This is a genomic window from Paenalcaligenes sp. DL 463 (assembly GCF_057475185.1).
Map to the genome: position 1 here is coordinate 1,607,122 of NZ_JBYBKX010000001.1, position 457,619 is coordinate 2,064,740.

General features: G+C 49.4%; 470 protein-coding genes, 9 tRNA genes, 2 pseudogenes and 5 riboswitches (2 of these 486 only partly in view). Of the genes and pseudogenes, 220 read left to right on the forward strand and 261 right to left on the reverse strand.

Features of this window, described 5'->3' with window-relative positions:
- The 9 genes from rseP to AC2UZI_RS07540 all read left to right on the forward strand — a co-directional run.
- Positions 1-1,033 carry the 3' portion of an RIP metalloprotease RseP gene (gene rseP, locus AC2UZI_RS07500; protein ID WP_486943187.1) on the forward strand. It extends 302 nt beyond the left edge of the window, so only the last 1,033 of its 1,335 coding nucleotides appear in the window; its start codon lies beyond the left edge, outside the window; it ends in the stop codon at positions 1,031-1,033.
- Positions 1,034-1,085: 52 nt separating this feature from the next.
- The gene (gene bamA / locus AC2UZI_RS07505) at positions 1,086-3,425 is read left to right on the forward strand and encodes an outer membrane protein assembly factor BamA (protein ID WP_486943188.1); all 2,340 of its coding nucleotides are present in this window, start codon (positions 1,086-1,088) and stop codon (positions 3,423-3,425) included.
- Between the two features lie 134 nt (positions 3,426-3,559).
- Positions 3,560-4,042 carry an OmpH/Skp family outer membrane protein gene (locus AC2UZI_RS07510; protein ID WP_486943737.1) on the forward strand — a complete coding sequence of 161 codons (483 nt, stop codon included), beginning with the start codon at positions 3,560-3,562 and terminating at the stop codon, positions 4,040-4,042.
- Between the two features lie 6 nt (positions 4,043-4,048).
- Positions 4,049-5,140 carry a UDP-3-O-(3-hydroxymyristoyl)glucosamine N-acyltransferase gene (gene lpxD / locus AC2UZI_RS07515; protein ID WP_486943189.1) on the forward strand — a complete coding sequence of 364 codons (1,092 nt, stop codon included), beginning with the start codon at positions 4,049-4,051 and terminating at the stop codon, positions 5,138-5,140.
- A 31-nt stretch (positions 5,141-5,171) separates the two neighbouring features.
- Entirely contained in the window at positions 5,172-5,633 is a 462-nt protein-coding gene (fabZ, locus tag AC2UZI_RS07520; protein ID WP_486943190.1) for a 3-hydroxyacyl-ACP dehydratase FabZ, read from the forward strand.
- Entirely contained in the window at positions 5,630-6,421 is a 792-nt protein-coding gene (lpxA, locus tag AC2UZI_RS07525; protein ID WP_486943191.1) for an acyl-ACP--UDP-N-acetylglucosamine O-acyltransferase, read from the forward strand. Before fabZ ends, lpxA begins: the two co-directional genes overlap by 4 nt.
- Entirely contained in the window at positions 6,418-7,620 is a 1,203-nt protein-coding gene (lpxB, locus tag AC2UZI_RS07530; RefSeq protein ID WP_486943192.1) for a lipid-A-disaccharide synthase, read from the forward strand. The genes lpxA and lpxB overlap by 4 nt, the downstream gene beginning before the upstream one ends.
- A complete protein-coding gene (gene rnhB / locus AC2UZI_RS07535; protein ID WP_486943193.1) occupies positions 7,610-8,236 on the forward strand; it encodes a ribonuclease HII in 627 nt (208 codons plus the stop codon). The genes lpxB and rnhB overlap by 11 nt, the downstream gene beginning before the upstream one ends.
- Positions 8,233-9,009, forward strand: coding sequence for a TrmH family RNA methyltransferase (locus AC2UZI_RS07540; RefSeq protein ID WP_486943194.1), 777 nt, complete (start codon positions 8,233-8,235; stop codon positions 9,007-9,009). The genes rnhB and AC2UZI_RS07540 overlap by 4 nt, the downstream gene beginning before the upstream one ends.
- Positions 9,010-9,098: 89 nt before the next feature.
- Here the strand turns inward: AC2UZI_RS07540 and ppsR are convergent, their stop codons facing one another.
- The gene (gene ppsR / locus AC2UZI_RS07545) at positions 9,099-9,932 is read right to left on the reverse strand and encodes a posphoenolpyruvate synthetase regulatory kinase/phosphorylase PpsR (protein WP_486943195.1); all 834 of its coding nucleotides are present in this window, start codon (positions 9,930-9,932) and stop codon (positions 9,099-9,101) included.
- A 156-nt stretch (positions 9,933-10,088) separates the two neighbouring features.
- Between ppsR and ppsA the strand changes: the two genes are divergently transcribed.
- Entirely contained in the window at positions 10,089-12,464 is a 2,376-nt protein-coding gene (ppsA, locus tag AC2UZI_RS07550; RefSeq protein WP_486943196.1) for a phosphoenolpyruvate synthase, read from the forward strand.
- A 74-nt stretch (positions 12,465-12,538) separates the two neighbouring features.
- On the opposite strand, the gene AC2UZI_RS07555 is transcribed toward ppsA, so the two are convergent.
- Positions 12,539-13,150, reverse strand: a complete 612-nt coding sequence (locus AC2UZI_RS07555; RefSeq protein WP_486943197.1) for a TetR/AcrR family transcriptional regulator — start codon at positions 13,148-13,150, stop codon at positions 12,539-12,541.
- A 254-nt stretch (positions 13,151-13,404) separates the two neighbouring features.
- On the opposite strand from AC2UZI_RS07555, the gene AC2UZI_RS07560 reads away from it, so the two are divergent.
- Positions 13,405-14,700, forward strand: coding sequence for an NAD(P)/FAD-dependent oxidoreductase (locus AC2UZI_RS07560; RefSeq protein WP_486943198.1), 1,296 nt, complete (start codon positions 13,405-13,407; stop codon positions 14,698-14,700).
- 34 nt (positions 14,701-14,734) lie between these two features.
- Here the strand turns inward: AC2UZI_RS07560 and smpB are convergent, their stop codons facing one another.
- Positions 14,735-15,208: an SsrA-binding protein SmpB gene (gene smpB, locus AC2UZI_RS07565; RefSeq protein WP_486943199.1), complete on the reverse strand. Its 474-nt coding sequence runs from the start codon at positions 15,206-15,208 to the stop codon at positions 14,735-14,737.
- A 59-nt stretch (positions 15,209-15,267) separates the two neighbouring features.
- On the opposite strand from smpB, the gene AC2UZI_RS07570 reads away from it, so the two are divergent.
- The 3 genes from AC2UZI_RS07570 to AC2UZI_RS07580 are packed head-to-tail and all read left to right on the forward strand — an operon-like array spanning position 15,268 to position 17,206.
- Positions 15,268-15,702, forward strand: a complete 435-nt coding sequence (locus tag AC2UZI_RS07570; RefSeq protein ID WP_486943200.1) for a type II toxin-antitoxin system RatA family toxin — start codon at positions 15,268-15,270, stop codon at positions 15,700-15,702.
- Positions 15,703-15,705: 3 nt separating this feature from the next.
- Positions 15,706-16,068 carry an RnfH family protein gene (locus tag AC2UZI_RS07575; protein WP_486943201.1) on the forward strand — a complete coding sequence of 121 codons (363 nt, stop codon included), beginning with the start codon at positions 15,706-15,708 and terminating at the stop codon, positions 16,066-16,068.
- 16 nt (positions 16,069-16,084) lie between these two features.
- Positions 16,085-17,206: an enoyl-CoA hydratase/isomerase family protein gene (locus tag AC2UZI_RS07580; protein WP_486943202.1), complete on the forward strand. Its 1,122-nt coding sequence runs from the start codon at positions 16,085-16,087 to the stop codon at positions 17,204-17,206.
- Here the strand turns inward: AC2UZI_RS07580 and ygfZ are convergent.
- Positions 17,196-18,146 (reverse strand): CAF17-like 4Fe-4S cluster assembly/insertion protein YgfZ, encoded by a 951-nt coding sequence (gene ygfZ / locus AC2UZI_RS07585; protein WP_486943203.1) that lies wholly within the window; start codon positions 18,144-18,146, stop codon positions 17,196-17,198. The two genes, AC2UZI_RS07580 and ygfZ, sit on opposite strands and share 11 nt — an antisense overlap.
- A gap of 154 nt (positions 18,147-18,300) precedes the next feature.
- Here ygfZ and mltG point away from each other — a divergent pair, with 154 nt between their 5' ends.
- From mltG to AC2UZI_RS07610, 5 genes are all read left to right on the forward strand, one after another.
- Complete coding sequence (mltG, locus tag AC2UZI_RS07590) at positions 18,301-19,311, forward strand: endolytic transglycosylase MltG (protein WP_486943204.1); 1,011 nt, start codon at positions 18,301-18,303, stop codon at positions 19,309-19,311.
- A 9-nt stretch (positions 19,312-19,320) separates the two neighbouring features.
- Complete coding sequence (tmk, locus tag AC2UZI_RS07595; protein ID WP_486943205.1) at positions 19,321-19,953, forward strand: dTMP kinase; 633 nt, start codon at positions 19,321-19,323, stop codon at positions 19,951-19,953.
- A complete protein-coding gene (holB, locus tag AC2UZI_RS07600) occupies positions 19,950-20,981 on the forward strand; it encodes a DNA polymerase III subunit delta' (protein ID WP_486943206.1) in 1,032 nt (343 codons plus the stop codon). Before tmk ends, holB begins: the two co-directional genes overlap by 4 nt.
- 23 nt (positions 20,982-21,004) lie before the next feature.
- Positions 21,005-21,775: a TatD family hydrolase gene (locus AC2UZI_RS07605; RefSeq protein WP_486943207.1), complete on the forward strand. Its 771-nt coding sequence runs from the start codon at positions 21,005-21,007 to the stop codon at positions 21,773-21,775.
- Between the two features lie 223 nt (positions 21,776-21,998).
- Positions 21,999-22,790 carry an ankyrin repeat domain-containing protein gene (locus AC2UZI_RS07610; protein ID WP_486943208.1) on the forward strand — a complete coding sequence of 264 codons (792 nt, stop codon included), beginning with the start codon at positions 21,999-22,001 and terminating at the stop codon, positions 22,788-22,790.
- 58 nt (positions 22,791-22,848) lie between these two features.
- Here AC2UZI_RS07610 and AC2UZI_RS07615 read toward each other — a convergent pair whose 3' ends face one another.
- Together AC2UZI_RS07615 and AC2UZI_RS07620 are read right to left on the reverse strand one after the other, a co-directional pair.
- The gene (locus tag AC2UZI_RS07615) at positions 22,849-23,646 is read right to left on the reverse strand and encodes an RsiV family protein (protein ID WP_486943209.1); all 798 of its coding nucleotides are present in this window, start codon (positions 23,644-23,646) and stop codon (positions 22,849-22,851) included.
- Positions 23,647-23,657: 11 nt separating this feature from the next.
- On the reverse strand, positions 23,658-24,356 hold the full coding sequence (locus tag AC2UZI_RS07620) for a glutathione S-transferase N-terminal domain-containing protein (RefSeq protein WP_486943210.1): 699 nt from the start codon (positions 24,354-24,356) through the stop codon (positions 23,658-23,660).
- A gap of 106 nt (positions 24,357-24,462) precedes the next feature.
- Here AC2UZI_RS07620 and arsC point away from each other — a divergent pair, with 106 nt between their 5' ends.
- Entirely contained in the window at positions 24,463-24,807 is a 345-nt protein-coding gene (gene arsC / locus AC2UZI_RS07625; protein WP_486943211.1) for an arsenate reductase (glutaredoxin), read from the forward strand.
- Between the two features lie 53 nt (positions 24,808-24,860).
- Here arsC and AC2UZI_RS07630 read toward each other — a convergent pair whose 3' ends face one another.
- The 3 genes from AC2UZI_RS07630 to AC2UZI_RS07640 are packed head-to-tail and all read right to left on the reverse strand — an operon-like array spanning position 24,861 to position 26,573.
- Positions 24,861-25,442, reverse strand: coding sequence for a YceI family protein (locus AC2UZI_RS07630; protein ID WP_486943212.1), 582 nt, complete (start codon positions 25,440-25,442; stop codon positions 24,861-24,863).
- A 32-nt stretch (positions 25,443-25,474) separates the two neighbouring features.
- Positions 25,475-26,032: a YceI family protein gene (locus tag AC2UZI_RS07635; protein WP_486943213.1), complete on the reverse strand. Its 558-nt coding sequence runs from the start codon at positions 26,030-26,032 to the stop codon at positions 25,475-25,477.
- Position 26,033: 1 nt separating this feature from the next.
- Positions 26,034-26,573 (reverse strand): cytochrome b, encoded by a 540-nt coding sequence (locus tag AC2UZI_RS07640; protein WP_486943214.1) that lies wholly within the window; start codon positions 26,571-26,573, stop codon positions 26,034-26,036.
- Positions 26,574-26,688: 115 nt separating this feature from the next.
- On the opposite strand from AC2UZI_RS07640, the gene AC2UZI_RS07645 reads away from it, so the two are divergent.
- Positions 26,689-27,588 (forward strand): LysR family transcriptional regulator, encoded by a 900-nt coding sequence (locus tag AC2UZI_RS07645; protein WP_486943215.1) that lies wholly within the window; start codon positions 26,689-26,691, stop codon positions 27,586-27,588.
- Positions 27,589-27,609: 21 nt separating this feature from the next.
- Here AC2UZI_RS07645 and chrA read toward each other — a convergent pair whose 3' ends face one another.
- The 3 genes from chrA to AC2UZI_RS07660 form a co-directional block, all read right to left on the reverse strand.
- Complete coding sequence (gene chrA / locus AC2UZI_RS07650; protein ID WP_486943738.1) at positions 27,610-28,815, reverse strand: chromate efflux transporter; 1,206 nt, start codon at positions 28,813-28,815, stop codon at positions 27,610-27,612.
- A 220-nt stretch (positions 28,816-29,035) separates the two neighbouring features.
- A complete protein-coding gene (gene purT / locus AC2UZI_RS07655) occupies positions 29,036-30,238 on the reverse strand; it encodes a formate-dependent phosphoribosylglycinamide formyltransferase (RefSeq protein ID WP_486943216.1) in 1,203 nt (400 codons plus the stop codon).
- Between the two features lie 72 nt (positions 30,239-30,310).
- Positions 30,311-31,360: a DNA-binding protein gene (locus AC2UZI_RS07660; protein WP_486943217.1), complete on the reverse strand. Its 1,050-nt coding sequence runs from the start codon at positions 31,358-31,360 to the stop codon at positions 30,311-30,313.
- 139 nt (positions 31,361-31,499) lie between these two features.
- On the opposite strand from AC2UZI_RS07660, the gene AC2UZI_RS07665 reads away from it, so the two are divergent.
- The 3 genes from AC2UZI_RS07665 (at position 31,500) to nadA (ending at position 35,198) form a co-directional block, all read left to right on the forward strand.
- Positions 31,500-32,672 carry a tyrosine-type recombinase/integrase gene (locus tag AC2UZI_RS07665; protein WP_486943218.1) on the forward strand — a complete coding sequence of 391 codons (1,173 nt, stop codon included), beginning with the start codon at positions 31,500-31,502 and terminating at the stop codon, positions 32,670-32,672.
- 81 nt (positions 32,673-32,753) lie between these two features.
- Positions 32,754-33,959, forward strand: a complete 1,206-nt coding sequence (locus tag AC2UZI_RS07670; RefSeq protein ID WP_486943219.1) for a cyanate transporter — start codon at positions 32,754-32,756, stop codon at positions 33,957-33,959.
- Positions 33,960-34,133: 174 nt separating this feature from the next.
- Complete coding sequence (nadA, locus tag AC2UZI_RS07675; protein WP_486943220.1) at positions 34,134-35,198, forward strand: quinolinate synthase NadA; 1,065 nt, start codon at positions 34,134-34,136, stop codon at positions 35,196-35,198.
- A 65-nt stretch (positions 35,199-35,263) separates the two neighbouring features.
- Here nadA and AC2UZI_RS07680 read toward each other — a convergent pair whose 3' ends face one another.
- A complete protein-coding gene (locus tag AC2UZI_RS07680) occupies positions 35,264-35,602 on the reverse strand; it encodes a c-type cytochrome (protein ID WP_486943221.1) in 339 nt (112 codons plus the stop codon).
- A 240-nt stretch (positions 35,603-35,842) separates the two neighbouring features.
- Between AC2UZI_RS07680 and AC2UZI_RS07685 the strand changes: the two genes are divergently transcribed.
- Positions 35,843-36,268 (forward strand): universal stress protein, encoded by a 426-nt coding sequence (locus tag AC2UZI_RS07685; protein ID WP_486943222.1) that lies wholly within the window; start codon positions 35,843-35,845, stop codon positions 36,266-36,268.
- Between the two features lie 60 nt (positions 36,269-36,328).
- On the opposite strand, the gene fumC is transcribed toward AC2UZI_RS07685, so the two are convergent.
- From fumC to AC2UZI_RS07705, 4 genes are read right to left on the reverse strand one after another with little or no spacing between them, the layout of a single operon-like run.
- Positions 36,329-37,726: a class II fumarate hydratase gene (gene fumC, locus AC2UZI_RS07690; RefSeq protein WP_486943223.1), complete on the reverse strand. Its 1,398-nt coding sequence runs from the start codon at positions 37,724-37,726 to the stop codon at positions 36,329-36,331.
- A gap of 36 nt (positions 37,727-37,762) precedes the next feature.
- A complete protein-coding gene (locus AC2UZI_RS07695) occupies positions 37,763-38,809 on the reverse strand; it encodes a type I glyceraldehyde-3-phosphate dehydrogenase (RefSeq protein WP_486943224.1) in 1,047 nt (348 codons plus the stop codon).
- Positions 38,810-38,822: 13 nt separating this feature from the next.
- Positions 38,823-39,602 (reverse strand): SDR family oxidoreductase, encoded by a 780-nt coding sequence (locus AC2UZI_RS07700; RefSeq protein ID WP_486943225.1) that lies wholly within the window; start codon positions 39,600-39,602, stop codon positions 38,823-38,825.
- Between the two features lie 55 nt (positions 39,603-39,657).
- The gene (locus AC2UZI_RS07705; protein WP_486943226.1) at positions 39,658-40,623 is read right to left on the reverse strand and encodes a D-2-hydroxyacid dehydrogenase; all 966 of its coding nucleotides are present in this window, start codon (positions 40,621-40,623) and stop codon (positions 39,658-39,660) included.
- A gap of 114 nt (positions 40,624-40,737) precedes the next feature.
- Here AC2UZI_RS07705 and AC2UZI_RS07710 point away from each other — a divergent pair, with 114 nt between their 5' ends.
- Both AC2UZI_RS07710 and AC2UZI_RS07715 read left to right on the forward strand, forming a co-directional pair.
- The gene (locus AC2UZI_RS07710) at positions 40,738-42,657 is read left to right on the forward strand and encodes an alpha/beta hydrolase family protein (RefSeq protein WP_486943227.1); all 1,920 of its coding nucleotides are present in this window, start codon (positions 40,738-40,740) and stop codon (positions 42,655-42,657) included.
- 14 nt (positions 42,658-42,671) lie between these two features.
- Positions 42,672-43,280, forward strand: a complete 609-nt coding sequence (locus AC2UZI_RS07715; RefSeq protein ID WP_486943228.1) for a glutathione S-transferase family protein — start codon at positions 42,672-42,674, stop codon at positions 43,278-43,280.
- Between the two features lie 52 nt (positions 43,281-43,332).
- Here AC2UZI_RS07715 and AC2UZI_RS07720 read toward each other — a convergent pair whose 3' ends face one another.
- The 8 genes from AC2UZI_RS07720 to proC form a co-directional block, all read right to left on the reverse strand.
- Positions 43,333-44,442: a tyrosine-type recombinase/integrase gene (locus tag AC2UZI_RS07720; RefSeq protein ID WP_486943229.1), complete on the reverse strand. Its 1,110-nt coding sequence runs from the start codon at positions 44,440-44,442 to the stop codon at positions 43,333-43,335.
- A gap of 96 nt (positions 44,443-44,538) precedes the next feature.
- Positions 44,539-45,240: an ABC transporter ATP-binding protein gene (locus AC2UZI_RS07725; RefSeq protein WP_486943230.1), complete on the reverse strand. Its 702-nt coding sequence runs from the start codon at positions 45,238-45,240 to the stop codon at positions 44,539-44,541.
- Position 45,241: 1 nt separating this feature from the next.
- A complete protein-coding gene (livG, locus tag AC2UZI_RS07730) occupies positions 45,242-46,018 on the reverse strand; it encodes a high-affinity branched-chain amino acid ABC transporter ATP-binding protein LivG (RefSeq protein ID WP_486943231.1) in 777 nt (258 codons plus the stop codon).
- A complete protein-coding gene (gene livM, locus AC2UZI_RS07735) occupies positions 46,015-47,241 on the reverse strand; it encodes a high-affinity branched-chain amino acid ABC transporter permease LivM (protein ID WP_486943232.1) in 1,227 nt (408 codons plus the stop codon). The genes livG and livM overlap by 4 nt, the downstream gene beginning before the upstream one ends.
- Positions 47,241-48,167 (reverse strand): high-affinity branched-chain amino acid ABC transporter permease LivH, encoded by a 927-nt coding sequence (livH, locus tag AC2UZI_RS07740; protein ID WP_486943233.1) that lies wholly within the window; start codon positions 48,165-48,167, stop codon positions 47,241-47,243. Before livH ends, livM begins: the two co-directional genes overlap by 1 nt.
- A gap of 106 nt (positions 48,168-48,273) precedes the next feature.
- Positions 48,274-49,383 carry a high-affinity branched-chain amino acid ABC transporter substrate-binding protein gene (locus tag AC2UZI_RS07745; RefSeq protein WP_486943234.1) on the reverse strand — a complete coding sequence of 370 codons (1,110 nt, stop codon included), beginning with the start codon at positions 49,381-49,383 and terminating at the stop codon, positions 48,274-48,276.
- Between the two features lie 304 nt (positions 49,384-49,687).
- A complete protein-coding gene (locus tag AC2UZI_RS07750; RefSeq protein WP_486943739.1) occupies positions 49,688-50,209 on the reverse strand; it encodes a VUT family protein in 522 nt (173 codons plus the stop codon).
- Between the two features lie 29 nt (positions 50,210-50,238).
- Entirely contained in the window at positions 50,239-51,078 is an 840-nt protein-coding gene (gene proC / locus AC2UZI_RS07755) for a pyrroline-5-carboxylate reductase (RefSeq protein ID WP_486943235.1), read from the reverse strand.
- Between the two features lie 178 nt (positions 51,079-51,256).
- Between proC and ugpB the strand changes: the two genes are divergently transcribed.
- The 4 genes from ugpB (at position 51,257) to AC2UZI_RS07775 (ending at position 55,570) form a co-directional block, all read left to right on the forward strand.
- Entirely contained in the window at positions 51,257-52,564 is a 1,308-nt protein-coding gene (gene ugpB, locus AC2UZI_RS07760; protein ID WP_486943236.1) for a sn-glycerol-3-phosphate ABC transporter substrate-binding protein UgpB, read from the forward strand.
- Positions 52,565-52,717: 153 nt separating this feature from the next.
- Complete coding sequence (gene ugpA, locus AC2UZI_RS07765; RefSeq protein WP_486943237.1) at positions 52,718-53,599, forward strand: sn-glycerol-3-phosphate ABC transporter permease UgpA; 882 nt, start codon at positions 52,718-52,720, stop codon at positions 53,597-53,599.
- A gap of 17 nt (positions 53,600-53,616) precedes the next feature.
- Entirely contained in the window at positions 53,617-54,462 is an 846-nt protein-coding gene (gene ugpE / locus AC2UZI_RS07770) for a sn-glycerol-3-phosphate ABC transporter permease UgpE (protein WP_486943238.1), read from the forward strand.
- A 22-nt stretch (positions 54,463-54,484) separates the two neighbouring features.
- Complete coding sequence (locus AC2UZI_RS07775) at positions 54,485-55,570, forward strand: sn-glycerol-3-phosphate import ATP-binding protein UgpC (protein WP_486943239.1); 1,086 nt, start codon at positions 54,485-54,487, stop codon at positions 55,568-55,570.
- Positions 55,571-55,641: 71 nt separating this feature from the next.
- Here the strand turns inward: AC2UZI_RS07775 and AC2UZI_RS07780 are convergent, their stop codons facing one another.
- From AC2UZI_RS07780 to AC2UZI_RS07805, 6 genes are all read right to left on the reverse strand, one after another.
- Complete coding sequence (locus AC2UZI_RS07780; RefSeq protein WP_486943240.1) at positions 55,642-56,766, reverse strand: high-affinity branched-chain amino acid ABC transporter substrate-binding protein; 1,125 nt, start codon at positions 56,764-56,766, stop codon at positions 55,642-55,644.
- A 96-nt stretch (positions 56,767-56,862) separates the two neighbouring features.
- Entirely contained in the window at positions 56,863-57,426 is a 564-nt protein-coding gene (locus tag AC2UZI_RS07785; RefSeq protein ID WP_486943241.1) for a Dps family protein, read from the reverse strand.
- A gap of 57 nt (positions 57,427-57,483) precedes the next feature.
- A complete protein-coding gene (locus tag AC2UZI_RS07790) occupies positions 57,484-58,449 on the reverse strand; it encodes a LysR substrate-binding domain-containing protein (protein WP_486943242.1) in 966 nt (321 codons plus the stop codon).
- Positions 58,450-58,500: 51 nt separating this feature from the next.
- Entirely contained in the window at positions 58,501-60,573 is a 2,073-nt protein-coding gene (recG, locus tag AC2UZI_RS07795) for an ATP-dependent DNA helicase RecG (RefSeq protein WP_486943243.1), read from the reverse strand.
- Between the two features lie 4 nt (positions 60,574-60,577).
- The gene (locus tag AC2UZI_RS07800; RefSeq protein ID WP_486943244.1) at positions 60,578-60,964 is read right to left on the reverse strand and encodes a Rid family detoxifying hydrolase; all 387 of its coding nucleotides are present in this window, start codon (positions 60,962-60,964) and stop codon (positions 60,578-60,580) included.
- 81 nt (positions 60,965-61,045) lie between these two features.
- The gene (locus AC2UZI_RS07805; RefSeq protein ID WP_486943245.1) at positions 61,046-61,822 is read right to left on the reverse strand and encodes a ferredoxin--NADP reductase; all 777 of its coding nucleotides are present in this window, start codon (positions 61,820-61,822) and stop codon (positions 61,046-61,048) included.
- A 328-nt stretch (positions 61,823-62,150) separates the two neighbouring features.
- On the opposite strand from AC2UZI_RS07805, the gene AC2UZI_RS07810 reads away from it, so the two are divergent.
- From AC2UZI_RS07810 to AC2UZI_RS07820, 3 genes are all read left to right on the forward strand, one after another.
- Positions 62,151-63,197 carry a Fe(3+) ABC transporter substrate-binding protein gene (locus AC2UZI_RS07810; RefSeq protein ID WP_486943246.1) on the forward strand — a complete coding sequence of 349 codons (1,047 nt, stop codon included), beginning with the start codon at positions 62,151-62,153 and terminating at the stop codon, positions 63,195-63,197.
- A gap of 88 nt (positions 63,198-63,285) precedes the next feature.
- The gene (locus AC2UZI_RS07815) at positions 63,286-64,935 is read left to right on the forward strand and encodes an ABC transporter permease (protein ID WP_486943740.1); all 1,650 of its coding nucleotides are present in this window, start codon (positions 63,286-63,288) and stop codon (positions 64,933-64,935) included.
- A 5-nt stretch (positions 64,936-64,940) separates the two neighbouring features.
- Positions 64,941-65,729, forward strand: a complete 789-nt coding sequence (locus AC2UZI_RS07820) for an ABC transporter ATP-binding protein (RefSeq protein ID WP_486943247.1) — start codon at positions 64,941-64,943, stop codon at positions 65,727-65,729.
- Between the two features lie 58 nt (positions 65,730-65,787).
- Here the strand turns inward: AC2UZI_RS07820 and glnA are convergent, their stop codons facing one another.
- The 6 genes from glnA to AC2UZI_RS07850 form a co-directional block, all read right to left on the reverse strand.
- Positions 65,788-67,200 carry a type I glutamate--ammonia ligase gene (gene glnA, locus AC2UZI_RS07825; RefSeq protein WP_486943741.1) on the reverse strand — a complete coding sequence of 471 codons (1,413 nt, stop codon included), beginning with the start codon at positions 67,198-67,200 and terminating at the stop codon, positions 65,788-65,790.
- A 162-nt stretch (positions 67,201-67,362) separates the two neighbouring features.
- The gene (gene hemW / locus AC2UZI_RS07830; protein WP_486943248.1) at positions 67,363-68,574 is read right to left on the reverse strand and encodes a radical SAM family heme chaperone HemW; all 1,212 of its coding nucleotides are present in this window, start codon (positions 68,572-68,574) and stop codon (positions 67,363-67,365) included.
- A gap of 1 nt (position 68,575) precedes the next feature.
- Positions 68,576-69,184, reverse strand: coding sequence for an RdgB/HAM1 family non-canonical purine NTP pyrophosphatase (gene rdgB / locus AC2UZI_RS07835; protein ID WP_486943249.1), 609 nt, complete (start codon positions 69,182-69,184; stop codon positions 68,576-68,578).
- A 40-nt stretch (positions 69,185-69,224) separates the two neighbouring features.
- Positions 69,225-69,974, reverse strand: coding sequence for a ribonuclease PH (gene rph, locus AC2UZI_RS07840; protein ID WP_486943250.1), 750 nt, complete (start codon positions 69,972-69,974; stop codon positions 69,225-69,227).
- Positions 69,975-70,008: 34 nt separating this feature from the next.
- Entirely contained in the window at positions 70,009-72,645 is a 2,637-nt protein-coding gene (locus tag AC2UZI_RS07845; protein WP_486943251.1) for an AAA family ATPase, read from the reverse strand.
- Positions 72,642-73,766 carry a metallophosphoesterase family protein gene (locus AC2UZI_RS07850; RefSeq protein WP_486943252.1) on the reverse strand — a complete coding sequence of 375 codons (1,125 nt, stop codon included), beginning with the start codon at positions 73,764-73,766 and terminating at the stop codon, positions 72,642-72,644. The genes AC2UZI_RS07845 and AC2UZI_RS07850 overlap by 4 nt, the downstream gene beginning before the upstream one ends.
- Before the next feature lie 110 nt (positions 73,767-73,876).
- On the opposite strand from AC2UZI_RS07850, the gene AC2UZI_RS07855 reads away from it, so the two are divergent.
- Positions 73,877-74,794 (forward strand): YicC/YloC family endoribonuclease, encoded by a 918-nt coding sequence (locus tag AC2UZI_RS07855; protein ID WP_486943253.1) that lies wholly within the window; start codon positions 73,877-73,879, stop codon positions 74,792-74,794.
- A 54-nt stretch (positions 74,795-74,848) separates the two neighbouring features.
- Here AC2UZI_RS07855 and AC2UZI_RS07860 read toward each other — a convergent pair whose 3' ends face one another.
- Both AC2UZI_RS07860 and AC2UZI_RS07865 read right to left on the reverse strand, forming a co-directional pair.
- Positions 74,849-75,760 (reverse strand): restriction endonuclease, encoded by a 912-nt coding sequence (locus AC2UZI_RS07860; RefSeq protein WP_486943254.1) that lies wholly within the window; start codon positions 75,758-75,760, stop codon positions 74,849-74,851.
- Between the two features lie 167 nt (positions 75,761-75,927).
- Positions 75,928-76,176: pseudogene (locus tag AC2UZI_RS07865) on the reverse strand (GGDEF domain-containing protein); the annotation flags it as partial.
- A gap of 336 nt (positions 76,177-76,512) precedes the next feature.
- Here AC2UZI_RS07865 and AC2UZI_RS07870 point away from each other — a divergent pair.
- The gene (locus tag AC2UZI_RS07870) at positions 76,513-77,466 is read left to right on the forward strand and encodes an NAD(P)-dependent oxidoreductase (protein WP_486943255.1); all 954 of its coding nucleotides are present in this window, start codon (positions 76,513-76,515) and stop codon (positions 77,464-77,466) included.
- Positions 77,467-77,532: 66 nt separating this feature from the next.
- Here the strand turns inward: AC2UZI_RS07870 and AC2UZI_RS07875 are convergent, their stop codons facing one another.
- Both AC2UZI_RS07875 and AC2UZI_RS07880 read right to left on the reverse strand, forming a co-directional pair.
- Complete coding sequence (locus AC2UZI_RS07875; RefSeq protein ID WP_486943256.1) at positions 77,533-78,828, reverse strand: LLM class flavin-dependent oxidoreductase; 1,296 nt, start codon at positions 78,826-78,828, stop codon at positions 77,533-77,535.
- Positions 78,828-79,604, reverse strand: coding sequence for a 3-oxoacyl-ACP reductase (locus AC2UZI_RS07880; protein ID WP_486943257.1), 777 nt, complete (start codon positions 79,602-79,604; stop codon positions 78,828-78,830). Before AC2UZI_RS07880 ends, AC2UZI_RS07875 begins: the two co-directional genes overlap by 1 nt.
- A gap of 50 nt (positions 79,605-79,654) precedes the next feature.
- A riboswitch (TPP riboswitch) is annotated at positions 79,655-79,753 on the reverse strand.
- Between the two features lie 78 nt (positions 79,754-79,831).
- Positions 79,832-79,940, forward strand: a riboswitch (TPP riboswitch).
- A 69-nt stretch (positions 79,941-80,009) separates the two neighbouring features.
- Between AC2UZI_RS07880 and AC2UZI_RS07885 the strand changes: the two genes are divergently transcribed.
- The gene (locus AC2UZI_RS07885) at positions 80,010-81,467 is read left to right on the forward strand and encodes a sodium:solute symporter family transporter (protein WP_486943258.1); all 1,458 of its coding nucleotides are present in this window, start codon (positions 80,010-80,012) and stop codon (positions 81,465-81,467) included.
- Between the two features lie 117 nt (positions 81,468-81,584).
- Here AC2UZI_RS07885 and AC2UZI_RS07890 read toward each other — a convergent pair whose 3' ends face one another.
- Entirely contained in the window at positions 81,585-82,010 is a 426-nt protein-coding gene (locus AC2UZI_RS07890; RefSeq protein ID WP_486943259.1) for a hypothetical protein, read from the reverse strand.
- 234 nt (positions 82,011-82,244) lie between these two features.
- Here AC2UZI_RS07890 and pbpG point away from each other — a divergent pair, with 234 nt between their 5' ends.
- From pbpG to AC2UZI_RS07910, 4 genes are all read left to right on the forward strand, one after another.
- Positions 82,245-83,243 (forward strand): D-alanyl-D-alanine endopeptidase, encoded by a 999-nt coding sequence (gene pbpG, locus AC2UZI_RS07895; RefSeq protein WP_486943260.1) that lies wholly within the window; start codon positions 82,245-82,247, stop codon positions 83,241-83,243.
- Positions 83,244-83,333: 90 nt separating this feature from the next.
- Complete coding sequence (locus AC2UZI_RS07900; protein WP_486943261.1) at positions 83,334-83,804, forward strand: carboxypeptidase-like regulatory domain-containing protein; 471 nt, start codon at positions 83,334-83,336, stop codon at positions 83,802-83,804.
- 58 nt (positions 83,805-83,862) lie between these two features.
- Positions 83,863-84,330: a GatB/YqeY domain-containing protein gene (locus AC2UZI_RS07905; RefSeq protein ID WP_486943262.1), complete on the forward strand. Its 468-nt coding sequence runs from the start codon at positions 83,863-83,865 to the stop codon at positions 84,328-84,330.
- Between the two features lie 8 nt (positions 84,331-84,338).
- A complete protein-coding gene (locus AC2UZI_RS07910) occupies positions 84,339-84,776 on the forward strand; it encodes a PaaI family thioesterase (protein ID WP_486943263.1) in 438 nt (145 codons plus the stop codon).
- 14 nt (positions 84,777-84,790) lie between these two features.
- On the opposite strand, the gene AC2UZI_RS07915 is transcribed toward AC2UZI_RS07910, so the two are convergent.
- Together AC2UZI_RS07915 and AC2UZI_RS07920 are read right to left on the reverse strand one after the other, a co-directional pair.
- Entirely contained in the window at positions 84,791-85,861 is a 1,071-nt protein-coding gene (locus tag AC2UZI_RS07915) for an alkene reductase (RefSeq protein ID WP_486943264.1), read from the reverse strand.
- A gap of 231 nt (positions 85,862-86,092) precedes the next feature.
- Complete coding sequence (locus tag AC2UZI_RS07920; protein ID WP_486943265.1) at positions 86,093-86,458, reverse strand: NirD/YgiW/YdeI family stress tolerance protein; 366 nt, start codon at positions 86,456-86,458, stop codon at positions 86,093-86,095.
- 241 nt (positions 86,459-86,699) lie between these two features.
- Between AC2UZI_RS07920 and AC2UZI_RS07925 the strand changes: the two genes are divergently transcribed.
- Entirely contained in the window at positions 86,700-87,365 is a 666-nt protein-coding gene (locus tag AC2UZI_RS07925; protein WP_486943266.1) for a putative quorum-sensing-regulated virulence factor, read from the forward strand.
- Positions 87,366-87,382: 17 nt separating this feature from the next.
- On the opposite strand, the gene AC2UZI_RS07930 is transcribed toward AC2UZI_RS07925, so the two are convergent.
- Together AC2UZI_RS07930 and AC2UZI_RS07935 are read right to left on the reverse strand one after the other, a co-directional pair.
- Positions 87,383-88,606 (reverse strand): DUF445 domain-containing protein, encoded by a 1,224-nt coding sequence (locus tag AC2UZI_RS07930; protein WP_486943267.1) that lies wholly within the window; start codon positions 88,604-88,606, stop codon positions 87,383-87,385.
- 56 nt (positions 88,607-88,662) lie between these two features.
- Positions 88,663-88,872 carry a YodC family protein gene (locus AC2UZI_RS07935; RefSeq protein ID WP_486943268.1) on the reverse strand — a complete coding sequence of 70 codons (210 nt, stop codon included), beginning with the start codon at positions 88,870-88,872 and terminating at the stop codon, positions 88,663-88,665.
- 334 nt (positions 88,873-89,206) lie between these two features.
- On the opposite strand from AC2UZI_RS07935, the gene AC2UZI_RS07940 reads away from it, so the two are divergent.
- Complete coding sequence (locus AC2UZI_RS07940) at positions 89,207-89,740, forward strand: AmiS/UreI family transporter (RefSeq protein WP_486943269.1); 534 nt, start codon at positions 89,207-89,209, stop codon at positions 89,738-89,740.
- A gap of 111 nt (positions 89,741-89,851) precedes the next feature.
- On the opposite strand, the gene AC2UZI_RS07945 is transcribed toward AC2UZI_RS07940, so the two are convergent.
- The 3 genes from AC2UZI_RS07945 to AC2UZI_RS07955 all read right to left on the reverse strand — a co-directional run bounded on the left by AC2UZI_RS07945 (position 89,852) and on the right by AC2UZI_RS07955 (position 91,667).
- On the reverse strand, positions 89,852-90,091 hold the full coding sequence (locus AC2UZI_RS07945) for a DUF2061 domain-containing protein (protein ID WP_486943270.1): 240 nt from the start codon (positions 90,089-90,091) through the stop codon (positions 89,852-89,854).
- A gap of 108 nt (positions 90,092-90,199) precedes the next feature.
- A complete protein-coding gene (locus tag AC2UZI_RS07950) occupies positions 90,200-91,111 on the reverse strand; it encodes a DNA/RNA non-specific endonuclease (protein ID WP_486943271.1) in 912 nt (303 codons plus the stop codon).
- A 151-nt stretch (positions 91,112-91,262) separates the two neighbouring features.
- Positions 91,263-91,667 (reverse strand): YgiW/YdeI family stress tolerance OB fold protein, encoded by a 405-nt coding sequence (locus tag AC2UZI_RS07955; RefSeq protein ID WP_486943272.1) that lies wholly within the window; start codon positions 91,665-91,667, stop codon positions 91,263-91,265.
- 225 nt (positions 91,668-91,892) lie between these two features.
- Here AC2UZI_RS07955 and AC2UZI_RS07960 point away from each other — a divergent pair, with 225 nt between their 5' ends.
- Positions 91,893-92,540 carry a carbonic anhydrase gene (locus AC2UZI_RS07960; RefSeq protein WP_486943273.1) on the forward strand — a complete coding sequence of 216 codons (648 nt, stop codon included), beginning with the start codon at positions 91,893-91,895 and terminating at the stop codon, positions 92,538-92,540.
- 42 nt (positions 92,541-92,582) lie between these two features.
- Here the strand turns inward: AC2UZI_RS07960 and aqpZ are convergent, their stop codons facing one another.
- From aqpZ to AC2UZI_RS07975, 3 genes are all read right to left on the reverse strand, one after another.
- Complete coding sequence (aqpZ, locus tag AC2UZI_RS07965; RefSeq protein WP_486943274.1) at positions 92,583-93,281, reverse strand: aquaporin Z; 699 nt, start codon at positions 93,279-93,281, stop codon at positions 92,583-92,585.
- Between the two features lie 100 nt (positions 93,282-93,381).
- Entirely contained in the window at positions 93,382-93,588 is a 207-nt protein-coding gene (locus AC2UZI_RS07970; protein WP_486943275.1) for a hypothetical protein, read from the reverse strand.
- Between the two features lie 134 nt (positions 93,589-93,722).
- A complete protein-coding gene (locus AC2UZI_RS07975) occupies positions 93,723-94,424 on the reverse strand; it encodes a tellurite resistance TerB family protein (RefSeq protein WP_486943276.1) in 702 nt (233 codons plus the stop codon).
- Between the two features lie 142 nt (positions 94,425-94,566).
- On the opposite strand from AC2UZI_RS07975, the gene AC2UZI_RS07980 reads away from it, so the two are divergent.
- Positions 94,567-95,031, forward strand: coding sequence for an alpha/beta hydrolase (locus tag AC2UZI_RS07980; protein ID WP_486943277.1), 465 nt, complete (start codon positions 94,567-94,569; stop codon positions 95,029-95,031).
- A 93-nt stretch (positions 95,032-95,124) separates the two neighbouring features.
- Positions 95,125-95,412, forward strand: a complete 288-nt coding sequence (locus tag AC2UZI_RS07985; protein ID WP_486943278.1) for a hypothetical protein — start codon at positions 95,125-95,127, stop codon at positions 95,410-95,412.
- A 112-nt stretch (positions 95,413-95,524) separates the two neighbouring features.
- On the opposite strand, the gene AC2UZI_RS07990 is transcribed toward AC2UZI_RS07985, so the two are convergent.
- Positions 95,525-95,601 (reverse strand) — tRNA-Pro (locus AC2UZI_RS07990).
- 299 nt (positions 95,602-95,900) lie between these two features.
- Here AC2UZI_RS07990 and pgaA point away from each other — a divergent pair.
- From pgaA to AC2UZI_RS08040, 10 genes are all read left to right on the forward strand, one after another.
- Complete coding sequence (pgaA, locus tag AC2UZI_RS07995) at positions 95,901-98,396, forward strand: poly-beta-1,6 N-acetyl-D-glucosamine export porin PgaA (protein WP_486943279.1); 2,496 nt, start codon at positions 95,901-95,903, stop codon at positions 98,394-98,396.
- A complete protein-coding gene (gene pgaB, locus AC2UZI_RS08000; RefSeq protein WP_486943280.1) occupies positions 98,396-100,417 on the forward strand; it encodes a poly-beta-1,6-N-acetyl-D-glucosamine N-deacetylase PgaB in 2,022 nt (673 codons plus the stop codon). The genes pgaA and pgaB overlap by 1 nt, the downstream gene beginning before the upstream one ends.
- Entirely contained in the window at positions 100,414-101,736 is a 1,323-nt protein-coding gene (pgaC, locus tag AC2UZI_RS08005) for a poly-beta-1,6-N-acetyl-D-glucosamine synthase (RefSeq protein WP_486943281.1), read from the forward strand. Before pgaB ends, pgaC begins: the two co-directional genes overlap by 4 nt.
- Positions 101,733-102,149 carry a poly-beta-1,6-N-acetyl-D-glucosamine biosynthesis protein PgaD gene (pgaD, locus tag AC2UZI_RS08010; protein ID WP_486943282.1) on the forward strand — a complete coding sequence of 139 codons (417 nt, stop codon included), beginning with the start codon at positions 101,733-101,735 and terminating at the stop codon, positions 102,147-102,149. Before pgaC ends, pgaD begins: the two co-directional genes overlap by 4 nt.
- Before the next feature lie 246 nt (positions 102,150-102,395).
- Entirely contained in the window at positions 102,396-102,887 is a 492-nt protein-coding gene (locus tag AC2UZI_RS08015; protein WP_486943283.1) for a curli production assembly/transport protein CsgE, read from the forward strand.
- Between the two features lie 18 nt (positions 102,888-102,905).
- A complete protein-coding gene (locus tag AC2UZI_RS08020; RefSeq protein ID WP_486943284.1) occupies positions 102,906-103,346 on the forward strand; it encodes a curli assembly protein CsgF in 441 nt (146 codons plus the stop codon).
- Positions 103,343-104,326: a CsgG/HfaB family protein gene (locus AC2UZI_RS08025; protein ID WP_486943285.1), complete on the forward strand. Its 984-nt coding sequence runs from the start codon at positions 103,343-103,345 to the stop codon at positions 104,324-104,326. The genes AC2UZI_RS08020 and AC2UZI_RS08025 overlap by 4 nt, the downstream gene beginning before the upstream one ends.
- Before the next feature lie 78 nt (positions 104,327-104,404).
- A complete protein-coding gene (locus AC2UZI_RS08030; protein WP_486943286.1) occupies positions 104,405-105,532 on the forward strand; it encodes a hypothetical protein in 1,128 nt (375 codons plus the stop codon).
- A gap of 83 nt (positions 105,533-105,615) precedes the next feature.
- On the forward strand, positions 105,616-105,924 hold the full coding sequence (gene csgH, locus AC2UZI_RS08035) for a curli-like amyloid fiber formation chaperone CsgH (protein WP_486943287.1): 309 nt from the start codon (positions 105,616-105,618) through the stop codon (positions 105,922-105,924).
- A 150-nt stretch (positions 105,925-106,074) separates the two neighbouring features.
- On the forward strand, positions 106,075-106,836 hold the full coding sequence (locus AC2UZI_RS08040; RefSeq protein ID WP_486943288.1) for a response regulator transcription factor: 762 nt from the start codon (positions 106,075-106,077) through the stop codon (positions 106,834-106,836).
- 84 nt (positions 106,837-106,920) lie between these two features.
- Here AC2UZI_RS08040 and sufT read toward each other — a convergent pair whose 3' ends face one another.
- The 8 genes from sufT to AC2UZI_RS08080 all read right to left on the reverse strand — a co-directional run bounded on the left by sufT (position 106,921) and on the right by AC2UZI_RS08080 (position 115,068).
- Positions 106,921-107,478, reverse strand: coding sequence for a putative Fe-S cluster assembly protein SufT (gene sufT, locus AC2UZI_RS08045; RefSeq protein WP_486943289.1), 558 nt, complete (start codon positions 107,476-107,478; stop codon positions 106,921-106,923).
- 11 nt (positions 107,479-107,489) lie between these two features.
- Positions 107,490-107,945 (reverse strand): Fe-S cluster assembly sulfur transfer protein SufU, encoded by a 456-nt coding sequence (sufU, locus tag AC2UZI_RS08050; RefSeq protein WP_486943290.1) that lies wholly within the window; start codon positions 107,943-107,945, stop codon positions 107,490-107,492.
- 2 nt (positions 107,946-107,947) lie between these two features.
- On the reverse strand, positions 107,948-109,195 hold the full coding sequence (locus AC2UZI_RS08055) for a cysteine desulfurase (RefSeq protein ID WP_486943291.1): 1,248 nt from the start codon (positions 109,193-109,195) through the stop codon (positions 107,948-107,950).
- Entirely contained in the window at positions 109,192-110,499 is a 1,308-nt protein-coding gene (gene sufD, locus AC2UZI_RS08060; protein ID WP_486943292.1) for a Fe-S cluster assembly protein SufD, read from the reverse strand. Before sufD ends, AC2UZI_RS08055 begins: the two co-directional genes overlap by 4 nt.
- Complete coding sequence (sufC, locus tag AC2UZI_RS08065; protein WP_486943293.1) at positions 110,496-111,272, reverse strand: Fe-S cluster assembly ATPase SufC; 777 nt, start codon at positions 111,270-111,272, stop codon at positions 110,496-110,498. Before sufC ends, sufD begins: the two co-directional genes overlap by 4 nt.
- A 13-nt stretch (positions 111,273-111,285) precedes the next feature.
- Entirely contained in the window at positions 111,286-112,734 is a 1,449-nt protein-coding gene (sufB, locus tag AC2UZI_RS08070; protein WP_486943294.1) for a Fe-S cluster assembly protein SufB, read from the reverse strand.
- Positions 112,731-113,225, reverse strand: coding sequence for an SUF system Fe-S cluster assembly regulator (locus AC2UZI_RS08075; protein WP_486943295.1), 495 nt, complete (start codon positions 113,223-113,225; stop codon positions 112,731-112,733). The genes sufB and AC2UZI_RS08075 overlap by 4 nt, the downstream gene beginning before the upstream one ends.
- Positions 113,226-113,295: 70 nt before the next feature.
- The gene (locus AC2UZI_RS08080) at positions 113,296-115,068 is read right to left on the reverse strand and encodes an ABCB family ABC transporter ATP-binding protein/permease (protein ID WP_486943296.1); all 1,773 of its coding nucleotides are present in this window, start codon (positions 115,066-115,068) and stop codon (positions 113,296-113,298) included.
- A gap of 124 nt (positions 115,069-115,192) precedes the next feature.
- Between AC2UZI_RS08080 and AC2UZI_RS08085 the strand changes: the two genes are divergently transcribed.
- Positions 115,193-116,977, forward strand: a complete 1,785-nt coding sequence (locus AC2UZI_RS08085) for an anti-sigma factor domain-containing protein (protein ID WP_486943297.1) — start codon at positions 115,193-115,195, stop codon at positions 116,975-116,977.
- Here the strand turns inward: AC2UZI_RS08085 and AC2UZI_RS08090 are convergent.
- From AC2UZI_RS08090 to thrS, 16 genes are all read right to left on the reverse strand, one after another.
- Complete coding sequence (locus AC2UZI_RS08090; RefSeq protein WP_486943298.1) at positions 116,972-117,772, reverse strand: ferritin-like domain-containing protein; 801 nt, start codon at positions 117,770-117,772, stop codon at positions 116,972-116,974. The genes AC2UZI_RS08085 and AC2UZI_RS08090 overlap by 6 nt on opposite strands.
- A gap of 47 nt (positions 117,773-117,819) precedes the next feature.
- Positions 117,820-118,218 (reverse strand): MerR family transcriptional regulator, encoded by a 399-nt coding sequence (locus AC2UZI_RS08095; RefSeq protein ID WP_486943299.1) that lies wholly within the window; start codon positions 118,216-118,218, stop codon positions 117,820-117,822.
- A gap of 46 nt (positions 118,219-118,264) precedes the next feature.
- On the reverse strand, positions 118,265-118,585 hold the full coding sequence (locus AC2UZI_RS08100; RefSeq protein WP_486943300.1) for an integration host factor subunit alpha: 321 nt from the start codon (positions 118,583-118,585) through the stop codon (positions 118,265-118,267).
- A gap of 9 nt (positions 118,586-118,594) precedes the next feature.
- Entirely contained in the window at positions 118,595-121,000 is a 2,406-nt protein-coding gene (pheT, locus tag AC2UZI_RS08105) for a phenylalanine--tRNA ligase subunit beta (RefSeq protein ID WP_486943301.1), read from the reverse strand.
- Between the two features lie 81 nt (positions 121,001-121,081).
- Positions 121,082-122,104 (reverse strand): phenylalanine--tRNA ligase subunit alpha, encoded by a 1,023-nt coding sequence (gene pheS, locus AC2UZI_RS08110; RefSeq protein WP_486943302.1) that lies wholly within the window; start codon positions 122,102-122,104, stop codon positions 121,082-121,084.
- A 76-nt stretch (positions 122,105-122,180) separates the two neighbouring features.
- Positions 122,181-122,540: a 50S ribosomal protein L20 gene (gene rplT / locus AC2UZI_RS08115; protein ID WP_486943303.1), complete on the reverse strand. Its 360-nt coding sequence runs from the start codon at positions 122,538-122,540 to the stop codon at positions 122,181-122,183.
- 15 nt (positions 122,541-122,555) lie between these two features.
- Positions 122,556-122,753, reverse strand: coding sequence for a 50S ribosomal protein L35 (gene rpmI, locus AC2UZI_RS08120; RefSeq protein ID WP_486943304.1), 198 nt, complete (start codon positions 122,751-122,753; stop codon positions 122,556-122,558).
- Between the two features lie 186 nt (positions 122,754-122,939).
- Positions 122,940-124,454 carry a YifB family Mg chelatase-like AAA ATPase gene (locus AC2UZI_RS08125; protein ID WP_486943305.1) on the reverse strand — a complete coding sequence of 505 codons (1,515 nt, stop codon included), beginning with the start codon at positions 124,452-124,454 and terminating at the stop codon, positions 122,940-122,942.
- 180 nt (positions 124,455-124,634) lie between these two features.
- On the reverse strand, positions 124,635-124,934 hold the full coding sequence (locus tag AC2UZI_RS08130) for an accessory factor UbiK family protein (RefSeq protein WP_486943306.1): 300 nt from the start codon (positions 124,932-124,934) through the stop codon (positions 124,635-124,637).
- Between the two features lie 92 nt (positions 124,935-125,026).
- Positions 125,027-125,467, reverse strand: coding sequence for a YtxH domain-containing protein (locus AC2UZI_RS08135; protein ID WP_486943307.1), 441 nt, complete (start codon positions 125,465-125,467; stop codon positions 125,027-125,029).
- Between the two features lie 348 nt (positions 125,468-125,815).
- A complete protein-coding gene (gene ptsP, locus AC2UZI_RS08140) occupies positions 125,816-127,567 on the reverse strand; it encodes a phosphoenolpyruvate--protein phosphotransferase (protein WP_486943308.1) in 1,752 nt (583 codons plus the stop codon).
- A gap of 31 nt (positions 127,568-127,598) precedes the next feature.
- Complete coding sequence (locus AC2UZI_RS08145; RefSeq protein WP_486943309.1) at positions 127,599-127,868, reverse strand: HPr family phosphocarrier protein; 270 nt, start codon at positions 127,866-127,868, stop codon at positions 127,599-127,601.
- Between the two features lie 31 nt (positions 127,869-127,899).
- A complete protein-coding gene (locus AC2UZI_RS08150; protein WP_486943310.1) occupies positions 127,900-128,316 on the reverse strand; it encodes a PTS sugar transporter subunit IIA in 417 nt (138 codons plus the stop codon).
- Positions 128,300-129,259: a glutathione synthase gene (gshB, locus tag AC2UZI_RS08155; RefSeq protein WP_486943311.1), complete on the reverse strand. Its 960-nt coding sequence runs from the start codon at positions 129,257-129,259 to the stop codon at positions 128,300-128,302. Before gshB ends, AC2UZI_RS08150 begins: the two co-directional genes overlap by 17 nt.
- A 119-nt stretch (positions 129,260-129,378) precedes the next feature.
- Entirely contained in the window at positions 129,379-129,930 is a 552-nt protein-coding gene (infC, locus tag AC2UZI_RS08160) for a translation initiation factor IF-3 (protein ID WP_486943742.1), read from the reverse strand.
- Between the two features lie 30 nt (positions 129,931-129,960).
- On the reverse strand, positions 129,961-131,883 hold the full coding sequence (gene thrS / locus AC2UZI_RS08165) for a threonine--tRNA ligase (RefSeq protein ID WP_486943312.1): 1,923 nt from the start codon (positions 131,881-131,883) through the stop codon (positions 129,961-129,963).
- A 432-nt stretch (positions 131,884-132,315) separates the two neighbouring features.
- On the opposite strand from thrS, the gene AC2UZI_RS08170 reads away from it, so the two are divergent.
- Positions 132,316-132,816 carry a CinA family protein gene (locus tag AC2UZI_RS08170; RefSeq protein ID WP_486943313.1) on the forward strand — a complete coding sequence of 167 codons (501 nt, stop codon included), beginning with the start codon at positions 132,316-132,318 and terminating at the stop codon, positions 132,814-132,816.
- On the opposite strand, the gene AC2UZI_RS08175 is transcribed toward AC2UZI_RS08170, so the two are convergent.
- Positions 132,794-133,084, reverse strand: coding sequence for an I78 family peptidase inhibitor (locus AC2UZI_RS08175; RefSeq protein ID WP_486943314.1), 291 nt, complete (start codon positions 133,082-133,084; stop codon positions 132,794-132,796). The genes AC2UZI_RS08170 and AC2UZI_RS08175 overlap by 23 nt on opposite strands.
- 177 nt (positions 133,085-133,261) lie before the next feature.
- Here AC2UZI_RS08175 and AC2UZI_RS08180 point away from each other — a divergent pair, with 177 nt between their 5' ends.
- Positions 133,262-133,675, forward strand: coding sequence for a hypothetical protein (locus tag AC2UZI_RS08180; protein WP_486943315.1), 414 nt, complete (start codon positions 133,262-133,264; stop codon positions 133,673-133,675).
- Between the two features lie 91 nt (positions 133,676-133,766).
- Here AC2UZI_RS08180 and AC2UZI_RS08185 read toward each other — a convergent pair whose 3' ends face one another.
- Both AC2UZI_RS08185 and soxC read right to left on the reverse strand, forming a co-directional pair.
- Positions 133,767-134,333 carry a c-type cytochrome gene (locus tag AC2UZI_RS08185; RefSeq protein WP_486943316.1) on the reverse strand — a complete coding sequence of 189 codons (567 nt, stop codon included), beginning with the start codon at positions 134,331-134,333 and terminating at the stop codon, positions 133,767-133,769.
- The gene (gene soxC, locus AC2UZI_RS08190; RefSeq protein WP_486943743.1) at positions 134,320-135,555 is read right to left on the reverse strand and encodes a sulfite dehydrogenase; all 1,236 of its coding nucleotides are present in this window, start codon (positions 135,553-135,555) and stop codon (positions 134,320-134,322) included. Before soxC ends, AC2UZI_RS08185 begins: the two co-directional genes overlap by 14 nt.
- Positions 135,556-135,846: 291 nt before the next feature.
- On the opposite strand from soxC, the gene AC2UZI_RS08195 reads away from it, so the two are divergent.
- From AC2UZI_RS08195 to AC2UZI_RS08220, 6 genes are all read left to right on the forward strand, one after another.
- Positions 135,847-136,413, forward strand: coding sequence for a carboxymuconolactone decarboxylase family protein (locus tag AC2UZI_RS08195; protein WP_486943317.1), 567 nt, complete (start codon positions 135,847-135,849; stop codon positions 136,411-136,413).
- A 20-nt stretch (positions 136,414-136,433) separates the two neighbouring features.
- The gene (locus AC2UZI_RS08200) at positions 136,434-137,558 is read left to right on the forward strand and encodes an acyl-CoA dehydrogenase family protein (RefSeq protein ID WP_486943318.1); all 1,125 of its coding nucleotides are present in this window, start codon (positions 136,434-136,436) and stop codon (positions 137,556-137,558) included.
- On the forward strand, positions 137,555-137,722 hold the full coding sequence (locus AC2UZI_RS08205; protein ID WP_486943319.1) for a rubredoxin: 168 nt from the start codon (positions 137,555-137,557) through the stop codon (positions 137,720-137,722). The genes AC2UZI_RS08200 and AC2UZI_RS08205 overlap by 4 nt, the downstream gene beginning before the upstream one ends.
- Positions 137,723-137,760: 38 nt before the next feature.
- Entirely contained in the window at positions 137,761-138,609 is an 849-nt protein-coding gene (locus tag AC2UZI_RS08210; protein WP_486943320.1) for an ABC transporter ATP-binding protein, read from the forward strand.
- 28 nt (positions 138,610-138,637) lie between these two features.
- Entirely contained in the window at positions 138,638-139,840 is a 1,203-nt protein-coding gene (locus AC2UZI_RS08215; RefSeq protein WP_486943321.1) for an ABC transporter substrate-binding protein, read from the forward strand.
- A gap of 86 nt (positions 139,841-139,926) precedes the next feature.
- Positions 139,927-140,688 carry an ABC transporter permease gene (locus AC2UZI_RS08220; RefSeq protein WP_486943744.1) on the forward strand — a complete coding sequence of 254 codons (762 nt, stop codon included), beginning with the start codon at positions 139,927-139,929 and terminating at the stop codon, positions 140,686-140,688.
- A 97-nt stretch (positions 140,689-140,785) separates the two neighbouring features.
- On the opposite strand, the gene AC2UZI_RS08225 is transcribed toward AC2UZI_RS08220, so the two are convergent.
- From AC2UZI_RS08225 to AC2UZI_RS08235, 3 genes are all read right to left on the reverse strand, one after another.
- Complete coding sequence (locus tag AC2UZI_RS08225) at positions 140,786-141,148, reverse strand: YMGG-like glycine zipper-containing protein (RefSeq protein ID WP_486943322.1); 363 nt, start codon at positions 141,146-141,148, stop codon at positions 140,786-140,788.
- A gap of 253 nt (positions 141,149-141,401) precedes the next feature.
- The gene (locus AC2UZI_RS08230) at positions 141,402-141,650 is read right to left on the reverse strand and encodes a hypothetical protein (protein WP_486943323.1); all 249 of its coding nucleotides are present in this window, start codon (positions 141,648-141,650) and stop codon (positions 141,402-141,404) included.
- A gap of 142 nt (positions 141,651-141,792) precedes the next feature.
- Complete coding sequence (locus AC2UZI_RS08235; protein ID WP_486943324.1) at positions 141,793-142,260, reverse strand: MgtC/SapB family protein; 468 nt, start codon at positions 142,258-142,260, stop codon at positions 141,793-141,795.
- 250 nt (positions 142,261-142,510) lie between these two features.
- On the opposite strand from AC2UZI_RS08235, the gene AC2UZI_RS08240 reads away from it, so the two are divergent.
- The gene (locus AC2UZI_RS08240; protein ID WP_486943325.1) at positions 142,511-143,125 is read left to right on the forward strand and encodes a hypothetical protein; all 615 of its coding nucleotides are present in this window, start codon (positions 142,511-142,513) and stop codon (positions 143,123-143,125) included.
- Between the two features lie 97 nt (positions 143,126-143,222).
- On the opposite strand, the gene AC2UZI_RS08245 is transcribed toward AC2UZI_RS08240, so the two are convergent.
- Complete coding sequence (locus AC2UZI_RS08245; protein WP_486943326.1) at positions 143,223-143,450, reverse strand: hypothetical protein; 228 nt, start codon at positions 143,448-143,450, stop codon at positions 143,223-143,225.
- A 150-nt stretch (positions 143,451-143,600) separates the two neighbouring features.
- On the opposite strand from AC2UZI_RS08245, the gene AC2UZI_RS08250 reads away from it, so the two are divergent.
- Positions 143,601-143,969, forward strand: coding sequence for a pyrimidine dimer DNA glycosylase/endonuclease V (locus AC2UZI_RS08250; protein WP_486943327.1), 369 nt, complete (start codon positions 143,601-143,603; stop codon positions 143,967-143,969).
- 42 nt (positions 143,970-144,011) lie between these two features.
- Here AC2UZI_RS08250 and AC2UZI_RS08255 read toward each other — a convergent pair whose 3' ends face one another.
- A complete protein-coding gene (locus AC2UZI_RS08255) occupies positions 144,012-144,551 on the reverse strand; it encodes a lipocalin family protein (protein ID WP_486943328.1) in 540 nt (179 codons plus the stop codon).
- Positions 144,552-144,808: 257 nt separating this feature from the next.
- Between AC2UZI_RS08255 and AC2UZI_RS08260 the strand changes: the two genes are divergently transcribed.
- Entirely contained in the window at positions 144,809-145,246 is a 438-nt protein-coding gene (locus AC2UZI_RS08260) for a PACE efflux transporter (protein ID WP_486943329.1), read from the forward strand.
- On the opposite strand, the gene AC2UZI_RS08265 is transcribed toward AC2UZI_RS08260, so the two are convergent.
- From AC2UZI_RS08265 to AC2UZI_RS08290, 6 genes are all read right to left on the reverse strand, one after another.
- Positions 145,238-145,489 (reverse strand): hypothetical protein, encoded by a 252-nt coding sequence (locus AC2UZI_RS08265; protein ID WP_486943330.1) that lies wholly within the window; start codon positions 145,487-145,489, stop codon positions 145,238-145,240. The two genes, AC2UZI_RS08260 and AC2UZI_RS08265, sit on opposite strands and share 9 nt — an antisense overlap.
- Before the next feature lie 135 nt (positions 145,490-145,624).
- On the reverse strand, positions 145,625-145,990 hold the full coding sequence (locus tag AC2UZI_RS08270) for a hypothetical protein (RefSeq protein ID WP_486943331.1): 366 nt from the start codon (positions 145,988-145,990) through the stop codon (positions 145,625-145,627).
- A 161-nt stretch (positions 145,991-146,151) separates the two neighbouring features.
- Positions 146,152-146,472, reverse strand: coding sequence for a DUF1330 domain-containing protein (locus AC2UZI_RS08275; RefSeq protein ID WP_486943332.1), 321 nt, complete (start codon positions 146,470-146,472; stop codon positions 146,152-146,154).
- 229 nt (positions 146,473-146,701) lie between these two features.
- Positions 146,702-146,778 (reverse strand) — tRNA-Met (locus tag AC2UZI_RS08280).
- 314 nt (positions 146,779-147,092) lie between these two features.
- Positions 147,093-147,548: a hemerythrin domain-containing protein gene (locus tag AC2UZI_RS08285; RefSeq protein ID WP_486943333.1), complete on the reverse strand. Its 456-nt coding sequence runs from the start codon at positions 147,546-147,548 to the stop codon at positions 147,093-147,095.
- A 192-nt stretch (positions 147,549-147,740) separates the two neighbouring features.
- Entirely contained in the window at positions 147,741-148,991 is a 1,251-nt protein-coding gene (locus AC2UZI_RS08290; protein WP_486943334.1) for a DUF2254 domain-containing protein, read from the reverse strand.
- A 250-nt stretch (positions 148,992-149,241) separates the two neighbouring features.
- Between AC2UZI_RS08290 and AC2UZI_RS08295 the strand changes: the two genes are divergently transcribed.
- The 5 genes from AC2UZI_RS08295 (at position 149,242) to AC2UZI_RS08315 (ending at position 152,215) form a co-directional block, all read left to right on the forward strand.
- Complete coding sequence (locus AC2UZI_RS08295) at positions 149,242-149,757, forward strand: DUF421 domain-containing protein (RefSeq protein WP_486943335.1); 516 nt, start codon at positions 149,242-149,244, stop codon at positions 149,755-149,757.
- 39 nt (positions 149,758-149,796) lie between these two features.
- Complete coding sequence (locus AC2UZI_RS08300) at positions 149,797-150,144, forward strand: lysozyme inhibitor LprI family protein (protein WP_486943336.1); 348 nt, start codon at positions 149,797-149,799, stop codon at positions 150,142-150,144.
- Positions 150,145-150,252: 108 nt separating this feature from the next.
- On the forward strand, positions 150,253-150,543 hold the full coding sequence (locus AC2UZI_RS08305) for a TM2 domain-containing protein (RefSeq protein ID WP_486943337.1): 291 nt from the start codon (positions 150,253-150,255) through the stop codon (positions 150,541-150,543).
- A gap of 809 nt (positions 150,544-151,352) precedes the next feature.
- Positions 151,353-151,547: a phage integrase central domain-containing protein gene (locus AC2UZI_RS08310; protein WP_486943338.1), complete on the forward strand. Its 195-nt coding sequence runs from the start codon at positions 151,353-151,355 to the stop codon at positions 151,545-151,547.
- A 374-nt stretch (positions 151,548-151,921) separates the two neighbouring features.
- Entirely contained in the window at positions 151,922-152,215 is a 294-nt protein-coding gene (locus AC2UZI_RS08315) for a hypothetical protein (RefSeq protein WP_486943339.1), read from the forward strand.
- A 175-nt stretch (positions 152,216-152,390) separates the two neighbouring features.
- Here AC2UZI_RS08315 and lysC read toward each other — a convergent pair whose 3' ends face one another.
- The 5 genes from lysC to AC2UZI_RS08340 form a co-directional block, all read right to left on the reverse strand.
- The gene (lysC, locus tag AC2UZI_RS08320) at positions 152,391-152,588 is read right to left on the reverse strand and encodes an Rz1-like lysis system protein LysC (protein WP_486943340.1); all 198 of its coding nucleotides are present in this window, start codon (positions 152,586-152,588) and stop codon (positions 152,391-152,393) included.
- Positions 152,530-152,871, reverse strand: coding sequence for a hypothetical protein (locus AC2UZI_RS08325; protein WP_486943341.1), 342 nt, complete (start codon positions 152,869-152,871; stop codon positions 152,530-152,532). Before AC2UZI_RS08325 ends, lysC begins: the two co-directional genes overlap by 59 nt.
- Positions 152,850-153,377 (reverse strand): lysozyme, encoded by a 528-nt coding sequence (locus AC2UZI_RS08330; RefSeq protein ID WP_486943342.1) that lies wholly within the window; start codon positions 153,375-153,377, stop codon positions 152,850-152,852. The genes AC2UZI_RS08325 and AC2UZI_RS08330 overlap by 22 nt, the downstream gene beginning before the upstream one ends.
- A complete protein-coding gene (locus AC2UZI_RS08335; protein WP_486943343.1) occupies positions 153,377-153,583 on the reverse strand; it encodes a phage holin family protein in 207 nt (68 codons plus the stop codon). Before AC2UZI_RS08335 ends, AC2UZI_RS08330 begins: the two co-directional genes overlap by 1 nt.
- 275 nt (positions 153,584-153,858) lie before the next feature.
- A complete protein-coding gene (locus AC2UZI_RS08340; protein ID WP_486943344.1) occupies positions 153,859-154,464 on the reverse strand; it encodes a DUF7338 family protein in 606 nt (201 codons plus the stop codon).
- Positions 154,465-154,487: 23 nt separating this feature from the next.
- On the opposite strand from AC2UZI_RS08340, the gene AC2UZI_RS08345 reads away from it, so the two are divergent.
- Positions 154,488-155,567 (forward strand): tyrosine-type recombinase/integrase, encoded by a 1,080-nt coding sequence (locus AC2UZI_RS08345; protein ID WP_486943345.1) that lies wholly within the window; start codon positions 154,488-154,490, stop codon positions 155,565-155,567.
- On the opposite strand, the gene AC2UZI_RS08350 is transcribed toward AC2UZI_RS08345, so the two are convergent.
- The 10 genes from AC2UZI_RS08350 to AC2UZI_RS08395 form a co-directional block, all read right to left on the reverse strand.
- Positions 155,477-156,085: a phage tail assembly chaperone gene (locus AC2UZI_RS08350; protein WP_486943346.1), complete on the reverse strand. Its 609-nt coding sequence runs from the start codon at positions 156,083-156,085 to the stop codon at positions 155,477-155,479. The genes AC2UZI_RS08345 and AC2UZI_RS08350 overlap by 91 nt on opposite strands.
- Positions 156,086-156,892: 807 nt before the next feature.
- A complete protein-coding gene (locus tag AC2UZI_RS08355; RefSeq protein WP_486943347.1) occupies positions 156,893-157,201 on the reverse strand; it encodes a hypothetical protein in 309 nt (102 codons plus the stop codon).
- 217 nt (positions 157,202-157,418) lie between these two features.
- Positions 157,419-158,282: a hypothetical protein gene (locus AC2UZI_RS08360; protein WP_486943348.1), complete on the reverse strand. Its 864-nt coding sequence runs from the start codon at positions 158,280-158,282 to the stop codon at positions 157,419-157,421.
- A gap of 56 nt (positions 158,283-158,338) precedes the next feature.
- Positions 158,339-158,995 (reverse strand): baseplate wedge 1 family protein, encoded by a 657-nt coding sequence (locus tag AC2UZI_RS08365; RefSeq protein ID WP_486943349.1) that lies wholly within the window; start codon positions 158,993-158,995, stop codon positions 158,339-158,341.
- On the reverse strand, positions 158,995-160,446 hold the full coding sequence (locus AC2UZI_RS08370; RefSeq protein ID WP_486943350.1) for a hypothetical protein: 1,452 nt from the start codon (positions 160,444-160,446) through the stop codon (positions 158,995-158,997). The genes AC2UZI_RS08365 and AC2UZI_RS08370 overlap by 1 nt, the downstream gene beginning before the upstream one ends.
- 11 nt (positions 160,447-160,457) lie before the next feature.
- On the reverse strand, positions 160,458-160,820 hold the full coding sequence (locus tag AC2UZI_RS08375) for a contractile injection system sheath initiator (RefSeq protein ID WP_486943351.1): 363 nt from the start codon (positions 160,818-160,820) through the stop codon (positions 160,458-160,460).
- Positions 160,817-161,434, reverse strand: a complete 618-nt coding sequence (locus AC2UZI_RS08380) for a Gp138 family membrane-puncturing spike protein (RefSeq protein WP_486943352.1) — start codon at positions 161,432-161,434, stop codon at positions 160,817-160,819. The genes AC2UZI_RS08375 and AC2UZI_RS08380 overlap by 4 nt, the downstream gene beginning before the upstream one ends.
- A complete protein-coding gene (locus tag AC2UZI_RS08385; RefSeq protein ID WP_486943353.1) occupies positions 161,434-162,345 on the reverse strand; it encodes a phage protein in 912 nt (303 codons plus the stop codon). Before AC2UZI_RS08385 ends, AC2UZI_RS08380 begins: the two co-directional genes overlap by 1 nt.
- Positions 162,332-162,658 carry a phage baseplate plug family protein gene (locus AC2UZI_RS08390; RefSeq protein WP_486943354.1) on the reverse strand — a complete coding sequence of 109 codons (327 nt, stop codon included), beginning with the start codon at positions 162,656-162,658 and terminating at the stop codon, positions 162,332-162,334. Before AC2UZI_RS08390 ends, AC2UZI_RS08385 begins: the two co-directional genes overlap by 14 nt.
- Positions 162,655-163,290 (reverse strand): phage baseplate protein, encoded by a 636-nt coding sequence (locus AC2UZI_RS08395; RefSeq protein WP_486943355.1) that lies wholly within the window; start codon positions 163,288-163,290, stop codon positions 162,655-162,657. The genes AC2UZI_RS08390 and AC2UZI_RS08395 overlap by 4 nt, the downstream gene beginning before the upstream one ends.
- An 84-nt stretch (positions 163,291-163,374) precedes the next feature.
- On the opposite strand from AC2UZI_RS08395, the gene AC2UZI_RS08400 reads away from it, so the two are divergent.
- Positions 163,375-163,629 carry a type II toxin-antitoxin system RelE family toxin gene (locus AC2UZI_RS08400; RefSeq protein WP_486943356.1) on the forward strand — a complete coding sequence of 85 codons (255 nt, stop codon included), beginning with the start codon at positions 163,375-163,377 and terminating at the stop codon, positions 163,627-163,629.
- Complete coding sequence (locus AC2UZI_RS08405; RefSeq protein WP_486943357.1) at positions 163,613-163,939, forward strand: helix-turn-helix domain-containing protein; 327 nt, start codon at positions 163,613-163,615, stop codon at positions 163,937-163,939. Before AC2UZI_RS08400 ends, AC2UZI_RS08405 begins: the two co-directional genes overlap by 17 nt.
- 95 nt (positions 163,940-164,034) lie before the next feature.
- Here the strand turns inward: AC2UZI_RS08405 and AC2UZI_RS08410 are convergent, their stop codons facing one another.
- Genes AC2UZI_RS08410 through AC2UZI_RS08420 form a run of 3 tightly spaced genes read right to left on the reverse strand, consistent with a single transcriptional unit; the run spans position 164,035 to position 165,626 of the window.
- The gene (locus AC2UZI_RS08410; RefSeq protein ID WP_486943358.1) at positions 164,035-164,265 is read right to left on the reverse strand and encodes a hypothetical protein; all 231 of its coding nucleotides are present in this window, start codon (positions 164,263-164,265) and stop codon (positions 164,035-164,037) included.
- 19 nt (positions 164,266-164,284) lie between these two features.
- The gene (locus AC2UZI_RS08415; protein ID WP_486943359.1) at positions 164,285-164,779 is read right to left on the reverse strand and encodes an SHOCT domain-containing protein; all 495 of its coding nucleotides are present in this window, start codon (positions 164,777-164,779) and stop codon (positions 164,285-164,287) included.
- Positions 164,780-164,834: 55 nt separating this feature from the next.
- Positions 164,835-165,626, reverse strand: coding sequence for a hypothetical protein (locus tag AC2UZI_RS08420; RefSeq protein ID WP_486943360.1), 792 nt, complete (start codon positions 165,624-165,626; stop codon positions 164,835-164,837).
- A gap of 52 nt (positions 165,627-165,678) precedes the next feature.
- On the opposite strand from AC2UZI_RS08420, the gene AC2UZI_RS08425 reads away from it, so the two are divergent.
- The gene (locus AC2UZI_RS08425) at positions 165,679-166,038 is read left to right on the forward strand and encodes a Rap1a/Tai family immunity protein (RefSeq protein WP_486943361.1); all 360 of its coding nucleotides are present in this window, start codon (positions 165,679-165,681) and stop codon (positions 166,036-166,038) included.
- On the opposite strand, the gene AC2UZI_RS08430 is transcribed toward AC2UZI_RS08425, so the two are convergent.
- From AC2UZI_RS08430 to AC2UZI_RS08515, 18 genes are all read right to left on the reverse strand, one after another.
- Positions 166,016-167,905, reverse strand: a complete 1,890-nt coding sequence (locus tag AC2UZI_RS08430) for a tape measure protein (RefSeq protein WP_486943362.1) — start codon at positions 167,903-167,905, stop codon at positions 166,016-166,018. The genes AC2UZI_RS08425 and AC2UZI_RS08430 overlap by 23 nt on opposite strands.
- Complete coding sequence (locus tag AC2UZI_RS08435; protein WP_486943363.1) at positions 167,906-168,034, reverse strand: hypothetical protein; 129 nt, start codon at positions 168,032-168,034, stop codon at positions 167,906-167,908. It lies immediately after the preceding gene.
- 14 nt (positions 168,035-168,048) lie between these two features.
- Positions 168,049-168,531 carry a phage tail assembly chaperone gene (locus tag AC2UZI_RS08440; protein WP_486943364.1) on the reverse strand — a complete coding sequence of 161 codons (483 nt, stop codon included), beginning with the start codon at positions 168,529-168,531 and terminating at the stop codon, positions 168,049-168,051.
- Positions 168,531-168,956, reverse strand: a complete 426-nt coding sequence (locus tag AC2UZI_RS08445) for a phage structural protein (RefSeq protein WP_486943365.1) — start codon at positions 168,954-168,956, stop codon at positions 168,531-168,533. The genes AC2UZI_RS08440 and AC2UZI_RS08445 overlap by 1 nt, the downstream gene beginning before the upstream one ends.
- A gap of 11 nt (positions 168,957-168,967) precedes the next feature.
- Positions 168,968-170,332 (reverse strand): DUF3383 family protein, encoded by a 1,365-nt coding sequence (locus AC2UZI_RS08450; protein ID WP_486943366.1) that lies wholly within the window; start codon positions 170,330-170,332, stop codon positions 168,968-168,970.
- A gap of 60 nt (positions 170,333-170,392) precedes the next feature.
- Positions 170,393-170,893, reverse strand: a complete 501-nt coding sequence (locus AC2UZI_RS08455) for a phage neck terminator protein (RefSeq protein WP_486943367.1) — start codon at positions 170,891-170,893, stop codon at positions 170,393-170,395.
- Positions 170,890-171,237: a phage collar protein gene (locus AC2UZI_RS08460; RefSeq protein WP_486943368.1), complete on the reverse strand. Its 348-nt coding sequence runs from the start codon at positions 171,235-171,237 to the stop codon at positions 170,890-170,892. The genes AC2UZI_RS08455 and AC2UZI_RS08460 overlap by 4 nt, the downstream gene beginning before the upstream one ends.
- Positions 171,234-171,689: a phage virion morphogenesis protein gene (locus AC2UZI_RS08465; protein ID WP_486943369.1), complete on the reverse strand. Its 456-nt coding sequence runs from the start codon at positions 171,687-171,689 to the stop codon at positions 171,234-171,236. The genes AC2UZI_RS08460 and AC2UZI_RS08465 overlap by 4 nt, the downstream gene beginning before the upstream one ends.
- Entirely contained in the window at positions 171,686-172,033 is a 348-nt protein-coding gene (locus AC2UZI_RS08470) for a DUF4054 domain-containing protein (RefSeq protein ID WP_486943370.1), read from the reverse strand. The genes AC2UZI_RS08465 and AC2UZI_RS08470 overlap by 4 nt, the downstream gene beginning before the upstream one ends.
- Before the next feature lie 2 nt (positions 172,034-172,035).
- Positions 172,036-172,323 carry a HeH/LEM domain-containing protein gene (locus tag AC2UZI_RS08475; protein WP_486943371.1) on the reverse strand — a complete coding sequence of 96 codons (288 nt, stop codon included), beginning with the start codon at positions 172,321-172,323 and terminating at the stop codon, positions 172,036-172,038.
- A 49-nt stretch (positions 172,324-172,372) separates the two neighbouring features.
- Positions 172,373-173,347 carry a major capsid protein gene (locus AC2UZI_RS08480; protein ID WP_486943372.1) on the reverse strand — a complete coding sequence of 325 codons (975 nt, stop codon included), beginning with the start codon at positions 173,345-173,347 and terminating at the stop codon, positions 172,373-172,375.
- A gap of 103 nt (positions 173,348-173,450) precedes the next feature.
- Entirely contained in the window at positions 173,451-174,215 is a 765-nt protein-coding gene (locus AC2UZI_RS08485) for a DUF6651 domain-containing protein (RefSeq protein WP_486943373.1), read from the reverse strand.
- Positions 174,216-174,321: 106 nt separating this feature from the next.
- Complete coding sequence (locus AC2UZI_RS08490) at positions 174,322-175,284, reverse strand: phage minor head protein (RefSeq protein WP_486943374.1); 963 nt, start codon at positions 175,282-175,284, stop codon at positions 174,322-174,324.
- A complete protein-coding gene (locus AC2UZI_RS08495; RefSeq protein WP_486943375.1) occupies positions 175,268-176,665 on the reverse strand; it encodes a DUF4055 domain-containing protein in 1,398 nt (465 codons plus the stop codon). The genes AC2UZI_RS08490 and AC2UZI_RS08495 overlap by 17 nt, the downstream gene beginning before the upstream one ends.
- Positions 176,662-178,146, reverse strand: coding sequence for a terminase large subunit domain-containing protein (locus AC2UZI_RS08500; protein ID WP_486943376.1), 1,485 nt, complete (start codon positions 178,144-178,146; stop codon positions 176,662-176,664). The genes AC2UZI_RS08495 and AC2UZI_RS08500 overlap by 4 nt, the downstream gene beginning before the upstream one ends.
- A gap of 2 nt (positions 178,147-178,148) precedes the next feature.
- Positions 178,149-178,667 (reverse strand): hypothetical protein, encoded by a 519-nt coding sequence (locus AC2UZI_RS08505; RefSeq protein WP_486943377.1) that lies wholly within the window; start codon positions 178,665-178,667, stop codon positions 178,149-178,151.
- A complete protein-coding gene (locus AC2UZI_RS08510) occupies positions 178,645-179,199 on the reverse strand; it encodes a hypothetical protein (RefSeq protein WP_486943378.1) in 555 nt (184 codons plus the stop codon). The genes AC2UZI_RS08505 and AC2UZI_RS08510 overlap by 23 nt, the downstream gene beginning before the upstream one ends.
- 49 nt (positions 179,200-179,248) lie before the next feature.
- Positions 179,249-179,641, reverse strand: coding sequence for a hypothetical protein (locus tag AC2UZI_RS08515; protein WP_486943379.1), 393 nt, complete (start codon positions 179,639-179,641; stop codon positions 179,249-179,251).
- Between the two features lie 1,086 nt (positions 179,642-180,727).
- On the opposite strand from AC2UZI_RS08515, the gene AC2UZI_RS08520 reads away from it, so the two are divergent.
- Positions 180,728-181,489, forward strand: coding sequence for a hypothetical protein (locus AC2UZI_RS08520; RefSeq protein WP_486943380.1), 762 nt, complete (start codon positions 180,728-180,730; stop codon positions 181,487-181,489).
- Positions 181,490-181,846: 357 nt separating this feature from the next.
- Here AC2UZI_RS08520 and AC2UZI_RS08525 read toward each other — a convergent pair whose 3' ends face one another.
- From AC2UZI_RS08525 to AC2UZI_RS08565, 9 genes are all read right to left on the reverse strand, one after another.
- Positions 181,847-182,203: a hypothetical protein gene (locus AC2UZI_RS08525; RefSeq protein ID WP_486943381.1), complete on the reverse strand. Its 357-nt coding sequence runs from the start codon at positions 182,201-182,203 to the stop codon at positions 181,847-181,849.
- A 150-nt stretch (positions 182,204-182,353) separates the two neighbouring features.
- Complete coding sequence (locus tag AC2UZI_RS08530; RefSeq protein ID WP_486943382.1) at positions 182,354-183,040, reverse strand: metallophosphoesterase; 687 nt, start codon at positions 183,038-183,040, stop codon at positions 182,354-182,356.
- Entirely contained in the window at positions 183,037-183,399 is a 363-nt protein-coding gene (locus tag AC2UZI_RS08535; RefSeq protein ID WP_486943383.1) for a hypothetical protein, read from the reverse strand. The genes AC2UZI_RS08530 and AC2UZI_RS08535 overlap by 4 nt, the downstream gene beginning before the upstream one ends.
- Entirely contained in the window at positions 183,396-183,578 is a 183-nt protein-coding gene (locus AC2UZI_RS08540; protein ID WP_486943384.1) for a DUF7696 family protein, read from the reverse strand. Before AC2UZI_RS08540 ends, AC2UZI_RS08535 begins: the two co-directional genes overlap by 4 nt.
- Positions 183,575-184,228, reverse strand: coding sequence for a DUF6475 domain-containing protein (locus tag AC2UZI_RS08545; protein WP_486943385.1), 654 nt, complete (start codon positions 184,226-184,228; stop codon positions 183,575-183,577). Before AC2UZI_RS08545 ends, AC2UZI_RS08540 begins: the two co-directional genes overlap by 4 nt.
- Positions 184,215-185,096 carry an LvrA C-terminal domain-related protein gene (locus AC2UZI_RS08550; RefSeq protein WP_486943386.1) on the reverse strand — a complete coding sequence of 294 codons (882 nt, stop codon included), beginning with the start codon at positions 185,094-185,096 and terminating at the stop codon, positions 184,215-184,217. Before AC2UZI_RS08550 ends, AC2UZI_RS08545 begins: the two co-directional genes overlap by 14 nt.
- Positions 185,093-185,503, reverse strand: coding sequence for a hypothetical protein (locus tag AC2UZI_RS08555; protein ID WP_486943387.1), 411 nt, complete (start codon positions 185,501-185,503; stop codon positions 185,093-185,095). Before AC2UZI_RS08555 ends, AC2UZI_RS08550 begins: the two co-directional genes overlap by 4 nt.
- Before the next feature lie 95 nt (positions 185,504-185,598).
- On the reverse strand, positions 185,599-186,015 hold the full coding sequence (locus AC2UZI_RS08560) for a recombination protein NinB (protein ID WP_486943388.1): 417 nt from the start codon (positions 186,013-186,015) through the stop codon (positions 185,599-185,601).
- 1 nt (position 186,016) lies between these two features.
- Positions 186,017-186,460, reverse strand: coding sequence for a phage regulatory CII family protein (locus tag AC2UZI_RS08565; RefSeq protein ID WP_486943389.1), 444 nt, complete (start codon positions 186,458-186,460; stop codon positions 186,017-186,019).
- Between the two features lie 54 nt (positions 186,461-186,514).
- Between AC2UZI_RS08565 and AC2UZI_RS08570 the strand changes: the two genes are divergently transcribed.
- The 6 genes from AC2UZI_RS08570 to AC2UZI_RS08595 all read left to right on the forward strand — a co-directional run bounded on the left by AC2UZI_RS08570 (position 186,515) and on the right by AC2UZI_RS08595 (position 190,131).
- Complete coding sequence (locus AC2UZI_RS08570; protein WP_486943390.1) at positions 186,515-186,721, forward strand: hypothetical protein; 207 nt, start codon at positions 186,515-186,517, stop codon at positions 186,719-186,721.
- A gap of 303 nt (positions 186,722-187,024) precedes the next feature.
- Entirely contained in the window at positions 187,025-187,699 is a 675-nt protein-coding gene (locus AC2UZI_RS08575; RefSeq protein ID WP_486943391.1) for a LexA family protein, read from the forward strand.
- Between the two features lie 83 nt (positions 187,700-187,782).
- Complete coding sequence (locus tag AC2UZI_RS08580; protein WP_486943392.1) at positions 187,783-188,250, forward strand: GNAT family N-acetyltransferase; 468 nt, start codon at positions 187,783-187,785, stop codon at positions 188,248-188,250.
- A 93-nt stretch (positions 188,251-188,343) separates the two neighbouring features.
- Complete coding sequence (locus AC2UZI_RS08585; protein ID WP_486943393.1) at positions 188,344-188,550, forward strand: YHYH domain-containing protein; 207 nt, start codon at positions 188,344-188,346, stop codon at positions 188,548-188,550.
- 12 nt (positions 188,551-188,562) lie between these two features.
- Positions 188,563-189,579, forward strand: coding sequence for a hypothetical protein (locus AC2UZI_RS08590; RefSeq protein ID WP_486943394.1), 1,017 nt, complete (start codon positions 188,563-188,565; stop codon positions 189,577-189,579).
- A gap of 24 nt (positions 189,580-189,603) precedes the next feature.
- The gene (locus AC2UZI_RS08595; protein WP_486943395.1) at positions 189,604-190,131 is read left to right on the forward strand and encodes a hypothetical protein; all 528 of its coding nucleotides are present in this window, start codon (positions 189,604-189,606) and stop codon (positions 190,129-190,131) included.
- A gap of 59 nt (positions 190,132-190,190) precedes the next feature.
- Here AC2UZI_RS08595 and AC2UZI_RS08600 read toward each other — a convergent pair whose 3' ends face one another.
- Positions 190,191-190,601 carry a hypothetical protein gene (locus tag AC2UZI_RS08600; protein ID WP_486943396.1) on the reverse strand — a complete coding sequence of 137 codons (411 nt, stop codon included), beginning with the start codon at positions 190,599-190,601 and terminating at the stop codon, positions 190,191-190,193.
- 267 nt (positions 190,602-190,868) lie between these two features.
- Here AC2UZI_RS08600 and AC2UZI_RS08605 point away from each other — a divergent pair, with 267 nt between their 5' ends.
- The 3 genes from AC2UZI_RS08605 (at position 190,869) to AC2UZI_RS08615 (ending at position 192,395) form a co-directional block, all read left to right on the forward strand.
- Complete coding sequence (locus AC2UZI_RS08605) at positions 190,869-191,144, forward strand: hypothetical protein (RefSeq protein ID WP_486943397.1); 276 nt, start codon at positions 190,869-190,871, stop codon at positions 191,142-191,144.
- A 655-nt stretch (positions 191,145-191,799) separates the two neighbouring features.
- Positions 191,800-192,003: a hypothetical protein gene (locus AC2UZI_RS08610; protein ID WP_486943398.1), complete on the forward strand. Its 204-nt coding sequence runs from the start codon at positions 191,800-191,802 to the stop codon at positions 192,001-192,003.
- A gap of 74 nt (positions 192,004-192,077) precedes the next feature.
- On the forward strand, positions 192,078-192,395 hold the full coding sequence (locus AC2UZI_RS08615) for a hypothetical protein (RefSeq protein ID WP_486943399.1): 318 nt from the start codon (positions 192,078-192,080) through the stop codon (positions 192,393-192,395).
- 128 nt (positions 192,396-192,523) lie between these two features.
- Here AC2UZI_RS08615 and AC2UZI_RS08620 read toward each other — a convergent pair whose 3' ends face one another.
- Together AC2UZI_RS08620 and AC2UZI_RS08625 are read right to left on the reverse strand one after the other, a co-directional pair.
- Positions 192,524-192,700: a hypothetical protein gene (locus AC2UZI_RS08620; protein ID WP_166409716.1), complete on the reverse strand. Its 177-nt coding sequence runs from the start codon at positions 192,698-192,700 to the stop codon at positions 192,524-192,526.
- A gap of 306 nt (positions 192,701-193,006) precedes the next feature.
- Positions 193,007-193,219 (reverse strand): cold-shock protein, encoded by a 213-nt coding sequence (locus AC2UZI_RS08625; protein WP_430223530.1) that lies wholly within the window; start codon positions 193,217-193,219, stop codon positions 193,007-193,009.
- Between the two features lie 703 nt (positions 193,220-193,922).
- Here AC2UZI_RS08625 and AC2UZI_RS08630 point away from each other — a divergent pair.
- From AC2UZI_RS08630 to AC2UZI_RS08655, 6 genes are all read left to right on the forward strand, one after another.
- Positions 193,923-193,998 (forward strand) — tRNA-Arg (locus tag AC2UZI_RS08630).
- 493 nt (positions 193,999-194,491) lie between these two features.
- Positions 194,492-194,845: a hypothetical protein gene (locus AC2UZI_RS08635; RefSeq protein WP_486943400.1), complete on the forward strand. Its 354-nt coding sequence runs from the start codon at positions 194,492-194,494 to the stop codon at positions 194,843-194,845.
- Positions 194,846-194,929: 84 nt separating this feature from the next.
- Positions 194,930-195,190, forward strand: coding sequence for a hypothetical protein (locus AC2UZI_RS08640; protein WP_486943401.1), 261 nt, complete (start codon positions 194,930-194,932; stop codon positions 195,188-195,190).
- On the forward strand, positions 195,123-195,779 hold the full coding sequence (locus AC2UZI_RS08645; RefSeq protein WP_486943402.1) for a DEAD/DEAH box helicase family protein: 657 nt from the start codon (positions 195,123-195,125) through the stop codon (positions 195,777-195,779). Before AC2UZI_RS08640 ends, AC2UZI_RS08645 begins: the two co-directional genes overlap by 68 nt.
- Before the next feature lie 10 nt (positions 195,780-195,789).
- Positions 195,790-196,434: a hypothetical protein gene (locus tag AC2UZI_RS08650; RefSeq protein WP_486943403.1), complete on the forward strand. Its 645-nt coding sequence runs from the start codon at positions 195,790-195,792 to the stop codon at positions 196,432-196,434.
- A 2-nt stretch (positions 196,435-196,436) separates the two neighbouring features.
- Positions 196,437-196,937 carry a siphovirus Gp157 family protein gene (locus AC2UZI_RS08655; protein ID WP_486943404.1) on the forward strand — a complete coding sequence of 167 codons (501 nt, stop codon included), beginning with the start codon at positions 196,437-196,439 and terminating at the stop codon, positions 196,935-196,937.
- On the opposite strand, the gene AC2UZI_RS08660 is transcribed toward AC2UZI_RS08655, so the two are convergent.
- A complete protein-coding gene (locus tag AC2UZI_RS08660; protein ID WP_486943405.1) occupies positions 196,930-197,667 on the reverse strand; it encodes a hypothetical protein in 738 nt (245 codons plus the stop codon). The genes AC2UZI_RS08655 and AC2UZI_RS08660 overlap by 8 nt on opposite strands.
- Positions 197,668-197,791: 124 nt before the next feature.
- On the opposite strand from AC2UZI_RS08660, the gene AC2UZI_RS08665 reads away from it, so the two are divergent.
- Positions 197,792-198,694 (forward strand): recombination-associated protein RdgC, encoded by a 903-nt coding sequence (locus AC2UZI_RS08665; RefSeq protein WP_486943406.1) that lies wholly within the window; start codon positions 197,792-197,794, stop codon positions 198,692-198,694.
- 7 nt (positions 198,695-198,701) lie between these two features.
- On the opposite strand, the gene AC2UZI_RS08670 is transcribed toward AC2UZI_RS08665, so the two are convergent.
- Together AC2UZI_RS08670 and AC2UZI_RS08675 are read right to left on the reverse strand one after the other, a co-directional pair.
- A complete protein-coding gene (locus tag AC2UZI_RS08670; protein WP_486943407.1) occupies positions 198,702-199,991 on the reverse strand; it encodes an LlaJI family restriction endonuclease in 1,290 nt (429 codons plus the stop codon).
- A gap of 18 nt (positions 199,992-200,009) precedes the next feature.
- On the reverse strand, positions 200,010-201,656 hold the full coding sequence (locus tag AC2UZI_RS08675; protein WP_486943408.1) for an McrB family protein: 1,647 nt from the start codon (positions 201,654-201,656) through the stop codon (positions 200,010-200,012).
- Between the two features lie 167 nt (positions 201,657-201,823).
- Here AC2UZI_RS08675 and AC2UZI_RS08680 point away from each other — a divergent pair, with 167 nt between their 5' ends.
- From AC2UZI_RS08680 to AC2UZI_RS08700, 5 genes are all read left to right on the forward strand, one after another.
- Positions 201,824-203,116 (forward strand): DNA cytosine methyltransferase, encoded by a 1,293-nt coding sequence (locus tag AC2UZI_RS08680; RefSeq protein WP_486943409.1) that lies wholly within the window; start codon positions 201,824-201,826, stop codon positions 203,114-203,116.
- Positions 203,117-203,820: 704 nt separating this feature from the next.
- Positions 203,821-204,390 carry a hypothetical protein gene (locus tag AC2UZI_RS08685; RefSeq protein ID WP_486943410.1) on the forward strand — a complete coding sequence of 190 codons (570 nt, stop codon included), beginning with the start codon at positions 203,821-203,823 and terminating at the stop codon, positions 204,388-204,390.
- A complete protein-coding gene (locus AC2UZI_RS08690; RefSeq protein ID WP_486943411.1) occupies positions 204,387-204,620 on the forward strand; it encodes a hypothetical protein in 234 nt (77 codons plus the stop codon). Before AC2UZI_RS08685 ends, AC2UZI_RS08690 begins: the two co-directional genes overlap by 4 nt.
- Positions 204,610-204,900 carry a helix-turn-helix transcriptional regulator gene (locus AC2UZI_RS08695; RefSeq protein WP_486943412.1) on the forward strand — a complete coding sequence of 97 codons (291 nt, stop codon included), beginning with the start codon at positions 204,610-204,612 and terminating at the stop codon, positions 204,898-204,900. Before AC2UZI_RS08690 ends, AC2UZI_RS08695 begins: the two co-directional genes overlap by 11 nt.
- Positions 204,860-206,083, forward strand: a complete 1,224-nt coding sequence (locus AC2UZI_RS08700) for a tyrosine-type recombinase/integrase (protein ID WP_486943413.1) — start codon at positions 204,860-204,862, stop codon at positions 206,081-206,083. Before AC2UZI_RS08695 ends, AC2UZI_RS08700 begins: the two co-directional genes overlap by 41 nt.
- A 171-nt stretch (positions 206,084-206,254) precedes the next feature.
- Here the strand turns inward: AC2UZI_RS08700 and AC2UZI_RS08705 are convergent.
- Both AC2UZI_RS08705 and nhaA read right to left on the reverse strand, forming a co-directional pair.
- A tRNA-Val gene (locus tag AC2UZI_RS08705) sits at positions 206,255-206,331 on the reverse strand.
- A gap of 93 nt (positions 206,332-206,424) precedes the next feature.
- Positions 206,425-207,771 (reverse strand): Na+/H+ antiporter NhaA, encoded by a 1,347-nt coding sequence (nhaA, locus tag AC2UZI_RS08710; protein ID WP_486943745.1) that lies wholly within the window; start codon positions 207,769-207,771, stop codon positions 206,425-206,427.
- Between the two features lie 429 nt (positions 207,772-208,200).
- Here nhaA and AC2UZI_RS08715 point away from each other — a divergent pair, with 429 nt between their 5' ends.
- From AC2UZI_RS08715 to AC2UZI_RS08725, 3 genes are all read left to right on the forward strand, one after another.
- Complete coding sequence (locus AC2UZI_RS08715) at positions 208,201-208,647, forward strand: YkgJ family cysteine cluster protein (protein ID WP_486943414.1); 447 nt, start codon at positions 208,201-208,203, stop codon at positions 208,645-208,647.
- An 88-nt stretch (positions 208,648-208,735) separates the two neighbouring features.
- The gene (locus AC2UZI_RS08720; protein WP_486943415.1) at positions 208,736-209,785 is read left to right on the forward strand and encodes an NADP(H)-dependent aldo-keto reductase; all 1,050 of its coding nucleotides are present in this window, start codon (positions 208,736-208,738) and stop codon (positions 209,783-209,785) included.
- A gap of 63 nt (positions 209,786-209,848) precedes the next feature.
- Positions 209,849-209,940, forward strand: a riboswitch (glycine riboswitch).
- A 1-nt stretch (position 209,941) separates the two neighbouring features.
- A riboswitch (glycine riboswitch) is annotated at positions 209,942-210,034 on the forward strand.
- Between the two features lie 47 nt (positions 210,035-210,081).
- Complete coding sequence (locus AC2UZI_RS08725; RefSeq protein ID WP_486943416.1) at positions 210,082-211,332, forward strand: D-amino acid dehydrogenase; 1,251 nt, start codon at positions 210,082-210,084, stop codon at positions 211,330-211,332.
- A gap of 112 nt (positions 211,333-211,444) precedes the next feature.
- Here the strand turns inward: AC2UZI_RS08725 and AC2UZI_RS08730 are convergent, their stop codons facing one another.
- A complete protein-coding gene (locus AC2UZI_RS08730; RefSeq protein ID WP_486943417.1) occupies positions 211,445-212,518 on the reverse strand; it encodes a tetratricopeptide repeat protein in 1,074 nt (357 codons plus the stop codon).
- 219 nt (positions 212,519-212,737) lie between these two features.
- Between AC2UZI_RS08730 and AC2UZI_RS08735 the strand changes: the two genes are divergently transcribed.
- From AC2UZI_RS08735 to AC2UZI_RS08745, 3 genes are all read left to right on the forward strand, one after another.
- Complete coding sequence (locus AC2UZI_RS08735) at positions 212,738-213,559, forward strand: MetQ/NlpA family ABC transporter substrate-binding protein (protein ID WP_486943418.1); 822 nt, start codon at positions 212,738-212,740, stop codon at positions 213,557-213,559.
- Positions 213,560-213,612: 53 nt separating this feature from the next.
- A complete protein-coding gene (gene rssA / locus AC2UZI_RS08740) occupies positions 213,613-214,533 on the forward strand; it encodes a patatin-like phospholipase RssA (protein WP_486943419.1) in 921 nt (306 codons plus the stop codon).
- 87 nt (positions 214,534-214,620) lie between these two features.
- Entirely contained in the window at positions 214,621-215,934 is a 1,314-nt protein-coding gene (locus AC2UZI_RS08745; protein ID WP_486943420.1) for an arsenic transporter, read from the forward strand.
- A gap of 40 nt (positions 215,935-215,974) precedes the next feature.
- On the opposite strand, the gene grxB is transcribed toward AC2UZI_RS08745, so the two are convergent.
- Genes grxB through AC2UZI_RS08760 form a run of 3 tightly spaced genes read right to left on the reverse strand, consistent with a single transcriptional unit; the run spans position 215,975 to position 218,274 of the window.
- On the reverse strand, positions 215,975-216,613 hold the full coding sequence (grxB, locus tag AC2UZI_RS08750) for a glutaredoxin 2 (RefSeq protein ID WP_486943421.1): 639 nt from the start codon (positions 216,611-216,613) through the stop codon (positions 215,975-215,977).
- A 12-nt stretch (positions 216,614-216,625) separates the two neighbouring features.
- Positions 216,626-217,420 carry an SDR family NAD(P)-dependent oxidoreductase gene (locus AC2UZI_RS08755; RefSeq protein WP_486943422.1) on the reverse strand — a complete coding sequence of 265 codons (795 nt, stop codon included), beginning with the start codon at positions 217,418-217,420 and terminating at the stop codon, positions 216,626-216,628.
- Between the two features lie 38 nt (positions 217,421-217,458).
- A complete protein-coding gene (locus AC2UZI_RS08760) occupies positions 217,459-218,274 on the reverse strand; it encodes a DODA-type extradiol aromatic ring-opening family dioxygenase (RefSeq protein ID WP_486943423.1) in 816 nt (271 codons plus the stop codon).
- Positions 218,275-218,381: 107 nt separating this feature from the next.
- Between AC2UZI_RS08760 and AC2UZI_RS08765 the strand changes: the two genes are divergently transcribed.
- Complete coding sequence (locus AC2UZI_RS08765) at positions 218,382-219,281, forward strand: LysR family transcriptional regulator (protein ID WP_486943424.1); 900 nt, start codon at positions 218,382-218,384, stop codon at positions 219,279-219,281.
- 68 nt (positions 219,282-219,349) lie between these two features.
- Here the strand turns inward: AC2UZI_RS08765 and AC2UZI_RS08770 are convergent, their stop codons facing one another.
- Positions 219,350-219,862 (reverse strand): alpha-hydroxy-acid oxidizing protein, encoded by a 513-nt coding sequence (locus tag AC2UZI_RS08770; RefSeq protein ID WP_486943425.1) that lies wholly within the window; start codon positions 219,860-219,862, stop codon positions 219,350-219,352.
- A 278-nt stretch (positions 219,863-220,140) separates the two neighbouring features.
- Here AC2UZI_RS08770 and AC2UZI_RS08775 point away from each other — a divergent pair, with 278 nt between their 5' ends.
- Complete coding sequence (locus AC2UZI_RS08775; RefSeq protein WP_486943426.1) at positions 220,141-220,782, forward strand: c-type cytochrome; 642 nt, start codon at positions 220,141-220,143, stop codon at positions 220,780-220,782.
- Positions 220,746-221,063, forward strand: a complete 318-nt coding sequence (locus AC2UZI_RS08780) for a hypothetical protein (RefSeq protein ID WP_486943427.1) — start codon at positions 220,746-220,748, stop codon at positions 221,061-221,063. The genes AC2UZI_RS08775 and AC2UZI_RS08780 overlap by 37 nt, the downstream gene beginning before the upstream one ends.
- A gap of 40 nt (positions 221,064-221,103) precedes the next feature.
- On the opposite strand, the gene AC2UZI_RS08785 is transcribed toward AC2UZI_RS08780, so the two are convergent.
- The 3 genes from AC2UZI_RS08785 to AC2UZI_RS08795 form a co-directional block, all read right to left on the reverse strand.
- Positions 221,104-221,511 carry a carboxymuconolactone decarboxylase family protein gene (locus AC2UZI_RS08785; protein WP_486943428.1) on the reverse strand — a complete coding sequence of 136 codons (408 nt, stop codon included), beginning with the start codon at positions 221,509-221,511 and terminating at the stop codon, positions 221,104-221,106.
- Between the two features lie 741 nt (positions 221,512-222,252).
- A complete protein-coding gene (locus tag AC2UZI_RS08790; protein ID WP_486943429.1) occupies positions 222,253-223,032 on the reverse strand; it encodes an SDR family oxidoreductase in 780 nt (259 codons plus the stop codon).
- Positions 223,032-223,358: a nuclear transport factor 2 family protein gene (locus AC2UZI_RS08795; RefSeq protein ID WP_486943430.1), complete on the reverse strand. Its 327-nt coding sequence runs from the start codon at positions 223,356-223,358 to the stop codon at positions 223,032-223,034. The genes AC2UZI_RS08790 and AC2UZI_RS08795 overlap by 1 nt, the downstream gene beginning before the upstream one ends.
- A 94-nt stretch (positions 223,359-223,452) precedes the next feature.
- Here AC2UZI_RS08795 and AC2UZI_RS08800 point away from each other — a divergent pair, with 94 nt between their 5' ends.
- The gene (locus AC2UZI_RS08800; protein WP_486943431.1) at positions 223,453-223,818 is read left to right on the forward strand and encodes a winged helix-turn-helix transcriptional regulator; all 366 of its coding nucleotides are present in this window, start codon (positions 223,453-223,455) and stop codon (positions 223,816-223,818) included.
- A gap of 97 nt (positions 223,819-223,915) precedes the next feature.
- Positions 223,916-224,209 (forward strand): type II toxin-antitoxin system RelE/ParE family toxin, encoded by a 294-nt coding sequence (locus tag AC2UZI_RS08805; protein ID WP_486943432.1) that lies wholly within the window; start codon positions 223,916-223,918, stop codon positions 224,207-224,209.
- 15 nt (positions 224,210-224,224) lie between these two features.
- Here AC2UZI_RS08805 and trbL read toward each other — a convergent pair whose 3' ends face one another.
- From trbL to AC2UZI_RS08840, 7 genes and pseudogenes are all read right to left on the reverse strand, one after another.
- The gene (trbL, locus tag AC2UZI_RS08810) at positions 224,225-225,589 is read right to left on the reverse strand and encodes a P-type conjugative transfer protein TrbL (protein WP_486943433.1); all 1,365 of its coding nucleotides are present in this window, start codon (positions 225,587-225,589) and stop codon (positions 224,225-224,227) included.
- Between the two features lie 2 nt (positions 225,590-225,591).
- Entirely contained in the window at positions 225,592-225,738 is a 147-nt protein-coding gene (locus tag AC2UZI_RS08815) for a hypothetical protein (RefSeq protein ID WP_486943434.1), read from the reverse strand.
- Between the two features lie 2 nt (positions 225,739-225,740).
- Positions 225,741-226,535, reverse strand: coding sequence for a P-type conjugative transfer protein TrbJ (gene trbJ, locus AC2UZI_RS08820; RefSeq protein WP_486943435.1), 795 nt, complete (start codon positions 226,533-226,535; stop codon positions 225,741-225,743).
- Between the two features lie 146 nt (positions 226,536-226,681).
- Positions 226,682-226,940 (reverse strand): annotated as a pseudogene (locus AC2UZI_RS08825) (plasmid mobilization protein); the annotation flags it as partial.
- A gap of 1,003 nt (positions 226,941-227,943) precedes the next feature.
- On the reverse strand, positions 227,944-228,804 hold the full coding sequence (gene repC / locus AC2UZI_RS08830; RefSeq protein WP_486943436.1) for a replication protein C, IncQ-type: 861 nt from the start codon (positions 228,802-228,804) through the stop codon (positions 227,944-227,946).
- Complete coding sequence (locus tag AC2UZI_RS08835) at positions 228,791-229,618, reverse strand: helicase RepA family protein (protein ID WP_486943437.1); 828 nt, start codon at positions 229,616-229,618, stop codon at positions 228,791-228,793. The genes repC and AC2UZI_RS08835 overlap by 14 nt, the downstream gene beginning before the upstream one ends.
- A 1-nt stretch (position 229,619) precedes the next feature.
- Complete coding sequence (locus tag AC2UZI_RS08840) at positions 229,620-229,847, reverse strand: helix-turn-helix transcriptional regulator (protein WP_486943438.1); 228 nt, start codon at positions 229,845-229,847, stop codon at positions 229,620-229,622.
- A gap of 89 nt (positions 229,848-229,936) precedes the next feature.
- On the opposite strand from AC2UZI_RS08840, the gene AC2UZI_RS08845 reads away from it, so the two are divergent.
- A complete protein-coding gene (locus AC2UZI_RS08845; RefSeq protein WP_486943439.1) occupies positions 229,937-230,923 on the forward strand; it encodes a LuxR family transcriptional regulator in 987 nt (328 codons plus the stop codon).
- A gap of 72 nt (positions 230,924-230,995) precedes the next feature.
- Here AC2UZI_RS08845 and AC2UZI_RS08850 read toward each other — a convergent pair whose 3' ends face one another.
- The 11 genes from AC2UZI_RS08850 to AC2UZI_RS08900 form a co-directional block, all read right to left on the reverse strand.
- Positions 230,996-232,504 (reverse strand): ApeA N-terminal domain 1-containing protein, encoded by a 1,509-nt coding sequence (locus AC2UZI_RS08850; RefSeq protein ID WP_486943440.1) that lies wholly within the window; start codon positions 232,502-232,504, stop codon positions 230,996-230,998.
- A gap of 63 nt (positions 232,505-232,567) precedes the next feature.
- Positions 232,568-233,767, reverse strand: coding sequence for a tyrosine-type recombinase/integrase (locus AC2UZI_RS08855; RefSeq protein ID WP_486943441.1), 1,200 nt, complete (start codon positions 233,765-233,767; stop codon positions 232,568-232,570).
- A 305-nt stretch (positions 233,768-234,072) separates the two neighbouring features.
- The gene (guaA, locus tag AC2UZI_RS08860; protein ID WP_486943442.1) at positions 234,073-235,659 is read right to left on the reverse strand and encodes a glutamine-hydrolyzing GMP synthase; all 1,587 of its coding nucleotides are present in this window, start codon (positions 235,657-235,659) and stop codon (positions 234,073-234,075) included.
- A 105-nt stretch (positions 235,660-235,764) separates the two neighbouring features.
- A complete protein-coding gene (gene guaB / locus AC2UZI_RS08865) occupies positions 235,765-237,225 on the reverse strand; it encodes an IMP dehydrogenase (protein ID WP_486943443.1) in 1,461 nt (486 codons plus the stop codon).
- A gap of 41 nt (positions 237,226-237,266) precedes the next feature.
- Positions 237,267-241,325 carry a phosphoribosylformylglycinamidine synthase gene (gene purL, locus AC2UZI_RS08870; protein ID WP_486943444.1) on the reverse strand — a complete coding sequence of 1,353 codons (4,059 nt, stop codon included), beginning with the start codon at positions 241,323-241,325 and terminating at the stop codon, positions 237,267-237,269.
- An 87-nt stretch (positions 241,326-241,412) separates the two neighbouring features.
- Positions 241,413-242,000, reverse strand: coding sequence for a transcription elongation factor GreB (gene greB, locus AC2UZI_RS08875; RefSeq protein ID WP_486943445.1), 588 nt, complete (start codon positions 241,998-242,000; stop codon positions 241,413-241,415).
- Positions 242,001-242,023: 23 nt separating this feature from the next.
- On the reverse strand, positions 242,024-242,869 hold the full coding sequence (locus AC2UZI_RS08880) for a PHP domain-containing protein (protein ID WP_486943446.1): 846 nt from the start codon (positions 242,867-242,869) through the stop codon (positions 242,024-242,026).
- Between the two features lie 14 nt (positions 242,870-242,883).
- Positions 242,884-243,822, reverse strand: coding sequence for an alpha/beta fold hydrolase (locus tag AC2UZI_RS08885; RefSeq protein WP_486943447.1), 939 nt, complete (start codon positions 243,820-243,822; stop codon positions 242,884-242,886).
- 97 nt (positions 243,823-243,919) lie between these two features.
- Positions 243,920-245,224: a dihydrolipoamide acetyltransferase family protein gene (locus AC2UZI_RS08890; RefSeq protein ID WP_486943448.1), complete on the reverse strand. Its 1,305-nt coding sequence runs from the start codon at positions 245,222-245,224 to the stop codon at positions 243,920-243,922.
- Positions 245,224-246,273 carry an alpha-ketoacid dehydrogenase subunit beta gene (locus tag AC2UZI_RS08895; RefSeq protein WP_486943449.1) on the reverse strand — a complete coding sequence of 350 codons (1,050 nt, stop codon included), beginning with the start codon at positions 246,271-246,273 and terminating at the stop codon, positions 245,224-245,226. The genes AC2UZI_RS08890 and AC2UZI_RS08895 overlap by 1 nt, the downstream gene beginning before the upstream one ends.
- The gene (locus tag AC2UZI_RS08900; RefSeq protein ID WP_486943450.1) at positions 246,270-247,496 is read right to left on the reverse strand and encodes a thiamine pyrophosphate-dependent enzyme; all 1,227 of its coding nucleotides are present in this window, start codon (positions 247,494-247,496) and stop codon (positions 246,270-246,272) included. Before AC2UZI_RS08900 ends, AC2UZI_RS08895 begins: the two co-directional genes overlap by 4 nt.
- Positions 247,497-247,735: 239 nt before the next feature.
- On the opposite strand from AC2UZI_RS08900, the gene AC2UZI_RS08905 reads away from it, so the two are divergent.
- Both AC2UZI_RS08905 and cueR read left to right on the forward strand, forming a co-directional pair.
- Positions 247,736-250,036 (forward strand): heavy metal translocating P-type ATPase, encoded by a 2,301-nt coding sequence (locus AC2UZI_RS08905; protein ID WP_486943451.1) that lies wholly within the window; start codon positions 247,736-247,738, stop codon positions 250,034-250,036.
- 29 nt (positions 250,037-250,065) lie between these two features.
- Complete coding sequence (cueR, locus tag AC2UZI_RS08910) at positions 250,066-250,482, forward strand: Cu(I)-responsive transcriptional regulator (protein WP_486943452.1); 417 nt, start codon at positions 250,066-250,068, stop codon at positions 250,480-250,482.
- Between the two features lie 2 nt (positions 250,483-250,484).
- Here cueR and AC2UZI_RS08915 read toward each other — a convergent pair whose 3' ends face one another.
- From AC2UZI_RS08915 to AC2UZI_RS08930, 4 genes are all read right to left on the reverse strand, one after another.
- The gene (locus AC2UZI_RS08915) at positions 250,485-253,007 is read right to left on the reverse strand and encodes a DNA internalization-related competence protein ComEC/Rec2 (RefSeq protein WP_486943453.1); all 2,523 of its coding nucleotides are present in this window, start codon (positions 253,005-253,007) and stop codon (positions 250,485-250,487) included.
- Between the two features lie 116 nt (positions 253,008-253,123).
- The gene (locus AC2UZI_RS08920; RefSeq protein ID WP_486943454.1) at positions 253,124-253,936 is read right to left on the reverse strand and encodes a TatD family hydrolase; all 813 of its coding nucleotides are present in this window, start codon (positions 253,934-253,936) and stop codon (positions 253,124-253,126) included.
- Positions 253,937-253,974: 38 nt separating this feature from the next.
- Positions 253,975-254,643, reverse strand: coding sequence for an ABC transporter ATP-binding protein (locus AC2UZI_RS08925; RefSeq protein WP_486943746.1), 669 nt, complete (start codon positions 254,641-254,643; stop codon positions 253,975-253,977).
- Between the two features lie 73 nt (positions 254,644-254,716).
- Entirely contained in the window at positions 254,717-255,991 is a 1,275-nt protein-coding gene (locus tag AC2UZI_RS08930; protein WP_486943455.1) for a lipoprotein-releasing ABC transporter permease subunit, read from the reverse strand.
- A 39-nt stretch (positions 255,992-256,030) separates the two neighbouring features.
- Between AC2UZI_RS08930 and AC2UZI_RS08935 the strand changes: the two genes are divergently transcribed.
- The 3 genes from AC2UZI_RS08935 to AC2UZI_RS08945 all read left to right on the forward strand — a co-directional run bounded on the left by AC2UZI_RS08935 (position 256,031) and on the right by AC2UZI_RS08945 (position 259,765).
- Positions 256,031-256,978 (forward strand): hypothetical protein, encoded by a 948-nt coding sequence (locus AC2UZI_RS08935; protein WP_486943456.1) that lies wholly within the window; start codon positions 256,031-256,033, stop codon positions 256,976-256,978.
- On the forward strand, positions 256,963-258,681 hold the full coding sequence (recJ, locus tag AC2UZI_RS08940) for a single-stranded-DNA-specific exonuclease RecJ (RefSeq protein ID WP_486943457.1): 1,719 nt from the start codon (positions 256,963-256,965) through the stop codon (positions 258,679-258,681). Before AC2UZI_RS08935 ends, recJ begins: the two co-directional genes overlap by 16 nt.
- Positions 258,682-258,835: 154 nt before the next feature.
- Positions 258,836-259,765: a bile acid:sodium symporter family protein gene (locus AC2UZI_RS08945; protein WP_486943458.1), complete on the forward strand. Its 930-nt coding sequence runs from the start codon at positions 258,836-258,838 to the stop codon at positions 259,763-259,765.
- Positions 259,766-259,822: 57 nt separating this feature from the next.
- On the opposite strand, the gene AC2UZI_RS08950 is transcribed toward AC2UZI_RS08945, so the two are convergent.
- A complete protein-coding gene (locus tag AC2UZI_RS08950) occupies positions 259,823-260,746 on the reverse strand; it encodes a DMT family transporter (protein ID WP_486943459.1) in 924 nt (307 codons plus the stop codon).
- 474 nt (positions 260,747-261,220) lie between these two features.
- Between AC2UZI_RS08950 and infA the strand changes: the two genes are divergently transcribed.
- The 5 genes from infA (at position 261,221) to lysS (ending at position 266,939) form a co-directional block, all read left to right on the forward strand.
- Positions 261,221-261,490, forward strand: coding sequence for a translation initiation factor IF-1 (gene infA, locus AC2UZI_RS08955; RefSeq protein ID WP_486943460.1), 270 nt, complete (start codon positions 261,221-261,223; stop codon positions 261,488-261,490).
- A 165-nt stretch (positions 261,491-261,655) separates the two neighbouring features.
- A complete protein-coding gene (locus AC2UZI_RS08960; RefSeq protein WP_486943461.1) occupies positions 261,656-263,344 on the forward strand; it encodes a methyl-accepting chemotaxis protein in 1,689 nt (562 codons plus the stop codon).
- Positions 263,345-263,544: 200 nt separating this feature from the next.
- Positions 263,545-264,649 (forward strand): peptide chain release factor 2 gene (gene prfB, locus AC2UZI_RS08965; protein ID WP_486943462.1). Its coding sequence is split into 2 segments (ribosomal slippage): positions 263,545-263,625 and positions 263,627-264,649, totalling 1,104 coding nucleotides; the frame shifts between segments, so codons are not numbered across the junction.
- A gap of 1 nt (position 264,650) precedes the next feature.
- Positions 264,651-265,409: an SDR family NAD(P)-dependent oxidoreductase gene (locus AC2UZI_RS08970; protein ID WP_486943463.1), complete on the forward strand. Its 759-nt coding sequence runs from the start codon at positions 264,651-264,653 to the stop codon at positions 265,407-265,409.
- Between the two features lie 12 nt (positions 265,410-265,421).
- Positions 265,422-266,939 (forward strand): lysine--tRNA ligase, encoded by a 1,518-nt coding sequence (gene lysS / locus AC2UZI_RS08975; protein ID WP_486943464.1) that lies wholly within the window; start codon positions 265,422-265,424, stop codon positions 266,937-266,939.
- Positions 266,940-267,015: 76 nt separating this feature from the next.
- Here the strand turns inward: lysS and AC2UZI_RS08980 are convergent, their stop codons facing one another.
- From AC2UZI_RS08980 to uvrB, 7 genes are all read right to left on the reverse strand, one after another.
- Positions 267,016-267,888: a methylglyoxal synthase gene (locus tag AC2UZI_RS08980; protein WP_486943465.1), complete on the reverse strand. Its 873-nt coding sequence runs from the start codon at positions 267,886-267,888 to the stop codon at positions 267,016-267,018.
- A gap of 8 nt (positions 267,889-267,896) precedes the next feature.
- Positions 267,897-268,220, reverse strand: coding sequence for an iron-sulfur cluster assembly protein IscA (gene iscA / locus AC2UZI_RS08985; RefSeq protein ID WP_486943466.1), 324 nt, complete (start codon positions 268,218-268,220; stop codon positions 267,897-267,899).
- A gap of 71 nt (positions 268,221-268,291) precedes the next feature.
- Positions 268,292-268,681 carry an iron-sulfur cluster assembly scaffold protein gene (locus tag AC2UZI_RS08990; RefSeq protein ID WP_486943467.1) on the reverse strand — a complete coding sequence of 130 codons (390 nt, stop codon included), beginning with the start codon at positions 268,679-268,681 and terminating at the stop codon, positions 268,292-268,294.
- 10 nt (positions 268,682-268,691) lie between these two features.
- Positions 268,692-269,900 (reverse strand): IscS subfamily cysteine desulfurase, encoded by a 1,209-nt coding sequence (locus AC2UZI_RS08995; protein ID WP_486943468.1) that lies wholly within the window; start codon positions 269,898-269,900, stop codon positions 268,692-268,694.
- Positions 269,901-269,915: 15 nt separating this feature from the next.
- On the reverse strand, positions 269,916-270,422 hold the full coding sequence (iscR, locus tag AC2UZI_RS09000) for a Fe-S cluster assembly transcriptional regulator IscR (RefSeq protein ID WP_486943469.1): 507 nt from the start codon (positions 270,420-270,422) through the stop codon (positions 269,916-269,918).
- A gap of 170 nt (positions 270,423-270,592) precedes the next feature.
- Positions 270,593-271,084 (reverse strand): low molecular weight protein-tyrosine-phosphatase, encoded by a 492-nt coding sequence (locus AC2UZI_RS09005; protein ID WP_486943747.1) that lies wholly within the window; start codon positions 271,082-271,084, stop codon positions 270,593-270,595.
- Positions 271,085-271,236: 152 nt separating this feature from the next.
- A complete protein-coding gene (gene uvrB / locus AC2UZI_RS09010; protein ID WP_486943470.1) occupies positions 271,237-273,264 on the reverse strand; it encodes an excinuclease ABC subunit UvrB in 2,028 nt (675 codons plus the stop codon).
- 86 nt (positions 273,265-273,350) lie between these two features.
- On the opposite strand from uvrB, the gene AC2UZI_RS09015 reads away from it, so the two are divergent.
- On the forward strand, positions 273,351-274,550 hold the full coding sequence (locus tag AC2UZI_RS09015) for an amino acid aminotransferase (protein WP_486943471.1): 1,200 nt from the start codon (positions 273,351-273,353) through the stop codon (positions 274,548-274,550).
- A gap of 148 nt (positions 274,551-274,698) precedes the next feature.
- The gene (gene lexA, locus AC2UZI_RS09020; RefSeq protein WP_486943472.1) at positions 274,699-275,352 is read left to right on the forward strand and encodes a transcriptional repressor LexA; all 654 of its coding nucleotides are present in this window, start codon (positions 274,699-274,701) and stop codon (positions 275,350-275,352) included.
- 99 nt (positions 275,353-275,451) lie between these two features.
- On the opposite strand, the gene lon is transcribed toward lexA, so the two are convergent.
- From lon to tig, 4 genes are all read right to left on the reverse strand, one after another.
- Positions 275,452-277,908, reverse strand: a complete 2,457-nt coding sequence (lon, locus tag AC2UZI_RS09025) for an endopeptidase La (RefSeq protein WP_486943473.1) — start codon at positions 277,906-277,908, stop codon at positions 275,452-275,454.
- Positions 277,909-278,064: 156 nt separating this feature from the next.
- The gene (gene clpX, locus AC2UZI_RS09030; RefSeq protein ID WP_486943474.1) at positions 278,065-279,372 is read right to left on the reverse strand and encodes an ATP-dependent Clp protease ATP-binding subunit ClpX; all 1,308 of its coding nucleotides are present in this window, start codon (positions 279,370-279,372) and stop codon (positions 278,065-278,067) included.
- A 94-nt stretch (positions 279,373-279,466) separates the two neighbouring features.
- Positions 279,467-280,126, reverse strand: coding sequence for an ATP-dependent Clp endopeptidase proteolytic subunit ClpP (gene clpP / locus AC2UZI_RS09035; protein WP_486943475.1), 660 nt, complete (start codon positions 280,124-280,126; stop codon positions 279,467-279,469).
- Positions 280,126-281,436, reverse strand: a complete 1,311-nt coding sequence (gene tig, locus AC2UZI_RS09040; protein WP_486943476.1) for a trigger factor — start codon at positions 281,434-281,436, stop codon at positions 280,126-280,128. The genes clpP and tig overlap by 1 nt, the downstream gene beginning before the upstream one ends.
- Before the next feature lie 230 nt (positions 281,437-281,666).
- Between tig and AC2UZI_RS09045 the strand changes: the two genes are divergently transcribed.
- The 3 genes from AC2UZI_RS09045 (at position 281,667) to AC2UZI_RS09055 (ending at position 283,649) form a co-directional block, all read left to right on the forward strand.
- Complete coding sequence (locus AC2UZI_RS09045) at positions 281,667-282,902, forward strand: CaiB/BaiF CoA transferase family protein (protein WP_486943477.1); 1,236 nt, start codon at positions 281,667-281,669, stop codon at positions 282,900-282,902.
- A gap of 101 nt (positions 282,903-283,003) precedes the next feature.
- A tRNA-Leu gene (locus AC2UZI_RS09050) sits at positions 283,004-283,088 on the forward strand.
- Positions 283,089-283,268: 180 nt separating this feature from the next.
- Complete coding sequence (locus AC2UZI_RS09055; RefSeq protein WP_486943478.1) at positions 283,269-283,649, forward strand: hypothetical protein; 381 nt, start codon at positions 283,269-283,271, stop codon at positions 283,647-283,649.
- Positions 283,650-283,698: 49 nt separating this feature from the next.
- Here AC2UZI_RS09055 and AC2UZI_RS09060 read toward each other — a convergent pair whose 3' ends face one another.
- Complete coding sequence (locus AC2UZI_RS09060) at positions 283,699-283,971, reverse strand: hypothetical protein (protein ID WP_486943479.1); 273 nt, start codon at positions 283,969-283,971, stop codon at positions 283,699-283,701.
- A 103-nt stretch (positions 283,972-284,074) separates the two neighbouring features.
- Between AC2UZI_RS09060 and AC2UZI_RS09065 the strand changes: the two genes are divergently transcribed.
- Complete coding sequence (locus AC2UZI_RS09065) at positions 284,075-284,515, forward strand: S24 family peptidase (protein WP_486943480.1); 441 nt, start codon at positions 284,075-284,077, stop codon at positions 284,513-284,515.
- 463 nt (positions 284,516-284,978) lie between these two features.
- Here AC2UZI_RS09065 and AC2UZI_RS09070 read toward each other — a convergent pair whose 3' ends face one another.
- Positions 284,979-285,140: a hypothetical protein gene (locus AC2UZI_RS09070; RefSeq protein WP_486943481.1), complete on the reverse strand. Its 162-nt coding sequence runs from the start codon at positions 285,138-285,140 to the stop codon at positions 284,979-284,981.
- Between the two features lie 343 nt (positions 285,141-285,483).
- Between AC2UZI_RS09070 and AC2UZI_RS09075 the strand changes: the two genes are divergently transcribed.
- On the forward strand, positions 285,484-285,609 hold the full coding sequence (locus AC2UZI_RS09075; RefSeq protein ID WP_486943482.1) for a hypothetical protein: 126 nt from the start codon (positions 285,484-285,486) through the stop codon (positions 285,607-285,609).
- Between the two features lie 26 nt (positions 285,610-285,635).
- Here the strand turns inward: AC2UZI_RS09075 and AC2UZI_RS09080 are convergent, their stop codons facing one another.
- The gene (locus AC2UZI_RS09080; protein WP_486943483.1) at positions 285,636-286,286 is read right to left on the reverse strand and encodes a hypothetical protein; all 651 of its coding nucleotides are present in this window, start codon (positions 286,284-286,286) and stop codon (positions 285,636-285,638) included.
- A gap of 618 nt (positions 286,287-286,904) precedes the next feature.
- Here AC2UZI_RS09080 and AC2UZI_RS09085 point away from each other — a divergent pair.
- The gene (locus AC2UZI_RS09085) at positions 286,905-287,231 is read left to right on the forward strand and encodes a hypothetical protein (protein WP_486943484.1); all 327 of its coding nucleotides are present in this window, start codon (positions 286,905-286,907) and stop codon (positions 287,229-287,231) included.
- A gap of 185 nt (positions 287,232-287,416) precedes the next feature.
- On the forward strand, positions 287,417-287,770 hold the full coding sequence (locus AC2UZI_RS09090) for a hypothetical protein (protein ID WP_486943485.1): 354 nt from the start codon (positions 287,417-287,419) through the stop codon (positions 287,768-287,770).
- Between the two features lie 43 nt (positions 287,771-287,813).
- Here the strand turns inward: AC2UZI_RS09090 and AC2UZI_RS09095 are convergent, their stop codons facing one another.
- Entirely contained in the window at positions 287,814-289,286 is a 1,473-nt protein-coding gene (locus tag AC2UZI_RS09095) for a SulP family inorganic anion transporter (protein WP_486943486.1), read from the reverse strand.
- Between the two features lie 306 nt (positions 289,287-289,592).
- Here AC2UZI_RS09095 and prmB point away from each other — a divergent pair, with 306 nt between their 5' ends.
- Positions 289,593-290,516 carry a 50S ribosomal protein L3 N(5)-glutamine methyltransferase gene (prmB, locus tag AC2UZI_RS09100; RefSeq protein WP_486943487.1) on the forward strand — a complete coding sequence of 308 codons (924 nt, stop codon included), beginning with the start codon at positions 289,593-289,595 and terminating at the stop codon, positions 290,514-290,516.
- The gene (locus AC2UZI_RS09105) at positions 290,509-292,425 is read left to right on the forward strand and encodes an ATP-binding cassette domain-containing protein (protein ID WP_486943488.1); all 1,917 of its coding nucleotides are present in this window, start codon (positions 290,509-290,511) and stop codon (positions 292,423-292,425) included. The genes prmB and AC2UZI_RS09105 overlap by 8 nt, the downstream gene beginning before the upstream one ends.
- 72 nt (positions 292,426-292,497) lie before the next feature.
- On the opposite strand, the gene AC2UZI_RS09110 is transcribed toward AC2UZI_RS09105, so the two are convergent.
- The 4 genes from AC2UZI_RS09110 to purN form a co-directional block, all read right to left on the reverse strand.
- Positions 292,498-294,789: a UvrD-helicase domain-containing protein gene (locus tag AC2UZI_RS09110; protein WP_486943489.1), complete on the reverse strand. Its 2,292-nt coding sequence runs from the start codon at positions 294,787-294,789 to the stop codon at positions 292,498-292,500.
- Positions 294,786-296,009, reverse strand: coding sequence for a DesA family fatty acid desaturase (locus AC2UZI_RS09115; RefSeq protein ID WP_486943490.1), 1,224 nt, complete (start codon positions 296,007-296,009; stop codon positions 294,786-294,788). Before AC2UZI_RS09115 ends, AC2UZI_RS09110 begins: the two co-directional genes overlap by 4 nt.
- A gap of 98 nt (positions 296,010-296,107) precedes the next feature.
- A complete protein-coding gene (locus tag AC2UZI_RS09120; protein ID WP_486943491.1) occupies positions 296,108-297,487 on the reverse strand; it encodes an RsmB/NOP family class I SAM-dependent RNA methyltransferase in 1,380 nt (459 codons plus the stop codon).
- Between the two features lie 32 nt (positions 297,488-297,519).
- Positions 297,520-298,167, reverse strand: a complete 648-nt coding sequence (gene purN / locus AC2UZI_RS09125) for a phosphoribosylglycinamide formyltransferase (protein ID WP_486943492.1) — start codon at positions 298,165-298,167, stop codon at positions 297,520-297,522.
- A 47-nt stretch (positions 298,168-298,214) separates the two neighbouring features.
- Between purN and AC2UZI_RS09130 the strand changes: the two genes are divergently transcribed.
- The 5 genes from AC2UZI_RS09130 to dut are packed head-to-tail and all read left to right on the forward strand — an operon-like array spanning position 298,215 to position 304,218.
- Positions 298,215-299,180, forward strand: coding sequence for a bifunctional riboflavin kinase/FAD synthetase (locus AC2UZI_RS09130; RefSeq protein ID WP_486943493.1), 966 nt, complete (start codon positions 298,215-298,217; stop codon positions 299,178-299,180).
- The gene (gene ileS / locus AC2UZI_RS09135; protein WP_486943748.1) at positions 299,170-302,007 is read left to right on the forward strand and encodes an isoleucine--tRNA ligase; all 2,838 of its coding nucleotides are present in this window, start codon (positions 299,170-299,172) and stop codon (positions 302,005-302,007) included. The genes AC2UZI_RS09130 and ileS overlap by 11 nt, the downstream gene beginning before the upstream one ends.
- On the forward strand, positions 302,000-302,545 hold the full coding sequence (lspA, locus tag AC2UZI_RS09140) for a signal peptidase II (protein WP_486943494.1): 546 nt from the start codon (positions 302,000-302,002) through the stop codon (positions 302,543-302,545). The genes ileS and lspA overlap by 8 nt, the downstream gene beginning before the upstream one ends.
- 13 nt (positions 302,546-302,558) lie before the next feature.
- Positions 302,559-303,749 carry a bifunctional phosphopantothenoylcysteine decarboxylase/phosphopantothenate--cysteine ligase CoaBC gene (gene coaBC / locus AC2UZI_RS09145; protein ID WP_486943495.1) on the forward strand — a complete coding sequence of 397 codons (1,191 nt, stop codon included), beginning with the start codon at positions 302,559-302,561 and terminating at the stop codon, positions 303,747-303,749.
- Positions 303,750-303,768: 19 nt separating this feature from the next.
- Positions 303,769-304,218 carry a dUTP diphosphatase gene (gene dut, locus AC2UZI_RS09150; protein WP_486943496.1) on the forward strand — a complete coding sequence of 150 codons (450 nt, stop codon included), beginning with the start codon at positions 303,769-303,771 and terminating at the stop codon, positions 304,216-304,218.
- Positions 304,219-304,221: 3 nt separating this feature from the next.
- Here dut and AC2UZI_RS09155 read toward each other — a convergent pair whose 3' ends face one another.
- The 5 genes from AC2UZI_RS09155 to clpS all read right to left on the reverse strand — a co-directional run bounded on the left by AC2UZI_RS09155 (position 304,222) and on the right by clpS (position 310,546).
- Entirely contained in the window at positions 304,222-304,839 is a 618-nt protein-coding gene (locus AC2UZI_RS09155; protein WP_486943497.1) for a PqiC family protein, read from the reverse strand.
- Positions 304,836-306,488: a PqiB family protein gene (locus tag AC2UZI_RS09160; protein ID WP_486943498.1), complete on the reverse strand. Its 1,653-nt coding sequence runs from the start codon at positions 306,486-306,488 to the stop codon at positions 304,836-304,838. The genes AC2UZI_RS09155 and AC2UZI_RS09160 overlap by 4 nt, the downstream gene beginning before the upstream one ends.
- A complete protein-coding gene (locus AC2UZI_RS09165) occupies positions 306,488-307,762 on the reverse strand; it encodes a paraquat-inducible protein A (protein ID WP_486943499.1) in 1,275 nt (424 codons plus the stop codon). The genes AC2UZI_RS09160 and AC2UZI_RS09165 overlap by 1 nt, the downstream gene beginning before the upstream one ends.
- A 3-nt stretch (positions 307,763-307,765) precedes the next feature.
- Positions 307,766-310,123 carry an ATP-dependent Clp protease ATP-binding subunit ClpA gene (gene clpA / locus AC2UZI_RS09170; protein WP_486943500.1) on the reverse strand — a complete coding sequence of 786 codons (2,358 nt, stop codon included), beginning with the start codon at positions 310,121-310,123 and terminating at the stop codon, positions 307,766-307,768.
- Between the two features lie 102 nt (positions 310,124-310,225).
- Entirely contained in the window at positions 310,226-310,546 is a 321-nt protein-coding gene (gene clpS, locus AC2UZI_RS09175; RefSeq protein ID WP_486943501.1) for an ATP-dependent Clp protease adapter ClpS, read from the reverse strand.
- 160 nt (positions 310,547-310,706) lie between these two features.
- Between clpS and AC2UZI_RS09180 the strand changes: the two genes are divergently transcribed.
- Entirely contained in the window at positions 310,707-310,958 is a 252-nt protein-coding gene (locus AC2UZI_RS09180; RefSeq protein ID WP_486943502.1) for a cold-shock protein, read from the forward strand.
- Between the two features lie 29 nt (positions 310,959-310,987).
- Positions 310,988-311,479 (forward strand): DUF192 domain-containing protein, encoded by a 492-nt coding sequence (locus tag AC2UZI_RS09185; RefSeq protein WP_486943503.1) that lies wholly within the window; start codon positions 310,988-310,990, stop codon positions 311,477-311,479.
- Between the two features lie 179 nt (positions 311,480-311,658).
- Here AC2UZI_RS09185 and sodB read toward each other — a convergent pair whose 3' ends face one another.
- Together sodB and xseA are read right to left on the reverse strand one after the other, a co-directional pair.
- Entirely contained in the window at positions 311,659-312,237 is a 579-nt protein-coding gene (sodB, locus tag AC2UZI_RS09190) for a superoxide dismutase [Fe] (protein WP_486943504.1), read from the reverse strand.
- 54 nt (positions 312,238-312,291) lie between these two features.
- The gene (gene xseA / locus AC2UZI_RS09195; protein WP_486943505.1) at positions 312,292-313,620 is read right to left on the reverse strand and encodes an exodeoxyribonuclease VII large subunit; all 1,329 of its coding nucleotides are present in this window, start codon (positions 313,618-313,620) and stop codon (positions 312,292-312,294) included.
- Between the two features lie 483 nt (positions 313,621-314,103).
- Here xseA and AC2UZI_RS09200 point away from each other — a divergent pair, with 483 nt between their 5' ends.
- The 9 genes from AC2UZI_RS09200 (at position 314,104) to rpsT (ending at position 320,652) form a co-directional block, all read left to right on the forward strand.
- Positions 314,104-314,709, forward strand: coding sequence for a MotA/TolQ/ExbB proton channel family protein (locus AC2UZI_RS09200; protein WP_486943506.1), 606 nt, complete (start codon positions 314,104-314,106; stop codon positions 314,707-314,709).
- Between the two features lie 32 nt (positions 314,710-314,741).
- Positions 314,742-315,113 (forward strand): ExbD/TolR family protein, encoded by a 372-nt coding sequence (locus AC2UZI_RS09205; RefSeq protein WP_486943507.1) that lies wholly within the window; start codon positions 314,742-314,744, stop codon positions 315,111-315,113.
- Complete coding sequence (lpxK, locus tag AC2UZI_RS09210; protein ID WP_486943508.1) at positions 315,110-316,156, forward strand: tetraacyldisaccharide 4'-kinase; 1,047 nt, start codon at positions 315,110-315,112, stop codon at positions 316,154-316,156. The genes AC2UZI_RS09205 and lpxK overlap by 4 nt, the downstream gene beginning before the upstream one ends.
- A gap of 94 nt (positions 316,157-316,250) precedes the next feature.
- Positions 316,251-316,433, forward strand: coding sequence for a Trm112 family protein (locus AC2UZI_RS09215; RefSeq protein ID WP_486943509.1), 183 nt, complete (start codon positions 316,251-316,253; stop codon positions 316,431-316,433).
- Positions 316,430-317,194, forward strand: coding sequence for a 3-deoxy-manno-octulosonate cytidylyltransferase (gene kdsB / locus AC2UZI_RS09220; protein ID WP_486943510.1), 765 nt, complete (start codon positions 316,430-316,432; stop codon positions 317,192-317,194). The genes AC2UZI_RS09215 and kdsB overlap by 4 nt, the downstream gene beginning before the upstream one ends.
- 100 nt (positions 317,195-317,294) lie before the next feature.
- The gene (adk, locus tag AC2UZI_RS09225) at positions 317,295-317,951 is read left to right on the forward strand and encodes an adenylate kinase (RefSeq protein ID WP_486943511.1); all 657 of its coding nucleotides are present in this window, start codon (positions 317,295-317,297) and stop codon (positions 317,949-317,951) included.
- Between the two features lie 66 nt (positions 317,952-318,017).
- Positions 318,018-318,776, forward strand: a complete 759-nt coding sequence (locus tag AC2UZI_RS09230) for a 3-hydroxyacyl-CoA dehydrogenase (RefSeq protein WP_486943512.1) — start codon at positions 318,018-318,020, stop codon at positions 318,774-318,776.
- A 1-nt stretch (position 318,777) separates the two neighbouring features.
- Complete coding sequence (gene murJ, locus AC2UZI_RS09235; protein WP_486943513.1) at positions 318,778-320,331, forward strand: murein biosynthesis integral membrane protein MurJ; 1,554 nt, start codon at positions 318,778-318,780, stop codon at positions 320,329-320,331.
- A 54-nt stretch (positions 320,332-320,385) separates the two neighbouring features.
- Positions 320,386-320,652 (forward strand): 30S ribosomal protein S20, encoded by a 267-nt coding sequence (gene rpsT / locus AC2UZI_RS09240; RefSeq protein WP_486943514.1) that lies wholly within the window; start codon positions 320,386-320,388, stop codon positions 320,650-320,652.
- 85 nt (positions 320,653-320,737) lie between these two features.
- Here rpsT and AC2UZI_RS09245 read toward each other — a convergent pair whose 3' ends face one another.
- The gene (locus tag AC2UZI_RS09245) at positions 320,738-321,025 is read right to left on the reverse strand and encodes a DUF3579 domain-containing protein (protein WP_486943515.1); all 288 of its coding nucleotides are present in this window, start codon (positions 321,023-321,025) and stop codon (positions 320,738-320,740) included.
- Positions 321,026-321,223: 198 nt separating this feature from the next.
- On the opposite strand from AC2UZI_RS09245, the gene argF reads away from it, so the two are divergent.
- Complete coding sequence (gene argF, locus AC2UZI_RS09250; protein WP_486943516.1) at positions 321,224-322,171, forward strand: ornithine carbamoyltransferase; 948 nt, start codon at positions 321,224-321,226, stop codon at positions 322,169-322,171.
- A gap of 153 nt (positions 322,172-322,324) precedes the next feature.
- Here the strand turns inward: argF and argG are convergent, their stop codons facing one another.
- Positions 322,325-323,662 carry an argininosuccinate synthase gene (gene argG, locus AC2UZI_RS09255; RefSeq protein ID WP_486943517.1) on the reverse strand — a complete coding sequence of 446 codons (1,338 nt, stop codon included), beginning with the start codon at positions 323,660-323,662 and terminating at the stop codon, positions 322,325-322,327.
- A 188-nt stretch (positions 323,663-323,850) separates the two neighbouring features.
- Here argG and AC2UZI_RS09260 point away from each other — a divergent pair, with 188 nt between their 5' ends.
- A complete protein-coding gene (locus tag AC2UZI_RS09260) occupies positions 323,851-324,327 on the forward strand; it encodes a hypothetical protein (RefSeq protein WP_486943518.1) in 477 nt (158 codons plus the stop codon).
- Between the two features lie 6 nt (positions 324,328-324,333).
- Here the strand turns inward: AC2UZI_RS09260 and AC2UZI_RS09265 are convergent, their stop codons facing one another.
- From AC2UZI_RS09265 to hemN, 3 genes are all read right to left on the reverse strand, one after another.
- Complete coding sequence (locus AC2UZI_RS09265; RefSeq protein WP_486943519.1) at positions 324,334-324,831, reverse strand: HPP family protein; 498 nt, start codon at positions 324,829-324,831, stop codon at positions 324,334-324,336.
- Between the two features lie 146 nt (positions 324,832-324,977).
- Positions 324,978-326,216 (reverse strand): NAD(P)H-dependent flavin oxidoreductase, encoded by a 1,239-nt coding sequence (locus AC2UZI_RS09270; protein ID WP_486943520.1) that lies wholly within the window; start codon positions 326,214-326,216, stop codon positions 324,978-324,980.
- Between the two features lie 92 nt (positions 326,217-326,308).
- The gene (hemN, locus tag AC2UZI_RS09275) at positions 326,309-327,742 is read right to left on the reverse strand and encodes an oxygen-independent coproporphyrinogen III oxidase (protein ID WP_486943521.1); all 1,434 of its coding nucleotides are present in this window, start codon (positions 327,740-327,742) and stop codon (positions 326,309-326,311) included.
- Between the two features lie 219 nt (positions 327,743-327,961).
- Here hemN and AC2UZI_RS09280 point away from each other — a divergent pair, with 219 nt between their 5' ends.
- The 8 genes from AC2UZI_RS09280 to AC2UZI_RS09315 all read left to right on the forward strand — a co-directional run bounded on the left by AC2UZI_RS09280 (position 327,962) and on the right by AC2UZI_RS09315 (position 336,558).
- Positions 327,962-330,877: a monovalent cation/H+ antiporter subunit A gene (locus AC2UZI_RS09280; RefSeq protein ID WP_486943522.1), complete on the forward strand. Its 2,916-nt coding sequence runs from the start codon at positions 327,962-327,964 to the stop codon at positions 330,875-330,877.
- A complete protein-coding gene (locus AC2UZI_RS09285) occupies positions 330,877-331,224 on the forward strand; it encodes a Na+/H+ antiporter subunit C (RefSeq protein ID WP_486943523.1) in 348 nt (115 codons plus the stop codon). The genes AC2UZI_RS09280 and AC2UZI_RS09285 overlap by 1 nt, the downstream gene beginning before the upstream one ends.
- A complete protein-coding gene (locus tag AC2UZI_RS09290) occupies positions 331,221-332,867 on the forward strand; it encodes a monovalent cation/H+ antiporter subunit D (protein ID WP_486943524.1) in 1,647 nt (548 codons plus the stop codon). Before AC2UZI_RS09285 ends, AC2UZI_RS09290 begins: the two co-directional genes overlap by 4 nt.
- Complete coding sequence (locus tag AC2UZI_RS09295) at positions 332,864-333,352, forward strand: Na+/H+ antiporter subunit E (RefSeq protein ID WP_486943525.1); 489 nt, start codon at positions 332,864-332,866, stop codon at positions 333,350-333,352. Before AC2UZI_RS09290 ends, AC2UZI_RS09295 begins: the two co-directional genes overlap by 4 nt.
- Entirely contained in the window at positions 333,349-333,630 is a 282-nt protein-coding gene (locus AC2UZI_RS09300; protein ID WP_486943526.1) for a K+/H+ antiporter subunit F, read from the forward strand. Before AC2UZI_RS09295 ends, AC2UZI_RS09300 begins: the two co-directional genes overlap by 4 nt.
- Positions 333,627-334,058: a monovalent cation/H(+) antiporter subunit G gene (mnhG, locus tag AC2UZI_RS09305; RefSeq protein WP_486943527.1), complete on the forward strand. Its 432-nt coding sequence runs from the start codon at positions 333,627-333,629 to the stop codon at positions 334,056-334,058. Before AC2UZI_RS09300 ends, mnhG begins: the two co-directional genes overlap by 4 nt.
- Before the next feature lie 135 nt (positions 334,059-334,193).
- The gene (locus AC2UZI_RS09310) at positions 334,194-334,658 is read left to right on the forward strand and encodes a hypothetical protein (RefSeq protein ID WP_486943528.1); all 465 of its coding nucleotides are present in this window, start codon (positions 334,194-334,196) and stop codon (positions 334,656-334,658) included.
- 316 nt (positions 334,659-334,974) lie between these two features.
- Positions 334,975-336,558 carry a TerC family protein gene (locus tag AC2UZI_RS09315; protein ID WP_486943529.1) on the forward strand — a complete coding sequence of 528 codons (1,584 nt, stop codon included), beginning with the start codon at positions 334,975-334,977 and terminating at the stop codon, positions 336,556-336,558.
- 47 nt (positions 336,559-336,605) lie between these two features.
- Here the strand turns inward: AC2UZI_RS09315 and AC2UZI_RS09320 are convergent, their stop codons facing one another.
- The 13 genes from AC2UZI_RS09320 to rnr form a co-directional block, all read right to left on the reverse strand.
- Positions 336,606-337,637: a sensor histidine kinase gene (locus tag AC2UZI_RS09320; RefSeq protein WP_486943749.1), complete on the reverse strand. Its 1,032-nt coding sequence runs from the start codon at positions 337,635-337,637 to the stop codon at positions 336,606-336,608.
- A 113-nt stretch (positions 337,638-337,750) separates the two neighbouring features.
- Positions 337,751-338,425 (reverse strand): response regulator, encoded by a 675-nt coding sequence (locus AC2UZI_RS09325; protein ID WP_486943530.1) that lies wholly within the window; start codon positions 338,423-338,425, stop codon positions 337,751-337,753.
- Positions 338,426-338,567: 142 nt separating this feature from the next.
- Positions 338,568-339,038 (reverse strand): ExbD/TolR family protein, encoded by a 471-nt coding sequence (locus AC2UZI_RS09330; protein WP_486943531.1) that lies wholly within the window; start codon positions 339,036-339,038, stop codon positions 338,568-338,570.
- Positions 339,038-339,913 (reverse strand): MotA/TolQ/ExbB proton channel family protein, encoded by an 876-nt coding sequence (locus tag AC2UZI_RS09335; RefSeq protein WP_486943750.1) that lies wholly within the window; start codon positions 339,911-339,913, stop codon positions 339,038-339,040. The genes AC2UZI_RS09330 and AC2UZI_RS09335 overlap by 1 nt, the downstream gene beginning before the upstream one ends.
- A gap of 12 nt (positions 339,914-339,925) precedes the next feature.
- On the reverse strand, positions 339,926-340,792 hold the full coding sequence (locus AC2UZI_RS09340) for an energy transducer TonB (protein WP_486943532.1): 867 nt from the start codon (positions 340,790-340,792) through the stop codon (positions 339,926-339,928).
- Between the two features lie 105 nt (positions 340,793-340,897).
- The gene (locus AC2UZI_RS09345; protein ID WP_486943533.1) at positions 340,898-341,968 is read right to left on the reverse strand and encodes a sulfate/molybdate ABC transporter ATP-binding protein; all 1,071 of its coding nucleotides are present in this window, start codon (positions 341,966-341,968) and stop codon (positions 340,898-340,900) included.
- Between the two features lie 420 nt (positions 341,969-342,388).
- Positions 342,389-343,483 carry a porin gene (locus AC2UZI_RS09350; RefSeq protein WP_486943534.1) on the reverse strand — a complete coding sequence of 365 codons (1,095 nt, stop codon included), beginning with the start codon at positions 343,481-343,483 and terminating at the stop codon, positions 342,389-342,391.
- Positions 343,484-344,050: 567 nt separating this feature from the next.
- Positions 344,051-344,126, reverse strand: a tRNA-Val gene (locus AC2UZI_RS09355).
- A gap of 76 nt (positions 344,127-344,202) precedes the next feature.
- Positions 344,203-344,278, reverse strand: a tRNA-Val gene (locus AC2UZI_RS09360).
- 81 nt (positions 344,279-344,359) lie between these two features.
- Positions 344,360-344,632: an HU family DNA-binding protein gene (locus AC2UZI_RS09365; RefSeq protein WP_238664154.1), complete on the reverse strand. Its 273-nt coding sequence runs from the start codon at positions 344,630-344,632 to the stop codon at positions 344,360-344,362.
- Positions 344,633-344,938: 306 nt separating this feature from the next.
- The gene (locus AC2UZI_RS09370; RefSeq protein WP_486943535.1) at positions 344,939-346,171 is read right to left on the reverse strand and encodes a cystathionine gamma-synthase family protein; all 1,233 of its coding nucleotides are present in this window, start codon (positions 346,169-346,171) and stop codon (positions 344,939-344,941) included.
- Between the two features lie 192 nt (positions 346,172-346,363).
- Entirely contained in the window at positions 346,364-347,116 is a 753-nt protein-coding gene (gene rlmB, locus AC2UZI_RS09375) for a 23S rRNA (guanosine(2251)-2'-O)-methyltransferase RlmB (protein ID WP_486943536.1), read from the reverse strand.
- A 91-nt stretch (positions 347,117-347,207) separates the two neighbouring features.
- A complete protein-coding gene (rnr, locus tag AC2UZI_RS09380) occupies positions 347,208-349,664 on the reverse strand; it encodes a ribonuclease R (RefSeq protein WP_486943537.1) in 2,457 nt (818 codons plus the stop codon).
- Between the two features lie 116 nt (positions 349,665-349,780).
- Here rnr and AC2UZI_RS09385 point away from each other — a divergent pair.
- A tRNA-Leu gene (locus AC2UZI_RS09385) sits at positions 349,781-349,865 on the forward strand.
- Positions 349,866-350,106: 241 nt separating this feature from the next.
- Positions 350,107-350,427, forward strand: coding sequence for a hypothetical protein (locus AC2UZI_RS09390; protein WP_486943538.1), 321 nt, complete (start codon positions 350,107-350,109; stop codon positions 350,425-350,427).
- A gap of 258 nt (positions 350,428-350,685) precedes the next feature.
- Here AC2UZI_RS09390 and AC2UZI_RS09395 read toward each other — a convergent pair whose 3' ends face one another.
- Positions 350,686-351,573, reverse strand: a complete 888-nt coding sequence (locus AC2UZI_RS09395; protein WP_486943539.1) for an MBL fold metallo-hydrolase — start codon at positions 351,571-351,573, stop codon at positions 350,686-350,688.
- A 117-nt stretch (positions 351,574-351,690) separates the two neighbouring features.
- On the opposite strand from AC2UZI_RS09395, the gene AC2UZI_RS09400 reads away from it, so the two are divergent.
- The 16 genes from AC2UZI_RS09400 to AC2UZI_RS09475 all read left to right on the forward strand — a co-directional run bounded on the left by AC2UZI_RS09400 (position 351,691) and on the right by AC2UZI_RS09475 (position 369,635).
- Entirely contained in the window at positions 351,691-352,647 is a 957-nt protein-coding gene (locus AC2UZI_RS09400; RefSeq protein ID WP_486943540.1) for a GlxA family transcriptional regulator, read from the forward strand.
- Between the two features lie 86 nt (positions 352,648-352,733).
- The gene (locus AC2UZI_RS09405; protein WP_486943541.1) at positions 352,734-353,159 is read left to right on the forward strand and encodes a VOC family protein; all 426 of its coding nucleotides are present in this window, start codon (positions 352,734-352,736) and stop codon (positions 353,157-353,159) included.
- Positions 353,160-353,287: 128 nt separating this feature from the next.
- Positions 353,288-353,623, forward strand: coding sequence for a type II toxin-antitoxin system HicB family antitoxin (locus AC2UZI_RS09410; protein ID WP_486943542.1), 336 nt, complete (start codon positions 353,288-353,290; stop codon positions 353,621-353,623).
- A 231-nt stretch (positions 353,624-353,854) separates the two neighbouring features.
- Positions 353,855-354,160, forward strand: coding sequence for a hypothetical protein (locus tag AC2UZI_RS09415; protein WP_486943543.1), 306 nt, complete (start codon positions 353,855-353,857; stop codon positions 354,158-354,160).
- On the forward strand, positions 354,157-354,294 hold the full coding sequence (locus AC2UZI_RS09420; RefSeq protein ID WP_486943544.1) for a hypothetical protein: 138 nt from the start codon (positions 354,157-354,159) through the stop codon (positions 354,292-354,294). The genes AC2UZI_RS09415 and AC2UZI_RS09420 overlap by 4 nt, the downstream gene beginning before the upstream one ends.
- Before the next feature lie 77 nt (positions 354,295-354,371).
- Positions 354,372-355,403, forward strand: coding sequence for a PTS sugar transporter subunit IIC (locus AC2UZI_RS09425; RefSeq protein ID WP_486943545.1), 1,032 nt, complete (start codon positions 354,372-354,374; stop codon positions 355,401-355,403).
- Between the two features lie 250 nt (positions 355,404-355,653).
- Positions 355,654-357,354: an L-lactate permease gene (locus tag AC2UZI_RS09430; RefSeq protein WP_486943546.1), complete on the forward strand. Its 1,701-nt coding sequence runs from the start codon at positions 355,654-355,656 to the stop codon at positions 357,352-357,354.
- Between the two features lie 191 nt (positions 357,355-357,545).
- The gene (locus AC2UZI_RS09435) at positions 357,546-360,080 is read left to right on the forward strand and encodes a DUF3141 domain-containing protein (RefSeq protein WP_486943547.1); all 2,535 of its coding nucleotides are present in this window, start codon (positions 357,546-357,548) and stop codon (positions 360,078-360,080) included.
- A 26-nt stretch (positions 360,081-360,106) separates the two neighbouring features.
- Positions 360,107-360,203: riboswitch (SAM-I-IV-variant riboswitch) on the forward strand.
- Between the two features lie 154 nt (positions 360,204-360,357).
- Positions 360,358-360,723, forward strand: a complete 366-nt coding sequence (locus tag AC2UZI_RS09440; protein ID WP_486943548.1) for a hypothetical protein — start codon at positions 360,358-360,360, stop codon at positions 360,721-360,723.
- Positions 360,724-360,950: 227 nt separating this feature from the next.
- Entirely contained in the window at positions 360,951-361,397 is a 447-nt protein-coding gene (gene dtd / locus AC2UZI_RS09445) for a D-aminoacyl-tRNA deacylase (RefSeq protein WP_486943549.1), read from the forward strand.
- A gap of 2 nt (positions 361,398-361,399) precedes the next feature.
- Positions 361,400-361,807, forward strand: a complete 408-nt coding sequence (locus tag AC2UZI_RS09450) for an HIT domain-containing protein (protein WP_486943550.1) — start codon at positions 361,400-361,402, stop codon at positions 361,805-361,807.
- A 101-nt stretch (positions 361,808-361,908) separates the two neighbouring features.
- Positions 361,909-362,634, forward strand: a complete 726-nt coding sequence (gene imuA / locus AC2UZI_RS09455) for a translesion DNA synthesis-associated protein ImuA (protein WP_486943551.1) — start codon at positions 361,909-361,911, stop codon at positions 362,632-362,634.
- The gene (locus tag AC2UZI_RS09460; protein ID WP_486943552.1) at positions 362,546-363,994 is read left to right on the forward strand and encodes a Y-family DNA polymerase; all 1,449 of its coding nucleotides are present in this window, start codon (positions 362,546-362,548) and stop codon (positions 363,992-363,994) included. The genes imuA and AC2UZI_RS09460 overlap by 89 nt, the downstream gene beginning before the upstream one ends.
- Before the next feature lie 12 nt (positions 363,995-364,006).
- Entirely contained in the window at positions 364,007-367,156 is a 3,150-nt protein-coding gene (locus AC2UZI_RS09465) for an error-prone DNA polymerase (protein ID WP_486943553.1), read from the forward strand.
- A 119-nt stretch (positions 367,157-367,275) separates the two neighbouring features.
- Positions 367,276-368,838 (forward strand): phospholipase D family protein, encoded by a 1,563-nt coding sequence (locus AC2UZI_RS09470; protein ID WP_486943554.1) that lies wholly within the window; start codon positions 367,276-367,278, stop codon positions 368,836-368,838.
- Positions 368,839-369,146: 308 nt separating this feature from the next.
- On the forward strand, positions 369,147-369,635 hold the full coding sequence (locus AC2UZI_RS09475) for a hypothetical protein (protein WP_486943555.1): 489 nt from the start codon (positions 369,147-369,149) through the stop codon (positions 369,633-369,635).
- A gap of 21 nt (positions 369,636-369,656) precedes the next feature.
- On the opposite strand, the gene AC2UZI_RS09480 is transcribed toward AC2UZI_RS09475, so the two are convergent.
- Positions 369,657-370,448 (reverse strand): class I SAM-dependent methyltransferase, encoded by a 792-nt coding sequence (locus tag AC2UZI_RS09480; RefSeq protein ID WP_486943556.1) that lies wholly within the window; start codon positions 370,446-370,448, stop codon positions 369,657-369,659.
- A 233-nt stretch (positions 370,449-370,681) separates the two neighbouring features.
- Between AC2UZI_RS09480 and AC2UZI_RS09485 the strand changes: the two genes are divergently transcribed.
- Complete coding sequence (locus tag AC2UZI_RS09485; protein ID WP_486943557.1) at positions 370,682-372,442, forward strand: FMN-binding glutamate synthase family protein; 1,761 nt, start codon at positions 370,682-370,684, stop codon at positions 372,440-372,442.
- Positions 372,443-372,481: 39 nt separating this feature from the next.
- On the opposite strand, the gene AC2UZI_RS09490 is transcribed toward AC2UZI_RS09485, so the two are convergent.
- Positions 372,482-372,640: a hypothetical protein gene (locus AC2UZI_RS09490; RefSeq protein ID WP_486943558.1), complete on the reverse strand. Its 159-nt coding sequence runs from the start codon at positions 372,638-372,640 to the stop codon at positions 372,482-372,484.
- 58 nt (positions 372,641-372,698) lie between these two features.
- Complete coding sequence (dbpA, locus tag AC2UZI_RS09495) at positions 372,699-374,084, reverse strand: ATP-dependent RNA helicase DbpA (RefSeq protein WP_486943559.1); 1,386 nt, start codon at positions 374,082-374,084, stop codon at positions 372,699-372,701.
- Between the two features lie 329 nt (positions 374,085-374,413).
- On the opposite strand from dbpA, the gene AC2UZI_RS09500 reads away from it, so the two are divergent.
- Positions 374,414-374,490: transfer RNA gene (locus tag AC2UZI_RS09500), tRNA-Met, on the forward strand.
- Positions 374,491-374,822: 332 nt separating this feature from the next.
- On the opposite strand, the gene AC2UZI_RS09505 is transcribed toward AC2UZI_RS09500, so the two are convergent.
- Complete coding sequence (locus AC2UZI_RS09505; protein ID WP_486943560.1) at positions 374,823-375,503, reverse strand: O-methyltransferase; 681 nt, start codon at positions 375,501-375,503, stop codon at positions 374,823-374,825.
- Positions 375,504-375,790: 287 nt separating this feature from the next.
- Positions 375,791-376,495, reverse strand: coding sequence for an autotransporter domain-containing protein (locus AC2UZI_RS09510; RefSeq protein WP_486943561.1), 705 nt, complete (start codon positions 376,493-376,495; stop codon positions 375,791-375,793).
- A gap of 241 nt (positions 376,496-376,736) precedes the next feature.
- Here AC2UZI_RS09510 and rlmF point away from each other — a divergent pair, with 241 nt between their 5' ends.
- The 3 genes from rlmF (at position 376,737) to AC2UZI_RS09525 (ending at position 381,176) form a co-directional block, all read left to right on the forward strand.
- Positions 376,737-377,732 carry a 23S rRNA (adenine(1618)-N(6))-methyltransferase RlmF gene (gene rlmF / locus AC2UZI_RS09515; protein WP_486943562.1) on the forward strand — a complete coding sequence of 332 codons (996 nt, stop codon included), beginning with the start codon at positions 376,737-376,739 and terminating at the stop codon, positions 377,730-377,732.
- 86 nt (positions 377,733-377,818) lie between these two features.
- Complete coding sequence (locus AC2UZI_RS09520) at positions 377,819-380,347, forward strand: hypothetical protein (RefSeq protein WP_486943563.1); 2,529 nt, start codon at positions 377,819-377,821, stop codon at positions 380,345-380,347.
- A gap of 7 nt (positions 380,348-380,354) precedes the next feature.
- Positions 380,355-381,176 carry a hypothetical protein gene (locus AC2UZI_RS09525; protein WP_486943564.1) on the forward strand — a complete coding sequence of 274 codons (822 nt, stop codon included), beginning with the start codon at positions 380,355-380,357 and terminating at the stop codon, positions 381,174-381,176.
- 24 nt (positions 381,177-381,200) lie between these two features.
- On the opposite strand, the gene cuyB is transcribed toward AC2UZI_RS09525, so the two are convergent.
- From cuyB to cuyA, 6 genes are all read right to left on the reverse strand, one after another.
- Entirely contained in the window at positions 381,201-381,932 is a 732-nt protein-coding gene (gene cuyB, locus AC2UZI_RS09530; RefSeq protein WP_486943565.1) for a cysteate racemase, read from the reverse strand.
- 82 nt (positions 381,933-382,014) lie between these two features.
- On the reverse strand, positions 382,015-382,749 hold the full coding sequence (locus AC2UZI_RS09535; RefSeq protein ID WP_486943566.1) for an amino acid ABC transporter ATP-binding protein: 735 nt from the start codon (positions 382,747-382,749) through the stop codon (positions 382,015-382,017).
- Between the two features lie 54 nt (positions 382,750-382,803).
- Positions 382,804-383,493 (reverse strand): amino acid ABC transporter permease, encoded by a 690-nt coding sequence (locus tag AC2UZI_RS09540; RefSeq protein ID WP_486943567.1) that lies wholly within the window; start codon positions 383,491-383,493, stop codon positions 382,804-382,806.
- The gene (locus AC2UZI_RS09545) at positions 383,490-384,278 is read right to left on the reverse strand and encodes an amino acid ABC transporter permease (RefSeq protein ID WP_486943568.1); all 789 of its coding nucleotides are present in this window, start codon (positions 384,276-384,278) and stop codon (positions 383,490-383,492) included. Before AC2UZI_RS09545 ends, AC2UZI_RS09540 begins: the two co-directional genes overlap by 4 nt.
- A gap of 96 nt (positions 384,279-384,374) precedes the next feature.
- The gene (locus tag AC2UZI_RS09550) at positions 384,375-385,283 is read right to left on the reverse strand and encodes an amino acid ABC transporter substrate-binding protein (RefSeq protein ID WP_486943569.1); all 909 of its coding nucleotides are present in this window, start codon (positions 385,281-385,283) and stop codon (positions 384,375-384,377) included.
- 67 nt (positions 385,284-385,350) lie between these two features.
- Entirely contained in the window at positions 385,351-386,355 is a 1,005-nt protein-coding gene (cuyA, locus tag AC2UZI_RS09555; protein WP_486943570.1) for a D-cysteate sulfo-lyase, read from the reverse strand.
- Between the two features lie 108 nt (positions 386,356-386,463).
- Here cuyA and AC2UZI_RS09560 point away from each other — a divergent pair, with 108 nt between their 5' ends.
- Positions 386,464-387,366, forward strand: a complete 903-nt coding sequence (locus AC2UZI_RS09560; RefSeq protein WP_486943571.1) for a LysR family transcriptional regulator — start codon at positions 386,464-386,466, stop codon at positions 387,364-387,366.
- A 60-nt stretch (positions 387,367-387,426) separates the two neighbouring features.
- Here AC2UZI_RS09560 and AC2UZI_RS09565 read toward each other — a convergent pair whose 3' ends face one another.
- Positions 387,427-389,853: a mechanosensitive ion channel domain-containing protein gene (locus AC2UZI_RS09565; RefSeq protein ID WP_486943572.1), complete on the reverse strand. Its 2,427-nt coding sequence runs from the start codon at positions 389,851-389,853 to the stop codon at positions 387,427-387,429.
- 228 nt (positions 389,854-390,081) lie between these two features.
- Here AC2UZI_RS09565 and AC2UZI_RS09570 point away from each other — a divergent pair, with 228 nt between their 5' ends.
- Positions 390,082-391,305: an MFS transporter gene (locus tag AC2UZI_RS09570; protein ID WP_486943573.1), complete on the forward strand. Its 1,224-nt coding sequence runs from the start codon at positions 390,082-390,084 to the stop codon at positions 391,303-391,305.
- 11 nt (positions 391,306-391,316) lie between these two features.
- Here AC2UZI_RS09570 and AC2UZI_RS09575 read toward each other — a convergent pair whose 3' ends face one another.
- Positions 391,317-391,928, reverse strand: coding sequence for a SagB/ThcOx family dehydrogenase (locus AC2UZI_RS09575; protein WP_486943574.1), 612 nt, complete (start codon positions 391,926-391,928; stop codon positions 391,317-391,319).
- Between the two features lie 90 nt (positions 391,929-392,018).
- Between AC2UZI_RS09575 and AC2UZI_RS09580 the strand changes: the two genes are divergently transcribed.
- The 3 genes from AC2UZI_RS09580 (at position 392,019) to AC2UZI_RS09590 (ending at position 394,691) form a co-directional block, all read left to right on the forward strand.
- On the forward strand, positions 392,019-393,410 hold the full coding sequence (locus tag AC2UZI_RS09580; protein ID WP_486943575.1) for an ATP-binding protein: 1,392 nt from the start codon (positions 392,019-392,021) through the stop codon (positions 393,408-393,410).
- Positions 393,407-394,105: a response regulator gene (locus AC2UZI_RS09585; RefSeq protein WP_486943576.1), complete on the forward strand. Its 699-nt coding sequence runs from the start codon at positions 393,407-393,409 to the stop codon at positions 394,103-394,105. The genes AC2UZI_RS09580 and AC2UZI_RS09585 overlap by 4 nt, the downstream gene beginning before the upstream one ends.
- A 106-nt stretch (positions 394,106-394,211) precedes the next feature.
- Entirely contained in the window at positions 394,212-394,691 is a 480-nt protein-coding gene (locus AC2UZI_RS09590) for a Spy/CpxP family protein refolding chaperone (protein WP_486943577.1), read from the forward strand.
- A gap of 122 nt (positions 394,692-394,813) precedes the next feature.
- On the opposite strand, the gene nadC is transcribed toward AC2UZI_RS09590, so the two are convergent.
- Together nadC and AC2UZI_RS09600 are read right to left on the reverse strand one after the other, a co-directional pair.
- On the reverse strand, positions 394,814-395,704 hold the full coding sequence (gene nadC, locus AC2UZI_RS09595) for a carboxylating nicotinate-nucleotide diphosphorylase (protein WP_486943578.1): 891 nt from the start codon (positions 395,702-395,704) through the stop codon (positions 394,814-394,816).
- A 148-nt stretch (positions 395,705-395,852) separates the two neighbouring features.
- Positions 395,853-396,803, reverse strand: a complete 951-nt coding sequence (locus AC2UZI_RS09600; RefSeq protein WP_486943579.1) for an NUDIX hydrolase — start codon at positions 396,801-396,803, stop codon at positions 395,853-395,855.
- 283 nt (positions 396,804-397,086) lie between these two features.
- Between AC2UZI_RS09600 and AC2UZI_RS09605 the strand changes: the two genes are divergently transcribed.
- Both AC2UZI_RS09605 and AC2UZI_RS09610 read left to right on the forward strand, forming a co-directional pair.
- A complete protein-coding gene (locus tag AC2UZI_RS09605; protein ID WP_486943580.1) occupies positions 397,087-398,736 on the forward strand; it encodes a methyl-accepting chemotaxis protein in 1,650 nt (549 codons plus the stop codon).
- Between the two features lie 212 nt (positions 398,737-398,948).
- Entirely contained in the window at positions 398,949-400,616 is a 1,668-nt protein-coding gene (locus AC2UZI_RS09610; RefSeq protein WP_486943581.1) for a methyl-accepting chemotaxis protein, read from the forward strand.
- A gap of 69 nt (positions 400,617-400,685) precedes the next feature.
- Here the strand turns inward: AC2UZI_RS09610 and ygiD are convergent, their stop codons facing one another.
- The 4 genes from ygiD to AC2UZI_RS09630 all read right to left on the reverse strand — a co-directional run bounded on the left by ygiD (position 400,686) and on the right by AC2UZI_RS09630 (position 404,186).
- Positions 400,686-401,537 carry a 4,5-DOPA-extradiol-dioxygenase gene (gene ygiD / locus AC2UZI_RS09615; RefSeq protein ID WP_486943582.1) on the reverse strand — a complete coding sequence of 284 codons (852 nt, stop codon included), beginning with the start codon at positions 401,535-401,537 and terminating at the stop codon, positions 400,686-400,688.
- A 36-nt stretch (positions 401,538-401,573) separates the two neighbouring features.
- On the reverse strand, positions 401,574-401,885 hold the full coding sequence (locus tag AC2UZI_RS09620) for a type II toxin-antitoxin system RelE/ParE family toxin (RefSeq protein WP_486943583.1): 312 nt from the start codon (positions 401,883-401,885) through the stop codon (positions 401,574-401,576).
- Entirely contained in the window at positions 401,882-402,154 is a 273-nt protein-coding gene (locus AC2UZI_RS09625) for a YlcI/YnfO family protein (protein WP_486943584.1), read from the reverse strand. Before AC2UZI_RS09625 ends, AC2UZI_RS09620 begins: the two co-directional genes overlap by 4 nt.
- Before the next feature lie 181 nt (positions 402,155-402,335).
- On the reverse strand, positions 402,336-404,186 hold the full coding sequence (locus AC2UZI_RS09630; protein WP_486943585.1) for a YaaW family protein: 1,851 nt from the start codon (positions 404,184-404,186) through the stop codon (positions 402,336-402,338).
- 474 nt (positions 404,187-404,660) lie between these two features.
- Here AC2UZI_RS09630 and AC2UZI_RS09635 point away from each other — a divergent pair, with 474 nt between their 5' ends.
- The gene (locus AC2UZI_RS09635) at positions 404,661-406,094 is read left to right on the forward strand and encodes a hypothetical protein (RefSeq protein WP_486943586.1); all 1,434 of its coding nucleotides are present in this window, start codon (positions 404,661-404,663) and stop codon (positions 406,092-406,094) included.
- Between the two features lie 527 nt (positions 406,095-406,621).
- Here AC2UZI_RS09635 and AC2UZI_RS09640 read toward each other — a convergent pair.
- Complete coding sequence (locus AC2UZI_RS09640; protein ID WP_486943587.1) at positions 406,622-408,316, reverse strand: LA2681 family HEPN domain-containing protein; 1,695 nt, start codon at positions 408,314-408,316, stop codon at positions 406,622-406,624.
- A 767-nt stretch (positions 408,317-409,083) separates the two neighbouring features.
- Here AC2UZI_RS09640 and AC2UZI_RS09645 point away from each other — a divergent pair.
- Positions 409,084-410,886 (forward strand): hypothetical protein, encoded by a 1,803-nt coding sequence (locus tag AC2UZI_RS09645; RefSeq protein WP_486943588.1) that lies wholly within the window; start codon positions 409,084-409,086, stop codon positions 410,884-410,886.
- 177 nt (positions 410,887-411,063) lie between these two features.
- On the forward strand, positions 411,064-411,279 hold the full coding sequence (locus tag AC2UZI_RS09650; RefSeq protein WP_486943589.1) for a hypothetical protein: 216 nt from the start codon (positions 411,064-411,066) through the stop codon (positions 411,277-411,279).
- A 17-nt stretch (positions 411,280-411,296) separates the two neighbouring features.
- Here the strand turns inward: AC2UZI_RS09650 and AC2UZI_RS09655 are convergent, their stop codons facing one another.
- The 6 genes from AC2UZI_RS09655 to AC2UZI_RS09680 all read right to left on the reverse strand — a co-directional run bounded on the left by AC2UZI_RS09655 (position 411,297) and on the right by AC2UZI_RS09680 (position 416,577).
- Positions 411,297-412,097 (reverse strand): IclR family transcriptional regulator, encoded by an 801-nt coding sequence (locus tag AC2UZI_RS09655; protein ID WP_486943590.1) that lies wholly within the window; start codon positions 412,095-412,097, stop codon positions 411,297-411,299.
- Positions 412,098-412,163: 66 nt separating this feature from the next.
- The gene (locus AC2UZI_RS09660) at positions 412,164-412,880 is read right to left on the reverse strand and encodes an amino acid ABC transporter ATP-binding protein (protein WP_486943751.1); all 717 of its coding nucleotides are present in this window, start codon (positions 412,878-412,880) and stop codon (positions 412,164-412,166) included.
- A 37-nt stretch (positions 412,881-412,917) separates the two neighbouring features.
- Positions 412,918-413,622 (reverse strand): amino acid ABC transporter permease, encoded by a 705-nt coding sequence (locus AC2UZI_RS09665; protein ID WP_486943591.1) that lies wholly within the window; start codon positions 413,620-413,622, stop codon positions 412,918-412,920.
- Complete coding sequence (locus AC2UZI_RS09670) at positions 413,619-414,401, reverse strand: amino acid ABC transporter permease (RefSeq protein WP_486943592.1); 783 nt, start codon at positions 414,399-414,401, stop codon at positions 413,619-413,621. The genes AC2UZI_RS09665 and AC2UZI_RS09670 overlap by 4 nt, the downstream gene beginning before the upstream one ends.
- Positions 414,402-414,462: 61 nt before the next feature.
- Positions 414,463-415,350 (reverse strand): amino acid ABC transporter substrate-binding protein, encoded by an 888-nt coding sequence (locus tag AC2UZI_RS09675; protein WP_486943593.1) that lies wholly within the window; start codon positions 415,348-415,350, stop codon positions 414,463-414,465.
- Between the two features lie 75 nt (positions 415,351-415,425).
- Positions 415,426-416,577, reverse strand: coding sequence for an aminotransferase class V-fold PLP-dependent enzyme (locus AC2UZI_RS09680; protein WP_486943594.1), 1,152 nt, complete (start codon positions 416,575-416,577; stop codon positions 415,426-415,428).
- A 432-nt stretch (positions 416,578-417,009) separates the two neighbouring features.
- Between AC2UZI_RS09680 and AC2UZI_RS09685 the strand changes: the two genes are divergently transcribed.
- From AC2UZI_RS09685 to AC2UZI_RS09700, 4 genes are all read left to right on the forward strand, one after another.
- Positions 417,010-417,210 carry a hypothetical protein gene (locus tag AC2UZI_RS09685; protein WP_486943595.1) on the forward strand — a complete coding sequence of 67 codons (201 nt, stop codon included), beginning with the start codon at positions 417,010-417,012 and terminating at the stop codon, positions 417,208-417,210.
- A 255-nt stretch (positions 417,211-417,465) separates the two neighbouring features.
- Positions 417,466-417,768 (forward strand): type II toxin-antitoxin system HigB family toxin, encoded by a 303-nt coding sequence (locus AC2UZI_RS09690; protein ID WP_486943596.1) that lies wholly within the window; start codon positions 417,466-417,468, stop codon positions 417,766-417,768.
- 3 nt (positions 417,769-417,771) lie between these two features.
- The gene (locus tag AC2UZI_RS09695) at positions 417,772-418,152 is read left to right on the forward strand and encodes a helix-turn-helix domain-containing protein (protein ID WP_486943597.1); all 381 of its coding nucleotides are present in this window, start codon (positions 417,772-417,774) and stop codon (positions 418,150-418,152) included.
- 103 nt (positions 418,153-418,255) lie between these two features.
- On the forward strand, positions 418,256-418,573 hold the full coding sequence (locus tag AC2UZI_RS09700) for a hypothetical protein (RefSeq protein ID WP_486943598.1): 318 nt from the start codon (positions 418,256-418,258) through the stop codon (positions 418,571-418,573).
- 208 nt (positions 418,574-418,781) lie between these two features.
- Here AC2UZI_RS09700 and AC2UZI_RS09705 read toward each other — a convergent pair whose 3' ends face one another.
- A complete protein-coding gene (locus tag AC2UZI_RS09705) occupies positions 418,782-420,122 on the reverse strand; it encodes a FliC/FljB family flagellin (protein ID WP_486943599.1) in 1,341 nt (446 codons plus the stop codon).
- Positions 420,123-420,398: 276 nt separating this feature from the next.
- The gene (locus AC2UZI_RS09710) at positions 420,399-421,667 is read right to left on the reverse strand and encodes a tyrosine-type recombinase/integrase (RefSeq protein WP_486943600.1); all 1,269 of its coding nucleotides are present in this window, start codon (positions 421,665-421,667) and stop codon (positions 420,399-420,401) included.
- 199 nt (positions 421,668-421,866) lie between these two features.
- Here AC2UZI_RS09710 and AC2UZI_RS09715 point away from each other — a divergent pair, with 199 nt between their 5' ends.
- Positions 421,867-423,747 carry a flagellin N-terminal helical domain-containing protein gene (locus AC2UZI_RS09715; protein ID WP_486943601.1) on the forward strand — a complete coding sequence of 627 codons (1,881 nt, stop codon included), beginning with the start codon at positions 421,867-421,869 and terminating at the stop codon, positions 423,745-423,747.
- A 123-nt stretch (positions 423,748-423,870) separates the two neighbouring features.
- Positions 423,871-424,065 carry a hypothetical protein gene (locus AC2UZI_RS09720; RefSeq protein WP_486943602.1) on the forward strand — a complete coding sequence of 65 codons (195 nt, stop codon included), beginning with the start codon at positions 423,871-423,873 and terminating at the stop codon, positions 424,063-424,065.
- Positions 424,066-424,332: 267 nt separating this feature from the next.
- Here AC2UZI_RS09720 and AC2UZI_RS09725 read toward each other — a convergent pair whose 3' ends face one another.
- Positions 424,333-425,022 (reverse strand): toll/interleukin-1 receptor domain-containing protein, encoded by a 690-nt coding sequence (locus AC2UZI_RS09725; protein ID WP_486943603.1) that lies wholly within the window; start codon positions 425,020-425,022, stop codon positions 424,333-424,335.
- Positions 425,023-425,482: 460 nt separating this feature from the next.
- Between AC2UZI_RS09725 and AC2UZI_RS09730 the strand changes: the two genes are divergently transcribed.
- The 3 genes from AC2UZI_RS09730 (at position 425,483) to AC2UZI_RS09740 (ending at position 427,837) form a co-directional block, all read left to right on the forward strand.
- Positions 425,483-427,138, forward strand: a complete 1,656-nt coding sequence (locus AC2UZI_RS09730; RefSeq protein WP_486943604.1) for a methyltransferase regulatory domain-containing protein — start codon at positions 425,483-425,485, stop codon at positions 427,136-427,138.
- A 109-nt stretch (positions 427,139-427,247) separates the two neighbouring features.
- Positions 427,248-427,430 (forward strand): type II toxin-antitoxin system HicA family toxin, encoded by a 183-nt coding sequence (locus AC2UZI_RS09735; RefSeq protein WP_486943752.1) that lies wholly within the window; start codon positions 427,248-427,250, stop codon positions 427,428-427,430.
- Positions 427,431-427,456: 26 nt separating this feature from the next.
- Entirely contained in the window at positions 427,457-427,837 is a 381-nt protein-coding gene (locus AC2UZI_RS09740) for a type II toxin-antitoxin system HicB family antitoxin (RefSeq protein ID WP_486943605.1), read from the forward strand.
- Between the two features lie 35 nt (positions 427,838-427,872).
- Here AC2UZI_RS09740 and AC2UZI_RS09745 read toward each other — a convergent pair whose 3' ends face one another.
- The 6 genes from AC2UZI_RS09745 to AC2UZI_RS09770 form a co-directional block, all read right to left on the reverse strand.
- Positions 427,873-428,124: a type II toxin-antitoxin system prevent-host-death family antitoxin gene (locus AC2UZI_RS09745; protein WP_486943606.1), complete on the reverse strand. Its 252-nt coding sequence runs from the start codon at positions 428,122-428,124 to the stop codon at positions 427,873-427,875.
- Between the two features lie 212 nt (positions 428,125-428,336).
- A complete protein-coding gene (locus tag AC2UZI_RS09750; protein WP_486943607.1) occupies positions 428,337-428,855 on the reverse strand; it encodes a Csu type fimbrial protein in 519 nt (172 codons plus the stop codon).
- 87 nt (positions 428,856-428,942) lie between these two features.
- Positions 428,943-429,947, reverse strand: coding sequence for a Csu type fimbrial protein (locus tag AC2UZI_RS09755; RefSeq protein WP_486943608.1), 1,005 nt, complete (start codon positions 429,945-429,947; stop codon positions 428,943-428,945).
- 44 nt (positions 429,948-429,991) lie between these two features.
- Positions 429,992-432,379, reverse strand: a complete 2,388-nt coding sequence (locus AC2UZI_RS09760) for a fimbria/pilus outer membrane usher protein (RefSeq protein WP_486943609.1) — start codon at positions 432,377-432,379, stop codon at positions 429,992-429,994.
- The gene (locus AC2UZI_RS09765) at positions 432,376-433,272 is read right to left on the reverse strand and encodes a fimbrial biogenesis chaperone (RefSeq protein WP_486943610.1); all 897 of its coding nucleotides are present in this window, start codon (positions 433,270-433,272) and stop codon (positions 432,376-432,378) included. Before AC2UZI_RS09765 ends, AC2UZI_RS09760 begins: the two co-directional genes overlap by 4 nt.
- Before the next feature lie 294 nt (positions 433,273-433,566).
- Positions 433,567-434,325, reverse strand: coding sequence for an RNA polymerase sigma factor FliA (locus AC2UZI_RS09770; protein WP_486943611.1), 759 nt, complete (start codon positions 434,323-434,325; stop codon positions 433,567-433,569).
- A 272-nt stretch (positions 434,326-434,597) separates the two neighbouring features.
- On the opposite strand from AC2UZI_RS09770, the gene AC2UZI_RS09775 reads away from it, so the two are divergent.
- The 20 genes from AC2UZI_RS09775 to fliR all read left to right on the forward strand — a co-directional run bounded on the left by AC2UZI_RS09775 (position 434,598) and on the right by fliR (position 450,836).
- Entirely contained in the window at positions 434,598-435,023 is a 426-nt protein-coding gene (locus AC2UZI_RS09775) for a flagellar protein FlaG (RefSeq protein ID WP_486943612.1), read from the forward strand.
- A gap of 100 nt (positions 435,024-435,123) precedes the next feature.
- Positions 435,124-436,521, forward strand: coding sequence for a flagellar filament capping protein FliD (gene fliD, locus AC2UZI_RS09780; RefSeq protein ID WP_486943613.1), 1,398 nt, complete (start codon positions 435,124-435,126; stop codon positions 436,519-436,521).
- Between the two features lie 15 nt (positions 436,522-436,536).
- Entirely contained in the window at positions 436,537-436,971 is a 435-nt protein-coding gene (gene fliS / locus AC2UZI_RS09785; protein ID WP_486943614.1) for a flagellar export chaperone FliS, read from the forward strand.
- Entirely contained in the window at positions 436,968-437,306 is a 339-nt protein-coding gene (locus tag AC2UZI_RS09790; RefSeq protein WP_486943615.1) for a flagellar protein FliT, read from the forward strand. The genes fliS and AC2UZI_RS09790 overlap by 4 nt, the downstream gene beginning before the upstream one ends.
- Positions 437,303-438,631, forward strand: coding sequence for a flagellar hook-length control protein FliK (locus AC2UZI_RS09795; protein WP_486943616.1), 1,329 nt, complete (start codon positions 437,303-437,305; stop codon positions 438,629-438,631). Before AC2UZI_RS09790 ends, AC2UZI_RS09795 begins: the two co-directional genes overlap by 4 nt.
- A complete protein-coding gene (locus AC2UZI_RS09800) occupies positions 438,624-438,953 on the forward strand; it encodes an EscU/YscU/HrcU family type III secretion system export apparatus switch protein (protein ID WP_486943617.1) in 330 nt (109 codons plus the stop codon). The genes AC2UZI_RS09795 and AC2UZI_RS09800 overlap by 8 nt, the downstream gene beginning before the upstream one ends.
- Positions 438,954-439,078: 125 nt before the next feature.
- On the forward strand, positions 439,079-439,411 hold the full coding sequence (gene fliE / locus AC2UZI_RS09805) for a flagellar hook-basal body complex protein FliE (protein WP_486943618.1): 333 nt from the start codon (positions 439,079-439,081) through the stop codon (positions 439,409-439,411).
- A gap of 33 nt (positions 439,412-439,444) precedes the next feature.
- On the forward strand, positions 439,445-441,121 hold the full coding sequence (fliF, locus tag AC2UZI_RS09810) for a flagellar basal-body MS-ring/collar protein FliF (RefSeq protein ID WP_486943619.1): 1,677 nt from the start codon (positions 439,445-439,447) through the stop codon (positions 441,119-441,121).
- Positions 441,108-442,112, forward strand: coding sequence for a flagellar motor switch protein FliG (fliG, locus tag AC2UZI_RS09815; RefSeq protein WP_486943620.1), 1,005 nt, complete (start codon positions 441,108-441,110; stop codon positions 442,110-442,112). Before fliF ends, fliG begins: the two co-directional genes overlap by 14 nt.
- A complete protein-coding gene (gene fliH / locus AC2UZI_RS09820; RefSeq protein WP_486943621.1) occupies positions 442,105-442,905 on the forward strand; it encodes a flagellar assembly protein FliH in 801 nt (266 codons plus the stop codon). Before fliG ends, fliH begins: the two co-directional genes overlap by 8 nt.
- Complete coding sequence (fliI, locus tag AC2UZI_RS09825; protein WP_486943622.1) at positions 442,902-444,353, forward strand: flagellar protein export ATPase FliI; 1,452 nt, start codon at positions 442,902-442,904, stop codon at positions 444,351-444,353. The genes fliH and fliI overlap by 4 nt, the downstream gene beginning before the upstream one ends.
- Positions 444,350-444,790, forward strand: coding sequence for a flagellar export protein FliJ (gene fliJ, locus AC2UZI_RS09830; RefSeq protein WP_486943623.1), 441 nt, complete (start codon positions 444,350-444,352; stop codon positions 444,788-444,790). The genes fliI and fliJ overlap by 4 nt, the downstream gene beginning before the upstream one ends.
- Before the next feature lie 21 nt (positions 444,791-444,811).
- Positions 444,812-446,173: a flagellar hook-length control protein FliK gene (locus AC2UZI_RS09835; RefSeq protein WP_486943624.1), complete on the forward strand. Its 1,362-nt coding sequence runs from the start codon at positions 444,812-444,814 to the stop codon at positions 446,171-446,173.
- Between the two features lie 168 nt (positions 446,174-446,341).
- Complete coding sequence (locus AC2UZI_RS09840; protein WP_486943625.1) at positions 446,342-446,908, forward strand: flagellar basal body-associated FliL family protein; 567 nt, start codon at positions 446,342-446,344, stop codon at positions 446,906-446,908.
- Positions 446,909-447,928: a flagellar motor switch protein FliM gene (gene fliM / locus AC2UZI_RS09845; protein ID WP_486943626.1), complete on the forward strand. Its 1,020-nt coding sequence runs from the start codon at positions 446,909-446,911 to the stop codon at positions 447,926-447,928. It begins immediately after the preceding gene.
- Complete coding sequence (gene fliN, locus AC2UZI_RS09850) at positions 447,912-448,460, forward strand: flagellar motor switch protein FliN (RefSeq protein ID WP_486943627.1); 549 nt, start codon at positions 447,912-447,914, stop codon at positions 448,458-448,460. The genes fliM and fliN overlap by 17 nt, the downstream gene beginning before the upstream one ends.
- Before the next feature lie 12 nt (positions 448,461-448,472).
- Positions 448,473-448,871, forward strand: a complete 399-nt coding sequence (gene fliO, locus AC2UZI_RS09855; RefSeq protein ID WP_486943628.1) for a flagellar biosynthetic protein FliO — start codon at positions 448,473-448,475, stop codon at positions 448,869-448,871.
- A gap of 139 nt (positions 448,872-449,010) precedes the next feature.
- On the forward strand, positions 449,011-449,757 hold the full coding sequence (gene fliP, locus AC2UZI_RS09860; RefSeq protein ID WP_486943753.1) for a flagellar type III secretion system pore protein FliP: 747 nt from the start codon (positions 449,011-449,013) through the stop codon (positions 449,755-449,757).
- Positions 449,758-449,766: 9 nt separating this feature from the next.
- Positions 449,767-450,036 (forward strand): flagellar biosynthesis protein FliQ, encoded by a 270-nt coding sequence (gene fliQ / locus AC2UZI_RS09865; RefSeq protein ID WP_486943629.1) that lies wholly within the window; start codon positions 449,767-449,769, stop codon positions 450,034-450,036.
- Between the two features lie 11 nt (positions 450,037-450,047).
- Complete coding sequence (gene fliR, locus AC2UZI_RS09870) at positions 450,048-450,836, forward strand: flagellar biosynthetic protein FliR (protein WP_486943630.1); 789 nt, start codon at positions 450,048-450,050, stop codon at positions 450,834-450,836.
- Positions 450,837-450,851: 15 nt separating this feature from the next.
- On the opposite strand, the gene AC2UZI_RS09875 is transcribed toward fliR, so the two are convergent.
- The 6 genes from AC2UZI_RS09875 to flgK form a co-directional block, all read right to left on the reverse strand.
- Positions 450,852-451,562: a 3'-5' exonuclease gene (locus AC2UZI_RS09875; protein WP_486943631.1), complete on the reverse strand. Its 711-nt coding sequence runs from the start codon at positions 451,560-451,562 to the stop codon at positions 450,852-450,854.
- Between the two features lie 8 nt (positions 451,563-451,570).
- Positions 451,571-453,523 carry a DUF294 nucleotidyltransferase-like domain-containing protein gene (locus tag AC2UZI_RS09880; protein ID WP_486943632.1) on the reverse strand — a complete coding sequence of 651 codons (1,953 nt, stop codon included), beginning with the start codon at positions 453,521-453,523 and terminating at the stop codon, positions 451,571-451,573.
- A 197-nt stretch (positions 453,524-453,720) separates the two neighbouring features.
- The gene (locus tag AC2UZI_RS09885; protein WP_486943633.1) at positions 453,721-454,011 is read right to left on the reverse strand and encodes a hypothetical protein; all 291 of its coding nucleotides are present in this window, start codon (positions 454,009-454,011) and stop codon (positions 453,721-453,723) included.
- 32 nt (positions 454,012-454,043) lie between these two features.
- Positions 454,044-455,519, reverse strand: coding sequence for a methyl-accepting chemotaxis protein (locus AC2UZI_RS09890; protein WP_486943634.1), 1,476 nt, complete (start codon positions 455,517-455,519; stop codon positions 454,044-454,046).
- 125 nt (positions 455,520-455,644) lie between these two features.
- Positions 455,645-456,973 (reverse strand): flagellar hook-associated protein FlgL, encoded by a 1,329-nt coding sequence (gene flgL / locus AC2UZI_RS09895; protein WP_486943635.1) that lies wholly within the window; start codon positions 456,971-456,973, stop codon positions 455,645-455,647.
- A 23-nt stretch (positions 456,974-456,996) separates the two neighbouring features.
- Positions 456,997-457,619, reverse strand: the 3' portion of a protein-coding gene (gene flgK / locus AC2UZI_RS09900; RefSeq protein WP_486943636.1) for a flagellar hook-associated protein FlgK. It continues 1,051 nt past the right edge of the window; only the last 623 of its 1,674 coding nucleotides appear in the window; its start codon lies beyond the right edge, outside the window; its stop codon occupies positions 456,997-456,999.

Genomic DNA, 457,619 nt, shown 5'->3' on the forward strand with positions numbered 1-457,619 from the left:
GCCGGCTGCAAACTTAATTTTAGCGGTGATCATTTACGCCGTTACTGGTTTAATTGGAACACAAGAGCCTGCTCCAATTGTAGCGCCACCTCTTGCAAACACAGCAGCCTCCTTTGCGCAAGTTCAGGCTGGCGACACCGTTGTTGGGGTAAATAACAAGGCTGTACGCTCTTGGTCGCAGTTTCGCTGGGAAATGCTAGACCCCTTGACTACAGGCGGCTCAGTAAGCATTCACACCCATGATTACCTTAACAACCTTCGTACCTATGATGTGCAATTGGATAAAGCCGAGATCCATCCCGAAGGTGTTGATCTATTAGCGGATGCTGGCTTTAAACTTGCCATGCCTCATGCAAAAATTCAAAGTGTTATCGAGGGTGGGGCTGCAGAGGAAGCAGGCCTGCTCGCAGGGGATACGATCATTGGCTTAAATGATCTTGTCGAGCCCACCGCTACCGAATTTGTTCAAGCCGTTCAAGCCTTAGCTGGTCAACCCGCGCATTTGCAAATACGGCGTAATGACCAACACTTAACGATTAGCGCTCAAGTGCGCTCTGAGTTGACGCCAGAAGGCGAAGAGGTTGGCCGTATCGGAATTATCGTTGGAGCCGACCTCCCTATGGTAACCGTACGTTATGGCCCAGTAGATAGCTTGGTTCAAGGGGTTACACGTACAGCCGACACCTTCTGGCTGTCATTAAAGATGATAGGGCGTATGATTACGGGGGATGTCTCCGTAAAGAATATCAGTGGTCCAGTATCCATTGCTGATTACGCAGGGCAAAGTGCCCGCATCGGTCTTGCCTCTTATTTACATTTCCTCGCATTAATTAGCGTTAGCATTGGTTTGTTAAATCTTTTACCTATACCTATGCTAGATGGGGGCCATCTGCTGTATTATGCTGTCGAGGTTGTTCGTGGACGACCTTTATCAGAAGAATGGCAAAATCATGGACGCCGCATTGGCTTAGGTATACTTGCTGCGTTAATGATGCTTGCCTTCGTAAATGACTTTGCTCGCCTTTTCAGTTAGGCTTCATTGTCTTACAATCCAAAACCATTTGATCGACCAAGGACTCTTCAGGATGTCGTTAAGCCGGAAATCAAAATTTGCTTTGCGTACCGTACCCTTTCTGGTGGCGGCGTTACTAGCTCCTGCTATAGCCAGTGCGTTTACGCCTTTTGTTGTTCGTGATATTCAAGTTAACGGCATACAACGGGTAGATCCAGGTACTGTATTTAGTTTCTTGCCAGTCAAGGTCGGTGAGTCATTTACAGAAGAGCAAGCTAGTGAAGCCATTCAACGTTTGTACGCCACTGGTTTTTTTAGCGATGTGCAGTTAGACACCAGCAATGACGTACTGGTTGTCTCTGTTATCGAACGCCCAACGATCGCTTCAGTTAGCTTTAACGGAATGCGCGAGTTCGACGCTAAAAACATAACGCAATCATTAACACAGGTAGGTTTCGGTGAAGGACGTGTCTTCGATCGAGCCATGCTGGAACGAGCCGAGTTCGAGCTTAAGCAGCAGTACCTTAGCAAAGGCAAATACGGCGTCGAAGTTACGCCAATTATTACCCCCTTACCAAGAAATCGTGTTGGGGTAAGCTTTGATGTCTTTGAAGGCGACTTAGCTAAAATCAAAGAAATTAATATTGTTGGTAACGAAGACTTCAGTACCAGCCGCTTGTTAAACCAAATGGAGCTTACAACCTCCGGGTTTATGACGTGGTACACCGGCACCAACCAATACTCCCGAGAGAAGCTGGAAGGTGACGTCGAGCGTCTCCGTTCCTATTACCTTGACCGCGGTTACTTAGAGTTTAATTCCGAGCCCCCTCAAGTTTCTATCTCTCCTGACCGCCAAGATATTTTCGTTACATTAACGATTCAAGAAGGCGAACCTTATCAGGTTAGCGATGTAAAACTTGCGGGCGAACTTTTAGGCTTAGAAGACGAAATCTTACCGCTTATACAAATTAAAGCCGGCGAGACGTTTTCAGCAGAAAAAACCAATGCATCGGCCAAGGCCATCATGGATTACTTAGGTAGCCTAGGTTATGCCTTTGCTAACGTAAATCCACACCCAGTGCTTGATCGTGACAATCACACTACTGATCTTAGTTTCTACGTGGATCCGGGTCGTCGTGCATACGTACGTCGAATCCAAATTGGGGGCAACACGCGTACCCGAGATGAAGTAATTCGACGTGAAATGCGTCAAAATGAAGCGGCTTGGTACGATTCCAATAGCATTGCATTTTCACGGGACCGAATTGATCGCTTAGGCTACTTTAACGAGGTAGACGTTTCCACTTCTCCGGTAGCGGGGTCTCCGGATCAAGTTGACGTGAACGTAGACGTTAAAGAAAAACCCACAGGCCTTATTAATCTGGGCGTGGGTTACGGTTCTACAGATAAGGTCATTTTGTCGGCTGGAATTAGCCAAGACAATATTTTTGGTAGCGGAAACAGCTTATCGCTTCAAGTAAACACCAGTAAGACGAATCGTGCAGCGATTATCTCGCATACCGATCCTTACTGGACGAAAGACGGTATTAGTAAAACCACCTCGCTTTATTACCGCCGTACGACCCCTTACGATAGTGACTACGCCTATGGTGATTATCAAGTTACCGCGTATGGGGCCGGATTGAATTTCGGTATTCCTATCTCCGAGTACGACCGTATCTTTATGGGCGTTAACCTTGAGCACAACAAGATCGGGCGTTTTAGTCCAGATCGTATGCCTCAGGCCTATCAAGATTTCGTCAATAATTTTGGGGCTGGCACCAATGCGGCCATCTTTAACTTAGGTTGGTCTAAAGACACCCGAGACAGTGCATTAGCACCGACTCGCGGAAGCTACACCCGTCTGTCTGCTGACTTCTCTACGCTTGATCTGCGTTATTACATGCTCAGCGCGCAGCAGCAGTATTATTTACCTCTAGGGCGAGCGTTTACCTTAGCCTTTAATGGTATGGCCGACTACGGTAAGTCGTACGGCGACCGCGACTACCCCGTTATTAAAACCGTGTATGGGGGTGGTATAGGCTCAGTTCGTGGCTTTGAAGGTGCATCGCTAGGTCCAAGAGATACGCTAACAGGTGACTACCTCGGTGGTTCTCGTCGCGTAGCGGGTAATGTTCAACTTTACCTGCCATTCCCTGGGGCTACACGAGATCGCACACTGCGTTGGTTCTTATTTGCTGATGCGGGTCGCGTTGATAACACTGACGGCTCTTGCTGGACTGGCCGTCATAACGAGATCCAAGACCCTTGCGGATGGAAGTACGCAGCAGGGGTAGGCTTGTCTTGGCAGTCACCTTTGGGCCCATTGCAATTATCCTACGGTCGAGCCATGAATGCGAAACCTGGTGATGAGAAACAAGCGTTCCAGTTCCAAATCGGTACCGCATTTTAAAAAGCCCTATTTAGTGGCACAATTAACTTTTTCCTGCAGCGTTATTAGCAAGGTAGATTTTCATGAAGTCTAAATTCGCATTTCAACTTTCCTCAGTCGTTCGCCAACTGTCACGTACTAACCGTACTGTCTTGATGGCCGCTGTGTTGGGTGTGTCGGCTATGGCCGCTGCTCCGATTGCGCAAGCCCAAACAAAAATTGGGTTTGTCAGCACGGAGCGCATTTTGCGCGACTCACAACCTGCTAAAGCTGCGCAAAGCAAAATCGAAGCAGAATTCAAGCGCCGTGACGACGAATTACAAAGTCTAGCTAACAAGCTACGTACCGACGCACAACGCTTCGATAAAGATGCGCCGGTTTTGTCTGAGTCCGAACGCATCACTCGTCAGCGTCAACTAGCAGACCTCGACTCTGACTTACAGCGTAAGCGACGCGAATTCCAAGAGGATTTCAATCGTCGCCGTAACGAAGAGTTTTCCGCTATTGTAGAGAAAGCCGACGCGGCAATTCAGCGTATTGCTGATAGCCAAGGTTACGACCTCATCATCCAAGACGCCGTTACAGTCAGTCCTCGCGTGGACATCACTGACGAGGTTTTAAAAGCATTGGGTGGTTAATTCATAATGCCTGTACTGCTAGCGCCTGATCAGGCGCCTTCACTAAAGCAGCTTATTGCGATAGTGCAGAAAGCGGGTCTTGAATGCAGGTTGGCGGAAGATAGCAACGAGCCCACGCACCTTATACAAGGGCTGGGCTCGTTGCATTATGCTTCGTCAGTCGAATTGAGCTTCTTATCCAACCCGAAGCTTAAAGACCAACTTTCCCAAACGAAAGCGGCTGCCGTTATTTTGCATCCGGATGATGCCAAGGGGTTGTCGTTCACGCCCTCATTCTCCGTTGTTCTTTGCGAACAACCTTATCTGATGTATGCCTTGCTAGCGCAATGGTTCGACAATCACCGGATTCAAGCCTTAGAAGCGGTTGTACATCCTTCGGCTTATGTTCATCACTCGGCTGTCTTACAAGCAAATGTTAGGGTAGGGGCGAATGCTGTCATCGAGGCTAATGTGACCATCGGCGAGGGCACGCACATCGGAGCTGGGTGTGTGATCGGTTCTGACTCACACATTGGTAACGCCTGCTTATTGCACCCCAATGTCGTTTTGTACCATCAGGTCTCTCTCGGTGACCGGTGCATTGTTCACGCTGGAGCCGTTCTCGGTGCGGACGGTTTTGGTTTCGCGCCTGACCCCTCCCAAAAAGGAGCGTGGGCAAAAATTGCTCAAATCGGTGGCGTGAAAATTGGCAATGACGTAGAGATAGGTGCAAATACTACCGTCGATCGCGGAGCCTTAGACGACACCACGATTGAGAACGGTGTGAAGCTAGATAACCAAATTATGGTTGCGCATAATGTGCATATCGGCGAATTCACAGCCATCGCCGCGTGTGTGGGCATCGCCGGCTCTACAACAATCGGTAAACGCTGCATTATTGGTGGCGCCGCCATGCTATCTGGCCATCTCACTATTTGCGATGATGTACAGGTATCTGGTGGCACAGCGATTACATCCAGCATTAGCAGTTCGGGCCGTTACACGGGTGTGTACCCCTATGCTGATCATCAGCAGTGGCAGCGTAATGCCGCTGTTATTTCACAGTTAGGACCGTTACGCCGTCGTTTGCGTGCGTTAGAACGTAATAACAACGATTAACTTTTTAATAGAATAATAAGCAGGAATCATCATGGAACTCGATATTCGACAAATTATGGAACGCTTACCTCATCGTTACCCGATGTTGTTAGTCGACCGTGTTATTGAAATGGTCCCAGGGAAAAGCATTGTTGCCATTAAAAACGTGTCGATGAACGAGCCGTTTTTTACCGGACATTTTCCACATCACCCTGTGATGCCTGGAGTTCTCATTATCGAAGCCATGGCTCAAGCTGCAGCGCTCTTTTCATTCGAAGGGGATAATGATATCAACCCTTCCAGTCAGAAGATTGCTTACTATCTTGTCGGTGTAGATGGGGCTCGTTTTAGAAAACCCGTGGTGCCAGGTGATCAACTGCGCCTCGAGGTCGTGGCTGATCGCATTAGTCGTGCCATTTGTAAATACTCTGCCAAAGCACTTGTCGATGGCAAAGTCATTGCTGAAGCCAAGTTAATGTGCGCTATCCGCGTATTGGAAGACGACGAAGCATGAGTTTAATTCACCCTACCGCACTTATTGCTTCTGGTGCAACGCTTCACCCAGATGTGCAAGTCGGTGCTTATAGCATTATCGGCGAAAACGTCAGTATAGGCTCAGGGACAGTGGTGGGTCCGCATTGCATTATCGATGGTCATACACGCATTGGTAAAAACAATAATTTTTATCGTTTTTGCTCAATTGGCGGTATGCCACAAGATAAAAAGTATGCGGGCGAGGCTACTCGCCTAGAAATTGGTGATGGCAACACCATACGAGAGTACGTAACCATCAATACGGGGACTGCTCAAGATATTGGTGTCACTCGCCTAGGTAACGACAACTGGATCATGGCTTACGTCCATATTGCCCATGACTGTCAGATCGGAAATCACACGATTCTGGCAAATAGCGTCCAGCTAGCCGGACACATTTATATCGACGACTGGGCCATTATTGGTGGGTTGTCTGCAATGCATCAGTTTGTGCGCATCGGTGCTCACACCATGGTAGGTGGCACGAGCTCGATACGTCAGGATATTCCTCCTTTCGTCATCGGGGCCGGCGACCCCTTCAGACCTGTAGGCATTAACTCCGAGGGATTGAAACGCCGAGGTTTCTCATCAGAAGCGATTTCATCGGTCAAAGAAACCTATCGCCTACTGTATCGCCGCGACTTAAAAGTGGACGAAGCCTTAGTTCAAATGAAAGCGCTGCAGGAAGCCAAGCCAGAAGGCGCTTCTGCCGTACAAATCATGATTGATTTTCTTGAGTCCTCAACGCGAGGAATTGTTAGACCATGACGGGTTTGCGTGTGGGCATGGTAGCCGGGGAACCCTCCGGCGATTTATTAGGCTCTCGTATTCAGCGAGGGCTTTACGAGTCCAGCCCAAATGCGGTGATTGAAGGCATCGGTGGCCCCGAAATGGTGGCGGCTGGTTTGAATGCTTGGCAACCCATGGATGCCTTATCCGTTTTTGGCTACGTGGACGCCTTAAAAAGCTTGCCGGGCTTGTTGCATACCTACTACAGCGTACGAAACCGTTGGTTTAAAACGCTTCCAGACGTGTTTGTGGGTATAGACGCCCCAGACTTTAATCTACGGATGGAAGCCGCCTTACGCCAAAAAGGGGTACCCACAGTGCAGTTTGTGGGGCCGTCAATTTGGGCTTGGCGTTATGAACGTATTCATAAGATTCGCAAAGCGGTTTCACATATGCTGGTGCTTTTCCCTTTCGAGGTCGATATTTACGAAAGGGAAGGTATACCCGTCACATGCGTAGGGCACCCATTAGCACAAAATATTCCGCTTGAGCCCAACAGTGTTGAGGCACGTCAACGTTTAAACATAGACGCTGATGCTAAGGTGTTAGGGGTATTGCCTGGAAGCAGAAGTTCAGAAATCGCCAATTTGGCACCGCGTTTTTTACAAGCTGTACAGCGACTTCAGCGCGAGGATCCTCAGCTTCAAGTACTTGTACCCGTCGTTAATGCTGCTCGAAAACAGCAGTTTGAAGAAATCGTTAAACAGTATCCGGTGCAACATCTACGCATCATTACTAGCGATCCCGATAACCCACAACATCTTCCAGACGGTGGACGTAAACCCGTGGCGTGGGATGTAATGGAAGCCAGTGATGCCTTACTGGTCGCAAGTGGTACCGCAACATTAGAAGCGGCGCTGTACAAGCGGCCCATGGTTATTTCGTATGTGTTAACGCCATTAATGAAGCGCATTATGGCGTGGCAGTCTGGGCAAGCGCGTCCTTTGTTAGACTGGGTAGGGCTACCTAATATTCTCTGTCAGGATTTTGTGGTTCCAGAGCTACTTCAAGAGGACGCCACGCCCGAAAAACTGGCTAAAGCATGCCAAGTAGCCCTTGATGACACGACATGGCGAGTTCGCGTATCACAGAAATTTCATCACCTTCACCAGTCATTACGGCTAGATACCCCTCGACTCGCAGCCGATGTCATTTTAAAAGTTGCTCGTGAAACTTGATTTAGACGCCTTAATTTCAGGCCATAGCGCCATTGCTGGAGTGGACGAAGCGGGTCGCGGCCCTCTAGCAGGTCCGGTATTCGCTGCTGCTGTCATTCTGGATCCTGAGCACCCCATCGAAGGGCTGACGGACTCTAAAAAGCTAAGCGCAAAGCGTAGAGATGAATTAGCCGTTGAAATTCGTAACCGCTCATTAGCGTGGTGTATTGCAAGTGCTAATCGTGACGAAATTGATCAGCTCAATATACTCCACGCAACGATGTTAGCCATGCGCCGAGCTTGCGAGGCATTGCCGGTAACACCCACGCTGGTACTGATCGATGGTAACCGTATTCCGACTGATTTGGTCATGCCGGCCCATGCTATCGTGAAAGGCGACTTGCAAGTCGCCGCTATTTCAGCGGCCTCTATTCTGGCAAAAACTGCCCGTGATGAAGCTTGCCTAACCATGCATGAATATTATCCAGACTACGGTTTTGACCAGCATAAAGGCTATGGAACAGCGCAACACATGGAGCGTTTAAGCTTGCATGGTCCTTGCCCAGAGCATCGGCTTAGTTTTGCTCCGGTACGCCGTGCAGCGCTTTCAATGCAAGACAATACCTCTTCATCATGATCCAATCACGTGATAACCAGCGTTATAAGCACCTGCTACGTATTGTTCAAGCGAAGCGTCCCTTGGGTGGTGGTCAATCCCAACTATGGCTAGAAGGCGTGCATTTGTGCCAAAGTTGGTTAGCGTGTTTTGGGCATCCCGATGGCGTCGTCATCGATGCTGATAAAGCGGATACAAACGAAGAAATTAACGGGCTGCTGGAACAAATCAGTTCATTAAAGCCTGATATCTTAAGCTCGAACTTGTTTCGGTCATTATCCAGTGTGCAACAACCCCAAGGTATCGCTTTTGTGGTTACCGCACCTGAAAGGTTGGTATCGGGCCCCTTAGTCAGTAAGGCGTTATTACTTGATCGTGTACAAGACCCTGGTAACTTAGGAACACTATTGCGTACTGCAGCAGCGGCAGACATCGATCAAGTGTATTTATCGGCTGGTTGTGCTGCCGCATGGTCGCAAAAAGTGTTACGTAGTGCGCAGGGTGCCCACTTTAGCTTGACGATTTTCGAGCACGTTGAGTTAAGCACCCTTATTGCCGAGGCGCAGGTTCCTATTTTCGCTACTTCATTATCGGACGCGCAGTCTTTATACGACACTGTCATTCCCGATCAATCAGCTTGGCTTTTCGGCAACGAAGGGCAGGGCGTAGCAACCCAACTCCTTCAACAGGCGGATAAGCGCGTTTTCATTCCGCAATCCGACCGTGTCGAGTCGTTGAACGTCGCCATTGCTGCGGGCATTTGTTTGTTCGAGCAACGTCGCCAGAATCTCTAACCTTGTTTCTCGTTGCGTTAGAAACAAAAAAAGGAAAGCACTTCATTTGAAGCTGACTTTCCCTTTAGTGAGTAAATGAATCAAATACCTTAGTAGATTCTACGGTTAAGACCCACTTCTTCTAGAATTTTACTGGAAATTTCTTCAATAGAGCGTGTCGTCGTTGATAGCCAAGGAATACCTTCCATGCGCATTAAACGTTCGGCATCGGCCACCTCATTGATACATTGCTTTAACGAGGCATACTTGCTGTCGGGACGCCGTTCGTGGCGTACTTCTGCTAGGCGGTCAGGCAAAATTGAAAGGCCAAACAGTTTCTTTCTAAAAGGAAGCAATGTACTAGGAAGGGTGCCACGCTCAAAGTCTTCCGGAATCAGCGGAAAATTAGCAGCCTTAACGGCATATTGCATCGCTAGATAAAGGCTGGTGGGTGTTTTTCCGCAACGGGAGACCCCAACTAAGATTACATCCGCTTGTTCCAGTCCGTGTACGAACTGGCCATCGTCGTGGGCAAGGCTAAAGTTAATCGCTTCAATGCGATTGTTGTATTGTTTCGACAATCCGTTTGAATGTGAGCGACCTACCGAGCGACTGGATTTCACCCCTAAGGCACGTTCGATATGACGGACAAACGAGCCAAACAAGTCCAAAAATGTGCAGTTAGCCGAGCCAATAATTTTGGCCATTTTAGGGTCTACCAAGGTGCTAAAAACCAAAGGTGGCTGGCCAAGCTCAGCGGCGGACTGATTGATACGCTCGGCTACGCCTTGTGCCTTCTCAATCGTGTCGATAAAAGGGATTCTAATGGCCTCGAACTCAAACTGCTGAAATTGGGAGAGCACAGAATGGCTAAAAGTTTCGGCGGTAATTCCAGTACTATCGGAAACGACGAAAACGGTTCGTTCAATTAATGTCGAAGTCATGTCTTAAGTGGTGCACAATGCCCTAGAAACGGTACAATCCAAAAAGAGTAACAGCGACATGAATGACAAGCAAGGCAGGTTTGCGTAGCGCGTTAATAAAGCCCTTATCCGTTGAACGCTACGCAAACACGCTTTTTTTCTTTTAAGGTGACATTTATGTCTTATGTTTTACCCTTCGACACGCTCCGCATGACGGACGTCGACACAGTTGGTGGCAAAAACGCCTCGCTAGGCGAAATGATTAGCCAACTTGCCGGAGCAGGTGTGCGCGTTCCAGGTGGCTTCGCAACCACTGCAGAGGCGTATCGCGTTTTCTTGAAAGCCGATGGCCTTGATGAGCGTATTGCAAAGCGTCTCGAAACGCTGGATGCTGATGACGTACGTGAATTAGTGGCTGCTGGGGAAGAAATTCGCCAGTGGATCATTGACACACCATTCCCGGCCGAGCTCGAGTCTCAAATTCGTGAATCTTTTGCCAAACTAGATGCTGACGGTCAAGGCTCATTTGCGGTACGTTCTTCAGCCACAGCGGAAGATTTACCTGACGCCTCCTTTGCTGGTCAACAAGAAAGCTACCTAAACGTAGTGGGAATTGATGATGTACTAGAGAAAATTCATCATGTATTTGCCTCCCTCTACAATGATAGAGCGATTTCATACCGTGTACACAAGGGTTTTGCACACGCTGACGTCGCCTTATCCGCCGGAATTCAACGCATGGTGCGCTCTGACAAAGGTAGTTCTGGCGTTATGTTCACGCTGGATACCGAGTCAGGCTTTACCGATGTCGTATTCATTACGTCTTCGTATGGTTTGGGTGAAACCGTTGTTCAGGGCGCGGTAAACCCTGACGAGTTTTATGTTTTCAAACCCTCACTCGAAGCTGGCCATTACCCCATTATTAGCCGTCGCATTGGTTCCAAGCTATTAAAAATGGAATTCGATGTCGAGCGCGAAAGTGGCGAAGCCGTTCGCACGGTCGACGTTCCCGTTTCCGAGCGCAACCGCTACTCGTTAAACGACGAAGAAGTCATCGAATTAGCTCGTTACGCCTCGATTATTGAAAAACATTATCAGCGCCCTATGGATATCGAGTGGGGTCGTGATGGCTTGGATGGCAAGATCTACATTTTGCAGGCTCGCCCCGAAACGGTTAAGTCACAAATCTCCAATAGCGATGTACAAGAGCGCTATAGCCTGAAAGCCACTGGTGAAGTGCTCGTTACCGGTCGTGCTATTGGACAAAAAATTGGTTCAGGTACGGTTCGCCTAGTTGGTGATGCAAGCGAAATGGATCAGGTTAAAGCAGGCGATGTGTTAGTAACAGACATGACCGACCCGAACTGGGAACCTGTCATGAAGTTGGCCTCAGCTATTGTCACGAACCGTGGAGGTCGCACCTGCCATGCCGCCATTATTGCGCGCGAATTGGGTATCCCTGCTGTTGTGGGTTGTGCTGTTGCTACCGACGTACTTAAAGATGGGCAAGAAGTCACCGTTTCATGTGCAGAAGGTGACGAAGGGCGCATTTATGATGGTTTACTCGAAACACAAATTGAGGAAGTCAGTTGGGGCGAAATGCCTGAAATTGGCATAAAAGTCATGATGAACGTGGGTAACCCACAATTGGCTTTTGACTTCTCCCAGATTCCTAATGACGGTGTGGGTCTAGCCAGACTCGAGTTCATTATCAACAACAATATTGCGATTCACCCTAAAGCCGTATTGGATTACCCGAACGTCGACAGTGAACTTAAAAAGGCCGTCGAGTCTGCCGCTCGTGGCTACGCAAGCCCACGGTCTTTCTTCGTTGAAAAGCTCTCTGAGGGTATCGCCACGTTAGGCGCTGCCTTCTATCCGAAGCCGGTCATCGTACGTTTGTCTGATTTTAAATCTAACGAGTACCGCAAGTTAGTAGGTGGTTCACGTTATGAGCCAGAGGAAGAGAACCCCATGCTGGGCTTCCGTGGCGCAGCTCGCTATATTTCGGATGACTTTGAAGAATGCTTCCGCATGGAATGCGAAGCACTCAAAAAGGTCCGTGATGAAATGGGTTTAACCAACGTCGAAATCATGGTTCCATTTGTGCGCACATTGTCTCAGGCACAGCGTGTTATCGAGCTTTTGGCTGAAAATGGATTAGAGCGCGGAAAGAATGGTCTACGCGTGATAATGATGTGCGAAGTTCCTTCTAACGCCATTTTAGCGACCGAGTTTCTTGAGTTCTTCGACGGTTTCTCAATCGGTTCTAACGACATGACTCAGCTCACGTTAGGGCTGGATCGTGACTCTGGTATGGAGCTTCTGGCCGCCGACTTTGACGAGCGAGACGAAGCGGTTAAGTTCATGCTAAGCCGTGCTATTCAAGCATGCTTGAAAGCAGGTAAGTACGTGGGTATATGTGGTCAAGGGCCTAGCGATCACCCCGAGCTGGCCGAGTGGCTACGTGACGAAGGGATACTCTCGCTTTCACTTAACCCCGATACGGTTATTGATACATGGCAGCGCTTAGCGAAAAAAACCACCGCTTAATTTCGGTGTAATCGCTAAACAAAATGGGCGCCTACGAATTAACGTAGGCGCCCATTTTTTATGATGTCAGAATTTTACTTAGTAGTCGTACTATAAGCCTGAATAAACGTATTCACTATTTGTTGGCTTCGTAGGGCCAGCTCGTCATCTGACATGCTGGGCATGGCGCCCATTAACATGCGTAAAAGCTCAGCATCACAAAGACCGCGTAAATTCGTCGCCATATAATGCGGGTCTTTCGGGCGTAAGGTTCCAATTTGGATATGGTGCTCTAGAATCTCCACGACTTGAGTCCAAACCCCGTCGCCAATGTACTCAAAAAAACGACGTCCGATATCAGAACTTCCCCCAACAGATATCACAACCCGTAATAGTTTAATGGTATCGGCTTCTTGGTAGAGAAGGCGCAATAAACGCTCGACAAAGACCATTAACGCTTGATCAAGGGGTTTGGTGATATCGATTGCGTCAGTAAAGATCCGCTTAAAATTTTCAGCACCTTCAAGCATTGTTGCCAATAGCAGTTCGTCTTTAGAAGGGAAGTAGTTATAAAGCGTTCCCTTAGACCCGCCAACTCGGGCCGCGATGATAGACATAGAGGCCCCTTCGTAGCCGTACTCACAAAAAGTTTCTTTGGCTATAGAAATAATACGAGCACGGCGTTCTTGAGCTTTAGTGGCTTTCACGACTATCCTTAAACTAACAAAAAAGTATGCATTGTTTTTACTTGTCCAACCACATCTTGTCAAATAGAAACCCACAGTTCAAACCGCTACGAAACGGCTTTTTAGTAGAAAGAAAACATCTTATTTCGTAGCTAACCATTTTAGGTGTTTCGCACCATTCATTTCGCTATAAGCATAACCCTCATTAATTAACCTAACACTTTTACTAAGCGTTCAATGGTATTGTAAGTAAACGAAAACTCACGAGGGAAAGCATGAAAACAGTAGGCCCTATAGTCATAATTGGTGGTGGAGCAGGCGGCCTAGAATTAGCGGCTAAACTCGGACGTAAGTTCGGGCCTGAAAGTGTGTACTTAATTGACAAAGATGACGACCATATTTGGAAACCATCGTTGCACGAGGTAGCCGCAGGCACGCTCGACATCCATCGCGAAGGTTTATCTTATTTTATGCTGGCGCGAGACTGTGGCTTCACATTCATACCAGGCGAAATGCAGCAACTCGATAAAATCAATAAAACCATTTCGCTAGCTGCCGTCCATAATAGTATTGGCGATGAAATTTTTCCCAAACGAACCATTAACTATGGCACTTTGGTGCTGGCAGTAGGCAGCAAGTCGAATTTTTTTAATACCCCGGGTGCAGCTGAACACGCAATCACCCTAGACTCTACCAAGCAAGCCGAGCGCTTCCGTCTACGATTACTGCATGAGCTAACGCGAACGGTCGATGGCAATGATCGTCGTCCCGTACGTATTGCTATTGTAGGCGGTGGGGCGACTGGTGTTGAGTTGGCTGCCGAACTTATCGAAGCCAGTGCCAGTTTGCGTTCTTATGGCATGAATACCTTAGATCCTGCCCGTGATATCGCTATTACGCTACTTGAAGGGGCTAATCGCTTATTATCTGCACTCCCAGAGAAGTTATCATCCCGCGCCGAACAGCTATTACGTGATCGTGGGGTCGAAGTCAGCACGAATGTGAAAGTCGCAGAGGTCCAATCTGATCATCTACTGGATGCTCAGGGCAAACGCTATGATGCCGACCTATGTGTGTGGGCCGCAGGCATTAAGGCTCCCGATTTCTTAAATACACTGGGTTTAGAGGTCAACCGCATCAATCAAATCGTTGTTGATAAGCAGTTGCGTACCGAAGACCCCAACATTTTTGCTATCGGAGACTGCGCTCAAGCACCTGACGAGGTCGAAGGACAATATCTGCCTGCTCGTGCTCAGGTCGCCCATCAACAAGCAAGCTATTTGTTTATGTTATTGGGACAACGTTTACGTGGTCTTGGCATGTCAACTAAGGCCTTTGAGTATAAAGACTACGGCTCGCTTGTGTCGGTGGGGCACAGTAAAGGGGTAGGTAGCTTGATGGGGGTGCTTCAAGGACGAAGTTGGTTTGTCGAAGGCTTGGTGGCTAGAACCATGTACATGAGCCTACACCTTATGCACCATATGGCGGTGTTGGGCATAGTACGTACCGCCTCTTTGGCGTTAGGTCGACTGTTTTTAAAGCGCTCGGCACCACGAGTCAAATTACACTAACCCAAATGAAAAGGGGCCGATTGGCCCCTTCTTTTTAATCGGCAAGCTCAGCTCGTCGTTGGTTGGTATTGTGCTTCATCAAGCGCTCTTGTTCGCGAGCCCAGTCACGATCGCGGGAAGTGTCCCGTTTATCATGCGCTTTTTTCCCTTTACCAAGCCCAATATCCATTTTTACTCTGCCGCGAGAGTAGTGTAGGTTTAATGGTACAAGCGTGTACCCGCGCTGTTCTACTCTTCCAATTAGCTTACTAATCTCATCGGCTTTCAATAAAAGTTTGCGTGTGCGGGCTGCGTCGGGGACAATATGGGACGAGGCAGTGGGAAGTGCGCTGATATGCATCCCTATAACCCAGATTTCACCGTCCCGAATAACGACGTAGCTTTCTGCAAGTTGTACGTGACCAGCACGAATCGCTTTAACTTCCCAGCCTTGTAAAACTAGCCCAGCCTCGTAAGTTTCTTCTATGAAGTAATCGTGTCTTGCTTTGCGGTTGTCGACAATGCTCATGAATTAATGACCAGCCTTTTATTATAAAATCGATACATTTATCTATTATCCCCTTATCGATGCATACAGTAAAACGTTCAGTTCTAGTCCCCTTTAGTTGCGCCCAAATGTTTGATTTAGTCGCCGACGTAGACCGCTACCCCGAGTTTATGCCTTGGTGTGGTGGGTCAACCGTGAAACATCGTGATGAGCACGGCATGGAAGCCAGTGTAACCATCAGCATCGCGGGTGTCAGACAAAGCTTTACGACTCGAAATGAACATGAATACCCGAACCGAATCAAATTGAAACTTGTGGACGGACCCTTTTCAGCATTGACCGGCGATTGGGAGTTCGTACCATTGGGCGAAGACGGGTGTAAAGTTATCTTTATAATGGAATACGCGTTTTCGAGTAGAGCATTAGAAATGGTCGTAGGTCCCATTTTTAATCGCGTTGCCAATAGTTTCATTGACTCGTTTACGCGGCGTGCTCATGACCTTTACGATAACTAAGCCATGAGCGCATCAATTACTACACCCGAAAGCCTAGTTGTAGAGATATTGTACTTGTCTCCGACACAAAAGTGGCAGCAACACGTAACGCTGCCTTTAGGCAGTACGGTTGAACAAGCGCTGCACGCCAGTCAGATATACCAAACTCTGCCTGAAACTCAAAACTTACCTTATGGTATTTATGGTGAGCAAGTCGCGGCAAATCGGGTGCTAGGTCAGAACGATCGTATCGAGCTGTACCGTAGCTTGGTCTTTGACCCCATGGAGTCGCGCCGTAGACGCGCTGAGCACAGAGCCAATAAATTAGAAAAAGAGCGAGGCAACAAACCCGTAAGTGCTGCCTCACGAATGCTTGCTAATCGCTAAGAAACGATTTTAAAAGGTGAATGTTATCGAAATCGTCGCCCGTACTTCGCCACTACAAAACAGTCGCCTACGCTTCGGCACGATCACGCTAAACCGCCCGAAGGCGTTAAACAGTATTAATCTGGACATGATTGTTCAAATCGATGCTCAGCTACGCCATTGGCAGCAAGACCCTCAAATTGCTTTCGTCGTATTAACAGGCGAGGGAGATCGAGCGTTTTGCGCGGGAGGCGATGTCTCCGCGTTGTATCGAGCCATGTCCGACGACTCTACGTCTGCTTTTGACCCGAGCCATTACGCTTATCGTTTCTTTAACGCAGAGTACCGACTCAATGCTCTTATTCATCACTACACCAAACCCATCGTTGCATTAGGGCATCACGTCATCATGGGAGGCGGGGTAGGGTTGTTTATGGGAGCCAGTCATAAAGTTGTTTTTCCCAGTACGCGTTATGCCATGCCTGAAACAGGCATAGGTCTGTATCCGGATGTGGGCGGAACGTGGCTGTTAAGCCGTCTACCACAAGGGGTAGGCGAATTTATTGCGCTAACTGGCACGACACTTAGCGGGCAAGATTGCTATTTCTTAGGTTTAGCGGATCTATACATTGAGCACGAGGTTGAAACGATTCTGCATAAACTGGGCACGCTAAACTACCTTGATGACATCAGTGCAGCGGCAAATCTTAATCGTCTCTTTCACGACTTAACAACTTCTACCTTTAGTAAACCTTCTTCGATAGCTACCCATTTCGATGTCTTACGTCAATTGGCATGCCATGACACGGTAGCGGGCTTCTTGGAACAGGTAGAACAAAGCCATCAACAGAAACCAAACGCTTTTCTTGAGGCAGGGCTACGGTTACTTCGCGAAGCCTCGCCGCTCTCGTTAGAAATCACCTGGTGGTTATTACGCCATAACCGACGCACTAGCGTACTAGAGACGCTACAGCGCGATTTTTGGGTGTCATTGATGTGTTGCGATGAGGGCGACGTTAAAGAGGGAGTACGGGCTCGATTGATTGATAAAGATAAACGACCCAAATGGCGTTACAGCTCAACGATTGATCAGGATGTGATCGAGCTTTTTTGCCAGCCTCGCTGGACTGGCAAAGATACGTTTAGCCTTACAACTTAGGCCGCACGTTTTCCCGTTGCTCAAAAATATCGTAACTCAGCCCTTGCTTCGTTAAACGCGGACCTTGCGAGCTACCTAAACGGTATTCCATTTCCTCGATATCAGCCAGCATCACTTCAGCCAAGACGACATGGTGTTCGCCATGTTTCGCGTAGTTAATGACCCGTCCCGTTGCGGCTTCAGAATCAGTTGCTGAAAATAGGTCGGCCCCCATGGTCAAAAGCTCGGCGGCTTCAGTGTCGTTCAAGGCTACGGTAAACAATGCACTGCGTCGTCGAATCGTGCCACGGTAATGGCTACGAGCCACAACCTCTTGGCCAGGAAAACATCCTTTGCTAAAGCTCACGCCGCCGATTAACTCTAGATTCAGTGTCTGAGGTATAAATAAATCTTGTGTGGCCAATTGAAGGTGAGGGACACCCTCTAGCAAGGTTTCTGCGTCCCAGGTTTGAGCATCATCAAGGCTAGTACTGGCCTCGTCAATCGGTTCGGCGCTTATTACCCACCAGCGCTGTGCATTTTGCTCGCCAGATGGCGCTTGTATCAAGGTCGTATTACCATCTTGAGTCACAGAGTAAGACTGATGTGGTGCTGAGCTAGGCCCATCATGATAACCACCGTATACGCCAGCGTCGCTAAGCTTAAAAGTCACGTCTGACCGCAGCACAAACATGCTCAGCCTTTTCCGTAAAGCTTCGCCTAGACTACGGTGCACCAACAAGCGAAAATGTAAGGGTTCAACGGGGTGTTGCCAAACCCATACGGTCGCAAGCAAACGGCCGTTTGCACCACAGTAACCCCCAACAAGGGCGTTAGCTGCAAGGTCTTCTAAATCGCAAGTTAGTTGTCCCTGTAAAAAAGAGAATGCGTCTGACCCGATGGCATCGAGCACAACGTAATCACTAAGCAACACTATTTTGTGAAGATCAGAAAATTTCATAATTTAAGTCAATGAGATGCTACTTCAAAGCATTGGAGAGAGAGGAATGTCTCTATGATAACGAGCAACGTCAAAAAGTTCAGCCAAGGCCCTACGCTAGAAATGACTACGCTGATTACCTTGAACCCCCAGTACGGTTTACACTGTAGCCCTTATGAAAAAAACCGCACGTATTATTCTCGTTAGCCTATCATTTTTAGTTATTGTAGCGCTCGTTATTATTGCCACCGGCTGGTGGTGGATAATGCATCGCCCTGTACCAATGGAGCACGACATTGCTGACTATGTGGTAGAACAGGGCAGTGGGCCGCGTAAGATTGCCGCGACCATGACGGCTTCAGGTATCCACCTTCACCCTGATGCCTTCGTATTACTTGCACGATTTTCTGAAAAAGATAAACACTTACAAGCTGGCGCTTATGAAGCAAAACGAGGCGATACGTTGTGGTCGCTGCTTGAGCGGATGGTAAGCGGTGACATGACCCAAGCTCGTCTTACTTTTGTCGAGGGATGGACCTACCAACGTCTAAGAGAGGTCTTGAGACAAGACCCCAACGTTCGCCAGACACTGACTGAAAGCAACGATGCAGAGCTGTTAAAACGCCTAGGCATAGAACACAGGTATGCGGAGGGGCTGTTTTACCCAGATACCTATGTCTTTACACCGGGCACAGCCGATTACGATATTTTACGTCGTGCTCATCAGGCTCAAGACGAGCTACTGATGAAACTTTGGGAACAGCGCGCACCAAATTTGCCACTAAAAACGCCATACGAGGCACTAATTTTGGCGTCTATTGTTGAAAAAGAAACTGGGCATAGTGCTGATCGGGCACGCGTCGCAGGCGTATTTATCAATCGTTTACGTATAGGGATGCCGTTACAAACGGATCCTACCGTTATTTACGGTATGGGAGAAAAGTATCAAGGAAGAATCCGTAGAGTGGATTTAAGAACGGATACGCCCTGGAACACTTACACTCGAAATGGCTTGCCCCCAAGTCCCATCGCGAATGCTGGGAAAGCAGCGTTAGAAGCTGCCTTAAACCCCGAGAAACACGATTATTATTATTTTGTGTCGCGTGGGGATGGCACTAGCGAGTTTTCTAAAAACCTGGCCGCCCACAATCGAGCCGTGTCCAAATATATATTGCGGCGGAACTAATTAATGCGTATGAGCACTGGTATATTTTTAAGTTTAGAAGGCGTTGATGGTGCCGGAAAAAGCACGCATATTCAATGGCTATGTGAACAAATTGAGCAATTGGGACACACTGTTGTGTGCACTCGCGAGCCGGGAGGAACCGAGTTGGGTGAGCTCTTACGCGAGCTGCTTTTGCATCAGCCTATGCACCTTAGAACCGAAGCATTGCTCATGTTCGCAGCTCGAAACGAACACATAGAGCAGGTTATTAAACCCGCGCTTGCACAAGGTAAGTGGGTATTATGCGATCGTTTTACCGATGCCACTTTTGCCTACCAAGGAGGCGGAAGGCAATTAGAGTCAGACGCCATCGCGGCATTAGAGCGGTGGGTGCATCCACAACTTCAACCCCATCGCACGTGGCTGTTTGACTTGCCGCTCGACGTTGCCAAAGCTCGCTTAATGAAAAGTCGAGATCTGGATCGTTTTGAGCGAGAGCACGATGCCTTTTTTGAGCGTACTCGAGCCGCTTACCTACAGCGCGCCCGCGAGCACTCAATGCGGTTTAAGATTGTAGATAGCAGCCAAAGCGTTGTTGCCATTCAGAACGAATTAAAGAAAGATCTTCTGACCTTGCAATCCGTTTACTGTGGAGTGTCATGAACGATAAACCGACTGAGTTTTATCCTTGGCAAGTCGACATTGCTCAACAGTGGCTCGGCCAACGAGAGCGCTTCGCTCATGCTTGGCTCATACATGGCCTCAGTGGTGTAGGAAAAACTCAATTCGCAAAGGCAGCAGCGGTCTCACTATTATGCACGCAACCTATCAACCATCTGGCCTGTGGTACTTGTGACGCTTGTCTGTGGTGCCAGCACGGTAATCATCCTGATTTGCGCCTAATTAGGCCTGAGACGGTAGCAGCAGCCGAAGAGGGCATGAGTGCAGCTGACAGTAAAAAAACGCTGTCTAAAGAGATCCGTGTAGAGCAGTTACGTCAGTTACATTCTTGGTTTAATACCGCCACGCATCGCGGCGGGTTTCGCGTCGTGGTGCTGTATCCAGCAGAGTCACTTAACGTGATATCGGCAAACGCACTGCTAAAAGTATTAGAAGAGCCACCTGCTAATACGTTATTTATGTTGGTTGCTGACGCCCCAGATCGATTATTACCCACCATTTTGTCACGTTGTCGGCGTCTACCGTTGCCCATACCCAAACAAGAACAGTGCTTAAGCTGGTTAGAGCCCACGTTAGGTGAACGCCGTTCTGCTTGGCTGGCTGCTGCGGGTGGAGGGCCAACAGCGGCGCTACGTTTGGCCGCCACCCAAGACCAACCTTATCCGCTGTGGTTAGAAAGCTTAGTTAAAGGCTTAGCTCAACACCCTAACTTTGATTTTGCTGCGGTTGCAGATCAATTAGAAAAAGAAGCAACGCCTGTCTGGCTTCAAGCGCTACAACAAAATTTTTTCGATATATCGCTTTTACAAATGAAAGCTCCGGCGCGCTATTTTCCTGAACTCGTATCGTATAACAGCGTACTGGCTCAGCGAAGTCTACCCGCACCACTCAGTCACCTTCTTAAGTGGTTAAACGAACAGCAGCGCTGGGCAACACACCCCTTAAATGCAAAGCTGCTTGTGCATCACAGTCTCGATCGAGTGAAACAAGCCGTCGCTCCCCGAGCTTAAGCACTAATACTTATAGGTTTTTTATGTTTGTAGATTCTCATTGCCATTTAGACTTTCCCGACTTAAGTGCAAACTTAACGGAAATCCTGTCCAAAATGCAAAGAAATCAAGTCGAAAGAGCACTCGTTGTCAGCGTGACTTTGGGTGATTGGCCTAGACTGATGCAATTAGTAGAGCAGCATGATCATTTGCATGCCTCTGTTGGCGTCCATCCAGGGTACGACAGCGTAGACCAACCAACTATTGCCGATTTACTTGAGCGGGCAGCACACCCTAAAGTCATCGCAATCGGTGAAACAGGGCTCGACTATCACTATCAATCTGAACCCCTAGACTGGCAACGCGAGCGCTTTCGCATCCATTTACAGGCGTCGAAAGTAAGCGGCCTACCTGTGATTATTCATACCCGCAAAGCCGTTGATGACACGTTACGGATCATGAGAGAAGAAGACGCTGGGGCTTCAGGGGGTGTGATGCACTGCTTTACCGAATCGTGGGAAATGGCAAAGGCAGCGCTTGATATGGGTTTTTATATTTCTATCTCGGGTATCGTAACCTTTAAAAATGCACAAGAAGTGCAAGAGGTAGCGACTAAAGTGCCTCTGGATCGATTACTGATTGAAACGGACTCGCCTTACCTTGCTCCGATACCATATCGAGGTAAAACCAATGACCCGTCATACGTCGTGCATGTAGCAGAAAAAATCGCTGAGCTACGTGGAATTAGTTTAGCCGATGTAGCTAGCGCAACCACAGCTAATTTCTATCGTCTTTTCAGTAAGTTGGACGTATAACTTAAAGTTAGAAGTAGCATTAAGTATGCTGACAATTCACAGTGGGTTATTCCTATAAGTAGCTGATTTTAAAGTTATTTATTGGATAACAACCAATTTTATAAATTACTTTAATAATAGACTCTAATATATTGATTTTTAACGGAAAATCAGACAAATAAATATTTACCTTTAAGTTATAACCATAAGATATTGATTTAAAACGGATAAACGGAATAGAAGAATGGTTAACGCAAGAGCATATTTTTTACGCTATATCGTTTACAGCCTCGCTTTTTTAGGGCTGTTCTTCTCGCTAACTGTGCACGCTCAAAGTGGTTCATGGTGGAATCACATAGAAAATGATAGGGCATCGCAATTACGACAAGAGCTTGCCTCGGGGGCTGACCCCAATATCAAAACGGCAGATGGGCAACCCGCTATTATGATGGCGATTCAGCATCAATCTTGGAACGCCTATGACTTATTACGTCAACAAAAATCCATTAACGTCCAAGTCACCAATAGCCATGATGAAACGCCGTTAATGTATTTAGCGGTATTGGGCGAAACCGAACGTATGCAAGGGCTCATTCGGCAAGGCGCACAGGTGAAACGACTTGGCTGGACGCCATTGCACTATGCCGCCTCAAAAGGGCATACTGCAGCTGCTGAATTGCTATTGAGCGAAGGGGCGCTGGTGAATTCTCCTGCGCCCGATGGCACAACACCATTGATGATGGCTGGCTTATCCGGTAGCCGCGCTACGGCCGAATTATTGCTACAAAACGGGGCTGACGTTAATGCCGTTAACCTACAAAATCTTGATGCTGCTGATTGGGCAAGATCAAAGAACAATACGCGGTTAGCCAGCTTTTTAGATGAATACAAGCGTCGTATTCATGCGCCCGCGATTAACGAACCCGAACCCAGCAAGCCCGCTCGGGCTAGCTCAAACACATCACAGAACGATGCCCCCACAGGCAGCAATCGTTATTTTGATTTAAAACGTTTTGATGAACCGGTGAGCCCATAAGCAATAAACGCCCAAGCGATAAAAAACACTTGGGCGTTATGCTAAGAACCAATCAGACCTATCTTGGCAAATAGCTCGGCTTTAAAATGCCTTTTAATTGCCCGTAGGGAATAACGATTTCTGGCTGACCAGAAGAATAGGGTGCGATGGCATAGGCATCATATTTAACAACGACTCCAGTATCGGTTAAAGCGATGTTTTCTGACGGCTGAAATGGCCACAAACGAGTGTATTGCGCCATATCTTCTATCGCGTCGTCTTGCGTCGAAAGCCATTTTTGATGCTCGCCTTTTAACACATCAAAAAATGCGGCCTTGCGACCCGATACAAGCAAGTCATCAAGGCTCAACACGCTCGCCTGCTGATTATCCCAGTTTATAAACTGTGTCGCACCGATACCGTGCGCGGCACCCGTAAAATACTGCCAAGAAACTAGTTCGATAACGGTTAGATTTCTGTTTCGATAACGAGCCGTAGCGGCCAAGATAACCTCGTCTCTAGGCCCAGCCGTCTGCCAAAAATACGACTCAAAATCGGCGATTGAGCGATGGATAGGGCCATCTCCAACGCCTGTCATTGACGCAAGGGAAGCATCCACTAACGTCGTAAGAGGCTGATTGCCTGGAAACACTAAGCTATCCACTTTAATTTTCGGGCAGCTACCTTTGCATTGCTCTTTGGTTTTTTCCCACTTCAGCGGCTGTATAAAAGCGCCATCAGAGCGTGTGATATCAGCCGTTTGACTGGGTATTTTACTAATGTCCTTACTGCCCGAGCTCGCGCAAGCTGTAAGGGCAAGCATCACAACTAAGGATGCGCCCAACCTCGAATACGAACTTAATACATTAGCCTGCATTTGCGTGTTCCTTACTTGATCGTTGAGGCATCTTGTCCAAACAGTATTTTTCTCGACTCTTCGTCATTAACAGACGGTGCGGTATTGATGGTTGCTGCTACGGCATAGGCTCTCTGTGTGGCAGGTCGTGCGGCAATCAAGTCATACCAACGCTTAAGGTGGGGGAAGTCATTAAGATTTTGACTTTGTTTTCCATGAGAAACAACCCATGGATAGCAGGCCATGTCAGCAATAGAGTACGAGTCAGCGATGTACTCGTGATTGGCTAAGTGCTTATTAAGCACACCATACAAGCGACTTGTCTCTCGAACGTAGCGATCAATGGCGTAATCAATTTTGACGGGGGCATAACCTGAAAAGTGATGATTTTGACCTGCCATTGGGCCCAATCCGCCCATTTGCCAATTGAGCCACTCTAAAACACGAGTACGTGATCGCAAATCTGTGCCAAAAAACGAATTTGTTTTCTCAGCAAGGTATTGCAAAATCGCACCCGACTCAAAAACCGATAGGGGCTCGCCTTTATCGCTAGGAGCATGATCCACAATGGCTGGAATACGGTTGTTGGGTGCGATTTTTAGAAAATCAGCCGCAAACTGATCACCGGCTCCGATATTAATGGGCTTTATTTGATATTGCAGCCCACTTTCTTCCAAAAATAACGTGATCTTATGACCGTTAGGGGTAGTCCAGTAGTAAAGATCAATCATGTGATTCCTTTTAACCATTAAACGCTGAGACATCGAAGGTCGTAGCCATCGACGTGATGGTTACAATACCTTCATTTCCCCTTAACTATATAGAGAGATATTGGCTATGGCAAAAATCTATCATAACCCTCGTTGCAGCCACTCGCGCGGTGCATTAGAGCGTCTACAGCAAACGGGTTTAGAGCTCGAGGTTATTGAGTATTTAACGAATCCGCTCAGTAAAACAGAGTTACAAGCACTTATCCCACAAATGGGCTTAACAGTTCGTGAGTTACTGCGCACCCATGAAGCACTCTATACTGAGCTTGGACTTGATAATGACAGCTTAAGTGAGGATCAACTGTTAGACGCGATGGTTGACCACCCTGTGCTTATGAATCGTCCTATTGTGATCACAGAGAAAGGGGTTCGTTTATGTAGGCCGGCGACTATCGTCGAAGAAATTCTATAAAAAAAGCGGTCAGCTAAGAGCTGACCGCTTTTCTATGTGTGTGCTACGTACTTTTATTCAGCAATAGCTTCTAATGCGATGCTTAATGTCACATCGTCACCAACCGCTGGAGCAAATTTACCCGCATTAAAGTCAGAGCGCTTAATCACAACGCTAGCATCAACGCCGATGGCATCTTTTTTCAGCATGGGGTGAGGCATAGCGGCGAAATGAGTAACTTCAAAAGTCACAGGCTTAGTCACACCCTTAATGGTGAGATCGCCATCCACCGATACGGGAGTATCGCCATCGAAGTTAACCTTGGTAGAGCTAAAGGTTGCAGTAGGAAACTCTTCTGTGTTCAGAAAGTCTTCGCCCTGAATATGACCATCAAAATCAGCATACCCAGTGGCTACGGAACGCGTATCAATTTCAATGTTAATTTCACCCGTTTTGGCTTCAAGGTCAAGAACGACCTGGCCACTTGCCTGATCAAAACGACTTAGCTGAGTACTCAATCCCATATGATTGTATGAGAAACGGGGGAAAGTATGACTACTATCAATGTTATAGGTCACCGGTGCGGCCAATGCGGCTGCGCTAAAAGTGGTGGCCAAAATAGCTGCTGTAGAGACACGCGCAATTTTTTTAAACATGAGAATAAATGCTCCTAGTTAATAACGAATAATTAATTTGATTGTGCTGACAGCACAAAATGAATGGTGACATCATTGGCTACGATATCGTGCTTAGCCCACATGCCTTCACCAATCGAAAAGTCACCTCGTTGAATCGTAAACTCACCTTCAAACTTAGCTTGGCCATCGCCTTCACTGAAGGTGGCTGGAAAGACAATGGGCTTAGACGTGCCTTTGATGCTTAAGTTTCCACTTACCTCAAAGCTTCCATCGTCTAAAGGCGTTATGTTTGTGCTTTCAAACTCAGCCGTAGGGAAATCCTGAAGATTAAACCACGCCTTTCCTGCTACCTCTTCATCGCCCTCAGCACTACCTGTATCAACTGAAGCGAGCGGTATGCTTACCGTCGCACTGGCAGATTGTGGGTTTTCAGTATCAAAATTTAAGCTACCATTAAACTCGTTAAACTCACCGTTTAATGAGACCCCCATCTGCTGATAAGAGAAGGTCACTTCACTTTCACTGGGAACAAAACTATTGTAATTGGCTGCTACGCTTAACAACGGGGCGGTACTTAATAAGAATGCTGCTAATATCGTTTTTTTCATGTCAGTCCTTTGCTGATAACAAGGAAATTCGTTTGAATATTTGATCTTGATCGATGAACTGGTGCTTTAGCGCTGCAAGCACGTGGCCAATGATCATGGCGATAAAGATATAGTTAGCCCACTGATGCACTAGCACCAATGCTTCACCAAGCGGCAGGTTTTTCTCTAGCAAATCAGGTAGGGGAATATAGCCGAACCATACAGTTTGAAAGCCTTTGGCCGAGCTCATTAACCATCCCGATAACGGGATGATAAGCATGAGTAGATAAAGCAAAACATGCCCCCCAACTGCTAATAAACGCGCCGTAGATCCCATGTGCGTGGGTTGAGCTGGTGCGGGTAGAATGATGCGTAAGACAAGACGCAACACAAGCAAAAAGAACAAACTAACACCGATCCATTTATGCCAGGAATACACCTGCAACTTGGTAGGAGAAAGCGCCATGCCCGTCATATATAAACCTAAACACAGCATTGCAATAAGCAACACTGCCATTAGCCAATGCACTAGCCGCGATAACAGGGAATAACGTTGACTCATAAGTCTCTCAACCGAAATAAAAGTGATGGTTAACTTGAATAAGTCATACTTTAACCGTTTTGATTGATGATAAATAGCTTCATATTTACAACTAACTATTGTTATAATCTCAACAATGAGCCGACTTGATGCGATGTACCTCTTCGTCCGTGTTGCAGAATTAGGAAGCTTTGCTGCGGTAGCGCAACAGCAGGGCGTTGACCGATCTGTCGTAACACGGCAAATCGCTGCACTCGAGAAACACTTAGGGGTGCAATTAATCGTGCGTAGCACTCGCCGTCAATCCTTAACCTCTGCGGGTAGGCTGTATCTCGAGCGATGCAGGGCGGTGATCGATTTGGTCGAAAGCGCTGAAACGGAAGTCATGGAAGAGCGGCTTACGCCTAAGGGTATGATCCGACTAAGTCTTCCCATCAGTTTTGGCGTAAATTGCCTCTCGCCAATCTTAATGCAATTTGCCGAAGAGTTTCCTGAGGTCTCGCTGCAGTTGGACTACAGCGATAATTTAGTGAACTTGATTGAAGAGGGCTACGACTTAAGCATCAGAGTGGCCTCTGAACCCGCTTCCAGTGATATCGTACGCAGGCTAAGCACTTGTAAAATAGTGATTGTGGGCTCGGCCGCTTATTATGAAGAAAAGGGCCGACCTACGCACCCATCCGATCTAACCAACCACATCTGCCTGCAATATCAAAACCATAATCGATGGGGGCTAGAGGTTGATGGGGAACTCACTTACTACCCGACATCAGGACGAATTCGTGCCAATAATGGGGATGCCTTAGCCATGGCTGCTTCTCGCGGCCTAGGCTTAGTTAGCCTACCTACCTTTATTGCACATAGCTATATAGAAAGAGGCGATCTAGAAGTGGTGCTTGACGATTACGGCAAGCAAGAAATCGGGGTTTATGCCGTACTACCCACTAATCACTATATTCCGCAGCGCATTCGGCTATTAATGGAGTATTTATCAACCCATTTGCCGGTTGCATTAAAAGCCATTGGTCAATATTAGGTTGCTGCGGTTAGCCGTTAACTACCATACCAGACTACGTACAACGCCGATTACCACACAAGCACTAACCACCAACCAAGGCGGTAGTTTCCACCGTGCTAAAGCCAAAAAAGCCAGTAACGCCAAGACAAAATCATGTGGCTGATAAATCGCATTGACCCAAATTGGCTGATATAACGCGGCGAGCAGCAGGCCCACTACGGCCGCATTGACGCCACTAAGCGCGGCTCGCATCCTCGCGTTATGACTGAGTGCATCCCAGAACGGCAAGGCCCCAAACAGTAAAAGGAAGGAGGGCGCAAAAATAGCAAACAAAGCAATCAACCCTTGTAACCAACTGATTGCAGTTTGCCCTATAGAAGCACCAAGAAACGCGGCAAAAGAAAAGAGGGGGCCAGGCATGGCTTGTGCAACACCATAGCCTGCAGCGAACACGTCATGATTAACCCAACCTAGGTGTTCCATTTCGGATTGCAGCAACGGTAAAACAACATGCCCACCACCAAAAACGAGTGACCCCACCCGATAAAAGGCGTCAATGGTGGCGAGGACGGGGCCTTCATACCAAGCGGAGACTAAGGGCAAACCTATCAATAGTATGAAGAACAGCAACATCCAGCGTAGAGCGGCTCTATGCGTAATAGGCAAGGACTCTGCTGTGGTCATTGGCTTTGCCTCTGGTCTGAGCAGCAATAAGCCTATAACAGCAGCCAATACGAGCACCAAAATAGGGGTCCATACCGTTGGTATTAACAGCACAAAAGCAGCGGCAAACATCATCATGCTGATACGTAAGACATCGGTACATAATGCGCGCGTCATACTCCAAACAGCATGCGCAACGACCGACACTACAACCACCTTCAAACTATGCAGTACCTCTGAAGGGATCAGTTCGCCATGGGTGCTCAACGTTAATGCAAACAGCGTAAGCAACGTTGCTGATGGCAGTGTAAACCCAGCCCACGCCGCAAAGGCTCCCGCATAGCCTAATCGTCGCAAGCCCAAGGCAATACCAACCTGACTGCTCGTAGGCCCTGGTAAAAACTGGCAGAAGGCAACTAAGCTGGCATAACTTTCATCACTTAGCCAATGGCGACGATGAACAAACTCATCGCGAAAGTAGCTTAAGTGAGCCACCGGTCCGCCAAACGAGGTCAAACCTAATCGAAGAAAGATAAAGAATACTGACCAAACACTTCGATCAGGTTGGGCAGGCCGAGGCATAGGCGTCATAATAAGAGAAAGCCGATGGAAAGATGAAGCGTTCTATTAAACACCCGTATTATGAAGCCATTATTATGGACCATCCATAATACGCATAATGTATATTATGTAAAGTAATGGAAATGGAATGCGTTGAGTCATACAAAAGTTAAGCGCTGGTACGTCTGTTAGTGCTTAACTTTTGCGTCGTTCATTGATTAGCAGAAAATGGCTAGAAAAATCAGGCTGTACGGACTCGTATTGATGAAGCCACTTGTTGCGCCTTCTCTCGGGCCGTAGCCAAGTCATCATCGTATGCCAACGCCACACCCATACGTCGATTGACGAAACTTTGCGGCTTACCAAAAAGGCGTAAGTCGCTTTGAGGAACTGCCAAGGCCTCATGCACACCTTCAAACGCTACAAAGTCGGTATCAACACCACCGTAAATGACCGCGCTAGCGCCGGGTGTTCTCAACGCCGTGTTAACAGGTAGACCTAAAATCGCGCGAGCATGTAATTCGAATTCACTTTGCCATTGGCTAATCATCGTTACCATGCCAGTATCGTGCGGACGCGGGCTGACTTCACTAAACCAAACCTCATCACCCTTTACAAAAAGCTCAACGCCAAACAAGCCCAAACCACCTAAATTCTGCGTGATGGTCAACGCGACGTGTTGTGCAGACGCCAGTGCTTTTTCACTCATGGGCTGAGGCTGCCAGCTTTCTACGTAATCGCCATCAAGTTGTTTGTGACCAATGGGTGCGCAAAAATCAGTACGAACCGTTCCGTCTTGCTGCAGGCTTCGCGTGGTTAACAGGGTGATTTCGTAATCAAAATCAATAAAACCCTCCACAATGACACGTTGCTGATTGACACGACCACCTTCAAGCGCATACTCCCACGCCGCAGATATGTCATCAGGGCCATCAATTTTGCTCTGCCCTTTCCCTGAGCTGCTCATAAGCGGCTTGATCACACATGGGTAACCAATACGGGTATGAATAGCGGTATGCAAGCTTTCTTCGGTTTCACAAAACTCGTAAGGGCTGGTAGGTAGGCCTAGCGTCTCGGCTGCTAAGCGACGTATTCCTTCACGGTCCATGGTTAACTGGGTAGCTCTGGCCGTCGGAACGACACGCAGTTTTCCGGTACGTTCAGCTTCGGCTAACACCGGCGTAGCAATCGCTTCAATTTCGGGAACGATTAAGTCAGGTTGCACCTTCGCGATCAAGTCACGAAGTTGATCGGGGTCACTCATATCAATGGTATATGAACGATGAGCGACCTGATGCCCAGGGGCGTTGCTATATCGATCAACAGCAATGGTTTCCACCCCTAGTCGCTGTAAAGCAATGATGACTTCTTTACCTAGCTCGCCAGCACCTAGCAACATAACGCGTGTTGCTGCTGGGCTTAAGGGTGTTCCTAAAGCTTTCATTTTGTACTCCGAAATAGCCGACGTCTGGCCATGAAATTTCTAAAACATGAAGTTTACAGCATGGCGAGCCTATTATTCATAACGGTGCCTACGTGGCAACACGACTCGACGTTTTTCTTGCTCTTGGGCCAAACGTTGCTGTAGATCTTGATTGTTTTGACTCAAAAATGTGTTTTCTTGTTTGATAACGGCCAGTTGAGTCTGATGTTTAGCCAACTCTTTCTGTAGATGCGTTAATTCGACTTCGACGCTGTCTCGACGATAATCCGCTTTTTCTAACTGCTTACGCAACGCCTCAAGCTCATGGTTTATCACTGCATTCGTCTCTCGCTGCTGTTGCAATGACAGGCTTTGCGCTTTGTTTTCAGCGTGCAGCTGTTCGATCGTTTGGTTTAGATTTTTTTCTGTTTTAGTGCGCAAAGAGCGTTCTTTATCGATTTCCAATAGCGCCATACGTTCGCTTGCTCGAGCGCGTTCTTCAGTCAGTGCTATTGATTTCTGTAAGTTATCTAAATCTGAGGTGAATTGAGCTTGTTGTGTTTGCAACGTAGCGCCAAGTGTTTCTTTTTCAGCAAGCAAAGCCTGATGAGATTGCTGTGAGTGAAGCAGCGTCTGACGCAGGGCGGCGATTTCTTCCTTATGCAATTGCTCTTGTTGTTGTGACGCGGAAAGCTGCTCAAGCGTGTGCCGTAGCTGGTTGTTTTTATCCTGAAGGGCGAGCTTAGCCGTTTCTAACGCTGCCGAGGCGTGCTCAACTTTTTCCTTAGCTTGATCGTAGAAATCCTGATAGCTAATTTGAGCCTGTTTAATGGATTCATTCCATAACTGAGAGATGAACTCGCCTGCTTGCTCGTTAAGCATCTCTGGAATATCCGCATGGCCAATGCGGACACGACTTTTCTCGCGAAGATCTTGCCAGAACTGTTGAAGCGCTTGTGCTGGGGCGCTCATGCTCCCCTTCTTTACAAGCTGGTAGAGCTTATTGGCAGTTGGCGTGATGCCGTACCTAAAAAACAATAACGCCGCCACTTCACGATATAACTCTTGCGTCACCGTGAAGCGCAACCGCAGTTGTTCTACGTCATCTTCTAATTTCGCGTTTGTATCGTAAGGACTTGTCATTTTATTTAAAAGGGAAGAAGTATTGATTAATAATACAACGTATTATATTAGATTTACTACATATGAATTCTATTTTTTGACATTACTGCTATAATGTCAAGATTATGACGAGTTTCTGTGTTTAGGTTTTGTTGTGGCTATGAAAATGAATTCTGTGGTGGCATTAGAGTATTTTTTATCTTCTCCCGAGTTAAACGGTTCTCAAGGCAGTAATCGTGCGACAGACACCCCAAAGCTTGTCACGGCTCAAGACGACGCAACAGCCATCAAAGCTTGGCTAGCTGCTTATGCAGAAAGCCCAAATACTTTTGCCTCATATCGCAAAGAAGCCGAGCGCTTGTTGTTGTGGTCTAACCTAGAGCTAGGCAAACCCCTCTCCTCTTTGGCTCACGAAGATATGCTGCAATACCAGTATTTTCTGTCTAACCCGCAGCCCGCACATCGGTGGGTCCTGGGTGACGCCAGAAAGGTTGGACGCTCACACCCTGAATGGCGTCCCTTTGTTGGCCCCCTCTCCTTATCAAGCCGGCGGCAAGCCTTGACCATTCTGCATGGCATGTTCACGTGGTTAGTTGCCGCTGGATATTTAGCGGGCAACCCACTCGCTCTAAGTCGACAGCGATCTCAACAACCGCAGGCTCGTTTAGTTAGATATCTGAATGAAGACGACTGGAGCGAGGTCAAACTCACCATTGAAAGCCTACCGCGCGACAATGATCGACAACGCGATCACTATCTGCGATTTCGATGGGTCTTTACCCTCCTCTATCTAACAGGCCTGCGAGTTTCCGAGGTATCACTCAACACAATGGGATCATTCTTTTCCCGACGCGACCACGATGGTCTTGTGCGCTGGTGGATGGATATTAATGGTAAAGGTGGGCGTGTGCGCACGGTACCCGCCACCACAGAATTGATGCATGAACTCGCAAACTATAGAGAATTCAAGGGGTTAGCCCGATACCCTTTAACCAATGAAACCACACCGCTAGTACTTCCTATTGGGAAACAACGTAAAGCGCTCACCCGGGCCGCCCTGCACTTGATCGTAAAACAGATATTTGCTCAAACTGCAGAACGTGTTCGGGCTAAAGGCTCCAACTACGAGGGCGAAGCTCAGCATATCGAACAAGCCTCGGCGCACTGGCTTCGACATACCGCTGGATCGCATATGCTTGAGAATAGTGTGGACTTACTTCATGTGCGCGATACACTGGGGCATGGCTCGATAAATACAACAAACCGCTACTTGCACAGCGCTGACGACCAACGTCATGACGCGACGCAGTCGTCACATAAAATCAAATGGTAGAACGCTGCCAAAAGTTGATAAGGCCCCCTCGTTAATGGGCCACTATAAAGTGCGTTTAACCCTATTCTTCCTTAATAAAAAATGAGCTCAAGTTCGACTTTTCATGTTTCTCCACGGGTTCAATCTCTTCTTTGGTTGCTGCTTGTTATTTTTGTAGGTTTGAACTTAAGGCCCTTTATTACAGCCGTCGGCCCTTTAGTGCCCCAAATAGCACAAGACACGGGTTTGCACTTTAAAAATCTTGCTTGGTTAACGCTATTACCGATGTTTTGCATGGGGCTATTTGCATTCGTTACGCCCTCTGTACGCGGTCATCTTAGTGTTCGCAACACCATGTTGATGGGCTTGTTTTTATTATCAGCCGGAAGTGCTTTTCGGTTTTTTGCCCCCGACGGCTTGACGTTAATCTTAACCGCGGCGTTGTGTGGCATCGGTGTCGCCCTACTTCAAGCCCTATTGCCAGGGGTCATTAAACAGAACTTTCCGCTGCACGTCGCGCCGGTTACAGGCTTGTACTCTGCCACCATGATGGGAGGCGGTGCCTTAGGCGCTCAGCTTACCCCTTGGGTGGCCCAGACTACTGGAAATTGGCGCTTCAGTTTGGGGTTCTGGGCCCTCCCGGTTATCGCAGCAGTCATCATCGCTTGCTATGTTTTACCTAAAGACCAGCCTAGCCGTAGCGTACGATCACCTTCTCTACTGCTTATGCGCCGCCCGCGCACGTGGTTGCTTATTTGTTGCTTCGGCTTAATCAACAGCGGCTATGCCAGTATCGTTGCGTGGTTGGCACCATTTTATCAAGAACATGGCTGGTCAGCCTCGGCAAGCGGATCATTGATTGCCGTATTGTCGATTGCTCAGGCTATCGCCGCGTTATCCATTCCCACCTTAGCCCGAAACCATTTAGATCGACGTTTATGGTTATGGCTGGCGCTAAGTTTGCAAGCACTCGGGTTTAGCTCTTTCGCCTTTTGGCCCAATGCATCGCCCTACTTTTGGTCCAGTGTATTAGGGGTAGGTCTAGGCGGATGTTTCGCCTTAACACTGGTTGTCGCTTTGGATCACTTCAATGACTCTAATCAAGCAGGAATGCTAAGCGCATTAATGCAAGGTGGTGGCTTTCTCATTGCTGCGATGGCCCCGTGGGTAAGCGCTTGGATCCGTGATACGTCTGGCGATTTTAGTTTTGCTTGGATAATGCACCTCGTCGCTGTAATCGTCATCGCGATGCTGGTATGGCGCTTTATTCCTAAGCATTACCAAAAGGTCATGCCTCCATTAGCCTAGTACCGGTTACGCAACCTACCTCGGAAGCACTTATTTATTTTTTTGTATAACTTTTCGGCTAATTGGGTTATGCTAATTACACTCAAGTTGAGCATATGTGTCTATTCTCGACTTATGCAAACGTATTCGACGTGTAATTAACAGAGCCACATTCACTATTAGCTGGAAGCCATTATGTCCACTCAAGTTTTCTCTTTCGACAAGCCGAATCTCGCGACAGGAACTATCGATCTTGCTCAGGCTTGGGCTCGTGTACCCCCTCCTCTTGATCTTAGCCGTACTGAAACACTGAAAAGCACGATTCGTCAGTTGTTAAAGCAACAAAATGCCACACTGGTCGCGCATTACTATGTCGACCCACTGATTCAAGACTTGGCTGAAGAGACTGGAGGCTGTGTTGCCGACTCATTGGAAATGGCTCGGTTTGGCCGAGACTGCGATAGCGACACCTTAGTGGTAGCAGGCGTACGATTCATGGGCGAAACGGCGAAAATACTTAGCCCACAGAAACGGGTATTAATGCCCGAGCTAGAGGCCAATTGCTCGCTTGATTTAGGCTGCCCTATCGATGATTTCAATGCATTCTGTGATCAGTACCCTGATCGCACGATCGTGGTTTACGCCAACACCAGCGCCGAGGTAAAAGCCCGAGCTGATTGGGTAGTTACCTCATCCATCGCATTAGACATTGTGTCGTATCTGCATGCTCAAGGAGAAAAGATCCTGTGGGCACCGGACAGACATTTGGGCGCTTATATACAGGAACAAACCGGGGCCGATATGGTTTTATGGCAAGGTTCTTGTCTCGTTCACGATGAATTTAAAGGTACAGAGTTACGTGAGTTACGTAAAAGCCAACCTAATTCTCAGGTACTGGCGCATCCAGAATCGCCCAAAGGGGTGCTAGATCAAGCCGATTTCATTGGATCAACAGCTCAAATGCTCAAAGCCGTAAAAGAACTTGATAGCCAAAGTTTTATTGTGGCCACTGATCAACGCCTGCTTCATAAAATGCAAAAGCTCGCACCGCATAAGAATCTTGTGGCGGCTCCGACCGGCGGCACAGGCGCTACCTGTAAAAGTTGTGCTTTTTGCCCATGGATGAGCATGAATAGCCTTGATGGCATTGTTAAGGTCTTAACACAGCCAAATAATGAAATTTTTGTAGACGAGGCCATTCGCGTACAAGCGAAACGCAGTGTAGACAGAATGCTGAATTTCAATAAAATCACAGCTTAACACTGCTTATTGAGGGGGCGAAACGTAGCGCGCCGCAATACAGCGCGCCGTTTCTAGGCTAGCACTTACTGAGGAGCGCCAGCCATTAACCAGTCGACGATCAAAGTTAAGTCATCGTCAGAAACATTAGGGTTCGCTGGCATAGGGATAGGCCCCCACACTCCGCTACTACCTTCTTTAATGTGAGCTTTTAGAATGTCAGCGTTGGCTGCGTCATCCTTATTGGCTTCAGCAATTTCTTTATAAGAGGGGCCTACCAACTTATTCTCTACGGCATGACACGCTAAACAGGCATTATTGCGTAGTGCGTCGTTCACCGCCGCCATATCAAAATTAGTTTCGGCAACTGCAGCACCACTACCCAAAACAAGCGGCACACAGAGGGCTAAATACTTCAGTTTCATGGAATTACTCTCCTTAGTTGTAACAGCGAAAACACTACATATTAATCACGTGCTGTTCACTGTTCTATTATTACACTTACCGCTACCTTATGGCGTTTAACTTTAGTTTTATTCCAACCTCGATTCACGTAAACGTTGATATAAGTCATATGACCTGCATAAGATGTTTAGTTATCGTAGGTTAAATGAACAAATCAGCTTATGTTGTTAGCTTGATTAATACCCCCATTGGAGACTTCTATGCAAAACGTAATCATTCCAGTCGATGGCTCGGATGCCTCTTCCCGTGCTCTCGAAACCGCAATACGCTTAACGCAGAACACAGAAGGAGCCAAGCTTCATGTGCTGAACATTCAAAGCCCTATCGTTTCGCAGAATGTGACTCGTTTCTTTTCGACTGAGATGCTGCAAGACTACTATGAGGACGAAGGCAAGAAAGCGTTGGTTCCAGCATTAACCATTCTGGAAAAAACAGAGCGTAACCACACAAGTAAGGTTCTGGTGGGCGCGCTAACAGAAGTCTTAAAAAACTATATTGCCGAACACAACTGCGACCACATTGTAATGGGTACGCGCGGCTTAGGCGCCATGCCAGGTCTAATTCTGGGTTCGGTGACCACCAAGGTGTTAAACACGGTAGATGTCCCTGTCACACTGGTTAAATAGTCAGGCCACCATAAAAACGCCTACCTGCGCCGGCGTAAAGCAGCGCAGGCAGGTGTCGATTTATCCGGCTTGAGTCATGGATAAGGGATTAATCCAATCATCGTATTGTTCTGCTTTCACATGCCCCGAACGCAAGGCAGCGTCGCGTAAGCTAAGCCCTTCTTGATGTGCCGTTTTAGCAATTTGAGCCGCCTTATCGTAACCAATGTGGCGATTTAACGCTGTCACTAACATCAAATTACGATCCAGATTACTTTCTATTTTCGGAATATTCGGTGCAATCCCTTGTGCGCAATGTTCGTCGAAAGCAAGGCAAGCATCACTTAATAATTGAATACTTTCCAGAACGTTGTGAACCATCACTGGCTTGTAGACGTTTAGTTGAAAATTACCTTGTGAACCGGCAAAAGCAACGGTGGCGTCATTACCAAATACCTGAGCACACACCATCGTTAAGGCTTCACACTGCGTGGGATTCACCTTACCTGGCATGATGGACGACCCTGGTTCGTTTTCTGGAATCGTAATTTCGCCAATGCCGCATCGGGGTCCGCTGGCTAACCAACGTACGTCGTTAGCTATTTTTAACAACGCCCCTGACATGGTGCGTATGGCCGCCGACATATTCACTAAGGCATCGTGTGCAGAAAGCGCAACAAACTTATTCGGTGCACTGCGAAAAGGAAGATGGGTTAATTTAGCAATGTGACGAGCAGCCGTTTCACCAAAATGAGGATGTGCATTCAACCCTGTGCCGACGGCTGTGCCACCGATTGCAAGGTCGTATACACCTTCTAGCTGCATTTGCACGTTTTGTATCGCGTGCTCTAATTGGGCTGCCCAACTTCCGATTTCTTGACCTAAGGTAATGGGCGTTGCGTCTTGCAAGTGGGTCCTACCGGTTTTCACCAGAGAGGAATGCTCGTTTGCAAGGCGATTAAACGTGTTTTTAAGTTGCGATACGCTAGGGATCAAACGCTCAGTGACTTGCAAGGCGACCGCAATGTGCATAGCAGTGGGGAAAGTATCGTTAGATGACTGCCCCCGGTTCACGTGATCGTTGGGATGTATTGGGGTTTTGCTACCTATGACTCCACCCTCTAGCTCAATAGCCTTATTAGCAATCACCTCGTTGGCATTCATATTGCTCTGGGTGCCGGATCCTGTTTGAAAAACCACCAAAGGAAACTCGGCATCAAGCTGCCCATTAATTACTAAATCGGCCGCTTTAACAATGGGTTCGCTAACCGACGCAGGCAATTCTCCTAACTCTTGATTAGCCAGCGCAGCCGCTTTTTTTAAATATCCCAGTGCTTGAATCATGGGGCTTTGCCAAACAAAACGGTCAACGCCTATCGGAAAGTTTTGTATAGAACGCTGTGTTTGGGCACCCCAGTATCTAGAGCTGGGTACATCAATACTGCCCATTGAGTCATTTTCTGAACGGGTACTTGTCATGGGAATACTCCTAATATACGCCTTGATTTATCGTAGTTAACAGGTGCCATCGTCATGAATGCGAGCCGACCACACTTTGGTGATATCGATTAGGCGGTTCGCAAACCCCCACTCATTGTCAAACCAAATAAACATGTTCACAAAGCCATCTCCATTGGTACGCGTTTGGCTACCGTCAATAATGGCTGAATGCGGATCGTGATTAAAATCCACAGAGGCATGTGGCCTATCGGTATAAGCGAGCGTTTCGGGGTGTCGTTGGGCCGCCTGAATAAATAAACTGTTAACTTCCTCTGCTTTCGTGTCTCGCTTTAAGCCCACCATGAGGTCAATGGCCGACACATTTAGAATGGGTACCCGGATGGCTTTGGCTTTTACACGCCCTGCTAGCTGCGGTAATAAACGCTCTACACCTTGCGCTAGGCCCGTCGCCACAGGAACGATGGATTGCATAGCGGAACGTGTGCGGCGCAAATCTTTGTGATGATAGCCATCAATCATGGGCTGATCATTCATGACCGAGTGCAGGGTCGTCAAGAAGCAATGCTTAATGCCATATGCTGCATCAAGCTCAGCCAATACCGGAATGATGGCATTGGTTGTGCACGAGGCGTTTGAAACGATTTTATGCTGCTTGGTTAGCTCGGCATCATTAATGTCTAAGACTACGGTGTAATCCACATCGGCAGCGCTATCAGCCGGATGTGACACCAACACGCGTTTGCAGCCGCTTTCGATAAAGCGGTGCAAATCGTTGCGACTGCTGTAAGCACCCGAACATTCAATCACCATATCAACATCAAATTCGCTCCAATTTACGGCTTCTGGGGTGGAGGAATGCGTAACCGATATAGCACGACCATTAATGATTAATGCGTTATCGCTGCGCCCTACTTTGCCAGGGAAAGCGCCGTGTGTGGAGTCGAATTGGGTTAAATAAGCCATGCTGTCTAAGTCAGCTGGCTCGTTAATCAAGACCACGTCGATTATCGACTCAAGCTGCTGCTCGTATATCGCCCGTAGCACGCAACGCCCAATACGACCATAACCATTAATTGCAATGCGAGTAACCGGTGTTGCCATGATTTAATTCAATTTAAAAAGTGATGGAAAAACCACCGTCAACGACCAATACATGACCATTAACGTAACTAGAGGCCTCAGAAGCCAGAAATAAAGCAGGGCCGGTTATTTCTTCAGGTAACGCCCAGCGACCAAGCGGATTACGCCCCACAACCAAAGGCCCTTTTATAGGGTCCGCGGCTAGTGTCTGATTCGACTCGGTAGCAAAGGTACCCGGCGCGATACCGTTGCTAGTGACACCGTGAGGCCCGAACTCAACCGCTAAGGCGCGGACCATTGCCTCTAGACCTTGCTTAGCAATAGGATATACCGCATCCCCCGAACGCGCTAAACGACCAGCAATAGAACTAAGCGTAATGATTCGCCCGTAACCCTTCAACGCCATATTGCGAGCCGCCCATTGTGAAAGCAGCACTGTGGCGCTTAAATTTGTCTGTATGTGCTGCAAAATGTCAGTCGCGGAAAGCTCGTTGAAGCCGTGTCGAATGCGTTCACCTACCGCATTCACCAGAATTGATGGCGGTTCAGCTAAGGTATCTAAGGACGCTTCAAGACCATTAATGTCAGTAAAATCATGACACCAAACACTTGAAGCGTAGCCCAAGTCTGCAAGTTGACGCTGTCTAAGCTGTAGACGATCTACGCTACGCCCATGTAAAACAACATGAGCGCCGTGCGCTGCAAAGGTCTGTGCCATGGCCCAACCCAAGCCTTGGGTCGAGCCCGTCACCAGAGCACACTGCCCCTTCAAGCTAAAGCTGGGCTGTTTAATGGGGACAAAATCAGAAACCACAGAAAAATATTTCTTAATAAAAAAGTTAGGGGGCGAGGCGTGTTAACGGAAAAATTTAAAGCAGATGGCGAGGCTCACCAGCCATAAAAGCCGACACGTTATCAAAGCACTGGTCTGCTAACGCTTGAATGGCTTCTTGACTTGCCCACGCCACATGGGGGGTTAAAATAAAGTTCGGTTTGTCCATAAGCTGAAAAATCGGATTGTCTGGGGCCGGAGGCTCCGGAGTCGTGACATCGAAGCCAGCACCGCTAATTAAGCCATTATTTAAGGCATAGACCAAATCTGATTCATTAACTAGGCCACCTCGCGCTGTATTGATAATCAATGGCTTACGACGCATTTTCTTAAACTCATCCGCTGCAAGTAAGTTTTTTGTCTCAGGGGTCAACGGACAATGCAGGCTAATAATGTCCGCCTGATCCAACATATCTTGAAAACTGACAAAACCTTCTGGTATTTCTTGTTGCGATTTACGCGCGGAAAAGATTACTTTAAGACCTAAGGCTTTACCCAGTGTGGCAACAGAACGCCCTAACGACCCCGCGCCGATAATCGCCAACGTGCTGTTCGCGAGATCACGTATGGGATAATCAAAATAACAAAATTGGCCCGACTCTTGCCAACGACCTTGTGCCACAGAGTGATGGTACGGCAGCAAGCTTCTACGCAACGCAAAAATCAACGCAAACACATGTTCCGGAACGGTGTGTTTAGCGTAATCTCGCACATTGCAAACGGCAACTCCCCTTTTCCTGCAGGTCTCCATGTCAACATTGTCATAACCTGTCGCGGCAATCGATACCAACTTCAGTTTAGGCGCTTGTTCGATCAACGCCTTGCTAATGGGAACCTTATTCGCAATGACGATATCAGCTTCACGACACCGCTCAACGGCTTGATCTGCGGTACTTCGTGGATAGCTAATAAGGTCGTAATCAAAACCCATTGGCTTGTAGTGAATCGAAGAAGGCAAAGTGTCACTATCTAAAAAAACAACTTGTAAACGTTCAGTTGACATGAAAAACCTTAAGCGAATGCAGCATATCACTGCAGAAAAAGTTGATAGCAGTTGGTATAGTGGAAATTTTTAGCTAGGCTTAAGTCTAACGTATTCGCATCGAAGGAAACATCTATGATATCCATTCAGTCGCTTTGGGGTTTTCTGAACCACTGCTCATTAACGGATAGTGAAAATCCGACCGCATCTATCCCTACGTATCCTTTACGTACTTTTTTTCAGAACCCCAAACGCAGCTTCTTTCGTTTATCTGACCAGGGTAAACGAATTGCATTCATGGAGCCTGTCTCGATAGACGAAAAGCCAGCGCGTTTAAATATTCTGGTACAAGAATTAGAAGGCAGTACCCCTACTGGGCCTTCCACTTTGGTGACACAAGAAACAGAGCGCGATGTCTCCCAGTTTTTCTGGAAAGGAGATGACACAATCATCTTTGAGAAGGATTTTAACGGCGATGAAAACTTCCATGTCATCGCCGTTAACGTGCACACAGGCAAACAAATCGACTTAACTCCCTATGAAGGTGTGCGTGCAGGGATACAGGATGACTTAGAGGATGATCCAGACCATATATTGGTGGCTCATAACCAAGAAAACCCAGAGCTCTTCAATATTTACCGTGTCAACATACATAACGGAGAAAGTCATCTAGTCGCCAAAAACCCGGGTAACGTCGTAGGATGGGAAACGGATCACGAGGGACATGTCAGGCTGGCCATTACCAGCGACGGATTAAATACTGATCTGCTGTATCGCCCTAATGAAACCGTCGAATTCCAAAGCATTATCGCGACCGACTTTAGAACATCGGTAAGCCCTTTGTTTTTCACAAGCGACAATCAACGCTTTTATGCCCTTAGTAACCGAGGTAGAAACACACTTAGCTTAGTATTAATTGATCCCCTAAAACCCGATCTCGAAGAGCTGGTTTATGAGGTCGAGAACTATGATTTAAGTGGTGCGGCATACTCTAGACTGCGTAAAGTGTTAACGGCGGCTTACTACGAAAGCGATAAGCTGCATTTCCATTTCTTTGATGAAACCAGCGCTAAGCGTCATACACGCCTCAGCGAACACCTCGCCGGTTACGAGGTTGACATCCAAAGTGCTACACGCGACGAGAAGAAGTTTATTGTGGCCGCCTATAACGACCGCACACAAGGCTCCCGTTATGTGTACGACGAAAACACAGACACCTTAAGTAAATTGGTAGACATCAATGCTGAATTGCTTGAACAGCACATGTCGCCCATGAAACCCATCACCTTTACAGCGCGTGATGGCTTATCCATTCAAGGCTATTTAAGTCTTCCTGTAAGCGGCGAAACAAGCGCCTTACCACTTATTGTCAACCCTCACGGTGGCCCGTGGGCAAGAGACAGTTGGGGGTTTAATCCCGAGGTTCAGTTTTTGACAAACCGCGGCTACGCCGTACTGCAAATTAATTTCCGTGGTTCTGTCGGTTTTGGCCGCGAATTCTGGGAAGCCAGTTTTGGACAATGGGGCGGAAGCATGCAGGACGACATCACTGATGGCGTGCAGTGGGCGATTGATGAAGGTATTGCCGACCCCAAACGTATCGCCATCTATGGTGGAAGTTATGGTGGTTACGCCACGTTAGCAGGCATTTGCAAAACCCCCGACCTTTACGCGGCCGCCGTTGATTATGTGGGTGTTTCAAATCTGCTGACCTTCATGAACACCATCCCACCGTATTGGAAACCGCTATTAGAGAAAATGTATGCGATGGTTGGCCACCCCGAAAAAGACAAGCAGCGTCTGATTGACACCTCTCCGGCTTTGCAAGCACACAAGATTCGCACACCGCTATTTGTGGCTCAGGGGGCTCACGACCCGCGCGTTAATATCGCCGAAAGCGACCAAATGGTAGAGGCCCTACGCCAACGAGGCGTCGAAGTCGACTATATGGTGAAAGACAATGAAGGCCACGGTTTCCATAATGATGAAAACAAGTTTGAGTTCTACGAAAAAATGGAACAATTTTTAAGTGCGCATCTGCACAGTAATCGATAAGTAAGGAATCTCTGATGAAACTGTATTACTTAAAAGGAGCCTGCCCGTTAGCCTCCCATATTGTGATGGCATGGATTGGGCAGCCTTACAGCCTGCATGAAGTCAGCCGTGCAGAGTTAAAAGAGCCTGAGTTTTTAAAGCTCAACCCCTTAGGTGCAGTGCCGGTTTTAGTTGACCGCGACTTGGTCCTGACGCAAAGTTCTGCAATCTTAGAGTATTTAGCCGAGATCGAACCCACTGCTAATTTAATAGGTAACACGCCCAGCCAACGCGCTGAAATTCGTCGGTGGTTAGCAATCATTAATGCAGATATTCATCGAAATTTCGGCATTATTTTTGGTATTCAGAACTATCTACAAACTGAATCTGCGCAAGCAGAGCTAAAAGCAAACACAGCCAAAAGGCTGCACCAGTTCTTCGAACTAATTAATCAACAACTGGAAGGCAAAGACTGGCTAATCGGTAAACGATCCATTGCTGACCCCTACCTGTACACCGTATTACGGTGGGCAGACATGGTTGATGTTGATTTGTCAGGTCTGGAGAATTTGCATCGCTTTAAACGCCATATGGAAGCGGATAGCGGTGTAATGAAAGCCTTGCAAGAACAGGGGCTGAACTAACGGACTGCCCAAAAATGCTCTGAGTATAAGATAGCCCTAGCAAGCAATATTGCTAGGGCGTTATCTTGTGCGTTAATGAGAACTGGTGCCATTCGGTAGCAAGGCGAAGCGCGCCAGCCGCGCTGGAAACAAATCCCATCTTGGCATCTAAGTCAGCCGTTGAGGCGCCATTCTCGATACACATTGCCCCAAAACTATTACGTAATTTTTGTGCGCTAATTCCGGTAAAGCCATGTAACGAAGACCAGCCATTCACCACTCGCGCTAAGGTCGCAGGGTTCATGGTTTGCTTAGACCGCCCTGCCGATACGTTCCGGTGAGCGGGAAACAGTACGCTTTCAGCAGAAGGAGCTTCTATTGCTAACGTTTCCATCCATAGCTTCAAAACGACGTGCGCCCACTCTGGAACGGTTAACTGCCGGTGCTTGCCGTCGTAATCATGAATATAAGCGTGAATGGTAGACGCATCGGGGCTGGTTCGATTTAGTGATTTCTGTTCACTTAAGCTGAATGAAACGTATTTCCCCGTGTCAATTCGACATTCACCCGTATCAGCAGCGATATAGACGGAACTTAAGGTCAAAGACAGTACCTCTAACGGCTTCAAGCCACAGCCCAAGAGCAAAGCAATAATTGCCGCATTTCTTCTACGCTTCCATAACGTAGGCCACGCTAATGACTGTACGTTTTCATGTAAAACCACACCCTCAACTTGCAATGCTTTGATTACCGCTAAAGATTGCTCTATTGATAAGAATTGTTTTGCTTGGTTAGAACGAGAATCTCGCCAACTTGTAGCAGCAATATCGTTAATAACAGAAGGTTGTGCTGGATTTACTGACGACAAGCCACTTGCATGCAGCTCAGTGTAGGCGCGGTAAATAATAAGCTGGTAGCGCTCACGCTGTTGTCGGTTAATGTCAGTCAAATCACTTAAAAAACGAATAATGTCTTGCTCAGTAAGTTCGGAGAAATGACGTTTCGTGAGAGCTGCCCGATCGATAAAGCGTTTCCACAGAAACTGATAGACTCGCTTAGTAGCCAGTCTAAAAGGCGGTGTTTGTGACTCTAACCAACCATCAAAAAGCATAATCGGATCGACAGACTCTTTTGTCTTTCCCGCAAGCGCCAAGGACTTCTGCCCCTTTTGACTGTAGACCATGCGATACCCTTAAACATTAACTTCCGTTAGTTGCATTATTATATACGCAGAAGCGGAGTAGAAACTCCGCCTCGCTTACTTCTGGTTCCTAAAATGTTAAGCCCCTAGATATGCTCTGCGCACCTCATCGTTAACGAGCAAGTTAGCACCGGTGTCAGCCAGCACAACTTTACCAGTTTCAATAACATAACCTCTATCGGCAACCTGCAGTGCTTTGTTTGCGTTCTGCTCTACCAGAAAAACGGTGACTCCCTCGTCACGGATGGTATGAATGATTTCAAAAATTTGAGCGATGATTAAAGGGGCTAGGCCCAAAGTCGGCTCGTCTAAAAGCAAAAGTCTAGGTTTACTCATTAATGCCCGGCCAATAGCCAGCATTTGTTGCTCGCCGCCAGACATGGTGCCTGCCCTTTGAAAAGCCCTTTCGCGTAATCTAGGAAACAGTTCGTAGACGTGCTCTTCCCCCTCGGCTATTTGATCTCGCTTTAGAAAGAATCCACCCATTTTTAGGTTTTCAGAAACGGTTAGGTCAGGAAATACGCGACGCCCTTCTGGGGATATGGCAATACCCAATTGCATAATCTCATGAGTTTGAAGGTGGGTAATATCAGTGCCCTCAAAGCTTATTACTCCTGATGCTGCGCGAGGTGAGCCACACACCGTCATGAGCATGGTCGTTTTCCCCGCTCCATTCGCCCCAATCAAGGTCACTATTTCACCTTGATTAACATCAACAGAAACCCCATCCAAAGCTTGAATAGCGCCATAGAAGGTAGATACATTTTCTAATTTCAGCACGCTACTCTTCTCCTAAATAAGCCTTAATAACGCGTGGATCACGTTGAACATCAGCGGGGAGGCCCGTCACAATGGGACATCCGTGCTCCATTACCAAAACCCGATCTGAAATTCCCATCACCAGACTCATGTCGTGCTCAATTAATAATACGGCCACATTGTGCTCACGACGCAGCAAATCAATTAGCACTTGCAAGTCACGCTTTTCTTGTGGGTTCAAGCCCGCTGCCGGTTCGTCAAGCATCAGCACACGCGGGTTGGTAATCATACAGCGGGCGATTTCTAAACGTCGTTGTAGACCATAGGCTAAGTTACCTGCCTCTCGGTTCGCAAACTCTCGTAAGTCCAGAAGATCAAGCCACTGGGCGGCTCGACTTTGTGCCTCATCTTCTGAGTTTCGATAAGATTTGGATTTAAAAAGCCCCGAAAACAAATTCGTATTGATACGTGTGTGTTGGGCGACCAGCAAGTTTTCAAGTACCGTAAGCTGTTTAAACAACCGAACGTTCTGGAAGGTACGAACGAGCCCCCTGCGTGCCACCACATGACTGGCTTTGCCCTGAATGGACTCGTTATCTAACAGTATGCTTCCACCTGTGGGTTTGTAAAAACCACCAATACAGTTAAAAACCGTTGTCTTTCCTGCGCCGTTTGGACCAATAATCGAAAACACTTCGTTATCTTTTAAGTCAAAACTTACCCCATCTACCGCCAGTAAGCCCCCAAACCTCATGGTTAATTCGCGGACCTCAAGTAAAGTCTTTGCTGCTTGACTCATGTTTTAAGCTCCACATTTGGTCGTTTTACAGGTAACAAACCCTGCGGGCGCCACACCATCATTAACACCATCACCATCCCAAATACCAACATTCGATACTCGGCAAAACCTCGTGCCACTTCAGGCACTACGGTCAATAAAATCGCCGCTAAAATAACACCGACTTGTGAGCCCATTCCGCCTAGCACCACGATCGCTAAAATCAAAGCCGACTCGATAAAGCCAAACGACTCTGGGTTAACAATACCTTGACGTGCGGCAAAGAAAGCGCCGCCAAAACCTGCGAACGTCGCACCAATGGTAAACGCGGAAAGCTTGATTCCGGTTGGGTTTAACCCCAATGAACGGCATGCAATTTCGTCTTCGCGTAACGCCTCCCAAGCCCTGCCTACTGGCATCCGTATGAGTCGATTAGACACAAACAGCGTAATCAGCGCTAAGGCCAACGCCAAAATGTACAAGTAGGTAATGACATCCTGTGTATTGAAAGTCCAGCCCACCAAGTCGTGAAACGTCGTTTCCCCTTCAGGGGCACGTCGCGTCATGGGGAAACCAAACACGGTAGGCTTAGGAATACCGGATATCCCGTCTGGACCACCGGTAAAATCATAAAGATTAATCAGCAGTAAACGAATAATTTCACCAAAGCCTAAGGTCACAATCGCTAGGTAGTCTCCGCGAAGTCGCAAAACCGGAAAACCTAACACATAGCCAAAGATACCCGCCATGATTCCAGCGCACGGTAAGGCCCACCAGAAACCCAACCCAAGCCAGTGATACATCAGCGCATAGGTATACGCTCCGACGGCATAGAAACCCACAAAACCCAGATCAAGTAGTCCTGCATAACCCACCACGATGTTCAAGCCTAAGCCCAACATGACGTAGATTAAGACTAATGTCGCGATATCTATTTGTGAGCGACCAGAAAAAAACGGCCATATTAACGCAATAGCAATAAGCAGTAGCGTAAAGGTTTTACGCCCCTTATCGCCGATGGTAGGAAGCTCTATTTTCTTGCGCTTCTTGAAAAGAATACCCACCACATAAGGGCGAATGAGATGAAAAACAAAGACAATGGCCATGCCCTGAATGATTCGATTCCATTCAGGGACAATGGTGGATGTCATACCAATCCGAGTAATTTGCAGTCCAAATACGGGGGCAATAATTATGCCTGCAATAATGGCTGCGAAAAAAGCGATCTTAATTCGACTAAGCATCAGACTTTTTGCACCTCCGGCTTACCAAGCAGCCCCGTTGGGCGAAACAACAGAATTAACACCAACAACCCAAACGCCACAATGTCTTTATATTGTGAAGAGATATAAGCAGCGGCAAAGGTTTCGGCTAAGCCTAGAAGCACACCGCCTAGCATCGCTCCAGGGATACTGCCAATGCCACCTAACACAGCAGCAGTAAAGGCCTTGATACCTGCTAAGAAACCAATATACGGATTCAGTTTACCGATCGCTAGCGCAATAAGTACGCCACCCACGGCCGCCAACATGGCGCCGATAATAAAGGTGAAAGAAATCACGCGGCTGGTATCAATACCCAACAGGTTAGCCATACGTAAGTCTTGCGAGCACGCCCTAGAGGCTCGGCCCATACGTGAATACTTAATGTATAAACTCAGCGCAATCATTAGTACTACCGTGACCACAATAATCATGATTCGCGAGTAAGGCGCAGTAACCGTAAAAGCGTCGCCAAAAGGGATCTGCACAGCGCCTGTTACCAGTGCCGGTACAGCCATGTCGCGAGCACCTTGACCGATCGCTACCCAGTTTTGCAAAAAAATTGACATCCCAATAGCGGAAATCAGAGGCACCAATCGAGGACTACCTCGTAACGGCGCATAAGCAATTTTCTCTACAGCAAAACCATACGCAGCAGTAATGGCAGCCGCAACCAACAACATGATAAGAATGACTAATACCAAGGGAAGCCCCGAACTGACCCCGATGATTGATAACGTCACTAAACCCGCATAAGCACCGATCATGTAAATTTCGCCATGTGCGAAGTTAATCATGCCGATGATGCCATACACCATGGTGTAACCAATCGCGATGAGAGCATAAATTGCTCCCAACGACAGCCCATTAAAAAACTGCTGAATTAACTGCGGTAGTAAATCTGACATATTTTAGTTATTCCGATAAAGCGTCCGCCGGAATTGTAACCCTTGTCGTCTTATGCGGGCTGGAATATAAGAAATACCTTCATCTCATCTTCCAGCCCATTTGGTTTTAGTTAAGTTCAGTGAAATTTCCGGATTTATCCCACTGGTAAACAGCAAACTCGAACTGCTTTAAATCGCCCTTTTCGTCGTATTCGACTTTACCAATGGCCGTGTCAAACGCATTTTCATGCATATAGTCAGCAGCGGCTTCTGGATCTTCACCTACGGCTTTAATGGTTTCAGAAATAATTTGAACCGCAGCATAAGCGGGGAAGGTAAAAGCACCATCTGGATTCCGCTTGTAGGTTTCAAAGTTCGCCACAATCGGCTTATTAACCTCAAGCATCTTGAAGTCAGCAGGTAAGGTGACGAGTAAACCCTCTACTGCTTCCCCAGCAATGGCCACCAAGTCTTGGTTCGCCACTCCTTCTGGTCCCATGAATTGGGTTTCTACGCCCTGCTCACGTGCCTGTCGTAGCAACAAACCGAGTTCGGCATGATAGCCCCCGAAGTAAATCAAATCTGGACCTACGCTTCGTAATTTCGTAATGACCGCGGAGTAATCGCTATCACCTACGTTAATCCCTTCGTACAGAACTACGTTAGCCCCTGCCTGACTAAGCGCTTCACGGACTTGCGTGGCAACACCTGAACCGTAGGTTTGCTTGTCATGCAAAATGGCAACGCTCTTGGGCTTTAGTTCTTCCGTTATGTACTTAGCAGCGTAAGGCCCTTGCTGGTCGTCTCGGCCAATAGTGCGGAAAAAGAAATGAGGCTTAATGGTATCGGTAACCAACGGAGAAGTGGCTCCTGGCGTAATCGCCACAATCCCCTCTTGTTCGTATACGTTCACGGCTGGAACGGTTGTGCCAGAGCAGGCATGCGCCACCGCGAATTTTGCTCCTGAGTTCACCACACGGTTCGCCGCAGGTACCGCTTGTTTAGGCTCGCAAGCATCGTCAATTAATAAGGGTTCTAATTTCTTTCCGTTAATACCACCTTCGGCATTGATGGCATCAATGGCAGTGAGTGCTCCAGCTTGAATTTGATCGCCGTACTGAGTAGCCGGCCCAGTCATCGGTTGGGGAATACCAATTTTAATTGTGTCGGCCATAACCGATCCGGAGGTAACGCCAAAGGCCAATGACACACTAATAAATAGCGCCTTAAATTTCATAACAGCCAAACTCCTCATTACCAGCCGGTGCAGTCGTAGTTTCCAAATAAAGGCCCTACCCTCTGCGATTGCCCCGTGCATAGTTTATTATTAAATGAAATGGATGAGACTGTATTCTCTATAAGCGCAAATTCACTGTCACTACGTATAAGCCCTAAATCGTGTCATTCGTGGGTAAATACCTAGTAGCCGATCCCGTATCATTACGACTTTACAAATAGAAATAACAATGGCCCATAATTCGGGCCATTGTTATTTACTGATTTATTCGTTCATTAAACTAATTATTCTATTATTAATACCTTTAAGAAGTCGGCCGCGCTAAATTCCACATTAATGCACGAAACGGTGCCAACATTAATGTATTTAATGCTAATTTAACGGCCAGATCACCCAGCAATAAGGTTTGCCATGGCATATCCGTACCCACAAAGGCCACACTAAAAAAAACAAAAGTGTCGACCGTCGCCCCAGCCACTCCACCCACAAAAGGGGCTTGCCACCAGCGGTTATGACGGAGCTTATGGAAGATCTGAATGTCCACCAATTGCGCGACAAGAAAGGCAACCCCGGAAGCCAAAGCAATTCGAGGTGACGCCACTGCAGCAGAAATAACTAAGGCCGCAAAAAAACCAAATAACGCAACTCGCCTGGCCGCACTGGGCCCAAACCGGCGATTCAATAAATCGGCCACAAGAAAAGCGATGGGATAAGTCAATGCCCCCCAAGTCAGCCAGTTATTAATTGGGAACTGCACTAAAACATTTGAAGCCACCACAATAACAATCATGGCGCCTATTGAAATCGCGTAGTGCAACGCATTCATGGGAGCGAAGCGCAAAGTAGAAGTCGACATTAAGAAAACTCGATAGCCAATTCAGCTGCTCGCTTTTTAGCGGCTGCCATGGCAGCACGCACCGTAGCGTTAAACTGTTGTTGATGAAAAACCTGTAATGCGGCCGCCGTCGTACCGCCTTCGGACGTGACCCTTTCACGCAAGGTTGCAGGACTTTCTGGAGACAACGCCGCTAACTGCGTAGCACCATCTAACGTCGCTAGCGCCAGCTTGCGAGCCTGCTGCTCGGTCAAACCTAGCTCGGTTGCCCCTTGCATTAAGGCCTCTAAGAATAAAAACACATAGGCGGGGCCACTTCCCGATAGGGCTGTAACGGCATTAATCTGCTCGTCGGTATCGACCCAGACCGTTTCGCCTACGGTACCCAATAACTGCTCGGCCAACTTTTTGTCTTTTTCCTCAACGGCCTCTAATGCCATCAACCCGCTTACCCCACAGCCGATGAGCGCAGGCGTATTAGGCATGCAGCGAATCACTCGGTTACAGGGCTGGTCTGGTTCGCCCAACCAACGGGCAATATCGTTGGCCGCAATGCCTGCCGCAACGCTGATGATGACCGTGTCCGGCTGCAAAAACGCTTTGCACGCGAGCACGACGTCTTTCATGACTTGCGGCTTTACCGCAAAGACCCACACGCGATGATGGCGCAACTGTGCGTTCGGTTGCGCAGCAGTAAGCGTCCCTTGCTCGGCCCACGTATTCCTAACCGACTCGTTAGGATCGATCACCAAAACATCTTCTGCCGCACATCGCTTTCTTATCAGTCCGGCAGATAAAGCCGACGCCATATTCCCGCCACCGATAAAAGAAAGGGTTACTTTATAGTGTTCGTTAATCATAATCACTCGATTGTAGTGTAATTCATCAGACGCGGAGGACTTCAAGGCAGGGAAAGCCGTTATTGACCAACGGCCAAAGACCTATGTACATTCACGCCATTGAAATAAACAAGCAATAACATGTAGGCCTTATCGTTTTCACCACCATGCTCAGCCGTCAACCCTCTGGAGAACGCTTATGCGAGCCACCACTATTGCCCTAACCCTTGCCGGAGCCCTTATCGGCATTACGAATGCGAATGCTGCTACCCAAATCGAGTTTTGGCACTCGATGGAAGGGGCCCTCGGAGACCGTGTTAACGCGCTAGTCGATGATTTTAATAAAAGCCAGCAGGACTACGTTGTTAAACCTAGCTACAAGGGCAACTACGGTGAGTCAATGAATGCCGGCATTGCCGCGTTTCGCGCGGGTAACGCACCCGACATTCTACAGGTTTTTGAGGTGGGCACGGCGACAATGATGCACGCCAAAGGTGCTGTTCAGCCCGTGCAAGAGATGTCTGAGAACGTGGGGAACCCTATCGATCCAAAATCGTTCATCGGTGCGGTCGGGGGTTACTACTCGGATGCCGATGGAAAACTGGTTTCAATGCCATTTAATAGCTCCACGCCCGTGCTCTACTACAACAAAGAAGCCTTTGAAAAGGCAGGTCTTGATGCCTCCACACCACCTAAAACGTGGGAAGAATTAGCAGAAGCCGCACAGAAGATACGCGCTGCCGGTTACGAATGTGGCTACACCACCTCCTGGCCTTCGTGGATCTTGCTTGAGAATTTTGCAGCGTGGCATAACGTACCTTTTGCCTCTGAAGATAACGGTTTCGGAGGACTTAAAGCCCGCCTAAAGCTTGACCAACCCATTTTTGAGCGCCACCTCAGCTTTCTGGCAGACATGGCCAAAGAGGGTAACTTTACTTACGGAGGGCGTGGAGACACCCCCAATGCCTTGTTTACATCGGGCAATTGCGGCATGTTTACCGGCTCAAGCGGTAACCGAGCCAACATTTTAAAAACAGGCCAATTCGACTTTGGCATCTCAACGCTTCCCTATTACGCTGACGCCGAGAACGCACCACAGAACTCCATTATCGGTGGCGCCTCACTCTGGGTCTTTGCTGATAAATCTGAAGCGGTTTATCAGGGAGTCACGGCATTCTTTCACTTTATCGCTAGCCCAGAACAATCGGCAGCATGGCATCAAAACACCGGCTATGTACCCGTGACACATTCGGGCTATGAAGCCACAAAAGCCGCGAACTTCTATGAGGAAAACGAAGGCACTGAGGTGGCTGTTAAGCAATTGGATGCTGACACCACCGAGAACTCTCGCGGTATTCGTCTTGGTTATCTGCCGCAGATCCGTGACATCGAAGATGGCATTATGGAGCAGATTTTTGCCGGCAAAGTCAGCCCTGCAGAAGGCCTTAAAGCCATGACCACTCGTGGAAACGAACTGCTAGAGCGTTTTGAGAAAAGCGTTAACTAAGCCTTAACGGTTCATCAAACAATACGACTGATGGAAAAAGGGTTTCACTACCCTTTTTCCATCCTTTTTTACTCACTCACTTGTCGTTATCGCTTCGCCAAGCATACGACATACGCTACCCGTTTTTAGTTTACGAGAACAATAAACCAGACTATGGAAAAACGTGTCGTTTTTAACCATAAAACACTGCCCTACTTACTGCTGGCGCCTCAGCTAGCCGTCACACTCGTCTTTTTCTTTTTACCTGCAGCTCAAGCGCTTTGGCAGTCTTTTCACTTAGAAGACCCTTTTGGTTTGCGAAGCACTTTTGTGGGATTAAGTAATTTTCAAGAACTCTTTTCACGCGATGACTATTTAGAATCATTTAAAGTCACTGCAAAATTTTCATTATTAGTTTCGGTTCTGGGACTCGGTATTTCATTATTGCTCGCCGTAATGGCGAATCGAGTTATTCGCGGCGCAACAATTTATAAAACATTACTAATTTGGCCTTATGCGGTCGCCACGGCAGTAACCGGTGTCTTGTGGCTATTTATGTTTTCGCCTTCTGTAGGGGTCTTCGCGGTATTTCTGTTCGAGCTGGGATTCAAATGGAACCCTCGCCTCGACGCCGGCGATGCCATGCTTCTGGTGGTCATGGCATCCGTATGGAAACAAATCTCTTATAACTTTTTGTTCTTCTTAGCGGGCTTACAAGCCATACCGCGCTCGTTACTTGAGGCCGCGGCCATTGATGGAGCAGGCCCCTTACGTCGCTTTTGGACTATCGTTTTTCCCCTGCTGTCGCCAACCACCTTCTTCTTATTGGTCGTCAACATCATCTACGCCTTCTTTGATACCTTCGCTATTGTCGACATTATTACGCAAGGCGGCCCTGGGGAAAGCACCTCGATACTGGTGTACAAAGTGTATACCTCTGCATTTCGAGGCCTAGACCTTGGCTCGTCCGCCGCACAATCCGTAGTGCTGATGACCATAGTCATTGCCCTAACCGTCATCCAGTTTCGCTATATTGATCGCAAGGTTAACTACTAAAAAACCAAGGTTGGTCCATGATTGAACGACGCCCTATTCTCGATATCTTTACTCACCTAGTATTAATACTGGGCGTGCTGATTATCGCGTTCCCGTTATACATGACCTTTATCGCCTCCACCCAAACGGCAGCGGAGGTCGCCAAAGCGCCCATGTCCTTACTGCCTGGCAATCAGTTATTCGAAAACTACAAAACGGCATTATTCGGGTCCGAAGGAAGCAATATGCCGCCAGTAGGACGCATGCTTTGGGTAAGTAGCGTCATGGCTTTGGGCATCGCCATCGGAAAAATAGCGATCTCAATGCTGTCGGCTTTTGCCGTGGTTTATTTTCGATTTCCAGGACGCATGCTTTGCTTTTGGCTGATTTTTATCACACTCATGCTACCCGTTGAGGTGCGCATCGCGCCTACCTATAAAGTTGTCGCCGACCTAAACCTACTGAACAGCTACGCCGGCCTGACACTTCCTTTGATCGCCTCCGCTACCGCTACGTTTTTATTCAGACAGTTTTTCCTTACAGTGCCCGATGAACTTGTAGAAGCAGCACGCATCGATGGAGCTGGTCCCTTACGTTTCTTCAAAGATATTTTATTTCCACTTTCGAAAACCAGTATCGCTGCGTTGTTCGTTATTCAGTTTATTTACGGTTGGAACCAGTACTTGTGGCCGTTGCTGATCACGACTCAAGAAAACATGTACCCCATCGTCATTGGCATCCGCCGATTAATCTCTGGTGGAGATAGTGTCACCGAATGGAATCTCGTCATGGCCACCGCCTTTCTCGCTATGATTCCACCCGCAGCAGTCGTACTGCTTATGCAGCGCTGGTTCGTAAAAGGTCTGATCGACTCAGAAAAATAGTTTAAGCAACACAGGACAAAAAATGGCCACACTTTGTTTTACGGACGTCAGTAAGGTTTATCCCGGAAATGTAGCTGTCATTCATGGCATTAATTTTGATATTAAAGACGGGGAGTTTGTCGTTATTGTTGGACCCTCTGGCTGCGGAAAATCCACCTTGATGCGGATGGTCGCGGGGCTTGAAGACATTACACAAGGGCAAATATCGATAGACGATAAGGTCGTTAACAAGCTCGAGCCTGCAGAACGAGACATCGCTATGGTGTTTCAGAATTATGCGCTTTATCCCCACATGTCCGTCTACGAGAATATGGCTTACGGACTAAAAATACGTAAACACAGCAAAGAAGAGATAAAAACACGGGTGACAGCGGCAGCGCAAATACTGGAGATCTCAACCTTATTGGATAGGCGCCCACGACAACTCTCCGGAGGCCAACGTCAACGCGTCGCCATGGGACGAGCCATCGTACGCGAACCCAAAGTGTTTTTATTCGACGAACCGCTCTCTAACTTAGATGCCAAATTACGCGTGCAAATGCGTCTGGAAATACAGCGGCTACATCAGCGCCTTCGCACCACTAGCCTCTATGTCACCCACGATCAGGTTGAGGCGATGACGTTAGCGCAACGCATGGTCGTCATGAACAAAGGTGTCGCCGAGCAGATCGGTGCACCCACCGATGTTTTCGAGCGCCCAGCCAGTACATTTGTGGCAAGCTTTATTGGCTCACCCCCAATGAATCTGCTGCCCGTTTCCATCACACACGATGGGCTCCTAAAAGATGATCGGGATTTACAGCTACATGTTGCCCCTCAACATATCCCTACCTCACTGCGTGGTCAAAACGTTACGCTGGGAATACGCCCTGAACACATCGCTTTACATGCTGAAGGCATACCCATTCAGATAGAAATGATAGAGATTTTAGGCTCTGAGCAACTAATACATGGGCGTCACGGCGAACACAGTGTGGTCGTACGTTGCGCTGTCGATCAAACGCGACACAACCCCATACAGCTCGGTGACACCATACAGATCGGACTCAACCCCGATTTTAGTTTTCATTGGTTTGATATCAAAACCGGCTTGCGTCTGAACGTCTAACACAACAAAAAAGTGCCTCAAAATGAGGCACTTTTTTTAAACCCTAAGGCTTCAATACACTGACGTTATCGTTACTGGCCATAGACACTTCGTGTGCCGTCTACGTTCCACTGGAATACGTCAAACTTAAACTCGTTCAAGTCGCCTTGCTCGTTCCAAGACAAGACGCCAATAGGCGTTTTAAATTCGTTAGCATGCAGGTACTCGGCCACTTTCATGGGGTCGTCTTCACCCACGCCTTCGATACTTTCTGCTAGGGCCTGCGTCGCTGCATAAGCCGTTAGCTGGAACGCACCACCAGCATCACGTCCTTTATCTTCAAAAGCCTTGATAATTGCAGCGTTATCAGCATCTTGAGTAAAGTCTGCTGGAAGAGTCAGCAGCATACCTTCAACCGCTTTCCCAGCAATCGCATTGATATCTGGGTTACCCACACCTTCTGGCCCCATCATGACTGCACCTAGCGCTTGCTCAGCACCTTGGCGTAGCAATAGACCCATTTCTGGGTGATAGCCACCGTAATAAACAAAATCAGCACCACTGGATTTCAATTTCGTGATGACGGCAGAGAAGTCCGTATCACCCGCATTGATGCCTTCAAAGAAGATATCCGAGTAACCCGCGGCTTCAAGCTCGCTTTTCACGGATGCAGCAATACCTTGCCCGTAAGATTGCTTATCGTGCAAAATAGCGACTTTCTCGGGTTTAAGTTGCTCAAGAATAAACTTGGCAGCGGCTGGACCTTGTTGATCATCGCGACCGATGGTGCGGAAGATCGTTTCGTACCCTTTACCTTCGGTTACGGCAGGTGCAGTTGCCGAGGGGGAAATCATGACGATACCTTCATTATTGTAGATATCGGTGGCAGCAATCGTAGCGCCTGAGCAAACATGCCCAATTACGTAATTAATGCCTTCATTGATCACGCGGTTTGCGACAACGGGACCCTGTTTGGGTTCGCAGCCATCATCAATTGTCACTGTTTCCAGTTGTTTTCCTAATACGCCACCCGCCGCATTAATTTGCTCGACTGCCGTATCCACACCCTGTTTAACCATGTCACCATATTGCGTCACGGGTCCAGTGAAAGGACCTGCAATAGCGATCTTAATGGTGTCTGCATTCGCAGCAGAAGCCATCAACAAACCCATAGATAAACCGAGCGCACTAGCAATAGGTGTAAAACGAATTTTCATAGAAACCTCCATTATGTGGAGCAAAGCATACACCGAAACAGCACCGGTGTAGCTTGCTACACAATGTCACTTAGGGTTTTCTATAGCACAACACGCTTATTGCAAGAGGCTACGCAACATCCATGCCGTTTTTTCGTGCACATCAAGACGCTGTGTGAGTAAGTCAGCAGTGGGCTGATCATTAGCATCATCTGCGCAATCAAAGGCTGCACGTGCTGTACGAGCCAAGCCTTCGTTGGCCGCAAGTAATAGCTCAATCATGCCATTAGCATCCGGTATGCTTTTGGGCTCAGGAATAGAGCTTAGCGCCGTAAACTCTGAGTACGTACCCGGTGCGTAGTGACCGAGCGCACGAATACGCTCGGCGATCAGGTCAAGGGCATTCCATGTTTCGGTGTATTGCTCCATAAACATGACATGCAAGGTATTAAACATGGGACCCGTAACGTTCCAGTGAAAGTTATGAGTCATCAAATACACCGTGTACGAATCAGCCAGAACTTTGGAGAGTTCGTTAGCGATTTTCTTACGATCAGCATCCGATATACCGATGTTAACCGCCAGAATATTTGTTTTTGCCACTGTCGATGTCGACGCTGTGGTGGTTTTCTTACTCGCTTTCTTGGCTACCTTTGTTACTGCTTTTGTTGCCTTAGCCATACCTAACACCTCATGAATAAGTAAATGAAATGAGCTTACCACGATACTTCAACGCGTTTATTGCAATCCGTCAAGATTATTGAATACGGTGTTTTTATCAATCAAGTAATTCACATTATTTAGTCCGCAATTAATCACCGCTTTGGTCAAAGCATTAATTGCCGCAACGCGTGGAAAGCTTTTGCGCCAAATCAACACAATACGTCGATCGGGGGCCGGCGCCGAAAACGGAATGTAGCGCAGCAGACTATTTTCTTGACCTGAAAAAGACAGCGCACTAGCTGGCATCACTGTCACCCCTATTCCTGTTGCTACCATGTGGCGTATGGTTTCTAAGGACGAGCCCTCAAAGGTGCGTTGTATTCCCTCGCTACTTGAAGAGAATCGGGATAATTCAGGACAAACTTCTAGTACTTGATCTCTGAAGCAATGCCCCGCTCCCAGCAATAACATGGTCTCGTCTTTTAGCTCATCGGGCGAAATAGTGTCTCGTCCCGCCCACGCATGGTTGTTCGGTACCGTCACCAAGAAAGGCTCGTCATAAAGCTCGCGCACCATCAAGCCCGTTTCTGGCAAGGGCAATGCCACGATGGCACAATCGATTTCGCCCTGACGAAGCAGCTCTAATAAGCGCACCGTGTAATTTTCCTGCAGCAACAGCGGCATTTGTGGTGTGAGCTTAATTTGCTCAGGCACTAAACGAGGCAATAGATAGGGAGCAATGGTGTAAATAACACCCACTCGCAAGGGGCCTTCTAAGGGATCATGCCCTTGTCGGGCTATTTCCCGAAGGTTCGCACCCTCTTCTAATACTTTTTGAGCCTGCTCGACAATGCGTAAACCAATAGGCGTGATGCCCACTTCGGCACCACCACGCTCAAAAATGGTTACTTCCAGCTCGTCTTCCAACTTACGAATTGCAACCGATAACGTAGGCTGGCTAACAAAGCATGCCTCAGCAGCCCTTCCAAAATGCCGTTCACGAGCAACGGCAACAATATACTTAAGTTCGGTTAACGTCATAGGTAGCTCTTAGGTTACAGCTCTGAATAATAGTTTGGCCCACTAGGTACTTTAGGTACGCAGGAAGTCTTCTCGTCCTTTCAGCCATCGACTGACTTGAGCTCTGGCGACCTCAGGATAATGCTCACGTAATTGCACAGCACAAGCCTTGGCCTGCTCGACTAAGAAATCATCAGTTTCTAAATCGGCAAAACGCAACGGAGCTTGCCCTGACTGCCGTAGGCCCAAGAACTCGCCTGGGCCTCGCAGGGACAGGTCTCTACGCGAGATCTCAAAACCATCGGTCGTTTCGTACATGGCACGCAGTCGTTCACGCGCAATAAGCGAAAGCGGCCCTTGATACAACAACACACAGACGGCTTGATCAGCCCCTCGTCCAACACGGCCCCTAAGCTGATGCAATTGTGCCAAGCCAAAACGCTCAGCATGTTCAATCACCATCAATGTAGCATTAGGAACGTCTACACCAACTTCAATGACCGTAGTTGCCACCAGCACACTAATTTTAGCCTGCCTAAAGTCTTCCATCACTGTGGCTTTCTCGGCCGTTGATAATTTTCCGTGAAGTAAGCCTACAGAAAGACCGTCCAATTGCGTTGCTAAATATTGGTAGGTATCCACCGCCGTTTGCAGCTGCAAGGTTTCACTTTCCTCAACCAATGGGCACACCCAATAAACCTGCTGCCCCAGCCCCACCTGCTTAGCGACATGCGCAATCATTTCATCGCGACGAGAGTCGGCTACCAGTTTGGTAATAACGGGAGTACGCCCTGTCGGCAATTCATCGATAACAGAAACGTCTAAGTCAGCTAAAAAACTCATCGCTAACGTACGTGGTATGGGCGTAGCACTCATGTTTAACTGATGCGGAACGAGGGTGTTATGGCTCGCCCCGGCCTCTCCCTTGCGACTTAGGCTTAACCGCTGCCCCACCCCAAAACGGTGTTGCTCATCAACAAGAATAAGTCCCAAGTGTTTAAAATCCACGCCGTCCTGAATCAACGCTTGGGTGCCGACCAAAAAATTCACGCTGCCGTCTTTTAATCCATTTAGTACAGGCAAACGTTGCTTGGGGGTTTTACTTCCACTTAACCAACCAACATTCACCCCTAAAGGCTGAAACCACGCCTGCATTTTTTGGAAAAGTTGTTCAGCCAGTAACTCGGTGGGTGCCATCAACGCCACCTGAAATCCACTATCCAGCGCTTGAGCGGCTGCAAAGGCGGCAACCACTGTTTTACCGCTTCCTACATCGCCTTGTAACAGGCGATGCATCGGGTAACCACGCCTCAGATCAACATCAATTTCGCCAATTACCTTTTCTTGGGCAGAAGTGAGCGCAAAGGAAAGTTGATTTCGAAGCCCACTCTTGAGTTTGCCATCGTGCTGCGCTAGAGGATAAGTACGTTGAGCTTGGCGTGCTGCTCGGGCGGCAGCAAGGCTCAACTGCTGGGCTAAAAGCTCATCAAACTTAATACGTATCCAGGCAGGATGGCTACGTTCAATAAGCGCTCGATAATCACTTTTTGAATCTGGAAAATGCAAAGTCTTGATAGACTCGGCAAACGACGGCAACTGATATTGCTGAAGAATGGCCGGCGGTAGCGTGTCCGTTAAATTTGCGCGGTCTAAAACCTGCTTTATGGCGGTGCGAATCGTGGCTTGACGCAACCCGTCAGTGGTTGGATACACAGGCGTTAAAGTCTGCGCTAAGGGTGCATCAGCCGAACTAATTTTAGGATGGATCAGCTCAAGACCGTGAAAGCCAGATCTTACTTCGCCTCGGGCTCGTACACGTTTACCCACTTCGACCTGCTTTTGTTGATTTGGGTAGAAATGCAACCAGCGTAAACGCAAATGACCTGTGCTGTCAGCGATCGTTGCATGCAACTGGCGTCTAGGCCGTGCACTTTGATCTTGTTGAATAATTTCGCCATCGACCTGAATGAATTCGCCCACCTTGGCGTCAGCGATAACGTTAATGTGAGTCTCATCTTCGTAGCGCAAAGGCAGATGAGTCATAAAGTCTTCGTCGCGTACCAAGCCCAAGCGTTTTAGACGATCTGCTTGGGTTGGCGCGCGTTTAGAAACTGTTTTGATACTTGACGATTTTGTAGCAGCCATAAGGCTAGATAACTAACACAGCCTCGACTTCGAACTGAGCCGCTTTGGGAAGGCTTGACACGCCCAATGTGGAGCGCGCAGGAAAAGGCTGAGGAATAAGTTCAGCCATAATTGCGTTAACGCTCGCAAACTTCGACAAGTCGGTTAAATATAAACTGAGCTTAACAATATTCTCTAACCCACCCCCAGCCTCGACCGCAATGGCTTCTAAGTTGGTAAAGCACTGACGAACCTGAGCTTCAAAGTTATCAGAGACTAACTCACCGGTTTCTGGGTCTAAGCCAATTTGACCTGACAAGTAAACGGTGTTTCCAGACTTGACCATCACAGCTTGGGAATAAGGGCCTACAGCAGCGGGTGCAGCATTTGTATGAATAATGAGTTTGGACATAAGGTTGCCTACCGAAAGACTAAAGGGAATCTATCAGACTTCAAACCCCTATAGCTTAGCTTAACAACCTTATTAAAGTCATTACTTTTCAACAAATGCACGTTCAATAACGTAGTCACCCATTTGTCCTACACCGGGTGAGATTTCGAAACCACGGTCGTTTAGCATGGTGCTAACATCAGTAAGCATAGCTGGGCTGCCGCACAACATGGCACGATCATGAGCAGGATCAATAACATCGACCCCAATGTCACTAAAAATGCGTCCGCTTTCAACGACTTCAGTAATGCGACCTTGATTACGGAAAGGCTCACGTGTGACGGTAGGGTAATAGATAAGTTTCTCGCGAATAATGTCGCCAAAATACTCGTTATTTGGAAGCTCGTTTTCAATGAAGTCCGCGTAAGCTAGCTCGCTGGCAAAACGCACCCCATGAACAAGCACCACTTTTTCAAAACGTTCGTAGGTTTCAGGGTCTTTAATAATGCTCATGAACGGGGCTAACCCAGTACCCGTTCCGAACAGATAAAGATTTCTACCGGCTCGTAGGTCATCAATGACTAAAGTCCCTACGGGCTTACGACTGACGAGAACCGTGTCACCCTCTTTCAGATGCTGCAAACGTGAAGTAAGCGGTCCGTTCGGTACCTTAATACTGAGAAACTCAAGCTGTTCTTCATAATTTGCACTGGCGATGCTGTAGGCACGCATCAACGGCTTACCGTCAATTTCCATACCCAACATGACAAAGTGACCATTACTAAAACGAAGCGCGGCATCCCGTGTAGTAGTAAACGAAAAAAGCGTGTCGTTCCAGTGATGCACACTGAGGACACGTTCAGAGTTGAAAGCAGCCATGGATAAGATAAATAGAGTTTTAATTTAAAGTGGTTAGACCAAAAGCAGACATACCATTTTGGTCAAGTAGAGGTCTATTCTACCCCGTTCAATGCCGAAGTGCAGGCATTATCCAACCTCGGCACAGCCTGCCCAGCCACAAATACGTTAACCAATGCTGCCTTAATGCGCTTTAAGATAAATCAAACTCGCCGTCATTTTCGTCAACCTAGGGGGAAATGAACGCTGCCTATTGATGCTTGAGTTACGGTCTGTTAAGGTTTGACTTCTAGATGATAATCATTTTTATTAGCAATCTTTATACACAATCACTACGTGGAGCTACCGGATGAAATCCAAGCGCAAACATTGTCTTCTCTTAGCTGGCTTAACTCTGGCATCAGCTAGCTTCATTTCAGCCCCAAGTTACGCCGCTGACGAGGAAGTCAATCTCTACACGACACGTGAGCCACGCCTAATTATTCCGTTACTGGAAGCGTTTACTAACGACACGAACATTAACGTTAATACCGTTTTTGTCAAAGATGGCCTGATTGAACGCGTCAAAGCCGAAGGTGATAAATCGCCTGCCGACATTCTAATGACCGTAGATATCGGTAACCTTATTGATTTGGTTGAAGCCGACGTTACACAACCCGTAGACTCTCAAGTGCTTAGCGACGCCATTCCTGCTAACTTGCGAGGCGAGGACAATCAATGGTTTACGCTCTCACTACGCGATCGAGTCGCCTATGTCGCCGCCGATCTTGATGTAGACGAGCTGACCTACGAAGACTTTGCTGATCCTAAATGGAAAGGAAAAGTTTGCATACGCTCAGGACAACACCCTTATAATACCGCTCTCATTGCTGCAAAAATTGCGCATGATGGTGTGGAAGCCACTGAAACATGGCTGGAAGGCGTCAAAGCCAACTTAGGCCGTAAAGCGGCTGGCGGCGATCGCGATGTCGCCCGCGATATCTTAGGTGGTATTTGTGATATTGGTATTGCCAACGCGTACTATGTCGGCCGTATGAAAAATGCCGAACCAGGAAGCGATGCCCATAAATGGGGTGAAGGCATTAAAGTCGTACGTCCGACTTTTGCCAGTAACGACAGCCAAGGTACCCACGTCAATATTTCTGGGGCCGCCTTAGCTAAACATGCACCTCAAAAAGAGAATGCCGTAAAACTATTAGAGTATTTAGTATCGGACAAAGCGCAGAGTCTTTACGCCAAAGCCAATTACGAGTACCCCGTAAAGGCTGGTGTAGAGCTCGACGAGGTTGTCGCGAGTTTTGGTGAGTTAACCGTTGATCCACTTGCTTTAACTGAAATTGCTAAACACCGAAAACAAGCAAGTGAATTGGTAGATAAAGTTGGATTCGACAACTAAATTAACGTATAGCACCACATCACATACCGCTGAAGGGGGCCATCCCCCCCAGCGGTATGTGCATTTAGATCCACCCTCTCATAAAGGTATTAAGGCCTTGTGGCGCCGTTTTAATGGCTGGTTAGCATTATCTTTCGTCATCGCCATTATCGTGGCGGCGCCCGTGCTCGTGTTGGCATGGCACGCGCTGGGTTCGGTTGAGCACTGGGCCCATCTGTTTAGCTATGTTCTACCCACGGCGTTTAAAAATACCCTCTTGCTGTTAACTGGGGTCGGTATTCTCGTTACCAGTTTAGGCGTTGGGGCCGCATGGCTTATCACGGCTTATCAATTTCCTGGCCGACGAATCCTTTCCTGGGCACTATTGCTTCCTTTAGCCGTCCCAACCTACATCGTTGCCTTCGCTTATCTGGATATATTGCATCCCATCGGCCCCGTACAAGGCCTGATTCGCGGCCTACTTGGCTACGATAGTCCTCGTCAATTTAGGCTACCCGATTTGCGCTCATTAGGCGGCGCTATCTTTTTGTTGGGCTTCGTGCTCTATCCCTACGTTTATCTCAGCACTCGTGCCATGTTTGCCACGCAAGCAGCAAGCCTACTTGAGGCAGCCCGTGTTTTAGGTGAAAGTAGTCGTAGTGTGTTTTTCAGAGTTGCCTTACCAATGGCGCGCCCAGCTATCGCCGTTGGCGTCAGTCTTGCGCTATTAGAAACTCTAAATGACATCGGCGCGTCCGAATTCTTAGGCATCCAAACGCTTACCGTGTCGGTGTACACCACGTGGGTAACACGTTCAGACTTAGCAGGGGCAGCACAAATTGCACTCGCCATGCTTAGTCTGGTGGCCACGTTAATTTTAATCGAACGCTTTGGACGAAGAAACCAGCGCTATAGCAGTAATCAGCGCTCCCATCCTGTGCAGCCCATACCGCTTAAGGGCTCATCAGCGCTTATTGCCTGTGCGTTAGGTTGGGCCCCCGTATTAATCGGTTTTGTTGCGCCGGCGGCCTACCTTGTCAACGAAACCTTCAAGTACCTGCACTTAACCGGCAGTATGTCCGACCAGCTCTTAAATAGCGCCTGGAATACGATTAAAATTGCATTGATTGCTACCGTGGTAACAATCGCCGGCGGGTTGACGGTCGCCTGGGCCGCTCGAGCCATACGCTCTGATCAGCCCAAGTTTCTGCCACGTTTACTGGGCGGCATCGCCTCTATCGGTTATGCGATTCCCGGCACCGTACTGGCCATTGGTTTACTCTCGCCTTTAGTCTTTGCCGACTCCGTTTTAAACTGGATAAGTGGCTTCTGGGGTGGAACAGAGCGCTTACTTATTATGGGTTCAACCACAGCGCTGGTGATCGCTTACAGCATACGCTTTATGGCCATCTCGGCTGGCGGGATACAAGCGGGCCTCTCGCGTATTCCTCCCTCGTTGGAACAAGCGTCTCGTTTACTCGGTGAAAGCTCAACCCGTACGCTTGCACGCGTACATTTACCCCTACTTCAGCCTGCGCTGGGTGCGGCAGCCTTACTCATCTTCGTGGACGCCATGAAAGAGTTACCCGCAACCCTATTGCTGCGCCCAATGAATTTCGACACTCTCGCCACCTGGCTCTATGCCGAGGCGGCCCGGGGTACCTACGAAGAAGGTGCCATTGCGGCCCTTGCCATTGTGATTGCCGGGCTACTTCCCGTTATTATTTTGGCACGAGCTCAGCTAAAAGCTTCGCACTAATACCTATGTCCGATTACCTACAGCTTGTAAACATCACTCTTTCCTACCAAACCACCAATGGTTTGAAGACAGTCGTTCAAAACCTAAACCTAGAACTCGAACAGGGACACATTGGTTGTTTGCTTGGGGCTTCAGGATGTGGGAAAACCACGGTGTTACGTGCAATTGCCGGCTTTGAACCCTTGCGTAGCGGGGAGATCATACTTGGTGATCAGTGTATTTCCACGCCTACCTATCGAGTTGAGCCCGAGCACCGCAATGTAGGGATGATGTTTCAAGACTATGCCTTGTTCCCACACTTGACCGTTGCAAAGAACATCGGTTTTGGCCTTCGTCGCCTGGACAAAACCACACGGGGGCAACGTATAGAGGAAATGTTAGAACTGGTTGGTCTGTCTGACTTTGCCCAACGTTATCCTCACGAAATGTCAGGGGGGCAACAGCAACGGGTAGCATTAGCGCGGGCCTTAGCTCCTAAGCCCGATCTCTTGTTACTGGATGAGCCTTTCTCTAATCTCGATGTGGACACACGAGAACGCTTAGCATTTGAGGTCAGGGAAATACTGCAAAAAACAGGCTTAACCGCCATCCTTGTTACCCATAACCAAGCAGAAGCTTTTGCCATCGCTGATCGTATCGGTGTAATGAACGAGGGGAAAATCATCCAATGGGATACCGCTTACGGTTTACACCATGCTCCCGTTAATGATTTTGTGGCTGATTTTATTAGACGTGAAGCCCTATTGAACCAACGAGCCCAAGCCTTCTTACGCGGTGAAACTTTACACAGCTAAACGCTGGCTGGCCGCATTAAAAATGGCTCTGTAATAGAGCCATTTTTTACGTCTTAAATCACAGGCTGTAATACATGTCGAACTCGACCGGATGCGGTGTCATCCGTAACCGATCAATCTCTGCCTGTTTTAACTCAATGTAAGCGTCCAGCATATCGTTGCTGAAGACCCCTCCTCGAGTCAAAAACTCACGATCCTCGTGCAATGCTTGAATGGCTTGCTCTAGCGATGCACACACGGTAGGGATTTTGGCGTTTTCTTCCGGAGGCAAGTCATAGAGATTCTTGTCCGCCGCATCTCCAGGGTGAATACGATTTTGTACACCATCTAAGCCCGCCATCATCAATGCGGAAAAAGCCAAATACGGATTCGCCATCGGGTCAGGAAAACGCGCTTCGACTCGACGCGCCTTGGGATTACTGACATATGGAATACGGATGGAGGCAGAGCGATTTCTGGCAGAGTAAGCCAACTTTACTGGCGCTTCGAAATGAGGAACCAGACGTTTATACGAGTTGGTTGTGGGATTAGTGATGGCATTCAACGCCCTAGCGTGCTTAATGATCCCACCGATATAAAACAGGGCAAACTCAGACAAACCACCATAACCGTTACCCGCAAACAAGTTCTGACCGTCTTTCCAGATGGACTGATGCACATGCATACCTGAACCATTATCACCCATGATAGGCTTAGGCATAAACGTGGCTGTTTTACCGTACACGTGAGCTACATTCGTAACCGTGTACTTTAAGATTTGATTCCAGTCAGCACGTTGAACCAATGTGCTAAAACGGGTACCGATCTCTAGCTGCCCTGCACCACCCACCTCATGATGATGTATTTCTACTGGCACGCCCTGCTGCTCTAACAGCAAACACATCTCAGAGCGCATGTCGTGAAAAGCATCAATAGGGGGAACAGGAACGTAGCCGCCTTTAATGCCCGGACGGTGCGCTAAGTTATGGCCATTTAACTTAGCACTTCGAGACCAAGGTGCGTGATCGGCCTCAATTTCGACAAAACTTCCTGACATGCTGTCGTCCCAACGAACCCCATCAAAAATAAAAAACTCAGGTTCGGGGCCAAAGTACGCGGTATCGCCTAAGCCACTGGCTTTGAGGTAGACCTCGGCTCGTTTTGCTAACGAACGAGGGTCGCGGTCATAACCGTTTAAATCACTGGGCTCTGCCACGTCACACGTCACAATAAGTGTGGACTCTTCACGGAAAGGATCCATACGCGCTGTGCTGGCATCTGGTAGCAAAAGCATATCGGATGCCTCCACCCCCTTCCAGCCTGGAAGCGAAGACCCATCAAAAGCAACACCCGACTCAATACGCTCTTCATCAAAACTATGAGTGGGAACCGTTAAGTGATGCTCTCGACCCAAGGTGTCAGTGAAACGACAGTCAACAAAGGCGACATCGTGTTGGGCAAGCAATTTGACCAGCTCTTCGGGGGTAGACATCATGACTCCAACAGGAATAAATATAACAATAACAACCTTGTGAGAATAAGCCAAAACCCTAGCAAAGGCGGCGTATCTTACCAAGCAATAGGCAATTGTAAATCAAGGGCGTGCGGCTATTTCACAAATTTTTGGTCCTAAGTGTAAATCACAGCAGCTTCGTCACTCTGCATTCAAAAACTCGGCCTGCAGGTCATTCAAAAACCGCCACCCTAAATCACTCGCTTTGATTCGAACTGGGTCGTCAGCCAGTAGCCCTTTTTCCAGACTACGTTTAATAGCGGGAAGTGCATACCGTAAGCTTTGCCCTGTACGTTCTTCATAGTAGCTCGCGGGCACACCTTCTTTTAAACGTAACGCATTCAACATGAACTCGAAAGGCAAGTCGTTAAAGGCGATGGCGTGGTCTTCGGCCAAATGCGACCCATCACGCTGAAGCGACGCCTGCATCCATGACTCTGGGCTTCGCAATTTAGCCTGACGTATCACTCGATCAGGAAAAGAAAGCTTACCGTGTGCGCCCGGACCTATTCCCAAATAGTCGCCGAACTCCCAGTAGTTGGTGTTATGTCGACTGTGCCCGCCCTCTTTCGAATAGGCCGAAATTTCGTACTGCTTCAAGCCATGCGCTTGAGCCGTAGCGATCAAATGCTCTTGAATTGAATCGCTGGTGTCATCATCTGGCAAGGTGGGGGGATACTTAGCAAACACCGTGTTCGGTTCTAAACTTAAGTGATACAGCGATAAATGCTCAGGGTCAAAACGTAATGCCTGTTGTAAATCATAAGCGGCCAGCTCTACGGTTTGCTGCGGTAGCGCATACATCAAATCGATATTAATACGTGGAACGGAACGCATCGCTATCTCTATTGCCCGTTGTGCATCCGCTGCAGAATGCACTCGCCCCAACGCTTTTAACGCTTGATCGTTAAAGCTTTGTACGCCCAGTGAAATACGGTTCACGCCACTACGGCCATATTCAATAAACCGCTCGGCCTCAACTGCACCCGGGTTGGCCTCTAAGGTGATCTCAGCATCAGGCAGCAAACGTAAGTAGGCCCTGATCATGGCGAGCATATCGTCAACGGTTTTCGCCGACAATAAGCTAGGAGTGCCGCCCCCGATGAAGACTGACACCACTTGCCTGCCCCAAATCAATGGCAAGGCCTGCTCTAAATCAGCCTGTAATGCCTGCAGGTAACGCTGCTCTGGCAGCTCACTGGGCGCCTTGTGCGAGTTGAAATCACAGTAAGGGCATTTACGTATACACCAAGGCACATGCACATACAGCGATAAAGGCGGTAATGTCTGAAAGCTGAGACTGTCTTGGGCGCTAGGCCGTATCCGTACGGTGGGAGTAAAAGCGGTAACCATATCAGCGCTTAATGATCCCTTCGTGCTGTAAACGTTGCACCATCGTCTTTAAGGCTTTAGCGCGGTGACTTGCCTTATTTTTTTCCTCGGCGGTGATTTGCGCCGCTGTTTTACCCAGCTCAGACAAATAAAAATGTGGGTCATAACCGAAGCCGTTCTCGCCGCTGGGCTCATCAACGATTTCACCTTCCCAAAACCCTTCACTAATGATGGGACAGGGATCATCAGCACTTCGCACATAGACCAATACAGCAACGTACTTTGCTCGTCTATCGGCAACGCCCTGTAACCGTTCTACCAGATACTGGTTGTTTGCCGCATCTGATTTTTCACCGCCATTCATTTGAGAAAAGCGCGCTGAATAAACACCAGGTTCGCCCCCTAAGGCTAGAACGGCAAGGCCCGAGTCGTCGGCCAACGCCGCCAAGCCAGTTTGTTCGCTTGCATGCCTCGCCTTAGCCAGCGCATTTTCTACAAACGTTACGTAGGGCTCTTCGATTTCACTGACGCCCAAATCACGTTGCGCAACCACCTGCACACCACACGCACCGAGTATGGCCGATAACTCACGCAATTTACCCGCGTTATTAGACGCCACCACTACCTTCATACAAAACTCCCTCTACTCTCTGCTAACAACCGAGATGACGTTAAACGCCTTGTGCAACCGCGTCGCGTTGTAAAACTTGTAATGCCGCAATGCCCTCTTGAGCTAAATCTAACAAGCCATTTAACTCTACACGGCTATAGCTGAGCCCCTCAGCGGTACCTTGAATCTCTACAAAGGCATTTTGATCTGTCATGACAACATTCACGTCGGCGTCACAGCTTGAGTCTTCCACGTAATCCAAATCCAACAATAGCGTTGAGCCTTTCTTACCTACGGACACAGCCGCCACCTGACCTAAAACCGGATCACTTTCCAGCACACCTTGGTTTCGTAGTTTTTGCACCGCAATAGCCGCCGCCACCCACGCGCCAGTAATGCTGGCACAGCGGGTTCCACCATCGGCCTGCAACACATCGCAATCAATCTGCAGCGTCCGCTCACCCAGCAACGACAAATCAAATACGGCACGCAAGCTGCGCCCAATCAACCGTTGTATTTCTTGAGTACGACCACTTTGTTTGCCCCTAGCTGCCTCACGATCACTACGCGTGTGCGTCGAGCGTGGCAGCATGCCGTACTCTGCTGTCACCCAGCCCTGCCCTTTACCTTTAAGAAAGGGCGGCACTCTATCAAGAACACTGACATTACATAACACATGCGTGTCACCTGCCTTGATTAATACCGAGCCCTCAGCGTGCTTACTAAAACCCACCTCAAAGCTCATGGAGCGCAACTGATTTTCAGCGCGCCCTTCATGCCTTGCTGTAACGACCTGTTCTTGACTTAACAAGGAATTCTCCACAAATAAGTTAACATCACAAACCTCAACTCAACCGAGCTAATTTGCGCTGCTCTAAATTAATAATTTGGCCACCTGCATCACTCCACACCAACGGCTGGCAGGTAAATAAAATAATTTGGTGACGACTTGAGGCATCAAACAATGCCGCTTTCATGCAATCTAATCGCTGCCTATCGGAATACGCTAATACGTCATCCAGAACAATAAGCGTGGGTAAGCCCGCTTCTTTAAGTAAATCGGCATACGCTAAGCGGGCAATAATCGCGATTTGCTCCACGGCCCCAAAACTTAAGTCCAACACGTCGCTGGACTGCTTATCTTCTCGGTGCAGTATTTTCGGCACAAAATCTTCGGCTAACTCAATGCGTGAGTTAGGAAAGAGGAAATCCAAATAATACTGAACGCGCTTGAGCAAAGGGGCTTGTAATCGCTCGCGTAGCTGTGCTCTAGACGACAACAACAATTGTTTAAGATGCGTTAAGGTTTCAACCCTCTGCTCAAACTGCTGCACACGCTTTGACGTATGCACCAAAGCCGCTTGCTTCAACAACAACTGCTCATCCAAACCCCTTGCACCGCCAATTTGTAGCTCGGTCTCGACGCGACTTAACTCCAGCTTTAAGTCATCAAAGCTGCGCTGCGCTTGGGCGGCTCTACGTTCAAGGTTGTCAATTTCAGCGTTAATCGTACTCGCCGTGCGTAGCCCTCGCTTCGCACTCTCTAACGCAAAAATTTCAGTTTGAGTCGACGCTATTTTACTTGATACGTGATCAAAACGCTCTTGGTGACGACGTTGTAATGCGCTGCCTTCCTCTCCGTGCAAATAAGCCGCTAAGCGCTGCTGCTCGTCAGATAGGGAATTACGTCTCACATTTAGCTCAAGCCATGACTGTCGCGCCTCTTGCCATAGTCTTTCACAGCGTTGCTGGGCGGCCTGCGCCTCTTGTTCTAACGCTTGCGCTTCAGCAACACTTAGTGGGCGATCCTCTAACTCAGGTGCGGTGGTAGGTTTCTGATCAATTCGCTGCTTTAGGTCCGCCAGCTCGCTCTCTAAGGCGGCAATGCCGTGTGGCGCCTTAAGCGCAAGCAATTCATTGGTACGCTCGAGCTCAAGCTTCTGCTTTTCTTGCACTCGATGTTGGGTTTCCGCATGGGCCAAATCACTGACTTCGTATTGCTTTAGTAAAGCCTCAAACTGCTGCTTCACGCTCTGCAACTGGGTCGTAATCGTAATAACATCTTGCCCGCCTGGCGTAATATGAATGGCGCCCACCCCTTCAATATCGACCGTCGTAGGCTCGCTGATCTGTACGTCAAGCGCATCGTCTGACAGCGACTTCCCCTTGATACGGATCGAATTGGTATCTTGCACATCAAAGCGCAAGCGCGTGGAAACCACTTCAAGCTGAGCCTCTAAACGAGCGCAACGCTGATTCATTTCCATTAATTGCTTTAACGCATCGGTGTCGATACGAGGCCCCAGCCTGTGCAGCCGTAACTGCTGTTGCTGGTCGTATAACGCTTGCGCAGAGCTAAGCACCTGACACAAGGGCTCATAGCGCTGCGTTATTTGGGCTCGTTCACGATCTTGTACCTGCCACTGTTCATACGTAGTGGCAGCCTGACGTTTGCTCTGTGCTTGCTGCAATGTGCGTTGTGCAAGCACATGCTTGGTTTCTGCATCGGCTAAGGCAACCCGACCTTGTTCTACCGTCTCATCAAGCTGCGCAATAGTCTGCTGCAGCGTTTCATAACGCAAGGCTTCGGACTGGATATTTTGCAATGAGCTGGATACATACTCTTTTTCTTGCTCTAAGCTTCGTAGCTCTGTTGTTAATCGAGACAAGGTTGCATCACGCTGCTCGGCTTGCTCCATTTCGTTTTGTAAGGCCGGAATTCGCCCACGAAGCGTTAGCCAAGCCCGCTCTTGCTGGGCATGCTGAAAACGCTCATGTACGCCCTCAAAATGATTCACTAAATCTTTATGACTATCTGCCTCTTGGCGCAGCTTCGCCACCTGCTCAGCTAATTCTTGCTCTTGCTTCAAACTTTTGTCGTACTCGGCTCTGGGCTTCCCAGTGGCGGTGACCAGCTCGGACAAACGGTTTTCGACTTCGCTTAACACCTCATCGCTATCACTGCTTACCAGGGCGCCCATGCTTGCACCCAGCGCATCACCTAATTGATTTGTTGCCGGAGCCACGGCCTGATTAAGAAAGTGAAGTTCGCCTTGCTGAACCCACAATAAACCTGGGACCCCCCAATCAGCGGCCGTACTGCCCCCGCGTTTTCGCAGAGTAAACCCAAGTCGTTCGGCTAAGTAAGTTTCAGCCAGACTGCCATCAAAGTTTTCTGTTCCTACCCGTAAATCACAGCCAGCCTGACGCAGGAATCGCTTTTTCAGCAGTGCGCTCTTACCTTGTAAGTCGAATTCCACATGAACTTCAGGGCGAGCCGAGCTGTCGCCATAAGGCCTAAACGAATCAACCGTAGACGTATTGTGTCGCTCAAAAAAAGCAGACCGTAACGCCAGAGACAAGGTGGATTTACCGGCTTCGTTGTCACCACTCACAATCACTAAGCCGTCTTGTAAGTTATCCAACTCAAAGGGCTCAGCAAACTGCTTAAATTGGGATAGATACAATCGACGTAACTTCATAAGCTTGCTTGTCCACTCTGTTGAACCTGCTCAAGAATAGATGCCAACTCTACAAGTGCACGGCCCGAAACATCGTGTCCAGCCTCGCTGGCCTGTTGCAACTGCTCGACCACATCCGCCAAATACCCATCGACCTGTAAATTCGCAATATCGTCCACGCTAGGACGTAGCAATAGCGCCTCGTCTTTTAGCTCAAGGCTGCGAAATCTGGCTAAATGCTGATTAATCAATGCTTGGCATTGCTTCTGTTGGGCCACACTAACGCGACCTGAAAGGCTTAGCTCTAACACGGTATTTTCAGGGTAGCGCTGCAAAACAAGTGCTAACTCATCAATATCGCTATCACTTTCTATCGTATAAGACAGCAACTCCCATCGAAACCGTAACGTTTCCACTCGCTCTACCTGCGGTATGGCACCCGGGTACTCCACGCTCACAATCAATGCGCACCCCGCATCATTATTTCGGAAACGGTCGGGTTCTGGCGTACCGCTATACCAAGTACGATCATCGATCTGTTTTAAGCCGTGCCAATCCCCCAACGCCAAATAATCCAATTGGGCTTGTGAAACACGATCGGCTGCGATGGGATTCGTGCGACTGGCACTTTCAGACAAAACGCCTTGTACGCTACCGTGAGCTATCCCCACCCTAAAATAACCTTCGGGCGTGGTGGCATCGTTAAACCACTGCGTTAAATCATGGACAGTATGTCGTTGCGTCAGCGGAGCGGGTAACAAGGCCAAACGTTGTGATTCGATATAGCTAATGGTTGGGCTGCTCAATAAACGCACTCGGTCTGATAATAAATTTAAGCGCTTCGCGAACTGCCACACCCCTTCTGCCAAGAGTGCATCGTGATTGCCCGGGATGAACAACCACTCGCCCTCGAAGCCTGACAAGGCATTAAACATTCGTCGAATCGTACGTTCAGATAAGCTTTGGCTGTCAAACACATCACCCGCCACAATCACCGCACAAACTCCGCGCTCTTGAGCCAATCTAGCCACCCGCTCTACCATGGTGAAACGCGCCTCTTGCAAGGCGTGGGCATCCTCGGGTTCGAAGCGAGAATAAACTCGGCCAATTTGCCAATCTGCAGTGTGTAAAAACCTAAGCATGCGCTCCCTACCATTTACCTGAAGTCTGTCCGCTATTAGACCATGAGCCATCATCATCGACGGACTAAGGCTACAATTAAACCATTCTTTGATTTAAACGGTGGCAACTTATGATCCGTAGCATGACGGCATTCGGCAGCGCTCGGGCCGACTCAGATATCGGTACGATTAGCATTGATTTACGTAGCGTCAACAACCGCTATTTAGACCTCAACCTACGCTTACCTGAAGACATGCGTTTTGTAGAAAGCGCCTTACGCGAACGGTTAAGCTCTGCTCTACAGCGCGGCAAGGTTGAATTACGCTTAAGTTTTATACGCAAGCCCCAGCAAGACGTCTCCGGCCTACAAACGCAATTACTGCAAAAAATAGCGGATGACTTAGCGCAGGTCCGCCGCCTCATCCCCGATGCGCCTGCTCCATCCTTAAGCGAAATTGCGGCCTCTCACCACCAGTCCCTTGAAACCGATCAAGAAGCGTGGCAAACCTTATCCATCGAAGTCTGTAACCTTGCTCTGGATGAACTAGTAGCGGCACGTGAGCGCGAAGGCCAACGCCTTGCCCAAGACATGCTGGACATAGCCAGCTCAATAAGTGCAATCGTGGATCAGGTTGAAACCCACATGCCACAGATTTTGCTCGATCAACAACAAAAAATCAGCGAACGTCTACGTGAAGCTTTGCTGAGCGTTAGCCCAGATGGTTTCGAGCTGATTAGCGGTGAAGAGCTATCGGCTCGAATTGCACAAGAAGCCTCGTTATTCTCTCTACGCGTAGACGTGGCTGAAGAGTTAACCCGCTTACGCTCGCACGTTAAAGAACTTGAGCTTATTCTTGGTGGCAACGGCAACACCAAAAGCAAAGCAAAAGGTAGCCGAGGAAAACGTCTGGACTTTCTCTTTCAAGAAATGAACAGAGAAGCCAACACTCTTGGCTCTAAAGCTGCGGCACTCAGCGTCACTGAAGCCGCCATCGACCTGAAGTTGCTGATCGAGCAATTGCGAGAGCAGGCGCAGAATATTGAGTGATACCAGACCAGCCGTAGCCAATAATGAACGACTACGGCGGCTGTCGAACGAACCTCAATCATCGGAAAAGTAGTCGGTATCGATTTGCTTCACTTCATAGACCTGTTTGATGCCACAACCGATGTTGTTTTCCACCATCAGGTGGGCCAGCTCTATACCGTCGACCAAAACCACCTTGATATCCAGCCCCAACGCTGCTTCACGGGCACCTGCAGAAAAGTCAGAGGTGGTGATGAACACACCTTTTCGGGCTCTTTGGCGTGTCAAAGCACCAATGAATTTGTCGACTTCAGGGCGGTGTACCGTATTAGTCCAACGCTTGGCTTGCAGGTAAATCACATCTAGTCCCAGCTTGTCTTCCTTGATGATCCCGTCTATACCATCATCATTGGTCGCCTGGGTTGCATTGCCTGCTTCCTTACGAGATCCGCCATACCCCATGGCGATCATCAAATCGACTACCAGTTGTTCAAAGAAAGTGGGTGTTGCAGTCCGAACCTGAAGCAGCAACTCATCAGCAAGCGATTGCATCAACTCCTGATACGCGTTGGCTAGTTGCTCATCCGGTGTAGCCTCAACTTGTGGCTCTTCTGGCTCTGCACTGGAACGGCCCTCAGAGGGCTTTGAAGCATGAAAGCTAGCAAACTCAGGATAACGCTTGAGCCACGCTACAGTGATACGCTCTGGACCTGTTTGTAATGCTTCCAAGCCCCGTTCGGTAATTTGAACCATACCTCGGGCTGGAATATGAAGCATGCCTGCTTTATTCAGATAGGTGCGCGCCCAACCGATACGGTTATTGATCACTGTTTGCTTGCCAGAGGGCAGTCGTTCATGAAGTTCGGCTTCACTCAGTTGAAGAAAGTTGCTTACTTTGTCCCGCAGGCGGCTAAGTGATAGCGTTTCTCCACTGGCAACGGCAAAAAGCACAGGCCGCATTACACTTTGAAAATCGGGAATTGCCATAATTTTTTCTCCTTCACCTCTTCACTTATGCCTGCAGTCGACATAATTGAAACGTTAAACAGAGGTAGAGTTTAGTTGTTCTGCGGATTGGCACCACAACCAACCTTAACTTTAACGACATTACTAGAGCCTTCCCTACGCAAGGAATTACAGCAGACTTAACTTTCAATCAGACCCCGCGCGCAGAAAGACTCAGTGCGCGGACCCTCCGTGCCCCCCTCCAACCCCTGATTTGACTTGAACCATTGTCTTTCCGAGTCGACCAGACTGACCAGCGCAATGGGCACATTGAAAATCCGACTTGCCAGTCGGGTCAGCCTGTCAAAACGTTCTTCAGGAGGCGTATCCAGAGTACTCAACGACCGGAGGGAGGCAAGGCGTGTTTCTTCATTGGCTGGAATTGAAGGTATTTGCATAGTCCTCATACTTCGCGAAGTGTAAACCTTAATAATACTGTTTATCCGACATCATTTTCGCAGCCAGCGGCATCACACACTTACGTTGACTCCGCTGGCTACAGGCTAAAAGAAGCGTTCTACCCTCTTTCGGTCGGTATATTTGGGGTATGTGTACAATCCTGCTCTAATACCCAGTTCACCGCTACTTATTAGCATTCGTATGGTTGCTGTTTACAGCTACCTTTAGCTTGGCTCATCTAGGCACCCTTCTTGCCGAAGGCTGTCGTTTCCAGCCTACGAGTCCAGACCTATTAGGCCAGCGCATTCAAGCATAAACACGGAGTAAAAACAAAAATGAAAATTGTAATTCTAGAGTCATTAGGAATTAACGATAATGATTTCAATACACTAACCAAACCTTTAGCAGATAAGGGGCACGAGTTAGTGGTATACAACGATGGCAAATCAGATGATGAGACGCTTAAATCAAGAATAAAAGATGCGGAAATTTTAGTGCTTGCTAACATGCCGCTGCGCGCTGAAGTGATCGATGCTGCTGAAAAACTGAAATATATTTCAGTTGCCTTCACAGGTTACGATCATATCGACTTAGATAAGTGTAAAGAAAAAGGCATTAACGTATCTAACGCTGCAGGTTACAGCACCAACTCTGTCGCCGAACTTAGCTTTGGGTTAATCATTTCACTGTTGCGCAGTGTTATCCCCTTAGAGAAAATCGTCAGACAGGGCGGCACAAAACAGGGCTATAGACAGACTGATTTAAAAGGAAAAACAGTAGGAATCCTAGGCACTGGAGACATCGGCAAAGCGGTAGCCGAGTTAGCCTTAGCTTTTGGCTGTCACGTCATTGCTTATAACCGAAGCGAAAAGCCAGACCTCATAAACAAAGGCGTAGAGTATAAGTCCTTAGACGAGGTCTTAGCGGCCAGTGACATTGTGACGATTCATATGCCCCTAACTGACGAAACAAAAGGGTTAATTAATAAAGATAAGCTGGCATTAATGAAACCCAGTTCGTTTTTAATCAATACCGCTGTCGGGCCCATTGTCGATAACTCAGCCTTAGCCGAAGCACTACATAACGGAACCATCGCTGGCGCCGGTTTAGATAGAGTGGATATGGAACCCCCCATTCCTGCTGACTACCCTATTTTAGCGGCGCCAAATACCGTTCTTGTTCCTCATATCGGCTTTGCGACAGAAGAAGCCATGATAAGACGCGCCAACATTACCTTTAATAATATTATTAAGTGGGAAAAAGGCGAACAAGAGAATACCGTTATTTAAACAAACTAAAACTGAACCTATCATAACGATAGGTTCAGTTTTGCAGAACATTAAATAAAAAACGGACTATGCTGCGGGTCGCGCCAGACCTAAATGTCCGCGCAATGTGCTCGTGCTGTAGTCAGTTCTGAACAATCCCCTTTTTTGCAATACAGGGATCACCTGCTCAACGAAATCTTCGATACTTTCAGGTAGAGCAGGCGGCATCAGATTAAAGCCATCAGCGCCTTCATTTCTGAACCAACGCTCCATTTCATCCGCGATACTTTCAGGTGTGCCAATCATGGTGCAGTGGCCACCGCCTGCGGCTAATCGTCCTAGCAACTGCCGCACTGTCGGCTTTTCAGTTTCGATAATGCGCAGAATGGTTCCGTAACGTCCTTTAGGCCCTGTGAACTCCTCAAGAGGCAGTAACGACGGTACAGGCGCGTCAAGTTCCCAGCCAAGACAATCATCGCGTCCGATGAATTGCGCCAGTTGTCGCAGTGATGTTTCACTGGGTAATAACTCATCAAGCGCACGTTGCTTTGCTACGGCTTCATCGTGTGTGGAACCCACGTACGTTACAAGCCCCGGCAAAATAGGTACATTAACCGTTCGCCCTGCTTCTTTTACGCGTCGCTTGATGTCTCGATAGTAAGACTGTGCGGCAGGTAGATCATACGCCACCGCATAAATGGCTTCAGCAGCCTTAGCGGCAAGAGCTCTACCGGGTTCAGACGCACCCGCTTGAAACAACACGGGATGACCTTGTGGCGAGCGTGGTACGGTTAATGGCCCATCCACAAGAAAATGCTCACCATGGTGATTGATGGGATGAACCTTAGACACATCCGCATACGAGCCCGAGCGGTTACTTTCTACCGCATTATCGGCCCACGAGTCCCAAAGCTGTTGCGCCACCTCAATGAACTCTTGCGCCCGACCATAACGCCATGAGTGATCAGGCATGCTTTCATAGCCATGGTTTCTGGCCTCGACGTCAAACATCGACGTCACTACATTCCAGCCCACTCTGCCACGAGAAATATGGTCTAAAGAAGCCATCATGCGGGCCGCATGAAATGGCGTATAAAACGTGCTGGATACCGTGCTAATGAAACCAATATGCTCGGTAGCACTTGCCAAGGCCGAGATCATGGTTAAGGGCTCTAAAAACCAACGCGGCCCATCAGACACATTATCTGCCGACTGCCCATCAGCAAAGAAAACCGCATCTAACTTGGCTTTTTCAGCCAGTTGAGCCAGCTCTTGGTAGTAACTGATGTCGCCCAAGCGGGCAATTTGGGAATCGGGATGCCGCCACGCGGCGCGGTGATGTCCGCACCCGTAGAGAAACAAATTAATATGCATCTGTTTCATTAATTCTTCACCAATCCACCGTCAACAATTAGATTCTGTCCGGTGACAGAGCGAGCCCACGGGCTAGCAAAAAACAAAGCCGTGTCAGCAAATTCAGTGGGTGTGGTAACGCGACGTAAAGGGGTGTTTGCTGCAATGTAATCAAACACTTCCTCAGGGGTTGCTGAAGACGCATCCGTGGTGCGCAATAAGCCACCGGAAATCATATTGACCGTAATACCGTTAGGACCAAGGTCGTTAGACAGTGTGCGAGTCAGAGAAAGCAGCGCTGCTTTGGCCGCCGTGTAATCGTGATAAGGCACGACGGGGTTCTGAAATAAGTTGGTGCCAATATTGATAATACGGCCAAAACCGAGCTCAGTCATTCCCGCTAAGCACGCTTGGGTCGTGTTAATCGCCCCACCAACAATGCCGTGCATTTGCTGCTGCATATCGCTCCAAGAAACGGTGTCCGCATGCGGTCTAGCATCGCCGTTAAATGAGAAGCTTGGCAAAGCATTATTCACAACCGTGGTGATAGGTTGGCCAAAGTGCTGTGTAGCCTGCTCAACCATTTTTTGCACCTGCTGTGCATCGGTCACATCCGCTCGTATTGCCAAGGTCTGCTCGCCTAGCTCTTGTGCTAAGCGCAAAGCCCCTTGCGTATTATTAAAGTAATTAATAATGACCTTCGCACCTTGCTGTACGAATGTTTTAACAAGTTCAGCGCCTAAACCGCGCGAACCGCCCGTGATCAGCACTAATTGTTGTTCTAAGGGAAGAGAAGGTACTGACATGAACATTGCCTCAAATAAATAGCGTAGGGGCAATGTCGCACTAAGCGGTAGTTAGTGACGAGTGACATCCCTACGCCAGTATGAACTGGATCAGGTATTACGGGTTTGGTCTCAGTCCTAACAGTTGTAGGACACCCCGTGTCGAAGGCTAAGAGTAGCATAAAGCGGTTGTAACACTAAGTCCACACCAGACATTTGACTTAAATACAGCGCTACACTATTCTAGCCACAGTTCCTGGGGGGGCCTACGTTATAGGCTGAGACTCGGTTTACTCACCGTGACCCTTAGAACCTGATCCGGGTAATGCCGGCGAAGGGAAGGAAAACACGTCCAGTCACATCCTCCGTATTCGCCTGCCTGCTCGGTCTATCCACTTGTTGGATTACCGTTTCAGGGAGAGCCTCTTGTTAAGCAGTACCACCACCCTAATTTGGTTAGTGTCATTTGCAAGCGTTTTTGCCTTAGCCGGCGTGCTATACGCCAGATGTAGCAAAGACAGCCTTGAAGACTACGTCATTGCGCGCAATAGCCAAAGTTCCACCTCAACCGTTTTAACGCTACTGGCGTCTTCATTAGGCGCATGGATTTTATTCTCGCCCGCCCAAGCGGCTACATGGGGAGGGCTTGCCGCTGTCATTGGCTATGCTCTGGGCGCCATGTCTCCACGTATTGCAATGATTCCACTGGGGCAGCGCATGCGTACGCTTATCCCTGAAGGCCACACACTTAGCGAGTTTGTACTGACTCGTTATGGCAAGACCATGTATGCCTTAGCGCTGGTCATCATGATGTTCTACATGTTCATCGCTTTGACAGCCGAAATTACCGCTATCGCTAAAATGGTTACGCTCATCGCCCCCATACCGCTTTGGCTAACATCCAGCATCGTTCTGGTATCCACACTGATTTACACCTCTTATGGCGGTTTGAAAGCCAGTATTTTTACCGATAAAGTACAAATGCTCGTCATTCTTCCTATGTTGGTATTAATCGTAGCGTTTGGTTGGTATGCCATCGGCGGCACGGGGCCTACCATTCGTCAGCTAGAGCAAAATGCCCCACAATTGCTAAGGCTCAATGATCCCATCGGGATTAAAGCAGGGCTTACTTTTTTTGTGGCTATCCTATTAACTGGGCTTTTTCACCAGGGGAATTGGCAGAGGGTCTATTCCGCTAAAGATATCCCTTCCATGAGACGCGGCTTCTTACTTGGCGGGCTACTTGTCGCGCCTTTCATTTTCATACTGGGTTTATTTGGTCTCGCTTTTGTCGCCCATACACCCGATGGCGATAACTCCATCGCTCTGTTCAGTGTCATCATGCCGGTGATACCCATGTGGTTTGCTATCGCTTTACTGCCTCTTGGTTTAGCCTTAGTTATGAGCAGCGCTGACACAGCCATTAGTGCAGTATCCAGTATTATTGCCGTGGACACCCATCGGTTACGACCACAAACCAAACATCAAACGCTCAAAACGCTTTCTAAGTATTTGATTCTACTTCTCGCTATACCAGTGCATATCGCGGCCTCTCAAGGATACAGTGTCCTGTATCTGTTTTTGCTGGCCGACTTATTATGTGCCGCAGCCGCTTTTCCGGTTTTTTATGGGCTATTCAATCAACGGTTGACGGGAACCACTGCTACAATAAGCACCGTATGTGGACTCGTCGCGGGCCTTTATTTATTTCCGGCGCCGAATGCCGCTTTTGATTATTTGTTAGAGTCTTTTCTGGTGGCAGCGTTAGTCCCTGCGCTCGTTACGTTTTTGCTACATCTTTTTTCTAGCAAGGCCCCACACTTTGACCTAAACAGCTTAAGCTCTAAAATTCGCAGCATCGACCAACACGCGAATCGAATTTAATCGTATTGATTGTGGCAAGGTGGTTATTCAAGAAAACGCTCTCGCGAACTTTAGTACACCACCTTTTTAGACGTAGGGCGATTAAAAGCCCTACGTCTTTTTTTATCTAAGCCGTCGTTAAGGCCCAGCCCATACCGAGACCGAACTTCGTATAAATAAATTGGGATCCGCCCCATTCCATCGAGTCACGGTATGCACAAGAAAAAATGCCGAATTAATGGGCTCATCATTAAAAACATCCGTCGTGAAACTGTTTCCGTTTAAGGTCACACAACGATAACTGGTCGCTAAGCACAGCTGAGTCAGAACAGTTGCATCACTGTGGTAATGCAATAACACATCCACACGATGGATAAGTGCAGTATTTGCTTGCCACTCGGCCGGCGGATCTATCTTGTAATTCACCGGCTCATTCAGCTGGCTTATTCGAGGGCTTACCTTCGTTTTCAACCACGACTCGGAAGCATGAACATTACCAATGAGTAATACGGCTATACCTATGGTGAAGGCAACTACGACAGTTCGTAGGCAAAATCGCATCATAAAAACATCCAAAAACAAATACGACATAGTCCAAGAGGCCAATGTGAGTCTCGCCTCACCCGCGTCTAGCAATTACCCTATGCTGCTCACTGTATGCAAAAACAGTGGATTCCACACTATGAAAAACCCAGTCAAAAACTTAAGTTTATTTTCAAGTTTAGCTCGTAACTTGTTAATTTAACGATAAATTTCTGATAGTATTCATTTTATCCAGAACCCCACCACTCGACGGCCATGAAACCCATAAGAACCCAAGCAAACACGCTGTTGCGTCGAACACAACGTCCCGCAAAAACGCTGTTAGGAATCATTAGTACGGCGCTACTTTTTGCTCCTATTGCTTGGGCAAACACGCAGCGCGCCGTCGAACAGAGTCCGACTGTTTACCATAATCCACATATTGTATTTCAAAAAAACCTACACCCTGTCAGTTTGCAGACGCGGGATCCGTTAAACAGTCTGAACCCCCAAGGCCCCCGTGCTTCGCTGCATTCCGAAGTGGCTTTTGTACAAGATCTGCAAACCTCTACAATATTGTACGAAAAGAACAGTGCTGAAATTCGTCCTATTGCCTCGATTACCAAGTTGATGACGGCACTGATTGTTGCAGAAGCCGCTCAGGACATGAATGAAGTCCTAGAGATCACCAGTGCCGACATCGACCGATTAAAGAACTCTAGCTCACGTCTTAGCGTTGGTTCTACGCTAACACGCGCAGACATGCTGCATCTCGCGCTAATGTCCTCTGAAAATCGAGCCGCTAATGCTTTAGGCCGCCATTACCCAGGCGGCTTAGCCGCCTTTGTGCGTGCCATGAACGATAAGGCTCGCGCTTTGGGAATGCGTCAAACGCATTTTGTCGAACCTACGGGGCTATCCAGCGAGAATATTTCTAGCCCTAAAGACCTCGTTAAATTGCTACAGGCCACGTCTACTCACCCTCTGATCAAGCAATACACCACGAGCGAAAATTACTCAGTGCAACCTGCCCGAGGCAGACAGTTGGTATTTAACAATACCAATCGCTTAGTAAAAAACGATAAATGGAATATACAAGTCTCTAAAACTGGGTTTATTAACGAAGCGGGCCAGTGCTTGGTGATGCTAACCAAAATTGATGATCGTGATGTGGCTATCGTATTGCTGAACGCTCAAGGACGTTATTCACGTATTGGCGACGCTGTTCGTTTACGTAGCTTGGTGGAAAGCAATCCCCAATTGGCCATGCTATAGGCCGATGCGCTCATAACCCGAGGAAAGCGATTCAGCCTATAAAAACGTTACAATCAAGGCTATCGTTATCATCCTCTGCATCGGCTTATTATGAAAATCAAACCGTTAACGCGCTATCTTTCACTGTCTGTGCTGTGTCTGGGCTTAGCCTTTGCACAACCTACGCTCGCTACTTCCGCGACTGCGTCCATGCCCCCACCGCAATACCATGGCTCGCTGGTGGTAGTAACAGGTGGCATAGGAAGTGATGAAGTGGCAGCGTTCAGACGTGTACGAGCCAATTATGCTTTAAGCTTAAATTACTCGGTCACTAACAATGGAGACCGAGCCGCCTTTGTCTCGGATGTGCAGGTTGTGATCCGCGACTCTGCCGACCAAACGCTCTTGAACATGACGACAGACGGCCCCTTCTGCTTTATTCAAATCCCGGCCGGTGAGTACACGGTTCACAGTACTTATCTGGGGCAAACACAATCCCATTCTGTCCGGATATCATCACAGCCCACCGCATTAGACATACAGTGGGCCGACCCATCAGTCCAAACAAATAAGCACGAATAAATCGGCTTTTTTGAGTTCTGTCACGACATAATCGATCATTACAAACCAAGGCTTGCCCATGTCTCAACAACTGAAAAACACCCTTACTGATCACGTAAAAGAAGCGATGCGAGCGCGTGAAACCGTGCGTTTAAGCACATTGCGCTTGCTGCAGTCAGCCATCAAAACTCGCGAAATCGAAACCCAGCGAGAGCTAGAGGATGCTGAAATTATCACGATCATCGAGAAGCAGGTTAAACAGCGTCGAGAATCCATCTTGGCCTTCGAAAAGGCCGGTCGTATTGAAAGCGCCGAAAAAGAGCAACAGGAAATTAATACTCTGCAAGACTATCTTCCTGAGCAGGCAAGCCAGCAAGACGTGCACGCCGCCATCGAAACAGCGATTGCTCAAGCCGTGCAAAAAGGTATCTCTGGCCCTGCGATTATGGGCCACGTCATGAGCAGCGTTCGCGCTAATTTAGCAGGCAGAGCCGATATGGCCGAAGTCTCTCAAGCCGTCAAAGCAAGACTCTCTACCTCCTCATGAGTCACTTGATGGATACGCTCGACACGAAAGGACTCAAACTGGAAGGTGATCACTTCGGCCTGCACATTCCTTTCATGGACACCCTCGGCTTGGAGACGGTTCACGCTGACGATCAAGGCGCCCATACTTTTTTACGTTGGTCTGAAAAAAACGTGAATAGCCGTGGGGATGTACACGGCGGTGCCCTAATGAGTGCATTAGATTACACACTCAGCGCCGCCGCACGAGCGCATATTCCCGATTCAGGCATGGCCACCATAGAAATGAGCACACAGTTTCTAAGTCCGGCTCGCGGTGACATTCAAGTCACCGCAAACTGCCTACACATTGTGGATGACATCGCCTACTGCAAGGCAGTGGCTATCGATGACAAAAAACGTACAGTTGCGACCGCCACGGCAAGCTTTAAAGTAGTCAGGCGCCGCGGTGAAAACTCAAGGGTTTAATACAAGGCGCTTAATTACGGAGTAACCGCGCTAGCACTTAGCGCAGGATAATCAGTATAGCCACGAGGCCCATCCGTATAGAAGGTTTCTGTATCAGGCTGGGCCAACAGCACTTGATCTTTAAATCGTTCTACTAAATCGGGGTTTGCAATATAAGGGCGTCCAAAGGCGACCGCATCGGCACGGCCATTAACGACCACTTGTTCTGCCAACGCCTGATCATAATTTTCATTAACGATCAACGTGCCCGTATAAGCTTGACGTATAACAGCAGTAATATCTCGACTTAACGCCGATTCCCTACAAAAAATAAACGCCACCTTACGTCGCTCAAGTTCTGCAGCAATATGTGTAAATAAGCTAGCAGGAGCCGAGTCATGCATGGAATGAGCCTGCCCCCGAGGCGACAAGTGCACGCCAACGCGACCATACCCCCAAACCGTGGCACATGCATCAACCACCTCTAAGAGCAATCGACTGCGATTGCTAATGCTGCCCCCGTACTCATCCTCACGGTGGTTACTGCCATCACTCAAAAACTGGTCGATTAAGTAACCGTTCGCGGCGTGGATCTCTACCCCGTCAAAGCCGGCTGCGATCGCATTTTGCGCCGCATCTTGAAAGTCAGTAACGATATCAGCGATGTCAGATCGACTTAGCGCACGCGGCACAACATAGGCACGCGTAGGGCGTAACAGACTGACGTTTCCTTCACAGGCAATCGCACTGGGGGCGACGGGCATTTGCCCATTCAGCAACTCGGGATCAGACACCCGACCCACGTGCCATAACTGCAGGAAAATTTTTCCATCTTTAGCGTGCACGGCTTGCGTGATATTTTTCCACCCCTCTATTTGGGCAGAACTCCAGATGCCAGGCGTGTGCGCATAACCCACCCCTTGTGGCGATACGGAAGTGGCCTCGGCAATGATTAAACCTGCGGATGCACGCTGGCAATAATAATTACGCATAATATCGCTGGGAACGCGACCTTGAGCGGCCCGCGTACGGGTCATCGGCGCCATAACGATACGATTTTCTAGCTTAATATCACCCACTTGTAATGGGTCAAACAAATTAACCATACTGCATACCATCCTGTAGGAGGTGATCGAGATAAGCCCCGATCTCTGCAACCCAGTGAATACCCGGATAAGGGTTTTTACCAGAATTCACCCTTTACTACCACGTTCTTTACATTTTAATTTCATCTATCAGTAGCACTAGCATAACAAAAGTGCACCCAAGCTCTAGCCAAAACACGGAAAAAAGCCCCGCATGCAAACACGGGGCTTGAGTAGACAGAAAAGGAAGGATTAGTTCACGATATTCACCGACTTCACTTCAATTTCGGTTCTACCAATCAAACCTTTATCCACTTCCCCTCGAATCTCGACCTGACTGTCGGGTGTTAAGGTGGAAGCCGGAAAAACCTCTTCGTCGATGTCAACTTGTATCTCACCGGTGCCATCTGTGAAAGAGTACTTATCGTCACCATCAAGCTTAGTTAGCGTTCCTTTAAGAGTAACAGATTGATCATCTTGAGTATTTTCAAGAATCTGCCCTACCGAGGTGGCAACGGGTAACGTTTCATCAGCGGCAAAGGCTGGCCCTGTAAAAGCCAAGCCGGCTAAGCCGATTGTTAAGCTTGCGGATACGGACTTAAGTGTAAGGTTCTTCATGTACTTTCTCCTTAGTGTTGGAAAAGCTAAGTCCATACTAGAAGCTCTGAACCACCTAATGGTGTAGGGGCGTAGCAACTCGTAATCGTTTGTGATCGGTCGGTTAATGTGATTGTGTATAGTACGAAGTGTAATGGCCTATAACGGCTAACTCTTCGGCAACAGCAAGTGATAAGGCCTCGTTCTTATTAGCTTCTTTGCTGTTACATAAACTCATTTCTTGTTTGGCATACTTTTTTAAATGACAGCACTGTTATTTGACACTGAAACTACCGGTACACGTAACCCTCAAGTGATCGAAGCAGCATGGTTAATGCTCGACTCCCCTTCTTCTTTACACATTCTTGAGACCTTCGAGGCCCGCTATTGCCCTAGCGAAAAAATTAGCCTTGGTGCGTTGGCGACTCATCATATTTACGATGAGGAACTGCAGGGTTGTGCTCCCCATACGGAATTCCGCCTACCTGATAACGCACAATACATTATCGGACACAATATCGATTATGATTGGCAAGTTTCAGGCTCACCAGATATCAAGCGTATTTGCACACTTGCTCTCAGTCGACGATATTTTCCGAGCCTAGACAGCCATAGCCAATCGGCATTGATGTATCACATTGATCGAGCCGGCGCACGCGAACGCCTCAAGAATGCGCACTCTGCTTTAGCTGACGTACACAATTGCCTGTTGCTACTGCAGACGTTAATTCAAAAAATAGAGACGCCCATCACAACATGGGAAGCGCTTTGGCTTCTCTCCGAGCAGGCTCGCATTCCAACGATTATGCCTTTTGGTAAGCATCGAGGAATGCCAATCAGCGAGCTTCCCCCCGATTACAAAGCCTGGTTACTGCGGCAAGACACGCTTGACCCCCATGTCAAAATGGCGGTTCAAGCCACGCTCTAACCTAACGAGTTCTGTCGCTACACCAGCCAATGACTAACGGCATGTATCACTAGCCCCACTACGCCTCCAACGAGCGTGCCGTTAATTCGAATAAACTGCAGATCCTTACCGATTGAGGTTTCTAGCTGCGCGACTAACTCGTGCTCATTCCATGCGATAACACGAGCCTCGATGTACTGAGCGATTTGTAATCGATATTTTTCAATCAGAGCAGGGGCAAACTCGTCAATCTTCTCATTCAATACACTTTGCATGGCGGGATCGTTCGACAAATGGGCAGCAAACGCCGTTGTGCTTGCGCTCATTCTCGCACGCAGTTCCGAATCCGTTTTCGCTAAATCATCTTGTAGCCAGTCGATAATATCGGCCCAAAGGCTAGACAAGTATGCCACTAAGATGGGGTGATGAATGATTTGCTCTTGAAGCTGGTCGGCCTGCTTATGAAAATGGGGGTCGCGCTTAAGTTTGCGAATTAACAAGCGTAAATAGCCATCGAAATTGCGCCGTAATTCGTGGCTGGGATCATTAGAAATCGCATCGAGTTCTTTAGAAAAAGCTCGAACCAGCTTCTCGGTAGACCATCCCCCGGCTAAACGACTTAAGGACTTCAAATGCAACGAGGCGTTCAGCTCGTTGGTGATAGCTTGGGCGACTCGGCGCTGCACACTTTCGTTTTGTAGCAGGTGATTCAACCACTTTAAAACATGATTCAGCAGCTCTTGATGGCGCTTGTCGGTGGTTAGGCCATTGATAATACTACCTAATAGCGCACTGCCGTCAATGCGCTTCAAACTTTCAACCGCCGTCGCTTGAATGAATTTCTCTGCTCGCTGATCTCGTAAGGCAGACAGGCTGTGTAATACGGCTAAACCCACGTAGTCACTAACTAGCTGAGCATTCGTTGGTCGGGCAAGCCAATGGGCAAAACGCTTCGCTACATCAAAATCTCGTAGCTTTTGCATTAACTGCGCTGTCGATAAAAAATGCTCGCAAATAAAATGCGCTAAGTTTTTCCCCAGCTGTGCTTTTTTTCTTGGAATAATCGCTGTATGGGGAATGGGGAGACCTAAGGGGTGGCGAAACAACGCTGTCACAGCAAACCAATCTGCCACGGCCCCCACCATAGCCGCTTCGGCAAAGGCCGTGAGATAGCCCCATCCGCCCGTGCCGTCTCCCACCACCTTCGAAAACACAAACAACGCTGCTGCAACGAACAACAGCGCCGTTGCGGTCGTCTTCATACGATTATACGGAGAGTGAAACCAATCTTTCACGCGAATCCTGAAGAAAGTATAGGTTAGCCGGCAGAAACCTCGTTGATAGTCCTCGCAGCAGCCGTATCGCTTACCTGCGTTAACGCATCGGTATGAATAAACGCTGAGCGAATCTCGACCTCTTCTACAAACCACGTGCATTCAACTCGCCCATGCGTTAGACCAATTTGAGTAATCGTCATTAAAGGGCCACCGCTATTTAACTTTACTACATCACCTATACGTATTTTCATAAAAAACCATCAAAACAAAAAAGAAGAGAAGACATCGCCAACGTCTCATTGACATGCAGCGCACATACTAACAGCAAAAATCATCTCACAACGCCAAGCCTATAGACGAAAATTCCCAAGCCTGCACGGGTGAACTAAAAAGAGGTAAAAAGCACATAAATAAACACCAGAAAAACGTGGGAAATCAAGCTTTTCTACATGCTCATAACTCTATGCACAGTATAAGAAAAGGCAGCACATTTCTACGAAATAACTGATATTCTCGCGTTGCTTTGAACACGGTTGTCATCACCGTGTTTATCGCATCGATCCCTCTTATTTCTTATCATCATCTATGTTAAGTGTATTTTTAACCTTTGCCGGTATTTGTCTCTGTATTAATGGGGTCAGACTGTATCAGTCAGCATCCAGTGTTATCGAGAAACACATCAGTGAAAAAGACGCCGCTATTGTTAATTTGTTTACTGGGGTTTTAGGCTTGGTGGTCATTAACACCATGATTCAAACATCAAGCATGGTCGTTATCGACTATTCATCCGCCGCATACGTCGGGCTATTTGCACTAACCTATGTTTGGATAGGGGTGAATGCCTATACGGGCTCCGACGGTAAAGCGCTCGGCTGGTTCTCATTACTGGTTAGCGGTATAGCCGTCCCCACGGCGTGGATCACGTTGCACAACGCACAAACCGTGTTCGATCACTGGCTAGTCGTAAGTTGGCTGTCATGGGCCGTACTTTGGTTTATGTTCTTTTTAATGCTGGTTCAGAAAAAAAAGATCACCAAATTTGCTGGATTGATGTCAATGGTCCAAGGGGTCGGTACCGCCCTATTGCCCGCTTTGCTTAACTTCTGGAAATTTATTTAGTGAACAAGCCTTACACCAACCCATAGGCTTATAACATTTGGCCCAACACGTCTTGCTTGTTGGGCCTTTTATCTAAGAAACCATAATGATCGTGTCAGGCGCCACCAGCTATTAGGCAGCAACCGGATGGGCTTTCAAGTCAGACGCGGCAGACGGTTGTGCCACTTTAGATTTTTTACTGTAGCGATTCCATAACTTGTCGTGTAACGGCATCAACGTAACATTACAAATGGGCTCTACTACGGCGGCTAAACCGCCAACGGCTACAGAACCGGTAAAGCCGTACGTCACAGCAAATGCCACAACCATGTGTAAACCAACCTGACTTGTTTTAAAAACCACTGTACGCATAATAGTCTCCTGAATCGATATCTCATTGTAATGAGAATAGATCCTACTTGCATTTGATTGTTTTTACCGATTCGATAGCTTTTAACTATATGGCCTCAGAGTCTGTTTTTACTTAGTCTCAACCAAGGGCAATAAATGAAGTCCGGTGCGATGAACAAACTCTTCATAGCTAATGGGCGCGCTGGCTTTAGTATCCGCACTGTGCTGCTGCCAATGCACCCACGATCTTTGCGTGGTCGCGTCATAAACCAACTTATATAAAAAGTCGGGAATAGCAACTTGCCCTTTACCAATCGTCTTCGCGTCCGCAGTGTACACAGGCCCTGTGAACACATACACGTCACCCTGAGCCCTCATGACATACTTGCGTGTGTCATTTTCAATTTTGCTCCAAGCCCCCGCATTATGCCGTTGATTCTGCGGAACCATATTGGCAAGCGAAAAGCTTTGCGCCATCGCGTCATTATTATGCATATCGCCGGCTGGCGCCATGTGACCACGCGAATAACCTGACCCACGATAGTCGTCTAGCTCTGCACGTTCAGCCTTAGGTAGTCGCGCCTCCGCATAGAACCTATCAACACGCTGTACATGGCGAGCCTGTGTCAGCATCTGCTTATTTAAGCGCTGAGCAACAAAAACAGGCGTCTTGGCCCCAGCATGATGGAGCAATGCAAAGGCGCTAAAGCAGAGTTCTCGTTGCCCTTGCGCTGCCGGCACAATGGGTGGCTTGTTCTGTGGGAAAAACTCACGACATTGAGCGAAGCTGGTTTGAACATAAGCGCCGCTGTCGTGCACTGCTGAAGCCGATTGCGTTTGCTGCGGCCACTCAAACTGACTGATCAGCGCATCAACCACGTCCCAATCGCGCAACTGGGGATTTAACGCGCAGCTCGCGATACCAAATGACGTAATCGCAGAAACGCTAATCGTTTTGATAAAGCGTTTAAATGAGCTAAAACGGGTCGGCTTAGAGGAAGGTCTTCGTGTACGTGAAACTGTTTTTCTTTTGGTCGCCATACTGCTCTTATCAAGTTCTTCAAACTGGACTTTTTTGTCCGGCTCTAAAACTGATTATAGGCGATCAAAAAATAAGGCTACGACCGTTTACACATCGTAATGGAACGGCTACCCATACCGACACGGGTAGCCGTTACGTCTCGGAATCAATTCAATTGACAATACGTAGTGAGTCCACTTCGATTTCAGGAGCTCGAGAAAAACCCGTGTCCACTTCGCCTGTGATCTCTACTTTTGTTTTTTCATCAATGGGTTGGTCAGGAAAACGTTTGGCATCAATTTCAACAACAATCTCTCCGCTACCATCGGAAAAAACGTATTTCTCATGATTGGTTTTGCGAACAAGATTACCTGTTAGCTGCACATCTTGATCATCAATCGGATTCTGCAAAATTGCGGCTACCGAAGCCTCGCCTACCGCTGACGGTCCTACGTACTGTGCAGCAACAGGAAAACTTAACGGTAAACTCAATACCGCGAAAGCCAAAATATGACGAAGACGCTTTACACCCATATTTATTCTCCAAGTGATGTTCACAATAAGTAACCTAATCATAGTATGGCACCTACATGATACCCTCGCTACTTGGCCTCGTGCCTAAACGTAACAACTACCAAGCAAAAGACACATCCCGATAGTAAGGTACTTGGCGTTTTTGATGCTACTGCGGCTTATTGATTTAATTTCTTAGGTAATCAGTGCCATTATTTACGTTTTAATGTAGCGTTACTGGGCAAAATCGGCGTAAAATTCAGTAGCTTAAAACTAAAAAGGATAAACGTGTTTCCAACTAGACTAACCTCTGGCTACCAATCATTTTTGAACGGTAGGCTATCGCGTGAACGCGAACGCTACGAAGAACTCGCGAAATCTGGTCAACATCCTGAAATTATGGTGATTGGGTGTGGAGACTCCCGTGTAGCGCCCGAAACCATATTCGATGCCGGCCCGGGCGAGGTGTTTGTGATACGTAATATCGCTAATCTTGTTCCTCCTTGCCAACCGGATACGGAAACCTCATTCCATGGTACCAGTGCTGCCATTGAGTTCGCTGTGAATGCGCTTAAAGTTAAGCATATCGTCGTACTCGGCCATGCCAGTTGTGGGGGGATTTCAGCATTCGCCAGTAAAGCTGCTCCGCTAAGCAAACGCGATTTTATTGGTAAATGGATGTCTCAAATTGCGCCTGTTGCCGAGCGCGTGGGCCCTCCCTGCGAAAACCGCTCCGAATGGATTCAGAAGCTTGAGCTCGCTGTCGTGGATTACAGTCTCGAAAACCTTCTGACTTTTCCCGCTGTCACAGAAGCTATTGAAAACGGAAGCTTAACCTTGCACGGTGCCTACTTTGGCGTGGCTACAGGGCTTTTATTCATACGTGACCCCGAAAGTGGTCGTTTCATGCCCTACTGTGAAGAAGCGATAAACTAAAAAACCGCCGTTAAGGCGGTTTAATATAAACACCACTAGTGATCAATCAAGATTACTGTTTAAGCAACGATACACCAGTGCTCCAATCACGCCCCCTACAATGGGAGCCAGCCAAAACAGCCAAAGCTGTTCAATAGCCCAGCTTCCTTGAAATAGTGCCACGCCAGTGGAACGAGCTGGGTTAACAGAGGTGTTGGTAATAGGGATGCTGATAAGGTGTATTAACGTAAGCGACAAGCCAATGGCGACGCCTGCCAGCCCTGCATTTCCACGCTTATGAGTTGCTCCCATAATAATAAAAATAAAAAAGGCCGTTAACAGCACTTCCGCCACTAAAGCAGCGCCTAAGGAATACTGGGCGGGGGAATGCAACCCATAGCCATTTGAGGCAAAACCAGCGCTAGCATCGAAACCTACCTTACCAGAAGCTATTAGATAAAGTGCCGCTCCCGCAATGATGCCTCCCACCACTTGCGCGACGACATAGGGCAAAAGCTCGCTACGAGGAAACCGGCCTCCGGCAACCAAACCGAAGGTCACAGCAGGGTTGATGTGGCAACCAGAAATATGCCCGATGGCATAGCACATCGTTAATAACGTTAAGCCGAATGCTAAGGAAACCCCGGCAAACCCAATTCCTAATTCGGGAAACGCGGCAGCAAATATGGCGCTTCCGCATCCGCCAAAGACCAACCAAAAAGTACCAAAAAGCTCGGCACTGCAGCGTTTCATTAGAGACATGGCTGTTCATCCTTTTTTTATCTTGATGCAAAGGATTCTAGTCAGCTCTTAGCGCTCGCGCCTCCGTCAAAACTAAACAATTGAAAACAATTAACCTTTTCTAACCTTTAGAGCGATCTGCAAGGTTTGGATCGTTCTCGTCGCCGGGGATATTATCCGACTCGTCCGGTAAAGGTGATTCACCGGGTTGACGTTGCGGATGCACATCAGAATCTATCTCGGGCTTGGGTTGAAGCGGCTTTATGGGTTTAGTGCTGCTCGGCGGTGTATCACTGGCGACATCACTGTGCGACTTTTTGAAACTCATCATTGCCTCCGAATCCGATTTATCACGCGCTACACCTACTGAATGTAGTGCAAAACACAATCTTGACCACGTCGAAATGAATCGTAGCGTAAGCGAATATGCCGATACGCCGCCTTATCAAAACCAGTCTCGACTCAAGAAATCCCGTTTTCCCCCAATGCCGTCTGCTCTAAGTGTTCTTTAAGACCATCACTTAAGGTTAATTGCCGTGCTAGCTCATCTAAATAAGCTCGTTCCATAAAACTATCTGCCTCAGTGACCAACACACTGGCCAGATAGATCTCTGCACCTTGTTCTGGGGTAGAAGCAAGCCGCGCTACCGCCACGGGGTCTGCTGGGCCGTTCAACTGCGCGGCCAGCCAGTTCTGATCCTCTGCAGTGCCTTGCAGCTTCTGAAACTCGGTATCAAGTAAGGCTTGTTCGTCTTTCCCGATATGACCATCTGCTTTTGCAGCAGAAATCATCGCTGCAACAATAATGCGGCTGTGGTGCTCAACCTCAGGGGCTGGGAGCTGCGCAAAGGCTTGCGCAGGCTGAACGGGGGTAGCGCCCTGCGCTGCTGTGGCATTCTCTTTCTTCTGCCATTCTCCGTAGGCACGGTAAGCCACCGCACCCAATGCGGCCATACCACCATAGGCGGCTACTTTACCTCCCATCTTTCTGAACTTTTTGTTGCCTAACAACAATGCTAAAGCCCCACCCGATAAGGCTCCGCCCGCAAAGCCTTTCATGGAGGGCAGGCCACTATTATTCTGAGCCCCTTCGGTTTGATTGCCGTTTTGGACCATCCCTTGGGCTGACTGAAGCATTTGCTGCAAGATACCTTGAATCGACATAATTATTCCGCGAGATAAAAAAACTTAGAGACAAGGCAAGTATATTAGTTCCACACCTAGCGTAAGCCCTAACGTACTGGTATAAAAATGTTTATCATTTGATACTGCTATAAGGTTATTACGACCAATTTGATAAAAACATATGACCGACCATCAGTTTACTGTTATTGCAAACCTGCTTAAGCTATGCCCTCATCAACGGGCCAAGGCACACCAGGCCCTGTTCAATGGCAACGGCAATATCGACACGACTAACGACATCGTAGAGCAAATTCGCGCCACCGACGCCGCCATACGAGGGGCTTATGTGATTCATGGACCAATGGACTTTCGTATCACTGTCGGACACAGAGACTTCCATCGCGCCCCCGGTGCATTAGCAATACGCGTCGGGGACACGGTCCGACTTATTGCGCAATCGACCGAACGATGGATACCGGTGCGTGTTACCTCACTACCGAAAACGGCTGCCGATTACTTTAGCGGTGTCATTACCGAGCAACTCGTGCCCGCCAGTCGCTTCCAAGTCGGCAACGCCGTTAGGTTTAGCGAAGATCAGGTATATGTGGAAGAGCCACGGGCATCAAGACGTCAAGCCATTCCTTAAAGAACAAGTAAGGCCTCATCACATCTGCGCTTTAACGTTAGTAACCGCAGGAACACAACTTGCTAACAAAACAATCCTTTTTAGGAGAATGTGATGAGCAGAGACGACATTGACGTTAATAAAGCGAAAAAGACCCAGCAAGACAACACCAAACCCGAGCAAACCCATGTGCCCACACCCGTCCCAGAGCGCGAAATAGAATTACCCGACGAAAAGCAGGAAATTGATCTTCCCAATCACGACCCACAAGACACTACCAAGCATAAAGCGACGCAGTTTGACGGCAACCCGAACCCGCAAGGTGCGCCGAACAACCCACTAGGGCCTAAAGACGATACGCCCGTCAAACTAGAGAAGACCCGAGGACATCGAGATGAGTAGTAACTAGCCACTAGGTCACAACACTGCCCTTCCCTAACTCACACCACAATTAAAAACAAAAAAGGACTTGCAGCGTTGAACACTGTAAGTCCTTAATTTGTTAGGGTAATTTTGGTCGGGACGGAGTGATTCGAACACTCGACCCCTTGCACCCCATGCAAGTGCGCTACCAGGCTGCGCTACGCCCCGAAAGAACGAAACTATAGCACGTGTATTTACGATTTGTCAACACGCGAGGGCTATCTGCGCCTTTTTCTTAGGGCTGGACAGCCTAGGCTATTGGGGCTGCATGGCCTAGGCCATGCAGCCCATCTTCGACTGAGACCACTAGGCCTAGGATGAATTTCAAATCTACCTCGTAGCATTCACAAACATGAAAGAATGCACCGCCGTTGCGTTGCTACGTATCGTTCCTATTGCAAGGAGTCTGGTCACAATGCTTGAGCATCCCCTACCTCAGACTGAACCTCACCCAGTAAGGTGCTGCCGTGATCGCAACTGACCCCAAACTTTTGAAGGGTGTATTGGCAATCAGCTTACTGTTTTCCTTTACACCTACCCTTGCTACTGAGCACGTTACTACGTCGATCGATCGCTACCACAGCGTGATTGAGCAAGCTCGTCAGGGACATTACGAGGACGCCTTGGCGTACTTGGACGAAAAAATAACCCAAAACCCTTTTGATACCTTAGCAAAACGCGACCTCATTGTAGTAAGAAGCTGGGCGGGCTTACACCACAGCGCCCTCACGCTTTATGAAAATCGTGGACTGAATGTACGAAACTCGGATCCCGATTACGTAAAACAGGCTGCTGCTACGTCGTATCTGGAGACCCAACAGCCCAAGGCCGTCTTAGCCCTTATCGCTGACACAACCCGCCTAACCGGACAAGCCCCCTCTTCGACAGAGTGGCAAGTCTTAACACTGCGAGCATTAATTCAAACGGGCGATAGCAGCGCGTTACGTCGCCAACGCGATCAGTTGTTGCTCAAGGCAACAACGGCACGTGAACTTGCCGCGCTCAGCGAAATATTTATGCAAGCTGGATTGGGACATGATGCATTAAGCGCTGCGTCGCTGGCCGTGCAACGTGAACCGCAGAGCGTGCAATGGAAACAGCACTACATCAAGGCATTGCACCATAGCGGCTCTCCTCGCCAGGCTTTAGATTATGCGACGCAACACCAAATCTCGCTTAATCCCGAACAGCTCGCAACCTTAGAAACCGATGCGAACGCCGAGCTCACGCGGCAAAGTTTGCTGCATGCTCGCCAAACTGACGAGCGTTACGCCGTCGCCGAGCAAGCTATCGCACGCTATGACGCGCTATTGGAAAAATGGCAACCAAAACTTGACGCAAATCATCCGATTGTTCAACGACTAACCCTCGATAAGATGCTTGCCCTTAACGCGGCGGCCCGTCCAGCAGACGTTATTAGCGAGTACGAGCGGTTGATTGCTATGGATGCCAGTGTTCCGGACTATGTTCTGGACGCCGTTTCGTCGTCTTATCTCAGCCTACAAGAGCCTGAGCAAGCCGCAGCAATCTATCAGCGTCACGACACCAGTACTGCGTTAAGCTCCGAGGCGATTTGGATTCGTCGTTTGAACCAGAACTATGTCTATCAAGAAAGCGGTATTTTTGCTCAAGCCGATAACGTGCTCGATGAAGCCTTACGTGACACTAGCAAGTGGGTATCGGTCAAAGGCGCGGTAGAAGCCGACCCCAACCCACGTTATCTGGATATACAAACAACCATTGCCTTACGCCAATACTATGCCAATAACCTTCCTCAAGCGCGTGAAACGGCTAAGGAACTACTCACCCAAGCTCCGGGCAACTCACGCTTACGCGTGCACTATGCCAACACATTGCGCGCGAACGGGCTGCCCCGTAAAGCAGAGCAACAGCTAAAAATCGTAGAAACCACAGAGCCTGTGGATCGAGCGCTTCTCCTCAGCCAAGGGTATAACGCCCTTGCTCTGAACGAATGGGAACAGGCTCGTAGTTTGGATGACTACCTGATGACGCATCACCCTGAAACCAACGATGTGCAGCGTTTTCACCGTCGATGGGAAACCCATCAGTTAAATGAGTTAGTCATCAGCACAGGTACCGCTCTGGACTCAGGCAACACAGCCGATGGCGATAACGGCATCTGGTTTAATTCAAAGCTCTATACACAGCCCGTAACCGATGAATGGCGTCCTTTTGTGGGCTACCAGCTCAACCACGCGAAGTACGACAATCGAAGCATTAGCTTTCATACTGGTCTGGCGGGTATGCAATGGCGTAGCCGCAACAATCAGGCTGAAATCGAAGTGAATACCCAAAACTACCGGGACAAGAATCGCGTAGGGGCTCGTGTGTGGTGGGAGCACACCTTTAGTGACCATTGGAAAGGCGGGGTTCAACTGGCCGCCCGTAGCACACAAACACCGCTGCGCGCCTTGAGTCACGGGGTTCACAGCAACCGAGCTGATTTTTATATACAGTGGCAAGCATCAGCGTTAAGCCCGTGGCGCTTACGCTATTCTCCGTCTCGATTCACGGATGGAAACCAACGCAACGAAGTATTCCTAACCGGTCAGACAAGGCTCTTAACTCGCGATCGTTATCTCATTGACGGCATGCTAGAAGCCTCGACATCACGCAATAGTCTCGGTAACACGCAAACACAAGACCGAACGCCTTACTTCAATCCGAAAAGCGACTTTTTCTTGCTTCCAAAACTCGGTTTTGAGCAGCTGCTGCACCAACACTACGAACGACGTTGGTCGCATCGATTGGAACTGGGGGTGGGCACCTACCACCAACAAAGTTATGGCTCAGGCTCGGTGCTATCGGCCTCGTATAAGCACCATCTCGCCGTGAATGATCGCTTCTTTACTTCATTGGGAGTTTCAGCCATGCGACGACCCTACGACGGCATAAAAGAAAATAATCTCAACGTCATTCTTGAACTTAACTGGCGGTTCTAATGCTCACTTTACTACGCCCCTTATTCAAGTTCCTCGTATACAGTGCCGTGCTGCTTAATTTTGCCTGCACGCATTATGCTGAGCCTTTCACACATCCTGCCGAACGTGAAAAGCCTGCTAATGAATCCGCCTGGCGAGAAAACACGTATCTGGTTCTTGCGTGGCATGACGTCGAAGACAGCGACCCCGATCAACGTTTTCTAAGTGTTAGCACCGCCCACTTGCAACAGCAATTTAGTTGGCTAAAAACAGCCGGATACACCCCCGTTTCGGTGGATCAAATCCTTGCTGCCCGAGACCAGGGCAAGCCTCTACCCCCTAAAGCCGTATTACTCACATTTGATGATGGCTATGCAAGCTTCTATGAACGAGTCTACCCTTTACTGCTGGCCTATCAGTGGCCAGCCGTTCTTGCCCCCGTTGGTATATGGCTAGACACGCCAACAGAAAAGATGGTGGACTTTGGGGGCGAAATGGTTTCCCGCGATCGTTTCCTATCTTGGGATCAAGTCGCGCAAATGTCGCGATCCGGTTTGGTTGAGATTGCCGCACACTCTTACAACCTACATCACGGTCATATCGCGAACCCCCAAGGTAATACCCAGCCAGTGGCCGCATCCCGTTACTACGACTCAAAGTCTGGGCAATATGAAAGCGAAGCGCAGTTTAAACAGCGTATTGGTACTGACGTACAACGCATTACAGAGAAAATACAGCAGGTAACCGGCAAGGCTCCACGCGTATGGATTTGGCCTTATGGCCGAGCCAACGGTCTGGCTCTGGCCGAGTTAAGTAAAGCCGGCTACGAAATGGCCATGACATTGGAAGATGGCTTGGCTCATGTCAGCAGCCCACTGAACACCCCGCGCCTGCTCATCAACAAAAATCCGTCTACGATCGACTTTTCGCACTACGTCGTGGCAGCAGAACGCCCCCCGATAAAGCGATTGGTTCACATTGATCTGGATTACGTTTACGATCCCGATCCGGAACAGACTGAACGCAATCTCGACCAACTCGTGCAACGCATCGCTGATCTCAATATTCCCATTGTGGCATTGCAAGCTTTTGCCGACCCAGAGGGAGACGGGTTGATTAAGTCTGTGTATTTTCCAAACAGCGTTCTACCCATGCGAGCCGATTTATTTAACCGCGCGGCATGGCAATTACGAAGCCGTGCCGATGTACGCGTCTATGCCTGGATGCCGGTTTTGGGGCTCGATCTTGATGAAAAGATCACCCGCGTCCATTACCGCGACCCCAATACGCAAGAGACCGTGATTAGCCAATCGCCCTATCGCCGCATCTCTCCTTTTGATGTGCACGGGCGACAACAAATCAAACAACTCTATGCCGATTTAGCCGCTTATACCTTATTTAATGGGCTGCTATTTCACGACGACGCCGTCCTCACAGACTATGAGGACGACAGCCCCGCAGCACATGAACAGTACAACACTCAGGGGTTTCCAGCCGACGTCTTGCAAATCAGAGCGAACCCAGACTTGATGCAACGTTGGACGGAATACAAAACACAGACCTTGAACGATTTTACGGTGGAGCTCGCGCAGGTGGTGAAGGACAGTGCCGGCCCGCAAATACTCACAGCTCGCAACCTCTTCGCCTTACCCATTCTGAAGCCGGAAAGTGAGCAATGGTTTGCACAAAATCTGGATGATTTTCTTGATTTGTACGACTACACCCTTCCCATGGTTATGCCTCGCATGGAGGGCATCGCCCGAAAGGATGAGGACCAATGGATTCGGCGCATCGTGGCTGAAGTCGCCAAACGACCTAATGGCCTAAGTAAAACCATTTTCGAAGTGCAAACTCTGGATTGGAATGCGGCTCCGGGTCAACAGCACATTCCGACCAAAACCATAGCTCACTGGATGGAGGTACTTCAGCGCGCAGGAGCACAACATTTCGGCTACTACCCCGACGACTTTGTGCTTGATCAGCCGAATTTAAAAGAAATTCGCCCAGCAATCTCTAACGAATGGTTCCCCTTCAAACAATGAAAGAGCGTATCGTCGGCATTCTTGCCCTTATCTGCGTCATATTGCTTCCCGCTTATCTTTACCTTAGCGGTCATCAATTCTTTTTGATGCTTTTTATCTTCTTTTATCCATTATTCATGGGGGCCATCTGGATTAGCGGGGCGCTGTACTTCAGGTTCCAATGGGAGCGTCACTGGACGTGGCGGCCCAGCGCACCTCCCGAACTACCCAGTGATTGCTTTGTTAGCATTCTGATCCCTTGTTATAACGAGGAGGCCAACTGCAAAGAAACCATCGGCATGGCGCTTGCCCAAAGCCATCGAAACATCGAAGTGATCGCTATTAACGATGGGTCGAGCGACAACACGGGCCAAATTCTCGATCACCTCAGTCAGCATGACGATCGACTACGCATCATTCACCTTGCTAATAACCAAGGCAAAGCGATGGCCCTAACCATGGGCGCCATGGCTGCACGCAGCCCTTATCTGGTATGCATTGATGGCGATGCCTTGCTGGATCCCGACGCGACTCATTATTTGGTTAACCCCTTAATCACACACCCTCAGGTGGGTGCCATTACCGGCAACCCGAGAATACGGACCCGATCCACGCTGGTGGGCCGCATACAAGTGGGTGAATTCTCGTCAATTATCGGGCTAATCAAACGTACCCAACGTGTATTTGGACGACTTTTTACCGTCTCTGGAGTGATTTGTGCTTTTAGACATGAAGCACTAGAAGAGGTCGATTACTGGAGCCTAAACATGGCGACGGAAGATATCGATATTACTTGGAAATTACAACTGCGTGGCTGGCGTATTTTCTATGAACCTAGAGCCTTATGTTGGGTGTTAATGCCTGAAACCGTGAAGGGGTTATGGCGCCAGCGGCAACGCTGGGCGCAAGGTGGCGCAGAAACTTTCGTCAAGTACTTACCAAAAGTCTGGCACATCCGGCACCACAAGCTATGGGGGCTGTTAACCGACTATTACCTCTCCGTATTATGGAGTTTTTCGTTGGCCATCACCAGCATATTCTGGCTCGTCGAATATGCCACACAGCAAAGCCTACTTGAAACAAGCTCGTCGATCCCCCCTTCTTTCACCGGCCTACTACTGGCTTGCGTTTGCCTGCTGCAATTCTTAACCAGCTTGATTATCGATAGACGCTACGAAGCTGATATCGGCCGTGCACTGTACTGGGTGATTTGGTATCCCTGCGTGTTCTGGCTCATTAATTGTTTAACTTGTTTACGAACCTTTCCCACCGCCATGCTCAAAAGCCGCGGCCGAGCTCGGTGGGTTTCTCCTGACCGTGGCATTGAGAATGGATCATGATCATCAAACACGCTAGACATCCGCTTTATCACACGATTGAAGTCTTACTCACCGCCTTTGGTTGGTTAGCCTTCATTTGGCTAATCACCAAAAGCATACTGTCGCTGATGACAGAGTCGTCAAGCATCGCCGCATTGAGTTTCAGCCCTATCATGCCTACCGTTAGCACCTTGAGTGCCTATCTAATGGTAGCGGCAATCAATACCGGCTTGCTAGCCCTGTGGGCACAAAGCCATCGACAGTTAACCAAACGGCGCTATGTGGATCACAGTGCAATCGATCACTTCAATGCGTCCAATGCGGCACTTTATGGCCTAGACCCCAGTAAACACAACGAACTCAGAGCCAACCGTTTTAGCATTATTTACCACAACCCTAATGGCCATATCGTTCACGTGGAAACCGCCAATTAACAGACATTTCAATGGGGTTTTCATGATTCGCCACTCTCTCTGGAGTGGTTTTTTTTTGCCTATGATCTGAAAGCCTACGCCACATTTATTCGGACATACGGCCTAGGCCTAAAGGACCAAACAGCGTAGGCCGGCTAGCCCATATGTTTAGAACGAAGGGTCACTAATATGCATTGTGTCAGTGCTTGTATCCAGCAGTGAAAAAGACTTTTCTGCAGTACACGCGACGAATTTACGGAGGGTTTCATGCGCAATCTTACATCTCGCTTAGTGGCATATGGCGTACTCGCCTTTGCGTGCACACCGGCTTGGACACAGCCTCAAAGCGAGCAGCGGAATCCTTCTGGTATCACCGATCAAATCGAAGGCACACAAGCCATTATTGAAAGCCAACAACGTCAACTCTTTGGTGATCCTTTGGCTGGCATGGTCATCAATCGCACAGTGACGGTGCAAGGCAACGATTTTTATCGTTTTTTCTCGACTATCTGGCGAGCGAAAGGCCTCGACACTCATTACACCATCGCTATTTACGAGCGCCCTACTGCGCGATGGGGAAGTGAGATCTGGGTCGAGTACCGTCGTCAAGAAATGTTTCATACCTTTTTACCCCCAGCGCGATCCCAAACACGAGCCATCAGTGAGTACGCCGTCAACTTGGTCTTCGAGAACCTGATGGACAGCGAATTTGAACGTTTGCTCATTCACAACCCTGACCTAGCACCTGAAGAATTCTAAGCCAGCAAGGAGAACGACTTGAATACCTACACAACTCGACGTGTTGCTGCTGCTTTCACAGTAGCCCTCGCCTTAGCTGCGACCAGTAGCGTCGCTAGCCCGCTTGTTTATACCCCGGTGAATCCTTCATTTGGTGGAGACCCATTGAACGGAAACTGGCTACTTAATTCGGCACAAATTACCAATAAACACAAAGATCCAGAGCAGGACCGTTTTGGGTTTCAAGAGCGCTCTCCTTTTGAGGACTTTAACGATCAACTAGAGCGCGCGGTTCTCAGTCGTCTGGCCTCGGCCGCCAGCTCTCAATTTATCGATGCCGATGGTCGATTCGTGCCTGGCTCATTTGAAACAGGAAACTTCGTTGTCGACGTAATCGATCTAGGTGGAGGGGCCTTATCCATTACCACACGCGACAAGCTCTCAGGCGCAACCACTACTTTTAGAGTTAATCAGCCATGACATCCGTACAAAAAATCAATAAAACACCACTACGCTCAGGGCCCTTTAATCGAGCACGTTCGCTTACCGTAGCGCTCATTATCAGTAGCCTAACGGCGTGTGTGCATGTGCCGCATCCGCCATCGAACGTCAATAACGCCGCTGTCTTAACACCCGCTACACCGTCCACACAAGATCTCTTGCAATTACCGCCTCCTCGGGCTCGTCTGGCCGTTGCTGTCTATGGTTTCAGGGATCAAACGGGACAATACAAACCCTATCCCGAGAGTTCATTCTCCACATCTGTCACGCAAGGTGCCACCTCGTTGCTCGTCAAGGCTCTTAAAGACTCTCGTTGGTATGTTCCCGTAGAGCGAGAAAGCCTACAAGAATTACTCACCGAACGTCGTATTGTCCGAGCCCTGGATGGCTCTAGCGATAACCAGACCTCTAGCATTGAAATTCCTCCACTGGTTCCTGCAGAAATCATGATGGATGGCGGAATTATTTCCTATGAAAGTAATGTCCGAACAGGGGGTGCGGGAGCCCGTTACTTAGGCATTGGCGCCTCTACCCAATATCGCATTGATCAAGTCACCATCAATTTACGAAGCATCGATATCCGAACCGGCCAAATTCTGCAAAGCGTATCCACCACCAAAACCATTTATTCCTACGAGATTCATCCCAGCGTTTACAAATTCGTGAATTTCAAAGACCTATTAGAAATCGAAGCCGGCGTCACCAGCAACGAACCTGCCCAAATTAGTGTGAAAGAAGCTATCGATTCGGCGCTCGTTCATCTGATCGTTCAAGGCCTTGAGGACGGTAACTGGGAGCTTCAGAGTCGTGCTGATTACGACCACCCTGTGCTATCGCGCTACCGGAATCTCGCGCGCAATCTAATGAGCTATGAGAACTACGCCGCCACACAGAATGCCATTTTTGCTGACGTCGGTTTTGTCAGTGATGGGGCCGAAGCCCTTGTTGTAGAACCCTAAATTTTTGTATTGCCCGACGTTGGAGACCATCGGGCAAACCTAAGCAATGGTCTCTTTTTATGTACTAGGAACCCAGTCATGAAAATTAAATTATCGTTAGTCACTGCAGCTGTAGCTTTTGCATTTGGCGCAGTACCTACCATTGCATCGGCTGATACTGCTACCGTGGGCCAGTCAGGCTCTAACCAAAAAGCCGTTATCGGCCAATACTATAACGGTAGTGCATCAGCTTCCATTCATCAGAGCGGTCAGTCAAACGACGGCTACATCATGCAGAAAAGCAACTCTGGTTCGATCAACGCATCTATCACTGCCAGTAATCGTGATAACGAGGCGGTAGTTGAACAGTTTGGCAACCGTGGTGGTAGCGCTCAGGTTTGGCAGCACGGTAAAGATGGAGACGCCTTTATTCGTCAAGACGGTAACCGTAGCACCACTGCCATGTCTGAAGACTATGGCAGAGATAACAAATCCGTTATCGTTCAAAACGGCAACCAGTCTACAACGGCTTCAATTCACCAGTGGAGCAACAGCAGAAACTCCAATGCCACCATTGAGCAGCGCAACTCGAAAAACGCCACTGCCAAAATTCAGGACGGGGGCAAAGGAAACACAGGTGTCATCACCCAGAATCGCGCTGAAAACACCTCCACCGCAAGCATCCAATTTTTGGGTGGCTCTGGTTGGAACCGATCCACAATCGAGCAAAATAACGTTTCTGGTACAGACGCCCTAACTCAAGTTGCTGGCCATGGCCATAAGTCGGTCATCACTCAAGATTACACATCGCTTTCAGATGCTGAAATCAAACAGTATGGCTACAACAACGATGGCACCATCGAGCAAAGTGGGACGAGAGGCAAACATGGCGCATCCTCAGCATTAAGCGCTACCATTCACCAATACGACACGAATAACAAGGCCACCGCAACACAAGAGGGCCACCGTGTTACCGCATCCATTGAGCAGTACGGTGATAAGCAGCGTGGCCACACTTCACAAAGTGGTCGTGACCTTGAGGCCAGCATTCTTCAATACGGCGAACGCCACTACGCTTCTGTTAATCAGCGTGGCAGTAACCAAGAAGCCAATATTACCCAGTACGGTAAACGCAACACCGCCACTGTGGTACAGCGTAACAACAACCAAACGGCTAATGTCACACAAAGCGGCCGTTATAACGTAGCAACCGTTACACAGCACTAAGCCAATGACGATCATTTAATTGGTTAACACCGTGGGAGAGGGGCTAGCCCCCTCTCACGTCTGCTTAGAGGGTGATAAAAAAAATGAACGCAGATGTAGACCTACAAGTATGGTTGGCAGCCGCCGGTACATTAAAGCCAGGGGTCGTGATCCCTTACGTGCAGAGCCCAACCAATACCACTTTAAAATATAAATTAACCACCACCCATTCATCACCAACAGGAACATCGGTGATACAGCAAGGGGGTGATTTGCAACTTAATGCCAATCAGCCCAAAGCCATTACCGAAATGTCGTTGCAGTCAAATGCCGTTGACAGTTGCAATATTCAACTTCACTTTGAGAACGCTGACGGCAAACAAATGCTTTATAGCTTTCGCTGTCCTGACTAATAGAAGATATCGCTAATTAAGACAAATACAAAAGCTTTGTTACTCTATGAACTAAAATTACCCTTTATGTCGAGTAATTCGGGTTCATTACATGCTATCAACGTAAACCCACCCTCATTCGTTGTTTATATTATGTAGCCAGGAAAATCTATGACGGCCATTCTTGTCGTTGAACCTCATCCCTTACTACGACTGGGACTTTTACAAGTTCTGGCGGAAATCGGGCCTAGCATACGCCTTCGCAGCACCGATTACAGCGATCTAAGCGGTACAGGGGCTCAGTTACAGCAATGCGACTTACTCGTCTTATCCGTACCTGACTCACCCGAAGCCACCGTCATCCTAGACACGGCCATTGTCCGTTATGCGCCAGCATCCATTTTATTATTGTCCGATCAATCGTCCACAAACCTTAGCGCGATCGCTTTGCCGCCGAATGTCGTAGGCCACCTTAGCAAAGACTCTTCACTTGATATTCTGCAAGCCTCATTCAGGCTGGTATTAGCTGGGGGAAATTGTTTCCCTCTGCGCTCAGCCCCAACCGCTCAGGTAAATAAAAAAAGCAGATTTGATCGTTTGCCGAGCATTCAAGACTATACGCCGATTCAAGCCGCTTCTACGGCCACAGCTTCTCAAGCTAAAACTACCGTAAAGGTTGGTGCGCCGCAAAATGAAGCTGAAATGCTAGGGCTGACACCTCGTCAGTACGAAGTTCTACAGCTCTTAGCCCGCGGCCTACCGTTAAAGAGCATTGCAAAAGGGCTTGAAATATCGGCCGCCACAGCAAAAGCGCACACGGAAACACTGTATCAACGGCTTAATGTCCATAACCGTAATGAAGCGGTCTTTGCCGCACTATCTCGCGGAGCCCAGCTTGGCATGGACATTGATTCGCAAGATCTCAATGAATAACGAAGCTAACGCAAAACGCCCCAAACCGATGAACTACGCATACGGCTGGGGGCGTTTTAGCTGCTTTGTGAATCGAACGAGCGCTTACAACATACCTAATTGCAAGCGTGCTGACTCACTCATCATTTCGCGACTCCAGGGTGGATCCCAAACAAGTTCAACATCCACTTCACTTACACCTTGGATAGACAGTAGCTTCAACCTTGCTTCATCCGCAATCATCGTCCCCATGCCGCACCCCGGTGCGGTTAAGGTCATATCCATACGTATATGGTAGTCTTCTTTATCTTTTTGAGTGACGGTGCACTGGTAAACCAGACCCAGATTCACGATATCCACCGGAATCTCAGGGTCGAACACATTCGTTAAAACTGTCCATGCCGCTTCTTCTATGGTTTTTTCGCTAAGAGGAAGCTCAGGCACAAAAACCTCTTCTTCCATAAGCTCTTGACCTAAGGCATCGGCATCTGAACCTTCAACTCGGTACAAGTTACCTTCAACTAATACGGTAAAACTACCGCCTAGTCGTTGGGTAATGGTCGCCATGCAACCCGCTTCAATGGTCACAGGTGAGCCGTACGGAATCGTCACTGCTGGACAATCTCGTTTAACCTCTACATCTTCACGATCGTGATAACTCACAATAAATGCCTCTATTCTGTTTTAGCCACTTCTTGTGCCTGATTAATTGCATTATGCAAGGTATGCCAAGCCAATGATGCACATTTCACTCGGGCCGGAAACTCTTTAACGCCGGAAAGCACTTCCAGTTTTCCCAAGTCATGATCAGGATGCTCGTGGGTGAGCATGGCATGCACATCGGCAAAAAGTGCTTCGACTTCCTCTTTACGCTTGCCCTTACAGGCTTCGGTCATAAGAGAGGCAGACGCCTTAGAGATCGCACACCCGTGACCAATAAAGCTGACGTCTTCAACCATGTTGTCATCATCGATGCGTGCATACACGGTAAGCTGATCGCCACACAAAGGGTTATGACCGTCGGCTGAATGGGTAGCGTCTTCTAACGCCTTAAAGTTACGGGGGCTTCGATTGTGATCAAAAATAACTTCTTGATAAAGCTCTCGCAAACCATTAAAAGGATCGCTCATCATTAAACTCCAAATAGTTTTTGAGCTTTTTTCAAACTAGCGACCAAAGCGTCTACGTCATCAAACGAGTTATACAACGCGAACGAGGCACGTGCCGTCCCCGGTATACCCAAATGCGTCATAAGCGGCATAGCGCAATGGTGCCCTGCGCGAATGGCCACACCATCCATATCCAGAATGGTACCCAGATCGTGAGGATGGATGTCTTTCACTAAGAACGAAATGACACCTGCCTTATGCTTCGCATTGCCCACAATGGTGATGCCCGGCATTTCACTAAGCTGTTCGGTAGCGTAATCCATCAGCGCTTTTTCATGAGCAGCAATTGCTGCTAAACCCACTTCTTGCACGTACTCTAGCGCCTTAGCCAACACGACCACGCCGGCGATATTAGGCGTACCTGCCTCAAAGCGCTGCGGCACAGGAGCGTAAGTGCTACCTGTAAAACTAACAGTATGGATCATATCGCCACCGCCCTTCCCAGGGGGCATCGAATCTAACAAATCGTACTTACCGTATAAAACGCCTGTACCGGTAGGACCAAAGATTTTATGCCCTGAAAATACGTAAAAATCGCAGTCAAGATCTTGCACGTCAACAGCCGCGTGGGCTACCGCTTGTGCTCCATCTATCAACGCCACAGCACCCGCTTCATGTGCCATAGCAATCATTTCTTTAATGGGGTTCACGGTGCCTAAGGCGTTCGAAACATGAACCAAACCCACTAGCTTAGGCTTGTTTTTAAGCAGTTCGCGGTAGGCATCCAAATCCAGGTCACCGCTCTCAAGCACCGGAACAACCTTAATCGTTGCCCCTTTTTCCTCGGCAAGTAGCTGCCAAGGCACAATGTTTGAGTGGTGCTCAAGCATGGTCAGCAAGATTTCATCACCAGCCTGAATGTGCTTTCGTCCCCACGTCGCTGCCACCAAATTAATGCCATCGGTAGTACCGCTCGTGAAAACGATCTCTTCAACACGGGCAGCATGCAAAAACGTTTGCGCCACCACGCGACCCCTATCGTACAAATCGGTAGAGGTCTGGGATAACCAATGCACGCCCCGGTGAATGTTGGCATTAAATTTCTCGTAGAAATTCTGCTCTGCCTCAATCACCACTGCTGGTTTTTGCGTGGTCGCCCCATTATCCAGATATACCAGACGTTGTCCTCGGATCTGCTGCTGCAAAATGGGAAAATCGACACGTCGATCTAATTGCATGGTTGGCTGCACAGTCGGCGTCTCAACGCTCATACTAGCTCCTCGGGTGCTGAACCCCCTGGCAGCAACGCAGCGATACCGGCCGTAGCCCGGGCGCGTAACGTTTCCGATGCAATACGCTCTAAGGTGGCAGCCGCAAAAGCATAGATGAGCACATCGCGCGCATCCGACTCGCTCAAACCACGTGAACGTAGATAGAACAGACTTTCTTCATCTAGCTGACCCACTGTCGCTCCATGCGCACATTTCACGTCATCAGCATAGATCTCAAGCTCAGGTCTTGCATCGGAACGAGCCAACTTGGAAAGCAATAAGCTATCCGAGCGCTGTACAGCATCGGTGCCATCGGCGCCTTCACCCACTACAATTCGACCACTAAAAACACCACGTGCCGTACCCGCTAGGATACCGCGATAGTATTCATGGCTATTACAGTTTGGCGATGCGTGATTAATCACCGTATTGTGATCCACATGACGACGCCCATCGACGTAATACAGCCCATTGAATAAGGTTTCACAGCGCTCGCCATGAAAAATGGTTTTGATATTATTACGCGCTAACTTCGCACCGAAAGACATCGAGTGCGACTCGAAAGTGGACGACTTCTGTTGCTCTACCGAGATATCTGCAATATGTGTCGCGGCAGTGTTCTCTTGCTGCAACTTCAAGTGCACCAGTTTCGCGTCTTGAGCAAGTTGGGCTCGCGTTACCGCATTCGTCAAACTTGCACCGTCATTATGGCTACGATAATGCTCAACCACTGTTACCGAAGAGCCCGCTTCCAAACGGATTAAATTGCGAGGAAAGCTAGCACCTTCGTCTGCCGTACTGATGAAGACGAGATGAACAGGATGCTCGACCAATACGCCAGCATCAACCTGCAATACCGCACCGTCTGTAGCTAGCGCTAGGTTCAGCGTAGCAGGACTAAACCCGTCCTCAACCTCGCCATACACAGCCTCTAGCGAGCCAGCATCGGTATCGAGAGCCTGAGCCAACGAACCCAGCTTAACCCCTTTGGGCAGGGCCGAGATATCCGAGCTGTTTTGGTCGAACACACCGTTTACAAATACGAGCCAATGCCCAGCTTCACCGTTACGCACGGCATTCACTTGCTCGCTGACATCCACTGGCGCAGTGTGTCGGTACGTTTGCTGTTCCATTGCGGCTAACGACGTATGGTGCCAAGCCTCGAGTTTATTTGTAGGCCAGCCTTCATTTGCGAAGCGCTCCAATGCCTGTTGACGACGTGATGTCAGCCACGCTGCCTCTGCACTGGACTGCTTCGAAGCCTCGGCTGCGAATTCAGAGATCCATGTGGGAAGCGTGGTCATACAGCGGCTCCTTTAGCAGCAGCTTCGGCAGCCAACTCTTTGACCCAACCATAACCGCGCTCTTCCAGTTCAAGTGCTAGGCTTGCATCGCCTGAGCGGATGATTTGGCCATTGGACAGCACGTGTACAAAATCAGGAACAATATAATCCAGCAAGCGCTGATAGTGCGTAATAACGATAAGACCACGATCAGGAGAGCGTAGACGGTTAACGCCGTCAGCAACAACGCGTAACGCATCAATATCAAGCCCTGAATCCGTTTCATCCAGAATGGCGAGCTTTGGTTCAAGCAGGCTCATTTGCAGGACTTCATTACGTTTCTTTTCACCGCCTGAGAAACCTTCGTTCACAGAACGGTAAAGGAACTCTTCGCGCATCCCCACTGTTTTCATTTCCGCTTTCACAAGCTTCAAGAAATCAATGGCATCAAGCTCGGGCTCGCCACGTTGGCGGCGGATCGCGTTCAACGATGCTCGTAAGAAATAAGCATTCGATACGCCTGGAATCTCAATGGGATACTGAAAGGCCATAAACAAGCCTTCTCTAGCACGCTCTTCGATCGCCATTTCCAGAAGGTCTTCGCCATTGTAGGTAACCGAGCCACTTTCTATTTCGTAAGCCTCACGGCCTGCCAAGACTTGTGAAAGTGTACTTTTACCCGAACCATTAGGGCCCATAATGGCGTGAACCTCACCGGCGTTAACCTGTAAGTTCAAACCGCGCAAAATCTGTTTGCCTTCAATTGAGGCGTGTAAATCTTTAATATTCAACATGGTAGAGATCTCCTTAACCTACACTGCCTTCCAAACTTACGCCGAGTAGGTTTTGAGCCTCGACTGCAAATTCCATGGGCAACTCTTTAATGACGTCTTTACAGAATCCATTAACAATCATCGACACAGCATCTTCAGCACTTAAGCCGCGTTGCATCGCATAAAACAACTGGTCTTCGCCAATGCGGGAAGCGGTCGCTTCGTGCTCTACACTTGCTGTAGGGTTTTGCACTTCCATTGTGGGAAAGGTGTGAGCCGAACAGGCTTTACCGATTAACAAGGAATCACATTGGGTAAAGTTGCGTGCATTTTCCGCTTTGGGCGTAATTCGCACCAAACCGCGATAGGTATTCATACCTTCGCCAGCAGAAATACCTTTAGAAATGATCGTGCTACGAGTATTTTTACCCATATGGATCATTTTGGTACCCGTGTCCGCTTGCTGGCGATGATTACTGAGGGCAACAGAGTAGAACTCGCCTACCGAGTCGTCGCCTCTTAAGATAACGCTTGGGTATTTCCAAGTAATGGCCGAGCCCGTCTCAACTTGTGTCCAAGAGATGTGCGAGCGCTGTCCACGACAGTCACCACGCTTGGTCACAAAGTTATAAATTCCACCGACACCATCTTTATCGCCTGGATACCAATTCTGTACGGTTGAATATTTGATTTTGGCATCGTCTAAAGCAACAAGCTCTACCACAGCCGCATGCAACTGATTCTCATCGCGCATCGGTGCTGTACAGCCTTCTAAATAGCTAACAGAAGCGCCTTCCTCTGCAATAATTAAGGTGCGCTCGAATTGGCCAGTATCTGGGGAGTTGATACGGAAGTATGTGGATAGCTCCATCGGGCACTTCACCCCTTTTGGGATGTAGACGAAAGAGCCATCTGAAAACACGGCTGAATTCAACGCCGCATAAAAATTATCGCCCGGTGGCACAACGGTACCCAGATACTGACGGATCAAATCCGGATACTCTTGAACCGCTTCCGAAAAAGAACAGAAAATAACGCCGACCTCTTCAAGCTGCTTACGAAACGTCGTAGCCACGGAAACCGAGTCAAACACTGCATCCACAGCAACGCCTGCTAAGCGAGCGCGTTCATGCAGAGGCACTCCTAGTTTTTCATAGGTGCGCAAAAGTTCGGGATCAACTTCATCCAAGCTTTTAGGGCCATCCGCCTTATTCTTAGGAGCTGAAAAATAGCTAATATCTTGAAAATCGATATCAGGATACTTAACAACTGACCACTTGGGATAAGACATGGTTAGCCAGTGACGATAGGCATCAAGACGCCATTCGAGCATAAACTCAGGCTCGTTCTTCTTGGCTGAAATCAGACGAATCGTATCTTCGTTCAGGCCTTTTGGAATCGTAATCGACTCAATATCAGTAACAAAACCTGCTTCGTACTCGCGATCGAGAAACGTATCAAGGTGTTCGTTGACAGTACTCATTTAGAAAGCTCCACTTTTGAAATGTGTGCCGTATTTTGGGATTTGTTTAAAGAAGTAGGCTTGTGTGTTAGAGGGAACTCTGTTGGCGAAGGACGAATCATATCGGCGACACTGACTTCTTCTAAGGTTCGTCGTACAATATCGTTTATTCGCTGCCAATTATTGCGTAAGTGGCAATCGGGCTCTACCGAGCACGCTCCCGGGGTGGCAACACATTCCGTAAGCCCAAAAGGTTGATCATCAAGCGCATCGATAATTTGTGCCACACTTATTTGGTCAGTAGGCAGTGCTAAAGAGTACCCCCCACGGGCACCACGTGTACTAATCACAAGATTATCTTGGCTCAAAAGCTTCAGCACTTTACTGACTGTTGGCTGCCCTAGGCCTAAAGTCGCTGCAAGCTCAGACGCACTATGTACTCGGTCCGGATTCGCACCCATATGAGTCAGTACGAGGGTGCCGTAGTCAATAATTTTGCTGATGCGCAGCATTGAATCATCTCTTTTAAGTCTCTATAGGCATATAGTACCTGTTTGGTACTATATGCGTCAAACATCAGATTTAATCTTGTTGTTGCAGCGCCCACATCGTGGCATATACCCCCTGCTTTGCCATCAACGATTGATGAGTACCTCGCTCAACGACCCGCCCGTTGTCCATCACTAGAATCACATCAGCGTCCACAACTGTTGATAAACGATGGGCAATGATTAATGTGGTACGTTCTTGTGCTATCGCTTTAAGCTGATCTTGAATGGCTCGTTCGGTGCGCGTATCTAAGGCACTTGTCGCCTCGTCTAAAATCAAAATAGGCGGATTCTTTAATAAGGTGCGAGCTATCGCCACACGCTGCTTTTCACCCCCCGATAACTTTAAACCTCGTTCGCCCACCACCGTGTCATATCCATCGGGAAGTTGCTCTATAAAATGGTGAATTCGTGCCGCTTTGGCAGCGGCCAATACGTCGTCATGTGACGCACTGGGCTTTGCGTACGCAATATTATGATAAATGGTGTCGTTAAACAATACCGTGTCTTGCGGGACGATCCCAATGTGCTCTCGCAAGCTGGCTTGAGTCAATGAACGTATATCCTGTCCATTTATTCGAATCTCGCCTGCGTCCACATCGTAAAAACGATAAAGCAATCTTGCTAAGGTTGACTTTCCGGCACCAGAAGCCCCGACCACAGCCAGCGTGTTTCCAGAAGGTATCTCAAAGCTTAGCTCATGGAGGACCTGTCGCCGTAGGTCGTAAGAAAAATCCACTTTTTTGAACTCCACGCTTAATTGTGCACTTTGTAATGCACTCGCGTCGGGGGAGTCCCTGACTTCTTGCTCTTGCTCAAGCAAGCGGAACATACGCTCCATATCCGTTAAGGCATGGCGAATTTCGCGGTACACAAAACCAAGAAAGTTTAACGGTGCATACAACTGCGTTAAGTAAGCGGACACCAGAACAACATCGCCCACACTTAATTGCTCGTTCACCACCCCAGTCGCTGACATCCATAACAAACTCGTCACGCCTATCGTGATAATGACGGCCTGCCCCATATTCAGCAAATTCAACGATACTTGATTACGAATAGCAGCCTTAACCCATTGTGCTAGACCCTCGTCGTAGCGTCGGTACTCATACTGCTCGCATCCAAAATACTTGACTGTCTCGTAATTCAACAAGGCATCGATAGCCCGCGTGTTCGCTCGGCTATCCAACTCATTCATCTCACGCCTAAAACGCATGCGTTTTTCGGTTACAACCAAAGTGAAAACCACGTATGAAGCAATGGTCGCCATGGTCACAAGCGCAAAGGCAGCCTCGAACCGCCATAGTAAAATACCTGCGACCATCACAATTTCTAAGAGCGTCGGCAAGATATTAAATAGCGTGAAATTTAATAAGAAGCTAATGCCCTTCGTTCCGCGCTCAATGTCTCGACTTAAGCCCCCTGTCTGACGATTCATGTGGAAACGTAAGGACAATGCGAATAAGTGCTGGAACACCTGAGCCGAGACACGGCGTATAGAGCCCTGAGTAACGGGAGCAAAAAATGCATCACGTAATTCACCCAGTACGCTGGACAACAAACGTGAAAACCCATAACCGATTAGCGCTGCGATCGGCAACACCATCGCTGTTGGGGGCAGGCTTAGCTCATCAATAATATCTTTTAGGTATAACGGCATAATCACGCTAGCGACTTTTGCCCCAACCAAACACAGCATCGCAACGGCGACACGCCACTTATATTGCCAAACATAAGGAAGTACAGAACGTATCGCTTTTATGGCGTCATTACTTTTAGGCATCTCTGCTTGATTGCTAGAATTCATATTTCTCTTTTTTAAAGCCCAGCCGGATAAACTTGAGCTGAGCAGCATTCTGTTACTACAACATTGTAAGCGTAGCCCCTACAATAGAGACCTTGTATTAACTTTACTGGGACTCGCAGGACACATGGCATCCAACCGCTTCGACTTCAACACCGCACTTCATCAGTGCGCACAGGGCAATCAGGCCGCTCTTCAGCGCATCTACGAACACGAAGCACCCCAAATGATGGCTTTTGGCTTATCGTTATTGGATAGTCCTAGCAAAGCCGAAGAGTTAATACGCGAAACCTTGATTTTAAGTTGGAAAAACGCCATTGGCTTTGATGCTGCACTGGGCAATGGCCGTGCGTGGCTTTACAGCATATTCCGTTACCGCGCCCAAAGCCGCTTACAGCAACAAGCCCAGAACACCAGCGATCACGCGCACTCCCCCTCTCTACCGTCTGCGAACTCAGGTACCACCGCCTTTTTACGTAATGTGATTAGGCTGGATTCTAGCTCCAGACAAATCATTCTTATCGCGTACTTACAAGGTTATAACTACCATCAAATCGCTCAACGCTTAGCCATGACCGCGGCTCAAGCACGCGTGCGACTGCGGGCGGCAATTGGACAGTTACGCAGCTCTGTCGGAGACTCTACAAACCAAACGACAAACGAACAGCAGCTACTCATTGCAGAGTATACGCTGGGCCTACTGAGCGGCACTGAGCACCAACAGATTCAAGGTCTACTGCAACAAGACGATCAGGCTGCACGTGACGCCCTTTCTTGGGAGTACGAGTTACTGGTATTTGCCGATGGGTTACGCCCCGTTCGACCTTCAGATCAACTGCTTTGGCGCATCCAAACCGCTCTGGGTCACGAAACCAGCCAACCCACACCGACAAACCAACAGCCGAACTCACAAGTAACGTCCCGAACGTCCGAAAACAACACCAGCTTTATACCCCAGTTGCTACGTGCTGATGCAGCGTCCAGCCTCTCTATCCCCGAACGTGTAGAGAAAAACAGCGCCGTCTCACCCCAAACAAGCAGCAGCCCCCTTTCTACGTCCAACCCCATCAATACCCCTAACGACAAAAGCGAGACTGCACCTGCTGAACAGACATCCGTTGCTGAACCCAAAAACACGCGCACAGCATCGGCGGCCAAAACTGGAATCACAAGCAGTCTCGCTCGCTTTCTACCCAAAAACTCTGATGTAAAAACGCCAAGCACTCAAGCCAAAACCGAACCGTCCCTCGGCGCGACAGCAGATAAGGAAAGCCATGAAGAGCCCATTACCCCAGCACCTATTAACGCCCCAATTACCAACGAAGTACGCAACCCCACTTCATCGGTAGAACCCTCCTCGACACCAGAGCTCAAACACGACACAAGACGTAGCTTCCCAAGCGCTCGTATCGGAAGCACGTTATGGCGCAGTGTCGCGTTTGTCTTAGCGTTAATCGCATTGGGTTTAGGTGTAAAAATTGCGCTAACACCAACAGAGCCGCCGATCAATGTCATCGAGATGGCACCCACTCAAGCCGCTGTTTTGCAAGCCCCCGGACAATCCTCTAGCCCGGGGTGGATACTGACCGTCGACCCAGAGGGCAATATATTACTTAGCCCACAAGTCGAAACAGAGGTTCTGGATACACAGAGCGCACAGCTTTGGACTCAACAGGCTTCCGCCACCTCTCCCCGCTCATTAGGCCTAATCGATCCGAATCGACCCGTAGCCATTCCTGCAGCACTCATAGGCGAAGTAGAAACTGGCCAAATTTTCGAAATCACACTTGAAAATAAAGGCGGTGCCGTATCAGAAATGCCAACAGGGCCCGTATTATTTATTGGCCGTTTAGTACGTTTCGGCGACACGCCCGCCCCAATTGTTAAGCCTGTGATTACAGAGGCCTCATAAAGCCTGTTGCTCTAGCCACTCTAACTCTTCGGGTACAAAGCCCGCTTTTAAGCGAGCGGGCTTGTTAAATGGCCCTCGTAAACGGGGAGCATCATAACGCTCGGCCATTCTGGGATACAACGCGACGGGGTCTAACTGCTGTTGCTCACACAGCCATCGGTACCAGTAATTACCTAAAGCCACATGGCCCACCTCATCTCGCAGAATAATATCGAGTATTGCGGCCGCTTCATGATCCCCTGCATTCGCCAGTTTTGCACGAACCACAGGGCAAGCATCCAGCCCCCGAGCCTCTAAGGTACGGGGCACAAGCGCTAAGCGAGCCAATAAATCATCTTTAGTCTTCTCAGCCATATCCCACAAACCATCGTGGGCCGTAAAACTACCGTAGTTAAAACCTAACTTTTGCAAATGAGCTGAGAGCAAATTAAAATGAAGCACCTCTTCATACGCCACACTTAACCACCCTCCATAGAACGTGGTGGGCATACTCGGAAATCGCCAAATAATATCAAGGGCTAAATTCACGGCATTGAACTCAATATGGGCCAAGGCATGAATCAACGCTGCCCTGCCTTCTACAGTACCTAAACCGCGGTGCTTAACATGTTGTGGCGCCACGATAACCGGAAGCTCTGGGCGCCCAGGCACCAACCCACAGGCAGGATAGTCAGCCTTAACATCGATAAAAGGCGCAACATGATCATGCAACTGCCGAACCAGTGCCGATTTTCGCTCCGGACAAGAAGCCACTAACGCTTCAAGCGCTTGCTTACGTAAACAAAATGAGGACATAAAAAAGTCCGACTATTGTCGGACCCATTTCACATGAGAGGAGAACACTAGGCTGGCGACTCGGTATCTTGCAACACCTGAGCAAGCGATGCCTGCACAGCCTCAAGATCAGCTCGTAAGCTTTGAAGCTCTGCACCACTTAACCGTACGGCGGCATCCGCATCAAACGGGATATCCGCACGATCACCTAAACGATTACGAGCCCCACTGATCGTAAAGCCTTCGTCGTAAAGTAAGTTACGGATACGACGAATAAGTAATACCTCGTGGTGCTGGTAATAGCGACGATTTCCACGGCGCTTTACGGGCTTCAACTGGGTAAACTCTTGTTCCCAGTAACGTAATACATGCGGCTTAACGCAACATAACTCGCTAACTTCACCAATGGTGAAATAACGTTTTGCAGGAATAGGTGGCAATGTTACCGCTGTTTCTGTGTTCGTCATGATGGATAAGTAAAGAGGTTAGACCTGTAATAATACAGAATCGAAATTAGCCTTTAACATCAAGCGCAATGTCAGCATTTTCGACTGCGCCTTTTAATTTTTGGCTGGCATGAAACGTAACAACTCGACGCGCCGAAATAGGAATCACCTCTCCTGTTTTAGGATTACGTCCTGGACGAGGCGGCTTATCGCGTACTTGGAAATTACCAAACCCTGATAGCTTAACCTCAGACCCCTCTTCTAAGGTGTTACGAATTTCAGCAAAAAACGTATCAACGATATCTTTTGCCTCGCGCTTATTTAAGCCGACATGATCAAACAACATCTCTGTTAGATCAGCCTTAGTAAGCGTATGACTTAAACTCATGAAAACTCCTTATGCCCGTTGGCGCACGTGATGCGTATCAACTAAGGCTTGCAGCAATTGCTGCATACATTTTTCGACTTTGGCCTCATCCAATGTTGCATTAGGATCTTGCAACCAGAATCGCAATGCCATACTTTGTTCTTCTGCGTTTGATTGCTCTCGCCAAATATCAAACAAGCGTATTTCTTTAACGATACCAAGATTTTCATGATTACGCACGGTGTAGCTCAAGGTATCTAACAATTCTTGATAACTGACTGATGTATCGACCCAAAAAGCCAAATCACGTTGCACTACAGGCTGCCTAGACTGCGCAGAAATCTCAGGCAAATCCACCGTTGATAAGAACTGCGTATTCAATTCGAAAACCACGGGCGCACCCTGTAGATCTAAATCTTGCAACCACTTCGGATGCACTTCACCCAGATAACCCACCGTTTCGTCTTCTAGCAGGATACGCGCACTTCTGCCCGGATGTAACGCGGGATGTTCTGCTGGCACGAAACGTAGTTTCGACGCATTCTTTCCGAATAAGGTCTCTACATTACGTTTAACGTCATAAAAATCAACCAAACGATTCGCAGAACCCCATTGCTCAGGATGAGCTGGGCCCCAAGCGGCGCCGGATAGATACACAGGCTGGTTAACTCCAGCCACCGTTAAATCGCCATTCTCGATACTTTGGTCACGATTAAAAATGCGTCCTAGCTCGAAAACCCGCACGCGCGACTGACGATGCTTTGCGTTATGCTCAATATTAGCCAGCAGCCCACCGATCAGCGAGGAACGCATTACCGACAACTGGCTTGCAATTGGATTTAACAGACGGATAGGATCAGCGTTTCCGTGTAGATCGTGCTCCCAGCTTTCTTCTACAAAACTAAAGTTGATGACCTCTTGGTAGTCCATGGACGCCACCGCCGCACGTAGTGCATGCGGCCCACGCGTGGTTTCGAGCTGCACATGCATATCGGCGCGCGCACGTGGCGGCACATCAGGAATACGCTCGAAACCGTAGATACGAGCCACTTCCTCAATGAGGTCTTCTTCTATACGAATATCAAAACGATAACTGGGCGGTGTAACCGTAAACACACCGTCATTAAAGGTGAAATCAAAACCTAAGCGCTCAAAAATTTGACTGATTTCGTCACCATCTACCGCTACACCTAATACACGGTGACAGCGCGCCAAACGCATAGACACTGGCTCACGCGATGGAACATTAATTTTTTGATCATCGACTGGGCCTGCTTCACCCCCACAAATTTGCAGCACTAAGGCAGAAATGCGCTCGACGTGTTCAACAATGTGCTCAAAATCCACACCGCGTTCATAGCGATGGCTAGCGTCAGAATTAAACTTATACTGGCGCGCACGGCCCATAATGGCCTCGGGCCACCAAAAAGCGGATTCGATATAAATATCTGTGGTTTCTAGCGTTACAGCTGTATCCTCACCGCCCATGATTCCAGCTAAGCTTTCGACCTTTCCTGCTGAGGCGATGACACCGACCTCGGGGCCCACTTTCACAACCTTACCGCTTAAGAGTTCAAGCTCTTCACCTTCACGGCCCCAGCGGATTTCAAGCTGGTCTGAGACTTTACGTAAATCAAAGATATGAGAGGGGCGCCCTAACTCAAGCATGACATAGTTAGAGATGTCGACCAACGCCGATAGCGAGCGTTGCCCTGAGCGCTCTAAGCGCTTTACCATCCAGTCAGGGGTCTTAGCATGCGCATTCACACCCCGGACCACTCGTCCCACAAACCGACCACATAGATCAGGCGCTTCGACAGAGACAGCAAGACGATCTTGAATCGTCACAGGCACTGGAGAAAAATCAGGTACTGTTAACGGCGTACCGGTTAATGCAGAAACCTCGCGGGCGACCCCGAGAACCGATAGACAGTCAGCGCGGTTTGGCGTCATCTTCAACTCGAACACCACATCGTCCAAATCTAATAACTCACGTATATCCGTACCGGCTACGCTGTCTACGGCAAGCTCGAACAAACCTGCATTTTCATCAGACAAGCCCAGTTCTTTTGCAGAACACAGCATACCGGCAGAAGCTACACCACGCATTTTAACCGGACCGATTTTAAAATCGCCGGGCAACACTGCACCCACTCTAGCGACTGGAACCTTAAGCCCCTCGGCAGCGTTAGGTGCGCCACAAACAATTTGCAGTAATTCCCCAGACCCATCATCAACTTTACAAACGCGTAAACGATCAGCGTCTGGGTGTGGAGTCACTTCTACGATATGGCCAACCACCACATTCGAAAAGGCAGGCGCAGCGGTGAATACCTCTTCAACCTCTAGACCTGCCATTGTTAAACGGTGCGAGAGCGTGTCTGCATCCAGTGGGGCATCAACAAACGAGCGTAGCCAAGATTCAGAAAGTAGCATGATGAAAGCGTAAGTATTGATTAAGTGCGGTTAGCCTACATACTTATGAAAGCAATAGGCCCGTAACGACTGGAGCAGGCTCTAGTGAGTGAATTGACGCAAAAAGCGTAAGTCACCTTCGAAGAATTGGCGCAGATCATTGACACCATAGCGCAGCATGGTCAATCGCTCTAGCCCAGAACCGAAAGCAAAGCCGATGTATCTTTCTGGATCCAAACCAAAATTTCGAACTACGTCAGGATGCACCTGCCCTGATCCCGAAATTTCCAACCATCGCCCTTGATTCGGCCCTGATGTGAACATCATATCGATTTCGGCGGAAGGCTCGGTGAACGGGAAGAACGAAGGTCTGAAGCGTACAACCAAATCATCACTTTCAAAAAAAGCGCGTAGAAAATCGGTATACACCCCTTTTAGATCAGCAAAAGAGATATCCTCTGCAATCCATAAGCCTTCAACCTGATGGAACATGGGTGAGTGCGTTGCGTCACTATCCACCCTATACGTACGACCCGGAGCAATCACTTTAATGGGAGGCTTATGCATCCGTGCATAACGAACCTGCATTGGACTAGTGTGGGTACGCAACAGTAGCGGTAAACCCTGCTCATCGTTCATGTCCACGTAGAACGTATCTTGCATGGACCGAGCTGGATGATTCTCAGGATTGTTTAAGGCCGTAAAGTTAGTCCAGTCGTTTTCGATTTCGGGACCATCAGCCACATCAAAGCCGATAGAACGGAATATGGCTTCCACACGTTGCCAAGTTTGTATAACAGGGTGTATGCCCCCTACGCCTTGACCACGCCCTGGTAAGGTGACATCAATGGTCTCTGACGCCAACTTACGCTGCAACTCGAGCTCGGCAAGCTCGGCGCGACGGTCATTAAGAATATCTTCGATTTGGCGCTTCAGCTGATTAATGCGAGCACCCTCGGCTTTTTTCTGCTCGGGCGCAAGCTGAGCCAGACCCTTTAACAACGCCGTAATTTCACCCTGCTTTCCTAGAAACTGGGCTTTTGCGTTTTCCAATGAGGCTGCGTCTTTAGCATTGCTAAATTGCTCTTGTGCTCGAGAAATTAAATCGTCTACCGAAATGGTCATGGTCTTGCGTGTCCCAAAAACAAACGGAGCCCACACAGAGCCCCGTTTGTAATCATACAGAATCGAATAAAGCTAATTAAGCAGCTAAGGCAGATTTAGCCTGTGCTACGACTGCAGCAAAACCAGCTTTATCGTTTACCGCCATGTCAGCTAGCACTTTTCGATCAAGTTCGATGTTAGCTTTGTTCATGCCAGCAATAAATTGGCTGTATGTTAGATCGAGCTCGCGGCAAGCAGCGTTGATACGTGTAATCCACAAAGCGCGAAATACGCGTTTACGATTACGACGGTCGCGATAGGCATACTGACCTGCCTTCATTACCGCTTGTTTCGCTACACGATAGACCGTACTGCGACGACCACGAAAGCCTTTAGCTTCAGCTAAGACCTTTTTATGACGAGCGCGGGCATTAACCCCACGTTTTACGCGTGACATAGTAAATCTCCGTTATCAGGCAAAAGGCATCATAGCTTTCACGGATGCTACATCAGCATCGTGAACCGCAACTGTTCCACGCAGTTGGCGCTTGTTTTTAGTGGTTTTCTTAGTAAGTATATGACGCTTGAACGCCTGACCCCTTTTGATGGAGCCACTACCGCGAACCTTAAAGCGCTTGGAAGCACTTTTTTTGGTTTTCATCTTAGGCATGATGACACTCTATAAAGTTGTGACCGACGGTGGCTGTCAAAACCCCTGACAACACTTGCTAAACCGGCAAGACACTTATTGTTATCCCACAGCCCTATTGCGCGGCAAGCACAATAAGACCATGAAAAGCTCATCATTATATCTGGATCAAATAAATATGTCTAATAGTTCAAGCCTTCTTTCGCACTACCCTCGATACTGTATGGCTTGCGCTACATGAGCCAACTCGATTTCTTCACTATGTGCCGCATCGGCAATGGTTCTAGCCACCCGCCATAAACGGTGGATGGTTCGATTTGACCAACTCCACTTTAACGCACTCTGCTCTAGTAAGGCAGAAGCCGCTTTATGCATCGGCGCATAGACTCTCAACTGATCTACACCTAACTGAGCGTTTAGACACTCCTGACGTTTAAGCTGTTTACTTCGGATTGCAATAACTCGCTCGCGCACCACACTCGAACTTTCACCGCTTGGGCCACCGAATAACGAAGCGCCATCGCTGCTTAAACGTAAACGGATATCCAATCTATCTAAGAAGGGTCCCGACAGCTTCCCTGTGTAACGCTCGATACGTTCTGGCGTACAACGACAAACCTCCACCTTATGTCCATACCACCCACAAGGACAGGGATTCATTGCCGCAATCAATTGAAATCTTGCCGGAAAAACAAGACTACGGCTGGCCCTAGCGATGCGTATTTCACCTAGCTCTAAGGGCTCTCTCAAGGCTTCAAGCGAGCGCCTATCGAACTCTGCCACCTCATCCAAAAAAAGCACACCGTGATGAGCCAAGCTGATCTCGCCCGGACGCGGACGCACACCCCCTCCGACCAAAGCCGCCACCGAAGTGGAGTGATGTGGCGACCTAAAAGGCACTTGCCAAGATAAACGCTCGGCCTCCCCCGCCACCGTAGAAATAGCGGCAACCTCTAGTAATTGCTGCGTACTTAAAGGGGCTAATAAGGTTGAAAATCGTTGAGCAAGCATGCTTTTGCCCACACCAGGCGTGCCCACTAACAGTGAATTATGCCCTCCCATTGCCGCGATCTCTAACGCCTGCTTCGCACGCGACTGCCCCTTAATTTCGGACCAACAGTGTGTCGCACTGAGAACTTGCGCCTCCGGCAACATTGGCGGAACAGGGCTAGAAGGCTCGGGCGCACATAACATGGAAGTAAGCTCTTTAAGTGTAGCCACTCCATACACGGCCAAACCCTCAACCAACGCGGCCCTTTCAGCCCCAAGACGAGGCATAACCATACGTCGTAGGCCTAAAGCCTTAGCACCTAACGCCAAGGCCAGCGCAGTAGACAGCTCAACAACAGCACCAGTTAACGAAAGCTCGCCCGCAAAAACATACTGATCCAAGTCTGGCGGCTCTATGCGGTTCGTCGCCACCCCGCTATGAACCAATTGCCCAGACGCTTGCAATAGACCCAGGGCAATGGGTAAATCAAAATGCGCAGCGTCCTTGGGCAAGTCTGCCGGCGCCAAATTAACCGTTATCCGAGAAGCAGGAAAATCGAAACCACTGCTCACAATGGCAGAACGAACACGCTCGCGGCTTTCTCGCACTCCGGTATCGGGAAGCCCCACGACATTAAAGGCTGGCAAGCCCACGCCCACATGCACCTCAACTCGTATCGCATGCGGTGTCACGCCCGATAACGCACAACTATTGATGACGGCGAGTGACATCCTTGCTCCGTATGAATAAACAGAACAGTATGATGTGAATGGAGGGGTTTACGCCGCGCCCAGCGACCAACTATCCATGGGGAAAACCACGTCAAAACAACGTAACGACAAAAAAGCCAAGGCAATTGACCTTGGCTTTTAACAACATTAAAGCAATAAATCGAATAATGAAAAATGCTTTTACGTATCACGTTTGTCTGTTGTGGGTGACACATTTTCGACAGTAGGCGCAGAGGAGTTAGCCTGCGACTGTGCCTCTAACACCTGAACCCGAGACTCAAGTGCAGCAATGCGCTCTAGCGCCCGAGCAAGCAGTGCACTTTGATCATCGAACTCTTCACGTGTTAATAAATCCATACGCGTGAAAGTTTGCGTCATTAATGCACGAACGTTTTTCTCAATATCCGCTGCCGGGCTTTTTGCGATCAACTCAGAAACGTTTTTCTGTAGTTCGTTTAACCAATCGGTGCGTGGATTCATAATGGCCTCGAAAATTTCAATAACAATGCCTTAAGTGTATAGAAAAATGGCTGCGCAAGGCAGCCATTTTTTAAAAGAGACTTAAGTCTTAATTAAGGCTTAACTTCTTCTGAAGGTTGAGCTGGGTCTTGCGGCTCTACACCATTTCCAACTTTATCTTGAATTGCAGCATCAGCTTTGGCTGCACCCTCTTTAATACTGTCACCCACTTCATCTGCAGTGCGCGAGGCAGCATCTTTTAGCTCTTCAGCCTTTTCCTTAATGGCATCGCCTGCTTCCGCAGCGTCGGCTTTCAGCTCATCAGCCTTTTCTTGAACATCCGCTTTAGCTTCTTCTGCATCAGCTTCAAGTTCATTAGAAGTCATTGGCTCTGAGGCCATGGGGTCAGGGGCAACCGGGGACGCGGGCTGTGTTTCAACAGCAGGTGCAGGCATATCAACCGCCGCATTATCCTCACCTTCCGAGCAAGCTACTAAAAGGCTTAACGATGCCACAGCGGCGATTACGGCAAGATGTGAACGAGTTTTTTTCATAACTATCCTTACTTGGTCCTAGGTCGCATTAATACTTAATGTCAGGCGCTGATGCGACATACAGGCTGACATCAACCACTTGTGTGTTACAAGTTCATGAATCCTATTCTAGCCACAGCAACAACTCAAAAACCAGAGCTAGTGTAAATCCTAATTTCAACGTTATTATTTTTCCGAGCTTATTTTTGTACTTAAGCCTTATTTTTCAAGCCTTAAGAAGAAAACGTCAAAAAACTTAAAGGATACATATTGATACAATTAAGCGTACTATAGAGGAAAACAGCAACGCAATCAAACAAAATAACGACGCCTACTGTTAAATCATCAGGGTCGTCAATCGGCTATTTGTCAGAGGCTAGACAAACTTAACCGTTCACCTCGGTTTAATGCCGGTGCCACGAGCGTGCGTAACTGCGTGGAATGAGCCATCCGTATCTCCTGCTTAACATCCAATAGCTGTGCCGGATGCATTGAAAAGCAGGTCAAACCCAGCCCAAGCAACAAGCGAGTAAGCGTAGCGTCCCCCCCCATTTCTCCACACACGCTCACGGGAATATTGAAGCGTTCGCCGGCATTAATAACTTGAGCGATAAGCCGCAGCACAGCTGGATGTAAAGGATCATAAAGATCGCCGACGTCAGCATCCCCTCTGTCTACCGCCATCACATACTGAATTAAATCGTTCGTGCCAATAGACAAAAAATCTAAACTAGCAGCAAAGGGCTCGATAGCAATTGCCATTGCGGGCACTTCAACCATAGCGCCCAGTTTAATATCTGTTTCATACGCCACACCTGCCGCAGATAACGATGCTTGAGCCTCAAGCAGAGCTTTACGCACAGCGACGATTTCTTCCATCGTGGAGATCATGGGGACCAGTATGCGTAACGAGCCATATACCGAGGCTCTTAATAACGCCCGTAACTGAGTCTGAAAAAGCTCAGGGTGCGCTAAGCAATAGCGAACAGCCCGCAAACCCAACGCAGGGTTCGTTGCTACGGTTTGCTCGCCGTCTAATACTTTATCTGCCCCGATATCAAGAGTACGGATGGTAACGGGCTTGCCCCTCATCGTTTCCAACACCGTACGATAGGCTTCGAACTGCTCTTCTTCGCTGGGAAGCAACTGCCTACCCATAAACAAAAACTCACTGCGAAACAAACCGATGCCATCCGCTCCGGCTTCGTAGGCCTCAACTGCCTCTTCTGGAAGCTCTATGTTGGCTTCTAGGTGTACAGGCACCCCATCCAGCGTAATGGCTGAGGAGTTCCGCAACGATTCTAGCTTGGCACGCGCATCACGAAACTCACGTTGTCGTGTCTGGTATTCGTTTAGTACACGCTCGGGAGGGTTCACCATCACCACGCCCGTAAAGCCATCCACGATGAGCAAGTCCCCTTCTCTAACTAACGTCCTGAACCCCCCTAGCCCCACTACAGCAGGTACATTCAAGCTTCGCGCAACAATGGCAGTATGGGAAGTAGGCCCACCAAGATCCGTTAAAAAAGCAGCAAATTTAGCGCCTCGTAAGGCCAACATATCATCGGGTGCTATGTCCCGAGCCACTACAATTAACGCCTCGGCAAGCTCACCATCACCCCAATCCGGCTCCGGTACCGAGCGATGGTTTCCTGACAGCAGACCTACGACACGCTCTATTACCTGCCGTACGTCGGAACCCCTCTCGCGTAAATACTCATCTTGCATGGCAGAAAATCGCTCAAGCAAAATTTGACTTTGAGTAGTCAAGGCCCATTCAGCGTTATAAAAACGTTGCTGAATAAGTTCGGCTGTTTGCGAACGAAGCAGCGTGTCATCAAGGAGTAAGGCGTGCACCCCTAACAGGCCAGCCATTTCCTTAGGTGCATCAGCAGGTAGAGTAGCAATCAGGTGTTGAATATCATTTCTGGCCTGATCCATTGCCTGATAAAGCCGTTCGCACTCTGATTGCACTGCGTCATTTGCAATACGATAGTGTGGGACCTCAAGCGAAGTCGCCCCCATAATCACAGCACGGCCTATTGCGTAGCCATTGACTACACCTTGACCCTTACCGCTAAACATCGCCGTATTCTGGGCTGTTTTTATTTGGGTAGTCATTATGTTGTTGCCTCCTGCATTCTTCTTATCGTTATTCGCCCTCACCAAACTTATCGTCGAACAACAGCTTGATGGATTCGAGCGCCTGAGCCTCGTCATCACCTTGCGCATCGATTGTTACTGTAACGCCTAGCCCTGCCGCAAGCATCATGACCCCCATAATACTCTTCGCATTGACTCGCTGTTCGTTTCTGGCGATATAGACCTCGCTTTTGAAGCTCGAAGCTAATTGCGTCAGTTTCGCTGCAGCTCGTGCGTGCAAGCCTAATTTATTACTAATAACAATATCAATGGATGGCATAACGTAATACTTCAGTTGAATAAGTGACGTTTTAGGCAGACCGGTCTATGGTCATAATCCCGCGCATGGCCCCATTTCGAATCGCTTCAATAAAGGTGCTAGGGTCGGTGTGACGGTCGCCCACTGCTTTTAACACCATGCCAAGATTAGCCCCCGTAATCAGGTCTACCTCAGCACCTTCTAATAACGATTTCTTAAAAGCGGCTTGAGCAATATTAAAAGGAGTTGCCCCAATAAGATCGCACAGTATCAGGGAGCTTCTGGTGCTTGATGAAATCAATTCGCACAAATGCTGGACGTGGGGCTCCACATGATCCGTCACACCAATATCCAACACCGTCAGTTGATTGGTGTGACCATAAATGTGTTTAACACACGCGGCAAATGCACTACCCAACGGCTCGTGCATGACCAGGATGATTTGAGGATAGTTAGTGCTTAACCGCATCTTCCAATGCTTGAGCGAATGCCTGTGCTACATCAAAACCCGTTTGTTCTGTAATTTCAACAAAGCAGGTAGGGCTTGTGACATTGATCTCGGTCACATAGTCACCGATCACATCTAAGCCTATAAGCAGCAAACCCCGTTTTGCGAGCGTTGGCCCTAAGGCCTGAGCAATCTCTTTGTCGCGTTCGGTTAAAGGCTGTGCTACACCGCGGCCACCGGCCGCCAGATTGCCTCGCGTTTCGCCTGCTAATGGAATACGTGCCAAGCTAAAAGGTACCGCCACACCGTTAATCAAGATAATACGCTTATCGCCTTTCTCGATCTCAGGGATGTAGCGCTGCGCCATAATGGTTTGCGTGCCTTGCTCGGTCAGGGTTTCCAGAATGGCACCTAGGTTCGGCTCATCTGGCCGTAAGCGAAAAATACCGGTACCACCCATACCATCTAATGGCTTCACAATCACGTCTTGCTGCGCCTTGTAGAAGGCACGTAATCGCGCCATATTACTCGTGACGAGTGTGGGAGACGTGAACTGCGAAAACTCAGTAATCGCTAATTTCTCGGGGTGATTGCGTATACCGGATCCCGTGTTAAAAACCTTGGCCCCTTGAGCTTCTGCAAACCCTAACAAATGAGTCGAGTACGCGTACTCCATATCAAAGGGCGGATCTTTACGCATAACGACAGCATCAAAAGCGGTTAATTCAGATTCACATGGCTCACTTAAGGTCGTCCACCAATCCGCGTTACGTAGATCGGCATCGTCAGCAATGGTAATCGCTTGTGCAGTGGTACGTACCCGCCCAGCCTCGATATAGAGATCGGATTGCAGCGTGACACTGATTTTATGCTCACGCGCAATTAATGCGCGCATCATGGCAACAGAAGTGTCTTTATACGCCGATAAGCTCGGCAAAGGATCGGTGATGAATAAGACGTGCATGCTTCACTCTAAACAAAACCCTTCATGATGCTCAGCCTCATGAAGGGGTAAGCGAACGCGGCAAAACCGCGCTCGCAGAAAGACAGCTAAATCTAGTGCCTATAGAAACCGCCGAGTCGTTAGCTAGTTGCTTTCTTTTTAGGTGCCAACACCATGATCATTTGGCGACCTTCTAACTTAGGCATGGACTCGACCTGACAAAGATCTTCAACATCATCACGCACACGCTCAAGCACCCGCATACCTAACTCTTGATGAGCCATCTCGCGACCGCGGAATCGTAGTGACACTTTGACCTTATCACCGTCTTCAATGAAACGTCGAACATTACGTAGCTTAACGTTATAGTCGCCTTCGTCCGTAGCAGGACGAAACTTAACTTCTTTAAGACTGATGATCTTTTGTTTGGCTCGAGCTTCTTGCTGGCGCTTTTGCTCTTGGTAACGAAATTTACCGTAATCCATTAGCCGACAAACAGGCGGCGCAGCTTGTGGTGCAATCTCGACCAAATCAACGTCGTGCTCTTCTGCTAAGGCCAAAGCATCTGGTACCTTAACTATACCTAGTTGCTCACCCTCAATACCAATGAGTCGCACTTCAGGAATACGGATTTCTCCGTTGATGCGATGTTTTTTTTCGGTTGCGATGTCTAAAACTCCAAAAATTAAAATCAAATAGTGAACCCAACAGGCCCAAAATGGCTACTGGCGAGTTTCAACTTCTACTTTCAAACGAGCAACAAAATCCGACACAGGCATAACGCCTAAATCGAGAGCGCCGCGACCACGCACGGCCACTGATTCAGTCGCTGCTTCTTTATCACCTACCACGAGTATATAGGGAACTTTTTGCATGCTGTGCTCCCGAATTTTACGGGTGATTTTTTCACCACGCAAATCAGCATTAACGCGTAGGCCTTGCGCTGTTAGTTTACGAGCCACTTCACGAGCATAATCAGCGGAGGACTCGGCAATACAACACACCACTGCCTGTTGAGGTGACAACCAAACGGGCAAAGCGCCTGCATGGTTTTCTATAAGCATACCAATAAAGCGCTCGAACGACCCTAAGATAGCCCGGTGAAGCATAACGGGCGTACGGCGTTGGTCATTCGCATCGACATACTCGGCTCCCAAGCGCTCAGGCATTGAGAAATCAACCTGAATCGTCCCACACTGCCAATGACGTCCAATCGCGTCTTTCAGTGTGTATTCGATTTTAGGCCCATAAAACGCGCCTTCGCCCTCGGAGACTTCGAATTCGCAATCGGTATGCCGTAGACTTTGCATCAGAGCCGCTTCTGCTTTGTCCCATACCTCGTCAGAACCAATGCGTTTTTCAGGGCGCGTCGCAACTTTGTACAAAATCTCTGTGAAGCCAAAATCGGCATAGACCTTTTGTAGCGTAGCGGTAAAGTTCGCGCACTCTTCCTGCAACTGGTCCTCAGTACAGAAGATATGACCATCATCTTGCGTAAAGCCACGCACTCGCATCACACCATGCAATGAGCCTGACGGTTCATTTCGATGGCATTGCCCAAACTCGCCGTAGCGAATGGGTAACTCACGATAAGAGTGAAGCCCGGAATTAAAAATCTGAACGTGCCCCGGGCAGTTCATTGGCTTCAAACCATACAATCGATTTTCGGACTCTGTCGTGAAAATATTCTCTGCGTAATTATCCCAGTGTCCTGTTTTTTTCCATAAAGACAAATCCAGAATTTGTGGCGCCTTAACTTCTTGGTAACCGTTTTCTTGGTAAACCTTACGCATGTACTGCTCAACTTGTTGCCAAATTGTCCAGCCTTTAGGATGCCAGAAAATCAGCCCTGGAGCCTCATCTTGAAAATGGAACAGATTAAGCTCGCGGCCCAGACGACGATGGTCACGCTTCTCGGCCTCTTCAAGCATATGCAAATAAGCCGCTTGCTCGTCTTTGGTCGCCCAAGCCGTGCCATAAATGCGCTGTAGCATTTCATTATTGCTATCACCGCGCCAATACGCACCCGCTACTTTCATCAGCTTAAATACACGTAACTTTCCGGTCGAAGGTACGTGGGGGCCACGACATAAATCGATGAAATCACCGTTGCGGTACAAGCTGATCGTCTGATCTTGTGGGATAGAAGCAATAATCTCAGCCTTATATTCTTCGCCCATCTTACGGAAGAACTCAACGGCATCATCACGCTTCCACTCTTCGCGCACAACGACTTCGTCCTTACGCGCTAACTCTGTCATTTTCTTTTCAATATCACGCAAATCGTCGGGCGTGAAGGGGCGCTTATAAGAAAAGTCGTAATAAAAACCATTGTCGATAACAGGTCCGATCGTTACCTGCGCCTCAGGAAACAACTCTTTCACGGCGTAGGCAAGTAAGTGAGCGGTAGAGTGACGAACCACTTCTAATCCGTCAGCGTCTTTTACGGTCACAATGGCAAGTTCAGTATCACTATCAATTACATAACTGGTATCGACCAACTGCGGCTCAGATCCATCAACACTTACTCGCCCCGCTAACGCAGCACGTCCCAGACCAGTGCCAATAGACTGCGCCACTTCTCCAACAGTAACAGGGCCTTCAAACTCGCGCTGCGAGCCATCCGGTAATGTGATGTGAACCATAAGACTTCCTGAAAATAAAAAACGCGGCATGAATGCCGCGTTTCGGTATTTGGTCTGCTTAAATCAGCATGCGAACACAATGCGGCGAACGGCTACGACTGCCTGCGGGTTGTTCGCGTAGAGGTCATTAATTTAGATCCTGAAAGCTGATTAAAACATTAACTGAAATAGATGCTAAGAGTTTAACACCCCGCCCTTAAGTCCGCATCTTTTATCATACTTCCCTGCCCGCAGCGTCATACAACACGGACCCTTTGGGCTAAAACGTTGTATAAATACCATTAGCATGCACAGCTAGTTACTCACCCGTACAACTTTGAACCCTACCCTTTGCTCGCTTCCTATAAGCTGTTTCTCATAAAGAGTAACCCGAGCGCACTTCGTTCGTAGTGACACCTAACCTTGGTTATCCCTCACTTTAGAGTCCTTGGTATGAGCAAAACAATCGCCGAAATCGTAACGTTCATGCAAAAGAACAACTTACGTCTTGTGACCGCAGAGTCCTGTACTGCAGGTCTGATCGCTGCAACAGTCGCCGATGTGGAGGGGGCGGGACAATTGTTAGATTGCGCCTTCGTTACTTACTCGCCCGAGGCGAAAAAACGCTGTCTTCACGTCAAGCAAGAAACACTCGATAACTACAACCTAACCAGTGAAGCCGTTGCCGCTGAGATGGCCATGGGAGCATTAACCGAAAGCCCCGCCAATTTAGCCATAGCCAATACTGGAGTGGCTGATAGTTCAGATCCGCAAATACCCGCTGGCACACAGTGCTTCGCTTGGGCTTTTCGCCACAGCAATCATGGTATTAGCGTATATAGCGAAACCACACACTTTGATGGGGACCGTAATAGTGTCCGCGAACAGAGTGCCTATTACGCCTTACGCCGCATCCCCTACTACGCAAGTCTTAACCGCAACTCACCCGAGTAATCGCACCAATTTCGTCGGTATGTAAATTAATTCTGTCGGGACGCATCTCCATCGTCGCAACCGCGTTCGGACGTAAAATACGTACAGGGCCCGGCAAGCTCTCTAACACCACGTCACTTTCAGAAAAGCCGACCAAGTGCTGTAAGTCATCGGCATTACATGTGTAGCCATTCGTCGCCGTGGTGGGCGCCTCTGCGGTTTGCTGTTTATTCATCGCCTGACACCCTGCCAATAACAACCCTGCCGATATGATGGTTACGACTTTCATCCAATGTCTCCGAGACGGTGATAGTAAAGACTTCTTTATAAACGATTCTCTGCTTGGGAGTATGACAAGCTGTAAAGCCAAATAACGCAAAGTGGCGAATGCACAGAGGCTTGCAGAACCTGATCAGACTCTAGTATGGTCACAAGCCTTCTCTACAACCATAAAGGAAAGGCGCGCATGAGCACTTATGACTTTTTTTTCAGCCCTCAACTCGCTCAGCAACACTTAAGCGATATTGCGAAAAATGAATATGATCTAGTCATTGAGCTTATTGAAAACATCAATAAAAATGCCGCTAGACTACTGAAGACGGTGATTGAATCCAATCACGCAGAAGGTCCGATACCGAATAGCCGTCACTTTACGAATTACGCGAGCCTGCACCGCCATGCAGATGGAAGCGTGGACGAACTTCTACTTACTTACAGTAAGCGTTATGAAGCGCCAACCGCCATTCACGACTTATTTGAATCGCTGGTAGCGCACCTTAAGCAAACCGTAGATCAAAACACACTACACCCCAGTTTGCGTAAAATTGACGTGGTTTATGAGCCCTACAGTATAAAAATACGACTGCACTTTAAGGCCTGATCACGAGCACTACACAGCCTAAAAAATAGGCGCAACGTGAACATAGCAAGACGCCAGGTTCACGTTGCGTCATCCTAAACCCAATACAATTTTATTGGTTTAAACAATCGCTCATACATCGCTCGTTAGAAGCGTCCGGCCGTTCGTCTTTATAAAAATTCCCATAATTGGGCATTTCAATGGCGGTCAACGACTCTGCATCCAAGGTAGCATCCACAGGCAGGATATCGTTTTTATGCAATAGATAGGCCACAACGCTATACACCTCCTCGTTGCTCATCGATTGTGGCGAATCAAAAGGCATAGTCCGACGTACATAATCAAACAATGTTGTGGCATAGGGCCAATAACTACCAATTGTTTTCAGCGGTTTTTCACTGGTTAAACTATCCTCTCCACCCGCCAAACGAGAGCCTAAACCACCTTCTAAATTAGCTCCATGACAAACCAAACACGTTGTCCCGTAGATTTTCTCACCGGCTAACACCGTCCCCTCGCCCTCAGGCAATCCCGTTCCATCTGGAAAAACGTCGATATTCCACTCGGCAATTTGCTCAGGACTTAGTGGCGTTCCCAGATTACTTAAGTCATAAGCGTGCACGGCGGTAGAACCCAATGCAGCACAAAGCACAAAGCCAAAGGTTTTAAGCGCGCCCATTTGTGACCTCCCCTGTCGCCGATATTTTCCAAGGTTGAATCGAGTTATTGTGGTAGAACGAATTCTTGCCCCTCGCACTAATTAATTGCTCTAGCGTAGGCTGCACATATCCCGTTTCATCCACGGCCCGACTCATGATCACTAACTCTTCTCCGTTCCAATCAAATGGCGCTCTAAAAGCGGTAAGAGCTTTACTCATGACCGGCTCTTGAAGCTCTGCTTCTCGCCATGTGTTTCCACCATCAATGGATACATCCACATGCGTAATTTTCCCGTGCCCACTCCATGCGATGCCCCGCATCTCGTGCGTGCCTTTACGCTTAAGTTGATGTGTTCCTGATGGCGAGGTGATGAGCGACTTACACTCCATGACAAAGGAAAACTCACGCGAGCGACCATCAGCCATCAGATCCGTGTATTTAGCCGTTTCCTCTCGTGTATGAGCCGGCTCGGTCACGACATGTAATCGGCGCAGCCACTTGATGCTCATGTTGCCTTCATAACCTGGCACAAGCAGCCGAACGGGATAGCCTTGCTCAGGGCGTAAGCGCTCACCATTCTGACTGTAAGCGACCAGCACATCATCCAGACATTTCTCCATTGGAATACTGCGTGTCATCGCTGCGCCATCTGCTCCTTCAGCAATGATCCATTTAGCGGAGTCTTGTAGTCCCGCATGCTCAAGCAGCGTTTTAAGCCAAACACCGGTCCACTGCACACAGCTAACCAAGCCGGCCACTTCTGCCGCTGTCTTTCCATATGGAGGTAAAAATGAAGGGTTTCCTGAACACTCTAAAAAGTAAATGGGCGACACGCTCGGGAACTGCCGCAGCTCTTCTACTGTAAAGGCTAGCGGTTTATCCACGAGACCATGAATCATAAGACGGTGTTCGGCAGGATCAATAACAGGAACACCAGCATGATGCCGTTCGTAAAAAAGACCGTTAGGTGTGATGATCCCGTCTAACTCTTGTAGCGGTGTGGTGCTGTACGCAGACATAGGCTCTACCAAGCCGGGATACATATTACGCACAGCTAGCGTTTCGAACTCAGAGGGTGTGCCATACGGCTTAGCCGTTGGAAGCCCTAGCGACGTTGTCCACTTAGGCACCCCAAATGGCGCGCCCGCCTCGGTAGAGGCCGCTACCGAACTAGATTGGGCAAGGGCTTCACGCCCCACTCCAATCGCAGCGACGGCAGTTGCTACTGCTCCCCCTTTCATTAAGAAATTACGACGACTTAAAGCGTTAGTCGAGTTATCAAGACCGACTTCATTGGTATCGGTGCTTATCACCTTCGAAACAACATCGTTTGTCATGTCTTCTCCTACGTTGATAAGGCCCTGCCGTAACACTGATCCACCTTCGTCAGAGTAGAGATGGCGACACAAGTCAACAGCTCCACACCTAGCTTAACCTCTTCTGCATATGCTTATAAGTTTTTGTTCTTTTAGTTATACCCCCTTAAATATTTATACTCGGGCTAGTTAACTATATTACTTTTTGGTGTAAAAATGAGCCGTCTTACAATTCATTCTATAGATACTGCCCCAGCCGAGGCACGCGATCGGGTTCAAGCTGCCCAACAAGCTAACGGCTTTCTTCCTAATCTGATTGGTGTATTAGCCAACGCGCCGGCGGCTCTTGAGACCTATCAAGTGGTGGGGGCGATTAATGGTAATACCAGCCTAAGCCCTACCGAACGCGAAGTGGTGCAAATTACCGCAGCCACACTCAACGATTGTGGTTTCTGCGTAGCGGGTCATACCAAACTCTCGCTTAAAAAAATAAAAATGCCAGAACCTCTTGTCGAGGCCTTACGCAACGTCGAAGCGTTAGATGACCCTAAGCTTAATGCTTTAGCTCAATTTAGCATCGCTGTGATCGAGAAAAAAGGACAAGTGTCCGACGATGAGTTAAATGCCTTTCGCGCCGCGGGTTATAACGACCAGCAAGCCTTAGAGGTCGTATTAGGGGTTAGCTTAGCAACGTTGTGCAACTACGCGAACAGCTTGGCTCAAACGCCAATCAATCCAGAGCTACAGGATTTCGCCAACCCTAAACTCACGGCATTTGCATAATCGTTCACTAAGGACTACGCATGAGCTCTACTGAATACGCTGAAAACCTAAACGAAGCTGTTAAAACGTTAGTAAAAACAGATCTGGCCCCTATCGTTAATGCTGTGGATCGAGATGGGTTCTACCCTCGAGATTTTCTACAGAAGCTAGGCGGTGTGGGTGGGTATTCAGCAGTCACCGCTCCCATCCTAAATGAGACCGCTACCGGACTTAGCTCGCAATTGGATACGATTCGTGAAGTCGGCCGCGAGTGCGGCTCAACCTCATTTTTGGTGTGGTGCCAATCAGCTTGTGTCACGTACTTGCAAAAATCGCCTAATAAAGTATTACGTGCCCGTTATCTGGACGCCATTGCTAGCGGCGCCCTTTTGGCTGGTACGGGTATGTCAAACGCCGTCAAACATCTGGCCGGTATCGAAAACATCCGCCTTAAAGCACGTCGTGATGGCAATGACTATGTGGTGTCTGGTTCATTACCGTGGGTATCGAATATTGATACCACGCACCTCGCCATTGTGGCGGCGGAAGTCGACGATGGCGGCTACATTATGTTCGCCACCCCATGCAATGCCGACGGAATAAGCCTGCATTCTTGCCCAGAGTTTTCCGGCTTGGAGGGCACGCAAACGCTGAACATACGGTTTAAAGAAGCACGTATCAGCAACGACGATGTCATCGCACAACCTGATCAGTTCTCAGCCTACATAAAAAGTATCAAGCCTGCTTTTGTGTTGGCGCAAACAGGAATGGGTTTTGGCATTATCGATAGCTCTTTATCGACCATCCGCGAAAGCAATGTCGTCAACGCCCATGTCAACCAGTTTTTGGATGACCAAAGTGAGAAACTGCTTGAAGAGTTCAGCGCCCTGCAGAGCAGCGCCAAAGCGCTAGCTAAACAAGCGGAAAGCGGTACCGTTGCCATGATTGATATCTTGCGCCTACGCCTAGCCACCTCAGAGCTCACCTTACGCGCAGCCAACTCCGCTGTACTGCACGCGGGGGCCAGAGGCTATTTAATGCGTCACCCCGCCCAGCGCCGTCTTCGAGAAGCCATTTTCGTAGCCATTGTGACGCCAGCACTTAAACACTTGCGTAAAGAGATTCACGCTTTTGAACAAAATGCGATAGGAGTCGAAGCAGCATGAGTCGGCAATGGATGTGTGGCCCCTGTGGCCTAATTTACGATGAAAGTGCGGGCATGCCTGAAGAAGGCATCGCCCCTGGCACGCGATTCGAAGACATTCCTGATGATTGGGAATGCCCGGATTGCGGCGTCACTAAAGCCGATTTTTACCTGCTACCTGACTAAGTCAAAACGCCACTCTTTCCTCTCTCAACGAGTTCTTGATGAGCACTACGCCTACGCCATTCGCCCCTGTAATTCTTGAGGCCGATAACATTAATATTCGCTATCAGCGTGCAGGCCAGTCGCCCAAGACCGTACTGCAAGATTTTTCTTTGCGGCTAAAAACTCGTGAAGTCATTGCTTTGCTTGGCCCTAGCGGTGTCGGAAAATCATCATTGTTGCGTATTCTGGCAGGCTTACAACAAGCAGAACAAGGCAGCGTATCGCTCAGAGGCCAGCCTTTGCAGGGCCCTCACCCACGATCCAGCTTTGTATTTCAAGACCCTTGCCTGCTTCCTTGGTTAAGCGTAGAAGAAAATGTGGCCTTTGGCCTGGATTTCAAACACCAACCCAGCATCGATCAAGAACAGATTCAATCACGCGTCAATGCTGCCATTGAGGAGGTTGATTTACACGGTGCTAGCGGCCTATATCCAAGCGAGTTATCTGGCGGTATGGCCCAACGTGTAGCGCTCGCCCGAAGCCTAGCCAGACAGCCAGAAATTCTATTACTTGATGAACCCTTTAGTGCTCTGGATGAAATAACCCGTGGCGACATGCAAGAGTTACTTCTCAACATTACCGACAAGCATGGTACATCGGCGGTACTCGTAACTCACGATATTGACGAGGCCTTAACACTCGCTGACCGTATCTTATTAATGGGTGATCGTCCAGGACGACTTATCGGTGAATGGCAGCTTAGCTCGGCGCAGCCTCGCGATCTGCTTAGCTCAGAACTCGGTCAGATACGGTTAGAGATTTTGAAACTGCTACGCGAGTACCGAGGCTCACCCAAACTCAAACCACGTGCTGACACTCCCTCAACACGTAATGCGACTGCCGCTTAACCTAAACCCTATTCAGACAGGACGACAAATGGCTAACTCTCATGACTTTAAAGCCACTCAGCAAACTCGCCGTCAGCTTTTAAAGCTATCAGCGCTCTTCTCAACAATGGGAGCGTTGCCATTACTGCAAATGGCAAATGTGGCACGCGCAGCTGAACCCGATGCTCCACTACGCATCGGCTATTTACCTATCACCGATGCCACACCACTGCTGGTCGCCCACCACAACGGTATTTTTGAACAGGAAGGCCTAAACGTCGAAAAACCCAGACTGTTCCGTAGTTGGGCCCAGATTGTTGAGGCTTTTCTTGCGGGTCAGGTTAATGCTGTACACTTGCTTTCCCCCATGACGGTATGGGCACGCTATGGTAGCCAAGCGCCCGCGAAAGTGGTGGCTTGGAATCATATGTCGGGCTCTGGCCTAACGGTACAACCACACATTAATAATATATCTGAGCTTGGCGGAACAACTGTCGCCATACCTTTCTGGTACTCGTTGCATAATGTCGTGCTGCAGCACCTTCTGAAGAACGAGGGTTTAGAACCTATCAGCGACGGTAACCCAAGCCCTAAACAAGTCAAATTGGTGGTGATGGCCCCTTCAGATATGGTTCCTGCGCTGGCCAATAAGCAAATTTCCGGCTACACCGTCGCCGAACCCTTTAACGCAAATGCCGAGGTTCTTAAGGTCGGTAAAATCATGCGTTTCACTGGCGACGTATGGCGCGACCACGCCTGCTGTGTGGTGCTAATGCACGAGAAAGACCTGAATGAACGACCCGAATGGTCTCAAAAAGTTGTCAACGGTATCGTAAAAGCCCAAGCTTGGATCCAAGATAATCGTCAAGAAACGGCGCAAATTCTTTCACGTGACAATCCACAAAAATATACACCTCATAGCTATGAAGCCTTAGCCAATGTCTTGGAACCAGCGCGAATGGATACGGCTCTTTATGAAAACAATGGCGCCATCCAAAACGCCGACTGGCAAGACAAACGCATTGACTTCCAACCTTACCCCTTCCCTAGCTACACGGAAGAGCTTATTCGTAAACTTCAAAGCACACTCGTTTCCGGACAAAATGAGTTTTTACACGCATTAGATCCTACTTTTGTTGCAAGAGACTTAGTTGATGATCGTTTCGTGAAGCAAGCTATTTTGAACAATGGCGGTCCTGCAGCTTTCGGTATTCCCGACTCATTTAGCCGTACAGAAACCATCACCCGTTAGTAAGGACTCGACTTATTATGCGTTCAACGCTCAGCCAACCGCATAACAGGCAAGGTATAGGCAGCTTAACCACCCTGTCACTCAAAATGCTGCGCCACAGCCAGAAACTGGTGTACGGTGCGGTTGGGCTTGCCGTATTGATACTGCTGTGGTCTATCGGGATACGGTTGCTGGAATCAAGCATTCCCTTAGCGGCATCGTTAGCACCTCTACCGACCTTTCAAAGCCTGTACACCTTAGTCTCAAGTGGTGAACTCACCCATCACTCGCTGATGAGTATTCAGCGGGTGTTTGTGGGCTTAGCGTTATCGTTGCTCATCGGCGTCCCATTGGGACTGGCCGTGGGGGGCTCTCGCCTACTAGAAAACGCAAGCAGTACAGCTTTTCAGTTTTTACGCATGATTTCACCACTTTCGTGGATGCCCATTGCGGTCATGGTATTCGGCATCGGTGATGCGCCTATTTACTTTTTACTAACCTTTGCCGCAGTTTGGCCGATTATGCTAAATACCGCCGCAGGCGTACGGCAATTAGACCCGTCTTGGTTAATGCTGGCGAAAAGCTTAAGCGCCACCCGTCGGGAGATTCTATTTCGTATTGTTATCCCCGGTATTTTAGCGAATGTGTTGACGGGAGTACGACTCGCCATTGGCGTCATATGGATTATTCTCGTGCCTTGCGAAATGTTAGGCGTAAGCTCTGGATTAGGCTATTACATTCTAGACACCCGAGATCGCTTAGCCTATTCAGAATTAATGGCTGTCATTATCTTAATTGGGGCTTTGGGGTTTTTGCTGGATGATCTCGCTCAGCGCGCCTATCGTTATTGGTCTAGAACAAAAAGCTAATGTAGCGTCCGCTGTAAAGCAGTGTAGGTTTTCAAGCGAGTCGTTCTAAACAGCTAAACATAAAAAAGCGGCTTTAAATTAAAAGCCGCTTTTTTCATTAGCGTCTGTGATGATGGCGATGGCGCTTTTTATTGTGCTTTCTAGCGTGTTTAGCGTGCCATCCTTTTTTATTAGAATGGTTTACGTAATGATGCTTCGGTCGCGAATGATGCTTCGAATGATAAGAACGTCGATCTCGCTTATCTTCGGTCAAAATATTACCTAACACACCACCAGCAGCAGCGCCCCCAATGGTTAACATTGGATCGCCTTCAGACAGCACGGCCCCTGCTGCAGCCCCTAGGCCTGCTCCTAAAATAGTATTAGTCACCTTATCCGAAGCCTGTGCTGTGGACATCAGTGCTACAGACAAGACTGCAGCGGCGCTAAGGTATCGTACAAATCGAGCAGTGGTCATCATACTTATCTCCTACTAAACCGAAATTCTCCGCTACACGCGAACGAAGGTCATATCTAATTGGAGTTAAGTCTAATCAGCACGCCTATAGCGCGACAAGGCTCAAAAAAGGATAATTGCTGCTAAGTGCTACAGAAGCACGCCTAAACGGCCTAATACTTACAAAAAGCCCAAAACGGTGAGTTAAGGAACACTCTTTCACAACTCGCTTATCACTCAACAGCGCAAAAACCACACTATGGTAATTTTCTGCTTTTTATTGCAATAACTCAGAATCAATGAGTTGTTGAGCAAAGCAAATACCAGCAGCCTTCCCATCTTCATAAGACGTAAAACTATAAGCATGTTCGGCTGACAGAACTAACGAGTTCTCTTTAGCTCCGACGCTGTCGAATATTTCAATCCAGACATTCCAGCGATTTAAACGTGTAACGGAAGGATCACAGTACACCGTATAGTGATGCGCCCTATAGTTCTCTGCATGCACACAGGTTTGAGTCGTCATCCTTTGCCTCCAAATAAGTCATGACACACCTTAGGATTTAACCGGCTTCACAACGGACCACATCACAACTAAGCGTTACAACAACGATCATCATAAACTTAAAAACAGGCCTTCCACATTGGGTTAAACACCGTGTGCGCAGCTATTTTTCCAAACGCCCTAAAACAGCCAACACAAATAATGCTACAAGAGTACAAACAACAGCGGTGGCTTCATTTCCATAACCCGCCGCCACACCCACCGCAGCGGCAACCCAGATGCTTGCAGCCGTGGTCAGCCCCTTAACGGCAAGCTCGCTACTTTGCTTCAAAATAGCACCCGCACCCAAAAAACCGATTCCTTGAACCACGCCTTGCATGACGCGACTGATGGCGTCTTCCTGCATCCCCCCCACCACAGGTACCAAAATAAACAACGCCGCACCCAAAGAAACCAACATATGGGTACGCAGCCCAGCATCTTTACCTCGACGCTCGCGCTCATATCCAATAGCAGCCCCCAGAATCACGGCTAAAGTCAGGCGCAAGACAATGACGGTAGCCTCCTTAACATCCGCGATATCGGAAAATTCACTCAGTACAGTCTGCCAAATATCTGCAAATGTCGACATAGCGACTCCTATGCAGTGAAAGAGAATATTATTCTGCCTTAATTTGATGAGAAAACTGCTACCAAGCGTGAAAGCTTTCTGGCTAAGCGGCCATTACAAGTGCCCGTACACAGTGTATACAGGCTGAATGCCATATCAACCTCACTGGCTAACGACTTGATTCGTAGCACTTTTTTTCCAAATGTTGATTCCCACGCATTGTTTTGATCTAGGCTAAAAGTTCTGTTTTTTCACCTATCAGGAGTTTTTTATGGCTCAGTCGAAACGTGGTGACCTAAAGCAAATACACGAGCTTCTTTACCAAGCACTAGAAACGGAACTAGGCGGAGAGTTAATTTACAAAACGGCTATTTCCTGTGCAATTTCAAATGAATTGAAAGAGGAATGGCAAGGCTATCTGGAAGAAACGCAGACTCATCAGCGCGTGTTGGAAGCCGTATTTCAACAACTTGAACTTGACCCAAGCACTCATACGCCGGGCAGAGAAGTGCTGTCTCACATCGCTAATTCACTGGTCAAAGCCATGAAAATGGCACAAGCTGCAGGAGACCCAGTAGCGGCCGAGCTTGTTGCTGCGGAATGTGTCGTACTGGCTGAGACCAAAGATCATATGAACTGGGATCTGATTGGAACAATCGCCGATAAAACGTCGGACAAAAACCTCTCTAACACCCTAAAGCAGGCACATGAAGCAGTAGCAGAAGATGAGGGGCATCACCTCTATCACACCAAAGGTTGGGGCCGTGAACTTTGGATTAAATCACTGGGCTTTCCAGCCGTGTTACCGCCACCTGAAGAACAAAAACAGGTGGCTACCCCTATTGGGGCTTCAAGAGCGGAACAGCAGCGGGACAAAATGCTTTAACGCATCAGCTCTTACCAAATAAAAAAGCAAGCCGCTACTCTAGCGACTTGCTTTTTTGCTGGTCTTTGCACAGAACTGTGCTTTTATTAGGCTAATGTCACCACCACCAACCTGAACGTCGGCGCAATTTTTTTGCTGCAGCACGATTCAGCTCTTTCGCTTCTTGCTCTGCATATTCTCGTTCTCCCGGCTCGTAAGAACCTTCGTGCATGCAGCGACTGCGATCCCACCTACATTCATCCCGTGGCGCGGTACTCGCACATCCTGCGATGACGGCACTGAACAACAACGCTAAGGAGAATCGACATACAAACTGGAAAGACATAACCACCCCTACCTGTAAACACTGTTCACCAACCCATCAGGCACGTACACGTAGCCCAAGAAAACGCAAGCAACGCTAAAGCGCAAAGATACCCATGAGTGGTGGCAAAAAACTGCTATAACTACGGCTTCAAATAACTAAATATACAGTATGACCCGGATAAATTGCGTACCTGTTGAAGAGCTTAGTGGCCCACATCTTATCGCAGAATATCGAGAACTACCCCGCGTGTTTGCCTTGGCTCAAAAAGCAGCAGAGCGTAAAAGTTTTGCTCAACCCGATGCTTATACTCTGGGGAAAGGGCACCTCTTGTTCTTCTACACGAGGCTAGACTACCTAATGCAAAGGCACCATGCCCTTATTAATGAAATGAAGCGCCGAGGCTATAAGCCCACGTTCACAGGGGTGAACCGTACTGATTTTCCAGACATACCTGAAGACTACTGGAATGACTGGACCCCTACCCCCGAAGCGCTACATATAAACCGAGTACGCATCAAAGAGCGTAGCCCAAGCTAATAACGGACTACGCTCAGTGTGGTTACAAGGCTGTCCATACTGTTAGGGGCTTGTCTTAATCACAGTGTCGGTCTCGAAGCCCTGAGTCTTGGCATAGTCAAGCAATTCGTTCACCACGTTTTCGTCCGCTTGCTGATCTCGAGCAAGCACCCATAAATACTTGCGATCAGGTGTTCCTACCAGTGAGTATTGATAATCTCCGTGTATTTTCATGATCCAGTAGTCTCCCCAAACCAGAGGTAACCACGACATCCATTTAGGTGCGAAGCGTACCTCTAAGATGGCGCTATCTTTAGTGGCCACCGCATTCGATAAACGTCCCTGAGCCTGTGCCGTTTTGGTCGCCCCATCTTTATCGGTGCATTGGTTCGTGACGCTCAACGTACCGTCAGCTTGAAGCACATACTCAGCTTGCACATTGGCCACGCAGTCTTTCTGGAAACGATTGGGCAGACGAGCCTGTTCAAACCATGTTCCCGAGTATTCACTTAGCTCTACATCAGGTTGGGTGGGCAACTCTTGAGAGGTCGTGGCACACCCAGTGATTCCAAAAGCGAGCACCAGCATAAAAAGTTTTCTCATTAAAAGTCTCCTAAAGGACGAATCGAGTTTCCGTTAACAGAGATTATGACTGATCCACATCATCCTAATACGCTATTTTTAGCTAGCTCCGTTGTTGCATATCGTTCACGTTGTATACCGGTGTTTGACAAGCGCATTTGTGCTGAGTATAAGAGTAGGAGCAGGCGGAAACCGTGGCACTGCGTTACCTTATCTTATCTACCGGGACGGGCCGGCTCTTACCTTATTAAGAGCTTGTAAGCTCTACGGAGTTTAAGGTGATTACTCTAAGCCCCATCAAAAGGCGCATTGTCTACGTATCAGTTTTCGAAGTCATTGCGATTATTCTTTCAACCTTTTTCCTAATGGCCCTTAGCGGAAGCAGTGCCAAAAACTCGTTGCCTGTGGCCGTCATGGTTTCAGTGGCGGCGGTCGTGTGGAACTATATTTACAACACCTTTTTCGAGTCGTGGGAACGAAAAAGACAAAGCGCGGGCCGTACGCTCTGGATACGCTGCATTCACGCAGTAGGGTTTGAAGGCGGGCTAATCCTTATTTGCCTACCCATTTACATGCTTTGGTATAACGTAGGCATCTGGCGAGCTTTTACAATGGAAATAGCGCTGCTGCTCTTTTTCCTTGTTTACACCTTTATCTTTACGTTAATTTTCGACAAGATCTTTACGTTACCTCAGTATCAAGACGCCTCAACCTGAGCGTGTACGAACGCGTTTTCCCCACCACATCACCAGTAAGCCAACGATTACCACTCCCCAGTAAGCAAGACCGATCATGGATGTCAACAACTGGCCGAATTCCGTTAACGCTCCGTCTGGGCAGGCGCCCTCAACCGTTTGCATTGCGCATTCAAAAGACGCTTGCCAGAATGCTGCCGCGATAGAGCCAACCACAATATTCGCGCCCAGAATGATTAAAATTGCCCCGAGTCTGCGCATCATCGTCTCCTGCTAAGCGGTATCTCCTTAGGTCAAACATAAGGCATGGGACAGACCACGCCCCCCTCTGATTCTGATCATCAGGATGTCGAGCTCTGTCCCATCACGTCATCGATACGCTTTAAACCTCGTTTTGGTTCATTTCTTTTCTGTTAACTTAGGTTTGGGTGTGTGAGTTTGACTGGAATACGAGCCACCTTGATCCGAACTTGGTTTTGCATGCGTTGGGCCAGACGTTTCGGTATCACGTGCGCCGCCAGCCGTATTGTGGTGTGTACCTTCGCCCCCTTTCGTCCCGCTACTTTCATTGCTGTTTGCCCCACCACTAATTTTATTGGCCACTTCGTCGCCGCTTACGCCGCCAATATTAGCGTCTGATGCCCCAGGCCCATCGGCATCACCCGCACTCGCACCCCTTGGACTTGGGTTAGAGCCCTGCGCTAACAATACTGGGCTTGCGATAAGTGAGACTGAACATAGCGCCAGAGCAAGTAATTTCTTCATGCTTATCTCCTGATTTAAGGCTCTAATGAGCCGTCTTTCTTCTAGCAAGAACCATGCCTGACAACAACCGTAGGGTCCGAAGCCTACCAACACGGCTTGACGCCTTCTGGAGTTGAAACGACATTTTTCGGACTTAACTTAAAAAGAGAACAAGCCCGCGATTACTTCAGTATATCTGCCCCTTGATGCCCCTCTGGCACACCTTGCACCAACATTACATCGCCGCGTGTATTTGCTGTGCGTAGCGGACGGATGGCTAAGTACGCCTCAGACTGGTACCAACCTGTCGCCTTTTCCATTGATGGAAATTCAATCATAACCATGTCACCCACCCACTCACCCTCAAGGGGGTAATAAGGCCCACCATGAACAATGTATTTTCCTGAAAATGGCAGTAAGGTTTCATCAATACGACGTAAATAGTTGGCCACGTCGTCGTTAAATTGCGTTTCACGAATGATCGCCACAGCATAGGCCTTCATGTCTTCCTCCTGATCAGGGGCGCCACAGCAGCGCCCTATCTCTATGGTATCGAGAGACCTCTCGAGCGACATGACAGCAAAAGAAAAATAGTGTGACAACTAAACGTGAACGACCTGCACATCCGACTTATCTGCTGTCGAGCAATGGCAGTTAAGCGGATGACTGCTTACTCGAAGCGAGCGGACAAAATAAAACCCCAGCAAGATTTCTCATGCTGGGGTGATATTCTGGTTGCGGGAGCAGGATTTGAACCTACGACCTTCGGGTTATGAGCCCGACGAGCTACCATGCTGCTCCATCCCGCGTCTGACCAAATAAAAACCCCGTCGCGGAAGCGAGGTTTAGAAATTGTTATCAATGCAGCGAATGACTGTATCGACAAAAAAGATTATAGGGGCTAATCGGCTCGCCGTCAAGATAGGTAAACGCATACTTGATACTCGAACCTATTACTTTACTCTGGTCCGTACCCGCATTCCCCACCAGATCACTAGAAGCCCCACGATCACGCCGCCCAAGACCACAAGGCCATAGGCCGAGGCCAATACATCAATAAACAGTGTCATCGTTCCGGCTCTACACTCACTTCCTGCCTCCAAGAGAGCGCACCAACACGCCTTTATTTGATCGCCAGAACGTCCTTCATTCTCAAGTAATCTTTATCGTACTGGCTAGCCAGTTTCAGCTTTTGCGCCTCGGTAAGAATCTTTCCTGAGGCCTGGAAAAACTTCGTTTCCTCTTCCTTAAGGTGATGATGAACAAGCTGTGACAGGTTTTTGGCCGTGGCTAGCCAGCTGCCGCCGTCATAATCTGCTTGCATCAGCTCTTCCACACATTCATCAATTTCGTGATGTTCGGCGAGTGCATGTCTGGAAGGACTCAGACCCATATCATCCATCAGAATAGGCGCGTACAGAAACCGCTCTTCCGATGCAGCGTGCGCGGCCAGCTCAATGCGCAGTTCTTCCAAAATAGCTTCCCGTTTTCCACTTTCTGGCTTTACGCGCACCAGATTCCTACAGAGGGACCTTTGGATTTCATGACTTTCACGTAATGCATCGTAAATCGTCCTCATACCACCCTCACATGTTGGATTGATATGTTTATCAGTCTAGGACAAACTCTGAGATCCGTCACGCCTGTCGCGACACAGCAAATTACGCTTAAGCCCATCAAAAACAGAACGCGGGGAGTATCTTTCGATAGACATAGACAATCTGTTTGGAGTGCTAGATTACTAACGTATAAATATCTTGTTAGCGGGCACCTATCCGCGCGCCGCTTCTATCAATCGTTCACGGTCAGCTGAAAACTCAAGCGCTGCCTCACCTCTGGCGCAAGAGAGCTTCGCCTGATGCCGAGCGCTAGCGCGAAACTCCTCCGATCCTATGCGCGACAACGCACCAAGGCATTTCTGCAACCGCAATTGCACCTCGATTAACCCCGCCCCGTCTCGCGCCATCAGCATGAAGGCATCCTCAAATAAATCACTATCGTCCAGCGGCGCAACATAGACTCGAGGATACATAGGCTGTGACTCATCCGGACCTTTTGCCCAGAATGCGAGAAGCCTCATGCTTCGCCCGATCACATCGATCGCGGTGCCGGGATCATTCGTCGCAGGTGAAAGCGCGCGCGATCCTATCTCACTCATGACTGCAAGGCCAAAACGCGGATCCTGATCAAAACTGCGCGTATCTCCAATGATAAAAGCACTATGCATCGCCTCCCTAACCCTCTGAATCTCGTCACCACTAGCGGCACAGCGCAGCCATGCCAGCGGAGTGTCGATTGAAAAGAAGGTGCCAGGATTGTGTAGCACATATATCTCGCAGTCCTGCTCCTCGGAGATCTCCGACAATGCAACCATGTCTATATGCTGGAGGTAGCCGATTTGCCCAGCCCCAACGACAAGCGCATCAGCGGGAATCTCCTCCTCGGCGGACATCAACGGGACACCGCCAAGATAAGGTAAGCCCAGTCGCTCCTCCAGCGCCTTGCGCGTGGCCGCTTCTACTCGATCGGTCGTTTCTCCCACCCGCCCAAACCGCGTGATGTGGTCAATCCACCGCAATAGATTAAGTACGATCAGGAAAACCACGGCCACAGTCACGCAAAACAAGACTGTCCGCCCACTTGGGCCGTAAGCGCCTGTCCGTAGCACGATGATGCCTACGATGGCAAAAATAAAGGAACCGACGAATGTCGAAAGAACTCCCTGCGTCACCTTATCTTCCATCATCAGACTAGTAGCTCGCGGCGTGACATTGCTGGTAGCGGCCGAGTACGCCGAAGTCATCGCCGAAAGGGAGAATGTCGTGACGGCCAGCATTGACGACGCGATGATATTGAGCAGGCTATCTACAGCATCTGCACCTAAAGCAGGTAATTCCCACGGCAGTACATACTCCGTCGCGATTGCTAGAATCGCAGTAACAACGCCCAAGAGTGCGTAGATTGAGGTTCTCAACCACAATTTCCGCGTCAGTTGCGACAAAAGCCAGCGCCAACGTGACATATCCACTACCCTCCACTTGTTAGGCCTGACAAGCAGAAGGCCCTGATCGCGTATCCACTGCCGCTTGTCGTAACAGAAGGTAGTCTAGAGAATCTGCAGAAGTTTCGCAAAGAGAGCAAGCCTCCCGCTTAGCGGGATGCACTCCCTTCTGACAAAAAAAACCCCATATCTCGACTGAAGCTTATGCAAATCCTATAGGCGCAACTTTGCTCAGTACGTTATCGTATAAGCGTCTAGCAAGGAGAAGCTTATGTTTTTCAATGACTGGTTTAGCCTAGCGCGTGTGGCTGTGGTGGGCATGCTCGCTTATACGGCCCTCATCCTGATGTTACGGACTTCAGGTAAGAGAGCTTTATCCAAAATGAACGCCTTTGATCTCATAGTGACAATCGCGCTAGGCTCAGTTCTCGCTACAGTCCTATTAACAAAAGATGTGGCGTTAGCAGAAGGAGTCGTTGCATTCGCTCTTCTGCTGAGTCTTCAGTATCTACTCACATGGTCTTCAGTGAGATGGAAATTTATAGAATCAATAGTTAAAGCCGAGCCTACTCTCTTGTACTTTGAGGGGCACTTTCTTGAAAAAGCAATGCTTGATCAGCGTGTGACAAAGGCTGACATCTACGCTGCAGTACGATCTCAGGGGATACCAGGCTTGTACGAAATCTCTGCTGCCGTACAAGAATCGGATGGCAGCATTAGCGTACTGAAGAAAACCAAGGGCAAGCCTTTACCTATCCTTCATGATGTAAAACACCGAGAAAGTTAAGCTTCGTCCATATTTACCTGTAACGCATAAGGAAACAGCATGAAGCATTTAATATTTGTAGCGATTGTCATGTCCTTTTCAACTGGGCCGCTTGCAGATGACAGCTACCAAGAGGCTGACGCTAAATTAAACAAGTCTTACCAAGTCATCACCAAGAAGCTAAATGACGACCCTGACACCAAGAAGTTGTTAGTTCAGGCGCAACGAGATTGGTTACGCTTTCGTGATTCTGAATGTGCCCTTAGAGCATCTACAGTGACTGGCGGTAGTATATATCCTATGATTATGGGGCTTTGCCTTACTGAGATGACCGAGAAGCGCGTAAAAGATTTGGAATACTACGCAGCTTGTGAAGAGGGTGATTTATCTTGCCCTATTCCCCAATAAGCTTATGGCCTTCGGGCCTTTTTGTTTAAACGTGTAGTAACAAAAATTATTATTTAATTTGTAAATGTGAGAGTTAACGTGAGTACAAATAACGGAGCCACGCAGGCAATGCTTTACGACGCAAACAAGAAAAGTGTTGGCGTGACATATCTTCTTTGGTTTTTCCTTGGCGGGCTCGGAGGCCATCGCTTTTATGCTGGCAAAACCGGTAGTGCTATTGCTATTTTGGCGCTGACCCTACTAGGACTCCTCCTCTCAATGGTAGGCATAGGACTATTTTTATTGGCGATTGTAGGGATTTGGGTACTCGTCGACGCCTTCCTCATTCCCGGCTGGATCCGTAACAGAAACACTTTGCTGGCTACCACGCTATCAAACAATGGTGTGCTGCCGCTCTGACTAAACAATTTCATCCATAGGCGAGCTTGATGTGTAGATATAAAAGCAGAATGAGCAAAGTTTTAAACCTCACTCTGGCCGCTTTTCTCACTTTGGGAAGTGCCTCCCTGCAAGCCCAAGACAGTTAGCGCCAGCCGGCGCACCACTGCTACCAATGGGTCCTCGCCCGAGAAATCGCCTAAGTTCAACCTAGGCTTTAGATTGGAGCAACGGCCACCCGTCCGAGGCATCACTAAGCTCGCACACTCGAAGCTTCGAATATATGACCACAATCTCTGCAAAGCCAGAGGCGCTCATATAAAGCCAAGTCGCTCTCGTACTCTCGCCTTGCCTCTGCGTTTGTTTTCATTTTCATGCTTTTAATCGCTCTCATCAACAAATAAAGCGATAGCGAGAGTATTGCTATGAACAACATAAAATTCGTTGTTAAGCCCTCATACAAGAAAACCATAATCGTCGTTAAGGAGAAAACAAGCACAAGCAACGAAGCAGTCGCTAGGCTCAATACCGACCAAAATAGATTTTGACGCGGGTTAACCGGCGGGGCGGCGCGTTGGGCTAGAGCCGAAATACGAGTCTCACCCTTAAACCCGGTACTAACCCCTTGCTGATACACCATTTCGCAGCGCTGCGTATGACGAGAGCCGCACTCAGGACAAATGTACTTTTTAAGATTCATACCCATATTAGACGGTCATATTGCCACGCACATTCCTATGAGTTAGGTATGTTTTTATACGAAGCTTGTTGAATTGAACATTTTTTCGCACCCATAGTTCAACGGATAGAGCACCGGCCTTCTACACCGAGTGTTGCAGGTTCAAATCCTGCTGGGCGCTCGACCAATGACAACCATTACCGGCAAAATGATTTCAGATGCTGTAAAGCGGGTAGAACAGCGTGGCGCTCTGGAAATGGCCATACGAGTTTTAGATACCGTTGGCATGATGTTTGTTATGGTTGTCGAATCGGGATGGTCCAAGCCGATGTTACTCAAGGACTAAGACAGTTTTTACGCGAACGGGCGTCCATGTAAGGCTGTGGTGGCGTGTGGAAATCTGAGCAACAAAAAAGCCGCAAACCATTAACTGGTGCGGCTTTTCGTGGCAGAGTGAGGAACTCTGTGTAGGTATTCTGGTAGGCAGTACTGAAACGAGGGTGTCGCTGTAATCTATTGATCTATAAGCACTCTATGTTCTTGCTATCTCGCTCATGCCCCCATTTATGCCCCCAAAAGATTTAGTCATCGTTTAATCGCCCACTCGCCCCATCGCTCCCTTAATACTGTAGCTCAAACCCGATAGTTACAACACTAAAGTTGACTGCCGGATAAACACACCCGAAAATACTGTTTATTTACACAGCATTAAGGGCAATTATGAGCTACACAATCTCCCTGCAAGATGCCCCCTCAGGCATCACCGAACGAGCTAAAGCTGAAGCAGAATATCGGTTCCAGCGTACCCTTGAGCGCGCCCTCGGCACCGAAGAAGAGGTCATCGAAGCGTACCGCGCTTGGCAAACAGCTGAAGAAACCGCTGAGACAGAGCTATCCGATGAAGAAATCACTTTAGTTAAGCGTTGGATCGCTGCCGCTACCCGTGCCCAGCAAGATGGTTTCCGTGAACTAGGCGAATCAGAGGCTTGGTTTGAAATTAGACTTGAGCGATAAACCTGCAGCCACTAGGGGACTTTAGACACTGCTGGGGCGATCGAGATTGCACCTGCTGCGGAGCTTAAGCCTTAATCTTTAGGACAACTTAAGGAAATTAGCGATATAGTTAACTACAGATGAGTGCTATATATTCCGTTTAGTTCCCTTTACGTGACAGGATTTTTGTCACGCTTTAGCGGAGGAAGCTGACCACCGCCTTATGTCGTGCCTTGCACTCACCATACAAAAATACTAGATCAATGTAGGCTTCTGCTAGATCATCCCAACTATCCGAATCAAACACTGGTATATCTAGGCATGGCACAGCAAGATTAGCGGGTAGCGGTGGCCGCTTCGATGGCTGACTGTATCCCGCGCAGCCGGCCATCATCAATACGACAAATATCAGGCAAAGGTGCTTGAATAATCCTGTCACGGTATTGGGTGATAACTTTAGGTTTTGCATACTGTAATTCCGTAATGATGTTGTGCAGATCCCATGAGGCTTCGGCCATGCGCTCGACATCAAGCTGGTACTGAGCAAACGCCTCAAGGCGAGCGGCTATTTCTGTATCACTAACGCCCTGCTTGTACTGGTGCTTGCCATAACCCCACACACAAAGAAAAAGGGCTGCCAAAATAGCAGCCCCTGTTATTGCAGATCGGATAGACATAGCTCTCGCTCCGCTTTTCGTCGATTATGCAGACCTTGGATGTATCGCCCTCCTGCATGCGACCAGTTAGGTGTGCCATCAGGCTTATAAGCCAGTAGCTCACAGCCGCGCTCGAGCTCACCTGCATTAACGGCCTTAACTGACTCACTGCTGCAGGTGCTTGGCCAGCCAAAGTTATGCGCATGGCTAGTTAGAGCTTCAAACACACTTTGAGGCACCGCCACGTTGATGCATTGCTGAAGCGCCCGTTGCGTCTCAAGCACTACCTGCTGCTCAACTTCATCGCATTTCTGCTTAGACCAACGCTCACCGACCACAACCGGATAAGGGCTTGTATGCTTAGTAATCCCTTTGCAAACCGTAGGCAGGCCACCCGCGAGCTCGTCAGCGTACACAACGTACTGATTACTCCCCTCCCATCGCTCCAAGAAAGACATAACAACGGGGCTACCAGCTAAAACAGCAGCCCCTCCCACAAAGAAGTACTTCACTAACCGCTTTTTCATTACTCTGCTCCACATTGCTGCGCTTCGCGCTCACGCTTAATGTCACGACGCCACTTCCAAATGAGATAGCCAGCCTGAAGCACGATATAAATTAAGGTGGCTGCACCGATGACGTTATTTAGGCTTATCCCTCCTGCCAGCGCTGTTGCCGTAACAGTCACTGGAGGTGCAGCTTTAATGGCTTCGGATGCAATTTCTGAATTCAATTTGATGCTCCTGTGGGGCATAGCAGCCTCCGTGTAGACGTAAAAAAGCCCCCTGCTTAGAGGGGGCCTAGAAAACCAACAGCACAGCACCTAACGTCTGGCTGTCAGCAGCAATACGATAATTAAAATAATTCCAACCGCAATTAAGTACGGCGGGCAGAGTTGCAAGTACTCAACCATGAAAGCACTCGAAAAGGTGTCAGTTATTACCCAATGATACCAAAGCTGTCATTTAATGAATTCGTACTCAGTGATAACACTTATCATTAACAGGTCTAAACTGAACGGATCTCATACTTACGAAAAGGCGAGATTCGTGTAGCTGCCATGCAGCGTTGATCTGGATCCGTGCGGAATAGCTTCCAGCCAAGATATACCTCTAAGCAGCGCTGGCCCCACCAGTACCACTGCCACTGGAGCATCCAACCGACTTGGCCACGTTCATTCTCTGCCAGCCAGAATGAAAGGTTACCTACGCCGCTATCCCACTTCGCGCCTTCATCACGGATGTACAGAAGCCTCATGCCTCGCTGGTCGTAACCCAGCCAGTGAGCCACTTGGTACGCTGAATTGCGCCAAATCCATAAAACCCGACACCACCACCTAAGAAGAGCTTTGGTTTCATAATCACCCTGACCAAAGGTTCGCCTTAGCCATGAGTCTTTGCCATAACCTCCCAGCCACCATTCATCAACCGGCGCATCGTGCGTAGTCATCCACCGCCACGGGCTCATTAGGTACTCTCGCCCTCCTTCGTAATAAAAGAATAAGGCCCCAAGCGGGGCCAGTATCCATGCAGCTATTTTGGCTAGCCAGACTATCACGGCACTGAGCAGCCATCGACAGGCCGAGATAAGAAACTTCAACGATGTAACAATCACGGTTTTGTCTCCGTTTTAAGAAAATGAACTTTTTTACTCGTCGAGGGATGCAACCCCGAAGAAAAACCTATCCCACCCTGACTGAAGCCTTCACGCGCTATGAGCAGGAGGTTTCGCGATTTAAGAAAAGCGCCACTCAAGAGCTATCAATCATGAAGTGCTGGCGCAATACCTTCTTGGCCAACCGAACGCTTAACAGAATTCGGCACACTGACCTAAAGCGACTAAGGGATGAGTGGCTACAAAACAGAAAGCCAGCGACCGTTGTCCGGCGGCTGGCACTCCTATCGCACCTATTTACTGTTGCCCGTAAAGAATGGGACTTCACAATGCTGGCCAACCCCGTTCAGCTAGTAAGCAGGCCTACCGTCGACGATGCGCGTGATCGGCGTCTATTTGAGCGAATTAAGCTAAGAGGAATATCTACAGAGGAATGCCCCGCTCACGAGCTAGAGTGGATTATCAAAGCTACCCGATCTAAAGAGTTGCCCACGATTCTGGTGCTGGCTGTTGAAACCTGTATGCGGCGCTCAGAAATTGTGGGTATCCAACGCCAAGACGTTGACCTGATGCATAGCGTCGTACGATTACGAGATACCAAGAACGGTCAATCACGGGACGTACCGCTCACACCCGTAGCGCGTGAAGCTTTAAGAAAGTGGCTCGCCGGCAAACCTTTGCGCGGCCCCATATTCGAGATGCAGCCGGGATCCGTTACCCGTGCTTTTATACGAGCTCGCGATCGCGCCAAGCGGCTCTATGAAAAGCTTTGCAAGGCGCATAACCGACGCCCTAAAGAGCACTACTTCAGCGACCTACGCCTTCACGACTTGCGACACGAAGGAACATCACGACTCGCAACGGTTTATGCCGCCCACGAGCTTGCCAAAATAACAGGCCACAACTCAACGAAGATGCTGCTTCGGTACTACCACCCGAGAGGCTGGGAGTTAGCGCGCAAGCTTACCCGCTCTCTACTGGGTAGAAAGCAACTACTCAGGCTGCGCTCGGGTTACTGCCCTACCCATACTGGCTTTAGCGGCCGCCCTTCTGAATCGGGGAACGCTTCATCGGCTGGCCAATCTCTGAGTGCTTGTATGTAAGTCTGCAGCTCAACATATTGCGCTTCAGTCAACGTAGGCTCTAGCTCCTGTTCAAGCTCGTCACGATGACGGTTACGCAGCCATTCAACGGATGCAATTTGATGATCTCGCCAAGCGCGTTCTGAGGCCTCGTTAGCTTCACGCTTAGCCTGCTCATTCAGCACCCAACTTCCATCCTGCCACTCATAAAACTGGCCGGGAGAAGCTTGTGTTGTCAGCCAACTAGGAGTCTCGCCTAAACCATCATACTTATCGCCATTAACTTCAGTGCCAATGGTGTATTGCTGGCCATCACTCGTTAAGTAAAGCTCAGCCTTGCGATGATCATCGATCACTTGCCATTGACCGGTGCCCTCCTGACCGTAATCAAGCGACACACGTTCTAAATCAGTTACCCACTTAGCCACTCGGCCTTCAGGCGCTTCTGGTGGGGATACAAAAACGGCCCCAAAAGGAGCCGTTGTCGTTTCTTGTTCGTACTGGAATACTCCAGCACTGTCGGTCTGGAAAGACTTCATAATCAATTTCCTATAAAAAATGTCGTTATAACTGCAAATGAAAGACACATAGCGAGTAAGCAAATGGATGCGTTACAGCTACTCAACGGCAGTCTTGGCAGTACGGTTTACTCAGTTAGCGACAGCCCAGAAACGGCAGTATCAGGCGTGTTTGCCGCTACAGGCGGGGCTGTAGGTATTGTCGCCGAAGGAAGTGGAGCTCTTAGGTATCTTCGTGTAACTTTCAATTCATCAAGAATTGCGCGCTCATCTATAGAAACACGTGGTTCAAACTTAGCTTTAGCGCCTCGCGTTCATCTATAAATTCTTGGCAATAAAGCCGTGTTTTCAGGTCTGGTTTCAGCGCCGATACCATCGCCAGTCGTTGAGGTTTCCCACCGACCGCTTGAGGTTGTGTTTGTAGGCAATACTTCGTATCGAGATGAAGAGCCGCCCTGAAGATTGCCATTAAAGAGCGCGTGATTGACTGATCCTTGAATCCGGATTTGATCGTGCTTATGGGTGCCGAGACGATTATCTTGTGTACTACCTATCACCCGCGCATTTGCAGCGCCATGTACGTTTAACTGCAAATGTGAGGTTGCTCGGCAGTCGACAAAATGACGCGCTCCAAGGCCATAGGCATATGATCGGTGCTACTGGGAGCCCACAAGGTTCACAACACGGGGCTGCCATGAGCTCACAAACAACAGTAAACCAAGCCGCGAATGGCGTAGGCGCCGAATTGGTTCTTGCAATAGGTGACTTTGGCACACCAAGAACTGCGAAAGAAACAAGGACACTTAATGCATCTCTTTGTCCTCGACTCTATCGATAGATGCGGGGTGAAAAGGCTGTATTTAGCGATCTAGTCTCAACAGCAGTGCGTGCAACTCGCGATGCATCAAACAGCACATGGCGATTTCGCATCACGCTGGGATTAACTGTTGAATAAACCATGGCTGGAAGGCCTGTTTCAGAAGAAGCAAAAACCCCGCTAACGGCGTAAACGATTCCCGCCTCAAGGCCATCAGAGGCTCCTCCAAATGAACCCTCAAGGTGTTGAATAGCGTCAGGTTGCTCACTTCCTAGCTCTCTTGCATTTGCAGCGACGCGTACACTTAACTGCAAATGCACGCGTCGTGGGTTCTTATCAAGTTGCCACTATAGAAAGGCACTCACATAATCTCATGACTCAATCTAGTGCGACAGGGGGGAGCCCCGTGGTATTCCCTGACGACTTATGGATAAATACAGTTAACTATAATGAAATAGCCAATGCAGGAGTCCCTAAAACATATGCATATGGTGGCCAAGAAACCCGTCCATCAAATGCAGCTGTTATCCCACGTATCTATCGGTAAATACACGGGATAAGCGCAATGTTCTCAGGCCTCGTCTCGCTACCGTTGCCCTGTACGTTTGTGTACACGCTGCTAAGTTCCGAGTCGGGCGTGCTGTGTAGTAGAAATCTGGGCTCTCCTCCGCTGCCATGGCTAGCTGCAGTAACGCTTCCACGAACACGTACAGACCCTATATAAGCCACATGGTTTTGTGTAGATCCCATCTGCCTCACATTTGCAGTGTCAGCGTCAGTTCCAGTAAAACGCAGGAACATATCACGCAAATCTGGCGCGCGGAACTCAGTGCTACTCACATCGCAAATCTTGTATTCCCCTGCTACCCACGATGCAGAAGGTACCAATAACCCCGATGCCTGAAAACGGGCATACAGCGACGCATATTCGGTTTTGCTGAACACTCCACCAGTGGCATCAATTTGCCAAGGCAGTGGGCTAGGCGTCCAACCAAACTCGACCTCCCCTACTCTTGGTGATGCATACCCAGTCCAGCTACCGATGGTCATCCACTGCAAAATGCTCTGGCGCTGCAGAACATAAATGATCGGCCCCACATTCGAGCTAGGGACTGTCTCGTAAACGGGTAAAGACAGAGCTCGGATAGCCTTAGCCAGCGAGTCAGTTCCGCTCGGGGTTAAAGTAAGCCCTGCATCTAGCACTGCTTGTTGAAGGTGAGCAAAAAGGTAGTTCGCCTTTTCATCAGCAATTTGATGAATACGGTTAAATTGCTCGACTGAAGGAGGCACCGAGCCGATTGTGGCCCAGCCTTGCTTGTACTGAGCATCATCCCAGTTATACGTGGAGCCATCTTGCCCCCACTTGTATCCGAACGATGAGAAAAAATCGACAGAAGCCATATTTACCCCATAAAAAAAGCCACCCTCAGGTGGCTAATAAACTTAAAAACTCATTGCTAGGCAGATCGAGCAAGCACGCCCTCACCGAAACCAAACAAACCTTGGGAAATAAATCCAAAGGGCTTTTCATCCGTATTAGCTAACAACTCAACTCCAACACCTGCGAGTGCCGGCACCCAGCGTTCAGCATTGATAAGCAAAGCTGGGTTTGTATCGGGTGTAGAGTTGAACCACACCCCTAGCTTTGCGTTTCCCATGTCGCGTACACGCACAATCGAAGCATCGAAAATAGCTTTAACCGAAGCTGCAATTTCGGGCGCCGTGCCATGGCCATTATTTAAGCCAATCCTCCAATACAAAATCTTGCGATACTCTGTGTCTTGCAAGCGCGTGGATCCAGCTACCTCTGGCTCGTACTGCCGACGAAACCGAGCACTTCCAAAGCCCATCACATCAGGCTGGCCCTCAAAGCCGAAAAACGGCACATACAATGCATCATCAATGTCGCGAGGCTGGCCAACAATTTCACCAATACCGTCCAGCTGCTTTCCAACAGCAGTATCAAGCCAGCGCTCGTCGTAAAGAGCCTTTAGCTGTTTATGATTCAACGGGGCATACAGCGCTCGCACCACGGACTCTAAACGCGGTGAGTCACCAAACTGCGCCAAAAAGTTGCCCCAAGCAATATCGGCATGGTCTTGGTCTAAATTCATTACGTCACCTCGATTCGGCTGGAATCAAACAAGGCCTTTTCAACGCCTTCAATCGTAATGTTTTCAGCACCGTAGTCCGCTGGCACAGGAACATAATCGGGATCTGTTGAGTAAGCGAACGACAAATCAACTTCAGCAATGCCGGGCGTCTCATAAATGGAGCAGAAAAACCTTTGGATGCGGACGTCCTGACCAATAACATGGGCTTGCCCGGTGCGTAGGATGGCACCAGCAATTTGTTCAAAACCATCTGCAGGAAATGACTGCTCCTCTGGCGGCAGGAGCGTTACTACCGCTCTCACCCAGACGTAGACTGGCGTGGGCCTGTCAAAATAGATCTCTTGTGAGCCCTCTGGCGTAGACAGCACCTTATGTATTGCGCCGTTAGTATCAATGCCACCGCCTTTATATTTATAAATCGCTGCAGCAATATCATCATCGATGCCACCATCGACAATGACATGGATACTGTGTGGCAAGCGGCCCTCGGCATCTACAGCATCCGTGCTGTTCTGAAACACCCTGATATCAACGATGCCGGGCACATCATTCAATAGGTTTGGGCCAATGCTAGGTAACGTTCCAGCTCCGAATCGAAAGACCCCCAGCCGATATCTAGCACGAAGCTCTTGATCTGTTTCCTCAAGGCGTCCCACAGCGCCTACTTGTAAATTTGAAACCCTAGTCCAACCGTCAGTTAGAGTGATAATCGTGTCTAGATCACCGACATCGGCCAGTTCTGGTATTGCGTCAATCGTTTCAGCCAATACCGCTGAACCAACATCTGAGAATGACAGGTTTGCTGAAAGAGTAGCGTTAACTCCAAGCGTCATCGTCGATACAAGGCGGATAGATGCGCCATCACTGGAAACTTGAAGCCCACTCGTTGAGAGTGCTCCCATCAGCCCTGTCAGTATTTCGCCAATAGTGCCCGTAGCGTCACTGGTATAGCTGTATGCCTCTGCATCGATAGTTATGGTGTAAGTAGCGTTGTTCTGGATAACAGGCACAATACGCACATCAGCTGCAGCCGCGGCACTAATCGTCACATCGGCAGTAGTTTCCCAAATGTTTTGCGTAGAACGGTGCCGAATCTGCGCACCTCTACGAACAACGGTTCCGGGAACACCGTAAGCTACTACATAGGCGCGAGACTTTTCCGCTTCAATTCGACGTACGCCTGAGAATGAGACTGCTCTGTCTAGCGATGCACCCACTGCGGAGCCGGGGTACATGGCGTAATAAACGCCCTCTCCCATTTCCCATAGCGCCGCTTCGCGATCTGCAAAGGTGTCGATCAAAACCCCCATGACTGAATCGGGACGCGTTTCAATATCACTAGGCAGGCCCTTAGCGCGCAAGTTAGAACGCATAGCCTCGATGATTTCAACTCGAATCTCAGGAAGACGAGGACGAACGAACCCCTCCGGAGTCACACCGTAAGTTGTCATGCTTAAAGATCCTATCTAGTGACAGAGACCGAGACTGGCCCCTCTATTGTTTGAATGTCTGGTAGCGTAATGCGCCCTTGCCGTGTAGCAGCATCAATCTCTACCTCAACGCGAGGCACAGCCATAACGCCGGGTACATCACGCACCTTTGCTCGAATGATGTTTTCAATTTCAGCGCGGCTAGGCGACTTAATTAGTATTTTTTCGAGATACGGAACACCCCAAGTCTCATCAAGAAACCACTCGCCAAGAAAAGTGAGCAACGTCACCTTTACCTGCTGACCGATACGTTGAATGCCATCAACCAAAATGGCGTCTTTATTGTTGGATAGCTCTAAGTCGTGCAATCTATTGAGCTTTAAATCAAAACTCATATCGGCCCCCCTGTGGTGCCACCACTATCACCGGGATGTTTGTGATGAACTAGGCTAATTCCATTAGCAACCACATCACCTGTAATAGAAGCAGTGTTTTCACCTCCGCTACCGACCATCCCTTGCGTATAGGTCAGAAGCCCATTAACTGTGGTGGGTGCATTGATAGTCAGGCTTGGGGCATCAATCGTCATATCTCCACTAGGAGCGATTTTGAAAACGCCCGCTCCATATTTCACAGTTACGTTCTCAGTATCAGCCGACATGCCGGGGCGCATAACAGGTGACGCAAAACAATCTGTTAAATCAAATTGCCTAGGATCATCAGGCGCTTGATTGGAGCCAGACAACCAATTCTCTAAGCTGCGTTGACTGAAGTTAAGTTTCACCGGATCTCCGGGCTTCAATGGCACCGTTATCAATGCTCGACCACCATCCGCAATTGGCCAACAAACCGGTACCCGGACAATTTGAGGAGCTGGAAGCGTTTCGCCGTTAGCTAACTGTTTTGGAATAGCTGGCTTAACAGTGGCTGTTGTTCCGTCATAAGAAATAATCTCGCCCGGCAGACAGACATTAATGTCTGCAAGCGCTGCGTTAATAAGCTCATTCATTAGCTATTCCCTTGTGGTGAATCTCGCTCGACCAGCTCAAGCTCGGTTGTGAAATCGCCGCTACCACCCACATCACCGTTATGCCTTAAGCTTTCAACTCGAAACCAGTCATTAACTGAGCGTGACTCAAGCTTTACGAGATCGCCCGGATTTAGCGTTGACAGCAAGAGCGAAGTAACGCGCCATCCATCTACTTGCTGTCTGGCCGAAACAATGTTCTTGTTATCGCCTGTGCGTTTGTCTTTCACCCGCGCCTTTTCACGTGCACCTTTGCGCATACGTTCGGGATGCCCGATTAACCCTGAGTCTGCCGACAGCACGAAACCTTGGCGCTTGGTAGTGCCTCGGCGAGGAATGATCTGCAGCTCACCATTTTGTACTGAGTATTCAAGCCCTGTGCCCTGCACTATCTTGTGTAGTGCCACACGGGCGGCACCGTAGAAGCTAAAGCCGTTCTGCCACACGCGATCAGCTACATCATTGGACATGACGAGCCTCAAACCCATCTGCCTTGCGATATCCGCAATAATCACATGAGCCTTCGCGCCAGCACCGTACCCTAACGAGACGACTGTGTCTCTAATTTCAGCAAAGCCGTCCAGTACATCGATCTCAGTAACGACATCTGGCCCATCAAAGTACGTCCAGCCATAGAGAACGGTACCGTAAGCAATTAATAACGGACCATCCTCCTCACCATACCCAGCGTATAAAACAGCCACATTGTCAGGCTCAACAATCGAATCTCGTGTTTCCTGATTTAGGTTCCAAATCCTAATTTTGATTTCATTGGGATTCTCAGAGGCGTCCTTCGATATATCGAATGTGATGCGCAGTGGGGGCAGGATCTCCACACCCTGCTCACCCGCTGGCCCGATAAGCAACCTGTATTGACGATCAAAGCGAGGCAACTTCTTCCTCCAACAGGTAATAAAGGGTCGCGTGACCATTTAAGAAGCAATGCCGATCCACAACCATTTCAGGATCCTCTGCAAGAACGATAAACTCGCCGGCAGGGACGCTTAAGTGACGGAACTGCGTTAAAAGGGGCATATTGGAAAGCAAAACCACACCTTGCAATACAGCCTCATTGTTAGCGTTAGAAATGCCCATTACCCATATTTGCGCTTCGCTATTCCAGTCAAACCGCAAAAAGTAGGTCAGATCATCTAGGCTTGCTTCAACCACAAAGCTATTCTGGTCCAGCATTGGGATAGTAATCATGTCGCTACAACCTCCCCTCCAAACACAGACCTGCTAGTGTTACCGTTCACTTTGCCGCTAAATAGTTCATCCAACGTGCTTTGATTCGCTTTAGGGGTATTTGCACTATCAACCTTGCCGCCTTTAGCTGCTGTCTGACCAGCCTTGCCTTGTGCGCCACTGCCGCTACCTGTAGCACCGGGCTTAACCTTTTCAGGCGGTAAATCTGCTTGCCGCAGTTGAGCCTTATCTATCTTTTGGAACTCACAATCCAAGGTGATTTTCTCACCCTCGTTGGTGCGTGAAATCTTCGCATTAGACATTGCATAATCGGTATAAATGTCCATGCCAGTCACGATTGTGATAGGAAGGCGTTGCGCGTGAATCTCTCTAAGTGTGGCTTTGGCCTCGATAAGCTTTGATCGCCCACCAGCGCTGAACAGCCTTACACCTGCTCCTGTCACCACGCCAGATAAAGAAAGACGCTCAGGCTCACGTGTTATGTGGTCAGAAATAACAGTCCCATCCTCAACTGGATAGGCGCTGATGTTCGCTGTCAGCTCTGTATCTTCAATTAACAAAGCATCGAGTGCTAGACTGCCGATCATGGACCGTTGGCCATCTAAGGCGAATAGTAAGGATAGAAATGCCATATGACCGCCCACAAAAAAGCCCGCACTACGCGGGCGACAACTTATATTTCTTGAATAAACTTATAATTAACTTATAATGGAGCCATGAACTCGATATTCTGGACTCCTAAAGCCGCCAAGCAGCTGCGTAAGATAGATAGGCAACATCAGAGCGCTATCCGTGATGGAGTCAGCAGCCTAGCTCAGATGCCAGACTGCCAAAATATCAAAGCGCTGACGAATCACCAGTATGACTATCGTTTGCGCATCGGAAATTACCGCGTCCTATTCGATTGGGGCATAGAAGTGAAAATTATCGAAATCCAAGAAGTGAGGAAACGTGATGAACGCACCTACTAATATCCAAATTATTAACGGCCCAAGTGGGGCGCCTGCCTTTGTCGTCATTCCCTACGACGAGTACATCGCTAATCACACCAAAGATGAGGGCCTAATCCCTCACGCTGTGATTAGTAGCACTGTGGATGGCGCTACGCCTGTCCGTGCTTGGCGTGAGCATCTAGGCTTAACTCAGGCTGACGTCGCGGCTCGCCTTGGGGTTAGCCAATCCGCCTACGCTCAACAAGAGAGCAGTGAGCGACTGCGCAAAGCTAGCATTGAGCGAATCGCCGCCGCACTTGAGATATCACCTGCACAGCTTGATATTTAGCACAACAAAAAAGCGCCTCAAGGGCGCTTTGCTTTTATTCTCTTTAAACGCTGTTGCGTATGGCTATATGCGCTCAGCAATAAGACGCGAACTATTTATTTTTTAGTTGGTTCTGGCAGCGAAGCTTGTGTGGCGTTCTGCGCAACCGCCTTGGGAGCCATCGCCGCTAACCCGTTCGCGTTATTGCCAACCAAAGAGCCCTGCGAAGGCCTTAATGATTGTAACCCATTGGCGCTTTTCTGCTCAAGGGAACTAGGCATCATTACTCTTAAATTGTTAGCGCTATCTTGAGCAAAACCTTTCACAGTAAACTTTTTATCTGCCATGGCACACCTCAAAAGCAAACTAATGTATTTTAACAATCACAAAAGACGTAAGGCATATTGTACCAACAATAAAAGACGAGACACTCAGTCTACCTAGTAGCGTCAAAACAAAGCTTCTATCCCGCTCTTGCCGATTAGTGACCATATTTTGAATATATATTCTACTCATTTTAAACTCACCGAGCACTGAAGCCATGCAAGTCATATAGCTAACGGTACAAATATAAACGAAATACAAGCTCGGAAAGCCAACTTCAAAACCATCACTGTTTACAAGGCCAAGCAATAACGCTAATCCCCCAGAAGAAAAAAGTAATAATTGCTTATTAAGCTCTAAGCCATAATTAAGCCATGCAGTAACAGATGCACCATAAAATGCGGCATCCCTCTCGACGGTCTCTACTTCGCCAGCCTGAAAAAGAAGCCGTTTCTTTTGGCTGAAGAACTCCTCGTCTGTTAACAGTCCGTCTCCCCTTAAGTCAGCTAATTTTCTCAGCTCATCAGCAATACTCATGCTCACCCCTACGTAACTGAACAATGCAAAGACTATAACTCAACGTAAAAACACATTAATGCTGACTTTCCGCCCAACTTAATGCAGCCCCGAAAAGTTCGCCGTCATTGTTTGGGAAAAGCAAAAAATATGGCTTCTGCCTAGATTCGCTATGGATAGTTACGCCATCCACATATAGGCTCACATTAATTATTTTACCCAGCGCTATTGCAAAAGACCTTTCCAAGCTGGCGAAAATCACTCTCTTTGTAGTCACGATCAAATCTCCGTCAGCCTCAACTACATCTTCCTCTACCGTTTCAGCATGGCCTTTGACGCCGCCAACACGATAAGACACCCCTTTTGCTATGCGAAAACTAAACCCCTGACTTCCTCCCACATAAACCCTACGCCTTTTAACGCCCATAAGCGAGGCCGACATTTTAAGACAGGCAACCTCATTTCTTTGAAGTCTCACCCCTCCAACATCTATCGGCTCAGCGCTTCCTTCATAAATGGCACAAGCTCGCCGTAGCGTTTCCAGACTGGCTAGCTCTCTACGTGCTAGCGTCTCCGGTAAGCCCAAGGCTGATACTAGCCACTTTGCAGATTCGAGCTCTTCAGCTGTCACCCTTCCATCCTCGAGAATGGCATCTTTCATTTTAAGAAAAACAGCCATTTTCTTTCTGTCCGGGAGCCTCCCTTTTGCGGCAGCCCTTGCGCTTTCTAGCTCATTTATTTCTTCTTGCGTCAAGACACCATCACTGACAGCTGCGTCTAATAGCTCTGCATACTGCATATGCTCCGGCCGACTCAACATGGCTCCCTGAGCTCCTGCCTTTATTACTCCAAATACCGCCCTCAGCATGACCGCATCTCCTATAATTCAAACCATTACAAGAGTTTACAAGGACGTTCGCATGAAACAAAGTTTCTTAGCCATCGTATTAGCTTTGAGCTCAGCAACAGGGTGGGCTAATGAAAATTTGGGCTACTTAACAAGTGGTCAGTTATATGAAACATGTAGAAAGCCTGTGGGTGAGTATGCCTGCACAATGTTCATATTGGGCGTATTCCAAGGAATGGATGCACAGGCTTACTTGAGTAAGGCTGAGGAACAGTGCATCCCCTTAAGTGATATGACTAATGGAGACCTTAAAAACATAGTAACTGGCCATTTAGCCGCTAATAAGCAGCACGGAGCTGAACCTGCAGCTACAGCTGTGATACTGGCTCTTGGTTCCGATGAGTGCAAAGCTAAGCTAATGCCTCAACATTAGGCGGTGTCCAACGTCGGCTTACAACTCTGTCTGTTGCCCTACTCACCGCTTGTCCCGCAGCGTTCGCTAACGCTGATGGATTGTTAGTTTGCGCATGGATATGGGTTTCATTTGTGATCTGGTTAGTTTGACTAGGGCTGAAAGATTGAGGACGCTGTAAGGCCCCCATCTTATCAGCGTAAGGATTACGCATCCTCCCCTGACGCTCTCTAGCCTCTGATGCATCCTCCCCCGACAGCACCCAACTATCTGGCAAGATCTTCTTGAGCTTGTCCTCCAGCCAGCCTAAGGCTGCAGTCCACTTATCCTTAAAGTAATCAGTCACACGATCCCAAATACCATCAATAAACGATCGAATTGATTCGAAATTGCGGTAAATGATGGCGGCAATTGTCGCGACCGCTGCAGCAATAACTACTGGCCAACCGACCACGCCTGCTATGGCTGTCACGATAGGCGCGAGAATCCACCGCAGGATAAATGCGGCCAATGGTTTTAATAAAGCGAAGCCCTTGAAGATCAGTGGTAATGCGTAGAGCCCTACCCATATCAGCAGTGAACGAATTGGGGCAAGGATACGCCAGAGCGCATACACGACTAATGCAATTGCACCCCACTTCTTAACCCATCCGGACAGCTCCTCATTTGAGCCGCCAAGCATATCCTTTACATACGTTAGGAACCCTTTAACGCTATCAATGGTGCCTTGCCATTGGCTGTACTCGCCAAACCATCTTCCAAATAGCGAATGGCCACCTTGGGTCCAAACAAGTATGTCCTCGCCAATTAGGTACAGACCTGCTAATACCGCTGCCATTTTCAAGAATGGCCCGAGTGCACCTAACGCCAGTGGTCGCAGCTTTGTCATGGCTGCCGCCAATGCAGTGAATGCTCCAATCTTGACGATTGCCGCCATGTTGTCAGCGATAAGCTTCGAAACAGCATAGAACCGTTCACTTACTCGGCTGGCCTTATTCATCTGATTGATGAAACGACCATAAGCGTTACGCATGATCGTCATGCCACGGCCAAACGTCTTGGGCATACGTTCGAACTCGTCGTTTACGCCCTCGCCCATCCGCAACAGGCCTTGCACTAGCTCTTTACTGGTTAGCTTGCCCTCTGCGCCCAACGAGCGTAGCTGGCCAATCGAAACTCCGAAGGCCTCTGCAATAGCCTGAGCAAGTCGAGGGGCCTGCTCCAAGATCGAGTTAAGTTCCTCACCGCGCAGTACGCCGGATCCCAGCGCCTGACTTAGCTGAATTAATGCAGCTTGCTGTCCTACCTGAGAGCCGCCCCCAATGGTCATTAACTTCCCAATGGTGTCGGTTAGCTGGAGTGACTGGTCTAGCTGCAGCTCGAGCTCTGCGCGGTTACGTTGAACTGCCGTAAACAAGTCACCGGTAGCTAAGTAGTCCTGCCCCGACTCTTGAGATACCGCGTATAGGCGTTCAAGAGCTCGTTGTTGCTCTTCAATCGAGTCAGTCGTTAAGCCTACACGCGCTTCAATGCCTGACCATTCGTCGATCATCCGCGCAGACTGGAATGTACCTAACGCCGCTAACGCAGAACGCACGTAGCCACCGATAGCTGAGTAGCCGCCACCAATGTCACGTACATTCTTAGCTGACCGGCGCTGTTCACGGTTAAGGCGCCGCTGCTCTCGGATGCCTTTCAAGATACGGCCGGGTACTAAATCGTACTCAGCCAAAGCAACACGCGTGCCCTGACGTAGCCCCTGCACTGCAGCACGGCCTAAGCCGCTAACTTGACGCCCAACTGCCTGAGCTTTGGTTGCGTACTGTTTTAGGCCTGAATTATCGACTTGGTACCGCAGTAGCGTTATGAGCTCTCGGATTACAGCCATTTACTTACCTTTAGCGTATAGCGCAGCCTCAGCTGCAGCTTGTGCGTCCAATAATTGATTAAGGATGATTAGGTCAGCAAAGCCCACCTCAGTGCGATTAACCTCGCCTAAAGTGACTTTGCCGGCCATGATGGGACGCCAAATTATGAATTGCTCTGAGATCCGGTCTGAGTACCTGCCAACAGGCCTGCCTGATTCAGCTTCTGGGCCAACCCAAACCGGCTGACCCATGAGGCTAAAGGGGCAGCGAACCACACCTTCAAAGCATGGAACATCAGCTCAAGAATATCGGTGAAGGAAGTGAACGCCATCGCCTTTGCTGCAGCATCCAGTGGCATTAGATTGCCGTTAATCTCAACCGAAATATTCTCTTTTGTTAACAGTCGATCAGCCCAAGCCCTAAGCTGCTTGCCATCAAGGCGTTCGGACAGCTTGGCAATGGCGGTAGCCAGCGCTTGCTCGTCCTTATCATCGCCCTGCTCATCTGCCATGGCTGATAGCAAGCCGCCCGCCGCCGGCAAGATATCTTTCTGCAGGTCTCCAAAAATACTTAGAGCGGTGAAAGCATCAAGCGGCTGGATCAAATAGACGGTATCGCCAACCGTTACTTCTGTTGGTTTCTGCATTACAGCATGCCTCCGTTAACGAAATGCCCAATCGCCTCAAGCGTCCACTCTCGGGCTTCCAAGCCCTTGGAGTAGGTGGCATTAGCTTTGTTCACAACCCAGCCTGTGCCAGTAAACAACGTGGTGCCGCGCAGATCCGCTACCGATACTGGCACAGCGCCGTCTCCGCCTGATATGCGATCAGCATCATGCAGCGCAGATAAAACCGCGTTACTAGGGCTAGTTTGCTGCAGTGTCACCGTAACTGTGTGACGTGGGTCCAAGCTCATTGCTCGAGCAACATCACCATAAGCTCCGGCCTCACTCGTAACCCCGTCACTGGTAGGCTCAATAACGATAAACGTACCGTCAGCAACCCCTGTAAGCACAGCCGCACCAACAACTACTTTTACCCGATCAGGGCTGTAAGTTTTAAGTTCACTCATATCCGCACTCCTTAAAAGTCGTAAACCAGACTACCCCTAACCTCTACCAAGTGAATTGCCCCCGCAAGTCGAGCTGTGAACTTCACGTCGCGCAGAATACGATTTGCTTTATCGTTGGTAGGAACTTGGCTGTTTCGTGGCGCGCTGATGGTATATGACGGAATTACATTGCCGTACTCGTCCAGCTCTTCAGGAGCAATGCCACCACGACGTACGTTCAAATCTAACGGGTCGCGGATTGCATTCACCACTAACTGAATACCATCATCGGTATAGGGAACCTTTCCAGAACTGTTTGTGGCTCGAACCATCATCCCCGCAACAGAGACCTTGATCGATTCGACCAGTTGATCTCGCAGGCGAATCACATCGACCCACTCCCCTGCTGCAACACGCCCACCCTGCGTTACCGAGAAATTACGGATTGCATCAAACAACGTGACATTTCGGTCAGTCGCTGTCACTTTCTGGCTGCCGTTGTAGTTCACCGAAGTAACACCGGCTAATTGAACGTTTGCCCACGTCTCTTGACCTGCGTACCAAACGAAGCGGTTGGCCATCAATGCGGCCTCTGGATACTCAGTGGCGGCTTGAGGGCTATACATGACAAATGAGCGGAACTGATTCTTAGACTGCAGATCGCTGGCAATATCGGTGCTGGATCCTGAGTCGATGACGTTGGGATCGGCAGAACATGTGCCAAATAGCTTCTCGTTGGCTTCCGCCCAAGAAGCAGCCTCCTTGACGTCATCTTCATCGCGGCTGGTAATGACTAAGCCGTACCAGTTATCTATCTCGGATGAAACGGCCGCCAGCGCATCAGTAATTGACTCTGCGCTAGCTGAAGGAGTAAGGGTCAGATTGCCTTGGGCGTTAACCGATAATGGCGCACCCGAAACATCGTTCTCGATAACGACTGAGCTAGAGACTGCTGCCGCAGTTACTGGCGCTGTAGTTCCGTTAATGGCACTCGCCAAGGCCGTTGCAATATCAGAGGCGTTATCACCTGCTTGGCCAATATACGTGGCAATAGCTGTTTGCTGAGCGCCGGCTGCATCGCGCCAAGCCAAGCTAACGGCATACTCAATCTGAGCGGCGCGTGTGACTGCAAGCGTTGCCTCATCGATCTGACGTCGCCCTACATAAACCTGTCGGATGTGAGGTGTCTGGCTAAAGGCGTCTCGCGCTGCAAAATACAAAGGGTCTGTTGCAGACAAGCCCATGTCTAACAGCTCATCACTATCAGTAATAACGAGTGCGCGATTAGTCGATAGCATGTGACTGCCCAGAATGAGCATGTCGTTAAAACTGCGCTCGGTAATCGATAATGTTCCGAGCGAGATCTGAACATCAGCGATGTCGGATAATTTTCCCATTATGGTGGCTCCATAAAAAAAGCCGCCCAATGGGACGGCTGGCTTAAATTGATAATTCAGTTATTCGACGTGAACAGTAAAAGGAGTTGGTGGCAATTCGTTTACCTTAGCACTCGCTTCGACCGTCTCGATGTAAGACACAAACTCCTCGACACTCCCCAAGTAGTGGCATGTGAGATCCACAATGGCTCGATCTTCATACTGCGCATCATCTCTGAGGGAAGGTAGCGGCTGGATACGATCAACCGACAAGATGCCAATATCCAGAGCCTCGGATAGATCTTGAGCTCCTTCAGTCCACAGCCTCATTGAAAACGCATCGGCTCTACTTAATGCTTCATCACCAAAGAATTGCACCTGTACTTCAACAATCCGACTTGCTTGGGTTAACCGCATTCCCTGCTCGTCGACGCGGCCCCTATGCACAGGCAATGACGTGATTGGCTTAATCTCTAGTGTGCAAAAGGCCTGCTTTGGGCGTGGGCCATTTCCATTTGCCCAAATCATCGTCTCCGATACACACGAGGACATTAATTGGTGAAAGTTATCGAGTATCGTCATAGCGCTGACACCCTCGTCGCTAAGTAACGGTAGTGCTTAAGCCGAGTGGATCGCCATGGTGACACGGCAACTACTAAGTATCGACTGCCTTCCCACACAAGCGTATCGCCACCGGTATCGTCTGTACCGGCTACGGTCAATTCCGCATCGGTATAAATCCGCACCATCCTTTCAATACTTCGGCCTGACGGCTCTGATCGCATTTGATCGTAGTCGCTTGTCGTCGCAGGCTGGACAGAAGCCTTGATCGTATACGGCTCTCCATCGGGCCCCTCTTTCCAACGGCCACCCACATATTGACCTGGCAACCTAGGGGTAATCGTTTGAGGTGATCGAAAACTCATTTTTTATTCCTGACTTCGTTGCCAATCGAGTTATACATGCGCCTGCTCTCAATAAGTACTTGCCCGTGGCCTTTGCGCTTGATGGTTGATGGTGCGTTTTCTGCCCATGGACCATTGAGGATATGCGCTTGAATTCGTCCTTGGAACCATTTGCCTAGCTCCTTAGCTGCTACGCGAGGGCTGGCTCCGGCCATAACTTCTTCAGCCTTTTGCTGCATAACCTCGCCTGTCTTTTGACGATAATCATCAGCCGTACCGCCGATAAAGTCCCTTTTGGGGATATCGCGCGTGCCGTAGACTTGATAGGCCGCAACCTCGCCAACCGTCATGCCTTTGTCATAGGTCTTTTTAGCTTCTTTAGGCAGAATCCCCGATGCCACCTCAAGCGAGGCAAGCTCATGGGTCTCACGAATGATCTTATCTAGACCATGATCAATAATTCGGACGCTCATCGTGCACACGCTCCCCTATGCAGTTTGACACTGCAACGTCTTGCGAATGCCTCATAACGAGCCTTGAACCCTGCTGCGTCTAACGAGTCCGCGACGTCCCCATAAGTTTTGACGAGATCACCTTCACGCTCACTGACAACTCCCATTTCACGCACATCGGTAGAGCTATTCTGTGCTTGAAGGGTTAATAGCCAAGCAGCGTATAACGCCTGAGCTTCATTTTGCTGAGCCTCTGATAAACACCAAGGCCGTCGACTCTCAGCAATAGCCAAGGCATTTATTTTTTGCTCCTCAGGCATTTCGAGATTAGGCGCAAAGAAATTTAGAAGCTCAAGCGGTTCCATGTTTAATCCTTTGCCTCATCAAGTAAGGCCGCAAGGTCGTCGCGCTTAGTCACGCCCTCGGGAATCTCAATCCCCTTCTCTGCTAGCAGCTTTTTGATTTGCGTCAAATTAAGCGGCTTACTCTCGCCCGCATCATTCCCTTTAGGGGCGATACCTTTATCTGCCCAGAGGTCAACGATGGATGCACCTTTAGGGGCAAATCGTGCATCAATAATTTTCTTGCCATGTGCACGCGCCTGCTGTTTGTACTCAGGGCTAACTGGGTGCACAACATATACGATATTCGTCATGTCTGATCCTTATAAAAATGGGGCGACTGTAAAAGCCGCCCCATAGGTCTTAGCCTTGGCCGACTGCCAGCACTCCTGCGCTGTGCTTGACACTGTCGACCACCAGTTCCCAATTAGCGCCAGTCGCAATTTCAGTATCAGTTGGCGACTTCCCGCCATTCGCCACATCCCATGCGTACCCCTTAACACCCAGAGAGAACTCGTAGTCGATTTGAAGGGTAGTCTCGATGCGCTCTTTGCCGTTGACCGTGTCAATATTGGTCACGAGGTTGCGTGGATCACGCACGATGGCTGCGCCAGGAGTTAGACCCAAGACGCGGCGCATTGCAGGATCATCGCCAGCCGCAGCCGTGAAGAGCGCAGGTGCGTCAGTCACCACCGATGGGCGGCCCAGGATATCGACCACACGGACATTGCCTGCCTGGAACAGCGCGGTGCTGTTGGTCAGGTTCAGGGCGATCAGGTTGTGATACTGAACGCCATCCATCACCTGTGCGGCGATTTGGCTGGAGTGGTCGCCAAACAGCGCATGCGACTCGTTCATAGCCAGATAGTCGGCTGTCTTGGTGCCTGATACGTCCACAGTCGTCGCGGCACCCTGATTGCCAATAGCAGCCGCCAAGCCAGCAATAGCCGTATTCAGCTGGTCCTGTAGCAGAATCTCGGCAAAGGAACGAGATACAACCTCGACGCCCTCAATGGTGGGCTTCATCAGCCATGTCATTTGCGAGGGCTCGTATCGCACTGGACCAAAACCACCAGCGATTTTGACCTCGACGAACTTATCTTGAGACAAGTCCACCGGAGTTACGTCGCTATTGGCTGCATAGCGGTCTACACGACGACGCGCAGAGGCTAAGTTTTTAAAGAACGACGTCATCATGAAGTCGCCCTCAAAGCCTTCAGTGGTCAACACAATGGTGCCGTTTGAGGCTGCATTGAATTGGTCAACCATTTGAGCCAGCGTTTCGATAGTCGCAGGCATGAAGTATTTATTGAACACTTCCATCTGGGATAGTGCCATGATTTCACCTTTATAGAGTTTTGCCCGGATGGGCGTTTACGAAAATGATCAGGCCATCCGACCTGTTGCGCCGTACCCCATCCGGGATCACAGCTAATACCAATTAGGCGCGTGCCAAATCGGGAAATTTGGATGCAATGGCAGCTTTGCGTGCGCTACCATCACCGCCGAAGTCGCCCTTACCGGCGCTTGGCGAATTACCATTGGAAGTTGAGTTGGAGCCCATACCCGCAGCACCAGAAGCCTTAAGGATTGAGTCTTTATGCGGATACGAATCCACTAAAATTTCTAAGGCCTCATCAAAGCTGGCTAATGCGCCGGGGTTCTCACGGCTATAAACTTTCTGATTGTGCGCGTCGTAGGCAACGATCTGCCCTTCTTCGACTTTGAACGCCTTTCCAAAATAGGCCTGAACTAGATCGGCCGGGATAGCAAAGCGCTCAGCGATAAGCTTTGAGCGGGAGAATGAGCCGCCGATCTTTTCCTGATACAGCTGACTTTCTAGCTCCTGCTTCTTCGTTGTGACCTCATCAATCTGGCTCTGATAAGCTTTACTGATTTCAGCCTTAACTTTCTCGACCTCTCCTGCATCGATCAGCTTTTTATCATCGAGATTCGCCACAGTCTCAAGCGCCTTGCGCGCCGCATCTGGATCCGTAATACCTTCGAAAGCTTGGATTTGCTTTTCTAGCGTTTCCTTAGCTTCACGGTGTCCCTGAGCTTCTCGATTTAAGCGACCGATAGTATTGCTTGCGCCCGGCGCATCAAATGCGATCTCTTTACCATCATCGTGCACGTAGAGGGGCTTACCATCTTGCACTTCAGCATAGGTTTTACCGTCGATCTCAATAGTTTTAAGCTTCATCATTACCTTCCTTTGGCTATCCAGCCATTACTAACGAGCATCCGCTCTTAAACGCCCCGTTTATCCAAACTGCAGGCAATAAAAAACCCAGCATCAGCTGGGTCTCACATTACTCACCGTATTTTCTTCGTAGCTCATCGAGCGTTACTGTTCGTCCTTGACCATTAATCAGGTCGCTAAGGGTTATTTTGCCTTTCTTCCAAAGCTCATAGCGCCCACGACCAAAGTACGCCTCTTGGTAGCGCTTGGACTTCTTGCTTATCCATTCTTCAAAGGTCATGCCGCGACTGACCTTGCCGTCTGGGCCCGGTATCGCGCTTGCAGGACCGTCCTCGGGAAGTTCTGGAACCATCGTGCAACGACAGCCGAAATGCAGTGGCGCAGAGCCTACCGCTCTTACCGACCTATCCAGCGCCACCATTTCGCGATCGAACAGCTTCCCATCCATGGCAGCACAGGTTAAACAGGTCTTGCTGTCGAACATTGACGAAAACCGATAGCCTGAAATCAAGCTGGTTCCTGTAGCAACTGCCTTCTTAATGGCTGTCTCAGCGCTAAGCACTGCGGCTTGGGTGTTTACCTTTGCCCCCTTGGCTGCTTTATCAAAGATGCCATTCTTAGCGAACAGGGTATCGGTGCTGCTTTGCTGCTCATTTAGTGCAGCCAAGCGGATCGCTCTGATAGCTGCACGCTTTACGCTCTCAGAACTGCTGGCCCATAACTCCGATGTTGTAGCACCAGTGATCAGCACATCAGCAAGACTGGGAGCCGTTCGCCGTCGTGACTTCACAAGCCTAGCCAGTGAGGGAGTTGTTGCAGCCATCATGGAAGTAAGACCTTTATCCCCGTCCTTGGCAATCAGCAGATAGATGGAATCAACAGAGCTAGCTACGCTTGCAATCAATGCGTTGAGCTCGCGCCGAGAAAGTCGTGATAGATCTCTTCCTGCCAAAATCGTGGCTATCTCAAGCGCTAAGGACTTAACACGGCGCTGTGCATCTGCTTCAAGCCCTCTTGAGTACGCGAGAATATCAGCATGCCGATCAGCTATTTGCTCATGCAGGGATGCCATGATCTGCCCCAGAACTCAAGATACGCTCTTGCTCTTCTGCCCATTCCAACTCGTTACTGATCAGGCCTCGACGCTTGCACTCATTAAATGCAGTCGCCTCTGAGATTACACCTGCCACAACCAGCTTAATAATGGACTCAGCACTCATAGACTGGTCATCAAGTGCATCAAAGTCATCATTAACGTCTACGTGGCCGCCCGACTCAGTCCCTCGATACTCAGCCATAAGCTGCAGCACTTGATCGATTGCATCCTCTAGCTGCTGAGCCATTGCACCTAACGCTGATTGCTCAATAATTGCGTCCGATCTGGCCTGAGCTACCGTTTTCGTAGATTGTGATTTTTTGGCTAGTAGCCTTGCTCCCGATTCACGCATTTGCTCTTCGAGCTTGGTCAGGCTGTCAGCACCCACCTTCACGCTTTCAGCTGAGCCTTGAACCACATCGATACTGCCGCCGGGCGGTAGGCAAATAATGCTTTCTGCACTGGCTGACAACTTAGTGTCGGGCTCAAGCCCTGTCGCATAAACAATGCGAACACGGGCAAAACGCACGCTAGCATCTTGGTCAGACTGCTCCTGCCAATGCTTAATGTTCATGTTTGCCAGCTCTAGCAGTGGCGGCTTGGCTGTGAGCATTCCAGTGCGCCCCGTGTAGAACGTCACTAATGGAATTGACGATAGGCTGTTCACCCCCTCGTCTATGAGTACCCAGTCCGATTTACGTGATTGGTTGGACGACTGTTTTTCCCATAGCTCGTATCGCCCGGGCTCAAGTACTCGTACCCGCTCAACTTCGGTCACGCCATAGGCCCCATCTCGAGCCATAGCCACTTCACGTATACGCACTTGAACTAGTTTATCTACGTTATTAACTCGCTCAACAATCCAGCCAATCACGTCGTGAGGCATAACCAAACGCGCATATGGACGGATATTGGCTTGCTTAACATCACGTTCAGTTAGAGTGCCATCCGCTCTGCTTGAAAGCCCCGCAGTCTTGGGGTAATCAACAAGCGCATGGCAAAGCCCATAAGCAAGACCATTCTGAAACCAGTCTGCTGCAAACACATCAAGATCGTTACCCTGTAGGTCAATATCTTCGATGTCAGCCTGCAGATTAGCCGCGACCTCGTCACGATTAATGGGACGATAGAACACCCGCCCTGTCATGTTCTTTACTGTCTCAGAGTAGGCGGGATATAAGGTGGCACAAGCTAGGCGCTTTTCGTAATCCTCGGTGCACTCCATCTCAAAGCGCGGGAGCAAATTCTCACCCGCTTTGCGCATGGAGTCCGTGCCGCCCATCAGCGCATCAATACGCTCACGAACTTCTTTACCGGCTTCCCAAGCTGCGCTTTCTTCAAATACTTTTAAGGTCATCTCAATCTTCTCGCAATTTGGGTTGCTGTTCGTTTAGTTCGGCTCATTGCAACAGCAAAATACCTAAAGGCATCAGCCCCGTGGCTAGACCAGTCGTGTAAGGGCTTATCTTTCCAGCAGCCGCGCTTATCGTCCCATTCCTTGCGGTAATTCTCTAGGCTGCTAATACCCTCCTCGCATGTTGACTGATTAAATGCACAGTGCGGCAGTATCTCGCGCACTTGATCAATCCCATCATCAACGCCGAGCTTTGGAACAACTTTGAATCGAATACTGTATTTTTCACCATCGATCTCATAGCCTTCTCTGGCGATTTCACGGCGAGTCTTACCGTCACTACCAAACTCCCTATTGTCGATATCGTGAGGCCCCCAGTGTTCGCCATACGTATACCCACGATCCTTCAAAATCTTCATGTAGTGTCGAAGTCCTTCCCCCGAGTTCTCGTAATAGTCGATGATGTGATACTCCTCGCCAATGAGGCGAACGAGCCAGATCGCGGTCGAGTCCCCAACACCGATATCCCAGAACGTATGAACTGGCTGGTGACTGTTGTCAGGTAACTCCCCGATGCGTTGCTGAGAGTACAGCTTGGCAAACTGCTTAGCGTAGTAAGCCCCCTCAACAGATTGCTGGAAGGCCTCAGCCGGTATCGACGGGTATTCCCGCTTCATATCATCGCCAAGGGTCTTTTCCTTAGCGTGGTACCAAGCCTTCTGTCCGTCAGTCAACTTAATGCCGTGCTTGCCTTCAAGCTCAGTAAAGTAATCAACTAACCGTGTAGGCAGAGCTGAAGTGGGCTCTAAGCTGTACTCTGGGTTTTTCCACCAAGAGAAGAAAAAGAACTTCCAATCAAGCTGGCCTAATGGCTGTTTTGATGCGGCCTGCTTCTCGGCAGTCTGGGAGTACTCAAAGAAGTACCCAGCCCTACCCTCCGCTGTCGACTCAATCGTGACAAAGCAATCAGCGGCTACCGCCTCAAACGCACCCGTAACGATTTCCCGCGCCTTATGCGGGAACTTCGCGCATATCTTGCCGAACTCCGAAACATGGAGGTATCGAAGCGTGCCACCACGAAATGACGTGCTTACGTAGAGAGAACCCCCTTTTGCAAATACCAGTTCGCCAGCAGCGTCGTTGCTTGCGGGGTTAGCCAGCCTGATCTCTGCAGGCAGATTGTCGTATGCGTATTTAACCTTCTCCCTAAACAGCCGTTTTGCGTCATTCAAGGTATGGGCAATCAGGGCGCACTTCGCTGACTCGAACAGCGCCGCATCTAACTGGATGATGCACTGCTCAGTCGTAAAGCCTAGCTGCCTCGCCTTAAGGATGATGTTGCGAGTGTGCAGCCCGTTGAAATATTCAAGCTGCTCGGCAGTCATCCGAAAGCGGACTTTCTTGCCCTGCTTATTGGTGATGAAGTAAAGATTATTGAGGCGCCAATGCTTATCCCGAAGCTTTTTCAAATGCTCCGGTTTCATATCTACGCCTCTGACGAAAGCTCATCCATTAAGGAGGAAAGGGATTCGACGGTTTTGTCGCCTTCCTCTGTGTCTAGGTTGTAAGCCTGACGCTCACCCTTGATTACTTTTAGCTGAGCATCCACACCAGCATTTAAGGAACGCGCAAACTCGTTGTGATTATCTTCGTGCACTTCCATCTCATCGAGCGCGGCGCACAACTTGTTTGCTAGTCCACGCCACTGTGCAAGGACAGTGCGGTGAGCAAGAACTACATCAACTCTAAAGTCAGACTCAGACTCTACAATTTCAGCCTCGGTATCCTGCGTACTTTTTGTGCGTACCTTTGTGCGTACTAATTTTTCATTTGTTGCCGCTAGAACTCGCTTAGTTAGATCCCGTCTCCAGCCTTCCTTCTTAGCGCGCTTTCTAATCGCTCCTTCGCTAACCCCGAATTGTTCAGCTATCGCTCTTATAGACGGCGCTCCAGATCGGTAGACTCCCTCTAGCTTTTCCCAATCAACGGGCTTCCTTATCGCCATTGCAAATCCTTTTCTCAATAAACCTCATGGCACTCGCTCGATGCACATCAGCGTCGCCCATAGAAATAGGTATTACACCAGCGGTTCGGCATGCCTCTATGACTACCAACTCCTCATCTATATTCCCCCATGAGGAAAAGACCAAAGCTTTCCTTGCTTTTGGTACATCTGCATTTGCCATCCCCACTTGAATGGCATAAGCAATGCACTGACCGACTCCAGACAATACGTTTCTTTTTCCCTGTCGACCGCACTTCACCTCACAGACAGTCACAGAGCCATCGACATGGACTAGAAGATAATCAACACGCCCACCTAGAACATTAAATTCAGCCTCGAAGCTTATTATCTCTGGAGCTTCGCTTTCAAATAGTGAGATATGCGCCTTTCCAGATAAGAGCATCAATCTAAATACGCCAGATATGAAAGCCTCATTCTTTAAATGAAGGTGCCCGTAAACGTCGTACGGCAATCCTAATAGCGCACTACTCTCACGAAGCGTTTCGATAGCCTCCCAGTCAGGTTGCTTCATATTTAACTTCCAATAAAAAACCGCCCGAAGGCGGCTTGCTGGGCTAAGCCTAACCGGTCGGCTGAGGACCAATTACTATTGCGGCCATTATTGACAGCCCAGCTTCAAAGCTAGTCTGTGGCCGGCTGCTGCCGAAATGATCGTCGAGCCTTATGCGAAAGCATGTTTCGCCCTCCCCGATCCAAGGATCGCCGTACTGCGGCACATTTATTGACCATACAGGCTCCCAGAATAGACGATCATACTCGTCAAAGCGCTCTCGCTCTACGACAAGTCTACCCATCAGGCCTGTATCGTCCGAACCCCAGTTCAGCACTAGACGACCTTTCCCGGTAGGCGTTATAACGTTTGCCACGCACCGAGCGTCGTCCAGAGGCTCTATTGCAAGCGGAACCTGTTCTGCAGTACGTGGGTCAGAGTACATATCCTTGATTGACGTCACGACTGCGTTCACGCGGGTGCGCACCCTGTCAGCCGCCGATCCTATGCCGATCATCGACTGCGCCGTCGAATGCGGAATGGCTTGATGTCGCATACTGCCTCCTATGTAATAAGAAGCTACAGCATGTCATCTCTTGCGTGTCAGGACATCAGGGCTTTCCCCTCTTCAAAATGCAGGCTGGCATCAGTCAGCACACTGCCTTCTGAGCTCTTCCTCACAGGGTTTGCATGGGGTGTTTTGTTTCTTTGGTGGCCTCTAACCTAAAGACCTAATTGAGAGAGGGGCTGCTCAATAACTTTGATACGTTCCGCAATTGACGCACATATGACCATCGGGCGTTAAATAAAAGTACTCATTACCGCAATTACATACTCTAATTAACTGGCCATCTGCCGGTTGAAATTCAAAGCGGAACCGCCCTTTCATGGTTTTACATTCAGGGCATTCTAGATCCAGAACCCCCACAGGGGAGCACGCAACCCACTCATGCTTACATCTAAGGCAAAAAGCCTGACCTGAACCTGTAGCCTCAGCTTGATTATTTTTAGAAGTTTTATCAAAACTCAATATATTAGTCATAAGCACTCGGCACTTCCATGCTGATAACCCCCCATACAATCCACGTTTCAAAATGATACTTTTGTAAGCTCATTAACATCGAAAGGGAGGATTAATGAAAAAGCCCGGCGAAAAAGCTACTAGATCAGGTCAATATGAAATCGTTGGCCCTAGAGGAGGGAAAACAGGAGCGGAAAGGACTGTGGTGAAAGGTGAGCCTCTCCCACCAACTCCCCAGAAAGGTCAAAAGTATGTTCTAGCCGATCCCACTAGAAACAAAAGTGGCAAAGGTTAACTCGATCTGTAGTTAAGTGGACGTGGCCTGTTTGTTTCTCTGAAGCTCACAGGCCGCTACCTCTGACTCTAGCTTATAAAAACCCATCTTAAGGTAGCCAGTGGTCAGTAAAGAGTATTAGGGCTTTGCTTTCTTTATGATGAACCCACCCACGATCCTTCAAGCTTAACCGCGTAAATCTTTAGAACACCCTAACTTGCGGCCTATCCTTAATTATGATTTAAAGCGAAAAGATGAGAAAGAAACAATGCAAACTTTGCCTAGAGTATTTTGACAAGCTTTCCCAGTCTCATGTCATCCCCAAATGGGCGATTAAGTTTGCAATCCCAAATCAAGTCCCGGTAAAAGTGGCAGACAGAAAGTACCCACAACGTAGTCCTATTGGGCCTTATGACGACACGATTCTATGTTTTAAATGTGAGAGCCAGTTTGCTGAAATGGACAGCTATGCCTGCGACATACTAAGGGATCAACAGCCTACCGAAAATCAACTTAGGCCTGATCTACTCTCCATTTGCATCCAGAACCACAAGCTATTCAACCTGTTTTGTCTTGGTATGTTGTGGCGAGCTCATGTCAGCAGCAAAGACATTTTTTGCTTAGTTGACCTAGGTACTTATCACGCAAAAAAAATTAGAAATATCCTTCTTAGGAAGGATGAGTTAATTGAAGCCGACTACCCAGTATGTCTTTTCTATACCATTAGAGATATAGGTGAGTCCGGAATAGTTTCGAGCCCGTTTCGCGGGCGAGCCCAAGTGGGGTCCATAACACTCAACAGCTATTACGTCCTTCTTGGGGATTTCGTACTTCAAATATTCGTTGATAAACGGGCTGCTGAAATTTGCAGCGGCGCATTTACTTATCGTTCGGCACCAACAGTGCATTTCATGCAAACAAACCTATCTGAAACTCCATTTGCGCGAGCAGCTAGCTTAGTGCTAAAGGGCTACGATGAGAAAAAAATCAATATATTGCGCTCTTTGATTAAATAGAGAGCGCTAAGACGACCATCAAAATGGGAAAGCCCCGCATCTCTCGACCGGGGCTTCTTCAAATCCTATAGGCGCAACTTTCCTGACCTCTATTGTTGCGGTTAGTGCTGCGGTTATCAAGAACTTCATGTTGCGGTTTTAGCCAGTAAAAGGCTGTCTCGCCATTTTTTACTTCGCTGCGGTTGCTTTCAATGATGCTGTAATCCTCAAGGGCAACTAAAGCTCTACGTACAGTTTCCCTCGTGCTACGCCTTTGCCTTACGCATGCATCAGGTCGCACATAGCGAACGAAGTCCGCTACCGTAAACTTCACCTTAGGGTGCGCCCAAACCAAGTCGGTTATCTCTGCTACGTACTTCAACCTAATTCCCTCCAAACCAAATCCTTAAACAGCCCAAGATAGAGCTTGTATTCGTGCTCTCGCAGCCAAACGCCAGTCACTGACTTAATCCACCGCTGTGCTTTTTCTAATCGCTGTTGCGGCGTTAACTCTGCGAACAGGCCATTGCGCTGGGGATACTCAGCTGTAACGATCATGCCCTCGTGATGTGGCAGGGTCTTATGCAGCCGCTCAACTGCTAGTGCTTGCTCTACGTTTATTGGCCTGTACTCGTCGTCATACGGCACCACATGAGCCAGATTACCCACCGCCTCCCCTGATGCGCACCACCGAGCCCAGTTCCAAAGAATAGAATCAGCATCGTATCTACGCACGTTTGTCTGCCTCCTTGAATAATCGCTGCAGCTCCCGCTTAGCACGTTCCGCCTTATTTTCTGGCTGCCGCTCTTCATGTTCCTTGCGCTTCTTTCGAACGAAGTCCACGTGCTTCGCAGGATCGTCATAACACCATCTAGGCAGTGCCATTACGCAGCCTCCATCGTGCTCAAATCAAGCAACGTAAAACGCCCGACGTACTCACTTGGTAGCCAGCCACCAGTATCAATGTGATGCACATTCCCCAGAGTCACGACAGACTTTGGGTGACAATTGTGGCCAACGACCAAGTGATCAATACCTTCTATGTGGCTGCTATCTGCTAACTCAAAACGATCACGGCTCCACATCAACCGTTGACGCTTACTTTTATTCTGCAAGGCCTCCTCTAGCCCAACCCACTGCAACCATGGGACATCGGCATGAACAATACCGATGCGACCAGCCTCCGTTTCCACCTCAATAGCAAATGGCAACGTCAACAATTTCGCCACGACAGCGCTTTGGGTCGATGTGTCTGCATCAATAAACCAACTACCACCGTTTCTGCGATAGTTATCTTCATCTATCGCCCCAATGGTGTGATAGCGAATAGCGAAATCATCATGGTTGCCTCGCACAGCAAAGAACCAACCATTGCCAATCAAGCTCACAACCTCTGCATTCTCTGGGCCACGATCTACGAGATCGCCAACACTAAACAAACGGTCTTTATTTGAATCGAAGCCTATCTCACGGAGTTCAGCCATAAGCCGACTAAAGTGTCCATGAATGTCACCGACAGCAAAATCCCTGCCTTGTCTGTTGCGCTCGAAATGTTGAACCATATGTGTCATAGCCCCACCTCCACAATCACGTAACCCAGCTTTTTAGGGTCCAAACACTCATCGATAAGAACTGGGCGAAATATGCTGTCATCAACACCTAGCGCTTTAGCGATACCGTCCAGATGGTGCTTTATCGCTCCATGCATGCCATCTATGTCACGGCGTATACGGTTAGGTCGAGCAAAGGTAATACGCAGAGGTGTGCGCTCGCTCAGCTCAGGTTTGGCTGTGCCAACAGCAGCCTTAGCCGCCATGTAGCCATCAGTGCGTGCCTTTTCTTTATGTTTTTGGAATGATGTCCAGTGACGACCACCACGAGCATTTGGGAATAAGGCGCTGTTAGGCCATGGCAAACGGATCTCGATCATGCAGCCTCCTTCGCCAAACGATACTGACGTCGAACCTCAAGCTCTAAGGCTCTTTTTGCAGCGTCACCACGACGTCTGCCAATTAATTCCAAGTAAGGCTTGCGATCGCTAAACCGTAGACTCAACACGTGTCTTGCTTCGCATTCGTGGCGATGTTGTTCTATTGCTTGACGGCTCATGCTTGCGCCTCCAGTGACTCAGGCAGCATCAGCACTTCCTTAAAGCTCTGCTCATCAAGCTGATTGAAGCCAATGCGCTGCTTGTTGGTACCACCGAGTAAAACCTGCTTAGCTAGCCTTTCATCGCCGATTAACACAGGCGGAGCGATACGTTGTGCAGTTTGCGCATTGTGAGCCTCTGCTATGCCTGGTAGCCACTTCGGATATTCAAACTCACCGCGTAGTCGGTACCCGCGATATCTGTTTTCAAATTCTTTTGCGACAAAAGGCCACTCATCTTCGGTCTTGGTTCCTAGCGAAATCCAGCCGCCCATATCCTGCAGCACCGCATTAATCGCAGGATCATCAAAAGTCACGCTTTGGTACGTTCCGACGGTACGTAAAGCCCGATCTGTCTTTGCCCATGCCAGCAATGCGCCATCTTGCGTGGTGCCGCCGATAAACTTAATCACATCAGCTGGCTTTGGCATGAACTGCCCTGTGTCTGGGTTTTGCATGTGACGACTCAACCCCTCACGCACGGCTGGTAAATCGTAGGGCTTTAACGCGCCCCACCAAAGCGCCAATACCATCGGTGACATCGGCTTGCCGTAGAGCTCGGCTGCAGCGTTCACTACCTGCGAAAAAGCGGCGTAATCAGACTGTTGCATTGTCGTCTCCAAAAATCATTTTTCTAGCCTGCTCTGCAGCAGCCATGTTCTGGTCGTAAAGCGTTGAGCCACTGCCCTGTGGATTTCCTTGCACCTGAGGATCGGGTAAACCATCCTCCCAGCGGCTTTGGTTCAGGTACGTCAGCGGTGCAGGCTCGTAGCCATCACGCCACTGCTTGGTTTTCGCCATGGCCCGAACGTGATCAATAATTTCGCCAGCAACGGCATCAAGCTTTTGTTTTTTCCAAGCATCGTGGCATTTGCGTTTAGCAACACGACGGGAAGTGTTTGGGTAGCTCAACCAGAACTTGGCGAATAGGCATTCGACTGGTTCAGGCGACATAATCTCTGTAGTAGTCTCTGCTGTAATCTCTGTACTTATTAACGGATTGCGCTTTGGGTCATCCGCCAACTGCGTTTTGGGTTGTTCCCCAATTGCGTTTTCGTCGTTCGGGGATTGCGCTTTAGGCGGTTGGGGAATTGCGGTTTGGCCGTTCGCGGATTCGCCTTCATTTTCATTACCATCAACATCGCTTTTAGGCTTAGAAATCGACTCCATAAACGCATTAAATGCATCGTGATCAAGCTTGTAGTAAATACGGTGCTGCAGACGTTGATTTGTTTCAATCAACAGCCCTAAGTCACGTAATTTTTTACGTGCCCCAGCCTGTTCTCGATAACTAAGGCCTGTTTCCTCCTCCCACTGATCAGACGTTTTATAAACGCCCAGCTCCTGATCTCCGCGCTCATCCCAATACATGAGCTGGCCGAGGAAAATAGCCGCGTTTACGCCGCCCACATACTTTGCTATCGCTGGCTGGTAGGCTATTGGCCTTCCCAAAGCCCTAATTGCGTCTAAAGGCCTCACATCTGCCTCCTTAAATATTCACCCACAAGCCTGACTACGTCTGCCTCAGCAGCTTCAGGCCATTTACCAAGCCCCTTAAGATCATCTCGTGTTTGATGCAGCCACTTCAGCTGCAATGTTTTTGAGGTCGCTTTGTCATACACGCCACCCTGATCCAACAATGAATGGCAGCCGCGGCGACCTAAACCGTCTGCGCACAGTGGCACACACAGCGCATCAGATAGCTTGATACCCATGCCCTTACCTAACGCTGCAAAATTAAGATGTGCGGCCTGTGAACGCTTCTGAGCGTTGCACGATAAGCACGGCAGTGCAGCTACGTTGCGTCGATGCTGTTCGCTTCGAAATATGGACAGCTCTTTAGGCTTGTGATTGATCGCCGTGCCACAAGCTTCGGCTACACGCATGGCGAGGCTTTTCGTCTTGGGCTCGGGCTTACGGCTTTTAATCTGACTTCGCTTGAGGCTCGATTGTCTAGCTTTAAATGTTGAATTCCACGCTCTCATCGAACCCACTCCGGAATATCGACGCGCTCTGACCAGATCACGCCATGTTCGGCACCGAACGCATACATAAACTCCACTAGCTCGGACATTTGGCGCACACTCATGCGGCTAGTACGTTGGCCAAGCATTACGAAACCACCCCGTACACCTTGAGCAATCCGGGTTTCTTGCTGAAGGCTTGCTGAAAGAATGTCCTTCCAGTCCTCAGGCGATAATTTTTGTGTGACGCCGTTCAGTGGCCACTCAACTTGCTTGGAAATGTCAGCCAGCATTGCCCACATCTTCGCGTTAACATCGAGCGAACGAGTGCGCGGCTTAATCTCACAGATCATTTGCTCAGGGGCGTTAATCACTGCTTGAGCAGCATTACGTCGAACAGCTCCGCTTACTAAGTGGAATACTTGTTTTCCCATATCAATCCACCATCCCGCGAACGCGCTCTTTAATGCTGGCCACCGATGACATAAAGGCTTTACCAGCACCTTCAATGGCACGCATTTCGTCTTTCGTTACCGTTCCATCAGCCAGTGCCGTGTGGATCTCGTTTGCAAAATGGCCCTGAGCAACCATCATTGCTGCTACTTGCTCTAAGACAGCCATGTCTGACGAATCCACAGCGCCGGCAGGAGCCTTAACCAACAGGAAGCCTTCCGCATGCGCCCAAGCCTGCAACATCCGAAAATCATTTGTGAACGCTGCTACACGCTGAGCCTCTGCAAACGTCAAGTGATGGGTCGAGTTATTCGGATTCACCTTATTGCGCAGCACAGCCGGTGAAATAGAAACTCGAGGCCCTAACGACTCGCTGCCCCCTGGGTAGTCATGGACTGTGTGATATGCCGCATCGACTGTGTTCATAATTAAATGCCTCGAACGTATTTATTTGCAGGGCTACGCCCTAAACTGCTAGTTATGGAAACTAGAACTTCAAAATCAAAACTCTTAACTTCTTCTGGCTTGACTGATCTCGAGTTGATGGAGCTTCAAGACCAAGCCATTGATCTGGCACTACAAGCCTTCGACGAACCTACTGATGCCCATATTGACGCTGTGCAAGAGCGTTTGATCTGGAATGCGCAGCGCGGTTTAGGTGGGCAAGGAGCCGTGACTATTCATTAACCCCTTCCCTATATGCGACTGCGTTAATCAGCTCTTTTCGTCTGCCCTTAACTGAATTGGAAAGGGAATTTCAGGATTCAAAGCATGGAAGGCCAACAGCCATGAGCGAGGAATATGGTTTTGTTTTTCCCATTGGGAGATCCTCCCCTTGGTCAGCCCAGTGAGCTCAATGACTTTTCTGCGGCCCCCTAGGGCCTGAACGATATCGGTAGCTTTCATCATGCCTTGAGTTTAGATAAATCTATACACAAAAGCAAGATTTTTCTAAACCAATGTTTAGTTTTTTCTTGTTCTAATTGCAGAATGGATATTTACGCGATTCGACGACAGAACCTACAGGCATTAATTGATAGCCGCGCGGCTGGTAACGCAGCAGAATTCGCGCGTCTTGTCTCTAGGGAGCGCGCCCAGATCGGGCAGTATTTATCTGAGAAATACAATAACGGTCGCAGCATTGGCGAAAGAGTCGCTAGGCAAATCGAAAGCTCCCTACAGATTGAGAGCGGATGGCTTGATAAGGCAGTCGACCACGCCTTTGATAAAAACGTCTCTGGCGCCGCAATTGGCGAACGTCGCATCCCCCTGCTCAATTACATTCAAGCGGGTAACTTCGCTGACGGTGGGCAGAACTTCACGATGGCAGATGTGGAGTACTTGCTAACGGACTTGGATTTATCGGAACGCGCTTTCGCATTGCAGATTAAGGGCGACTCGATGTTGCCCGAGTTCAAAGAAGGCGACCGTATTATTGTTGATTGTGAGGTCATCCCTAGGCCTGGCGATTTTGTCGTGGCAAAAAATAGCGATGAAGAGGCGACTTTCAAAAAGTACCGCCTAATCAGTATCGATGAGTCAGGGCAAGAAATATTCGAACTAACACCATTGAACCCAGACTACCCATCAATGCGCAGTGATAAGCATAAAGTTGAGGTTATCGGCACGATGGTTGAGCATCGTAAGTACTACAGACGAAGTTAAGCAAGGCCCCTTAGAGGGCCTTTTTGTTTAGGCCTAAAGTAACGAAAGTTAAGTTTGATATGTAAAGACCGTAAGGACATGGCATGGAAAACCCAAGCAATAAACTGTCATTTCGGGCAGCTCAACATACCGATTTGCCTGAAATTGTTACGCTGCTATCAGATGATGTGCTAGGCGCCACCCGTGACGGCATGCATCACATGCCTGCCTATGAGGCTGCTTTGCGAGACATTCAAGCACAGCAAGGCAATACAGTGATTGTTGCCGTGATGGGCCAGCAGGTCGTAGGCGTTTTACAGCTCACTTTAATACCAGGCTTATCACGCGGCGGGATGCTTCGTGCGCAAATCGAAAGCGTACGGGTTAGCAGCCAACATCGTGGACATAACATCGGTAAAGCTCTTGTAAAGCAAGCCATTGATCAGGCGCGTAACGCCGGCTGCGGTTTGGTGCAATTGACTAGTGACAAACAACGCACCGACGCTATCAGGTTTTATGAAGATTTGGGGTTTACCGCATCCCACGAGGGGCTGAAGCTTTCACTAGGATAACCACTACATAAACTCTGCTTGCGTCATCTTGGCTTTCATTTAAAGCCAAAGTAACTAGATTTTAATTCTATGTGATTCCGTAAGGAAAGAGGCATGAAAACACTATTTGCAACACTTGCTATCACCCTGCTCTCGCTCAGCGCGGTGACCACTACTGTGGAAGCACACTCCGGTCGGACAGATAAGAATGGGTGTCATATGGATAGGAAGACTGGGACGAGGCATTGTCATCAAGAAAACTCAAATCAAATTAAACCCTTTCCTTTTGGGCACCAAACAACAAAAGCCGATGCTTATTAAGGAAACACGTATATGAAAACAGTAAAAACAAGTAGGCGCGCGTATTACAGAAGAGCCCAAATTCAAAGCAGCAACCCTGCAAACCTTCAAACACTCATTGAAAGCGCATTAAATAAACAGTCAACCGTAAAATCCAGACTAGAAACCATAGATTCCTCTGGGGAAACGTACAGATTAATCGCAAAGCATGGCAAAAAAGAAAACATGCTTGCTGGTCATCTAATAGCATTCGAAAGGGGGAGCTACCAATTGGTTATTGGCGATGACCCAGACGCAACAAGCTTAGAGCTAGACGCTATTGAGCCTCCACAGCAAGAGGGTACAATTCAACAGTTCGTCACGGGAGTGGTGTATTTCTGTATTTTTGAGAACTGCGTAGCTCTGATCCAAACAGGATCGTTACGCGCAAACGCATTAGAGCGTCACTTGGCTTGGCTCATTAGAGATAAGTCAGAAATACTTGATAATGCAGATGGACTAGCTTTAGTTGATGAGCCTCACAAAGCCATAGCTGAACGCATTAGAAAAAACCACATCAAGGCCATCAACCTCGGCGTACCTTTTATGCAAGAAGAGTCCGTTACAGAGCTTGTGGCGGTGACTGACAATAGCGGTAAAATCAATACCCAAGAGCTAGAAGTCACTAAGTTTAAAGCCGACAAAGCCTTAAAAGGGCTATTGAAAAAATTCCTGCCAAGTGATACTTTCTCTAGTCTAGGGTTAAGCGATGTTGTTTTTGATGGCGATCTCGAAGTGTGGTTGCAAATAAAACATCCAAAATTCCAGAGAAGCCACCCCGCTAGCACTACTAAGCTTCTTGATGATTTAGGAATAGCCTTAAGAGACCAAGAGGAAGAAAGTGTACGCCTCGAACTCAGAGACGGTTCTACAATTAAGGGGTCGCAGCTCAAAATCAGCTCCCCTATTTCTCTTGAAACAATAGGCGGAAAACCAAACGTTGATTCACTTTACGAAGCAATGTCCGCGTGGATTAAGCACCTCATTGCTAACAACGAGATTACTTTATAAGACTAATCAGCTTCAGGAGGTCGCATGGTTAGATCTCGACTGATTTACTTAACGTTAATTATTGGTGCAATTTCTAGCATTGGGATTCACAAGTGGACACCAGACTTAGTGTCCTATGATGTGGCTGTGAAATGTATTTTTTTTATAACCCCTATTCCTAGCGCTTTATTGTTGCTTTTTTGGCGTAATTACAGAGGTTTAAAAATTTATGAAAAACTTAACGGTTTCCAAGCCAAGCGATTTAATAGCCTAAAAAGCTTAATTTATAGACGACTTATAGTTTGCTTTTTTTTAAGTCTTGGTAGTTCGGCTATAGCCCTATGCTTCAATTTTGTAATAAAAATTTATTTTGAAATAGAGCCTGAGCTCCTGCCTACAATTTACCTAGCATCAACCACATTAGCACTCACAGTCAATTTATACCTAATAGCCTCTATTTTGTTTTGGGTTTTTGAACTAGCTGACTTCTCGGATCAACTTGCTGAAAAAGAAGCCACAACACACAGAATTAACGAGGCCATGAAGCGTATTGAGTTAACAGAATCATCTTAACTCACGCGCTCAGAATGCTACTTTAGCCACCTCCGGGTGGCTTTTTTGTGGGGCCCTACTTACGCTTCAGGCTCTTGCTCAAACGTTTGGTTGTTAGGTTTTGACGGCATCTCGATAGTCCGACGCTCAGTCTCACAGCCTTTATCCATAGCTAGCATAGCTAAATGGTTATATCTCTGACGGTAGGCATTAACTTCTATTTGTTCGGAGTGACTAAAGTCCATAAAAAACAATGGCACTAAAAGAAAGGCTCCTGTTACACCTAAAGCAACATTTTTCCCCGTCTTTTCGGTGTCTGGTACAAGACGTTGTACCTCCGACTCAATAAATGCCATGTCATGCTCAAGAGCCTGACAGCTTTTCGCATTATCACCATACTGTTGAACCATCACTGGATTCGCCGCTCTGCCCGCACAACCTGATAATGCGGCTATTGATACCAGCGTAACCGCTATAAATGCTTTACTCACAATCCCACCCTTATATTCGAAGTGGGTGAATTGTACTGTCTTATACAAAAAGAAACAAAAAGAACTCTTTGGACATAGCCCCTGCACTGCCCCCTTATCTGCTTTTTTATGTTTGCCACCTTCAGGTGGCTTTTTTGTGCCTCCTGAACTTACGACTTATCACCATCGATCTGAACTGCCCCCGAAGTAATGCCACTTGTAAAAGCTCTAGGCAATAAAAGTGCTTCAGCTATTATTCAAGAAGTTAAGAGCCATAAGGAGCACGGGATGATCACTGTGGAATCAGGTTTGTTTCTTCGAGTTCAAGAACTAGAAAATGGGCCTAAGCCCTTCCCTCTACAAAGCGGCTTCAGTCATGACAACGCCTATCGCGTGCTAGGTCTCTACAGCCCCTCTGAAACATCCGAGGCATATTTCATCCTCGCAAACGACCGCGATGAAATCTGGTTCATTTCAAATAAGCATTTCCGAGTGTTCGGCCTCTACCCTAACAATAATAATTTTAGGCTAACCCTTTCTGAGGCTGCTGTGGCCACAAGTTAAGGCCGTAGTATTCCACCCTTTGCGCCCACTAAGGTGGGCTTTTTTGTGGCTGCATGCCCTTCCCCGTGGCCGCTACCGGTGCTGCTGGGCTGATGGCGTTTCGATGGCCTGCTACTAACCAACGATAAACAGGCACAAATGGGGTGTCACTTTCTATACATACAAACAGTATGTTTAGATTTCTCTTGACTTTATTGTTTAGATAATTCTATACTTCATTTAACGCTACACCAAACACAGCTAAACAGCCTAGGTCTCAGACCAGCTTAGTAACTGAAGTGAAGCGTTAGATGATCTTTAAAAACTAGCTGACAATGCACCCAGCCCTATTTAGGGAGAAGCGACTGGGTAGGCGCGCAACATCCATGCCCGCGCCGATAGCAATAGGCATAAAACCGACGACCAGCGCTTGCGGTGTGAGACTGCGTGAAGAGTGCTGTTAGTTGGGGATTCAGTTGCTCGGTAGTCCGAGCTGTTGAACGCGAATTGGAAAGTATCGCGGGTAATACGTTAAGCACGACAAGCTCAACTTGTACGGCTTATTTATTCTGAGTGAGCTAGCAGCTCTGGTAGCGCTTAAATGCTAGAGAAAAGCGCCTAGAAATAGGCCGCTTTGGTAAGCATCAATGGTGGTGCTTACGGAAGCGAGGAAACGATGCAAGCCCTTGAAAACAAAATCATCAACCAAGAAGTGGCAAATCTGAAGGAGTTTGGCTACGACAACGTAATCCACGAAAACATCCTGACGGACGCTGTCTACTCACAATTTTTCAAAAGCATGCTTGAAGACAATAAAGGCAAATCAACGGAAGCGGATCTGGTGATTGATGGTCTTTTAGCAAAAATCCCCAGCCTTTAAACCTAATCCGCAATTGTGGGCTTCTTAGCAATTGAGGATATTTATGTCTGCCTTTTGTGTTTTTGGTATGACTGATGTTGTGGCCAAACAATTGGCAAACAAGTCCTACCACCCCCCTATCTCAACGTAAAGAACTTACACCCGAACAGCTAGAGGAGTGGCGCAAAGAGAAAGCGCAAGAGATTCTGAAAAGCGGCAGAGTTCGTCAAGTATCAACCGAGTTCTGCGCACCGCAATTCTGCAATGACTGGATAGCCTTAGCTAAACGTCAGGTCAAAACATCACGACTCAAAATCATGGTGCGTGGCATCAAGACTGACAAAAAAGGCGCGATAGTCATCAGCAAGCGCACCAAGCTGCCCATGCAGGCATGGATTCCCTATGAAAGATAAACTCCCATCCGACAGCGCGGATCCGCGAGGAGACTATCGATGATCAACACTAACAGATCAAGGCCTGCGTGGCTTGAGCCAAGAAAAAACCGCCTAGAAAAGCGGCTTAGGTGGCAAGGTGTTACTTATTAGTAGGGCAATCCAGGGAACCTGTTTTTCAGGTTACGGACAAAGTTACGGCGGATTTCAGTAAGTCGCCTTTCTTGAGCTTGTTCTTCTTGCTGTTTAGCCGTTTGTTTAGGCTCAAGCAAAGGTGATACGTGCAGGGGGCTCATGCCACCCTGATTCAGCTTGTGGTAAATCATTAAGATCTCCAACGCTTCTTCATATTGATCATTGAGAGCGGTCGGGAGCTGATGCTGCCAAAAGCGTAGCGTAGAAAAAAGTGAACGCGTAGTAAAAAGTTATAGGCGAGCGTGGATGCTGGCCTTTTTTATAATTGTTGTAGTTGTGTGTTAACGCACTCAGACACTATGGGGCTTTGAGGTACTTAAGTACACCTATACTTTGTAACAGTGCGCTGTACGGTAGGCACAAAAAAACCGGCACTTCGTAGAGTTACCGGTCTTTGCTCTTTTATGCTCTTGCTATGTTATGCAAGAACTGCTGTATTAGACAGCTTGAATCCTTGTAGCACATGGTCCTTTTTGACCTTGGCCAACAACGAAAGATACTCGTTGGTTTTCATCAAGCGTTTTGTGATACCCATCTCCTTGGATCTCACTATGGTGTGCAAAGAGGTCCTTACTACCATCCTCTGGCATGATAAAGCCAAAGCCACGTGTGTTATCAAACCACTTCACAATACCGATTTCTGTTTTCAATATAAATCCTAAATTATCAGGGGAAAATATCCCTGTACTCATAGTGTCATGTATGGTCAGTTAAAGATAGGCATAGTTTGTAACAGCCAAAAGCTCATCTGACTCGATTCTATCTTCCTCTACCTGAACCCCGGTTAACTGGCTTACGGGAATGAGCAAAGCTTGCTCTTTTGATACCAGCACTAGATGGTTGTGCAGGCCAGCCCGATTTATTCGAAACGGAGTCTGAGCCTTGTGCCTTCACCCTCTTTGGTGATTTTTCGCTTTTATTCATTACAACCCCTATCAGTAAACGTCGACATCAGCAAAATTGCTGTACGACTCTTACAGCATAGGACACTTCGCATTAAATAGCTTGTTAAGCCTGACACCCTAGGCAGAGTAACCACCGCCTTTCGTAATAAGGGCTATCAACGAAGCATCTAGTGCCTGTGCTCGGGCAACTGCGAATCACCGGCGGACAACAAACTCCGCCATCTCGCGACTCGCTGGCAGACGAGAGATAAAGACATTGCCCCCGCGCCTAAGAATTTGGGCTTGGCAAGCTGCGGGAAAGGCCTGAGGACGGTCAGCAGCCAACTGACCAACAACTGGTTCTGCGCACGGTCAACCCAGTATAAAAAAACAGTAATGGACCAATTGAACGCATGTCCAAAACTGGGGATCGTACCCCAGCGGGGCTTTGGCTCTGAAAAACTCTTTCGCGCCCATAGCTCAACGGATAGAGCATCGGTCTTCTACACCGAGTGCTGCAGGTTCAAATCCTGCTGGGCGCGCCACACTCTTTTACTTAAAACTGCCTAGCAGTTCCCCTTTTTTGCTTGCCCTGGTGGGCAATGTCTATGCCCGTGACCATGACCATCTGGATCAACAATGACTGAACCAGAAGGGGTATGTACTGCACAGGCAGTAAGAAGGGACGCGAAAAGCGCTGCTATCAGCAATCGAAATTTCATAAAAACCTCAAGGTATTAATTCTCTCAAATTATCGAATATACCCGTATTGCGAACCTATACATAGAGCGTCTGTTTGTAATCTTTAACGAATAATCAGTTATCAAGCAATCCTTGACGACTGCCTTCAAGCCAGAGCCCGACACCTCCTCGACTCCTTCACGCAGGCCGCCCTCCTGCGCGTCGGGCTCTGCCTTGAGGGCCACTGCGAGCCTGTCAAAGCCGCAATCCTAGGTGCGAGAGCCGACTTAGCCGGTGACTGCCCTCCTTCTTTTTTCCTTAGCGCCGGACGCGGTGCGCACTACTTCCGAGAACACTATGAATGCACTTACAGCTCCGCAATCTGTGCGTGAAGCAGTTGACCACGCGCGCCTGATAGTAAAGCTTGAATCCCAAATCAAAGAGTGTCTGGCAGGCGACCGTGAGTACGTATATATCGCTTACAGCCATGACTCATTGCCTTCGTACGAAAAGCGTGACGCCATCAGCGACGTGTTGATTGACTGGTTGATCGTCAAAGCCAAGCGTGAGCCGTTTTCTGACCTGCTTTGCGCGCTTGATGACGCTGATTTGCGATCACAGCTAACTGCGCAGCGAGACGTACTCATACGCGAAATAGCCGACGCAACGCTATCCGCACTGACTCCGGACGAGCTGGAGATCCTTTCATGAAGTTTCTAACGCTTATCTGCCTATACGCCAGCGCGGTCGTAATCATTACGGCTGCGATCGAGCTTCTTTATTACGGGGAGCGATATGAGTGATCTTAAAAAACATGGCTGGAAGCTCGTTGTGATTGCCCTACTTTTCGGCATCGCCGGCCGCATGGATTACGAGCATGAGGTTAAGCACGAAGCAGTCGCTAAAGCTTATTACAACGAGCTGAATCAGCGGTATGGCCGTACATACGCCGCCCATCTATCACGAGCAACACGAACTGGAGAATATTATGAGCATCACGACTATGATCTTGGGCGAGTCAGGGACTGGCAAGACAACAAGTCTACGCAACCTTGATCCCGAAAACACCCTTCTTATTCAGGCTGTACGAAAGCCTTTGCCGTTTAAATCCCAGAACTGGAAGCCTTTTAGCAAAGAGCATCCAACAGGCAACATCTTCATCACCGACAACGCTGTCGAAATAGTACGCATTATTCGCAAGACACGACGCAAGATCGTTGTTATCGACGACTTCCAGTACATCATGGCAAACGAATTTATGCGTCGCTCGAATGAGCGTGGGTTCGACAAGTTCACGGAAATCGGACGGAATGCTTGGGACATCATCAACGCAGCATCTTCTCTTGCCGACGACGTACGCGTCTACATTCTTTCTCACGTCGAAACCAGCGAGCACGGCAAAACCAAAATCAAGACTATCGGCAAGATGCTGGACGAAAAGATCACGCTCGAAGGCATGGTCACCATTGTATTGCGCACAGTTGTAAACGACGGACAGTACCTGTTTTCCACTCGCAACAATGGGCACGACACTACCAAAACCCCGATGGGCCTGTTTGATTCCGACCTGATCAATAACGATCTAGCCGAAGTCGACACCTCAATTTTCAACTACTACGAATTATCCGAAGAACAAGCCGCATAAAGGAACCAACATGAGCACACCCCGCGCATACACCGCTGACACAACCGCTGCAGCACAGGTAGGAACAAGTAACTACGTAGATGAATCAGGAAAATACATCGGCGAAATCACGCTCGCTGAATCGGTCACGAGCAAACGTGGTACCGAAGGTATCGAGATCTCGTTCCTGACTCGTGAAGGCCAGCAGGCCAACTACCTTACCCTGTGGACCTATAGCGAAAGCGGCGAAGCCCTTTACGGCTACAAGGTTCTTAGCGCTCTGATGACCGTTATGGGCGTTAGTCGCATCGAGCCAAAGCAAGGTGATATTAAAGACCGTGACGGCAACCAACGACGCGTAACTGCCTTCCCTGCACTGCACAAAGTGCCTGTTGGACTGGTCTTGCAAAAGGAGTACTACACGAAGCAAGACGGTACCGGTGGCTACAAATTCAACATCATTGTTCCGTTTAACGCGCAAACCGAGCTGACTGCAAAGGAAATGATCGATGGTGTCACTCAGCCCAAAACATTGGCTGGAGTTATTGCCACCCTCAAAGATAAGGGCGCCCCGATCGAATCACGCCCCACCACGCAGCAGAGCAACGGCTACGCCAATGCGACTGCCGGCAATTACGACGATCCGTTTGGTGATGAATTTGGACAAGGGTTTTAGTTATGACAAGGCTCACGCTGTACGAAATCGCCCATGAGCACAAGGCACTTGCCGATAAGCTCATGGATTTAGACTTGGACGAGCAGGCAATCAAAGATACGCTTGAAGCTGAAAGCGACTTAATACCCAAAGCTCAGTCCTACGGCTTTGTAATCCGTAATTTAGAAGCGCATCAAGCGGCTATATCAGCCGAAGCGGAGCGTTTGGCGTTACGGGCTAAACGAGCTAAGAGCCGTATCGATGCTGTTAAACAGCGCCTACTTGACGCTATGGTGATGACTGGCACACAGAAAATAGAGCATCCACAATTCACCATCAGCGTCACAAAGAACCCGACCGGTGTCGACATATTCGACGAGCGCCAAATTCCAGATACGTACATGGCGGACCCCAAGCCATTAACCCCGAAGCCCGACAAGCGACTAATCAAGCAGGCTATTGAGCAGGGCTACGAAGTGCCGGGCGCCAAGCTGGAACAAGGGGTATCGCTGCGGATCAGGTAGCACTTTGTGATTTACGCACAACCCGCCCTTCCCCAACTGCGTTAAATCGAGATTTCGCCCTAACCGAAGCCTTGACCACCCCCGGGGCGCTCATTCCTAATGCATCAAAGCGTGTCATGACTCGCTCCATCCACCTGAAGCTTGAGCTGTAACAGGCCTCGCCCCTTTGTGCGAGAATTTGTGCGACCTCATCATCGCCGGGCTTACCTTTAATCCCTACTGCCATGCCGTCAATAGACAGGCCCAGTGTTTGACGACGTCGCGCCTCGTTCTGGAGATCAACCAGCAAGTAAAGCAGGTCGCCGATCAGCATTCTTCCTAGACGATCTGCTATCGACTGTTTCGCGATATTCAGCTGTGCTTCAAGATGATTAATTTCAACAACCGACGGTGCGTCCCAACTATCCTTCAAGGCATTAGCCATTTGACGAGTCATTGCACTCATCCTGTGCACTTCTTCAGAAAGATCCCATTCGCTTTGAACGCTTTGAATGGCTTGCTCTCGACGTCTGTCCCAATTTTGATATAAGGGGACCGCAACCGCAGCAACGGCGGTCCCCACTGTCCCGAAGGCTGTCATGGCACTAAGAATGCTGACGTTGGCCAGCGCCCCCGTGCGGTCACGCCAGCACCAGCCAAGCACGAAGCCTGCCAACAGCGCACACACCACAAAAAACAGCCAGCCACAGATAGTGCGCCAATCGCTTGATGCAAACTCATTTACTTTCATGCTCCACTCCGACGCCTATCTTGAGCGATGGAGTGTATCAGCGCTCTAGGCCGCCACCAACACTCTTTCATGCACCTAATGATCTGATTAGCTCTCTCTTCGGTCATTTTTCTCGATAATCAATATGCTATTCAAAAACCTGCGAATCTTTCGCCTCAATAAGCCGTGGCTGCTCGATATTGAGCAGATCCAAAACCGTCTTGAGCCACATGCTTTCGTAAGCGGCTCATCCCAAGACCCAGTAAGTATAGACTGGACTGAACCGCGTGACGGTGAGGGTTTAGTCTATAGCCACAATGGGCAGATTCTGCTCTCAGTCCGTTCAGAGAAAAAGCTGCTGCCCTCTTCCGTCATAAACCAAGTGGCGCAAGCCAAGGCTCGTGACATCGAGAAGGAGCAAGGCTATCGCCCGGGACGCAAACAGACACGGGAAATCAAAGAGCAAGTCATCACTGAGCTCATGCCTAGAGCATTTTCAGTACACAAAGACACGCTCGTCTGGATTGATCCAGTTAATCACTGGCTCGTCATCGACACAGCAAGCAATGCAGCAGGCGATGAAGTAATGAGTTTGTTGGCCAAAACATTTGATCCGTTCCCGGCCGGGCCACTCTACACCGAACTGTCCCCTGCTGCCGCCATGACAAGCTGGCTTGCTGCCGATGAAGCACCCGCCAACTTCAGCATCGACCAAGACACCGAACTACGCTCTACTAGTGAAAGCCGTGCAGTTGTGAAGTATGTCCGGCACACCATCGGCTCCGAGGAAGCGCAGCGACACATTCAAGCCGGTAAGCAGGTAACCCGCTTAGCTCTCACGTGGAACGACAAGATCAGCTTCGTGCTCGATGATGGGTTAACGCTTAAACGTGTTACGCCTCTTGATGTGCTGAAAGTCCAGAACGACACGCTATCTGGTGATGAGGCCGAGGCATTCAATTCGGATATGGCGCTCATGACTGCTGAATATGCGGCGATGCTAGATGGTTTGGTGGATGCGCTTGGAGGGGAGAAAGCCATTTTATAAAAAAGTGTTAACTCTGCTCGACTAACCTCATAAGCTCATCAGATAATCGAGGCAACTTCTTATGGGCATTAAATGATTCGATTAATTCCCACGGCTCTTGGTAGTAACAATGAATAGGGAGATACTCTTCATCCAGCAGATCTCCTTCAGCCGGATTACTGCATTCGCCTTGTGTCATATGCACGGCCTGCAACCGGCCTCCTGCGCCTGGGAAAACAAATGCGCTGGCAATTTTTGCTTCTGGCCTAATCTGGGCAATAGCTTTAGTATAAAAATGCTGTTTAACTAAATCTGCCCAGCCTGGTGCACTACCCACCCCTTGAGCTGCATAATATTTCGCATCAACAACCACGTAATCGTTGGCTTGGGGCTTTCTTAGCACTATATCTGTACGCTGCCTATTACGTGGGGATGCCTGCAACGCACCATTAACTCTATAAACTGGTGTAGCTAACTCTCTATTAATTGAATAGGTATTCTCGAGACAGCTTCCTAACATGTGTTCCCACATGCCATGAAATTCTCTTAAGCCAATAACTATAGAAGTGGTTTCTGTCCCTTTTTTTCTCTCTAGGTATTGAATTAAAGCTTTGAGTAAAAATAATTCACGCTCAGAAAAGGTTTTTGATAACTCTCTATACAAATAGGAAATTTGCTCATTAATAGTCCCATTCGGAATAGTCACATCAACTAGATTAGGGTCGATAGATCTAGGCCCTTGGGTTATAAACCAACCAAAACTCTCATCTAACTCTCTCATTACATTCGCATGAATTCGAGCAGTTTCACAACCAGCAAAGAAGCGCTTTCTAGTCCCAGCTATGTCTAAGTAAACTGGCCCCCCGCGACTTGGATAGGCCTTTAAGCTAGAAATCGTTCTCTTCCAATCTGGCTTGCCGTAGTTGATCGTACGCTCTGTTAGCCTTCTCGCGTACAAGCCATTCTCTACATAATCTTCTAGTAGGTCTATAGCTAGCTTTAAGCTATCGACACCTAACATGGAGTCACCATCATCACCTAAAAGAACCTTTGTCTCTCTATCACGTGTATATCGGTCAAGAGAACCGAGCATGGTTGCTGCTAAAGTGCTTTTACTTACTCTTTCGGCAATGCATGTGTTACGGGGCATGAATAGCGCCACGCTAGTAGGTAGAACCACGATCCCACAAAAATGAACTAGATCGCTACCTAGAGCTAGGCCCCGCTCTTTCATTTCAACAAACAATGATTGATTCGAGCTGGCTAAAGCGTTGACAGAGATCCGATCATAAAAAATCTCTATAGACTTAGCGCTCATTTTATTCCCCCTCATCTGCTAAGCTTGGCCCTCAGGGGCTGCTACCAATAAATCATCCGCAGGCTCTAGGATGTCAATTAAAGAGGCTAGCTCGTCCTCCAGCCTCACACTTAAGACTGGCTGTTCTGTTTTAAAGGCATAAGTAAGCTGAGCAAAGGTATTAAGAGGGCCATCTGTGGTTTCAGTTCGAAAAATCAGCTCTCGACGACGATGCCGCAAAACATCGTCCCATAAGTACATAAATATCTTGCCTGTTAACGCATCGCGCGCCGACCTCTCATCAGCTAACTCATGTTCAGCAAAAAAACGATGCCCTAGAAGCCTGTCTTCGGGAATATTTTCACTGCTTAATATGTTATTTACAGCCTTAGCGAAAATTGCCCAAGACACATAGGTCATACCGGCCGATGTGGGGATTCGAAACCCACCAGGAGTAGCCATGCTGTAATCAATAGGCAAATATTGAAATTGCCATCGACGCTTAAAAGCAGTATCCATTGGCATCACCGCTTGATCGCTGCTATTCATCGTCGCAAGAATAGATAAATTTGGAGGCAAGAAAAGCTTACCGTCTGGTATTCTCTCTAGACCAGAACTGCTTAGCTCGCTATCGATGTAAGACAGCATATCAACATCAGCCATATCAACTCTATAGCAGCTAGCGCCAGTTTCATCTCTATCTAACAGTTGAAATAACTCTCCGAAAACCGCAGCAGCGGAAGCTCTATTTATTTCTTCAACTATTAAATAAACAGGCTCACTAGAGTTTTTAAGCGCTAAAAGAAAAGCCTGAATGAAAGGACCTGGCCTGAACCCATAACCCACAGCGCCACCCTCCAACATAAGAGGACGTAATGACCCTACAAAGTCGCTATATTGCGTATCGGGATGAAATACCGTTCTGACATGCCTAGATCCGTTAATAAGTACATCTATCTTATGGCTTTTACCAGTCCCTGGCGCTCCAAAAAATATTAAGTTTTTAGCCTTCAGGTTTTGCCCATTGCTTATTGGCGTACTTATTAACTCCTCAAAACCACTTCTCAAAACCTCATGATCAGAAAAGCTTCTGATCAATTGAAAAAGCTTAGCGGCAGAAGCAACAACTATCCCTGCAGCCAAGATCACGCTAGACTCATATACATCCCCCCTGCTTAAGGCTTTTCCTTCGCCTCTTGGAAATAAATACTCCCTCTCATATAAAAAAAGCCTAAATAAAATTCTATCATCATCATCGCTTAAAACAGCATCAACAGCATCATCTATTTCTACTTTTATGTACTCTTCAACTATAGCGCCTCTTCTTTGCGGAAGATCTTTCAGATAAATATTGAAATTATCTACGTCCCCATTTTCTTGAAAATATTTCTCTAAATCCATTAAGGCTGATTTGTATTTCCTTAAGGCTAGCTCATATTTCCAAAAGCAATTAGCAACCCACAAAAAAGAAGATGGTAATGTCGTAGTCAAATCCAACCTATTAGTCAAAACCATTGAGTAATCATTAACTTGTAATGACTCACCTCTTTTGTCAAAACGATCAAGCAGGATCTCTTTGAGCTTATCGCTAATGAATACATCTTTCTTAAACTCAATTCTTTTGTACTCTTCTTGGCATTCATTAATCAAAGGCCTTAAATCCTCTAAACCATAAAAATTAGACATCCTTCCATCCTTTAAGAATTTACCCTCAAAAAACCAAAAATCCTGTTAACTCCTCAAACCTAGCTCTACATATAATCAAGACCGAGAGCACTCCTCCTTCTTGACTAATTAACCTCAAGAGTTAAAATTACTCGCCGGGAGAAAAACCAGATAAACCAAGGTAGGAAATGACCATCACTATTAGAGCAGAATACATCAAAAACCTACGAACCAAGCTCGGCTTAGGGCGTACTGAATTTGCAAACTTACTAGGCTTAAACTCTACTGGTGAGCGCACCATCAGAGGCTGGGAAGAAAGCGAACACGAGCCTTCATCGACAAAATGGGAGTCCATTCTAAATCTAGAAGAGCGCTTAAATGAACACAACAGAACGGCCCCCTTCAGCCATAATGAAAGCAAACATAATGACTTTACCTTTATCGATTTGTTTGCTGGCATAGGAGGTATACGGCTTCCTTTTCAAAGTCAAAATGGTAAGTGTGTCTTCAGCTCAGAATGGGATAAGTTTGCCCAAAGGACTTATTTAGCAAATTTTGGCGAGATGCCAAATGGCGATATCACCGAAATCAAAGCTAAAGACATTCCTGATCACGATATTCTTCTCGCTGGCTTTCCTTGCCAAGCATTTTCGCAAGCTGGCTTAAGGCAAGGATTCAATGATACCCGAGGAACAATGTTTTTCGAAATCCAACGAATTGTTGCTGAAAAACGACCCAAGGCCTTTTTGCTCGAAAATGTTAAACAGCTCCAAGGCCACGACAAAGGGAAAACCTTAAAAACCATTCTTAGCATATTACGAGGCGACTCACTGCACAGCATTCCTGACGAAATACCTATCAGCGAAGAGGCTCGGGCAACGCTCTCGAAGAAGCTAAACTATTGGGTTGATTTCAAAATTTTAAGAGCAGCTGATTTTGGCGTACCTCAGAACCGTGAACGTATTTTTATAGTAGGTTACGATCTCGATCATTACAAAGATATAAATTTTGATGATTTATTCTGCTGGCCAACCCCACCACTTACTCAAACTAGAGTAGGAGACATTTTGGAAGACCCAAAAATATTGGCAGAGAGAGAGGATCGCTATACGATATCTGATCGCCTTTGGGCAGGACATCAAAAAAGAAAGCTAGAGCACCAGATTAAAGGTAATGGATTTGGATACTCTTTAGTCTCTGAAGATACTGCTTACACCAATACTATCAGCGCTCGATACTATAAAGACGGCTCAGAGATCCTTATCGATCAAAGCCACTTAAAAAAGAATCCTAGAAAACTAACTCCTCGAGAATGTGCCAACCTTCAGGGATTCCCTGAAAACTTTATTGTAGATGCTGTTTCACAAGGGCAAATCTACAAACAGTTTGGTAATTCCGTATGTGTCAAAGTTGTTGATGCGGTGGCAACCCAAATGCTTGCTGCTAAAACCCAAGCCGATAAGCTCTTAGCCAAATCATAGCAATCCATCAACTAGCTTTAGCACCTCAAAGTTTAATTTTGAAGTGCTAAAGCGGCCTGAAAAGAACTTCTTTTTCTTCACCATCCAATAATTCCTTAACGGCCTTATTGGCTCCCCTCGCACTCACACATTAATCAATGACGCGCTTATTTATTACAGTCGCGGCGCTTTCGCTCGCCCTTTTGCTGAGCAGTGCTGCATTCACCCACCTAATGATATGAAAAACCGAACCAAGAAATACTGGTCGGCAGTAGCCGTGGGCGTCTCATTTGTCGCCGCCCTTGCCGTCACTCTTATTGTCGAATTCTCGTAAAGGAAACCAACCGTGAAATCTAAAGACCCTCTCTCTGTGTATGTTCGGAGCGAACTCAAATCAACCCCGCAGGAGCGAATCAATCTCGAACGCACTGCGCAGCTCTATGACCCCGAGAAATCGCCAGTGATTCTTTCCTCAAACGTGCCATTTAAAGGCTCATGGAGTAACGGGAGGCTGGTGTGATGAAGCGTTGGCTTTTCTGGATTCTATTTGGAGTGATATTCGGGCTGGGTTTTCCTGCCCTTTTTTATGCCCTATACAAACTAACGGCTGGTGCATATATGGCTGAGCTCACCGCGCAAGGCCTTCTCTACCTGCTTATTGCTGTTCTCGCATACATAGTAGGTTTCTCCACTGGGTACGCTATGGATAAAGGGGGTAGTGATGAATGACTGCGTTAAACAGAGCTCAGCGCCGAGCGATCAAGAAACATAAGCCAGCCCGCTTCATTGATAAGCGCCGTGCGTGGGCTCGTATCGGCCTAAACATGCTTTCAACGTCATTTGACGACATTAGCACCGACGCTATTACAAAGCTGCTTATGCCTGTCTACGCATCAATCACGAGCATGACAGACGGCAACGGCACCGAAGCTGACTTCCTTGCCCTTGTTCAGGCCAATGCGCTTGGTTTTTGTCTAGCTGCACGTCTGCATGAGTTCGGCAATGCAAAGGAAGAAATAGCCGCTCTGCAGCCGATATTCGAGAATGCGGCCACTGCTCTAGAAGGTGTAGGTATGCGCTTTAACCGGATTGGAAAGTACGGGCTGAACGGCAATGAGCTAAGCAAAATCCGCATGGCCGTCACCACCCTACACGACCTTATCGGCATTGCCGACAAAGGCCACATGCTTTCAGCACAACGCAGCGCCCTTGATCTGGTGAATTCGTGGATCGATGCGTCGCACAAATTAAAGGATGAGCAAGAGCTCACTGCTACAAGAGGAACACGAATGTGACGACTAACCGCAAAGAATACGCTAAACCCCTGCCCCGACTTCAGCATATTGAACCGGGGCAATTTTTTACCCTGCGCAACGGCGAAACTCATCAACTGCTCGATAAATGTGAGCTGTACGGCTACCTCGAGCACGGGAAAATCGGCCTAAGCGCCGAGCTAAGTCCAACAAACATGATTTTCGGTGATGGCGCCGGATGGAGAGCACAAGGAAAAAACCATGAGCACTAAGAATATGCGTTCACGAATCAGTTCCAAAGCCGTGCAAACAATAAGGCCCGAAGGACTTTATCGCTGGGATGAGTTTGCAGACCGAATCCCCTTCTCAAGAGAAACATGGCGTCAACGAATTTTAAAAGGACAAGCTCCGGCCGCGACCATTACCAGCCGAGCATGTACTGCATGGCGCGGTTCGGATATCTTGGCTTGGCTTAAAGAGCCAGATGCTTACCTCAAGGAGACCAATATCAATGTCCAAAAGACTTCCCCCACTCACCGACAAAAAGTGTAGAGCTATAAAACATGCTCCGGGTGGTAAAAATCGTCACTTTGATGGTGGAGGCCTTTATTTAGAAGTGCTTGTTAGCGGCTCTAAACGTTGGAGGCTGAAATACCGACGCCCTATAAGTCGCAAGGAAAATACCCTGACGTTCGGCCCATATCCTCAAATAACATTGGCCGCCGCTCGAGCACTACGAGAAAAAGCAAAAGAGCAGCTATCGCAAGGCCTTGATCCAGCAGAGTCCAACGACGACTTCGGCAAAGACCCTCGCCCTACTTTCTTAGCTATAGCCGAGCTATGCCTAGAAACGCGTCAACCTGTCTGGAGCGTCGGGTATTACCAGCGGGTAAACAATGCCCTCAAGGCAAATATATATCCGTACTTTGGTGATTTACCGATAGAAAACATTAACGGCAAAATGGTTTTAGATGCTGTGAAGCGAGTAGAAGAGCGCGGCGCTCTCGAAATGGCCACACGAGTTTTAGATGCCGTTGGCATGGTGTTTCGTTATGGCTGTGGAATCGGGATGGTTCAAACCGATGTTACTCAAGGGCTAAGACAGTTTTTACGCGAACGCCCGCCCGTACAACACTTCCCCCACGTCGCTAAAGAGGATCTGCCTCATCTGCTTAAAAGCATTGAGCAATATCACGGCCGTCCCGAGACACGGCTGGCCATACAGCTAATGATGCGCACCTTCCCCAGAACAAATGAATTGCGTTGGGCTGAATGGAGCGAGTTCAATTTTGACGAAGCGTTGTGGCTGATACCCGGTAGCCGCATGAAAGGACGATTAGTGCAAAAAGAGATCGCGCCTGAACACATCATTCCTCTTTCAACTCAATCATTAGAAATTCTAAAGCGATTACACGAGCATACTGGAAAGTTTAAATTCTTATTTCCAAACGTTCATAACCCACGCAACTCTGTCATGAGCGGTGACACCATTAATAAAGCCCTGAAAGTTATGGGCTTTGACGGACTGCAGACTGGTCACGGATTCAGGGGACTCGCCTCAACGATCATGAACGAGGAAAGCAATATTCGCCCCGACGCTATTGAGCGCCAGCTTGCGCACCGCGACAGGAACATGGTGCGGCGGGCGTACAACCATGCTCAATACTTAGCGGAGCGAATTAAGCTGATGCAATGGTGGTCTGATTATCTGGATGAGCAGCGAAACCAGCCCTAAAAATTCCATACCCCAAACGCTATAACTCATACCCCCAACCATACCCCCAAATTATTTTGTTATGGCTTGTTCTGGCTTGTTCTGGCTTGGTCTGACTGGGCAACAAAAAAGCCGCAACCCATATTTGGCGCGGCTTTGCTTGGTCTGGCTTGGTACAGCTTGTATGTATTCTGGTAGGCAGTACTGGATTCGAACCAGCGACCTCTACGATGTCAACGTAGCGCTCTAACCAACTGAGCTAACCGCCTAAATCTGTGAAGAAAGCAATAATAGCGCGATTTATCGGATTGTGTCAAGGCCAATACACGTTTCGCCTATTAAGTCACGTTTTATCCCGCCCTCTACTGCTTGTTCTGCTTTCTTCCCCACACTGCTCCGAAGACAAGGCCGATGATCGCTGCTGTTACCGAGGCGATTAACACCCCTAGTTTTGCAGCATTTAACAAATTCAGATCGCTAAAGGCTAAGGTAGCAATAAAAATGGACATGGTAAAACCAATACCTGCAAAGACGCCAACTAAGGCAACTCCACCCCAACTAACACCTTCTGGCAATCTACACAAGCCGCTTCGCACAGCAAGAACGCACAATAGATAAATGCCCAAGGGCTTACCGAACACCAAGGCCACCATGACGCCCAACATAACGGATTGTGCAGTGCCCATCGATAAGTCCACACCACCCACGGTAACCCCCGCGTTAGCAAAAGCGAAAATCGGCATCACCATAAAAGCCACCCAAGGGTGTAAGGCTCGTTGCACACGCATAACGGGCGGCAAAAGCTCGCGCTGAGCTTCACGTATCTTTTGTAGGCTAGCGGCCAAATTACGGTCGTCATTAAGCCCTTCGTTTTTATAACTCGTTGCAACGCGCCCAGCCTCTTGCTCTAACTGCAGTTGGGCGGGTGTGCTCAACGTTTTAGCAGCAACGGGCGTCATTAACCCCAATACCACCCCCGCTAAGGTTGGATGAATTCCTATGGTTAAAAAACCAAACCACAACAGGGCGCCGGGCACAATATAAAGGTAAGCAGCACTGAAACCCAAACGTTGCATCGCAATGACTAATACGATACCGGCTGCTGCCAACGGTAACCCAGTGACGTCGAGGCCCCCTGAGTAAAAAAAGGCGATGATCAGTACCGCCGCAATGTCGTCAATGATAGCGACTGCTAACAGTAGGATGCGCACGTTGGCTGGGATGGAGCGGCCTAGCAGAGCCAAAATACCAACGGCAAAGGCGATGTCCGTGGCTGTGGGTACCGCCCAACCATCGCTCGCTTCGCCAGAGGCACTCAACCCTAAATATAAGCAAGCGGGCACGAGCACCCCACCAATAGCCGCCGCCAACGGTAATGCTGCTGTCCTTACTGTAGAGAGCGCTCCGTCGTGAATTTCACTGCGAACCTCCATTCCCACAACGAGAAAGAATAGGGTCATTAAGCCATCATTAACCCAAAACTGCAGAGGCTGAGAAATAAGATACGAACCGTACCCAAAACTAAGTTCACGCGACCAAAATGCGTGATAGGCGGATGCCGCCGAGGTATTGGCGAGCAAGAAAGCAGCAAACGCTGCGGCGATAAGAATGGCACCGCCAGCGGCTTCAATATGTAGTAGGCGTTGACAGGCGGCTAAAAATGAGCGCATCCGTTGCTGAGCAACGGGAGGTTGAGGATAGGTGTGCATGAAAGTAGGACGCAATGACGGCAATGCGTGGCGGCCCGACCAACGCGTTATCTGTCCTAGACCAACCTCATGTTGATCTGACACCCGAAGCAAAGGCTAAACGAGATTATTTAGAATGACAATCCCCACCTAGGGGAAACCCTAGCTATTTTGTACTGTTGTTCTCCACTCGATGAGCTCATGGTTAAGCCACCACGACGCAGGCTTATTTATCCGGGTTATTTCTATATAAAACCATAATAAATATTGACTTAAATATTAAAAACCAGCTATATATCAATCTGTTACCCAAAAAATTATAAAACCTTAGCCGCAAGATCAGCTTGGCAGAATTCACATAAAATCTCGTTCTTATACAAGGGGTTAAACGCTAAATACAGCGCCAACCTCTCATACGTCTTTTACACAAGTTATTGATGGAATTAACCGATGACTGAAGCTATACGATTGACCGCTATTAAAGACCTACAGGACCTCGTTGAGACTAACAACGCAGAAACAACCAGTCGCCCTAGTCATAACAATCCGTGCTTTGCTTGTGGTGCCTGTTGTGCCCACTTTAGGATTTCTTTTTACAGTGGCGAATTAGAAGGCGAAACCGGCGGTTGGGTTCCCATATCGCTAACAAGCAAAATTGGCCCCTTACGTGCTGCAATGAAAGGCACTGAATCTGGCGGCGGGCGATGCATCGGCTTAAAAGGAGACATCGGAGAGGCTAACATCGGTTGCGGAATCTATCCGCTGCGTCCCTCTGTCTGTCGTGATTACGAGGCCTATGACCACGATGGCATCCCCAATCCTGACTGCCAACGCCTGCGTCTAGCCAAAGGCTTGCCCCCATTACCCGAACGATTCGTTGACGCCCTAGCTGCTTAACACTTCTCGGACTACACTGCTGAGGTACCTAGCCCAACTCTGCTCTGGGCTACTTTGTTTTACCTTGCGTTTTATTGGAGCGAGCACATTGAAATACCGTAAATTGGCCTCTACTGATGTAGAGCTTAGTGTTATTGGTCTTGGCACCATGACATGGGGCGAACAAAATACCGAGGCCGAGGCCCACGAACAAATTGATTATGCCTTATCAAGAGGCATTAACCTTCTTGATACCGCTGAAATGTATCCGATTCCACCATGCGCAGAGACGTACGGCGTAACCGAGCAATACATCGGTTCTTGGATTCGTAAAACAAAAAAACGGCAGGATATCTTTCTGGCTTCGAAAGTGGTGGGGCCATCACGCGATGTGACCCGCCCAAGTTATATACGCGCAGGTAAAGCACAGTTAGATAAGGCGAATATGCGTCAGGCTTTGGAAGATAGCTTACGCCGCCTCAACACAGACTACCTAGATCTGTACCAACTTCATTGGCCCGATCGCAGCACTATCATGTTTGGGCAACTGACCTACCCATGGGTAGACGATGAGGTTTCTGTATCCATCCTCGAGACCTTAGAAGCGTTAAATTCCTTTGTACAAGAAGGTAAGATTCGCTACATCGGGGTGTCCAATGAAACGCCTTGGGGTGTCAGCCAATTTTTAAGGCTGGCCGAGCAACATCAGCTTCCTCGTATCGTCAGCATACAAAACCCTTACAACCTACTTAACCGTAGTTTTGAGCAAGGACTGTCCGAATTTAGCCATCGTGAAAATGTGGATTTACTCGCCTACTCCCCGCTTGCTATGGGGATGCTAACGGGAAAATACTTGCAAGGCGCTAAGCCCGCTAACGCGCGCTTAACCCTTTATGAGCGTTTCACACGCTACACCACGGTACTTTGCGAAGCCGCGACTGAAGCCTACGTTTCGTTAGCACATCAGCATGGATTAAGCCCAACCACTATGGCTTTAGCCTATATTAATCAACAACCTTTTGTGGCCAGCAATTTGATTGGTGCGACCAGCATCGCTCAGCTTAAAGAGAACATTGATAGCCTGGAAACGAGTTTGTCTGACGAGCTGATCACCGAAATCAACACCGTTTTCAGGCAATATCAAAACCCGGCAGCCTAAAATCATATGGGGTAAGCGCTACTTGCACTATTAGGTTAAAATTCCTACGATTACAGTGTCGCTATTGCTATTAAGAAAGAGACCCAGCGTTCATTATGGGCGCCGACGGAGCAACCACCCCGGAAACTCTCAGGCAAAAGGATCTTAATAGCAAGACAATCTGGAGAGAGGTATTTACTTACCCACCGAAGGGGACCACATCACGCTAACACCGGTGTGGATCAAGCTCTCAGGTAACCGAACAGATGGGGTGCAAATGTTAATTAACATTTGCTCCTTTTCTATTTGGATCTACCATGACTACTATTGCTGTTATCGGTTCGGGCATTACAGGTGTAACAACCGCCTATGCCTTGGTTAAAAATGGCTTCAACGTTGTTGTCCTCGACAGACAACGCTACCCCGCAATGGACACGTCTTTTGCCAATGGGGGTCAGCTCTCCGCGTGCAACGCCGAAGTGTGGAATAGCACGTCCACGGTCTTGAAAGGCCTTAAGTGGATGTTCAAAAAAGATGCCCCTCTTTTGCTAAACCCCAGTCCAAGCCTTCATAAATACACCTGGATGGGTGAGTTCTTACGTAACATTACTCGCTACGAAGAAAACACCATCGAAACCACAAAACTTGCCATCTCCGCCCGCGAGCACTTATTTAAGTGGGCGGAAGACGAAAATATCGACTTTAACCTTGAAAAACGTGGCATTTTGCACGTTTACCAAAGTAAAAAAGGCTTTGAGTCCGGTCTAAAGGTAAGTGAATTGCTGGCTCGTGGTGGGCTAGAGCGTCGTGCTGTCACACCTGAAGAAATTAAAACCATCGAGCCCACCTTAGTTGGCCAGTTTTATGGTGGTTTTTTCACGCCCTCTGACGCCACCGGCGATATTCATAAATTCACCCGTGGTCTAGCTGATGCCTGCAAACGCCATGGCGTCAACTTCATCATGGATGTAGAGGTCGAAGCTATCACCCCACTTACGCATGGGCACCAAATTCGCTACCAGTCTTTACTCGCTGACGCCCCCAAAACTTCCGAGCATCTGGATGTGGACGCTGTCGTTATTTGCGCTGGTGTGGGTAGTCGCAAGCTGGCCGCTATGGTTGGTGACCGTATCAACATCTACCCTGTTAAAGGCTATTCCATTACGGTTAATCTGCTTGATGAAGAAAGCCAGAACGCCGCTCCTTGGGTCAGTCTGCTAGACGAAGAGGCTAAAATTGTCACTAGCCGTTTGGGAGTAGACCGCTTTAGAGTTGCTGGCACGGCAGAATACAATGGCGAAAACAAAAACATCCGTGCTGATCGCATTGCCCCACTTATTAACTGGACACGCAGAAACTTTCATCAAGCTGCCACTGATAATGTGATCCCGTGGGCTGGATTGCGCCCAATGATGCCCGACATGATGCCACGCGTACAAGCTGGTAAGCGCAACGGCATTTATTACAATACTGGCCATGGGCATCTGGGGTGGACCTTATCCGCGGCCACAGCCCAGAGCATTGCCTACACCATACGCACGTCTTTACCCACTACCGTCGCGGCCTAACTGAACGAGTTCACAACGTCAACGATAGCCCGTCGAGCCCTAAAACGTCATCAGCCCATCTTTTTTCAATAAAAAGATGGGCTGATTGGTTTTTTACTGGGGCACTACGCCGTTATGACTCGACAAGTCCTAGACTGTTTAACCCCCCAATGTGCTCTGGCCACTGCTTTTGTCGTGCACTTTGCAATAAGATACGTGCCCAAGCGATCCACCCCTCCCAGGCAATACGCTTATCCCACGCTGTCCCCCATGCTTGTAAAGCCTGTAAACCAGCAAGCGCATGCGACTCCGCTTCAGCATAATCGCCCCGCGTTAAATGCAATTGGGCCATCAACAAGCGCGGCTCACCTACCCATGGATTATGATCAATCACCGACTCAAGCAAATGTACGGCAGTTTGGTCATCCGTTAAGGGATGCATACGTGTAATGACCTGCCAATACAAGCCTGAAGCAGCCGCTTCATCTTTGGCACTGAGGGTGTGCTTTGCCGAACCGAAAGCCGGAGGAATCGGTATACCCGTGTCCGTGTTGAGACGATCAAGCGCATTCAATAAACGAGACAGCATACCTAAAATAGCAGCTGGCGGTTTTAAAGGCCCGGGCCACAACGATGCGGCCCAATGCGGGCTCAACTCTCGGCGCTGTTGATAAGGGTAGGCCGCAAAAATATCGTCTTGCCAGCTATGCCATTGCTCACCGACGTCAGCGACCGTCACCACGATGAACGCCGCAACTTGACGCGGCGTTAACGTAAACGACACCCCTTTTGCGTCGGTTAGCACCATACCATCGGGGCCTATACTTTCGCCCTCTAACACCGCCTGAACAAATCGTGTTCGTGGCATGGCGCAGAAAAGGCTGACCCAAGACTCGGCTTCCTCACCCAACACATTTTTTAGGGTCTCACGCTCACGTTCTCGATCGAATAAGTTTAAGTTAACGTATTCATTTCCATAAACACTATGAAACAAACCCAGCAAACGCACTTCGCGCGGCTGATTCCAAAGCGTCAAACTACGATAAACCCCCAATAAATGGTGTTTAAACGTACCGGCCTTATGCCAATCTTCACTGGCGCTTCGCTTAAATAATAAGCTCAGCAACCGCGGAAGGTCGGCATCAATGGCCTCGTAATTCTCAGCCAGTAAATCGACTGTGTGATGATGTAGCTCGGAAGAAGACATAAAACAAGTACCGTTTCTAAAGAGACGCCTCGCGCTCAAACTGGCTAGCGCGGACGTCGTTCAATATGATTAGCCCAGCTTATTTCTTTTGGTTATATAACCATATGAAATAAAGACATATAACTACGAATTATTATAGGTAAAATCCATCAATCTACTTGATAATAAAAATCGCTATTGCCACCTTTATTAGCAGATCTAAACCTTAACGAGAACTTCATGCCTCAACTACCCTTTCAGCCAATTCGCCGATTTATCCAAGGTCTTAGCGCCTTTGCTATTGTATCCTTTTTAGCCGTTTCACCCACCCATGCTCAAGACTCTGCATTGCGTGTGGGCGTTACTGCTGGCCCCCATGCGCAAATTGGTGAGGTCGTTCAGCGCGTCGCGAAAGAACGCGGTCTGGAGGTTAACCTCACGGAATTCAACGACTTCATTCAACCGAACGCCGCTCTGGATGCGGGTGATATCGACATTAATATTTATCAGCACGTTCCCTTTCTTGAGTCGCAAAATAACATGCGCGGCTATAAGTTAGTGCCCGTGGGCGATGCTGTTGTTCAGCTGATGGGCGTTTACTCACAACGTCATAGCTCGTTGGACGAGATTCCTGAGGGTGGAAGCGTTGCGATTCCAAACGACCCTACAAATGGTGCCCGCGCACTACTCGTTCTTCAAGCAGCAGACCTCATCAAGCTGAAAGATGGAGTCACTGTCACTGCCTCTCCTTTTGATATTGTTGAGAACCCCAAAAAGCTACGTTTTATTGAAATCGAAGCCGCGCAACTGCCACACTCTTTATCCGATGTGGACGCAGCAGCGGTTAACTCTGCCTACGCAGTGCAGGCTGGGCTTTCCCCCACAAAAGACTCACTGACTTTAGAAAACAACGATGCTGAATTTGCTGTGGTGGTCATCGCCGCACGTGAAGACAACAAAGACGACCCTCGCATTGCCAAATTCGTTGAGGCTTATCGCTCTGACGAGGTTAAGCAATTCGTAGAGGAAACCTTCTCCGGCGCCTACACTACCACTTGGTAAACACTACGGCGGATTGAGAAGTCCCTTCTTACATATCGGCCTTTTTGCTCAACATGTTACGTCTTACTAAACCTAAAATTGGACTTGCGTTGGGCAGCGGCTCGGCGCGAGGCTGGTCACATATCGGCGTCATCCGTGTATTGGAAGACGCCGGTTTTGTACCCGATATTATTTGTGGGACGTCAATCGGCTCTTTGGTTGGCGCCGCCTACGCAGATGGGCAACTTGAATCGTTAGAAGCCTGGGTCCGAAGCTTAAGCTGGCAAAGTGTAATGGGGCTGCTCGACTTCTCTACAAATGGAGGGCTTCTTCACGGAGAAAAGCTCTTTGGCTTTTTGCGTACCCACCTCAGCGACAAAGACCTGAGCTTATTACCTAAAGCTTTCGGTGCTGTCGCTACCGAACTCATTACCGGTAGAGAGGTGTGGTTACGTGACGGCTCTGTGATTGATGCCGTTCGTGCTTCGGCCGCCCTGCCCGGCTTATTCAAACCGGTTGAATATGAAGGTCGCTTACTGGTTGATGGCGCATTGGTTAATCCAGTTCCCGTGTCTCTGTGTCGAGCTATGGGGGCCGATATCGTGATTGCTGTGGATTTAAACTCTGATCTCATCGGACGTCATTTTAACGTTAGCGACACCACTGCAGAACCCGACGAGACCAAAGCACCCAGCGCTTTTGCATCCGTGTTAGACAAGTTCCCCTTAAAGCTTGGCGGTCTGAAAAGTGGTCCTGCTACGTCTACCGTTATGCCATCAATCTTCGATGTGTTAAGTATCAGTCTAAACATCATGCAGGTCCGTATTACACGTAGCCGCCTCGCGGGCGAACCTGCTGACGTGTTAATCAGACCACGTCTGGCCAATTTTGCGCTAATGGACTACCACCGTGCTGCACAGGCGATTGAAGAAGGCGAACGAGCCGCTCAACATGCCTTAACAGAGTTACAGGATATTTTTTCGCAGCGTCAGTAAGCGAATGCTCTCTTATCAAACCATCGATCACGTGGGTGCAGCCTATCGCCCATTGATTTCAGCTATCTCAACACGGTAGGTCACTTCATGCTAGCCATGGTTATTTTCGCCTTCACCTTATTATTGGTGATTTGGCAGCCCAAAGGTCTTGGCATTGGATGGAGTGCCTTAGGCGGTGCACTGATTGCGTTAGCGCTCGGCGTGGTTCAATGGTCAGATGTGGGCGTGGTTTGGGACATAGTCTGGGATGCCACTTTCACCTTTGTGGCGCTCATTATTATTTCATTAATATTGGACACCATTGGTTTTTTCACATGGGCTGCGTTGCACGTTGCACGCTGGGGAAAGGGTAACGGACGTTTATTATTTCCGTTGATCGTCGTGCTAGGGGCGATGATTACAGCGGTGTTCGCTAACGACGGTGCGGCATTACTGCTCACGCCCATCGTAATAGCCATTTTATTACGGCTGAATTTTTCCTCATCCGCAGCTTTCGCCTTCATCATTGCAACCGGTTTTATCGCCGATACCACAAGCCTTCCACTGGTCATATCAAACCTAGTAAATATCGTCACAGCCAATTACTTCGGTATCAGTTTTGATCGCTATGCAGCCGTCATGGTACCCGTGAATCTGGTTTCATTGCTGACGACTTTACTCGTACTGTGGCTGGCCTTCGGTCGACAAATACCTAAGCATTACGCCATTGCCGCGCTAAATTGCCCACGAACGGCCATCAAAGACATCGTGGTGTTTCGAGCCGCCTTTCCGATTCTTTTTGCCTTGCTCATCGCCTATTTTGTCACGGCTCAGTGGGCTGTGCCGGTGTCGCTTGTTACTGGAACTGTCGCCCTGCTATTGGTGGCTATTGCTGGTCGATGGTGGCGAGGCGGTAAGGGTGCGGTTATCTCCGTGTCCACCGCACTGCGTCACGCCCCTTGGCAAATCGTACTGTTCTCCATCGGGATGTACTTAGTGGTTTACGGTTTAGGCAACGCGGGTCTGACCCACTATGGAGCCAAAACGCTTCAGTGGCTAGCACTACAAAGTGATGTTGTTGCCACAATTGGCACAGGTTTTCTTGCGGCCATTGTGGCATCTGTCATGAACAACCTGCCCTCCACACTAATCGGAGCGCTGGCTGTCGACGCAGCGCGCGTCCCAGCAGCTACGAAAGAACTCATGATTTACGCGAATGTCATCGGCAATGATCTAGGCCCGAAGTTCACCCCTATCGGAAGCCTCGCCACTTTGCTGTGGTTACATGTATTGGCGGGCAAAGGCCACAAAATCAGTTGGGGGCAATACATGAAAATCGGGCTGCTGATTACGCCCCCAGTTTTACTCGCTACCCTCGTCGCTTTAGCCTTGTGGTTACCCAGACTACCCACAGCATCGTAACAAGTCGACATTCAGGATAAGGCAGCGAGAAGCTGCCGCCTTAGCGGGCCTGATCAATGTGTAGGCCGACCCCTGTCGAGGCTTCCATACGCATCATGTAGCGCTTAACGTTATCAGGATACGCAACGTCTTTAACGATGCTCAACATGCGTAACGACGGATACAGCAAAAAATCGTCGGCATCCACTTGCTCACGGTCGGCAAGCAATTTATCTAACTGAACGAATAGCGCTTCGATCTCGCCAACTAGCTCGGGAGTGCGACTCAACAATTCGTCAAAACCCCCAAAGTTCTTGGTCTGTCGAACTCTAAACGCCTCTCGTGCTTCAGCCGTCGCAAACTCTGGCATATCAGCGACAGCCAACCGAGGGATTGCAAGATTAAGGATGGGACGCCACGCTTTGTCATGCCATCGCTGTATAGGACTATCCTTGCCAACGGGACTAACGAGCGGTTGGCCATACCCGCTGTCAATGTAATGGACGATATCCATGCTTTCGGCAGTATGACTACCATCATTTTTTTGTAAGATAGGCGTCGTTTTTTTACCGACCAATGACGTCGGCGTATCCACATCATCCTCTAACAAAAAACTCAGCTCTAACGGAACAGACTTTAGACCAAATATCATGCGCGCCTTGGCGCAAAACGGACAATGATCGTAAACATATAACTTCATGAAGTCATCTCCTTAAGCAATGCTCTCAACAATGCCGCCTTCGACCCGTAAGGCAGCTCCGGTTGTGGCACTTGCCTGTGTCGATGCCGCGTAAACGCAGAGGTTAGCGACTTCTTCTGGGCTCGCAAAGCGATGTAATAACGTGGATGGACGGTTCTCTTTAAGAAATAACGCTTCCATTTCCTCAGTGCTAACCCCGCGCTCAGCCGCCAAATCGGCCATCATCTGTACTGCGCCCTCTGTGCGAGTTGGCCCCGGCAAAATGGTGTTAACGGTCACGCCTGTGCCGGCCAATACTTTTGCCAACCCACGAGACAGGCCTTGGACAGCACTTTTGCTCACACCGTAGTGCACCATTTCGGTGGGAATATTTAAGGCCGATTCGCTGGAAATAAACTGGATACGCCCCCAGCCGCGCTCACGCATTCCTTTAGCGTAGTGACGAGACAACCGTACGCCACTCATAATATTTACTTCAAAGAATTCATCCCACAATTCGTCATCAATGTCGAAAAACTCACGAGCGCCATAAATACCCAATCCGTTAACCAAGATATCCGCTTGAGGTTGAGCAGCAATCAAAGCCGCTGTGCCCTCTGCCGTGCCGACATCGCCAACCACGCCACGTGCGTCATCACGCCCTGTTTCAGCGCACACTGTCGCGACCGCAGCATCGACTCTGCCCTGATCACGACCGACGATTGTCACTTGGGCTCCGGCCTTGGCCAGCCCAATGGCGATGGCAAGACCAATACCACCTGTCGAACCCGTCACAATCGCTGTCTTTGTTGAAAGATCGATAATCATGCTCTAACTCCTTTCCATCTTGTTAAGTAACCTGACGCTCAGCCAAACTGAAAGGCCGAGATGGTGGTTTGCATCACCCGTTCAGAATAAATTTTTTGTCCCGCATCGTCGCCTGCTGCACCGGCAACCATTAACAACGGGATTAAATGCTCTTCACCTCCTTGAGGATGGCAAAGGCTAGCGTGTGGCGCGGTAGACCACGCCTGTAGCTGTTGATCACGTACAGGCGCAGGGCTTTGCACAGCGTCTGTTAACCATTCATCGAACTCATCGGAAATGGCTGAAAAGCGAGGGTCGCCGTAAGCCCGCATATTATGAAAACTCATGCCGCTACCAATAATTAGCACGTTTTCATCACGCAAGGCCGCTAAGGCTTTACCAGCCTGCAGATGGGCTTGAGGGCTCATATCCTTACGCAGAGACAATTGCACAACAGGAATGTCCGCCCCCGGAAACATCAGCTTCATGGGAATAAACATGCCGTGATCAAAGCCGCGCTCGGCATCCGTTTGCGCAGAAAGGCCATCAGCTTGAATCAGCTGAGCGACTCGCTCCGCCAATTGCGGATGCCCCAGCGCTGGATAGCGTAGCTCATAGGTATGAGCAGGAAAGCCATAATAGTCGTAAATCAATTCCGGACGAGTATGGCTAGTCACGCTAAACTGCGGCTCTAACCAATGCGCCGAAATCATCACAATGGCACTTGGGCGCTGGGGCAAGGTGCTGGCAACATTCTTCAGAAAATTACCCATACCCACCCACGTATCAGCGGGCTTCCAGTCCATAAAAAAACAAGGGCCACCGCCGTGGGGAATGAACCAGACGGGCTGACGTGACATGGAATCGTTACTCACTGTTGGTGTCCTCCAAACTTTGTATGCTTACAGTATGGCTGCTACCGTTAAGTATGAGAACCGTCTATTATTAACTAAGACTTAATACTATTAGTAGGAAATGATAAATGGACCGTATTACCAGCATGCGCGTCTTTGTCCGCGCTGCCCATGCTGGCAGCCTGTCTGCTGCTGCTCGCCATCTGGGCATGTCACCAGCAATGGCCACCAAACACGTCAATGCATTAGAGGCTCGGCTGGGAGTCAAACTCTTCCACCGCACGACACGGCGCCTAAGTCTTACTGAGCCAGGAAGTAATTATCTGGAAGCCTGTCAACGCATCCTGCCGGACATTGACGAAGCCGAAGCGGCGGCCACGTCACAGCGACTCAAAGCCACAGGGCTACTACGCATGAATGTACCCCTGTCATTCGGCACGCGTTATGTTGCCCCGCTGATTCCAGAGTTTAGCCGGCAGCACCCTGAGGTGAGGATTGAACTGGGTTTAAGTGATGCACAATTGGATTTAATCGCCGGTAGCTGGGATCTGGCTATTCGTATCGGAAAACTGGCCGATAGCCCGCTGCAGACTCGTCAATTGGGGGACAGTTGTATGATTGTTTGCGCCGCCCCGAGCTATCTAAATCGGCGTGGCGTACCGCGTACTGTTAACGAGCTAGCCCAGCATAACTGTCTTAGCTACACCTTATCCGCTATGCAAGATGCAAAGCAGTGGGTCTTTAGCGCAGAGGGCGACATACGCGTCCCCATCAATGGCGACTTGCTGGCAAACAACGGAGATGCCTTATTAGCGGCCGCTGTAGGCGGACAAGGCATTATTTATCAACCACACTTTATTGTTTGCGAAGCGATCAAACGTGGCGAACTGGTCGCACTAGAATTGGACAAACCCGTAACTCAACTGGGTGGTATTCACGTGCTTTACCCTCCTGACCGAAGGCCGCCCGCTAAAGTTCGCGTCATGATTGATTACTTAATCGAGTCACTGGCGAAATCACCACCTTAGGTTTTAAAAATAATTAAGCCCATGTTTTTGCATGGGCTTAATTTACGCGTGCTGAATGGCCACAACGATTATGCCTTTTCAGCCCCTGCCTTGTTGTAAAGAAATTTTGAGTCAATTTCCTTAATGTTCTCGACGCCAGCAATCATCATGGCGCGTGATAACTCTGCCCCGATTCGGTCGTATACGCTTTTCACACCTTGCGCTCCACCTAGCGACAAACCATACAGAATCGGTCTGCCCAACGCCACAGCATCTGCACCTAGCGCCAAGGCTTTAAACACATAAGTTCCGCGACGAAGACCACTATCCATAATGACAGGAACACGGCCATTGACGGCTTTAACCACGGCTGGCAAAAGCTCGACAGCGGCCGGCACGCCGCCCAAGCCTCGACCACCGTGTTGAAACCATTTAGGACCTGAGGTGGCCGCAGCGATATCTTCCAGCGTTTCATTCGATGGTGTACTCGCGGTGTAAAGCGTACCCGCATCGCCCGCTCCTTTAGCTGACCCAAGCTCTGCCGAGGTATGCACAACCCCATGCGCACCCAACGTTTCAAAACTTGCCTTGAGATGGATCAAAGTGCAATACTGAAATATCGAAGCAACGCCGTTGACTTTTCAAGCTAATTTATCGTATCTGGCAGTCCCACAAACAGTAACAGGGACTCCCCAAATGTACAATAAACGCTACCTAGTAACGCGCTCAGCAAACGGTTGCTGCGGCGATCAAACTCCCCCATTCTCTTATTTATCGCGACATTAGGTTGTTCCGCTTCCATGGCTGGCACGGGGTATATTCCTGATGATCAAGACACGTACCCAGAGTCGATCACTGCCATCCCCGCCGTGATGAGCCAATGCTTTGCCCTAATGGACGCAGTGAATATAACGACTGGCCTAGTCTTGCCGGACAAAAGGAGGCGTATCTACTTCAACAACTTAGAGCCTTCAAATCGGGCGAGCGTAGCCACCCGATGATGCAGCCCGTCGTTGATGTGTTGAACGATGACGTGGTACCGCGTCAAGCCCCACGATCAATTTCCCATCATGTTTGCGCGCCCGACCAATCAGGAAGACCTTTCGATACGGAGGACCGTACGATTTGGGCAGGACCGCGTGTACTGAGCGAACCATTAAATCGTCTGCTATACGAAAAAGGCCTCGCTTTCCCTTCAGCACACACCGGTTTTGTCACCATTGGGGGTATCTCCTTGGCGGCGGTATGGGTTGGAGTGTGCCTGCTTGGCGTATGGCATGTGCCTCTAGCCGCTGAGGTGATGTTGGCTGACGGCAGTGTCGTAATGGCTTCAGAAAACGAAAACACCTACTTTTACACGCTGGACCAATTAGATACGGCCGTTCCCGAATTCTTAAAGTTACAGCCTGAAAGCAACAATCGTTCAGAAGTATTGGGCGCTTTAGGGCGCTTCAATCCGCCCAGAACGCCTCCTGAGAAAGAAACATGGCACTGGTCACCGACGACCCTGCGCCCGTGCTAAAACTGTTGGGTGACAAGCTTTCCACTAAGGCCCTCGATCCACGTTCTTTCGGCTTCTCCGTTTTAGGCAGTAACCCCACGGTACCCGAGCCAGCCTGCTATACCTACAAAGCGCCCCACTACGTCTCCTGGTACCTGATGGGCACAAGCAACGAGATCGACTTCACGCACTTCCCCAATATGGCAAAAGAATGTTTCTCTGAAGAGAAATGGGACAAACCGCAAGACGTACGTAAGCAATATGACCCCAACAAGCGCTTTGCTACCTATCTTGATGCCTAACTAAGCCAGTGCGGATAGGGCTCTGCAGATAAACGCCAAGTCACTTCGACTGAGTAATCTGTACGCCCTGCTCTGCAAAAACGTCCTGTGCTACTTTTAAAGCGTTCAACGCGCGAGGAAAACCCACGTAGGGAATCAGATGCATAATGCAACCCGCTATCTCGTCAGCGGTCAAACCTACATTTAGGCCAGTGATCACATGCATGCCGATTTGCGGTGTTCCCTGCGCAACCAGCGCTGAGATGGTCGTTAGCACTTTCTGTTTGTTATCAAGTCCTGGGCGAGCGTAAATATCACCAAACGCAAACTCCACAACCAATTTGCTTAAATCCGGCGCTATATCCTTGAAGCTTTCGCCTATTTCCATATGACCCGTTGGGCTCTGCTCGTTTGGCACGGTCAACTCTTTAAGCTTATCCATACCCTTTTGGTAACGATCGTTAGACATCGACTGCTCTCCTATTCATAAAAACGTCTGAATCACCTTTTAAGCTAAGCGGGTATTGTACGTCGCTATGGGAAATACAATGTTTTAGCCACTTTTTAAGCTCCTGATCACTCAGCTCTGCCAGAATGACTGGCAGGCTAGTGAGTGGTCCGAGCGTATACAAGACACACACCTCTACAAACCATTTCCCAACAAACACTTGGGCACACTGCAGAGCTTCCTTGGAGCGTGCTGAAGTTTAGCTCTGCTTTCGTACTGTCGAATATCACCAAGGCTATCAATTTTTAAGCGGAAACAGGACTTCGGGATCCCTGGCTTGGCCCAGCATCACTGCCACACGAACCACGCCCTCAAATCCCACATTACGCCCAACTTCCGGATTGGACACTGTATTGGGACCGATACGTTTCCCCTTCTGGCTCTTTGATAGATGAAAAAAGCCCGCAGTTACGCGGACTTAGCGGCTTTTTACGCCTTTAGGTGCCTGGCCGTGCCAGACGCGGGATCATTCCCACTCAGTTATCAATAATAATAAAAATTTGTGTTAAATCAATGAATTAAAGCATATAGATCCGACGATGCCACGAAAAATACCATGGCATGTCACTCGGTCCACTCATCGGGGACGCAAACACGCTGCGATGTGATTGGCTTCTCTACGCCTTTTCGTTCGGACCTGCATGCTATACATGTTCCCGCCGAAAACATTCAATGGAGTGGTCATTGTCGATTTCCGAACGCCTATGCAGTCGGAACCGTGCCGCCGTCAATAACATACTCAGTACCCGTGATCATGGCCGCGCGTGTGGAAGCCAAGAATGCAATGAGATTCGCAACGTCGATAGGCTTTGATGGTCGCCCCAACGGAATGCCGCCTAGAGAGTCCATGATGATCTTTTTGCCACCCTCGTAGTCCGTCCCAGCCTGCAAGGCTAGGCGCTCGGCAAGGGCCACAGATGCCTCTGTCTCGATCCAGCCGGGTGCGACCCGAACGACGCGGATGCCTTTGGGTGAAACCTCTTTCGACAGGCTCTTACTGTACGTCGAGAGCGCAGCCTTCGCCGCCGCATAGCCGGTGGTTGATTCCGGCAGAGGTAGCTCGCGCTGGATTGAAGTAACGTGAATGACAACGCCTGCGCCTTGTGCCAGCATGCTAGGCAACAATGCACGATCAAGTCGGACGGCGGGCAACAGATTGAGGTTCAATTCGCGCTGCCACTCATCATCGCCCAAAGCCGCGAAGCCTCCGGCGGGTGCCGTCGAGCCACCCAGAACATGGACGATGATGTCCACGCCTCCAAAGTTGGCAATGACTGCATTTGCCACAGAGTCACAGCCTTTGGCTGTCGTCAGGTCAGCAGCTACGAAGATATCTGCTGACATATCAGTGGGTTGCTCCCGGGCCGTTGTCAGCACTTTCGCGCCGAGTTCGCGGAACAGGCCAACGACTGCCTTTCCGACACCCTTAGTACCCGCCGTCACAAGGATGCGCTTGCCTTCTAGCTCTAGGGTCGGGGACATCAGCGAATCTCCAACGACCGGATCTTGTCGCCCGTCAGTTCAAATACATGGTCGAGCTGAACGGGGCTGCCGGGGAAGTTGCCGACAACATTTGTTGCAACGGTGACCCGATCGTCGTCTCGGGAAACGTTGATAGGCTCAACGGTGTATTCAAACTTCTTCCGTGCTTCACGCATCCAAGACTGGATAGCAGCGAGCCCTCGATGTGTGTGTCTTTCGTCAACAACAAATGCATTCTGCGTAAAGCAGCGGTCGATGCGAACGGTGTCCGAGCCGTTGCTGAGCTCGAAGTAGGAGGAAATTGGATCTGGTAGTGAAAGAGTCATGGTTGTTGCGTTCTCTCGGTGAGTTGCTGTACATATATTTTCGATATAGACTCTCTATTCGTCAAGAACGCACCAAAAAGTAAGTTACTGATCTATGAGAAAGGTATACACACCAACCACTGCTGCACTGGGGGTAACAGAAGTCCTTCGACTACTGGAGGGCCGATGGAAGCTCATCATCCTTTTCCATCTCTTCGATGGAAAAGTGCAACGCTATTCGGACCTCGAGAAGCTGATCCCGGGTATCTCCCAGAAAATGCTGGCTCAACAACTGCGGCAGTTGGAAGCGGACGGGATTGTTTCACGGAGGCTGTATCCGCAGGTTCCCCCAAAGGTCGAGTACCGACTAACGGATTGGGGGCAAGCTTTGTGCCCTGCCTTGGATGCAATGTTGAAGTGGGCAGAACAGCGTGATGCGCTACTCGTGAAGGAGGCTCCGGGCGATGAAAATGACGACTGATGGCTCAGGCAATTGATAGCCCGCTATTTCGCCCGATCTCCCTGGACACTCCGCCGTCTCGCCGCGCAGCGACTCACGGCCGCATGGCTGCCCCTGAATGATGGAGCTGCTATGGACACCGGAGGCTGTCAGGGATCGCGACGATATTTACGACTACATCGAAAAAGACAACCCCCTTGTTGCCCTGTCACTTGACGATTTGATATTGCCCACGCACTGGGAATGTTTAGCCTCCACTGGCCCAGCTGGTTCAAGCTCCTGCATCGGGTCGGGGCGCAATACAAAAGCTGCTATCTCTGCCTCCCTATCCATCTCGGTGGTTTGGTCCCCCAAGGGCGAAACGAACTCCGGCACTTCTACCCTTGGCGTTTCATCCAAAGCTGCCATGTAAGGTATCGTCATTGTCTTAACTCCTGCCTTCATCGTTGCTGCTGCCCAAGCTATCACCATCGAACTGGCCAAATTGTGGCTCCATGCTTTCACGAATTGATGCGGCCATTTTCCCGCCAGTCGTTTCACTTACTCGTTCCTGAAATCCTTGCTTCATCTTCGAACCAGCATTCTTGGCCAACTCAGATACAGTACCAGCGGCCAGCTTGGTTGCTCTGGCAAAACCGGCATCACTCGAACTGCTCCCACTGTCACTAAAACCAGCAGCTAGAGAAAACGGCGTATCACCAGTACCAGCTTCACCACCGCCGCTGTTAACCACTGATCCCAGGCTTGGCATATCACCACCTCCAGCATCCATGCTTGCCGAGGCTTTCTGAAATGCCGCTTGAATAGCCGATGCTCCACCAGTCACCCCAGCAGCAGCGCCCATAGTCGCCTTTGCTGCGAGGGCTGCGCCGCCCGTGGCCATACCTGCCGCTGCCATACCTGCGCCCATGAGTGCTCCCGCACCAAACGAACTACCTGCCGAGGCAGCAGCACCGCCACCAGGGATCAGGCCTGCTATCACGTTCGGAATGGTGTTGACGAGAATCATCAGAACAAGGGAAACAACAAAAATCACCAACAACTCGTCTAGTGCCGCATTCTCTGCCAGAGCACCGTGATAACCATCAATGATGGAAGTTGCTATGCCCACTAAAAGCGTCATGGTCAGAAGTTTGAGAGCAATTCCAGCCACACTCCTGAAGTAACCAATTGCAATGTCAGAAGTCCAACGCGACCCTCCAAAACCCAAAACAAAAATGCCGGAGTATGCGACCACCCAGGCCGTGACCAGTGCCAATAACACGTTGGCTGCAACCACCCCCATACACACCAATATGGCCAGCGTGGTTAGAAAAATCGACAGGTTGTCGATAGGACTGGTGATGCTGTAGCTTTTGGCCGCTTTCGCCAGAATATCGAAAGCAATGTCGATAGGTGTCGATGGGTTCAACCCCTGAGATAGCCCGGATGCTTCGCTCGCAATCATCCTCAACGAGTTGATAATATCCATAGCGAAGTTGGGGCCGTTAAGAAGCAGCCACCAGAAAAATCCCGTGGTTATAGTGAAACGGACGAGCTCGGCAAAAAACTCCCCAATGTCAGCTTTTCGCAGCGCCATCATGCCGAACGTCCAGACCATCGAAATCACAACGAGTGTCCAGAACAACCAAGAGGCATACTGACCAATAACGCTCGCCCAGGTGCTACTTACTGCCAAGAACCTGTCTGATACATCATTTAGAACGCCACCTCGTTCTATAGCGGCTGCGGCGTTCTGAGACAATATCAACAACGGCGATACCAAACCTAAACGCATAAGTACCATTTTCATATTCAGTACTCCTTGCTTTTGGAACGGTCCACCGGCCCTTCCAAACTCTTATAAATGGATTCCTCTGGTTCTGGTTGACGCTCTTCTTTACAACCCATCAGAAACGATACAAACAAGACGACTGCCAAGGCCTTAAGCATGGTTTTCATGATCAGTACTCCTTGCTGTTGGAACGGTCCACTGGCTCCTGCAAGCCTTTATAAAGATGCTCACGAGATGCTTGATATAGAGCTTCACGGTCAGCATCCGCCTGCATCCTGGCGGCTACAGCGTTCTGCTGTGCAGCCATCATGGTTCGCATCTGCAAGAGCTGATTGGCCTGGTTGCTGGCAAGCTGATTGGCGTAGCCGATGGCCTGCAATTGCCCCTCGGCTCCCTGGGCTGCACTTTGCAATCGCTCCAGGTTGCGGGCATCGTTTTTCAACGCCTTCTGTTGATCGCTGACGGTCTGGAAAAGCGCATCGTTCGCTATCTTTTGCGACTCAGACGCTAGGCGGCGATTCTCTGCCATAGCGGCCTGTTCGGCGGGTGTGCAACCGGCCGTGCCGTTAAAGCAAGGGGATGAACGGTAATAGGCCACGTCCTGGAACTTGACCAAGTAGTTGTCCAGACTGCCAAGCTGGTTTTCGTAATACGCCAGGGTGTTCTGCGCTTCAATCAGTCGGTTGATCGTAGTCTGCGCTTGATCCCAGATATACGCGGCCGGGGCCATCGAGTTTTGCAATTGGTTTTCGTACTGCTGCAATTGGGTCTGGTACTGCTCGATCTGCTTGAGCGTCTGCGCCACCGACTCGATGGCCGTCATGATGTTCTGCGTCAGGTTGCCGCCGTCAATGACCGGAATACCGGCCTGAACCGGCGGTATAGACACAGTGATGATACTGGCTGCCAGAGCGACCGATCGCAATGTCCAGCGGTTGAAAATCCGATTTTTTGAAGTTTGCATGGCTTGGCCTCCAATTACTAATGAATGCCTTATGGTGCCTAGCAATGCATCTTGATTCAGCCTGATAATTGGCCAAATAGGTTGACAAAAATTTAGCTGCTAAAGTCATGGCTCGGCCCTCGGTCGCACCACGGCGTTCAGGACGCGCCCGATTTGGCCGTCCGCACATCATCGGTCAGCCAAAGTTTCAGCAAGCCGCCAAGTCTGCCAAGGTCGCCATTGATCCGGGCCAGTTCGCGCACGCGCTCGTAGTCGGTGATGCCCTTGATTTCGTAGCCCTGGCCGACTTCGCGCAAGTAGCGCGCAACGCTCAAGCCCGCCTGATCTCTTCTTATCGTCCGGGAACTCCGGCACCCGTAGACGGTGGCGGCGCTTCCGGCCTGTTTGCTTTTCGTCTTTCTCCATCGTCCAACCTCGGTTGTTGCTTCTAGGCCGGCGGTAGCCGGCTGCCTCGCAGAGCAGGATTCCCGTTGAGTGCCCCCGGCGCGAATAAGGGATAGTGAAGATAGGTAACCGGCTTGCCGGTTAGCTAACTTCACCCATCTTGCCCGCCTTACGGCGATGTTTACACCAAGGAAAGCGTACATCCGATGCCGTGCATAGTGAGTGGAGACTGGTGGTTACCTTGAATCCTTAACCAGCAGATGGGTAAGCACCTGATATACAGCGAAAACCTTGCTATTTGCATGCAACAACCTATCAATAAACATCAAAAAACAATCTAGAAACCAACGAAATACCTTCAGAAAACAACTTACCGGACAATCACCGCCCGCATGCTCCCAATCAAGCGATTCAGGAGGGGCTAGAATGATTTTTCCTTGTCATATGGCATTTCCAAAATTTGCATTAGTAATAGGGGAGTGACTTTGAACAGCCCTACTTCGTGCCGTTCCGGCCTTGCGGGCTACTCATAATTTATTCATCACAGGACTACTCAAAAACAGGGCCTTCGGCTCGGGCGTGGGCTTCGCCATTAGTAATAGGGGAGGGACTTGGGACACCTGCCGCCGCACCTGTTGGCTGCTGTAATAGGGGGAGGGACCCACCTCATTACCAGCCATTAGTAATACGGATGGACATGATTTCACGCCCCTATGGGGCGAGTTTTAACGCCAAGGAGAAGACATGATCCGCCCCTCTCTTTCTTGGCGTTAAACCATCGGCCTATGGCCGATTGAGAAAGCCCGCCAGGGCTTTATTAGTAAGGTCAGAGCGCGCCCCTCAAGGCGCGAACTGTGCCGCGCATGATGGATTATCTTTAGATAATCATGGATGGATTTTTTAAACTGTACGCAAGGCCGCACCGTGCCTGGGGTTTCCGGATCAGGAAGGGTGACGTTACGACGGTGAAAGGGTGGCGTTACGACGGTAGAGAGGTGGCGTTACGACGGTAAAAAAGATGCTGTTACCGTGAGTGGGATACCGTTGCGGTAAGACTGGGCCTTTTGACTTTCCATTTTCTCTTGGCGTACTCGCTCACCGTCCAACCCACGGCAGCAAGCTCAACCAGAGCCTTGCGGGCAGTTTGGCGACGTGTTTTTAGCGTGTTGGGATTGGCCACGTCATCCGGCCAGACGTAGCCGCAAAGGGTGTCCAGTTCCACGCGCCCAGATTTTCCTGAGTCGATCCAGCCGCATAGCCGTTGGTGCATCAACCGCGCCGGGTCAGTCCGGAGCGCCCGAACTTCAGTCATGTCGATACGGGCATATGGGCGATGCCCCAGGATCGCTTCAGCAATGCGCGGATTCAGGGCAACCCATAGCCTGCCGTCCACATCGTCAAAAGCGTGGCTCATCAGATGGAAAGCGGCTTGGTACCGTCCCTTCGTCACAAGAATGGTGACGTTCGACATGCGTAGCAGGCTGGCTTTTAGCGCTTTGATGTTGTCGCCGCTGTCCGTCATGCCCGTTTCTGAGAGTAGCTTGGTCAGGCTCTCACGGACAACCAAACCGTCTTGCTCTATGGCTTCGAAGCGAGGCTCAAGAAATAGCCTGAGCTGCTGCCCAGTCTCGCTGGTCGGTTCCGGAGTTAGCAAGATGCCATTAGGCCCACCAAGGGCCACGATGCCTTGCAAAAGACGCATATCATCGGCTCCAAGCGGTTCAAAACCGACAAAACGCATGGACTCGTCCTCTCCAAAGGTGTAGGTCACATCCAGTTTGCCGCGCTTGCGTTCTCCACGTTTGAGACTGCGGAACAGGCCAGGAGCCAGACAATGCGCCGGGTCGTGGCGAGCGTGGGTCAGGTCATACTTAGGCTTTACCACGCTGACGCCCCGCTACCCTGCACTGCCGCTCCAGCACAGCTGGCTTCAGCACACCGCCTTCGTGCCGCCTCAACCAGCGTTCTTGGAAAGGTGTGCCGTAGTTTGCCTTGCTGACACCATAGCGGACAAAGAACCCCCGCTGCCCCTCATCAACACCCCATTCCTCGGCCTCGGTCTGCGTCATGCCGGAGAGATACGACTGCCAGCGGATGTTATCGACCAGCACCGATGATCCACGGCTGGCCTGCTGTTGATCGCCAGCGCCCGCCACCGCCGCGCCCTTGTTGGCGTGATGCAGAAACACGATGGCGCAGCCGGTATCAGCCGCTATGGCCTCCATGCGACCAATGACCTGTGCCATAGGCCCGCTGGCGTTCTCCTCCTCGTTATGGAAGCGGCGCAGGGTATCTAAAATCATCAGACGATGACCCTCAGCGGCCCTTTTGAGGCCATCGAACCAATCGCAGACCATGATGTTGGGGCATTTGCCAATCAGCGGTTCAATCAGCAGGCCAACAGCCACGGCTTGCCGCTGTTCGGCTGTGAGGTGTGCGCCAAGGGCGTGTAAACGATGATGTATCGCGACAGGCGGGTCTTCGGCGGGCAGGTAGACCACCGCACCCGTGGGCAGCTCGCCAACTTCCAGCAGATCAGGGCCGCCAGCAATCTGCGCAGCCAATTGCAGAATCAGCATGGACTTGCCTGCCCCACCTGGCGACACAAGTGCGCCCACCGTGCCGGCAACCATATTGGGTAAAACGTAATCAATTGGCGGCGGCGGTTCATTGAACGCCGCCATCAGATCAAGGGCCATATCACCCCCTCACGTCGCCGGGCCGATCTGCCTGAATGCCCGACGCTTTACGCGCTTCGATCCACTCTTCGACTTCCGATAAATCCCATGCGACATTCCTGCATGTGAGCGCAATACGGCGCGGAAACTCCCCTCGTTGCTCCAAGTTATAGATGGTTCGCGTCGAGAGCGGAATGATCTCCAGGAGCTTTTTTCTGTTGATGAGTATTTTGCTGATTGCAGCTTGCATGGCCCGGCCTCCAATTACTAACGAGTGCCTTATGGTGCCTAGTAATTCATACTGCGACAGCCTTATAATTACCCAAAGAGGTTGACGCCATGAGAAAAGAAAAGACCACTACCCCCTTAAAAGCTCTAGATCCTAGCGTTGTCATATTCATTCATGACGACTGTTCACCCACTGTTGCGGAAGCCCTCCAAAAATTCCAAGATCGTTGGCGGCCATACTCCACGGCCTCACGCCGCTACCCCATTGTGGAATTGATCCAAGAAGTAATTGACCCAGCCGTGGCTACCTACATGTCCACCCTTCCTGCGCGTTATTCGAACTTTGTTCCAGGTGCCGGAACTGGAACCGACTTCAGCGAGATCATTCGCCTGGTGGGACTTGACGCCATGGTTCGCCTGCAACGAGAGTTGCTGCGTCGATTTCTCAAAACAGTGGATCGACAGGACTCAAGGGATCGGCGTTTTATTGCAACAATCGAATCTTTAGCCGGTCTGGCTTGGAGCTGCGCTTGCAAGCGCCCCAAGAAAGCGACTTTGCGTGGCTTGAATGGAACCCGCTCAAAAAGCTTCTGCCGCTTCTGTGGAAAACCTGCCGGACTAAAGTCATTTGCAGATGATGATTCTCAAGTGCGCGGCAACGATGACAGATTACGATTAAGCACCAAGTATTGCGCTGACCATCAGCCCCAACTGCCCAGCGGGGCATCAAACCTGGCTTATAGGCGAGCAAAGCGATCTGTCGCACACTTCGACATGGAACTTGGCCGACTTAACCGCCAATGTGCAAACCGAAGCACGCCACAAGCGGCGTCAGGCGACCCGCTGGTAGATCGATATTTCCACCAGTACCTGCTGAGCCAGACTGTACAGCCAGCCGACAAAGGAGAGCTGCGCAACCAAGCGCGATTGATGGTGGACTCGAAGCTATCAGACCGCAAAAAGCAAATACTGATACTCCAGTGGAGCGGGTTCAATCAGTCGGAGATAGCGCGAAAACTAGGCATCGAACGTCAGGCAGTATGGAAGGCACTGAAATCACTGACCTCGACACCCAGAATGCTCCAATTGAAGGAGTAAAAACGCCACGAAAAACTTTAGCAGCTAAAATCTACTTTCTCGCATATCTAGTCGATATTCACTGTGTATCAATCAAACTAGCGCCTTAAGATGGCCAATATTTTGCGAATAATTAAGAACATAAGCGCCAAACGGATGCTTCATCGGCATTCCTTCATCCAGCCAACGGTTAAAATCCCATCCAAGATCAAGCAGGTCCGATACAGCAAAAACAAACTCTAACGTATCAGTGATGAATGCAAATCCCGTAAAGTTCTCTTGATAGTCGAATGCCCTCTTACTGCCATGCACATAGTGATTGCGACATACAACAGCCTGATGACATGGCAGATGAAGCTCCGGAAATTTTCTGCCAGCTACAGCGATGATTTTGTCAGCACGGTGATAGATTTTGTCACGTAGACTAGCCTTACCAATGCGTCCCAAGGCCGACAGAACAGATTGCCTAGCAAAGCTCTCTGGCAGGTCTGAGAATATTTTGCGACATTGAATCACCGCGCCTTTCAGCGGTGCATCAACCTCCTTCGTAGTAGGCGCATGGCTCTCAGGCAACAAATCAAACATGTTGGCTGCACCGACGATGCGATTGATACTATAGGCACCGAAAAATGCTGTCGCAAATCGTTCCCTTGGATCAAGCATATTCTCTGCGCTGTTCATCCAACCTGCGGCTACCTTAGCAAACTCTTCGGGACGACGATCTGGAGCCAGAAGAATGTCGTTCATAGAGACTTTTGAGTCGTTCTTGACACGCTCGTTACACAGACTCCAGTACAGCCGTCCAGTCTGAGGCATGTCGTGCTCAGTTTCCTTTGAGCGATAAATCAATTCCAGCTCAATCCAGCGATAGCGCTGGCGGTGTCCGAGACTCAACTCAAACAATCCATGTAAATTTTGAAGCTCATGCGTTACTGCGATCAGCGACTTGGGCTCCGTAAATTCGATATTCGCGATGACTTGATTGCTAATGCCAACCCCTGCTGCAGTCCCCATACTGAAGGAAGGGCGATTTGTTAGTGATATTTTTCCGACTCCAGATTGAAGCGCTATTATTTCCCATAACCCGCTGTAATAGAGCAGACGCGGATGCTCGCTAATTTCAGGATTAAACGAGGGTTTCGACCAGCCATGCTCCTCAGCAATTTTCTCCGAGCGCTTGTGGTCCTCCTCTAGAATCCGGCGCGCCTCCTCTGCGTCCGGCCATAGGGATCGGAAGGTTTTGCTTCCACTTACAAGGCTGGCGACATTATCAAAATGATAACGCACTGCCTGGATAACAAGTTCGTCAGAACTTATAAACTCTTCACCAATGACAATAAAATTCGGAAAAAAAACGCTCTCAAACTGTGTATCTTTATCGAATCGGTACTGATTTTTTTCCTGGATCACACAATCCAAAATAGATGCTTTCTTACCGTCCACCAGTATTCCGTGAATATCTGTAAACTCGTCCCTCGGGCATCCCCAGAAATCCTTCCCAACGAGCCTAAGAATGCTTCCCGCGCCCGCAATATCCAGGTGTCCGACAAATTGACTATCGTTCGGAAGAAAAACACCATTGTATTGTTCGTGTGTCTGCATGGGGGAACCGTTTTTAATTCACATGAATAAGAAACCTGAACTAGGCAGGTTACAACCAAAATATCAGCGACTACTCCTGATAGTCCACTCATCAATCATATCCGCCCAATCCTGCAACATCTCAGCCCGCTGCTCACGGTACTCCGCCTTGTTGTAGACTGCCCTCACGCCCTTCTGCTCGTGCGCCAAGCACTTCTCGATCCAGTCGGTGTTGTAGCCAGCCTCATGCAACAGCGTACTGGCCGTGCGCCGCAAGTCGTGCGGCCCGAACTTGGCAAGCGACTTCCCATCTTTCTCCGCCGCTTTGTATGTCAGCGTTAGCACCTGGTTGAGAGTGGCACTACTCATCGGCGCATCAGAGTCGTACCGTGATGGCAGCACAAAGTCAGAACCACCGGCAAAGGTTTTCAGGGCGATGAAAATATCCAGAGCCTGTCGGGACAGAAATACCAGATGCGGATTACGCCGCTTCATCCTTTCCTTCGGAATCGTCCATAGCGCTTCGCTGAAATTGATCTCGCTCCAGGTGGCGTTGGTCAGCTCGCTTTTGCGTACCATCGTCAGTAACAACAGCTTGGCCGCCGCTCGATTTGTTGGACTTGTACCCACCCGCTCCATGTACTGATACATCAGCCCGATTTCTTCTGGCGTCAACGCCCGGTCACGCGGCTCGAACCGGGCGATAGATGCTGCACGCACCAGTGTTGCCGGATTCTCAACCTTCTGGCCGCGTTCGATTGCCCAGCGATACACGTTTAATACGATTTCGCGCACATGAACGGCGGTGGCCGGTGCGCCCCGCTCAACGATGGTATCGGTCAGTGCCCGCAAGTCCTCATGGGTAATTTCGGCCAGCTTCTGATTGGAAAATTTCGGCTTCAACTCGCGTGTATAGACTGAGCGACGCATGTCACGGGTGGAGTCGGCCATCTGATACCCACGCAACCACTTCTCCGCCCAGGCACCAAACGTCTCTGCATCTTTCACCCGTGCCTTGTCGCGGGCCTTCTCCTTGGCCGGTGACTTGCCCGCCGCGACCATCTTCTTGGCGTCCCCTAATTGTTCTCGGGCTTCGGCCAGGGTGATGCCACCCACGCCGTAGCGGCCAAAGGTGATGGTCTCCTGCCTACCATTAATCGAGTAGTTGTAGCGGAACGAAATGGAACCGGCTGGAGTGACAGCCACATATAGGCCATCTCGGTCATTCACCTTGTAGAGCTTGTCCCTGGGCTTAAGATTGCGCAGCTTGGTATCGGTCAGCATTCACCTTGTCCTTAATCGACTTTGATACCATGCTTGAAAAAGCCACAAAACAAGCCAATTTTTCCAATTAAAACAATGGCTTATTTAAAAACAATACCATGCTATCGGAAGAAAACATCACATGGTATCGGAACCGATCATGGTATCGTCAGCCAATAGTACCAGCTTTAATGCCACGCTAAAACGATGCTTGGCGCTTCCGCTTGCTGCCAGACAATGCCAGACATAAAAACAACAAAGCCCGCAATTACGCGGGCTTCAGGGCATCTCATGCCATCAGTTGCCTGGCCGTGCCAGACGCGGGATCATTCCCACTCAATTGTAGCCGGGGGCTTACTGGAAACGTCGTAGGTCACACGGTTGATACCCCGTACTTCATTGATAATACGGCCGGACACCCGTTTTAATAATGCATAGGGCAATTCAGTCCAATCGGCTGTCATAAAGTCAGAGGTTTCTACGGCACGTAGCGACACCACGTATTCGTAGGTGCGGCTATCGCCCATGACACCCACGCTTTTCACGGGTAGGAAAACCACAAAGGCTTGTGAGCTAAGCTCGTACCAGTTTTTGCCGGTTTCAGGATCAATAGTATTGCGAAGCTCTTCTATAAAAATAGCATCGGCTTGGCGTAGCAAATCAGCGTATTCCTTTTTGACTTCACCTAGAATACGCACCCCGAGGCCTGGGCCGGGGAAAGGATGGCGATACACCATTTCTGGCGGCAAGCCGAGTTCGATCCCTAAGAGTCTAACTTCGTCTTTAAATAACTCTCGTAGCGGCTCAAGCAGGCTTAAATTTAGGGTATCAGGCAAACCACCCACATTATGGTGCGATTTAATACCTGTGGCTTTACCCGATTTGGCCGCAGCAGACTCAATGACATCAGGATAAATGGTGCCTTGCGCTAACCAACGGGCATTTTTCTGCTTGCTGGCTTCGTCCTGGAAGATATGAACGAATTCCCTACCAATAATCTTACGCTTGGCTTCCGGGTCGGTTACTCCTGCCAGTTCGGATAAAAACGTGTCTGTGGCGTCAACGTGAATAACCTTCATGCCGAAGTTATCAGCAAAAGTGGCCATCACTTGCTCAGCTTCATTAAGTCGCAATAGGCCGTGGTCAACAAATACACACGTTAATTGGTCGCCAATAGCACGGTGAATTAACGCTGCCGCAACCGAGGAATCGACCCCACCTGACAAACCAAGAATGACTTCATCGTCACCCACCTGATCACGGATGTTCTGTATGGCCTCTTCCACGTAATCGGGCATATTCCAATCACCGGTACAACCACAAATCGTTTTTACAAAACGGCTAATGATGGCAGCGCCTTGTACCGTGTGCGTCACCTCAGGATGAAACTGAACGCCGTAGAACTGGCGCGTTTCATCTGCCATACCTGCTATGGGGCAAGAAGGCGTAGAAGCCATGAGCTTGAAACCAGCAGGCAAGCTTGTAACCTGATCACCGTGACTCATCCAGACCTTGAGCATGCCATGCCCTTCGCCAGTAACGAAGTCTTGAATGCCATCAAGTAAGCGAGTATGGCCATGGGCACGCACCTCGGCGTAACCAAATTCACGTTGGTCAGCGCGTTGAAGCTCGCCCCCTAACTGAAAGGCCATGGCTTGCATGCCATAACAAATACCCAAAACCGGCACCCCACGCGTAAACACCGCTGCGGGTACTTTTAACGCATCGTCATCATCGGCTGAGGCGTGACTGCCTGACAAAATAATGCCCTGCAAGCCTTCCTGAGCATTAATAAAATCGTCATCGACATCACCGGGATGAATTTCACAGTACGCGCCAGCCTCGCGAACGCGTCGAGCGATGAGTTGAGTAACTTGTGAGCCGTAATCAAGAATAAGGATGCGCTGATGCATGGATAAGGGATCTATAGTGAAAACTTCAAATAAGAAACAAATCGGCCACGTTGTAAAAGCAACGTGGCCGATTTACCAGACAACGAGGCCTATCGGCAGGTTGTCTTAGTCGGCACGATAATTCGGTGCCTCTTTGGTGATTTGTACATCGTGTACGTGTGACTCGCGAACACCCGCTGCTGTAATTTCAACAAACTCGGCTTTCTCGTGTAAATCAGGAATTGAGGCACAACCGCAATAACCCATCGATGCACGAACACCGCCAGTTAATTGATGAATAATAGCAATAACGCTGCCTTTATACGGAACACGACCTTCGATTCCCTCGGGTACAAGTTTGTCAGCATTGCTCGACGCATCTTGGAAATACCGATCGGCTGAACCATCAACCATGGCGCCCAAGCTACCCATGCCGCGATACGACTTGTAAGACCGGCCTTGGAATAAAACCACTTCACCCGGAGCTTCTTCAGTACCTGCGAACATGCCACCCATCATACAAATGGAGGCACCCGCGGCAAGAGCTTTTGAAACGTCGCCAGAGAAGCGTATTCCACCATCAGCAATTAGGGGAACGCCCGTTCCCTTAAGGGCCTTCGCAACGTCGGCAATTGCCGAAATTTGCGGCACCCCTACACCCGCAATAATGCGAGTGGTGCAGATGGATCCCGGGCCTATACCGACTTTTACGCAGTCAGCACCAGCTTCAACCAAAGCAAGGGCTGCAGCCGCTGTCGCAATGTTGCCGCCAATCACTTGAATATGTGGGTAGTTTTGCTTGATCCAACGTACACGATCAATCACACCCTTAGTATGACCATGGGCAGTGTCGACCACGATGGCATCCACACCGGCGCGTGCTAACTTCTCTACACGCTCTTCGGTGTCGCCACCCACACCCACTGCTGCACCCACGCGTAATTGCCCGTGCGCATCTTTAGAAGCAAAGGGATGTTCGGTGTTTTTAACAATATCTTTTACTGTCGCCAACCCGCGCAATTGAAAGGCGTCATTGACGATCAGCACACGCTCAAGGCGGTGCTTATGCATTAATGACTGCGCTTTTTCAAGAGTGGCACCTTCGTCCATGGTGACAAGACGCTCTTTAGGCGTCATGACTTCACGAATGGCCAGATCAAGACGATCTTCGAAGCGTAAATCGCGGTTGGTAACAATACCCACCAATTGATCACCCTCTACCACTGGCAAACCTGAAAAACCGTGTTGCTTTTGCAGGTTAATGGCGTCGCGTACGGTCATGCTTGGCGTGACCGTGATCGGGTCGATCACAATACCGAATTCGTGGCGCTTAACGCGGGCCACTTCTTGTGCTTGCGCATCGGCACTGAGGTTTTTGTGAATGATACCGATACCGCCCTCTTGTGCCATGGCAATTGCCAAGCGAGACTCGGTAACCGTGTCCATCGCCGCCGACACCAGAGGGATGTTTAGTGAAATATCACGTGTGAACTGCGATGTTAAGGCCACATCGCGAGGTAGAACTTCTGAATAAGCGGGTACCAACAACACATCGTCGAAGGTAAGTGCTTTTTTAACGAGACGCATAAAATTTACTCCGTCCAAAGGCAGATTATACGCTTAAGCGTTTAACCAATCCAGACCCGTGCGTTTTGAAAGAGGCGAATCCAAGGCGTAAACCCACCATTTGTTGCCTCAACGCCACCGGTATCGGCGTCTCCCCAGCTTTGCGGGGCCCAAGACAACATCACATTGCGTGTAACACGCTCGGGATGAGGCATCAGAATGGTAAAGCGACCGTCTGCGGTCGTCGCGCCGGCCAAGCCTCTTGCACTGCCGTTGGGATTAAAGGGGTATTGCTCTGTGATCTGGCCGCGATTATCAACAAAATTAGCCACGCTAATAATGCTGGAAGCATCCCCTTGTAGATCAAAGTTAGCGTAACCCTCACCGTGCGCTGCCACAATGGGTAACCGCGCGCCGTGTAAGCCGTTGAAAAAGATCGATGGCGAATCAGCAACTTCTACCGTGACAAGACGCGCCTCGTATTTCTCGGATAGGTTGCGAGTGAACTTAGGCCAAGCCTGCGCACCCGGAATCAATGGGGCTAAAGCCGCCATCATTTGGCAACCATTACATACGCCCAACGAGAAAGTGTCAGGACGATCAAAAAACGCAGAAAACTGGTCGCTTAACAGGGTATTAAAGCGTATGGTTTTGGCCCAGCCTTCTCCTGCACCCAGTACATCCCCGTAACTGAAACCGCCTGCCGCCACAACACCTTGAAACTCAGCCAGATTATTACGTCCGGCTAAAAGGTCAGTCATGTGCACGTCAACAACTTCAAAACCGGCCTTATCAAACGCCCACGCCATTTCCACTTGGCTATTGCAACCTTGCTCGCGCATTACAGCAATACGTGGACGCGCTCCAGATGCAATAAAGGGTGCCGCAATATTCTCTTGCGGATTCACGTTCGCTTCCACACTAATACCTGGGTCAGTCGCATCGTCCCACAGGGCAAACTCTGCTTGAGCGCTGTCAGGATTGTCACGCATCGCCATCACACGGCGACTGACTTCGCTCCATTGCTGCGCCAACTGTACGCGAGACGCTTGATAAATTAACGCACCATCGCGATAAACCTCGATTTGATCGCTAGCATTTGGTGCGCCCACGACATGGGCATAAGCGGATAATCCTGCATCGCGCAAGCGCTGCAGTACGGCATCTCGTTGAGACTGGCTGACCTGAATAACCGCCCCTGCCTCTTCGTTAAAGAGGGCTTTAAGCGTTAACTCATCGCGCTGCACCGACACTTGTTCAGGACGAATTTTAAAATCACCCCAATCAGCGGCATGTGGATCGATAGTAAGCATATCGATATTCAGCGAGACACCGGTCTTAGCTGCAAAGCTCATTTCGGCGATCGTGGCCAGTAAGCCACCATCCGATCTGTCGTGATAAGCGTGCACCAAACCGTCGTTATGAAGCGCGCGTATTTCGTGGAAAAAAGCAAGCAATAGCTCGGCATTCTCGATATCGGGAGCCTGCTCTCCGACTTGATTAAAAGCCTGCGCCAGCACGGAGGCACCCATACGCTGCTGACCCAAACCCAAATCGATCAAGATCAAACATGTGTCGCCAACGTCTGTACGCAGTTGAGGGGTTAAGGTTTTACGCACATCCTGAACTTGTGCAAAAGCGGTAACCACTAACGATACAGGAGCTACCACGTCACGTTGCTCACCGTCTTCGTCCCACGCCGTACGCATGGATAACGAGTCTTTACCGACCGGAATAGAAAGACCTAGCTTCTGGCACCACTGACTGACAGCGGCCACGGTATCAAACAGCGCCGCATCTTGACCTTCTACACCACATGCCGCCATCCAGTTAGCTGATAGCTTAATGTCTTTCATGCTATGCACATCAGCCGCTACCAAGTTTGTTAGCGACTCGGCTACCGCCATACGACCTGACGCCGGAGCATTCAACATGGCGATAGGGCTACGCTCACCCATAGCCATGGCTTCGCCGCGAACGCCTTCGTAGTCCGCCAAGGTCACCGCACAATCGGCGACAGGAACCTGCCACGGCCCTACCATTTGGTCACGGCTGCACAACCCACCCACACTTCGATCGCCAATGGTGATCAAGAAGTTTTTACTGGCGACGGTAGGATGGCGTAATACGCGTGACACCGCCTCGGCTAAAGGCACTACGGTGAGATCCAGAGGCTCTGAAACACCCGCTTCACGGCTAACATTACGCTCCATACGAGGAGCCTTACCCAAAATCACATCCATGGGCACATCAACAGGTCGATCCACCTGCTGGGGCTGTACTGGCTCGAACCCTGGCAAGCCTTCACCCATGGTGACACGCAACTGTCGCTCTTTAGTGGCTACGCCAACAACCGCCCATAAGCAACGCTCACGTTCGGCAATTTTCTTAAAGCGTTCTAGGTTTTCAGGTGAAATCGCTAGTACATAACGCTCTTGGGATTCGTTACTCCAAATTTCAGCGGGCGATAAGCCAGACTCCTCAAGAGGAACATGGCGTAAATCGAAAATAGCACCGCGATCCGCATCATTTACCAACTCAGGAAAGGCATTCGACAAACCACCCGCCCCAACGTCGTGAATCGCAATAATGGGATTGTCATCGCCTTGTTGCCAGCAACGATCGATAACTTCCTGTGCGCGACGCTGCATTTCAGGGTTCCCCCGTTGCACGGAATCAAAATCCAGTTCGGCTAGGTTTACGCCTGAGCTCATACTAGAGGCTGCGCCACCGCCCATACCGATACGCATTCCAGGCCCACCGATTTGAACCAGCAACGCCCCTTCAGGAAGCGGGTCTTTATGTGTTAAACGATGATCAATAGAACCTAATCCACCAGCGATCATGATGGGTTTGTGGTATCCCCAACGTACATTTCCGGCCGTTTGTTCGAAGGTACGGAAGTAACCCAGCAAGTTAGGACGACCAAACTCGTTGTTAAACGCCGCCCCACCTAAAGGACCATCGATCATGATATCGAGGGCCGACGCAATACGGCTGCAAGAACCATGCGAGTCGGACTCCCAAGGCTCGATGGCATCAGGAAATTTTAGATTAGAAACGGTATAGCCCGTCAGGCCCGCTTTAGGGCGGGAGCCACGACCGGTAGCACCCTCATCGCGAATTTCCCCGCCTGACCCAGTTGCCGCCCCAGGGAAGGGAGCTATGGCTGTGGGGTGGTTGTGCGTTTCCACTTTCATCAGGGTATGCAAAGTGGTATCAAATCGCTGATAAGCACCCTTGGCTTCAGAATCAGGAAGCGAAGCATAAAAAACTTCTGCAGGACCGCCTTCCATGATGGCCGAGTTATCTGAATAGGCCACCACTGTTCGTTCGGGTTGTGCTGCATGGGTATCGCGAATCATGCCAAACAAGGTTTTATCTTGTGCCTGACCGTCAATAACCCACTGCGCATTAAATATTTTATGGCGGCAGTGCTCGCTATTGGCTTGTGCGAACATAATAAGCTCGACGTCGTTAGGGTTGCGCCCTAAGCGAGTAAACGCCTCAACCAGATACTCAATTTCATCGTCAGATAATGCCAAACCCATACTTTGGTTTGCTTGCTCTAATGCGCTGTGACCGTTCGCCATCACATCGACAAAACGCATTGGCTTAGCACTTAATTCTTGAAAAAGTGCTGCCCCTGTAAAGCTACTATCGACGACCGTTTCGGTCATCCGATCGTGCAATACGTCGGCAATCAATCCCAATTGCTCGGTGCTGATGTCTTTAGCACCAAGCAATCCCCGCTTGGGCGTGAGTACATAACGCAAACCTCGCTCTATGCGACGAATACCTTCTAAACCACAGTTTTTCGCAATATCAGTGGCTTTGCTTGCCCACGGTGACACTGTTCCTGGTCGCGGAATAACAAGTAACGATAAGTCGCTATCATTTTGCGCAACCGTATCGAAAGCCGGTCGACCGTCATCCAGTAAGGCATGAAGTTTTTCGGCATTGCTTTGGTCTAAGCCCGCCTCTGCCGTCCACACGTAGTAGTCGTAATAACCATGAATATCCGACACGGGAAGATTTAACTGCTTAAACCGCTGTAGGAGTCGTTCGCGTCTAAAAGTGGATAAAAATGAAGAGCCTGAGAGGTGCAAGATGGAGTTCACGATGTGGGAAATGCAAAAGGAGAGAAAGAAATGCGGCTTATTTTAACCGCAACAGCGGGAAGAAGCCCGCAGAATAAATTTTTACGGTTAATGATCAAGCTCGTCATCGGGTTCAGTGGGCTCAGCAGGGTACGAAACCTCGAGCACATCAAGCTCTTCGATACCCCCGGGTGTACGTAAAACCACGGTATCGCCCTCGTGCGCTTTCGTTAATGATCGCGCAACAGGGGAAATCCAACTGATTTTTCCATTAAGAGGTTCGGCCTCATCGATGCCCACGATGGTGACGGTCGTCTCCATACCCTCTGCATTGGCATAGGTAACTGTCGCACCAAAAAAAACCTGATCCCGATTGGGTTGTAACGCCGGATCGACCACCTCGGCAATTTGCATCCGCTTTGTCAGAAAACGTATGCGACGATCGATTTCTCGAAGGCGTTTTTTACCGTAAATGTAATCGCCGTTTTCGGAACGATCACCGTTTGATGCCGCCCACGAAACCACCTGCACCATTTCAGGACGCTCTACATTCATTAACTGTTTGAACTCTTGGCGCAGAGCGCGATAGCCCTGAACGGTAATGTAGTTTTTCGTTCCTGCAGGAATACTGACGGCAGGTGTAACGATGTCGTCATCCAAATCGTCATCGTTTTCTTTAACAAAAGCTTTACTCATATATCCTCCTAATTGACTGTGCTCTATAGCCAATCAGCCCAGACGGTACGCAAATCTTTAGGTGTAGGCGGCAGCTTAGCGATATCTAAGCGCCCTTCGCCAACGCCATGAAAATCAGAACCACATGACACAGCAAAATCAAAACGTTTTGCCACTTGCGCATACACACGATAATCATCTTCAGTGTGGCTACCTGTCACCACTTCAATACCTTCACCACCTAAGGTTTTAAATCGTTCAAATAACGCATCGAACTGCAATGGCGTAAACTCGTAGCGCCCAGGATGGGCAATCACTGCCTTACCACCCGCTTCGTGAATCCATTGAACGGCTTGTTCTAAATGCGCCCACTGCATCGGCACATACGCTGGTTTGTGGTCACCTAAATAGCGTTTAAATACTTGGTTCATATTGGCGCAATGTCCGTTTTCGATTAAAAAACGAGCAAAGTGGGTACGGCTTAATAAGGACGGGTTGGCCGCAAAGACCAAAGCCCCCTCATACGCACCGTCTATGCCAAGTTGACTTAACTTATGCGCTATTTCTTTGGCTCGGTCAATACGCCCCTCACGTATATCGGCAAGCGCTTGCGCCAACCCTGCTGACTGCGGGTTAATGTTTAAGCCTACGATGTGTACAGTACGACCACACCACGTCACCGAAATTTCGACCCCAGGAATGAACTGCACACCGAGACGATTCGCCTCGGACGCGGCCTCTTCAAGGCCACTCAGCTCGTCATGATCGGTAAGTGCCCACATTGTTGCGCCATTGGCCGCTGCTCGTTGCGCCAATTGCTGAGGGGTTAAGACCCCATCGGACATGGTGGAATGACTATGCAGATCAATACTAGGGGAAGAAAGACTCATATAACCTCGTGGATTCAACGCAAAAAATCACGTAACACTTGAATTTGTTCCTGATTACGCAGGGTTGGGGCGTGCCCTACCCCCGCGATCTGGTAACACTGCGCCTGACGATTACGCTGCAACATCTCTTGGGTACTTTGATTGCTAAGCAGGTCTGAGCGTTCGCCCCGCAAAATAAGAACGGGAGAGCGAATAGCTTGGTACGACTGCCATAACAGCAACTCGGCTTGTTTCATGGCTTGAGCCGATAACGACTTAAACGGTGTGGCAATACGTAGATCGTAGTGTTTCACCCAATTACCGTTTTCATGACACACGAACACGTTTTTAGTCAGTTCGTTCCAGTCTTCATCTGTTTGAGGCCCGAAATCAGCACAAGTTTCTCGCACATAAGCTTCGGCATCTTGCAGACAAGAAAAGCGCATTGGCTGATCGAGATAGCGGCCAATACGGGTTAAGCCATCCATATCCAAGGCCGGACCAATATCGTTCAGCACAATTTTACCCAGCGGTACGTCTAACAGTGGCTCTAAGGACTGCGGATGTGCTGAACGTGCCGCCATTGAGGCATTCATTACCCCTGATAAAGCAAGAGCAATAAGCCCGCCCATGGAAGTACCAACCCAATCTAAGCGCTCTGGACGTAAACGAGCAATGAGCACCAACATATCCGCCACGTATTGCGCCACAACATAATACTGAGGGTTGGTCAGCCAATCCGAATGACCTCGCCCCACCACATCGGGACATACGACTCGATAATCTTGAGCAAAGGCCCGAGCAACAGGATCAAAATCACGGCCAGATCGTGTCAGTCCGTGTACACATAATAGTACCTTGGGGTTCGTGGGGTCTCCCCACTCCCAATAGGCCATGCGGTGTACACCCGCGCCACTGGCGCAGGTTACGTAATCTAAGCGTGGCTCTTGTTCGACTGCACTGGAAGTTGTCATAGGGAAGGATCCAATACCATAGCTCACAGGCTAATTAGGTATTGTATCCCAGCCCCAACCGCACGTTCTGTTAGCGAAGGCTAAAATCCGCCCCCTCTTAAGCCGTCAGTAGTAAAACAGGTTTTTCGATAAAAGCGCGTAAGGTTTGAATAAAAGCGGCGGCATCATAGCCATCGATGATGCGATGATCAAACGAAGAAGACAGGTTCATCATTTTACGCACCACAACGTTTCCTTCTATTACGACGGGTTGCTCTACCATTTTATTAACACCGATGACGGCGAGCTCAGGGTAGTTAATGATAGGTGTGGCGGCTATCCCCCCCAACGGGCCTAAACTGCTCAAGCTAATGGTAGAGCCGCTCGCTTGATCTAAACGCAAGGCACCGCTCTTGGCCGCCTCCGATAGCGCTTTTACTTGTTCAGCAATTTTCCATAGTGTTAAGGTCTGTGCATGATGCAGTACAGGAACCATTAGGCCAGCCTGAGTTTGTGTCGCGATACCAATATTGACATCCTCATGCTGATGGATGACATAGCTTGAGCGATCAAAGGTCGCATTAAGCTGAGGGTGTGTTTTAAGGGATAAGCACAGCGCTTTGACCAAAAAAGGCAATAAGGTTAAGTGTCCGCGCTCGGAGGCCCATCGCTCGTTTAGCTCTCGTCTTGAGTGCTCTACCTCCGTCATATCAATCGCCTCTACGTAACTGAAATGGGGAATTTCAGTGTGAGCGCGTTCCATCTTCTGCGCGATTTGGCGTCGTAACCCTCGTACAGGCACATCCGTTTTTACATTGCTCAGCCGGACGGGTGCTGAATCGTCACACTTTTCAAGCTGCCCCCCTGCCGTTGCCCCCTGCAGGTAGCGGTCCACATCGCTATGCGCCACACGCTCTACCGACATCTGTTCAGCTAACTCGACTAAGCTAAGTCCTAAATCTGCGACACGCTTACGCACAGCCGGAGACGCTTGCACTCCTTTTAGTAGCTGCTGTTTAGCATCACTTTTCGTATCCTCTGAACCCTCACTGTTTGTCTGAGCGGTCTTCGCTGGATGCGGCTCATCCATTGGTGGCATCTCATCGGTGCGCGTGTGCTCAGTACTTGGCGTTTGCGCTGATGATGAAAAATTTCCACTTACCGGCTGATCAGCCTCGTTCGCTTCAAGTGCAATGCACACTAAGTCTGAGCCCACCAACAACACATCCCCCGCATTACCCCCAAGACTTTGCACCGTACCCGAAACAGGAGAGCTAATTTCCACCGAGACTTTATCCGTCATCACGCTAGCAATATTTTGATCCTCATTAACTGCATCGCCCACCTGAACAAACCACTCCACCAGCTCAACCTCTGCAATGCCTTCACCGATATCAGGTATTTTTATGACGTGAGTGTTCATTACAGGCCCTCCATAACGGTTCTATAGGCGGCGGCTACCCGACTTGGTACGGGAAAGTAATCCCACTCTTGAGCATGTGGGTAAGGAGTATCCCAACCGGTCACTCTCAAAATAGGCGCTTCTAAGGCGTAAAAACAATGTTCTTGGACTAAGGCCGCTAGCTCGGCACCAAAGCCTCCGGTACGAGTGGCCTCATGTAAGATCACACAGCGCCCAGTCTTGTCCACAGAGCGTTTAATGCTTTGTAAATCCACCGGCCATAACGTACGTAAATCAATCACTTCGGCATCGAGTTCGGCAAGTTCGGCCGCCGCTTTGGCCACATGAACCATCGTACCGTAGCTTAATACGGTCAAGTCGCTGCCCTCCCGGGCGATAGCTGCTTGATCTAAGGGCAAGCTAAAGTAGCCCTCGGGCACTTGTGCGTCCTCGTGATCTCTCCATGATTGAATCGGTCTGTCGTGATACCCATCAAAAGGACCGTTGTATAAACGTTTAGGCTCTAAAAAAATCACTGGGTCCTCAGACTCGATGGCTGCGATTAACAAACCTTTGGCATCGTAGGGGTTTGACGGCATCACCGTTCGTAAACCAGCCACGTGCACAAAAATGGCTTCCGGCGACTGACTGTGAGTTTGTCCGCCAAAAATACCGCCACCAGCGGGCATCCGAATCGTGACGGGCGCACTAAAATCACCTGCCGAACGATAACGTAATCGGGATAACTCTGAGACAATTTGATCCATAGCCGGATAAAAATAATCCGCGAACTGGATTTCCACCACGGGTCTTAAACCATAAGCCCCCATCCCAATCGCCGTGCCAACGATTCCACTTTCTGAAATGGGAGCATCAAAAACACGACGCTTCCCATACTTATGTTGCAAGCCATCTGTGCACCGGAATACCCCACCAAAATAGCCAATATCCTGCCCATAAAGGACCACGTTTTCGTCTCGCTCAAGCATCACATCTAGCGCCGAACGTATGGCCTGACCTAAGCTCATGGATACAACGCTGCCTACTGATTCACGCGGCAAGGTGGTCATAGCCCCTCCTCAAATTGCTGACGTTGGCGTTGTAAATGGTCGGGCATTTCGACATACACGTCTTCGAATATGCTGCTGCTATGGCTGCCTGCAATCGCCGTCGAGCCGCCGGACGCCTCAGCCGATTTCTGCGCTCTCAACACATCGGCGGTTAACTGCTCTGTCAAGCCCTCGTGCTGTGCCTCAGACCATTCACCCAAGTGGATTAAGTGTTGCTTCAGTCTCTGGATTGGGTCGCCCAATGGGAAGTGTTGCCATTCGTTATCAGGTCTGTACTTGCTTGGGTCATCCGAACTGGAGTGCGGCCCTGCTCTATAAGTTACCCATTCAATTAACGTGGGGCCCTGATTCGATCGCGCGCGTTCCGCCGCCCATTTGGATACGGCATAACACGCTAAAGCGTCATTACCATCGACTCGAAGCGAGGCGATTCCAGAGCCTAGGCCCCTGGCCGCAAAGGTGTTGTTCTCGCCCCCCGCTATGGCCTGAAAAGTTGAAATGGCCCATTGATTATTCACCACATTGAGTATCACTGGAGCCTGATAGACGTGCGCGAAGGTTAACGCTGTTTGAAAATCACCCTCTGCGGTAGCCCCGTCGCCTATCCAACTCGATGCAATTCGTGTGTCCCCCTTTATGGCAGAGCCCATCGCCCAGCCTACTCCGATTAAAAATCGGGTCGCAAGATTACCGGACAACGAATAGAAACCTTTGTCGCGTCGCGAGTACATCGCAGGCAACTGCCGTCCTTTTAAAGGGTCGCAGGCATTCGAATACAACTGACACATGAGATCAAGCAGCGGCACGCCACGGGCAAGCAATAAGCTATGTTGTCGATACGATGGAAAACACATATCGTCATCATTCAAGGCCAAGGCTTGAGCCGTTGCCATGGCTTCCTCGCCCACAGCCTGAACATAAAACGAAATTTTTTTCTGCCGTTGCGCATGGAACATTCTGGCATCGAAGATTCGTGTGAGCGTCATAACCTGCAACGCACGATGCTTTTGCTCTAGGCTCATGTCGTTCGCCCAATCGCCGAGCGCCTGCCCATCATCATCTAACACTCGAATCAAACCATAGGCGTAGTCACTAAGCTCGTGGGCTTGGCTGTTTACCGAAGGTTTAGAAGCCGCGCCAGGCGCTTGCAGCCGCAAATAGGAGAAATCCGAAGGCTGCCCTGGACGAGCTGGAGGGGTTGGAACGTGTAAAGTTAATGACATAGCGTGTCTCTTTATGTTTTGAAATATCTTGTGGATTTTCAATGGCTTTAACTTAACAATAGCACCGCCTTATGAGCGTTAATTGCATGGTTACCCATCAACATAAATTATGCAACACTCGTTTGTACCGAAGTCTTCGACAAGAAAACATGATTTTTTATACTCCTTGACATTACCATCATGGGAAGGTTTAAGCTTATGGTTAGCGTCTCATCTTCGGTTATGAAATAAAGGATCACATGGTGTCTATCACTGCCCCCAAAACCCAAGCAAAGCCAGTAAGCCTACACGTGGAAGGCATGAGTTGCGCATCATGCGTGGGGCGAGTTGAGCGCGCCTTACAATCAGTAGCGGGCGCATCCGAAGTTAGCGTTAACCTCGCCACCGAACGCGCCACGATACATGGGACGGCCGCGCCTGGTGCCTTATTAGCGGCCATCAATCAGGCAGGTTATGCGGCGCGCGAACTGCATTCTGATGGGCAAGCTGACAGCGACGAACTCTCCGCCAAGCGCGAAGCAGAAAGTGCCCGCCTTAAGCGAGACTTTGGTCTTGCTTTTATTCTCTCTTTACCGGTATTTGCCCTAGAAATGGGGTCACATTTGATTCCTGGCGTACACAGTCTCATCGATCGCACAATCGGGATACAAACAAGCTGGTACCTTCAGTTTTTACTAACGACGCTCGTTCTCGTTATTCCCGGACGGCGTTTTTATCTTAACGGTTTTCCCGCACTGTTCCGCTTAGCCCCTGACATGAACTCGCTCGTCGCCGTGGGTACGTTGGCCGCGTATGGTTACTCGTTGGTCGCGACCTTTATACCTTCAGTCCTGCCTGCTGGTACCGTCAACGTTTATTACGAAGCGGCTGCGGTCATTGTAGCGTTGATTTTATTGGGACGCTTTCTTGAAGCTCGCGCCAAGGGCCGCACCTCTGAAGCCATTAAGCGGCTGGTGAAATTACAAGCCCGAGTCGCACATGTGATCCGAGATGGAAAAACCATCGATTTGCCCATTGGTGACGTCATTCAGGGAGATGTCATTGTCGTTCGACCAGGAGAGCGACTTCCCGTAGATGGCGAAGTGCTAGAAGGTAACAGCTACGTCGACGAATCCATGATTACCGGAGAGCCCATCCCCGTCGAAAAAACGTCGGGAGACGAGGTCGTAGGCGGCACCGTAAACCAAAAAGGCTCACTGACGTTGCGTGCGACAGCAGTGGGCAAACAAACCGTACTTGCTCAAATCATTCGTCTGGTTGAAGAGGCCCAAAGCTCAAAACTACCGATCCAAGCGATGGTCGACAAGATCACACTTTGGTTTGTGCCAGCTGTCATGGCAGTCGCGGCACTTACCTTTCTGATATGGCTGTTTTTTGGTCCCTCACCGGCCTTAAGCTTCGCTCTGGTCAATGCGGTGGCGGTTCTCATTATTGCCTGCCCATGCGCGATGGGATTAGCGACGCCGACCTCTATCATGGTTGGCACAGGCCGTGGTGCCGAAATGGGCGTGTTATTTCGCAAGGGCGAATCGCTACAACGGCTAAAAGATGCCAAGGTCGTAGCCGTAGACAAAACAGGAACCCTCACCGAGGGGCATCCCGTGCTAACTGACTTTGAAGTGACGGCCGATTTCCAACACCATGAAGTACTGGCGCTAGTGGCTGCCGTCGAATCACGATCCGAACACCCTATTGCCCGAGCCATTGTTGATGCGGCTAAACAAGAGCAGCTTTCACTTCCTTCCTTAAGCGACTTCGAATCCGTTACAGGGATGGGCGTACGTGCTTCCATAGACGAAACGCACATAGAAATTGGCGCTGACCGTTATATGCAAGCGCTAGGCTTAGATATTAGTGCCTTTGCCAACACAGCTAAGCGCTTAGGTGACGAGGCCAAGTCCCCCTTATACGCTGCCATTAACGGTAAGCTAGCGGCCATTATTGCGGTTGCCGACCCCATCAAGGCAGATACCCCAGCCGCCATTGCCGCGCTGCACGACTTAGGTTTAAAAGTGGCCATGATCACCGGAGACAACCAACACACGGCCAACGCTATAGCGGCAAAACTCGGCATCGACGAGGTGATTGCTGAAGTCTTGCCCGAAGGAAAAACAGAGGCATTACGCCGACTCAAGGCCGAGCATGGCTCGGTGACTTTTGTGGGTGATGGGATCAATGACGCCCCTGCTTTAGCCGAGGCCGACGTAGGCCTAGCCATCGGTACGGGAACAGATGTAGCGATAGAAACCGCCGATGTGGTATTGATGTCAGGTAGCTTACAGGGAATACCCAACGCCATTGCTTTGTCCAAAGCGACCATGAGCAATATTCGTCAAAATTTGTTTTGGGCTTTTGCTTACAACACGGCCTTAATCCCAGTGGCTGCTGGCGTCCTTTACCCCGCCTACGGGCTACTGTTGTCGCCTATTTTCGCGGCTGGAGCCATGACATTATCCAGCGTTTTTGTGCTACTTAACGCCTTACGCTTACGTCGCTTCGCCCCTCCTTCGGCGAGCCTATCACCGTCAACCGGTGCTTAAGCGGTGTAAATCATAAAGGAGACCGCATCGTGAATATTAGCGTGGCATCAAAAAATTCTGGCGTGTCTGCGAAGATGATTCGTTATTACGAAGAAATCGGCCTGACGCCACCCGCAAGGCGCAACGCTTCGGGTTACAGAATCTACCACCACAACGACATTCATCGCTTGCACTTTATACGTCGAGCACGCGATTTAGGTTTTTCCGTGTCCGAAATTAAAGACTTACTGGACTTATGGCAAGACAGCTCGCGTCACAGCGCGGACGTTAAAAAACTGGCGCAACGCCATATTAACGAACTGCAGGAACGTATACAAAACCTACAGCAAATGGCAAATACCTTGCAAACGCTCATGAACTGCTGCGCCGGTGATGAACGGCCTGACTGCCCTATTCTTGATGGCTTAGAGCACATCGATTTCGACACGCCAAAAGCAGCGTCTTAATATCACCTCAGATGAGGATGCGCTGTGTGATTGTGCCAATAGCGTTGCGAGGCGAGCCGCTCTCTGCGCACGGTTAAGTCAGTCTCTGTTGATAGGATAGTGATCGCTCCGTCGAAGTCAGTACGCAAAAATGCCGCGCCAGCCTCTGACCAACGTCGTTGCACCTGCGGATGCGGATGCCCAAATCGACTCCACCAACCCGCCTGAGCCACCGCTACTTTTGCCTTCATCCGCGTCACAAAAGCCGAGCCCGACGAGTTGTTAGAGCCATGATGACCCACAATCACCACATCGTGAGGACTAATGCCTTGACGGATAAGAGCAGCCTCTTCCGCCACGCCAATGTCGCCCAGCAATACTGCAGAATGCCATGGACCCCGAATCGATAGCACGCAGCTTTGTGCATTTCGCTGCGCACTGTTTGATTCGGAAAAGCCCACCTGTTGGGGCCACAAAAACTCAAATTGCACGCCATCTACCTGCCATTTCTGGCCCTGCCTGCAAAAGGAGGTTGCCATGGGTAAGCTCGCACTTTTTCCCGGCATATTTAATAAGCGCTCATCTCGGCGTATGTATCGAGGCAAATCAAAATTACTGTAACTTTGTTGGACCCCATACCGTTGCAATACACTCGTTGCTCCGCCTGCATGGTCCAGATCGGCGTGTGACACCACCAACAAGTCGATCGCCCTCACCCCAACAGAACGCAAAAAGGGATGGATACTTTGCTGACCTACGTCCGAGTCGCGAGAACGACGTACGCCCGTGTCAAAAAGCAAAGTGCTGTGGGCCGTTTGAATCACCAAGGCGCTACCCTGACCCACATCCAACGCTGTTAAACGCCACTCTCCCTGCGCTAAACGCTCTTTACCCCAAAATAGGCACGGAAGAAGCAAAACCCACAGCCAATCTTTAGCAAAGAACGCTTTGGGGGTTAGCGCTCCTGCGACGCCCAACAGCGCCACTACGAAACACCATGTAGGCGCTTTGGCAACCGTAATGCTGGCAATAGGAAGCTTACATAACCACAACGTGGGCCACATCATGAGTTCAATCAACCCATGCGCTGCCCACGCGATCCAAGCCGACAAAGGGTCAAGACTGCTTACCATACTGGTCGCAGCGAAAATTAAGGATAAAGGCGTCACGACCAGACTAATCAGCGGAATCGCGTAAGCATTCGATAAGGGAGAAATCAATGAGATTTCATTGAACATCAACGCAAGCGGTGGAAGTAAAGCCGCTGTGATAATCAGTTGCCACACCGACGCCACTTTTAACTGATACAAATGCCGCCTGAGACCAAATGCGTTACCGTGACGTTGCCCCTGCCACGCACCACAAGCAAACAACACCCCTACAGCGCCAAATGAAAGCCAAAACCCACTACTTAGAATAGCCCACGGGTCTAGCATCAACACCGCTACGGCAGCGATGGCCAAGACTTGTGTGGCTTGTAATGGCAAACGCCACAAGTACGAAAACACGATGATGCTTAACATCAAGAAGGTGCGCTGCGCAGGCACACCCCACCCGGCAATCACACAGTACAAGCCAGCCACCACCACCGCTATATACGCCGCTAATGTTTGGGCTGGAAGCCACTCGGCTAAACACACCCCTCTAAATCGTAAGCGTCGCCACCCCCACCCCGCACCTGCAGCCACCAATGACGCGATCAGCGTGACATGGGCACCGCTAATAGAAACTAAATGAGTTAGCCCAGAACGGTTAAAAATTTCCCAATCGGCCGAAAGAATACTGGCTTGATCCCCGATACTTAACGCCGTGATAACGCCCCCGTAGCGCATACCTTCTAAGAAAGGCAACATTCGATCACGAATCGCGTGCCTTACGCTTTCTGCCATTAAGGATGGAGACCGAGAAGCTGGCGGCTCAACACCCAGTAAACGGGGGCTCCCTCGCACACTGGCTACGGCTCGTATCCCTTGAGCGAACAGGTACGACTCGTAATCAAAACCATTGGGGTTTAAGGACCCATGCGGTGTTTTTACAATGACATTCGCCTGCCAAATCTGTCCCGGATACACATCAGGAAATGCATGTTTCTTAGCTTCTGCGTATGGCCCCGCCCACCCCGGTGCGGACCAATTAACCAGTATGCGCTGTGGCACTCCCGCGGGACGGCTCTCGATCACTCGCGCTACAAACTGACGACTGTCTGGACGAAGCCGAGGAAGCTCAGCCACTTGGAATACGACTTTAGAAACACGGTTTTCGTCCTCAGGGGCAAGTTGCTCAGATAATCGCTGACCGCCCGAAAACACAGCGATATAAAAAGCCATTACGCCGAATAATAAGGGAACGAAGAAAGGATATACGTATGTTTTATAGGTTGAAGCGACGGCGCTTCTACACACTACGGCCAGTAATATGAGCCCAACGAATAAGATGCCGACCGTGAGTAAAGACGGTAGTGAAGCCAGTCGTTGCACCCACATGGTGGCAAGCACATAACAAACTGCCGCGACTCTTCCAGAAAATGCCACACCAGCAATCCGCACCCAACCCCCTTAAAGCCGCTAACTTGTAAGGGAAACAGCGTAGCGAAAACGATCGCTTAAAAGGGATTCGTCGTGACAAGACGAGCCAGCGTAGTCTTACGTAACTGGGGTCAACGCTACTTGGGAAGACGGGACAGCACGTGTCGCACATTGGCTGACGTTTGCGCAGCAATCGTCGACACCGAAACATGACGCAGCGCCGCCAAACTTTGGGCAATACCTATCAGCTCAGCCGGCTCATTACGCGCGGCGGTAGCTGATTTTTGCTCTACCCCTAACCACGCAGGAGGAATATCCGGCGCGTCGGTTTCCAGCACGATACTTTCAAGTGGTAACCCAGCAGCCAAACGCCGTATCTGTTTCGCTCGGCTAAATGTCATCGCTCCACCAAAACCCAGCTTGAACCCAAGCTCGATCAGAATATCCGCTTGTTGCTGACTGCCATTAAAGGCGTGCGCGATGCCACCTAAGGAGGCATGTCGTCGTAAATACTTGGTAATCAGATCAACAGAGCGCCTAACATGCAAAATAACCGGTAGATCGTTATCCGCTGCTATCCGTAGTTGGGCCTGATAAAACTCAATCTGTTTACGGCGCATAGACTCGGTGCATAGTTCTGGAACAAAAAAATCCAAGCCGATTTCACCGATACCTACAAACTTAGGATCAACAAGCGCTAACTGTACTTCCTGTTTTAAAACATCAAGATCAGCAGGTGTGGCCGTGGGCACATACAGAGGGTGTATCCCTAAGGCATAGTAAACACCGTTATTTTGCTGGGCCAACTCGGCTACCGTAGCAAAATTATAGCGAGCGACGCTAGGCACAATAATCGTACCCACGCCCTCCCACTCAGCGCGTCTTATCACTTCAGCACGATCAGTGTTGAACTCCGATGCGTCCAGATGGCAATGACTGTCTATGTACATGATCCTAGCCTACCACTGTCGTGCGCACCAGGTAAATCTCAAGAATGAAGCGTTGAATCAGCGGCGTGCGCTAAGGTTCCATCAGTCATCACCAATTGCCGATGCGCCAACGCCGCCAAAGATTGATCGTGGGTAACAATCACAAAAGCCGTACCCAGATCAGCATTGACCCGGCTTAGTAAATCAAACATCTCATCAGCTGTATGACGATCCAGATTTCCAGTGGGCTCATCGGCTAGCACACAAGCCGGTTGATTAACCAGAGCACGAGCCAGCGCCACACGCTGACGCTCTCCCCCTGACAATTGCCCCGGATAATGATGGATACGATGAGATAACCCCACCTGCTCTAAAAACGTGGCCGCTTTTTCACGCGCTATGTCACGACGCTCGCGCCGCACAATAAGCGGCATTGCCACATTATCTAACGCACTGAATTCAGCCAGTAAATGGTGAAACTGGTACACAAAACCCAGTTCTTTATTGCGCAAACGACTGCGTTGCTTCTCGTTCAAATCATCCGCTAACTGCCCATGAATGAATAGACTTCCTGAGCTAGGATGATCCAGCAAACCAAGCAAATGCAAAAGCGTGCTTTTACCAGAACCCGAGGCACCAATAATGGCAACCATTTCCCCAGCATTTACGCTTAGCGAGGCATTATTCAGTATTTGTATTTCATGCCCTGCCGCCTCGACATAGCGCATCGACACATTCTTAGCCTCAATCACCGGCACGGCGTTTAACGAGGTGGACCCAACTTCAGAGGCTTGGTTTAACTTAGTCATGACGTAGCACCTGTGCAGGTTGTAGGTTTGACGCGCGCCAGCTTGGGTAGAGGGTTGCCAGTAGCGACAGTACCAGCGAGGTCAACGCAATAATCGTGATGTCACTCAGCTGTGGGTTAGAAGGCATTTCGCTAATGAAGTAAATCTGTTCAGGAAGAAACTTCTGACCGATCAGGTTCTCAATAAACGGCACAATCACATCGATGTTATAGGCCACTAAGGCGCCGAACCCTACCCCTAACAGCGTGCCCACCACACCAATTAGCGAGCCCTGAACCAAGAATATCTTGGCGATTTCATTCGGTGTTGCCCCCAAGGTTCGTAGAATCGCGATATCACTACGTTTATCTTTAACGGCCATGACCAACGACGAGAGCAAATTAAACGCGGCAACCGCCACGATCAGCGTCAAGATTAAAAACATCATACGTTTTTCAGTTTGTACCGCAGCAAACCACGTACGATTGTTTTGTGTCCAGTCCATGGCACGTACGCCCTTAGGCAATGTGGCGGCAAGTTCGTGTGCCACCTGGGGCGCCTTATGCATATCTGAGATGCGCAGCCGCACCCCACTATTCCCGCTATCTCTGAATACTCGCGATGCATCCTCTACGTTAATAAAAGCCAAGGATATATCGTACTCGTAATGCCCTGACGAAAAGGTACCTACCACGGTAAACTGCCGCATCCGCGGAGAAAAGCCTGCTGGGGAAATCGACCCTTGTGGTGCCATCAACATGACCGTATCGCCAGGCCTAACGCCAAGCACATCCGCTAACTGGCGCCCCAAAACAATACCAAAATCACCAGCTTTAAGGGCGCTAAGCTCACCCTGCACCATTTGATCTGCCAGATCAGACACTTGAGTTTCAGTCGCGGGATCAATACCCCGAATTTGTGCGCCATTTAGCACGTTATTTCGAACTAACATGCCCTGTGCCGCGACAAAAGGTGCTGCTCCCAATACCTCTCTGTTACCTTGAGCCGCTGAAGCAACATCTTGCCAAGCACGAAGCACATCCGCATGAGCAACGCCGGGATAATAAAGCTCGATATGCGGCAATACCGATAGCATTCGGTCTCGAACCTGACTTTGAAAGCCATTCATAACAGAAAGCACTACAATAAGTGCAGCGACGCCCAGGGCAATACCCGCCATTGAACTCGCTGCAATAAATGATACGAACCCGTCGGTACGACCACCTACCCGTCGCTTCGCTCTCGCTAAGCCGGCATACCGTGCACCTACCCAAAACTCAAAAGACATAAATGTTGTCACCGAAAGTGATAAATATCAGAAACTGCTATGCAAATTGTACTTTCAGGCGCTCTACCAGAACCTCATCAAGCTCGCGAGCTGATCAATCATATTGAACAAAAAGCGCCCACCCTAGTACGTTGGTTGCAACAAAGCCATTGCCAATCACATCGCACTTCGCCCAGCGAGACACGGTGTACAGCAGTCGAAGTTTGGCAATTAGAACAGGCTGGTTTTGTTACACAGCCAGCTCAGCATCTTAGCGCAGGTCTAGGCCCTTTGTTTGAAAAAACCCAAAATTCAATGTCTACAAATCGTGACAGCCCCGTGTGGTTAGCCGAGCTTGTACACATTGCTCCCTCGCGGGACGGCGCCGCATTGATCACCGGTGAGGCGCTGGATATTAGCGAAGCTGAAAGCACCGAGCTATTACTCAGCACAAAAAAATGGTTTTCCGATACGGACTTTGACGCTGAGTACAACTCGCCTACACGCTGGAAACTACAAACCGCTAGCGATTTCAATCCACACACCACCAGTTCAAAACTAGTTAGTCAAAGCATGGTAAATGATTGGTGGGAACAAGACCTGCATTCACGCCCGTGGCGTCGCTTGGTCAACGAGTTTCAAATGTTCTGGTTTGACCATCCTATCAATAATTTACGCACCCAAGCCGGTAAACTGCCCATCAATAGCCTCTGGTTACTCGGCGGAGCATCGCCTGCGCAATTCAGCAACTTAGCTCATCAGCCTACCTACCAGCTCTATAACGATTTGGAAGAGTCGGCCGCCCGACAAGACTGGGGTACATGGTTAGAACAACTTGAAAACCTCGAGCGGAATGTATTTGCCCCCCTTTCGCAGACCCCTACCCCCGAACTTATATTGTGTGGGGTAGATCGATACTTGCACAGTAAAGCTTCACAGCCCAGCCTATTAAAGCGCTTGTTTAGCACCACAAAGTCCAACTGGAGAGACGTTTGCTTAACCCCGTAGTGATTGACCGTATTCCGAACCCTAGCGCGACACAACAGCTTATTAGCGCAGGCATACACCCGTTAATGGCGAGATTAATGGCCTCTCGTGGTGTAGAAGAAGCCACTGAGTTGGCTTCACGCTGGGCTGACATGCTTAACCCAAATGGTTTGCACCAAATACAACATGCCGCCGCTTTTCTTGCCGAAGCCATCGAAGATCAAAAACGCCTATTGATCATTGCGGATTATGATTGCGACGGAGCCACAGCCTGTGCTGTTGCCGTGCGTGCCCTTGCTGAAATGGGTGCAGACGTCGATTTTTTAGTGCCTAATCGTTTTGAAACGGGCTATGGCTTATCGCCCGCCATTGTTAGCTTGGCGCTTCAACACCCAAACGGCAAACCCGATGTGCTGATCACCGTTGACAACGGCATAGCCAGCGTAGAGGGCGTTGCCGCCGCTGCAGCGGTTGGCATCGACGTGCTGGTCACGGATCACCACTTACCTGGTGACGAACTTCCCAACGCCGCCGCGATCGTCAACCCTAACCACCCTCATTGCAACTTCCCATCCAAAAACTTAGCGGGTGTCGGTGTTGTCTTCTATTTAATGCTTGCTCTACGCGCTGAACTACGCGAACGTGGTGCATTCGATCTTGAAGACCAACCTCGCCTAAACCGTCTCGCCGATTTAGTCGCCTTAGGCACTGTGGCGGATGTAGTCAAACTGGATTCGAACAACCGTCTGCTTGTTACGCAGGGCTTGCGTCAAATGCGAAACGGGCAAATGCAAGCGGGTGTTGCCGCACTTTTTGAAATCGCGGGACGCGATCCCAATAATGCCAGCACCTTTGATCTGGGCTTTGCCTTAGGCCCTCGTATTAACGCAGCGGGCCGGCTTGCTGACATGAGCATCGGCATCCGCTGTCTCATCACCGACGACCCAAGCGAAGCGAAAAACTTAGCGGCAGAGCTCGAAGCCATGAACCACGACCGTCGCGCCATCGAGCAAACCATGCGCGAAGAGGCGATGCGTGCAGTAGAAAGTGCCACAGCTGGTAGTGACGTTAAGCAAGCTAGCCTTTGCGTTTATCATCCCGACTGGCATCAAGGCGTTGTGGGTTTAGTCGCCTCCAGACTCAAAGAAAAGTACTGGTGCCCCACTCTGGCTTTTGCTCGTTCGGATAATGGCGACTTAAAAGGCTCAGGCCGATCAGTTCCGGATGTGCACCTACGCGATGTCCTCGATTTAATTTCAAAGCGAGACCCTCAACTTATTAAGCAGTTTGGCGGCCATGCAATGGCGGCGGGTTTGAGCATAGCGGAACACCATTATGATCGTTTCGTTGTGTTGTTCGACGAAGCCGTTCGCACCTTAAGCGGACGTGACTCGTTTACACCCGAAATCCAAACCGACGGGAGCTTAGAGGCACAATATTTGGATGTTGAAACGGCCATGCTCTTGGACTCTGAAGTTTGGGGGGCCGGCTTTCCCGCCCCGTTATTTAGAGACACTTTCACCATACAACAGCAGCGTTTACTGAAAGATAAGCATTTAAAGTTGCGTCTTGAGCGAGACGGAATCGTGATCGATGCCATTTGGTTTAATCATAATCAGCTATTAGGCGATCAAGCCGAGGTCGCTTATAGACTGGATATTAATCATTGGAATGGCCGAGTATCAGCGCAACTCATTGTTGAGCATGCTTCAAGCATAAATTAATAGCTGGTACACCGTTTCTTGCCTTGCGCGGTACAATTACCGCCATCATGGCTAGCTCGCACATCCAACGTTCTTCGAGCTAGCACTTATTTCCCTTGCCTCGCCATTTATGGTGAGGCAAGTTTTATTCCGTACCAATTAAGGATATTCAATCATGGAGGCTTTAGCTAAGCTAAGTCGCTTTGTTGGCAACACCTTTGCCATTTGGGTTTTGCTCTTCGCCGTTCTCGCTTTCTACACACCTGAGCATTACAGTTGGCTGGGTGTTTACATCGTTCCCTTGCTGGGCCTCATTATGTTTGGCATGGGTCTAACTCTTTCCAAGCAAGACTTTGCTGAGGTGTTCAAACGACCGGGAACCGTACTCATAGGGGTTGTTGGCCAGTTTGTAATTATGCCCGGATTGGCGTGGCTACTGGCTACCTTACTTTCCCTGCCGCCAGAAATCGCAGTCGGTGTAATTCTTGTGGGTTGCTGCCCGGGTGGGACGGCCTCTAACGTCATGAGCTTTTTAGCCCGTGGCGATATCGCGTTGTCAGTGGCGATTACGTCGGTCACCACACTATTGGCCCCCATTGTTACGCCAGCCCTAATCTACTTATTAGCAAGCCAGTGGCTTGAGGTTAGTGCTTCCGCCATGTTCTGGTCAATTGTACAAGTGGTCATTTTGCCGATTTTATTAGGCCTATTGGTACAAGCCATATTGGGTGAACGCGTTAAAGCGGGTGTCCAAGTTTTGCCTCTAGTCTCTGTCGTTGCCATTGTGGCCATTGTTGCTGCCGTCGTGGCGTTGAACCAAGAGCGCATCGCCACCACAGGTCTACAAATCTTCTTAGTTGTGGTTCTACATAACGGACTGGGTCTTTTGCTGGGCTACTTATTAGCGAAACTTGCTGGACTCAATGTGGCTCAACGTAAGACCATGTCTATTGAGATTGGAATGCAAAACTCTGGTTTAGGCGCTGCACTAGCAACGGCTCATTTTAGCCCACTTGCAGCTGTTCCTAGTGCCATCTTCAGTGTATGGCACAATATCAGTGGACCAATCATTGCCACGTTTTATCAACGTATTAAAAACAAATAACGATTAAAAAAGGGGCTTAATAACGAAGTCCCTTTTTTTGTTTATCTGTTGTTAATCCTAATCGTTAGTCTGCACCCTTGAGCCACGCGACGATAAAATGATGCCACTCACAATAAGTAAAAATGCGACCGCATGATAGGGGCGTGGCAACTCATCTAGGAATATCACTGATAATATCGCCGCAAAAAAGGGCACAAGATTAATAAAGAACCCTGCAGCGGCTGGCCCCACACGCTTGACCCCAATCCCCCAAAACCCCAATGCAATGACCCCTGGCCCAATGGCTACATAAAGCAAAGCAATAACTAAGCCCAAACTCCATTGAATGTGCCAATCGATAAGCAGCCATTCGCCCCCTGCAAACACGGCTGACGAGATAACCCCTAACGACACCTGAGCCAATAACATCGTCACCCATGTTCTCGAAACGTCGTGAGGATCCGTTTTGGAGATAAGAATCCAGCCATAAAATGCCCATGAAATCGTCGCTAATATCATATAAATATCGCCGATAACGAATTGCATTTGTGCGATCTGGGAAAGGTCTCCACGTAATAAAATGAATAGCACACCCAGTAGCGACACAAACGCACCTACTAATTGCCAACGGTTCATTTGCACACCGAAGCAAATGCGGCCAATTAATAAAGTCCACATGGGCATACTCGAGCCCACCAACGTCACATTGAGTGGGCTCGAACTTTGAAGCGCCAAATACTGGAATGCATTGTAAAAACCCACACCCAGCAAGCCCAACAGGGCATACCGCTTCCAGTTTTTCCACATCAAGCTACGCTTACGTAATACCGATGCCCCGAAAGGAAGCAACACAAGAAAAGCGATGAACCACCGAAAAAAGTTTAAGGTGACAGGTGGAATCTGATCATGAATCAATCGTCCTACCACTGCATTTCCAGCCCACAATAGGGTGGGAAGGACTAAAAGAAAAATAGTAGATACCGAGAATTTTTGGCGGTCCATAAGAAATTAAGCACTTGTTTTAGCGAGACAAGTGCCAATATCCTTCGTAAGATAAACCTTCACATTATAAAGATATAAACTCACCGCATCGGCGCTTTGTTGCCAATGTGAAAGTCAGCCCTAAGCCTTCGCAAACCATTGACATTACTATGGTTTATATTTATAATCATATATTGCGCTATGGGCACCATTAATACTATCTTGCTGTTTAGCATTGTCCAAATTTAAATCGCATAGGGTGTGTTCTCTAACGCCCTCTTCCACGACCCCAATCTGCGCCCTCGTTATTTTAAGCAGCGCTATTGCTTTTCCGTTATTACATATGTCACGGTCGTGATTTTGGCACACTAGCTTCGCCCTATCCGACATATACGGCGCAAGACCACGCTACATGCCTCATACCGCACACAGGCGACGCATCGCATAGCTCGACAGTTCGTCGCACCTATTGGTTGTTATAAGGATTCTAAATACATGGCTAAAGAAGAACTGCTTGAGATGCAGGGTTCAGTTACAGAGGTATTACCCGATTCACGTTTTCGCGTTACGCTCGATAACGGCCACCCCGTTATTGCGTATACCGGCGGCAAAATGCGTAAGCACCACATTCGTATACTCGCAGGTGATAAAGTTACCTTAGAAATGTCACCCTACGATTTAAGCAAAGGTCGCATTACGTTCAGGCATCTACCTAAGCGTAACAATCAGCCAACTAACGCTCCACAGCACTCACGTCGTCGTTAAAAACAATAAAAACAACACGCCTGTGCTGTTAGCATGAATAACAAAAAGCCCTTCTTTCTGAAAGAAGGGCTTTTTGTTACATACGATTGTCACATAAGCCTGTCAAACTGTTGCAGTCAGTCACATTGACTTCATTTATTAACACTCGACTACAGTGGGCAGCACATGCGGAAGCACCTTAGCTTAAAAAGCGGTTTCATTGGTTATTCCATCCTTCTAACGCTTTTCTCATTACTTATTTTTAGTGCTTTACGCCACCTAACCACCACAATCGAGCACTTACAAGAAAGCGAACAGGCACGCTATCACGCCACGCAACAAGCCAACGATTTCAATACATTAGTTGATGCCATGTCGCGCAATGCCATGGCCTTTGTATCCAGCGGCCAACCTGAATTCGAAGCCGACTATCGACAACTTCTGATCGAGCTACAAGGTAATGAGCAACAAGACGGCATCTTGTCCCGTTTCAGGAACAGTAATTTTAGCAGTGATGAACTTGCACTGGTTTCGAACGCCTACGAACAGGCAGTATCCCTCAGCAAAACGCAGCTCGAAGCCATCGGAACGGCAAGTGGCCAAATTGATGATGGACAAGGCGGCATTCGCGTAGCCTTACCCAATACTTTAATGGCTCAAGCTTTGGTATTTAGCCAGCAGTATGCTGAAAACTCGGCCAGTATCGCCAACACCATGCAGCAATTCGACTTGATGCAAAGCGAACGCCTCAGTCAGCAAATTGGCGATGCTCGAGCCGCTAGCACCAAAGCCTATCTGGTCGCACTTTTAACCTTAGGTGCATTAATTATCGTCAGCGCGATTGGCCTTATCGCTTTATATCGCTCGATCAAGAAACCGCTTATTCACGGCGTAGAGCTAGCTAAACAATTAGCTTCGGGCCAACTTCATGCCCGTATCGTCGATCAACGTCGTGATGAGTTTGGCTCATTACTTGTAGCATTAAATGGCATTGGCGAAGGGCTTACTCAGACTATCGAGAATGTTCAAGATCGCACCCATCAGATTCAAAATGCCTCCACCCTGCATACACAAACCAATCACCGTTTGGCACAACACATCCACGAGCAGTCTACCCAACTGAACAATGCAACGGGTCGCATCAATCAATTAAGTGATGCCATCGACTCGAACGCCAATTACGCCACCGATGCTCATGAACTTGCACGACAAACAGAGACCCATGCACAAGAAGGCGAGCTGGCAATGCAAGAGATGCTCGGAACCATGCAAGAGATTCACAGTAGCTCAAAAGAAATGGGCTCTATTACCGAACTTATTCGAAACATTGCATTTCAGACCAATATCGTGGCCCTTAATGCTGCCATCGAGGCCGCACAGGCAGGCACACACGGTCGCGGCTTTGCCGTTGTTGCCACCGAGGTGCGACAACTTGCCCTACGCTCTTCGCAAGCGTCCAGTGAAATCGAGAAACTGATTAATCTATCGAATCAACGCATAGAGCAAGGCATGGTGGCCGCTAAACAAACCGAAACGCTCATGACCGGGATCCACGAGCTCGTTCAGGCCGTTCGAGCCTTGATGAACGATATTAACGAAGCCACCAGCGATCAAAATGCCGACGCCCAAGTCTTACGTACGGTCATGCAAGAACTTGAACAGCTAAGCCAGCGCAATTTGGAACTTGTGCAAGCTGCTACCCACAGCACACAAGAGCAAGTTAATCATGCGGAAGGTCTTGCAGACATCGTGCATTTATTTTCAGTACATCAGGATGATGCCGAAAGCGAGACCAGCGAGACACACGAGCTCTCTCCTAATATCGCCCCTTTAGCACTTCCTCTATCAGACAGCCGCTATACACGCGCGGCTTAAGCGCAACAAATTCGTCCTCGCTGTGCTCATCGCACTCGTTAAGATATGAGGTGATGGGCCCCATTTTTCAGCGCTGGCGCACAATGCCAACTTCTCTTCCCTTTTGCCTGTGTCTCTATTGCGACAAACAGGTTAAAATCAATGGTTTAACAGCAGCATCGCTGTATTTAAACGATTTAGAACACGGGAACAGTGTAACCATGGAATCAGAACGCCTAAATTTGATCGACTCTCACTTAGAAGATTACGCTGAGCGAGAGGTTGAACTTCGGAGGTATCTTTGACTACGACGAAAAAGCCCATCGCTTAATTGTCGTAAACGCCGAGTTTGAAAACCCTGATATCTGGAATGACCCCGAGCGCGCCCAAGAGCTAGGACGAGAAAAGAAAAGCCTAGAAGCCGTCGTCACCGAGCTTGACGATATCCGCGCTTCGCTGAAAGACTCTCGCGAACTCTTTGAACTAGCAAGCCTTGAAAACGAAGAAGAATTATTTTTGGCGGTCGAAACGGATGCTGAGGCCATCGGCGCCCGAATCGAAGAGCTTGAGTTCCGTCGTATGTTCTCCAACCCCGCCGACCCCCTGAATTGTTTCATGGACATCCAATCTGGTGCAGGGGGCACGGAAGCCCAAGACTGGGCATCAATGCTCATGCGACAGTATGTACGCTATGCCGAGCACAAGGGCTTTAAAATCGAAATCCTTGAGCAGTCCGACGGCGATGTTGCTGGCATTAAATCTGTTTCGTTAAAATTTGAAGGCGAATACGCTTACGGCCTTTTACGTACCGAAACGGGTATACATCGTTTAGTTCGCAAAAGCCCGTTCGACTCAAATAACGGTCGGCACACCTCGTTTAGTAGCGTCTTTGTTTATCCAGAAATCGATGACTCCTTCGAAGTCGAAGTTAATCCCGCTGACCTACGCGTTGATACGTATCGAGCCAGCGGCGCCGGTGGGCAGCACGTTAATAAAACAGACTCTGCTGTGCGCTTAACTCACTTGCCTTCAGGTATTGTGGTTCAGTGCCAAAATGATCGTTCACAACACCGTAACCGTGCCGAAGCGATGCAAATGCTTAAATCTCGGCTTTACGAAAAAGAAATGCGTGAACGCATGGCCGATCAACAGAAACTTGAAGACGCTAAAAGTGATGTAGGCTGGGGGCACCAAATTCGCTCGTATGTGCTGGATCAAAGTCGCATTAAAGACTTGCGTACCAACCTAGAAGTCTCTAATACGCAGCGCGTTTTAGACGGCGACCTTGATCCTTTCATTCAGGCCAGCCTGAAGCAGGGTATTTAAGATGTCTTCGTCTTCACAACGTGTGGTTGTGCTTACTGGTGCATCGCGGGGTTTAGGGGCATCCCTCGCCCAACAATTTTTAGCGGCCCACACCCTACTCATTACGATCTCACGCAGTGAGAATAAGCCGTTAATGAATGCCGCTGCACAATTAGGTGCGGCACATCATGGTATTCTGGCTGACTTATCTTGCCCCAAAGACACGATCAACGCCCACGAACAGTTGGTGACGTTATTACCTAAACAGGCGTCTCACTATCGTTTGATCAATAATGCCGGCACAGTAGACCCCGTTTCTTTGTGTAATAAGCTAAGCGATAGCACGGCGATCGCACAAGCCCTTCAGCTAAACGTGGGCGCGGTGATTAGTTTAACGGCTACGTTCTTAGCGCTTATTGAAAATACCGCTGCTGATAAACGTATACTCAACATTTCTTCAGGCGCCGGTCGACGCCCTGTCGCTGGCTGGGCGGTTTATGGCAGCAGTAAGGCTGCCCTCGACTACTATACGCAAACGTTGGCAGCGGAAGACCATGGTGTACGATGCGTTTCCCTAGCACCAGGCGTTATTAACACCTCAATGCAAGCGACCATACGGGAACAAAATCGCGACGACTTCCCTGACTTATCGCGCTTTATCGATCTCCATCAAAAACAGCAGCTTTCATCGGCGGATGATACGGCTGCCCATATTATTAAATACCTTGAAAGCCCCACATTCGGCGATCAGGTTATCGACGACATTCGTCATTACTCTTAGATTTACATTACCATGACCCAAAGCACTCAAGCTCCGGCTATAGACGAAAATCGGCTCATCGCCGAACGACGCGCAAAACTCGACGCTTTACGCGAAGCTGGGAATGCTTACCCCAATAACTGTCAACCTAAACACCAAGCGCAGCAACTGCATGCTCAGTTTGGCGAGTTCGAGAAAGAGGCCTTAGCCGACATGGCCAGCCCAGCTAGCGTTGCTGGTCGTATGATGCTCAAGCGCGTCATGGGTAAGGCAAGTTTTGCAACGCTACAAGACGGCAGCGGCCGCATCCAAATCTATTTGGATAAAAAAGCGTTAGGCGACGACGTTTACGACGATTTTAAGGGCTGGGATATCGGCGATATCATCGCGGTTGAGGGCACTGTTTTTAAAACCAATAAAGGCGAGCTCTCTATTCATGCCAGCAGCATACGACTATTAACGAAATCATTGCGTCCTTTACCGGATAAATTCCACGGTCTGTCTGATCAAGAAATTCGTTACCGTCAACGCTATGTTGATCTGATCATGAATGACGACACGCGTACTACCTTTTTGGCGCGTAGCAAAGCCATCAGTAGCGTGCGTCAATTTATGATTGATGAAGGCTTTTTAGAGGTGGAAACTCCTATGCTGCACCCCATTCCTGGTGGTGCTTCAGCAAAACCTTTTACCACCCACCACAATGCGTTGGATATGGAAATGTATCTGCGCATCGCCCCTGAGCTTTACCTCAAGCGTTTGGTTGTAGGCGGTTTCGAGCGCGTCTTTGAAATTAACCGAAACTTTCGTAACGAAGGGGTTAGCCCGCGCCACAACCCCGAGTTCACCATGATGGAGTTCTACGCTGCCTATACTGATCATCAGTGGCTAATGGATTTCACAGAAAGCATCATACGCCATGCCGCCATCGCAGCCTGCGGCACAGCCGTGATTGAATACCAAGGCAAAGCATTGGATCTGGCTCAGCCTTTCGACCGCCTTACCATCACTCAGGCAATTCTCAAGCATGCGCCCCATTACAGCGCCGATCAACTTGAGGATGCCTCGTTTATTAGAAGCGAACTTCAAAAACTAAAAGTTGACGTTAACAGCCCACCTTTAGCCGATGCGGGCCTAGGCGCTCTACAGTTAGCGTTATTTGAAGAAACTGCGGAAGCCAAGCTTTGGAATCCAACCTATATCATTGATTACCCCGTCGAAGTCTCGCCTTTAGCGCGCGCCTCGGACACCAACCCCGAGCTTACCGAGCGCTTCGAGCTATTTATCACAGGGCGCGAGATCGCAAACGGCTTCTCTGAGCTAAATGACCCTGAAGATCAAGCTGCCCGCTTTCTCGCACAGGTCGAAGCCAAAGATGCTGGCGACGAAGAGGCCATGTACTTTGACGCCGACTACATCCGTGCTCTTGAATACGGTATGCCCCCCACAGGTGGATGCGGCATTGGTATCGACCGTCTAGTAATGTTGCTTACCGATAGCCCCAGCATACGTGACGTCATTCTGTTCCCGCACTTGCGGCGAGCCGATTAAACCTCAAGTTTAATGCCAAGAAAAAGAGCCATCTTATCGATGGCTCTTTTTTTACTTAGGCAACACAATAAAAGCGTTAATAATGCGCTGCTAAAGCTCGCGCCCAGCGATCCGCAACCTCGGGGGAAGTAATGCAGGTGGCTTTGTCAGTTACGACTCGCACGGCTCGTTCTAGTAACTGAATATCAGCTTCGTGTTGGCGTGCTACATGAGGATCTTCAAAAAACAGCACTCGTTGGCAACGCCCTTCAAGAATTAACTCGGCGATTTGTGCATCGCCTCCTAAGGGCCCACTAAGATAAGGCTTAACCCAAGCAGCGTCCGCAGGCCAACCTTTAGACCAAGCTAACTCGTTTAATCGACTTCCCGTTGTACCCGTCGCCACGCGTGAGGCAAAACGAGACAAGAGATCAAAGTGCGTGTCAGCAAAAGCCACCATTTTGTCTTTCAACGCATCGTGGGAAATCATCGCCAAGCACTGCTGAGAAAAATCAAAAATAGAAGCCGCCTGCGGATCAGGATCCAACCCTTTGGTCAGACGCTCGATCTCAACCCACTCGATAGCGCCCATTAACGTGGACACAAAAGGACGACCGTGGGTAATACACTGGCGTTTCAGCGCTAGCGCCTCGGGAAAAATAGATGAGGGGTCAACGGGATCGATTAAATAAATCGCCCCATCAAAAGGCGGCGTGCCGTCGGGATAATCAGTGACACGCGCCACGATTTTCATCAGGCCACCCTCGCGGCCATAAGGGTAGCGAAACAAGCCATCATAGCCATCCAGTAAGCCTGATGCCTCGATCGCGTTGCACGTACGGCCAACCGTATAAAGCTCGAGTCCTAGTTGACGTATGCCTGTTGCTGATCGCCTTAACCATTGAAACAAGGCAGCGTCCGGCGAACCATGATGCAGCTGATTCGCCGCTAAACCAAAACGTAGACTCATGCTTGTGCTTATACCGTAAATGATTCACCGCAGCCGCATGCAGCGGCTTCGTTAGGGTTGCGAAACTTGAAACCTTCGTTCAACCCCTCTCGGGCATAATCAATTTCGGTTCCGTCAATAAAGGGCATCGCCTTAGGGTCAACGAACACCTTAACACCGTGTGCGACAAAGACGGAGTCGCGCTCGTCAGCCTGATCCACGAAATCCCATTTATAGGCCATACCAGAGCACCCGGTTAAACGTACACCTAAGCGCAAACCAAGACCGGAACCGCGCTTGGCTAAGTGGCGACTGATATGTTGTGCCGCTTGCTGGGTTAACGAAATAGCCATAATTACCTCTAAATAAATGCAAAGCGTAAACGTCTTACGCCTATATAGTAACGAATTTGCGGTGACCTCGCCTAGCAGACCGTGGTCGCCGACTTCACCGGGGCAGCACTGAGGTTTCGAAGTGCTTGCACAGCTAAAATAGCGCTGTGCAATTTCACGCTGGGTAACTCAAGCGCCTGAACAATCTCAGTACTGCTTAAATCAATCAGTGAGTCCAAAGCCTTACCCTCGGCCCAACGGCAAATGAACTCGCCTACCGCAATGGTCGCAGGACAACCGTAGGCCTTAAAACGGGCCAACTGTACGTGCTGATCAGTATCCAATAGCAGGTGTAGGGATAAAACGGCCCCCTGCTCTAAACTTCCTACACACGTTGTGCGTACATCAGTGCCAAGGTGAGTTAATTCACCCGCATGAGCCGGCTGTTTAAAATAGTCCGTTATCTTTTGTTTATCTCGCATCACTTCCCCTTTAAGCGCTCAGGCTCGTAGGCGAAACCACGGCTGATTCATCCGTATCCCAAAGGGGCGAGAGTTCACGTAGGCGAGTCACACTGTGTTGAATCTGCTCGATAGCCGCCTCAACCTCTGCTTCGGTCGTCATCCTACCCAGTGTGATACGCAGCGAGCTATGCGCCTGCTGATCGGTACGGCCTAAGGCCTTCAGGACATAAGAAGGCTCTAAGCTCGCGGACGTACACGCCGAGCCACTGGACAAGGCCAAACCCGAAAGATCCATTAACAAGGCCTCCCCTTCTACGCCATCAAAACTAACATTGACGTTATTCGGAATGCGTTGCGTTAGCGAACCATTCACATAAATGCCGGGCAATTCACGAAGCCCTGCAATAAGTCGCTGTTGTAAGCGAGCCATGCGTTCAGATTCAGCCGCTAGCTCGGCATGAGCCAGCTCAAAGGCTTTACCCATCCCCACCAACTGATGGGTCGCTAAGGTACCCGAACGAAAACCTCGCTCGTGCCCACCACCATGAATTTGAGCCTCAACACGCACCCTAGGCTTACGACGTATATAAAGAGCACCCACGCCCTTAGGACCGTAAGCCTTATGAGCCGACATCGACAACAAATCCACCCCTAGAGCCTCAACATCGACGGCACACTTCCCAATGGCTTGAGCAGCATCCACATGCAATAAAATATCATGAGCCCTGCACTCCGCTGAAATAGCAGGTATATCTTGAATCACACCGATCTCGTTATTCACTAACATGACCGAAACTAAAATGGTGTCTGGGCGAATCGCCTCTTTCAGTTGCTGCAGATCAAGTAAACCATCGTCTTGAACGGGCAAATAGCTCAGCTCAAAACCTTGATGCTCTAACGCTTTACACGTATCCAGCACCGCTTTGTGCTCAGTTTGCAACGTAATAATGTGCTTACCCTTAGCCTGATAGGCGTGTGCCACACCTTTTATCGCTAAGTTGTTGGATTCTGTTGCGCCGGAGGTCCAGATTACCTCACGGGCCGTCGCCCCAATGGCCTTCGCCACTTGCGAACGTGCTTTCTCAACCGCTTCTTCAGCGTCCCAACCGTAGGCGTGACTGCTGGAAGCAGGATTCCCAAATGACGCTTTCAACCACACTAGCATCTCGTCTAGTACACGAGGATCAACAGGAGTAGTAGCAGAATAATCTAAATAAACAGGGTACGCTGACGCCATAGTACACACCAATGATTAAAATGTTGTGGCCGTATCATTTTTCTTCTCGGGATACAGTTTTACCGTTTTCCCCGCCTTCTGAGCTGCTTGCTCAAGCTGTCGCAAGCGTTGCTGGTCAACCAGATCTTGCAAAGACACCGAATCCAGATAATCAACCATCTTACGGCTTAATGTGGCCCACAACTCGTGCGTCATGCATTGCCCACGATTCCCATCGGCATCAACTTTACAATTTCCTCGGCCACCACAGCTTGTTGCATCTACGGGTTCATCTACCGCAAAAATAATATCGGCAACCGTAATATGACGTGCGAGACGCGCAAGCGAATACCCACCGCCAGGGCCACGTGTGCTTTCCACAAGCTCATGACGTCTAAGTTTACCGAATAACTGCTCTAAATAAGACAGTGAAATACCTTGACGCTCGCTGATCTTCGCTAAGGTCACCGGACCACTTTGCTGCCTCAAGGCTAAATCGATCATCGCCGTGACTGCAAAACGACCCTTAGTCGTTAAACGCATACTGGGACTCCTTGCTTATTCCTACAGGGTGGATAAAGCGCGTTAAGAGGAACGCCAATATCCGACTAATTTAGTCCAGTATAACAAATACCCGTTATTTTCTTAAGGGTATGACAAGCAAAGTGTTCAAGATTGGGGTTCTAACCACAGTAGAAACCGACGAACGCGGCCTAGGCAGCTAGATGCGAAGAAAGGCGCCGTTTACTTAGCTCTAGGACGCCTTTACAAGCATCTTCCAGCAACACCAAGACCTTAGTGAAGGCTTGGGGCCCACCATCATGGGGGTTGGGCACACAAGCCTCTACATGGTCTGTAGCAAACCGCATTAACAACATCAGTTTATGCTGATGGATGGCCGGACAACGCTGCTGCAACCACAGCATGTTCTCCCAATCCATACAAAGTATGAGATCGAACTCAAGAAAATCGGCCGCTTGAATCTGGCGATTGATCGCATTGGAAAGGTCGTACCCGCGTTTAGTAGCGGCATTCAACACTCGGTGATCAGGCCCCTGCCCGATGTAGGTCTCGGTGATGACGGCGGAATCAACAACAATTTGGCCCGACAGCTGCGTTTCTTTGATAAAACGCTTTAACACTGCTTCTGCACTCAACGAGCGGCAAATGTTTCCCGTACAGACGAAAAGTATCTTACTCATAATAAATTGAAGTGTGCGGGAAAACACTGAACATGGCAACCTGCATAAACGTAGCTTCTACGCTAAAGCCCGCATGACAGGATGATGACGTTAAATGAAAAAATAACGCCATGTCGGGTTTTCACTACAAAACATCCTGCCTACACTCGTTCTGGTTAATTTAAAAGCGCTTGCTCTTTTAACTGGCGTAGTGCGTCCCGAGTTTGTGCCGCCTCTTCAAACTCCAGATTTTGCGCATGGTCCATCATTTGTTTTTCTAAGCGCTTAATCTCTCGCGCAAGCCGTTTCGAATCACTTAATAACTCGCTTGGAAATTCGTGCTCTGCTTCAGCTTTATTGGCTGCAGCAGCACTAACGCCATCAATTAAATCACGGACAGCTTTGATCACACCACGAGCGGTAATACCATGCTCGACGTTAAACGCCAACTGCTTTTCACGACGCCGCGCCGTTTCCTCCATGGCTTTTCGCATGGAATCAGTAATACGATCCGCATACAAAATGGCATGCCCATTCAAATTTCGAGCTGAACGGCCAATCGTTTGTATAAGACTACGCTCTGATCGTAGAAAGCCTTCTTTATCCGCATCCAAAATGGCAACAAGTGACACCTCAGGGATATCAAGCCCTTCTCGCAGCAAGTTGATCCCCACTAAGACATCAAAAGCGCCTAAACGCAGGTCGCGAATAATTTCAACCCGCTCGACCGTATCAATATCAGAGTGTAAGTAGCGCACCTTAATACCGTGCTCGGCTAAATAATCGGTCAAATCTTCGGACATGCGCTTCGTTAGCGTTGTAACCAATACACGCTCTTGTGCCGCCACGCGTAATTTTATTTCACCCAACAAATCATCGACCTGCGTGGTGGCCGGCCGGATCTCGACTTCAGGATCCACTAAGCCGGTAGGCCTGACCACCTGCTCAACCACCGCATCGGTATGCTCTTGCTCGTAGTTCGAAGGCGTCGCCGACACAAACACCGTCTGTGGCATCCGAGTTTCAAACTCTTCTAACTTTAGTGGCCGGTTATCGACAGCAGACGGCAATCTAAAGCCAAACTGCACCAAGGTCTCTTTACGGGATCGGTCACCACGATACATGCCACTCAGTTGCCCGATCGTGACATGGCTTTCATCAATGAACATCAACGCGTCTTTAGGCAGGTAATCAATCAAGGTCGGCGGGGGTTCGCCCGGCGCAGCACCGGATAAATGACGCGAGTAATTTTCAATACCTTTACAGAACCCCAACTCGTTCATCATTTCCAAGTCAAAACGCGTTCGCTGCTCTAAACGTTGGGCTTCGACCAATTGACCAGACTGCGTTAAATAATCCAGACGCTCGCGTAGCTCTAACTTAATCGATTCAATAGCGCGTAGCACCGTTTCTCGAGGCGTCACAAAGTGCGAGCCAGGGAAAACGGTGTAACGCCGAAGGTCTTGTTGGGTGACCCCTGTTAACGGATCAAAAAGCGCCAAGGACTCGATCTCGTCGTCAAACATCGTGATACGCAAGGCTAGCTCGGCGTTTTCTGCGGGAAACACATCAATGACTTCGCCTCTGGCTCGAAAAATGCCACGCGCAAAATCCACGTCGTTACGCTCATACTGCATCGCCACTAACCGAGCCAATAACTCTTGCCGAGGAATGGTGTCCCCAGTGCGTAAGGTCAGGACCATGGCATGATAATCACTCGGATTTCCGATACCGTAGATACATGACACCGAACCCACGATGATTGTGTCGCGCCGCTCTAGCAAGCTTTTAGTGGCAGACAAGCGCATCTGTTCAATGTGCTCGTTAATGGAGGAGTCTTTCTCGATGAACAAGTCACGCGAAGGGACATAGGCCTCAGGTTGGTAGTAATCGTAGTAAGAAACAAAATACTCGACCGCATTTCGAGGAAAAAACTCTCGCATCTCAGAATACAGTTGCGCCGCCAAGGTTTTATTCGGTGCTAGCACAATGGCAGGACGCCCTGTACGCGCAATCACATTGGCCATCGTGTAGGTCTTACCCGAGCCGGTGACGCCCAATAAGGTTTGAAACATTAAGCCATCGCCTAAACCTTCTACTAGCTCTGATATCGCCGTCGGTTGGTCGCCGGCAGGCGGGTACGGCTGATACAGCGAAAACGGACTATCGGGGTACTCGATAAAGCTAGGTTTAAAATCTTGCATACTGGACACGCCTACATGGAAGCCCTTATTATCACATTAATATTTTGTGTTTTTGTATCAATTAACTCAACGCTTTCAACGTAACTATGACTTCACTTTTCGTCTCTGTAGAACAAGCTCCTCGCGACCCCATTCTAGGTCTAAATGAACAGTACAACGCAGACACGAGACCGTCGAAAGTGAATCTAGGGGTCGGTGTTTATTACGATGACGAAGGCAAGTTACCCTTACTCAAAGCAGTACATCAAGCCGAAGATGCATTAGCAGCAGCCTCGTTAGCCCGTGCGTACCTACCCATAGAAGGGATCACCGACTATAACAAAGGCGCTCAACGTTTATTACTGGGCAACGACTCACCTATTATCGCAGAAGGACGCGCGGTCACCGTACAAACACTTGGCGGAACCGGGGCGTTAAAAATCGGAGCCGACTTTCTAAAACAATTATTGCCTCAGTCTAAAGTCGCTATCAGCAGCCCCAGCTGGGAGAATCACCGCGCCTTATTTGAACGCGCTGGCTTCGAGGTGGTTAACTACAACTACTACGACCCAGCCTCTCATAGCTTAGACTTCGAGGGCATGCTCGCCTCGTTGCGCGCCCTGCCGGCCCAAACTATCGTCATCTTACACGCGTGCTGCCATAACCCAACTGGCGTTGATCCCACTGCTGCACAATGGGAAGAAATTGCTGACGTCATCCAAGAGTGCAAGCTGGTTCCCTTTTTGGATATTGCTTACCAAGGCTTCGGCGAAAACTTAGAAGGCGATGCCGCGGTAGTGCGCATGTTAGCTAGCCGAGGCATCAACCTTTTCATCAGCTCGTCCTTTTCTAAATCCTTCTCTCTCTACGGAGAACGTGTGGGCGCACTGACTCTCGTCACGGCAAGCCCTGACGAATCAACCCGAGTGCTCAGCCAAGTTAAGCGCGTGATTCGCACAAACTACTCTAACCCTCCGACGCATGGCGGTAAGGTGATTGCCACCGTATTAAACGAGCCCGAACTCTTTAAGGCATGGGAATCAGAGCTTTCAGAAATGCGTCTTCGCATACGCGACATGCGGTCACAATTTGTGCAAAAACTGAAAGACCTTGGTGTCACCCAAAATTTTGACTTTGTCTTACAACAGCGCGGTATGTTCTCTTACTCTGGGCTTACTGCAGCACAGGTAGACCGTCTACGCGACGAACATGGCATCTATGCGGTAAGCACAGGTCGTATCTGTGTATCCGCCCTGAACAGCCATAATATTGATGACGTGGTAAAGGCCATCGCCGCCGTGCTGTAAAAAACGTCCATTCGGTACTCATAACGAGCCTGATGCTTTCCCAAGCCTCAGGCTTTTTTTACTGAAGACACCCAAAAAACGGTAAAAACTTGATCTTTATCGTGATATGCCGCAGAATCAAAGCTGTATAAATAAACAGCGCAACATCATGGCAGTCAAACTCACTCTTCGGCAGCAACAAGTCTTAGATATTATCCGCAACGAAATCCATCGTACCGGATTCCCGCCAACGCGCGCAGAAATTGCTAAAACCTTAGGCTTCAAATCTGCCAATGCCGCAGAAGACCACCTGAAAGCGTTAGCGCGCAAGGGTGCTATCGAGCTTACCGCTGGCGCCTCTCGTGGTATCCGATTACTTGATAACGATAACCATGGTCTTAACGAGACCTCTCCACTAGGCTCCATACTCAGCGCACTGCAACTTCCGATTATTGGTCACGTCGCGGCGGGTAGCCCTATCTTAGCGGCCGAGCACATCGAACGCGAAATCGGAGTAGAAACCAGTCTTTTTAGTCAAACGCCTGATTACCTTCTTAGGGTTCGAGGCCTTAGTATGCGTGATATTGGTATTCTCGAGGGCGATTTACTGGCCGTTAAGAAAACATCTGACGCACGTAATGGGCAAGTCGTCGTAGCACGTATTGGTGATGACGTGACCGTCAAACGCCTGCAATTAAAAAATAATACGGTTACCTTGCTACCTGAAAATCCAGATTTTCAACCCATTACCATTGACCCCAGCGACGAGTTCTCACTAGAAGGCATCGCCGTGGGCCTAATTCGTACAGCCCCACTACAGTAGACAGAACGAAGCGCCTACACGCTAAGGTAGCCGATAAAAAACAGCCCCATCAAAAAAAATGATGGGGCTGTTTTTCGTGCATGTTCAACAAAGCATGGATTAATGCTTCGTTAAACCACCCGAGCTACTGTCGGTAGCCTTCGAAGCTGCCAATGCCTCTGCCGCTAAGCGCTCTACCTCTTCATCACTTAAAGGGGTCGGCATCTTTTCCAAGGCCACTTCCAAAACACGATCAATCCAACGCACCGGAATAATTTCCAATTCATTCTTCACGTTATCTGGAATCTCCACCAGATCTTTCACGTTCGTTTCGGGAATTAATACGGTTTTAATGCCACCACGTAATGCTGCTAATAGCTTTTCTTTCAAGCCACCAATCTCAAGGACTTCACCACGTAGGGTAATTTCACCCGTCATGGCAACATCCGATCGGATAGGAATACCGCTAAGTGACGACACGATAGCCGTGGTAATCGCAATACCTGCAGACGGACCATCTTTAGGCGTGGCACCGTCTGGGAAGTGTACGTGAATATCCCGTTTCTCAAAGACAGTGTTCGGAATACCCCATTGTTGGGCTCGGGATCTGACCACGGTACGAGCCGCTTCCACGGACTCTTTCATGACGTCACCAATCGAACCTGTGCGCTGTATAACACCTTTACCCGGCATATCAGCCACTTCAATGGTAAGTAAATCGCCACCCACTTCGGTCCACGCTAAACCCGTTACCTGTCCCACTTTGTTCTCTTTCTCGGCCATGCCGTATGTGAAGCGGCGCACACCAAGAAAATCAGCCAAGTTATCGGCGGAAACAATCACAGGTTCTACCTTAGTTTGAACCTTAGCCCGAGGGTTAGGATTCAACTCTAAGAATTTGCGTACTACCTTACGGCACACTTTACCCAACTCGCGCTCAAGCGAACGAACACCAGCCTCTCGAGTGTAATAACGCACGATGTCACGCACGGCGTCTTCATGGATCTCCAGTTCGCCCTCTTTAACACCATTATTCTTGATTAACTTAGGAATAAGGTGATCAAAAGCGATACGCACTTTTTCGTCTTCGGTGTAACCCGACAAGCGAATCACTTCCATACGGTCCAACAGGGCCGGCGGAATATTCAGCGTATTACTGGTCGCAACGAACATGACATCAGACAGATCAAAATCAACTTCCAGATAGTGATCTTGGAACGTGTGGTTCTGCTCAGGATCAAGCACTTCTAGCAATGCTGATGATGGGTCTCCACGGAAATCCGAGCCCATCTTATCAATTTCGTCTAACAAGAATAAGGGGTTACGAACACCGACCTTCGACATGTTTTGCAGAATCTTACCGGGCATTGAACCGATATAAGTTCGGCGATGACCGCGAATTTCGGCCTCGTCACGTACACCACCCAGTGCCATGCGCACATATTTCCGATTCGTTGCGCGAGCAATAGACTGCCCCAATGAGGTTTTACCCACACCTGGTGGGCCCACCAGGCAAAGAATAGGTGTCTTAAGTTTGCTTACGCGCTGCTGCACCGCAAGGTATTCAACAATGCGATCTTTTACTTTTTCCAAACCAAAATGATCATCGTCAAGCACAGTTTGGGCATTACCCAGCGAGTGATTGATACGGCTTTTCTTGCGCCAAGGCATGCTTAACAGCGTGTCTATGTAATTACGCACCACCGTTGCCTCGGCAGACATAGGCGACATCATTTTTAGCTTTTTAAGCTCAGCCTCGGCTTTTTTCTGCGCGTCTTTAGGCAGCTTCGCTTCTTCAATGCGCTTTTCAAGCTCTTCAATGTCAGCGCCCTCTTCGCCTTCGCCTAACTCTTTCTGAATGGCCTTCACTTGCTCATTCAAATAGTAATCGCGCTGACTTTTCTCCATTTGCTTTTTGACACGGCCACGGATGCGCTTCTCGACCTGTAAAATGTCGATTTCAGACTCTAGCTGAGCCAGCAACGCCTCTAAACGCTCGCCAATATCTGTGGACTCAAGCATGGCTTGCTTTTGCTCGAGTTTAAGCGTGAGATGTGCCGAAACGGTATCAGCCAAGCGTCCAGGCTCGTCAATGCCGGAAAGGGAGGTCAGAATTTCCTGAGGCAGCTTTTTATTCAACTTCACATACTGCTCGAATTGGGCAAGCACAGCGCGACGCAAAGCTTCGTGCTCGGCACTGGAAGCGTCAACATTATCGGCTGCCACAGCGGTAGCCATAAAATGGGTTTCAACGTCGTTGATCGATTGAATACGTGCTCGCTGCACGCCTTCTACTAATACTTTTACGGTGCCATCAGGCAGCTTTAGCATTTGCAGTATCGTAGCGGCACACCCGATGTCATACATATCATCGGGAGTGGGCTCGTCTTTGCTCGCCGTTTTTTGCGCAACAAGTAAGATGCTGTTGCCATTTTCCATGGCCAGCTCTAGCGCTTTAATTGAGCGTGGGCGACCGACAAATAGCGGAATCACCATGTGCGGAAACACCACCACATCGCGCAACGGCAGTAGCGGCAGGTCCATGGGTTCCGTCGATAGAATCTGGCTCGCAGACATAGTAATTTCCTTTAATTAAGCCTGACATCTAAAGGGGAAGCGTTAGGCTTCCCCTCGTCGATGACCTTCACCTCTACACATTGTGACGTTATTTGATATTTCAAGAGCCGGCACAATAAGAGATTTAGGACTCAGCGTGGAAAAGAGCGAGCTATATTAAGCAACCGCATTCTTAAGTGGAGGTCGATCTGAATCGTTATCTGTATTTTCTTGATCTTTTTCGCTACGTAACACAAGTTCAGGCTTTGCTGCCCCAGTGATCGCGTCAGCGGTAAGTACCACTTTTGCCACATCTGCACGTGACGGCAGTTCATACATCGTATCAAGCAAGGCTTGTTCTACAATCGAGCGCAATCCACGTGCTCCGGTACGACGTTGAATCGCGGCTTTAGCCACGGCATGTAAGGCCTCGTCTTGCACATCAAGCTCGACATCTTCCATGGCAAACAATTGCTGAAATTGCTTGATAAGCGCGTTACGAGGCTCGGTAAGAATCTTGACTAAGGAGTCTTCGTGTAGCTCTTCTAGCGTGGCCACTACTGGCAAACGCCCGACCAGCTCTGGAATTAAGCCAAACTTAATAAGGTCTTGAGGCTCGACTTCTGCAAAAAGCTCACCCACGCCACGCTCGGAACTGGCTTTTACCGACGCAGAGAAACCAATGCCGGATTTTTCAGTTCTATCACGAATGACTTTCTCAAGTCCGTCAAACGCGCCGCCCACGACAAACAGAATGTTGGTGGTGTCGACTTGAACGAAATCTTGATTAGGGTGCTTACGTCCACCTTGGGGCGGTACAGAAGCGACGGTGCCTTCAATCAGCTTAAGCAAGGCCTGCTGCACGCCTTCACCGGACACATCACGTGTAATGGAAGGATTATCAGTTTTACGTGAGATCTTATCGATTTCGTCGATATAGATAATCGCTGTTTGTGCTTTTTCTACGTCGTAATCGCAAGCTTGCAATAGCTTCTGGACAATGTTCTCAACATCTTCCCCCACATAACCGGCTTCCGTTAATGTGGTGGCATCGGCCATCACAAACGGCACATTAAGCATGCGAGCTAAGGTTTGGGCTAATAAGGTTTTACCTGAGCCTGTAGGTCCGATTAGGAGAATATTACTTTTGGCGAGCTCGACCCCATCACTCGTAACGTCTGAATAACGAATACGCTTGTAATGGTTATATACCGCAACCGCCAAATTCCGCTTAGGAGCATTCTGACCAATCACATATTGATCAAGAAACTCTTTAATTTCCTGAGGTTTAGGTAGTTCAGTTTTTACGGCTGCTTTGGCGCTTTCTTGCGACTCTTCATGAATGATGTCGTTGCACAGGCCAATGCATTCATCGCAAATAAACACCGACCCCGGGCCAGCGATCAGTTTGCCGACTTCATGCTGACTTTTGTTACAAAATGAACAATGCAGAGCTTTGTCGTCGGCCGAGTTTTTATCGGACATATTGATCTATATGAAATTCGGTGAACAAGCGTGTGAACGCTTAAGGCTGAAACAACAGAATACCACCAGACTGCTAGCAGTCTGGTGGTGTCGCTTACTCGTCGTCAGAACGATGAGTAAATACCTTATCGATAAGGCCGTAGGTTACGGCTTCATCAGCAGCTAAGAAACGGTCTCGCTCGGTATCCAGTGCAATCTGCTCAATGCTTTGTCCCGTATTACGAGCCAAAATATCATTGAGTCTTTCACGTAAACTCAGGATTTCTCTGGCCTGAATTTCGATGTCAGATGCTTGCCCTTGAGCGCCGCCTGAAGGCTGATGAATCATGATGCGCGAGTTGGGTAATGCGTAACGCTTACCTTTTTTACCCGCCGCTAACAAAAACGCCCCCATGCTAGCTGCCATACCCGTACATAAGGTGGATACCTCGGGTTTGACGAACTGCATGGTGTCGTAAATTGCCATACCTGCGTAAACAGAGCCGCCCGGTGAATTGATGTAGAGTGATAAATCTTTATCAGGATTCTCGGACTCTAAGAACAACAACTGCGCAACAATTAAGTTAGCCGAATGATCGTTCACCGGACCAACCAAAAAGATCAAACGCTCACGCAGGAGACGGGAATAGATGTCATAAGACCTTTCACCCCGACCCGATTGCTCTACCACCATTGGTATATAACCTAAACCACTGGGTGTAACCGACTGGCCTCCATGCATTGATGCATAGAAATCGATAAAACGAGACGACATTAGTTTGTTCCCATAATTTGGTCGAACGCCACCTCTTCGTCTGTAACCTTAGCCTGCGACAACACATGCTCAACCACGTTATCTTCGAGCACAATCGCCTCAATCTCTCCACGACGTTCGCGGTCGGATAGATAATAAGTTACAACTTGAGCGGGCTGTTCGTAATTTTGAGCGAACTCTTCAATACGAGCGCGAACTTGCTCTGGCTTGGCCTGCAACTCTGCAGATTTCACCAACTCTGATAGTAGCAGACCCAAACGCACACGACGCTCAGACTCTTCACGGAAGGTATCTTCTGGAATAGGCATCTTATCGGCATCGGGTAAGCCACGAGATTTCAGCTCTTCGCGCGCTGCGGCAATACGATTTTGAATTTCGCTATCGACCAACGCTTTAGGAAGGTCAAATTCGCTAGCCGCGAGAAGAGCTTCCATCACGCTGCCTTTGGTGCGAGCCAATACGCGGGCTTTCACCTCACGCTCGATATTGACGCGGATATCTGCTAGTAACGCTTCAACATTACCTTCTTCTTGGCCAAGTGAAGTCGCAAATTCGTCGTTAAGTTCGGGGAGTACCGCCTCAGCAACTTCAGTCACTGTGATGGCGAACTGAGCTGTTTTACCAGCAACCTCAGCGCCACCGTAATCTGCTGGGAACTCAAGTGGGAAGGTTTTCTCTTCGCCAGCTTTCATGCCCGTTACGGCTTCTTCGAACTCTGGCAACATGCGACCTTCGCCTAATACAAAGGAGAAGCCTTCTGCTGAGCCACCATCAAACGCGACGTCGTCGATTGTGCCTTTAAAGTCGAGCGTAACGCGATCGCCTTCCGAGGCTGCGCGGCCTTCACGTGCTTCATATTGCGCACGCTGCTTACGCAAAATATCAACGGTGCTTTGCACTTCATCGTCACCGACTTGACATGCACTACGTGTAATATCCAGTGCGCTGAGGTCAGGAAGCGTAATTTCGGGATAAACCTCGAAGGTTGCAGTAAAGGCCATGGTGCCCTCGTCTGCTTCGCCCTCTTTGCCTTCCACGTTAGGCGAACCAGCTACGCGCAAACCCGTTGCTTGAATTGCGGAATCAAGCGCTTTACCTAATTCGCTATTAATTGCATCGTAACGAATGCCTGGGCCGTGACTACGTTCAATCATGGCAAGTGGAGCTTTACCAGGCCGGAAGCCTTGGATCTTCGCTGTGCGCGCCACACGTTTTAGTTGTGTCTGGACTTCTTTTTCGACGTCGGCCACCGAAACGACCAAATCGATTCGGCGCTCCAAACCGGACAAAATTTCAACATCGGGCTGCATTAGAGACCTATTAAAATGAGTAAGTGAACAAAATAATCGATCATTTTACCGAAATTTGGCAACAATAACCGTATAACCCTATATTCAATAGCAAGCTGACCTATTGTGTCTAGTCATTTTTCGTCAAAACAAAGGTTTTCTACGCTTTCTGGCCGTTATATCAGACTATTTCCCGATTCTTCTGCCTGTAAACTTAAGCTATTCGTTTAACTTGTGTCGATCCTATCATTATGAAATCACCTCTCCCGCCCGTTAACGCCCTTGAAGGGATACGTGTATTAGAACTAGGACAGTTAATCGCTGGTCCCTTCGCCGCAAAAATTCTGGGCGAATTCGGCGCAGACGTCATAAAAGTCGAAAGCCCGACCAGTGGTGACCCACTACGAAAATGGCGCATGTTACATGCCGATAACTCGGTCTGGTGGGAGGTCCAATCACGAAACAAGAAGTCAGTCGCGCTTGATTTACGACAACCTGAAGCGCAAGACATCATTCGGAAGCTTGTTGAGGATTGTGATGTGCTCATCGAAAACTTTCGCCCCGGCACCCTCGAAGGTTGGGGCTTAGGCTGGGAGGTGTTAAGCACCATCAACCCAAAGCTAATTATGTTGCGCGTGTCAGGATACGGACAAACAGGTCCTTATAAAGACAGGCCTGGCTTTGGCGTGGTGGGCGAAGCCATGGGTGGTCTACGTCATTTAAGTGGAGAGCCAGATCGTCCCCCCGTGCGGGTAGGCATTTCGATTGGCGACTCGTTGACTGCACTGCATGGTGTAATCGGCATTCTTATGGCATTACGTCATCGCGACGCCAACGAAGGACAAGGACAAGTGATTGATGCGGCTTTGTACGAATCTGTATTCAATATGATGGAAAGCTTGCTGCCTGAGTATTCTGTCTTCGGCGAAATACGCGAACCGGCAGGAAGTAGCTTACCGGGCATCACCCCCAGCAATGCGTATCGTTGCGCCGATGGCAAGTACGCCTTAATCGCCGGCAATGGCGATGCTATTTTTAAACGCCTCATGACATCGATTGGTAGACCCGACTTGGCCGACAACCCCGATTTCGCAGAGAACGATGGCCGTGCCAAAGCCGCCGACTATATCGACGGAGTGATCGGCGACTGGGCTAGCACCAAAGCGCTGGACGACGTTCTCGCGGTATTACACGACGCACGCGTTCCCGCTGGCCGCGTCTACAATATCGCTGACATCGTTGCTGACCCACACTACCAAGCCCGCGACATGATCCTAGATGACACCCTAGCCGATGGCACGCCCATTAAAGTGCCGGGTATCGTGCCCAAGCTAAGCCTGACACCAGGCGCCATTCACAGCAAAGCACCGACCCTAGGACAGCACAGCCGCCAAGTGTTAAGAGAGGCCGGTCTCAGCGACGCTCAGATCAATGATTTAATAGCGCAAGGCATTGTCGCAACCCAAAGCTCCGAAGTGATTGATTAAAAACAGCTTTTCATAAAACTCGAATTCTCCTCGTATTTTATTGATAAAAAGCTTTGCAAAATTAGATTTCTCTTCTATAATCTTATTCTTTGCTAGACCACGCGAACGTGGCGGAATTGGTAGACGCACCAGATTTAGGTTCTGGCGCCGAGAGGTGTGAGAGTTCGAGTCTCTCCGTTCGCACCACAGATTAAAAGCCGTTGATTTTATGGGACCAAAATCCTTTAAAATCAACGGCTTTTCTGTTTTCTGAATACTATTTGATAGCCTAACATCAACTTTTACAAACCTTATGCCCCATAAATGCCCCTTGAAATGCCCCACGGCAAAGGCGACGCTAACGGGCAATGATGTTGGCAGGTATAAATGGCTAGTATTCAGAAAACGCCACGCGGCTATCGCGCACAAATAAAACTCACCCTGCATAAGAACAGCCCTCTGCACAGGGAAAGCCAACTCTTCTCAACAAAGAGAGAAGCGGTACTCTGGGCTACACAGCGCGAAATAGAACTTAAAGAACAAGCCCTGGCAGACCCACGTTTAGAGTTCACACTTCGCATGGCTCTAAGAAGGTATGCAAATGAGATCTCTCCTACTAAAAAGGGAGAGCGATGGGAACGTGTACGACTATCAGCCTTTGAAAACTATACCCTGCCTTTAGACACTCCCCTTATTAATATAGTGGCTAAAGATATAGCTCTATATAGAGACACCCGAAGCAGCACTATTGCCCCTGCGTTTCTTTAAACTCACTCCGCACGCACGCGCCACGCCTCAGCGGCAATCGCGACATGGTTTAAAGCAGAAGAAAGGAACCCTGAGTGCGAGTCTGTTTATTCACGTATTGGAGGGCTCCTTGATCGAATACGCCATTGCGTTGCTTATGCGCTTCCAGCTTTCTGGCCACCCAGCTGGATCCAATACCGCCACAGCTGCCCAAACACGCTCCGACACAGCCGGAGACAAGCTTGCAGGCCATTTGCTTACCGCTTGATAGGAAATTACTCAAGGCTTTTACTGCTGAGGCCACCGTCCCGCCTATAAGCAGAATTGAAAATTCTTTTTTCATAGACTCCTTTAACTATAGCTCACGCATCAAAGCAACTATAGTTAATAACACATAGCTTATATTCTCAACTATGGTTGAATACTCAGAACGTCTCGTATGGGCAATGAACGAAGCTGGCATGGATGTCCGCCAGCTCGCTGATGGGCTTGATGCTTCATATCAAGCCGTCAAAAAGGTTGTGAATGGAAAGTCGTCCGCCTTAAATGTCTCTCCCCCTGAGGGTTACACTCGTCTTGAACATTTGCCGTACCAGCCATCAATGGGAATGGGAAGAGCCCATGATGGTGAACTTGTCATACATCATCTAGATGTACTCGATAGTTTCATCAAGCAAGAAGTCGGGACCTCTAGCCCTCAACGAATAAAGTTGTTAACAGGCATCGGGCAAAGCATGATGCCTGCGATACAGAACAACGACATTGTTTTTGTTGATGTTGAGCATCGATGGATTGATGTGCCTGGCTATTATGTAATTGATGTGAATGACCTACTCTTGCTGAAAAAAAGCAATGATTCAATCGAATGGCATTCTTACACTTCGTAGTGAGAATATTACCGAGTTTCCAGACGAAGAGAAATACGAGGTTGGTGAAGCTGGTATCAAGCCCAGCCCGCTTATGTGATGGTGAATGCACAGGCTGATGTGCGGCGAAATGCCCTAAGCGTTGGATAACGCGGGCCTACTTAACAATAGCGAATCGTTCCAACTGTGCCGGCAGTTCAGCTCCGGCCACCATCAAGCCTAGTAACGCCAAAAAGCGTGAACGGCACCAAGGGTTTGGGTAGGGAGTTCTCGACCGCCCTTGTTAATCGAAGCGGATGCCGTTGCTAATGCAGCATCGTGTGGACGAGCTGTGCAGCTTCGCGACTGGTGACACGACACGCACCCAACTACAGGCCGCCGGGAGCCTGACCCGCGAGGGTGAATCTCGGCACCCAATCAACTGCGGACCACCAGTGCCCTGCCTCGGCATGCGCTGGTGGCGAGCTGACCTCAGAGATTAAACCTAGCGGTGGCGCTTACCGGGATTTTTCTTGTGGTGGGTATGTGCGCCACGCTCCCTACTCACACGTTGGCCGCCACCCTGTGTGGCAAGGGTCATACCCTTAGGGGCCGCCGGAGGCGGGGTGCGCTTGCGGTCGGCTTCAGTAACGATTTTATTTCCCATGGAAATCTCTCAAGTTTAGGTAAAGACTACCATTGTCACATATTCGCTCGGTTTAATGTTGGTGGCAGGGGGAGGCCAGAGGATATGCCCGCTCATGTGATGGAATTCTGACCACTAGAAACGTAGTGGAGGGTTAGCTCGCTATGCCCCATATCAATGTGATGACCACCCCGGGAAAGCAGCGGGGGCAGGCATAAGGCCAGCGGTGGCTGACCACCACCAGCGCTTGATCCTGTTAGGCAGGCTCTGGACTCGCCACCTCCAACCATCAAGTAATCCTTAACAATTAAGTTATCAAGCTTTCCTTGACAACTGCCCTACCGCGCTTCCAATGAGGCTCCCCATGAATATTTTTGAACAGATGTTGATGTTTTCGACGGTCATCGCCGTGGCCGCTTTCTCTGATTGGGCATGGGTTAAGTACTTACGTCCCTCTACCCATGGTTCACACAAATCTGGCCATGGGTAATAATACTTCAGCTATTCGTGACCAAATTAACTGTAATTTTTATACCTTTTTCCATAATAATCTCTTAGTTCCAGAGCGGAACCTGTTAGCTCGTGTGAATAATCATTTTCATCAATTAACTTGTGTCTGACTGAAAAATTAATAAAGGCAATCCTAGACTTTTCTATAAAAGAAAAAATATATGAAATTTCGCGATCTATATCACCAGTCTTTACAGACTTATCCTTAAATCTCTTTTCAAGAGTAGATAACTCATCAATTCGAATGCATAAGTCCGAAATATTTAATGCCACTTCCGTTATTGGGCCTTTTGTAAACTCAATCCTTTTCAGAAGCTCCACCCATGATCGGAATAACGCCTCATAGTCAGTGCCATCCTCAGGGTCTCCACGCTTTATAACGCGACTTTGGTGATAACCAGCCACTATTGTTTGGATTGCATCTGCCGCGTTAATGAGCATGAATCCTTCAGCTTTAAGGTCCAACTTTTTGCTTTCAAGCTCCCTCTTATGCTGAAGGTTCATCACAAAAATAGCGATAAAGACTGCCCCAATTGACCCAAAAGCCTGCACCCAAGCAGCCCACTCAGAGCTTGACGTTGGCCAGTTCAAAATAAAAGCAATTAAGCCGACAACTATCGCTATTTTCGCCCAACAGGGCAGCTTCTTAATATCCATCTTGATCCCTATAAGCATTACCAACTGTTAAGGATCATAGCCCACCCCCGACGTTTGTTTAATGACACAGCTTTTTATAACTGTTGTGGCGATTTCGCTCGCCCTTTTGCTGAGCAGCGCCGCGTTTACGTATCTAGCACTATGAATAAAAAACCAGAAAACATTGGGCAACTGCAGCCGTAGTTATAGCGTTTACAGCTGCCCTATTTTTTACCCTGTTCTCAGAATTCGCTTAAAGGCCAGACATATGAAATCGAAAGACTCTCTGTCGGTTTATAACCGCCCCCCTGCTAAGCCAACCCTTCAAGAAAAGATCAACCTTGAACGAACCTCCCTGCTTTATCCGGAAAACAAACCCGAATTTACAGTGACAACGAACGTTCTCCTTAAAGGAGCATGGGACAACGGGCGGCGGATATGAAGGTTAAAGCGTCAACCTTCTACGCCATCGCGCTACTTATCATTGGGCTGGTTTTTCCAGCCCTTGTTTTTATGCTCTTGAAGCTGACGATATGGTGAACGAATTCTATGTGCAAATGGGCCTATACACACTCACAGCCGTAGTGGCGTATGTGTTTGGGTTTTTAACCGGCTACGGCATTGATAAACGAGGTAGTGATGACTGATAAAACGGTTTTGACGGGCGATCAAATTAATGCCGCGTACGAACTCAATAAGTTCGAGGCGGATGACGGCTCACATAGCGCCGACCGAATCTTGTTTGAAAGAGGCGTAACTTGGGCGGTACGAACCGTACTGCTATCTGAACCGGTTCAGGCGTGGAAGCGGGATACGGAGCGCTTGGACTGGCTACTGAACAACCTTAGCGGCTTTCACGCGATCCTATTCGACGGTGCCACGCCGCTAATGTACCGAGGCCGGCATTTGAAGTCTGCGGATGCCCTGCGAGGTGAAATCAACGCCGCAATGGAGCAGCAGACATGATCAATCAAGAAATATTGCTTAGCAGAGCTGACAACGTCTCTCTCCGTTCGCACCACAGATTAAAAGCCGTTGATTTTATGGGATCAAAATCCTTTAAAATCAACGGCTTTTCTGTTTTCTGAATAGTCTTTGCAAGTTACGCGCTACACTCAAGTGTTATATAAACACTGTCTACACCACTCAAAATGAAAATTAACCTCAGGTGTATCACGTCACTTATCGGAACCAGCATCTTCTCGGCGTCATGTCACGCTACGCCTATCCACGACAGCTCTGGAACAGAGAACTTTGTAAAAATTGCCGCGACGCTGCGAGCTGGGGCAGAGCTGTGCAATGCGTACACGCTTGCTGAGCTGGATGAATTACGTCAGCAGCAGCGCAAAACGGCTGCTGAAATGGGAATGCTCCCTGATCGATTCGATGAGGTGTTTGAAAGCCGCTATCAAGACACTCGCGCCATGTTGGCAAACACCACTCAAAGCGAGATGGATGAAATATGCGAGGACATAGACGGCTTTCCGATCGATCAATGGCGTTGATTTAGCCCATAGAGTAGCCTAATTTCCAATATGGTCGTGACGATCAAACACTTTCGTGACTTGATAATAACTTCTTGGGCTCCGATGCCAAGCGAAGAATCAAACGCCTAGAGTCTTTATTTAAGCCGTAAAAATTCACACGTATCTGTTTAGCAGTTAATTTACTGTGAATTTTTTCAATACTTTCAATCGCCGTGATGTCCCAAACATGCACACCCGAAAAATCAATCGTTACCGCCTGAACGGGTTCGTTAAAGTCAATACTGTCCACGAACTGGTTAGCCGAGGCAAAAAATAGCTGTCCTCGTACCGTATAGATTCGTGTGCGACCATCCGCAGAAAGGTAGTTATAGACCTTAAGAATATCCACCACTTTATTGGCAAAAAACAAAGCTGATAATAAGACCCCAACCAACACCCCTTTAGATAAGTCGTGGGTCCAAACGGTTACAACGACCGTTGCCAACATGACAACGCTTGAGCTTTTAGGCTGAATGACCAGCCCTTTGAGCGACCCCCAGTCGAAGGTCCCAATGCTTACCATGATCATCACCGCCACCAAGGCAGCCATCGGTATTTGCTTAACCCAATCACCTAAAAACACAATCAATAAGGCCAAGAACACCCCAGCACATAAGGTTGAGAGGCGCCCCCTACCCCCAGCTTTCACGTTAATGACCGACTGACCAATCATTGCGCAACCCGCCATCCCACCTAAAAAACCGGTAGCAATATTCGCTGCACCTTGACCGGTACACTCGCGGTTCTTATCACTAGCTGTATCCGTCATGTCATCAACAATCGATGCGGTCATCAGAGACTCTAATAAGCCAACCACCGCCAAGGCTACCGAATAAGGGAAAATAATTTTAAGGGTTTCGAAGTTCCAAGGAATATCTGGAAACAGAAAAACGGGAAGCGTGCTCGGTAACTCACCCATGTCGCCCACCGTACGCACGTCAATACCAAACGCCAACGTCACGGCTGTTAGCACCACAATGGTCACTAGCGGCGAAGGCACCGCTTTGGTGACATAAGGCAGCAAATAAATAATGCCTAAGCCCGCGGCCGTTAACGCGTACACATGCCACGTAACGTTAATAAGTTCAGGTAACTGTGCCATAAAAATCAGAATCGCTAAGGCATTCACAAATCCCGTCACCACCGAACGAGACACAAAACGCATCAGCCCGCCCAACTTAATCAACCCCGCAAGCACCTGAAGACAACCCGCCAAAATGGTCGCAGCGAGCAAATACTGCAAGCCATAATCTTTCACCAAGGTCACGATGACCAAAGCCATTGCACCGGTGGCTGCAGAGATCATTCCCGGTCTTCCCCCAGCAAATGCAATGATAATGGCGATACTCATCGATGCGTACAAGCCCACCTTAGGATCAACGCCCGCAATAATAGAAAACGCAATCGCTTCCGGAATGAGCGCTAAAGCCACCAACAAGCCAGACACGATGTCGCGCCGCGCATTGAAGAGCCAAACAGTTTTTAAGTTGGACATGCAGAAACCTTAGTCTGCACAGTAGGTCATGGCTAAACCTAATAGCGGTCTAACCATGTCACCCACCATGCATCAAGTAACAGTGAAATAAGAAGAATAAGGGAGAGAGTAATCGTTACATGGTAGCGCTTAATTAAATCACACTGATTTATTTTTATTATGTACAGGCCGAATTCTAACATGCCCCTTAATACGTCTTTTGTCTCTACACAGCGGCGCCTTGGACGCTTACAATACATGATCCGCATGTCACACTGACACCCGCGCCCCACTCTGTGCTTTCTTTACTCCTAGGATATCTGCCTCGTGCCCACAACGTCATTTCAACAGGAATGCAGCTCTGCAGTTGATGAACTCCGCTCGTTACGCGATCTACTACGCTGGACCCTTAGTCAGTTCTCTGCGCACGAGCTGCGCTTTGGACACGGAAGTGACAACGCATGGGATGAAGCCGTTTACCTGCTCCTTCACTCACTACACTTGCCTTTAGATACGCTTGAGCCTTTTTTAGAAGCCAACACCACTCGAGCCGAGCGAGAGCGTTTTGTTCACCTCGTGTCACGACGTTGCACCGAACGCGTACCGGCAGCCTACTTAACCAACGAAGCCTGGTTACAGGGTTTTCGCTTCCGTGTTGACGAGCGTTGCATCGTTCCACGCTCACCCATCTCAGAGCTACTTGTTAAACAGCTCGACCCTTGGGTTGAAGATCCGGAGATGGTAGACAGTGTACTCGACCTATGCACGGGCACTGGGTGTTTAGCCATACTAAGTGCCCTAGCTTTTGAAAATGCCTTAGTCGACGCCGTTGACCTTTCCAAAGACGCCTTAAGCTTGGCTCAAGAAAATATTGATGACTACCAGCTCAACGACCGAGTTACCGCGATAGAAAGCGATCTTTACAACGCCCTACCTGATACCCAATACCAAATCATTATCAGCAACCCGCCCTACGTGAACGAGCACTCGATGCAGGATCTGCCTGAAGAGTATCAACACGAACCTACCCTTGCATTAGCTGGCGGTACCGACGGCATGGATCTGGTGCGCCGAATTCTGGAAGGTGCTCCAGACTTCCTCGCCCCTAAAGGCCTACTTGTGCTTGAGATTGGTAACGAGTATCAAAACTTCATTGAAGCATTCCCCGAACTCGATCCCGTGTGGCTAAGCACCGAAAATGCAGAAGATCAAATTTTACTGTTAACACGGGAGCAGCTCTGCCGTGATTAAAGCCACACAACTCTCGCTCCGTCGAGGAGTTAAACTTCTGCTGGATAATGCCGACTTCGCCATCAACCCAGGGGAGCGTGTCGGTATCGTTGGTAAGAACGGAGCAGGAAAGTCCACCCTATTTGCGCTATTAAAGCACGAGATAGAGGCTGACTCTGGCTCATTAAGCATGCCAGAAAGCTGGCGAGTCGCAAGTGTTGAGCAAGAAATTACCGATCGTGAGCGAGCCGCACGCGAGTTCGTAATTGATGGGGACGTACAACTACGCCGTATTCAACAGCAGCGTCAAGCCTGTTCCGATAATGAAGGGGACCGCATTGCCGATCTTGAGAACCAGCTCATCGAAGCCGACGCTTGGACTGCCCCCTCTCGGGCTGAGCAACTGCTGGCCGGTTTAGGGTTTAAACCCGAGCAATGGATGCTTCCCGTTGGAGAGTTTTCCGGTGGTTGGCAGATGCGTTTGGCATTGGCTCGCGCGCTAATGGCCCCCTCTGATTTACTGCTACTGGATGAACCCACCAACCACTTAGATCTCGATGCCATGCTTTGGCTTGAGCGCTGGTTAACGAGCTATCCGGGCACGGTTATTGTGATCTCGCACGACACTGAGTTCTTAGATGCGGTGGCAAAAAGCATTTTGCACTTTGATCAAGAGAAACTCGACCGCTATCGTGGCGGTTATAACGACTTTTTAAGCCAACGAGCCGAGCGCTTGCGCCAAACGCAAATAGCACACGAGCGTCAAGGACGAGAAACAGCACGCTTACAAGCTTTTATTGACCGTTTCAAAGCCAAAGCTACCAAAGCCAAGCAAGCCCAAAGTCGAGTAAAAGCCTTAGCCCGCATGCAAGAGTTAGCCCCTTTGCGAGCTGACTCGGCACTTACCATCCGCTTACCCACCCCCAGCTCAATGCCCGACCCGTTAATTACCATTAACGAAGCCTCGTTAGGGTACGTAGGAGCAGACACTCGCATCATTCTCCAAAACCTTAAACTTGATATCCGTGGTGGAGATCGCATCGGTGTGCTCGGCGTCAATGGTGCGGGTAAATCAACACTTATTAAAACCTTAGCGGGCGAGCTTGATCTCGTGAAAGGTCAACTACAAAAATCCAATCGCCTTGAAGTTGGCTATTTTGCGCAACACCAGCTGGACATGATTGATCCCGACGCCTCGCCCATTCAGCACTTAGCAAGAATCGCTCCTGACACGCGTGAACAGGAACTACGTAATTACTTAGGCAGCTTCGCATTCAGTGGCGACATGGCATCAGACACCACGGCGGGCTTCTCTGGTGGAGAAAAAGCCAGATTGGCACTGGCACTTATTGTGTGGCGCAAACCAAACCTACTCTTACTGGATGAGCCCACCAACCACCTTGACGTAGACACACGCGAAGCTTTATCGAATGCCCTTGCCGAATATGAAGGAAGCGTTCTGATCGTCTCCCACGACCGTCAACTATTACGCAGCACCGTGGACGACTTCTGGATCGTAGCCGACGGCGGCGTCCAAGCGTTCGACGGAGACCTTGAGGATTACCGAGACTGGCTTCAGCAGCGAAGCAGCGCCGAACGTAGTTTGAATCGACAAAACTCCAGCCAAACCGAGTCAAACGAACCCGATCGGCGCACACAACGTCGTCTTGAGGCCGAAGCGCGTCAGCGTATCGCAGGCGTAAAACGCCCCCTTGAAAAGGCGCTAAAAGTGATTGAGCAGGATATGGAGAAAGCTGCCTCGCGTATTGCAGAACTTGACGAGCTCATTGCTGACCCTGAGTTTTATTCAGATACGTATAAAGACACCCGCCCCTCACTCTTAGCTGAACATGGCGAGCTCAGCAAAAAACACAGTGATTTAGAGAACAGTTGGCTTGAAACCCAAGAAAAGATAGAACAACTGGTCTAAAAAATATCGGCTGCGCAATACCGCAGCCGATAGTGAGTTTCTTCTCGTAGACAGCCTGACGACTGCTTAATACTACCCTGCCACCACCTCAAGTTTAGCAACACCCAGCGCCAAGGTTTTCGTGCCGATCTCGCGAAACTGAATCTGCGCTTGGGCCTCGTTACCACTACCACTTAGTGTCAAAATAGTGCCTTCACCGAACTTCGCGTGACGCACACCTTGCCCAATACGATAGTGGTTATCACCCACTACTACACCACTGGACATCACCTTTGACGTGTTCGGCACTAAACTTTTACCCGCAGGCGCGTTCCATGAAGCCCCTCGTCTAAAAGCGCCACCCCATCCTCCTTGCTCTGGAGCGGCACGGGGCGTTGGAATACGTGGCGTAAGCCATTTCACATTTTCTTCGGGTATTTCATCTAAGAAGCGGGAGCGCATAGCATAACGGGTCTGCCCGTGCAGCATGCGACTTTGCGCTAACGTAATGTATAAGCGTTGACGAGCTCGTGTCAGGGCAACATACATTAAGCGACGCTCTTCTTCAATACCACCCGGATCACTAAGACTATTATCGTGTGGAAACAAGCCCTCTTCTAAGCCCGTGACAAATACAGCATCAAACTCTAGCCCTTTCGCCGCATGAATGGTCATCAACTGCACGGCGTCTTGGCCTGCTTGCGCTTGATTATCACCCGCCTCTAAGGAAGCATGGCTTAAGAAAGCCCCCAGCGGCGACATCGGCGCCAGCTCAGCGACACCAGGTGCTAGCCCTTCTGCATTTTGACTGCCGGGAACAGCATCTGGAATGCGGCCCGCTGGTAAATCGGAAAAACTTTCCTCACCCACGAACACCGCTGCGGCGTTCACAAGCTCTTGCAAGTTTTCAAGCCGATCCACGCCTTCACGATCCGCTTGGTAATGGGCCAACAAACCCGAGTCGTGCACAACCTGCTGTATCAACTCTGGAAGCGTTAAGATTTGTGCCTCGCTGGCCAACGCCTGAATTAACGAAACAAATGCACTTAGGTTTGTGCCCGCCCTGCCCGTCATGTAAGGCACTGCACGATACAAACTTAGCCCATACTGTTGAGCGTGATCGCCTAATACCTCAAGGGAGCGTGCACCGATTCCGCGTGTAGGGAAATTGACGACACGTAACCAAGACGTATCGTCATTGGGGTTATCAATTAAACGTAGATACGCCAGAACGTGCTTAACCTCTTGGCGTTCGAAGAAACGTTGACCGCCATACACTTTATAAGCAATACCAGAGCTAAATAAGTGATGCTCTAGCACTCGTGACTGAGCATTACTGCGATACAAGACCGCAATTTCGTTATGCGGCCTGCCCTCGTTAATTAGGGCTCGCACCTCGTCCACCACCCATTCGGCTTCAAGTGCATCGGACGGCTGCTCGGTAATACGAATGAGCTCGCCCTCTCCGGCATCTGTCCACAGGTTTTTACCCAGTCGGCTGCTATTCTGAGCAATTAACGCATTGGCTGCCTCAAGTATATGGCCTGATGAGCGATAGTTCTGCTCTAGCTTTACGACATTACCTCGAGCATAATTTCGCTCGAAGTCAGCCATATTACCGACGTCAGCCCCTCTGAATGCATAGATGGATTGGTCATCGTCTCCGACAGCAAAAATCGCGGCACCGCCCCCTGCTAGTAACTTCAACCATAAGTATTGCAGGCGGTTGGTGTCTTGAAATTCATCCACCAAAATGTGCTTAAAGCGCTGCTGGTAATGCTCTCGTATCGGAGCATTACGTTGTAGTAATTCGTAGGCGCGTAGCAATAGCTCGGCAAAATCGACAACGCCTTCACGTTCGCACTGATCTTGGTAGAGCTGATAAATCTCGATTAAACGGCGTCGGTGAGGGTCGTAAGCCTCAACCGCATCAGGACGCAGCCCTTCTTCTTTATTCGAATTAATAAAACGCTGCACGTCACGTGGCGGGAATTTCGTATCGTCGATTCCGCCCGCCTTGATAAGCCTTCTAATGGCCGCTAGCTGATCCGCACTATCCAGGATTTGAAAGCTTTGTATTAGCCCCGCATCACGAAAGTGCGTACGCAGTAAACGATTGCATAATCCGTGGAAGGTACCCACCCACATCCCACGCGCATTAATAGGCAACAACGACTGCAACCGTGTCAGCATTTCACGGGCAGCTTTATTGGTAAAGGTTACCGCCAACAAAGAAAAAGGGCTTAGTTGCTGCTGTTGCATCAACCAAGCCATTCTTGTGGTCAGAACTCGTGTTTTCCCGCTACCCGCCCCAGCCAATATCAACGTATGGTCTGGGGCCTGAGTGACTGCTTTCTGTTGTTGCTGATTTAATCCTTCAATCATGCAGCATATCGGCGCAGTCGTAGCGCAAACTGTTCAAGACTTTCAATACCGCTTTGCTGCGCCCGATGGCACCATGCCTGTAAGTCAGCAAGTAATTGCTCGCTGGATGAGCTGGAGCTTTCCCAAATACCGGCTAGCTCGTGCTGCATGCGCACAACAGTTGATAAAGGGGTATCGTCTTTCAGTACGGTTTCAAGTTCGGCACGTTGCTGGGGCTCTAGCACTTCGTCTCCGCGTCCGATCCATTCGCTACAACGTTTTAGCAACGACCATCTGCTATCAGGGTCTGCCGAGTTATGTGCCAACTTTAAGCGAGAGATCTCTTCTACCGCCGCGTTACGAATAACGTCGGCATAACGTGCCAAGATCTCGTAGCGGTGGGTGATCACCCCTTGTAAAGTCTCAAGGCTAATGGTGTCACCAGATACCACTTTGGACTCGGGTTCAAGACGCAGCTTCGGAGCCACTTTCTTTACGTGTGCCAGCTTCAGAAATTTCAATGCACTGATATAGCACCAGCCTAGATCAAACTCGTACCATTTACTGGAAAACTTCGCCGACGTGCCATAAGCATGGTGATTGTTGTGCAGTTCCTCACCACCAATGATGATCCCAATAGGAAACACATTAGTGCTGGTGTCCGGACTGGCGAAGTTACGGTAGCCCACAGCATGGCCTAAACCATTCACCACACCCGCAGCCCAGAAAGGGATCCAACCCATTTGCACAGCCCATACCGCTAAACCGGCCAAGCCAAACAAGCTAATGTTAATGACTAGCATGATGAGAATGCCCCATAAACTGCGGCGCGAGTAAAGGTTGCGCTCGATCCAGTCATCGGGAGTTCCATGCCCAAAACGCTTCAACGTTTCTTCGTTGGTCGCCTCTAAGCGATACAGCTCGGCACCACGGAAGAAAACCATACCTAAACCGAAGACAACAGGCGAATGCGGATCGCCATCACGTTCACATTTAGCGTGATGCTTGCGATGAATCGCCACCCACTCTTTGGTCACCATACCGGTTGTTAGCCATAGCCAAAAGCGGAAAAAATGCATGACTGCAGGGTGCAGATCCAGACCTCGATGGGCCTGACTACGATGCAAAAACACCGTAACGGAAATAATCGTGATGTGGGTTAACACCAGGGTAATTAATACAACTTTCCACCACTCAAGTTGTAGGACCCCACCAGCGAGGAAGTTCAAAAATGTTTGCATAGACCTTTTACAAGTGATCCATGAGAATAAAAACATCAAAATTCTAGCGCACTTATGCTATATAAGACAGCTATATTTCACTTTGAAGTTGATATAAATCAAGGGCTAAGCGGCTTTCTCTGTAAAACAGCCGCAAAAAAACCATCGGTACCGTGAACATCGGGTCGTAACTTAAGGTACGAATCTTCCATAGTAAGCGATGGCACGCGGGCTGACAAAATAGTATTTACAGGCAACAGTTCAAAATCAGGGTTTTCTGTTAAAAACTGTTGGACTTGATCTTCATTCTCTTTCGCCAAGATGCTACATGTGGCATAAACAAGCCTGCCACCCGGCGCAACACAACGAGCGGCCCTCTGCAATATACTTTGCTGTAAGGCAACGTATTGGTCGATCGCCTCGGGGTGCTGCCTCCATTTAAGATCGGGATTTCGCCGTAAAGTTCCCAAACCGCTACAAGGCGCATCCACTAATACACGATGCGCTTTGCCATGTAGGCGCTTAACACGCTGATCATTTGCCTCGCTAACCACCACCGGCACAATATTTGAGAGGCCACTGCGTGCGAAACGAGGTTTAGCCCGAGCCAAACGAGCTGCCGACACATCAAATGCATAAAGGCGGCCTGTGGATCTCATCATGGCGCCTAATAACAACGTTTTGCCGCCTGCTCCCGCACAAAAGTCGATGATCATCTCACCGCGCTTCGGAGCCATCAAGGCTGTGAGTAATTGACTACCCTCGTCTTGAACTTCTAGCTCGCCTTTTTCAAACTCGGGCCACTTGGCAACGTAAGGACGAGACTCAACACGAATTCCCCAAGGGGAATACGGAGTCTGGACCGGATTAAATCGCTTGGCAGGGCCGGACTTTAGTTGCGCGATCAATTGATCCCTATCGATTTTGTAAGGGTTAGCGCGTAAGTCCAATGTTGCGTTTTGATTTAAAGCCTCAGCCAGCGCCCAAGGGGAAGGCAAGCTCTGAAGCTCGGCCTCAAGCCAATCGGGAAGGCTGTAACGTACACTTTCAGGCAACTGACCTAAGGGAATCGTCTGTGTATGCGCTAGCCACTGTTGCTCGTGCTCGGACAGCGCGCTACTCAAGAACTCCGGCGACACCACGGTAGACAAACCCAATATCGCCAAACGACGACTCGCACTTCCCTGTCCGCTTTCGGCATAGTGGCGATAACGACGCAGATGACGCAACACATCAAAAACAGCATCCGTGACCTCACTGCGATCGCGCGCGCCCATGCCTTTTCTTGCCCGCATCCACTGCGACAAGGTGGCATCTGCGGGCTGTTTCCATTGCAGGATCTCGCCTAAGGCCTGACTAACTTGCTCAACTCGACGTTCAGCAGGTGGCTTAGGTGTGCCGGTATAGGACCCGCCCTTAGTGTCGGTACCCCGTGAAGGACGAGCCGAAGACGTGCTGCGACGGCGATCTGAGCCTCTAGTGGATGAACTTCGAGACATACAAAAACTCACAAAAATAAATAGTAAAGGCCTTAAATAAAGGCTCTTGTAGACACATCACGCACACGAACAACATTGTGCTCGTCAAGGGAGACTCGCCCCTCGGCTAGCCACGCTACGACCTCTGCATAAACACCATGCTCGATAGCAAGCAGTCGTTCAGCTAAGGTTTGTGCCGTGTCGTCATTTAAAATAGGGACCACCCCTTGGGCCACAATGGGGCCACTATCCAGCACCGGGCTAACAAAATGCACGGTACAACCATGCCATTGCATCCCCGCGTCTATTGCCTGCTGATGCGTATTCAAACCAGGAAATAGCGGCAATAACGAAGGATGGATATTAATTAATCGCCGCGCATAATGCCCTACAAAACCCGACGTTAATACACGCATAAACCCCGCTAACAATACATAGTGGGGTTGATAAACATCAATGGTCTTAGCAAGCTCGGCGTCAAATGCCTCGCGGTTCGGGTAATGTTTATGTTCTACTACATGCGTCGTAATGCCGCGCTGTTGGGCCCATTCTATTCCAGCCGCGTCTTTTTTGTTGGATATTACAGCGCAAATTTGTGCATTTATATTGTTTTCGCGTACCGTATCGACGATCGCTTGCATATTCGAGCCGCGACCTGAGATTAAGATGACCAATCGACAAGCTGCTTCGGTGTGCGTCAAAGCCCTTTCCTTAAAAATAATTTAGGCAAAATTGTAAACTCGAGTCTGTGAAATCTGTCTTATCTATTTATCGCACGTTGCCACGGCATAACACCACGCAACCTAGTGCCGTAACCATCGGCAACTTCGACGGTGTCCATTTAGGTCATCAAGCTATTCTTGAGCGCGTCAAACATGAGGCGAATCTACAACAGTTAGCGTCCACCGTAATGACGTTTACTCCCCACCCTCGAGAGTATTTTGCTCAACGCGGGAATCGTCCCGAACTCATCCCCACCCAAATCAGTAGCTTACGTGACAAATTAACGTTGCTAGCAGACCACGGTGCGGAACAAATTGTACTAACAAAGTTCAATCAACAACTCGCCGACATGCAGGCAGAGCAGTTTATAGAACAACTACTCGTGCAAGGGCTTAATACAAAATGGCTACTCGTTGGTGAGGATTTTAAGTTTGGCCACCAACGCAGCGGTAATATTGACACGCTTCGCACGGCTGGCGAAAAGTACGGCTTTATCGTTGAAACCGTCAACGACATCGTCGATGGACAAGGCCGACGCATCTCAAGCAGTGAGTTACGTACGGCATTGGCCGTGGGCAATATGTCCCGTAGCTCTGCACTGTTAGGTAGACCCTACCAACTTAGCGGTCACGTCATTCACGGTCAACGCTTAGGTCGCACCATTGGTTACCCTACTCTTAACCTTGCCGTACCACCGCTTTGCGCTGCTAAATCAGGCGTGTACGTCGTACGAGCACATGGTTTATCCGCGCAAGCATTACAAGGCGTTGCCAGCCTAGGCGTACGCCCCACCGTGACCGAATCGGGCGCTCTTCTGCTCGAAGTTCATTTACTAGACTGCAACATTGATGCATACGGTAAACTTATAAAGATTGAGCTCTTGGAATTTGTCCGAGAAGAAGAAAAATTTCCCAACCTTCAAACAATGATTGCCGCCATCGATAACGATGTGCACTACGCTCGTGAGTACTTCGCCACCCATGGACTATAAAAACACCCTTAACCTACCCGACTCTCCTTTTCCAATGCGTGGAAACCTCGCCAAGCGCGAACCTGCTTGGATTGCTGAATGGGAGGAGGCCCAGCTATACAAAGCCATACGCAACGCAAGTCAGGGTCGTCCAAAGTTCATTTTGCACGATGGCCCTCCCTATGCAAATGGCGACATTCACATCGGCCACGCGGTAAATAAGATACTCAAAGACATTATTGTTAAAAGTCGGAATATGGCCGGCTTCGATGCGCAATATGTGCCTGGATGGGACTGCCACGGCATGCCTATCGAAATCCAAATTGAAAAAAAACACGGTAAGAACTTACCCGTCGCCGAGGTGCAGTCCAAAGCTCGCGCCTATGCCTTAGAGCAAATAGACAGTCAACGAACCGACTTTAAACGTCTGGGTGTGTTAGCCGAGTGGGATAACCCTTATCTCACCATGAACTACAGCAACGAAGCCGATGAACTACGCGTTCTATCGCGCATTATGCAAAAAGGTTTCGTTTTTAAAGGTCTAAAACCAGTTAACTGGTGTTTTGACTGCGGTTCGGCCTTGGCAGAAGCCGAAGTCGAGTACGCCGACCGCACCGACCCCTCTATCTATGTGGCTTTTCCTTTTGCCCAGCCTACCGAATTGGCAACAGCATTTGGCCTAGACAGCGTAAACGAAGGCGCCTTGGCCATCTGGACCACAACGCCTTGGACGATACCGTCCAATCAGGCACTCAATGTCCATCCCGAGGTGGACTACGCTTTAGTCGAACTCGACAACGCCATCGCCACAGGCAAAATGTTACTGCTTGCTGCCGACTTAGTCGAAAGCTGCCTTGAAACGTGGGGGCTTAGCGCTAAGATTATCGCCACCGCCAAAGGCGCTGCACTCGAGAACATCAGTTTTAAACACCCTCTGCATGATGTTGATGTCGGCTACCAACGCTTATCACCAATTTATGCAGCAGAGTACGTCACTCTGGACTCCGGTACCGGGATCGTGCATTCCGCGCCTGCCTATGGCGTTGATGACTTTATTATTTGTAAGCAACACGGCCTAGCCGACGATGACATCCTTAAGCCCGTAATGGGAAATGGTGTTTTTGCTGAAAGCCTAGCGCTATTTGGCGGGCAAATGATTTGGAAAGCCAACCCTATCATTGTGGAAACACTGCAAGCCGCCGGAACCCTGATTAAGGTCGATCAGTACAAGCATAGCTACATGCATTGCTGGCGCCATAAAACACCTGTTATTTTCCGTGCGACAAGCCAGTGGTTTGCCGGCATGGACCGAGACAACAGCTCTGGCAACAGCTTGCGAAGCATGGCGTTAAAGGCGGTGGAAGATACTCAGTTTTACCCCGCATGGGGCCGTGCACGCCTGCATGCCATGATCGCCAACCGACCTGACTGGACCTTATCGCGTCAACGTCAATGGGGCGTTCCAATGGCGTTCTTTGTTCACAAGGAAACCGGAGAGCTACACCCCCGCACACCTGAGCTCATGGAAGAAGTGGCCAAACGCATCGAGAAAAATGGAATCGAGGCCTGGCAAAACCTAGACATTCAAGAGCTACTTGGTGATGATGCTCCCTACTACGAAAAAAACCGCGACACACTTGACGTCTGGTTTGACTCGGGCAGCACGCATGCCACGGTCCTAGGTGGTAAAGACGACCCCGAAATCAAAGGCTCCCATTCTGAACAACTTGCCTGGCCGGCTGATCTGTACCTTGAGGGCTCAGACCAACACCGTGGGTGGTTCCACTCTTCGCTCTTAACCGGATGCATGCTGTACGGACGCGCCCCCTATAAGGCACTGCTCACTCACGGTTTTGTCGTAGACGGAAAAGGCCGAAAAATGAGCAAGTCAGTGGGTAACGTGATTGGCCCACAGAAGATTGCGGACACCATGGGTGCTGAAATACTGCGCTTATGGACAGCCTCAACCGATTACTCGGGTGAACTGTCTATCTCGGACGAAATTCTAAAACGCGTTGTAGAAAGCTATAGACGTATTCGCAATACCTTGAAGTTTCTACTGGGCAACTTGGCTGATTTTGACATCAGCACAGAGGGTATCCCTGTAGACGAACTACTTGAAATTGATCGTTATGCGTTAGCGATGACCTCAACCATGCAACAAGAGCTGCTAGCCAGTTACGAGGTTTACGAATTTCACCCCATCGTTTCCCGTTTGCAGATTTTCTGCTCGGAAGACTTAGGGGCGTTTTATCTGGATGTACTGAAAGACCGTCTGTACACGGCCGCACCAAATAGCCATGCACGGCGCTCTGCCCAAACGGCCCTACACCACATTACGCACAGCTTATTGAAACTGATGGCACCCATTCTTTCCTTTACCGCCGAAGAGGCATGGAAAGACTTACACGGTTCCAACCAGCCCTCAGAAACCATTTTCACTGAAGTATTTCACCCAATACCTGATGTCAATCAACAAGCAGAGCTAGTCGAGAAATGGGCCCGCTTGCGCGCTGTACGCTCTGAGGTCATGCGTCGTATAGAAGACGTACGTAGCACAGGCAAGGTAGGATCTTCTCTTGCTGCAGAGATTGATATTTATGCAGACGGCCATGATTACGATCTTTTAGACAGCCTAAAAGATGACCTTCGTTTCATCATGATCGTTTCTCGAGCCACCTTGCATCGGGGCGAACTCCGAGTTGTGGTTGAGGCAAGTGAAGCCGAGAAATGCGAGCGTTGTTGGCACCATCGCCACGATGTGGGCTCGGACACCGAACACCCTTCCATCTGCGGTCGTTGTGTAGAAAACCTCGTTGGATCGGGTGAAACACGATCTTATGCATAAACCGTTAGCTGAAACCCGCCCAGCACCCGCTAAACGTGAATTTTGGCTATGGCTAACATTCGCTGCGGTGCTGGTCGTGGCAGACCAACTTAGCAAAAACTATTTCAATGCCAAACTGCTGTATGCCGAACGTTGGCATATCTTGCCTTTTTTCGACTTCACGCTGCTCTATAACCCCGGTGCGGCGTTCAGCTTCTTAGCCGATGGCGCAGGTTGGCAGAAATGGTTTTTTGTTGGTATTGCGGGTATTGCCGTCACCTTAATCGTCTATTGGTTACGACGACACCCTGAGCAACGCGTGTTTTGCACCTCGTTGAGCTTAATTTTAGGCGGTGCAGTCGGTAACGTCATTGACCGTCTCTTGCACGGCCATGTTATCGACTTTTTGCTTTTTTATTGGAAAGATTGGTATTTCCCAGCCTTTAACGTGGCTGATGTGGCAATCACTTGCGGTGCAATACTATTGATTTTGGACGAGTTTACGCGTCTACGGCGCCAGCGCATCAACGACGATGCGTCTGAGTCAGACCATACCTAAGAGTCTATCTCCTATGCTCGATCTTAAGAATAAACACCTAATTTTTGGCCTTACGGGTGGCATCGCCTGCTATAAAATAGCCGAACTCGTTCGTCGAGCCAAAGAGCACGGCGCAACCATTGATGTGGTGATGACTTCGGCTGCCGAGCAATTCATTACACCAGTGACCATGCAAGCCCTGTCGGGGCGCCCCGTTTACAGTAACTTATGGGATGCGCGCCCAAACGATAACATGGCTCACATTCAACTCAGCCGCAATGCTGATGCCATTTTAATTGCCCCAGCCAGCACTGATTTCATAGCAAAGCTTGCTCATGGCTTCGCTGACGACTTACTTAGCACCTTATGCGTTGCTAAAGGAAACTGCCCGCTGTTAATTGCTCCTGCAATGAACCGAGAAATGTGGGCTCACCCTGCCACGCAACGTAATATCGAGCTGCTTAAGCAAGACGGTACCACGGTGTTTGGTCCAGGCAGCGGAGACCAAGCATGCGGCGAAACCGGTGATGGCCGCATGTTAGAGCCCCACCAATTACTTAGCGAGCTCATTGCTTATTTCCAGCCCAAATCGCTTGCCGGTAAACGAGTGCTTATTACAGCAGGCCCTACCGTAGAGACCATTGACCCCGTCCGTGTCATCACTAATCGCTCGTCAGGGAAAATGGGTTACGCCATTGCTCGGGCGGCTCACGAAGCGGGCGCACTTGTTACCTTAGTGTCTGGCCCTGTTGCCCTAGAGACACCCTATGGGGTAAGCCGCATTAGCATCGATAGCGCAGCTCAAATGCACAGTGCCGTGATGGCTAATGCCAATAATTCTGACATTTTTATTGCCGTTGCCGCCGTTGCCGATTGGCATGTCGTTAATGCCAGTGATCAAAAATTGAAGAAAAACGCTCAACAAGATGCTCCTGCACTTGAGTTTGCACCTAATGCTGACATTCTTGCTGACGTTGCAGCACTGCCATCCCCCCCTTACTGTGTCGGCTTTGCGGCCGAAACCGAATCGCTAATCACCCACGCCGAGCAAAAGCGCTTACGTAAAGGCGTACCGTTATTGGTGGGAAATTTGGCGCAACGCGCCATGAATGCGGACGACACCGAACTGATTCTCTTCGATGACAAGGGCCATAATGCTTGGCCTGCTAAACACAAACTGGCGGCTGCGCGTGATTTAATCCAACACATTGCTCAGCAGCTTTAACGACTGATTACGTTTATTTATGCAAACTGTAGAACTAAAAATACTCGACGAGCGCATGCGCGCTGATTTACCGACTTATGCTACATCGGGCTCAGCCGGTTTAGACCTCCGGGCTTGCATTGATCGCCCCCTTAACTTAGCCCCTGGTGAAACCACACTTATTCCAACGGGGTTAGCGATGCACTTAGGCGATAGTGGCTACGCCGCGATGATATTACCCCGTTCGGGTTTAGGCCATAAGCACGGTATCGTCTTGGGTAATCTAGTGGGTTTAATTGATTCAGACTACCAAGGCCCATTAATGGTATCCATGTGGAACCGAGGCACCGAACCCTTTACGGTTGAGCCGCTAGAACGTATCGCACAAATGGTGATCGTACCCGTTGCACAAGTTAACTTTTCCGTCGTCGACGAGTTCGATCAAAGCCAACGCGGTGCCGGTGGCTTTGGTAGCACCGGCACCCGATAAGTCTCAGCTAACACACGATAGCGTCTCGACTGTTTCTGACGCTACGGCGGCATCGCCCTGCATTTGCTGACTTAGCACATCAACAAACTCAGCTTGAAGTTGTTGATGTGCTTTAACCAAGCCCACAACCCCCACCCCCGCATCAGCACGTAAACTGATGCGGCAAAGCGCCGTTTTCGCATCGAAGTTATTGGGACTTAAACGCCAAGATAGATCTTGACGTACATACTGCTCGAAAACCGAATCGAAACGCTGCACTTCCACATCAATACGCCAATACGGAAGCCCATCTTCAGAGCGGCTTATTTCGGCGCTGGGCACCCCAAGCCGCTGGCTAAGCCCTGCGCTTAAGGCTTGATGTAACTCATCAGCTAACGGTGAAGCCCATTGGTAATCATTTAGAACCTGAACTTCTTGACCGTCCGATTGCGTCAGTATAATGTTGCGCCTGTCAAACTGAGTAGGCACGTTGATGGCCTGCACCAATACAGCTTTTGTTGAGGTCGGCCCTAAAGGCTCTAGTGCCGCTTCAGACTGCAGACTAAAATGGCGAGTGAGCGATGTTGAAGCGCAGGCACTTAATGCCAGAGCCAATGCTACGCCTACATAGGCTTTTCTCATCGACGAGACTCCGGTAATTTATCGGCTGGGCGTCCACGTAGCAACGACGAAGGCTGACTTTGAAGGTCAGACGCCAGATCGTTTAACGAACGTAACGCTCGATTCATTTCATGTAAGGTTTGCTCTAAGCTTGAGGCCATCGGTGAGCCATCGGACAAGATCTCCTCAATACGCCCTAATGCGCTTTCTGCGGACTCCAAGGCACTGCCCACTCCCGGCACTACGGTACTCTGAAGCTCTTGAATTAACTGAGCCAAGCTCGTTAGGCCCTTATTAAGCGACTCGGCGGTTTCTTCTAGCGGCATCGATTCGATTTTGTTCACAATATTGGTGAACTGCTGCTGTAAGCGATCGAAGTCCCCTCTGATAACAGGTAACTGCACAGGCGTTTGCTGTGGATCAAACTCTGCGGGCCTCGCGTTGGGGAAGAAATCCAAAGCAATGAACTGCTGCCCCGTCAGTAGACTTGCTGCCCGCATTTGAGCGCGCAGCCCGTTATCAACCATGCCTTTAAGCAGTACCCCCATTGGCTCTTTATCTGCCGCTGAACGCTCTTTGACATAGTCATACACCGCCCCTAAGCGTAGCGGGAACACGTCGGCACGAACGACTGTATAAAAGCGTTGCTGTTCATGATCAATATGAAGCTTAATCTCGGTCACGTTACCTAACTCAAGGCCTTGGAAATCGACCGGAGCCCCGACGGACAATCCTCTAACACTTTGATAGAGGTGGAACTCGATTTCAAGAGGATCACCATCTGGCTCGGCTAAAGCCAAGCTTTCGGAAGGAAACAACTCGAACTCGTTCGCCGCATCAGAAGGAGCTGATTGAACATCAGAACCTCGGCTAAATGCCACGCCACCCGCCAACGCAGAAACCACCGACGTGGTTTTAACCTTGAATCCCGTAGCGTCCATGGACATATTAATGCCGCTTACATTCCAGAAGCGAGAGTCGGTATCGACAAATCGATCGTTCGGGGCGTCAATAAATACTTGTATTTTTACACCATGGCCATCGTCTTCCAGACCGTGACCTATTACTTGACCTACCTTTGTACGTTTAAAATAAACAGGAGAGCCGATCTCAAGAGACCCCAAATCGGGTGCGGTTAAGGTCAGACGCGTACCGGGACGCGCACTGTTAATTTCTGGCGGCTGCTCTAAGCCTTCAAAATCGGTAACGGCTTCAGCTTGCTCATCAACCTCGGTAGGCGCATCAACACTAATATACGCCCCTGATAATAAGGTACCCAAACCCGACACGCCGCTTAGACCCAATCGTGGGCGTACTACCCAAAACTTGGACTGTTCTTGCGTAATGTATTCAGCGCCTTCCTTTTTTAACTGTATGTGTACCTGCACATGCTTACGGTCAGGCGCTACGGTAATCTGGGTTACATCACCGATCACGACATCGCGGTAACGTAATTTCGTTTGCCCTACCTCTAAGCCCTCTGCCGATGCAAAACTAACGGTAACCGTTGGGCCAACGTAAAACCAATCTTTGAATAATAAAGACGCTCCAGCGATTAGCGCAATAATAGGCACCAACCAAATCCATGAGAAGCGAGAGTTCCGCGTCACCCGCATGGGCTGACGGACTGGACGTGCAGTCGCTGAAGAGTCGTGTTCTTGTTCGCTCATTATTTACCCAAACGATTGAAAAACGGTAGAGGTTCAATAGGTGTCTGATAGGTTTGAACACGCTGGTCCCATCCTACCCGTGGATCGAAGCTTAAGGTGGCAAGCATCGTTAATACTACGACCAAGCCAAAACTTACAGCAGCAGGCCCTGCGATAACTTGTGAAACGCCCGGAAAATTAGCCATGGCCCCCATCAACACCACAACGAATACGTCCAACATGGACCACTGACCGATGAATTCGATCACCTCGTACATCCGAGTTCGCTTACGTTGAGCCACCCTTCCGCGCCACGTATTATCGACCAACAATAACGCCAAAACAAAAAGTTTAGTAATGGGCACGGCAACGCTAGCTGCAAAGACAATAATGGCCAAATCAGGAGAGCCACTTTGCCACAATGTAACCACACCCCCTAAGATGGTGTGATCCGATACCCCAAAAGGACTGCGTATCTGCATGATTGGCAGGACATTGGCAGGCACATAAAGCGCCATCGCAGCCACCAGCAGCGCCATCGTCTTTGTACGCATATTCGGCTTACGCTTATGAAGCTGACCAGCACAGCGTTGGCATACCTCATCGTCGGTGTCAGGGCTTTGAGCGAGACCGCATTCTGAACAGGCCACATAATACGCTGGATCGAGCTTATCCGCCTTGTCGATAACAATCTGCGCATCAGCAGCCATTTTCCATAAACGACGGGAATCCAGTTTCACCGTCGCGGTGTACACCAGCATTAATACAGCATAGGCCCAAATACCGAAGCCCAACTCGATACGAGCAAGCCCAGCAAACTTTACCAAGGCCACAAGAACACTTAAAAACACAACGGGCACCATCGACCAATGCTCTAACAGTGCCATTGCGCGCATACTAAAGGCGAACTCGGTTGTCGCGCGTCGTTTTTGAATTAGCTGTAATGCTCGGAACCGAAGCAATAACAAAAACAAGGGGAACCACACACCCATTAATCCGGCCATGATAGAGAGCGAGTAATGGCCTTGCTGCCAAGTTAACCATAAGGCAGATGGTAAGTTGGGACTGATCGTCTTACCTTGAAGCGTTAAATGCACTAAAGGCGTCAGGTTAGCAATCGCAAATAAAACAAGGGCTCCGAAGACCAATGCTAGCCAATCGCTAACCTTGAACTTAGAGCCCTTAAATAAAACGAAAGCACAGTGAGTACAGACTGCCGATTCACCTGCTCGCACAGACACCTCGGTATGCAAGGCATCACAATGCGGGCAGGCTACTAACAGCGGTTGACCCATCGGTTAATCAATAAGCTCCGCTTCGGGATGCGACGGAGACGGGTGCCCAGTGTTATTGGTCGAGTCGTCATCGCCCCCATTTGCAAAGATCAAGATCACCTTGCCTTGGTCGTCTACATCGACCTCGACTTGTCCTCCGTTGCTAAGGCGACCAAACAACAATTCATCGGCCAGTGCACGACGAATTGTGTCTTGGATTAGCCTGTGCATTGGGCGCGCGCCCATCACAGGATCAAAGCCCTCTTTGGCCAAATGCTCACGCAACGAATCCGTGAAACTGACCTCAACACGACGCTCGTTAAGCTGATGTTCAAGTTGAAGCAAGAACTTATCAACCACAAGCAAAATAACGTCGCGAGACAAGGGTTTAAAGCCGATGATGGCATCTAAGCGATTACGGAACTCGGGGCTAAACATACGCTTCAGATCCGCCATTTCATCGCCTGCGGATTTAGGACTCGCAAAACCAATACTGTTCTTGCTTAAGGCTTCAGCCCCCGCATTCGTGGTCATGATCAAAATGACATTACGGAAGTCAGCCTTACGCCCGTTATTATCCGTTAAGGTGCCGTGGTCCATCACTTGAAGCAAAATGTTATAGACATCAGGATGCGCTTTTTCAATCTCGTCGAGTAACAACACACAATGCGGTTGCTTCGTCACCGCCTCGGTTAGCAACCCACCCTGATCAAACCCGACGTACCCCGGTGGTGCACCGATGAGTCGTGATACGGTATGCCGCTCCATGTACTCGGACATATCGAAACGCAAGAGCTCGATGCCCATCACAAACGCTAACTGTCGGGCAACCTCGGTTTTTCCTACGCCAGTGGGGCCTGAGAACAGAAAAGACCCAATGGGTTTATCAGGGCGCCCCAGACCAGAACGCGACATTTTGATCGCCCCAGCCAACGCCGCAATGGCCTCATCTTGGCCGAAGACGACCGTACTCAAATCGCGACCAAGAGTGGCGAGTTTGTTTCGATCATCCGACGATACATTTTGCGGCGGAATGCGCGCGATTTGCGCGATCGTCGCCTGTATGTCTTGCTTACCAATGGTTTTCTTTTGTCGAGAGCGTGGGAGCAGGCGTTGAGCGGCCCCTGCCTCGTCGATCACGTCAATGGCCTTATCGGGCAGAAAACGATCATTAATATGACGCGCCGCCAATTCGGCAGCCGCTGAAATAGCGGAGGCGGTGTAACGTACACCATGATGCTCTTCGAAATGGCTTTTTAGACCACGTAGAATTTGTACGGTCTCGGCCACGGTGGGCTCAACCACATCCACCTTCTGGAAGCGACGAGAGAGAGCGTGATCTTTCTCGAAAATTCCACGATATTCACTGTAAGTGGTGGCACCCATGCACTTCAACTGACCCGAGGACAGCGCTGGCTTTAATAAATTGGACGCATCCAACGTACCGCCTGAGGCTGAGCCCGCACCAATTAACGTATGAATTTCATCAATAAACAAGATGGCATTTTCATCGTCGTTAAGGTCTTTCAGCACCGCTTTTAAGCGTTGCTCAAAATCACCTCTGTACTTTGTGCCCGCTAATAGTGCTCCCATATCAAGCGAATAAACCACCGCATTGGATAAGATATCAGGTACGTCTCCCGATATAATGCGAAGCGCCAGCCCTTCGGCGATGGCGGTTTTACCTACACCGGCTTCGCCAACCAGCAAGGGGTTGTTTTTCCGACGGCGGCATAAAATTTGAATAACACGCTCGACCTCTTTCTCGCGACCAATTAGCGGATCAATGCGCCCACGCCCTGCCTCATCGTTGAGGTTGGTCGTGTAAAGATCCAAAGGCGACTTTTGTTGGTCGGTAGCACGGCTTGACGCTGTCTCAGAGGCCGGATTACCACGTGACGATGATGCCTGCGCTGTGGGTGGCGTTGGAGCAGGGTCATTTTGGGCTTTAGCAATGCCATGTGATAAGTAATTAACCACATCAAGGCGACTAATGCCCTGCTGCTGTAAATAGTACACAGCATGGGAATCTTTTTCGCCATACATGGCCACCAGAACATTTGCGCCGGTCACTTCCGTTTTAGCACTATTACTGGAGGACACATGCATAATGGCACGCTGGATGACACGTTGAAAACCCAGTGTGGGCTGAGTGTCTACCTCGCCTTCACCTGGAAAAATAGGTGTGTTTTCGCTGATGAATTTGCGAAGGTTTTTTCGAAGGGCGTCGGTATCGGCAGCGCATGCGCGTAGCACCTCAAGGGCTGCCACATTTTCTAGCAACGACAGCAACAGGTGCTCAACCGTGATAAATTCATGGCGCGCAGCACGGGCTTCAACGAAGGCCATGTGCAGACTGACTTCAAGTTCTTCGGAGATCACGCTTCCTCCTACACGGCGAGAATTAATACGACTAGGTAGTCCTATTCTATGACTAATTGACGTTAAAGTAACAACCCTGCGTCAAATTAAGGACAAACTCTACTATTCAGGGGCTGGTTCCATAATACATTGAAGCGGATGTTCACGTGCAACCGCAAGCTGACGAACTATTTCAACTCGGGTGGCTGCGATATCTCGCGGATAAATGCCACAGACTCCACGCCCCTCATGATGCACTTTTAGCATAATACGCTCAGCCTCATCCTCAGACTTGCTGAACACTCGTCGTAGTACAGCGACGACAAACTCCATTGGCGTGTAATCGTCGTTAAGTAATACGACTTGGTACATCGGGGGCGGTGCTAACTGCGTTGTTTCGCGTTCAACCACCGCTTCTTTTTGATTGGCTAACTGTATAGTCATGGAGAACTAGGTAATTTCCATAGTTGATGATTTAGGCAAATTTCATCATTATCAGATTAATCAAATCAAGTCTTTGTTATTTACAAACTTAATTTGGGCTTATGGGAGTTTCATTACTACCATAGATCACGTAACTTATTTTCGATGAGAGGCAGTTCGAATGTCTGATTTAAATACGGCCACCACCAGCAGCACTGGGGACGAACAAAAGTTATCAGGTACCGTTAAGTGGTTCAATGACGCCAAAGGTTTCGGTTTTATCACGCCTGATAACGGCGGCGAAGATCTCTTTGCGCACTTTTCGTCCATTCAAATGAACGGTTTTAAAACCCTAAAAGAAGGCCAAAAGGTGTTGTTTGAAATCGCTCAAGGCCCTAAAGGGCAACAAGCACTTAACATTACAGCAGGGTAACTCCTCTCAATCATAAGAGCATACGTAGCTTGACACAAACTATGCAACAAACTCAGTCAGGGCGAATTCGCCCTGCTTCTGTTTTTACGGCACTGCTCTTGGCAGCCTTGTCGTGGATAAGCCCACACACGCTAGCCCAAGCAACGCCAGTATCAAAAACAGCCATCACAACCATTACGGTGAATAAGCAACCCATCGCTGTTGAAATTGCTCGTACACCCTCTGAGCGCTCGATAGGCCTGATGCATCGCGACCATCTGGCGGCTAATGAAGGTATGCTATTTGTGTTTGAACACACAGCCAGACACTGCTTTTGGATGAAGAACACACTGATACCATTAAGCATCGCCTTCATCGACGAGCAAGGCAAAGTGATTAATATCCGGGATATGCAAGCGCATAGTCTAGAGTCGCACTGCCCTGACCTTCCGGTTACTTATGCACTAGAAATGAATCAGGGTTGGTTTGAACGACATGACATTTCAGCAGGTACGATACTTCAAGACTTGCCCACGCCTTAAATACAAGCACGTCGGGTATTGTATTCGCTAAGTCTCTGATCTTTATTATTATAGTATGTACCGTGCATAATAGGCTAACTGGCTGTACAACACGATTCATAAACTAAAAACCTCGCTCATCCCATTAGGGTTGAGCGAGGTTTTTTATACGGTTCGCTATTAACGAACCAAGGCATTACTTAAGCAAAGTTGCTTGCAGCAAAATCCCAATTCGCCAAGTTCCAGAAGTGCTCTAGGTACTTAGGACGCGCATTGCGATAGTCGATGTAGTAAGCATGTTCCCATACATCACAGGTCAACAGTGCAACGTCATCGGTTGTTAATGTAGTAGCAGCATTGCTGGTGTTAACAATATCAACAGTACCGTCAGTTTTCTTAACAAGCCATGTCCAGCCTGAACCAAAGTTACCAATGGCTGACTTAGTGAACGCGTCTTTGAAAGCGTCGAAACTGCCCCACTTAGCATTGATAGCAGCAGCCAATGCACCCGTTGGCTCACCGCCACCATTTGGGGACAAGCTATTCCAGTAGAAAGTGTGGTTCCACACTTGAGCGGCATTATTAAATACACCACCTGACGATTTCTTAACCACGTCTTCGAGCGACGCATTCTCTAACTCAGTACCGGCTACTAAATTATTGAGATTCGTAACATAGGCTTGATGATGTTTGCCATGATGGAACTCAAGCGTTTCTTTAGAGATATGAGGCTCAAGCGCTGTGAGTTCATAGGGAAGAGCAGGAAGAGTAAAAGCCATGTTCAATTCCTTTAGGATAATCTGTTGCCGATGCCCACATGGCATCGATCGTTGTTAAAGCAAGGCATGCTTTCTTTTGATTTCAGCCAGCAAGTTTCCACGCGCTAACTGAATAGCAATTTGGTCGCTAACATTTAAGTCTAACGCATTTTTCGCAATTTGCCCTGTTTCATCTCGAACAATAGCATAGCCGCGATCCAGAATACGCATTGGGCTTAGGGCTTGAAGGGTCTGTTCGCTGATTAACAGGTGCTGACGTTGACGCTTTAACTCTCGCCCTACGCTTGACTGCAAAGCCTGTAAATGCTGCTGCAGTTGCCTTTGCTGAGTGTGCGTCGTGGGCAAGGTTCGAGCCAAACGTTGCTCCAACTGCTGAAAATGATGGCGCCGTCGCTCTTGATCTCGTCGCATTACGCTATCAACATTCCGGCTTAATGCCCGTAACCGTTCGCGCTGATACGTTAAACGTTGTTCGGGTGAAATCAGTGCGGCCAAGGTCTTGTCCAAGCGCAACGCTGCTCGCTCTAAGGTACGAACTTGCCGTTGCCCCAAGGCTCGAATTAACCCCTGCAAGTGCTGCATACATTGAGCATGACTATGACCCGCCATCTCGGCCGCTGCCGTTGGCGTTGGGGCACGCAGATCGGCAACAAAATCAGCGATGGTGAAATCGGTCTCGTGGCCTACTCCACTAATAATGGGAATGGGCGATGCAGCAATTAATCGCGCCAGCAACTCATCGTTAAAACACCATAAATCCTCAATACTGCCGCCACCACGGACCAACAATAAGGTATCCACTTCGTTACGAGCGATCGCGCTCCCCAAGGCCTCACATAATTGGGTGGCCGCCGCAATCCCCTGTACGGGGGTGGGATACACCACGACAGCCACGTGCGGCAAACGGCGACGCATCGCAGTAAGCACATCACGTAGCGCTGCCGCCGACAGCGACGTCACGACTCCCACCGTTTTTGGCATGGTAGGAATGGGCAGTTTTCGTTGTGGATCAAAAAAGCCTTCAGCCTCTAGCTTGGCTTTTAGACGCAAAAAGGTTTCATGCAAATCCCCTAAGCCGGCCTTGCGCATAAGCTCAACTTGCAACTGATAATCGCCACGAGGCTCGTAAAGGGTGACATTCGCACGCAACTCGACTTGCTCGCCTACCTTAGGCACGAAACCCACTGCAGAGGCTCGTCCACGGAACATCACCGCGCGAACAGCCGCCTTTTCGTCCTTCACCGTGAAGTACCAATGCCCCGATGCCGCTTGCGTAAAGTTAGAGATTTCGCCTTTTACCCAGATCTGAGTAAATTGCGCCTCAAGCACCTGACTGACCTGTTTATTTAACTGCCCTACACTAATCACTAGCTCAGAGCGCATGCCCGTTACCTATTAAAAACATAAAATTTTCGTTGCTCACGCTCACACTGTCCACACCACTGCTAAGCTTGATTAAAAGCCAATGTTTCAATCGGATGACATGACTCTTTTTAACGGCGCTTTAAAAACACAGCGTAAGCCATTGATTACTATAAACTTAATGGAAAATATTTTATTGGCGATTTATTATCCATTGAACCTCTAAGCCTTAAACTGCTTATGTTCAAGCAAGCTTATGCACATCATTATCCACAGCTTTTGTGGATAGAGCTGCTAAAGCTATGACCTATAAGGTATTAATACCTATTCCTTATCTTTTACTTTACTAAGCCAAGCCCACAAAGAAGGGCTATGGCTTAGAATTATGCAAGTTATACCTAATCGCCAACCTAAGCGTTGACCAGTATAGTTGCTCAGTGTCTAAATACTCTAGCAAAACCCAATGCCTGAAACTGAATTCATTGCATTTTTTTAAGGAAGCACGTGGTTGCCTTACTTCAAGCTGCAGGTTGGCCTATTTGGCTTTTACTTGCCACGTCAATTGTCGGACTGGCCCTCATCATTGAGCGCCTAATGAATTTGCGCGAATCTCGCTATATCGGGGCTCAAAGCCTCAATGAAGCCTTCGAGTTGGCCAGCCACATTCACCCCCACGCCCAACGCTTGCACGAGTTGGAACAGCACGTCGGATTCGGCCGTATTGCAACCAGTCTCATTTCCTTGCGCGACCAGGCCGAACACAGCCGCTTACAAACTGCCGAACAACTTGGTCGTGAAATTAGCTTTAGCTTACAACGCTACCTTCCAGCCTTAGCAACAGTGGCTGTCATCGCTCCGCTACTGGGCTTATTCGGCACCGTTATTGGCATGATTGAACTCTTTGGCTCTTATCAGCCTCAGGGTAGCGACCCCTCACAGTTAGCCAGAGGAATATCCATTGCCCTCTACAACACGGGATTTGGCATTCTAATCGCGATTGTCGCCCTAATCGCTCATCGCTATTTCAGCTCTAAAGCTGAATACATCTTGCATAGGCTAGAGTTCGAGGCAAGCCGGCTGAATCGTTTTTTAGAATCCGTTGCTCGATGAATTTCAAACCACGCTTTTCGTCCCGCTCCGAAATGATTGACATCAATGTCATTCCGTTAATTGACGTGTTACTGGTGATGCTCATTTTTTTTGCTGCCACCACCACGTTCACGACCATTAACGAGCTATCGATTAACTTACCGGCAAGCAACGTTAATGCGGTAGCACAGGACGCCAACCTTCTCGCCATTAGCCAAGATGGGCAGTACGCCCTAAATGGCCAAGCCCTACTCGGCACCAGCCTTGACGACTTACAGCTTGCTTTTTCCACTCTTGCCCCCAGCCAACCACTTATCATTTACGCTGATGTCGCCACCCCTCACGCTAGCGTCATGCGAGTTTTGGAAGCGGCGCAGAATAGCAACCTCGCAAAACTGAGTTTTGCCACTCGACATACACCATGAAAAACCGCCAGAAACTAGACTCACAGCTTCATCGTCTATGGCAACGCAAAGGGCTACTAAGCACCCTGTTGACACCGCTATCCTTCTTGGTGGGTTGCTATACTCGCTACAAAAGAAAACGGTACGAAAGCGACGTTTCACAGGTTTTTTATAGCCATACCCCCGTTATTGTGGTGGGAAATTTAATCGTAGGTGGCGCGGGAAAAACGCCGGTGGTCATGGCGCTTATTGATGAATTACGTGCAGCGGGCTATACCCCTGGCGTTATTAGTCGTGGTTACGGCGTACAAGTCGGCCCTGAGGCTCGCAGCACTAAACACCATCACGAGGCAGCATTTTTGGGCGATGAACCTGCTCTCATCCACCAACAAAAACAAGTGCCGGTTGCCGTTCACCCGAAACGAGCAGAAGCACTGAAGGCATTGAACAGCGACTTCCCTGAGGTTGATGTGGTCATTTCGGATGACGGGCTACAGCATTTAGCGCTCGGTCGATGCGCTGAAATTATTGTGCAAGACCAGCGTGGAATCGCGAATGGCCGCTTGTTACCCGCAGGCCCCCTACGTGAAACACCGGATCGGCTCAAGCATGCCACTCTTATCGTTACCCAGATCACCGCTGATCAAGCCTTTGAACAGCACGCTTCCGCAATCGGGCCAACGCCTACGGCACAAATGCGTTTATGGCCAAGCCTGTTTAGGCAATTGCAAACCGGAAACACACTGCCCTTAAACGAAGCGGTGCACCAGTTCAAAGGCAAAAAAGTTGCTGCTTGCGCCGCCATCGGCCAACCACGGAGATTCTTCATTATGCTAAAGGCCTCCGGGTTCACACTCAGCTGTACTGAGGCGTTCCCCGATCATTACGACTACAAAAGCTCCCCTTTTTCGGACATTGAGGCCGATTTCATATTCATTACAGCCAAAGATGCCGTAAAATGCAGAAAATTCGATGACCCTAGACTGTGGGTTGTCGAAACAGAAACCCAGTTTTCCAGCACCGATTGGGCCGACCCAGTGCTTTCCTTACTGGCCAACCACTAAAGCTTCGACAGTAAATACCTAAGCCACCTACAAGCGATACTCGCTCAGGGTTACACTGCCAGCTAATTTTATTTTCTTCGAACCGGAGCTCTATATGGAACCTCGTTTAATTGAGATCTTGGTTTGCCCAATTTGCAAAGGCAAGTTAGCGCATGACCGCACTAATCTTGAGTTAATTTGTAAAGCCGATCAACTTGCTTTTCCCATCCGTGATGGTATTGCCATCATGCTAAGTTCTGAAGCACGAAACCTAGAAGCACCCGATACGCCCGCATGAGTTTTATCACCATCATCCCCGCTCGTTTAGCCTCATCTCGATTGCCCAATAAAGCGTTACTCGACATTGGTGGCAAGCCCATGGTGGTACGCACCGCTCAGCAGGCCAGTCAATCAAAAACCACTCGCATCATCATTGCTACCGACAGCCCTGAAATTCAGAAGGCGGTGCAAGCCGAAGGTTTTGAGGCCCTATTAACCAGCCCTGACCACCCTACTGGCACAGATCGCTTAGCCGAAGTGGTTCAAACCTTGAATCTAGCGTCAGATGAGATTGTGGTTAACGTACAGGGTGATGAACCGCTTATCGAGCCTGCTTTGATCGACCAAGTGGCCGACACCTTGCAACAGTCCAAAACAGCGGCCATTGCTACCATTGGCGTGCCCATTATTGAGGCTGAGGTGTTATTCAACCCCAATATCGTAAAAGTCGTGCTAGACCATTCGCAACACGCCCTGTATTTTTCTCGTGCGCCCATTCCTTGGGCTCGAGATGCGCTGGCTGATGGCGAACAACGCTTGGCAGCGAACCTACCGGCTCTGCAACACGTAGGGCTATATGCCTACCGTGTTAATTTTCTTCAGCAGTTCCCCTCGCTTAGCCGCGGAGCACTGGAGAGCACAGAGTCTTTAGAACAGTTACGAGCACTCGAAAACGGTTATAACATCGCTGTTAGTACCGCTGATTGTCCCCCAACCCCCGGCGTGGATACCGCAGAAGATCTCGCTCGGGTGCGCGAAATATTTATAAATCGGTTATAAACGAAATTTTGTGCGCAGCTTCCGAGTGGAAACTACGCGCTCCAATGCTGCATAGCAGCATGAACGTATAACGTCTAAACCATTGTTTTAGGAGAAACTTATGCGACTGATTCTACTCGGTCCACCGGGAGCTGGAAAAGGCACCCAAGCAACATTCATCACCGAAGCGTTCTCAATTCCACAGATCTCTACCGGCGATATGTTACGGGCAGCCGTTAAAGCTCAAACTCCATTAGGCGTGGAAGCCAAGGAAATTATGGATGCGGGTGGTCTGGTATCAGACGATATTATCATCGGACTAGTACGCGACCGCCTGCAACAAGACGACTGCAAAAATGGTTACTTGTTTGACGGCTTTCCTCGTACGATTCCACAAGCTGATGCATTAAAAGACGCCAACGTTAAGCTGGATTTCGTAATCGAAATTGATGTGCCCAGCGAGGACATTATTGAGCGTATCAGCGGCCGACGTGTACACCCCGCCAGCGGTCGTTCCTATCATGTGCGCTTTAATCCACCTAAAGTCGCTGATGTCGACGATGTAACAGGCGAACCTTTAGTTCAACGCGACGACGATAGTGAAGAAACGGTACGTCATCGTCTAACGGTTTATGAGAACCAAACGCGCCCTTTGGTTGAGTACTACTCTAGCTGGGCAAAATCAGGCGAGCCACAAGCTCCCCAATACCGTAAAATCTCAGGATTGGGTTCGGTAGATGAAATCAGACAGCGAGTTCTTGACGCGTTACGTTCATAAACGTAGCTCGTAAGCGACCTGTTTTCAATCCGGCTCATTAGGCCGGATTTTTTGTAAGGACGAGTCATGCAAGTCAAAAACCATACCTTCGTCGTCACTGGTGGGGCCTCTGGGCTAGGTGCGGGAACTGTCAAAGCTCTTAGTCAACAAGGCGCACAAGTGCTAATTGCCGATATTCAAGATCAGGCAGGTCAGGCCCTTGCTACCGAGCTTGGTCAGCACTATGTGCACTGCGATGTCAGTAACCCTTCCGACGCTCAGAAGGTTATCGATGCCGCATGTGAGCTAGGCTCGTTCTACGGCTTAATAAACTGTGCGGGCATCGCTCCCGCTGCCCGCACCATCAGCAAAGAAGCGGCTCATGATTTTGAGCTTTTTCATCACACCATTCAAGTGAACTTGTTAGGCACCTTCAACATGAATCGCCTAGCCGCCTTTGCAATGAGTAAGAACGAAGCGCTGGCTACCACAGAGCGCGGCGTGCTGATTAACACCGCATCCATTGCTGCCTACGAAGGTCAAATTGGCCAAATCGCTTATGCCGCCTCTAAAGGAGGTATCGTGAGCATGACCTTACCCATGGCGCGAGACCTAGCAGGTTTAGGCATACGCTGCGTGACGATTGCCCCCGGCATCTTTGCAACGCCGATGATGACAAGTTTCCCTCAAGATGTACAAGACGCGTTAGCGGCAAGCATCCCGTTTCCCTCTCGTCTAGGTCAGCCCGACGATTACGCGAAATTGGTGCTCAGCATCATTGATAACGAAATGCTTAACGGAGAGACCATCCGTCTGGACGGCGCCATACGGATGAGCCCACGTTAATATGAGCTTGCTTAAGTCTGCAGCAACCGTTAGCAGCTTCACGCTTCTATCGCGAATTACGGGATTAGCACGGGATATCTTAATCGCCCGCACCTTTGGTGCTGGCCCCTTAACCGATGCGTTCTGGGTTGCCTTTCGTATCCCCAATTTACTAAGACGCCTTTTTGCCGAAGGTGCATTTTCTCAGGCCTTTGTTCCCATCTTAGGTCAAGCTCGTAAACAAGAAGACCACGAACACGTACGCACACTACTGGACCGCGTCGCCACACTGCTTACCATCGCCGTTATGATCGTGACAGCGATAGGGGTACTGGCTACGCCGTGGGTCGTAAGCGCCATGGCCAGCGGCTTACGTGCCGCCGAGCGACAGGCCGAATTTAACGCTGCGGTATGGATGACACGGCTCATGTTCCCCTACATTGTGTGCATGTCTCTGGTTGCGTTTGCCTCTGGGGTGTTAAACACGTGGAGTCGTTTCGCTGTACCCGCTTTTACGCCCATACTGTTAAATCTCAGTATGATTGCCAGCAGTTTGCTGCTGGCTCAGTATTTTGACACACCCATTTATGCACTAGCCGTAGGGGTTATGCTTGGCGGCATCCTTCAACTGGCAGTGCAATGGAAAGCATTGGCCTCGTTAGGACTCGTGCCACGTTATAACGTATCACCAAAAAAAGCGTGGGCTGATCCCACAGTGCAGCGTATCCTACGGCAAATGCTGCCTGCCATTCTAGGCGTATCCGTTGCGCAAATCTCTCTGCTTATCAACACCAATATTGCCACGTGGCTACAAGCAGGAAGCGTGACATGGCTATCGTTTGCTGATCGTTTAATGGAGTTTCCCACCGCTTTATTGGGTGTCGCCTTAGGAACCGTACTGCTTCCCAAACTGTCTGCGGCGTACAGCAGTGGTGAAAAGCAGCACTATGCAGGATTGCTTGACTGGGGGTTGCGCACCGTCATTCTACTTGGCGTTCCCTGTGCAATGGCATTGGCATTAATATCCGATGCGCTGGTGGCAAGTTTGTTTCATTATGGTGCTTTCGAAGCCAGCGATGTGGAACAAACTCGCCTAGCGGTAGGCGCCTACTCGGTTGGCTTGCTGGGCTTACTGGCCATCAAAATATTGGCACCTGCCTTTTATGCCCAACAGGACATCAAAACTCCGGTACGAATTGCAATTGTGGTTTTAGTGCTAACCCAACTACTGAATATTTTTCTCGTACCGACTTTTGCCCACGCTGGCTTAGCGCTATCTATCGGTATCGGTGCCAGTTTTAACGCTCTCGCCCTACTTTATCTTCTGTATAAACGTGACATTTATGCACCACGCCCCGGATGGGGCCTGTTTCTGCTAAGGCTGCTACCCGCCTTAGCGCTATTGGGCCTTTGCCTTTGGGGCAGCCAGCACTATATCGACTGGATCGCTTTAGGCGAACGTCCATTTATACGCCTGTCCTACTTGGCTGGACTGCTAATCACCTGCGCTATCGCTTACTTTGTACCACTCTTCTTGTGTGGTTTTAGGCTTAGGCACTTTACAAAACCCAGCTAATCACCTAGAATAGCTGTCTTTGCCAATTAAACCTTACTGACTAATTACCTATATATGGCTAATACTGCACAAGCTCGTAAACGTGCCCGTCAAGCAGTTGCACGTAACAAACATAACGCAAGCATTCGTTCAATGCTGCGTACTTCTATCAAACGCGTTCGCGAAGCGATTGACGCTGGCGACCAAGCCGCTGCTAATGAAGTCTTTAGCAAAGCCTCAAGCATTATTGACCGCGTTGCTGATAAAAATATCATTCATAAAAACAAGGCCGCTCGTCATAAAAGCCGCCTAGCTTCTGCCATCAAGGCAATGGCTTCCTAATAGCCAGCTGGTTTTAATTGGCCATAGAAAAAGGGTGCATATGCACCCTTTTTTGCGTCTTGCTATTGTCTACAATAACGAGTCTCTACACCTCAAGCCCAGAAGTTTGAAGGTGATTATCTTGCGCAAAGCCCACCACAAATTTCCACGCTAAAGGCTCTAGCTCACGAAGGCGTGCATCAACCACTACGCAACGCACACCATCAATTAAACGTGGCACCACATACGGTGAATACGTCAAATGCCCACCCATAGAGCCTGCTGGCCTAAATTGGGACATCACCCCTGCCAAACGCTCAGCCCAATCACTAGGCCTAAAGCGTTGCCCTTCTAGTGTAACCCCATGTATTACCAGCTTTAATTGTTCCGTCATACGTTTCCAAGGTCGAACTGCATCCGATCGTTCGCGATGCCAAAAAACTCCCCCTAGCCGTATTGTATCCCATTGCACTCAATTACACACAGCAAGAACCAGACAGTAAATATAGAGCGTACAAACAAAAAACAGCAAGCAAATTTTGCCCAACGCTGCATGACAGGGTAATATGATTTCTTTTGTCTAGGGTTTGGTATGAACGGCACGGTCCAACAAGGCCCATTGCGGCACTTTTTGCAGTTTCGTGATTTAAGTAAAGACGAGATTCATTACGTCTTCAGTAGGGCTCGCTTAATCAAAGATAACTTCAAGCGCTATAAGCCTCATCACACCCTGCATGACCGCACCCTAGCCATGGTGTTCGAAAAAGCCAGCACACGGACTCGCGTGTCCTTTGAGGCTGGTATGTATCAGCTAGGCGGCTCTGTGATTAACCTGACGGCCACAGACTCTCAATTAGGACGCTCCGAGCCCATAGAAGATACCGCGCGCGTTATCTCGCGTATGGTTGATTTAGTCATGATTCGCACCTTTGAGCAAACTCGTATCGAACGTTTTGCCTCACACTCGCGGGTGCCTGTGATCAATGGGCTAACCAATGAATACCACCCTTGCCAAATACTGGCTGATATCTTTACGTATATCGAGCACCGAGGCAGCATTGAAGGTAAAACCGTAGCGTGGGTGGGCGATGGTAACAACATGGCCTACACCTGGTTGCAAGCGGCCGAACTCTTAAACTTCAAACTGCATATTTCTGCCCCCCAAGGCTACAACCTTGACCCAGAAATAACCGGTCAACCTGACAGCAGTATCTTTCAAGAGTTTTCTGACCCCATGCTGGCCTGCGAAGATGCCGATCTCGTCACCACTGACGTTTGGACAAGCATGGGCTTCGAAGAAGAGAATGAAGAGCGTCGCAAAGCCTTTGCCGATTGGTGTGTAGACAGCGAAATGATGCAGCAGGCCCATCCTGATGCATTGTTCATGCACTGCTTACCTGCCCACCGCGGTGAAGAAGTCAGCGGTGACGTTATTGACGGCCCTCAAAGCGTGGTATGGGACGAAGCCGAAAACCGTATGCATGTACAAAAAGCACTGATGGAGTTCTTACTGCTGGGCCAATTGGAAGATAATTCTTAAAGCTCAATACCCCGTCAACTCAAGACTCGACACGATGAAAAAAGCCTCGTTCTAGAACGAGGCTTTTTTACGGGTAACACAGTGAGGTAGGCGCTATAGAACATGAAGAGTGCCCTGTTACCTGCAGCACTCTTTGCCTAATAGCTAACGCAACTACTCTTCACTTTTAAGCTTAGGCATTTCCGCACCACCACCATCAGATAGCAACCCTGCTTGAGCATAGGTGAACAACTTGGAGCGTGTATCAACAATGTCCATATTACGCATCGTAAGCTGCCCAATGCGATCTCGTGGAGAGAAGGTGTCATCACCCTCTTTCTCCATGGTCAAACGCTCTGGTTTGTAACTAAGGTTAGGTGACTCGGTATTTAATAACGAGTAATCGTTACCACGACGTAACTCGATGGTGACCTCACCCGTAATAGCACGAGCCACCCAACGTTGCGCTGTTTCACGCAGCATAATGGCTTGGGGATCAAACCAACGCCCTTGGTATAACAAACGGCCTAAGCGTAAGCCATTCATTCGGTACTGCTCAATTGTGTCTTCGTTATGAATGCCAGACACTAGACGCTCGTAAGCAATATACAGCAGGGCCAGACCTGGAGCCTCGTAGATACCACGGCTTTTTGCTTCAATAATACGGTTTTCAATTTGATCGCTCATGCCTAAGCCATGGCGACCACCAATACGATTGGCTTCAAGCATTAACTCGACAGGGTTAGCGAACTCTTTGCCATTTAATGCAACGGGCTGCCCTTCTTCAAAGCGTACCGTAACCTCTTCGGCTTTGACTTCGACATCGTCACGCCAAAACGCCACACCCATAATCGGGTTCACAATCTTAATGCCGCTGTTCAAAAACTCTAAATCTTTAGCCTCGTGCGTTGCACCCAGCATATTCGAATCGGTTGAATACGCTTTTTCGGAAGACATTTTGTAATCGAAGCCATGCTCTTGCATGTACTCCGACATTTCAGAGCGCCCGCCCAGCTCGTCAATAAAGAGTTGATCTAGCCATGGTTTATAAATGCGCAACTGTGGGTTAGTTAATAAACCGTAGCGATAGAATCGCTCGATGTCGTTTCCTTTGTAGGTACTTCCATCGCCCCAGATATTCACATCATCTTGCTTCATCGCGGCAACCAGCATGGTTCCTGTCACAGCACGGCCGATAGGCGTCGTATTGAAATAGGTAACGCCTGCCGTAGAGACATGAAAAGCACCGCTTTGTAATGCCGCAATCCCTTCGGTAACCAACTGGTGTCGACAATCAATAAGACGAGCCTCTTGTGCACCATAATTAAGCGCTTGGCGAGGGATGACGTCGTAATCGGACTCGTCAGGTTGGCCCAAGTTCGCCGTGTAGGCGTAAGGAATGGCTCCTTTATTACGCATCCATAGTATGGCTGCACTGGTATCAAGGCCCCCCGAAAAAGCAATACCTACTTTTTGGCCTACTGGTAGAGATTCAATAATTGTTGTCGTCATTTGAAGGAATTTGGGTCGCAGTAAAAAGACAATAGTCTATTATATAGTCCCTGCACGCATACATACAGCCTTGGACAGGTTCTCGGCACATAATAGATGCGTTAACGTAGGTTAAGCGGCATAATGTGCCCTTATTTTTTGCGTATTCTGATTTTTAGGTGCTGCGGCCCTTTAGCGTTCACACAGGCATGAGTCTTTTTAATCCCTCGTCAGAGCTTCAATCCTATACCCTGCAGCAGCTTCGTGCCGCGACCCAAGCAGGAGGCGTTGCCAGTGTTGTGCTTAAAGGCCAAGGGAATGGGTTTTTTATACTAATTCATACACGTAGCGCTCAAACGGCCATTCTGGTAACCGCCCGCGGGCGACAACCCAGACAGTTTAAAAGCCCAATTCAAGCTTTTAGCGTATTACGAGATATGGGGATTATGGTGGGTAGTTTCGACCTTGCTCAATATTCGCCAGAGCAACACGAGGCGCCCCTTTTGCAGCAACAAACTCAGATCGCACCCGAACCCGATGTGGATTACACATGGAAAAATTTAGTGCACAAAATCAACGATAGTGCGCAAGGCACCTTTGACGAGCCTGAGTTAAAAGTCGACGATAAGCACGCCAAACAACTCTATGGTCGTCTTAATGGCCTAGGCGCAAAGCCAAGCAAATAGCAGTGCCTACCACCAATAGCGCGGCCAGCGTACAGGCCTACCGATATTATTAATTAACATGGCAAATAGCACCAATACCACAGCGCCCAGCAAGACGGGAAACACTAAATAAGACCAACCCATATTCATACTTAGCAGAACCACAATTGGATTTCCGCCAGCCGGAGGGTGTAAGGTTTGCGTTGCCATCATTAATACGATTGACAGCCCCACTGCTAAGCCCATGGCAAAGTGGCTATCCCAATTCAACTGAAAGAAAATCAGTCCAACCAACGTCGCCAGTAAATGCCCGCCAATCACATTGCGTGGTTGCGCCAAAGGCGCATCAGGAATGGCGAAAAGCAATACACACGTAGCACCAAAAGCTGCCATTAGTAGTTCGTATCCTGTTACTGCACTCATCCATGCAATTAACGCAATTCCGACCGTGCTACCTACCAACGTCTTGAGTAATTGAGCACCATTCGGCTTAGGCAAACGAGCCACCGGCATATTTTTAGACACTACTATCCTTATTCGCTGACAATTGAGAGCGAACATAATAGGATAAGGAAAACGGCCTGTCCAATACGGATCGCACGTTAAGCGCTACAGATCCGTTATATGCGCGAGTAACATCGCTGTCGCTTGTCTACGCCGCTAAACGCGGTTTACGTCAAACTCGGTTGAGAGGCGACAGACGACACAGCATGATTGACGGAGGCAATAAGCGGCCTTACCCCATTCAGCATATACTCCATCAGCTCGCGCACTGAGCGAATCGTTTCCCCAAAAGGCAAAGGCTCGGTGCCGCGGAAGAACAGACCCCGCTCTACGTCGCCCTCAAGCGCATAGGCCAATTGACGATCGATGCAAAACTGACCGCTTTTTGCCACGCCGTCTCGCAAACCACAATGCGCTAAACAGTCAAAACCCTCACTGCATGCACGAGGTTGCGCGACATCTTGCAACCGTTGCTGCTTATGCAAATAAGATGCTAACCAAGGTGTCAACACCGCCCGAGCGGGTAAGCCTGCCACGCTCATGAACGTAACGGTGTCTTCCGCTTTTGCTTGGGCTAGAACACGTTTAAAGTTAGGGTGGGCATCGCACTCTTGGGTAACCGCAAAAGCCGAACCCATTTGTACAGCACTCGCACCCAGCGCTAACAACGCCTTTAGTTGATCAGGTGAATGAATTCCGCCTGCCGCAATGAGGGGGATATTTTCACCCTCAAGCCCCAAGTTCTTAAACACCTCAAGAGTGCCTTGAATCGCCACCTCGAATGTGTAATTCGGATTATCCATGGCGTCTGTATTAGGTAGTCCAAGATGACCGGCGGCAAACTTAGGATTCTCAATAACAATCGCGTCAGGCAAACGATTTTTTCGCATCCATTTGCGTAACACCAACTGTATCCCTCGCGCGTCAGACAAAATAGGGATCAACGCGACATCAGGATGGTCAACGGTCAACTCAGGCAGATCAAGCGGTAAGCCAGCACCCACTACAATCGCATCGGCGCCACTTTCACATGATTGCTTCACGTACTCTGCATACTGCGAAACGGCTCGCATGATATTGACGGCTACCGCACCTTTGCCCTGAGAAACTCGCTTGGCTTGCTGGATTTCTCGATCTAACGCCTCAAGATTGGCAACATTAATGAGGTCTATATCTTTGGTTTTGTGGGTACGCTGCATCAGATCAGGGTGATGCCTACGCAAATCCACGCTCGATATCGTTCCCAGAGCACCTAATGCAGCGACGCTGCCTGCCAATCGATGGGCAGAGACCCCAACGCCCATACCCCCTTGCACGATAGGCAAGAGTTTTTTCCCTCGTATTGTGAACGGCTTCAGTACGGTTTCTACCACTGGGCTTCCTTTTACTTGATTTGAATACGACATATGCGTCTAACTATGCCTAACAAAACAACCAACACAGTTAACCCAAATCAAAGAAACCCTTCGACAATAAAAATAAAAGCTAAAACTTTGTTTTAGATCAAACGCGAGTACGTGGCCTCGGTGCGCTTTTGTAAGAAACGGTCAAAAACCATACTAATCGCTCGTACAAATAAACGCCCTGACTCGGTAATGCGTATCGCCTCCGTCGTGATCTCCACCAAACCGGCCTCCACAAAAGCGCCTAACTCTGTAAGCTCTGTGGCGAAGTACGCTTCAAAGTCGATGTCATAGGTATCGCTTAAAGACTGAATTTGCACCGGCATCGCGCACATTAAAGCCATGATAATGTCGGCACGTAACGCATCATCTGCGTTCATGTTGTAGCCTCGACTGGTAGGCAATATCTGCTGATCAATTAACTCAAAATACGCTTTCAGCGAACGCACGTTTTGCACATGCGTTCCCGCTACTTTGCCTATTGCGGAAACACCAAAACCAATAAGATCACTGTCAGCACGAGTGGTGTAACCCTGAAAGTTTCGATGTAGGCTCTGGTCCATCCTAGCCAAACTGAGCTCGTCATCGGGCAAAGCGAAATGATCCAAACCAATATAAATGTAGCCTGCATCTAAAAGGCGTTCGGTGGACATTAAGAAAATCTGTAATCGGGTTTCAGCGTCCGGTAAATCGACTTCATTAATTAAGCGTTGGGCTTTAAAGCGCTGAGGTAAATGCGCATAGTTATAAAGCGCAATACGATCAGGTCGCAGCGAAATTAGAGTATCAAGAGTATGGCTAAAGCTGTCTACGCTCTGCTTCGGTAACCCGTAAATCAAATCAGTATTCACAGACTCGAAACCAACGCTACGACTTGTGGCAATGGCGCTGCTAACCATTTCCAAAGGCTGGATTCGATGAATCGCCTGTTGAACTTGGGGATCAAAGTCCTGCACCCCGAAGCTGGTGCGATTAAAGCCTATTTTTGCCAAATGGCTTAGCGTCTCCGCGCTTACTGTACGAGGATCAATCTCTACGCTAATTTCAGCATCATCAGAAAAAACAAAATGCTCTCGCACCGTCTGCATCAATGTTTCTAGTTCAAGCTGGCTTAGAAACGTGGGCGTTCCACCCCCAAGGTGTAGCTGTCCCGTCAATCGTTCAGGCCCTAGATAAGCAGACACCATTTTGATTTCACGAATGAGATAATCAAGATAGTGGCCTGAGCGACTCCGGTCCTGCGTAATAATCTTATTACAAGCACAAAAATAGCAGAGCGACTCACAGAACGGCAGGTGGAAGTACAAAGACAAAGGACGAAGCTCAACCGCATTATGTCGTCGTTGTAACTGCGCTATATAGTGATCTTGCGAAAAGTCGTCGATAAAACGATCAGCAGTGGGGTAAGAAGTGTAACGGGGTCCAGAACGATTAAAGCGACGTATTAAGGTCTCGGACACTGGCAAACGGGCCATTGCGCCCCCTGATTGAGAAGCGTCAAACGTGGACGCCAAGGTTTCACGACTCATTAGAGACTCCGTCACAACAACACTATTACTCGCCCACCCATGGGCGCTTCATCTATTGTGAGCCTTTAGTGAGTCTCTTTTATTGACCTGAATCAATGCACTTTAAAAGCTTTTTAAAAAAAATAGCCGATATTATGCTGAATTTATCAGGAAATATCGTATTATTAACACTAACTATTTCAACCCCACCCCTCAACCAACTAGAATCTTCGGAGCCAGATGTACTTGCTCGTGATCTTAGCGCTGCCCTTTATTGGTGGTCTGCTTTCCTCCCTGCTTCCTGCCGACTCTCGAAAACTTCAAGCCCCCTTAGCCGGTCTAGTGGCACTGAGTTGCGCCTTTTTAACGCTTCAGTATTTCCCTGCCATTGCGCGCGGGGAAATTATTGAAATATCAGCCCAATGGATACCCGCACACGGCATTGATTTCAAGTTGCGCCTAGACGGCTTCGCTTGGCTATTCAGTATGATTATTAGTGCAATGGGCGCACTTATTGCTCTGTATGCCCATTACTACTTATCCGCCAAGGACCCCTCGCGCCGCTTCTACGCTTTTCTGCAAATTTTCATGGGTGCTATGCTGGGTGTTGTCATTTCAGGCAATATCATTCAGCTTGTCGTATTCTGGGAATTGACCAGCCTGTCTTCCTTCATGCTGATTGCCTACTGGTACCACCGACGCGATGCTCGCCGTGGGGCCAGAATGTCGCTAATTATCACAGGTGGTGGTGGGCTGTGTTTATTAGCCGGCGTGCTAATGATGGGACAAGTTACCAACACCTACGATTTAGGTGAGATTTTACAATCGGGTGATTTAATTCGAAATCACCCTTGGTACCCCATTCTTTTGCTGCTGTTTGCCCTAGGTGCGTTGACGAAAAGCGCTCAGTTCCCCTTTCACATTTGGTTGCCCCGTGCGATGGCGGCACCCACACCGGTCTCCGCTTATCTACACTCAGCCACCATGGTGAAAGCTGGTGTGTTTTTATTGGTGCGCTTTTGGCCTGTCATGTCTGGTACGCCAGAATGGACATGGATCATCGGTGGGTCTGGACTGATCTCCTTGGTTTTAGCCGCATATCTGGCGACTTTCCAACGTGATATGAAAGGTGTTTTAGCCTATTCAACGATTAGTCACCTAGGCCTTATCACCATGCTGCTAGGTATGAACAGCCAGATGGCGTTGGTCGCAGCAATCTTTCATATCATGAACCACGCAACGTTCAAAGCCTCGTTGTTCATGGCCGCAGGTATTGTGGATCACGAAACCGGCACCCGAAACCTGAATCGCTTATCGGGCTTAAGACATGCCATGCCAATTACGGCAACGTTAGCCTGTGTTGCGGCCGCAGCAATGGCTGGGGTTCCTCTGCTTAATGGTTTCTTATCAAAAGAGATGTTCTTCGCTGAGACCCTGCAAGCCTCGGATGGCAGTCTGTTCGACAGCATCATCCCGTTAATTGCTGTCATTGCTACGGCATTCAGCGTCGCTTATTCGCTGCGTTTTGTTGCCCAAGTCTTCTTTGGCCCCCCCACAACCAATTTACCGAAAAAACCTCACGAACCACCACTACGCATGCTAATTCCAAGCATGATTTTGGTACTAAGCTGCCTAATCGTAGGCGTCATTCCTCAGTACACTGTCGCCCCTTTCTTACATGCTGCCGCCTTTTCTATATTAGGCCCGCAGATGCCTGAATACAGCCTGCACATTTGGCACGGTTTCAACTTACCGCTAACCATGAGCATTCTGGCTTTACTGGGTGGGGTATTACTGATCTTCGTACTGAATAACTATCGTCAAGGTCGCTCTGATCGTGCCCCCATTCTTTATCGTTTAGATGGGCAGCGCATTTTCGAAGGGATCATTAAACGTATAGAGTCCTTAGCTGACGTGCTAATCGGCAAAACGTATTCACCGCGATTACAACGTCAAGTGCTGCTCATTTTAATCGCAACCATCACGGTGGCTGCACTACCGCTGATGCGCGGAACATGGTTAGCACCTAGCGAGTTCACTCCCTTAGACCCACTATTCGCTCTCATGTGGCTAGCTGGGGCGGCCTGCGCCGTGGGTGTCGCGTATCAAGCAAAATACCATCGTCCTGCGGCATTATTGCTTGCCGGCGGCGCGGGTTTAATTACCTCGCTAACCTATGCTTGGCTCTCCGCGCCCGACTTAGCCTTAACGCAACTGGCCGTAGAGGTCGTAACCCTAGTGTTAATTTTGCTGGGCTTGCGTTGGTTACCTGCTCGTCTACCTACCGCTTCAAGTTCAGGCAAAGCCCACGCCAAGGCCATCAGTCGTCGTACCCGCGATATCATTATTGCGGTATTAGGCGGTGCAGGCCTGTCTGCCTTAGCATTTAGCGTACTTACCCGCCCCCACCCCGAAGGCGTGTCGCCCTTCTTAGTTGAACAAGCACTGCCTCTGGGTGGAGGCTCGAACGTCGTTAACGTGATTTTGGTCGACTTCCGAGGCTTTGATACCTTTGGTGAAATTACGGTATTGGGGATTGTTGCCATCAGTGTTTACGCGCTGCTACGTCGCTTCCGCCCACCCGTGGAAACCATACGTACGCCATTAGCACGTCGCCAAAATCAAAGCGATCACGCTAATACGGTCTTTGAAGAGCCTGATCCCGATCAACTGCTGCCCGAAGGCATCATGAAGCTTCCTGCCGTACTTGTGCGTCTGTTGTTGCCCACGGCTGCATTGATCTCCGTGTATTTCCTGTTACGTGGACACAATCTGCCCGGTGGTGGTTTCGTCGGGGGCCTAATCATGGCCACGGCCATTATTCTGCAATACATGGTCGGCGGCATCGTTTGGGTTGAGTCTCGTCCATTGATACAACCGCAAACGTGGATTTCACTAGGTATGCTAACGGCGGGTGCTGCGGCAATGCTGGTGTGGTGGTATGGAAAGCCCTTTTTGTCTGCACAAAGTTGGGATTTCCACCTTCCGATAATTGGCGATATACACACCTCAAGCGCACTCATTTTCGACATCGGTGTGTACATGCTAGTCATTGGATCAACCATTTTGATGTTGATCGCTCTAGCTCACCAGTCGCTGCGTTTCTATCGCAAGCTACCCTCTGCACCGCAAAAAAACAATTCGAGTGATTCATAATGGAAATCGTTTTATCTCTTGCCATTGGTGTGCTTTCAGGATCAGGCATCTGGCTACTACTACGCCCTCGTACTTTCCAAGTCATCATGGGCTTGTCCTTGGTGTCGTATGCCGTTAATTTGTTTATTTTTAGCATGGGACGCATCACACTGGGTGCACCACCGGTCATACAAACAGCCTTAGGTGGGGACGCCAGTAACTATGCTGATCCCTTACCACAGGCTTTAGTCCTTACGGCCATTGTGATTGGTTTTGCAACAACCGCTCTATTCCTCGTTGTGTTACTGGCTAATCGCGGCCTAAGTGACACCGACCACGTGGATGGTAGAGAGGAGCACGAGTCGTGAATAGCCTGCAACACCACCTACCTATTCTGCCCGTACTGATTCCGCTTCTTACCGCGGGATTGATGCTGCTATTACGAGAAACGAGTCGTAAGGTCAAAATTGCCCTAGGCATTATTTCGTTCACCTTGCAATTCATCGTGGCTACCCGCCTACTGGGCTTAGCTGATGGAAGCATTGACAGCCTATGGCCCGACGGCGTGGGCGTCTATCTACTGGGCGACTGGCCTGCTCCGTTCGGTATCGTGATCGTAGTGGATCGTCTCTCTGCCATTATGTTGGTGCTTGCCAATATTCTGGCCATTGCCACCTGGGTTTACGCTTGTGCCCGATGGGATCGAGTCGGCGTTCACTTTCATTCCTTATTCCAGCTATTACTGATGGGCCTGAACGGCGCGTTCCTAACCGGCGATCTGTTCAATCTGTTTGTTTTCTTCGAAGTCATGCTAGCGGCATCGTATGGCTTGATGTTGCATGGATCAGGTCGAGCACGAGTTAACGCTAGCTTGCACTATATTGCCGTCAACCTCATCTCGTCATTCTTATTGCTCATTGCTATCGCTCTTATTTATGGCGTTACGGGCACACTGAACATGGCGCACCTAGCAACGCAAGCCGGAGCTCTCTCTGGGCCTGATCGCTTATTATTTGAAGGGGCAGCAGCCGTACTCGGTGTGGCCTTTTTAATTAAAGCGGCAGCTTGGCCTCTTAACTATTGGCTAGTCGATGGCTATGCGAACGCCAGCCCACCCGTGGCCGGCATGTTCTCCATCATGACCAAAGTGGGGATCTACGCCCTGTTGCGAATCGGCTCGTTATTAGAGCCCTCGGGCGCGCCAGCCGCCTTTGGCGGAGCTTGGATGTTTCCTGCCGGTATCGCGACATTGATTTTCGGCTCTATCGGAATGCTAGCCGCCCATCAAACACAACGCATGGCCAGTTATTGCATCATACTGTCTTCGGGTACCCTGTTAGCCGCACTAGGCATGCCTGGTGTCATTTTGACCGGCCCCGCCCTGTTTTACATGCTCAGCTCGGTTTTAGCGTTGGGCGCCTTCTTTATGTTGCTAGAAATGATTGGTCGGGCGCAAAGCTTCGCCTCTGATTTCCTAGCGGCAAGCCAAGAAGCCTTCGAGTTAGACGACCCTGACAATGACGAGCACAGTGACTCCGTCGTAGGCATCGCCATTCCAGCAGCGATGGTATTTTTAGGCATGAGCTTCATCGCGTGTGCGCTGCTAATCATAGGCTTACCCCCCCTGTCCAGCTTTGTCGCTAAAGTGTCGATGCTATCCGCTGCGCTACAAACCTCGCACGCCGTGTCCGCCTCCTCCACCAATGCATGGATATTTACCGCTTGCGTATTGATCTCAAGCTTCATTGGTATCGTCGCGTTATCCAGAACTGGAATTCGTTTGTTCTGGGCTTTCAGTGATATCAGTGTGCCGCGCTTACGCCTTAGCGAAGCGCTGCCCGTTGCTGGGCTGATCACCGCTTGTATCGTTTTAGCGGTTCGCGCAGGCCCCATTACAACCTACTTAGAAGATACCGCTCGTTATCTGGACGAACCTGATTCTTACGTCAATGCTGTCTTATTCAAAGACGCCGTACGTGTTGTTAACATGGGTGAGAGTCATACACCATGAAAAATAAATTAACGTTTCTGTATTTGCCCGTTTTTTTACTGGGCCTATGGCTACTGCTCAATAACACACTTTCCATTGGGAGCATCGCGCTGGGGCTAAGCTTAGGCGTGCTCTTAACCATTGCGGCTATGCCTTTCAGGCCACTACGCGCTGCCGCAAAGAAACCGCTAACGGCGCTAATACTTACCGGTAAGGTTGGGTGGGATATTATTAAATCAAACGTCGCCGTCGGTGAAATTGTCTGGAAAGGCGACAACTCTGGTGCCACGCCCGGATTTCTCGACATTCCACTCACAATCACCGACCCGCATGGCCTGGCCGCTCTAGCGTGTATTGTCAGCTACACACCAGGAACCGTGTGGTCGGGTTACAACGAAAACACCAACCTTCTCACCTTGCATGTATTGGATCTAAAAGACGAGCAAGAGTGGCTAGATACGATCCAAAAACGTTATCAACTTCCACTCATCGAGATTTTTGAATGAATGGCTTAATTTACTGGTCTAGCACCTTTGCCTTGGCGTGTTTCATCGTCGGGGTTCTTATCAGTACCTACCGTCTTCTTACCGGCCCGACGGCCGTTGACCGCGTCCTTGCGCTGGACACCATGTATGTGTGTGGCTTATTAATTTTGCTGGCACTCGGTATCCGTTTTGATTCGCGCTTGTATTTTGATATGGGTCTTTTAATTGCGCTATTTGGCTTTGTAGGCTCTGCAGCCATGGCTAAATTCTTGTTACGTGGTGAGGTAATCGAACCATGAGCGAACTACCATTATGGATTTCCATTCCAGCCAGCTTACTCATGATACTGAGCGGCATTATTACCGTAACGGGTGCACTAGGACTGATACGCCTTAAGCACTTTTATAGTCGAATTCATGCACCCACCTTAGGCAATACCTTCGGGGTATTTTGCATGCTGATGGCTATGGTGATTTTGTTCTCATCGCTAACTAGCCGGCCTTTCTTGCATCCGCTATTCATTACTGTGTTATTGGTCATTGCCACACCCGTTACGGCTATCTTCTTAATGCGCGCAGCCATTAAACGCGAACTAAATCAGCGTCTTGCCGATTACGCGCCCGACGAGCCGGGTTACATGGAACTACCTTATAAAACAGGTGGTACAAGCGAGATTCGTGACGATGGCAAACCGGGTAGAACAGAGCATCCATTAAACCCGAGATAAACCCGTTACCAAGCGCGCCATCGTCACGCTTGGCAAGTGTGGCAATACACCCTTACTTATCATTACACCTCTCACGTTTATACTCGACTCATCACATTTGAATTCACGCGATTAATTTTTGAAGGAGTTCGTTTTATGCTTACTCAGCTCACGCCCTCGCTAACCAAGCTTGCTGCAGCCAGCGTTTTTGCCTTAGCCAGCACTGTGTCTTTTGCACAAACGACAGCCCAACCCACTTCGAACAGTTACCAGCAGCAGTTACAGCACTGCCAGACATTAACTGGAGAAAGTCGCGCTACCTGCCAACGTGAAGCCGGTGCAGCACTCAGCGAATCGCGCAAAAATGCGCTAACGACCAGCGGTGCTAACTTCGATCAAAATCGCACTCAGCGCTGCGCTGCCTTGCCCGCGAATCTTCGCGAAGACTGCGAGGCCCAAATGCGTAACGAACACGAAACTCAAATATTCGGTTCCGTAGAAGGGGGGGGCGTATTGAGACAAACCACCATCACCATTCCGGGTGAAACCTATTACCCAGAGCCCACCATCATTGTTCCTAAAACTGCCGACCCCGCTTTACGCGATCTAAGTCGCCCTTAAGAAATTAGGACTTTTACGTACTCATCACTTTTTTAAGACGGTGATGAGTACGAATGCATATATTTTCTCAATAAACCGCTATACTGGAATCGTTTTAAACTCTTTTATGTTCTCATGAGACGTTTCATCGTCATAGCACGCCCTGTTTCCCACACGGCTACTACCCCTTCGCTTTTAGCTCGGATTTCCCACTCTCTCTGCAACGGTCGTCTCTACTCTGACCGGTACACCTCTCACCTCGCCAACCCGCTTTGGCTCTTAGCGCCTGCTCTACGCAGCAGCGTAACTTTTTCTCGCACACGGACGACTCGATAAAATGGAATGGCTTGCCGACCCCAGCATTTGGGCTGGATTATTGACTTTGGTAGTGCTAGAAATTGTTTTAGGAATAGACAATTTAATATTTATCGCCATTCTGGCCGAGAAACTACCGCCTCACCAACGCGATAGGGCCCGCTTGATTGGCTTGTCTTTAGCACTGATTATGCGCCTTGGGCTACTAACGGCCATATCATGGCTAGTCACGCTGACGAACCCGCTATTCAATGTGGGGCCCTTTGTCTTTGCTGGCAGAGACCTGATCCTGTTAGCAGGGGGCCTGTTCTTACTCTTTAAAGCCACCAGTGAACTGCACTCGCGTCTGGAAGGGCCTGAGCCACAAGTTACCCAAAGCAAGGTTTACGCTAGTTTTGGCGTTGTCGTTACGCAAATCGTCGTGCTCGATGCTGTGTTTTCCTTAGACGCCGTTATTACGGCTGTGGGTATGGTTGAGCAGCTTCCTGTAATGATGGCCGCCGTCATCATTTCGATTGGACTGATGATTTGGGCTTCAAAACCACTGACGCGTTTTGTTAACGCCCACCCCACTGTCGTGGTGCTGTGCCTAAGCTTCTTGCTCATGATTGGTTTGACACTGACAGCAGAAGGTCTGGGTTTCAAAATTCCTAAAGGCTATCTGTATGCAGCCATTGGTTTTTCGATACTAATCGAGTTTTTCAATCAGCTGGCTCGCCGCAGTGTACAGCGCAGTCAAGCGCGCATCCCCATGCGCGACCGCACGGCTGATGCTGTCATGCGTATGCTGGGAACGAAAATCGCTGAAGACTCAGACACTGACATCAATGCGAACGATGCCGAACAAATAGAGCAACAAGACGCCTTTCGTACCGAAGAGCGAAACATGGTCAGCGGTGTGCTAAACCTTAGCCAACGCCCCATCCATTCGCTCATGACACCACGAAATGAAATCACCTGGGTCAACTCGCAAGACAGCACCGACGACATTCGACAGCTTTTACGCGAAACACCCCATAGCTTTCTGCCCGTCTGTAATGGCGAAATTGACCAAATTATCGGCGTCGCAAAAAGCAAAGACTTACTTGCTGATCTGGTACCCGACGAATCCATTGCCAATTGGCCGGGGCTACGTGCACCGATTGTTGTGCACGAACACACCGACGTTTTACTGGTGATTCAAACCTTGAAACAATCTAAGGGGCAGTTTGTATTGGTGGCAGACGAATACGGCGCAATAGAAGGGTTACTCACACCCATTGATATATTGGAAGCTATTGCTGGCGAGTTCCCAGATGAAGACGAACTGCCGGCGGTACGTCACGTCGACGAGAACGAATGGATTGTAGAAGGCAGCACCGATCTGTTTCATCTCGCTCAGGAACTTGCGTTACCAAGCCACTTAGCCATCGTGCGCAACTTCAATTCGGTTGCAAGCTTTCTTTTAGAGAGCCTCGATGCGTTACCTAAAGAAGGCGATGTGGTGGAAAGCGAAGGCCTGCGCTTTGAAATTATCGAAGTGACTGAACGTCGTATCGTCTACGTACGCGTAAACAAGCTTGAATACATTGAAGATGAAAGCGAGACAGAGGACGACAACGAATAGCCTTCGCTAACGGTTCATCAATAATGTATTTCGACAACGCAGCGCTTTTACGTGCTGCGTTGTCGTTTTAAATGGGTGCCAATGCGAGGCCCTGGAAAGACCACACTAATACGCGTCCCATTCACTTCAGGACGACTCTTTAGCGTGATCCACGCACCATGCACTCGCGCAATTTCATGAACGATAGCTAGCCCTAAACCCGAACCTGAATTCACCGATTGCTGAGTATCAGACGAGCGGTAAAACGCGTCAAACACACGAGTCGAATCATCAATACTAATACCGACTCCTTCGTCTTCGATGGCTACTGATGGTGGGTTATTTGTAATACCTAAGGTAATGACCTTGCCTTGTGCACCGTAACGTAAGGCGTTATCAATCAAATTGGCCAATAACTCTTGAAGCAATACCGGATTCGCATCAATCCATACCGGCGATTCCGGCGCAATTAACTGCAACGACACGGCTTGGGCACGTGCAGCAGGTATCCATTCTGCGCCCACACTACGCGTCCATTCGCACAAATCCAAACGCACAAAACTATCACTAGGACTAACTGAGGCGTCGGCTCGAGCCAGCACAAGCAATTGCTCGCCTAAGCGGATCATACGGTCAGAAATCAACTTAATGCGCTCTGCTCGCGCACGCGTATCGTCAGAAAGTTCTTGTGCGAGCATCAGCTCGGACTCAAGACGCAAGCTACTTAACGGCGTACGAAACTGATGAGCCGCATGCCCAATGAAGCGCTTCTGGGCTTGCAAGGTGTCATCAAGGCGCAGCAGCAAATCATTAAAATGTGTGGTTAAAGGCAATAACTCGGTAGGCAAACCACTGGGATCTAATGCTTGAAGCTCATCAACCTCACGTTCGTTAATTTGCTCGCTAAGATCGTGAATGGACGCGAGCCCACTTCGTAGGCCTCGTACCAACACCCACGCAAACAAGGCCACCAAGGTAATTTGGGTTAAGACCATCGTCCAAAAAATATCACGCAGCACCCACTCTTCGATGCTCATCTTACGTGTTAGTACCCACGTGACCGTTAAATCCAACGCCACCAGTAAAGCGATAGGCGGCATCAAACGCACGACTAAATGTAGGGCTAGGCTACCGCGCTGCCAATACTGTGTTAATCGCCCTACCCCATGCGCTGTAGACGTGGCCTCAGATAACTGGGTGGAGGGTGGCCTGCTCATGACTGCGTGTCCACGTCCAACACATACCCGAAGCCACGTACCGTTTGTATACTGACCACCGTTCCTTCCAGACGCTTTCGTAATCGATACACATAGACCTCAACCGCATTCTCACTAAAATCGGCATCCTTAGCGGAAAGCGAGCCCACGATTTGCTGTTTGGTCACCACCTTTCCTGCCCTGCCCATCAGCATTTCCAAAACGGATAGCTCACGAACCGATAAGCTAATGCGCTCGTCGTTTACGCGCACCTCGCGCCCCACCATATCAAACACCAATGGCCCGACTTCTAAACTAGACGTAGCATGCCCTACTCGGCGACGGGCAAAAGCACGCACTCTGGCAGCAAGCTCCGCTAATTCGAAAGGTTTAATCACGTAGTCATCAGCGCCTGCATCTAAACCCGCCACACGATCCTCTAGCTCATCACGCGCCGTTAAGATAAGCACGGGTACCTGAAAGCCAGATTTACGCAACGCTTTCAACACTTCTAGCCCACCCCTGACAGGCAGATTCAAATCCAGCAATAACAAATCGTAGCTGACCGACTCTACCGCTGCCTCGACCTCACCGCCATGCTGAAGCAAATCAACCGAATAGCCCTGATTCGACAAAAACTCCTGCAGAGCCGGCCCTAAACTTGGGTCATCTTCTATTAATAATAATCGCATAGTCTCATTCTAATCCGACACTTTTCAACGCCGATCGCAGCGCGTAAATCGACATAATACCGTCTAAAAAGTAAAACACCCCAATGCACAGTCGCGAACCATGCATTGGGGTGTACGTTTACTGCCGAATTAGTGTGACTATTTAAGGCGCAGCAGTGGCTGGGCTGGACTGGGGCGCGGAGGGCTCCCCTTGCGCCTTGCTATCAGGACGAGTTACAAAACCCAACCTCGCCATGCCCGACGCTTTGGCTTGGCTCATTACTTGAGCCAACAACTCGTAACGGGTATCTTGATCGGCTCGGATGCGAATCTCGGGCTGTGGTGTTTCACTCGCATACGGTGACAACACCTGAGAAAGGTCTTCTAAGGCAACCAGCTCGTTGTTCAAGTACAGCTGACCATCAATCGTCACGGCTAAATCTAAGGTCTTCTGCTCGTTCTCTACAGGCTGCGCTGTGGCCTGTGGCAACTGCACCTTGATACTGTGCGTTAACAGCGGGGCCGTAATTAAAAAGATAACCAACAGCACCAACATCACATCGATCAGAGGCACCATGTTGATTTCAGACATGGTGGTGGTTGAGTTCCGATTATCAAATGTTCCAAACGACATTACTCTCCTCCAACGGGTTGTCCAGCCACGCCAAAGGAAGGCTCAACGGTTGGCGTGTTGCGTGGAAGATAACCTTTAGCATCTGACACTTGCTGACCTGTGGTTAGGAATGTAAACAAATCATGCGCAAAAGCATCAAGCTGAGATAAGTAAACACGATTAGTCCGAACAAAAGCGTTGTAAGCCAGTACAGCAGGAATCGCTACCGCCAAGCCCAGACCCGTCATAATTAACGCTTCACCCACCGGACCGGCGATCTGGTTAAGTGCCACCTCTTCCGACAAGCCAATGTTAATAAGCGCGTGATAAATACCCCATACCGTTCCGAACAGCCCCACAAACGGAGCGGTAGAACCCACCGAGGCAAGCAAAGTAAGGCCGTTCTCTAGTCGAGCGGTCTCTTCATCAATCACCTTGCGCATAATACGCATCACGAAAGACTCCGTGGAACCCTTTTCTTCTAGCTTTAAGGCTCCGTACTTCGCATGATGCCCTCGTGCATGAATGGCATGACTGGCTAAATGAGCAAAAGGCTCGGTTGCACCATGCGTGGAAATTTCATTCTCAACCTGCTCTAAGGAGCTGGCTGCCCAAAACTCGCGTAAAAATTTCTTGGATTTACGTTTCAATCGGTACGATAAAAACGTTTTCACAAAAATAAGATACCAACTTGCCAAGGACATTAAAGCCAGAACCACAAACAAGCTTTTTCCCACCCAATCACTTTGTCCAATAAAGTGCATCATGCCCGTGGAAGCAGCTTCTTGCGTCATCACTGGCACGTTAGGCGCAGCATCCATGAGAGCTTGCGCTTCAGCAGTGCTTGCACTAACTTGTGCTAGCCCAAAAAACGCGCTTTGTAATAGGTCCTGCATCATTGAAACATCCTATAAAACGAAATCGAATGGAATGTCAGCCAGTGCGCGATATGCAACACCGTTTTCCGTATATGGTTTAAATCTGGCTTTGCGTACAGCACTGAGCGCGGCCTCATCAAGGCGACTGTGTCCCGAAGACGAGCGCACCGTTGTTTCTAATACCCTACCCTCGGTAGAAATCAGTACACGCACAATGACTCTACCCTGCTCTCTACGTCGCTCAGAAGCTCGAGGATAAATAGGCTGGGGAGGACGCCCTAGATAGTTAACCTGCCCAATAACGCGAGGCTTACTAGGGTCGATCGCTTTCGCCATTTTGGGAGCCCCCACAGTATCCGGCTTCATTTCCGACGTATTCGGTGTGGAAGGCTGAGCAGCCTCTTTTTTCGGAGTGGGTTTGGGCTCGGGCTTAGGCTGAGGTTTCGGCTCTGGCTTAGGCTTAGGCTTAGGCTTTGGTTTGGGCTTAGGCTCTACCACCGGCTCTGGGATAACCGGATCCTCAACAATCGGCTCAGGTTCAGGTTCGGGCTCTGGATCGGGTTCCGGCTCAACAATAGGTTCAGGTTCAGGCTCGATAATCGGTTCGGGTTCGGGCTCGGGTTCTGGTTCTGGTTCTGGTTCTGGCTCAATAATAGGCTCAGGCTCGGGTTCGATATCGGCTTCTGCCAGTTCGGGCTCACCCAGCTCTAGCTCTGGCATTTCAACCAAACTGACCCCAACGACTTCCTCTAAGGAAGGTTCACCCACAAGTTTGGGTTCGTTCTGAAGCACTAAAGCAGCAAATACGCCAGCATGCAAACTTAAAGCAATCGTCAGGCCCGTTGCCTTCAAAAACCAGCGGGGCCGATCTGAATAGTTGGTAGGTGGTTGCTGCATAATTACGATTATCAAGGTAGGCGATTTGCTCTGACGGACGAAGAACCGCAAGCTAATAGCGCATGATAACAGTAATGCTAACCATTCTCAATAAGAAAAGAAGCGTTAAATAGGAAAGGCTTTAAACTTGCGCGGAATCGCTGTCGCAGTGGCCCCCAACGCTAAATTTAGATTCGACCACGTCATCTGGTCGAACTCGGCTTCCCAGGACGGATCGCCATTCGGGAGGCTAAGCTCAACCCGCACTAAACCACCTAAAGGCACCACACGCTCGATCGCAACAACGACGCCATCAGGATGCTTACCTTCAATAAGACGCAAATCATGTGGACGAACAAAACCCACCGCCTCACCCGTACCTTCACCGATAACACTTCCATTAAGTGGACTTGAGAAGTCGCCTAAACTGGGGTCTGCAACGAAGCGGGTACTGCTTAGTCGACCAGGTAAACGGTTAGCCGCGCCGAGAAACTCGTAAACAAAGGGTGAAGCCGGTAAATCGTAGACATCTTGCGGCCTACCCTCTTGTTCTACACGCCCTTTGTTCAACACCACAATTCGGTCTGCGACCTCAATGGCTTCTTCCTGGTCATGCGTAACAAATAAGGTGCTGATGTTTAACTCATCGTGTAAACGTCGCAGCCAACTACGAAGCTCTTTTCGTACCTTGGCATCCAACGCACCAAAAGGCTCGTCAAGCAATAACACGCTTGGTTCTACCGCCAGTGCTCGGGCTAAGGCAATACGTTGGCGTTGCCCCCCTGATAAGGCAGCGGGATAACGATCGCCCAACCAATCCAATTGCACTAATTCGAGTAGCTCTTGAACACGGCGTTTAATTTCAGCTTCTGCGTAACGCTCGCGTTTAGGCTTAACTCGTAAACCAAAAGCCACGTTATCAAATACCGTCATGTGGCGAAATAACGCATAGTGCTGAAACACAAAACCAACTTGGCGCTCTCGTGTACCCACAGAGGCCACATCATTACCGTTAATAAGGACGTGCCCTTCATCAGCCGTTTCAAGCCCAGCGACAATGCGCAATAGCGTGGTTTTACCGCAGCCTGATGGGCCCAATAACGCCACTAACTCGCCTGGAGGGAAATCAAGTGTCACGTTTTCCAAAGCGGTGAAATTACCAAAGCGCTTCACTAGATTTTTTACTTCAATACTCATTCAATACTCTCCAGACACGGCCATATTCTATTAACGCATTTTATGCTGTTTAAGTTAGATAGTAACGCTATAACGCCAACACAAACCCCGTACGACAGTGATGGAGCAAGCAAGCGAAGCTGCTAGTACCTGATGTACTGCTATAACTCGTGATAATCATGCCAAACAAAAACGCCAAAGCTAGTGCAAGCATTGGCGTTCCGTTCACTCGCGCTCACGCGAAAACATGCAACGTTTAAGTTTAACAAGGCTTAAACATGAAGCTAACCAATTATTGGTTAATTGTTTATAGCTACCACGCATCAACCTTATTGGTCCTAACGAATAAAAAAGGCCTGAGCACGGTGCCATACCGAGCTCAGGCCTTAATTTCTTACCAACTAATCAACTTTTTTATTAGGATCTAGCCATAAAACGTCTTTAGAAGTCGTGCTTAATACCCACACCTACGTTGTTACCATGACCGCGACTGCTGACGGAGTCTCTGAAGTAGGCTGTGTAAAGCTGGGTACGTTTGGACAAATTATGCTCGTAAGCCAATGCCCAGGTATTGCGACGGTCTCTTTCAGCGCCGCTCGTTTTAGTGTGAGCGTAGGAAGCCAAAACAGCACCGGCTTGCCCTGTAGGCACGCGCACACCCACCTGACCGCCATTTAGCTTCACGTTAGAGCCAAACTCGCGCGTATTGTGGATGTTCTGGTACTGACCATACACCTTAAACGATGAAAAGTCGTAAGCCGCACCCGCTAAAATAGCGCGCTGGCTAGACAACGACGTTGCAGAGCCATCACTTATGTCACCCGCGTTAGAATTGAAGTTAACGCGCTGTACAGCAAGCGTTGCACTGAATGGGCCGCTAAAGTACAAAACGTTTCCACCCACTTTTTGAGCGCCATTTTCTTTCTCTTCAACGCCCAGTGATCTGTCAGCAGAACCCCGCGCATACTGCAAATTAAAACTTAAACCACCAAACTTCGGTGAGCTATAAAGTACCGAGTTGCTCCATCCGGAGTCACCGATAAGTTGCGCTCCCGCCTGACCGTTATTCGCGTAGGTATGGAATACCGATGGCGAGAATGTGAATGATCCACCTAATGGGTTAAACAAGATAGTGGAAATAAAGTAAGGCGTCGTTGTACGACCTGCTACCAAACGACCATAGTTATCGCTATCTAAACCAACGTAAGCACTTCGTGCGAAGAAGGTGTCGCCGTTAAAACGCCCCATTGAGCCGGTGTTCAGGCGCATGTAGGATTCAAGCGCAAAAACTGCTCTTAAGTTATTGCCTAAGTCTTCGCTACCACGCAAACCAAAGTAAGACGTTTGCATACCGCCAGAACCTGTCGTACCGGAGCTTTCAGCACCAATAGGCTTAGAGCCACCCGCCCAAACGTCAGCTGTACCGTAAATACTAACGGAACTGTCAGCAAATGCAGGCATAGCCACCAACACTGCACCGGCTAGTGCCGCCGTAACGGCTGTTTTTTTAAATTTACGAACTTCTATTTTTTTCATTATGAGTATCCCCTTAACCCTTAATTGTTATGACTTGTCTTAATGAGCAGCATTATTGACTGCTACTTAATATAGGTAGTGGCCACGATTTGGATAATGTCTTAGTTATTAATACCCAAATGTTGTAACGCATTACACATGAAAAAGATTATCACAAAGAACAACCACGCCAAGCGCTACAAATATTTGTGATAGGGGGTATATAAAATGAAATATAGTGGAATCACTCCACAGATTTGCTTCATGGCAAGAAGTCTAGACTTAGCGCTTTAACCTTTAATCAAAGATACGATGGCCATTAGCCTTGTGTAACAAAGCTTCGCGAAGAACAGAGACAGAACAAATCAGCTTGAACCGTTAACTATGCATTGAACAATAAAAAAACCAATGCCAATAGCAATAGTAATAACCCTTTGTCGCTGAGATCGATTAAAGCCGCTTAAAAACAACGCTTTACATGCATTGCCAAATAAAGGCTTTGGTTTGTTATGCGCACAACCACCGAATTTAGACGAAAAAAAAGAGCTTAGCCTAAACGCTAAACTCTTATTTTATAAACCAAACAAATGGTGGGTGCTGAGGGGATCGAACCCCCGACCTACGCCTTGTAAGGGCGCCGCTCTACCAGCTGAGCTAAGCACCCATTTATTCAGTTACTGTGGTGTGGGATTAAAAAAGAGCCTAGCACTATTGGCTAAGCTCTAATTACAACGAGATAATGGTGGGTGCTGAGGGGATCGAACCCCCGACCTACGCCTTGTAAGGGCGCCGCTCTACCAGCTGAGCTAAGCACCCATTAACCATTTGTTGTGCTCCAAACCAGAAAAAGAATTATATGGCCAGTTTGAAATAATTACAAGCCTTTTTCAATCCAGCTTAGTTAACAGCGTCTTTTAGCGCTTTTCCTGGGCGGAACTTAGGAACAATAGCTTCCTGAATTTCGATAGTTTCACCTGTACGCGGGTTGCGACCAGTACGGGCTGCACGCTCGGACACTGCAAAAGTGCCGAAGCCAACCAACGTTACCGTGTCTTTTTCTTTTAGCGTAGTGGTTACGGCGTCAATGAACGCATCTAGCGCACGGCCAGCGTCCGCTTTAGACAGGTCCGCCTTGTTAGAAATAAAGTCGATAAGCTCGGTTTTGTTCATTTAAGGAATACCCCTGATGTTTGTTTTATTGGGTTCAAAAAATTCGAACCCACTTTCCATAAAAATTTAGCAACGATGTCACCACACACCCTACACGACAGGGTGCCATGGTCAAGTATCCATCGCCTTAGACTCGTAGCAAGCTAAGCCGTATTAAGCCTATGATTAGAGTCAGTGTCAAGCAAATAATACGCTGTAACCCGCGTATTTACTGATGTTTTAACATTTTTAAACAGCTTAAGGATAATTTTCATTTATAGGCTTAACGCCTGCTACGAAATATGCTAAAAGGTGAACAGCTGGTACTTATTTGCTCAATGCCTGAGCAAAATCGCCTTCTAAATCAGCATACTCTTCAATTCCCACTGATATTCTTAGCAAGTTATCGCTAATACCCATTAGCGCACGTTGCTCTGCACCCATTTCGTAATAAATGGTGTGCGCAACCGGCAAGGTCAAACTACGTGTATCGCCTAAGTGCGTAGAAAGCACCAATACTTTCAGCTTATTTAAAAAATCGAAGACGTCCACTTCTGCCGCCAACTCTACCCCCATTAGCGCGCCGTAATGGCCATTAAACAGCTCGCTCGCACGCTGATGTTGCGGATGCGTGTTAAGACCAGGGTAATGTACTTTTGTCACTCGGGGATGCTGTATCAAATAATGCGCAAGCTTGTTGGCATTATCACAAGCCTTGGCCATACGTAGAGGTAGGGTTTCGGCTCCGGTTGCGACTCGGTGAGCGACATCGGACGATAGGGTAGCACCCATGTCCCGCAAACCCTTTTTCTTTACCTGCACCAAGCCCCAATTTTGCGGGTTCCCACTCTGATAAGCAGGCGAAATATTAGGGTAGCTAGACCAATCGAATAAGCCCGTATCCGTCACCATGCCGCCAAGCGCATTTCCATGGCCCGCAATGTATTTGGACAGCGAGTTCATGACCAAGCCGGCACCGAATCGCTTAGCAGGCGACAACCAAGGCGTAGAAAGCGTGTTATCCACCACATAGAGCAAGCCTTCTTGCTGACACCACTCGCCTATCGCGTTGAGGTCTGCGATTTGTGTGCCGGGGTTCGCGATGGTCTCGGTAAAGACCATTAAGGTGTTCTCGCGCTTGGCCTGCTTAACCGCTTGGATATCAGTCGCATCAACCAAGGTAATTTCAACGCCCATGCCTTGCAGCGTGCCAAACAAGCTATTGGTATTGCCAAAAATATACTTACTAGAGATCAAATGGTCGCCGGCCTTCAATAGCGTAAAGAACATAGCCGTTAACGCAGCCATACCACTTGAAAAGCTGACGCTACCTATGCCCTGCTCCATGTGTGTTAGTTTCTTTTCTAGTGCGGCCGTGGTGGGCGTGCCTTGTCGTGCATAGCTGAAGCCGGACTTACCCTGAAACACCGCTGCAAGCTCTCGGGCATCAGAAAACGCATACTCAGCGGAAGGATGTAAGGGCTGATGCACAGCTCCGAACTCACACCCCGTACGACGATCCGAATGAAGGATTTCGGTCGTAAAACCATTCTTTGACATAATTGCACTCGAATAACTGTCTTGCATTGCAGCAAGCACACATAAAGAAACGGCGCCTAGACGCCGCCATCCTACAACCTCAACCCTTTAACGAGCGGGCTCCCGCTTTTTATTATCGCTGTAGGCGAGCTCACCGCGTCGCCTTGCTTTATACATTTTGATAATGAAGATATGAAAGGCGACGCGGGAAGTTTAGCGAGCCGTGGAGCGACGCTGACGTAAACTTTCGTACAGACACACGGCACTTGCTACACTGACGTTCAAGCTTTCTACCGAACCACGCATCGGAATGGAGACCAATTCGTCGCAGGTTTCGCGTGTCAGACGTCGCATTCCTTCGCCCTCTGCTCCCATCACCCAAGCGATGCCACGTGTGGCATCAATATCGTGAATATCTTGTTCGGCTTGATCGTCGGTACCCACCACCCACACATCGCGTTCTTTCAAAGACCGGATAGTGCGAGCCAGATTCGTGACGGTAATGTAGGGGATCGTTTCAGCGGCCCCGCACGCCACACGACGCACCGTCGCGTTTAAGCCCACCGCCCGATCGCGTGGCGCGATCACAGCATGACAGCCGGCCGCATCGGCTGAACGTAAACACGCCCCCAAATTATGCGGATCAGTCACGCTATCTAACAATAACAATAGTGGTGCTTCATTTTTATCTTCAAGCAGATCAAGCAGTTCGTCGACATCCATGGCCAACTCGACCTCTGTCGCCATGGCCACAATGCCCTGATGACGAACCCCACCCGCCATCGCATCCAAGCGCTTCTTATCGACGAAAATAATACGTAAGCCTTGAGCTTCAGCGTATTCGATGAAGTTCTGCATACGCTTATCACGTCGCGCTTCTTCAATATAGAGTTCTTTCACTGAACTGGCTGCATGCCGAATACGCGCCCGTACCGCATGAAACCCTGCTAACCGTTGCAGCGCCATAATTTTCCTTTGCTAACTTCTAGGCATGTATAACAGCCAAAATGGATGGGCACGTTACCGTGCCCAGAATTACGCCATATTGTACGCGCAACTAGCGTTTTTGATGCTTCGCTTTACGCGCTTCGGAACGGGCTTTTGCGGCCTTTTCGCGTTCGGCTTTCTTAGCTGCAGCACGTCGCTGGCTGGCTGTGCTTCCTTGAAGCTCTTTAGGCTTAGCAGAGGCCGCCTTTTTTTGCGGGCGCCCACTACGCTGAGGGTTTGGTGCGCTGGTTAAGGCTTTAAAACTGGTACCTTCTACCAATCGGAAATCGATTCGTCTGGCTTCAAGGTCAACTCGCGCCACCTGCACTTGCACGGCATCCGTTAACTTATAACGTAGCCCCGTACGCTCTCCACGTAAATCGTGTGTGGCCTCGTTGTAAATAAAGTAATCCGAGCCTAACTCAGAGATATGAACCAGACCTTCAACGTACAAGCTATCTAAGGTGATAAAAATCCCGAAGTTGGTTACACCCGTGATTTTTCCACTAAAGACTTCACCCACATGCTCTTTAACAAAATAGCATTTGAGCCACGCCTGAACATCGTAAGACGCATCGTCTGCGCGACGTTCGCGGGCCGACAACATCACCCCCAAACGTTCCCATAACGCGTATTCGCGCTTAGCGGCTGGTAACTGTTCGTCGCCCGGCTCTTCTTCAATAGCAGGCCGGTAGCGTTTACCATGAAGAATACTTTTAATCACACGATGGGTAAGTAAGTCAGGGTAGCGACGTATCGGGGACGTAAAGTGCGTATACAACTTGTAGGCCAAACCAAAGTGCCCGCCTTTTTCTGGCGCGTAAATGGCTTGCTGCATTGAGCGCAAACACATGGTCTGAATAATTTCGAAGTCAGTACGCCCTTTTGCCGCTTGAATTAACTTCGCATAGTCTTCTGTGGAAGGCTCTTCACCCCCATCTAAACTTAAGCCCAAGGTTCGTAGATATTCTCTGAATTTTTGTAGTTTTTCAGGTGTAGGGCCTTCGTGCACACGATACAAGCCATTTCGGCGATGACGCGACATGAAATCAGCCGCGCAAGTGTTTGCGGCCAACATAAACTCTTCAATAAGCTTATGCGCATCATTACGCACCATCGGCTCGATGCGTTCAATGCGACCCAGCGGATTGCATACGATGCGCGTCTCTACCGTATCAAAATCAATGGCACCACGATCCCTGCGCTTTTGAGCCAACTCACGGTACAAGTTATACGCCGATTGAACTTGCTCCAGCACGCCTGACATGTTCTGAGCTGTAGGCCCTGTGGGCTGTTGCAGCGCTTCCCAGACCTCGGTGTATGTCGTACGCGCATGTGAATGAATCACCGCCTCGTAGAATTGATAAGCCGTGACTGTTCCTGCTGTAGCGCCATCTGCCGGAATAATCATGTCGCACACCAACACCAATCGATCTTCATTGGGGTTCAGCGAACAGATTCCGTTCGACAATGACTCGGGAAGCATCGGAATAACGCGACGCGGAAAGTACACACTGGTACCGCGTTCAAGCGCATCATTATCGATCGCATCGGCAGAACGCACGTAGTGACTCACATCCGCAATCGCCACCAGCAAACGCCAGCCGGGACGATGGCGCTGCCCACGCCCTACGTTGATGTCCTCACAATAGACCGCATCATCAAAATCGCGCGCATCTTCGCCGTCGATGGTGATAAAGGGAACATCGCGTAAATCAATTCGCCCTTTAAATTCAGAAGGACGCACTTGATCAGGAATACGCTCGGCTTGTCGTATCGCTGCCTTACTAAACTCGAAAGGCACATCGAACTTACGTACGGCAATTTCGATTTCCATGCCGGGATCATCAATCTCACCCAGCACATCGACCACTTTGCCCATCGGCTGGGTATGACGTGCAGGCTGTTTGGTGATTTCAATCATCACCACCTGCCCGGGCTTAGCTTGCCCCACATCCGATGGCGCAATTCGAATATCGTGCTTAATACGCTGATCTTCAGGCACCACGCTGTATATGCCGTGTTCAGACACAAAGCGCCCAACCAATTGATTGGTATGACGCTCAAGCACTTCCACGATAACCGCTTCAGGCTTGCCACGGTATTCGCCATCGCTGCGCACCAACACACGATCGCCGTGCAAAACACGCAGCATTTCCCGAGGGGCCAAAAACAGGTCTGGGCCGCGATCATCGCGAATTAAAAATCCGAAGCCATCACGGTGCCCTTGCACTCGTCCGGCAATGAACTCTGACTGGTTGCTGGCAGTGATATTGCCTTGCGCATCAATCGACACCTGCCCGTCCCGCTGCATTGCCGCCAGACGCCGCTCTGCGCCTACAGGAAGCGGGAAATCAATATCACTCAGTGACGCTAGCTCGACGACCGACAGCGAATTATCATTAGCCCGCAACAGCTTTAAAATCGTTTCGCGACTTGGAATATGAGGGTCGAAATCAGGAGGCAGCTCGTAAGGGCTGCTGCTTGAGGAGTTCGTGTGTCTTGGTTGCTGAGATTTTTTAACCAAAAGAGCTTCCAATTTAAAAAAGGTGTGCTTATAATCCCATCTTTTACGAAAAGGTGCGAACTTTTCGTTTAAATATGGCTCTATAGTCTCTATAAAGTCATAGCATACAACGATATGCCCAGGTGGCGGAATTGGTAGACGCGCATGGTTCAGGTCCATGTGCCGCAAGGTGTGGAGGTTCGAGTCCTCTTCTGGGCACCAGATATACACATAAAAACCCTCGTAAGCCATTGAGCTGCGAGGTTTTTTGTTTTATGGCTGGGTGTTTTATGGGGTTCCAGTTATCGCAAGGATAGTGACCAATGCAAACGTGGCGTGTCGATTGCGAAGGTGGTGTAGAACGGGCCATGACCAGCAACGTAGCAAACCGTGACATGCATTACATATTGCCGTATTACTGAAGACGGAACCGTCCTGGTGGGAAAAGCTTCTGCCCAAACGCATGGCAAGTCTAGAAGCAGCACATCAACAGGCTATCGAAGTGTACAAACAGGAGGTCGCCGAATGGGAAAACGAAAAAAACCAGTATGAAGAACGGCAAGCTCAACGGCGTCATCTCATCGAACATGAGATTTACAACGACATGCAAGCGATGGAACGATGGCTAGAGTCTCGGCTACAAAACATTGTCTGGCCCCGAGAAACACTCATTGCGCTGGAAATCACAGAGGGTGGACAACACGTCCATCTGGATGTTGATCTACCCGAAATCGAAGATATGCCTACCAAACTCGCAGCCGTCCCGGCTCGTGGCGTAATTTGAACAACTACCCATGGTTGATGTAGTCGAATCTCTGGCCCAATTTGAGTTGGGGCGGAAAATGGCCAAAACAGGAATTTTCAGGCCGATTGAGCCGTTCTACGTTCCATACATTCATAGATGGATGCGCTGCCACCCATGACGGATATCGGGCCAGAAGCGGTCTGTGTAAGGCTGCGAACTCTTTGAGATTTCACTGGCGCATGCTTTTCGTCTTAGCAATAAACAAGTGCCCAGTTTTGATGACCAGACACTTTTTGCTTAAAACGTCATGCTCTCACCATCCGCAGGAATCATCACGCTTTCCTCAATTTTTTGGGCTTTTACAAACTCACCCAATTCCTTGCGACTGAGCGACATATGGTTCACAACATCCATATGCACGGCCACGATTGCCGCATTGGGTGCGGCCCTTGTGGCTTGTAGTGTGTCCTGCTTGCCCATGATGATGGGATGCTGCTCAAAACCGCTCATGAGCGCGCTCCCTGTGTTGAGAATCACTACGTCTGGCTTATGCAGCTCCAGCGCCTCATCCACTTCCGGACGCCACACTGTGTCGCCAGCCACGTAGACCGTTTTGGTCTGGGGAGCAGAAAACACGACGCCCATGACTGGGCCCATCGCCTCAGCGCGTGCGGGGTCCGCAAACCACAAATCAGTGCCGTGCTGGCCGCCGGTCTTGCTCAGTTTCACACCTTCAAATGTGGTCGAGCCTTCAAGTACGCGTACATCTTTGAAGCCTTGGCTACGAATCATCTTTGCATCGGCTTCGTTCTGTGTGAATACAGGCAGGTTCTTGGGAATCGCTTTCTGAGCGGCCTCATCCCAATGGTCTGTATGGGTGTGGGTCACGACCACAGCTTCCACACTCTCGAGCACATCCTTGACGGGAAAAGGCAGATCTACCAAAGGATTTCTCAGTTCACTGCGGTAAGTATCTGGGAATCCTGGAAACTCCCCTTTAGCCGACAACATGGGGTCAACCAAAAAGGTCGTACCAGAAAAGTCGATCTTGAGCGTTGCGTTACGGATCAACTGCACCTCGACTGAGGTGTCAGTGGGAGTTTCAGGGGCTGACCAAGCGGGAGCCGCGAAGGTTCCGAGCGACAGCGAGACTATCAAGGGAGCAAGGGCTTTCAGCGAGTACATACATAATCACCAGAGTTGAATTTGAAGAAGCCTCTATTGTGGTACTTCATGCTTTTTTGTAAAATTGACCTTTAAGTCAATCTTCGAAAGATTTGGGCCACTTCGCTCTTTAACGCTATGTCTAAGCCACTTCCCTTCGTCGCCCTCGTTACCTACCCGCATTTCAGCCCGTTTCACTTTGGCGTGCCGTACTTGATTTTCAGCTCCCATTTGCCCAAGCACGCGCTGTTCGACCTGAAGATCGTCACGCCGGGAGGTACGGCACTGCCTGCCGAGCGGGCATTGCTTGTTCAACCCGATGGCGGGCTGGAATTGCTTGCGAAGGCGGACATCGTAGTGATTCCCGGTTGGCATGATTTGGACGAAAGCCCTGAGCCAACGCTGATGGCTGCCTTACTCCAAGCACGCCAGCGAGGAGCACATATCGTGGGTCTGTGCTACGGCGCGTATGCACTCGCCTATGCAGGTTTGCTTGATGGCAAACGCGCTTCCACACACTGGATGGCGGAGCAAGATTTCAAGCTTCGTTTTCCGCAAGTACAGCTAGACATGAATGCGCTGTATGTCGATGATGAGGGCCTGATCACATCTGCCGGTACAGGGGCTAGCTTGGACTGCTGTCTCTACATCGTGCGCAAGTTCTGCGGCCAAAAAACGGCGAACAAAGTAGCCCGAATGATGGTTGTACCGCCTCACCGAGAAGGTGGGCAAGCTCAGTTTATTGAGCAGCCCGTTGCCCCGTCAACGCAAGACGCCAGGATCAATCAATTGTTGGACTATTTGCGAGAGCATCTGAACCAAGCCCACTCCGTCGATGCGCTGGCACAACGCGCTGCTATGAGCCGGCGCACGTTCACGCGCCACTTTAGCAAGGCTACCGGCATGACATTCAAAGACTGGTTAATCAACGAACGCTTGCAACGCACACGAGAATTACTGGAAAGCACCTCCTTGTCTGTGGAAACCATCTCTGACTTGGTCGGATTTCAAACCCCTACCTCACTGCGTCAGCACTTCAAACGCAGAAACCAAGTAAGTCCCAGCGAATGGAGAAGATCCTTTGGATGCACCTGAGCATCGTCCGCTTTGGGTCGCATGACGCCGCTGGTGATAGACTTGGACCTATCAAGCTTAATAAAGCGCCCAACGGAGTCAATCACATGAAGCCACGCATCACTGTCATAACTATCGGTGTTGAGGATCTTGAAGTGTCGTTGCGCTTCTATCGTGATGGGCTAGATTTTCCCACTGAGGGTATTGTAGGTAAAGAGTTCGAGCATGGAGCGGTTGTATTTATTGACCTCCAGCACGGTCTTCGTCTGGCGCTTTGGCCTCGGTCGAGCATCGCCCATGATACAGGGCTCGTAGTCGGCGTTGGCAATCCCACTGAGATGACTTTGGGTCATAACGTATCGTCGAAAGCTGAAGTCGATGAGGTCATGGCCAAAGCAACCTCGGCGGGGGCTGTTATTGTCAAACCAGCGCACGACACATTCTGGGGCGGGTATTCGGGTTATTTCCTTGATCCAGACCGACACCTCTGGGAAATTGTTTGGAACCCGCAGTGGTCTGAGGTTGCTAACTGACGGTCTGCAATGGGTCGTAACCAGACACTTGCCCATGATTCACTCCTTGCAAGCCAATTCATGAAGTAACACCTATCTTCTATCTTCTATTTTCCAATCGAATGGCTAGAAGAAAACGGAGTAAAACCATGAAAAATGTCATGAAAATTGGTGGCCAACAAGCTGTTATTACTTACGACCCCGACATTGAAATGTTCCGTGGTGAGTTCATCGGCCTTAACGGCGGCGCAGATTTTTATGCCTGCGATATCGCTGGGCTGCACCGTGAAGGTGGGCATTCACTTAGCACTTTCATGGACGAATGCGCTAAACGCGGCATCGAACCCTACAAGCATTTTCCCGGTAGATTTGTGCTGCGAGTTGCCCCCGAAATTCACCAAACCGCCACTGTTGCGGCCGCTGCCAGTGGGGAAAGCCTGAACCAGTGGGTTACCAGTGTCATTCAAGAAGCCGCACACGTGTAACACGATAGGCGGTAAGGAAACGATCTTTGACGCTAGCAATAATCTGGAAACTGCATAAAGGCCTCGGAGTTTTTACCGCCAACACAAGTCAACCGAAATCGAACGGCCGCCACCTTTGTTAACAATATCAACCAGACTGGTTTTATGCTACTTTGTGTAGCATGGATAACGAAATTATTGAGATGGTCGGTTCATTTAGAAAATAGCGATAAATAATAACCCTTCACAAAAATGACCACTCGCTCTGGAAACGGCGTCACCCATTTTTTACTTGGCCTTTCTGCTCTTATCATGATCGCCAGCTTATTGGGCGGCGCAGCATTATTCTTAAGTGACAGCGGTGGTGGTTTTTTCCCAAACCTGGGCAAGGCATTAGGCCTAATGCTAATCGCGGCTGGTAATCTACTTTCTTGTCTACTGAATGGTTTCTGTTGGTATCGCTCCCGAAAACGCGGGTTAGGTATTATCCTTGCCCTACAAAGCCTTACGGCTATCGGGTTTGCCGAGCGGTTGATCGCATCAGGAGAAGCACTTTGACTAGACTATGGCTGCGCACTGCCGTTATTTTATCGACCTTGTTGGTGGCGGGATGCTGCACATTTTGCCCTTGGGATGCGGGTGCCTATAAATTTACCCAAACTTCGCTCTCGTTCTCGCCTCCAGTGGGCTGAAATTTAAAAAACCGTTAACGGTTTTCTCCTTATCTCCGTTAAACTAGCCTTTTATTAATTATGCTCAAGGTGAGTTTATGTCCGTTGCAACGTTCCTTCGCGAGCGTAATGTCGAGTTTACGATTCAGCGTTACGGTTTTGACGCGTTGAACTATATGACCCTTGGTTTGTTTGGCTCACTTGTCATTGGGTTAATCCTTAAGACCGTAGGCGTGTGGACCGGACAAAGCTGGCTGGTTGATATTGGTGCCATTGCACAAAGTGGAATGGGTGCAGCCATTGGTGTCGGTATCGCTTATGGACTTCAGGCCCCACCTTTGGTCATTTTTAGTAGCGCTATCGTGGGGAGCCTAGCGGTGGATGTGGGCGGCGGCCCAGTAGGTTGTTTTGTCGCCGTGGCCATCAGCGCTGAACTCAGCAAGCTAATCCATAAAAGCACACCTATCGATATTATTGCAACACCTGCTACGGCACTCATTACCGGCTCGCTCATCGCTTACTGGAGTGCGCCATGGCTGGGCGAGATGATGCGTGCAACGGGTCAAACCATAGAGTGGGCGATTACTCTACAACCCTTTTTCATGAGCATCATCATTTCGGTCATGATGGGCATGATTTTAACAGGGCCCACCTCAAGCGCTGCTTTGGCGATTTCATTAGAACTTGGCGGGCTTGCGGGTGGCGCTGCGACAGTGGGTTGCTGCGCACAAATGATCGGTTTTGCCATCATGAGCTACCGTGAAAATGGAGCTTCTGGACTTTTAGGCATCGGCTTAGGAACCAGCATGCTGCAATTACCTAACATTGTAAGAAATCCGTTGATTTGGCTTCCTCCCATTCTCACGGCTGCCATTCTAGGCCCCATCGCCACCTTAGGTTTTGGCATGAAAAACATTCCTACTGGCTCTGGAATGGGCACTAGTGGCTTCGTGGGTCAAGTGGGTACCTTAGAGGCAATGGGCCACAGCAGCTCGGTATGGCTTTCTATTGGTTTATTACACTTTTTGGCCCCTGCCGTATTGTGCTTAAGCCTTACCTGGCTGTTACGCCGAGTTCACTGGATTCGCGACGGTGATTTACGCATGGAAACGTCTAAACGAAGCAGTTAGCATTATTCTTACTATTAAATTGTCTTCATCAGACATCACAATTACAAAGCTTAATACGTATATACCCTAAATTGACGCCGTTCCATGGGGAATCTAAACTTGCATCCATTCTGCGGGTAAAGAGGTCTTACCACAAGACTCGCATAATTGATTTCTCCCTCATCTTTAGGCGTAAGTAATCGCCACAGCCTCTTCGCACCCGTGATCCGGGTGCCTATCAACCGCATTGCGTTACGGTTAAGGAAGACGTATGTCAACAAGCTTATTAGCATTTTTAGCTTTTTCGCCAATACTATTGGCGGCTATTTTATTGATCGGGCTGCGGTGGACTGCCGCACGCTCTATGCCTTTGGTTTATCTCCTATCCGCGTTAGTTGCGCTCTTTGCGTGGGATATGAGTTTTAACCGAGTAATGGCATCAACAATCCAAGGCTTAATCATTACGATTGGCCTGCTATGGATTATTTTCGGTGCCATTTTACTGCTCAATACACTTAAGCATTCGGGTGGTATTGCAGCAATTCGTGCGGGGTTTGTATCGCTGAGTCCCGATAGACGCATTCAGGCCATTATTGTGGCCTGGTTGTTTGGTTGCTTTATCGAGGGCGCTTCCGGTTTCGGTACACCTGCCGCCATTGCAGCCCCTTTACTTGTAGCGCTAGGTTTCCCTGCCATGGCAGCGGTGATGCTGGGTATGATGGTGCAAAGCACACCCGTATCATTTGGCGCTGTAGGAACCCCAATGATTGTAGGTATCAACACAGGTGTTGATACTGCATCCATCAATCAACAGCTACTGGCAGTAGGCTCAAGCTGGACCGAGTACTTCTATCATATTGTGGTCAATGTGGCCATTACTCACGCCATTATCGGTACTCTTATGCCGATGTTAATGGTATTAATGCTGACTCGCTTTTTCGGCAAAAACAAAAAATGGAGTGATGGTTTTGCCGCCATTCCTTTCGCTATTTTCTCGGCCTTTGCCTTTACGATTCCCTATGCATTAACCGGGATATTCTTAGGCCCAGAGTTCCCCTCCATGCTGGGAGGCTTAATCGGTCTAGGTATTGTGACTTTTGCGGCCAAGCGTCGTTTTTTGGTCCCCAAAGAAAGCTGGGATTTTGCTGACCCTAAAGAATGGCCAAGCGAGTGGTTAGGTTCGATCGAAATTCGTATCGAAAACATGACTCAGCGTCCTATGTCTAGCTTGAAAGCATGGATGCCCTATGTGCTCGTTGCTATCCTATTAGTGATCACTCGTCTTTCCGACACCGTTAACGCGGCAGTGAAATCTGTGGCTATTAACTTCAACAATATTCTTGGCGAAGCGGGTATTAATGGCGATTTCTCACCCCTCTTTTCTCCTGGTGGCATTATTATCGCCGTCGTAATCATTACCTACTTCTTGCATGGAATGCGTGGGGGTGAGCTACGTGCCGCAGTAAGCGAATCATCTCGTATTCTGTTGGGTGCCGGTTTTGTATTGCTGTTTACCGTACCCATGGTTCGTATCTTGATTAACTCTGGTGTTAATCCTATCGATCTACCCAGCATGCCTATCTTGATGGCACAGTGGATGGCTGACAGCGTAGGACACATTTACCCGTTCTTTGCTCCTGCAGTGGGTGCGCTGGGTGCATTTATTGCCGGCTCAAACACTGTCAGTAACATGATGCTCAGTCAATTCCAGTTTGGTGTTGCGACGAACTTGAATATTGCAGGAACCTTTATTCTGGCTGTTCAAGCCGTGGGGGCAGCCGCTGGTAACATGATAGCGATTCATAACGTTGTTGCCGCATCAGCAACGGTTGGTTTCTTAGGACGTGAAGGCGCCGTACTACGTAAAACGATCTGGCCTACTCTTTACTATTTGGCAGCGGCCGGTGCTATCACGCTGATCGCGATCCATGTGTTAGGCATGACGGATGCATTAGTTGTTTCTACGCTTTAACGACAACCTTTCGCACTTCAGTGATCAACGAGCCTGATCACACTGCTATCAAAGCGGAGGCCCTTAGGGGTACTTCGCTTTTTTTATGAGCTGCCTTAACCCCGCATGTTGCACTGCACTAAAACATTCACACAACGGTCAAAAAAACCAGCTATATTAAAGACATATAGAACAAACAACGAAGGTTTACTATGTCTGTCACACCCGACTCGAAACTAAGCGCCCCCTCCTTTCCGAACAGTCCCTTTGAGTGGGGACGCGCTGCGTGGGAATACAGTGTAGACGCATGGCAGCGCTCGGTGCTTTACAGCGATGTGCAGCGCCAACGTGGTGATCAATACCGAGAACACGTAGCCCAAGACGTACCTACCGTTTTAAATTTTCCCAGCGAAGCCGTATTTGATGGTTTAAACCTAGAACGTCCTGTGAATTACTGGTTAGTGCGCATCACCCCCCGTGCTGATCAGCCCACCGACCCCAGAAAACGACCCTTTATTGTGATCGATCCACGCGCTGGGCATGGCCCAGGCATCGGAGGCTTTAAACCAGAAAGTGAAATCGGGGCAGTATTAAACGCGGGGCATCCTTGTTATTTCGTTGGTTTTAGCCCTAACCCCCAACCTAGCCAAACCGTAGAAGACGTGCTGCGTGCTGAGGCCGAGTTCGTCAAAAAGGTAGGTGAGTTACACCCTGAAAGTGTAGGTAAACCGGCTGTAATCGGAAATTGTCAGGCTGGGTGGCAGATCTTAATGACAGCCTCGTTATGGCCTGAGTTGTTTGGCCCCATTATTGTTGCCGGAGCCCCACTTTCTTACTGGGCTGGCGATAACCCCATGCGTTATACCGGAGGCTTACTCGGAGGAAGCTGGTTAACGGCTTTTACCAGTGATTTAGGCAATGGCCACTTCGACGGCGCATGGCTGGTTCAAAACTTTGAGTCGTTGAACCCAGCTAATACGTGGTGGGGTAAAAGCCATCACCTTTACGCCAACGTCGACACTGAAGCCCCTCGCTATTTAGAGTTTGAAAAGTATTGGGGTGGATACGTAAACCTAAACGACGTCGAAATACAGTACATCGTCGATAATTTATTTATTGGCAATAAATTAAGCACAGCACAATTGCGCTGCTCGGATGGCAGAGCCATTGATCTACGTAATATTAGTTCGCCAATCGTAGTATTTAGCTCGTTTGGTGACAATATTACGCCGCCGGCACAAGCCTTGGGCTGGATTACCGATCTCTACGAGTCGAACACCGAAGTCATTGAGAACGACCAAACCATTGTGTATGCCACCCATGAAAGTATTGGCCATTTAGGGATTTTTGTTTCTTCTAAGGTGGGCAGTAAAGAACACGTTGAGTTCGCCAACAACATTGAGCTGATTAATCTGTTACCCGCTGGCGTCTATCAAGCAAGCGTGCAAGACTTGGCTGAAAATGAACGGGATTATATCCACGACCCTTACCGCTTAGCCATCAGTGGTCGCAAACTTGATGACATTCGAGCTATTGTTAACAACGACCCCGCCTCTGATGCGCGATTCGCCCGCGCAGCACAACTTTCAGAGCAAAATCTTGAGCACTATCAAAATCTACTACAACCTTGGGTTAAGGCACTAAGCAGCCCTCAATCGGCACAGCTTTTACAAGCCACTCACCCATTAAGGGTGTCTTATGAGTGGTGGTCAAGTGCCAACCCCCTAGCAAAACTGGTACAAACCACCGCTGACCAAGTTCGTGAGTCACGAGAAGTCGTTGATGAAAACAACCCTTTTTGGCAGTGGCAACAGCATTTTTCCAGCACGATTACACGCTCGTTAAACCACTTCAGAGATAATCGCGATCAGTTCTACGAAGACTACTTTAACTTGCTGTATGGCGTCGCGCTTAGCCATAACGACAACACCGCAACACACACCAAGCGCATTCCCGAAGACTTGCAACAACCTCGACAAGAACAACGAGAGCAAATTTATAAAACCATGACCGAGGGCGGATTGCTAGAGGCTAGCGTACGTTCTGTGTTTTATGTATTGCAATCACGAGGTAGCGCAGACGAACGACATTTTGATCAGGCAAAACAACTGCACGAATGCCCGGAATGCGATGCTGAGGTCGGAAAGTCATTCAGAACCGTTGTGCGTGAGCAAGCCAAAATCTTAAACACCGATGTAGCGCAGGCCATTAACAGCATCGAGCAGCTATTACTGCAAGAGGGCAGCCCCAATGAAATTCGTTTACTTGCAAAACGTGTCTTGGCAGTGGCGACGGCTGGCGTTCAAATCAGCGGAGCTGAACTCGAGCGCTTAAATCAGATTCTTGAGATTTTTGAACGTGCGGCACAACAAAGTCAGCGCGCGGACAGGCCTGACGGCATCTGCGCCCTTGATGTCAACGAGGTCAACCGTAAGATAGAGACCGTACTTCCACCCAATCTGGACTCGCGTAACCTTAGTAGCACCCGTAGCTCACCCCCATCGGGTAATACGGCCAGTACACGCAAAACCGTCGCTGCTAAAAAGACAGTAGCTAAAAAAGCAACGGCACCTCAAAACGCTGCTAAAAAAGCGGCTTCTAAACAAGCGATAAGCAAAACAGCAAGCAAGAAAACTGCCGCTAAGAAAGCCACGGCAAAACGTACACCCGCCACCAGAGCCACTAAAAAACCAGCACAAACCCAGACAGCGGTAACGAAGCCCTATGATAATAAACCGGTTTTTTGACATGTTTAGCAATCGTGTTAGAATTTATTCAGTATCAAGAGTTGGGTATAACCATGCCAACCTGTGTACCCTCACAAGGTGGATTCACGATACGGCCTCTATAAGGCAATGATGTGGGTAACTCGTAAAAGCCTGCTTATTGCAGGCTTTTTTATTCGTTCTGTATCGTCTATTGCGCTGTGCGCTTCATAGCAGCATTACATTCGGTTCAGAGGTGTTTTAATCCAACTTGCTCACCTCGGCTTCGGCCTTAAGAGCTAAAACGGAAACAACTACTATGACTTCTACTGCTAATGGCTATGCATTTAGCCTAAACAATCAACGCTTTACCGCTCGCCCCGTTCCGGGTTCCAGCCGTTTACGCATCACCACAGAAGCCAATCGCTTTATTGGCGCTTTCGAGCCCAAATGGTTACGGCGCACCGATCTACACTCGGGGTACTGGACCAGCTTAGGTCAACAAATCAATACTGACTTGCTGTTACAACTTGAGTGTATCGCGTTGGTGATTAATAGAGAGCGCTTGCTTCGTATTGCCAAAACAGGAAACTCTGAGGCAAAACACGGCTTACAGAAAATCAGCACTCCTCCTAAGTTGCCTGAAAACTGTGAACTGCATTTTAATTGCGATCATCACGCTTAAAAGATAAGCGTTTTTTTGATAAGAAGTGCGGTCGTTATACTTGATTGCATTTTTCAAAGCGCTACTCATCTCTTACCCTATTTACCCAGTCAAACGGGTAAATAGGGTTTATTTTTTTAGCCTGCACCCTGAGCAACATAAACAGTTAAGATAAAGATCTGGCTAAGCAACCTTAAAAAGAAGCTTAGATTTACTTCTGTCTTATTCAAACTCGAAGAAGGACTGTCATGCTTGCTGTAGTACAACGCGTTTTATCTGCGCACGTTGATATTTCAGGAACGCAAGTTGCTAGCATCAACAACGGTTTATTGGTATTAGTTTGCGCTGAGCCCACAGACACCCCCGCTACCGCAGACGCCTTATTAGCCAAAATCTTAAAGCTACGTATTTTTGATGATGCGCAGGGCAAAATGAATGAAAACATACAACAGGTTAACGGTGGTTTATTACTGGTTAGCCAATTTACGCTAGCTGCCGATACCAGCCGCGGTAATCGGCCCGGTTTCACTCAAGCCGCAGCGCCTGATTTAGGTCGTTTCTTATTTAACTACATCGTCGATCAAGCTAAGCAACAGCATCACCCCGTAGAAGCTGGTCACTTTGGCGCGAATATGCAAATTTCCTTAATCAATGACGGTCCCGTTACGATCCCTTTACAGATAAATCTCTCTTAATTATGTTCACTTTGCATCCGACTCTTGCCGCTGACACCGTTGAAATTGGGGAGCTTCCCCTTTGTAAAGCCTTGCTGCTAAATGACCAACGTTTTCCTTGGGTCGTACTCGTTCCCAAACGCCCGAACATACGTGAGGTATTTGAATTAACGTCCACAGAGCAAGAACAGTTATGGACCGAAACCAGTGAAACCGCAAAGCGCTTAAATACCCATTATCAGGCCGATAAGATGAATGTCGCAGCCTTGGGCAATATGGTGCCTCAACTGCACATGCACATCATTGTTCGTTATGAAAAAGATGCCGCCTGGCCGTCACCCGTGTGGGGTTCTGGCGCTGCACAGCCTTATTCGGAAGAAGCGCTTGCATTGCAAAAAGAGACCTTAGCCAAACTGCTGTTAACGCTTTAAAAACAAAAAAACACGCTTATCAGGCTCGTTACAGGGCTTGATTCTTTGCTTCGCTTAGGTTAAAAATACTGTATAAATAAACAGTATTTAGCGGGGCGGTCATGTCAAACTGCAAAAAAGTCGTCGCGCCTGAGGCCATACACCCAGCGTTATGGCGTGCTTCGCAGGTATTAAAACCCAAGCTAGCTGGTTTAGACACTGGCTTTGCACAATTGTCGCAACAGCTACCGGGGCAAGGGTGGCCGTTAGGCACACTTATCGATTTTGCGCTTCAGCAATCCGGTATTGGCGAACTTCAACTGCTGAAGCACGCCCTACTTCATAAGCAAAAGCACCCCATTGCGTTAATTTCCCCACCCCTTATCCCAAACATCATGACTTGGCAGCAATGGGGCGGTAAGACGGCACAGCTATACACCGTCAACACCTCAAACATGGCTGATGCATTGTGGTCTTGCGAAAAAATGCTTAAGCAAGGCTGCTTTGGTGCGGTAGTGCTTTGGCAAGAGCACATACACACCCGCTCATTGCGTCGCTTGCATATCGCAGCCCAACACCACGACACCCTGTTTATTGTTATGCGTTCATTATTAAGCCTTAAACAACACTCGCCTGCTTCATTACGCCTTCAATTAACCCCTAAGCCTAAAGGCCTAGATATTCACATTATTAAGCGTTTAGGCACTCCGCTCGATACGCCTATTTTTATTCCTTTATACCCAAGCACTCGCCAACATCATGCTTTGCTGGATCAGCATCCAATTTCCACACCTGCAGCTCGACACCCACTATCCGAACTGGCCCGCCCAACCCATAGCCATCATTGACGCAAACAACGTCATTTATTGCTCTCCGTTGGCGCGCGCAGCCGGTATTCGCATCGGCATGCGAGCAGGTGGAGTCAGCACCGTATGTGCCAACTGCAAGGTGATCACGCTCAATCCACAAGCCACCGCGCAACAACTACAGCAAGTGGCAACAAGCCTTATGCAATACACCCCTGAGGTCTGCCTATCAGGGCCCAATACAATCAGCCTGCATGTCAGTGCCAGCCTTCGTTTGTTTGGTGGTCCAAGGGCATTGTATCGAGCCATATTAAAATTATTATCGCGTAGTGCTTATCATGTTAATGCGGCCATGGCCCCCACTGCGACGGGCTCTCTCTTACTCTTGCACGCTTCCACACGCCAATGTCGTGCCTTAAGTTTTAAGCGCTTAACGCAATTATTAGCGCCAATACCTTGCAGTGCATTACAACAGGCTCAATCACACCTAGAGTGGTTACACGCCATTGGCTGTACGAACCTAGCTAGCCTTAGCGCTCTTCCTAGAAAAGCACTGCTGCGTCGAACCAGCCCCTTATTATTAGACGAGCTTGAGCAAGCCTTAGGACAAAAAACAGAAGCCTTTGCTTTTTTTCAACCGGCACTGACTTTTACGTCGTCGCTGGAACTCTATGACAGTGTTCTCCACGCATCTGTTATTTTGCATCGTGCCCAACGCTTAATTGAAGAGCTTTGTGGTTGGCTTCAGGCACACCAGTTAGCATTAAACGAACTGACTTTTGATTTAACTCACGAGCGCGGTCGCCATGCGCGTAAGCCGAGTCAACTGACCCTACGTCTCAGCAGCCCTTCTTGGGACCCTGTCTTAATCACCCAATTGGTGGGCGAACGCCTACAACGCTACCCCCTTGCCGCGCCCGTCGTTGCCATCGCTCTAAAGGCGAACGACTTACAAGCAAGAGCCACCCAAAGCCTAAGCCTTTTCCCCGACCCTCAACAACGCGCTGCAGAGCTTGCTCCTTTATTCGATTTATTAAAAGCTCGACTCGGAGACAACGCCATACTGGAAGCGGTGCCCATCGCCGACCATCGGCCCGAAAAAGCGAATCAATGGTTAAGCCACCCCCAACCTAAAAAAAGCCAAATCGATCTGCCAGTGGGGCCGCGACCTTTTTGGCTTTTGCCTACCCCCATCGCATTAACCGTGCACAACCATCGCCCTTTTTACACCTCTGCCTTGAAAATGATTTCAGGACCAGAGCGCTTAGAAGAAGGATGGTGGGACAACGACGCCATAGCGCGAGATTACTTTATTGCCGAGGCCACTAACGGTGCTCGATATTGGGTCTTCCAAGACCTTAAAAAAAACGGTGAATGGTATTTACATGGGCTTTTTGCATAACGCCAAAACACGATGAACCTAACCCCTGCCCTTCCTTCTTACGCCGAGTTGCATTGCTTAAGTAACTTTAGTTTCTTAAAAGCAGCCTCGCATCCGCACGAACTGGTTGAGCGTGCGCACCAACTGGGATACAAAGCGCTTGCCCTAACAGATGAGTGTTCCATCGCAGGCGTGGTCCGAGCCCATGTGGCCGCCCAAAAAGTGGGCCTACATTTAATTATCGGTGCGACATTTACGTTACAAGACAGTGCCTCAAGCCCACCCATAAAGCTGATCTTACTTGCACAAAACCGCGAAGGTTATGGCAATTTATGCGAGCTAATTAGCCTAGGCAGACAACGAGCAAAAAAGGGAAGCTACCGCTTGTATTGCTCAGACATCAGCGATCCTGACAACCCTAATCTAAAAAACATAGCCGGATGTTTAGCCATATTGCTGCCCAGCTATAACGGCTCACCATCGCTTTTACAAACACAGGCTTCATGGCTGAAACAACATTTTTTAAACCGAAGCTGGATTGGCTTACATTTGCCCTTGCAAAGTCACGACGCACAACACAAACAACACCTGATCACCACGGCCTACCAACTGCAATTACCCATTGTGGCCACAGGAAATGTGCACATGCACGTGCGTTCTCGCAAACCGCTACTTGACACCTTAATCGCTATTCAACATGGCACTAGCATTGCTAAATCGGCCCAGCAGCGTAGCGCTAATGCCGAGCAGCATCTACGCACTCGCTTACGCTTAGCCACCCTTTACCCCCCTGAAACTTTACAGCAAAGCCTTGTTATCGCACAGCGCTGCACGTTTTCATTAACGCAAATTCGATACCAATATCCCCACGAAATTTGTCCTGAACACAGCACACCACACGATTATCTGCGCGAACAAAGTTACATAGGAGCCCACTGGCGCTACCCAAAAGGCATCCCCTTGCCTGTACAAGCGCTACTTGAAAAAGAGCTCAATATCATCCGCGAACTGCAATACGAAGCCTATTTTTTAACGGTTTACGATATTGTTCAATTTGCTCGACAACAAGGTATTCTGTGTCAAGGTCGAGGTTCGGCGGCCAACAGCGCCGTTTGTTATTGCTTAGGTATTACCGAGGTCGATCCCGAACGCAGTTCCAGCTTATTCGAACGTTTCATCAGCAAAGAGCGCAATGAGCCTCCTGATATTGATGTTGATTTTGAGCATCACCGTCGCGAAGAGGTCATTCAGTACATTTATCAAAAATACGGCACCGACCGCGCGGCGCTGACCGCCGTCGTCATCAGCTATAGAGCAAAAAGCGTATTGCGCGATGTAGGCAAAGCACTCGATGTCGACCCTTTACTGATTGATCGTGTCGCCAAAGGGCATAGCCACTGGGATGGTAGAGACAAAGTGGCCCAACGTATGCAGGAATACGGGGTAGATATGAACGCCGTAAAAAGCAGACAATGGTTGTTGCTTAGCGAAACGCTGATTCACTTCCCGCGCCACCTCTCTCAACACCCGGGCGGCTTTGTGATCAGCCGAGAAAACTTAAAACGCTTAATTCCTATCGAGAATGCTGCCATGCCTCAGCGCAGTATCGTACAGTGGGATAAAGACGATTTGGATGCGCTTAATTTTTTAAAAGTGGATATCTTAGCCTTAGGTATGCTGAGCGTGATCAAGCGCGCACTGGATTACGTCTCTAAACGCCGATCGACCCCTTTCACGCAGCAAGACATTAGCCCCGAAGACCCCGCTACCTATCAAATGATTCAACGTGCTGACACAATCGGCACCTTTCAAATCGAGTCTCGTGCACAAATGTCGATGCTACCTCGATTAAAACCTAACACCTTCTACGACTTAGTGGTGCAAGTGGCTATTGTGCGCCCTGGCCCCATACAAGGTGGGATGGTACACCCCTATTTATTACGCCGAGAAAAAAGAGAAAAGGTCACTTACCCTAAAGCAGAACTTAAAGTCGCTTTAGAACGCACCTTAGGGGTGCCTATTTTTCAAGAGCAAGTCATGCAAATCGCCATGATTGCAGCGGGATTTAGCGCCGAAGATGCCAACGGCTTGCGACGCGCGATGGCCACGTGGAAGCGTAAAGGCGGTATTAACATCTACCATCAAAAAATTGTAGAAGGTATGAAAGCCAACGGCTATGAAGAGGCCTTCGCCGAGCAAATTTTTAAGCAAATCGAAGGCTTTGGTGAGTATGGTTTTCCTGAAAGCCACGCGGCAAGCTTTGCCTTATTGGCCTATCACAGCAGTTGGTTAAAGTGCCACGAACCCGAAGCCTATTTAACGGCCTTACTCAACAGCCAACCCATGGGCTTTTACTCGCCTTCTACCTTAATTAATGACGCCAAACGCCACCGCGTCAACGTTGCCCCTATTGATGTCTTACATAGCCAGTGGGACAGCAAGCTCGAAACACGACCCTCAGCTCAACGCCCAGCAGTTCGTTTAGGCTTCAATTTAATTAAAGGCCTAAGCCAAGACTGCGGATGGCGAATCGAAGAAGCTCGCGCAGCACGCCCCTTTCATTCAGTCAAAGACATGGCTCTACGGGCCCAATTAAGTAAACACGACATACAAAAGCTAGCTTATGCTGGGGCGTTACATCAACTATCGGGTCACCGGCATCAGGCCGTGTGGGAATCCAGTGCTAGCCTAGCCGATCACGACTTATTAAAAGCCAGCGTAATAGACGAAGGCCCCTCAGCAACACCGCAGCTAAGCCAACCTAGTCTACTTAAGGATGTATTAGCCGATTACGCTCATACGGGAGTGAGCTTAACGGCCCACCCCATGGCATTGCTACGCCAACCATTAGAGCAAAAAGGCTACTTAAACTCACAACAATTAGCCCTGCAACCCAATCGCCGTCTTGTTCGCGCTTGTGGTGTCGTCACCATCAGGCAACGCCCCGGAACAGCAAAAGGAGTGGTATTTATTACGATGGAGGACGAGTATGGTCCAATTAACTTGGTGGTACATGCCAACATCGCCGAACGGCAGCGTCATGTTTTACGCCACGCTACGTTATTAGGCGCCTTCGGCGTCTGGCAGTCTCATCAAGGATCACAAAGTCTATTAACCAAAAGGCTGGTCGATCTTAGTCACCTACTGCCGACATTCAACAACAAAAGCCGAGACTTTCATTAACTCGTCATAACGCTAAACGCTTCGCCGCGCTATGATAAATCACCAAAGCCATAGATTAATTTGTGAATTTTTCTTATGCTTGGGCAACATAAAATAGCCACACACTAAAGGTAACGCTAATGTCACGCTTTTCGCTCCACCGTCTTTGGCGCTATCTGGTTGTCACCCTTGGCCTTACAACGCTGGTCGCCTGTAGTCTGCCTCCGGTCGGCAATCGCATTGAAAGCTCGGCCATCACACCTGACGAAGCGCTAGAAACCCAGCTGGGTAAATCGCTATCTCCTTTGGCGAAAGAGCATCCGGGTTTAAGTGGCATTCGTGCTCTGCCCGATGCGTATGATGCCTTTGCTGCACGAGTGCTGCTGGCTAAAGCTGCTCAAAAAACCTTAGATATTCAATACTACATTTGGCGAAATGACACCACAGGCGGCTTAATGCTGCAGGCTATCAAAGAAGCGGCTGATCGCGGGGTCCGGGTACGCCTACTGCTCGACGACCATGGCATCACTAATTTCGATCGGGTGCTGGTTACGTTAAACAACCACCCTAACATTCAAGTCAGGCTGTTTAACCCGTCGGGTTTGCGCACCCCCAAACTACTTGGTTATGTCATCAATTTTGCAAAATTGAATCGCCGGATGCATAACAAGTCCTTTACCGCCGATAACTCAGCCACCATCGTCGGCGGCCGAAATATCGGCGATGAATACTTCGGTGCCGCCGCGGACTTGCACTTCACTGACCTTGATGTTTTAGCCATTGGCGAAGTGGTCAACGACGTGTCACTCGACTTTGATCGCTATTGGTCACATGAACTCGCCTATCCCATTCACAGTCTTGTGCAAAATCACAAAACCTTCAACTTAGAACGCACTGACCTCACTCGCCTTAACCCAAAAATGCCCGATCGTCGTAAAGACTATATCGAGGCCATCAGCCGCTCAGAAATTATTCGTAATCTACTGGGCGGCGAACTGGGTGTGGAATGGGTACGTACAGAAATGGTCAGTGATGACCCTGATAAAATCTTAGATGAAGCGGACAAAAGAGACCTCTTTACCTATCAATTAAGTCGAGCTATTGGTACACCAGAATCGCAGGTGGATCTCATTTCTTCTTATTTTGTGCCCACCCAATCTGGCGTCAACAACTTCAACGAATTGATGCAAACAGAAGGCCTATCCATTCGAATCCTCACTAATTCGTACGAGGCCACCGACGTTGCTATCGTCCACGCTGGCTACTCTAAATGGCGCAAAGATTTGCTGTCACACGGAATAGAACTCTACGAATTAAAAAAACAGTCTTCAGGTGATTTAAAAAAAACGGGCGTAGGCCGCTTTGGTAGCTCAGGTTCTAGCCTGCATGCCAAAACTTTCTCTATTGATCACAACCGCTTGTTTGTAGGGTCGTTTAATTTTGATCCACGATCGGCCCATTTAAATACTGAACTGGGTTTCGTCATTCACAGCCCTAAACTCGCCAGTGAAATCTCCGCCTTGTTTGATAAAGAAATCCCTTTATCCAGTTATCAGGTGGTATTAAGCCCCGAAAACAAACTGCACTGGATCGAGCATCGAGACGGTGAAGTGATCACTCATACCCAAGAGCCCGGCTCAACCATTATGTCGCGATTTACCATCAATATTCTTTCGAAGCTACCGATAGACTGGCTACTGTAAGCAACAATGTAACCAAACAGAAGCTCATCCAAAACTAAATCTTGGCGTCATGCTGCCGTTAATTTTTAATAAGAAAATAGCTTTTTCAAGCTCTAAAGCTACGCCAACGCATTGTCTACAGCGCCGGGGGGGGCTAGAGAAAGCCCTTGCCTACTCCCTTGTAAATGTACGACAACCATGGCGAACTCAACACGACACCGTGCAAACACAAACAATATTTAACAAGGCTGTCACTTTTACTCTTCTATACTGCAAACGATGAAAAGAACGGTAGTGTGGGATAGATGCGTGCTTGATGAGGCCAAGGAATGACAACAGTCACTGGAAAATTTGAAACTCGTATTGCCGCTGAAGCAGCAGCACAGGCTCTGATTCAGCGCGGTTATCCTGCGCACCTGATTAGCATCTCGGGTGAAGACGAAAACAGTTACGATATCTACCTACAAAATGAACAACGTGAAACAAGCAACCTACTTTCCACCTATTTACACCCCTACTCGGTTATTGGTGCAGCCCTAGGTGGATTAGCACTGGGCGGCATCGCAGCGTTTTACTACAACATAGGGTATTTACACATTGCTTGGGTATTCGCCATGTTTGTCGTCGGCGCCTACGTCGGCTTGCTTTTTGGCACCATGATGCCATCGCTAAACGATGCCCCTCCAGCACCTTCTCGACTTGGTGCCACCTCACCCGCTTTAATCAAAGTCTGTACCACGCCCCACCAAAGCTCAATATTAGATAACGACCTAAAACAAGCTGGGGCCACACAAATCTGCCGTCATTACTCCGTTTAAGTCCGCAGCAACAGCTTAAACCTAAACCTTTGGGGCCCAATCGATCAGCGCCCATCGCGTAGGCTCTCCACCAGCTTTTGCACGCGTAGCATCGGCTTCATACCACTTTTGTAAGGCTGTTTTCTGTTCGATCGTTAAGGGATCGTTCAGCTCCAAGCGCTCAATAAACTCATTCAAATCACGGGTATGAGCCAAGCGACTGGGGTACTCAATAAACGAGACATTGGGATAGAAACCCAAGGTATGCAAGATGGCAGGAATGTAAAAGTAATCGGGAAAGGCTTGTTTTTCACGTCCTAAAATGCGAGCGACTTCAGTATCCACAAAAAAGGGATTTGCAGGGTAACTCACGTACACCCGTTTACGAGCATGCTGAGTTAAACGCAGCAGTGCAGCTTGCATGTCGTCAACCAAAGTGGATCGCGAGGCAATCACAATATCGCATTGCGGCACATCGTCCCAAGGCTCGTACCAATCTTTACAAAGCGTGCTTACGTTTTCTTGCCCTGATAACGCTGCATTCTCTTTGACTTTTTGTAGCATGCCTTGGCTATAGTCCAAGGCGTAGACGTGTTTGGCACGTTTGGCTAATAACACAGCCAACCCACCGCTACCACACCCCACATCTAGCACCGTCTCGCTCGCTGAGACCTGTACGGTTTGTTCAAAGTGGGTGGTGTATTGATTTTCAATTTGCCCGACCTGTATTTTTTCGGCTCGGGCATCCCACTTCTCTACCGGCGTGCGCCCACGGCCTGAGCTTTTTTTATGTTGAATGTAAAGCTCTGCAAAATCAATATCGTTTAAAAACATAGTATGAACAACGTTAATGTAAGGGGGTTAAGCTTGGTCAAAAGAGCTTGATTTCAAGCGCATTGTCCCGTGCACACAGCGAAGTTTGTCCGCCATCTCAACTACGTATCGTAGCGCAAAGCACCAGCGCGACAAGATGCCCTACGGATTTACGCCAGCTACTGTTATATTGCGGCATCTGTTAAGGTTTATATAGTTTTCGCTTAGCCCTTAAAGCAGTCTGGAGCTTTAGAATGTATCGTCTACTGACGCGTTACACAGCCTTATATGCGGTGCTATTAGGCGCCTTGGTTTTTTTGCTACTTTCACTTTATCAAAGTCCATGGTGGCTCATACTGGCAATACCCTTTGTCATTCTCAGTGTGATGGGGTTTGTGGACCTTCGACAAACCCGTCACGCCATCCGTCGTAACTACCCTGTCATCGGTAATTTACGATTCTTGTTTGAATACATTCGACCAGAAATACGCCAATATTTCATTGAAAGTGATACGCAACAACTGCCTTTTTCAAGGGCAGACCGTTCGCTGGTCTACCAACGAGCCAAACAACAAGAAGACAAGCTTCCTTTTGGTACGCAGCAAGACATGTACAGCAGCGGTTACGAATGGATCAACCATTCCATGGTGCCAAGTACGATTAAAGACAGTAACTTTCGCACCTTGGTGGGTGGTCCACACTGCACCAAGCCCTACTCTTTATCTGTCTTTAATATCTCCGCCATGAGCTTTGGAGCCTTATCGGCAAACGCTGTGATGGCATTAAACAAAGGGGCTGTGCTGGGAAATTTTGCGCATGACACGGGCGAAGGCGGGGTTAGCCGCTATCACACCATGTACGGTGGTGACCTGATCTGGAATATCGGCTCAGGCTATTTTGGCTGTCGTGATGAGCATGGCAATTTTTCACCTGAGAAATTTGCTGAACGCGCTCGCCAAGACAGCATCAAAATGATTGAGATTAAGCTGTCTCAAGGGGCTAAACCAGGACAAGGTGGTATTTTGCCCGGCGCAAAAGTTACCCCTGAAATCGCCGCGGCCCGTGATGTGCCCGTCTGGCAAGACTGCATTTCGCCCCCGCAACACAACGCCTTCTCAAACCCCATCGAGTTGCTTGAGTTTGTGGCACAACTTCGTGAGCTCTCTGGCGGTAAACCGGTGGGTTTCAAACTGACAATCGGCCACCCGTGGGAATGGTTCTCTATTGCCAAAGCCATGCTTAAAACTGGCATTACGCCCGATTTTATTGTGGTTGATGGCTCGGAAGGTGGCACTGGCGCAGCGCCCGTTGAATTTATCGATCACGTGGGTACGCCACTGCGCGAATCCTTACGTTTAGTTCATAACACTCTGGTCGGGATCGGGCTACGTGAACACATACGGATTGGCGCCTCAGGAAAAATCATCAGTGCTTTTGACATGGCTCGCATCATGGCCTTAGGGGCAGACTGGTGTAATAGCGCTCGCGGCTTTATGTTTGCGGTGGGCTGTATTCAAGCACTTACCTGTCATACGGGCAAATGCCCCGTGGGGGTAACAACCCAAGACCCCAGACGTCAAGAAGGCCTGGTGGTGTCAGATAAGTCGTTGCGCGTTGCCAGTTATCACAACAACACGCTGAAAGCCTTGGCTGATTTACTTAAAGCCGCTGGCTTGCATCACCCAAATGAGTTACGTCCCCATCATATTGCGCAACGTATCGCCAACGGTGAAGTGCGTGTGTTATCGGCCTTGTTTCCTGATTTGGATAAAGGCGAGTTATTACAAGAGCACTACCGTCAAACCATTTTCCGTACGGCGTGGCCCATGGCTCAAGCCGAATCGTTTCATCCCTTGTACAGCCTTAGTGCAGCGCTATCAGGACTGGGTAAGCACGAACTACCGGAAAAATCAGCACAAACTGCCACACAAGCGTCGGCGAATAATCCTACGCATACCCCACCTGCGCCACCTACGGTGAAACCGCGCACGCCTGAACCCGGCGCCACCGCTTAAACGACTGGATGGCTGTATGTTTCTATACAGCCATCAACTTTAGTTGCGGATTTGCTGGGTGCCCACACCCACATCCACCTCACCATACACCTCGACATTAGAGCGACTGTTATCTGCTGTGGATGACGGGGTTGGTGCGCAAGCGCTTAACGTAAAACCGACTACAACCAAACCTAGCATTTGCTTGAAACTGCGCATCGTATACAACCTTAAAAATAAATGTATGTGGAACAACTTAAGCCAATCTTGAAAAAGCTTAGCCACTGATTAGATGCATTCTGAAGCGTTTAGTTTTAATGCCGTGTTGTAACAAACGATTCACCGCCTCTTTGGCTACCCGCCGATCAAGGGCGACATGGCTAACCACCACGCCAATATTGATCTTTCCGACTTGATCACGCGTCAGCCCACCATCGCCTGTGAAGGCACCTAAGATATCCGCCGGACGTAATTTATCTTTCTTACCACCCAGAATCACCACGGTTACCATGGGTGCTGGCTCAGGCCGTTTGGCCACATCACGCAACGAACGCAACTTGGCACGCTGCAAGCCTTTTTGTTGATACTGTTGAACGAGCTCTTCAATTTGGCTATCGAAATGGGTACTTAAACTAAGCGCCAAACCTTTTTCTTGTGCTCTACCGGTGCGCCCAATGCGGTGAATATACACTTCTGGGTCGCGTGGTAGCTCGACATTAATGACCGCCGCGAGCGACGAAATATCTAAACCTCGTGCCGCCACATCGGTGGCCACCAACACGGTGCAACTACCGTTTGCGAACTGTATTAGCACCTCGTCACGATCCCGTTGTTCTAAATCGCCGTGCAAGGTTAACGCGCTAAAGCCTAAGGACGTTAGGTAATGCGCTAAGCCATCACACTGCGCCTTGGTATTACAAAACGCCAAGGCCGACTCGGGCTGATAATGACTTAATAAACGCGCCGTTGCTTCGTAGCGTTCTGTCGGATCCACATCAAAAAACAACTGCTCAATTTGCGACCCGCGCACTAATGACTCCACCTTAACCTCAATCGCATCCGTCAAGAAATGCGCAGAGTCTTTACGGATGGTCTCTGGGTAGGTAGCCGAAAACAGCAAACTTTGGCGACGGGGTGGACACGCTGCTACCACTTCGCGCATGTCGTCGTAAAAACCCATATCAATCATGCGATCGGCTTCGTCTAACACCAAGGTTTCAACTGGCGACAAGTCAATGGTTCCACGACGTATGTGGTCTAACACACGCCCTGGTGTCCCCACCACAATATGCACCCCATGCGCCAAGGAATCAATCTGACGCTGCATGGGCACACCACCGGTAATGGTCAACACCTTAATATTGTTCTCGGCGCGAGCCAGACGGCGCAATTCTTCAGCTACCTGCCCGGCCAGTTCTCGAGTGGGACACAGCACCAAGGCTTGTATCGAAAAACGAGCAGGCCGCAGCTTATGCAAAATACCCAAACCAAAGGCAGCGGTTTTACCACTCCCCGTTTTAGCTTGAGCAATGAGGTCTCGACCCTCAAGAATAAACGGCAAGCTTTCAGCCTGGATCGGCGTCATCTCGCTAAAACCCAGTTGGGCCAAATTGCTCTGCAATGAATGTGAAAGCGGTAAACTGCTAAAAGATTGAGATGACATAAATAAAAAAAAGCCAAACGAGATAAGCCACAATTCATGCCCTACTCCCACAAGGCAGCAAAGCACACAGCCCTCATTGTACGGGTTTAACCTTAAGTTCCGAATGCCAAAGCCAAAATCCATCGTAATACGATAAAGATGCGACACCCGAAAGGCATAAGCGGTCTTCTTTAGCAATGCATTGAACACAAATCATGACGCGAGATGTCGCTAAGCCTTTGTAATAACATTGCTTTTTAAGAGCCAGAACGTAGAGCCTAAAAACAGCATACAAAAAGGCCTAAATAGTCTTGATTTCTTAAATTTAATCGTGCTATAGTAACGTTCTTGGCGCATTAGCTCAGCAGGTTAGAGCGACGGAATCATAATCCGCAGGTCCCCTGTTCGAATCAGGGATGCGCCACCAAAGAATATCAAGGGCTTAGCGATCACTCGCTAAGCCTTTTTCTGTTTCTTATCCCCTCATTTTGCTCTCGTGTCCAAACTGTGTCCGAAATTTCCGGCGCCGGATGCGAGACAACCTGAGACGGTCAGTGTTGCGACGACGCCTCACGGGGTTGGCCATCTCCATAGTGGATAGATATGGCCTTAGGATGCCTCAAACAGTCTCAATCACCAACCTGTAAGGGCGTAGCTTAGCGTAGGGGCAAGCTTTCTGACTGCAGATTCAACCCGTTGCAGTCACTCAACTGGATTGCCAGCTCAAATGATTGAGGCTCCATTAAGCGCAGGACATGATTAGCCTTTGACCACGGAAAGCGTGAAACCGTCCCAGCCTTTTTCTCCCACTGTCTGCAGTGCTGTACTGTCTAGGCGCTCATCCTTAGACAGCATTTCGGCAAACCTTCGAACACCAAGGACACTTGCATCGGTGCTGTTTTTCTCTATCACTGCACCCCCTCTCACCACGTTGTCCCCGATAATGACTGAGCCAGGACGTGCAAGTTTTAAAGCCCATTCGAGATAAACTGGGTTATTCGGTTTGTCCGCATCAATAAAGATGAGGTCAAAGGGGGCGTGAAGTTCAGGTAAGACCTCCGACGCTGCGCCAACTCGAATATCAACCTTGTCGCTACATCCAGCCGCCTTGCAGTTCTCGAATGCGATCTTCGCCCGCATTGGGTCTAGCTCAATAGAGGTAATGCAGCCTTCAGGCTGCAATGCTCTCGCCATCCAGATAGTGCTGTACCCACCAAGGGAGCCGATTTCGAGCACCCGCTTAGCACTTGTTAATTTCACCAGCAACGCTAAGAACTTTCCCTGAACCGCTGATACATCGTGTGTTGGCATACCTGCCTCAGCATTCACCACTAAAGCGTTTGCCAGTGCATCGTCTTGAGGGGCTAAGAGTTCAGAAAAATATTCATCCACTGTTGTCCATTTATTGGCATCTGCGCTTGGGTAATCGGGTGTTCTCACGAACTATCTCCTTTTTGTTAAGACCGGGTTACGGCCTTTTCTGCTCGAAAAGCGAGTGACAGCTTTTGGCCTATTGTGTTGAAAAACTCCAAACGAACGGTTTTTGAGCCACCCGATGGGGTGCTTTACCCCTTGCTTGATAGGCGATCGTGGCATATGCGCGATTCTGGAGGGTCATTTTTTTAAAATCTGAATTCCGAGATTAAGAATCGAGTTTTTCAACACAATAGGCCGAAAGCGGCCTTAAACCATTAACTTGAAAGATATAACCGCTTAAAGCAATAAAGCTAAAACCTAACGTTTAGTGAAACACCTAAACTGGCGCGCCACACATCGTCAATTTCATATGGGTTTATCTCTGATACCCCTAAGTTCCCTTTTCTTGTATTTCCTGTGCGAAAGCCGCCCGTATACGCCACCATGGCATTTAGGCCTAATACTGCGTTAGTTGATAACTGATGCTGTAAAGAAGCCCCTACTTGCACCATAGGGCTTAGCTTAGTATGTTTTTCCACATCAGATACAAAAGCCCCATGAAAGGTTTCTGTGACGTTAGAGAGTTTATTATGTGTAGCGCCTACACCTGCGGTTGCTCGAACTGTCGTTGCATCTGAAACGTTCCAACCATAAGCTAAATTTACCAAAATAGCATTGCTGGTTGCTTTTCCTGAAAAATCCAAGCGTTGCCCGAACCCAGGAAACTCTGCTGCCCAATCAATGTCCCCTCGGACGTGTTGATAGCTAACAAAACCAGATAAATTGCGATCGAACTGGTAGCCTGCATGAGCTCCTATCCCAGCCGCATTTCCGAATTTTACGTCTTTTACAATGCCTCCTCCCCCAAATCCGCCGCCATCTGATGTATCAGATGACCCATGTGCTATGCCAACCGATGTATCTAACCCAGCAAAAAAACCCGGTGCTTGAGCTTGTGCCATCGTGGGCAGGATAATTAAAACAACGACCGATGAGATCCGTTTTATTCGGAACATTACTATGACTCTCTTGAAGTTAAGAATGAACGACTAACGTATAATTACATTTAATAATAATTAAGAGGAAACCCTATCTAAAAAATAGAGAAACAACGTTTAAATGCTGCTTTGTTCTAACAGTGGGTATGGGTACCCACATCGGCCCATGTAAACCGTGTACCATTGCGCGAAGCCATACCAGCATTAAGTTCAAGCATACGTTCTGGCAAGTTTTGAAACGAATCTACAGACGCAACGTTTGCTTTTTTCAACAGGCAATTCCATTTCTAAATCACCCGCACCCTCTGCCAAGGCACCAGCCTTACTTCACCCGCGTAACCGCCATCAAGGCCGTTACGACTTTAGCCGTCTCATCAACGACACACCCGAGCTGGCCGCTTTTGTCTTCTTGAATCCGTATGGTGACCAAAGCATCAATTTCGCCGACCCAGCTGCGGTTAAGACTCTCAATCGCGCCTTGTTAAGGACTTTTTACGACATTCAGGATTGGGATATTCCTGCCAACTACTTGTGCCCTCCTATTCCTGGGCGTGCCGACTATGTGCACTATCTAGCCGACTTACTGAGTAGTAACAATGCGGGGGTCATTCCCTGTGGTGCCACAGTGCGCGCACTCGATATTGGCGTGGGAGCAAACGCCATCTATCCGTTAATTGGCCACGCTGAATATGGATGGCACTTTCTAGGCTCGGACATCGACGCTGTTGCGCTAACGTCGGCGCGACGTATTATTCACGCCAATCAAGGCTTATCCACGGCAATCAAATTACGTCAGCAACGATCGCACAACCATATTTTCCAAGGTATCTTAAGTGCCAACGACTATTTTGACCTTACGCTGTGCAACCCACCCTTTCATAGTTCTCAAGAAGAAGCGTCGCGTAGCACTCAGCGTAAATGGCGTGGTTTAACTAAGGCTGTATCCAAACAAAAAACGCCCGTACTGAATTTTGGCGGCCAAAGTAATGAGCTGTGGTGCGAGGGAGGCGAAGCACACTTTGTGCGTCGCATGATAGAAGAGAGTACAAGCGTGCGTAGCCAAGTATTTTGGTTTAGCACCTTGGTATCCAAAGAATCTAATTTACCCAGTTTGCTGCATACCTTAGAAAAAGTTAACGCCTTTGACGTGCGCGTCATAGAGATGGCCCAAGGACAGAAGAAAAGCCGATTCATTGCATGGACGTTTTTAAATACCGAGGCACAGCGGACATGGCGTAATCAGCGCTGGCTATAAATTCACACGAGATGTGCCCTGACAGGTGCACCAAAACCAGTAATCGGCAATAATGCGACGTGGCCTACAACTGATGATCTGAGACGATGCCTACTGCCGAATCCCTCCTGACTAAACGCTACGCCATTACGCTTGCTTTACTCTATTTTTTGGTTCGTTGCGTTCCCGATCTGTTTTTGATTGCCGCCAATACGCTGCCTGATGCGTTTTTTTTCTATCTGATTGAAAACCACAGCATTTGGCTGCGCCATGCTTATCCTATTTTGCCAGTGCAGGTATTTAATGTGCCTTGGGCTTTCCAGCAAGTCCTTGCCCTACTGCCTGTACTCATCTTCGAAGTGCTGCTGGTGTTTCTCTTCAGCGCTTGGTTTTTACGTCGTAAACCCTGGGTAGTACAACGTTCCAGCGTAGGCCGTTGGTTGCTGTTTATCATAATCAGCATGATCTGGGTATATGCCGTTCGCCATCAATTTTTGCTTTATCTACAAGGTATCGTGGTCGAACCGGTGTTGGCGGCCCAGAAGGGAGCAAACTGGATGGATGAGCTCCCTGTTGCACTGATAAGGTCACACTGGCTTCTAAGCACTGCCTTGTACTTGAGCACCCCGTTATGGGCAGCCATTCCCGTTTGGATCCATTTCCAATGGGTACAAAAACCAACTCAAGTCGCCCAACACACGACGACTGCATTGCCTCTGCAGCAAGCTTCCGTTTTTGCAAGTTTTTTACTGGGTTGCTTGGGTTTACACACCGCATTTGTACAGCTTACATACTTGGGGCTGTGGCCGTGGGCGGTAGAACAGTCGGGTGCGCATCTACCGTTGGAAGCGCTCAACGACATAGGGCTGCTTCTGGCATTAAGTCAAATTGTATTAGCAGCACTGGTCTGCACGCTTGCCGCCTATGTGTATTGTCGTCGTTACTCAACGGCTAACCCCCCTATCCCTACACGGAAAATCCCCTCATTTTTTGCCGGCATGGCCTCTTATTTACTGACAAGTTTGCTTTTCTTAGCGCTAGTCTGGTTGATCAGTTGGCTACAACCTTCTTTCATTGAGTCGCTGGTACGCGAGTTTAGCTACTCGCCGGAAAATGGCATCCCCTTTATCATCGCTCTGAATTTCAGCGCCTTCGTACTGCTATGTCTTATTAGTCGTCAATTTCGGATAGCGCCCAAACGTTGGAATGCTGCTCTAGCCGTGTTATTGCTGTGTGCGGCCGTTCCTTCTTATGTAGTTTGGACGCTCACCCGCACCAACCTCGGTCTGGCCGGTGCGAAGCCAGGCTTTGCCGTGACGGGTGTGCTCGGGGACTCCCATTGGCGTAGCACGGAGCAATGGTGCACAGGGGTCGTTGAAACCAGCCATGGTACATGGCTAATCGGCCGCAACGACGACAGCCTCGATTCCGCTTCGTATGTACCCGAAGACGTCCCCGATTTAAGCCAACTGCTCAACAGCAACGACGAAAATGCGAGATCACAAGGCTTTGGCTTCTTCGGCTCACGCCCTACTCTCACGACTCTGGCGTTACTGCAAGACGACGGCACATTTACGATCACGGCGGCAATTCCCGACGTCACGTGCATGGTCGTTTCACCCGTTTCTGAAACGCTATACCTGTTCACCGGCATTCGTCGTCCCGCAACGGAAAGGTATTCAGAACCTATGCAAACCGCCGTTTTCAGGTCTACCGATCAGGGCAGCACATGGGAATGGCTAGAATCTGGCTTTATGAGCGAAGCGCAGCAATTAGCGTGGAATGTAAAACCTATTTTTGCGTCTGACCACGAGGTGTGGGCATGGGGTACCGTATCGCACGATAGCTCGGATGCTAATCCTCAGCCCACAGCCTTGTTTTACTCTGCTGATCAAGGCAAAACGTCGACCGAGATAGTCAGCCCAGAAGCCTTGGTAGTGTCAGACGCTTATTTGTCCGACATAACGGGCGAACCCGACGCTAAATTTTCCAGCGGTCGAGAGATGAATCTGCAGCGATTCGTCGTTCAAGTTGACGATCAACGCGCCTACGCATGGGTTTCAGAACGCACGTGGTATTACCTAGGCGAAGAGGGTCATCGCTTCCTAATCAACAGTCGTGCCGAGCTAACTCGCTCTAGCCCCAATAGCCAATGGGAAGTCAAACGGGTCGTTCGCCAGCCCGATACAAGCATTGCTCATTTGCACAGCTCGGCCGACGGACGTAGCTTCGCGATTATGCACGATAACGAAGGAGAATGGCTGGTCAGGCTTGATCCTGACAGCGGCGAATGGGTAGACCGCCAACCCACGCCATCGATCTTGCCGAGCTGGTTAGCCACGGACAATACCTCCACACGTTACTTCTGGAGCAACGGCGATTACCAAGTGATCAGCCAATGGGGAAGGACCATCGTGCCGAGATTACTGATACCTTTTTCTGATGAAGCTGCCGACATCGATACCGATGCTCATTTCTACACTCGTGATGGTGGCCGAAACTGGCACCAACTGGCCATTCCCGGCTATTTAGGTGTTATGGGCTTATCGCCACGTAGTAGCCACTTATACTGGACTAAAGGAAATTGGTACAGCAACGATGAACCCTTGCAATGGCAATACGATCTCGCTAAATGAGGCTCTCATGAGAACCAAAATACGATCCGGCCTATTAGCCATCGCAACCCTCACAATGCTTAGCGGTTGCGCCTCGAATTGCAATATCTTATCTAGCTCGAACAGTAAAAGCTGCGATGCCATGCTACTGGGTGGCATGATTCTTGCCGCCCCTATTCTGGGCCCGGCCGCTCTTTTCTCCGATGCGGCCAGCGACGCCAAAACCAAGAGAATCGCTACAGAATGGAGCACATCCATGCAATCTCGTTTGGCCGAGAACGACCTTGATGCCATACAAGAGTGTTTAGCCGAGTGCGATGTGAAGTGGCGTTATGAGCTTGACTACAAAGTCACCCAAGCCTACCAGTACGAGGCTGCACGACGCTTTTTGGCGGGAGACTGGGGCCCGGATAACGTTGACGACTATCTGGTTTATCAACTACTGGCCCATTACACCTTGGCTTGGCAGCCTAAAAACGACGAAACCGGAGCCGAGTCTACTGTGGTGCCGGTGCATGTTCGTCAAAGCTATGCGTTATTAAAATATGAAAGTCTACAGCGTCCGCTTCAACAGCTGCTTTCTAGCTCTCGCCGTAACACGCTGCGCAATACCGTATATGGCATGATGTTCGCGATTGACGCCCCCCAGTCAGACGACTTAGCACATGAACATTACCAACAATGCCCTGAGAAAATAGCCAGCCTTGTCCTAGAGGATGCCTCTTTCTTTAGCCACACTATTTCGTGTGAACGCGCTTACGTTTACCGCTTCCGCGAGCGCTTACCTGACCCATTACGCAAACAATGGCAGGACGCCGCTGCAGCAAAACGACGCGCACAAGCATCGTAACTGTACTGGTGGCGGGTGTAGTCGTTAACGGTTCTCGTCGCTCCACCACTGAATGGCAGCAAGCGCCAGTGCATCGATGGAATCAACGATGGGCACGCCCCACTGCCCTCGTAACGGTTGTGCCAACGCCAGCGGTAGTTCCGTGCACCCCAAAATGACGGCCTGCGCCCCTCCTCGCTCACACAGTAAACGAATACCCGGCGCAAGCGCCTGATACGCCGCTTCAATCTGGTTTCTTTTTACTAACTCAATAGGCACCGTGCAGTAATCAGCCATTTCTGATGGCTTAAGTAGCACGCACTCATAACCCTGAGCTTCAAGCAGCGGTTGGTACAACTGAAACTCTACCGTAACCGCCGTCGCCAACAACCCAACAGGACCGTCATACACACCCTGCTGACGCAAGTTGTTAATTACAGCGTCGACGATATGCAAAATGGGCACTCGTGCTTGCTGAACCAAAGCATCAAACCATAAGTGAGCGGTGTTACACGGGATCACAATACATTGTGCCCCCGCGGCTTCAAGATGGTTGATACCATTAAGCATCCACGGCAAGGGGTCTTCACCCTGATTTGCATACGCTGCCGGACGCCCCGGCACGCGCGGATCGCTCCAAAGAATGGCGGGCATATGCTCTTGATCGATCACTGCCGGCGTTAATAAGGTCAGTCGTGTCATGAACGTAGCGCCAGCCAAAGGGCCCATGCCCCCAAGCACCCCTAAAAAACGTCCACTGAAATCAGCGCTTTCCATCACGAACCTTTATCAAAAAGTCAGTTGATCAATGCACCCGTAAAGACGCCTGCCTTAGGCAAGGAAGTGCGCTATGCCCAACTTAGTAAGACAGTATCTTGGATAAGAAATGCTGAGCTCGCTCGGACCGTTCTGACATGTTTTCAAAGAAATCCTCTTTGCTACAGTCTTCGACGATTTTTCCTACGTCCATAAAAATAACTCGATCAGCCACCTTACGCGCAAAGCCCATTTCGTGCGTTACGACCATCATGGTCATGCCGTCCCGAGCCAAATCCACAATAACGTCCAGCACTTCGTTAACCATTTCGGGGTCCAGTGCCGAGGTAGGTTCATCAAACAACATGGCGACCGGATCCATCGCCAAGGCACGTGCAATGGCCACGCGCTGCTGCTGCCCGCCTGAAAGCTGCCCTGGGTATTTGTCTTTATGGTCGATCAACCCTACCCGCTCAAGTAAGGTGTGTGCACGAGCGACGGCATCTTTCTCACTGCGTCTCAACACCTTAACCTGCGCGAGGATAAGGTTACGCATCACCGATAAATGGGGGAATAGCTCGAAGCTTTGAAACACCATACCAATTTTGGCGCGTAGCTTGGTCAAATCGGTTTTAGGGTCTCCTACTGAAACCCCCTCTACCGTTACCTCACCCTCCTGAAAAGGCTCTAAACCATTCACCACCTTAATCAAGGTGGATTTCCCCGATCCAGAAGGGCCACAAATCACCACCACCTCGCCATTAGAGACCGTGGTTGTGCAGGCATCTAGCACCTTGGTGGTTCCATACCACTTGCTGACATTCTTGAGTTCAATCATTCAGTCACCACTGTAATTATTGATGTGAAACGCGCTTAGCCGTGTGGCTAAACTTTATCTAACAATGGATGTGCGACGCTGCAAATAACGCACCAGTTGCGAAGCGCAGTAGCAGATCACAAAATAAACAAGCGCCGTAAAAAGATACATCTCAAGTAGGCGTCCATCACGCTGCGCCACCTTGACCGCTGCGCCTAAGAAATCCGTTAACGACAACACATAAACCAACGACGTATCCTGAAATAACACAATGGTTTGCGTCAACAAGACCGGCGCCATGTTTCTGAAAGCCTGAGGCAGCACAACACTGCACATGATTTGTACTTTATTCAGCCCCAGCGCTTTGGCTGCCGCCGTTTGCGACTGCGGAACCGATAAGATTCCTGAGCGCATAATTTCACAATAATAGGCCGCTTCGAAAATCGTAAAGGTGATTAATGCCGACGTAAAACCACCCACAGCAACGGGTCGACTCGAACCGATCAGCCACGCTCCGATGTAGGGGACCAAAAAGTAAAACCAAAAGATCACAAGAATTAAGGGTAAGGCACGCAATAAGTTAACGTACGCGCCCGACACACTGGAAAGCAGCGGAATTTTAGACAAACGACACAGGGCTAATAGCGTCCCTAAGATGATGCCCCCAGTCGCAGATAACGCCGTCAGCTTTAAGGTAAACATCATCCCTTCTCTGAACAAATAACCTAGAGAACGCTCGATCACATCAAAGTCGAATTCGTTCATGGCGTCACCTCTTTCACGGCAGCTGAAGCAGAAGCCTTTGTCTTAGACGATGCCGACGTTCCCATAAAACCGGGAACCGCAACGTGTCGCTCAAGCCATGTGGTGCCGATAACCACAAGCAAATTCAGTAGCAGGTAAAGGGAAGTTGCCGCCGCAAAGGTTTCAAAGACCTGAAAGCTGAACTCTTGCATAGAGCGTGCCGCCCCCACAAGCTCCATCAGACCAATGGTAAAAGCCACAGAGGTGTTTTTAATTAGGTTTAGCAACTCGGAGGTTAACGGCGGGAGAATAATCCGAAACGAGGCAGGCAATAATACGTAGCGATACACCTGAGGCTGACGTAATCCTAATGCGGTGCCTGCCATGCGTTGCCCCACGGGCAACGACTCAATACCGGCCCGAACCTGCTCGGCCACACGCGACGCCGTGTAGAAGCCCAAACATAAAAAAGCGGGTAAGAAAATTCCCCACGGTGGCGGTATTTGCTTCATGGCATCGCCCAAGGTACCCGGAAGCACTTCGGGCACGACGAAATACCATAAAAACATTTGCACTAACAACGGGATATTACGGAAAAACTCGACGTAAGCGGTACCTAACCCGCGCAGCCATTTACTTGAGGTAGTTCTCGCCACCCCAACGATCGTGCCCACCGTCAAGGCTAAGGCCCACGAGAGCAGCGCCGTAAATATCGTCCACACCAACCCGTTTAGCAAGGTGTAAATATACAAATTGCCATAGGGAGAAGGTTCAAAAAAGATGGACCAATTCCAAAAATAATTCATTGCCTACCTCCGGCCAGACCAGCCCCTTAACGAAATAAGGGGGCTGGTCCTACCCTTTGCTTCGCAGTACCTTGCCGCGAAACTCGTTATACCGATTTATTTATAACGTTCGGGGTCTGCTGAATCACTAGGATCTGCCAACGCGCGCTTCAGCGATTCGCTCATGGGCAAGTTCAGATTCACGTTTTTAGGAGGAATAGGCGATTCAAACCATTTTTTGTAAAGCTCTTCGATTTTGCCATTTTCCATCATGGCAATAATGGCATCATCCACCACTTTCTTAAACTCTGGGTCATTCTTAGGCTGCATGATGGCATAGGGCTCAATGGTGTAAGCCTCTTCACTGATCATCCACTCGTCTGGATTACGTGAAGTCGCGACCAAACCTGCCAGCAAGATATCATCCATGAAGAACGCAAGCGCACGTCCGTTTTCCACCGTCAAAAATGCCTCCGCATGATCTTTGGTTGGAATAATATTCATGTTTAGGTTTTGACTGTCGTTAGCACCTGTGGCCCAGCGTATGTTACTGGTGCCCGCCGTCGACACAATGGTTTTACCTTTGAAGTCGTCTAGCGTACTTAAATTAGATGATTTCTTTGCTAAGAACCGGGTGGCTGTCACAAAGGTGGTAGGGGCAAAGGCCACCTGCACCTGACGCTCTACGGTATTCGTTGATGAGCCGCAGTTTAAGTCCACCGTGCCATTCGCGACTAAAGGAATACGCGTTGAAGACGTGACCGGCACATACTTAATACCGATCTTGTCCATCTCCAGCTTTTCTTTTAGGGCTTCGACCACGCCATAGCAAATATCCAAGGAATAACCAATGGCGTTTTGCTTGTCATCGAGGTAAGAAAATGGAATAGATGTGTCACGGTGACCTAGGGCGATTTCCCCAGTCGATTTAATTTTCTCTAGCCTACCGTCTGCATAAGCAGGTGCTGCCAACATGGTGGTGGTTAGTGCAAAAGCTGCCGCACCGGAAAAAATGATTTTGTGCATGGCTTGTCTCCATAAGGATTAACGACTTTGCCCTTGTTTTAATAATCATGCCGGAACAAAGTCACTGCTACTGCTCAAATAAATGCCGATATGCGTATAGCCCTACTGCTCCTCCTGTGTGAATAAAAACGACGTTCTCACCTTTTTTAAAGTGACCTTTACGAATCAAATCAATCAGCCCTGCCATCCCTTTACCCGAATACACTGGGTCCAATAAAATGGCATCAGTTTGTGCCGCTAAGGTAATAGCTTCAATCATGGCATCGGTTGCAACCCCATAACCGTCACCCACGTAATCGGTGTTGGCGACCACATCAGAACGATTCAATGCCGAAGACGCTAGCCCCATGTAATCCAACGTAGCTTGAGCCAATTTCCACACGTTCTCTTCTTGTTGGGCTTTAGCGGCCCTAACACCAATGCCATAAACCGGAACTTGACTGTTGGACGCCGCAAGACCCACGACCAGACCGGCCTGTGTACCAGCACTACCCGTAGCATGCACGACGTGGTCGATTTGCACCCCCGTCTCGAAGCTTTGTTGTAAAAGCTCTTGCGCGCAAGCCACATAACCAAGGGCGCCAATCGGATTCGATCCACCACCAGGAATAATATAAGGAGTATGCCCTTGGGCCCGCAACTCGTCGGCTAAGTCTTCCATGGCTTTTGCCATGTCGGTGCCTGCGGGAAGTCGCGCCGCGATGTCGCCACCCAGCAGTCGATCAAGAATAACGTTGCCCGATTCTGCATAGTCTTCTGGTGCGTTTTGTACGCGCTCTTCGAGCAGAATTTTGCACTTCATGCCAACAACGGCCGCGGCCGCAATGGTTTGGCGAGCATGATTAGATTGCACTGCACCTTGCGTGATCAGCACATCTGCGCCCTGCTTCTGCGCATCGGCCACCAGAAACTCGAGCTTACGTGTCTTGTTTCCGCCTGTCGCCAAGCCCGTGCAGTCGTCTCGCTTGATGTAGATGTTGGGCCCATCAAGCAGGCGGGTCAAATTAGGAAGAAACTCAAACGGGGTGGGAAAGTGACCCAGCCGAACCCGTGGAAAACGAGCAAGATTCATAACCACCACTCCAGATTGATTAAAAACCTATCTTAGGGGTTAAGACATATCTGTGACCAATGCTATATTTTAACGAGGTTATGTTATTTTTGCATAGGTAGAAATCAGATGAAAAAAGAATGGATCGACGATTTTCTCGCTTTAGTCGAGTACGGTACGTTCTCTCGTGCAGCGATACAGCGTCGAGTCACCCAACCTGCCTTTTCAAGACGTATACGCTTACTTGAAGATTGGCTTGGCGTAGAACTGATCGAGCGCCATAAACAGCCGGTACAACTCACCGCCGTCGCGCAGCGCTATGTTCCTGAATTTCGGGCCTTACTTCACGACATGACGCAACTTCGAGCACGTATTCGCGCCGAATCAAGCGGCGCTGTACGGCTGGTATTCACCACGCAGCACTCGCTTACCATCACACGCTTACCCACCATACTACGCCGTATTGAAGCCGAACTCGATATCGATGTGGATTTTAATGTACGCTCTGAAAACCGAGACGAATGCGTCGCGCTATTCATGCGCGGACAGGCTGACTTATTGCTATGTATAGAAGAAACGCATGACCCGTTATTGAACTTGATCCCTTCCGCTGCCCGACTATCCTTAGGCACTGAGACCTTTGTACCGGTTAGCGCCCCCAGCGCTGACGGCAAACCCCTTCATGGGCGAAGCCGGCAAGAACGAGTGAAAGTGCTGGCCTTTCCGCCAGACAGCCATCTGGGACGCGCAATGGACGGCTTGATGACGCAGTTAAAGCAACGGCACACCGTAGAAATCATTCACGAATCCGTTTTTTTAGCCGGCGTAAAAGAGATGGTCAGAGCCGGACTCGGGATGGCTTGGTTACCGTTAAGCCTGATTGAAGCTGAATTGCAAGCCGGCGTACTGGTGAATTTAACGCCTAAAGTTTCCAGCATGACCATGCAGCTCGGCCTTTATCGTCATGCACGTAGCGTACACGCCGACGTCATTGACTCTATTTATGCGTTGCTTAGCGCTACGGAGCAGTAAGTCCTGCAGCGACCAGACCGCATCACTTACTGTCTGGTCGCATATCGATTCACTAACGCGTTAACTCGCATCCGGCAAGGGTCGCATTGTTTGCCCTGGTGCCGGTTCGATTTGGCTTTCACGATGCGCCACGGCGTCAACCATACGCATGTCCACCGGCTGTGCCACGCCGTCTTTATCGCGTCCAAAATGTAGCACTGTGTGAGGGTATGGCAATTCAATACCCGCCGCATCAAAGTACATTTTGATCAGACGATTAAAGCTACGTTGTACAGCCCACTGCATACCGGGCGTGGTTTTGATGAGTACGCGAATGCTATACCCTTGCTGATTAATCGAGGTGACACCGGGGATAGAGATGTCGTCGATGATGGCGTCAGCCACCTCAGGGTCTTGCTTAAGGGCCTCGAAGGCCAGATGCATTTGCGCAATAACCTCGTCGACCGACTCGCGTAAGCCAATAAGGTATTCGCCATAGTGGTAACCAAAATCACGGGTGTGATTACTGACCTTATCGATGGATGAGAAGGGAATCAGATGATAGCCGCCATCAAGGGTGCGAATCACGACCGAACGAATCGTTAGCTTCTCTACCGTGCCAAAAAGCCCGACCAGTTCTACCACATCGTTCTGATTCAAGCCGTTTTCAAGTTGAATAAAAATACCGGTGATTACGTCTTGAACCAGTTTTTGTGCTCCAAAACCAATGGCTAAGCCCACTACCCCTGCCCCGGCAATTAAAGGCGCGATATCAATACCGATTTGTGACAGCACAACCAACGCCGTCATGGTGCTGATTAAAATAGCCAAAGCATTTCTGAACAGCATTAACAAGGTTTTTTCGCGTTCGGTAGGAAGTCGCAGGCCTTTGGCATTTGTTAAGCGATGCTCAATGACACTGGCTAAAATGGTCCAGGTTGCTGCGGCGATCAACAACACGACGGCCACACGAAGAATCGTATTAATCGCCGCCTGCCCCTTGTCTGAACTTAACCATAGACTTAAATCAAACACACGCCAGGCATCAAGCACCACCAACGCAACGACAATCAACACCATCACACGTATGACTTTTAGTGTGGCCGGAATGTAGGAGTTCAAGCGTTGCTCAAGCAAGGGGAAAGCGTGGTTCCATCGCTCGCCTAAATGCAAACGCCGCCCCATCCACGATTGCAACAACATGGACAAAAACGCCCCAGCCAACACGGCCAATAAAGTTTGCAAACTCGCACGACCCATGAAAGACAATGCATGCTGTTGATCAGCCAAGCTAACCACTAGCAATACCGTTAGATACGCCAGCGCCAACCACGCCCAACTGCGTGCTGCGATACGCATTAATGTGCCAAAAACGGCTGTATTGGCTTGCTCGGCGTTACGTGTCAGTTCCTCGCTAACCGACTTGCGGTTTCTCCACACCACGCCTACCGCGTAAACGTACACCGCAAGCATTAAGATCACACCAAAAAGCTGACCGACTGATGGCGACAGAATCGCCTTTAATACGGGCACTACCACCAGCAAACCATAACCCACCACGCTGACCAACATCACGATCCAGCGATTCCAATAACTGGCGTTGTCGGTGCTCATGGGCAATAAGCGCAGTTGCTCATAGCGTGTCGCAAACACGCCGCGACTAAAGGCTTTCACCACTTCAATCGTCACAAAAGCCATTAAGAACTGCATTGCAAAAATGCTGCCTTGCTGTGCCGATGCACCACTACCCAGCACCACCACATAGCCGGCTAAGGCAGCAACGGCCGTTACCGCCACGTCCACCACTAAGGCACCCAACACAGCCAAAAACTTCGTGCCAAAACGTTTGGGTCGGTGCTTAAAACGTTTAAACGTCGACGTGGGTTTTTCCTTCACTACCGGAGTACCCTCAACGGTTTCCACCTCACCAGAAGGCAAAGGTCGCGGTCTGGAGGCCCATACATTCAATCGTGCAAAGGCGCTTTGCGCGGGCACACGGCACAAAAAATAAACAATAAATGTGGCGATGATCGTGATCAACAAGCTAATTAAAGCGGGCTGTGATCGCGTTAATGCGCGAGCCGAGCGCGAGTCCTCATCACCTAAGGTGCTCAACACCTGCCAACTTTGGCGTATATCACTACGTAGGCTCAGCGCAAAATCTTGCAGCTTTACGGCGATGGCATTGGACACCTCCGCTGTTGCCCATGGTGATGCCTGCTCTGGCTCAGGGCTCTCAGTCGCCACGGCGCCGCCCTCTTCTTGCGCAGCCAGCGTCCGCAATTGCTTGACCAGTTGATCGCGAGTTTGCTCATCGGCGAGCAAATCAGCCAGCACATCATACTGAGAGCCTTCGGCCGCTGCCGTCGTTTCGGTTGACTCCGCAGGCTGTTGCGCCTGCACACTTCCAGTAAAAAACAGTGCACTCAGACACATAAAAAAAACGAGCGCAAAGGCTCGTCGTGCAAACTGATGACTACGTGTAAGGGGGGCCGCATTTCCAGTCATGGACGTGCTCACTTTTGATCAGGTTCAAAAAATAAGCGACACAGAAAGTGTGTCGCCAGTTTCATTAAAGGGTAACACCCGAATACGACACAGACAAAAAACCCAGCCAATTTATTGAAACATTTTTTCTCGACAGCGTCGTCTCACACCGCAGAGCAACCGTTAATTACCCATTGCCTACACGTCACTTTATGCAGATAATTGTGCCCTCTTAATAAGGGCTTAAACATGTTTAAAACGCTGCGCCGTCCTGATGTCATGGTCATCACATTAGCGGCCGCTGGCGTGCTCATGGTCACAATGGGCATACGGCAATCCATGGGCTTATTTATTAGCCCAATGAACAGTACCACCGGCTTGGGTATCACTACCATTAGCTTAGCGTTGGCGATTGGCCAATTAACGTGGGGAGCCATACAACCCATTGCTGGAGCCGTGGCTGACCGATACGGACCCGGTCGCGTTTTGGTTGCGGGCCTAGTGGTGCTGGCTTTGGGTTGTCTATTAACGCCTATGATTGGCAGCGGTTTTGGGCTGACCGTAACAGTCGGCCTCATGGTGTCGATGGGTTCAGGGGCGAGCAGTTTTTCTACCCTTATTGGTGCTGCCGCGAATCGCATACCGGCTGAATCTCGGGGTGAAGCCTCGGGCGTGATTAATGCAGGGGGATCTTTTGGGCAATTTGTGTTCGCCCCCGTGCTGCAAAAGCTAATTCAAACGCTGGGCTGGATGGGTGCGATGTGGGCCATGGCACTTGCGGCCTTAGCGACCCTGCCTCTGGTGTGGCGCCTACGTGGTGCGAAAAGTGCTCCTACTCACGCCGCTTCACCCAATCACGCTCCACCCCAACGACTGGGCGCCGCCGTTTCCGAAGCCATGAAAGACCGAAGCTTCTGGCTCTTGAATGTAGGCTTTTTTACCTGCGGCTTTCACATCGCTTTTTTGGTTACGCACTTACCCGGTGAAATTGACCTGTGTGGTTTACCACCCAGTGTTGCCAGTTGGTCGCTCGCGGTCATCGGGCTTGCCAATATTGTGGGCAGTATTTACGCCGGCTCGGCTATTAGTCGATACCGAAGCAAGTACGTATTGGCTTTCATGTACGGCTCGCGTGTGCTACTGATCGCGTGGTATTTAATGATGCCACCTACCGAGTGGGTTTTTTATGTCTTTGCCGCCGGCTTGGGCTTTACCTGGCTTGCCACCGTACCACCCACCGCCTCGGTAGTGGCAAAGCTGTTTGGTACGCGATACTTGGCCACATTATTTGGTTTAACGCTGTTATCACATCAAATTGGTGGTTTTCTGGGCGCCTGGTTAGGGGGCATCGCCATTAGCCGCTTCGGCGATTTTTCGTGGATGTGGTATGCCGACATGCTATTGGCTGCCATCGCCGCCATCGCCAACCTACCCATTCGCGAACAAGCGCTGGGCTCTGTCGCCAAAGCGTAATACCCATGTGGTTAACTTTCAGCCGCATGGCCCACGCACACAGCAGCGACTGCGTCTACATCCTCAGCAAACTGTAAGGTCTGCTTAAGTGCTTGCTCGTCGATGCCCATCACTACAATGGCCCCTAACTGATGGCACAAGGCTTGCAAATGCATAGTCTGTGAGACGGCACCCGCCTCAAAGTCTACATAACGCTGGCCCCGCTGTTGGCCTTCACTGTCTTGTGCACTGAAATGCTCAAGCGCTTTCTTCGACTGGGCGGCAATCACCACCACACAGGGCGCGTCTTCAAGCCAAAAATCACTGGCCAACGAGGCGTCCAACAAATCGCCTTCAGCCGGCAAGCCCCCTACACTGACAAGCTCGTGGCTTTCAGGGTGATAGACGTACATCGCCGGCTCCAGCCCCACGACATTTCGAGCAATCACTTGCAACTGAAGGGGGTACAAACGATGTGCTGAAGGGGCAGCCCGTAAGCCCTCGTCGCCGGTAATACCTTGACCCGCATTTAAAATATCCAACACTTGCTCAAGCGTGATCGCTTCTTCTTTAAAATCTCGAACACTACGCCGCTGTGCTATTAATAACGCAAGCTGCTGAGAACTGACTGTGGTGTTTGTCATCGCATTGGCACCTTTACTAAATGGAAAAGCATTTAGAAATTAGCTTCGTTAAACTCCATACTACAATCACCCACCTGCTGTTGGAAGCCTATGCGTTTTAATCTGTTTTTAAAATTATTCTTGGCCATACTGACCACATCGATACTGGTGGTGTTAGCCATGGGTTTTGCCGTACGTTGGAGCTTCGAGCGCGGTTTCGTTAGTTACATTGAAGAGCGCGAACAACAGCGAATTGAATCTTTATCGCAACTGCTGATTGAAGACTATATCGAGTTCGGAAGCAATTGGGACTTCATGCGTGACGACCGCTCTCAGTGGTGGCGTACTTTGCGCGCTATCAGCCAACCTCAATTCGACGGCACGGGACGCCCCCCACGTCGTCCGGCAGCCACGCCACGCACCGCCCTACTTGACCAACACGGTGAGCTGATTGCGGGTAACTTCTCTAAAGACGAAGTTAACGTACAACATTACCCGCTCGAAATCGATGGAAAAACCGTAGCCAGCCTGATCGCCCCTACCCCAAAAGCCCATTTTCTGGATGCCAATGCCGAGCGTCGTTTTCAAGCTCAGCAGCTTTCAGCCACATGGTCCATTGTGATGCTGTGCGTATTACTCGCCGCCTTGGTTAGCTACATACTGGCCCGCCGTTTACTGCACCCCATACGCCGTATCGGCCAAGCCACACATCAATTGGCCGCCGGCGACTACGCCATTCGCATTGTCACGAACAGCAGCGACGAACTTGGCCAGCTAGCCAATGACTTTAATGCCTTAGCCAGCGCCTTAGAAGCCAACGAAAAGCTACGAATGGCATTGGTTGCCGACATCTCGCACGAACTACGCACCCCCCTTGCCGTCTTACAAGGCGAAATCGAAGCCTTACTGGATGGCCTACGCCAGCCCACCCCTGAAACGCTGCAATCGTTAAAACAAGAAATCGTACATTTAAACCAACTAATTAACGACTTATACGTGCTGTCTCTGGCTGACGCGGGTGCCCTGCATTATGACTTTGACGACCAAACCGACGTGGCTACGATCATTCATCGATGCTACGAAACCATCAGCCCTCGTTTTCGCGCGGCAGGTATTCATGCCACCCTTAACTGCGAAGGCCAGCTTAAGGTCTACGGCGACGCGCTACGTCTCACCCAAGTGTTCACCAATATTCTAGAGAACTCCCTACGCTACACCGATACCCCCGGCCAGCTACAATTACACTGCCACCACGACACCCACCACGTATACATTACGATTGATGACAGCGCACCCGGCGTCACCGCCGATGATCAAGAGCGAATTTTCGAGCGCTTGTATCGCGTTGATCGCTCGCGCAATCGAGCCCAAGGCGGCGCAGGTCTTGGCTTAGCCCTTTGCCAACGTATTATTCACGCGCATCGCGGTCGTATCAGCGCAGCCAGCTCGCCCTTAGGCGGACTTCAATTACGTATTGTTCTCCCTCGACATCAGCAAAAATGAACCCTACCATTCTTATCGTTGAAGACGAACCCAAACTTGTAGACTTGCTAAGCTTGTACTTACAGTCTGAGCACTTTCAAACCGTCGCCGTCAGTGATGGCAATAAAGTGCAAGCGGCCATTCAAGACCACCAACCCGATTTGGTGTTGCTCGACTTAATGCTACCGGGCAAAGACGGCCTAAGCGTCTGTAAAGAAATACGCCAACACAGTGACCTACCTATTATTATGGTCACGGCCAAAGTCGAAGAGCTGGATCGGCTATTGGGCCTAGAGCTGGGCGCGGACGACTACATTTGCAAGCCCTACAGCCCCCGCGAAGTCGTGGCACGCGTTAAGGCCGTGTTACGACGCCATCAAAAAAACAGCACGAAAGACAACGCCCTTAACAGCGCTGTCTACATCAACGAAAAGACCTACACCGCTAAGCTAGACGGCGTGTTGTTAGAGCTTACCCCCGTCGAATTCCGCATTTTTGCTCAATTTACCAAAACCCCCGGTAAGATCTATTCGCGCCAGCAGCTACTGGACTTAATCTACGACGATCACCGCGTGGTCACCGACCGCACGGTAGACAGCCATATCAAAAACCTACGCCGTAAATTACACGCGGTAAGGCCCAATCAAGATGTGATTAAATCCATTTACGGAGTGGGCTACCGCTACGAAGACGACTTCCCCGACACTACAACTTGAAGCTTCTCTGCACATTTTATTCATAGTTCTTCCGTTTTTGCTGCACAGTTACGCCCTAAGATAGCACTGTAGCCAACGAATGTTGGTCATTATTACGGAGCAACTTATGATTCATTTAAAAGCCACATTCAGTGTTTTAGCCCTAAGCGGTGCCTTGTTAGCCGCCCCCATGGTGGCACAAGCCCATGATGTCGGGCATCGCCACGAATCAGGTGCTAAACACCATCACAAAGTAGGCTTTAACGGGCATCACCACGCTTGGAAAAAACTGGACTTAAGCGAAGAACAAAAAGATAAGATGTTCGAATTGCGTCACGCCCAAGCGCCCGTCGTGCGTGATCTTCACAAAGACGTCAAAGCCGCCCGCCTTGAGCTACGCGAAATCGCTAAAGCTGACACGTTTGACGAAGACAAAGCCAAAGCGGCCAACGACAAACTTGCGCAAGCTCAGGCTAGCCTCAACTTACACCGCCTTAAGCATCAGTCCGAAGTCAAAGCCATTCTCACCGCTGACCAACGCAAAACATTGGCCGAACAAAAGGCCACACGCGGCAAACGTGGTGGCGATAGCGATAAAAAAAGCTAAGCACGATTCACCTACAGTGAACACACTGTAAGTCACACGCTTGAAGCATAAAAAATGGCAGCCTAAATACGCTGCCATTTTTATTGAAACGCCTCACACACCTTAAAGGTCTGCTGACTGGTTTATGCCGTTGCCCATGCATCCAAACCAATGTCTAGCACTTTTGCACTGTGGGTCAACGCCCCTATCGCAATACGATTAACACCGGTTTTAGCCACGTCTACAACCGACTCAGGCGTAATCCCCCCTGACGCCTCGCTAGTAGCCCTGCCATCAATACGACGCACCGCTTCCGTCAACATGCTGATCGACATGTTATCAAGCAAAATGACGTCCACCCCCAACGCTAAGGCTTCGTCTAACTGCTCCAAGGTGTCCACTTCAAGTTCGATTTTTACCAAATGACCAATGTGTGCACGCGCACGAACAATGGCAGGTTCAATACCCCCTGCAATCGCCACATGATTATCTTTAATTAAGACGGCATCATCTAAACCGAAGCGATGATTGCTACCCCCGCCCACACGAACGGCGTACTTCTGTACTGCCCGTAAACCCGGCATGGTTTTACGAGTGCAGGTGACTTTAGTGCCATACGGGGCAATGGCTTGAGCAATGGCTGCCGTGGCGGTGGCCACACCACTTAAATGACATAAAAAATTCAACGCGGTACGCTCGGCACTTAACATGGCGCGAGCTGGACCGCGCACGGTGGCTATGACACTACCCGCCTCTAGCACCTCGCCGTCGTGTAAGGCGGGTTCAAATGCCAAGCTATCGTCCATCAAGCGAAACGCCAAACGCGCCGCATCAATACCCGCCAGCACCCCGGCCTCGCGGGCCACCACTCGGGTCATGGTACGAGCGTCAACAGGCACCACGGCATCACTGGTAATATCACCCGCACGCCCCAAATCTTCTAGCAACGTCGCCCTGACCAAAGGCTCTAACATCGCCAGCGGTAATGGCGCCACGTGTGTACGCGCCATGGCTTGCGCTGTTTGACTGGTCATCTTAGTGGTCATCTCGTTAATTATGCTCATATTGAGTATTTTATTGATGAAAAAATGGGCACCTTATGATGCCGTTCATGCTTATGCTAAAGGCGAGCATAATTGACTGTCAAGCCCTACTGCAGGCAACAAGGCTAGACGAGCCTAACTACCCAGCTTGCTTGGCTAAGGGCAGTTTGCTGCCTGCAATCGCACGCTCTAACAGCACATCACCTCGGAAGCGAAACAGTTTCGCGGGGCGACCTGCACCACCTGAAACCACACCCCCCGTTTCTTCCACCAAATCTTGTTGCTCAATCAGGCGTCTGAAGTTTTGTTTATGCAGGCCACGGCCCGCTAAAGCCTCTACCGATTGCTGTAATTGCAGCAAGGTGAACTCGGGCGGCATTAACTCAAATACCACCGGACGGTATTTAATTTTAGCTCGCAACCGTGCAATACCCGTTGCCAGAATGCGCCGATGATCAAAATGCATGGGCAAACCCAAGGGCCCTTCGTCGCCTAGCTCGTCAATGCCATTTTCCACTCGTAAGGCCTCGGGCACCAACTTGGCTTCAAACAACAGCTCGTAACGTTGCAGCACCATGTCTTCATTCCATGTCGCTTGCTCAAAACCAAAGGCATAGCACACGCGCTGCCAACGCTGCATTTGTTCGGCTCGCAACGCTGCCGAATTCGCCCACGCTTGCAATTTAGGGTAAATGAACTCGGCCACTAAGCGAGGCTCGCCATCGCGGCCATCTTCCCACGGAAAATAACGATACCAATCTTGCCAGCCCACATCCGTCACCGACGGGCCATCGCCCTCTAGGGTTAAGCCTAAGTAACTAACGGAAATCACACGCTCGCCTGACGCAGCAAAACGCCCACGGTCGGCAAAGGTATAAAGCTGCTCGACATACCCCAAGGGATGATGCGTTTGCGTCTCTACCCACTCGCGTAACCCCGTTTGCAAAGAACGGTGCGCATGCTCAAGCGGACCCGACGGTAAGGTACGCGCACAGTCTGTGGTCAACACACGCGGTTCGCCCTGCGTTACGGCGGCTAACACGGCCACAAGCTCGGTGGATACAGAAAGATCAGAATGCGCTGATGTCACAAAAAAGCCTAAGACGAACAATAACCGTTATTTGCCAACGGAAAGCAGCGTCATTATAACCAGCCTATCCAACACAACGTTGAGCCTTATAACGAAAGAAATTAGTGTCTACCCTAAAGAAATGCGTAAAACTGCCGTCTACTCAACAATATGAGCACGCTATGTCCACGCCTAAAATAAGCAATAGATCAACAATCGTTTAGCGGGGCATCACGACCTTTTGGCTTTCAACGCTGGTTTTCACCTAACACCCTTAGGTGTGTTTTATTACAGTAGAACAACAATGCGCAAAAACTTTCCGGTTACACAGGTAGAAACACACGTACGTCCTGATCAATACTTGATCTCTAAAACCGACCTAAAAGGCCGTATTACCTACGCTAACCCCGCATTTATTGAAATCAGCGGTTTTAGCCGCGACGAACTCATCGGTAAAGCCCATAATATTGTGCGTCACCCCGATATGCCCCCCGCAGGCTTCCAAGACCTTTGGGACACCCTAAAAGCCAATAAACCTTGGCTAGGCTTAGTTAAAAACCGACGTAAAGACGGGGGCTACTACTGGGTACAAGCCTTGGTCTCGCCCATCTATGAAAATGAAAACGTAGTGGGCTACGCCTCGGTACGCGTCCGCCCCAGTGCCGAACAAATTGCGGAAGCCGCCGCTTTTTACGATCAGGTGAATCAAGGCACCGCCAAGGGTTACCGTCTGTACGAAGGTCAAATTACGCCCACCGGTTGGCGTTTGGCATTGCAACGTTTGCGCACCCCCTTCAATGCTTCGCTGCGCTCAAGCATGTTCAGGCAATCACTGCTGGTCATCGCCTTAACGGGTTTTAGCGCTTATACCGCCCTTACTGGCGGGCTTGCCCCCGAATACCGTACACCCGCCGGTATCGCGTTAGTCGCAGGCCTAATTCTTTATATGGCATACGGTTGGCGTATTACCCACCGTGTCGTCAGCCCCTTAAAAAATGCCTCGTTGATTGCACAGCAAATTGCGACAGGTAACTTAATGCTGCACATTTCCGATTCTGCCGCTACAAAAAACAGCGAAACCGATCAACTGTATTTTTGTTTAGAACTGATGCGCAAAAGCCTAACGGGTATTGCGTCTGACACGCGCCGGGGCATTGCGGCCTCGCTGCAAGCGGCCGATGTCTTGCACGCTAACAATAGACACCTTTCTGAGCGAACTGCTAACCAAGCTGATTCGCTACAAAAAACCGCCGCCAGCATGGAAGAACTAACCGTTACCGTCAAACAAAACGCTGACAATGCCCAACGCGCCAATCAACTGGCTGATAACAGCATGCAAACCGCCAAACGCGGGGCCGTAGCGGTAGACGAACTCGCTACCACCATGAAAGGCATACACGATAGTTCACGCCAAATTACGGAAATCGTTAACTTGATTGAAGGCATCGCCTTTCAAACCAATATCTTGGCACTCAACGCGGCCGTAGAAAGCGCCCGTGCTGGCGAGGCAGGGCGTGGCTTTGCTGTGGTGGCGGGTGAAGTTCGCAGCCTTGCCCAACGCAGCTCTAAAGCGGCCGGCGAAATCACAGAGCTGATCAACGAATCGGTAAGCCGCATGGTAGAGGGTGTCAAGAAAGCCGAGCAAGCTGGCGTCACCATGCATGAAATTGAAGCCTCTGTGCAGCACGTCAACGACATCATCAACGAAATCTCTTACGCCTCTGAAGAGCAAGCCATCGGCCTACAGCAAATTAACATCGCCATGGCCAATATGGATGACGTCACCCAACAAAATAACCGCTTAGTTGAAAACCTTGGGGCTACCGTTCACACCATGTCGGATGAAGCCCAAGAGTTAGAACAAGCCATTCGCGTACTGAATATGCATAACCAGCCACAGCTACCCAGCTCGAACTTGGTCACCACCGATGGTTTACACCCATCGACCCATTAATGTAAGCATTCGTATAATTTAAACTCAACACACCACAATTACTAACGAAATATTACCAAATAACGATGTTTTAACCATAAAGTAATTTAACGTTTCACCGTAACAAAGGTCTAGGCATACATTAACAATAAACGGGCCTTAATAGTATGGTGGTATCGGCATTAGCGCTTAGCCCCCTATTAAGGACAAAAATCGTTTTAGGGGACAAAGCCATGCGAATGAACCTACCCGTTACACAGGTCGAAACCGTTTTGGGGGATGCACAATACTTAATCTCCAAAACCGATTTAAAGGGGCGTATTACGTACGCCAACCTTGAATTTGTAGCGGTCAGTGGTTACACCCGCGAAGAACTCATCGGTCAGCCACAAAACATTGTGCGCCACCCCGACATGCCACCCGAAGCCTTTAAAGACTTCTGGGACACCTTAAAAGATGGCCGCCCTTGGATGGGCATGGTTAAAAACCGACGCAAAGATGGCGGTTTTTACTGGGTGCACGCCTTGGTCACGCCCATTGTGGAAAACGAAACCGTTACGGGCTATGCCTCAGTGCGTGTCAAACCCACGGCCGAGCAAATCAAAACGGCCGACGCCTTCTACACCCGACTACGCAACAATCAAGCCCGAGGCTACCGCCTTCAGCGTGGCAACGTGGTGCCGCGTGGCTGGCGTTGGGCGCTGCACAGCTTAACGCGCCCTTTTCAGAACACCATCCATGGCACCCAACTACGCACTGCCATTCTTAGCGTACTGGCCATTATTGTTACTGCTATCAGCGTTAGCCACCCAGCCCTAGCCCAGCCAGAAGGATTGCGCTACCTGCCCGCCCTGCTTATGGCCTTAGCTGTCATCGCCTATACCAGCCGCTTATCAAAACGTATTGCCACCCCCATACGCCATGCGTCGATGGTGGCCCAACAAATATCAACGGGTAATTTATTACTGAACTTAGAAAAGCAACGCCATGAAGGACTGGAAGAAATTCAACGCCTTTTCTTCAACCTCGACCTGATGCGCAAAGGGCTAATGGGGATTTCCAATGAAACCCGCAGCAGCGTCACGGCCACTGATCACGTGGCCAATCAGCTTGGCGAAGCCAATGAACACTTATCTAATCGGACGGTAGAACAAGCAAACGCGCTACAAGAAACCGCCGCCAGCATGGAAGAGCTGACCGCCACCGTGCAGCAAAACGCCGACAACGCTCAGTTAGCCAATACGCTCGCCACCAGCAGTTTGGACGCAGCCAAACAAGGGGGTGCTGAAGTACAAAACTTGGTTGGCACCATTCAAGACATACACCAAAGCTCGAAGAAAATTGCCGACATCGTCAACATTATTGAAGGCATCGCTTTTCAAACCAACATACTGGCCTTAAACGCCGCCGTAGAAAGCGCCCGAGCCGGAGAAGCCGGACGTGGCTTTGCGGTGGTGGCGGGTGAAGTACGCAGTTTGGCCCAGCGTAGCTCTCAAGCCGCCGGCGAAATCAAAAGCTTAATCGAAAACTCGGTGAGCTTGATCAACAACGGCGTCAATCAAGCCGAAGTGGCCGGGCGAAGCATGGGCAATATGGTAAAAGCCACCCAGCAAGTCAGTGAAGTGATCGCGGAAATTTCCAGCGCCTCGCTAGAGCAAGCAAGCGGCCTGCAACAGGTCAACCAAGCCATTACGCAAATCGATCACTCGACCCATCAAAACAGCGACTTCGTTACCCAACTAGGGCAAACCATCGCCCAACTTGCCAACGAAACCCATCAACTCGACATCGCTATTCGGGTATTGGCCACCGAAAGTCAGGCCGTTGAACACCGGCATGAACGTAACCGAGAAGCCAGAATCGTCGCGCCGGCACGGTTGAGATTAAGCAGTAGTCTGTAAAAGGGAAAGCGCCGTCAGTGTGGGCACTGACGGCGCTTTATCAACCTACCTACCTTTTACGTAGATCAACTACATATTCGTCTGATCAGGTGGTATGCCTTCGGGCAGTTTGGCTGCGCCAGACGGGCTTTGTCGTTGCGCCATTTCCGTGCCTAAGCCATAACAGGCCATGGAAATCGAACCCATAGTATGACCGCGAACCAAAGGCTCAAGCTTGCTATTGTCCGCTGCGGCTAAACTTGCCAGGTAAAGAAGCGGAATAAAATGATCTGGCGTAGGCACTGCTTTCGCGTAATCTGCGTGCTCGGTCATGCGTAAAATATCGGCAGGGTCGTGCATCAGTTGCTCGAACACAGCATCGTCAAAACGTTCGGCCCAGTCGTAGGCTAGATTCGCTTCGCGCCACTTCAAAGTTTGCAAGTTATGTACCACGTTTCCACTGGCCACAATCATCACACCCTGCTCTCGAAGCTTTGCTAAACGCGCCGCCAAATCAAGATGGTAATCCAAGGGTCTTAGCGCATTAATCGACAACTGTAGAACCGGAATATCGGCTTCTGGGTACATGTGTGCCAACACCGACCACGTACCATGGTCCAACCCCCACTGATCCCTATCTAAGCCCATCCACTGCGGCTTTACTAACTCCACAATCTCACGGGCCAGATCAGTATCGCCCGGCGCTGGGTACTGAAAATCAAACAATGCTTCTGGAAAACCATAGAAATCATGAATGGTTCGTGGGTTCGGCATGGCAGTAATCGCCGTCGCCCCAAAATACCAATGCGCTGAAATCACCAACAACGCTTTAGGCCGAGCTAGTTGCTGTCCAAAATTGCTCCACGCCTCGGTATAACCATTCTTTTCAAGGGTATTCATCGGGCTACCATGCCCAATAAACAGGGCCGGAGTTTTAGTCATACTGCATTCCTTTTAGCGTAATGTTCACGGTCTTTACTAATGATAATCAGACTCCCGTTGATGCCTGACTGCAAGAATCGTAACAATGCGATCGGGCTCAATCTCAAAAAGCGCCACATACCCGGCTGAACCAAACGGGATGATAAGCTCCCTTAAGTATGGATTGTCTGGTGTTGCTTTACGACAGTTATAGGGGAACTTCCTAAGCATATCCAGAGAACGGGTGATGCTCTCCAGCGCCATCTCGGCAAGACGGGTTGAGTTCAGATCTTGCTCTAACAAATAATCATAAAGACGAAGTAAATCTGACTGCGCTTCCTCAGTGAAACGGACCGAATAGTCCGTCATAAACCGCGCTTCGCTTTGGCCGTTTTTAAGGTTGACTGCAGTTGATCCAATACCGTTTCAGACTGCACATAGCGCCCCGTTTTCTGAGCGTTTTCACGTGACGCTAAGCCTCGAGCTATAAAATCAGCCTGATGCTTGCGCAACGCTATCTGGGCACGCACCGAAGACTCAATTAACTGAGATAAGGTCTCCCCCTCGTGAAGAACGTCTTCGGCATCATGACGAAGTTGTGGGTCGACACGTAACGAAGGAAGTGTGGCCGTTTTCATCCTAAGCCTCCAAAACTTAAATGCATCGCTTTTGCGATACATTTTACTTCCCTATCTGGAAGATGACAATTCGGCAAAGACCTCTGCACTACACAGTGCTTCAGGGTATAGGCCCAACAACACCTTGCCCCATATACTGCTAATGGTGTGATGGGAATTGGGCGTCCCGTCCCGCCCCCCCTCACGACTCAGCCGCAACCAAATCAAACAACTCAGCGTCAGCGATATGTCCGTCCTTTACATACAGCAGCATGTTTTGGTCTGCTCGGCTGAACAGTAGCTCATGCAGTTGACGGGTGTCTGAGGGCCCGGCGCTTAAGCTTTTATCCAACGCCTCTAACTTTGTATGAAGACGGTTGGTGACGTCGTCGGAAAGATCAGACAAAAACGACTTACTCATCGCCATTTGCGCACGGTAGATCTGCCGGTTTTCAGCGGCGACTGTATCCAGCTTGCCTAGCTGATCCAGCACACGCTCGGCATCGGCACGATAGCGCTCTTGCGACTGTTCAGAATAAAGCAGGCCGTTACTAACGACCCGTAATTGCGCTACCTGAACGTAGCCTCGCGCCCATTGCTGCATACGAGCCAAACTGTTCAAAATTTCATCACGAACCGTGCTGGAGCCGATCATCTTACTTGGCTCGATTTGTTCGACCTTACTGCGCTCGGCAACCATCTTGTTCTCAAAATATTGCCCAAGTTCGCTTAGGGTCGCTAAGTTATGCTCCAGACGATTCATTGCCTGTTGATTAACGCCTTCGCTTAAAAAATGGTCTAACACGCCTTGCGTGTAATCAAGCAGCCCGGCCAGCTTATCTTTACGTAAATTATCAAGATCTTCCTGCACCTCGTCTAACTGCTGCTTAATAACGTTTAGCTTCTCGTTAATGTCATGCAAGTGCTTCTGGCCCACAGCGGACGACAGTGCATTCCAAGCAACACCACTGATCAGCACATTCTGCAAACGCTCCGGCGAGCTTAGCCGAGCTTGCTCTGTAATTTTCTTGCCGGTCGTAACCCAACCCCGTTTACCGCCCTCTTCGCCCAAGGCATCAACAAGCTGACCATACGGAATACTACACAACACATACTGGCCACCACTTAATTCCGCTAAACCTGCCATACTCGGCAAATTAGACAACAACGGATTTAACTTACTGATATTCGAAGACGGTATTTTTCTACCCTTCAGTTCGGGCTTATCTTCCAGAATACTTAGACTAAGCAACGGCTTACCTGCCTCGTCCCAAAGCTTAACGCCACTGTCGTTGTGAACAGGCAAGTTTGACCGGCTACCACCCTTGGAGCTTGTAGATGAATTGGCATTGCTAACAGGAGCCTGTTGACGCAAGCGAACCCACCCTAGCTGTGCCACAAACGGAATCGTAATACGGTAGGCTTCTGCGCTTAGGCTTTGTACTCCCGCCCCCACCGTCGCTACAACAGCCGTAAGGGGGTTAAAGCGCACGCCCACCGACGCCGCCGCAAACAACGCCGTACTGGCTGACATCGACAACCCGACGGTTCTGCCCTGCTTATCAACCGCCAACGCCTTCTGCATTTTAAAGAAGCCCGACAACACCTTCGTGCTGGTACTACGCTCATACCGCTCAGCAAAAGAAAGCGTCCGCCAATTCTCACCGAACAGCGCCAAAGCGATATCGCGCTCTTTTTGCTCCAACGACTTTTCTTTAACCGCTTTACCGTTTAACTTTTTATAAACGTCATCCACAATCTCGCTGTACGACACAGCCGGTTTATCTAATAAGCGACGTGTCGCATTCGCGATCGAATGCCCACCAAAGTACTGCAGCTCTAGCGCCAAGCTTCGAAGCAAATCGCTAGGGTAACGCCCCTCTCGCGGATCAAAGCGAGCCATCACCAGCGTTTTCTTTAAATCGGCATCAAGCCCCGTACGCCCTTCCCCAAACGCCGTGATGACATCAACCAGCCCATCGATCTCATCTGGCAATGCACTCTGCAAACGTGTAAGCAACACCCCATCACACACCACCTGTTTTTTTGTCATTTCTTTTCCCATGTCACTGCTGTGCGAAGCACCGATGATAATAAATACCCATAGATCTTATACGTTATGTATTACATAAAAACAAATGGATACGTAAAGGAGGTGAGGAGCTGTAGTTAAGGGTTATTTTGTGCAGAGTGGGAGTTATTGTTGATGGGCCGAAATCTGGTATGGAAATGCTCTGTGGAAGCGGGGGAAAAGATGGCTGAGTTTGAGTTGGAAGCTGTCTTAAACGTGGCGAGAGTGAAGCTGGAATGCGGTAGATTGGATTGTTGTATTTTGTTACGATAGTCGCAAGAATAGCTGGTATCGGCCAGAAGCAGTCATTCCCCCGGCCTATGACGCGAGGGCCATAGTCACAGCTGTATGGCCGGATCTAGCCCGTCATAACCTCCCCAACTCGTCAGCGGGGTCAGAGCGCGACTCGCGCCACCGTACTCAGCGAGAGTTGATGACCAAGGAAACTTCACACCAATGAGCGAGCTGAATAGAAAACATGCCTTGGCGAAATTGGTCGAGGCATTGGACAGTTTGTATCTACAAGGTTCGTATGGCCACACAGCCTTGGGTGAAGAACAGGGCCTGCCCAATTTCGTTACGGCACGTAATGGACAACAGCGATTGTTTAATCGCCCCGCCAAGATAGCGCTGATGTCGTTGGTATGTGCCTGGCAGAAAGAGGTTCCCAGACTGGCTATCCGGGTGGAGAGCAAGGAGTTGGAGTCGCTGCTTCGCCAAACTGTTGCGGATCTCCATGCAGATAGAGTTCTGAGGGCAAGTGCATCGGAAAATCTGCGGCTGCTTGACGATACTGTACAGAAGGTGCTGCAACAGACTAAGACAGATTTCATCCACTCGTTCCCGGCTCGAACGTTGGGCATGGAGTATGCAGAACCGTTGGTAATCGGGCCGGTTACCGTGATGACTCGAGAGCAATGGCTAGAGATTGTCGAGTTCAGCGAATACGCCAAGAAAAATTCCCTGGAGGGCGAGGAAGCCAATCAGGACTGGAAAGCCGCACTACTTCTCGCTCTGGCGAAGCCAAAAGAGGTTGTGACACCTGACGAACCGCCAATGCCATGGCTGGCTGCGCAAATGTATGGACCACTTAAGACCGGTCGTTCCTTGGTGCGGGTGAAGCTGTCAGGCTACGAACGCTCCCTCTCCACGAAGGCTGCCCGCCATATCTGCAAGACGGCTCTGGACGGCTTGTCGCTAATACTGGGAGGCGAGAATCACTTTCATACCCAGACGTTGGCAGATGAGCGGATGGTTCCTGTTTCACACCATACGGTTATCGAGCAGGACGGGTTCCTAATGGCTCCTGGTTTTGGCCTCAGCAAGCAGGTGTCTGGCTTGAGCGGCAAGAAGGTGAAAGAAGCACTTGATGAGGAGCAGGCTCTCCCAATGCGGGATGCTCTGGCTCATATACTGGACGGGCTGGTTTCTCCTGCTTCGCACCCCCATCCACTATTGGCCATGCGCTGGGCAACAGCACTGGACTGGCTTGCCGAAGGTACACGCGAAGTCAGTGAAGCCATTGCGCTCGCGAAGATCGGTACAAGTCTGGACGTGCTCACCGAAGGCGGAAGGTTCGGAAAAATCCTGGACATGCTGATCCATCTGACTGGGTGTAACGAGGAGACCGAATTCAGGGTTGGAGCCAATCACCGCACTTTGCGATGGCTGGTGAGAGAACTTTACGACCACGGGAGATCCAAAATTCTACATGGCAATGTGTTCGATCGTCTACAGACGTTTGCCGAAGTTCGTCAGGTTGGTGCCATGCTTGCCAGGATCGCGCTCATCGAGTGTGCAATGCGTTTGAAACACTATACTGGTGAAGACGAGCACATAGCTTTTCGGACAATCCCGAAGGCCACGCTCAATCTGGAACCTGAGAAGTAGCGGTGGCTTCCACGGGAGATGGGGGCTTCTGGGCAAGGCCTGAAAGCGTGTGAACCTTCGGCCTTGCCTTTTTAGCTAAGTAAATCGGGTCGCGAGGCTGAGTGAAAGCTCGGCCAAGTTGGAAGTTCGAGGTCTTCTCACCATTATCCGGGTCAAGAAAATCGCATACAGAGCGATCTGAGAGGTCAGTTTTTTGTCGAGACCTGTACCGGATGTGTTTCCACACAGCCTCGATCGGATTCGACCATCTGTCCTTGGCTACGATCGGCCAAAAGCCGACACTTGTGCCTTCCGTAGGCCATCGACTTGCTTGTACCGTGCATCAAACCCCTCTCCCCAGTTGTAGACACTCTCGCCGACGACCCGAGTAAAATTTCCATTGTCAACAGGAGATATTTATAGGGGTTGTTGATTTGATTAAGCCCTTTATTTTGACTTTTTTCAAGCTTGTTATTTTAAAGCGAAGCGACCACCAGATAGGCGGGCCACCGCTCGCCATTATCCGTAATCAAGGCAATCCGCTTTGTTTACATGTAGGGTACGTCTCGCTCCAGTCGGATGGAAACATCATCGTGTGGCTTGTTGCGCTCATGGTATTGAATGGACAAGGCCAAATACATCAATGCATTTCTGGATAGCTTAATAAGTTCCAGAATCTGCTCCTCGATATGTTCGACAGAAACCGCCAAGTGGAAGGACTGTAATCGAATTTTTTCCTCTATATTGTCGTTTAGTGTTTGGTATTCATTAGACAATTCATCTAGATTTTCTCTTGTCTTTATTGCTTCATCTAGGGTGTTTTTTGAGTTGTAGTGTTTTTGGGAAAGCTCGTATCCGAAGCCATCCACGATTTTTAATGACTTATGTTCAAGAGCGTTTCGTATTTGGTTAATTTGATTCGCGGCTGGAAACGTTGTTTCGGATAAATACAACACCTCATCGGTATTTGGCTTTTGATTCCTTTTGGGCGGACGTCTGACGTCATTGATGTCTTTGCTTAAAAAATACAAAGCCGAAAGAAACGGATTTTTTATGTTTTCTAACCATGCGGCTGATTTTTTTCCTGATACAAAAATACGTTTTATATTAACATCATGCTCTTCCAGTTCGTCTGGACTTACCTTGTAAAACTTGTACGTAAAAAACGCTATCTTATCTAGCAGCGAATATAGGCATCGAAGAGCCGTTTTGTAGCTGTTGGTTTTGATATTGTTGATTGAGTAATCCAAGCTATTGACCTGCTTGTACGTAGAGTTATAAAAGTGCTCAGCGTCTTCAGGCATTTGTAATGCCGAGAAGAAAGTATGTCTCGCATAACAAAACGTATCTTTTAACTCGTCAAAATGGGCGTGATATGCTAATTCTTCACTTAACAGCAAAAGTGGATTTATCTTGCTGGAAAATGATGGGAGACTTAAGCAATCTTCATATGCATATTCTTTGGTGTTTACAACGTTTGTCATGTTGAGGAACAGCTTATTTCGCCCAACCCAGTCTAAATAAATTTTATGCTTGGGATTTTTAAAATTCTCTTTGTACGTGTCCGAGTGGTCAGTTTCGAGGTAATCGGGATATTTATCTTCAAAATATTCTATGTATGACTTCTGTCGCTTCTTCAATATTTCAAATTTCTCTTTGTCACTTTCTATCGTCACACTATCCGGTAATAATGACTCTTTTGTTAACTTGTATATTTCCTTAGAAAAAAAGAATCTTGAGTTTTCATCGTATACGGTATTGTTAAATTCTATTAGGCATCGGGCTTTGGTCACAAGCCCGAATGCGTTTTTCACGGCTATAGCTCTATCGTAAAACTCAAGAGCCTCAATATGTCTACACTGCTCAGTCAAATAATTGGCAAGATTTATGTTAATCCGAGAATATAATTCGAAAAAGCTCAAAACCAGCTTTCTCCCACCAATTTTTACTGTGTGATATTCCTCTTTATCGTCTTTTAGCTCATTCAATGCCTTTCTTAAAAAGTAAACCGCATTGCTTATACTGGGCGAATACCAATCCTTTTGTACTGTGGCGGAGTAGACAGCAGAGTACCCCGTCCCAATGACGTAATATAGTTGTGCTGTTAGAAATGGCGTTTCACATTTTTTTTGATGTTGGCGACGGCAGTATTTTTCAAGGTCATGATGATTACCATCTATGTATTCATCCATTTCCTTGCTAATTCTTTCGAGATTTTGATAGCTAACTAATTGGTCATCCATTTTTTCTCTCATCCCAACCGTTCTATTCCTTACGTCCAGATTAGCACTGATGGTTCATCGCACGTCTCCAGAGCCGACGTACTCTCAACCGTCTGGATCGACACACAGAAGCTTGTAACGCGTCTTTGGCCGGTATCCACTACCGGGCCAAACCAGCTTTTAAAAGTGTTAGAAAAGACTATCCTTGCGATGGCGGCTCTCTCTGAATCTTCAATTCTGGATTTTCGAACACACTCAGCTGGCATAGGAAGAATACTGGAGAAACCCTCCTGGCGCGACGGAAGGAGTATGTACTTCCGACGAGATGTCAGTCGGCATTGTCGTTGCAGGCGCAGCAGGTCTTGACTACCGTGGCCGCTACTAGCGCCAACGGACTGTGGGGTCGTGGCATGGGCAAGCATCTACTTTAGCCCCAAAGTGCCGGACTCAAGCGGCAGCTTAGGATCGAATTGCGACAGTCGCGAATCGGCCATACTAGCCATTGGCTATCCACCAAGGACCCGGGCGACATATAGAAATTACGCCACTACATACCTTACAGCCGGCCTTCGTGCGGGCTTTTTTTACGTCTATCCCTCTCATAACATTTCATTAAGTAACAAGCATGGTATAACAATAGCGTAGTCGGCTATCGGCCAGAGGTGGACGGTCAATGGTGCGAACCGAAAGCGGGCATCTGCTGTATTGGCACAGCCTACGCGGTATGCCGTGTCAATCAAAGAATAAAACGTGTGGGCTCCTGAATCCCACCTTGCAAGGCTAGGACAATGTCGACACAAACAAAAATCAAATCCATCTCGATTGAGAATGTTCGTGGCATCTCTTCGGCAAAGTTTATCTTTGACACTCCAGAGATGCTAGGTAACAAATTCCATTTGCTAGTTGCCCCGAATGGCTTTGGGAAAAGTTCATTTGCAGGGGCCTTTTCAAGCCTTAAGCCTCGAAGTCTTAAACCGCCTTTTTCTTTGCTCCACAAGAAGGATGAGGCTAATAAGGCGAAGCTGGAAATCACCTACTCGGTAGATGGCGTAGATAACACAGTTAGCGCTGACGAAGAAAGCAATGATATTTTTAAAGTATTCTCTGTTGCCGTAATCAACTCCAAGTTGAAGCCACGAGCGGTAGCCAAAACAGGCTTCCAGCAATTCGCGAAGGCAACAGCATCCTTAATCATTGAGCCAATTGTTCTTGTTGACAAGGCCCCAAGAAAGCCAAGCAAATCCTTTGCGACCTCAGAATTCAAAAAAACATTCGGGGCCTCTGGGAAAATTCTTACAAACATTCAACCGTTCTTGGATAATGATCTGTTATTGAGGTCCATCTTGTCTTTATCCGGTATCAGACGATTTACCCAAAAGGCAGTGTGGAAAAAGCTTAATCCGATTATTCTCGATATAAACGCTCAGACAGGGACAATTGATCAGATAGTTACTTGGATTGAAGAAAATAAACTTTCAGAGCTACAGGATATCCCAGAGTTGGAGGCCATCGCCACTCTACTGGCTGATTTCCAAGACCTCAGTGAGGTGAGTCGGTACTTAATAGCTTATCAGTTTGCTCAAGCTTACAAGGAAGACGCCAACCTGCTACGTGATCATCTCGTTTGGCGCTCCTACCTCAGTGGCAAGAAACGATGTGAAGAGCTTCTAAAAAGTGTCAACTCTAACCCAACTTGGATTGCTGTTTCTATCAAAGAGACGAAAGGAAAATTGGTCGCTGAGTTTCCTGAGGCCACAAGAATGTCGAATGGACAACGTGATCTCTTGTCATTCGTTGCGCAGTTGATGAAAGCAGAGTTCCAATTATCGGGAGCGCGTGCAATCCTGATCATTGATGAAGTATTTGATTACTTAGATGAATGTAATTTGCTGGCTGCTCAGTTCTACGCATCTAGATTCATCGGACGATTTAAATCCACTGGCGCTGAAATTTTCCCACTATTCTTAACTCATCTAAATCCTGAGGTTTTTAAGCACTCGGCTTTAGGACTCGGTAAAAAAGACATTCGAAAAGTGCATTTTTTGGATAAAGCGAGTGACTCTAGTCGGAGAGCGGGCATTGCGGCGATGGTGAAACTGCGTGATGAGGTTGATCTCAAACCATACATTGGCAAGTACTTCTTTCACTACCACCCGAAAAATTGCGATCAAGAAGCATTATTCAAAGGGTATGGCCTGAAGGAAACGTGGGGAAAGTCGCACAATTTTTATGCGCACGTCTTTAAAGAGTTCGTAAAATATCGTTCAGGCGAGGGCGAGGCTGATTTTGTGGCAGCCTGTGTGGCTGCCCGTATCGCAATCGAGAAACACGCATTTGACCAAGTCCAAGCAGCGGATCAATCTCGATTTACAGATGAGTTTTGTAAGGGAACATCTGACAAGTTGGATTTTGTTGAACAACTTGGAGGCACAGTACCCGAGTCGCACAGGCTTCTCGGGTTGCTTTACAACGACATACTTCACCACAAAGACAATTTCGACTATATCTCCGCAATCGTTTCGAAGATGAGGAACCCAGCTATTCGTGGGATGATGAGCGAGATTCCGATATCATCATTTAGTGATGAATGACTCAAATCGTACTGTTATACCAAATCCCACTGCTCACTATGCGTGACCGACTGTTTCCCCAAGCCCTGAGTGACCGCAACGGGTCGGGTGCAGCCCGATTTCGTTTCCGCATCTGTATGCCAACGACATAGAGTAGTTGCTGCAAACTGAAACTCCTTCGCTAAAAAGGAGTTCACCATGGGTCCAAATGCCATTGCCGCTTCAGCGCTTGAACCGTGGAACAAAGGCAAACTCGTTGGGCAAAAAGCACCACTAAAGCTCAAGGGTATCTGGGCTGTCTCGGGAAAGCCTAACCTGCAAATCGCGCCAAGACGATCCGTATTGCGAATCTTCTGTGACTGGCTCGAACCCCATCACATTAAGGCAATAACCCAAAAGCCCTACGCTGTGTAAAGCCCACGAAGCTATTGTTAGCCCTCGATACTATGCTCCTCATTTTCCTCGAGAATGGTGGCAGAAAGCAGCGTAGCAGCTTTCTTCAGAGGGGGAATAAAGGCCGGAAGCTCGTCGAATGACACTCGTGCCGTCGGAACGGAGAGTCCTAGACAGGCGAGCAGTACTCCATCTGGCGAGAGAATGGGCACGGCACAACCAACGACTCCCCGCACGTATTCCTCGTTTGAGCTGGACCAACCCTGGCGACGTGTTACGTTCAGGACTTCGAGGAGTGTATCGCGGTCGGTGATGGTATTCGAGGTATATGCATTAAGTTTCAGATCTTCGACAAGTTTCTGTCGGGCACGTTTGGAAAGCGACGCCATATAGATCTTCCCAGTGGATGTGCAATGCAGTGGCGCATCGTGTCCGGGATCGAATTGCAGGCCCTTCATTGCCGAGGCGTGTACGCGGACGCTGTCTACATAGACGACACGGTTGTCACGGACCAGACCGATTTCGCATTGCTCCCCTATTTCGCGCGATACATTCTCAAGAACGGCATGGCGACGTGCCGTGCGAAAGGCACTACCGATTGTTTTGCCGGCAAGCGTGATAAGGCGATTACCAACTACGAACCGCTTGGTTCCTGGCGCGCGCTGTAGCAATTGCCACACCTCGAGGTTTGCGACCAATCGGTGTGCCGTTGGCAGCGGGAGATCGAGGCCAGCCGCGATCTCTGCAATGGAGACAGCCTTTCGTTTTCCAGCAACGAAATCCAGGATGTTAAACGCTCGATCTATCGGCGCACCAGCGGGTTGAGCGTTATTTGGCATTTTTATAACTTACGGTCCTTTCCGTTTACCTAAATCGATATTTCTGCAGCGGAATGAATATCATCATTAGTGCAATACTTGTTGAAGAAAAGCTTGGGTTCGAGCATTTTTAGGCGTGGTGAAGAAGGTGTGAGGATCAGCTTCCTCGACAATTTTTCCTGCATCCATAAAAACGACCCTGTCAGCCACTTCGCGAGCAAAACCCATCTCGTGGGTGACGCAGAGCATCGTCATGCCATCTTTTGCTAATCCGGTCATGGTATCCAGAACTTCTTTTACCATTTCCGGGTCAAGCGCTGATGTCGGTTCGTCAAATAGCATGATACGTGGTTCCATGCAAAGGGCCCGCGCAATAGCAACGCGCTGTTGCTGTCCTCCAGATAGTTGCCCCGGGTACTTATTTGCCTGATCCGGTATACGCACCTTGTTGAGGTAATGCATCGCCCGACGTTCAGCTTCTGCTTTAGTCAAGCCGCGCGCTCGACGCGGGGCTAATGTACAGTTCTCAAGTATCGTCATGTGTGGGAACAAATTGAAGTTCTGAAAGACCATACCCACCTCTCGCCGCACCAACGAGGTGTCTTTGTTGTTATCGGTGAGCGTGTGGCCTTCGACAATAATATCCCCGCCATCATGGCGTTCGATTCGGTTAATACAACGGATCAGCGTTGATTTTCCTGATCCGGAAGGTCCGCAAATAATGATTCGTTCTCCCTTGCTTACAGAAAGGTTAACGTTTTTGAGCGCGGTGAAGTTATCGAAGTTCTTGCAAACGTCGATCATTTTGACGACCGCTTCGATCTGTTGATTGTTATTCATTTTAGCCTCCGGTTCGTTGGGTACTTATAATACGGGTTCTTTTTCTAAGCATCGCGACTAGTTGAGATGTGATCGTACAAATCACAAGGTATATCAACGCCACAAAAAGATACATTTCAACCAGCGAGCCATTGAGCTGTGCGATCTTTGAAGCTGCACCTGTAAGATCGGTGAGCGATAACACATAGACCAGCGAAGTGTCCTGAAAAAGAATGATCGTCTGACTAAGGATGATAGGGCTGGTAATCCTCAATGCCTGAGGCAGAACCACAAAGCGATAGGTATCTACTGTGGAGAGTGAAAGGGCATTTGTGGCTTCATACTGTCCTTTACTTACAGAGCGAAGTCCGACACGAATAATTTCCGAGTAATAGGCAGCCTCAAATAAAGAGAAGGTAATAATGGCTGTCCATAAGCCTCCTATGGGAACTGGGCGTCCGTCATTCAATAATGCACCCACCACAAGCGGCACAAGAAAGAAGAACCAAAAGAGCACCATGATGAGTGGGATAGATCGCATCAGGGCAACATAGGTTTTCGCCAGTGGTGACAACACTGGAATCTCTAAATGTTGCACTAGCGCCAAAGCTATTCCGAGAATGAGTCCTGCTAGGAAGGCGCATAATGTAAGTGCGAGAGAGAACTGAAGGCCTTCCCACAAATACGGTAAAGCGCTTACGATAACCGTGAAATCCAATTCGCTCATGCTTCACCTCGCTTGCTCAGGAACCTGAGGCAATATTTTTTGCTGCACCTGTTTACCGGCTTTTTAATTGAGCTGGTGCCGGGGATCTGAAACTTACGATCAATCCAAAGCATTAGCTGGTAAACCATCAGTGCCAGAAATAGGTAAATAAGTGTCGCTACGGCGAAAGCCTGAAACGTTTGAAACGTCATCTCCGAAATCTGGCGTGCTTGAGCCGTCAATTCGAGAACACCGATGGTTAAAGCAACCGATGTGTTTTTGTAGATTCCCATAACCTCACTGGTCAGGCTGGGAACGATAAGGCGAAGTGCCTGTGGCACGATGACAAAACGGTTAGTATCACGTTGAGGTAGGCCAAGGGCAGCAGCGGCTTCTTCCTGTCCTTGTGGCAGCGCTTCAATACCAGCACGAACCTGCTCGGCAACACGGGATCCTGTATAAACACTGAGGCAAAGAAGCGCCGGAAAGAATGCCCCCCACGGTGGGGGTAGCTGCTTAATCCAGTTACCTGCAGCGTTCGGAAGCAACTCTGGTAGAACGAAGTACCACAGGAACATCTGTACAAGCACGGGAATGTTTCTGAAAATCTCGACATACAGGCGCGAAATTACCGCAATTAACCGATTCTTACTGGTACGGCCAACCCCCACTAGAATTCCGAGGGGAAAAGCAATCCACCATCCAAAGAAGGCGAGCGCAACCGTCCAGCCTAGACCGGATAGAAGCAGTTCGAAATACATTCGGCCATCGAGAGCGCGTTGAAACAGAAAGTCAAACATCGGGCTTCTCCCTTAATGCCAGGGACTACTCTATAGAGGGTGGCCCCTGAAGCAAAACCGATTATTCCACTGCGTCGCTTGGACTAGCGACTCGTTCTTTTAGAGCCTCAGACATTGGGAAATCGAGGTTCTGTTTTCTCGGCGGAATGGGTTGGGTGAACCACTTGTCGTAGATCTCGGTAAACTCACCCGAAGCCATCGTATCTGACAAGACGCCATCGACTAGAGCTTTGAATTCATTGTCATCCTTGGTGAACATCAAGCCATAATAGATTTTATCGTAGGGATCAGATAAAAATTTTAGGGTTTCAGGTTTAGGCGAGGCAGCACGCAGTCCTGCGAGAAGAATATCATCTTCTAAAAAGGCTTTTGCACGTCCTGAGGTGAGCATCAGAAAAGATTCAGCATGATCTTTGGCCTGTACGACTCTAAGGTTCAATCCATCTATTGAAAGTTGCTGCGCAAAGCCCACAGCGTTAGAACCTTGAGTTACGACGACGGTTTGACCTTGCAGGTCTTCAGCTTTAGAGATTCCGCTGTCAGCCATGGTTAGCCAAGTGGGTTGGCTAACGAAGGTAGCTACACTGAAAGAGACCTGCTCCTGACGAGTCTTGTTGTTTGCCGTACCGCCACATTCGATATCGACGGTTCCATTCTGAATCAGAGGAATCCGGTTTGAGGAGTTAACTGCTACATAGTTAATGCCTAACTCTTGTCCCAGATCAGCTTCTATTTTATCGATAATGTTTTTACACAGATCGAGAGAGAAGCCGACGGGCTCCTGTTGAGCGCCCAAATAGGAAAATGGTATTGAAGCTTCGCGGTGACCAATGGTGATTTCTCCATTTTTAGCGATGCGTTCAAGTGTGACGCTTTCTGCCATGGCGGAAGCTGTGGGAAGCGATAGCATAACGACGCCAGATACTACGAAGGCTTTTACAAAGTTCATTGTTTATCTCCGCCCTACAATGGTAGTAGGTGTTGTATTTATTTTTCTCATCCGCATTAGCGGATGGAATGATTTTTATGCAACGTTACTGCGTAATTTCTGTTCAGCGATTTGCAGAAAATGATCGATATCTGCTTCATTGCTGAAAATGCCGAGAGAAAGTCGAATACCGTCACGTTCAGGTGAAACCCGGATGCGTTCTTCCTCAAGGAACGGGATCCAGCTCTCGGCAGGAAGTGCGGCAACATAGATATGAGGCGCTCGGTCTGCCCGATTACGTGGCCCAACCAGCGATATGCCCAAGCGATCCAGACCCGCGATTAGCCGATCACCAAGAGCGTAGCAATGTTCTCCTATGGCTTTAACTCCCACAGACTTGATGAGATCCAGCGCTGCTCCTAAGGCAAGTATCGCAGGGAGGTTAAAGTTGCCAATTTCAAATCGGCGTGCGGTTTGCGCCAGTGCCATGTTGTCGTGACGGGCGATAAGATCCGCGGGGGGGTACTCTACGGTGATAGCAGCCATATAAACCGGCGATACATTTTCTACTTTCCGATTCCAATATAGAAAACCTAGGCCCTGCGGTATGAGAAGCCCTTTATGAGTACCCGAACCGATAAAAGTCGCTCCAATCTTCTGCACATCCACCGGCACTACACCGATTCCTTGCATGACATCGACGACGAAATAAATTCCGCGCTCCTTACATAGGCGTCCAATGCTTTCGACGTCGAACAGGTGGCCAGCGTGAAAGGTCACTAACGATATGGACACAGCACGAGTCTTATCGCTAAGGTGCTGCTCAATGTAATCTGCATTCACTTTCTCCGGCATCGGGATGAACCGGGTGGAGACACCTTTTCGCTGCAAATTCAAGAAAGCGTACGAATTATTGGGATGGTCGCCCTCCAGCATAAGCACCTCGTCGCCTTCATTTAGTGGCAATGCATTAGCTGCGATGTTCATCGCCTCCGAAGTGTTCTTCGTAAACGCAATATCCTCAGGTTCTGCATTGATAAAAGACGCTACCTTGCTTCTGGTGATCTCTAGTTCGTCCAGCCAGTCAGATTTGGGACCAGCGGTTTCGAAGGAGGTAGTAATGAACTCCTCGAACTTAGCTTTGACCGGCTTTGACATGGGTGCTTGAAACCCGCAGTCGAGATAGGTTAGTTTCTTGGACGCGGGGAAAAGCTCCCTGAGCGCCTCGATATCATAGTGGTGTGTCATGTAACTGCATCTCCATTTGACGAAGAAGTACGGTTGGCCAAAGGGGTTCTAAACTCAATCTAAAGATAATCCTCTCAAGACTCAGGCTAACTGCAGAAAGTAAAACTGTCTATGTTTTTATCGTTTTATATACCTTTTTATTCCGATTTTTGATAATTTCATGATTTATTGGCGTTAAGAAACCCGATCTTCTTCACTTATGGAAACTTTGATGCTACAGAAAATCAGTGTCTTCCGTTCGTCTAGACTGCCAAACAGATTCTGGACCGTTATCGCAAAGCAAACACGCAGAGGCCTGCCCCGCCATTCAGTAATCTGATCTAGTGCCCGCATGACTCACTAGGCCGGTAGCGAGAAGCTCACCTCAATGCTGAGGCCGTGAAGCGGGATTAAAAGTGGCGCGCAGCAAAGAATGCTGACGATTTGGCAAGAATGAAGGCGTTCGATTTCCTACAGATTCTTCCTGCTATTAACTTACTTGGAAAGAACGTTAAAGATGATTTTGAAGTCTGCCTAAAACTACGTAACGGTTGTGGTCATCCGAATTCGCTGGTTGTTGGTGAGCAAAAACCGTTGGCTTACTGGGATAACCGGTGCCTCTACCGCGACCTTTATCGGATGTTTTTATCATAGATACACTCAGGTTAAGCGGCCTTTTACTGTTATTGTGGGTACTCTGAATGTTACGACTGTGTGCGAAACTATACCGATGGCTAATCAGCAAATTCGTATAAGGCTATAGTTTGAACCAACGCCAGTGGCTTGAGGATTACAGGATCAGTGGGCTTTAGCAGAAGTGTAGCGAATTCAGATTCCGGCGAACCTCCTTGGTATCGATTGTTCCATTAATTTTATTTGCCACAGTCCCAAATTGGGACTAATATGTATATGAGAGTGATCGCTGTTAGCACCTTACGCCAATTTTGGAGTAAACATCCAAACGCAGAGCAGCCCCTCAAGGCTTGGTTTGATGAAGTAAGTAATGCTTCGTGGGCGAAACCATCAGACATTAAGGCTCAATACCGTAATGCCAGCGTACTAAAGAATCGGCGTGTTGTTTTCAATATCAAGGGCAATGACTACAGGTTGATCGTTGCCATCGCCTATAAGCTGGGCGTCGTCTATGTAAAGTTTATCGGTACTCATGCTGAATATGACAGCGTTGATGCCGAAATAATAGAAATGGAGTGAATTATGGAAATCCACCCAATCCGTACCGAAGCAGATTATAAAAAAGCGCTCAAATTGGTTTCTCGCTTAATGGAGTCCGACCCTGATATCGGTACTCCGGAAGGCGATCATCTGGATGTTCTTACCACATTAATACAAGTCTATGAGGCCAAGGCTTTCCCTATCGAGCTGCCTGATCCCATTGAAGCCATTAAGTTTCGGATGGAGCAAGCTGGGCTTACTGCTAAAGACTTAGAGCCAATGATTGGTCGTCGCAATCGCGTATACGAAATTTTGAATCGTAAGCGACCACTTACGCTGCCCATGATTTGGAAGTTGCATACAGAGCTTGGAATACCAGCTGAAAATCTGATTCAACCGCCTGTTGAGTATGCGCAAGTTTAAGATTGTTGGATCTCCTTGTTCTTGGCGGAAAGTATTTCGATTTATTTAGTCGGAAACTGCGGCAAGGCATCTAAGCTTTACACTAGCCGCGGAAGAGCTATGCGTGACACCGAGCTTTGCGAGAAAGTGGTTTGCCCCGCGCATGCCTGAGTGTATGGCCCTTCATTCAGTCGCCAATCGTATACACACCATCTCAGAGGGTCTACTTGCCGTATCAGGCGTCCCGCCCCTTGAGTTAACTAAAAACTTTCACTCGCTTCCAGCCGCTCATTGGCTGTGCGAGGTGCTTGAGCAGCGCATTCCGGCTAGCGTTCAAAGCGAAGTCGCAGATATCAAGCATATGCTCGTAGGACTGGCCACTGGGACTACATTAGACACCATCGTGGTGAGCCGATCTCGAAAAGCTATCACCAATAAATAACTGCATTCAAAGTAACGGGCTGGCAGCACATGGCCCGCTAAATGTGCCGAGTCATAAGTTAGAACGACATTTAAAAACGTCGCTACTCTGACCCATAAAATCAGTCTTTTATAGAGATCCTAAACAAAAACGCCGCCCCCTAAACCACTGGGGCGGCATCGGGAATCAGTTGACGTAAACCGTCAGACTAGTTCCATTTAAAGCCGTATTAACGCAATAGCGACAATACAGTCTGTGGTACTTGGTTGGCTTGTGCCAATACCGATGTACCAGCCTGTTGCAGAATTTGCGCACGTGTCATGTTGGAGACTTCGACAGCGTAGTCGGCGTCTTCAATACGTGAGCGGGCTGCAGACAGGTTGGTAACCGTGTTGCTGAGGTTAGCAATCGTGGACTCGAAACGATTTTGAATCGCACCCAGGTCGCTACGCAAAGAGTCGACCTGCTGCAATGCAGCGTCGATTTGAGCCAACGGGTCAGCGGTTTTCGGTTCGGTGGAAAGTTCACCACCACGTGTTACTGCGCCATCTGCAGAGATATTCGCTTCATAGTACTTGGCATCCACGCCGGTACCCTCTTGGATTACATAATCGGGAGCGTTGGTTTCTGTACCAGCATAAGCACGAACATTTGCAGCATCAGTGCCAGTAAGCGTTGTCTCGGTGCCACCATCGCCTACTGCGGCGGCAGCCAGCGTACCCGTAGGTGCTGTAGCACCGACTCGGCTACCCAAGGAAATGGCGCCATCGCTGTTGACATTAACGCGGTAATAACCGTCGCCGGCGGTATCAGCACTATCGTCGGCTAATTTGCCACCCGAGTATTCAACATAAAAATTTCCGTCATCACTGTTGTACTGCAGGGTACCCCAGTCACCTGCGGCTCCGCCTCCACCATCACCGACGTCAGTAGTAGGAGCGGCGAAACCAGTTACGTCTACAGACGTTATGCCGCCTTCTACAATTTTGCCATCAGCAGGGGCTGCTCCAACTTGCTCTGCATCAATGCTATTTGTCACACGAAGAGTGTCCAACCCCAGCGTTCCTGCGTCGATTTGCTTCAGGTTGATGTCGATGGTTTGGCCGTCATTTGCGCCAACCTGAATCTTCAGTGCGCTGTCGCCGGTGCGATCTTTCGCCAGGACGTTAACGCCGTTGAATTGCGTCTGTTCGGAGACGCGGTTGATTTCTTCGAGTCGTTGACCGATTTCTGCCTGAATGGAATCCAAGTCAGACGACGAGTTCGAACCGTTAGCGGCCTGAACCGACAGCTCACGGATGCGCTGCAAGTTGTTGTTGATTTCGTTCAGCGCGCCTTCGGTCGTCTGAGCGATAGAGATACCATCGTTGGCGTTACGCGAAGCCTGGGTCAGCCCCTTGATGTTGGCGGTGAAGCGGTTGGCAATGGCTTGGCCAGCAGCATCATCCTTGGCGCTGTTGATGCGCAGGCCGGAAGATAGTCGCTCAATGGCGGTACCCAGAGCATTCTGTGACTTCGATAAGTTGTTCTGTGACGTCAGTGCAAGTACGTTGGTGTTAATTACAGACATGGATTACTCCTTGTAGGGGAAAAGCAAAGGCGTGTTACTGCCGGTTAATCAGGAAAGCCCTTTTGGGTGGAATCCTGACCCTTCACTGGTGTGCTGGGCAGGCCCTGTATTTCCTGTACAAGCTGGTTTACGGCAAGGGTTCGAAGAGCTTTAGGGGTGGTTGCAAAAATTTTCTATGTTGTTGCAACGTGGTGTTACTGGCCTGTGGCTCTTGCTTCATACTGGTTAACGGCAGCGGTTGGCGATTCTTAAATGCTTTTGTTCGTGTTCTTAAAATTATTGTTCACGCTCAACGACGCTTAAGAATTGGGTACGCCTTTCAGACATGGGGCCGAATGTTTCGGTGACGTTTTCCATGTTTTTGCCTGTAGCGAACATCTCCCAAATGTCGGCCCAGTCTTGCATAAGAATTCGACGAGAGCTGATGTATTTGGTGTGGTCGTACGGCGCGCGTGACGAATCGTTTCGCTTTAGGTGGGCAAGTTGCAGATCAACACGGTTATCAGGGTAGCCAAGTAAGCTAAGCAGCGTGGTTGCTGTTGACCTGAAGCCGTGTGAAGAGAAGACGCCTCGGTAGCCCAACGAGAAGATGGCATTATTTAGGGTTGTGGGGCCTATAGGTTCGTCAGGGCGTCGGGCGTTTGGCAGTAAAAGCCGACCGTTTCCGGTGACTTGATGCAGTTGTTTTAGAAGCTCCACCACTTGATAAGAAAGCGGAACAATATGGGGGCGGCGCATTTTCATGTTTTCAGCCGGTATTTGCCATGTGGCCGTTTCCATATTGAACTGATCCCAACTTGCCCGCCTTAGCTCGATGGTTCTAACAAAGGTTAGCGACAGCAGGCGCAGAGCCATTTTGGTAGTGTAATGCCCATGCCAGCTTTCAAGGTTATTCATAAAAACCGGTATTTCATGCCACGGTAGCGGCGGGTTATGCCGAACCGGTGGCTTTTTAATTAACCGCTTCAGCATATCAGCCGGGTTATGGTTGCAAAGCCCCTTCTGCGCCGCGTGGTTGAACACCTGACTAATCCATTGTCGCACCGTCATGGCCAGCACTTCTCCCCGCTGTGCCATATCAATAATAAGAGGGTGCACATTCGAGACGGTGATGGAGGCGATAGGTAGTTCACCAAGCACAGGTAGGACATCCTTCTCCATATAGGTGGTAACTTGCTTTCTATAGCCACCGCTCCATGTTGTATTCGATTTTATCCAGCTTCGGGCGGCCGACTCGAAGGTATTATCGTTCTGCTCAAGCTGTAGGCTACGTTTCAGCTTTCTATCGACCAAGGGATGAATGCCCTGTCGCACCAAATCGTAAGCACGATCACGCTCGCGCCGGGCCTCGTCTAGGCTAACTTGCGGGTACTTGCCAATGGAATACACCCGCTCCAGCTTGCCAATACGGTACCGATACCGCCATGACCGCGAGCCCGACGGTGTTACGTACAAAAACAAGCTACCGCCATCCCGTAGCCAATACGGCTTATCTTTAGCGCCAGCCGCATGTATTTTTCTCACAGTTAAAAGGTTCGACGCCATAACACCCTCCCCCAAAGTGATTTTTTCTTTTGTGTATATGTGTTGGTATCCACAAATATATACACAGTGAAACTGCGAGTGAATAGGACATGTGGGGGAGATTGAAATTACCAACGGCCCATTTTTTTATTAAAAAACAGGATGTTGTGGGCATTGGTTTGACTGGAAAAAATAAAAGTTAGTCATTAACACTAACTACTTGGCTCTGGTTTCACAGAACAACCTAACCAAGTCGCAAAGCGCCCTAGGCACCGCTATCGAGCGTTTGTCTTCCGGCATGCGCATCAACAGCGCCAAAGACGACGCTGCCGGTCAGGCCATCGCCAACCGCTTCACGGCCAACATCAAGGGCCTGACCCAAGCCGCTCGTAACGCCAACGATGGTATCTCCATCGCTCAGACGACCGAAGGTGCACTGAACGAAATCAACAATAACCTGCAGCGCATCCGTGAACTGTCGGTTCAGGCCGCTAACGGTTCGAACTCGGAGACCGATCTGGAGTCCATTCAAGCTGAAATTACTCAGCGTCTGGATGAGATCAACCGAGTGTCGGATCAGACACAATTTAACGGTGTCAAGGTTCTGGCTCAAAAAAATGATCTGACCGTGCAGGTTGGTTCACGTGATGCTGAAACTATCTCTGTTAACTTGCGCCAGATTAACTCTACCACTCTGGGTTTGAGCACCTTCAACATCGAAGGCGCGATCACCGGCAAGGAGATGACGGCGATCACAACAGGCAACGAAATCGAGACGACTACTACCGTCAACATCGCAGCCAACTCCTATGCGGTGTCCAACCCTGGCGGCACTACCCTCGCACTGGATGCCGACGACCCGCTTTGGGCATCAACGACCCCGGGCGAATTTGTGGTAAAGGCCGAAGACGGTAAATTCTATGCTCTGGACTTTAACGCAGCAACAGACAAATGGGTCTGGGACTCGTCTGCCGGCCCCGTAGCTGACGCATCTGTTGATGTGAATGGTGGCGCTGTCACAAGCCTGCCGGTATATAGCACCGTTGATGGCACCGAAGCTGTTGACCTTGCTCAGCTAGCAACAGCCGTTACCAATAATAGCGCTGGGGATAACCCAACAGACCTTGTACTTGACTTAAACACGCTCTACCAGCTGACGGATCGAACTAATGATCCGGCTGGCTCGCAATCGTTCGCCGTGAAAGCCAGCGATGATAACTACTATATCGTTACCGGTTCGGCTACGCTTAACGGTGCCGGTGACCCAGCAGACCCAGCAGACTACACGTTTACATGGGGCAACATTGACGTTGCTAATTCTAGCAATCTAAACCAGGTCAGCGCCGACAACGTTGGCAGCGCAGTTACCCAAATTCAAGTAGGTACCTTTACCGCAACTCCTGAAGTCGATCTGCACAACGACAATCTGGATTCTGCGCCGACTGCTGTCAATCTTTTTGCTTTGGCAGATGGTGAAGGCTACGTCGTTGAGGATAGCGATGGTAATTATTTTGAAGCTGATATAACCGACCCCACTAATATCACTTGGGACTCCAGCAACACACAAGTTGATGCATCTCTGGTCGACGCCGGTACCGGTAAAGAAGTCACTGAGCTCGTAACGGGTACGGCGAACGGAGCTATTTCCGGCCTTGGTACTGGTGAGTCACTGCATAGCTACGAGGACGCCGACGGAAACACGCAGTACGTCGTTCAAGGCTCTAACGCCAATGGTGAAACAACGTACACACGTGCGGATGTTGCAATCGATACTAGTACGGGTAACATCGCTGTAACCAAGAGCACGGCTGATGATGCGGCCATGACGGTAGATCCGTTGGCCATGCTTGATAAGGCGTTGCAGAACGTTGATAGCTTGCGTTCCGAGCTTGGTGCGATTCAAAACCGCTTCCAGTCCACCATCGCCAACCTGAACAACACGGTCAACAATCTGTCCGCAGCCCGCTCGCGTATTGAAGACGCCGACTACGCTGTCGAAGTCTCCAACATGACACGTGCGCAGATCTTGCAACAGGCTGGTACATCGGTATTGGCACAAGCCAACCAAGTACCACAGACTGTATTGTCGCTATTGCGTTAATTCGCAAGCACAGCAACTGCTTTCTGGTAGTCTTACAGGAAGCAGTTCTTGCAAGACTAGCCGCCAACTCTGGCAACGGAGTTGGCGGTTTTTTAGTATCTGAGGTACTTGTGGGGGTAATTTATGGATGAAAACGACCACCGTCTTGTCATGGCCGAGCTTGATGCGTTAAGACTGCAGGTGACTAATACGATACAGAAGTTTGAAGCCGCTGGCTTTGCTGCCATTATGAAAGACGACTATGTGGCCTTGCATGAACTAGAACATCGTATTATGGAGATGCGTCTTGTGCATGCTCGTGTAGGTGAAGTGGAATAGTCCGTGGAACGTGCATCGTTTGTTTCCGCGCAGGGAGACAACGTCTCCGGGAGGTTGCTAGGTTGTTAACAAAACAGGGAAATGACGTTTTAGAACAGGTTTGCTTTACAGGATAGTTGATGTGGGTGTAGGAATAACTGAAGCGGCCCTTAGGGTCTGAATCCGAACGGGTTATTTTCGTATGGCCAAGGACAACTATCGATCCGATAGCCGACATTCGTCAACTTCAATCAAAATGCCCACTTTCTTTCCTAGTGGGCAATACAATTAGACTGAAACCAGCTCGGCGATTTTCGCCGCGACCACTTCCATTGAATCTTCTGCAGTGCTCAGGCCGCTTCGAGAGGCCAGCATAGGACTGACGTTAAGGAGAGCGTTATATGTAGTGTTGTGCACGATTGGAACGATCTGATTACGCATCAGAAGTACCGCCAGCTCTTTGTCAGCAACGCCTTCTCTTGGGAGACTGGCAAGCAATGCAGGGGTTACTAAAACAAGCCCAATTCGGGAGTTTGCTAGGCCCTTGTCAATGGCACGCATCATTGGTACGCCAAGCGCAAGGTCATTTTCGCTGAACCAAACTTTGACTCCAACCGTCACGAGCAGGTCATGTAGCTCTTTAGCTGACCCCTGACGGTCGTCCCAGGCGTGGCAGAGGAAGACGTCACGAAGGTCTGGTTGTTGCACAGCTCGAGTTTCAACGGTTTCGCGAATCGGCGTGAGCGACTGCACTTGAGCAGAAGTGTACGATAGTGACGAGCTCGCTCTTGACCAACGCGGACGTGAACTGCTGCTGCCCGATGAGGAGTAAGAGGGGGAGGAATAAGATCTGTTGTGACCTAATGAGGAATAAGATCTACTGCGGCCATAACCGCTACGGCGGGAACTGCATGCTGGGCATGCATCGGCAGCGGCCGCTGATCTATGTCCACGTACGGGGGCTGTGCATCTAGACATACGATAATCCTTGTAAGAGTCATTATTGACGAAGAGCTTGATCCACCTCGGCTCAATATATTCAACTCGCCTTCTAAAAGGGTGGCTTCAATTGCATCGCCGCGCACACCATACTCACGGCGCTAAAATGTTCAACTGTGGCCGATTTCAGCCGTTCGCCAACCCATCGTAACAAAACACAACAGTTCATTCCACCCTACAACCCGCATCACACGCCGCCGACGCAAAAACGGCTTGGTGTCGATAGTAAATACAAGAAAAATCTCGGCGTTAATACAAACGGGGATCGCAAAATTCAAAACGTCCCCCCCACCCAATCCCCCCAAGTCCAAACCATTTGCCGTCTTAATCCACGCTTTACTCTGTCTAAAGCTGGTTATGCTAAGTGGGTAGTTGTTACGAATGACTACGTTGCACACGCATGTTCCGTACCTCACCTTTTAGCTAGTAGGCACTTATTTTGACGACTGACTCTCTTTCTCTTGAAGCCACTGTAGACGACGATCAGCTTGCTGGTCTTAACGAGGAGATTGGCAAAACCTACGATGAGCAGGTCTATACGTCGAATGCCTTTCCGTTTTCATCGCCGGGGCATTTGCGGGCGGCGGCGCATTTGTATGGTTTGTCGTCGGTGCCTTTAGCCAAGGCTCGCGTTTTAGAGTTGGGTTGTGCTGGGGGTGGTAATTTACTGCCTTTTGCGTTGGCTTACCCGGATGCGCAGGTGGTGGGGGTGGATTTGTCAGCGGTGCAGGTGGCTCAGGGTGTTGAGGTGACTCAAGCGCTGGGCATTGAGAACTTGCAGTTACATGCCATGAGCCTAACGGACATTACGGCCGATTTTGGGCAGTTTGATTACATAATTGCTCATGGGGTGTTTAGTTGGGTGCCGCCTGAGGTGCGCGAGGCTATGCTGCGCATTCTGCAGCAGAATCTAGCGCCCAATGGCATTGGCTACATTAGCTATAACACTTACCCCGGCTGGAAGGCGGGTGATATTGTGCGCGATGCGATGTTATTGCACAGCCACAGCGACACCACCACGGGCGATAAGTTAGCCAGCGCCAAGACCATGTTGCGGTTGTTGTCAGACGGTGTGGCCAGCAGTAATCCGCTGGCGCCCTCGTTACGGGCGGCGGTTAAGCAATTAGAAAGGCATTCTGACTATTACATCGCCCACGAGTATCTGGAGATGTTTAATAACCCCTGCTATTTGCTTGAGTTCGTTAGCATGGCGGCAGAGTACGGTTTAACCCATGTGGGCGATAGCGAGCCGCACGTAGAGTTGTCGGCAACCTACGGGCAAAATGTGCAGCTAAATCACAGCCTAATTGCCTTAGGTCAGCCGCGTGAAATGCGTCAACAGTATTTAGATTTTGCGATGGGTCGTAACTTCCGTAAAAGTGTGATGGTTCATAGCGAGCGCTCGGAACAGGTGCTGGTTAGCCCCGAGCTAGAACGTTTGGCTGATTTACGTTGGGCTGGTTTCTTTACAGAAATCAAAAAAACCGACAACGCAACCAACAATAGGTTGAGTTTTCGTAATCATAAAAACCGGGACATACACAGCAGCGATGCGGTGGTGATTAGCGTATTACGTAGCTTAAGTCAGGCGTGGCCAGCTAGTTTGAGTTTTGATTCGCTACTAGAGCAGGTACGCCCAAGTATTACTAAGGCGGACGATGATGCCGAGGCCCGTAACGCCTTATTAACGGCATTGGAAACGCTGTTTCGTATTAATGTACTGCGCTATACGCTAGAGGCCTCGCCTTATGATCAAGCGGAAAGTTCACAACCGAACGCGCCTACGCTGATTCCGGGGTTGTCGCACTTGTACCAGCAGCGTAAAGACTCAAGCTTTGGTATTGGGATGTTTAATTTGTGGCACGACACCACAAACCTTCAATTAAAAGACGCTGAAGCCTTTGTGTTGACGCACATAGACGGCAGCAACAGCCGTAAACAACTTGCTACCCTACTGCGCGATGCACTAAGCCGTGGAACCGTTCCAAACGTGGATGGTAAGTCCTTAAAAGGTCAGCGTAATTTAGATACCACAGCCGATAAAATCGTGGCTAACTTGTTAGATTTGCTGAAGCGACAGGGGTTGTTGGTTTAAAACGTCCTAGTTCTTTGCTCGATATCATTGCTTATACTGAGCCATTACCGAGGTAGACCAGAACAAACAAAAAAAGAAAGCAAAACGCTTATTCTTGATCAAAAAGGCGATACCCCGATGCTTAGTCGTCAAACGGTTAAAAGCGGATGGGTGGTATTTAGTACACGTAGTGGGCTCACATCATCAGTTCAAGCATCCCTCAAAGCTTGGAAAAGTAACAGTTCCACACCCAAAAAAAGATTTACCCCTTCTAACGCTGCGCAGTATCTTAGAACAAGCCGGTCTGACCTAGTTAGGCTTAACCATATAGGAGTCTCTATGCTCTATCCTATTTATGTACACAAGGAAGAAGATAGTGCTTATGGTGCATCTTTTCCTGACTTTCCTGGTTGCTTTACAGCCGCTGACGACTTGCAGCATTTACCTCTGGCCGCACAAGAAGCAGTAACGGCTCATTTTGAGGTTGACGATGTCCCTATCCCTGCACCGAGCTCACCTGAAGCGTGGCTGAACGACGCTAACTTTAAGGGTGGTTTCTGGTTATTGGTTGATATTGATTTGGCACGCGTACGTTCTCGTGCGGTGCGTTTGAATATTAGCTTGCCTGAGGCTCCTCTAAACGTTTTCGAAGCGCCTTACGCAAGGGTTCTTTCACACTGCCATCCAGTTCATTCCATTCAGCAAGCGCCTCAGGAATAAACTTAAGACGATACTTTGTATTACCTGCTTGCGTCTTAGATTTCCTCAAGGTCTACCTCAACAGCGGTGTCCTTAAGTGCTAAACGCTGGCGAGCAATGGCAACTAAATCCCGCTCCGATAACTCTTCTATAAGAGCCTCAAACAGTTTGGGCGTCACCATATAAAAGGCGGGTCGGTTATGGTTCAGTACAGCTACGGGCTTTTCACCTGCTGTGCGCAATACCTGCGATGGATTTTTCTTAAACTCCGACATGCTAATGGAAAAGTCAGCATAGATATTATCCATGAACAGCTCCTTTTTAAGCTACATATATAGATCTAAATATAGCTCTTTTATTGCAGTAGAGCAAGCACATCATAAGATGAGCATTGTCGCAAATGCTATGCATAACGATTACCTTCAAACAACGTGGGCAGTCTCGCTCAGCCTTTCTGGCTAAAGCGGCTGAACGAGACATGGAAGCGGCCTAAATTCTGTTAAAACATAGGCGGCTTGGCTTAATAAGTAATGGTTAGCACCACCACGTCGGTGTAGCTGCCGGCTGCTGGCAGCATTGTGCCTGCAGGGATGCGTGCAAAGATATCAATGGCTTGCATTTGCCCCGTACCTATTCCGTTGTAAAAAGTTGTGCTGTCTGTGATCGCTGTGGCGTAGGTGTTGTCGGAATATAAATCGTAGGGTAAGTAGTTGGTGGCGCCGTTTGCCATACGGCGCTGCGTTCCGTCTACGTTTTGCCCTAGGTTGGCCGACACCTCGTAGGTGGTTCCATTCGTGCAGATAATGGATAAAGCCGCCCCACCTGCTGTGGTGGTGTCGGCATCAACGGCTGCTTCTAAGCTGCTAATCGTACCGAAATCAATCAAGGCATTTCCTACACTGGCGCCTGCTGTTCCATCAAGGTGGCACGACTCTTGTATGTTGGCGCTAACCGTAAGGTTACCGGTGGCCGTTGCCGCTAGGGTTGATGTGCTGATTAAGCTGGCAGCGATGGGTAGGATGATGCGTCGTTTTATCATTATTTTCCTTTTAAGTTAAGCTAAGTCGGAGTGTTGACCTGATGTAAACCGCATCATCGGGTTCTCCTAGGTTGTGCACGGTTGTGCTTAATAAGACACGGTGACAATAACCGTGTCGGTGTAAGTGCCCAGTTCGTTGGGCACAGGGGTTCCGACCGGAATGCGGCCGTATACGAGAAGGGTTTGCTCGTTGCCTGTACCGGTACGGGTTAGGCCACTGCTGTCGGTCCAAAGCTGTGTGTAAGCGCTATTCTGAAATAACTCGTACGGCAGTCGGCTACTGCCTTGTGCCATCTGCCTAAGGCCACCCGCTGCGTAGTTTCCTTGCCCAAGGTAGACGGTATAAGGCCTTCCACTGCTGCATTTAACAAGAAGCTGCCCTTCGGCAGTAATGGCCGTGTTGATCACACCGACTTGCTGGATGGTTCCAAAATCCACGGCCTGCGTGCTTAAGGTGCAGCTATCCGGCGCTTGGGCAGTTACGCTAAGGTTTTGCGTAGCGCTCGCTTGTGTGCAGTCGCTGGGGGCAACGTGTCCGGACTCCACCGTATACGTCAGCGTGAACGAGGGGGTGGCGTTGTAGCTTCCCGAAGGAAGGCCCGGTTGTGGGGCGGGAAGTCGCCCATGCACCGTAAAATTACCAGAACCACTAATAGGTTGGACTGGATAGCCACGCTCTATGGTCAAAACCTCAGAGACCATTGAAGGCCCAGCATCGGGCGGCGACAGTATGTGCGTACGCCCCGAATCCGCGTAAAGGTTGTAAGCCAAATCATCAGGGGTGGGCGGGTTGGGCATGTACGGCGGCCACCACGAGCCGTTGTCCATATGACGCCATGGGTTGTACCCTGTGGCTTCGTCATTCATGTACAGGCACACCCTGAAGGTGACGCGCTCTTCGTTAAAGAGATACGAAAAACTGAAGGTGCATCGAAAGCCCACGTCATGCGTGGTATCCACGTGATGATCCGGGTCTAAGGTGCCCAAATTCAACGTACCACCCGAAAGATTGCACGACGCGCCGCCCCACCACTGCCCCCCTTGCTGCGCCAGAGCATGGTGACTAAAGCAAAGGCTAGCAATACTAAACAATAGTACAAACAACCCCTTTTTAAGGGATCTATGTCGGTGTAGGCTTAAAGGCATGTCAACGGACCAATTTGTGGTTGAACAATGGTGTTAGGGTCATAACGAAAATCAGCGCTGCAGCTTCCCTGCACACCCAGATCGATCTGCAAGCGGTTGTGTTCGTGTAAATCACGTAAATAAACCTGCCCCTCGTACCCCATTACCGAGCTTTCGCCCCCTTCAAGCTTTACGAGGTGACCGGGGCGGATGGGTTCTCCGTGCTTGTCGTGCATAACCAGCACCGCGCCGTGTACGGCTCTGGCCCCAAAGTCAATGACCCTGCCCTGCCTGTACCCAACAGCCACCGCTTGTTCCGTGGCTTGGGGCTCCCAACCGTCGGGAAGCGTAGAAGGGTCAATGCGCACATGTTGTTCGGTATAGGGGCGCAGCTTGGGTAATAAGGCACGCCCGTTACGGTCGGTGCGTCCCATTTTTACGCCGCCTTGTAACAGCTCTACATTCGGGCCAGCGTTGGTAACGATAGCGTAGGCGTCCCCCACTTGATTAGCGGCGAACACGCCCCCGCCTGCTGCCACCAACGCCCCTAAGGCTTGAAGTTCAGTACGCGTAGAATGCCCCGAGTGATGTAGGCTTGCCCCCACTAAAGCATGGCGCGCCCGATGGCTAAGGTAAGCACTGCGATAATCACTGCCTTGGGGGGCAAAGGTATTCACCACACCCCAACTGGTATCGCCCTGACGCTGCCCCATGGCGCTAGCCACTTGCTGTGTATAGCGCGAGCGCCCGTTGTCACGGCTAAGACTGCTTGACGCATTGAGCTTATCTAGCACAAGGTTCAACGACACGAAAACGCCGCGGTTATGACGACGATCGATGTCTGTGTAGGCATTGGCGTGTAGGCTTAAGCGCGGGCTTAATCCATAGGAAAACGACAAACTGCCCATGCGTGTTTGTCCGTGCACATAGCGGATTCGGTGGTAATTTACATTGAACGACGTGCGTCTAAACGCACTAATGCCTACCCCAAGCCGGTCGATGGCGCCGGCTTGTGCGGTTCGGTGAAGCCAAGCATCGATATCAGGGCCTACGCCTTGGGTACGACGCTTTTGCACCATGCGATGCCCAGAGACGCGAGCCAGATTAAAGTAATCACCATAATGTCGGTCTGTACTGCCATACACGCGTAAACTTTTGGCTTGGCCTTCTATACCCAGCCTTAGTTGGGTACCACGATAAGCTTGGTAGCGGCTGGTGGATACGGCTGCATTGAACACGCCACGCCCCATTAACCCTTGTGCCAACCCCACCCCAGCATTAAACAGGCCATCGCTTGAGCCTTCTGCACGCGCCTCAAGAGTGGTGAGGTGGGTCAAGCCATGACGCCACGATCCGGTGGCAAAAACAGCAGAGTCGTAATCGTCTGAGTTCAACCCATAGTTCAAGCGCGGTAGGCCCACATCCACCGAAAACTGTGTCAGGGCAGGACGCAATAAACGCGCACTGTAGTAATACGGTTGGGTTAACGTGGTTTGTCGTCCCAACGCATCGGTGGTGACCAGCGTGACTTCATTGCCCGACACAAAGGGTAAAGAACGTAAGGCAAAAGGCCCCGACGGAATATCGCCCGAATAAATACGTTGCTGGTTAACGTAAAGGTCTAATGTCGAAGGCAGAGCGGCGGAACCCGAAAACTGCGGTAACGCTGTGGTGACAATATCCGGGCGCTGATCAAAAGCACTGGCCCACTGAAAACCAGCCAAACGCACGCTAGCACCCCACGACACCGCGTTACTGACAAAATCGCCCAACACATAAGACCGCACCGAGACCGGATCAATATACTGCCATCGGCTTTCTAAGCGCACAGCGTTATCGTAGCCATACTGGGCTTTGGTGCTGTTGTACATCACCGTGTTAGAAACAATGCCGAAGCGCCCGGTGAACAATAATTCGGCATTGCCCGCTACGGTGTTTTTCCCTGACTGGTGCGTGTGATAAAGCCCGTAATTCAGTACTGCAGCAGGAATGGCATGAAGTTGATGCAACGGGTTTGAGCGACGCTGCCCGTATAAATCGATGCTATAGGGCTCAAGCAAGCTATCTGGCACCTGTAATGCCAAGGCTTGGTTGGCCTCGTCATACCGTAGGGTCACACCGGGTAAATCTTGCAGAGCTACCATCGCGTCAGCAGCGTAGCCGGCATCCAAACACAGGCGCAAACGTCGTAAATCAGCCGCGCTAGCACTGAACTTGCCACTGCGAGCACGCTGCACATCCAGTAATTCGGCCGTGCGCGTCCCGTTAAGACTGACTTCAAGCACCATGGGTACGGTTTCGGCGGTTAGCGAACTTAAGGGTTGCGCCGACAACTTCGCACCACCCACTACACAAGCCATACTGGCAACGGAATACAGCACGTGGCATCGCCAGCTCATTGGCGCACCGGCACAGGCAAGGTGTGCTCGATGTCCAAACGGCCGTCGCGCCCGCTTAAACGTAGCGTTTGCTGATCAGCCAGCTGGCTTAATGCAGGGTCGTGTAGGTGGAAAACCTTGCGTGCACCGGGCAGCACATAGCCGTTAAGGCCATTACCGAAACCTAAGGCGTCGCCAGAAGGCAGGTGCGCGGTCAAGCCGATAATCTTGGCGTGGCGTTCGCCTTGGTTATGGACTTCGGCATGCAAGCCATCGGCATCGCGCCAAAGCTGCCAATGTAAACTGGCCATGGCCTTGCCACCGGAGAAGAAAACCGGCAACGACGTACGTAACACCACGGACACCCCTTGATTTAAGGTGCGTGGGTCATCTGCTTGGGGCAGCTCGTCGATCAGTACGCGGTAACTTAGCGCTGAGGGCGAGGCCAAATCACGACGGGCGACCCTAACGGTATAGGAAGTCCCCGCGGGTACCGTGGCGGCAGGAGGGCTAACCACCAGATCGGTCGCGGGGGTCAAAAGCTCTTCGTTATTGACCTGAGACCACGCAAACGCGCGCAACTGCAAATTAACCGGCTCGTCTCCGGCATTGAACAACGTAATAGCACCCGCTCGCTGCGTGAGGGGCAAGTCTAGCCCCACCGGTGAAATGCGCAACGACGTGGCGTACGTGTTTTTAGGCCACCACGCCCAACAACACAATAATGCAACAACACATAAGAATTGACGGCCTTTTGACCTTAAAGGCCAATGCCAAGGCAACGGCTTGGCAGCGCCTGCCGTCAACACGTTAAACTTCAACCGCTTTCGCGTACAGACATTCGCACTACGTATAAACCCAGTTCCACGGATGTAACCTATGCAGGTATGCACCACACTTCCCCCTCGATTCACGTTATGGCGTTCGGCTACCCAAAACCCCGTACCCGAGCGCTGATTATGCTGACTAGTACTACTCGCTTGAGCCGGCTAAACAACATCGCCGGCCCGTTTCAATTAAACATATTTTGTTACATAGACAACGACATTATTACGTTCGTGTTATTGATGTCAACGCGTAAACCGCGAATATGGATTATGAGTTTTTGGTGATAATTGTAAAAATAATTACTGTAATACTTATTTAAATTATTGATTTATAAGTAATTATTTGATTTTCCCTATAAGACAGAATGATAACACTCTGCCCTACAACAACACGTGTTCTGCCAGCTCGTCGGGGCGACTTTGCCAGTCAGAGCTGGCCAAGCTGGCCCGTATTCTGGCGATGGCTTGTGAACGAAGCTGGGACACGCGGCCTTCGGTTACCTCTAACACAGCGGCAATTTCTTTTTGGTTAAGGTCTTGCTCGAATTGCAGTGATAACAAGAGTTTTTCTCGGTCGGGCAAGGTATCGATGGCGTTAATCAGTACAGAGCGCAACTCGCCCGACAACATATGATTAACGGGGTTGTCGTGGTAACTGGATGCTTCACTACTGTTTAAGAATTCAAGCGCGTCGCTTTCCCCTTCGTTACGTCGCGATAAATCTTCGTAGTGCACCACTTGCACACCGCTGGCGTCATCCAGTAGCTGATGATAATCGTCCATGCTAAGTTCTAGCTCGGCTGCGATTTCAACTTCGGTGGGTTCACGCATCAGGCGCTGACGCAAGGTATGCAGTGCGGTTTCGATATTTCGAGCTTTGGTGCGTACGCTGCGCGGCAGCCAGTCTTGACTGCGTAATTCGTCGACCATCGCCCCGCGTATGCGTGTAACGGCGTAGGTTTCAAACTGGGCCTCGGCCATGATTTGATAGCGTCTGATGGCATCAAGCAGCCCCATCATGCCCGCCTGAATTAGGTCGTCGATTTCGACACTAGAGGGCAAGCGAGACCCTAGCTGCAGTGCCTGGCGACGAACCAGCGGAGCATATTGCTCGACCAGAGAGTCTTCAGAACTGAACATGGCACGTAATCCGGCAATTTATAGAAATAGGCCTTTATTCTCGCTCGTACTCGCACAAGGTGTTCGGTGGATTAATAAAGAGAATCACAGCCTATTCCGGCCATTGCCCTAAAAACGCGTCAAAACCTACGTGTTTACACTGATTTTTTTATGTGTCTGAGGGCCTAAAGAAGCGTTTCATGCCGCCGTTAACAGCAGTATGTAATAGATGGATGCATTGAATCACTCTGGCTACGCATCCGCTACCTACTCTCGTTTCCGGAGCCCACGCCATGATCGATCCACTTGTTGCGCACTCTCATATCAACCCGCTGTCTAGCACCGTGGCAACTGATACCGATGACAACGCCGTGCAAAACTTGAATGCGGCGACCACTGTCACGCGCGCAGAAAAAACACAAAACGCTGAACAAGAAACCACAACGGCTAACCGCCCCAAAGGGCAAGCAGCGGCTTACGAGAACAACGAGCAAGAAAGTAGCTCGCTTGATAAAGCCCTAGAGCAGCTAAATAGCTCGATGCAGCCGTGGGCAACAGGCTTACGCTTTGATGTAGACCCCGACACCCAGCGCATTGTATTGACCTTGGTCGATAACGAATCAGGCGATGTCATCCGTACGGTGCCCTCTGAAGCGGTGTTAGCGGTAGCCAAAATGATCACACAGTTTCAAGGCAATGGCATTAACACCAAAGCCTAATGCCATCGATAAGTAACAAGCTACAGCACTTTATATAGCTTAACGGGCGCTTTGTTTCGACGAGGCTTAGGGCAAAATACTGCTTAAGGAGTAAATTAAAATGGCGATATCATCAATTGGAGTTGGCTCAGGCCTTCCGCTCGACGAGTTGTTAGCTGACCTTAGAAAGGCAGAGAACAGTTCCTTAGTGCTTATTCAAAACAAGCAAATCGAAGCCGAGCATCGCCTGTCGGGTTACAGCAGGTTGAAAAGCGCCATTGATGCCTTACAAACGGCATCCAAAACCTTAGGCAACACTGACACCTACGGCGCATTAAAAGCCAGCTCGTCTCACGAATCAGTGCGCGTATCGGCCGACAACACCGCCATTGCGGGCAGCTACGATGTCAACGTTACGCAATTGGCCACAAAGCACCGTTTAACCTTTGCAGCGCAAGCCAGTCGCACCGAACCCAATAGCAGCGTCGAAGGCGGCACGCTACGCATCACACTTGCCAACGACGAGCATCACGAGGTTAGCCTTGAAGGTTTCTCGAACTCGTTAGAAGGCATGGTCAAAGCCATTAATAGCGATGCTAAATTAGGCGTTAGTGCCACCTTGGTTAACACGGGCGTCCCCGATAACCCGCACCGCTTGATGATTACCGCTAACGACACCGGCGTTGACGCTTCCGTTAAAAGCATTGAAGTGCTGGACAATGCCGAGCTTAATGATTTTTTTGGCTTTGACGCGGCCACGCCAGACGCCGGCAACTTTAGCCAAACCGAAGCTGAAAACGCCTTACTGAAAATTAATGGCATCGACATTACCAGTCAAAGCAATACGGTCGAAGATGCTATCGAAGGCGTTACCCTAACCCTTAACAAGATTAGTGAAGACAACGCGGCAACGATCAATATTGTGCGCGACGACAGCGCTGCCTCGGGCGCCATTAAAGGTTTTGTGGATGCCTATAACGCCTTACACAATACGCTGAAATCGCTGACCAGCTACAACATGGAAACCCAACAAGCTAGCGCGTTAACGGGCGACTCGTTAGCCCGTCGTGTGCAGTCGCACGTGCGTGAAGCCTTAAATGTTTTTAGCACCGAAGGCGATATCCGTAACCTAAGCCAGTTGGGCATCACTACCAACCACGTCGACGGCACTCTTACCCTTGACAACGAAAAGCTTAGCGCTGCACTTAAAGACAATTTAGGCGATGTCACCAAACTATTAACAGGTGAACAAGGCCTAAGCCAGCGCATGGTAAACACCACCACGCAATACCTGGAAAAAGACGGCTTTATTGATAACGTCAACGCGAGCATTAACGCCAATATCAAACAATTGGACGAACAAATGATCCGCGCCCAAGAGCGCATTGATTTAAAAATGGATAACTATCGCCGCCAGTTCACCCAACTTGATGTCATGGTGAACCAAATGAACGGGATCAGCTCTTATTTAACTCAACAATTGTCCATGCTTGCCAACATGAACAATAACCAATCGTAATACCACTGTACTGCCATGACGTACTCAGCCCCCCGACGCGGCTCCAGACTACAGTCTGCACAAACTTACGCTAACGTAGGTTTAGAAACCGAAGTGCTTAGTGCTAGCCCCGAGCACCTGATCACCTTGCTTTACAACGGTGCTCGCGCCGCCATTATGCAAGCCAGATTGCACTTAAAACAAGGCAATGTGGCCCAACGCGGCATGGCCATCTCTAAGGCCATCGACATTGTCGACTCTGGCTTAAAGGCGTCGGTTAGTGTTGAACAAGGTGGCGAACTCGCCAACAACCTAATTGCTACCTACGACGTCATCCTGCATAATTTATTACGTGCCAACGTACATGCCGATGACGAACGGCTAGGTTTAGCCGAGCAGCTACTAACGGAGTTAAGCCAAGCCTGGACCACTTCCGTAGACACCCAACGAGCGCAGGCGCATTCATCATGAGCACTACTACCCCCACGCTGTTGCAACATTACGAGGCCATTGCCCACATCACGCGCACCATGCTTGAGTGCGCAAAAGTCAATGAATGGGACGATGTTGTGGCCCTAAGCGAGCGTTACGTCGAAGCGGTTGATCGCTTACGTACGCTAGATGCCATCAGTGTTAGCGATCGCGCCGCGCGCAGGCAACTGCTTAGCCAAATCTTAGAAGACGACGCACAAATTCGTCATTTGGCGATGCCCGAACTGAATCGTCTAAATATGCTGTTGGGCAACATGAAGCGCCAGCAGGATGTGTTGCAGGCTTACTGTACACCCAATGTTAATCTGGCATGAGTATCGGTGGGCCTTCCCCCCTAGGGACGCTGCTTATACAGCGTTTAGATGCAGCCTTAGGTAATACGGTAGGCCAGCAGACCAATATCGTGACGGGGGCCCGGGCTGATGCGGTTAGTCAAAGCCCACAACCCGAGCGCAATCAGCCCATACATAACTCTACCGTCAGAGACCAGCGTGAAGTTGTGGATCAGGCAACACGCCATGGTCAACAGCCACAAAGCCATGTACGTCAAGGCGTTCATCTTGATAATCGTCAAGCCGCGATCGAGGCTTTATTACGGCACACCAACAGTAGCGCCACCCAATCAGCCCCTACTACATTGGGTCGTGCCGCTCGCGTTATTTTGGATATTATCGAGCGCTTTCCTGATGGTTCTCAACCGGTAGAAGGTCGCCGCCCTATTGGCGATCAACCCACCTTACAGCGGTTATTACAGGCGGCACTGGGGCATCAGGCACAACAGGCCGGTGGCCGAACGCCACAAGCGTCCAATACAGCCCAATCAGGTGTGGCGCAAAGCAGCACAGCGACGGCAGCGAGCGCGTCAGCATCCGGTAGCGCTTCTGCCACTGCTGCTATGGCTCACCTTGGCACCACGGGTACAGGAACCGTTGCCGCCCAAGGCACAAGTTTGATACAGCAAGGCGCCTTAGATCAACTGGTGCAGTATTTAACTCAGGGTTTACGTAGTACCGTGCAACAAAGCGGTATGTTTTACGAAGCGCAATTGGCTCAGTTTGCTTTTGGTAAAGGCAACGCCGCATCATTGCAGCAACAGCCCCAAAATGCACCAACCACGGCACAACAAACACCCACCTCCCCTAACACTGGAGATGCGCGAGCCGCTGGCAATACCTCTAACACAAGCCAAGGCGCCCCAACCTCATCGTCGTCGTCCTTAGCAACGGCCTTAGCCCCCGATTCCGCCCACCAAGGCATTATCCGGCAACAGCTTGAGGTATTAGCCACGCAACAATTTACCTGGCGGGGCGAAGCGTGGGCCAATACGCCCGTTGAATGGCGTGTCGAACGCGAGCAAGAATACGAGGGCTCGGCTAACCATAAGCAAACCGTCAATAGCGAACGCTGGAACAGCAAGCTTGTTATGCAATTGGCCAGTTTGGGTGACATCGAGTTCGAGATTAGCTTGCACCAAAATCAGGTGTCGTTGCGCATTAACGCAAATGAGGCTGCCTCATCCTTGCGCCCCCACCTGCAAGACCTAAACGACCGTTTAGGCACGCATGGCCTTCATATTCAGCACCTATCACTCAATACGCAGCGCAAGCTAGCCGACGATATCGAGCCTAGCCATGAGTGATCAAAACACCTTTAACCCACCGCGTCGACCCAGTGCCGTAGCGCTACGCTATGAAGCCACCGATCCCGCCCCGAAAGTGGTGGCCAAGGGTTATGGCAACATTGCCGAAACCATTATTCGTACAGCACGCGAACACGATTTACACGTGCACGAATCGCGCGAATTGGTCAGCCTACTGATGCAGGTCGATCTTGATCAGCACATCCCTCCCGAGCTGTATCTGGTAGTAGCCGAGCTTTTAGCGTGGGTGTATCGCATTGATGCTCAAAACCACGAACCACAAGGCTTTGGCGACGCCCACCCTACAGAAAAAAATCAATAACCCTTGAAAAGCGCGTGTTTTTGGCGATAGATACACGCCTTACATTTCGTTATTCGCAGGTACAGTTGCATGTGTAATCGGCCTGCTGTTTGCTAGCCGTACATCCTGTTTTGGGCTACGAATTAATGTCTACTCCATCGCTTTCAAGTATTGAATCTGTTTTATCGCAACTGCGCGCGGTTAGCGCGAGTGCTGCGGGGCAGCCTAAACAAGCTGCTGCCGACGTACACGATAACGGTGGCTTTGCGGCCGAGCTCTCTCGTTCTCTGCAGCGTTTATCCGCCACACAAAATCAGGCATACCAACAAGCGCAAGCTTTCGAAGCGGGTGCGCCCGATATCGCGCTTAACGATGTCATGATCGATTTGCAAAAAGCCAATATTGCTTTTCAAACCTCGGTTCAAGTTCGAAACCGTTTAGTGGCAGCCTATCAAGAAATTGCCAGCATGCCGGTTTAATCCGCCACTTAATTCTTTGCAACGAGATACTCCGTGAGTCAGGCCGCTCAGCTATTTTCCCGGGTTCCCGGTTTCGATAAAATTCAAAACCTTGCCCGCCCTGTGCAGTTAGGTCTTGCCGCCGCTGCGGTGGCTTTGGTTGTGGTGGCAGCCATGTGGTCCAAAGGCCCCACCTACACCGTGCTTTTCTCTAACCTTGATGACCGCGATGGCGGCACCATTGTTAGCACCTTAGCCCAGCAAAATATTCCCTACCAGTTCTCTGAGAACGGTAGCGCTATTTTGGTGCCCAAAGAGTCCGTACACGAAGTGCGTATGCAACTGGCGGCCCAAGGTTTACCACGTGGCGGCAATGTGGGCTTTGAACTGATCGATCAGGCCCGTTTTGGTGCCAGTCAATTTACCGAACAGGTTACGTATCAGCGCGCCCTCGAAGGCGAGCTAGCCAACTCAATCAGTGCTGTACACGCGGTACAAGAAGCGCGGGTGCATTTAGCCCTACCCCGTGAAAGCTTATTCGTGCGTGATCGCCAAGAACGCACCGCTTCCGTACTGGTTACCCTGCACTCTGGCCGCAGCTTATCTGAAAGCCAAGTGTCGGCGATTACGTGGTTGGTGTCTTCCAGCGTACCTAACTTGAACGCCGAGAACGTATCGGTAGTGGATCAAAACGGTAAGCTGTTGACCATGCCTTCTGGCGAGATGGGGTCCGACTCCCTACAACGCAACTTTGTAAACGACATCGAGCACCGCTCGGTGCAACGTATTTTGACGCTACTGAACCCCATACTGGGTGCGGGGAATGTGCGCGCCCAAGTTACCGCAGACGTTGATTTTTCTCGTCGTGAACAAACGTCTGAAGTCTACCGCCCTAATCAACGCCCCGGCGAAGCGGCCATACGCAGTGAACAAAGCAGTACCTCAATTAACAACAACAGCAATCCGGCTCAAGGCGTACCCGGGGCCCTAACCAACCAGCCCCCTGCTAACGCGGTGGCACCCATTGCCGTACCCAACCCGGACGAGAACGACGAAAACGCCGACGCTAATCCCGATGCCCAGCCTAATTTAATCAATCAACTGAACACGCAAGCCAATGCCGTATCAGCGACCGGAAATGCGCGTAGCGATGTCACCACCAACTATGAAGTGGATCGCACCATTAGCCACGTCAAAGGCCCCTTGGGCGAGTTAAAACGTCTGTCGGTCGCCGTGGTTGTGAATTATCGCCAAGAAGATAAAGACGAGTTCATCGCCATTGACGAAACTGAGCTTGCCAACATTCGCGACCTAGTCATGCAGGCGGTGGGGTATTCAAACGAGCGTGGCGACACCATTAGCGTGGTGAACAGTAAGTTCAGTGATATTCCAGACAATTCCGTCCCGTTCTGGAAAAACAATGACTACATCGAGCTAGCCATGAATCTTCTTAAATACTTATTGATTGCTGTGCTGTTCTTTGTGTTCTGGCGCATTGTGGTCAACCCAATTATTCAAGGCATGATTCAGGCCTCTAACGAAGCCGAAGCCCGTCGCGAAGCCAACGCCCGCGACGAGCAGCGCCAACAGGTCGCCAAACAACAAGCCAACGACATTAATCGCTATGAAGAAAACCTGAAAACCGCTCGCGCTATGGCTGAAAAAGACCCCCGCGCTGTGGCCATGGTACTTCGTGGTTGGATGAGTAAATCAAACGATGAAAAGCGCTGATAACACCATTGAACAAGGCGCCATTTTAATGATGGCTATAGGCGAAGACGCCGCCGCCGAGGTTTTTAAACACTTGAACCCTAAAGAAGTTCAAGAAGTGGGCATGGCCATGGCTGAGCTTCGGCAGTTGACGCGTGCCGACATGGACCAAGTGCTTGAAAATTTTCGCCAAGAAGCCGACCAATTCATGGCGGTAACGCTGGACTCTAACGAGTACATACGCTCGGTGCTTAACAAAGCGTTGGGCACCGATCGCGCTGCAGGGCTTATTGAAGACATTCTGGATGCCGGTGATGGCACCAGCAGCGGTATTGACGCCTTGAACTGGCTTGATGCCAGCAGCGTCGCCGAGCTTATCAGCGACGAGCATCCGCAAATTATTGCCACCATTCTGGTTCACCTAGAACGTGATCGCGCTGCCGACATCCTCACCCAGCTGCCCGAACGCTTGCGCGACGACGTGGTGCTACGTATTGCCACCTTTGGTGGTGTGCAGCCTAATGCGCTTCACGAGCTAACCGAAGTGCTGAACAACATGCTGTCAGGTCAAGGGGCCAAACGCAGCAAAATGGGTGGTACGCGTACTGCTGCCGAAATCCTTAACTACCTTAGCGCCGCCGACGAAGAATCCATCGTTAATAGCTTACGCAGTACCGACAGCGATCTTACCGCCCGCATTGTTGAAGAAATGTTCGTCTTCGACAACATGGTCGACATCGAAGACTCTTCCATTCAGTTGGTGCTTAAAGAAATCGATACGTCGTCACTGACTATTGCACTGAAAGGGGCGGCTGACGACCTGCGCGAGAAGTTCTTTAAAAACATGTCCAACCGCGCGGCCGATATGCTGCGCGAAGATATCGACGCCCAAGGGCCGGTTCGTATGTCGAAGGTAGAAGAAGAACAAAAAGCCATCGTGGAAGTGGCTCGCCGACTTGCCGAGTCTGGTCAAATTACCCTCAGCGGTTTAGGGGGTGACGAGTATGTCTAGCACTAAATTTGATGGGCCGTCTCCGTATGCGCAGTCTCAGTGGGAACGCTGGGAGATGCAGCCTTTCGAATTGCCAACGCTAGACCACAACCTTGTTGACCCTACCCCTGAACCCGAAGAAACCTTACCCGATGCCGCCAGTATCTTGGCTGAAGTGCAGCGCGCAAAACAAGCTGCCATAAAAAAGGGCTATGACGAGGGCTATGCAAAAGGCCACGCCGAAGGCGTAAAAAAAGGCACTACCGAGGGCCACGCTCAAGGCCTGAAAACGGGTTTGAGCGAAGGCCATGAAAAGGGACTGCGCGAGGGTCACGCTGAAGGTGCCGTTCAAGCGCAACACGAAGCCGAGCGTCTGGCGCAACTGGTTAGCGCGTCGCAATCAACCCTCGAACGTTTAAACGAAGACATGGGTCAAGCCATGTTGACCTTAGCCGTTAGGGTGGCCAATCACGTATTACAAACCACCCTTAAAGAGCAGCCCGAACGCATTCTGGATCTTATTCAACAGTTATTGCACGTTGACCCCGATGGCAAAAACCCACTGACCTTATATTTAAACCCTGTTGATCATCAACTGGTTTCAAACTACCTAAAAGATAACGAAAACACCCAGCACTGGCGCATTATCGAAGACGCCAACATTAGTGCGGGTGGTTGCAAGGCGCGAACAGCCCTTGGCGACATTGACGCCACGCTGGAAACGCGATGGCGCCGCGCCATTAGCTCATTAGCGTTAGGAACTGATCTCAGCCATCTACACCTAGACCTCGATAATCAGGCAGAGGCGCCATGAGCACTAACGCCGCGGTCAATGCCTCCCAACAATGGCTTGCGCAGCTAGACAGCGCAGCCTTACGCGTACAAGCCAGTGAACCACTGGTGTACAGCGGACGCATTATCCGCGCCACAGGTTTGGTGTTAGAAGCTACGGGCTTACGTTTGCCTGTGGGGGCCGCTTGCCGCATTGAAGTCTCTGCCTCACAAAACCGCTGGGCGGATGCCGAAGTCGTTGGTTTTGAAGGGAGCAAGCTCTACCTGATGCCCCAAAGTGAAACCACGGGCTTAGGCCCCGGTGCCCGAGTGTTTGCGGTTGAAGCCAGTTACGACGAGCCCGTCGCACTTGACCCTCAGGCCAAGGTGAATCACCCTGCCCCACCTAACCTTTCTCATCACCTGCCTGTGGGTCATCACCTACTGGGCCGGGTCGTGGATGCTGCCGGTAGGCCACTGGATGGCTTAGGTGATTTACCACAAGCCTATACCGCCAGTTTAAACACCCCTTTGATTAATCCCTTAGCGCGCGCCCCCATCGACACGGCGCTGGATGTGGGTGTGCGCGCCATTAATGGCTTGCTTACCGTCGGGCGCGGTCAACGCATGGGGCTTTTTGCTGGCTCAGGGGTGGGTAAAAGTGTGCTGCTCGGCATGATGGCACGCTACACCCAAGCCGACGTCATTGTGGTTGGGCTCATTGGCGAGCGTGGACGTGAAGTCAAAGAATTTATTGAGCATAACTTAGGGGTCGACGGACTGGCTCGCTCAGTGGTGGTCGCTGCGCCGGCCGATGTGTCGCCTTTGCTTCGACTGCAAGGCGCTGTGTATGCCACGCGTTTAGCCGAGTTCTTCAGGGATCAGGGCTTACATGTGCTGCTTATTATGGATTCCCTGACCCGCTATGCCATGGCTCAACGCGAAATTGCACTGGCCGTGGGTGAACCGCCTGCCACCAAAGGCTATCCGCCTTCTGTTTTTAATAAATTACCCGCCTTGGTCGAGCGCGCAGGTAATGGCGCGGTGAATAACCAGCAACAAGCCGGCTCGATTACCGCTTTTTACACGGTACTGACCGAGGGTGATGATCAGCAAGACCCTATCGCCGATTCCGCTCGCGCCATTCTTGACGGTCATATTGTGCTGTCGCGCAGTTTGGCCGAAACCGGCCATTATCCGGCCATTGATATCGAGGCCTCCATTTCTCGGGTCATGTCCGCCATTGTGCCCAAAGAACAATTTAACTCAGTGCATCGATTTAAACGCTTGATGTCCAGTTATCAGCGCAACCGCGACCTCATTGCCGTGGGTGCGTACACCAAGGGAAATGACGCCAGTATCGATGAAGCCATCGAGCGCTTTCCGTGGCTAGAGGCCTACTTACGACAAGACGTCAGTGCCCAAGTTGATTACGAACAATCCGTTGCTGAACTGCAAGCCGTGCTTAACCACAGAGAGAACCTGCCATGAAACCCTCATCGTCGTTCGATTTACTGATTGAGCTAACCACCCACCAAACCAACGAGGTGGCTCAGCAATTAAGTGTGTTAATTAACGAGCGTAATGACGCCCTGCAACAGATGGATGCATTGAACGATTACCGCTTAGATTACGCGCAACGTTTGCTCGAAGCGGGTCAAAATGGTGTTGCTATGTCGAACTACCTGAACTTCAGGCGCTTTATCAACACTTTGGATGAGGCCATTCAGCAGCAAAATAAGAGGCTAGAGTTATTGAATCAACGCGTTGCTGAACAACAGCTGGTTTGGCTTGAAGAAAAGCAACGTCTCAATGCTTACGAAACATTGCAAGACCGTAGACGCACCGCCATGGCGCTCGCAAACCGTAAACGCGAACAGCGGTTGAGTGACGAAATGTCAGCCGCGCTGTTTCTACGTGCGCACTAGCTTGTTAATTAGGGACTTCACATGAATGCCAACGCCCTTGCTGTCGTATCACCTACCGCAACTAGCGCCTCAAGCTTGCCCACTTCCGTGGCCAACCAAGCGGCAGCGAACGCTGACGATAGCGCGTTCTCTAAGGCATTAGCACAGCAGTCCGAGGCTCACCAACCGGCCTCAACCGCTGGTGCGAAGCCCGCCAACGATCAAAGCAGCACTACCGACGCGGCACACGCTACGCCACACCGCGACGACAAAGCGACTAAAGAAAAAGGTGATGATTCTTTAGGTATCGCCCACGAAAATCAACGTGACCCCATCGTCAGCGCGGCCTTGTTTATCGCTTCCGAATCCGCCGGTATCCGTCAAGCACTGAAGCTTGACGGTCAACAAACGCCAGGGCAAGGCAGCACAAATACTAAAAATAGCGCAGTCACCGCCCTACAAGCCGACAACGTACGAGTACAGCACGATAGTGATGTTCGTTTAAAGCCTGACGTAACGGCTGAACACAGGCTATCCATTAGCGTCGTCACAGCAGCCGCGCAACAACTGGCTCGCGGGGTTAGTACCGATGATACGGCGGCATTGGGTGCGCTGGCTCAACATCAGCTAGGTGGTACCTCTACGCATCAAAGCGCACAAAACAGTCAGGGCGCGCGCGCTACCTTTGCTAAGGGGCAAGCGCTGAGTAACAATATTTCGCATCAGCCGCTCGGCGCTAACGCCCAGCGTTTTGAGGCGACCGATGTGGCCGATCTCGCTACCCGCACAATGAATGACATTCGCGTTAGTGGCTTTCAAGTCGATGCCCATCATGGCAACGCCACCTCGTCCTTTGATCCAGCTAGCTCGCTTAACCTCGGCACTGCTTTCGTCGGCCACAGCGTGGCTAGCACGGCTCACGCTACGCCCTTGCCTTTAAGCGCCAGCGTTAACGTGCCGTTGCACCATGCTCAATGGGGTAGCGAATTCGGTAGACAAATCGTTAGCTTCACCCAAGGCGCACCCAATGGCGTGCATCAGGCCGAACTACGCTTAGACCCGCCCGAGCTTGGGCCTATTCGCATTAGCTTAAAACTCAGCGACTCGATCGCACAGGCCTACATTGTTTCACCCCATGCCTCGGTGCGCAGTGCCATCGAACAGGCGCTGCCGCAGCTACAACAAGCGTTGGCCCAAGCGGGGCTTTCTTTGGGGCAGGCGGATGTCAGTGATCAAGGTAGCGCACAACATTTTGAACAACATGCGAACCCTCAAGCCAAGCCTGGACAGTCACAATCATTCGCAAGCGTGTTGGGCACCCCTGATGCATCAACTACCGCGGCTGACGCTGTGGTGCAAAGCCGTAGCAGTAACCCTGATGCCTTGGTGGATACCTTTGCCTAATCCACCGCTACGCACAGGGATCAAAAACCAACGCTGTTGTAGCGCAATTCAAAGATTAGCACTGCATTCGCGGGGTTGTTCCAACGCACGACTTCAGGCTTCCTAAGGCACAATTCATAAAGGGCTTATTTAGCAGTACTCCCACCCATTGCTGCGCTACAGATTATTATGGCTACCTCAAATCCGACACGCTTTGCCTCAGTCAACTCCGCTCCTGCACAACGCAGTAAAGTGGCAACATTGGTGCGCCTCGTTAATATCGTGCTGATGGTACTGCTTATTATTGCCATTAGTGTTGGGGCTACCCTGTATTACGCCAGCAAAGAAAGTGGTTTCTCTTTTTTTGCGGCTAACGCTCAAAGCAATACCGACGTTTCAGAAGACGACAACGAGGTCGCAACGCGAAGCACTGCCTCGGCTAAGCCCATTTTTACATCACTTGACCCTTTCACGGTCACGCTCAGTGACGGCATACGTTCACGCATTCTGCATGTCGCCATCACTTTACGCGTGGAAGACGACGAGTCACGCCGCATGCTTAACGAGTACATGCCCATGGTGCGTGACCGCATTCTGAAAACCTTATCGGCTCAAGACCCCTTTCATGTTCAAACGCCAGAAGGTCGCGAGCAACTTGTCAGCTTACTCACCGAAGCATTGCGCCAGCCTTTAGAACCTAATCCCGTTGCACCCCGTGTTGCTAACGTCTTATTCACCGCTTTCGTGGTCCAGTAAATGTCGTACCAAAGCTTTTTATCGCAAGATGAAGTTGATGCCCTTCTGGCGGGCGTCTCTGGCGAAAGCACTCCCACCGAAACGGCCGAACTTTCGTCGTCCGGTGTAAGGCCTTACGATCTCGCCTCGCCAGAGCGTGTCGTACGGCATCGAATGCAAACGCTCGAACTGATTAACGAGCGTTTTGCGCGCTATCTGCGCAGCACCATGTTAAGTTTTATGCGCCGTAACGCCGACATCACTGTGGGCGCCATCAAAATCCAAAAATACAGCGATTTTGAGCGCAATTTACCGGTGCCTAGCAACCTGAACATGGTGTCGTTAAAGCCATTACGTGGGGTCTCGCTGTTTACCTTTGACCCCAACTTGGTTTTTCTCATTATTGATAGTCTATTTGGTGGGCATGGGCGCTACAACACTCGCGTAGAAGGCCGAGACTTCACGGTAACCGAGCAGCGCATTATTGTGCGCTTGTTGACCTTAACGCTAGAAAGCTATTGTGAAGCGTGGTCGAACGTGTACGAGCTTGAGTTCGAATACATTCGTTCTGAAATGCACACGAAATTCGCAAGTATCAGTACCGGCAACGATCTCGTGGTAGTCACGTCTTTTAATATCGAGTTCGGAGCCCAAGGCGGCAACCTAAATGTGTGTTTGCCCTACTCCATGCTTGAACCCGTGCGTGATTTGCTCATACGTCCGCTGCAAGACAATAGCAACAATGCCATTGACCAGCGCTGGACACAGCAACTCAGCCGTCAAGTACGCAGCGCCGATGTCGAACTGGTTGCTGATTTTCAAAAAATCAATACCTCTATTGCCAAGCTAATGAAGCTGCGAAAAGGGGACGTTTTACCCATTGATATACCCGAAATCGTCACCGCTCACGTAGGGGGCGTGCCAGTCATGGAATGCAGTTACGGCACCTCCAGCGGCCGATTAGCCCTACGCGTCGAAAAAATTCTGGCTAACACTGAAACTAATTTACGAAAAGCGAATCTTCATGACAGATCCAAATAAAGACCTCGACTCTGACAACACCGAGCCTGATAGTCTTGATTCCGATTGGGAAGCGGCGATGGCTGAACAATTGGCGGCAGCCAGCACACACGACACATCAGGCGGCACACAAGCCGATGGCCTGGCACAAAGCTTAGACGATGACTGGGCCTCTGCTCTTGCTGAACAAACGGCAGCCGGCGACCCCGACCCTTTGTCAGAAGCCTCTGCTGAAGCGGCTGGTGACGTCTTTCAGCCCTTAACTGGGGGTGCTGAAAGTGCGAATAGCGATATCAACATGATTATGGATATACCCGTTCAACTTTCAGTTGAGCTGGGCCGTACACGCCTAACCATTAAAAATATTCTGCAACTGGGCCAAGGCTCGGTAGTTGAACTTGACGGTTTAGCGGGCGAACCCATGGACATCTTTGTTAATGGCTATTTAATTGCCCAAGGCGAAGTCGTCGTCGTGGACGAGAAGTATGGCATACGTGTCACCGACATCATCACGCCTTCAGACCGCATCCAGCGTCTGAATGGTCGTCGATAAGTCGAGATCATCATGCAAGGGGCCGACCTTATTCGTATCAGCGTAAGCTTGGTGCTTATTGTTGGCCTCATTCTACTAAGCGCCTGGCTCGCTAAACGCAGTGGACTGCTTCGCCCCAAAGGGCCTCAACGCATCAACATTTTAAGTAGCCAAAGTCTTGGGCCCCGTACCAATGTAGTCTTGGTTGAAGTAGGCAAACAGCAGTTATTGCTGGGCGTCACACCGCAGCAAATTACCACCCTACACCGCTTTGAAAACGGCCCCGACACACTCGATACCCGAACATCGACTACGGCCAACGAACAAGCACAGGCTTCCACTGCCGCAATACCTTCTAACAGCGCGTCAGCGACCGACTTCAAAAGCTTGCTTCGTCGACGGCAACAACAGCATCAAGACCCAAACACCTGATACCGCCTTAAGCGGTTTTTACCTTTAATTTCGTTGCGTCCCGTGCCAACCATTCACCGTGAATTTTATTAGCCTACTACGCAATACCTTCTGCCTAAACAGGCAGCGCGAGACGCCAGCCACCTCGCTTCACACCGCTGTGCGTGCGCTTGGCCTACTCATACTGCTAGGAGCGGTATTACTGTGGCCCAATGAAAGCTTGGCCCAAGCCACCTTACCGGCGATTACGTCAGCCGAAAACAGTGATGGCAGCCAAACCTGGTCATTAAGTGTGGAAACGCTGGCGCTGCTTACGCTGATGTCTTTCTTACCCGCCATCTTGTTGATGATGACGGGTTTTACACGCATTATTATCGTATTGGGGCTATTACGAAATGCCATGGGTACGGGCTCAGCGCCGCCTAATAGCGTTTTAGTCGGCTTGGCATTGTTTCTAACCTTTTTCACCATGGGACCGGTTTTTGATAAGGTTTACGACGACGCTTATGCCCCCCTTTCGCGAGCAGAAATATCCTTTCCTGTTGCCTTAGAGCGTGGAGCAGGCCCACTTAAAGAGTTTATGTTGCACCAAACTCGAGAAACCGACTTACGCCTTTTTAGCGAAATGGCCGACATCGGCGAAATGGACGGCCCCGAAGCCGTACCCTTACGTGTTCTGGTGCCGGCCTTTGTCACCAGCGAACTTAAAACCGCCTTTCAAATTGGTTTTACGATTTTTATTCCCTTCTTGATTATCGACTTGGTGGTTGCCAGTGTGTTGATGTCATTAGGGATGATGATGGTGCCGCCCGTTACGATTTCTCTGCCCTTTAAGCTCATGCTGTTTGTACTGGCCGATGGATGGCATTTATTGATGGGCTCACTGGCCCGAAGCTTTTATCTCTAGGAGCCCACAATGACCTCTGAAATCGTGATGACCATGACGTATTCAGCACTTAGGGTGGCGCTGATACTGGCCGGCCCTCTGCTGCTGGTCACCTTGATTGTGGGTTTAGTCATTAGTATTTTCCAGGCGGCTACGCAGGTCAATGAAATGACGCTTTCGTTTATTCCTAAGCTGCTGGCCGTTGGGATTGCTGTTGTGATTTTAGGGCCCTGGTTAATTAGCACCATGGTGGATTACATGCAATCCCTGTTCACGCAGCTACCCAATATGGCGCTGTAGCGCTACGCGGTATGGTTTCGTTCACCATTGAACAACTCTATGGCTGGATGAACGGCTTTTTATGGCCTTTTTTTCGTATCTTAGGGCTGTTTGCGACCGCCCCGTTATTTAGCGAGTCGTCCATCACCACGCGGTTAAAAGTGGGGTTAGCCGCCGTGATTGCGATGGCTATTTCGCCCACCTTGGCACCCATGCCGGATATCCCTACGGCATCTTTTAGTGCCTTACTGATTTCAGCACAGCAAATTTTGATTGGTATTGCCTTAGGGCTGGTGATGCGTATTGTGTTTGCAGCGGTGCAAACTGCCGGTGAATTTATTGGTTTGCAAATGGGTTTGTCCTTTGCTTCCTTTTTCGACCCTGCCACTGGCTCTAACACAGCGGTACTGTCCCGACTTCTCAATCTGGTGTCCATGCTGGTTTTCTTGGCCTTGAATGGTCATTTAATCTTATTAAGCGTGCTTTTTAACACCTTCGAGATTTTGCCCATACAAGTCACCAGTCTGCATTCTAACGGCTGGGGGGTACTGATTGAATGGAGCGGTCAGTTGATGCTTAGCGGCCTACTGTTAGCCTTACCGCTGATTATTGTTTTACTGACCATTAACCTTGCCTTCGGGATTCTGAACCGTACTGCACAACAATTAACGGTTTTTGCGGTTGGGTTCCCCATTACCTTACTGGTGGGGCTTATTTTGTTGACGGTTATCGTGCCACAAATCACACCGTTTTTAACGGACTTTTTTGATCGCGGTTACGAGACCATGTTAAGACTTAGCTATCGATTAGCAGGTGCGTAAAAAGGTGATGAAAAGCTAAAAGGTGGGCGTTAAATGATGACGTACATGCGACCAATCTTTATGCCTTTCGTAAAGCTCAGCCCACGTGTTGATATCGGCCACGCGCGCTTTGGCTAATACAATTAACAGTAGTTCGGCCGTTACCGAGGCATCCCCTAACGCATTATGACGCCCTCGGGCATCCAGTTTGAAATGCGTCGCCCAATGCTCTAGGGTGTTTTCAGCATCACTGACCTCATGCACAAGCATGGGTAAAAAATCAGCAATATTTACAATATTCGGACGCACGCGCCAGTGGAACTCGTCTCTGAACGCATTTTGTAAAAGTTGCGCATCAAAGCCAGCATGAAAACCCACCCAGACGCACTGATTACCTAAATGACATAAAGCCTTAAGTGCCGCTGTACTGGCTTCGCCCTTTTCTAATTCGCTGGGCATCAAGCCATGTATTAGTAGCGAGTCGCCTCGAAGGCGCCCGCGATGCTTTAACACGCGGTAAAAGCTGCTGCGATAGTGAAGCTGCCCGTCGCCCACGCGTACGGCGCCCACAGACAAAATACGGTTTTTCTTTAAATCCAAACCGTCGGTCTCGAGATCAACCGCCAAGTACGGGGTGGCCGCCAAAGGCATGTCTCTGGCATCAAGCCAAGGCTCGCCGTCTAAGTCTACGCAGTCTGGCCCTGCCTCATCAAACCACTGTTTACGCATTCTTCTGAAAAGATTCATCTCAGCCCTTAAATGCGATAGCGTAACTGCAGTACCGTTTGTAAGTGCCGCGCTTGGCGTAAGGCTTCGCGCAACATGCGTTTATCTAAAGGGTCTAAAAGGCTAGGCTCAATACTATTACTTAGGCCTTCTTCCTGACTAATTTGTTCTTGGTGCTGTTGCATGCGCAACAATTGCAAGTAATTAAAGGCTTGAGAATAACTGCGCGCCTCGGGCTTGGTAAACACACCGCGTTCAAGTAAGTGTTGAATGCGATCATGCGTGCTGGACTCAACACAACCGGTAGACAACGCCAGCACTCGAATGCCATCGACAAAAGGGCTTAAGCCTTGATACTTCACATCAACGCGCGTACGTGCGCCTAAGGTCACACCCAATAGACTGCGTAAGGTATCTACCGCTGGCGGCTTATTCAGCAAGGCTGTACGTGCCAAAGCACGTTGAAAACGAGTGTGTTCGACACAAACCTGCTGTAAGTAACGTCGAATCTGGTTAAAAGCGGTGGGCTTACCCCACAAGCAACGCAAATCAAAATAGATGCTGGACTCTAGCAAGTGTCGAGGGGATGGGTCTTCTACCAAGCGCGTAAACGTGGCCTTCCATTCCTCTAAAGACAAGCACAGCTTAGGGTTGCTGGCCATAATATTGCCCTTGCACCACGCCAAGCCACATTGATCTAACAATACATTCACTTGGTGGGCAAACACCAATAATAATTGGCGTCGCTGCTCGGTTTGCTCGGCTCCATCAGCCTTAAATAAAATGGCGTTATCCTGATCGCTGAATAGGGTTTGCTCGCCCCGCCCTTCACTACCAAATAGCATCCAGTTAAATTCAAAATCAATAGCCGGATGATCTTTGAGCGACAACTCAATGGCGCGACACGAGGTATGATCATTAAGCTGCGTGATCACGTCCATTAGCTGATTGGCATTTGCGCCGTGTGCCAACATCATCGTGACCAGTTCGGGGATATCAGCGCGCGCTTCAATCAGATTTTGGGCATTACTGGCGTAACGCAATTGGCGCGATAAGTGCACCAAATCAACACGCTGTAGCGCGAACACATCGCGCTCTGAAATCACCCCCACTAGGGCTTCACCGTCGGTAACGCAAATGTGACCAATATGGTGCTGAGCCATCAGCATCGCTGCCTCAAAGGCGCTTGAGTTTTGTGGCACCGTAACCAACTTGGCGGTCATGATGTCGGCCACCGGACGATGCAAGGCGTCTTGCTGCTGGGCAATAATTCGGCGCAAATCACGTAAGGTAAAAATGCCCATCAAACCGTGCGTGTCGTCATTAACAACAATGCTGCTCACGGCCTCTTTGTGCATGATCCCTACAGCTTCACTGACCGTGGTAGTGGGTAAACAGGTAACAGTTTCGCGCTGTACCAGCTTTTTAACTTGTGTACTTAAACTAATACTTGGGCTACTTTGCTCGTAGGCGGTTTGGCGAGCTTGTTCATAAAGCTGCCCAAACAAACTGCTTACCCCACTAAAAGCGAATAAACGCAGGGGTTCTGAACGCTTCAACACCTCTAGCACATCGGCTTTTGCAATTAAAATACAGAAGGTATCTTCATCGGCCACGTGTACGCGTTGGGTAGAGCGTTCGCCCAATAACGCTCCCAAGGGAAACATATCCCCCGGGCCCAATAAGGCTTCGGTATCGGGTTCTAGTTCAGCTTCTTCGCCTTCTGCTACCTTTGAGACACTGGCTTTCGATAAGCTGACCAAGCCTTGTCGAACAATGAACAGGTGATTGCACACCCCATCCTCTGGGCCCAGTATTTGTTCACCCGCAGCAAAAAAGGCGAGGCTTCCCCGACTTAACAGCGCTTGCAAATTATCGGTATGCATGCGGTCAAAAGGGGGGTACAGCTCAAGCAAGCTAACCAGTGACTGTAAGTTTTGCTTAACGGCGTCTCGGCCCGCTCTAAATAATTGCTCGTCCAAAAGAACCTCTCTGCTTCACGCTGTTTGCAGCATAAGCCTATTGCTCGTCAACATCCATTCGCAACAGCGTCTCTGCATCGAAAATGCATGGGCTGTGCGCTATGTTAACCCTAGCACAAAAGTTGAGAGTACGCGCTTAGCTTTAGGTTGAAAGCATGGACATCAAGCCTTCAACCTCGGCCCATCAGAAGAGACGTTTATTTTCTTTTCACGACACGGCGCAAGGTGTCTTGTTGATCGAACTCGAGCCAAAGCTCGTTATGGTAGTAAACGCCATCGGGGAAAAGCGATTGCCCATGCTGCCATACTTGCAAACTGGAACCATCGCTTTGACGATAGACGTTGACGGGGTTTCCTTCTAAAAACACTCGGGCATCGGCTGCGGTCGTAATGCCGGGTTGCAACCACTTTTCACCCAAGATCGAGTAACGATTTCCGGTACTGTGGCAAGCACTAAGCGCTACAGCCAGTAAGGCTATGCTTAGCATGCGCCCGACACATTGAAGCCCCGACCTTAACATTAGAACTCTTCCCAATCGTCATCTGGGTTAGTGGCTTTTTTACTTCCGCTTAAATCAGGACGTAGCAACTTCATGTCATCGGCCGCCGACACAGGCTCGTTCTTTGTGTAAGGTCTAGCCGCTTGATGGCTATCGCTGACCGCACTGACTCGGGCTGAAACGGTGGTATCGCGTCGAACAGCCCCATCGGCACTTGGCGACAACGCTGCAGTGCTACTGCTACGTAATGCGGCCGTAGAGCGTGACATCGTCGACGAGCTGCTTTGTGGCTTGCCTACGGATTGCAGCGTTGTATTACGCGGTGCGGTGCGCACCGGTTTAGCAGCAAGCTCGATAACATCCGAGTCACGCAACTTAAACGTCGACACCGCGTTCGTAACTTCACCTATTTGATGACGCAGGCTGGCAGCAGCCCGTGCAGCTTGTTGAACTAACTGCGCATTATATTGCGTGGTCTCGTCCATTTGGCTGACGGCTCGGTTAACCTCGTCAATACCGGTGGACTGCTCGATCGTAGCGGCGGTAATTTCACCCATGATATCGGTTACGCGCTTCACGGAATCAACAATTTCTTGCATGGTGGCGCCTGCTCGCTCTACTTGATCAGAGCCCTCGGAGACCTTAGACACCGAGTCGTCGATAAGTGAAGTGATTTCACGCGCGGCTTGTGCACTACGTTGCGCAAGTGCCCTAACCTCTGCCGCAACGACGGCAAAACCACGACCTAATTCGCCTGCACGGGCGGCTTCAACGGCAGCGTTCAAAGCAAGAATATTGGTTTGGAAGGCAATGCTATCGATGACATTGACGATATCCGAAATTTTGTGCGAGCTTTCAGATATATTCTGCATGGTCGACACAACCTCGCCGACGGCAACACCCCCGCGTTGTGCCACCGTGGAAGCCGTGACAGCCAACTGATTAGCTTGATGAGCGTTGTCGGCATTTTGACGTACGGTGCTGGCCAACTGCTCCATACTGGCCGCCGTTTGTTGCAGGGCGGCGGCTTGCTCGCCAGTACGATCACTAAGGTTGGTGTTACCTTGTGCAATTTCACCCGAGCCATCGCTAATTTCATCAATGCCGTTTCGTACCGTACTGACGGTACGCACCAAACTTTCTTGCATGCGGCGTAGCGATGTAAACACCGCACCAATTTCATTGTTGGTAAGAACAAGAATACGCTGTGTTAAGTCGCCTGCTGCAATCATTTCAAAGTGCGACGCAATGGTGGTAAGTGGTCGCACGACGCGGCGGGAAATCAACGTGTAGAGCAGTATCCCCCCCAGAACAGACAGCGTAACGATGGCAATGATCCATATCAGTGTGCGCTGGTAGTTCGCACTTAATACATCGATATGTGCAGCAAGAGTTGCTTCGCTGAGACTGCTAGAACGTAAGCTTTCTAAACTGGCCAAACTTTGCTGCTGATAATACAACCCTACGGTAGAAGCACCTATGGTTAGCAACAGCATTATCACCACGCATATCGTGATGCTTTTCTTAAGCGATATACTTTTAAATAACATCTGTTTTCTACTCGCTAATTAGTGATTAAGGCCCACTTAACGTGGGTTCGTAATGCTTTATTATTTGAGTTTTAGCCACCTGCTCTGAGCGAGAACAGGCTGGTGCTTTGTATTTTCTTGAATGCCAACGAGGCTGCTTCAAGTGCGGCCTGACGTAGTTCTAGCTGCGATGAGGCGGCAAAGTAGTCCAAGTCTTCAAGGCGGCTTAATTCGGAAGTGATATGTAGGGCTTGCAGCGAACCATTAGCATCGAGTGCATCAATTTCATTCATACGCGCCCCAACCGAGGCCCGAACCGTCAACACGTTGTTATAGTTAACGTCGATACGCTGCATGGCACCGTTCAACACATTACGCAATTGAGCCTGAGCCACCGGATCGCCGTCGGCTGGTGTTTCTAAGGCTCGAATCACGTCTTCAAGTGTATTGAACAGATTGATATCGCTTCGCTGGTAATCACCCATCGCCGTAGCGCTTGCGCGTTGCACAGTAAAGCGGTCGCCAGCCACTGGAGCCCCTTCAAAACTGATACTAAGACCAGATACCGGCTGCCCATCAGCGTCGACAACGGGGTCACCCGCCGCATCAAAGCGAGTGGGTACGGCAAGAACTGTTGCGCCGCTTGAAGCCTCGTAGTTTCCACTGACGGTATGCGGCACGATGTCGCCGTCGTCGTTCACCACATTCACGGTAAGAGTGTAGTGACTTTCGTCTGTGAATTCGATATCAACACCCACCACATTCGCCGCTAGATTGGGGCTGGTAATGGTGGGACTAGCAATTTGGCCTGAGCCAGCGTTATTCACATCGCCAGCTGACAAAAATGAGCTGATACCCGGTGCGGCACGCAAGAAAATATCGTAACCATTATCAGCACTAGACAGCAGACGAGTTTGATCGATTTGAATGTTTCTGTCGCTAAAGTCGCCGACGTACTTGGCCCCTACCCCTTCGTCCACTTGGAACGGCGGCACATTGCTTTGACTACCTGCGAACAGGTATTGGCCTGAACCATCCGTTGCATTGGCCAGCCCCATCAGCGATTCTTGACTACTGCGAAAGGTGTTCGCCAAGGTTGCACGGTCAGCGTCAGACAACGAGCCATTCGCGGCTTCCACTAGGCGCGTTTTCACGGCCGAAAGCTGCGTGGTGATCGCGTTAAGCACATTTTCTTCTTCGTTCAACGAACGGCTGGCCACCTCACGGTTTTCAGCAAAACGCTTGTTGATGCCTTGAGCTTGGGACAAGCTAATGGTTTGCGCCGCAGCCAGTGGATCGTCGGCGGCGGTGATCATACGTTTGCCGCTACCGACCTGCTGAAAGATATTCATTAAATCGGACTGCTGCCGGTTTAATGAATTAAGCCCAGTTTGAAAATAAAGAGTGGAACTAATACGCATGATTTGGTCCTTAATGTAGAGGCTTAAGTACGCAAGCTAAGTAGCGTATCGAACATACTTGAGCTAACTTCAATCAGCCTTGAGGCCGCGCGAAACTGCTCTACATAGCGATCAAGCAGAATATATTCTTCGTTAAGATTCACGCCCGCCACGCGTTGCTGGGCCGCATAGTTTTGCTGAATTAGGCTGGCTTGCGCATTGGCTGCTGTGCCATTTTGCTGAGCTTGTACCGCCACCCGATTAACGATTTGCCCAAAGGCATCGTTAAAGTTCAGCGTTCCGTTGCCTAGGGTTTTATCGCTTTGCAGCGCCGCCAGTTTTAGCGCGATGTCGCCGTTAGCCGCCCCTAACGAATCGCCGTCTTCGTTTGCCCCCGCTGCGGCGACCTTAGATGGGTCTTTAATGGCGACGCTAACGTCGCCCGCGGCATGGCGCGTGGGCTGAATAAGCCAGTTATCACCCTCTACCGCATCGTCAGCACCGGTGAACTCAAAACGAATACCATCAACAACAATACCTGCTGGGTCGTTAGGATCAATGACTTGCGCACTACCGTTAGGCAGCGTACGCATTCTGTATTCGCCATTGGTGTACTCGATAGCGTAATCATTACCACTTAGCTGAGCACTGTCTTCAAGCGTGATCT

Coding starts and splice junctions, on each gene's coding strand:
- AC2UZI_RS08605 (WP_486943397.1), top strand. CDS start 190,869: ATGATCACTGTGGAATCAGGTTTGTTTCTTCGAGTTCAAGAACTAGAA.
- AC2UZI_RS08480 (WP_486943372.1), bottom strand. CDS start 173,347: ATGGCACTATCCCAGATGGAAGTGTTCAATAAATACTTCATGCCTGCG.
- AC2UZI_RS08905 (WP_486943451.1), top strand. CDS start 247,736: ATGGTGTCTATCACTGCCCCCAAAACCCAAGCAAAGCCAGTAAGCCTA.
- AC2UZI_RS08680 (WP_486943409.1), top strand. CDS start 201,824: ATGACCATCACTATTAGAGCAGAATACATCAAAAACCTACGAACCAAG.
- AC2UZI_RS09890 (WP_486943634.1), bottom strand. CDS start 455,519: ATGCTGTTGCTAACCATAGGTGCTTCTACCGTAGGGTTGTATTATCAG.
- AC2UZI_RS09180 (WP_486943502.1), top strand. CDS start 310,707: ATGTCTGATTTAAATACGGCCACCACCAGCAGCACTGGGGACGAACAA.
- AC2UZI_RS07880 (WP_486943257.1), bottom strand. CDS start 79,604: ATGTCAGTACCTTCTCTTCCCTTAGAACAACAATTAGTGCTGATCACG.
- AC2UZI_RS07720 (WP_486943229.1), bottom strand. CDS start 44,442: ATGGTCTACAGTCAAAAGGGGCAGAAGTCCTTGGCGCTTGCGGGAAAG.
- sufD (WP_486943292.1), bottom strand. CDS start 110,499: ATGACCACGCTTCCCACATGGATCTCTGAATTCGCAGCCGAGGCTTCG.
- AC2UZI_RS07715 (WP_486943228.1), top strand. CDS start 42,672: ATGAAACTGTATTACTTAAAAGGAGCCTGCCCGTTAGCCTCCCATATT.
- AC2UZI_RS08540 (WP_486943384.1), bottom strand. CDS start 183,578: ATGAGCCGTCAAGCAATAGAACAACATCGCCACGAATGCGAAGCAAGA.
- AC2UZI_RS08575 (WP_486943391.1), top strand. CDS start 187,025: ATGGATATTTACGCGATTCGACGACAGAACCTACAGGCATTAATTGAT.
- AC2UZI_RS08580 (WP_486943392.1), top strand. CDS start 187,783: ATGGAAAACCCAAGCAATAAACTGTCATTTCGGGCAGCTCAACATACC.
- AC2UZI_RS08780 (WP_486943427.1), top strand. CDS start 220,746: ATGGCACTGGTCACCGACGACCCTGCGCCCGTGCTAAAACTGTTGGGT.
- AC2UZI_RS08230 (WP_486943323.1), bottom strand. CDS start 141,650: ATGACGACTCAAACCTGTGTGCATGCAGAGAACTATAGGGCGCATCAC.
- AC2UZI_RS09415 (WP_486943543.1), top strand. CDS start 353,855: ATGACCACTCGCTCTGGAAACGGCGTCACCCATTTTTTACTTGGCCTT.
- fliO (WP_486943628.1), top strand. CDS start 448,473: ATGCAAGGGGCCGACCTTATTCGTATCAGCGTAAGCTTGGTGCTTATT.
- AC2UZI_RS07985 (WP_486943278.1), top strand. CDS start 95,125: ATGAGCAGAGACGACATTGACGTTAATAAAGCGAAAAAGACCCAGCAA.
- AC2UZI_RS08615 (WP_486943399.1), top strand. CDS start 192,078: ATGTTGTGGCCAAACAATTGGCAAACAAGTCCTACCACCCCCCTATCT.
- csgH (WP_486943287.1), top strand. CDS start 105,616: ATGAACGCAGATGTAGACCTACAAGTATGGTTGGCAGCCGCCGGTACA.
- AC2UZI_RS08900 (WP_486943450.1), bottom strand. CDS start 247,496: ATGTCATTAACTTTACACGTTCCAACCCCTCCAGCTCGTCCAGGGCAG.
- AC2UZI_RS07710 (WP_486943227.1), top strand. CDS start 40,738: ATGATATCCATTCAGTCGCTTTGGGGTTTTCTGAACCACTGCTCATTA.
- AC2UZI_RS08670 (WP_486943407.1), bottom strand. CDS start 199,991: ATGAGCGCTAAGTCTATAGAGATTTTTTATGATCGGATCTCTGTCAAC.
- AC2UZI_RS09635 (WP_486943586.1), top strand. CDS start 404,661: ATGAGCGAGCTGAATAGAAAACATGCCTTGGCGAAATTGGTCGAGGCA.
- AC2UZI_RS08370 (WP_486943350.1), bottom strand. CDS start 160,446: ATGACAACTTACGGTGTGACTCCGGAGGGGTTCGTTCGTCCTCGTCTT.
- recG (WP_486943243.1), bottom strand. CDS start 60,573: ATGGCTGCTACAAAATCGTCAAGTATCAAAACAGTTTCTAAACGCGCG.
- pgaC (WP_486943281.1), top strand. CDS start 100,414: ATGAAAGAGCGTATCGTCGGCATTCTTGCCCTTATCTGCGTCATATTG.
- rlmB (WP_486943536.1), bottom strand. CDS start 347,116: ATGGCGCTGCAACGGTTAGCAGGGTTTCATGCGGTACGGGCGCGTATT.
- AC2UZI_RS09340 (WP_486943532.1), bottom strand. CDS start 340,792: ATGCAGCAACCACCTACCAACTATTCAGATCGGCCCCGCTGGTTTTTG.
- AC2UZI_RS09310 (WP_486943528.1), top strand. CDS start 334,194: ATGCTTACTCAGCTCACGCCCTCGCTAACCAAGCTTGCTGCAGCCAGC.
- AC2UZI_RS09110 (WP_486943489.1), bottom strand. CDS start 294,789: ATGATTGAAGGATTAAATCAGCAACAACAGAAAGCAGTCACTCAGGCC.
- pheS (WP_486943302.1), bottom strand. CDS start 122,104: ATGACCATTTCGGTAGACGATTTAATTTCTCGAGCACAAGAGCAATTT.
- proC (WP_486943235.1), bottom strand. CDS start 51,078: ATGATTAACGAACACTATAAAGTAACCCTTTCTTTTATCGGTGGCGGG.
- ugpB (WP_486943236.1), top strand. CDS start 51,257: ATGCGAGCCACCACTATTGCCCTAACCCTTGCCGGAGCCCTTATCGGC.
- AC2UZI_RS08840 (WP_486943438.1), bottom strand. CDS start 229,847: ATGCAAGCTGCAATCAGCAAAATACTCATCAACAGAAAAAAGCTCCTG.
- AC2UZI_RS09775 (WP_486943612.1), top strand. CDS start 434,598: ATGATCGATCCACTTGTTGCGCACTCTCATATCAACCCGCTGTCTAGC.
- AC2UZI_RS08440 (WP_486943364.1), bottom strand. CDS start 168,531: ATGCAGAAACCAACAGAAGTAACGGTTGGCGATACCGTCTATTTGATC.
- AC2UZI_RS08360 (WP_486943348.1), bottom strand. CDS start 158,282: ATGGCTTCTGTCGATTTTTTCTCATCGTTCGGATACAAGTGGGGGCAA.
- livM (WP_486943232.1), bottom strand. CDS start 47,241: ATGCTTAGTCGAATTAAGATCGCTTTTTTCGCAGCCATTATTGCAGGC.
- AC2UZI_RS09045 (WP_486943477.1), top strand. CDS start 281,667: ATGAAATCACCTCTCCCGCCCGTTAACGCCCTTGAAGGGATACGTGTA.
- AC2UZI_RS09490 (WP_486943558.1), bottom strand. CDS start 372,640: ATGCGCAGTTTCAAGCAAATGCTAGGTTTGGTTGTAGTCGGTTTTACG.
- AC2UZI_RS08055 (WP_486943291.1), bottom strand. CDS start 109,195: ATGAGCGTTGAGACGCCGACTGTGCAGCCAACCATGCAATTAGATCGA.
- dut (WP_486943496.1), top strand. CDS start 303,769: ATGCAAACTGTAGAACTAAAAATACTCGACGAGCGCATGCGCGCTGAT.
- AC2UZI_RS08255 (WP_486943328.1), bottom strand. CDS start 144,551: ATGAGAAAACTTTTTATGCTGGTGCTCGCTTTTGGAATCACTGGGTGT.
- AC2UZI_RS08220 (WP_486943744.1), top strand. CDS start 139,927: ATGCTGCGCCACAGCCAGAAACTGGTGTACGGTGCGGTTGGGCTTGCC.
- AC2UZI_RS08715 (WP_486943414.1), top strand. CDS start 208,201: ATGACTGAAGCTATACGATTGACCGCTATTAAAGACCTACAGGACCTC.
- AC2UZI_RS08570 (WP_486943390.1), top strand. CDS start 186,515: ATGGAAACTAGAACTTCAAAATCAAAACTCTTAACTTCTTCTGGCTTG.
- AC2UZI_RS07575 (WP_486943201.1), top strand. CDS start 15,706: ATGAGCGCATCAATTACTACACCCGAAAGCCTAGTTGTAGAGATATTG.
- AC2UZI_RS08930 (WP_486943455.1), bottom strand. CDS start 255,991: ATGTCTTTTGAGTTTTGGGTAGGTGCACGGTATGCCGGCTTAGCGAGA.
- uvrB (WP_486943470.1), bottom strand. CDS start 273,264: ATGCAAGATTTTAAACCTAGCTTTATCGAGTACCCCGATAGTCCGTTT.
- AC2UZI_RS09465 (WP_486943553.1), top strand. CDS start 364,007: ATGAACCTAACCCCTGCCCTTCCTTCTTACGCCGAGTTGCATTGCTTA.
- AC2UZI_RS09590 (WP_486943577.1), top strand. CDS start 394,212: ATGATTCATTTAAAAGCCACATTCAGTGTTTTAGCCCTAAGCGGTGCC.
- argG (WP_486943517.1), bottom strand. CDS start 323,662: ATGACGACAACAATTATTGAATCTCTACCAGTAGGCCAAAAAGTAGGT.
- AC2UZI_RS08645 (WP_486943402.1), top strand. CDS start 195,123: ATGAGCATCACGACTATGATCTTGGGCGAGTCAGGGACTGGCAAGACA.
- ygiD (WP_486943582.1), bottom strand. CDS start 401,537: ATGACTAAAACTCCGGCCCTGTTTATTGGGCATGGTAGCCCGATGAAT.
- AC2UZI_RS09350 (WP_486943534.1), bottom strand. CDS start 343,483: ATGAAAAAAATAGAAGTTCGTAAATTTAAAAAAACAGCCGTTACGGCG.
- AC2UZI_RS08960 (WP_486943461.1), top strand. CDS start 261,656: ATGCGGAAGCACCTTAGCTTAAAAAGCGGTTTCATTGGTTATTCCATC.
- AC2UZI_RS08200 (WP_486943318.1), top strand. CDS start 136,434: ATGAGCTCTACTGAATACGCTGAAAACCTAAACGAAGCTGTTAAAACG.
- gshB (WP_486943311.1), bottom strand. CDS start 129,259: ATGCACGTCTTATTCATCACCGATCCTTTGCCGAGCTTATCGGCGTAT.
- AC2UZI_RS09410 (WP_486943542.1), top strand. CDS start 353,288: ATGAAAAATGTCATGAAAATTGGTGGCCAACAAGCTGTTATTACTTAC.
- AC2UZI_RS07640 (WP_486943214.1), bottom strand. CDS start 26,573: ATGAGTCAACGTTATTCCCTGTTATCGCGGCTAGTGCATTGGCTAATG.
- AC2UZI_RS09760 (WP_486943609.1), bottom strand. CDS start 432,379: ATGAGCTGGCGATGCCACGTGCTGTATTCCGTTGCCAGTATGGCTTGT.
- AC2UZI_RS09330 (WP_486943531.1), bottom strand. CDS start 339,038: ATGTCGTTTGGAACATTTGATAATCGGAACTCAACCACCACCATGTCT.
- AC2UZI_RS09680 (WP_486943594.1), bottom strand. CDS start 416,577: ATGACACACCACTATGATATCGAGGCGCTCAGGGAGCTTTTCCCCGCG.
- AC2UZI_RS07630 (WP_486943212.1), bottom strand. CDS start 25,442: ATGTTTAAAAAAATTGCGCGTGTCTCTACAGCAGCTATTTTGGCCACC.
- mnhG (WP_486943527.1), top strand. CDS start 333,627: ATGAGCGAACTACCATTATGGATTTCCATTCCAGCCAGCTTACTCATG.
- AC2UZI_RS09325 (WP_486943530.1), bottom strand. CDS start 338,425: ATGCGATTATTATTAATAGAAGATGACCCAAGTTTAGGGCCGGCTCTG.
- AC2UZI_RS08465 (WP_486943369.1), bottom strand. CDS start 171,689: ATGAGCGTCCGAATTATTGATCATGGTCTAGATAAGATCATTCGTGAG.
- AC2UZI_RS08835 (WP_486943437.1), bottom strand. CDS start 229,618: ATGGCCCTTGATCTGATGGCGGCGTTCAATGAACCGCCGCCGCCAATT.
- AC2UZI_RS08305 (WP_486943337.1), top strand. CDS start 150,253: ATGCTTTACGACGCAAACAAGAAAAGTGTTGGCGTGACATATCTTCTT.
- AC2UZI_RS09665 (WP_486943591.1), bottom strand. CDS start 413,622: ATGAGCGAATTGGATTTCACGGTTATCGTAAGCGCTTTACCGTATTTG.
- AC2UZI_RS09405 (WP_486943541.1), top strand. CDS start 352,734: ATGAAGCCACGCATCACTGTCATAACTATCGGTGTTGAGGATCTTGAA.
- AC2UZI_RS07615 (WP_486943209.1), bottom strand. CDS start 23,646: ATGCAGGCTAATGTATTAAGTTCGTATTCGAGGTTGGGCGCATCCTTA.
- AC2UZI_RS07900 (WP_486943261.1), top strand. CDS start 83,334: ATGAAAATCAAACCGTTAACGCGCTATCTTTCACTGTCTGTGCTGTGT.
- AC2UZI_RS08125 (WP_486943305.1), bottom strand. CDS start 124,454: ATGTCACTCGCCGTCATCAATAGTTGTGCGTTATCGGGCGTGACACCG.
- holB (WP_486943206.1), top strand. CDS start 19,950: ATGAACGATAAACCGACTGAGTTTTATCCTTGGCAAGTCGACATTGCT.
- AC2UZI_RS09295 (WP_486943525.1), top strand. CDS start 332,864: ATGAAAAATAAATTAACGTTTCTGTATTTGCCCGTTTTTTTACTGGGC.
- AC2UZI_RS09435 (WP_486943547.1), top strand. CDS start 357,546: ATGTCTGTCACACCCGACTCGAAACTAAGCGCCCCCTCCTTTCCGAAC.
- AC2UZI_RS09260 (WP_486943518.1), top strand. CDS start 323,851: ATGAGTCTTTTTAATCCCTCGTCAGAGCTTCAATCCTATACCCTGCAG.
- AC2UZI_RS09640 (WP_486943587.1), bottom strand. CDS start 408,316: ATGGATGACCAATTAGTTAGCTATCAAAATCTCGAAAGAATTAGCAAG.
- AC2UZI_RS08415 (WP_486943359.1), bottom strand. CDS start 164,779: ATGAGTATTGCTGATGAGCTGAGAAAATTAGCTGACTTAAGGGGAGAC.
- AC2UZI_RS08655 (WP_486943404.1), top strand. CDS start 196,437: ATGACAAGGCTCACGCTGTACGAAATCGCCCATGAGCACAAGGCACTT.
- AC2UZI_RS07605 (WP_486943207.1), top strand. CDS start 21,005: ATGTTTGTAGATTCTCATTGCCATTTAGACTTTCCCGACTTAAGTGCA.
- AC2UZI_RS07620 (WP_486943210.1), bottom strand. CDS start 24,356: ATGATTGATCTTTACTACTGGACTACCCCTAACGGTCATAAGATCACG.
- AC2UZI_RS07860 (WP_486943254.1), bottom strand. CDS start 75,760: ATGGCAATTCCCGATTTTCAAAGTGTAATGCGGCCTGTGCTTTTTGCC.
- AC2UZI_RS09885 (WP_486943633.1), bottom strand. CDS start 454,011: ATGCTAAGCATAGCCTTACTGGCTGTAGCGCTTAGTGCTTGCCACAGT.
- AC2UZI_RS09605 (WP_486943580.1), top strand. CDS start 397,087: ATGCGCAAAAACTTTCCGGTTACACAGGTAGAAACACACGTACGTCCT.
- AC2UZI_RS09015 (WP_486943471.1), top strand. CDS start 273,351: ATGACTTCACTTTTCGTCTCTGTAGAACAAGCTCCTCGCGACCCCATT.
- AC2UZI_RS07610 (WP_486943208.1), top strand. CDS start 21,999: ATGGTTAACGCAAGAGCATATTTTTTACGCTATATCGTTTACAGCCTC.
- AC2UZI_RS08725 (WP_486943416.1), top strand. CDS start 210,082: ATGACTACTATTGCTGTTATCGGTTCGGGCATTACAGGTGTAACAACC.
- AC2UZI_RS09270 (WP_486943520.1), bottom strand. CDS start 326,216: ATGTCGTATTCAAATCAAGTAAAAGGAAGCCCAGTGGTAGAAACCGTA.
- AC2UZI_RS09155 (WP_486943497.1), bottom strand. CDS start 304,839: ATGAGAAAAGCCTATGTAGGCGTAGCATTGGCTCTGGCATTAAGTGCC.
- AC2UZI_RS09545 (WP_486943568.1), bottom strand. CDS start 384,278: ATGAATTATTTTTGGAATTGGTCCATCTTTTTTGAACCTTCTCCCTAT.
- AC2UZI_RS09345 (WP_486943533.1), bottom strand. CDS start 341,968: ATGAGTATTGAAGTAAAAAATCTAGTGAAGCGCTTTGGTAATTTCACC.
- AC2UZI_RS08095 (WP_486943299.1), bottom strand. CDS start 118,218: ATGACGAACACAGAAACAGCGGTAACATTGCCACCTATTCCTGCAAAA.
- AC2UZI_RS08490 (WP_486943374.1), bottom strand. CDS start 175,284: ATGGCATCCCTGCATGAGCAAATAGCTGATCGGCATGCTGATATTCTC.
- AC2UZI_RS09535 (WP_486943566.1), bottom strand. CDS start 382,749: ATGATTGAACTCAAGAATGTCAGCAAGTGGTATGGAACCACCAAGGTG.
- AC2UZI_RS09750 (WP_486943607.1), bottom strand. CDS start 428,855: ATGATAAAACGACGCATCATCCTACCCATCGCTGCCAGCTTAATCAGC.
- AC2UZI_RS08755 (WP_486943422.1), bottom strand. CDS start 217,420: ATGATTATCGATCTTTCAACAAAGACAGCGATTGTGACGGGTTCGACA.
- AC2UZI_RS08660 (WP_486943405.1), bottom strand. CDS start 197,667: ATGAAAGTAAATGAGTTTGCATCAAGCGATTGGCGCACTATCTGTGGC.
- AC2UZI_RS07925 (WP_486943266.1), top strand. CDS start 86,700: ATGACAGCACTGTTATTTGACACTGAAACTACCGGTACACGTAACCCT.
- fliE (WP_486943618.1), top strand. CDS start 439,079: ATGTCTACTCCATCGCTTTCAAGTATTGAATCTGTTTTATCGCAACTG.
- fliN (WP_486943627.1), top strand. CDS start 447,912: ATGACAGATCCAAATAAAGACCTCGACTCTGACAACACCGAGCCTGAT.
- argF (WP_486943516.1), top strand. CDS start 321,224: ATGAACGGCACGGTCCAACAAGGCCCATTGCGGCACTTTTTGCAGTTT.
- AC2UZI_RS09055 (WP_486943478.1), top strand. CDS start 283,269: ATGGCTAGTATTCAGAAAACGCCACGCGGCTATCGCGCACAAATAAAA.
- xseA (WP_486943505.1), bottom strand. CDS start 313,620: ATGCGCTCTGAGCTAGTGATTAGTGTAGGGCAGTTAAATAAACAGGTC.
- AC2UZI_RS08275 (WP_486943332.1), bottom strand. CDS start 146,472: ATGAAGGCCTATGCTGTGGCGATCATTCGTGAAACGCAATTTAACGAC.
- AC2UZI_RS09525 (WP_486943564.1), top strand. CDS start 380,355: ATGAGAACCAAAATACGATCCGGCCTATTAGCCATCGCAACCCTCACA.
- AC2UZI_RS09335 (WP_486943750.1), bottom strand. CDS start 339,913: ATGCAGGACCTATTACAAAGCGCGTTTTTTGGGCTAGCACAAGTTAGT.
- AC2UZI_RS08380 (WP_486943352.1), bottom strand. CDS start 161,434: ATGAATGAGCTTATTAACGCAGCGCTTGCAGACATTAATGTCTGTCTG.
- AC2UZI_RS08090 (WP_486943298.1), bottom strand. CDS start 117,772: ATGTCCTCATTTTGTTTACGTAAGCAAGCGCTTGAAGCGTTAGTGGCT.
- AC2UZI_RS09090 (WP_486943485.1), top strand. CDS start 287,417: ATGAAAATTAACCTCAGGTGTATCACGTCACTTATCGGAACCAGCATC.
- AC2UZI_RS08470 (WP_486943370.1), bottom strand. CDS start 172,033: ATGGAACCGCTTGAGCTTCTAAATTTCTTTGCGCCTAATCTCGAAATG.
- AC2UZI_RS09285 (WP_486943523.1), top strand. CDS start 330,877: ATGGAAATCGTTTTATCTCTTGCCATTGGTGTGCTTTCAGGATCAGGC.
- AC2UZI_RS09650 (WP_486943589.1), top strand. CDS start 411,064: ATGGGTCCAAATGCCATTGCCGCTTCAGCGCTTGAACCGTGGAACAAA.
- AC2UZI_RS08325 (WP_486943341.1), bottom strand. CDS start 152,871: ATGTCTATCCGATCTGCAATAACAGGGGCTGCTATTTTGGCAGCCCTT.
- grxB (WP_486943421.1), bottom strand. CDS start 216,613: ATGAAGTTATATGTTTACGATCATTGTCCGTTTTGCGCCAAGGCGCGC.
- infA (WP_486943460.1), top strand. CDS start 261,221: ATGGCTAAAGAAGAACTGCTTGAGATGCAGGGTTCAGTTACAGAGGTA.
- AC2UZI_RS09395 (WP_486943539.1), bottom strand. CDS start 351,573: ATGTACTCGCTGAAAGCCCTTGCTCCCTTGATAGTCTCGCTGTCGCTC.
- fliJ (WP_486943623.1), top strand. CDS start 444,350: ATGAAACCCTCATCGTCGTTCGATTTACTGATTGAGCTAACCACCCAC.
- rpsT (WP_486943514.1), top strand. CDS start 320,386: ATGGCTAATACTGCACAAGCTCGTAAACGTGCCCGTCAAGCAGTTGCA.
- lspA (WP_486943494.1), top strand. CDS start 302,000: ATGCATAAACCGTTAGCTGAAACCCGCCCAGCACCCGCTAAACGTGAA.
- AC2UZI_RS07940 (WP_486943269.1), top strand. CDS start 89,207: ATGTTAAGTGTATTTTTAACCTTTGCCGGTATTTGTCTCTGTATTAAT.
- flgL (WP_486943635.1), bottom strand. CDS start 456,973: ATGCGTATTAGTTCCACTCTTTATTTTCAAACTGGGCTTAATTCATTA.
- AC2UZI_RS09470 (WP_486943554.1), top strand. CDS start 367,276: ATGTCACGCTTTTCGCTCCACCGTCTTTGGCGCTATCTGGTTGTCACC.
- AC2UZI_RS08425 (WP_486943361.1), top strand. CDS start 165,679: ATGAAACAAAGTTTCTTAGCCATCGTATTAGCTTTGAGCTCAGCAACA.
- AC2UZI_RS07975 (WP_486943276.1), bottom strand. CDS start 94,424: ATGTCGATTCAAGGTATCTTGCAGCAAATGCTTCAGTCAGCCCAAGGG.
- AC2UZI_RS07930 (WP_486943267.1), bottom strand. CDS start 88,606: ATGAAGACGACCGCAACGGCGCTGTTGTTCGTTGCAGCAGCGTTGTTT.
- sufU (WP_486943290.1), bottom strand. CDS start 107,945: ATGAGCGATCCTTTTAATGGTTTGCGAGAGCTTTATCAAGAAGTTATT.
- sufB (WP_486943294.1), bottom strand. CDS start 112,734: ATGAGTACTGTCAACGAACACCTTGATACGTTTCTCGATCGCGAGTAC.
- AC2UZI_RS08735 (WP_486943418.1), top strand. CDS start 212,738: ATGCCTCAACTACCCTTTCAGCCAATTCGCCGATTTATCCAAGGTCTT.
- AC2UZI_RS07970 (WP_486943275.1), bottom strand. CDS start 93,588: ATGAGTTTCAAAAAGTCGCACAGTGATGTCGCCAGTGATACACCGCCG.
- lysC (WP_486943340.1), bottom strand. CDS start 152,588: ATGATGGCCGGCTGCGCGGGATACAGTCAGCCATCGAAGCGGCCACCG.
- AC2UZI_RS08445 (WP_486943365.1), bottom strand. CDS start 168,956: ATGAGTGAACTTAAAACTTACAGCCCTGATCGGGTAAAAGTAGTTGTT.
- AC2UZI_RS09450 (WP_486943550.1), top strand. CDS start 361,400: ATGTTCACTTTGCATCCGACTCTTGCCGCTGACACCGTTGAAATTGGG.
- AC2UZI_RS09660 (WP_486943751.1), bottom strand. CDS start 412,880: ATGATCGACGTTTGCAAGAACTTCGATAACTTCACCGCGCTCAAAAAC.
- AC2UZI_RS08925 (WP_486943746.1), bottom strand. CDS start 254,643: ATGCGCTATGTCGAGGCGGCAGGGCATGAAATACAAATACTGAATAAT.
- ileS (WP_486943748.1), top strand. CDS start 299,170: ATGGACTATAAAAACACCCTTAACCTACCCGACTCTCCTTTTCCAATG.
- AC2UZI_RS08595 (WP_486943395.1), top strand. CDS start 189,604: ATGGTTAGATCTCGACTGATTTACTTAACGTTAATTATTGGTGCAATT.
- nadA (WP_486943220.1), top strand. CDS start 34,134: ATGTCCACTCAAGTTTTCTCTTTCGACAAGCCGAATCTCGCGACAGGA.
- AC2UZI_RS09710 (WP_486943600.1), bottom strand. CDS start 421,667: ATGGCGTCGAACCTTTTAACTGTGAGAAAAATACATGCGGCTGGCGCT.
- AC2UZI_RS09205 (WP_486943507.1), top strand. CDS start 314,742: ATGATTGACATCAATGTCATTCCGTTAATTGACGTGTTACTGGTGATG.
- AC2UZI_RS08040 (WP_486943288.1), top strand. CDS start 106,075: ATGACGGCCATTCTTGTCGTTGAACCTCATCCCTTACTACGACTGGGA.
- AC2UZI_RS09440 (WP_486943548.1), top strand. CDS start 360,358: ATGACTTCTACTGCTAATGGCTATGCATTTAGCCTAAACAATCAACGC.
- AC2UZI_RS07810 (WP_486943246.1), top strand. CDS start 62,151: ATGAAATCCAAGCGCAAACATTGTCTTCTCTTAGCTGGCTTAACTCTG.
- AC2UZI_RS09315 (WP_486943529.1), top strand. CDS start 334,975: ATGGAATGGCTTGCCGACCCCAGCATTTGGGCTGGATTATTGACTTTG.
- AC2UZI_RS09475 (WP_486943555.1), top strand. CDS start 369,147: ATGACAACAGTCACTGGAAAATTTGAAACTCGTATTGCCGCTGAAGCA.
- guaB (WP_486943443.1), bottom strand. CDS start 237,225: ATGCGTCTCGTTAAAAAAGCACTTACCTTCGACGATGTGTTGTTGGTA.
- AC2UZI_RS08790 (WP_486943429.1), bottom strand. CDS start 223,032: ATGTCCCCGACCCTAGAGCTAGAAGGCAAGCGCATCCTTGTGACGGCG.
- AC2UZI_RS09245 (WP_486943515.1), bottom strand. CDS start 321,025: ATGACGGAACAATTAAAGCTGGTAATACATGGGGTTACACTAGAAGGG.
- AC2UZI_RS09230 (WP_486943512.1), top strand. CDS start 318,018: ATGCAAGTCAAAAACCATACCTTCGTCGTCACTGGTGGGGCCTCTGGG.
- AC2UZI_RS09320 (WP_486943749.1), bottom strand. CDS start 337,637: ATGCCGCCTATCGCTTTACTGGTGGCGTTGGATTTAACGGTCACGTGG.
- pbpG (WP_486943260.1), top strand. CDS start 82,245: ATGAAACCCATAAGAACCCAAGCAAACACGCTGTTGCGTCGAACACAA.
- AC2UZI_RS08745 (WP_486943420.1), top strand. CDS start 214,621: ATGCTAGCCATGGTTATTTTCGCCTTCACCTTATTATTGGTGATTTGG.
- AC2UZI_RS09610 (WP_486943581.1), top strand. CDS start 398,949: ATGCGAATGAACCTACCCGTTACACAGGTCGAAACCGTTTTGGGGGAT.
- AC2UZI_RS08430 (WP_486943362.1), bottom strand. CDS start 167,905: ATGGCTGTAATCCGAGAGCTCATAACGCTACTGCGGTACCAAGTCGAT.
- AC2UZI_RS09365 (WP_238664154.1), bottom strand. CDS start 344,632: ATGAACAAAACCGAGCTTATCGACTTTATTTCTAACAAGGCGGACCTG.
- iscR (WP_486943469.1), bottom strand. CDS start 270,422: ATGCGTTTAACGACTAAGGGTCGTTTTGCAGTCACGGCGATGATCGAT.
- AC2UZI_RS08610 (WP_486943398.1), top strand. CDS start 191,800: ATGCAAGCCCTTGAAAACAAAATCATCAACCAAGAAGTGGCAAATCTG.
- AC2UZI_RS09070 (WP_486943481.1), bottom strand. CDS start 285,140: ATGGGAAATAAAATCGTTACTGAAGCCGACCGCAAGCGCACCCCGCCT.
- adk (WP_486943511.1), top strand. CDS start 317,295: ATGCGACTGATTCTACTCGGTCCACCGGGAGCTGGAAAAGGCACCCAA.
- AC2UZI_RS08890 (WP_486943448.1), bottom strand. CDS start 245,224: ATGAACACTCACGTCATAAAAATACCTGATATCGGTGAAGGCATTGCA.
- AC2UZI_RS09425 (WP_486943545.1), top strand. CDS start 354,372: ATGTCCGTTGCAACGTTCCTTCGCGAGCGTAATGTCGAGTTTACGATT.
- AC2UZI_RS08460 (WP_486943368.1), bottom strand. CDS start 171,237: ATGAGTTTTCGATCACCTCAAACGATTACCCCTAGGTTGCCAGGTCAA.
- imuA (WP_486943551.1), top strand. CDS start 361,909: ATGTCAAACTGCAAAAAAGTCGTCGCGCCTGAGGCCATACACCCAGCG.
- AC2UZI_RS09705 (WP_486943599.1), bottom strand. CDS start 420,122: ATGTCTGTAATTAACACCAACGTACTTGCACTGACGTCACAGAACAAC.
- fliQ (WP_486943629.1), top strand. CDS start 449,767: ATGACCTCTGAAATCGTGATGACCATGACGTATTCAGCACTTAGGGTG.
- AC2UZI_RS09800 (WP_486943617.1), top strand. CDS start 438,624: ATGAGTGATCAAAACACCTTTAACCCACCGCGTCGACCCAGTGCCGTA.
- AC2UZI_RS08505 (WP_486943377.1), bottom strand. CDS start 178,667: ATGGCGATAAGGAAGCCCGTTGATTGGGAAAAGCTAGAGGGAGTCTAC.
- ugpA (WP_486943237.1), top strand. CDS start 52,718: ATGGAAAAACGTGTCGTTTTTAACCATAAAACACTGCCCTACTTACTG.
- AC2UZI_RS08455 (WP_486943367.1), bottom strand. CDS start 170,893: ATGACGATACTCGATAACTTTCACCAATTAATGTCCTCGTGTGTATCG.
- sodB (WP_486943504.1), bottom strand. CDS start 312,237: ATGGCTTTTACTCTTCCTGCTCTTCCCTATGAACTCACAGCGCTTGAG.
- AC2UZI_RS07945 (WP_486943270.1), bottom strand. CDS start 90,091: ATGCGTACAGTGGTTTTTAAAACAAGTCAGGTTGGTTTACACATGGTT.
- AC2UZI_RS08395 (WP_486943355.1), bottom strand. CDS start 163,290: ATGGCATTTCTATCCTTACTATTCGCCTTAGATGGCCAACGGTCCATG.
- AC2UZI_RS08995 (WP_486943468.1), bottom strand. CDS start 269,900: ATGGCGTCAGCGTACCCTGTTTATTTAGATTATTCTGCTACTACTCCT.
- AC2UZI_RS09570 (WP_486943573.1), top strand. CDS start 390,082: ATGTTTAAAACGCTGCGCCGTCCTGATGTCATGGTCATCACATTAGCG.
- AC2UZI_RS08215 (WP_486943321.1), top strand. CDS start 138,638: ATGGCTAACTCTCATGACTTTAAAGCCACTCAGCAAACTCGCCGTCAG.
- AC2UZI_RS08495 (WP_486943375.1), bottom strand. CDS start 176,665: ATGACCTTAAAAGTATTTGAAGAAAGCGCAGCTTGGGAAGCCGGTAAA.
- AC2UZI_RS08150 (WP_486943310.1), bottom strand. CDS start 128,316: ATGCGGTTAAGCACTAACTATCCTCAAATCATCCTGGTCATGCACGAG.
- AC2UZI_RS08295 (WP_486943335.1), top strand. CDS start 149,242: ATGTTTTTCAATGACTGGTTTAGCCTAGCGCGTGTGGCTGTGGTGGGC.
- AC2UZI_RS07855 (WP_486943253.1), top strand. CDS start 73,877: ATGATCCGTAGCATGACGGCATTCGGCAGCGCTCGGGCCGACTCAGAT.
- fabZ (WP_486943190.1), top strand. CDS start 5,172: ATGGAACTCGATATTCGACAAATTATGGAACGCTTACCTCATCGTTAC.
- lysS (WP_486943464.1), top strand. CDS start 265,422: ATGACCCAAAGCACTCAAGCTCCGGCTATAGACGAAAATCGGCTCATC.
- dtd (WP_486943549.1), top strand. CDS start 360,951: ATGCTTGCTGTAGTACAACGCGTTTTATCTGCGCACGTTGATATTTCA.
- AC2UZI_RS08435 (WP_486943363.1), bottom strand. CDS start 168,034: ATGGCCGGCAAAGTCACTTTAGGCGAGGTTAATCGCACTGAGGTGGGC.
- AC2UZI_RS08795 (WP_486943430.1), bottom strand. CDS start 223,358: ATGACTCTTTCACTACCAGATCCAATTTCCTCCTACTTCGAGCTCAGC.
- AC2UZI_RS08015 (WP_486943283.1), top strand. CDS start 102,396: ATGCGCAATCTTACATCTCGCTTAGTGGCATATGGCGTACTCGCCTTT.
- kdsB (WP_486943510.1), top strand. CDS start 316,430: ATGAGTTTTATCACCATCATCCCCGCTCGTTTAGCCTCATCTCGATTG.
- AC2UZI_RS08205 (WP_486943319.1), top strand. CDS start 137,555: ATGAGTCGGCAATGGATGTGTGGCCCCTGTGGCCTAATTTACGATGAA.
- AC2UZI_RS08845 (WP_486943439.1), top strand. CDS start 229,937: ATGAGAAAAGAAAAGACCACTACCCCCTTAAAAGCTCTAGATCCTAGC.
- guaA (WP_486943442.1), bottom strand. CDS start 235,659: ATGCATCAGCGCATCCTTATTCTTGATTACGGCTCACAAGTTACTCAA.
- AC2UZI_RS09685 (WP_486943595.1), top strand. CDS start 417,010: ATGAAGGCGTTCGATTTCCTACAGATTCTTCCTGCTATTAACTTACTT.
- AC2UZI_RS08030 (WP_486943286.1), top strand. CDS start 104,405: ATGAAAATTAAATTATCGTTAGTCACTGCAGCTGTAGCTTTTGCATTT.
- AC2UZI_RS08590 (WP_486943394.1), top strand. CDS start 188,563: ATGAAAACAGTAAAAACAAGTAGGCGCGCGTATTACAGAAGAGCCCAA.
- AC2UZI_RS07980 (WP_486943277.1), top strand. CDS start 94,567: ATGACCGACCATCAGTTTACTGTTATTGCAAACCTGCTTAAGCTATGC.
- AC2UZI_RS08175 (WP_486943314.1), bottom strand. CDS start 133,084: ATGAAAGTCGTAACCATCATATCGGCAGGGTTGTTATTGGCAGGGTGT.
- greB (WP_486943445.1), bottom strand. CDS start 242,000: ATGAGTAAAGCTTTTGTTAAAGAAAACGATGACGATTTGGATGACGAC.
- AC2UZI_RS08895 (WP_486943449.1), bottom strand. CDS start 246,273: ATGACCACCTTGCCGCGTGAATCAGTAGGCAGCGTTGTATCCATGAGC.
- purT (WP_486943216.1), bottom strand. CDS start 30,238: ATGAAAGCTTTAGGAACACCCTTAAGCCCAGCAGCAACACGCGTTATG.
- tmk (WP_486943205.1), top strand. CDS start 19,321: ATGAGCACTGGTATATTTTTAAGTTTAGAAGGCGTTGATGGTGCCGGA.
- glnA (WP_486943741.1), bottom strand. CDS start 67,200: ATGTCTACCCCCGAAGAGCTGGTCAAATTGCTTGCCCAACACGATGTC.
- AC2UZI_RS07635 (WP_486943213.1), bottom strand. CDS start 26,032: ATGAAAAAAACGATATTAGCAGCATTCTTATTAAGTACCGCCCCGTTG.
- AC2UZI_RS08880 (WP_486943446.1), bottom strand. CDS start 242,869: ATGAGTCTTTCTTCCCCTAGTATTGATCTGCATAGTCATTCCACCATG.
- AC2UZI_RS09790 (WP_486943615.1), top strand. CDS start 436,968: ATGAGCACTACTACCCCCACGCTGTTGCAACATTACGAGGCCATTGCC.
- AC2UZI_RS08730 (WP_486943417.1), bottom strand. CDS start 212,518: ATGTCTTCTTCCGAGCTACATCATCACACAGTCGATTTACTGGCTGAG.
- AC2UZI_RS08945 (WP_486943458.1), top strand. CDS start 258,836: ATGGAGGCTTTAGCTAAGCTAAGTCGCTTTGTTGGCAACACCTTTGCC.
- AC2UZI_RS07890 (WP_486943259.1), bottom strand. CDS start 82,010: ATGATGCGATTTTGCCTACGAACTGTCGTAGTTGCCTTCACCATAGGT.
- AC2UZI_RS08535 (WP_486943383.1), bottom strand. CDS start 183,399: ATGATCGAGATCCGTTTGCCATGGCCTAACAGCGCCTTATTCCCAAAT.
- AC2UZI_RS07775 (WP_486943239.1), top strand. CDS start 54,485: ATGGCCACACTTTGTTTTACGGACGTCAGTAAGGTTTATCCCGGAAAT.
- AC2UZI_RS09215 (WP_486943509.1), top strand. CDS start 316,251: ATGGAACCTCGTTTAATTGAGATCTTGGTTTGCCCAATTTGCAAAGGC.
- AC2UZI_RS08990 (WP_486943467.1), bottom strand. CDS start 268,681: ATGCGAGATAAACAAAAGATAACGGACTATTTTAAACAGCCGGCTCAT.
- AC2UZI_RS08675 (WP_486943408.1), bottom strand. CDS start 201,656: ATGTCTAATTTTTATGGTTTAGAGGATTTAAGGCCTTTGATTAATGAA.
- rssA (WP_486943419.1), top strand. CDS start 213,613: ATGTTACGTCTTACTAAACCTAAAATTGGACTTGCGTTGGGCAGCGGC.
- AC2UZI_RS08300 (WP_486943336.1), top strand. CDS start 149,797: ATGAAGCATTTAATATTTGTAGCGATTGTCATGTCCTTTTCAACTGGG.
- AC2UZI_RS08695 (WP_486943412.1), top strand. CDS start 204,610: ATGAGCACTAAGAATATGCGTTCACGAATCAGTTCCAAAGCCGTGCAA.
- livH (WP_486943233.1), bottom strand. CDS start 48,167: ATGTCAGATTTACTACCGCAGTTAATTCAGCAGTTTTTTAATGGGCTG.
- AC2UZI_RS08420 (WP_486943360.1), bottom strand. CDS start 165,626: ATGCTGAGGGCGGTATTTGGAGTAATAAAGGCAGGAGCTCAGGGAGCC.
- AC2UZI_RS08225 (WP_486943322.1), bottom strand. CDS start 141,148: ATGATGACCACTGCTCGATTTGTACGATACCTTAGCGCCGCTGCAGTC.
- pgaD (WP_486943282.1), top strand. CDS start 101,733: ATGATCATCAAACACGCTAGACATCCGCTTTATCACACGATTGAAGTC.
- lpxD (WP_486943189.1), top strand. CDS start 4,049: ATGCCTGTACTGCTAGCGCCTGATCAGGCGCCTTCACTAAAGCAGCTT.
- cuyA (WP_486943570.1), bottom strand. CDS start 386,355: ATGAATCTTGCTCGTTTTCCACGGGTTCGGCTGGGTCACTTTCCCACC.
- AC2UZI_RS08520 (WP_486943380.1), top strand. CDS start 180,728: ATGAGAAAGAAACAATGCAAACTTTGCCTAGAGTATTTTGACAAGCTT.
- pgaB (WP_486943280.1), top strand. CDS start 98,396: ATGCTCACTTTACTACGCCCCTTATTCAAGTTCCTCGTATACAGTGCC.
- rdgB (WP_486943249.1), bottom strand. CDS start 69,184: ATGAAGGTAGTGGTGGCGTCTAATAACGCGGGTAAATTGCGTGAGTTA.
- AC2UZI_RS09770 (WP_486943611.1), bottom strand. CDS start 434,325: ATGTTCAGTTCTGAAGACTCTCTGGTCGAGCAATATGCTCCGCTGGTT.
- AC2UZI_RS08350 (WP_486943346.1), bottom strand. CDS start 156,085: ATGAAGTCTTTCCAGACCGACAGTGCTGGAGTATTCCAGTACGAACAA.
- AC2UZI_RS09630 (WP_486943585.1), bottom strand. CDS start 404,186: ATGACAAAAAAACAGGTGGTGTGTGATGGGGTGTTGCTTACACGTTTG.
- cuyB (WP_486943565.1), bottom strand. CDS start 381,932: ATGGAAAGCGCTGATTTCAGTGGACGTTTTTTAGGGGTGCTTGGGGGC.
- AC2UZI_RS09300 (WP_486943526.1), top strand. CDS start 333,349: ATGAATGGCTTAATTTACTGGTCTAGCACCTTTGCCTTGGCGTGTTTC.
- AC2UZI_RS07915 (WP_486943264.1), bottom strand. CDS start 85,861: ATGGTTAATTTGTTTGACCCATTACAAGTGGGTGATATTAAGCTAGAA.
- AC2UZI_RS08665 (WP_486943406.1), top strand. CDS start 197,792: ATGCTATTCAAAAACCTGCGAATCTTTCGCCTCAATAAGCCGTGGCTG.
- AC2UZI_RS08485 (WP_486943373.1), bottom strand. CDS start 174,215: ATGATGAAGCTTAAAACTATTGAGATCGACGGTAAAACCTATGCTGAA.
- AC2UZI_RS07870 (WP_486943255.1), top strand. CDS start 76,513: ATGAAAATTGTAATTCTAGAGTCATTAGGAATTAACGATAATGATTTC.
- AC2UZI_RS07920 (WP_486943265.1), bottom strand. CDS start 86,458: ATGAAGAACCTTACACTTAAGTCCGTATCCGCAAGCTTAACAATCGGC.
- bamA (WP_486943188.1), top strand. CDS start 1,086: ATGTCGTTAAGCCGGAAATCAAAATTTGCTTTGCGTACCGTACCCTTT.
- AC2UZI_RS07800 (WP_486943244.1), bottom strand. CDS start 60,964: ATGTCCAAACTCATTATTCATACAAATGCTGCACCCGCTGCTGTAGGC.
- AC2UZI_RS07750 (WP_486943739.1), bottom strand. CDS start 50,209: ATGAATGCGTTGCACTACGCGATTTCAATAGGCGCCATGATTGTTATT.
- AC2UZI_RS09510 (WP_486943561.1), bottom strand. CDS start 376,495: ATGTTCCGAATAAAACGGATCTCATCGGTCGTTGTTTTAATTATCCTG.
- ppsA (WP_486943196.1), top strand. CDS start 10,089: ATGTCTTATGTTTTACCCTTCGACACGCTCCGCATGACGGACGTCGAC.
- AC2UZI_RS08620 (WP_166409716.1), bottom strand. CDS start 192,700: ATGATTTACCACAAGCTGAATCAGGGTGGCATGAGCCCCCTGCACGTA.
- AC2UZI_RS07780 (WP_486943240.1), bottom strand. CDS start 56,766: ATGAAAATTCGTTTTACACCTATTGCTAGTGCGCTCGGTTTATCTATG.
- AC2UZI_RS08815 (WP_486943434.1), bottom strand. CDS start 225,738: ATGAAAACCATGCTTAAGGCCTTGGCAGTCGTCTTGTTTGTATCGTTT.
- AC2UZI_RS08775 (WP_486943426.1), top strand. CDS start 220,141: ATGCTTTGCCCTAATGGACGCAGTGAATATAACGACTGGCCTAGTCTT.
- AC2UZI_RS09095 (WP_486943486.1), bottom strand. CDS start 289,286: ATGTCCAACTTAAAAACTGTTTGGCTCTTCAATGCGCGGCGCGACATC.
- AC2UZI_RS09485 (WP_486943557.1), top strand. CDS start 370,682: ATGTATCGTCTACTGACGCGTTACACAGCCTTATATGCGGTGCTATTA.
- lpxA (WP_486943191.1), top strand. CDS start 5,630: ATGAGTTTAATTCACCCTACCGCACTTATTGCTTCTGGTGCAACGCTT.
- AC2UZI_RS08075 (WP_486943295.1), bottom strand. CDS start 113,225: ATGCTGCGCATCAGCAAAATTATTGACTACGGCACCCTCGTACTGACT.
- arsC (WP_486943211.1), top strand. CDS start 24,463: ATGGCAAAAATCTATCATAACCCTCGTTGCAGCCACTCGCGCGGTGCA.
- AC2UZI_RS07685 (WP_486943222.1), top strand. CDS start 35,843: ATGCAAAACGTAATCATTCCAGTCGATGGCTCGGATGCCTCTTCCCGT.
- AC2UZI_RS09165 (WP_486943499.1), bottom strand. CDS start 307,762: ATGGGTCAACCGCTGTTAGTAGCCTGCCCGCATTGTGATGCCTTGCAT.
- AC2UZI_RS08100 (WP_486943300.1), bottom strand. CDS start 118,585: ATGAGTTTAAGTCATACGCTTACTAAGGCTGATCTAACAGAGATGTTG.
- AC2UZI_RS08330 (WP_486943342.1), bottom strand. CDS start 153,377: ATGAAAAAGCGGTTAGTGAAGTACTTCTTTGTGGGAGGGGCTGCTGTT.
- AC2UZI_RS09745 (WP_486943606.1), bottom strand. CDS start 428,124: ATGGATAATATCTATGCTGACTTTTCCATTAGCATGTCGGAGTTTAAG.
- AC2UZI_RS08085 (WP_486943297.1), top strand. CDS start 115,193: ATGGCATCCAACCGCTTCGACTTCAACACCGCACTTCATCAGTGCGCA.
- AC2UZI_RS07805 (WP_486943245.1), bottom strand. CDS start 61,822: ATGGCTGCTTTCAACTCTGAACGTGTCCTCAGTGTGCATCACTGGAAC.
- AC2UZI_RS08805 (WP_486943432.1), top strand. CDS start 223,916: ATGATGGAGCTGCTATGGACACCGGAGGCTGTCAGGGATCGCGACGAT.
- lon (WP_486943473.1), bottom strand. CDS start 277,908: ATGTCTGCGAGCCAGATTCTATCGACGGAACCCATGGACCTGCCGCTA.
- nadC (WP_486943578.1), bottom strand. CDS start 395,704: ATGACCAGTCAAACAGCGCAAGCCATGGCGCGTACACACGTGGCGCCA.
- fliM (WP_486943626.1), top strand. CDS start 446,909: ATGTCGTACCAAAGCTTTTTATCGCAAGATGAAGTTGATGCCCTTCTG.
- AC2UZI_RS09795 (WP_486943616.1), top strand. CDS start 437,303: ATGAGTATCGGTGGGCCTTCCCCCCTAGGGACGCTGCTTATACAGCGT.
- fumC (WP_486943223.1), bottom strand. CDS start 37,726: ATGACAAGTACCCGTTCAGAAAATGACTCAATGGGCAGTATTGATGTA.
- AC2UZI_RS08970 (WP_486943463.1), top strand. CDS start 264,651: ATGTCTTCGTCTTCACAACGTGTGGTTGTGCTTACTGGTGCATCGCGG.
- AC2UZI_RS07820 (WP_486943247.1), top strand. CDS start 64,941: ATGTCCGATTACCTACAGCTTGTAAACATCACTCTTTCCTACCAAACC.
- AC2UZI_RS08500 (WP_486943376.1), bottom strand. CDS start 178,146: ATGAAACCGGAGCATTTGAAAAAGCTTCGGGATAAGCATTGGCGCCTC.
- AC2UZI_RS08885 (WP_486943447.1), bottom strand. CDS start 243,822: ATGACAACTTCCAGTGCAGTCGAACAAGAGCCACGCTTAGATTACGTA.
- fliD (WP_486943613.1), top strand. CDS start 435,124: ATGGCGATATCATCAATTGGAGTTGGCTCAGGCCTTCCGCTCGACGAG.
- AC2UZI_RS08130 (WP_486943306.1), bottom strand. CDS start 124,934: ATGAATCCACGCACCGATTGGTTAAACGAACTACAGAAAAACGTTTCT.
- AC2UZI_RS09580 (WP_486943575.1), top strand. CDS start 392,019: ATGCGTTTTAATCTGTTTTTAAAATTATTCTTGGCCATACTGACCACA.
- AC2UZI_RS09400 (WP_486943540.1), top strand. CDS start 351,691: ATGTCTAAGCCACTTCCCTTCGTCGCCCTCGTTACCTACCCGCATTTC.
- AC2UZI_RS08390 (WP_486943354.1), bottom strand. CDS start 162,658: ATGATTACTATCCCAATGCTGGACCAGAATAGCTTTGTGGTTGAAGCA.
- AC2UZI_RS09585 (WP_486943576.1), top strand. CDS start 393,407: ATGAACCCTACCATTCTTATCGTTGAAGACGAACCCAAACTTGTAGAC.
- pheT (WP_486943301.1), bottom strand. CDS start 121,000: ATGCTACTTTCTGAATCTTGGCTACGCTCGTTTGTTGATGCCCCACTG.
- AC2UZI_RS09670 (WP_486943592.1), bottom strand. CDS start 414,401: ATGTTTGACTTTCTGTTTCAACGCGCTCTCGATGGCCGAATGTATTTC.
- AC2UZI_RS08170 (WP_486943313.1), top strand. CDS start 132,316: ATGAGCAAAACAATCGCCGAAATCGTAACGTTCATGCAAAAGAACAAC.
- AC2UZI_RS07785 (WP_486943241.1), bottom strand. CDS start 57,426: ATGGCTAAGGCAACAAAAGCAGTAACAAAGGTAGCCAAGAAAGCGAGT.
- AC2UZI_RS08565 (WP_486943389.1), bottom strand. CDS start 186,460: ATGAACACAGTCGATGCGGCATATCACACAGTCCATGACTACCCAGGG.
- AC2UZI_RS08545 (WP_486943385.1), bottom strand. CDS start 184,228: ATGCAACAGTCTGATTACGCCGCTTTTTCGCAGGTAGTGAACGCTGCA.
- mltG (WP_486943204.1), top strand. CDS start 18,301: ATGAAAAAAACCGCACGTATTATTCTCGTTAGCCTATCATTTTTAGTT.
- AC2UZI_RS07845 (WP_486943251.1), bottom strand. CDS start 72,645: ATGAAGTTACGTCGATTGTATCTATCCCAATTTAAGCAGTTTGCTGAG.
- AC2UZI_RS08555 (WP_486943387.1), bottom strand. CDS start 185,503: ATGCGTGTAGCCGAAGCTTGTGGCACGGCGATCAATCACAAGCCTAAA.
- AC2UZI_RS08530 (WP_486943382.1), bottom strand. CDS start 183,040: ATGACACATATGGTTCAACATTTCGAGCGCAACAGACAAGGCAGGGAT.
- AC2UZI_RS09540 (WP_486943567.1), bottom strand. CDS start 383,493: ATGAACGAATTCGACTTTGATGTGATCGAGCGTTCTCTAGGTTATTTG.
- AC2UZI_RS08855 (WP_486943441.1), bottom strand. CDS start 233,767: ATGCTGACCGATACCAAGCTGCGCAATCTTAAGCCCAGGGACAAGCTC.
- AC2UZI_RS08315 (WP_486943339.1), top strand. CDS start 151,922: ATGAGCTACACAATCTCCCTGCAAGATGCCCCCTCAGGCATCACCGAA.
- AC2UZI_RS08510 (WP_486943378.1), bottom strand. CDS start 179,199: ATGAAGCAACCTGACTGGGAGGCTATCGAAACGCTTCGTGAGAGTAGT.
- AC2UZI_RS07680 (WP_486943221.1), bottom strand. CDS start 35,602: ATGAAACTGAAGTATTTAGCCCTCTGTGTGCCGCTTGTTTTGGGTAGT.
- iscA (WP_486943466.1), bottom strand. CDS start 268,220: ATGGCTATTTCGTTAACCCAGCAAGCGGCACAACATATCAGTCGCCAC.
- ygfZ (WP_486943203.1), bottom strand. CDS start 18,146: ATGAAATTTTCTGATCTTCACAAAATAGTGTTGCTTAGTGATTACGTT.
- AC2UZI_RS07910 (WP_486943263.1), top strand. CDS start 84,339: ATGGATACGCTCGACACGAAAGGACTCAAACTGGAAGGTGATCACTTC.
- nhaA (WP_486943745.1), bottom strand. CDS start 207,771: ATGCACACCTATCCTCAACCTCCCGTTGCTCAGCAACGGATGCGCTCA.
- AC2UZI_RS08185 (WP_486943316.1), bottom strand. CDS start 134,333: ATGGGCGCGCTTAAAACCTTTGGCTTTGTGCTTTGTGCTGCATTGGGT.
- soxC (WP_486943743.1), bottom strand. CDS start 135,555: ATGAAAGGGGGAGCAGTAGCAACTGCCGTCGCTGCGATTGGAGTGGGG.
- rpmI (WP_486943304.1), bottom strand. CDS start 122,753: ATGCCTAAGATGAAAACCAAAAAAAGTGCTTCCAAGCGCTTTAAGGTT.
- AC2UZI_RS08635 (WP_486943400.1), top strand. CDS start 194,492: ATGAATGCACTTACAGCTCCGCAATCTGTGCGTGAAGCAGTTGACCAC.
- hemW (WP_486943248.1), bottom strand. CDS start 68,574: ATGGTTACCGCTTTTACTCCCACCGTACGGATACGGCCTAGCGCCCAA.
- AC2UZI_RS09390 (WP_486943538.1), top strand. CDS start 350,107: ATGGCAAGTCTAGAAGCAGCACATCAACAGGCTATCGAAGTGTACAAA.
- AC2UZI_RS08560 (WP_486943388.1), bottom strand. CDS start 186,015: ATGGGAAAACAAGTATTCCACTTAGTAAGCGGAGCTGTTCGACGTAAT.
- AC2UZI_RS07705 (WP_486943226.1), bottom strand. CDS start 40,623: ATGTCAACTGAACGTTTACAAGTTGTTTTTTTAGATAGTGACACTTTG.
- smpB (WP_486943199.1), bottom strand. CDS start 15,208: ATGAGCATTGTCGACAACCGCAAAGCAAGACACGATTACTTCATAGAA.
- AC2UZI_RS08180 (WP_486943315.1), top strand. CDS start 133,262: ATGAGCACTTATGACTTTTTTTTCAGCCCTCAACTCGCTCAGCAACAC.
- AC2UZI_RS08265 (WP_486943330.1), bottom strand. CDS start 145,489: ATGATGCGCAGACTCGGGGCAATTTTAATCATTCTGGGCGCGAATATT.
- AC2UZI_RS08980 (WP_486943465.1), bottom strand. CDS start 267,888: ATGAGTCTACGTTTTGGTTTAGCGGCGAATCAGCTGCATCATGGTTCG.
- livG (WP_486943231.1), bottom strand. CDS start 46,018: ATGAGTCAAGCAGCAAAGACTTTACTTGAGGTCCGCGAATTAACCATG.
- AC2UZI_RS09080 (WP_486943483.1), bottom strand. CDS start 286,286: ATGGATATTAAGAAGCTGCCCTGTTGGGCGAAAATAGCGATAGTTGTC.
- AC2UZI_RS08640 (WP_486943401.1), top strand. CDS start 194,930: ATGAGTGATCTTAAAAAACATGGCTGGAAGCTCGTTGTGATTGCCCTA.
- AC2UZI_RS08240 (WP_486943325.1), top strand. CDS start 142,511: ATGGCTCAGTCGAAACGTGGTGACCTAAAGCAAATACACGAGCTTCTT.
- AC2UZI_RS08585 (WP_486943393.1), top strand. CDS start 188,344: ATGAAAACACTATTTGCAACACTTGCTATCACCCTGCTCTCGCTCAGC.
- trbL (WP_486943433.1), bottom strand. CDS start 225,589: ATGAAAATGGTACTTATGCGTTTAGGTTTGGTATCGCCGTTGTTGATA.
- AC2UZI_RS08785 (WP_486943428.1), bottom strand. CDS start 221,511: ATGTCTAACGATCGTTACCAAAAGGGTATGGATAAGCTTAAAGAGTTG.
- AC2UZI_RS09120 (WP_486943491.1), bottom strand. CDS start 297,487: ATGTCTCGAAGTTCATCCACTAGAGGCTCAGATCGCCGTCGCAGCACG.
- ptsP (WP_486943308.1), bottom strand. CDS start 127,567: ATGACTACCCAAATAAAAACAGCCCAGAATACGGCGATGTTTAGCGGT.
- AC2UZI_RS09115 (WP_486943490.1), bottom strand. CDS start 296,009: ATGCAAACATTTTTGAACTTCCTCGCTGGTGGGGTCCTACAACTTGAG.
- aqpZ (WP_486943274.1), bottom strand. CDS start 93,281: ATGTCTCTAATGAAACGCTGCAGTGCCGAGCTTTTTGGTACTTTTTGG.
- AC2UZI_RS08410 (WP_486943358.1), bottom strand. CDS start 164,265: ATGGCAGATAAAAAGTTTACTGTGAAAGGTTTTGCTCAAGATAGCGCT.
- AC2UZI_RS07935 (WP_486943268.1), bottom strand. CDS start 88,872: ATGAAAATACGTATAGGTGATGTAGTAAAGTTAAATAGCGGTGGCCCT.
- AC2UZI_RS09740 (WP_486943605.1), top strand. CDS start 427,457: ATGCTCTATCCTATTTATGTACACAAGGAAGAAGATAGTGCTTATGGT.
- AC2UZI_RS08270 (WP_486943331.1), bottom strand. CDS start 145,990: ATGAAGAAATTACTTGCTCTGGCGCTATGTTCAGTCTCACTTATCGCA.
- AC2UZI_RS09625 (WP_486943584.1), bottom strand. CDS start 402,154: ATGAAAACGGCCACACTTCCTTCGTTACGTGTCGACCCACAACTTCGT.
- AC2UZI_RS08145 (WP_486943309.1), bottom strand. CDS start 127,868: ATGCCATCCATTGATATTGTTATTAGTAATAAATTAGGCTTGCACGCA.
- AC2UZI_RS09575 (WP_486943574.1), bottom strand. CDS start 391,928: ATGACAAACACCACAGTCAGTTCTCAGCAGCTTGCGTTATTAATAGCA.
- AC2UZI_RS07790 (WP_486943242.1), bottom strand. CDS start 58,449: ATGACGTTAACCGAACTTAAGTATATTGTTGCCGTTGCTCGTGAACGG.
- clpS (WP_486943501.1), bottom strand. CDS start 310,546: ATGACTATACAGTTAGCCAATCAAAAAGAAGCGGTGGTTGAACGCGAA.
- AC2UZI_RS09875 (WP_486943631.1), bottom strand. CDS start 451,562: ATGAATCTTTTCAGAAGAATGCGTAAACAGTGGTTTGATGAGGCAGGG.
- AC2UZI_RS09520 (WP_486943563.1), top strand. CDS start 377,819: ATGCCTACTGCCGAATCCCTCCTGACTAAACGCTACGCCATTACGCTT.
- AC2UZI_RS08685 (WP_486943410.1), top strand. CDS start 203,821: ATGACTGCGTTAAACAGAGCTCAGCGCCGAGCGATCAAGAAACATAAG.
- rplT (WP_486943303.1), bottom strand. CDS start 122,540: ATGTCACGCGTAAAACGTGGGGTTAATGCCCGCGCTCGTCATAAAAAG.
- AC2UZI_RS09690 (WP_486943596.1), top strand. CDS start 417,466: ATGAGAGTGATCGCTGTTAGCACCTTACGCCAATTTTGGAGTAAACAT.
- trbJ (WP_486943435.1), bottom strand. CDS start 226,535: ATGCAAACTTCAAAAAATCGGATTTTCAACCGCTGGACATTGCGATCG.
- AC2UZI_RS09550 (WP_486943569.1), bottom strand. CDS start 385,283: ATGCACAAAATCATTTTTTCCGGTGCGGCAGCTTTTGCACTAACCACC.
- fliR (WP_486943630.1), top strand. CDS start 450,048: ATGGTTTCGTTCACCATTGAACAACTCTATGGCTGGATGAACGGCTTT.
- coaBC (WP_486943495.1), top strand. CDS start 302,559: ATGCTCGATCTTAAGAATAAACACCTAATTTTTGGCCTTACGGGTGGC.
- AC2UZI_RS09675 (WP_486943593.1), bottom strand. CDS start 415,350: ATGAACTTTGTAAAAGCCTTCGTAGTATCTGGCGTCGTTATGCTATCG.
- AC2UZI_RS08235 (WP_486943324.1), bottom strand. CDS start 142,260: ATGTCGACATTTGCAGATATTTGGCAGACTGTACTGAGTGAATTTTCC.
- AC2UZI_RS08850 (WP_486943440.1), bottom strand. CDS start 232,504: ATGCAGACACACGAACAATACAATGGTGTTTTTCTTCCGAACGATAGT.
- chrA (WP_486943738.1), bottom strand. CDS start 28,815: ATGCCTCGGCCTGCCCAACCTGATCGAAGTGTTTGGTCAGTATTCTTT.
- AC2UZI_RS09560 (WP_486943571.1), top strand. CDS start 386,464: ATGAAAAAAGAATGGATCGACGATTTTCTCGCTTTAGTCGAGTACGGT.
- lexA (WP_486943472.1), top strand. CDS start 274,699: ATGGCAGTCAAACTCACTCTTCGGCAGCAACAAGTCTTAGATATTATC.
- AC2UZI_RS09460 (WP_486943552.1), top strand. CDS start 362,546: ATGCTTTGCTGGATCAGCATCCAATTTCCACACCTGCAGCTCGACACC.
- AC2UZI_RS08920 (WP_486943454.1), bottom strand. CDS start 253,936: ATGTACATAGACAGTCATTGCCATCTGGACGCATCGGAGTTCAACACT.
- thrS (WP_486943312.1), bottom strand. CDS start 131,883: ATGGTTCACATCACATTACCGGATGGCTCGCAGCGCGAGTTTGAAGGC.
- AC2UZI_RS09655 (WP_486943590.1), bottom strand. CDS start 412,097: ATGCCAAATAACGCTCAACCCGCTGGTGCGCCGATAGATCGAGCGTTT.
- AC2UZI_RS08400 (WP_486943356.1), top strand. CDS start 163,375: ATGAACTCGATATTCTGGACTCCTAAAGCCGCCAAGCAGCTGCGTAAG.
- AC2UZI_RS07875 (WP_486943256.1), bottom strand. CDS start 78,828: ATGAAACAGATGCATATTAATTTGTTTCTCTACGGGTGCGGACATCAC.
- fliI (WP_486943622.1), top strand. CDS start 442,902: ATGAGCACTAACGCCGCGGTCAATGCCTCCCAACAATGGCTTGCGCAG.
- clpX (WP_486943474.1), bottom strand. CDS start 279,372: ATGTCCGATAAAAACTCGGCCGACGACAAAGCTCTGCATTGTTCATTT.
- AC2UZI_RS07570 (WP_486943200.1), top strand. CDS start 15,268: ATGCATACAGTAAAACGTTCAGTTCTAGTCCCCTTTAGTTGCGCCCAA.
- AC2UZI_RS08800 (WP_486943431.1), top strand. CDS start 223,453: ATGAGAAAGGTATACACACCAACCACTGCTGCACTGGGGGTAACAGAA.
- fliG (WP_486943620.1), top strand. CDS start 441,108: ATGAAAAGCGCTGATAACACCATTGAACAAGGCGCCATTTTAATGATG.
- AC2UZI_RS07850 (WP_486943252.1), bottom strand. CDS start 73,766: ATGCTTAGGTTTTTACACACTGCAGATTGGCAAATTGGCCGAGTTTAT.
- AC2UZI_RS09480 (WP_486943556.1), bottom strand. CDS start 370,448: ATGTTTTTAAACGATATTGATTTTGCAGAGCTTTACATTCAACATAAA.
- AC2UZI_RS09160 (WP_486943498.1), bottom strand. CDS start 306,488: ATGAGCGAACAAGAACACGACTCTTCAGCGACTGCACGTCCAGTCCGT.
- AC2UZI_RS08025 (WP_486943285.1), top strand. CDS start 103,343: ATGACATCCGTACAAAAAATCAATAAAACACCACTACGCTCAGGGCCC.
- AC2UZI_RS07645 (WP_486943215.1), top strand. CDS start 26,689: ATGAGCCGACTTGATGCGATGTACCTCTTCGTCCGTGTTGCAGAATTA.
- AC2UZI_RS07660 (WP_486943217.1), bottom strand. CDS start 31,360: ATGACAAGTCCTTACGATACAAACGCGAAATTAGAAGATGACGTAGAA.
- fliS (WP_486943614.1), top strand. CDS start 436,537: ATGACGTACTCAGCCCCCCGACGCGGCTCCAGACTACAGTCTGCACAA.
- AC2UZI_RS09370 (WP_486943535.1), bottom strand. CDS start 346,171: ATGTCAAAGAATGGTTTTACGACCGAAATCCTTCATTCGGATCGTCGT.
- AC2UZI_RS08365 (WP_486943349.1), bottom strand. CDS start 158,995: ATGAATTTAGACCAAGACCATGCCGATATTGCTTGGGGCAACTTTTTG.
- ppsR (WP_486943195.1), bottom strand. CDS start 9,932: ATGACTTCGACATTAATTGAACGAACCGTTTTCGTCGTTTCCGATAGT.
- AC2UZI_RS07905 (WP_486943262.1), top strand. CDS start 83,863: ATGTCTCAACAACTGAAAAACACCCTTACTGATCACGTAAAAGAAGCG.
- AC2UZI_RS09565 (WP_486943572.1), bottom strand. CDS start 389,853: ATGACTGGAAATGCGGCCCCCCTTACACGTAGTCATCAGTTTGCACGA.
- AC2UZI_RS09430 (WP_486943546.1), top strand. CDS start 355,654: ATGTCAACAAGCTTATTAGCATTTTTAGCTTTTTCGCCAATACTATTG.
- murJ (WP_486943513.1), top strand. CDS start 318,778: ATGAGCTTGCTTAAGTCTGCAGCAACCGTTAGCAGCTTCACGCTTCTA.
- AC2UZI_RS08195 (WP_486943317.1), top strand. CDS start 135,847: ATGAGCCGTCTTACAATTCATTCTATAGATACTGCCCCAGCCGAGGCA.
- AC2UZI_RS08250 (WP_486943327.1), top strand. CDS start 143,601: ATGACCCGGATAAATTGCGTACCTGTTGAAGAGCTTAGTGGCCCACAT.
- lpxK (WP_486943508.1), top strand. CDS start 315,110: ATGAAAAACCGCCAGAAACTAGACTCACAGCTTCATCGTCTATGGCAA.
- AC2UZI_RS09720 (WP_486943602.1), top strand. CDS start 423,871: ATGGATGAAAACGACCACCGTCTTGTCATGGCCGAGCTTGATGCGTTA.
- AC2UZI_RS09620 (WP_486943583.1), bottom strand. CDS start 401,885: ATGACGGACTATTCGGTCCGTTTCACTGAGGAAGCGCAGTCAGATTTA.
- AC2UZI_RS09725 (WP_486943603.1), bottom strand. CDS start 425,022: ATGTCTAGATGCACAGCCCCCGTACGTGGACATAGATCAGCGGCCGCT.
- AC2UZI_RS08375 (WP_486943351.1), bottom strand. CDS start 160,820: ATGAGTTTTGATTTAAAGCTCAATAGATTGCACGACTTAGAGCTATCC.
- AC2UZI_RS09840 (WP_486943625.1), top strand. CDS start 446,342: ATGGCTACCTCAAATCCGACACGCTTTGCCTCAGTCAACTCCGCTCCT.
- AC2UZI_RS08650 (WP_486943403.1), top strand. CDS start 195,790: ATGAGCACACCCCGCGCATACACCGCTGACACAACCGCTGCAGCACAG.
- AC2UZI_RS08405 (WP_486943357.1), top strand. CDS start 163,613: ATGAACGCACCTACTAATATCCAAATTATTAACGGCCCAAGTGGGGCG.
- AC2UZI_RS07510 (WP_486943737.1), top strand. CDS start 3,560: ATGGCCGCTGTGTTGGGTGTGTCGGCTATGGCCGCTGCTCCGATTGCG.
- AC2UZI_RS08245 (WP_486943326.1), bottom strand. CDS start 143,450: ATGTCTTTCCAGTTTGTATGTCGATTCTCCTTAGCGTTGTTGTTCAGT.
- lpxB (WP_486943192.1), top strand. CDS start 6,418: ATGACGGGTTTGCGTGTGGGCATGGTAGCCGGGGAACCCTCCGGCGAT.
- fliH (WP_486943621.1), top strand. CDS start 442,105: ATGTCTAGCACTAAATTTGATGGGCCGTCTCCGTATGCGCAGTCTCAG.
- AC2UZI_RS08135 (WP_486943307.1), bottom strand. CDS start 125,467: ATGAAAAAAACTCGTTCACATCTTGCCGTAATCGCCGCTGTGGCATCG.
- AC2UZI_RS08210 (WP_486943320.1), top strand. CDS start 137,761: ATGAGCACTACGCCTACGCCATTCGCCCCTGTAATTCTTGAGGCCGAT.
- AC2UZI_RS07665 (WP_486943218.1), top strand. CDS start 31,500: ATGAAAATGAATTCTGTGGTGGCATTAGAGTATTTTTTATCTTCTCCC.
- AC2UZI_RS07695 (WP_486943224.1), bottom strand. CDS start 38,809: ATGGCAACACCGGTTACTCGCATTGCAATTAATGGTTATGGTCGTATT.
- hemN (WP_486943521.1), bottom strand. CDS start 327,742: ATGAGTCGTGAAACCTTGGCGTCCACGTTTGACGCTTCTCAATCAGGG.
- AC2UZI_RS07745 (WP_486943234.1), bottom strand. CDS start 49,383: ATGAAATTTAAGGCGCTATTTATTAGTGTGTCATTGGCCTTTGGCGTT.
- AC2UZI_RS08285 (WP_486943333.1), bottom strand. CDS start 147,548: ATGAGGACGATTTACGATGCATTACGTGAAAGTCATGAAATCCAAAGG.
- AC2UZI_RS08475 (WP_486943371.1), bottom strand. CDS start 172,323: ATGACGAATATCGTATATGTTGTGCACCCAGTTAGCCCTGAGTACAAA.
- AC2UZI_RS09835 (WP_486943624.1), top strand. CDS start 444,812: ATGAATGCCAACGCCCTTGCTGTCGTATCACCTACCGCAACTAGCGCC.
- AC2UZI_RS07560 (WP_486943198.1), top strand. CDS start 13,405: ATGAAAACAGTAGGCCCTATAGTCATAATTGGTGGTGGAGCAGGCGGC.
- AC2UZI_RS09645 (WP_486943588.1), top strand. CDS start 409,084: ATGTCGACACAAACAAAAATCAAATCCATCTCGATTGAGAATGTTCGT.
- AC2UZI_RS09065 (WP_486943480.1), top strand. CDS start 284,075: ATGAACGAAGCTGGCATGGATGTCCGCCAGCTCGCTGATGGGCTTGAT.
- AC2UZI_RS08080 (WP_486943296.1), bottom strand. CDS start 115,068: ATGAATTCTAGCAATCAAGCAGAGATGCCTAAAAGTAATGACGCCATA.
- AC2UZI_RS09060 (WP_486943479.1), bottom strand. CDS start 283,971: ATGAAAAAAGAATTTTCAATTCTGCTTATAGGCGGGACGGTGGCCTCA.
- AC2UZI_RS08450 (WP_486943366.1), bottom strand. CDS start 170,332: ATGGGAAAATTATCCGACATCGCTGATGTTCAGATCTCGCTCGGAACA.
- AC2UZI_RS09695 (WP_486943597.1), top strand. CDS start 417,772: ATGGAAATCCACCCAATCCGTACCGAAGCAGATTATAAAAAAGCGCTC.
- AC2UZI_RS08765 (WP_486943424.1), top strand. CDS start 218,382: ATGGACCGTATTACCAGCATGCGCGTCTTTGTCCGCGCTGCCCATGCT.
- AC2UZI_RS09085 (WP_486943484.1), top strand. CDS start 286,905: ATGACTGATAAAACGGTTTTGACGGGCGATCAAATTAATGCCGCGTAC.
- sufC (WP_486943293.1), bottom strand. CDS start 111,272: ATGTTGAATATTAAAGATTTACACGCCTCAATTGAAGGCAAACAGATT.
- AC2UZI_RS07950 (WP_486943271.1), bottom strand. CDS start 91,111: ATGGCGACCAAAAGAAAAACAGTTTCACGTACACGAAGACCTTCCTCT.
- AC2UZI_RS08950 (WP_486943459.1), bottom strand. CDS start 260,746: ATGGACCGCCAAAAATTCTCGGTATCTACTATTTTTCTTTTAGTCCTT.
- AC2UZI_RS08700 (WP_486943413.1), top strand. CDS start 204,860: ATGTCCAAAAGACTTCCCCCACTCACCGACAAAAAGTGTAGAGCTATA.
- clpP (WP_486943475.1), bottom strand. CDS start 280,126: ATGTCGTCTCGTTTTATCGATTTCTATGCATCAATGCATGGAGGCCAG.
- ugpE (WP_486943238.1), top strand. CDS start 53,617: ATGATTGAACGACGCCCTATTCTCGATATCTTTACTCACCTAGTATTA.
- AC2UZI_RS07540 (WP_486943194.1), top strand. CDS start 8,233: ATGATCCAATCACGTGATAACCAGCGTTATAAGCACCTGCTACGTATT.
- tig (WP_486943476.1), bottom strand. CDS start 281,436: ATGCAGCCCGATGTTGAAATTTTGTCCGGTTTGGAGCGCCGAATCGAT.
- AC2UZI_RS09075 (WP_486943482.1), top strand. CDS start 285,484: ATGAATATTTTTGAACAGATGTTGATGTTTTCGACGGTCATCGCCGTG.
- AC2UZI_RS07955 (WP_486943272.1), bottom strand. CDS start 91,667: ATGATTAGGTTACTTATTGTGAACATCACTTGGAGAATAAATATGGGT.
- AC2UZI_RS08935 (WP_486943456.1), top strand. CDS start 256,031: ATGCAAATTGTACTTTCAGGCGCTCTACCAGAACCTCATCAAGCTCGC.
- AC2UZI_RS08290 (WP_486943334.1), bottom strand. CDS start 148,991: ATGTCACGTTGGCGCTGGCTTTTGTCGCAACTGACGCGGAAATTGTGG.
- dbpA (WP_486943559.1), bottom strand. CDS start 374,084: ATGTCATCTCAATCTTTTAGCAGTTTACCGCTTTCACATTCATTGCAG.
- AC2UZI_RS07670 (WP_486943219.1), top strand. CDS start 32,754: ATGAGCTCAAGTTCGACTTTTCATGTTTCTCCACGGGTTCAATCTCTT.
- AC2UZI_RS09280 (WP_486943522.1), top strand. CDS start 327,962: ATGTACTTGCTCGTGATCTTAGCGCTGCCCTTTATTGGTGGTCTGCTT.
- AC2UZI_RS08345 (WP_486943345.1), top strand. CDS start 154,488: ATGAACTTTTTTACTCGTCGAGGGATGCAACCCCGAAGAAAAACCTAT.